The 461,373-nt window shown below is 39.0% G+C and carries 395 protein-coding genes, 4 tRNA genes, 2 rRNA genes, 94 pseudogenes, 1 riboswitch and 1 other annotated feature (2 of these 497 only partly in view); of the genes and pseudogenes, 259 read left to right on the top strand and 236 right to left on the bottom strand.

Annotated elements, in window-relative coordinates; translation table 11 throughout:
- Together AAZO_RS06555 and AAZO_RS33430 are read left to right on the top strand one after the other, a co-directional pair.
- Positions 1-152, top strand: the final stretch of a protein-coding gene (locus tag AAZO_RS06555; protein ID WP_013190638.1) for a hypothetical protein. 622 nt of this gene lie to the left of the window's left edge; the window shows 152 of its 774 coding nt (coding positions 623-774); the start codon falls outside the window, past its left edge; its stop codon occupies positions 150-152.
- Between the two features lie 111 nt (positions 153-263).
- Positions 264-374, top strand: a pseudogene (locus AAZO_RS33430) (Uma2 family endonuclease); the annotation flags it as partial.
- 272 nt (positions 375-646) lie between these two features.
- Here AAZO_RS33430 and AAZO_RS29135 read toward each other — a convergent pair.
- Positions 647-907, bottom strand: a pseudogene (locus AAZO_RS29135) (thioredoxin family protein); the annotation flags it as partial.
- A gap of 23 nt (positions 908-930) precedes the next feature.
- Here AAZO_RS29135 and AAZO_RS42330 point away from each other — a divergent pair.
- A complete protein-coding gene (locus AAZO_RS42330; protein WP_338027174.1) occupies positions 931-1,248 on the top strand; it encodes a hypothetical protein in 318 nt (105 codons plus the stop codon).
- Positions 1,249-1,472: 224 nt separating this feature from the next.
- Here AAZO_RS42330 and AAZO_RS29130 read toward each other — a convergent pair.
- Positions 1,473-2,754 (bottom strand): annotated as a pseudogene (locus AAZO_RS29130) (IS701 family transposase).
- Positions 2,755-2,851: 97 nt separating this feature from the next.
- On the opposite strand from AAZO_RS29130, the gene AAZO_RS35015 reads away from it, so the two are divergent.
- On the top strand, positions 2,852-3,022 hold the full coding sequence (locus tag AAZO_RS35015) for a hypothetical protein (RefSeq protein ID WP_013190635.1): 171 nt from the start codon (positions 2,852-2,854) through the stop codon (positions 3,020-3,022).
- A gap of 430 nt (positions 3,023-3,452) precedes the next feature.
- Here AAZO_RS35015 and AAZO_RS06540 read toward each other — a convergent pair whose 3' ends face one another.
- A complete protein-coding gene (locus AAZO_RS06540) occupies positions 3,453-4,256 on the bottom strand; it encodes a metallophosphoesterase (RefSeq protein WP_013190634.1) in 804 nt (267 codons plus the stop codon).
- A gap of 401 nt (positions 4,257-4,657) precedes the next feature.
- A complete protein-coding gene (locus tag AAZO_RS06535) occupies positions 4,658-5,599 on the bottom strand; it encodes an NAD(P)-dependent alcohol dehydrogenase (RefSeq protein WP_013190633.1) in 942 nt (313 codons plus the stop codon).
- A 1,202-nt stretch (positions 5,600-6,801) separates the two neighbouring features.
- Here AAZO_RS06535 and nifB point away from each other — a divergent pair.
- The 17 genes and pseudogenes from nifB (at position 6,802) to AAZO_RS06450 (ending at position 22,374) form a co-directional block, all read left to right on the top strand.
- Positions 6,802-8,241: a nitrogenase cofactor biosynthesis protein NifB gene (nifB, locus tag AAZO_RS06525; RefSeq protein WP_013190632.1), complete on the top strand. Its 1,440-nt coding sequence runs from the start codon at positions 6,802-6,804 to the stop codon at positions 8,239-8,241.
- 108 nt (positions 8,242-8,349) lie between these two features.
- The gene (locus tag AAZO_RS06520; protein ID WP_013190631.1) at positions 8,350-8,688 is read left to right on the top strand and encodes a 4Fe-4S binding protein; all 339 of its coding nucleotides are present in this window, start codon (positions 8,350-8,352) and stop codon (positions 8,686-8,688) included.
- 88 nt (positions 8,689-8,776) lie between these two features.
- A complete protein-coding gene (nifS, locus tag AAZO_RS06515) occupies positions 8,777-9,985 on the top strand; it encodes a cysteine desulfurase NifS (RefSeq protein ID WP_013190630.1) in 1,209 nt (402 codons plus the stop codon).
- A 135-nt stretch (positions 9,986-10,120) separates the two neighbouring features.
- On the top strand, positions 10,121-11,041 hold the full coding sequence (gene nifU, locus AAZO_RS06510) for a Fe-S cluster assembly protein NifU (RefSeq protein ID WP_013190629.1): 921 nt from the start codon (positions 10,121-10,123) through the stop codon (positions 11,039-11,041).
- 203 nt (positions 11,042-11,244) lie between these two features.
- The gene (nifH, locus tag AAZO_RS06505; protein WP_013190628.1) at positions 11,245-12,135 is read left to right on the top strand and encodes a nitrogenase iron protein; all 891 of its coding nucleotides are present in this window, start codon (positions 11,245-11,247) and stop codon (positions 12,133-12,135) included.
- Positions 12,136-12,273: 138 nt separating this feature from the next.
- Positions 12,274-13,776 carry a nitrogenase molybdenum-iron protein alpha chain gene (gene nifD / locus AAZO_RS06500; protein WP_013190627.1) on the top strand — a complete coding sequence of 501 codons (1,503 nt, stop codon included), beginning with the start codon at positions 12,274-12,276 and terminating at the stop codon, positions 13,774-13,776.
- Positions 13,777-13,985: 209 nt separating this feature from the next.
- The gene (nifK, locus tag AAZO_RS06495) at positions 13,986-15,521 is read left to right on the top strand and encodes a nitrogenase molybdenum-iron protein subunit beta (protein ID WP_013190626.1); all 1,536 of its coding nucleotides are present in this window, start codon (positions 13,986-13,988) and stop codon (positions 15,519-15,521) included.
- 139 nt (positions 15,522-15,660) lie between these two features.
- A pseudogene (locus AAZO_RS29125) lies at positions 15,661-15,992 on the top strand (Mo-dependent nitrogenase C-terminal domain-containing protein).
- A 232-nt stretch (positions 15,993-16,224) separates the two neighbouring features.
- Positions 16,225-17,592, top strand: coding sequence for a nitrogenase iron-molybdenum cofactor biosynthesis protein NifE (gene nifE / locus AAZO_RS06490; protein ID WP_013190624.1), 1,368 nt, complete (start codon positions 16,225-16,227; stop codon positions 17,590-17,592).
- A gap of 127 nt (positions 17,593-17,719) precedes the next feature.
- Positions 17,720-19,051: a nitrogenase iron-molybdenum cofactor biosynthesis protein NifN gene (gene nifN / locus AAZO_RS06485; RefSeq protein ID WP_013190623.1), complete on the top strand. Its 1,332-nt coding sequence runs from the start codon at positions 17,720-17,722 to the stop codon at positions 19,049-19,051.
- Between the two features lie 124 nt (positions 19,052-19,175).
- On the top strand, positions 19,176-19,595 hold the full coding sequence (gene nifX, locus AAZO_RS06480; RefSeq protein ID WP_013190622.1) for a nitrogen fixation protein NifX: 420 nt from the start codon (positions 19,176-19,178) through the stop codon (positions 19,593-19,595).
- Positions 19,592-20,068: a NifX-associated nitrogen fixation protein gene (locus AAZO_RS06475; RefSeq protein WP_013190621.1), complete on the top strand. Its 477-nt coding sequence runs from the start codon at positions 19,592-19,594 to the stop codon at positions 20,066-20,068. Before nifX ends, AAZO_RS06475 begins: the two co-directional genes overlap by 4 nt.
- Positions 20,069-20,134: 66 nt before the next feature.
- Positions 20,135-20,335 carry a CCE_0567 family metalloprotein gene (locus AAZO_RS06470; RefSeq protein ID WP_013190620.1) on the top strand — a complete coding sequence of 67 codons (201 nt, stop codon included), beginning with the start codon at positions 20,135-20,137 and terminating at the stop codon, positions 20,333-20,335.
- Positions 20,332-20,649 (top strand): nitrogenase-stabilizing/protective protein NifW, encoded by a 318-nt coding sequence (nifW, locus tag AAZO_RS06465; RefSeq protein WP_013190619.1) that lies wholly within the window; start codon positions 20,332-20,334, stop codon positions 20,647-20,649. Before AAZO_RS06470 ends, nifW begins: the two co-directional genes overlap by 4 nt.
- 10 nt (positions 20,650-20,659) lie before the next feature.
- Entirely contained in the window at positions 20,660-21,442 is a 783-nt protein-coding gene (locus AAZO_RS06460) for a HesA/MoeB/ThiF family protein (RefSeq protein WP_013190618.1), read from the top strand.
- A gap of 62 nt (positions 21,443-21,504) precedes the next feature.
- Positions 21,505-21,879, top strand: coding sequence for an iron-sulfur cluster assembly accessory protein (locus AAZO_RS06455; protein ID WP_013190617.1), 375 nt, complete (start codon positions 21,505-21,507; stop codon positions 21,877-21,879).
- 195 nt (positions 21,880-22,074) lie between these two features.
- Entirely contained in the window at positions 22,075-22,374 is a 300-nt protein-coding gene (locus AAZO_RS06450; RefSeq protein WP_013190616.1) for a 2Fe-2S iron-sulfur cluster-binding protein, read from the top strand.
- Between the two features lie 388 nt (positions 22,375-22,762).
- Here AAZO_RS06450 and AAZO_RS41045 read toward each other — a convergent pair whose 3' ends face one another.
- Entirely contained in the window at positions 22,763-22,888 is a 126-nt protein-coding gene (locus AAZO_RS41045) for a hypothetical protein (protein ID WP_266888557.1), read from the bottom strand.
- A 320-nt stretch (positions 22,889-23,208) separates the two neighbouring features.
- Positions 23,209-23,589 carry an IS66 family transposase gene (locus AAZO_RS06445; protein ID WP_081462719.1) on the bottom strand — a complete coding sequence of 127 codons (381 nt, stop codon included), beginning with the start codon at positions 23,587-23,589 and terminating at the stop codon, positions 23,209-23,211.
- A gap of 1,908 nt (positions 23,590-25,497) precedes the next feature.
- Between AAZO_RS06445 and AAZO_RS06440 the strand changes: the two are divergent.
- Positions 25,498-26,744: pseudogene (locus tag AAZO_RS06440) on the top strand (IS701 family transposase).
- On the opposite strand, the gene AAZO_RS29115 reads toward AAZO_RS06440, so the two are convergent.
- Entirely contained in the window at positions 26,695-27,048 is a 354-nt protein-coding gene (locus tag AAZO_RS29115) for a DNA methyltransferase (RefSeq protein WP_081462718.1), read from the bottom strand. The pseudogene AAZO_RS06440 and the gene AAZO_RS29115 sit on opposite strands and share 50 nt — an antisense overlap.
- A 528-nt stretch (positions 27,049-27,576) precedes the next feature.
- On the opposite strand from AAZO_RS29115, the gene AAZO_RS37190 reads away from it, so the two are divergent.
- From AAZO_RS37190 to AAZO_RS06420, 4 genes are all read left to right on the top strand, one after another.
- Positions 27,577-27,762 carry a hypothetical protein gene (locus AAZO_RS37190; protein ID WP_228371543.1) on the top strand — a complete coding sequence of 62 codons (186 nt, stop codon included), beginning with the start codon at positions 27,577-27,579 and terminating at the stop codon, positions 27,760-27,762.
- A 28-nt stretch (positions 27,763-27,790) separates the two neighbouring features.
- The gene (locus tag AAZO_RS29110; RefSeq protein ID WP_228371542.1) at positions 27,791-28,447 is read left to right on the top strand and encodes a hypothetical protein; all 657 of its coding nucleotides are present in this window, start codon (positions 27,791-27,793) and stop codon (positions 28,445-28,447) included.
- A 100-nt stretch (positions 28,448-28,547) separates the two neighbouring features.
- Complete coding sequence (locus AAZO_RS06425) at positions 28,548-28,949, top strand: fasciclin domain-containing protein (RefSeq protein ID WP_013190614.1); 402 nt, start codon at positions 28,548-28,550, stop codon at positions 28,947-28,949.
- Between the two features lie 181 nt (positions 28,950-29,130).
- Positions 29,131-29,469: a hypothetical protein gene (locus AAZO_RS06420; protein WP_013190613.1), complete on the top strand. Its 339-nt coding sequence runs from the start codon at positions 29,131-29,133 to the stop codon at positions 29,467-29,469.
- A 164-nt stretch (positions 29,470-29,633) separates the two neighbouring features.
- On the opposite strand, the gene AAZO_RS06415 is transcribed toward AAZO_RS06420, so the two are convergent.
- Positions 29,634-29,840 (bottom strand): hypothetical protein, encoded by a 207-nt coding sequence (locus AAZO_RS06415; RefSeq protein ID WP_013190612.1) that lies wholly within the window; start codon positions 29,838-29,840, stop codon positions 29,634-29,636.
- Positions 29,841-30,346: 506 nt separating this feature from the next.
- Here AAZO_RS06415 and AAZO_RS06410 point away from each other — a divergent pair.
- Entirely contained in the window at positions 30,347-30,694 is a 348-nt protein-coding gene (locus AAZO_RS06410) for a DNA-3-methyladenine glycosylase family protein (RefSeq protein ID WP_049790583.1), read from the top strand.
- Here AAZO_RS06410 and AAZO_RS06405 read toward each other — a convergent pair.
- Positions 30,671-31,959: pseudogene (locus AAZO_RS06405) on the bottom strand (IS701 family transposase). The gene AAZO_RS06410 and the pseudogene AAZO_RS06405 overlap by 24 nt on opposite strands.
- Positions 31,960-32,060: 101 nt before the next feature.
- On the opposite strand from AAZO_RS06405, the gene AAZO_RS06400 reads away from it, so the two are divergent.
- Entirely contained in the window at positions 32,061-32,390 is a 330-nt protein-coding gene (locus AAZO_RS06400; protein ID WP_228371541.1) for an ATP-grasp domain-containing protein, read from the top strand.
- Between the two features lie 103 nt (positions 32,391-32,493).
- Here AAZO_RS06400 and AAZO_RS06395 read toward each other — a convergent pair whose 3' ends face one another.
- The 7 genes and pseudogenes from AAZO_RS06395 to AAZO_RS37170 form a co-directional block, all read right to left on the bottom strand.
- The gene (locus tag AAZO_RS06395; RefSeq protein WP_013190610.1) at positions 32,494-33,186 is read right to left on the bottom strand and encodes an HAD family hydrolase; all 693 of its coding nucleotides are present in this window, start codon (positions 33,184-33,186) and stop codon (positions 32,494-32,496) included.
- Positions 33,187-33,283: 97 nt separating this feature from the next.
- On the bottom strand, positions 33,284-34,429 hold the full coding sequence (gene hppD, locus AAZO_RS06390) for a 4-hydroxyphenylpyruvate dioxygenase (protein WP_013190609.1): 1,146 nt from the start codon (positions 34,427-34,429) through the stop codon (positions 33,284-33,286).
- Positions 34,430-34,540: 111 nt separating this feature from the next.
- Positions 34,541-35,253: pseudogene (locus tag AAZO_RS43425) on the bottom strand (SDR family oxidoreductase).
- A gap of 82 nt (positions 35,254-35,335) precedes the next feature.
- A complete protein-coding gene (locus AAZO_RS37185) occupies positions 35,336-35,785 on the bottom strand; it encodes a hypothetical protein (protein WP_041639582.1) in 450 nt (149 codons plus the stop codon).
- Between the two features lie 181 nt (positions 35,786-35,966).
- Positions 35,967-36,173 carry a hypothetical protein gene (locus AAZO_RS37180; protein ID WP_228371540.1) on the bottom strand — a complete coding sequence of 69 codons (207 nt, stop codon included), beginning with the start codon at positions 36,171-36,173 and terminating at the stop codon, positions 35,967-35,969.
- A gap of 123 nt (positions 36,174-36,296) precedes the next feature.
- Positions 36,297-36,473: a hypothetical protein gene (locus tag AAZO_RS37175; RefSeq protein ID WP_228371539.1), complete on the bottom strand. Its 177-nt coding sequence runs from the start codon at positions 36,471-36,473 to the stop codon at positions 36,297-36,299.
- 18 nt (positions 36,474-36,491) lie between these two features.
- Entirely contained in the window at positions 36,492-36,995 is a 504-nt protein-coding gene (locus AAZO_RS37170; RefSeq protein WP_228371538.1) for a hypothetical protein, read from the bottom strand.
- 215 nt (positions 36,996-37,210) lie between these two features.
- Here AAZO_RS37170 and AAZO_RS06370 point away from each other — a divergent pair.
- Together AAZO_RS06370 and AAZO_RS06365 are read left to right on the top strand one after the other, a co-directional pair.
- Positions 37,211-38,242 (top strand): annotated as a pseudogene (locus tag AAZO_RS06370) (VOC family protein).
- Between the two features lie 27 nt (positions 38,243-38,269).
- Positions 38,270-39,115 (top strand): DUF1838 domain-containing protein, encoded by an 846-nt coding sequence (locus AAZO_RS06365; RefSeq protein WP_013190608.1) that lies wholly within the window; start codon positions 38,270-38,272, stop codon positions 39,113-39,115.
- 168 nt (positions 39,116-39,283) lie between these two features.
- Here the strand turns inward: AAZO_RS06365 and AAZO_RS06360 are convergent.
- The 3 genes and pseudogenes from AAZO_RS06360 to AAZO_RS06350 form a co-directional block, all read right to left on the bottom strand.
- Positions 39,284-40,310 (bottom strand): annotated as a pseudogene (locus AAZO_RS06360) (ISKra4 family transposase).
- 809 nt (positions 40,311-41,119) lie between these two features.
- Positions 41,120-41,488: a pentapeptide repeat-containing protein gene (locus tag AAZO_RS06355; protein ID WP_013190606.1), complete on the bottom strand. Its 369-nt coding sequence runs from the start codon at positions 41,486-41,488 to the stop codon at positions 41,120-41,122.
- 1,076 nt (positions 41,489-42,564) lie between these two features.
- Positions 42,565-42,933 (bottom strand): SET domain-containing protein, encoded by a 369-nt coding sequence (locus AAZO_RS06350; protein ID WP_013190605.1) that lies wholly within the window; start codon positions 42,931-42,933, stop codon positions 42,565-42,567.
- Positions 42,934-43,130: 197 nt separating this feature from the next.
- Between AAZO_RS06350 and AAZO_RS06345 the strand changes: the two genes are divergently transcribed.
- The gene (locus AAZO_RS06345) at positions 43,131-43,604 is read left to right on the top strand and encodes a hydrogenase maturation protease (protein ID WP_013190604.1); all 474 of its coding nucleotides are present in this window, start codon (positions 43,131-43,133) and stop codon (positions 43,602-43,604) included.
- 33 nt (positions 43,605-43,637) lie between these two features.
- Here the strand turns inward: AAZO_RS06345 and AAZO_RS06340 are convergent, their stop codons facing one another.
- From AAZO_RS06340 to AAZO_RS37155, 7 genes and pseudogenes are all read right to left on the bottom strand, one after another.
- Entirely contained in the window at positions 43,638-44,012 is a 375-nt protein-coding gene (locus tag AAZO_RS06340) for a hypothetical protein (protein WP_013190603.1), read from the bottom strand.
- A 19-nt stretch (positions 44,013-44,031) separates the two neighbouring features.
- Positions 44,032-45,317: pseudogene (locus tag AAZO_RS06335) on the bottom strand (nitroreductase family protein).
- Positions 45,304-45,821: pseudogene (locus AAZO_RS06330) on the bottom strand (ankyrin repeat domain-containing protein). Before AAZO_RS06330 ends, AAZO_RS06335 begins: the two co-directional pseudogenes overlap by 14 nt.
- A gap of 217 nt (positions 45,822-46,038) precedes the next feature.
- Positions 46,039-46,188 (bottom strand): annotated as a pseudogene (locus AAZO_RS43420) (CP12 domain-containing protein); the annotation flags it as partial.
- 387 nt (positions 46,189-46,575) lie between these two features.
- On the bottom strand, positions 46,576-47,226 hold the full coding sequence (locus AAZO_RS37165) for a hypothetical protein (protein WP_228371537.1): 651 nt from the start codon (positions 47,224-47,226) through the stop codon (positions 46,576-46,578).
- 27 nt (positions 47,227-47,253) lie between these two features.
- Positions 47,254-47,580, bottom strand: a complete 327-nt coding sequence (locus tag AAZO_RS37160) for a hypothetical protein (protein WP_228371536.1) — start codon at positions 47,578-47,580, stop codon at positions 47,254-47,256.
- A 15-nt stretch (positions 47,581-47,595) separates the two neighbouring features.
- A complete protein-coding gene (locus AAZO_RS37155; protein ID WP_081462717.1) occupies positions 47,596-47,874 on the bottom strand; it encodes a hypothetical protein in 279 nt (92 codons plus the stop codon).
- A 982-nt stretch (positions 47,875-48,856) separates the two neighbouring features.
- Here AAZO_RS37155 and ilvA point away from each other — a divergent pair.
- From ilvA to AAZO_RS06300, 4 genes and pseudogenes are all read left to right on the top strand, one after another.
- Positions 48,857-50,368, top strand: a complete 1,512-nt coding sequence (gene ilvA, locus AAZO_RS06315) for a threonine ammonia-lyase, biosynthetic (protein ID WP_013190602.1) — start codon at positions 48,857-48,859, stop codon at positions 50,366-50,368.
- Between the two features lie 82 nt (positions 50,369-50,450).
- Positions 50,451-50,629, top strand: a riboswitch (cyclic di-AMP (ydaO/yuaA leader).
- Between the two features lie 161 nt (positions 50,630-50,790).
- On the top strand, positions 50,791-52,071 hold the full coding sequence (locus AAZO_RS06310; RefSeq protein ID WP_013190601.1) for a glycosyltransferase: 1,281 nt from the start codon (positions 50,791-50,793) through the stop codon (positions 52,069-52,071).
- Between the two features lie 855 nt (positions 52,072-52,926).
- Positions 52,927-53,550 (top strand): annotated as a pseudogene (locus AAZO_RS06305) (cold shock domain-containing protein).
- Positions 53,551-53,559: 9 nt separating this feature from the next.
- Complete coding sequence (locus AAZO_RS06300) at positions 53,560-53,784, top strand: hypothetical protein (RefSeq protein ID WP_013190600.1); 225 nt, start codon at positions 53,560-53,562, stop codon at positions 53,782-53,784.
- Positions 53,785-54,024: 240 nt separating this feature from the next.
- On the opposite strand, the pseudogene AAZO_RS29095 reads toward AAZO_RS06300, so the two are convergent.
- The 3 genes and pseudogenes from AAZO_RS29095 to AAZO_RS06295 form a co-directional block, all read right to left on the bottom strand.
- A pseudogene (locus AAZO_RS29095) lies at positions 54,025-54,153 on the bottom strand (DUF4142 domain-containing protein); the annotation flags it as partial.
- A gap of 142 nt (positions 54,154-54,295) precedes the next feature.
- Positions 54,296-54,427, bottom strand: a complete 132-nt coding sequence (locus AAZO_RS41030) for a hypothetical protein (protein ID WP_266888519.1) — start codon at positions 54,425-54,427, stop codon at positions 54,296-54,298.
- Between the two features lie 118 nt (positions 54,428-54,545).
- Positions 54,546-55,007 (bottom strand): pyridoxamine 5'-phosphate oxidase family protein, encoded by a 462-nt coding sequence (locus AAZO_RS06295; protein ID WP_013190599.1) that lies wholly within the window; start codon positions 55,005-55,007, stop codon positions 54,546-54,548.
- 381 nt (positions 55,008-55,388) lie between these two features.
- Here AAZO_RS06295 and AAZO_RS06290 point away from each other — a divergent pair, with 381 nt between their 5' ends.
- Genes AAZO_RS06290 through metK form a run of 3 tightly spaced genes read left to right on the top strand, consistent with a single transcriptional unit; the run spans position 55,389 to position 60,060 of the window.
- The gene (locus tag AAZO_RS06290) at positions 55,389-55,892 is read left to right on the top strand and encodes a DUF5132 domain-containing protein (RefSeq protein ID WP_228371535.1); all 504 of its coding nucleotides are present in this window, start codon (positions 55,389-55,391) and stop codon (positions 55,890-55,892) included.
- A complete protein-coding gene (locus AAZO_RS06285; RefSeq protein ID WP_013190597.1) occupies positions 55,852-58,851 on the top strand; it encodes a cation-translocating P-type ATPase in 3,000 nt (999 codons plus the stop codon). The genes AAZO_RS06290 and AAZO_RS06285 overlap by 41 nt, the downstream gene beginning before the upstream one ends.
- 24 nt (positions 58,852-58,875) lie before the next feature.
- Positions 58,876-60,060: a methionine adenosyltransferase gene (gene metK / locus AAZO_RS06280; RefSeq protein WP_013190596.1), complete on the top strand. Its 1,185-nt coding sequence runs from the start codon at positions 58,876-58,878 to the stop codon at positions 60,058-60,060.
- 130 nt (positions 60,061-60,190) lie between these two features.
- Here metK and AAZO_RS06275 read toward each other — a convergent pair whose 3' ends face one another.
- Complete coding sequence (locus AAZO_RS06275; RefSeq protein WP_013190595.1) at positions 60,191-60,850, bottom strand: hypothetical protein; 660 nt, start codon at positions 60,848-60,850, stop codon at positions 60,191-60,193.
- Positions 60,851-61,518: 668 nt separating this feature from the next.
- Here AAZO_RS06275 and AAZO_RS44585 point away from each other — a divergent pair.
- The 4 genes from AAZO_RS44585 to AAZO_RS06260 all read left to right on the top strand — a co-directional run bounded on the left by AAZO_RS44585 (position 61,519) and on the right by AAZO_RS06260 (position 62,906).
- Positions 61,519-61,770, top strand: coding sequence for a reverse transcriptase N-terminal domain-containing protein (locus tag AAZO_RS44585; RefSeq protein ID WP_476691480.1), 252 nt, complete (start codon positions 61,519-61,521; stop codon positions 61,768-61,770).
- Entirely contained in the window at positions 61,721-61,915 is a 195-nt protein-coding gene (locus AAZO_RS44580; protein WP_041639579.1) for a hypothetical protein, read from the top strand. Before AAZO_RS44585 ends, AAZO_RS44580 begins: the two co-directional genes overlap by 50 nt.
- Positions 61,916-62,368: 453 nt before the next feature.
- The gene (locus AAZO_RS06265; RefSeq protein ID WP_013190594.1) at positions 62,369-62,638 is read left to right on the top strand and encodes a type II toxin-antitoxin system Phd/YefM family antitoxin; all 270 of its coding nucleotides are present in this window, start codon (positions 62,369-62,371) and stop codon (positions 62,636-62,638) included.
- 46 nt (positions 62,639-62,684) lie between these two features.
- Positions 62,685-62,906: a type II toxin-antitoxin system RelE family toxin gene (locus AAZO_RS06260; RefSeq protein ID WP_228371668.1), complete on the top strand. Its 222-nt coding sequence runs from the start codon at positions 62,685-62,687 to the stop codon at positions 62,904-62,906.
- Positions 62,907-63,319: 413 nt separating this feature from the next.
- Here AAZO_RS06260 and AAZO_RS26070 read toward each other — a convergent pair.
- Positions 63,320-63,673, bottom strand: a pseudogene (locus AAZO_RS26070) (SRPBCC family protein); the annotation flags it as partial.
- Positions 63,674-63,873: 200 nt separating this feature from the next.
- Between AAZO_RS26070 and AAZO_RS29085 the strand changes: the two are divergent.
- From AAZO_RS29085 to AAZO_RS41025, 4 genes and pseudogenes are all read left to right on the top strand, one after another.
- Positions 63,874-64,682: pseudogene (locus tag AAZO_RS29085) on the top strand (IS5 family transposase).
- An 85-nt stretch (positions 64,683-64,767) separates the two neighbouring features.
- Entirely contained in the window at positions 64,768-65,169 is a 402-nt protein-coding gene (locus AAZO_RS06240) for a hypothetical protein (protein WP_049790581.1), read from the top strand.
- 212 nt (positions 65,170-65,381) lie between these two features.
- On the top strand, positions 65,382-65,594 hold the full coding sequence (locus AAZO_RS06235; protein WP_144031248.1) for a hypothetical protein: 213 nt from the start codon (positions 65,382-65,384) through the stop codon (positions 65,592-65,594).
- Positions 65,595-65,639: 45 nt separating this feature from the next.
- Positions 65,640-65,762 carry a hypothetical protein gene (locus AAZO_RS41025; RefSeq protein ID WP_266888508.1) on the top strand — a complete coding sequence of 41 codons (123 nt, stop codon included), beginning with the start codon at positions 65,640-65,642 and terminating at the stop codon, positions 65,760-65,762.
- 314 nt (positions 65,763-66,076) lie between these two features.
- Here AAZO_RS41025 and AAZO_RS06230 read toward each other — a convergent pair whose 3' ends face one another.
- Together AAZO_RS06230 and AAZO_RS06225 are read right to left on the bottom strand one after the other, a co-directional pair.
- Positions 66,077-66,703 (bottom strand): IS630 family transposase, encoded by a 627-nt coding sequence (locus AAZO_RS06230; RefSeq protein WP_081462715.1) that lies wholly within the window; start codon positions 66,701-66,703, stop codon positions 66,077-66,079.
- Positions 66,704-67,082: 379 nt separating this feature from the next.
- Positions 67,083-68,021, bottom strand: a complete 939-nt coding sequence (locus AAZO_RS06225) for a putative 2-dehydropantoate 2-reductase (RefSeq protein WP_013190592.1) — start codon at positions 68,019-68,021, stop codon at positions 67,083-67,085.
- Between the two features lie 327 nt (positions 68,022-68,348).
- Between AAZO_RS06225 and AAZO_RS37150 the strand changes: the two genes are divergently transcribed.
- From AAZO_RS37150 to AAZO_RS06210, 5 genes are all read left to right on the top strand, one after another.
- The gene (locus AAZO_RS37150; RefSeq protein ID WP_081462714.1) at positions 68,349-68,627 is read left to right on the top strand and encodes a hypothetical protein; all 279 of its coding nucleotides are present in this window, start codon (positions 68,349-68,351) and stop codon (positions 68,625-68,627) included.
- 15 nt (positions 68,628-68,642) lie between these two features.
- Positions 68,643-68,969: a hypothetical protein gene (locus AAZO_RS37145; protein ID WP_228371534.1), complete on the top strand. Its 327-nt coding sequence runs from the start codon at positions 68,643-68,645 to the stop codon at positions 68,967-68,969.
- Between the two features lie 27 nt (positions 68,970-68,996).
- Positions 68,997-69,119 carry a hypothetical protein gene (locus AAZO_RS41020; RefSeq protein ID WP_266888501.1) on the top strand — a complete coding sequence of 41 codons (123 nt, stop codon included), beginning with the start codon at positions 68,997-68,999 and terminating at the stop codon, positions 69,117-69,119.
- An 81-nt stretch (positions 69,120-69,200) separates the two neighbouring features.
- Entirely contained in the window at positions 69,201-69,569 is a 369-nt protein-coding gene (locus AAZO_RS37140; RefSeq protein WP_228371533.1) for a hypothetical protein, read from the top strand.
- 126 nt (positions 69,570-69,695) lie between these two features.
- Positions 69,696-69,911: a hypothetical protein gene (locus AAZO_RS06210; RefSeq protein ID WP_013190591.1), complete on the top strand. Its 216-nt coding sequence runs from the start codon at positions 69,696-69,698 to the stop codon at positions 69,909-69,911.
- A gap of 267 nt (positions 69,912-70,178) precedes the next feature.
- Here AAZO_RS06210 and AAZO_RS35010 read toward each other — a convergent pair whose 3' ends face one another.
- Positions 70,179-70,328: a hypothetical protein gene (locus tag AAZO_RS35010; protein ID WP_187289685.1), complete on the bottom strand. Its 150-nt coding sequence runs from the start codon at positions 70,326-70,328 to the stop codon at positions 70,179-70,181.
- A gap of 541 nt (positions 70,329-70,869) precedes the next feature.
- Between AAZO_RS35010 and AAZO_RS06200 the strand changes: the two genes are divergently transcribed.
- Positions 70,870-70,942 (top strand) — tRNA-Ala (locus AAZO_RS06200).
- Positions 70,943-72,007: 1,065 nt separating this feature from the next.
- On the opposite strand, the pseudogene AAZO_RS06190 reads toward AAZO_RS06200, so the two are convergent.
- The 6 genes and pseudogenes from AAZO_RS06190 to AAZO_RS35000 form a co-directional block, all read right to left on the bottom strand.
- Positions 72,008-73,042: pseudogene (locus tag AAZO_RS06190) on the bottom strand (IS701 family transposase).
- A gap of 2,218 nt (positions 73,043-75,260) precedes the next feature.
- The gene (locus AAZO_RS35005) at positions 75,261-75,482 is read right to left on the bottom strand and encodes a hypothetical protein (protein WP_013190589.1); all 222 of its coding nucleotides are present in this window, start codon (positions 75,480-75,482) and stop codon (positions 75,261-75,263) included.
- A 44-nt stretch (positions 75,483-75,526) separates the two neighbouring features.
- Entirely contained in the window at positions 75,527-75,703 is a 177-nt protein-coding gene (locus AAZO_RS06175) for a hypothetical protein (protein WP_228371532.1), read from the bottom strand.
- A 923-nt stretch (positions 75,704-76,626) separates the two neighbouring features.
- Positions 76,627-76,815: a hypothetical protein gene (locus AAZO_RS26060; RefSeq protein ID WP_049790579.1), complete on the bottom strand. Its 189-nt coding sequence runs from the start codon at positions 76,813-76,815 to the stop codon at positions 76,627-76,629.
- Between the two features lie 614 nt (positions 76,816-77,429).
- Entirely contained in the window at positions 77,430-77,705 is a 276-nt protein-coding gene (locus tag AAZO_RS26055; RefSeq protein WP_049790578.1) for a hypothetical protein, read from the bottom strand.
- A gap of 17 nt (positions 77,706-77,722) precedes the next feature.
- Positions 77,723-77,881 carry a hypothetical protein gene (locus AAZO_RS35000; RefSeq protein WP_187289613.1) on the bottom strand — a complete coding sequence of 53 codons (159 nt, stop codon included), beginning with the start codon at positions 77,879-77,881 and terminating at the stop codon, positions 77,723-77,725.
- Between the two features lie 418 nt (positions 77,882-78,299).
- On the opposite strand from AAZO_RS35000, the gene AAZO_RS43415 reads away from it, so the two are divergent.
- Together AAZO_RS43415 and AAZO_RS33415 are read left to right on the top strand one after the other, a co-directional pair.
- Positions 78,300-78,503, top strand: coding sequence for a helix-turn-helix domain-containing protein (locus AAZO_RS43415; RefSeq protein ID WP_041639570.1), 204 nt, complete (start codon positions 78,300-78,302; stop codon positions 78,501-78,503).
- Positions 78,504-78,625: 122 nt separating this feature from the next.
- Positions 78,626-78,778, top strand: a complete 153-nt coding sequence (locus AAZO_RS33415) for a hypothetical protein (RefSeq protein WP_144031384.1) — start codon at positions 78,626-78,628, stop codon at positions 78,776-78,778.
- A gap of 896 nt (positions 78,779-79,674) precedes the next feature.
- Here AAZO_RS33415 and AAZO_RS37130 read toward each other — a convergent pair.
- The 10 genes and pseudogenes from AAZO_RS37130 to AAZO_RS43410 all read right to left on the bottom strand — a co-directional run bounded on the left by AAZO_RS37130 (position 79,675) and on the right by AAZO_RS43410 (position 87,657).
- A complete protein-coding gene (locus AAZO_RS37130; RefSeq protein ID WP_228371667.1) occupies positions 79,675-80,127 on the bottom strand; it encodes a DNA methyltransferase in 453 nt (150 codons plus the stop codon).
- A 1,079-nt stretch (positions 80,128-81,206) separates the two neighbouring features.
- Positions 81,207-81,662 carry a hypothetical protein gene (locus AAZO_RS06150; RefSeq protein ID WP_013190587.1) on the bottom strand — a complete coding sequence of 152 codons (456 nt, stop codon included), beginning with the start codon at positions 81,660-81,662 and terminating at the stop codon, positions 81,207-81,209.
- A 44-nt stretch (positions 81,663-81,706) separates the two neighbouring features.
- Positions 81,707-82,733, bottom strand: a pseudogene (locus tag AAZO_RS06145) (ISKra4 family transposase).
- Positions 82,734-83,066: 333 nt separating this feature from the next.
- Positions 83,067-83,402: an AIPR family protein gene (locus tag AAZO_RS34990; protein WP_187289612.1), complete on the bottom strand. Its 336-nt coding sequence runs from the start codon at positions 83,400-83,402 to the stop codon at positions 83,067-83,069.
- A 299-nt stretch (positions 83,403-83,701) separates the two neighbouring features.
- Positions 83,702-84,022, bottom strand: coding sequence for a hypothetical protein (locus AAZO_RS06135; RefSeq protein WP_041639565.1), 321 nt, complete (start codon positions 84,020-84,022; stop codon positions 83,702-83,704).
- A gap of 612 nt (positions 84,023-84,634) precedes the next feature.
- Positions 84,635-84,871 (bottom strand): hypothetical protein, encoded by a 237-nt coding sequence (locus AAZO_RS26045; RefSeq protein WP_013190586.1) that lies wholly within the window; start codon positions 84,869-84,871, stop codon positions 84,635-84,637.
- Between the two features lie 39 nt (positions 84,872-84,910).
- Positions 84,911-85,375 carry a Mu transposase C-terminal domain-containing protein gene (locus tag AAZO_RS26040; RefSeq protein ID WP_049790576.1) on the bottom strand — a complete coding sequence of 155 codons (465 nt, stop codon included), beginning with the start codon at positions 85,373-85,375 and terminating at the stop codon, positions 84,911-84,913.
- A 284-nt stretch (positions 85,376-85,659) separates the two neighbouring features.
- Entirely contained in the window at positions 85,660-85,896 is a 237-nt protein-coding gene (locus AAZO_RS26030; protein WP_049790574.1) for a hypothetical protein, read from the bottom strand.
- Positions 85,897-85,906: 10 nt separating this feature from the next.
- Positions 85,907-86,317: a hypothetical protein gene (locus AAZO_RS26025; RefSeq protein WP_049790573.1), complete on the bottom strand. Its 411-nt coding sequence runs from the start codon at positions 86,315-86,317 to the stop codon at positions 85,907-85,909.
- Between the two features lie 398 nt (positions 86,318-86,715).
- Entirely contained in the window at positions 86,716-87,657 is a 942-nt protein-coding gene (locus tag AAZO_RS43410; protein ID WP_013190585.1) for a Ycf66 family protein, read from the bottom strand.
- 219 nt (positions 87,658-87,876) lie between these two features.
- On the opposite strand from AAZO_RS43410, the gene gndA reads away from it, so the two are divergent.
- Positions 87,877-89,307, top strand: coding sequence for an NADP-dependent phosphogluconate dehydrogenase (gndA, locus tag AAZO_RS06120; RefSeq protein ID WP_013190584.1), 1,431 nt, complete (start codon positions 87,877-87,879; stop codon positions 89,305-89,307).
- Positions 89,308-89,639: 332 nt separating this feature from the next.
- Here gndA and AAZO_RS06115 read toward each other — a convergent pair whose 3' ends face one another.
- Positions 89,640-90,776: a serine/threonine-protein kinase gene (locus AAZO_RS06115; RefSeq protein WP_013190583.1), complete on the bottom strand. Its 1,137-nt coding sequence runs from the start codon at positions 90,774-90,776 to the stop codon at positions 89,640-89,642.
- Between the two features lie 326 nt (positions 90,777-91,102).
- Between AAZO_RS06115 and AAZO_RS06110 the strand changes: the two genes are divergently transcribed.
- The 9 genes from AAZO_RS06110 to AAZO_RS06080 all read left to right on the top strand — a co-directional run bounded on the left by AAZO_RS06110 (position 91,103) and on the right by AAZO_RS06080 (position 98,907).
- Positions 91,103-91,408: a hypothetical protein gene (locus AAZO_RS06110; protein WP_013190582.1), complete on the top strand. Its 306-nt coding sequence runs from the start codon at positions 91,103-91,105 to the stop codon at positions 91,406-91,408.
- Between the two features lie 420 nt (positions 91,409-91,828).
- On the top strand, positions 91,829-92,254 hold the full coding sequence (locus tag AAZO_RS41015) for a CHASE2 domain-containing protein (RefSeq protein WP_049790572.1): 426 nt from the start codon (positions 91,829-91,831) through the stop codon (positions 92,252-92,254).
- Positions 92,255-92,286: 32 nt separating this feature from the next.
- Positions 92,287-93,372, top strand: a complete 1,086-nt coding sequence (locus AAZO_RS41010) for a CHASE2 domain-containing protein (RefSeq protein WP_338027173.1) — start codon at positions 92,287-92,289, stop codon at positions 93,370-93,372.
- Positions 93,373-93,391: 19 nt separating this feature from the next.
- Complete coding sequence (locus tag AAZO_RS41005) at positions 93,392-93,823, top strand: protein kinase domain-containing protein (RefSeq protein ID WP_266889353.1); 432 nt, start codon at positions 93,392-93,394, stop codon at positions 93,821-93,823.
- Positions 93,824-94,260: 437 nt separating this feature from the next.
- Positions 94,261-95,586: an ammonium transporter gene (locus tag AAZO_RS06100; protein ID WP_228371531.1), complete on the top strand. Its 1,326-nt coding sequence runs from the start codon at positions 94,261-94,263 to the stop codon at positions 95,584-95,586.
- 381 nt (positions 95,587-95,967) lie between these two features.
- Positions 95,968-96,831, top strand: coding sequence for an IS5 family transposase (locus AAZO_RS06095; protein WP_013190579.1), 864 nt, complete (start codon positions 95,968-95,970; stop codon positions 96,829-96,831).
- A 101-nt stretch (positions 96,832-96,932) separates the two neighbouring features.
- Complete coding sequence (locus AAZO_RS06090) at positions 96,933-97,355, top strand: PAS domain-containing protein (RefSeq protein ID WP_013190578.1); 423 nt, start codon at positions 96,933-96,935, stop codon at positions 97,353-97,355.
- A gap of 132 nt (positions 97,356-97,487) precedes the next feature.
- Positions 97,488-98,501 carry a GntR family transcriptional regulator gene (locus tag AAZO_RS06085; RefSeq protein WP_013190577.1) on the top strand — a complete coding sequence of 338 codons (1,014 nt, stop codon included), beginning with the start codon at positions 97,488-97,490 and terminating at the stop codon, positions 98,499-98,501.
- Between the two features lie 97 nt (positions 98,502-98,598).
- Positions 98,599-98,907 (top strand): tyrosine-type recombinase/integrase, encoded by a 309-nt coding sequence (locus AAZO_RS06080; RefSeq protein ID WP_338027172.1) that lies wholly within the window; start codon positions 98,599-98,601, stop codon positions 98,905-98,907.
- A gap of 65 nt (positions 98,908-98,972) precedes the next feature.
- Here AAZO_RS06080 and AAZO_RS06075 read toward each other — a convergent pair whose 3' ends face one another.
- The 6 genes and pseudogenes from AAZO_RS06075 to AAZO_RS43400 form a co-directional block, all read right to left on the bottom strand.
- A complete protein-coding gene (locus tag AAZO_RS06075; protein ID WP_013190576.1) occupies positions 98,973-99,434 on the bottom strand; it encodes a GNAT family N-acetyltransferase in 462 nt (153 codons plus the stop codon).
- Between the two features lie 897 nt (positions 99,435-100,331).
- Positions 100,332-101,390 (bottom strand): annotated as a pseudogene (locus tag AAZO_RS29050) (IS630 family transposase).
- 114 nt (positions 101,391-101,504) lie between these two features.
- Complete coding sequence (locus AAZO_RS06065; protein ID WP_013190575.1) at positions 101,505-102,326, bottom strand: class I SAM-dependent methyltransferase; 822 nt, start codon at positions 102,324-102,326, stop codon at positions 101,505-101,507.
- A 295-nt stretch (positions 102,327-102,621) separates the two neighbouring features.
- A complete protein-coding gene (locus AAZO_RS43405; RefSeq protein WP_013190574.1) occupies positions 102,622-103,146 on the bottom strand; it encodes an SET domain-containing protein-lysine N-methyltransferase in 525 nt (174 codons plus the stop codon).
- A gap of 69 nt (positions 103,147-103,215) precedes the next feature.
- The gene (locus AAZO_RS06055; protein ID WP_144031247.1) at positions 103,216-103,995 is read right to left on the bottom strand and encodes a HalD/BesD family halogenase; all 780 of its coding nucleotides are present in this window, start codon (positions 103,993-103,995) and stop codon (positions 103,216-103,218) included.
- An 808-nt stretch (positions 103,996-104,803) separates the two neighbouring features.
- A pseudogene (locus AAZO_RS43400) lies at positions 104,804-105,103 on the bottom strand (plasmid pRiA4b ORF-3 family protein).
- A 472-nt stretch (positions 105,104-105,575) separates the two neighbouring features.
- Here AAZO_RS43400 and AAZO_RS06045 point away from each other — a divergent pair.
- From AAZO_RS06045 to AAZO_RS41000, 7 genes are all read left to right on the top strand, one after another.
- Entirely contained in the window at positions 105,576-106,466 is an 891-nt protein-coding gene (locus AAZO_RS06045; protein ID WP_081462710.1) for an SGNH/GDSL hydrolase family protein, read from the top strand.
- A 61-nt stretch (positions 106,467-106,527) separates the two neighbouring features.
- The gene (locus AAZO_RS06040; RefSeq protein ID WP_013190570.1) at positions 106,528-107,724 is read left to right on the top strand and encodes a 4-hydroxy-3-methylbut-2-enyl diphosphate reductase; all 1,197 of its coding nucleotides are present in this window, start codon (positions 106,528-106,530) and stop codon (positions 107,722-107,724) included.
- Positions 107,725-109,179: 1,455 nt separating this feature from the next.
- Positions 109,180-109,431 (top strand): hypothetical protein, encoded by a 252-nt coding sequence (locus AAZO_RS37120; protein ID WP_228371530.1) that lies wholly within the window; start codon positions 109,180-109,182, stop codon positions 109,429-109,431.
- Positions 109,432-109,737: 306 nt separating this feature from the next.
- The gene (locus AAZO_RS37115) at positions 109,738-109,908 is read left to right on the top strand and encodes a hypothetical protein (RefSeq protein WP_228371529.1); all 171 of its coding nucleotides are present in this window, start codon (positions 109,738-109,740) and stop codon (positions 109,906-109,908) included.
- Positions 109,909-110,205: 297 nt separating this feature from the next.
- Entirely contained in the window at positions 110,206-110,574 is a 369-nt protein-coding gene (locus AAZO_RS37110) for a hypothetical protein (protein WP_228371528.1), read from the top strand.
- A gap of 63 nt (positions 110,575-110,637) precedes the next feature.
- A complete protein-coding gene (locus tag AAZO_RS37105) occupies positions 110,638-110,982 on the top strand; it encodes a hypothetical protein (RefSeq protein WP_228371527.1) in 345 nt (114 codons plus the stop codon).
- Positions 110,979-111,104, top strand: a complete 126-nt coding sequence (locus AAZO_RS41000; RefSeq protein ID WP_266888467.1) for a hypothetical protein — start codon at positions 110,979-110,981, stop codon at positions 111,102-111,104. Before AAZO_RS37105 ends, AAZO_RS41000 begins: the two co-directional genes overlap by 4 nt.
- Positions 111,105-111,171: 67 nt before the next feature.
- Here AAZO_RS41000 and AAZO_RS06030 read toward each other — a convergent pair whose 3' ends face one another.
- Positions 111,172-111,363: a hypothetical protein gene (locus AAZO_RS06030; protein WP_013190569.1), complete on the bottom strand. Its 192-nt coding sequence runs from the start codon at positions 111,361-111,363 to the stop codon at positions 111,172-111,174.
- A gap of 250 nt (positions 111,364-111,613) precedes the next feature.
- Here AAZO_RS06030 and thrC point away from each other — a divergent pair, with 250 nt between their 5' ends.
- Positions 111,614-112,705 carry a threonine synthase gene (thrC, locus tag AAZO_RS06025; RefSeq protein WP_013190568.1) on the top strand — a complete coding sequence of 364 codons (1,092 nt, stop codon included), beginning with the start codon at positions 111,614-111,616 and terminating at the stop codon, positions 112,703-112,705.
- 137 nt (positions 112,706-112,842) lie between these two features.
- Here thrC and AAZO_RS40995 read toward each other — a convergent pair whose 3' ends face one another.
- From AAZO_RS40995 to AAZO_RS06010, 3 genes are all read right to left on the bottom strand, one after another.
- A complete protein-coding gene (locus AAZO_RS40995) occupies positions 112,843-112,971 on the bottom strand; it encodes a hypothetical protein (RefSeq protein ID WP_266888463.1) in 129 nt (42 codons plus the stop codon).
- Between the two features lie 48 nt (positions 112,972-113,019).
- Positions 113,020-113,145, bottom strand: coding sequence for a hypothetical protein (locus AAZO_RS40990; RefSeq protein ID WP_266888460.1), 126 nt, complete (start codon positions 113,143-113,145; stop codon positions 113,020-113,022).
- Between the two features lie 560 nt (positions 113,146-113,705).
- The gene (locus AAZO_RS06010) at positions 113,706-114,239 is read right to left on the bottom strand and encodes a hypothetical protein (RefSeq protein ID WP_013190566.1); all 534 of its coding nucleotides are present in this window, start codon (positions 114,237-114,239) and stop codon (positions 113,706-113,708) included.
- A 118-nt stretch (positions 114,240-114,357) separates the two neighbouring features.
- Here AAZO_RS06010 and AAZO_RS06005 point away from each other — a divergent pair, with 118 nt between their 5' ends.
- From AAZO_RS06005 to AAZO_RS05995, 4 genes are all read left to right on the top strand, one after another.
- The gene (locus AAZO_RS06005; protein ID WP_013190565.1) at positions 114,358-115,233 is read left to right on the top strand and encodes a YihY/virulence factor BrkB family protein; all 876 of its coding nucleotides are present in this window, start codon (positions 114,358-114,360) and stop codon (positions 115,231-115,233) included.
- A gap of 93 nt (positions 115,234-115,326) precedes the next feature.
- Positions 115,327-115,545: a DUF4112 domain-containing protein gene (locus AAZO_RS42325; RefSeq protein ID WP_338027062.1), complete on the top strand. Its 219-nt coding sequence runs from the start codon at positions 115,327-115,329 to the stop codon at positions 115,543-115,545.
- 26 nt (positions 115,546-115,571) lie between these two features.
- Positions 115,572-115,829: a DUF4112 domain-containing protein gene (locus tag AAZO_RS42320; RefSeq protein WP_338027061.1), complete on the top strand. Its 258-nt coding sequence runs from the start codon at positions 115,572-115,574 to the stop codon at positions 115,827-115,829.
- A gap of 165 nt (positions 115,830-115,994) precedes the next feature.
- The gene (locus AAZO_RS05995) at positions 115,995-116,930 is read left to right on the top strand and encodes an alpha/beta fold hydrolase (protein ID WP_013190564.1); all 936 of its coding nucleotides are present in this window, start codon (positions 115,995-115,997) and stop codon (positions 116,928-116,930) included.
- 109 nt (positions 116,931-117,039) lie between these two features.
- Here the strand turns inward: AAZO_RS05995 and AAZO_RS33395 are convergent, their stop codons facing one another.
- Positions 117,040-117,261: a hypothetical protein gene (locus tag AAZO_RS33395; RefSeq protein WP_013190563.1), complete on the bottom strand. Its 222-nt coding sequence runs from the start codon at positions 117,259-117,261 to the stop codon at positions 117,040-117,042.
- Between the two features lie 1,463 nt (positions 117,262-118,724).
- On the opposite strand from AAZO_RS33395, the gene AAZO_RS05985 reads away from it, so the two are divergent.
- Complete coding sequence (locus AAZO_RS05985) at positions 118,725-118,949, top strand: hypothetical protein (RefSeq protein ID WP_144031246.1); 225 nt, start codon at positions 118,725-118,727, stop codon at positions 118,947-118,949.
- 75 nt (positions 118,950-119,024) lie between these two features.
- On the top strand, positions 119,025-119,270 hold the full coding sequence (locus AAZO_RS05980; RefSeq protein ID WP_041639554.1) for a hypothetical protein: 246 nt from the start codon (positions 119,025-119,027) through the stop codon (positions 119,268-119,270).
- A 568-nt stretch (positions 119,271-119,838) separates the two neighbouring features.
- Here the strand turns inward: AAZO_RS05980 and AAZO_RS34985 are convergent.
- Complete coding sequence (locus AAZO_RS34985; RefSeq protein WP_187289608.1) at positions 119,839-120,009, bottom strand: hypothetical protein; 171 nt, start codon at positions 120,007-120,009, stop codon at positions 119,839-119,841.
- 496 nt (positions 120,010-120,505) lie between these two features.
- Here AAZO_RS34985 and AAZO_RS40985 point away from each other — a divergent pair, with 496 nt between their 5' ends.
- The gene (locus tag AAZO_RS40985) at positions 120,506-120,634 is read left to right on the top strand and encodes a hypothetical protein (protein WP_266888447.1); all 129 of its coding nucleotides are present in this window, start codon (positions 120,506-120,508) and stop codon (positions 120,632-120,634) included.
- Between the two features lie 67 nt (positions 120,635-120,701).
- Here the strand turns inward: AAZO_RS40985 and AAZO_RS37095 are convergent.
- From AAZO_RS37095 to ndhC, 5 genes and pseudogenes are all read right to left on the bottom strand, one after another.
- A pseudogene (locus AAZO_RS37095) lies at positions 120,702-120,920 on the bottom strand (C4-dicarboxylate ABC transporter).
- A gap of 29 nt (positions 120,921-120,949) precedes the next feature.
- Positions 120,950-121,749: pseudogene (locus AAZO_RS43395) on the bottom strand (IS1634 family transposase); the annotation flags it as partial.
- Between the two features lie 453 nt (positions 121,750-122,202).
- Positions 122,203-122,730 carry an NAD(P)H-quinone oxidoreductase subunit J gene (locus AAZO_RS05965; protein WP_013190562.1) on the bottom strand — a complete coding sequence of 176 codons (528 nt, stop codon included), beginning with the start codon at positions 122,728-122,730 and terminating at the stop codon, positions 122,203-122,205.
- On the bottom strand, positions 122,723-123,457 hold the full coding sequence (ndhK, locus tag AAZO_RS05960; RefSeq protein WP_013190561.1) for a photosynthetic/respiratory NAD(P)H-quinone oxidoreductase subunit K: 735 nt from the start codon (positions 123,455-123,457) through the stop codon (positions 122,723-122,725). The genes AAZO_RS05965 and ndhK overlap by 8 nt, the downstream gene beginning before the upstream one ends.
- The gene (gene ndhC / locus AAZO_RS05955) at positions 123,448-123,810 is read right to left on the bottom strand and encodes a photosynthetic/respiratory NAD(P)H-quinone oxidoreductase subunit C (protein ID WP_013190560.1); all 363 of its coding nucleotides are present in this window, start codon (positions 123,808-123,810) and stop codon (positions 123,448-123,450) included. Before ndhC ends, ndhK begins: the two co-directional genes overlap by 10 nt.
- A 195-nt stretch (positions 123,811-124,005) precedes the next feature.
- Between ndhC and AAZO_RS05950 the strand changes: the two genes are divergently transcribed.
- The 6 genes from AAZO_RS05950 (at position 124,006) to AAZO_RS05935 (ending at position 126,382) form a co-directional block, all read left to right on the top strand.
- Positions 124,006-124,350, top strand: coding sequence for a rubredoxin (locus AAZO_RS05950; protein WP_013190559.1), 345 nt, complete (start codon positions 124,006-124,008; stop codon positions 124,348-124,350).
- A 191-nt stretch (positions 124,351-124,541) separates the two neighbouring features.
- Positions 124,542-125,564: a photosynthesis system II assembly factor Ycf48 gene (locus AAZO_RS05945; protein ID WP_013190558.1), complete on the top strand. Its 1,023-nt coding sequence runs from the start codon at positions 124,542-124,544 to the stop codon at positions 125,562-125,564.
- Positions 125,565-125,683: 119 nt separating this feature from the next.
- Positions 125,684-125,932, top strand: coding sequence for a cytochrome b559 subunit alpha (psbE, locus tag AAZO_RS05940; RefSeq protein WP_013190557.1), 249 nt, complete (start codon positions 125,684-125,686; stop codon positions 125,930-125,932).
- Positions 125,933-125,941: 9 nt separating this feature from the next.
- Positions 125,942-126,079, top strand: a complete 138-nt coding sequence (gene psbF, locus AAZO_RS29020; RefSeq protein WP_013190556.1) for a cytochrome b559 subunit beta — start codon at positions 125,942-125,944, stop codon at positions 126,077-126,079.
- Positions 126,080-126,088: 9 nt separating this feature from the next.
- Positions 126,089-126,208 (top strand): photosystem II reaction center protein PsbL, encoded by a 120-nt coding sequence (locus AAZO_RS29015; protein ID WP_081462709.1) that lies wholly within the window; start codon positions 126,089-126,091, stop codon positions 126,206-126,208.
- A gap of 54 nt (positions 126,209-126,262) precedes the next feature.
- Positions 126,263-126,382 (top strand): photosystem II reaction center protein J, encoded by a 120-nt coding sequence (locus AAZO_RS05935; RefSeq protein WP_013190555.1) that lies wholly within the window; start codon positions 126,263-126,265, stop codon positions 126,380-126,382.
- A gap of 187 nt (positions 126,383-126,569) precedes the next feature.
- Here AAZO_RS05935 and psaI read toward each other — a convergent pair whose 3' ends face one another.
- On the bottom strand, positions 126,570-126,710 hold the full coding sequence (gene psaI, locus AAZO_RS29010; RefSeq protein WP_013190554.1) for a photosystem I reaction center subunit VIII: 141 nt from the start codon (positions 126,708-126,710) through the stop codon (positions 126,570-126,572).
- A 1,286-nt stretch (positions 126,711-127,996) separates the two neighbouring features.
- On the opposite strand from psaI, the gene AAZO_RS25975 reads away from it, so the two are divergent.
- From AAZO_RS25975 to lepB, 7 genes are all read left to right on the top strand, one after another.
- Positions 127,997-128,284, top strand: a complete 288-nt coding sequence (locus AAZO_RS25975) for a hypothetical protein (protein WP_049790563.1) — start codon at positions 127,997-127,999, stop codon at positions 128,282-128,284.
- Complete coding sequence (locus AAZO_RS25970; RefSeq protein WP_049790562.1) at positions 128,236-128,592, top strand: hypothetical protein; 357 nt, start codon at positions 128,236-128,238, stop codon at positions 128,590-128,592. Before AAZO_RS25975 ends, AAZO_RS25970 begins: the two co-directional genes overlap by 49 nt.
- A gap of 727 nt (positions 128,593-129,319) precedes the next feature.
- Positions 129,320-129,553, top strand: a complete 234-nt coding sequence (locus tag AAZO_RS05925) for a hypothetical protein (RefSeq protein ID WP_041639552.1) — start codon at positions 129,320-129,322, stop codon at positions 129,551-129,553.
- Positions 129,554-129,706: 153 nt separating this feature from the next.
- Positions 129,707-129,889 carry a hypothetical protein gene (locus AAZO_RS37075; RefSeq protein WP_228371526.1) on the top strand — a complete coding sequence of 61 codons (183 nt, stop codon included), beginning with the start codon at positions 129,707-129,709 and terminating at the stop codon, positions 129,887-129,889.
- Positions 129,890-130,312: 423 nt separating this feature from the next.
- On the top strand, positions 130,313-130,582 hold the full coding sequence (locus AAZO_RS37070) for a hypothetical protein (RefSeq protein WP_013190553.1): 270 nt from the start codon (positions 130,313-130,315) through the stop codon (positions 130,580-130,582).
- On the top strand, positions 130,509-130,841 hold the full coding sequence (locus AAZO_RS42315; protein WP_338027170.1) for a nucleotide exchange factor GrpE: 333 nt from the start codon (positions 130,509-130,511) through the stop codon (positions 130,839-130,841). Before AAZO_RS37070 ends, AAZO_RS42315 begins: the two co-directional genes overlap by 74 nt.
- 109 nt (positions 130,842-130,950) lie before the next feature.
- Entirely contained in the window at positions 130,951-131,523 is a 573-nt protein-coding gene (gene lepB / locus AAZO_RS05910) for a signal peptidase I (protein WP_013190552.1), read from the top strand.
- 185 nt (positions 131,524-131,708) lie between these two features.
- Here lepB and AAZO_RS05905 read toward each other — a convergent pair whose 3' ends face one another.
- Together AAZO_RS05905 and AAZO_RS05900 are read right to left on the bottom strand one after the other, a co-directional pair.
- Positions 131,709-132,239, bottom strand: a complete 531-nt coding sequence (locus AAZO_RS05905) for a ComEA family DNA-binding protein (RefSeq protein ID WP_013190551.1) — start codon at positions 132,237-132,239, stop codon at positions 131,709-131,711.
- 13 nt (positions 132,240-132,252) lie between these two features.
- Positions 132,253-132,627, bottom strand: a complete 375-nt coding sequence (locus AAZO_RS05900; protein ID WP_041639549.1) for an NINE protein — start codon at positions 132,625-132,627, stop codon at positions 132,253-132,255.
- Between the two features lie 313 nt (positions 132,628-132,940).
- Between AAZO_RS05900 and AAZO_RS05895 the strand changes: the two genes are divergently transcribed.
- Both AAZO_RS05895 and AAZO_RS29000 read left to right on the top strand, forming a co-directional pair.
- On the top strand, positions 132,941-133,876 hold the full coding sequence (locus tag AAZO_RS05895) for a J domain-containing protein (protein WP_013190549.1): 936 nt from the start codon (positions 132,941-132,943) through the stop codon (positions 133,874-133,876).
- Between the two features lie 254 nt (positions 133,877-134,130).
- Positions 134,131-135,436, top strand: a pseudogene (locus AAZO_RS29000) (IS701 family transposase).
- Here the strand turns inward: AAZO_RS29000 and AAZO_RS05885 are convergent.
- Positions 135,432-136,553: pseudogene (locus tag AAZO_RS05885) on the bottom strand (DUF4336 domain-containing protein); the annotation flags it as partial. The pseudogenes AAZO_RS29000 and AAZO_RS05885 sit on opposite strands and share 5 nt — an antisense overlap.
- Positions 136,554-136,701: 148 nt before the next feature.
- Here AAZO_RS05885 and AAZO_RS05880 point away from each other — a divergent pair.
- The gene (locus AAZO_RS05880; protein WP_013190548.1) at positions 136,702-137,448 is read left to right on the top strand and encodes a DUF561 domain-containing protein; all 747 of its coding nucleotides are present in this window, start codon (positions 136,702-136,704) and stop codon (positions 137,446-137,448) included.
- Positions 137,449-137,549: 101 nt separating this feature from the next.
- Here the strand turns inward: AAZO_RS05880 and AAZO_RS05875 are convergent, their stop codons facing one another.
- Positions 137,550-138,698 carry a DegT/DnrJ/EryC1/StrS family aminotransferase gene (locus tag AAZO_RS05875; protein WP_013190547.1) on the bottom strand — a complete coding sequence of 383 codons (1,149 nt, stop codon included), beginning with the start codon at positions 138,696-138,698 and terminating at the stop codon, positions 137,550-137,552.
- 467 nt (positions 138,699-139,165) lie between these two features.
- On the opposite strand from AAZO_RS05875, the gene AAZO_RS05870 reads away from it, so the two are divergent.
- The 3 genes and pseudogenes from AAZO_RS05870 to AAZO_RS43390 form a co-directional block, all read left to right on the top strand.
- Entirely contained in the window at positions 139,166-139,942 is a 777-nt protein-coding gene (locus AAZO_RS05870; protein ID WP_013190546.1) for an ABC transporter permease, read from the top strand.
- Positions 139,943-140,853: 911 nt separating this feature from the next.
- A pseudogene (locus AAZO_RS28990) lies at positions 140,854-141,931 on the top strand (IS630 family transposase); the annotation flags it as partial.
- A 63-nt stretch (positions 141,932-141,994) separates the two neighbouring features.
- Positions 141,995-142,095: pseudogene (locus AAZO_RS43390) on the top strand (DUF4277 domain-containing protein); the annotation flags it as partial.
- 113 nt (positions 142,096-142,208) lie between these two features.
- Here the strand turns inward: AAZO_RS43390 and AAZO_RS05855 are convergent.
- A complete protein-coding gene (locus AAZO_RS05855; RefSeq protein ID WP_013190544.1) occupies positions 142,209-143,630 on the bottom strand; it encodes an NADP-dependent isocitrate dehydrogenase in 1,422 nt (473 codons plus the stop codon).
- A 310-nt stretch (positions 143,631-143,940) separates the two neighbouring features.
- Here AAZO_RS05855 and AAZO_RS05850 point away from each other — a divergent pair, with 310 nt between their 5' ends.
- From AAZO_RS05850 to AAZO_RS05840, 3 genes and pseudogenes are all read left to right on the top strand, one after another.
- Positions 143,941-144,654: a GUN4 domain-containing protein gene (locus tag AAZO_RS05850; protein WP_013190543.1), complete on the top strand. Its 714-nt coding sequence runs from the start codon at positions 143,941-143,943 to the stop codon at positions 144,652-144,654.
- A gap of 111 nt (positions 144,655-144,765) precedes the next feature.
- A pseudogene (locus tag AAZO_RS05845) lies at positions 144,766-145,847 on the top strand (ABC transporter ATP-binding protein).
- Positions 145,848-146,260: 413 nt separating this feature from the next.
- Positions 146,261-147,115, top strand: a complete 855-nt coding sequence (locus tag AAZO_RS05840) for a M48 family metallopeptidase (protein ID WP_041639544.1) — start codon at positions 146,261-146,263, stop codon at positions 147,113-147,115.
- A 224-nt stretch (positions 147,116-147,339) separates the two neighbouring features.
- On the opposite strand, the gene AAZO_RS05835 is transcribed toward AAZO_RS05840, so the two are convergent.
- Positions 147,340-148,104, bottom strand: a complete 765-nt coding sequence (locus AAZO_RS05835) for a metallophosphoesterase family protein (protein ID WP_013190540.1) — start codon at positions 148,102-148,104, stop codon at positions 147,340-147,342.
- A 233-nt stretch (positions 148,105-148,337) separates the two neighbouring features.
- Between AAZO_RS05835 and AAZO_RS37060 the strand changes: the two are divergent.
- From AAZO_RS37060 to AAZO_RS05820, 3 genes and pseudogenes are all read left to right on the top strand, one after another.
- Positions 148,338-148,678 (top strand): annotated as a pseudogene (locus AAZO_RS37060) (DUF2470 domain-containing protein).
- Positions 148,679-148,965: 287 nt separating this feature from the next.
- Positions 148,966-149,283: a hypothetical protein gene (locus AAZO_RS05825; RefSeq protein WP_041639541.1), complete on the top strand. Its 318-nt coding sequence runs from the start codon at positions 148,966-148,968 to the stop codon at positions 149,281-149,283.
- A gap of 109 nt (positions 149,284-149,392) precedes the next feature.
- Positions 149,393-151,120, top strand: coding sequence for a succinate dehydrogenase/fumarate reductase flavoprotein subunit (locus AAZO_RS05820; RefSeq protein WP_041642670.1), 1,728 nt, complete (start codon positions 149,393-149,395; stop codon positions 151,118-151,120).
- A gap of 146 nt (positions 151,121-151,266) precedes the next feature.
- Here the strand turns inward: AAZO_RS05820 and ftsE are convergent, their stop codons facing one another.
- Together ftsE and AAZO_RS05810 are read right to left on the bottom strand one after the other, a co-directional pair.
- Positions 151,267-152,013 carry a cell division ATP-binding protein FtsE gene (ftsE, locus tag AAZO_RS05815; RefSeq protein WP_013190537.1) on the bottom strand — a complete coding sequence of 249 codons (747 nt, stop codon included), beginning with the start codon at positions 152,011-152,013 and terminating at the stop codon, positions 151,267-151,269.
- 149 nt (positions 152,014-152,162) lie between these two features.
- Complete coding sequence (locus tag AAZO_RS05810) at positions 152,163-152,927, bottom strand: WecB/TagA/CpsF family glycosyltransferase (protein WP_013190536.1); 765 nt, start codon at positions 152,925-152,927, stop codon at positions 152,163-152,165.
- Positions 152,928-152,996: 69 nt separating this feature from the next.
- Here AAZO_RS05810 and AAZO_RS28985 point away from each other — a divergent pair, with 69 nt between their 5' ends.
- From AAZO_RS28985 to htpG, 4 genes are all read left to right on the top strand, one after another.
- Positions 152,997-153,194, top strand: coding sequence for a zinc ribbon domain-containing protein (locus tag AAZO_RS28985; RefSeq protein WP_081462708.1), 198 nt, complete (start codon positions 152,997-152,999; stop codon positions 153,192-153,194).
- A gap of 96 nt (positions 153,195-153,290) precedes the next feature.
- Positions 153,291-153,725 carry a lactoylglutathione lyase gene (gene gloA, locus AAZO_RS05805; RefSeq protein WP_013190535.1) on the top strand — a complete coding sequence of 145 codons (435 nt, stop codon included), beginning with the start codon at positions 153,291-153,293 and terminating at the stop codon, positions 153,723-153,725.
- A 177-nt stretch (positions 153,726-153,902) separates the two neighbouring features.
- The gene (clpB, locus tag AAZO_RS05800; RefSeq protein WP_013190534.1) at positions 153,903-156,587 is read left to right on the top strand and encodes an ATP-dependent chaperone ClpB; all 2,685 of its coding nucleotides are present in this window, start codon (positions 153,903-153,905) and stop codon (positions 156,585-156,587) included.
- Positions 156,588-158,030: 1,443 nt separating this feature from the next.
- Positions 158,031-159,989, top strand: a complete 1,959-nt coding sequence (gene htpG / locus AAZO_RS05795) for a molecular chaperone HtpG (protein WP_013190533.1) — start codon at positions 158,031-158,033, stop codon at positions 159,987-159,989.
- Positions 159,990-160,193: 204 nt separating this feature from the next.
- Here htpG and AAZO_RS34980 read toward each other — a convergent pair whose 3' ends face one another.
- Both AAZO_RS34980 and AAZO_RS40980 read right to left on the bottom strand, forming a co-directional pair.
- The gene (locus tag AAZO_RS34980; protein WP_187289607.1) at positions 160,194-160,361 is read right to left on the bottom strand and encodes a hypothetical protein; all 168 of its coding nucleotides are present in this window, start codon (positions 160,359-160,361) and stop codon (positions 160,194-160,196) included.
- Positions 160,362-160,364: 3 nt separating this feature from the next.
- Positions 160,365-160,490: a hypothetical protein gene (locus AAZO_RS40980; RefSeq protein WP_266888406.1), complete on the bottom strand. Its 126-nt coding sequence runs from the start codon at positions 160,488-160,490 to the stop codon at positions 160,365-160,367.
- Positions 160,491-160,878: 388 nt separating this feature from the next.
- Between AAZO_RS40980 and AAZO_RS43385 the strand changes: the two are divergent.
- Positions 160,879-161,997 (top strand): annotated as a pseudogene (locus tag AAZO_RS43385) (IS1634 family transposase); the annotation flags it as partial.
- Between the two features lie 77 nt (positions 161,998-162,074).
- On the opposite strand, the gene AAZO_RS28970 reads toward AAZO_RS43385, so the two are convergent.
- Positions 162,075-162,814 (bottom strand): IS5 family transposase gene (locus tag AAZO_RS28970; protein ID WP_085940198.1). Its coding sequence is split into 2 segments (ribosomal slippage): positions 162,075-162,463 and positions 162,463-162,814, totalling 741 coding nucleotides; the frame shifts between segments, so codons are not numbered across the junction.
- Between the two features lie 187 nt (positions 162,815-163,001).
- Between AAZO_RS28970 and AAZO_RS28965 the strand changes: the two are divergent.
- Together AAZO_RS28965 and AAZO_RS28960 are read left to right on the top strand one after the other, a co-directional pair.
- Positions 163,002-164,489, top strand: a pseudogene (locus tag AAZO_RS28965) (IS1380 family transposase).
- Positions 164,490-164,780: 291 nt separating this feature from the next.
- Positions 164,781-165,074, top strand: a pseudogene (locus AAZO_RS28960) (Uma2 family endonuclease); the annotation flags it as partial.
- A gap of 107 nt (positions 165,075-165,181) precedes the next feature.
- Here AAZO_RS28960 and AAZO_RS34975 read toward each other — a convergent pair.
- From AAZO_RS34975 to AAZO_RS42305, 3 genes are all read right to left on the bottom strand, one after another.
- Positions 165,182-165,358 (bottom strand): hypothetical protein, encoded by a 177-nt coding sequence (locus AAZO_RS34975; RefSeq protein WP_013190530.1) that lies wholly within the window; start codon positions 165,356-165,358, stop codon positions 165,182-165,184.
- A complete protein-coding gene (locus tag AAZO_RS42310) occupies positions 165,358-166,041 on the bottom strand; it encodes a Rid family detoxifying hydrolase (RefSeq protein ID WP_013190529.1) in 684 nt (227 codons plus the stop codon). The genes AAZO_RS34975 and AAZO_RS42310 overlap by 1 nt, the downstream gene beginning before the upstream one ends.
- Before the next feature lie 156 nt (positions 166,042-166,197).
- Entirely contained in the window at positions 166,198-166,722 is a 525-nt protein-coding gene (locus tag AAZO_RS42305) for a pentapeptide repeat-containing protein (protein ID WP_266889341.1), read from the bottom strand.
- A gap of 176 nt (positions 166,723-166,898) precedes the next feature.
- Between AAZO_RS42305 and AAZO_RS05750 the strand changes: the two genes are divergently transcribed.
- Genes AAZO_RS05750 through AAZO_RS37035 form a run of 3 tightly spaced genes read left to right on the top strand, consistent with a single transcriptional unit; the run spans position 166,899 to position 168,053 of the window.
- The gene (locus AAZO_RS05750) at positions 166,899-167,600 is read left to right on the top strand and encodes a DUF433 domain-containing protein (RefSeq protein ID WP_013190527.1); all 702 of its coding nucleotides are present in this window, start codon (positions 166,899-166,901) and stop codon (positions 167,598-167,600) included.
- Between the two features lie 30 nt (positions 167,601-167,630).
- On the top strand, positions 167,631-167,873 hold the full coding sequence (locus tag AAZO_RS43380) for a PIN-like domain-containing protein (protein WP_420807058.1): 243 nt from the start codon (positions 167,631-167,633) through the stop codon (positions 167,871-167,873).
- A gap of 18 nt (positions 167,874-167,891) precedes the next feature.
- The gene (locus AAZO_RS37035; protein ID WP_228371525.1) at positions 167,892-168,053 is read left to right on the top strand and encodes a hypothetical protein; all 162 of its coding nucleotides are present in this window, start codon (positions 167,892-167,894) and stop codon (positions 168,051-168,053) included.
- 40 nt (positions 168,054-168,093) lie between these two features.
- Here AAZO_RS37035 and AAZO_RS05740 read toward each other — a convergent pair whose 3' ends face one another.
- Complete coding sequence (locus tag AAZO_RS05740) at positions 168,094-168,525, bottom strand: NUDIX domain-containing protein (protein ID WP_013190526.1); 432 nt, start codon at positions 168,523-168,525, stop codon at positions 168,094-168,096.
- Positions 168,526-168,726: 201 nt separating this feature from the next.
- Here AAZO_RS05740 and malQ point away from each other — a divergent pair, with 201 nt between their 5' ends.
- Positions 168,727-170,235 (top strand): 4-alpha-glucanotransferase, encoded by a 1,509-nt coding sequence (gene malQ / locus AAZO_RS05735; protein WP_013190525.1) that lies wholly within the window; start codon positions 168,727-168,729, stop codon positions 170,233-170,235.
- 231 nt (positions 170,236-170,466) lie between these two features.
- On the opposite strand, the gene AAZO_RS05730 is transcribed toward malQ, so the two are convergent.
- Entirely contained in the window at positions 170,467-171,270 is an 804-nt protein-coding gene (locus tag AAZO_RS05730; RefSeq protein ID WP_013190524.1) for a helix-turn-helix domain-containing protein, read from the bottom strand.
- Positions 171,271-171,297: 27 nt separating this feature from the next.
- Complete coding sequence (locus AAZO_RS05725; RefSeq protein ID WP_013190523.1) at positions 171,298-172,062, bottom strand: pseudouridine synthase; 765 nt, start codon at positions 172,060-172,062, stop codon at positions 171,298-171,300.
- 183 nt (positions 172,063-172,245) lie between these two features.
- Between AAZO_RS05725 and AAZO_RS05720 the strand changes: the two genes are divergently transcribed.
- Positions 172,246-172,959, top strand: coding sequence for an LmeA family phospholipid-binding protein (locus tag AAZO_RS05720; RefSeq protein ID WP_013190522.1), 714 nt, complete (start codon positions 172,246-172,248; stop codon positions 172,957-172,959).
- Between the two features lie 66 nt (positions 172,960-173,025).
- Here AAZO_RS05720 and AAZO_RS05715 read toward each other — a convergent pair whose 3' ends face one another.
- Both AAZO_RS05715 and cbiT read right to left on the bottom strand, forming a co-directional pair.
- The gene (locus AAZO_RS05715; protein WP_013190521.1) at positions 173,026-173,898 is read right to left on the bottom strand and encodes a phosphatidate cytidylyltransferase; all 873 of its coding nucleotides are present in this window, start codon (positions 173,896-173,898) and stop codon (positions 173,026-173,028) included.
- Between the two features lie 140 nt (positions 173,899-174,038).
- Positions 174,039-174,641: a precorrin-6Y C5,15-methyltransferase subunit CbiT gene (gene cbiT / locus AAZO_RS05710; RefSeq protein ID WP_013190520.1), complete on the bottom strand. Its 603-nt coding sequence runs from the start codon at positions 174,639-174,641 to the stop codon at positions 174,039-174,041.
- Between the two features lie 180 nt (positions 174,642-174,821).
- Between cbiT and AAZO_RS05705 the strand changes: the two genes are divergently transcribed.
- Both AAZO_RS05705 and AAZO_RS34970 read left to right on the top strand, forming a co-directional pair.
- Positions 174,822-175,034 carry a hypothetical protein gene (locus AAZO_RS05705; RefSeq protein WP_041639536.1) on the top strand — a complete coding sequence of 71 codons (213 nt, stop codon included), beginning with the start codon at positions 174,822-174,824 and terminating at the stop codon, positions 175,032-175,034.
- A gap of 167 nt (positions 175,035-175,201) precedes the next feature.
- Positions 175,202-175,800: pseudogene (locus AAZO_RS34970) on the top strand (protein kinase domain-containing protein); the annotation flags it as partial.
- A gap of 39 nt (positions 175,801-175,839) precedes the next feature.
- Here the strand turns inward: AAZO_RS34970 and AAZO_RS28950 are convergent.
- The 3 genes from AAZO_RS28950 to AAZO_RS05690 all read right to left on the bottom strand — a co-directional run bounded on the left by AAZO_RS28950 (position 175,840) and on the right by AAZO_RS05690 (position 180,012).
- A complete protein-coding gene (locus tag AAZO_RS28950; RefSeq protein ID WP_013190519.1) occupies positions 175,840-176,058 on the bottom strand; it encodes a hypothetical protein in 219 nt (72 codons plus the stop codon).
- Positions 176,059-176,273: 215 nt separating this feature from the next.
- Positions 176,274-178,976 (bottom strand): cyanophycin synthetase, encoded by a 2,703-nt coding sequence (gene cphA / locus AAZO_RS05695; protein ID WP_013190518.1) that lies wholly within the window; start codon positions 178,974-178,976, stop codon positions 176,274-176,276.
- Between the two features lie 172 nt (positions 178,977-179,148).
- Positions 179,149-180,012: a cyanophycinase gene (locus tag AAZO_RS05690; protein WP_013190517.1), complete on the bottom strand. Its 864-nt coding sequence runs from the start codon at positions 180,010-180,012 to the stop codon at positions 179,149-179,151.
- A gap of 643 nt (positions 180,013-180,655) precedes the next feature.
- Between AAZO_RS05690 and trmD the strand changes: the two genes are divergently transcribed.
- The 7 genes from trmD (at position 180,656) to argH (ending at position 186,888) form a co-directional block, all read left to right on the top strand.
- Complete coding sequence (trmD, locus tag AAZO_RS05685; protein ID WP_013190515.1) at positions 180,656-181,366, top strand: tRNA (guanosine(37)-N1)-methyltransferase TrmD; 711 nt, start codon at positions 180,656-180,658, stop codon at positions 181,364-181,366.
- A gap of 86 nt (positions 181,367-181,452) precedes the next feature.
- Positions 181,453-181,941 (top strand): 2-C-methyl-D-erythritol 2,4-cyclodiphosphate synthase, encoded by a 489-nt coding sequence (gene ispF / locus AAZO_RS05680; protein WP_013190514.1) that lies wholly within the window; start codon positions 181,453-181,455, stop codon positions 181,939-181,941.
- 268 nt (positions 181,942-182,209) lie between these two features.
- On the top strand, positions 182,210-182,350 hold the full coding sequence (locus tag AAZO_RS34960) for a hypothetical protein (RefSeq protein WP_013190513.1): 141 nt from the start codon (positions 182,210-182,212) through the stop codon (positions 182,348-182,350).
- 28 nt (positions 182,351-182,378) lie between these two features.
- On the top strand, positions 182,379-184,163 hold the full coding sequence (locus tag AAZO_RS05675) for an ABC transporter substrate-binding protein (protein WP_013190512.1): 1,785 nt from the start codon (positions 182,379-182,381) through the stop codon (positions 184,161-184,163).
- A gap of 114 nt (positions 184,164-184,277) precedes the next feature.
- Positions 184,278-185,063, top strand: coding sequence for a nickel pincer cofactor biosynthesis protein LarB (gene larB, locus AAZO_RS05670; RefSeq protein ID WP_041642658.1), 786 nt, complete (start codon positions 184,278-184,280; stop codon positions 185,061-185,063).
- A gap of 102 nt (positions 185,064-185,165) precedes the next feature.
- Complete coding sequence (locus AAZO_RS05665) at positions 185,166-185,408, top strand: hypothetical protein (protein WP_013190510.1); 243 nt, start codon at positions 185,166-185,168, stop codon at positions 185,406-185,408.
- Between the two features lie 91 nt (positions 185,409-185,499).
- Positions 185,500-186,888: an argininosuccinate lyase gene (gene argH, locus AAZO_RS05660; RefSeq protein ID WP_013190509.1), complete on the top strand. Its 1,389-nt coding sequence runs from the start codon at positions 185,500-185,502 to the stop codon at positions 186,886-186,888.
- 206 nt (positions 186,889-187,094) lie between these two features.
- On the opposite strand, the gene AAZO_RS05655 is transcribed toward argH, so the two are convergent.
- The gene (locus tag AAZO_RS05655; protein ID WP_013190508.1) at positions 187,095-187,340 is read right to left on the bottom strand and encodes a hypothetical protein; all 246 of its coding nucleotides are present in this window, start codon (positions 187,338-187,340) and stop codon (positions 187,095-187,097) included.
- A 703-nt stretch (positions 187,341-188,043) separates the two neighbouring features.
- Between AAZO_RS05655 and AAZO_RS05650 the strand changes: the two genes are divergently transcribed.
- Positions 188,044-188,538: an NUDIX hydrolase gene (locus tag AAZO_RS05650; protein ID WP_013190507.1), complete on the top strand. Its 495-nt coding sequence runs from the start codon at positions 188,044-188,046 to the stop codon at positions 188,536-188,538.
- Positions 188,539-188,775: 237 nt separating this feature from the next.
- On the opposite strand, the gene AAZO_RS05645 is transcribed toward AAZO_RS05650, so the two are convergent.
- The 3 genes from AAZO_RS05645 to AAZO_RS05640 all read right to left on the bottom strand — a co-directional run bounded on the left by AAZO_RS05645 (position 188,776) and on the right by AAZO_RS05640 (position 190,518).
- Positions 188,776-189,132: a type II toxin-antitoxin system VapC family toxin gene (locus AAZO_RS05645; RefSeq protein ID WP_013190506.1), complete on the bottom strand. Its 357-nt coding sequence runs from the start codon at positions 189,130-189,132 to the stop codon at positions 188,776-188,778.
- 318 nt (positions 189,133-189,450) lie between these two features.
- Entirely contained in the window at positions 189,451-189,606 is a 156-nt protein-coding gene (locus tag AAZO_RS34955; protein WP_228371524.1) for a hypothetical protein, read from the bottom strand.
- 99 nt (positions 189,607-189,705) lie between these two features.
- Positions 189,706-190,518 (bottom strand): pantothenate kinase, encoded by an 813-nt coding sequence (locus tag AAZO_RS05640; RefSeq protein ID WP_013190504.1) that lies wholly within the window; start codon positions 190,516-190,518, stop codon positions 189,706-189,708.
- A 111-nt stretch (positions 190,519-190,629) separates the two neighbouring features.
- Between AAZO_RS05640 and AAZO_RS05635 the strand changes: the two genes are divergently transcribed.
- Both AAZO_RS05635 and AAZO_RS05630 read left to right on the top strand, forming a co-directional pair.
- A complete protein-coding gene (locus AAZO_RS05635; protein WP_013190503.1) occupies positions 190,630-192,378 on the top strand; it encodes a diflavin flavoprotein in 1,749 nt (582 codons plus the stop codon).
- Positions 192,379-192,621: 243 nt separating this feature from the next.
- On the top strand, positions 192,622-194,331 hold the full coding sequence (locus tag AAZO_RS05630) for a diflavin flavoprotein (protein ID WP_013190502.1): 1,710 nt from the start codon (positions 192,622-192,624) through the stop codon (positions 194,329-194,331).
- A gap of 499 nt (positions 194,332-194,830) precedes the next feature.
- Here AAZO_RS05630 and AAZO_RS28945 read toward each other — a convergent pair.
- Together AAZO_RS28945 and AAZO_RS28940 are read right to left on the bottom strand one after the other, a co-directional pair.
- Positions 194,831-196,318, bottom strand: a pseudogene (locus AAZO_RS28945) (IS1380 family transposase).
- A 470-nt stretch (positions 196,319-196,788) separates the two neighbouring features.
- The gene (locus AAZO_RS28940; RefSeq protein ID WP_228371663.1) at positions 196,789-196,959 is read right to left on the bottom strand and encodes a BrnA antitoxin family protein; all 171 of its coding nucleotides are present in this window, start codon (positions 196,957-196,959) and stop codon (positions 196,789-196,791) included.
- A gap of 329 nt (positions 196,960-197,288) precedes the next feature.
- On the opposite strand from AAZO_RS28940, the gene AAZO_RS05615 reads away from it, so the two are divergent.
- From AAZO_RS05615 to AAZO_RS05600, 4 genes and pseudogenes are all read left to right on the top strand, one after another.
- Positions 197,289-197,675, top strand: coding sequence for a Uma2 family endonuclease (locus tag AAZO_RS05615; protein ID WP_338027166.1), 387 nt, complete (start codon positions 197,289-197,291; stop codon positions 197,673-197,675).
- 272 nt (positions 197,676-197,947) lie between these two features.
- Positions 197,948-198,175 carry a transposase family protein gene (locus tag AAZO_RS33360; protein ID WP_013190500.1) on the top strand — a complete coding sequence of 76 codons (228 nt, stop codon included), beginning with the start codon at positions 197,948-197,950 and terminating at the stop codon, positions 198,173-198,175.
- A 714-nt stretch (positions 198,176-198,889) separates the two neighbouring features.
- Positions 198,890-199,093 (top strand): annotated as a pseudogene (locus AAZO_RS05605) (transposase); the annotation flags it as partial.
- Positions 199,094-199,100: 7 nt separating this feature from the next.
- Positions 199,101-199,997: a shikimate dehydrogenase gene (locus AAZO_RS05600; RefSeq protein ID WP_013190498.1), complete on the top strand. Its 897-nt coding sequence runs from the start codon at positions 199,101-199,103 to the stop codon at positions 199,995-199,997.
- A 100-nt stretch (positions 199,998-200,097) separates the two neighbouring features.
- Here AAZO_RS05600 and AAZO_RS05595 read toward each other — a convergent pair whose 3' ends face one another.
- Entirely contained in the window at positions 200,098-201,978 is a 1,881-nt protein-coding gene (locus tag AAZO_RS05595) for a hypothetical protein (RefSeq protein ID WP_228371523.1), read from the bottom strand.
- Positions 201,979-202,617: 639 nt separating this feature from the next.
- Between AAZO_RS05595 and AAZO_RS05590 the strand changes: the two genes are divergently transcribed.
- Together AAZO_RS05590 and AAZO_RS05585 are read left to right on the top strand one after the other, a co-directional pair.
- Positions 202,618-203,835 (top strand): ATP-grasp domain-containing protein, encoded by a 1,218-nt coding sequence (locus AAZO_RS05590; RefSeq protein WP_013190496.1) that lies wholly within the window; start codon positions 202,618-202,620, stop codon positions 203,833-203,835.
- A gap of 86 nt (positions 203,836-203,921) precedes the next feature.
- Positions 203,922-204,809 (top strand): succinate--CoA ligase subunit alpha, encoded by an 888-nt coding sequence (locus tag AAZO_RS05585; RefSeq protein ID WP_013190495.1) that lies wholly within the window; start codon positions 203,922-203,924, stop codon positions 204,807-204,809.
- A 223-nt stretch (positions 204,810-205,032) separates the two neighbouring features.
- On the opposite strand, the pseudogene AAZO_RS28930 reads toward AAZO_RS05585, so the two are convergent.
- The 10 genes and pseudogenes from AAZO_RS28930 to AAZO_RS05535 all read right to left on the bottom strand — a co-directional run.
- Positions 205,033-205,494, bottom strand: a pseudogene (locus AAZO_RS28930) (hypothetical protein); the annotation flags it as partial.
- 96 nt (positions 205,495-205,590) lie between these two features.
- Positions 205,591-205,794, bottom strand: coding sequence for a hypothetical protein (locus AAZO_RS43375; RefSeq protein ID WP_041639533.1), 204 nt, complete (start codon positions 205,792-205,794; stop codon positions 205,591-205,593).
- 104 nt (positions 205,795-205,898) lie between these two features.
- A complete protein-coding gene (locus AAZO_RS05570; protein ID WP_013190494.1) occupies positions 205,899-207,740 on the bottom strand; it encodes a tetratricopeptide repeat protein in 1,842 nt (613 codons plus the stop codon).
- 309 nt (positions 207,741-208,049) lie between these two features.
- Positions 208,050-208,445: pseudogene (locus AAZO_RS05565) on the bottom strand (transposase); the annotation flags it as partial.
- A 455-nt stretch (positions 208,446-208,900) separates the two neighbouring features.
- Positions 208,901-209,308: a ChuX/HutX family heme-like substrate-binding protein gene (locus tag AAZO_RS05560; RefSeq protein ID WP_013190493.1), complete on the bottom strand. Its 408-nt coding sequence runs from the start codon at positions 209,306-209,308 to the stop codon at positions 208,901-208,903.
- A 218-nt stretch (positions 209,309-209,526) separates the two neighbouring features.
- On the bottom strand, positions 209,527-210,480 hold the full coding sequence (locus tag AAZO_RS05555; RefSeq protein ID WP_013190491.1) for a PhoH family protein: 954 nt from the start codon (positions 210,478-210,480) through the stop codon (positions 209,527-209,529).
- 392 nt (positions 210,481-210,872) lie between these two features.
- On the bottom strand, positions 210,873-211,259 hold the full coding sequence (locus AAZO_RS05550) for a KH domain-containing protein (RefSeq protein ID WP_013190490.1): 387 nt from the start codon (positions 211,257-211,259) through the stop codon (positions 210,873-210,875).
- A 7-nt stretch (positions 211,260-211,266) separates the two neighbouring features.
- Positions 211,267-211,527: a 30S ribosomal protein S16 gene (gene rpsP, locus AAZO_RS05545; protein ID WP_013190489.1), complete on the bottom strand. Its 261-nt coding sequence runs from the start codon at positions 211,525-211,527 to the stop codon at positions 211,267-211,269.
- Positions 211,528-211,772: 245 nt separating this feature from the next.
- A complete protein-coding gene (gene ffh, locus AAZO_RS05540) occupies positions 211,773-213,230 on the bottom strand; it encodes a signal recognition particle protein (RefSeq protein WP_013190488.1) in 1,458 nt (485 codons plus the stop codon).
- Between the two features lie 221 nt (positions 213,231-213,451).
- A pseudogene (locus AAZO_RS05535) lies at positions 213,452-214,803 on the bottom strand (ABC transporter substrate-binding protein).
- 180 nt (positions 214,804-214,983) lie between these two features.
- On the opposite strand from AAZO_RS05535, the gene AAZO_RS05525 reads away from it, so the two are divergent.
- The 7 genes and pseudogenes from AAZO_RS05525 to AAZO_RS05505 all read left to right on the top strand — a co-directional run bounded on the left by AAZO_RS05525 (position 214,984) and on the right by AAZO_RS05505 (position 219,605).
- Positions 214,984-215,739 (top strand): YebC/PmpR family DNA-binding transcriptional regulator, encoded by a 756-nt coding sequence (locus AAZO_RS05525; RefSeq protein ID WP_013190487.1) that lies wholly within the window; start codon positions 214,984-214,986, stop codon positions 215,737-215,739.
- A 90-nt stretch (positions 215,740-215,829) separates the two neighbouring features.
- Positions 215,830-217,098, top strand: coding sequence for an FAD-dependent hydroxylase (locus AAZO_RS05520; protein WP_013190486.1), 1,269 nt, complete (start codon positions 215,830-215,832; stop codon positions 217,096-217,098).
- 224 nt (positions 217,099-217,322) lie between these two features.
- A complete protein-coding gene (locus AAZO_RS40960) occupies positions 217,323-217,457 on the top strand; it encodes a hypothetical protein (protein ID WP_266888365.1) in 135 nt (44 codons plus the stop codon).
- Positions 217,458-217,513: 56 nt separating this feature from the next.
- Positions 217,514-217,896 (top strand): annotated as a pseudogene (locus tag AAZO_RS37030) (Na+-transporting NADH:ubiquinone oxidoreductase, subunit NqrB); the annotation flags it as partial.
- Positions 217,897-218,499: 603 nt separating this feature from the next.
- Positions 218,500-218,727: a transposase family protein gene (locus AAZO_RS28920; RefSeq protein ID WP_266888362.1), complete on the top strand. Its 228-nt coding sequence runs from the start codon at positions 218,500-218,502 to the stop codon at positions 218,725-218,727.
- A gap of 46 nt (positions 218,728-218,773) precedes the next feature.
- Positions 218,774-219,175: pseudogene (locus AAZO_RS28915) on the top strand (transposase family protein); the annotation flags it as partial.
- Between the two features lie 163 nt (positions 219,176-219,338).
- Positions 219,339-219,605, top strand: coding sequence for a type II toxin-antitoxin system RelE/ParE family toxin (locus tag AAZO_RS05505; protein ID WP_013190485.1), 267 nt, complete (start codon positions 219,339-219,341; stop codon positions 219,603-219,605).
- Between the two features lie 238 nt (positions 219,606-219,843).
- Here AAZO_RS05505 and AAZO_RS05500 read toward each other — a convergent pair.
- The 3 genes and pseudogenes from AAZO_RS05500 to AAZO_RS05490 form a co-directional block, all read right to left on the bottom strand.
- Positions 219,844-220,513: pseudogene (locus AAZO_RS05500) on the bottom strand (DUF2834 domain-containing protein).
- A 13-nt stretch (positions 220,514-220,526) separates the two neighbouring features.
- Positions 220,527-221,624: a heat-inducible transcriptional repressor HrcA gene (hrcA, locus tag AAZO_RS05495; RefSeq protein WP_013190483.1), complete on the bottom strand. Its 1,098-nt coding sequence runs from the start codon at positions 221,622-221,624 to the stop codon at positions 220,527-220,529.
- Between the two features lie 378 nt (positions 221,625-222,002).
- Positions 222,003-222,362: a rhodanese-like domain-containing protein gene (locus AAZO_RS05490; RefSeq protein ID WP_013190482.1), complete on the bottom strand. Its 360-nt coding sequence runs from the start codon at positions 222,360-222,362 to the stop codon at positions 222,003-222,005.
- Between the two features lie 64 nt (positions 222,363-222,426).
- Between AAZO_RS05490 and AAZO_RS05485 the strand changes: the two genes are divergently transcribed.
- The 3 genes from AAZO_RS05485 (at position 222,427) to cysE (ending at position 225,759) form a co-directional block, all read left to right on the top strand.
- Positions 222,427-224,103, top strand: coding sequence for a DUF3352 domain-containing protein (locus AAZO_RS05485; protein ID WP_013190481.1), 1,677 nt, complete (start codon positions 222,427-222,429; stop codon positions 224,101-224,103).
- 170 nt (positions 224,104-224,273) lie between these two features.
- A complete protein-coding gene (locus tag AAZO_RS05480) occupies positions 224,274-224,765 on the top strand; it encodes a hypothetical protein (RefSeq protein ID WP_013190480.1) in 492 nt (163 codons plus the stop codon).
- 223 nt (positions 224,766-224,988) lie between these two features.
- Positions 224,989-225,759 (top strand): serine O-acetyltransferase, encoded by a 771-nt coding sequence (gene cysE, locus AAZO_RS05475; RefSeq protein WP_013190479.1) that lies wholly within the window; start codon positions 224,989-224,991, stop codon positions 225,757-225,759.
- A gap of 297 nt (positions 225,760-226,056) precedes the next feature.
- On the opposite strand, the pseudogene AAZO_RS28905 reads toward cysE, so the two are convergent.
- The 7 genes and pseudogenes from AAZO_RS28905 to AAZO_RS36050 form a co-directional block, all read right to left on the bottom strand.
- Positions 226,057-226,212, bottom strand: a pseudogene (locus AAZO_RS28905) (WGR domain-containing protein); the annotation flags it as partial.
- Positions 226,213-226,628: 416 nt separating this feature from the next.
- A pseudogene (locus AAZO_RS05470) lies at positions 226,629-227,571 on the bottom strand (AAA family ATPase); the annotation flags it as partial.
- Between the two features lie 73 nt (positions 227,572-227,644).
- Positions 227,645-227,962, bottom strand: a complete 318-nt coding sequence (locus tag AAZO_RS42300; RefSeq protein WP_049790555.1) for a hypothetical protein — start codon at positions 227,960-227,962, stop codon at positions 227,645-227,647.
- 36 nt (positions 227,963-227,998) lie between these two features.
- A pseudogene (locus AAZO_RS42295) lies at positions 227,999-228,400 on the bottom strand (GHMP family kinase ATP-binding protein); the annotation flags it as partial.
- Between the two features lie 12 nt (positions 228,401-228,412).
- Positions 228,413-228,688 carry a hypothetical protein gene (locus AAZO_RS42290; protein ID WP_338027054.1) on the bottom strand — a complete coding sequence of 92 codons (276 nt, stop codon included), beginning with the start codon at positions 228,686-228,688 and terminating at the stop codon, positions 228,413-228,415.
- Positions 228,689-228,737: 49 nt separating this feature from the next.
- Positions 228,738-228,887, bottom strand: a complete 150-nt coding sequence (locus tag AAZO_RS36055) for a hypothetical protein (protein ID WP_228371522.1) — start codon at positions 228,885-228,887, stop codon at positions 228,738-228,740.
- Positions 228,884-229,201 carry a hypothetical protein gene (locus AAZO_RS36050; protein WP_194290158.1) on the bottom strand — a complete coding sequence of 106 codons (318 nt, stop codon included), beginning with the start codon at positions 229,199-229,201 and terminating at the stop codon, positions 228,884-228,886. Before AAZO_RS36050 ends, AAZO_RS36055 begins: the two co-directional genes overlap by 4 nt.
- 147 nt (positions 229,202-229,348) lie before the next feature.
- On the opposite strand from AAZO_RS36050, the pseudogene AAZO_RS25905 reads away from it, so the two are divergent.
- Positions 229,349-230,613, top strand: a pseudogene (locus AAZO_RS25905) (IS701 family transposase).
- Positions 230,614-231,104: 491 nt separating this feature from the next.
- On the opposite strand, the pseudogene galT reads toward AAZO_RS25905, so the two are convergent.
- The 6 genes and pseudogenes from galT to AAZO_RS05440 all read right to left on the bottom strand — a co-directional run.
- Positions 231,105-231,877: pseudogene (gene galT, locus AAZO_RS05450) on the bottom strand (galactose-1-phosphate uridylyltransferase); the annotation flags it as partial.
- Between the two features lie 21 nt (positions 231,878-231,898).
- Positions 231,899-232,288 (bottom strand): hypothetical protein, encoded by a 390-nt coding sequence (locus AAZO_RS37025; RefSeq protein WP_228371521.1) that lies wholly within the window; start codon positions 232,286-232,288, stop codon positions 231,899-231,901.
- A gap of 147 nt (positions 232,289-232,435) precedes the next feature.
- Positions 232,436-232,750, bottom strand: coding sequence for a glycoside hydrolase family 2 TIM barrel-domain containing protein (locus AAZO_RS37020; protein WP_228371520.1), 315 nt, complete (start codon positions 232,748-232,750; stop codon positions 232,436-232,438).
- Between the two features lie 4 nt (positions 232,751-232,754).
- Positions 232,755-232,934, bottom strand: a complete 180-nt coding sequence (locus AAZO_RS37015; RefSeq protein ID WP_228371519.1) for a hypothetical protein — start codon at positions 232,932-232,934, stop codon at positions 232,755-232,757.
- Positions 232,935-233,274: 340 nt separating this feature from the next.
- Positions 233,275-233,403: a hypothetical protein gene (locus tag AAZO_RS40955; protein WP_266888351.1), complete on the bottom strand. Its 129-nt coding sequence runs from the start codon at positions 233,401-233,403 to the stop codon at positions 233,275-233,277.
- Positions 233,404-234,201: 798 nt separating this feature from the next.
- A complete protein-coding gene (locus AAZO_RS05440) occupies positions 234,202-234,471 on the bottom strand; it encodes a helix-turn-helix domain-containing protein (RefSeq protein ID WP_081462893.1) in 270 nt (89 codons plus the stop codon).
- Positions 234,472-235,353: 882 nt separating this feature from the next.
- Between AAZO_RS05440 and AAZO_RS37010 the strand changes: the two genes are divergently transcribed.
- Both AAZO_RS37010 and AAZO_RS37005 read left to right on the top strand, forming a co-directional pair.
- Complete coding sequence (locus tag AAZO_RS37010) at positions 235,354-235,533, top strand: hypothetical protein (RefSeq protein ID WP_228371518.1); 180 nt, start codon at positions 235,354-235,356, stop codon at positions 235,531-235,533.
- Positions 235,534-235,563: 30 nt separating this feature from the next.
- A complete protein-coding gene (locus tag AAZO_RS37005) occupies positions 235,564-235,944 on the top strand; it encodes a hypothetical protein (RefSeq protein WP_338027052.1) in 381 nt (126 codons plus the stop codon).
- Positions 235,945-236,031: 87 nt separating this feature from the next.
- Here AAZO_RS37005 and AAZO_RS32710 read toward each other — a convergent pair.
- A pseudogene (locus AAZO_RS32710) lies at positions 236,032-237,059 on the bottom strand (IS630 family transposase); the annotation flags it as partial.
- Between the two features lie 301 nt (positions 237,060-237,360).
- On the opposite strand from AAZO_RS32710, the gene AAZO_RS33350 reads away from it, so the two are divergent.
- From AAZO_RS33350 to AAZO_RS05415, 3 genes are all read left to right on the top strand, one after another.
- Positions 237,361-237,600 (top strand): hypothetical protein, encoded by a 240-nt coding sequence (locus AAZO_RS33350; protein WP_144031241.1) that lies wholly within the window; start codon positions 237,361-237,363, stop codon positions 237,598-237,600.
- A 199-nt stretch (positions 237,601-237,799) separates the two neighbouring features.
- The gene (locus AAZO_RS05420) at positions 237,800-238,816 is read left to right on the top strand and encodes a glycoside hydrolase family 43 protein (RefSeq protein WP_013190476.1); all 1,017 of its coding nucleotides are present in this window, start codon (positions 237,800-237,802) and stop codon (positions 238,814-238,816) included.
- Between the two features lie 35 nt (positions 238,817-238,851).
- On the top strand, positions 238,852-239,091 hold the full coding sequence (locus AAZO_RS05415) for a hypothetical protein (RefSeq protein ID WP_013190475.1): 240 nt from the start codon (positions 238,852-238,854) through the stop codon (positions 239,089-239,091).
- Positions 239,092-239,306: 215 nt separating this feature from the next.
- On the opposite strand, the gene AAZO_RS37000 is transcribed toward AAZO_RS05415, so the two are convergent.
- The 9 genes and pseudogenes from AAZO_RS37000 to glf form a co-directional block, all read right to left on the bottom strand.
- Positions 239,307-239,489: a hypothetical protein gene (locus AAZO_RS37000; protein WP_228371517.1), complete on the bottom strand. Its 183-nt coding sequence runs from the start codon at positions 239,487-239,489 to the stop codon at positions 239,307-239,309.
- A 16-nt stretch (positions 239,490-239,505) separates the two neighbouring features.
- Positions 239,506-240,303: pseudogene (locus AAZO_RS40950) on the bottom strand (SDR family oxidoreductase).
- A 247-nt stretch (positions 240,304-240,550) separates the two neighbouring features.
- Positions 240,551-240,700: a hypothetical protein gene (locus tag AAZO_RS36985; protein WP_228371516.1), complete on the bottom strand. Its 150-nt coding sequence runs from the start codon at positions 240,698-240,700 to the stop codon at positions 240,551-240,553.
- Between the two features lie 14 nt (positions 240,701-240,714).
- Positions 240,715-241,158, bottom strand: coding sequence for a hypothetical protein (locus AAZO_RS36980; protein WP_228371515.1), 444 nt, complete (start codon positions 241,156-241,158; stop codon positions 240,715-240,717).
- Positions 241,097-241,366, bottom strand: a complete 270-nt coding sequence (locus AAZO_RS36975; protein ID WP_228371514.1) for a hypothetical protein — start codon at positions 241,364-241,366, stop codon at positions 241,097-241,099. The genes AAZO_RS36980 and AAZO_RS36975 overlap by 62 nt, the downstream gene beginning before the upstream one ends.
- Positions 241,367-241,563: 197 nt before the next feature.
- On the bottom strand, positions 241,564-241,824 hold the full coding sequence (locus AAZO_RS05405; protein WP_041639521.1) for a hypothetical protein: 261 nt from the start codon (positions 241,822-241,824) through the stop codon (positions 241,564-241,566).
- 114 nt (positions 241,825-241,938) lie between these two features.
- A pseudogene (locus tag AAZO_RS42285) lies at positions 241,939-242,097 on the bottom strand (C4-dicarboxylate ABC transporter); the annotation flags it as partial.
- 94 nt (positions 242,098-242,191) lie between these two features.
- Positions 242,192-243,865, bottom strand: a pseudogene (locus AAZO_RS43370) (IS1634 family transposase).
- Between the two features lie 647 nt (positions 243,866-244,512).
- The gene (glf, locus tag AAZO_RS05385; protein ID WP_228371513.1) at positions 244,513-245,676 is read right to left on the bottom strand and encodes a UDP-galactopyranose mutase; all 1,164 of its coding nucleotides are present in this window, start codon (positions 245,674-245,676) and stop codon (positions 244,513-244,515) included.
- Here glf and AAZO_RS28880 point away from each other — a divergent pair.
- Positions 245,670-246,774 (top strand): annotated as a pseudogene (locus tag AAZO_RS28880) (IS630 family transposase). The gene glf and the pseudogene AAZO_RS28880 overlap by 7 nt on opposite strands.
- 28 nt (positions 246,775-246,802) lie before the next feature.
- Here the strand turns inward: AAZO_RS28880 and AAZO_RS43365 are convergent.
- The 3 genes and pseudogenes from AAZO_RS43365 to AAZO_RS05355 all read right to left on the bottom strand — a co-directional run.
- Positions 246,803-248,170: pseudogene (locus tag AAZO_RS43365) on the bottom strand (glycosyltransferase); the annotation flags it as partial.
- A 280-nt stretch (positions 248,171-248,450) separates the two neighbouring features.
- A pseudogene (locus AAZO_RS32705) lies at positions 248,451-249,502 on the bottom strand (IS630 family transposase).
- 99 nt (positions 249,503-249,601) lie between these two features.
- Positions 249,602-249,985, bottom strand: a complete 384-nt coding sequence (locus AAZO_RS05355; protein WP_013190472.1) for an SDR family NAD(P)-dependent oxidoreductase — start codon at positions 249,983-249,985, stop codon at positions 249,602-249,604.
- 202 nt (positions 249,986-250,187) lie between these two features.
- On the opposite strand from AAZO_RS05355, the pseudogene AAZO_RS28875 reads away from it, so the two are divergent.
- Positions 250,188-250,585 (top strand): annotated as a pseudogene (locus AAZO_RS28875) (DUF429 domain-containing protein); the annotation flags it as partial.
- Between the two features lie 46 nt (positions 250,586-250,631).
- Here the strand turns inward: AAZO_RS28875 and AAZO_RS05350 are convergent.
- On the bottom strand, positions 250,632-251,750 hold the full coding sequence (locus AAZO_RS05350) for an FAD-dependent oxidoreductase (protein WP_013190471.1): 1,119 nt from the start codon (positions 251,748-251,750) through the stop codon (positions 250,632-250,634).
- A gap of 33 nt (positions 251,751-251,783) precedes the next feature.
- On the bottom strand, positions 251,784-251,948 hold the full coding sequence (locus AAZO_RS34935) for a hypothetical protein (RefSeq protein ID WP_013190470.1): 165 nt from the start codon (positions 251,946-251,948) through the stop codon (positions 251,784-251,786).
- Between the two features lie 284 nt (positions 251,949-252,232).
- On the opposite strand from AAZO_RS34935, the gene AAZO_RS05345 reads away from it, so the two are divergent.
- The 3 genes from AAZO_RS05345 to AAZO_RS05330 all read left to right on the top strand — a co-directional run bounded on the left by AAZO_RS05345 (position 252,233) and on the right by AAZO_RS05330 (position 256,411).
- Positions 252,233-252,829: a pentapeptide repeat-containing protein gene (locus AAZO_RS05345; RefSeq protein WP_228371512.1), complete on the top strand. Its 597-nt coding sequence runs from the start codon at positions 252,233-252,235 to the stop codon at positions 252,827-252,829.
- A gap of 239 nt (positions 252,830-253,068) precedes the next feature.
- Complete coding sequence (locus AAZO_RS05335) at positions 253,069-254,550, top strand: pentapeptide repeat-containing protein (protein ID WP_013190468.1); 1,482 nt, start codon at positions 253,069-253,071, stop codon at positions 254,548-254,550.
- A 373-nt stretch (positions 254,551-254,923) separates the two neighbouring features.
- Positions 254,924-256,411 carry a S8 family peptidase gene (locus tag AAZO_RS05330; protein WP_013190467.1) on the top strand — a complete coding sequence of 496 codons (1,488 nt, stop codon included), beginning with the start codon at positions 254,924-254,926 and terminating at the stop codon, positions 256,409-256,411.
- 31 nt (positions 256,412-256,442) lie between these two features.
- Here AAZO_RS05330 and AAZO_RS05325 read toward each other — a convergent pair whose 3' ends face one another.
- Complete coding sequence (locus tag AAZO_RS05325) at positions 256,443-256,679, bottom strand: hypothetical protein (RefSeq protein ID WP_041639509.1); 237 nt, start codon at positions 256,677-256,679, stop codon at positions 256,443-256,445.
- Positions 256,680-256,931: 252 nt separating this feature from the next.
- Between AAZO_RS05325 and AAZO_RS25895 the strand changes: the two genes are divergently transcribed.
- Together AAZO_RS25895 and AAZO_RS34930 are read left to right on the top strand one after the other, a co-directional pair.
- A complete protein-coding gene (locus tag AAZO_RS25895; RefSeq protein WP_081462702.1) occupies positions 256,932-257,261 on the top strand; it encodes a hypothetical protein in 330 nt (109 codons plus the stop codon).
- Between the two features lie 265 nt (positions 257,262-257,526).
- Entirely contained in the window at positions 257,527-257,664 is a 138-nt protein-coding gene (locus AAZO_RS34930) for a hypothetical protein (protein ID WP_187289604.1), read from the top strand.
- 872 nt (positions 257,665-258,536) lie between these two features.
- Here AAZO_RS34930 and AAZO_RS36955 read toward each other — a convergent pair.
- Positions 258,537-258,941: a tubulin-like doman-containing protein gene (locus tag AAZO_RS36955; RefSeq protein ID WP_041639507.1), complete on the bottom strand. Its 405-nt coding sequence runs from the start codon at positions 258,939-258,941 to the stop codon at positions 258,537-258,539.
- Between the two features lie 1,089 nt (positions 258,942-260,030).
- On the opposite strand from AAZO_RS36955, the gene ilvN reads away from it, so the two are divergent.
- Positions 260,031-260,549, top strand: a complete 519-nt coding sequence (ilvN, locus tag AAZO_RS05310; protein ID WP_013190466.1) for an acetolactate synthase small subunit — start codon at positions 260,031-260,033, stop codon at positions 260,547-260,549.
- Positions 260,550-261,009: 460 nt separating this feature from the next.
- On the opposite strand, the gene AAZO_RS33340 is transcribed toward ilvN, so the two are convergent.
- The 7 genes and pseudogenes from AAZO_RS33340 to fbp all read right to left on the bottom strand — a co-directional run bounded on the left by AAZO_RS33340 (position 261,010) and on the right by fbp (position 269,386).
- Complete coding sequence (locus AAZO_RS33340) at positions 261,010-261,207, bottom strand: hypothetical protein (protein ID WP_013190465.1); 198 nt, start codon at positions 261,205-261,207, stop codon at positions 261,010-261,012.
- A 196-nt stretch (positions 261,208-261,403) separates the two neighbouring features.
- Positions 261,404-262,098 (bottom strand): annotated as a pseudogene (locus AAZO_RS36950) (pentapeptide repeat-containing protein); the annotation flags it as partial.
- A gap of 82 nt (positions 262,099-262,180) precedes the next feature.
- Positions 262,181-263,194: a zinc-dependent alcohol dehydrogenase family protein gene (locus AAZO_RS05300; protein ID WP_013190463.1), complete on the bottom strand. Its 1,014-nt coding sequence runs from the start codon at positions 263,192-263,194 to the stop codon at positions 262,181-262,183.
- Positions 263,195-263,842: 648 nt separating this feature from the next.
- Complete coding sequence (gene opcA / locus AAZO_RS05295; RefSeq protein WP_013190462.1) at positions 263,843-265,216, bottom strand: glucose-6-phosphate dehydrogenase assembly protein OpcA; 1,374 nt, start codon at positions 265,214-265,216, stop codon at positions 263,843-263,845.
- Positions 265,217-265,318: 102 nt separating this feature from the next.
- Positions 265,319-266,848 carry a glucose-6-phosphate dehydrogenase gene (zwf, locus tag AAZO_RS05290; RefSeq protein ID WP_013190461.1) on the bottom strand — a complete coding sequence of 510 codons (1,530 nt, stop codon included), beginning with the start codon at positions 266,846-266,848 and terminating at the stop codon, positions 265,319-265,321.
- A 139-nt stretch (positions 266,849-266,987) separates the two neighbouring features.
- Positions 266,988-268,133 carry a transaldolase gene (gene tal / locus AAZO_RS05285; RefSeq protein ID WP_013190460.1) on the bottom strand — a complete coding sequence of 382 codons (1,146 nt, stop codon included), beginning with the start codon at positions 268,131-268,133 and terminating at the stop codon, positions 266,988-266,990.
- A 176-nt stretch (positions 268,134-268,309) separates the two neighbouring features.
- A complete protein-coding gene (fbp, locus tag AAZO_RS05280; RefSeq protein WP_013190459.1) occupies positions 268,310-269,386 on the bottom strand; it encodes a class 1 fructose-bisphosphatase in 1,077 nt (358 codons plus the stop codon).
- A gap of 587 nt (positions 269,387-269,973) precedes the next feature.
- Between fbp and AAZO_RS05275 the strand changes: the two genes are divergently transcribed.
- The 3 genes and pseudogenes from AAZO_RS05275 to AAZO_RS05265 form a co-directional block, all read left to right on the top strand.
- Entirely contained in the window at positions 269,974-270,327 is a 354-nt protein-coding gene (locus tag AAZO_RS05275; protein ID WP_187289602.1) for a TroA family protein, read from the top strand.
- A 27-nt stretch (positions 270,328-270,354) separates the two neighbouring features.
- Positions 270,355-271,065, top strand: a complete 711-nt coding sequence (locus AAZO_RS05270) for an iron-siderophore ABC transporter substrate-binding protein (protein WP_228371511.1) — start codon at positions 270,355-270,357, stop codon at positions 271,063-271,065.
- A 905-nt stretch (positions 271,066-271,970) separates the two neighbouring features.
- Positions 271,971-272,453, top strand: a pseudogene (locus AAZO_RS05265) (MFS transporter); the annotation flags it as partial.
- A 185-nt stretch (positions 272,454-272,638) separates the two neighbouring features.
- Here AAZO_RS05265 and AAZO_RS05260 read toward each other — a convergent pair.
- The 3 genes from AAZO_RS05260 to AAZO_RS36945 all read right to left on the bottom strand — a co-directional run bounded on the left by AAZO_RS05260 (position 272,639) and on the right by AAZO_RS36945 (position 278,364).
- The gene (locus AAZO_RS05260; RefSeq protein ID WP_013190457.1) at positions 272,639-272,938 is read right to left on the bottom strand and encodes an RNA recognition motif domain-containing protein; all 300 of its coding nucleotides are present in this window, start codon (positions 272,936-272,938) and stop codon (positions 272,639-272,641) included.
- 386 nt (positions 272,939-273,324) lie between these two features.
- The gene (locus tag AAZO_RS05255) at positions 273,325-273,543 is read right to left on the bottom strand and encodes a ssl0294 family protein (protein ID WP_013190456.1); all 219 of its coding nucleotides are present in this window, start codon (positions 273,541-273,543) and stop codon (positions 273,325-273,327) included.
- Between the two features lie 156 nt (positions 273,544-273,699).
- Positions 273,700-278,364 (bottom strand): LAGLIDADG family homing endonuclease, encoded by a 4,665-nt coding sequence (locus AAZO_RS36945; RefSeq protein ID WP_013190455.1) that lies wholly within the window; start codon positions 278,362-278,364, stop codon positions 273,700-273,702.
- A 242-nt stretch (positions 278,365-278,606) separates the two neighbouring features.
- Here AAZO_RS36945 and AAZO_RS40945 point away from each other — a divergent pair, with 242 nt between their 5' ends.
- A complete protein-coding gene (locus tag AAZO_RS40945) occupies positions 278,607-278,738 on the top strand; it encodes a hypothetical protein (protein ID WP_013190454.1) in 132 nt (43 codons plus the stop codon).
- A gap of 643 nt (positions 278,739-279,381) precedes the next feature.
- Here the strand turns inward: AAZO_RS40945 and AAZO_RS05245 are convergent.
- From AAZO_RS05245 to AAZO_RS36930, 7 genes and pseudogenes are all read right to left on the bottom strand, one after another.
- Positions 279,382-279,561 (bottom strand): hypothetical protein, encoded by a 180-nt coding sequence (locus AAZO_RS05245; protein WP_085940197.1) that lies wholly within the window; start codon positions 279,559-279,561, stop codon positions 279,382-279,384.
- Positions 279,562-279,831: 270 nt separating this feature from the next.
- On the bottom strand, positions 279,832-281,286 hold the full coding sequence (locus AAZO_RS05240) for a GTP-binding protein (protein WP_013190453.1): 1,455 nt from the start codon (positions 281,284-281,286) through the stop codon (positions 279,832-279,834).
- 571 nt (positions 281,287-281,857) lie between these two features.
- Complete coding sequence (locus tag AAZO_RS33325) at positions 281,858-281,947, bottom strand: HAMP domain-containing histidine kinase (RefSeq protein ID WP_144031239.1); 90 nt, start codon at positions 281,945-281,947, stop codon at positions 281,858-281,860.
- A gap of 66 nt (positions 281,948-282,013) precedes the next feature.
- Positions 282,014-282,097, bottom strand: a pseudogene (locus AAZO_RS43360) (hypothetical protein); the annotation flags it as partial.
- Positions 282,098-282,548: 451 nt separating this feature from the next.
- Complete coding sequence (locus AAZO_RS36940) at positions 282,549-282,695, bottom strand: CBS domain-containing protein (RefSeq protein ID WP_228371510.1); 147 nt, start codon at positions 282,693-282,695, stop codon at positions 282,549-282,551.
- A gap of 64 nt (positions 282,696-282,759) precedes the next feature.
- The gene (locus AAZO_RS36935) at positions 282,760-283,008 is read right to left on the bottom strand and encodes a CBS domain-containing protein (protein WP_041639502.1); all 249 of its coding nucleotides are present in this window, start codon (positions 283,006-283,008) and stop codon (positions 282,760-282,762) included.
- Between the two features lie 24 nt (positions 283,009-283,032).
- The gene (locus AAZO_RS36930; RefSeq protein ID WP_041639501.1) at positions 283,033-283,248 is read right to left on the bottom strand and encodes a CBS domain-containing protein; all 216 of its coding nucleotides are present in this window, start codon (positions 283,246-283,248) and stop codon (positions 283,033-283,035) included.
- A gap of 363 nt (positions 283,249-283,611) precedes the next feature.
- Here AAZO_RS36930 and tpiA point away from each other — a divergent pair, with 363 nt between their 5' ends.
- From tpiA to folP, 3 genes and pseudogenes are all read left to right on the top strand, one after another.
- Positions 283,612-284,346, top strand: coding sequence for a triose-phosphate isomerase (gene tpiA / locus AAZO_RS05225; protein WP_041642625.1), 735 nt, complete (start codon positions 283,612-283,614; stop codon positions 284,344-284,346).
- 454 nt (positions 284,347-284,800) lie between these two features.
- Positions 284,801-286,030: pseudogene (locus AAZO_RS05220) on the top strand (aminotransferase class V-fold PLP-dependent enzyme).
- A 169-nt stretch (positions 286,031-286,199) separates the two neighbouring features.
- Positions 286,200-287,048, top strand: coding sequence for a dihydropteroate synthase (folP, locus tag AAZO_RS05215; protein ID WP_013190450.1), 849 nt, complete (start codon positions 286,200-286,202; stop codon positions 287,046-287,048).
- A 227-nt stretch (positions 287,049-287,275) separates the two neighbouring features.
- Here the strand turns inward: folP and AAZO_RS05210 are convergent, their stop codons facing one another.
- The 3 genes from AAZO_RS05210 to AAZO_RS05200 all read right to left on the bottom strand — a co-directional run bounded on the left by AAZO_RS05210 (position 287,276) and on the right by AAZO_RS05200 (position 292,614).
- On the bottom strand, positions 287,276-288,124 hold the full coding sequence (locus AAZO_RS05210) for an SPFH domain-containing protein (RefSeq protein WP_013190449.1): 849 nt from the start codon (positions 288,122-288,124) through the stop codon (positions 287,276-287,278).
- Positions 288,125-288,547: 423 nt separating this feature from the next.
- Positions 288,548-289,399, bottom strand: coding sequence for an SWIM zinc finger family protein (locus AAZO_RS05205; protein WP_013190448.1), 852 nt, complete (start codon positions 289,397-289,399; stop codon positions 288,548-288,550).
- A complete protein-coding gene (locus AAZO_RS05200; RefSeq protein ID WP_013190447.1) occupies positions 289,396-292,614 on the bottom strand; it encodes a DEAD/DEAH box helicase in 3,219 nt (1,072 codons plus the stop codon). Before AAZO_RS05200 ends, AAZO_RS05205 begins: the two co-directional genes overlap by 4 nt.
- 516 nt (positions 292,615-293,130) lie before the next feature.
- Between AAZO_RS05200 and AAZO_RS05195 the strand changes: the two genes are divergently transcribed.
- From AAZO_RS05195 to AAZO_RS05185, 3 genes are all read left to right on the top strand, one after another.
- Positions 293,131-295,287, top strand: a complete 2,157-nt coding sequence (locus tag AAZO_RS05195; RefSeq protein WP_013190446.1) for a polyribonucleotide nucleotidyltransferase — start codon at positions 293,131-293,133, stop codon at positions 295,285-295,287.
- 311 nt (positions 295,288-295,598) lie between these two features.
- Complete coding sequence (locus tag AAZO_RS05190; protein WP_013190445.1) at positions 295,599-295,772, top strand: hypothetical protein; 174 nt, start codon at positions 295,599-295,601, stop codon at positions 295,770-295,772.
- A gap of 227 nt (positions 295,773-295,999) precedes the next feature.
- Complete coding sequence (locus tag AAZO_RS05185; protein ID WP_013190444.1) at positions 296,000-296,263, top strand: DUF3146 family protein; 264 nt, start codon at positions 296,000-296,002, stop codon at positions 296,261-296,263.
- A gap of 11 nt (positions 296,264-296,274) precedes the next feature.
- Here the strand turns inward: AAZO_RS05185 and AAZO_RS05180 are convergent, their stop codons facing one another.
- The 3 genes from AAZO_RS05180 to ntcA all read right to left on the bottom strand — a co-directional run bounded on the left by AAZO_RS05180 (position 296,275) and on the right by ntcA (position 299,239).
- On the bottom strand, positions 296,275-296,712 hold the full coding sequence (locus AAZO_RS05180) for a RuvC family protein (RefSeq protein WP_013190443.1): 438 nt from the start codon (positions 296,710-296,712) through the stop codon (positions 296,275-296,277).
- 58 nt (positions 296,713-296,770) lie between these two features.
- Positions 296,771-298,261, bottom strand: coding sequence for a DUF3084 domain-containing protein (locus tag AAZO_RS05175; RefSeq protein ID WP_013190442.1), 1,491 nt, complete (start codon positions 298,259-298,261; stop codon positions 296,771-296,773).
- Positions 298,262-298,567: 306 nt separating this feature from the next.
- Positions 298,568-299,239: a global nitrogen regulator NtcA gene (ntcA, locus tag AAZO_RS05170; protein WP_013190440.1), complete on the bottom strand. Its 672-nt coding sequence runs from the start codon at positions 299,237-299,239 to the stop codon at positions 298,568-298,570.
- A gap of 472 nt (positions 299,240-299,711) precedes the next feature.
- Here ntcA and fabI point away from each other — a divergent pair, with 472 nt between their 5' ends.
- The 4 genes from fabI (at position 299,712) to AAZO_RS05150 (ending at position 304,384) form a co-directional block, all read left to right on the top strand.
- Positions 299,712-300,488 carry an enoyl-ACP reductase FabI gene (gene fabI / locus AAZO_RS05165; RefSeq protein WP_013190439.1) on the top strand — a complete coding sequence of 259 codons (777 nt, stop codon included), beginning with the start codon at positions 299,712-299,714 and terminating at the stop codon, positions 300,486-300,488.
- Between the two features lie 172 nt (positions 300,489-300,660).
- Positions 300,661-301,257, top strand: coding sequence for an imidazoleglycerol-phosphate dehydratase HisB (gene hisB, locus AAZO_RS05160; RefSeq protein ID WP_013190438.1), 597 nt, complete (start codon positions 300,661-300,663; stop codon positions 301,255-301,257).
- 131 nt (positions 301,258-301,388) lie between these two features.
- Complete coding sequence (locus AAZO_RS05155; protein WP_013190437.1) at positions 301,389-302,369, top strand: ABC transporter ATP-binding protein; 981 nt, start codon at positions 301,389-301,391, stop codon at positions 302,367-302,369.
- A gap of 578 nt (positions 302,370-302,947) precedes the next feature.
- Positions 302,948-304,384 carry a polysaccharide biosynthesis/export family protein gene (locus AAZO_RS05150; protein WP_013190436.1) on the top strand — a complete coding sequence of 479 codons (1,437 nt, stop codon included), beginning with the start codon at positions 302,948-302,950 and terminating at the stop codon, positions 304,382-304,384.
- A 162-nt stretch (positions 304,385-304,546) separates the two neighbouring features.
- On the opposite strand, the gene psbC is transcribed toward AAZO_RS05150, so the two are convergent.
- Both psbC and psbD read right to left on the bottom strand, forming a co-directional pair.
- A complete protein-coding gene (gene psbC / locus AAZO_RS05145; protein WP_013190435.1) occupies positions 304,547-305,932 on the bottom strand; it encodes a photosystem II reaction center protein CP43 in 1,386 nt (461 codons plus the stop codon).
- Positions 305,916-306,971 carry a photosystem II D2 protein (photosystem q(a) protein) gene (gene psbD / locus AAZO_RS05140; RefSeq protein ID WP_013190434.1) on the bottom strand — a complete coding sequence of 352 codons (1,056 nt, stop codon included), beginning with the start codon at positions 306,969-306,971 and terminating at the stop codon, positions 305,916-305,918. The genes psbC and psbD overlap by 17 nt, the downstream gene beginning before the upstream one ends.
- Before the next feature lie 584 nt (positions 306,972-307,555).
- Between psbD and AAZO_RS05135 the strand changes: the two genes are divergently transcribed.
- The 11 genes and pseudogenes from AAZO_RS05135 to AAZO_RS28835 all read left to right on the top strand — a co-directional run.
- Positions 307,556-308,125, top strand: coding sequence for a photosystem I assembly protein Ycf4 (locus tag AAZO_RS05135; RefSeq protein WP_013190433.1), 570 nt, complete (start codon positions 307,556-307,558; stop codon positions 308,123-308,125).
- A 525-nt stretch (positions 308,126-308,650) separates the two neighbouring features.
- Entirely contained in the window at positions 308,651-309,433 is a 783-nt protein-coding gene (locus AAZO_RS05130; protein ID WP_013190432.1) for a peptidylprolyl isomerase, read from the top strand.
- 102 nt (positions 309,434-309,535) lie between these two features.
- Entirely contained in the window at positions 309,536-310,690 is a 1,155-nt protein-coding gene (locus AAZO_RS05125) for a beta-ketoacyl-ACP synthase (protein ID WP_013190431.1), read from the top strand.
- A gap of 523 nt (positions 310,691-311,213) precedes the next feature.
- Positions 311,214-311,695 (top strand): annotated as a pseudogene (locus AAZO_RS28845) (DUF928 domain-containing protein).
- A 135-nt stretch (positions 311,696-311,830) separates the two neighbouring features.
- Positions 311,831-312,232, top strand: a complete 402-nt coding sequence (locus tag AAZO_RS42260) for a CHASE2 domain-containing protein (protein WP_338027046.1) — start codon at positions 311,831-311,833, stop codon at positions 312,230-312,232.
- A 5-nt stretch (positions 312,233-312,237) separates the two neighbouring features.
- Positions 312,238-312,513 (top strand): CHASE2 domain-containing protein, encoded by a 276-nt coding sequence (locus AAZO_RS42255; RefSeq protein ID WP_338027045.1) that lies wholly within the window; start codon positions 312,238-312,240, stop codon positions 312,511-312,513.
- A gap of 114 nt (positions 312,514-312,627) precedes the next feature.
- Positions 312,628-313,344: a CHASE2 domain-containing protein gene (locus AAZO_RS42250; protein WP_338027044.1), complete on the top strand. Its 717-nt coding sequence runs from the start codon at positions 312,628-312,630 to the stop codon at positions 313,342-313,344.
- A gap of 171 nt (positions 313,345-313,515) precedes the next feature.
- The gene (locus tag AAZO_RS42245) at positions 313,516-313,719 is read left to right on the top strand and encodes a hypothetical protein (RefSeq protein WP_338027043.1); all 204 of its coding nucleotides are present in this window, start codon (positions 313,516-313,518) and stop codon (positions 313,717-313,719) included.
- A 45-nt stretch (positions 313,720-313,764) separates the two neighbouring features.
- A complete protein-coding gene (locus AAZO_RS42240) occupies positions 313,765-313,932 on the top strand; it encodes a hypothetical protein (RefSeq protein WP_338027042.1) in 168 nt (55 codons plus the stop codon).
- Positions 313,933-314,341: 409 nt separating this feature from the next.
- Positions 314,342-314,542, top strand: coding sequence for a helix-turn-helix domain-containing protein (locus AAZO_RS42235; protein WP_228371509.1), 201 nt, complete (start codon positions 314,342-314,344; stop codon positions 314,540-314,542).
- A 457-nt stretch (positions 314,543-314,999) separates the two neighbouring features.
- Positions 315,000-315,182 (top strand): annotated as a pseudogene (locus tag AAZO_RS28835) (Uma2 family endonuclease); the annotation flags it as partial.
- Between the two features lie 699 nt (positions 315,183-315,881).
- Here the strand turns inward: AAZO_RS28835 and AAZO_RS05110 are convergent.
- The 3 genes from AAZO_RS05110 to AAZO_RS05105 all read right to left on the bottom strand — a co-directional run bounded on the left by AAZO_RS05110 (position 315,882) and on the right by AAZO_RS05105 (position 317,045).
- Positions 315,882-316,217, bottom strand: coding sequence for an RNA recognition motif domain-containing protein (locus AAZO_RS05110; RefSeq protein ID WP_013190430.1), 336 nt, complete (start codon positions 316,215-316,217; stop codon positions 315,882-315,884).
- Entirely contained in the window at positions 316,202-316,354 is a 153-nt protein-coding gene (locus AAZO_RS34915; RefSeq protein WP_013190429.1) for a hypothetical protein, read from the bottom strand. Before AAZO_RS34915 ends, AAZO_RS05110 begins: the two co-directional genes overlap by 16 nt.
- Positions 316,355-316,484: 130 nt before the next feature.
- Positions 316,485-317,045, bottom strand: coding sequence for a phycobiliprotein lyase (locus AAZO_RS05105; protein ID WP_013190428.1), 561 nt, complete (start codon positions 317,043-317,045; stop codon positions 316,485-316,487).
- 453 nt (positions 317,046-317,498) lie between these two features.
- Here AAZO_RS05105 and AAZO_RS05100 point away from each other — a divergent pair, with 453 nt between their 5' ends.
- Positions 317,499-318,884, top strand: a complete 1,386-nt coding sequence (locus tag AAZO_RS05100; RefSeq protein ID WP_013190427.1) for an efflux RND transporter periplasmic adaptor subunit — start codon at positions 317,499-317,501, stop codon at positions 318,882-318,884.
- A 57-nt stretch (positions 318,885-318,941) separates the two neighbouring features.
- Complete coding sequence (locus tag AAZO_RS05095; RefSeq protein WP_013190426.1) at positions 318,942-322,154, top strand: efflux RND transporter permease subunit; 3,213 nt, start codon at positions 318,942-318,944, stop codon at positions 322,152-322,154.
- A 143-nt stretch (positions 322,155-322,297) separates the two neighbouring features.
- Here the strand turns inward: AAZO_RS05095 and AAZO_RS05090 are convergent, their stop codons facing one another.
- Positions 322,298-323,356, bottom strand: a complete 1,059-nt coding sequence (locus AAZO_RS05090) for a glycosyltransferase (RefSeq protein WP_041642621.1) — start codon at positions 323,354-323,356, stop codon at positions 322,298-322,300.
- Positions 323,357-324,404: 1,048 nt separating this feature from the next.
- On the opposite strand from AAZO_RS05090, the gene rplS reads away from it, so the two are divergent.
- The 8 genes from rplS to rplL all read left to right on the top strand — a co-directional run bounded on the left by rplS (position 324,405) and on the right by rplL (position 329,028).
- Positions 324,405-324,767: a 50S ribosomal protein L19 gene (gene rplS / locus AAZO_RS05085; protein ID WP_013190423.1), complete on the top strand. Its 363-nt coding sequence runs from the start codon at positions 324,405-324,407 to the stop codon at positions 324,765-324,767.
- Positions 324,768-324,915: 148 nt separating this feature from the next.
- A tRNA-Trp gene (locus tag AAZO_RS05080) sits at positions 324,916-324,988 on the top strand.
- Between the two features lie 532 nt (positions 324,989-325,520).
- The gene (secE, locus tag AAZO_RS05075; RefSeq protein WP_013190422.1) at positions 325,521-325,742 is read left to right on the top strand and encodes a preprotein translocase subunit SecE; all 222 of its coding nucleotides are present in this window, start codon (positions 325,521-325,523) and stop codon (positions 325,740-325,742) included.
- Positions 325,742-326,371 (top strand): transcription termination/antitermination protein NusG, encoded by a 630-nt coding sequence (gene nusG / locus AAZO_RS05070; protein ID WP_013190421.1) that lies wholly within the window; start codon positions 325,742-325,744, stop codon positions 326,369-326,371. Before secE ends, nusG begins: the two co-directional genes overlap by 1 nt.
- Positions 326,372-326,377: 6 nt before the next feature.
- Positions 326,378-326,803 (top strand): 50S ribosomal protein L11, encoded by a 426-nt coding sequence (rplK, locus tag AAZO_RS05065; protein ID WP_013190420.1) that lies wholly within the window; start codon positions 326,378-326,380, stop codon positions 326,801-326,803.
- 128 nt (positions 326,804-326,931) lie between these two features.
- Complete coding sequence (gene rplA, locus AAZO_RS05060) at positions 326,932-327,648, top strand: 50S ribosomal protein L1 (RefSeq protein WP_013190419.1); 717 nt, start codon at positions 326,932-326,934, stop codon at positions 327,646-327,648.
- Between the two features lie 90 nt (positions 327,649-327,738).
- Positions 327,739-327,904 (top strand) — a sequence feature (ribosomal protein L10 leader region).
- Positions 327,905-327,989: 85 nt separating this feature from the next.
- A complete protein-coding gene (gene rplJ / locus AAZO_RS05055) occupies positions 327,990-328,541 on the top strand; it encodes a 50S ribosomal protein L10 (protein ID WP_013190418.1) in 552 nt (183 codons plus the stop codon).
- 97 nt (positions 328,542-328,638) lie between these two features.
- Positions 328,639-329,028 carry a 50S ribosomal protein L7/L12 gene (gene rplL / locus AAZO_RS05050; protein ID WP_013190417.1) on the top strand — a complete coding sequence of 130 codons (390 nt, stop codon included), beginning with the start codon at positions 328,639-328,641 and terminating at the stop codon, positions 329,026-329,028.
- Between the two features lie 112 nt (positions 329,029-329,140).
- Here the strand turns inward: rplL and AAZO_RS05045 are convergent, their stop codons facing one another.
- The 5 genes and pseudogenes from AAZO_RS05045 to AAZO_RS05030 form a co-directional block, all read right to left on the bottom strand.
- The gene (locus AAZO_RS05045) at positions 329,141-331,018 is read right to left on the bottom strand and encodes a serine/threonine-protein kinase (protein ID WP_013190416.1); all 1,878 of its coding nucleotides are present in this window, start codon (positions 331,016-331,018) and stop codon (positions 329,141-329,143) included.
- A 437-nt stretch (positions 331,019-331,455) separates the two neighbouring features.
- Positions 331,456-331,824, bottom strand: a pseudogene (locus AAZO_RS36920) (hypothetical protein); the annotation flags it as partial.
- Positions 331,825-331,863: 39 nt separating this feature from the next.
- Positions 331,864-332,499, bottom strand: a complete 636-nt coding sequence (locus AAZO_RS05040; RefSeq protein ID WP_013190415.1) for a 2OG-Fe(II) oxygenase — start codon at positions 332,497-332,499, stop codon at positions 331,864-331,866.
- Between the two features lie 57 nt (positions 332,500-332,556).
- Entirely contained in the window at positions 332,557-333,429 is an 873-nt protein-coding gene (locus AAZO_RS05035; RefSeq protein WP_013190414.1) for a fructosamine kinase family protein, read from the bottom strand.
- A 356-nt stretch (positions 333,430-333,785) separates the two neighbouring features.
- Positions 333,786-335,066 carry a M16 family metallopeptidase gene (locus tag AAZO_RS05030; protein WP_013190413.1) on the bottom strand — a complete coding sequence of 427 codons (1,281 nt, stop codon included), beginning with the start codon at positions 335,064-335,066 and terminating at the stop codon, positions 333,786-333,788.
- Between the two features lie 893 nt (positions 335,067-335,959).
- On the opposite strand from AAZO_RS05030, the gene AAZO_RS25885 reads away from it, so the two are divergent.
- The 6 genes and pseudogenes from AAZO_RS25885 (at position 335,960) to crtD (ending at position 340,966) form a co-directional block, all read left to right on the top strand.
- Complete coding sequence (locus AAZO_RS25885; RefSeq protein ID WP_049790553.1) at positions 335,960-336,349, top strand: DUF4388 domain-containing protein; 390 nt, start codon at positions 335,960-335,962, stop codon at positions 336,347-336,349.
- Positions 336,350-336,642: 293 nt separating this feature from the next.
- Positions 336,643-336,930 carry a hypothetical protein gene (locus AAZO_RS25880; protein ID WP_049790552.1) on the top strand — a complete coding sequence of 96 codons (288 nt, stop codon included), beginning with the start codon at positions 336,643-336,645 and terminating at the stop codon, positions 336,928-336,930.
- 424 nt (positions 336,931-337,354) lie between these two features.
- Positions 337,355-337,801: pseudogene (locus AAZO_RS05020) on the top strand (hydrocarbon-binding protein).
- 95 nt (positions 337,802-337,896) lie between these two features.
- Positions 337,897-338,268: a roadblock/LC7 domain-containing protein gene (locus tag AAZO_RS05015; protein WP_041639492.1), complete on the top strand. Its 372-nt coding sequence runs from the start codon at positions 337,897-337,899 to the stop codon at positions 338,266-338,268.
- Positions 338,269-338,571: 303 nt separating this feature from the next.
- Positions 338,572-339,117: pseudogene (locus AAZO_RS05010) on the top strand (GTP-binding protein).
- A 334-nt stretch (positions 339,118-339,451) separates the two neighbouring features.
- Positions 339,452-340,966: a C-3',4' desaturase CrtD gene (crtD, locus tag AAZO_RS05005; RefSeq protein ID WP_013190410.1), complete on the top strand. Its 1,515-nt coding sequence runs from the start codon at positions 339,452-339,454 to the stop codon at positions 340,964-340,966.
- 100 nt (positions 340,967-341,066) lie between these two features.
- Here the strand turns inward: crtD and AAZO_RS28825 are convergent.
- Positions 341,067-342,331, bottom strand: a pseudogene (locus AAZO_RS28825) (IS701 family transposase).
- Between the two features lie 95 nt (positions 342,332-342,426).
- Between AAZO_RS28825 and AAZO_RS04995 the strand changes: the two are divergent.
- Positions 342,427-343,062 (top strand): annotated as a pseudogene (locus AAZO_RS04995) (Uma2 family endonuclease).
- 218 nt (positions 343,063-343,280) lie between these two features.
- Here the strand turns inward: AAZO_RS04995 and AAZO_RS04990 are convergent.
- Both AAZO_RS04990 and hslO read right to left on the bottom strand, forming a co-directional pair.
- Complete coding sequence (locus tag AAZO_RS04990) at positions 343,281-345,359, bottom strand: coiled-coil domain-containing protein (protein ID WP_041642617.1); 2,079 nt, start codon at positions 345,357-345,359, stop codon at positions 343,281-343,283.
- A gap of 157 nt (positions 345,360-345,516) precedes the next feature.
- Positions 345,517-346,422, bottom strand: coding sequence for an Hsp33 family molecular chaperone HslO (hslO, locus tag AAZO_RS04985; protein WP_013190408.1), 906 nt, complete (start codon positions 346,420-346,422; stop codon positions 345,517-345,519).
- Between the two features lie 116 nt (positions 346,423-346,538).
- Between hslO and AAZO_RS04980 the strand changes: the two genes are divergently transcribed.
- A complete protein-coding gene (locus tag AAZO_RS04980; protein ID WP_013190407.1) occupies positions 346,539-346,925 on the top strand; it encodes a hypothetical protein in 387 nt (128 codons plus the stop codon).
- A 527-nt stretch (positions 346,926-347,452) separates the two neighbouring features.
- Here AAZO_RS04980 and AAZO_RS04975 read toward each other — a convergent pair.
- Both AAZO_RS04975 and hisD read right to left on the bottom strand, forming a co-directional pair.
- Entirely contained in the window at positions 347,453-347,884 is a 432-nt protein-coding gene (locus tag AAZO_RS04975; protein ID WP_013190406.1) for a universal stress protein, read from the bottom strand.
- 174 nt (positions 347,885-348,058) lie between these two features.
- Positions 348,059-349,384: a histidinol dehydrogenase gene (gene hisD / locus AAZO_RS04970; RefSeq protein ID WP_013190405.1), complete on the bottom strand. Its 1,326-nt coding sequence runs from the start codon at positions 349,382-349,384 to the stop codon at positions 348,059-348,061.
- 392 nt (positions 349,385-349,776) lie between these two features.
- On the opposite strand from hisD, the gene rpsT reads away from it, so the two are divergent.
- The 6 genes from rpsT to AAZO_RS28820 all read left to right on the top strand — a co-directional run bounded on the left by rpsT (position 349,777) and on the right by AAZO_RS28820 (position 361,884).
- Complete coding sequence (gene rpsT / locus AAZO_RS04965) at positions 349,777-350,061, top strand: 30S ribosomal protein S20 (RefSeq protein ID WP_041642611.1); 285 nt, start codon at positions 349,777-349,779, stop codon at positions 350,059-350,061.
- Positions 350,062-350,151: 90 nt separating this feature from the next.
- Positions 350,152-350,937, top strand: a complete 786-nt coding sequence (locus AAZO_RS04960; protein WP_013190403.1) for a TatD family hydrolase — start codon at positions 350,152-350,154, stop codon at positions 350,935-350,937.
- Between the two features lie 967 nt (positions 350,938-351,904).
- Positions 351,905-355,273, top strand: a complete 3,369-nt coding sequence (gene rpoB / locus AAZO_RS04955) for a DNA-directed RNA polymerase subunit beta (protein ID WP_013190401.1) — start codon at positions 351,905-351,907, stop codon at positions 355,271-355,273.
- Between the two features lie 203 nt (positions 355,274-355,476).
- Positions 355,477-357,354 (top strand): DNA-directed RNA polymerase subunit gamma, encoded by a 1,878-nt coding sequence (locus tag AAZO_RS04950; protein ID WP_013190400.1) that lies wholly within the window; start codon positions 355,477-355,479, stop codon positions 357,352-357,354.
- Between the two features lie 121 nt (positions 357,355-357,475).
- Complete coding sequence (locus tag AAZO_RS04945) at positions 357,476-361,603, top strand: DNA-directed RNA polymerase subunit beta' (protein WP_013190399.1); 4,128 nt, start codon at positions 357,476-357,478, stop codon at positions 361,601-361,603.
- A 110-nt stretch (positions 361,604-361,713) separates the two neighbouring features.
- Positions 361,714-361,884, top strand: coding sequence for a transposase family protein (locus tag AAZO_RS28820; protein ID WP_081462892.1), 171 nt, complete (start codon positions 361,714-361,716; stop codon positions 361,882-361,884).
- A gap of 1,176 nt (positions 361,885-363,060) precedes the next feature.
- On the opposite strand, the pseudogene AAZO_RS28810 reads toward AAZO_RS28820, so the two are convergent.
- Together AAZO_RS28810 and AAZO_RS04935 are read right to left on the bottom strand one after the other, a co-directional pair.
- Positions 363,061-363,446: pseudogene (locus AAZO_RS28810) on the bottom strand (DUF4277 domain-containing protein); the annotation flags it as partial.
- Between the two features lie 508 nt (positions 363,447-363,954).
- A complete protein-coding gene (locus AAZO_RS04935) occupies positions 363,955-364,221 on the bottom strand; it encodes a hypothetical protein (protein WP_041639489.1) in 267 nt (88 codons plus the stop codon).
- 314 nt (positions 364,222-364,535) lie between these two features.
- Between AAZO_RS04935 and AAZO_RS34910 the strand changes: the two genes are divergently transcribed.
- From AAZO_RS34910 to AAZO_RS04920, 4 genes are all read left to right on the top strand, one after another.
- Positions 364,536-364,685 carry a hypothetical protein gene (locus tag AAZO_RS34910; protein ID WP_187289601.1) on the top strand — a complete coding sequence of 50 codons (150 nt, stop codon included), beginning with the start codon at positions 364,536-364,538 and terminating at the stop codon, positions 364,683-364,685.
- A gap of 132 nt (positions 364,686-364,817) precedes the next feature.
- A complete protein-coding gene (locus AAZO_RS04930; RefSeq protein ID WP_013190398.1) occupies positions 364,818-365,021 on the top strand; it encodes a hypothetical protein in 204 nt (67 codons plus the stop codon).
- 834 nt (positions 365,022-365,855) lie between these two features.
- Positions 365,856-366,401 carry a GIY-YIG nuclease family protein gene (locus AAZO_RS04925; RefSeq protein ID WP_013190397.1) on the top strand — a complete coding sequence of 182 codons (546 nt, stop codon included), beginning with the start codon at positions 365,856-365,858 and terminating at the stop codon, positions 366,399-366,401.
- 479 nt (positions 366,402-366,880) lie between these two features.
- The gene (locus AAZO_RS04920; RefSeq protein ID WP_013190396.1) at positions 366,881-367,252 is read left to right on the top strand and encodes a hypothetical protein; all 372 of its coding nucleotides are present in this window, start codon (positions 366,881-366,883) and stop codon (positions 367,250-367,252) included.
- Between the two features lie 78 nt (positions 367,253-367,330).
- Here the strand turns inward: AAZO_RS04920 and AAZO_RS04915 are convergent, their stop codons facing one another.
- The 3 genes from AAZO_RS04915 to AAZO_RS36915 form a co-directional block, all read right to left on the bottom strand.
- Positions 367,331-367,942: a hypothetical protein gene (locus tag AAZO_RS04915; RefSeq protein ID WP_013190395.1), complete on the bottom strand. Its 612-nt coding sequence runs from the start codon at positions 367,940-367,942 to the stop codon at positions 367,331-367,333.
- A gap of 122 nt (positions 367,943-368,064) precedes the next feature.
- Positions 368,065-369,120, bottom strand: a complete 1,056-nt coding sequence (locus AAZO_RS04910) for a zinc-dependent alcohol dehydrogenase (protein ID WP_013190394.1) — start codon at positions 369,118-369,120, stop codon at positions 368,065-368,067.
- 488 nt (positions 369,121-369,608) lie between these two features.
- On the bottom strand, positions 369,609-369,746 hold the full coding sequence (locus tag AAZO_RS36915) for a transposase family protein (RefSeq protein WP_228371508.1): 138 nt from the start codon (positions 369,744-369,746) through the stop codon (positions 369,609-369,611).
- A 344-nt stretch (positions 369,747-370,090) separates the two neighbouring features.
- Between AAZO_RS36915 and AAZO_RS04905 the strand changes: the two are divergent.
- Positions 370,091-370,299 (top strand): annotated as a pseudogene (locus AAZO_RS04905) (transposase); the annotation flags it as partial.
- A gap of 1,236 nt (positions 370,300-371,535) precedes the next feature.
- A pseudogene (locus AAZO_RS04900) lies at positions 371,536-372,460 on the top strand (alpha/beta fold hydrolase).
- Between the two features lie 525 nt (positions 372,461-372,985).
- On the opposite strand, the gene AAZO_RS44575 reads toward AAZO_RS04900, so the two are convergent.
- The 3 genes and pseudogenes from AAZO_RS44575 to AAZO_RS04890 all read right to left on the bottom strand — a co-directional run bounded on the left by AAZO_RS44575 (position 372,986) and on the right by AAZO_RS04890 (position 375,886).
- Positions 372,986-373,105: a helix-turn-helix domain-containing protein gene (locus AAZO_RS44575; RefSeq protein ID WP_476691479.1), complete on the bottom strand. Its 120-nt coding sequence runs from the start codon at positions 373,103-373,105 to the stop codon at positions 372,986-372,988.
- A gap of 597 nt (positions 373,106-373,702) precedes the next feature.
- Positions 373,703-374,088 (bottom strand): annotated as a pseudogene (locus AAZO_RS28795) (DUF4277 domain-containing protein); the annotation flags it as partial.
- Positions 374,089-374,926: 838 nt separating this feature from the next.
- A complete protein-coding gene (locus AAZO_RS04890; protein ID WP_013190393.1) occupies positions 374,927-375,886 on the bottom strand; it encodes an aldo/keto reductase in 960 nt (319 codons plus the stop codon).
- Between the two features lie 152 nt (positions 375,887-376,038).
- Here AAZO_RS04890 and AAZO_RS04885 point away from each other — a divergent pair, with 152 nt between their 5' ends.
- Positions 376,039-376,638: a DUF1802 family protein gene (locus AAZO_RS04885; protein WP_013190392.1), complete on the top strand. Its 600-nt coding sequence runs from the start codon at positions 376,039-376,041 to the stop codon at positions 376,636-376,638.
- Between the two features lie 1,004 nt (positions 376,639-377,642).
- Entirely contained in the window at positions 377,643-377,807 is a 165-nt protein-coding gene (locus AAZO_RS34905) for a hypothetical protein (protein WP_013190391.1), read from the top strand.
- 577 nt (positions 377,808-378,384) lie between these two features.
- Here AAZO_RS34905 and AAZO_RS04880 read toward each other — a convergent pair.
- Positions 378,385-380,832, bottom strand: coding sequence for an ATP-dependent Clp protease ATP-binding subunit (locus AAZO_RS04880; RefSeq protein ID WP_013190390.1), 2,448 nt, complete (start codon positions 380,830-380,832; stop codon positions 378,385-378,387).
- A 322-nt stretch (positions 380,833-381,154) separates the two neighbouring features.
- Here AAZO_RS04880 and AAZO_RS04875 point away from each other — a divergent pair, with 322 nt between their 5' ends.
- Positions 381,155-381,451 (top strand): DUF3288 family protein, encoded by a 297-nt coding sequence (locus AAZO_RS04875; RefSeq protein WP_013190389.1) that lies wholly within the window; start codon positions 381,155-381,157, stop codon positions 381,449-381,451.
- Positions 381,452-381,500: 49 nt separating this feature from the next.
- Here AAZO_RS04875 and AAZO_RS04870 read toward each other — a convergent pair whose 3' ends face one another.
- The 3 genes and pseudogenes from AAZO_RS04870 to AAZO_RS04860 form a co-directional block, all read right to left on the bottom strand.
- Entirely contained in the window at positions 381,501-382,913 is a 1,413-nt protein-coding gene (locus AAZO_RS04870) for an MlaD family protein (protein WP_013190388.1), read from the bottom strand.
- Between the two features lie 138 nt (positions 382,914-383,051).
- Positions 383,052-383,834: an ABC transporter ATP-binding protein gene (locus AAZO_RS04865; protein ID WP_013190387.1), complete on the bottom strand. Its 783-nt coding sequence runs from the start codon at positions 383,832-383,834 to the stop codon at positions 383,052-383,054.
- A gap of 230 nt (positions 383,835-384,064) precedes the next feature.
- A pseudogene (locus AAZO_RS04860) lies at positions 384,065-384,316 on the bottom strand (hypothetical protein); the annotation flags it as partial.
- A gap of 137 nt (positions 384,317-384,453) precedes the next feature.
- Here AAZO_RS04860 and AAZO_RS04855 point away from each other — a divergent pair.
- Positions 384,454-384,885 carry a hypothetical protein gene (locus AAZO_RS04855; protein WP_013190385.1) on the top strand — a complete coding sequence of 144 codons (432 nt, stop codon included), beginning with the start codon at positions 384,454-384,456 and terminating at the stop codon, positions 384,883-384,885.
- 90 nt (positions 384,886-384,975) lie between these two features.
- On the opposite strand, the gene AAZO_RS04850 is transcribed toward AAZO_RS04855, so the two are convergent.
- The 3 genes from AAZO_RS04850 to upp all read right to left on the bottom strand — a co-directional run bounded on the left by AAZO_RS04850 (position 384,976) and on the right by upp (position 386,458).
- The gene (locus tag AAZO_RS04850; RefSeq protein WP_013190384.1) at positions 384,976-385,254 is read right to left on the bottom strand and encodes a YggT family protein; all 279 of its coding nucleotides are present in this window, start codon (positions 385,252-385,254) and stop codon (positions 384,976-384,978) included.
- 132 nt (positions 385,255-385,386) lie between these two features.
- Positions 385,387-385,731, bottom strand: coding sequence for a ssl2009 family thylakoid membrane protein (locus AAZO_RS04845; RefSeq protein WP_013190383.1), 345 nt, complete (start codon positions 385,729-385,731; stop codon positions 385,387-385,389).
- 76 nt (positions 385,732-385,807) lie between these two features.
- Positions 385,808-386,458 carry a uracil phosphoribosyltransferase gene (gene upp, locus AAZO_RS04840; protein WP_013190382.1) on the bottom strand — a complete coding sequence of 217 codons (651 nt, stop codon included), beginning with the start codon at positions 386,456-386,458 and terminating at the stop codon, positions 385,808-385,810.
- A gap of 537 nt (positions 386,459-386,995) precedes the next feature.
- Here upp and crtH point away from each other — a divergent pair.
- A pseudogene (gene crtH, locus AAZO_RS04835) lies at positions 386,996-388,498 on the top strand (carotenoid isomerase).
- Between the two features lie 157 nt (positions 388,499-388,655).
- Here the strand turns inward: crtH and AAZO_RS04830 are convergent.
- Positions 388,656-389,243 (bottom strand): Crp/Fnr family transcriptional regulator, encoded by a 588-nt coding sequence (locus tag AAZO_RS04830; protein ID WP_013190381.1) that lies wholly within the window; start codon positions 389,241-389,243, stop codon positions 388,656-388,658.
- 313 nt (positions 389,244-389,556) lie between these two features.
- Here AAZO_RS04830 and AAZO_RS04825 point away from each other — a divergent pair.
- The 4 pseudogenes from AAZO_RS04825 to AAZO_RS04810 all read left to right on the top strand — a co-directional run bounded on the left by AAZO_RS04825 (position 389,557) and on the right by AAZO_RS04810 (position 393,396).
- A pseudogene (locus tag AAZO_RS04825) lies at positions 389,557-390,044 on the top strand (RrF2 family transcriptional regulator).
- Positions 390,045-390,062: 18 nt separating this feature from the next.
- Positions 390,063-391,030 (top strand): annotated as a pseudogene (cysK, locus tag AAZO_RS04820) (cysteine synthase A).
- A gap of 604 nt (positions 391,031-391,634) precedes the next feature.
- Positions 391,635-392,038: pseudogene (locus AAZO_RS36910) on the top strand (DUF4277 domain-containing protein); the annotation flags it as partial.
- A gap of 127 nt (positions 392,039-392,165) precedes the next feature.
- A pseudogene (locus AAZO_RS04810) lies at positions 392,166-393,396 on the top strand (IS701 family transposase).
- Between the two features lie 436 nt (positions 393,397-393,832).
- On the opposite strand, the gene AAZO_RS43355 reads toward AAZO_RS04810, so the two are convergent.
- The 4 genes and pseudogenes from AAZO_RS43355 to AAZO_RS43350 all read right to left on the bottom strand — a co-directional run.
- A complete protein-coding gene (locus AAZO_RS43355; protein ID WP_144031380.1) occupies positions 393,833-394,081 on the bottom strand; it encodes a hypothetical protein in 249 nt (82 codons plus the stop codon).
- 462 nt (positions 394,082-394,543) lie between these two features.
- Positions 394,544-395,474, bottom strand: a pseudogene (locus AAZO_RS04800) (ISKra4 family transposase); the annotation flags it as partial.
- Between the two features lie 71 nt (positions 395,475-395,545).
- Positions 395,546-396,776 (bottom strand): annotated as a pseudogene (locus AAZO_RS04795) (IS701 family transposase).
- 77 nt (positions 396,777-396,853) lie between these two features.
- A pseudogene (locus AAZO_RS43350) lies at positions 396,854-396,960 on the bottom strand (ISKra4 family transposase); the annotation flags it as partial.
- Positions 396,961-397,324: 364 nt separating this feature from the next.
- Here AAZO_RS43350 and AAZO_RS33290 point away from each other — a divergent pair.
- From AAZO_RS33290 to AAZO_RS04775, 3 genes are all read left to right on the top strand, one after another.
- Positions 397,325-397,504, top strand: a complete 180-nt coding sequence (locus tag AAZO_RS33290; protein WP_144031238.1) for a hypothetical protein — start codon at positions 397,325-397,327, stop codon at positions 397,502-397,504.
- Positions 397,505-398,365: 861 nt separating this feature from the next.
- Entirely contained in the window at positions 398,366-399,127 is a 762-nt protein-coding gene (locus AAZO_RS04780; protein ID WP_013190378.1) for a phosphatase PAP2 family protein, read from the top strand.
- 267 nt (positions 399,128-399,394) lie between these two features.
- Positions 399,395-399,913: an APC family permease gene (locus tag AAZO_RS04775; RefSeq protein WP_228371507.1), complete on the top strand. Its 519-nt coding sequence runs from the start codon at positions 399,395-399,397 to the stop codon at positions 399,911-399,913.
- Positions 399,914-399,949: 36 nt separating this feature from the next.
- Here the strand turns inward: AAZO_RS04775 and AAZO_RS36895 are convergent, their stop codons facing one another.
- The 3 genes from AAZO_RS36895 to AAZO_RS25870 form a co-directional block, all read right to left on the bottom strand.
- A complete protein-coding gene (locus AAZO_RS36895) occupies positions 399,950-400,162 on the bottom strand; it encodes a DUF7219 family protein (protein WP_228371654.1) in 213 nt (70 codons plus the stop codon).
- A 230-nt stretch (positions 400,163-400,392) separates the two neighbouring features.
- Positions 400,393-400,515 carry a hypothetical protein gene (locus AAZO_RS40930; protein ID WP_266888263.1) on the bottom strand — a complete coding sequence of 41 codons (123 nt, stop codon included), beginning with the start codon at positions 400,513-400,515 and terminating at the stop codon, positions 400,393-400,395.
- Between the two features lie 171 nt (positions 400,516-400,686).
- Positions 400,687-400,986, bottom strand: coding sequence for an acyl-CoA dehydrogenase family protein (locus AAZO_RS25870; protein ID WP_049790550.1), 300 nt, complete (start codon positions 400,984-400,986; stop codon positions 400,687-400,689).
- Positions 400,987-401,375: 389 nt separating this feature from the next.
- Here AAZO_RS25870 and AAZO_RS25865 point away from each other — a divergent pair, with 389 nt between their 5' ends.
- The gene (locus tag AAZO_RS25865; protein ID WP_049790549.1) at positions 401,376-401,732 is read left to right on the top strand and encodes an SPFH domain-containing protein; all 357 of its coding nucleotides are present in this window, start codon (positions 401,376-401,378) and stop codon (positions 401,730-401,732) included.
- A gap of 600 nt (positions 401,733-402,332) precedes the next feature.
- Here the strand turns inward: AAZO_RS25865 and purT are convergent.
- Positions 402,333-403,502 (bottom strand): formate-dependent phosphoribosylglycinamide formyltransferase, encoded by a 1,170-nt coding sequence (gene purT, locus AAZO_RS04750; RefSeq protein WP_013190377.1) that lies wholly within the window; start codon positions 403,500-403,502, stop codon positions 402,333-402,335.
- A 223-nt stretch (positions 403,503-403,725) separates the two neighbouring features.
- Here purT and AAZO_RS36890 point away from each other — a divergent pair, with 223 nt between their 5' ends.
- Positions 403,726-403,887: a hypothetical protein gene (locus tag AAZO_RS36890; protein WP_228371506.1), complete on the top strand. Its 162-nt coding sequence runs from the start codon at positions 403,726-403,728 to the stop codon at positions 403,885-403,887.
- A 145-nt stretch (positions 403,888-404,032) separates the two neighbouring features.
- Here AAZO_RS36890 and AAZO_RS04745 read toward each other — a convergent pair.
- Positions 404,033-404,379, bottom strand: a pseudogene (locus AAZO_RS04745) (mechanosensitive ion channel family protein); the annotation flags it as partial.
- A 293-nt stretch (positions 404,380-404,672) separates the two neighbouring features.
- Here AAZO_RS04745 and AAZO_RS36885 point away from each other — a divergent pair.
- Positions 404,673-404,810, top strand: coding sequence for a transposase family protein (locus tag AAZO_RS36885; protein ID WP_228371505.1), 138 nt, complete (start codon positions 404,673-404,675; stop codon positions 404,808-404,810).
- 401 nt (positions 404,811-405,211) lie between these two features.
- Here AAZO_RS36885 and AAZO_RS04740 read toward each other — a convergent pair.
- A pseudogene (locus tag AAZO_RS04740) lies at positions 405,212-405,661 on the bottom strand (mechanosensitive ion channel family protein); the annotation flags it as partial.
- 181 nt (positions 405,662-405,842) lie between these two features.
- Between AAZO_RS04740 and leuB the strand changes: the two are divergent.
- The 4 genes from leuB (at position 405,843) to accD (ending at position 409,732) form a co-directional block, all read left to right on the top strand.
- A complete protein-coding gene (gene leuB, locus AAZO_RS04735; protein WP_013190376.1) occupies positions 405,843-406,931 on the top strand; it encodes a 3-isopropylmalate dehydrogenase in 1,089 nt (362 codons plus the stop codon).
- Positions 406,932-407,022: 91 nt separating this feature from the next.
- Positions 407,023-407,283 carry a hypothetical protein gene (locus AAZO_RS04730; RefSeq protein ID WP_013190375.1) on the top strand — a complete coding sequence of 87 codons (261 nt, stop codon included), beginning with the start codon at positions 407,023-407,025 and terminating at the stop codon, positions 407,281-407,283.
- A 106-nt stretch (positions 407,284-407,389) separates the two neighbouring features.
- Positions 407,390-408,211, top strand: coding sequence for a prepilin peptidase (locus tag AAZO_RS04725; RefSeq protein ID WP_013190374.1), 822 nt, complete (start codon positions 407,390-407,392; stop codon positions 408,209-408,211).
- Between the two features lie 567 nt (positions 408,212-408,778).
- On the top strand, positions 408,779-409,732 hold the full coding sequence (accD, locus tag AAZO_RS04720) for an acetyl-CoA carboxylase, carboxyltransferase subunit beta (protein ID WP_013190373.1): 954 nt from the start codon (positions 408,779-408,781) through the stop codon (positions 409,730-409,732).
- A gap of 107 nt (positions 409,733-409,839) precedes the next feature.
- Here accD and AAZO_RS04715 read toward each other — a convergent pair whose 3' ends face one another.
- Positions 409,840-411,246: an MFS transporter gene (locus AAZO_RS04715; protein ID WP_013190372.1), complete on the bottom strand. Its 1,407-nt coding sequence runs from the start codon at positions 411,244-411,246 to the stop codon at positions 409,840-409,842.
- Positions 411,247-411,552: 306 nt separating this feature from the next.
- On the opposite strand from AAZO_RS04715, the pseudogene AAZO_RS36880 reads away from it, so the two are divergent.
- Positions 411,553-411,945 (top strand): annotated as a pseudogene (locus AAZO_RS36880) (ABC transporter substrate-binding protein); the annotation flags it as partial.
- Between the two features lie 64 nt (positions 411,946-412,009).
- Here AAZO_RS36880 and AAZO_RS25860 read toward each other — a convergent pair.
- A pseudogene (locus AAZO_RS25860) lies at positions 412,010-412,975 on the bottom strand (IS701 family transposase).
- Between the two features lie 222 nt (positions 412,976-413,197).
- On the opposite strand from AAZO_RS25860, the pseudogene AAZO_RS36875 reads away from it, so the two are divergent.
- A pseudogene (locus AAZO_RS36875) lies at positions 413,198-413,995 on the top strand (extracellular solute-binding protein); the annotation flags it as partial.
- Between the two features lie 40 nt (positions 413,996-414,035).
- On the opposite strand, the gene AAZO_RS34885 reads toward AAZO_RS36875, so the two are convergent.
- Positions 414,036-414,425, bottom strand: coding sequence for a hypothetical protein (locus AAZO_RS34885; RefSeq protein ID WP_187289684.1), 390 nt, complete (start codon positions 414,423-414,425; stop codon positions 414,036-414,038).
- A pseudogene (locus AAZO_RS28750) lies at positions 414,420-415,249 on the bottom strand (helix-turn-helix domain-containing protein); the annotation flags it as partial. The pseudogene AAZO_RS28750 and the gene AAZO_RS34885, both read right to left, overlap by 6 nt.
- 113 nt (positions 415,250-415,362) lie before the next feature.
- On the opposite strand from AAZO_RS28750, the pseudogene AAZO_RS04690 reads away from it, so the two are divergent.
- From AAZO_RS04690 to petJ, 5 genes and pseudogenes are all read left to right on the top strand, one after another.
- A pseudogene (locus tag AAZO_RS04690) lies at positions 415,363-416,195 on the top strand (carbohydrate ABC transporter permease).
- Between the two features lie 5 nt (positions 416,196-416,200).
- Positions 416,201-417,028, top strand: a pseudogene (locus AAZO_RS04685) (carbohydrate ABC transporter permease).
- 337 nt (positions 417,029-417,365) lie between these two features.
- Positions 417,366-417,857 (top strand): photosystem II cytochrome c-550, encoded by a 492-nt coding sequence (gene psbV, locus AAZO_RS04680; RefSeq protein ID WP_013190371.1) that lies wholly within the window; start codon positions 417,366-417,368, stop codon positions 417,855-417,857.
- A gap of 313 nt (positions 417,858-418,170) precedes the next feature.
- Positions 418,171-418,590: a plastocyanin gene (gene petE / locus AAZO_RS04675; RefSeq protein ID WP_013190370.1), complete on the top strand. Its 420-nt coding sequence runs from the start codon at positions 418,171-418,173 to the stop codon at positions 418,588-418,590.
- Between the two features lie 444 nt (positions 418,591-419,034).
- The gene (gene petJ, locus AAZO_RS04670) at positions 419,035-419,382 is read left to right on the top strand and encodes a cytochrome c6 PetJ (protein ID WP_041642590.1); all 348 of its coding nucleotides are present in this window, start codon (positions 419,035-419,037) and stop codon (positions 419,380-419,382) included.
- A 507-nt stretch (positions 419,383-419,889) separates the two neighbouring features.
- Here petJ and AAZO_RS04665 read toward each other — a convergent pair.
- Entirely contained in the window at positions 419,890-421,287 is a 1,398-nt protein-coding gene (locus AAZO_RS04665; RefSeq protein WP_013190368.1) for an energy transducer TonB, read from the bottom strand.
- Between the two features lie 293 nt (positions 421,288-421,580).
- Here AAZO_RS04665 and AAZO_RS40925 point away from each other — a divergent pair, with 293 nt between their 5' ends.
- Positions 421,581-421,706, top strand: a complete 126-nt coding sequence (locus AAZO_RS40925) for a hypothetical protein (protein ID WP_013190367.1) — start codon at positions 421,581-421,583, stop codon at positions 421,704-421,706.
- Here the strand turns inward: AAZO_RS40925 and AAZO_RS04660 are convergent.
- Positions 421,673-423,592 carry a cation:proton antiporter gene (locus AAZO_RS04660; RefSeq protein ID WP_013190366.1) on the bottom strand — a complete coding sequence of 640 codons (1,920 nt, stop codon included), beginning with the start codon at positions 423,590-423,592 and terminating at the stop codon, positions 421,673-421,675. The two genes, AAZO_RS40925 and AAZO_RS04660, sit on opposite strands and share 34 nt — an antisense overlap.
- Before the next feature lie 344 nt (positions 423,593-423,936).
- Here AAZO_RS04660 and AAZO_RS04655 point away from each other — a divergent pair.
- Positions 423,937-424,009 (top strand) — tRNA-Glu (locus tag AAZO_RS04655).
- Positions 424,010-424,107: 98 nt separating this feature from the next.
- Here the strand turns inward: AAZO_RS04655 and AAZO_RS04650 are convergent.
- The 3 genes from AAZO_RS04650 to AAZO_RS04640 all read right to left on the bottom strand — a co-directional run bounded on the left by AAZO_RS04650 (position 424,108) and on the right by AAZO_RS04640 (position 427,708).
- On the bottom strand, positions 424,108-424,638 hold the full coding sequence (locus AAZO_RS04650) for an SRPBCC family protein (RefSeq protein WP_049790973.1): 531 nt from the start codon (positions 424,636-424,638) through the stop codon (positions 424,108-424,110).
- Between the two features lie 41 nt (positions 424,639-424,679).
- The gene (locus AAZO_RS04645; RefSeq protein ID WP_013190364.1) at positions 424,680-426,713 is read right to left on the bottom strand and encodes a sensor histidine kinase; all 2,034 of its coding nucleotides are present in this window, start codon (positions 426,711-426,713) and stop codon (positions 424,680-424,682) included.
- Positions 426,714-427,372: 659 nt separating this feature from the next.
- Positions 427,373-427,708, bottom strand: coding sequence for a ribbon-helix-helix domain-containing protein (locus AAZO_RS04640; protein ID WP_013190363.1), 336 nt, complete (start codon positions 427,706-427,708; stop codon positions 427,373-427,375).
- A gap of 473 nt (positions 427,709-428,181) precedes the next feature.
- Between AAZO_RS04640 and AAZO_RS04635 the strand changes: the two are divergent.
- The 6 genes and pseudogenes from AAZO_RS04635 (at position 428,182) to AAZO_RS04615 (ending at position 431,503) form a co-directional block, all read left to right on the top strand.
- Positions 428,182-428,667 (top strand): annotated as a pseudogene (locus AAZO_RS04635) (HNH endonuclease).
- Positions 428,668-428,683: 16 nt separating this feature from the next.
- Positions 428,684-429,073, top strand: a pseudogene (locus AAZO_RS04630) (alr0857 family protein).
- A gap of 121 nt (positions 429,074-429,194) precedes the next feature.
- Entirely contained in the window at positions 429,195-429,356 is a 162-nt protein-coding gene (locus AAZO_RS34880; RefSeq protein ID WP_013190361.1) for a hypothetical protein, read from the top strand.
- 98 nt (positions 429,357-429,454) lie between these two features.
- Positions 429,455-429,619: a plasmid partition protein ParG gene (locus AAZO_RS28740; RefSeq protein ID WP_013190360.1), complete on the top strand. Its 165-nt coding sequence runs from the start codon at positions 429,455-429,457 to the stop codon at positions 429,617-429,619.
- Positions 429,620-429,781: 162 nt separating this feature from the next.
- Positions 429,782-430,886, top strand: a pseudogene (locus tag AAZO_RS28735) (IS630 family transposase).
- Positions 430,871-431,503: pseudogene (locus AAZO_RS04615) on the top strand (Uma2 family endonuclease). The pseudogenes AAZO_RS28735 and AAZO_RS04615 overlap by 16 nt, the downstream one beginning before the upstream one ends.
- A 221-nt stretch (positions 431,504-431,724) precedes the next feature.
- Here AAZO_RS04615 and AAZO_RS04610 read toward each other — a convergent pair.
- A pseudogene (locus AAZO_RS04610) lies at positions 431,725-432,575 on the bottom strand (polysaccharide deacetylase family protein).
- A 132-nt stretch (positions 432,576-432,707) separates the two neighbouring features.
- On the opposite strand from AAZO_RS04610, the gene AAZO_RS04605 reads away from it, so the two are divergent.
- The 4 genes from AAZO_RS04605 (at position 432,708) to AAZO_RS04590 (ending at position 435,105) form a co-directional block, all read left to right on the top strand.
- On the top strand, positions 432,708-432,965 hold the full coding sequence (locus tag AAZO_RS04605) for a hypothetical protein (RefSeq protein WP_013190358.1): 258 nt from the start codon (positions 432,708-432,710) through the stop codon (positions 432,963-432,965).
- Between the two features lie 170 nt (positions 432,966-433,135).
- On the top strand, positions 433,136-433,507 hold the full coding sequence (locus tag AAZO_RS04600) for a hypothetical protein (RefSeq protein WP_013190357.1): 372 nt from the start codon (positions 433,136-433,138) through the stop codon (positions 433,505-433,507).
- Between the two features lie 241 nt (positions 433,508-433,748).
- Complete coding sequence (locus AAZO_RS04595) at positions 433,749-434,252, top strand: Dps family protein (RefSeq protein ID WP_049790972.1); 504 nt, start codon at positions 433,749-433,751, stop codon at positions 434,250-434,252.
- A gap of 85 nt (positions 434,253-434,337) precedes the next feature.
- The gene (locus AAZO_RS04590; protein WP_013190355.1) at positions 434,338-435,105 is read left to right on the top strand and encodes a ChaB family protein; all 768 of its coding nucleotides are present in this window, start codon (positions 434,338-434,340) and stop codon (positions 435,103-435,105) included.
- Between the two features lie 131 nt (positions 435,106-435,236).
- Here AAZO_RS04590 and AAZO_RS04585 read toward each other — a convergent pair whose 3' ends face one another.
- From AAZO_RS04585 to AAZO_RS04565, 9 genes and pseudogenes are all read right to left on the bottom strand, one after another.
- Complete coding sequence (locus AAZO_RS04585) at positions 435,237-435,509, bottom strand: GlsB/YeaQ/YmgE family stress response membrane protein (RefSeq protein ID WP_013190354.1); 273 nt, start codon at positions 435,507-435,509, stop codon at positions 435,237-435,239.
- Positions 435,510-435,630: 121 nt separating this feature from the next.
- Positions 435,631-435,780: an RNA 2'-phosphotransferase family protein gene (locus AAZO_RS34875; protein ID WP_041642577.1), complete on the bottom strand. Its 150-nt coding sequence runs from the start codon at positions 435,778-435,780 to the stop codon at positions 435,631-435,633.
- 28 nt (positions 435,781-435,808) lie between these two features.
- Positions 435,809-436,030: pseudogene (locus tag AAZO_RS36870) on the bottom strand (IS66 family transposase); the annotation flags it as partial.
- Positions 436,031-436,303: 273 nt separating this feature from the next.
- Positions 436,304-436,498 (bottom strand): transposase, encoded by a 195-nt coding sequence (locus tag AAZO_RS43345; protein WP_081462890.1) that lies wholly within the window; start codon positions 436,496-436,498, stop codon positions 436,304-436,306.
- A gap of 147 nt (positions 436,499-436,645) precedes the next feature.
- Entirely contained in the window at positions 436,646-436,780 is a 135-nt protein-coding gene (locus tag AAZO_RS40920) for a hypothetical protein (protein ID WP_266888241.1), read from the bottom strand.
- A gap of 38 nt (positions 436,781-436,818) precedes the next feature.
- Positions 436,819-437,082: a helix-turn-helix domain-containing protein gene (locus tag AAZO_RS04575; protein WP_041639478.1), complete on the bottom strand. Its 264-nt coding sequence runs from the start codon at positions 437,080-437,082 to the stop codon at positions 436,819-436,821.
- A 20-nt stretch (positions 437,083-437,102) separates the two neighbouring features.
- Entirely contained in the window at positions 437,103-437,255 is a 153-nt protein-coding gene (locus tag AAZO_RS34870) for a hypothetical protein (RefSeq protein ID WP_187289599.1), read from the bottom strand.
- 368 nt (positions 437,256-437,623) lie between these two features.
- Entirely contained in the window at positions 437,624-437,836 is a 213-nt protein-coding gene (locus AAZO_RS04570) for a hypothetical protein (RefSeq protein WP_144031237.1), read from the bottom strand.
- A 205-nt stretch (positions 437,837-438,041) separates the two neighbouring features.
- Positions 438,042-439,251 (bottom strand): annotated as a pseudogene (locus AAZO_RS04565) (AAA family ATPase).
- Between AAZO_RS04565 and AAZO_RS34865 the strand changes: the two are divergent.
- The gene (locus AAZO_RS34865) at positions 439,192-439,353 is read left to right on the top strand and encodes a hypothetical protein (RefSeq protein WP_187289598.1); all 162 of its coding nucleotides are present in this window, start codon (positions 439,192-439,194) and stop codon (positions 439,351-439,353) included. The pseudogene AAZO_RS04565 and the gene AAZO_RS34865 sit on opposite strands and share 60 nt — an antisense overlap.
- Before the next feature lie 82 nt (positions 439,354-439,435).
- Here the strand turns inward: AAZO_RS34865 and AAZO_RS28725 are convergent.
- A pseudogene (locus tag AAZO_RS28725) lies at positions 439,436-440,244 on the bottom strand (IS5 family transposase).
- A gap of 637 nt (positions 440,245-440,881) precedes the next feature.
- On the opposite strand from AAZO_RS28725, the gene AAZO_RS04550 reads away from it, so the two are divergent.
- Positions 440,882-441,340, top strand: a complete 459-nt coding sequence (locus AAZO_RS04550; RefSeq protein WP_013190351.1) for a response regulator — start codon at positions 440,882-440,884, stop codon at positions 441,338-441,340.
- Positions 441,341-441,352: 12 nt separating this feature from the next.
- On the opposite strand, the gene AAZO_RS04545 is transcribed toward AAZO_RS04550, so the two are convergent.
- The gene (locus tag AAZO_RS04545; RefSeq protein ID WP_013190350.1) at positions 441,353-442,477 is read right to left on the bottom strand and encodes a hybrid sensor histidine kinase/response regulator; all 1,125 of its coding nucleotides are present in this window, start codon (positions 442,475-442,477) and stop codon (positions 441,353-441,355) included.
- A 46-nt stretch (positions 442,478-442,523) separates the two neighbouring features.
- The gene (locus AAZO_RS04540; RefSeq protein WP_013190349.1) at positions 442,524-443,864 is read right to left on the bottom strand and encodes an ATP-binding response regulator; all 1,341 of its coding nucleotides are present in this window, start codon (positions 443,862-443,864) and stop codon (positions 442,524-442,526) included.
- Between the two features lie 1,307 nt (positions 443,865-445,171).
- Between AAZO_RS04540 and AAZO_RS04535 the strand changes: the two genes are divergently transcribed.
- A complete protein-coding gene (locus AAZO_RS04535; RefSeq protein WP_013190348.1) occupies positions 445,172-445,894 on the top strand; it encodes a response regulator transcription factor in 723 nt (240 codons plus the stop codon).
- An 8-nt stretch (positions 445,895-445,902) separates the two neighbouring features.
- On the opposite strand, the gene AAZO_RS04530 is transcribed toward AAZO_RS04535, so the two are convergent.
- Positions 445,903-447,243 carry a lipid-A-disaccharide synthase-related protein gene (locus AAZO_RS04530; RefSeq protein ID WP_013190347.1) on the bottom strand — a complete coding sequence of 447 codons (1,341 nt, stop codon included), beginning with the start codon at positions 447,241-447,243 and terminating at the stop codon, positions 445,903-445,905.
- Positions 447,244-447,546: 303 nt separating this feature from the next.
- Between AAZO_RS04530 and AAZO_RS04525 the strand changes: the two genes are divergently transcribed.
- Together AAZO_RS04525 and AAZO_RS04520 are read left to right on the top strand one after the other, a co-directional pair.
- Entirely contained in the window at positions 447,547-449,553 is a 2,007-nt protein-coding gene (locus AAZO_RS04525) for a BamA/OMP85 family outer membrane protein (RefSeq protein ID WP_013190346.1), read from the top strand.
- A 129-nt stretch (positions 449,554-449,682) separates the two neighbouring features.
- Positions 449,683-451,344 (top strand): serine/threonine protein kinase, encoded by a 1,662-nt coding sequence (locus AAZO_RS04520; RefSeq protein WP_013190345.1) that lies wholly within the window; start codon positions 449,683-449,685, stop codon positions 451,342-451,344.
- A gap of 680 nt (positions 451,345-452,024) precedes the next feature.
- Here the strand turns inward: AAZO_RS04520 and AAZO_RS42230 are convergent.
- Both AAZO_RS42230 and AAZO_RS42225 read right to left on the bottom strand, forming a co-directional pair.
- Positions 452,025-452,195 (bottom strand): CapA family protein, encoded by a 171-nt coding sequence (locus tag AAZO_RS42230; protein ID WP_338027038.1) that lies wholly within the window; start codon positions 452,193-452,195, stop codon positions 452,025-452,027.
- 80 nt (positions 452,196-452,275) lie between these two features.
- Positions 452,276-452,410 carry a hypothetical protein gene (locus tag AAZO_RS42225; RefSeq protein WP_338027037.1) on the bottom strand — a complete coding sequence of 45 codons (135 nt, stop codon included), beginning with the start codon at positions 452,408-452,410 and terminating at the stop codon, positions 452,276-452,278.
- Between the two features lie 462 nt (positions 452,411-452,872).
- On the opposite strand from AAZO_RS42225, the gene AAZO_RS04510 reads away from it, so the two are divergent.
- On the top strand, positions 452,873-453,229 hold the full coding sequence (locus AAZO_RS04510) for a DUF2267 domain-containing protein (RefSeq protein WP_013190344.1): 357 nt from the start codon (positions 452,873-452,875) through the stop codon (positions 453,227-453,229).
- Positions 453,230-453,480: 251 nt separating this feature from the next.
- On the opposite strand, the gene AAZO_RS04505 is transcribed toward AAZO_RS04510, so the two are convergent.
- From AAZO_RS04505 to glyQ, 5 genes and pseudogenes are all read right to left on the bottom strand, one after another.
- Positions 453,481-453,565: transfer RNA gene (locus tag AAZO_RS04505), tRNA-Ser, on the bottom strand.
- A gap of 103 nt (positions 453,566-453,668) precedes the next feature.
- Positions 453,669-456,047: a ComEC/Rec2 family competence protein gene (locus AAZO_RS04500; protein WP_013190343.1), complete on the bottom strand. Its 2,379-nt coding sequence runs from the start codon at positions 456,045-456,047 to the stop codon at positions 453,669-453,671.
- 183 nt (positions 456,048-456,230) lie between these two features.
- Positions 456,231-456,504 (bottom strand): annotated as a pseudogene (locus tag AAZO_RS28720) (DUF4079 domain-containing protein); the annotation flags it as partial.
- Positions 456,505-456,626: 122 nt separating this feature from the next.
- Complete coding sequence (locus AAZO_RS34860) at positions 456,627-456,791, bottom strand: hypothetical protein (RefSeq protein ID WP_187289597.1); 165 nt, start codon at positions 456,789-456,791, stop codon at positions 456,627-456,629.
- 333 nt (positions 456,792-457,124) lie between these two features.
- The gene (gene glyQ / locus AAZO_RS04490; RefSeq protein WP_013190342.1) at positions 457,125-458,003 is read right to left on the bottom strand and encodes a glycine--tRNA ligase subunit alpha; all 879 of its coding nucleotides are present in this window, start codon (positions 458,001-458,003) and stop codon (positions 457,125-457,127) included.
- A 308-nt stretch (positions 458,004-458,311) separates the two neighbouring features.
- On the opposite strand from glyQ, the gene AAZO_RS04485 reads away from it, so the two are divergent.
- Both AAZO_RS04485 and AAZO_RS04480 read left to right on the top strand, forming a co-directional pair.
- A 16S ribosomal RNA gene (locus tag AAZO_RS04485) occupies positions 458,312-459,800 on the top strand.
- A gap of 322 nt (positions 459,801-460,122) precedes the next feature.
- A 23S ribosomal RNA gene (locus AAZO_RS04480) occupies positions 460,123-461,373 on the top strand (it continues 1,577 nt past the right edge of the window).
- The 16S and 23S rRNA genes sit together here, the layout of an rRNA operon.

Raw genomic sequence — 461,373 nt, 5'->3', positions numbered from 1 at the left:
CTGTTAACCCTGACAAACTGAACGAAACTATTAATATCTACAACAAGATTGTTCTAGAAAGCGATCCGGCAACTCTTCAGAGACTTTCACACAACTCAAACTTTGTGGCAATTGGTAAAATTCTCACAACATTAAGGGCGGCAATTAAGTAGTATATATTCACATCCTTAGGTTGACATATTCCCCGACGTAGAATGTCGGGGATTGTTGCTCATGGTTTACAGAAATTCACTTCCTTTAAACCCAATTTTTCGGTAACTTTTATGTCGGTAGTTACTACTAAACGCTTCACTATAGTTCAATATCACCGTCTAGCGAAACTCGGCTTTTTTAGAGAAGATAAACGAGTTGAGTTAATTAGAGGTGAAATAATTTAGATGGCTGCAAAAAGTAAATCACATTCAACCTTCAATAGACGATTAAGTAGTCGTGCAAAATCAATTTTACATTTGGTAGAGGGAATACGGAACAGATAAACACTACAGAGATTTCTATTTGTTCCAAAAAAAAATATTCAATTCATTTTGCTCAGGTAATTAATCAGGGAATTAACACAATTACGAGGTAATCGTGCAACTTTACAAAATCAAGATCCTGTAATCCTGTAATCTTGACCTGTAGTCTTTAGCGTATCCATTTTTTTCTGTTAAATACTGTTATAACTGAGTTGAATATTTTCTAGTGCCAGACCTAAATCGTCTCGTGACCTAAACCCTTCTAAACACTCCTTAGAAATACCATTTTCAATTAGTAATAAAGTTGGTAGGGACTTAAGCCTATAAGTAGTAGATAGTTTAAAATTTTGCTCGGTATTAACCTCAACTAATTTTATGCTATCACTGCATCGGACGTGAAATTGAAGCAGCAAAGGATAAATAATTCTAGATAGTTCAGACCAAGGGGTTTTGTTCTTAAAAGTCCACGAACTCTATAAAAAGGCATCTGGTAGTAGATATTCTCGGCCTTCCCTTTTCTACTCACTGTACTCAGGCTAATATTTCTGATGACCAAGGGCTGATTGAGATGTTGAGAATTCATATCGACTTCTTCAAATCAAAACCTGTGGAACTACCTAAAAGGACAATTCTTTTAGACAACGGTTATCATCCTGACAAACTAGAAGCAGAGTTAGTCTTAGTTGATCCAGAAATAATGAGTAAAATTCACTTTCAATTGTCTCCTAAACCATCCCAAGAGGAAAAAGCCAAGCAAGGGAAGTCTGGTTTTGTGCCAGTTAAAGCCAGATGAGTAGTTGAAAGAAGTAATGCTTGGATAGAAAGTTGTAAAATCTTGGTCAAAAATTTTGAAATAACTTTGGAAAATGCGACGACTAAAATTCATCTCTGTTTTGTCAGACTTATGCTCCGAAGATTAGCTACTTCATAGATCCCAAATGGGTTCTATAGTCATTGAAGCAGGTATTCCCATTCAAGAAATGGAAGGACTTATCACCCATCGTTTCCCCAAACGTTCTATCGGGACGTAAACAAAAATAAAGCCCAAATATAGCCCAAACTGGCTTGATAAGAAGGAAACACGTCCGGATTCCAGTTGAACCAATCAATAAATAGAAAAGATATGGCTGTTCTAAACCCTTCTAAAGCTGCAGTAAAAGTATTCAAAGGTTTTTTAGCCCACCTTGGTCTTAATCCTCCAGTCTACTGATGGCAAAGAATAAAAGTGTAGGCACAGCAAACCAAAATAAAATGGTGCAGTCAACTGCTCTTATCTCGAACTTGATATTCTTTGATTCCTAACCATCCCTTGGCTTCCCTGTAAACAACTTCTACCCAATTTCTTTGACAATATGTATCAACTATCCAGGTGTGACAATTGCTCAAGAAACATTGGTCATAAAGTAGTCAATATCAGTGGCTTGAGAGAAAGTAGAACCATTGATGACGATAGGAATATTGCCCTTTCCACTTAAGGCTGATATTTCTACTTCTTTAGTTACTACCCATAATGTTTTGGTTTTATCTAACTCCAGTTGAATTTGTGTAAAAGCCTCTTGGGGTAAACTTTGTACTAATTCATCTAACCTAATTATTTGTGGACTATCCTCTTAGTCACTGGCAAGGACTTTGGGATGTTTAGCTAATCCTCCTCAATACTTTCAACGCCGATTTTCTATCTTTAATAAGAAAGACCTATTGTGGCCATATCCAGGATCTATAATTACTATTCCTGGTTGATAAGCACGGCTCAAGGTCAGATCTATTGATTTAATTCCTAACTCAGGTTTATTCTCAAATAGAGGGTCTTGTTTCCCTTTGGGTCAAGAATCACCGTGGTGATATAACTCTATATCTAATGGTAAGCTTTTACTGCCATCATATAGATGTGTTGTTACTACTACTATTCCATTATCCCTTGTCCCAATTTCTTCAATATATTGTCTTCCTACTCCATCCCTAAAATTCCCGCTTTTTCTATGGACAGAATCATCAATTATTAAGCTAAATCCTCTGGTGATTCTCCTCTGACTACACTTGTTCATAATCTCTAACCGACGGTCATTGACTTGGGAATTGGACCAAGGTGCTTCAGTTAAAAAGTGGTGTAATCGGTGGTAGGTCACCCCTAGGGTATTCTCTGCCATTTGAAATAGGTTTTTTCTCTCACTTTCACCCAATCATCCCCCTAAATAATGTCTAAACTCTCTTCTTTCCCCTTGATGAGAAATACACCATCAAACCTTTAACACCATCTTTCAAACCATGGTGACATTGCTGGGGTAGTGGTTTCTTTCATTAGCTTCTTTGAAGGTGAAAGCTACAGCGAAATCCCATTATATTCCTTTTTACTGTTAACTTTTGTTTAAGTATTTTGGGGGAGTTCAGGCCACTCTGTGGCATCCTCAACTTGGTTTCTTGGTTTATCAGCGGCGGCTGATCCCCCTCGCACTGGTGGCGTTGCTAGTGGTGGTATTCGATACCAGATTGCATTCAGAAATACTGGAAAAATAGGAATAAATAGTAATAAGATTAAGAAAGATTTAACAATTATTGGAATAGATTAACAAAATTCAAGTTTACTAAAATACTGCACAGAGAAAAAAAATTAACGACAGATTAAAAGCAAGGTACAGAAAGGTTAAAAGTTTCAGAAAAAACTTTCTTACAAACACCTGACTTAGAGCTTGTGCCTCCTGCTGTAATGTTATCGTAGTCACTGTTAGGTTGTGGCTTCCTAGTGTTTTTGCCTTGATTTCATTTAGTTGTTATTAGAGGTTTTTGAACGCACAACCAGAAATGCCTGCCTAGTTGGAATGAAGGATGCACAATTCTGATTGGTAGATTACAAACTTTGTCCACCTTAGTTGATGTCGTTAATTCGGATTTTCCCATTTTATTGAATTATTATCTCACCAATAGATCGCTGTATTTTACTGACTTCTATCTGTCGTAATTTACAGCGATTTCGAGCATGCTAGGGAATGGAGAAGATAATTAATTCATTAAAGTCATGATTGTAACTTCTGGTGGACAAAAGAAACGTCCTGGGAGATAAGTTCCTAAACCCCTATTTACATATAGTTGATTTTTGCCTAATTGATGTAACCCGTGTGACCATTCCCAATGTCGGACTACAAAGTAATTCTCTCTCAGCAATGGTACTTGCCGACGTAATTCAATGGGTATTTTCTCCACTATTTTATTGTAAGTAATTAACGCAGGTCCAAATCCAGGAATGATAATTTGTCCTCCATGAGTATGGCCAGACAATTGTAAATATACGCGCCATGTATTCAATATTTTAGCTGTATTTGGATTATGAGATAAAACTAGACGTGGTTTATTATTATCTAGCTGGTTCATAACTCGTGCGGGATTAAATTCCTTGGAGAAAAAATCTGCTAATCCTACCAACGCTAATTCATTTCCTAGTGGATAGGCGATTTGATTCCACAGGATATTAATACCAATATTTTCTAGTCCTGTTGTAATTTCTGATTGAGAATTTTCATAATATATATCATGGTTGCCAAGTACAGCATAAATCCCACAATTGCTTTCTAAATTTTTGAAATGTCTTGCGAGTTGATGAATAGGTTCTGGAGTTGTGGTTACATAGTCACCAGTTAATATAACTAAATCTGGTTGTGCTCCGTTACAGATGGCGATCGCTCTTTCTAGCATTTTATCTGACAATCGCAAACCATCGTAATGAAGATCTGACATCTGCACCAGTTTTTTACCTTGTAATGATGCAGGTAAATCAGCAATCCTAACCGTTAATTTTTCTGTTGTCAACGGTCAAGATAATAACCTGTGCATAAGCCATTTAATGGTTTTGAGTAGTATTTTTTATAGGTTAACTAAAAGTTTTTAATTTGTTCTCAGTAACAAGATCAGTTTCTCGGAAATTTATAAAATTTGTGATAAGCATTCAGCTAATGCCTAACGGTACGCTACGCGAACAGCCATCAGCATTAAGCTTTTTCAAGCTAACGCCAAAAACACCTAGGGCTTGCTGAAAAACTTGTTCGTGACTCCTAAATTCTTGCAATTTGTGATCTCAACATTGAGGATGTCTATTCTTCACAAATCATACCAAGTCCGTTTCATTAGAAATCATAAATCTTTTCTTCTACCCAATTACCAGTTACCAATTACCAGATATATGAAAACGGACTTGATCTCAAGTTGAAATCCTAACTCAGCGCGATCGCAATCTTACCTACTGTGCGCTCACCTTCGCTATACTCATGAGCAGGCGCTAATTCTTCCAGAGGATATGTGCGATCAATCACTGTTCGCATTTTACCTGTTTCAATTAACTTTTTTAAATAAACCAAATCTTGACTATTAGGCTTCTCTAACACAAATTTCACCTTTTGACCAGGAAGGAACATAGTTAAAAAACCCTGTACAATTACTTCTGGTGTAGGAAGGGTAGAAACATAAACCCCATTTGGCTTTAAAACTTTTCGGCAATTAGAAAATGCTCGTTTACCAACTGCATCAAATATAATATCGTACTGCACATTACCTTCTGTAAAGTCCTGATGCGTATAATCAATAACTAAATCTGCATTCAGAGATTTGACCAAATCCAAATTTTTACAACTGCAAACACCAGTCACTTCAGCCCCCAACGCCTTAGCAATTTGCACCGCAAAAATGCCCACACCGCCTGAAGCACCATTAACCAATACATTCTGACCTGATTTGATGTTGCCCAAGTCTCGCAGGGCTTGTAGAGCCGTTAGCGCTGCTAATGGTATGGTGGCTGCTTCTGCATAACTCAAGTTGTTGGGTTTGGGAGCCGCTAAATTTTCTAGAATTGCGGCGAATTCTGCATAAGCGCCTCCAGGAAAGCTGGTGCTGCCATAAATAGCATCTCCTTCTTTGAAGCGAGTCACTTGTGAACCAATTGCGACGACTTCCCCAGCCACATCAAAACCCAGAATGAGCGGGAATTTGTTCCCGGTCAAAATACTTAACATCCCCTTACGGGTTTTCCAGTCAATGGGATTAACACTACTAGCATGAACTTTTATAAGTAACTGATCAGGCCTGATTTTTGGTTGTTCCACCTTTTCCAAATGCAGCACATCCGCAGAACCATAACGACGGATCACAATAGCTTTCATGGCTTCACCCCTGTTTTTGTACACTATGTTTGTTTGCCATAATTACAGTGTAGCGATTGCGCGGAGCGCAATCGCTGATAACGTAGCGTGGCGTAAGCCATAGGTGATCGCTGAATGTTCAGCACGATTAATTTCTTTCCCTATTCACTCTTTCTTAATTTGACACTATTTCTCATTCTTTAACAGCTTTAAGAACGTGAAAACCAACGGAAAAGCTATGAAAAATAAATTACTTGCAAATAATCTGCATTAAGAGTTATGCTTTTATTGAAGCCATAATCCTGATTCAACATGACTTAAAAGTGCAATTCAGATTATTAATCATTGAAAACTTAAAAGAATATGAACTGCATTTTTACCTCAAAAAAAATGATATGTTGTATACAGAATTGAATTTCGTACGTATCTGAAGTACTACGGCTTATCCTACTCCAGTTTTCCACCTCAAATCCTTGTAAATTATGGCTTTTGGCAGGATCTGGGGAGTACTTGAGTACATGATTAATATATAGTAAAGTCAATCAAAATTTTACCCAAATCCTTATATATATTGGGTTTTGATTGAGTACAAATAAATCCTGAACCCCATTCCATAAATACTCGTACCCTAACTGAAAAATACTAGAACCTCTACCCGAAAAAATATTATTTAATTTTTGTAATACTGAAAAGATTGGGGTTTCTAAATCTGAGTACAAACTTAATAAATCCAATAAATCCTATCCCAGATCAACCAGTCACCTATCTAAAAAGGGCTGCTATAAATCATTTATCGCCAATTACTTAAAGCTCCTTAACAAAGTTAGAAGCCTAAAGTGAGTGGAGGGATGAGATAGCACCATGCCTGAAGTGAATAGAAGTCGCGGCTGTATACACAAAATCAACCCAAGACCCAAATATTGACACAGACCAGCCGAAAGCCAAAGATTTACTGCCCACCCTTGTATTAATTTTGGATTTTGTGGAAAGTCTGAGCGGAGCAAACCTGCGATCATAACTTTCCAAGACAGATTTTAGATTTTGGATTAAAAGCCTTTTTATCAAAAATAGGCTGTTACCAAAATTGCCAATCTGACTAAAGTTATCCAAATTTGGTATCATTGGGAGGCAAATATAAGACGCGACTTCACTTCATAGGCATTGGAAGTAGTAACGGCATCTCCCACAGTGGCTATCTAGTCCACCGACCTTTGCGAAATTCAATGACACTACCGGCCACAGGACTCCTCACCTCCTCCGAACAGGAACTCAATATCAAGCAAGCCAAATCAGGTGGTTGTGGTTGCGACAGCAGCACAGCTCTAGAAATGGACGAAAAGGTCAAAGAACGCATTGCCAAACACCCTTGCTATAGTGAAGAAGCACATCACCATTATGCACGGATGCACGTTGCAGTTGCACCAGCTTGTAATATTCAATGCAACTATTGTAACCGCAAGTATGACTGTGCTAACGAAAGCCGACCTGGAGTAGTGAGTGAGTTACTCACACCTGAAGAAGCCGCACATAAAGTGTTGGTAATTGCAGGTAAAATTCCCCAAATGACAGTGTTGGGAGTTGCAGGTCCTGGTGATCCTTTAGCAAATCCTGAAAAAACATTCCGTACCTTTGAGTTGATTGCAGATAAAGCACCAGATATTAAGCTTTGCTTATCAACTAACGGTTTGATGCTACCAGAATATATTGATCGCATCAAACAATTAAATATAGATCACGTTACTATAACCCTTAACACCATTGATCCAGAAATCGGCGCACAAATTTATGCTTGGGTTCATTACAAACGCAAGCGTTATAAAGGTGTGGAAGGTGCAAAGATTCTGCTAGAAAAGCAGTTGGAAGGATTGCAAGCTTTAAAAGAAGCCGACATTTTGTGTAAAGTTAATTCTGTGATGATTCCCGGAATTAATGATCATCACTTGGTGGAAGTTAACAAAATGATTCGTGAGAATGGTGCATTCTTACACAATATCATGCCGCTAATTTCCGCACCAGAACATGGGACACATTTCGGTTTAACTCATCAACGTGGTCCAACAGGAAAAGAACTCAAAGAAGTTCAAGATAACTGTTCTGGTAACATGAAAATGATGCGTCACTGTCGCCAGTGCCGAGCAGATGCGGTAGGATTATTAGGAGAAGACCGCAGTCAGGAATTTACCAAAGAGAAATTCTTGGAAATGTCTCCAGAATATAACCTGGAAACACGCCAGGAAGTTCATCAGGGCATTGAGAAATTTAGAGAAGCAATTAAACTAGCAAAGGCCAAGGTACAAACTGCTAAGGAAGTTGCCAACAGTCCGAAAATTTTAGTGGCTGTAGCGACTAAAGGTGGTGGATTAGTTAATCAACACTTCGGTCATGTGAAGGAATTTCAAGTGTACGAAGTTGATGGTAATGAAGTGCACTTTATCAGTCATCGCAAAATCGACCAATATTGTCAAGGTGGATACGGCGAAGAAGCGACCGCAGAAAATATAATGAAAGCGATTGCAGATTGTAAAGCAGTCTTAGTTGCCAAAATTGGTAACTGTCCCAAAGAGAAATTAGAAGCAGCAGGGATAAAGACTGTGGAAGCTTACGACGTAATTGAAAAAGTCGCACTTGAATTTTACCAGCAGTATGTAGGGACTGGGGACTAGCGACTGGCGATTGGGTATTGGGAATAGGAAAAAAACTCTTCCCAATACCCAATATCTAATACCCAATCCCCAATCGCCAATCACCAATCCCCACCTAGGAGAATAATCATGGCTTACAAAATTACCGCAGCGTGTATTTCCTGCAAGCGTTGTTTGTCTGTATGTCCTACTGGTGCAGTGAAAATCCTAGATGGTAATCACTCCATTGATTCTGAACTTTGCACAAACTGCGCTGGGGGCATATACACTGTACCTCAATGTAAAGCCGTTTGTCCTACTGTTGATGGTTGCGTTAAAGAACCTAGTGATTATTGGGAAGGTTGGTTTGTTAAATACAACCGCGTCATTGCCAAGTTAACAAATAAACAAGATTATTGGGAGTGTTGGTATAACACTTATTCCCAAAAGTTTTCGGAACAATTGCAAAAGAATCACGTAGTTGTTTAGGTAACTAGGGACTGGGGATTGGGGCGCGGTTTTTATTACCAATTACCCATTACCAATCCCTTAATACTTCATAATTAATATGGAAACTATGCTCAAAGATTGCATCTATCTGGATAATAATGCTACCACTAAGGTAGCTCCCCAGGTGATTGAGGCAATTATGCCTTTTCTGACTGACTATTACGCTAATCCTTCTAGTATGCACACCTTTGGTGGGCAATTAGCTAAAAGTGTGAAGGTAGCTAGAGAACAAATTGCAGCTTTAATCGGTGCTGAAGAATCGGAAATAGTCTTTACTAGCTGTGGAACTGAAGGTGATAATACAGCTATTCGTGCTGCTTTATTAGCTCAACCAGAAAAACGTCATATCATCACTTCCCAAGTAGAACATCCCGCAGTTTTAAATGTCTGCAAACAATTAGAAACTCAAGGTTATCAAGTTACCTATTTGTCAGTTAATGATAAGGGACAAATTGACTTAAATGAGTTAGAAGCTTCTCTAACTGGCAACACTGCTTTAGTGACAGTGATGTATGCCAATAATGAAATCGGCACTATTTTTCCAATTGAAGAAATTGGTGCTAGAGTTAAAGAATATGGAGCAATCTTTCATGTTGATGCAGTACAAGCGGTAGGTAAAGTACCCTTGAATATGAAAACCAGCACCATAGATATGTTAACTATGTCTGGTCACAAAATTCATGCGCCCAAAGGTATTGGTGCTTTGTATGTGAAACGTGGTGTAAGATTCCGTCCCTTCTTAATAGGTGGACATCAAGAAAGAGGACGGAGGGCAGGTACAGAAAATGTTCCCGGAATTATCGCTTTAGGTAAGGCAGGGGAACTGGAAATGCTACTCTTGGAAGAGGCGACTAAGAGAGAAAGAAAACTGCGCGATCGCCTCGAACAAACTTTACTTGCTAACATTCCCGATTGTGTAGTCAATGGTGATGTGAAAAATAGATTACCAAATACTAGTAACATCGGTTTCAAATATATCGAAGGTGAAGCAATTCTCCTACTTCTGAATAAACACGGTATTTGTGCTTCCTCTGGTTCTGCTTGTACTTCTGGTTCACTTGAACCCTCCCATGTTTTGAGAGCAATGGGTTTGCCCTACACTACTTTACATGGTTCAATTCGCTTCAGTCTTTCTCGCTACACCACCGAAGCAGAAATTGATCAAGTAATTGCAATCATGCCAGAAATTGTTGAACGTCTCCGCGCCTTATCTCCCTTCAAAAATGATGACGCGCGTTGGTTACAACAGCAAGAGCACACTTTAGTAAATCGGTAGATTGGGGACTGGGGATTAGGGACTGGGTGCTGGGAAAACTCTCAAGCTACCTAATATCCTCAAATCCCCAGATCCCCTACTCAATAATCATCAATCTAAGAACAGAAGTCTAAAATCCAAAATCTACAATCAACTATGTGGGACTACACAGATAAAGTATTAGAGTTGTTTTACAATCCTAAAAACCAAGGTGCAATTGAAGAAACAAATGAACCTGGTCTGAAGGTTGCAACTGGAGAGGTAGGCAGTATTGCTTGCGGTGATGCTCTCAGATTGCATTTGAAAGTGGAAGTTGCATCTGATAAGATTCTCGATGCTCGTTTTCAAACTTTTGGCTGTACTAGTGCGATCGCTTCTTCTAGTGCTTTAACTGAAATGGTTAAAGGATTGACTTTAGATGAAGCTTTGAAAGTCACCAATAAAGAAATCGCTGCATATTTAGGTGGTTTACCTGAAGCAAAAATGCACTGTTCTGTTATGGGTCAAGAAGCTCTAGAAGCTGCTATCTCTAATTATAGAGGCATTCCTTTAGCTGCCCATGATGATGATGATGAAGGAACACTAATTTGTACTTGTTTTAGTATTACTGATACTAAGATTAGAAAAGTGATTGCTCAAAATAATCTTCTCAGTGCAGAACAAGTAACAAATTATGTAAAAGCTGGTGGCGGATGCGGTTCTTGTTTAGCGAAAATTGATGATATAATCAAAGAAGTTAAGCAAGAGTTTGCCAAAGAGAATCTACACACTAATGGCGCGAAGGCTAAGACAGAAGTTTCAGTTTTAAATAATAGTTTGTGGCAACAAGAACCATTAACTAATGTACGAAAAGTTGCCTTAATTCAAAAAGTATTAGATGAAGAAGTCCGACCCGTTTTAATCGCCGATGGGGGAGATGTTGAACTTTATGATGTAGAAGGCGATAAGGTGAAAGTTGTTCTCCAAGGTGCTTGCGGTTCATGTTCTAGCAGCACAGCTACTTTAAAGATTGCGATTGAATCAAGATTACGTGATCGCATCAGCAAAGAAATTATTGTTGAAGCAGTTAATTATTAGTATTAGTCATTAGTCAAAAATAACTGACGACTGACAAGCAACAAATCCTTATAACCCAATAAACATCATGTACACAAGCAAATTTTCTGTAGAGCGTTCGCCCCCATAGCAACGTTCTACACACGCTCACCGCCGTAGAACTTGGCCGTGAGAACCAAAAGACGAAAGACATCCAATCAACCAATTCTAGGAAAACACGAACAATGACTACTGACGCAAATATTAGACAGATAGCTTTCTACGGCAAGGGCGGTATCGGTAAATCTACTACCTCTCAAAATACCCTCGCAGCTATGGCTGAAATGGGTCAACGCATTATGATCGTAGGTTGCGACCCTAAAGCTGACTCTACCCGTTTGATGCTTCACTCCAAGGCTCAAACCACAGTATTACACTTGGCTGCTGAAAGAGGTGCTGTTGAAGACCTCGAACTCCATGAAGTAATGTTGACCGGTTTCCGTGGTGTGAAGTGCGTTGAGTCTGGTGGTCCAGAACCCGGTGTAGGTTGTGCAGGTCGTGGTATTATCACCGCTATTAACTTCTTAGAAGAAAATGGTGCTTACACAGACTTAGACTTCGTATCTTACGACGTATTAGGTGACGTTGTATGTGGTGGTTTTGCTATGCCTATCCGTGAAGGTAAAGCACAAGAAATCTACATCGTTACCTCTGGTGAAATGATGGCGATGTACGCTGCAAACAACATCGCTCGTGGTATTTTGAAATATGCTCACTCCGGTGGTGTACGTTTAGGTGGTTTGATCTGTAACAGCCGTAAGGTTGACCGTGAAATCGAATTGATCGAAACCTTGGCTGAACGTTTGAACACTCAAATGATTCACTTCGTCCCCCGCGACAACATCGTTCAACACGCAGAATTGCGTCGTATGACCGTTAACGAATATGCACCTGATAGCGATCAGGGTAATGAATACCGCGCATTAGCGAAGAAAATCATCAACAACAAAAACCTCACCATCCCCACCCCAATCGAAATGGATGAGTTGGAAGCATTGTTGGTTGAATTCGGTATTCTTGACGATGATTCCAAGCACGCTGAAATCATTGGTAAGCCTGCACCTGCTGCCAAGTAGAAATCTCTAAATCAGGAAAAGGAAAAAGGGAAACTCTACATAATTTTCTTTTTACCTTCCCTTCCGTCCAATCCCCACAGGGGACATCAAAAGTCCCCATCCTTAATCCCCGTTCCTTAGGAGCAAGAGAGACAGATAATGACTCCTCCAGATGACAAGAAGATCGTTGAACAAAGAAAAGAACTAATTAAAGAAGTTCTAAAAGCCTACCCCGAAAAAGCTTCTAAAAAACGTGAGAAGCACTTAAACGTATACGAAGAAGGCAAGGCTGATTGTGGTGTTAAATCTAACATCAAATCCCTTCCTGGTGTAATGACCGCTCGTGGTTGTGCCTATGCAGGTTCTAAAGGTGTGGTTTGGGGTCCTATTAAGGATATGATCCACATCAGCCACGGTCCTGTAGGTTGCGGTTACTGGTCTTGGTCTGGTCGTCGTAACTACTACCTAGGTAAAACAGGTGTTGACACCTTTGGTACCATGCACTTCACCTCAGATTTCCAAGAACGCGACATCGTGTTCGGTGGAGACAAGAAACTGACCAAGTTAATTGAAGAATTAGATGTATTATTCCCCTTAAATCGTGGGGTTTCTATTCAATCTGAATGTCCCATCGGTCTAATTGGGGATGACATCGAAGCAGTAGCTAAGAAAACATCGAAGACCATTGGTAAGCCAGTTATTCCTGTACGTTGCGAAGGTTTCCGTGGTGTGTCTCAGTCTTTAGGACACCACATCGCTAACGACATGATTCGTGACTGGGTATTCCCCAGAGCAGATCAAGCTAAGAAAGACGGTACATTGAAGTTTGAAGGCACTCCCTACGACGTAGCTATTATTGGTGACTATAACATCGGTGGTGATGCTTGGGCCAGCCGCATCCTATTGGAAGAAATCGGTTTGCGCGTAGTTGCTCAGTGGTCTGGTGACGGTACAATCAACGAAATGTTGATGACCCCCAACGTGAAGATGAACCTCATCCACTGTTACCGCTCGATGAACTACATCAGCCGTCACATGGAAGAAGCTTATGGTATACCCTGGCTTGAGTATAACTTCTTCGGTCCTACCAAGATAGCTGCATCTTTACGCGAAATCGCTTCCAAGTTTGACTCTAAGATCCAAGAAAATGCTGAGAAGGTAATTGCTAAATACCAACCCACAATGGATGCGATAGTTAAGGAATATCGCCCCCGTTTGGAAGGTAAGACAGTTGCAATGATGGTTGGTGGTCTACGTCCCCGTCACGTTGTTCCCGCTTTCCAAGATTTAGGAATGAAGATGATTGGTACTGGTTATGAGTTCGCTCATAATGACGACTATAAACGTACTACCAACTACATCGAAAACGGAACAATCGTTTATGACGACGTTACCGCTTACGAATTTGAAGAATTCATCAAAGCATTAAAGCCAGACTTAGTTGCTTCTGGTGTGAAAGAGAAGTACGTATTCCAAAAGATGGGTCTTCCTTTCCGTCAAATGCACTCTTGGGATTACTCCGGACCTTATCACGGTTACGACGGATTCGCAATTTTTGCTCGTGACATGGATTTGGCACTGAACAGCCCAACTTGGGGACTAATTGGCGCTCCCTGGAACAAAAAAGCTCAAGCTAAAGCCAAAGCTAAGGCTTCTGTTTAGGGAACAAAAATAGTAGGGGCAAAAAACCTGCCCGTACAGGGATAGTCTGGGGCAAAACCCCAGAGGGGAGTTGGGAATTCAAGATTCAAAATTAAAAATTCTAAGTTTTGGATTTTGCATTCTGAATTTTGAGCCAGATTCCCCACTCTCCACCTAAAAACCCCGCCCCTACAGCAAACACAACACACAGCAAGCTTGGAGAACTAGAAATGCCACAGAATCCAGAAAATATTAAGGATCACGTTGAGCTATTCCATCAGCCAGAATACCAACAACTGTTTGAAAACAAAAGACAGTTTGAAAATGCTCATGACCCCGCAGAAGTAGAACGGGTTGCAGAATGGACAAAAAGCTGGGAATATCGTGAAAAGAACTTCGCTCGTGAAGCTTTGACCGTTAACCCCGCTAAAGGTTGCCAACCTCTAGGCGCTATGTTTGCGGCTGTAGGTTTTGAAGGTACTCTTCCCTTTGTTCAAGGTTCTCAAGGTTGTGTGGCTTACTTCCGTACCCACTTAACCCGTCACTATAAAGAACCATTCTCCGGCGTTTCTTCTTCCATGACTGAAGACGCCGCTGTGTTCGGTGGTCTGCAAAACATGATCGATGGCTTGGCTAACTCCTACAAGCTTTATAAGCCAAAAATGATTGCTGTGTGCACCACCTGTATGGCAGAAGTTATCGGTGATGACTTACAGTCTTTCATCGGCAATGCTAAGGAAGCTGGTTCAGTTCCTCAAGATTTACCAGTACCTTTTGCTCACACACCTAGCTTCGTTGGGTCCCACATCACTGGGTACGACAACATGATGAAGGGAATTCTTTCTACCTTAACCGCAGGTAAGAAGAAAGCCAAGAGCAACGGTAAAATCAACTTCATCCCTGGTTTTGACACCTACGTAGAAAACAACCGCGAAATCAAGCGGATTGCTTCTTTAATGGGTATCGACTACACTCTGTTATCTGATAACAGCGATTATGTTGACTCACCTTGCGATGGTGAGTTCAATATGTACCCAGGTGGTACCAAGTTAGAAGACGCAGCAGATTCCATCAACGGTAAGGCTACTATTGCTCTTCAAGCTTATTCCACTGCAAAGACCCGTGAATACATTGCTAAGGAATGGAAGCAAGACGTTTGTGTTTCTCGTCCTTGGGGTATCAAGGGAACTGACGAGTTCTTGATGAAACTCAGCGAACTGACTGGTAAGGCTATTCCTGAACAATTGGAAATCGAACGTGGTCGTGCAGTTGATGCTATGACTGACTCCCATGCTTGGTTGCATGGTAAACATTTCGCCATCTATGGTGATCCTGACTTAGTTTACAGCGTAGTTGGTTTCATGCTGGAAATGGGTGCTGAACCTGTACACATCTTGGTTCACAACACCAACGAAGTATTTGAGAAAGAGCTGCAAGGATTGTTAGATTCTAGCGTGTTCGGTAAGTCCGCTAAAATCTGGGGTGGTAAAGACCTGTGGCATTTACGCTCCTTGTTGTTCACGGAACCCGTAGACCTATTAATTGGTAACTCCTACGGTAAGTACCTGTGGCGTGATTGCGGTGTACCTTTGGTAAGAATTGGCTATCCTATCATGGATCGTCACCACTACCACCGTTATGCTACCGTTGGTTACAAAGGTGTAATCAACTTGTTGAACTGGATTGTTAACACAGTCTTTGAGGAAATTGATCGCACCACGAATATTCCTGGTAAGACCGATATTTCCTACGACTTGATTCGTTAAGAATGTCAGTGGTTAGTGGTCAGTCAGAAACAATCACAACTGACTACTAACAACCAAATAAATAATAAATGGGGATCGGGTGTTAATTCCCAATTCCCAAATTCTCACTTCTGATTTATAGTTATCTCCGGCATCTCTTATGAGATCTATTCCTCACTCTCATCGACACCCTAACACCATACACCTAATTATAAATATTCTGGTTCTTTTGAACTTCTCAAGCCTTTACGGCGATGGATGGATGGCATTGAAATTAAAAACTATTGCTTCGCTCATTTCCAGAGATTTTGTCAGATAATTCCTTGCTGTTGTCATTCTGACCGAGATATTCATTTATTTGGGCGAGGTTTCCATATTCCGGCACTATGCAAAATCAATCCTTTATATAACGAAGTAGTTACTTCACGGTTTCGTGCTTTATCTTACCTGGCTGATGAATGTGGTGAAGACATCACCAAGTATATTTGCTAGAAGTTCTTTTCTAGTTATTACTCATTACTGTTCGGTTATTAGTCATTAGTATTCAATCATTTAAAACAAGAATTATCAAGGATTGATATTATTAAAATTCAGTTACAGATAAATAGACATCTTTTCTAAATCTTTATCTGTGTGAATCTTGTGTAAAGAGGAGTTTTTCAGGAAGTCTATTTAGGTTTGCTTACATTTCGATTAACAACTTCCATTGAGCGCGAGAAGAGAGATGAAAATTACCCAAGGCAAAATTAACGAGTTACTTAGTGAATCAGGATGCAAAGATAATCAACATAAACAAGGAGAAAAGAAAAACAAATCTTGTACACAACAAGCTCAACCAGGTGCTGCTCAAGGAGGATGCGCTTTTGATGGTGCAATGATTGCATTAGTACCTATTACTGATGCTGCTCATTTGGTTCATGGACCTATTGCTTGTGCTGGTAACTCTTGGGGAAGTCGTGGAAGTCTTTCTTCTGGACCAATGCTCTATAAGACCGGTTTTACCACTGATATTAGTGAAAATGATGTAATTTTCGGTGGTGAGAAAAAGCTTTATAAGGCAATTTTGGAAGTTAATGAACGCTACAAACCAGCCGCTATTTTTGTTTACGCTACTTGTGTAACTGCTTTAATCGGCGATGATATTGATGCAGTTTGTAAAGTTGCGGCTGAGAAAGTTGGTACTCCTGTCATTCCAGTAATTGCTCCGGGATTTATTGGTAGTAAAAATCTAGGTAATCGTTTTGGTGGTGAAGCTTTACTAGAATATGTAGTTGGCACTGCTGAACCTGAATATACTACACCTTATGATATTAATTTGATTGGTGAATACAATATTGCTGGTGAAATGTGGGGCGTTTTGCCTTTATTTGAAAAATTAGGCATTCGCGTCTTATCAAAAATCACTGGTGATGCTCGTTATGAAGAAATTCGTTGTGCTCACCGCGCTAAGTTAAATGTAATGATTTGCTCACGGGCCTTATTAAATATGGCGCGGAAAATGGAGGAACGTTACGGTATTCCTTACATTGAAGAGTCTTTTTATGGTATTAATGATATTAATCATTGTCTCAGAACTGTTGCAGCTAAATTAGGTAGTCTTAATTTACAAGCACGGACTGAAAAGTTAATTACAGATGAAACAGCGGCTTTAGATATTGCCCTTGCTCCCTATAGAGAATCCTTAAGGGGTAAACGGGTGGTTCTGTATACTGGTGGTGTGAAAAGTTGGTCGATCATTTCTGCTTCTAAGGATTTAGGAATTGAAGTTGTTGCTACTAGTACACGCAAAAGTACAGAAGAAGATAAATCCAAAATCAAGAAATTACTTGGCAATGATGGCATTATGTTGGAAAAGGGTAATGCCCAAGAATTGCTAAAATTAGTAAGAGAAACTAAAGCTGATATGTTAATAGCTGGTGGTCGGAATCAGTACACAGCTTTAAAGGCAAGAATTCCATTTTTAGATATTAACCAAGAACGTCATCATCCCTATGCAGGTTATATGGGAATGGTGGAAATGGCACGGGAGTTATATGAGGCTTTGTATAGTCCAATTTGGGAACAAATTCGTAAGCCTGCGCCTTGGGAGTAATTTTTAGGTCACAGGTGACAGTAATTAGGGAATAGGGAATAGTGATCTTGTTGACTCCTGACTCCTGACTCCTGACTCCTGACTCCTGACTCCTTACAAATTATTTTGAGATTATTGAGATTAATTTATGGCAATTGTCACTGTTCCCAATAAGTCTGTTAGTGTTAATCCTCTCAAACAAAGTCAAGCTTTAGGTGCATCTTTGGCTTTTTTGGGTTTGAAGGGAACTATGCCTTTATTTCATGGTTCTCAAGGTTGTACTGCTTTTGCTAAGGTGGTTTTGGTTCGACATTTTCGGGAAGCAATTCCTCTTGCTACTACAGCAATGACGGAAGTTACCACTATTTTGGGTGGTGAGGAAAATGTTGAACAAGCTATTCTCACTTTGGTGGAAAAAGCTAAACCGGAAATTATCGGCTTGTGTACGACTGGATTAACAGAAACTAGAGGAGATGATATTGAACGTTTCTTGAAGGATATTCGGGAACGTCATCCAGAACTTGACTATTTAGCAATTGTTTTTGCTCCGACTCCTGATTTTAAAGGTGCGTTGCAAGATGGTTTTGCGGTAGCTGTAGAAACTATTCTGAAGGAAGTTCCTAAAGCTGGAGGAGTTAAACCTGAACAAATTACGATTTTAGCAGGTTCGGCTTTTACTCCTGGGGATGTGCAGGAAGTTCGAGAGATGGTGACATCTTTTGGACTAGAAGCGATCTTTGTCCCTGATTTGGGTGCTTCGTTGGATGGTCATTTGGAAGATGACTACAGCGCAGTAACTGTTAGTGGTACGACTCTTAAACAACTCCGTTCTTTGGGTAGTTCTGCTTTCACTTTCGCCTTAGGTGAAAGTATGCGTGGTGCTGCAAAAATTCTCCAAGAACGTTTTAATACAGATTACGAAGTTTTTCGGGATTTGACTGGTTTAGAACCTGTGGATGAGTTTTTACAGGCTTTATCAGTTCTGAGTGGTAATCCTGTACCGGAAAAATATTGTCGTCAACGTCGTCAGCTGCAAGATGCGATGTTGGATACTCATTTTTACTTCGGTGCTAAACGGGTTTCTTTGGCTTTAGAACCGGATTTAATGTGGACTACAGTGCAGTTTCTACAGTCAATGGGGGCTTCTATTCATGCTGCTGTGACAACGACGCGATCACCTTTGTTAGAACATCTTCCTATAAAAAATGTTACTATTGGTGATTTGGAAGATTTGGAAGATTTAGCAGTGGGTTCTGATTTATTGATTGGTAATTCTAATGTGAACACCATATCGAAACGCCTCAAAATTCCCCACTATCGTTTAGGAATTCCCATCTATGACCGCTTAGGAAATGGTCTATTTACCAAAGTAGGCTATCGCGGAACTATGGAACTTTTATTTGCTATAGGAAACCTGTTTTTAGAACATGAAGAGTCATTAATGATGAATCATTGGTCACCAGTAATTAATAGGGATTAGATCACAGGTGACAGGTGACAGGTGACAGAGATAAATTAATCAACTGTTATTTTTACCTTTTACCTTTTACTTCTTATTTATTCCCTATTTCCTATTTCCTATTCCATCTTTTGACTAAGGACTAATGAAAGTGAAAATCGCCTTTACCACCACAGATAGAATTCATGTTAATGCTCACTTTGGGTGGGCTAGAGAAATTGATATCTATGAAATTTCCGATCATGGATATGAATTTCTAGAAACTCTGAAATTTGAAGGCGACCTCAAAGAAGATGGCAGTGAAGATAAAATCACACCTAAACTTGAGGCGCTTAATGGTTGCACAATTGTTTATGTTGTTGCCATTGGAGGAAGTGCTGCTGCACGCTTAATTAAAGGAGGTGTGACTCCAGTAAAGGCTAAATCAGAGGAAGAAAAAATTGAAGAAGTTCTGACTAAATTAGTCAAAACTCTTAAAGGTAATCCTCCCCCCTGGTTGCGTAAAGCCTTACAACCAAAAACATTAAACTTTGCAGATGAAGTTGAAAACGAAGCAACGGTATGAGTGAAAATAACAGTGTGAACGGAACTGCTACCAACACAGAAATTACTTCACATTTTCTCAAGAGTTTAGTCCAACAAATCCGGGCGCAAGACAGCTATGGTTTTTACCGGAGTTGGTCTGATGAATTAATTTTGAAACCGTTTGTTGTCACTAAACAAAAGAAACGGGAAATTTCTGTTGAAGGTGAAGTAGACCCAGCAACTATTTCTCGGATCAACGCCTTTTTCCGTGCTGTTGCAGCCAGCATTGAAAAAGAAACCGGACTAATATCTAACGTGGTAGTTGACTTAGGTCATGAAGGTTTTGGTTGGGCATTAGTCTTTTCTGGTCGTTTATTGTTAGTTATAAAAACTTTACGCGATGCTCACCGTTATGGTTTTGACTCCCTAGAACAATTAGCAGAAGAGGGAGAAAAGTTCGTCAAAAAAGGTGTTGATTTAGCCAAGCGTTTCCCAGAAGTAGGAAATATTTAAGACTTAGGAATTGGGGACTGGGGACATGGGGAAATTAATAACCCAATTACCAATTACCAATCACCAATGACCATTGAGGAACTCACAGCAAAAATTAGGAAGCTAAATAGCAAAGCAGGTCAAATGAAAATGGACTTGCATGATTTAGCTGAGGGATTACCAACAGATTACAAAACACTTATGGATGTTGCGGCTGAGACTTACGAAATTTACCGAGAGTTAGATGGACTCAAGCAACAGCTAAAAAAAATCGAGGATGCTAAATGAGTGGAACTATTGAAGAATTCAAGAAGCTTGTAGATGCAGAAGAGTATTTCATCTTTTTTCAACTGCCTTATGACCAGAAATTTGTAAATGTCAATCGTCTTCATATATTGAAGAAGTTTTCTCAATACATGAATGAAATTGATGATAAATTCCCTGACTTGGGTCCAGAAGAAAAATTAACTCAATATTGTTTGGCTTTGCAAAAAGCTTACCAAGTTTTTCAGGAATCAACACCCCATGAACAAAAGCTGTTTAAGGTGTTTAACGATAAGCCAAAGAATGTAATTACGCTGACAGAAATAACTTCTGATTAGGAGGTATAAATTGATCAACCTAACGCCTACCGAATTAGAACGCTATAGTCGCCAAATGATGCTCCCGAATTTTGGTGCAGTGGCTCAAAAGCGCCTGAAGTCAGCGACGGTTTTGGTGACTGGTGTAGGAGGATTAGGCGGTACGGCGGCCCTTTACTTAGCAGTAGCAGGCGTTGGACGGCTAATCCTAGTCCGGGGTGGTAATTTGCGTCAGGATGATATGAATCGTCAAGTTTTGATGACTGACGATTGGGTAGGAAAACCAAGAGTATTCAAAGCCAAAGAAACTCTGGCAGGTATTAATCCTGATGTGCAGATTGAAGCGATTTATGACTATATCACCCCGGAAAATGTAGATTCCTTGGTGCAATCGGGGAATATGGCTCTGGACTGCGCTCACAATTTCACCGAGCGGAATTTGTTAAATGAAGCTTGTGTGCGTTGGCGTAAGCCAATGGTAGAGGCTGCTATGGACGGGATGGAGGCTTATCTAACCACGATTATTCCTGGTGTGAGTCCTTGTTTGTCCTGTCTGTTTCCAGAAAAGCCTGATTGGGATCGGCGTGGTTTTTCAGTTGTAGGGGCTGTTTCTGGGACCTTGGCTTGTTTGACAGCGTTGGAAGCAATCAAGCTGATTACCGGGTTTAGTCAACCGCTATTGTCGGAACTGCTGACAATAGATTTTAACAGAATGGAGTTTGCTAAACGTCGTTCTCATCGTGATCGCAACTGTCCAGTCTGCGGTAATACTGCACCTTGGAGATACTCCCAATCCCAATCTGTGACCGTGTAAAGTACCAAATCTAAAAAATCCACATCTCAAATCAGAATAATCGCTACAGAACAGGAAACAAAATGACTGTTATTTTAACAGAAAAGGCAGAATTTCGTCTGAGGGCATTTTTAAGAGGTTCCGCAACTGAGGAAACTAATAACGCTACAAAAGGTATCCGCATCTTGGTTAAAGATGGTGGTTGCAATGGCTATGAGTATGGAATTGAAATTACCAGTAAGCTACAACCAGATGATGTTGTCAGCCAACAAGGAAATGTGTTGGTTTACGTGGATGCTAAAAGTGCGCCGTTATTAGAAGGTGTGGTAATTGATTTTGTTGAGGGAGTAATGGACAGCGGTTTTAAGTTCAGCAATCCCAATGCAACTGACACCTGCGGTTGTGGAAAGTCTTTTAAAGCAGGCGATTGTTCACCGAAAGGTGTACCTTGCAGCTAGAAAAAATTAGAACTCAGGAAAAAATAGATATAGAAACTTTCCTAAGTTCTATTCTGCTAATTACAACTTTACAAGTTTCCCGTAGACATACTCCACATTTTTTATGTACGGAAGGGAGCATTTTCCCGCCCTAAAAAGGGGAGACTTAACCAATTTACCAAAGTAAATCTATTCACGTTTGAGGAGAACCGGAAAATGGCTGCCTATCAAGTAAGATTGATCAACAAAAAACAAGAACTCGACACTACAATTGAAATCGACGAAGAAACTACAATTCTCGATGGTGCAGAAGAAGCTGGTATTGAATTACCATTCTCTTGTCACGCTGGTTCTTGCTCTAGCTGTGTAGGTAAAGTTGTAGAAGGTGAAATCAACCAAGACGATCAAAACTTCTTGGATGATGAGCAAATGGCTAAAGGTTTCGCTTTGTTGTGCGTTACATATCCCCGTTCCAACTGCACAATCAAAACCCATCAAGAACCTTACCTTGCTTAATAGAATATCAGTAATGTTTTAGCATTACTCGATTTATCATTTAACAATGATGAAAGATGATAAACATCTTTCATCATTGCAATTTTTATCTTTTGTTATTATTATTCTGCAATGTTTACTGCTTTTAGTATCATGGGTTGCTCTTTAGAATTGCTGAAAACTTGTGCGCAAGGTATTGTCACTGTCTGTAAAACTCAAGATGAAATCATTAGAAAGAAACTGATATCAATGCGTATAAAGACAGGAACTCAAGTTCTTATATAACAGCAGTTTCCCACTTTTGTGATTAAAGTTAGTAATCTGCCAATGACTATCGAGCGGGACATAGCACGGGCTATTTATGTGCGTGTGGTGGAAGGGTAAAATATACGAATTTATTGGTAAGGATTCAGTTGTAAGGTAGAGGGATTAAAGAAGGTGTATGGAAAGCAGAGTGAACCATAGCTTTCATAGGTTGGTCAAAAGACTCAATTAGAGAAAGTGCTTGACGGCGATAAGTTTGTATAACGGTCAATAAATTGGCAGTATGTTGGAATAGCTCCAGAGAAAGAGAATCACCACAGACTTTTCCTTGTTTCAGTGCTAAACCTAACCTTGGTTCAGCTAAATTATGATCAAGGTCTATTGCCTAAGGAAGGTAAAAGTTTACCAGGTTCTCCTGGGGCTTTATCAATGAATTAATGGAAGATTCAACCTTTGGTTGAAACTAGGATGGGCAAGTCAAGAATTCATGAAGGTTTTGGGTTTGTTGGAATAAAAGGTAGTTTTTAAAACCATCTATGAGGTCGATGAATTTTGTGCCAATTTCTTGGTGATTGAAGCCAGAAATCTTGATTAGTGTCTTGAAGTGACGGGGTAGGGTAGATGTGCCTGACATTTCTGTTGAGCTGTGACCGCATAATCGTTATAGGCAGTAAAGTCATCAGAACTGATTACACCAGAGTAACTTGAACCCACAATGGATTCTAATTCGCCAGGACAAGGAGTATCAGGCCCATGAAATAAAGGGAAGTCACTATTGGCAAAAATCCATAACCATTGTTTCACCCCTTTGACTACCCAGAGTGTTTCATCCCCAAGGATATGAGGCTGGGTTTGTTTTATCCACTGTTTGAGGCTATGAATACTTTGAGCCACTGGACCATCTATTCCTTCATTGGTACCTACTAATGTTCCCACTCCAATTTCTATTTGACCCAGTTCCCACAACAACAAGTGTTATTTTTCATAGGGTCAATAGCCCTAGTTATTGATCCATCCCGAAAAAGCTTGTCCTGTAACTCCTATATCTTGTCCTGATACTATCTCTGGTGACTAGTGTACCCTTTGTGTTTCCCCACACACACTCCAAATCCACTTCCATTGGCCTGTCCACCAAGTCCCCTACTTGTTGTGTTTGGATTTTTATTGGTTCGCCAAACAATTGCCCCTGACCTCACGATCCACACACTTGCCGTCCGATTATCTCAAATCTATCTACTCCACCAAACCCCTTTCTCGTTTTTTCCCTATGCCCTGGTTGTCCTCTTGGTTTCCGTTTTCGTGTCTGGTTCTCTTCTGGTTTCTCTTCTTGTTTGTTCTCGGTTTCCTTGAGGATGTCTCCCGACGGTGGTTTGGATAATGATTTATACCAGTTAGTCTAGTGATTTATACCAGTTAGTCTAATGATTCCTACCAGTTAGTCTGTTGCCAACTCCTTCAATATCTCTCTGTCTAGTCTTGGTGGCAGGTTCTTTTCCATAACTGCTATATTCTGTCTCACTTATCACACTTGTCAATACCCCACCACCTGAATCCTTACGATTCAGCTAAAGCTTCTTGAATTACAACCCACGCCTTTTCAGAAGAATTATGAAAGGGTACTGTTAACCAACTACCATCTTTCAAGACTCGCTTGATTTCAGGAAATACTGTAGAAAGTAAATGTTCGTAATTCTTGATAACCTTTACCTTGAATTGAATTAACTATTGACTCTTCTGTATTATCAGTCCACTGCTGAAGGCAACTTTCCCAAAGCACATTCATTTCCGATTAATTGATCTTAGATCCAAAAAGCGGATTAGTGAAAACATAATCAACTGATTGATCTGGTATTTGCCGTAAATTACAGGCAGATTATGTACTGACTTGAACAGTATGAGAAATATAAGTAGACTCACGAAAATACCAACTAATTGTTTGAGCTTTTCTTTTAAAGACCTGAAACACATTTTACTCATTCATTATAGTTGGTACATGAAAATTAGACGTATTACCACTGCCACCCCAAAAACGAAATTTACTAAATACTGTTATCCTTTGATATAGCGATGTAAGTGTGAACAACAGTTTATCTATGACTTTTATATCAGGCCAGCTTGATGCTTCTTGCCAGAGAAATGACATTGCATATAAAGCGCGACGAGTATAAAATTGGTCAACAGTTTTAATTCCAGCCAGAGTTGGTTGCTGTGTATTTACTCCTTCAGGAATTTTATTTTGTGGATACCATAAATTTTTATGTATTGGAGATTTCTCTATTGAGTTAATTAATTCAACATCAAAATTAGACCTCTTACAGAATCAACTTTATGTTCAAATAGGCGGTTATCTTTATTCTAGCTAAAAGTTAGAGTTACACGGTTATGTTTGAATTAGCGACTGCAAAGAATACCAAAGATATATAAGAGCTAAAAATCTCTATCGTACCATATAAAAAATTTTGCAAGAGGTCTATTATTTAAAGGTACACAACTTTCTTTTAGTCTGCTACCATAAAATTTATAACCGACTGCTACAGGATAAAGTTGCGTGGGTTTGAGGTTACGTTTCTTTAACAAGAAATTACAGTGAGGACAGTTCACTTCTGTTTTTATTTTGCTTTCTTTCACTGAAGCTTTTTTATCAGATCCAATATCCCAAAAAATAAACTCTTGCTGACAATTTTGACATATTAAGCCGTAGATCCAAACAGTATATAAAACTTTGGCTAGTGAACCACAATCTCGACAGTGGGTTGTATAAAGTTTTTTGTCAAGAGAAGCTGCTCGATCTAAAATATCATTAACAGGACTTAAACAAAAGTTAAGAGTAAAAAGGAGTATAATGGGCTTTCGGTGTAGCTTTCACGTTCAAAGAAGCTGATGAAAGAAACCACTGCCCCAGCAATGGCACCATGGTTTGAAAGATGGTGTTAAAGGTTTGATGATGTATTTACTCATCAAGGGGAAAGAACAGAGTTTAGACATTATTTAGGGGGATGATTGGGTGAAAGTGAGAGAAAAAACCTATTTTAAATGGCAGAGAATACCCTAGGGGTGACTTACCAACGATTACACCACTTTTTAAATGAAGCACCTTGGTCCAGTTCCCAAGTCAATGACCGTCGGTTAGAGATTATGAACAAGTGTAGTCAGAGGAGAATCACCAGAGGATTTAGCTTAATAATTGATGATTCTGTCCATAGAAAAAGGGGGAATTTTAGGGATGGAGTAGGAAGAAAATATATTGGAGAAATTGGGAAAAGGGATAATGGGATAGTAGTAGTAACAACACATCTATATGGCAGTAAAAGCTTACCATTAGATATAGAGTTAGATCACCACGGTGATTCTTGACCCAAAGGGAAACAAGACCCTCTATTTGAGAATAAACCTGAGTTAGGAATTAAATTAATACATCTGACCTTAAGCCGTGGTTATCAACCAGGAATAGTAATTATAGATCCTGGATATGGACACAATACATCTTTCTTATTAAAAATAGAAAATCGGAATTGAAAGTATTGAGGAGGATTAGCTAAAAATCCCAAAGTCCTTGCCAGTGACTAAGAGGATAGTCCACAAATAATCAGGTTAGATGAATTAGTACAAAGTTTACCCCAAGAGGCTTTTACAGAAATTGAACTGGAGTTAGATAAACCCAAAAGATTATGGGTAGTAACTAAAGAAGTAGAAATATCAGCCTTAAGTGGAAAGGGGAAGATTGCTATATTCATCAACGCTTCAACTTTCTCTCAAGCCACTGATATTGACTACTTTATTACCAACTTTTCTTCATCAATTGTCACACCTGGATAGTTGATACATATTGTCAAAGAAATTGGGTAGTAGTTGTTTACAGGAAAGCCAAGGGATGGTTAGGACTCAACGAATATCAAGTTGGAGATAAGAGCAGTTGACTGCGCCATTTTATTTTGGTTTGCTGTGCCTACACTTTTATTATTTGCCATCAGTGGACTGGAGGATTAAGACCAAGGTGGGCTAAGAAACCTTTGAATACTTTTACTGCAGCTTTAGAAGGGTTTAGAACAGCCATATCTTTTCTATTTATTGATTGGTTCAACTGGAATCCGGACGTGTTTCCTTCTTATAAAGCCAGTTTGGGCTAGATTTGGACTTGATTTTCGTTGAAGTCCCGTTAATGGCATTGAGATATAAACCAGCATCTATCGGTGTGTTTAAGTTATAAGCTATAAATGCTGCTGCGGGAGACAAATCCGATAGGAGAGCTTTACGTCCTACTTCTGTTGCCGCTACTCCTGTCATCCCTGAGCGGCAAAATGAATCCAAAACAACATCACCAGGATTTGTATAATACTCAATTGTATCGGCAGAATAAGTAGGGGTAAGAGAAAAAAAAGAAAAAGTTGAAGGTGGGACACAGGGCGTTATAAAATATGAGGCATGAGGCAAAAAATTTTAGCAAAAGATTTATCACAAACAGAGTTGCTCCAAAGCATTGAGCGAAAAGGAATTGCAGGAGAATCCATGGTTCAGAAAGTAGAGATATGACTGAATCTAATAGAGGAGTAATAATTAGAAGTAAAAGAATTATGGGCAGAAAATCAAGGGTTAAGAGATGAAAACAACCGATTGAAGGGAGAAAAGGGTCAGCCAGAGATAAAAGCCAAGAATCAAAAAGGCTTCACAAGTAATCACTCATCGCAGAAAGAGTGACAAACGCCAAAAAAGGACAACAAAGGCAGTAAGAAGGCTGGGATTAAAATAGACAGAGAAGAAATACTAGAATATCCCCAAGAATTACTGCCAGCAGAGGCGCAGTTCAAAGGGTATGAAGAAGTAATCATCCAAGACATCATCCTGACAGCCGATAACGTACTATTCCGGAAAGAGAAATACTACTCACCATGAGAAGGAAAAACCTATTTAGCAGAACCTCCTTGGGGTTATGAGGAAGAATTCGGTCTAGGAGTAAAGACCTTGATTATCACATTGTACTATGGGGGTAACATGACCCAAGGCAAGTTGTTAGAGTTCCTAGAGAATATTGACTTGCTGGAGCATTTTCAACTACCAACTAAATGGAGAAATGCTCTCCAAGTATTACCTCAAGAAACTATCTTGAGTGAGGCAGATGTGTACCCAGTAGGGTACACATCTGCCTAAACTGGGTTCACAACAACGGACTCGGATTATGGAAGCAGTAGCTATTGCTTTCTATCATCAAGAAACTGATTGGCCAGTGGTGCAAACTCTGGTCTTTGATGATCCTCCTCAATTGAAGTTACTGACTGATAATATCGTTTTCTCTTGGGTACATGAAGGAAGAAATTATAAGAAGTTAAGTGCATTTATTGCTTGTCACCAAAAGGTTTCAGATAAATTCCTGGATGATTTCTGGAATTACTACCGAGACTTACTCCCTGATCAAGATTCTCCCAGTCAGCAAACGGCAGATAGACTCCGGTATAAGTTTTGGAAGTTGTTCCACACTGACAGTGGTGGTTATCAACAATTGGATGGGCGAAAACCATTAACTCTGGTCAAAACTTCTGAGTTGCTTTATGTTTTAGAGCATCCTGAATTGCCTTTGCACAATAACCCAGCTGAGTTAGGTGCTAGAACTATGGTGCAGCGAGGTAATATTAGTGATGCCACTCAGACTCTCGAAGGGACTCAGACTTGGGATACTTTTATGTCTCTTGTTACTACTACTCGTAAGTTGGGAATTAGCTTCTTTGAATATATTCGTGACCGCATTTCTAAGGTTGGTAATATTCCCTATTTGGCGACTATTCTTGACGAAAAGTCTGCTCTCAATCCTTTTGGTTGCTCATGGATGCCTGAATAACTTCTTCCCCCGAAGTATTCAGGGTATGCGATTTTAATTTAGAAAACTTAAACATGATTTACTATTGTTTATGACCTTTGACTGATTTGAGGTGACATCAATGGCTGATATTGTTGATATTGCGGTTAGTAATAATGCGTTTAAAACTTTGGTAGCTGCCGTCCAAGCTGCTGGTTTAGTGGAAACCTTAAAAAGTCCTGGGCCATTCACTGTCTTTGCACCGACTGATGACGCTTTTGCCAAATTACCCCCAGGAACTATCACCACTCTATTACAAAATATTCCCCAGTTAGCACGGATTTTAACTTATCATGTCGTGCCGGGAAAACTGACTAAGGCTGATTTGGCAAAATTGGGGACAGTGACTTCTGTGGAAGGTTCTCCCATCAGAATTAATTGTGATGATGGTTTTGAAGTCAAAAATGCCACTGTTTTAGCAGCAGATATTGATGCTGATAATGGTGTAATTCACGTTATTGATACCGTGATTTTGATGGGGTAATTTAATATATGGTGGACTATGGCCACCATATATTAAATATCTTTAAGTAAATTTGAGGTGGCTTAATTCTTTAAAGAATGTAAAATACCTTACGTGATTACTCACATTATGCTAAGGTTAAACTAGTTTAATAAATAAATGTTAACTTATAGTCATAAGCTAATCTTATTGCCACAAATTAATGATTGATTTCAACACCTTAGCTGAAATATCACGCGCCAACTGTTCAGGTATTTGTGCCTTTCTCATACCAGCAAATATTCTTGCCACATCCTTGACAATTATCCTCACAGTCATAAACCGCCCGACAATTCAAGTATGGCAAGCCGCTGGATTTGCTAGTATGTTTGCTTTTGTAATGGTGCTGCACGTTTATACTTGGTTCATGATTGGTGTGGTGATGTTGCCAACTTTTATTTTGCTGGCTTTAGCAATCACTTGTTTAGTGACCAATTTAGCGGCTATGATCTGGCGGTTAAATTTTTTACAATTTGTTTATCCCTGGAAATTGAATAGATAAACAGAATAGCTGCTAGTATCGCAGAATTTTCCAGAATTAATCCCGATTAAATTTATATAAACAAATGGGGGAGTAGTGTTAATTACTCTCCCATAAAATTTAATAGCTCTTAATTATGCCCATCTCTCATCCTTAATTAACAGGAAGTGATGATGATTAGTTATTTACCACCAGCTACCATCATAGGATTGGTGGGAGTAACCTATATGTGAGTGGTGTTTATGGTGATGGTAGTGATGAGAATGACAAGAATAACCTCCTCCCACAACAGTTTGTATTTCCTGATTACCTAATTCATTCAAAAAGCTGGTAGAGTCATTAAATAGTTCATAACCAGTACGAAGTAGGTTAGAAAGTGTGATATTAGACATGAGAATTCCTCCTTTATATCTATTTAGAAATTCCTGAAACTTAGAAGTAAGAGTTGGTTGGATCTCAATTAATCCTATTTATAATTTTTCCCAGAAAAATCAATAAATCAAGGGTTTGATATCAATCACATGGACATAATCAATATATTTTTGTCTAGAAATATCTGAGGATTTTTGATATTAATGGCTCAGATACCCAACTTTTTAAATAGGTCAGATATCTCGTTATTAATGAATAATTTAGAATTACTATATCTGTTAGGGTATGTACCGTTGCAGTCGCAATAACTTTAATTTTGTCTGACAGGATTATATAAGTTAATAGTAAAGTAGTGGAGATAATTGAAGCAGGTGAAGTTTTTGGGACTCGTATTCTGGTAGAAATAAAAATATAACCTATATAACGATAGATAAAAATGAATTACTCAGTTGCTATTGATGCAGTTAAACAAGATTTTATTTTAGCTCGGTTGATAGAGCAAGTAGGAGAGTGTAGGCTAAATTAGGTGGAAGAAACAGGAGATTTATTAGATTGTCTGTGTCATGCCATTATTTATCAACAACTATCAGGCAAAGCAGCAGCAGCTATTCACCACAGATTTTTACAACTATACACTGATTCATTTACATTGAGTGATATCCTCAATACCCCAGATGATGTTTTGCGTTCCGTGGGCATTTCCCGTCCTAAGATTTCCTATTTAAAATATTTAGCACAAGGATTTGAGGAATTACCTAGCTTAGATGACCTGCAAACAATAGATGATGAATCTATTATTAAGTGTTTAACTATACTTAAGGGTATTGGAGGTTGGACGGTACAGATGTTACTAAGGGGACCTAAACAAAAATAAAGCCCAAATATAGCCCAAACTGGCTTGATAAGAAGGAAACACGTCCGGATTCAAGTTGAACCAATCAATAAATAGAAAAGATATGGCTGTTCTCAACGCTTCTAAAGCTGCAGTAAAAGTATTCAAAGGTTTTTTAGCCCACCTTGGTCTTAATCCTCCAGTCCACTGATGGCAAAGAATAAAAGTGTAGGCACAGCAAACCAAAATAAAATGGTGCAGTCAACTGCTCTTATCTCGAACTTGATATTCTTTGATTCCTAACCATCCCTTGGCTTCCCTGTAAACAACTTCTACCCAATTTCTTTGACAATATGTATCAACTATCCAGGTGTGACAATTGCTCAAGAAACATTGGTCATAAAGTAGTCAATATCAGTGGCTTGAGAGAAAGTAGAACCGTTGATGACGATAGGAATATTGCCCTTTCCACTTAAGGCTGATATTTCTACTTCTTTAGTTACTACCCATAATGTTTTGGTTTTATCTAACTCCAGTTGAATTTGTGTAAAAGCCTCTTGGGGTAAACTTTGTACTAATTCATCTAACCTAATTATTTGTGGACTATCCTCTTGGTCACTGGCAAGGACTTTGGGATTTTTAGCTAATCCTCCTCAATACTTTCAATTCCGGTTTTCTATCTTTAATAAGAAAGACCTATTGTGGCCATATCCAGGATCTATAATTACTATTCCTGGTTGATAACCACGGCTTAAGGTCAGATGTATTAATTTAATTCCTAACTCAGGTTTATTCTCAAATAGAGGGTCTTGTTTCCCTTTGAGTAAAGAATCCACCATGGTGATATAACTCTATATCTAATGGTAAGCTTTTACTGCCATCATTATAGACGTATGTGTTGTTACTACTACTATTCCAGTATCCCTTTTCCCAATTTCTTCAATATATTGTCTTCCTACTCCATCCCTAAAATTCCCCCTTTTTCTATGGACAGAATCATCAATTATTAAGCTAAATCCTCTGGTGATTCTCCTCTGACTACACCTGTTCATAATCTCTACCCGACGCTCATTGACTTGGGAACTGGACCAAGGTGCTTCATTTAAAACGTGGTGTAATCGTTGGTAGGTCACCCCTAGGGCATTCTCTGCCATTTCAAATAGGTTTTTTCTCTCACTTTCACCCAATCATCCCCCTAAATAAGGTCTAAACTCTCTTCTTTCCCCTTTATGAGTAAATACATCATCAAACCTTTAACACCATCTTTCAAACCATGGTGCCATTGCTGGGGCAGTGGTTTCTTTCATTAGCTTCTTTGAAGGTGAAAGCTACACCGAAATCCCATTATACTCCCTTTTACTCTTAACTTTTGTTTAAGTCCCGCTAATATTCACGTTACATCCCTGGGATGTTGTACCTGTGGATCACTTGGGTATTCGTGCTGCTATTCGTAATGTTTAGAGGAACTATTGAGGGAGGTATTTGTGTGGGGCGGATTGAAGATTTTGTGCCTGAAACCGAGAAGCGTTACTTTGTGTTATCTGGTAAACCTTTTGCCGCTTTAGCAGATGAAGAAATTCCAGAGATTGTTTCTGAATGTGCCAAGCGGATTGGAAGCCACTTTTTCTCTGTCGATGTAATAGCTCATAGGGATGGTAGTAAATGGGTAGTAGAAATTGGTGATGGGCAGGTGTCAGATATTTTTGGATGGACGGCTGAACGTTTTGCTCAACTGTAGGTGGATTGAAAGGGAACAAGTTAAACGGGGATTTGTCAGGGAAGAGGTGACAGAAGGCAAAAGGAAGGCTAGAGGTTATTATTTCTCCCCTGCGCCTCTGCTCCTACACTTTTGTTTCTTCAGAGAGAATCATATCTACGGTGGTTATCAAATCCTTAATAATTAAGTCAGGTTGGTAGAGTTCTAATTGAGTGCGATCGCGAATACCACTTTCCACCGCTATCATCTTAATACCATGTTTTCTAGCAGCCGTAATATCAGCCTCTGTATCTCCGACCATCCAAGTATTCACAGCAGGTGGTAATTCCGCTAAGGCCCTAGCCATCAACAGAGGTTTATCTTCAATATCACGGGTTTTCACATAGTCGTTACTGAGATAATAACGGCGATTTTCAGGTAAAAATTCACCTAAATTGTATTGATTAACCGCATAGTCCAGTTCTTGCACCCTACGCATGGTCATCACTACCAAATCAATCCCCGCTTGTTGAACTTTAGCCAGCGCATCTAAAGCCCCAGGGACGAGGGTATCATACTGAAAGTAAGGCTGTGTATGCACTGTTCGCTTCCGAATTTTAGTGAATTCGTGCGCTTGTTCTTCATCTAAACCAGACTTTAAAGCAATATCTTTTTCGGGAGTGTGCGCTCGCTTAAGTTCCCAAAATTCCGCTTTAGAAAGTTCCGTCACCACTTGGTCAGGATATCGCGTTTCCCGCAAACACAATTGATAAACTTGATAGTACCGTTCCGAAACATCCATAATCGGTCCATCTAAATCAGTAATTAGTCTGAGCATCACTTGTTCAGGTTGAATTTTTGTCCATTATCTCAGGAAAAGGGTTTAGGGAGGACTAGGGAGATCGGGGAGATAAGGATTTACCTTCTTTCACCAATCACCCATGACCAATCACCTCTTCCCTGACAAATCCCCGTTTAACTTGTTCGCTTTCAATCGCTTCAAATAAGGCCCGAAAATTACCTTCACCAAAACCAGATGCTTGGGAACGGCGTTCAATAAACTCAAAGAAAAAAGTTGGTTCTTCAAAAATTGGCTGAGTGAAGATTTGCAATAATAAAGCCCCTAAAGGAGAATCTTTTTGACAATCAACCAATATTTCTTGTTGTTTGATCGCTTGCAATTCTGGGGATGACAAAGGAAACTCTAAGCGCTGTTGTAATTTTGTGTAATAGCTTTCAGGAACAGAGAGGAACGATAGACCTGCAGCTCGAAAACGAGCGATCGCACTAATTAAATGAGGTGTCCGTAAAGCAATATGTTGAATTCCCGCCCCCCTATTCACTTGCAAAAATTCCTGAATTTGGGAATTAGGAGAACCCGGTTCATTGATTGGTAATTGTACCTTACCATTAGCAGACATCATCACCCGACTATGCAAAGCCGAGCGTTCAGTGTGAATTTTAAAACTTTGTTGGGGTTGCAAATGTAGGACTTTTTGGTACCAACTCACAGCCGTCTCTAAATTCCCAACTCCCACATTTAAAACCACATGATCTATATCTGTAAAAATATGGTTTGATAGGTGATTAGAAATAGAAGGTAAGATTTCTTTAATTTTGAATTTTGAATTTTGAATTTTGAACTGATTTGTCTGCCCCTCCTCTCCTTTGATTAAGTTTCTTTCAATTAATGTATGAGTCACCCCACCCCAAGCCACAATTTTTGCGTATTTGCAAGATCCAGCATCCTCAATAAATTGCAGAATCTTAGCACCATTAGCAGCAACTCTTGCCATCACCGCTGGTAAATCTGCCACAGCAAAAGCTACATCTGCCACACCAGGAGGATGATGACGTAAGAACTCAGTCACTGGACTTGTGGGTAACAAAGGAGAAGACAGCAAAAAATAGACATTTCCATTTTTCACAGCTTCTGTATGAGTGTGAAACGACTTTTCTTGATTTATAGCAGTAGGGAAGATCTCACTCACTACTGTTTGAAAACCCAGATAATTGACAAACCAATCTCGCCACTTTTGGGCATCTTCTACATAGAAGTGAACGTGATCAATTTGAAGCATAATTTCTGAATCAGGATTTCCAGTATTTAAGGATTTATGGTTAACGTTCCCGTAAGGGATACAGGATTTATCATCTACGTTAATCTTTGATTTTCCACATTACAGCTATAACTAGAAAAACAAATGGCTATCAGGTTGAAGATGAATTTCCATTGGTACAGCTTGAGGTTTAGCAGATAAAGCATAGAAAATAGCATTAGCAGCAGTTTCACAACTCAGTATTTTTGTTCGGTCTACCTTTAAGCTTACATTGTCCCAGAAAGGAGAATCCACCCCACCAAAATAGAACAGCTTGAACTTCACACCAAAGCGTTTCAGTTCGTCAGCCATACACTTACTAAAACTGACAACACCAAACTTAGACGCAGAATAAGCCGCAGCCATACCCATAGAATGCTTACCCAAAATCCCTACCACATTACAGATATGACCAGACTTACGTCTTTGCATCTCTTCGGCTGCTGCCTGAGTAGTATAGAAACAGCCTTTTAAATTTAAATCCAGCATTTTCTCTAATTCCCCCGGTTCTATAGTTCTATACTGTTGTATAGCTTCAGGATACTGATACCAGCAGCATTTACCAACACATCGATTTGACCACACCACGTCAAAGTTGCTTGTATCAATGTATTTACCTGGTCTGATTGAGTAATATCAGTAGGGACTGTCAACACTTCCCCCGATAACTCCTCTGCCAATGTTGCTAAATTTACTTTATTTCTAGCAGCTAGTACCAGTTTTGCCCCTATGGGTACAAGTTGACGGGTTAAGGCTGTCCCTATACCACCAGTAGTACCAACCATGATAATAACTTTATCCTGCATCACTATCTTTATATTTCTTCACACACTATTATTTTAATATATACAATATCCCCGGATTGATGGGGTAATCCAGTATTCAGGTCTAGTGTATAGCGACTTCCCATTTTTTACCCGTTTGTTTCAGTTGAAAAGAACTGCAAGACTGTAAAAACTTCATATAATTACCACCAATCTTTAATGCTTTGATTTGATCAGTTATGGATTTACCATATTGCTGATGGAACTTAGTTCCTAAAATACTAATATCAATATACCCATTCCCTGATTCATTAGTTGCTCTTGTGAGAATGTTTCTGATAGCATCCTCCAAAGCTGCTGCAGAATTAATATCATATAATAAGTTAGATGTAGTATTAGTTAAATTCAATTCACTTATTTCCCATTTATTATCTTTTTGTTCGAGTTGTAAGAAACTACAAGACTGTAAGAATTTAATACAGGTACCCTTGATTTTTAATTCCTTTATTTCTTCAGCAATGGGTTTAGCATATCTTTGCTTAAATTGAATGAACAGCCAAAATATTAATATCAAAATTAACCTGATTAGATTCTTCCATTAAATCTTCTAGAATCGTTTTTAGAGCTAGTTATTAACCTAATTTAGAATTAATAACAGATAAATAATCTGATGGAATATTTTCGACAGTTTTAGACTTATCAGTATTATTCTTGGGAGGATTTAAATTATCATCAAACACCGTTATATACAATTCTTAACTATCATCAATTTGATGAATTACGAAATCTGCTGGATACTTAGCAAGTATATCCTTAGCATTTTTACCAGGTGAATATTTAGAGACAATATGACTAAGATGTAACTGATATTTAACTTTATATACCTTAGAAAAATGAGACAGTTTAACCCAAGCACTAGCCGTCAGTTTATGCTCCTCTTTGATTAAACCCTTGACTTGCAAAATAAATTGTTCAATAGAGGGAGTTTCTACTAAAGGTTTAGTACTATAAATAGTAGTTTTACCAGGAGGATTATTAAAGATAATAATATTTTTGCTATGTTGAATAACTTGATATACAATTAATCAATGTTGTTGTAAATTCTTGCATGAATTAGTCATTACCTTATCTGAAGAGCAAACCAAAACTTCTTTAGCATGGGGGTAAACTTCATGAATAGAAGAACCAAAAGCGATCATTTTCCCATCAGCATTATCCCTACCAGCAGGAACATGAACCAAATCATAACTACGTTCATGCAATTCTATATCTAACTTACCCTAATTATTCCAATTAGCAAAAGCGATCTTTACTTGCAGAGGACAATTACAAACATTTGCTAAAAATTTTTCAGTATGGGTACTAATTTGTAGATTTTCGGCATCTAAAAGTAAACCCGCAATGCCTACTGGCAATAAAGACTTAATAGTATTAGGAATTAATGAAGCATTAAATTGGGAAATCAGAGGATTTTGTTGGCGAATATTGGCGACTAACTCTAGTAAAATTGGTAAATCTAAAGCAGCGGGAAGTAGTAAAGCCTTCAGGGATAATTGGAGTTTCTTGAGTTCATCCCAGCTTTGACCTTGGCTAAGTAATTCTGTAAACTTAGCAATCAAAGCAGATTGATTAGAATCATTTTGCCACTGAACTTTTCTATACTTTTCCAGCAATAATTCTGGCTGCTGTCGGTGAATAGTAATAATTACTTGGCAAACCTGAGAGGCTGTTTTATTTAACAGGGCAGTATCATATGTAGTTAGCCATCGCTCATGATTTAGCATAGCTCACACAGTATGGTAGGTGACAGGTGACAGAATTAGAAATCTATTTGTGCCTTACTTGTATCAATCCATACTACCTCCATAAGAAGTACAGCTGATATCCTAACCAATTAGGCAATTGCTATACAATCATAAGACTCACTCACGCATCTGTGTTTATCTGCGTGCATTTGCAGTTAACTATACCTGAAACATGATTCCAAAACGATTTGGCCATGAATCAAGGAACAACAACAGCCATAGAAGGCATCTATGAAGTGTGTATTGGAGTTACAGAGGCAATTTTAGCAATTCAATATTGGCAACAATTTGGCTATCGTATATGACAAATAGGAGAATTAAACACCGAGACAGCTTACCAATTATATGGGGTCCACTCCTCCTTAAAAACCATCGGTCTTTACCACCAAGAAGCAGACTATGGTTTAATTCGACTAATGACTTGGCAACAACCCACAAATAGCGGTTGACGTATCGGTTCCGTGAGAATTGAAGGAAATCGTTGGGCTACCGCCTTAACCACAGATGTGTTAGGAATTTTAATTCATGCCGAAAATACCAAAGCCATGGGTATAACAATCAAATACACCCACCTTTATTGGGAAGTAATTGATAACAAAGAACAAAAAAGCCAACCATTTCTAGATTCTGCCATTGGTGTGTGAGAAATCATGCTACTGGAACCCTTAACTCGACAAGTATTATTTCAACGCTTTGGTTATACCATGCCCCATTACGGCCAAATTAATCATCATGCACCATTAAACACCAGTCAGTTTACCCACTTGGGCTTAGTAGTTCAAGACGACAGCAAACAGACCCTACAATTTTATGAACAAATTTTAGGTTTATTGCGCGTCCGGGATAATGTAGAAACCAGCTATGAATCTTCTGATGCAGGCAGAGGTTTTTTTGATCTTCAAGCAGGAGAAAAATTTATCGTCACCGCTGTTGATGATCCTCGTTCCTGTGCAACTAACTTCATAGAAGCACGTAGCCGCAGACTTTATATAGTAAGTTTTCCAGAGAACATCGAATTACAATTACACTTTACATCAGCCCAACCAGGAAGTTTAGGAATGTGCCTTTACACCTACCAAGTCCAGGGCATAGAAACTTATTTTGACCGAATTCGGGCTAGTAATGCACAACAAGTTACTAAAACTGTAAATAATGAATTTGGAGAAATCAGTTTTTCCTTCATTGCCCCGGATGGCTACTTTTGGACATTGGTGGCAAAAAACTAAATTTGATAAATAATCAGGAAATAGCTAATGGTAGCCCATATCCAAGAAATTAATGCCCAACAATGGGTAAAAACTCGATCTTCCCTAGACGCTAAGGAATCTACTTTTTTAGTTTGGACAGGTAGGATTTATAGCTTTGTCCCTGGTGAAAAGCGACAACTATTATTTAAAATTCTCGGAATGAGTGTAAGTCGTTGTATTCTCACCGCTGAAGGCCGTTGGGATTTTACTTCCAGAGAACTAACTTATTACCTCAACCCAGAAACAGACGAAATCGTCAGAAAATGGGAAAATCCATGGACAGGTGAAACAGTGCCAGTTATGCACGTTGCCAATAGTCCTGTGCAAGGCAAATTTAAAGGCAAACTTCCCGTAGAAGTGGAAGGTGAAAATACAACCTTTGTTTTTGATCTGTTTCCCAACTATCCCAATCCTTTGGCAAACGATCCCCAATTTGCAGAATATTGCCCATCTGCCAATTATCAAGCCGCAGAATTATTTAAAATTACTGTTTCTAGTGCCGATTTAGTAAATTCAGAATTAGCTTCTGTAACTCAACTCAAACTAAGTTGGGACAGAATTGGTCAATGGTTGCCTTGGATGAAAATGGGGCAACGACCTGGTTATCTGATTTACAGCGCTACAGGTAGCAAAGTTGGTGGTTTTACAGAATTACCTCCACTGCTACAAGCAGAAATTAATAACCGTCTGCCTTTGTATAAGCAAGCACCAAAAGCCTTTGTGGATGGGGAAGACATGACTTCTTGGTTGTATTTTCAAAAGCATTTTCCCGCTTACTTAGCTGGAGAAACATTTCCTTTATCAGCATCAGAGGAAAGTTATACTAAAAACGGTTTAAACGTGTTATTCTGAAAGTTCGCGGAGCGTCTCTGAAAGAGATAGTGAAGAATCTCCGAGATACTAGAGCGTACGGCACGGATTTACATTTTGTTGCATACTTTTGTTTTTTCATGTCGTTCTACTGATAAGGGAGAAGTAGGAGGCAGGAGTTTTGGGAGGATAGAGTTTTGGCAGAAAGACTTAAATAGGAAGCAAACCATTGAGATAAGCACAAGGAAGGGAAAGGATTTGGTAGACACTTTCAACATTCCACTGTGGTCCAGAAATTTAAATCCTTGCTCCAATCTGTTGAATAGCAGATTCGACAGATCCAGAACCAATAGAACACAGTTGTTCAGCTCGGTAGTAGGTGTAGTTAATAATACCAGTGGGATGTTCTTCGCTTATGTCGAAAGACTTCTTAACTTGTTTGCCTCGACAATTATTAAATAAAGCTTGAATTGGCTCTATCTGACCTTACCACAATAAACTCTCAACAGCTTGGAGATGCTTTAAATAACCACCAATTTGATAAAGATTCTCTTTGAGGTGATACCAATCCAAAATTTCCAAAGGTTTGGATTTTTCAGTTCCAAACTCTTTAACTAAATTCCAAACTCCATCATGACCATCCCCCAAACACACAAGGGGGTTAACCAAAGACTGGCTATTAACATAATCAACTTATGATTTATTAGTTGTTATCAAAACATGCGCCATCATGAATTCCTTGTAGACGAAGGGTTTTATTGATAGTCTCGCCAGTACCAGCCTGGTTGTGGTTTGCTCCCTAGTCGTACTCTTCCACCATCCACCCTCACTTCACAGACAGCTTGTTTTCCTTGTGGTAGCTCCCAATCTTGTTCCACAACTAGTTTTTGTTGCCTCCTATGGCCAACTTTTACTCCTGTTAATGCCTCAATTTCAACTTCTGCCTTTTGATATGATTCCTTCCTTAGCTGATAGCCTCAAGCAGCACTTTTGAAGTAATGGACTTAATCGACTTCTTGGCTTCAAACCCAGTCTCTTCAACTGTTTAGCTTTTAGTTTTAGTTCTCCTACCAAGGTTTTGACTTTCCTGGTTTTACCTACTTTCCTTCCGGTTCTTTCTTCAATAAAAAAAAAGGGCTATTTCTGGACTTACCACTTCTAATATTTGACTCCTTACTGTTTTTTCTATGCCTTCCAAGTCTGTTATCTGACTTTTGTCTGCTTCTTTATATAACAATGTTGCCTATTCTTCTAAGCAGGCTTTGAGCCGTTCTTTTATCCTGCTTCATGGTTGCTAATCCACACTTATTTATCCTTAAATGCTCCTAACACTTGTGTATCTTCCAATAGTGGATGCTCCTAAAACTTTTTTAATCTTGAATTGTTCGGTTCCCTATTTTTGGAATTTTTGCGCGGGTTGGTGTAAAAAATCAGGTGCTGAAACAAATGTCTGAATCTCTATCTGGACAAGGATTTGACGCTATTTGTTGGATGACATCCCCCCGCACCTTACACAGATCGGGTTTCAGGGTTTTTCACCCTTGACACATTTTCTGGAATGGACTATCATAACATCATCCATGCAATCGAACCTTGAAAACTACATATATAGGCTTTGGGGCTGCCGTATAATGTTGAAATTTAAAATAATTAATCCCTATTAAAAATCAAAATGTGGCGTGTGTAATGCTGTTGCAGTTGCATATAGACGTTAAAATCTCAAATGCATATAATTATAAAAGTTATTCTTTAAAATATCCCCTAATAGGGATTGAAACGATGAATTCATCGGAAACATGAGTAATCCAATCAGGTTGAAATTTCAAATAATCCCTATTAGGAATAGAAACACCAACTAATGTGATCCATGAATTAAAAAGCTGTGGCTCTTTAGTATTTAGTAAGTTCCCCCTCCGAGTCATGTAAAGACGAAGCATTTGGGGAATCAATTATCAGTTTTTACCAAAGGTTATTTTCCCAATGCTTCACCCCTACTCCTCACGAAAAGACTTTTTCAGCAAAAGCTATTTATCTTATTTATAAATATTAAAACTTCCGCATATTATGACTAACAGGGTCAAAATCTCTAGAAAAGCTTGTGCTGTCATCATAAAAAGCTCCAGTCAAATTGGCACCATACAACTTGGTGTAATACAGCCTAGCGCCTCGGAGATTAGCCTCACACAGATTAACACCACACAAATTAGCCCTGGTCAAGTTGGCCTTAGCCAAATTAGCTTTACTCAAATCTGCTCCCCAGAGTTTAGACTTAGCAAGATTAGCTTTACCTAAATCTGCTCCCCAAAGATTGATTCCTGGTAAATAGGCTTCAATCAACTTAACTCTACTTAACTGAGCAGATGGAAAATACCTCTCACCTGCGGCATAGCGGCGTTTAATATCTTCAGCATCCATTTTCACTGGCTTTGCCAAAAAAACAGTTATTTCTACTTATTATTTAACCACAAAAATAGCCAATCCGCTATGTTTACCGTATTTTCCCAAAATTAGCAGTGCTATTCAAAACTCAAAAATTCATAACTATAAAAGAAGTCTTTTCTTATTTATACACGAAAAAGCGCCTGAGTAGTATTTCTGACTCAAGCGCCTCCCCGTATAACTCTATACCATCTCACTGTGTAATGTAACGTCTGGAATCCTCTACACTGCCATTAGGGGAAGCACTGCTAGGATAACCTGTAACAAACATGAGGTGAAGTGGTATCACTCCTTGCATTAGATAAGGATATCTCTTTTAACACTAAATAGCTAGTGTGGAGAGTGACACTTTATTAACTGACACGAGTTAAAAATGACTCAAGACCATTAGTCACTCAGAATACAAAGGCCAATAGTAGATATTTTTTGGTTCTAGTATAAAACATTTAGGACTATTCATAAATTAGTTAAACCTTGCCAATGACAATATTAGGTCATGAAATTTCAATTGTTGTGTGAGTTACATAGTTTTTTCGGTCAATCATCTCTTAAAAAACAGCAGACAACCCCCTCTATAGTATCAGGGGAATGGGTATGAAAACCACAAGTTATGATCTCTACTTAAGTAGAGTACATCTTTTGTCACAATGAACCGGGAAGATTTTTGTTTTGGAGTGGTTGTATCTATTTGCTAAATCTGGAAATGCGGTTAAAGTGATTCTGGCTACAAACCACAACTAAAAAAAAGCTACAACCTGTTTTTTAGCATCAATAAGCCGAATCTACCCCTATCAAATACTAGTACCGCCGTGAATTCAAAATGCTTCTATCAGAAGAGCTAAGCTAACAAAATAGTGCTTCCAGCAGGCTGAGCCAACACAATTCAAAATGAATAGGGCGTGAGCCTTTCAGAGATTTAGAATGGTTGGTTTATTTACGCCGTACTGTACTAGTCCTCTAATAATTGCTATGGTAGGTGAGGGTTGAAACTACTTTTTGAGCAAAATCTAAGTTGAAAGTTACCTACTCCTTTTTGCGCCTCTGCATGAGCATTATTTCACCACATCAAACCATACAGGCGATTGATCATCAACCTGCCCGTTATAGTTAATAGTAATTTCTTGACCCTTCCTAATATCTTGATGAGCAATAATTTCAATTACACTTTTAGCAATATTCTTAATATAAAGGGCATTAGGATGATAAGAATGATTTAAAAGAGAAGCAAAACCCAAAGCTATTGCCCCACTTTCTCCATGCCAACCAAAATAATAATTTAATAAAACAGTTTTGACAATTAATTTAACTTGTTGTTTAGGGATAAAAATTATAGGGGTTATTTCAGTTAATTCGCCTTTAGCAAAATCTTGATGAGCAAATATACCTCTACCTTTAATTCCTATATCACGGAATACTAACATAATGGATTTCTGTCTGATGGGTGAAATATCTATTCCTGAAATAATCACGCCAAACGCACAGAGAATAAAGATTTTTGTACATGATTTATGACTACTATATTTAGTATAGCAATCCTCAATTATTCCTGGGAATAATTTTAGAATTCTCTAAAAACTCGGGTATGTAAGAGGAATTCTTATGATATTATAAATATCCCATGCTAACTATCATTGGTTGTGGAAATCTCAATCGTAATGACGATGCTGTAGGCGTAATCATTGCCCAACGTTTACAGCAATATCTCGCCCAAAATCAACACCCCAATGTCCGCGTTTTTGATTGTGGTACTGCGGGTATGGAAGTGATATTTCAAGCGAGAGGAAGTAAAAGATTAATTATTGTTGATGCCAGTTGCACAGATTCTGAGCCAGGTGCTATATTTAAAGTCCCAGGTAAAGAATTAGAAGCAGTACCAGAACCTAGTTATAACCTGCATGATTTTCGTTGGGATCATGCTTTAGCTGCGGGGAGAAAGATCTTTAAAGATGATTTTCCTCAAGATGTAACAGTTTATTTAATTGAGGCTGAAAATCTTGCTTTTGGACTAGATTTAAGTCTTGTTGTCCAACATTCAGCTGATTTAGTTTTTGCAGAACTAATCACACTTATTAGCCAGAATGTTATGGCTTAATTAATAATCCAAAATCTAAAATCCAAAATCCAACTAAGCCCAGTCACGGTAAACTGAGAGTTCATCTACCCTCATTTCAAATGCTACAGCATTAGCTTCTGGGGGACAAACGCGGATTTTTGCACTGCTGACAATGCTGTAGAGTACATTTCCAATTGGCACGATTTTTTGCAAAATTCGCCAGTTTGTTACTTGGTCTGGACATTCGATTACTAATATCATAGCACTACCATGGATTCTCACATACCAACGACAATGAGACAACAGATTTTGAATTGTGCGATCGGATCCTTCATAAAAGTATCGACTAATAGAATACTCTAGTTGTTGTCGCAAGATAATATCCGCTGATGTGGCTTGCATAGGGTGCTTATCATCAGCATTGAATTCTGATTCTCTTCTGACCATCTCTCTTGATTTTCCTATTTTACTTACCAAGTATCATGACATAAAGCATATCCTTATTGGTTCCTAGAAACTCTTGGGCTTCATCATCATAAAAAGCACCAATACCGCTACAATCTATTCCCCAATAATGGCTAAATAGATACACTCCCTGCCCGATAGGACCAGCTATTTGCATAGCAGTTTGATAACTCAAATAATCGGACACAAAAAACAAAGTTACAGCGCCATCTCTAGCCAGCGGGTGATTAATACACAAATAAACGATTTTTCTCTAAAGTCACCCGCCTTAATCAAATTTCTACCTTTATATAAATCAGGTAACATTCCTTCGACACGATGCACCACCGAATAAATTTCTATTTCCTCAATATTTTCAGTTGGGATGAGTTGCTGAACATGCTGCAAAATTTGCCAATAGATTTCCTGGGAAATATACTTTTTTAGGAAACGTCGAATAGAATGCCTATTCCAAAGGTTCTCAGAAAACCATTCTCGGTCAAAATCAAATTGAGGATGTTCTAGTTGTTGCTGGTAAATGGGTTGCAGCGATGTTGCTTGATAGGCATCTTCTAGGAATTGATTAGCTTGAAAATAGTCAGTACGAGAGACGAAATGAACGGGTAATCTTAACCGTCTGACTGGCTTTTCCTGCTCCTCTTCCGATATCATACAACTACTAATAAACTCCTTATTCTCAAATCCTAAATCAGCATTGAGAGAGAGTTTATCAAAGTCAAAGATTAGTTGGATGTTTTTTTCATGAAGATATGCTGAAGCTGGAATAGCGCCTAAATAGTGTCCGCTATCCAAGAAGCAATATCTAATGCTCCTGTCTTGATATTTCCAGCTAGACCTATAATAAACACAGCTAACTAAAAAAATGAGGCCATTTATACATTTATTGGGTATAACATAATTTTCTAATCCATCATCAATTAATTCATAGATCAATGTCAGACAATTATTCTCAACTTCCAGATGGTAGATGCCGTCTATAAATCCTTCAAGACCACGAATCTGAACATAAACTTCCGTTGGATATAACACCCCTGCGGATGGATTTCCCCGTAATTGATAGGTTTCACCTTTGTAAGTTTGTTCAAAAGTGATGGCGCTTGTTAACCTGATAAAAGCATGAATGGGATTATTACAATTTAATTGTACACGCGGATGCAGTCTTGGATAAACTTTAAAGGTGCGGGGTTGAGTTGAGCCATCCACATAACCTGGATTCATCTGTACCGATAGATAAGAATGCTTGGTAGCCTCATGATAGGCCTGACCAGAAAGCTCACTTTGTGGCATTTTTAAGCAACCCTAAAACTTCTATATTGCTGGCGAAGTCAATTGCTTTATAATCGTCATTTTGTAAATTCATGTTAGGATGATGTTGTAATAGCAATCTCACTACTTCTGTCTTTCCAGCCGATGCACTATACATCAGGATAGTTGCAGCATTATCATTTCGATTCTTAATATCAATCTTGGCATCTAGTAATAAATTGATTAAATCATAGTGATTGCCAAAACAAGCAAACCACAAAGCATTATTGTGATCACTATTTGTGCTATTGATATCTACACCCACATCTATAAGTTCTTTGACCACTGGCAAAATGCCCTCTCTAGTGGCTTTCATTAAAGGTGTATCACCATTTCTTTCCACCGCGCTGATTTAAATCTTCAGCGTTGTAACCATTTACCACTAGCCATTGGCTAGTTGCTGCACTCAAATTTACCTTGCTTGCATCACTCATAATTATTGCTGAGAAAACAACTAAAAACATAATGGTGAGCAAAGCCCACCATATTGAAAAATACTATTTGAATTGTGAAAAACCAGCAGTAGTTAATGAACAATAGTCATACCAGTTCTCTGTTGTGTTACCACAAATTATATCCCCCAACCCCCTAAAAAAGGGGCGATATACAGGTGCTGGATACATAACCAAGGACTTTTAAAACATCCTCTAAGAGAAATTTTATCTATCCCCTTACAGAAAAAAGGTATGACCTAGTAAAGCTATTATCCAACAGGCACTGGCTGTGGATTTTCAGAAAACGTTTTTCTAGCAGATTTCCCTGGTTTTGGTACACCATAAAAAGTGGCTTCTGCTTCGAGTTCATCTACTATATCCCAAGCTTCAATTGCGGATTTAGAATCTGCACCATAGTTACCAAAGCAATCAGAGATATATATGATGAGCTAGGCGATGGCTTTGTCCGCCCCAGACATTGCTTAGATCCTAGTGGCTCTTTATATCTGGCTTTTAGCTCATAACTAGTTTCCAGGATAGGAATAATACTAAAACCCTTGCTAGTTGGTACAAAGACACTATACAATCAATTTTTCGATAACTCTGAGATTGAGAATATATAGATAGCTATCAGATAACACTAGAGATTACTAAAGCTAATCATGATACCTCTTTTAGCTTTGAGTTTAACCCTCATTTTGGAGATATTATTAATATTAATCGATCTTCTGAATAAGTAAAATCACTGCTGGCAAAGAATATGAGTGCTGCGAACACTACTTATATTTAACTTATATTTATGATGCTCATACATACCATACCAAAGTTCCACCACAAGGAATTAAACCATTAATTGAGTGTATACCCTGAACACTTCGAGGGAAGAAGTTATTCAGGCATCCATGAGCAACCGAAAGGATTAAGAGCAGATTTTTCGTAAAAAGTAGTCGCCAAACAGGGAATATTCCCAACCTTAGAAATGCGGTCACGAATATATTCAAAAAGCTAATTCCTAACTTACGAGTAGTAGGAACAAGAGACATAAAAGTATCCCAAGTCTGAGTCCCTTCGAGAGTCTGAGTGGCATCACTAATATTGCCTTGCTGCACCATAGTTCTAGCACCTAACTCAGCTGGGTTATTGTACAAAGGCAATTCAGGATGCTCTAAAACATAAAGCAACTCAGAAATTTTGACCAGAGTTAATTGTTTTCGCTCATCCAATTGTTGATAACCACTGTCAGTGTGGAACAACTTCCAAAACTTATACCGGAGTTTATCTGCCGTTTGCTGATTGGGAGAATCTTGATCAGGGAGTAAGTCTCGGTAGTAATTCCAGAAATCATCCAGGAATTTATCTAAAACCTTTTGGTGACAAGCAATAAACGCACTTAACTTCTTATAATTTCTTCCTTCATGTACCCAAGAGAAAACGATATTATCAGTCAGTAACTTCAATTGAGGAGCATCATCACAGACCAGAGTTTACACCACTGGCCAATCAGTTTCTTGATGATAGAAAGCAATAGCTGCTGCTTCCATAATCCGAGTCCGTTGTTGTGAACCCAGTTTAGGCAGATGTATATCCAGTAGGGTATGAAACTCTGCCTCACTCAACACAGTTTCTTGAGGTAATACTTGGAGAGTATTTCTCCATTTAGTTGGTAGTTGAAAATGCTCCAGCAAGTCAATATTCTCTAGGAACTCTAACGACTTGCCTTGGGTCATGTTACTCCCATAGTACAAGCTGATAATCAGGGTTTTTATTCCTAAACCGAATTCTCCCTCATAACCCCAAGGAGGTTCTGCCAAATAGGTTTTTCCTTCTCATGGTGAGTAGTATTTCTCTTTCCAGAATAGTAGGTTATCGGTTGCCAGGATGATGTCTTGGATGATTACTTCTTCATACCCTTTGAACTGCGCCTCTGCTGGCAGTAATTCTTGGGGATATTCTAGTATTTCTTCTCTGTCTATTTTAATCCCAGCCTTCTTACTGCCTTTGTTATCCTTTTTTGGCGTTTGTCGCTCTTTCTCCGATGAGTGATTGCTTGTGAAGCCTTTTTGATTCTTGGCTTTTATCTCTGGCTGACCCTTTTCTCCCTTCAATCGGTTGTTTTCATCTCTTAACCCTTGATTTTCTGCCCATAATTCTTTTACTTCTAATTGTAAATGCTCTATTAGATTCAGTCATATCTCTACTTTCTGGCCCATGGATTCCTCTGGAATTCCTTTTCCCTCAATGCTTTGGAGCAACTCTGTTTGTGATAAGTCTTTTGCTAAAATTTTTTGCCTCATGTCTCATATTTTATAACGCCCTGTGTCCCACCCTCAACTTTTTCTTTTTTTCTCTTACCCCTACTTATTGCGCCGATACGTTTTTAGTCAATATTGGTGTATATATAGCTTTTTAAATAAGGGCTATAAGTTTACGGGATTTTCTCTTCAATTTTAGTTTTTTTAATAAAATTTTTCTCTCAAGAGAACCATAAAGATTTTCAATTATCGCACGAATTATACCAGTATCAGATGCACATTCCTCACTAAGGAATCTAACAAATATTCTGATTCCCTATATACAAGTATTAGCTAATTTCTGAGGAATGCATTCTGGAAATATTCGAGATAAAATTTCCTTGAGTGCATACAAAAAAATTCGATCACGCACAGTTGGAATAGCTAAGACTCTTGCTTCTTTACCTCTTCCTTTAGATTGGAGTAGTTCTAGATAGGGCGAGAATATATATTCTCCTTTTAAACACTTTTTATTAATTACTTTTAACTGAAACTTGGCTTGTTTGCTAAATTGTAATCCACTCAGTAGGTCAGTGCCTTTATTTAGACTAGATTTACACTTATCATTATAGATATTTATGAGTGATTTACTCGTAAAGTATAATTTGAGTAACTGAATAGGGTGTGTAGGACAAATTGCTCATCATATAAACGTAAGTATAGCTTTGAAACGATGCTAATTATACTTTTAACATATGGGCTAATACAAGTGCCATCATCCCATCCCAAAAACCCACCCCCCAATTACCCAACTAGAGTAAAATTAACATCCAACCCCAAATTGCATCTATAGCCCATGTATTGCGACTACCTGGTACAAATCCTCACTGCCCGCGTCTATGATGTAGCCCAGGAAACACCACTGGAATATGCCCCCAACCTCTCGAACCGCATCAATAACAAACTGCTGCTGAAGCGGGAAGATATGCAGTCTGTCTTCTCCTTCAAGCTGCGGGGTGCATATAACAAAATGGTCAACTTACCACCAGATTTACTGAAACAAGGTGTGATTGCTGCTTCTGCTGGAAATCATGCCCAAGGTGTGGCCTTGGCTGCCGGTCGTTTGGGAACAAAAGCAATCATCGTTATGCCGATGATTACGCCCCAGGTAAAAATCAATGCAGTCAAAACACGGGGAGGAGAAGTTGTACTACATGGCTATAACTATGATGATGCTTACGCCCACGCCCGGCAATTGGAAGCAGAAAAAGGGTTAACCTTTATACATCCCTTTGATGATCCTGACGTTATTGCTGGCCAGGGAACAATCGGCATGGAAATACTGCGACAATATCAGCAACCTATCCATGCAATATTTGTGGCTATTGGAGGTGGAGGTTTAATTTCCGGGATTGCGGCTTATGTGAAACGGTTGCGTCCCGAAATCAAAATTATCGGTGTCGAACCTGTCGATGCTGATGCTATGTCTCAATCTATTCAAGCGGGTCATCGGGTGCGGTTGTCTCAGGTGGGTTTATTTGCTGATGGGGTAGCGGTGCGGGAAGTGGGGGAAGAAACCTTCCGGTTGTGTCAGCAATATGTGGATGAAATTATTTTGGTGGATACGGATGCTACCTGTGCAGCGATAAAAGATGTGTTTGAAGATACCCGTTCTATTTTAGAACCTGCTGGAGCATTAGCGATCGCAGCTGCTAAAGCCTACGCGGAACGAGAACAAATCCAAGAACAAACCCTGATCGGCGTGGCTTGCGGTGCTAACATGAACTTTGAGCGCTTGCGTTTCGTGGCAGAACGGGCAGAATTTGGGGAACGTCGAGAAGCCATTTTTGCTGTGAATATTCCCGAAAAACTAGGCAGTTTGCGCCAGTTTTGTGAATGTTTAGGCGAGCGTAATTTAACAGAATTTAACTATCGCATTGCTGACAATAAAGAAGCCCATATATTTGTCGGAGTGCAAATTGAAAACCGCGCCGACGCAGCTAAAATAGTTGATAAATTTGAAGCTAGTGGTTTAAAAACAATTGATTTAACCGATGATGAATTAACAAAATTGCACCTGCGGCACATGGTCGGTGGACATTCTACCCTTGCTCAAAATGAATTATTATATCGGTTTGAATTTGTTGAACGTCCTGGTGCATTAATGAAATTTGTCGGTTCTATGTCTCCCGACTGGAATATTAGCTTATTTCACTATCGCAACAACGGCGCAGACTATGGGCGGATTGTAGTCGGAATGCAAGTACCACCCCATGAAATGGAAGAATGGCAAATATTTCTTGATTCCTTGGGTTATCACTATTGGGATGAAAGCCAAAATACCGCCTATAAGTTGTTTTTAGGTTAATAGGATGTATAATCAATGACATATTTTTTTTCCATACACCCCTTAACCCCTTGGAAATGACCTGTTATATTGTCAAGGATAATTAATCAGTCTGCCTAATGCCAATCCCTAAACTATATATTAGGGTAACTGGAAGCGGAGGAACCATATTTGGGGCTAATCTTTATAGATTTCGGAATTTGAAATCCAAAATCCAGACAAGAAGAACATCTCTCAGTTCTAGCCCGTCAGCTAACTTCGTCGGCATTGAGAGGAGACTGAACGAGCAACATTATTACAAGTAATGTCCTGTTCTCGTTAGTATCCTTGGCTGGTAACTTTGCGCTTCGTTTTACCTGCCCTCGACCTTTGAGGAAATAATAATTATAAGTTCAATTCTAGCGTCTGCGGCAGGATTAGTTGCCTTGAGGAGAAACTCAACTATGTTCCAGACTACACAAAATCGGGTTGCGCTTATTTCCGTTGATGGTGATCCATCTGCAAAAATTGGTCAAGAGGAAGCTGGGGGTCAGAATGTTTATGTGCATCAAGTAGGTATGGCTTTGGCTGAACAGGGTTGGCAAATGGATATGTTCACTCGTCGCAGTTGTCCGAGACAGACAACAATAGTACCCCATCATCCCAACTGTCGCACCATTCGGTTAAACACTGGGCCTGCAGAGTTTATTGGGCGAGATCATTTGTTTGACTATCTACCAGAATTTCTAGCGGAATTTCAAAAATTCCAACAGCAGCAAGGATTATATTATCCCATAGTGCATACCAACTACTGGTTATCTGCTTGGGTGGGTATGGAACTGAAAAAACGTCAACCACTGATTCAAGTGCATACTTACCACTCTCTAGGGGCAGTTAAATACAGAAGTGTGGGTCATATTCCCGTGATTGCTATCCAAAGGTTAGCAGTGGAACAAGCTTGTTTGGAAACAGTAGACTGTGTGGTTGCTACCAGTCCCCAGGAACAGAAGCATCTGCGAATACTAGTTTCTTACAACGGACGGACAGAAATGATTCCCTGTGGTACTGATCTTCAGAAATTTGGTGGACTTCCCAGGTTAGAGGCTAGGGAAAAGCTAGGAATTACCCCTGATGCCAAAATGGTTTTTTATGTTGGGCGTTTTGATCAGCGTAAAGGAATTGACACTCTGGTAAAAGCCGTTGCCCAGTCCACGTTTAGAGATGAGGGAAAGGTGAAACTGGTAATTGGTGGTGGTAGTTGTCCTGGTTACATTGATGGAATGGAACGCGATCGTATTACCACCATTGTTGCAGAACTAGGACTGGAAGATATAACCATCTTTCCCGGTCGCCTAGATCATAGCGTCCTCCCTTACTATTACAGTGCTGCTGATGTCTGCGTTGTTCCTAGTCACTACGAACCCTTTGGTTTAGTGGCTATTGAAGCAATGGCTAGTCAGACTCCCGTTGTTGCTAGTGATGTCCGTGGGTTGCAATTTACAATTGTACCAGAGGTTACAGGTTTACTCGCCCCTCCCAAAAACGACGTAGCTTTTGCAGCAGCTATTGACCGCATACTTGCTAATCCATCTTGGCGTGACGAGTTAGGTGTAGCTGGACGCGAACGGGTAGAAATTGCTTTTAGCTGGAATAGTGTGGGTTCTCGACTATCTCAGCTTTATCTGCGGCTGATGATGCAAGCAGCAGAACAATATCAAAACCAAACTCAGATTCTTGCGGCTTAAGAAGATTTAATCCCCTCACCCCCTATTTACAGCTACCGTGTACACACAAGTCCTATCTATCTTCGTTTGAGCCTATTTCGCCCCCTAAATCCCCCAATTATGGGGGACTTTGAAAATTCTTTTCCTCTCCTCCCAGAATTGGGGGTTAGGGGGCGGTTCAGTGAGGGCTTGGCTCAAATTAAAGACTTAATCATAGGACTACGCAAGTGTCACAATCAACTCTCTTCTAGGGTGCGTCAGACCTAATAAATTGCTTAATATCAACAGATGCTTAATATCAACAGAAGATTTTCGGCATCTGACGCACTGTAATGATATGCCAGTTGCGTAAGTCCGGAATCACTCTAACAAGTTAGCACTTCATAAACTGAGAATTTATAGATAAGTACCTGAGCAAAATTAATTGCACATTTTCTTAAAACCAGAAATCTCTGTATTTTTTTCTGTTCCCTCTCCTAAATATGCAGTTTATTTTGCACGACTAAGTAGGTAGACACAAATAAACATAACTATGTAACAAGATGTAAATTACTTGAAACCCTTGGGATTGCTTGATTCTCCTTTGCTGCATTCGCCATGACATAGTTATGAATTTTTCCGCCCACCTACTTACTTAACAATTGAAACTTAAAATCAATTATGATAATTGTTTTTAGTATAAAGTAAATATAATTTTTATAATGGTATATACATAGATTAAAAAATATCTTGACTTTACTTAGATATTAAGAATTTTTTACTTAGCTAAAATTAGGTAATGATAAGAACAGCGAAAATTTATGGCTCTACAGTACTTATTATGCTAAATCTCACTATTTAAATCATATTGCCCATCTATATTTGGATGAGAAGAGCATGAAGATTCCTCCAGGAATCACCTATGGTAATCTAGAAAAATCAGAAGCAACTGATTATTTAGTGCATAAAAAAATAGCCAAATTAGAGCATATTTGTAATTACATCAATAGCTGTCATATTTCTTTTAAAGAAATACATGACTGACCTCGGGCTAGTTCTCCTTATCGAGTCAAAATTGATCTCACAGTTCCCCCTGGTCATGAACTGGCAGCAGAAAAAAATCCCGATGAAGGTATTCAATATCAGCCACTAGAAGTGGTAATTAGAGAAACCTTTGATGCCATGCGTCATCAGTTGGCTAAAACACTCAACTTCAATGTGCTACTGAGCAAGCTAACAGATATCCAGAAGCACAAGAAACTACAGCTTTTGTAACTAAGTTATTTCGAGAAGATGGCTATGGTTTCTTAAAAACTTTAGATGGTCGAGAAATATACTTCCACCACAAAAAATAGCATTTTACATAATGACTTTAATCGTTTAGAAATTGGGACTGGTGTGAATTTTTCTCTAGAACAAGGTGAAGAATGACCCCAAGCAAGCACCGTAAAAATAGTTGACAAACCTGGTGTACGTGCTGGTAAATCCTCAGAAACTCTGATTGAAACGCCCTTAGATTGACAGGAATAGGTGCATGAATACACTGATAAATTGAAAAGAACTGCATCTCAATTGCTGGCTGCAATGCTATCTAATCCCTATATTTACCCCCAACTTAGTGATGAAGGAGGGTATGGAAATATGGAACAGCAATTAATTATTGCCTCTGTAGAAATGGGAAGAAGCTTAATTCAGCACATCGGAAAAGATGATCCCCAAAGTGAACGGCAAGTAATACCAAATAAGAAAGAATAAAAAATAAAAGTTTGTAGTCAGTGCTTTCGTGCTAACTACAAACTACAGAAATTATTGCTTCTGTCTTCCTCATTTTCTACCACTTCCTGTGAGATTCTCTTGAATAGAACGACCTAAACGTAAATATTCTTGCAAAAGAGGCAAATTTTCTGCTGCCCAATTTTTCAAATCTTTATCATCAATTTGTTAAGATTGACGACGATATAAAGCAATATCTTCGTTATGATCTGCTACCATCTGCTAGATGTATGCTCTATCAAAATCAGCACCAGATAACCTTTCTAAATTGGTTTTTATTCTTTTATTTTCTTTACCAATATCTGAAGCAAAAGTAGCACCTTTTTGGTTAGCCAAGTCTTGAAGTTCTTGATTTAGTCGCGTATAATTATGTCACCATAATTCGTCCAAATTCCTTCACCTTATTACTTTCAGCCTTTTATTCCCCTAATCGTCCTAATTCAATCTCAGCTAAATTCCCCTGAGCAACTTTAGTTATCAATTGTTGTTCTCTTTACCTCACATTGTTTTGAGTCAATTGAATGTGTATTAAATTTGGCTGAGATAAAGCAATTTTGTGTCCAGAAGTAATGGTAAATATGCTGGCTGTTAACAGAACTACCATGACCATGGGTTGTTTTTTCATGATTCAGTTTTCCAACAATTTCCCCATACAAATCCTCAAAAATCCAATGACAGATCCAAAGGATTTATTTTAAATCTTGTTCACGTAGCGTCTCCGAAGGAGACATTTTGAATTTAAATTAACGGTGTGCAACTTCTAACAAATTAATGATTTGTGATCTAGAACTAGATGGACTATCCCAATAATCTGCTTTACTGATATTCACTTTCAGCAAAGCCAGATTAGGTTCATCTAGTCCTTGAGGAAACCAAGTTTGTAATTTTGGTTGCCATTTTTCTTGTAATTCATTTCTATCTCTTACTAGTTCTGCTATACCTAACATAGAAATGTATCGCTGTTTATCAGGTGAAGATAGACTTATATTCACCTGTTGACGACGTTCAATTTCAAATACTTTATGGGAATCAGCAGAGGTAAAAAACCAAAGTGTACCATCAGCATCAATATCACTAAAGATAGACATGGGACGACTATGCAGACTACCATCATCATCGACTGTGGTTAACATTGCATATTCAATGTCTCTAATCAGTGTACGTAACTGATCAATTTGTTGATTAAGGTCTTTTGAGTTTGTCATGGAGCTATTTAAAGTAAATAAATAAGGGTTGAGGAGCAAAACCAGATTTACTAGTTATTAACTATCTTTTTTAATTTAATATGAATATTTTCAGATTAGTATTACATGAATCTAAAGGTATAATTCCTCAATAAATCACCTGGATGGTATATAACCAAAGAAATATTTGTATACCCATAGGATTCATTTTGGTTATTCGTGACTCAATAATTCTGTAACTTAAGGCTGAGGGAAAGGTTATTTTTAATTATATTAATAAAGAAAGGGAGTACATGTGACGATAATGGATGGAGATTAAAAATGGCATCTACATTAGACACAATTTTTGAAGGTTTGACAGCAATAGTTTTTTCACCACTAATTTTACCTATTGCGTCAGCAGTGAAACAACCTATAGTTGAAAATACTATTAAAGATAGTATTATTCTGTCTGAAAAGTTTAAGGATGCAGTTGCAGAAATAGGGGAAGTATTTGAAAAAGCAACAGCTGATGCTAGAAAAGAAAAACCAGATGGTTTTAGGTCTATAACTTACCCAAATCATGACACAAATGCTAAGTCAGAAGTAGCTCAAGATTTTATCAATCTAATATCTGATATAAATACTGATGTGGGGAGAATGACAAGTGGTATTGCTGATTTCCGGGTGATATTACCTCTAGGAATTGCTTTACTTTCCGTTAGACAACTGTTCACAAAAGGACTTGAACTGGATCAAATGCCTTGGTATATACTAGCTTGGTATGCTTTTGATATTTTTACAAGACTCAATTATGAGGATAAACAGAAATTAACGAACTTATCAATTAATACTGTTCCAATGGAATTTCAGGAGCAACAGAGTAGTGATTCAACCAATACACGCGAGTATCAAAGGGAGAACTAGATTTAAAATTAAGGAACTTTATCGTTCACCATCTTTGAAAAGTTATTTAGAGCGATCAATTGTAAATTTCGCGGAAATAAGATATATTTCTGCTAATATATTAACTAGCAATATCTTGGTTATCTTCGATCAGGATATTAGCTCTAAAGAAATAGAATTTTTAATTCGAAAGGTCTTACTTAATTACCAAGATGAGTCCGGTTTTAACCATAAAAATAAAAAATTAGTAAGAACTGCCAAAGCCAAAACAGATCGACAACTTGCTGTCAAGCAAGAGCAAAAAACTAAAAACTGGCATTTGATGGCAGTAGAACAGGTTTTAACATCATTAAATACCTCAAATATCTCAGGATTATCCAATGAAACAGCTACTAATAACCTCAAAAAATATGGAAAGAATGTGTTGTCAACAATAGTGAAACGTTCTCAACTATCTATGTTGCTGGATCAGTTTAAATCATTACCAGTTGCTTTACTAGTTATTGCATCTGGCATTTCTATTGCTACTGGGGGAATGATTGATGCTGTAGTAATTTTGGGTGTAGTTGGTTTAAATGCTGCAATTGGTTACGCCACAGAAAGTCAGTCAGAACGCATTATTAACTCTCTAAAGAATAGGGCTGAACAATCAACTCTGGTAATTAGAGATAGCTATCAAACAGAAATACCCACAGAAAATGTAGTTCTAGGAGACATTTTAGTTCTGAACCCTGGTAGTTATATTGCCGCAGATGCCCGCATTATTACAACGGATAACTTAAATGTTGATGAATCCGCCTTAACTGGAGAAAGTCTGCCTATAACTAAAATAAGTACATGTTTAAATGGTGAAAATGTAGCTTTAGCAGATCGTTTAAATATGATTTATAAAGGCACATTAGTTATCAATGGAAAGGGATTAGCGGTGGTAGTTGCTACAGGCGACTTTACTGAAATGGGCGAAATTCAGCAATTAGTTGGTGAAGCAACAACAATCCAAACTCCCCTTGCTAAACAGTTAGATCAAGTAGGTAGTCAAATAGTTTTTATCGGCATGGGATTATGTGGTTTAGTCTTTAGTTTGGGAATGTTACGAGGATATGGTTTATTACCAATGTTACAATCTTCTATATCTTTAGCAGTTGCAGCAGTTCCCGAAGGCTTACCGACAATTGCCATCACTACCCTAGCTTTAGGCATTCGTGATATGCGGAAGAATCACGTTCTTGTCCGCAGTTTAAATGCAGTAGAAGCGTTAGGTTCGGTACAGACTATTTGTTTAGATAAAACCGGGACACTCACAGAAAATAAAATGTCGGTAGTAGAAATTATCACTAACAGTAAATATATTCAAGTAAGTAATGGTAACTTTATTGATGGTGAAGAAACGATTAATCCCTATACCTATAATGAATTATTAAAATTAATTCATGTTTCAGTTCTTTGTAATGAAAGTGAAGTCAGTAAACAAAATGACGAGTATGTAGTTACAGGTTCAGCAACAGAAAATGCCTTGATTTACACTGCAATTAGCGCGGGGGTAGATGTTATTACATTGAAAGGAAAATATCCCTTATTACAAACTAATTTGCGTTCGGAAAATCGCAACCTGATGAGTACAATTCACGCAACACATAATTGTCACCAGATGGTTGCTGTTAAAGGAAATCCTGCGGAAGTCTTGCAAATCTGCCACAGATGGATGAAAAGCGGGCAAATAGTACCTTTGACCGCAGAAGATCGGCAGAAAATGGACATGGAAAATGATCGCATGGCAGGAAAAGCCTTGCGAGTTTTAGGGATAGCTTATGGTTATATTGAGGAAGGTGACAACAGCAATAATCATCATGAATCAGATTTAATTTGGTTGGGTTTGGTAGGGATGGCAGATCCTCTGAGAACAGGTGCAAAAAAATTAATTGCAGACTTCCACCAAGCGGGAATAGATACGGTAATGATTACTGGAGATCAAAGTCCTACAGCTTATGCGATCGCTAAACAGTTAGAATTAAATAGACATACCCAATTAGAAATTCTCGACTCCAACAACCTCAATAATCTCACCCCCGAAGCATTAGCAGCACTCAGCGACAAAGTAGACGTTTTTGCCCGTATCAGTCCCAGTAATAAATTACAAATAGTTCAAGCATTGCAGACATCCGGTAAAGTCGTCTCCATGACCGGTGATGGCATTAACGACGCACCAGCATTAAAAGCTGCCCAAATCGGTGTGGCAATGGGTAAAGAAGGGACTGATGTTGCCCGTGAAGTGGCAGATATTATCTTAGAAGATGACAGATTAGAAACAATGATGATTGCTGTCAGCCGAGGTAGAACAATTTACAACAACATCAGAAAATCGGTCCATTTTCTCCTAGCTACAAATCTCAGCGAAATCATGGTGATGATAACCGCTACCGCAGTCGGTATTGGTGAACCTTTAAATGCAATTCAACTTTTATGGTTAAACTTAGTAACTGATATTTTCCCTGGACTTTCTTTAGCTATGGAGGCACCAGAACCAGACGTATTAAATCAACCACCACGTGATCCCAATGAACCAATTATTAAAAATACCGACTTTGGCAGAATTGTATTTGAGTCTGCTGCTATATCAATTAGTACCTTAGCTGCCTATGGTTATGGTATTTTTAAATATGGTATTAGTCCTAAAGCCAGGGCTTTAGCATTTATGACTTTAACATCAGGACAATTACTACATACTATTAGTAGTCGTTCTGAAAAACACAGTATTTTTAGCAAAGAAAAATTACCACCTAATCCTTATTTAAATGCTGCTATTTTAGGTTCTTTTGGTATTCAGTTGTTAACTTTAACCGTGCCACAGTTGCGAGGTTTATTGAAGATTACCCGATTGAATATAGTCGATATTGCTGTAATTACTAGTGGTGCTTTATTACCGCTATTGGTGAATGAAGGAACTAAAAATATTCAAATCACAGGAAAGAATTCAACTTGAGTAGGGTGGGTGAGGTGAATCATTATGAAAAAAGATTTTATGTTTACATCGGAATCTGTAACAGAAGCCCATCCTGATAAACTTTGTGATCAAATTAGCGATGCGATCGTAGACCGATTTTTACAACAAGATCCTTATGGGAGAATCATTACAGAATGTGCAGTTTCTACAGGTATTGTTTTTATTGCTGCCAGATTTGAACCAAATGCTAATGTAGATGTTACCAACATAGCTAGGCAGGTAATTGAACAGGCTGGGTATCAAGAAAAGGAATTTAATGGTAAAACTTGTAGTATTTTAACTAGTTTAACAGAACTACCTCCTGAAGAACATCATTTATTTGATGAAAAAGATTTATCGGATACAGAAATAGACCAAATTACTGTCACTAGTCAAGCTACTGTTTTTGGGTTTGCCTGCAATCAAACTTATACTTTAATGCCTTTACCAATTTGGTTAGCACATAAGTTAGCGAGACGAATTAGTGAAGTCAGAAAGCAAAAAACCTTACCTTATCTTACCCCAGATGGTAAAACCCAGGTAGGTGTTGAATATAAAGATCGTCAACCTTATAGAATTCACAGTATTACAGTTATTGCTAGTCAAAATCAACGTGCCAAACCTGATTTACAGCAATTACAAGATGATATTCGAGAAACTGTGATTTATCCTGTGTTTGCTAATGAAAAAATCAAACCTGATGCCAAAACTAGAATATTTATAAATCCTCATGGACAGTTGATTATTGGTGGACCGACTACTCATGCAGGCTTAACAGGTAGAAAAAACGCTATTGATACCTATGGTGAATATTCTAAACATAGCGGTTCAGCTTTAAGTGGTAAAGACCCAATTAGAATAGATAGAATTGGGGCTTATGCTGCCCGTTATGCAGCTAAAAATGTCGTTGCTGCTAAATTAGCTGATGAATGCGAAGTACAATTAAGTTATTCTATCGGGCTTTCTCGACCTGTTAGTGTGCAGGTGGAAACTTTTGGTACTGGGAAGATTTCTGATGAAGAAATAACAGCGATTTTAGAGAGACATTTTGATTTTCGGTTAGCGGGGATTATCAAGAAATTTAATTTAAGGTTTTTACCTTCATTAACTAAAGGTGGTTTTTATCGCAAGCTTGCGGCTTATGGTCATGTAGGTAGGAGTGATATAGAATTGCCTTGGGAAAAGGTGGATAAGGTCGGTGTGTTTTGAGGAAGGGTTTTCAGATGTAATCTAATATTTTATTGTTTCAATAGCTTCCTGAATTCCTAGTCGGAGGGCATCACGTCAAAATTCTTCAATATCACCTCTATATCTCTCTAAGAATTGGCAGCCACCCTTATTAATTGCGTACCAACAAAATATAAGGGAGTGTACCATTTTTTATTTCTATAGGTTCTCGGAATACTGTATCTTCATCCAGAGCGCGTTTGTACAAACAGGTAGCTGAATGTGTACCCTGAGTGAATTTGGAAAGAATACAATAAGTGGGATATATCTTATATAACTTAAGAGAACTGAGTAAACCACGGAAGTTTAGATATTGTATTTCTTCATAATGAGGTGGAATATTACCCTTGATATTGTTTATATATTCTTGTATGAGGATTGAGTCCTTCCCTGACATTGATATATCTTCTTTGTAGTTATTGGGATTTTTTATATACTCTTTATAACCTTTTATTTCTTCCTTTAGTAAGGCAATTAGATGGATTTCTCTTTCCCAGGGATCTTCTGGATTAAGTAGCCATAGTGTATTAGCGCAAGTTTCAATTACTGTTCTTGCAAGAGATAGTGCTGGTGGTAGCAAAAAAATATCTTTGCTACCAAGATACAGTATTCCTTCTATATGTCTAATTAAGAGTTTCAAGTAGTTGTCAATGGATATATCTGACTGTAATTGTTCCGATCTATAGATTTGAGATTCAGAAACTCTGAATCTATTTAAAATTGCCTGAATAACTTTTACAACTTTCTGAATATCTGGTGAGGTAGAAGACATTAAAATTTGATTTCTTGAAGTGTGTTGAATAAATTTACACCGGAATAATGTTTCTTGTTGGTGTCTTATTAATAACAAGAGTACAGGTGCGATTTATTGTTAGTTGAATCATGGTAATCAGTCCGTACATAAGCTAACCAGCCCAATCTAGCAATAGAAAAGGCTGAACTCTCGGTCTGATATGGGTGAAAGAAAGTCCCATCTACCAGACTCAGGTATGACTCCCTATCTGCCCACACTGACTAGACTCGGTATCTAGAGGGTGAAGCTGGGAACAGGGCATAATCAGGGATCCGTTGTGGGGTGACTCTAGTGCTAACGGGGAATTCCTACGGTGAAACAGAGCCTCAAACAGCAACCAACTTATGAGCAGGATACAGACTTTATTGGAGCTAAATCCCGCTGCATGTCTGTTGGTTGAATTGGCTACACCTAACGGAACAATCTATCTAACCGAGGGAATGAATAAAGACGGGTTGAAGGTCAAAGGGAGGTCGAACCCTATGTAGGCTGGACGAGCAGCGGAACCCCTTCAATTCGGGTAGGACAAACCGTAAATTGGTTTGAGGTGTTGAGAATATACAAATTGGAGCAGAGCATGATTTAGACACAGAGACAACTCTAGTGAATCCTGGAAAAGGTTACCTGGGAAGCAATTCCGCCGGAACCTGTTCCGCCTACAAAGACTCGTATATAAAGCTATTCAAGTTGGCTACAAGCGGAAAGAGCAGTTACTACAAAAGCTGATTCTGAAATCTACCTCTGCAAGATTACTGGCCATCCGTCAAGTAACACAGCTAAATGCTGAGAAAAAGACAGGGGGAATAGAGGGGAAAACCGCACTCTCCTTTGAGCAAAGGTTTGAACTAAGTGAGAAGCTTAGAACCGAAGTTAATATGGGAACATCAGGGATTACGTGAAATACTCATTCCCAAAAAGGATGGTAAAACCCGGATTCTCAAAGTCCCTACTATTGCAATTACTAGACAAAGCATTCCCATCAGTTCCTTACTCCGAAAACAAACACATCAATGTCAAAGGAGAGAAATCACCCTAGGACGGTGATTTAACTTATTGGAGCGAACGCAATAGTAAGTTATAGGATGATAATACCTCTAGAGCAATTAAACGGCAAAACCATAAATATGGACATTGTGGATTAAAAATGCTTAGTGATGAGAAGGTACATCTCCATTATGTTGATGGAAACCATCAAAACTGGAAAACTAAAAACCTTCTAGCAATACATGAAAGGTGCCACGATTATATCCATATCAGCAAGCGCGAAAGCTAAGAAAATCGGAAACTCGGTGCGGTGAAAGTCCCAGTCCCAGATTTAACTGAGAGGGGCGGGGAATAATGTCCCCCTCGACTCAACCATAAATTAATAGACATTTAGCTATTATCTGGAATCCACTGGTCTACAAATCTTCCCAGTGGAGTTGATGTCAATCATGCGATCGCATTTGCTAAAATAAAATAAATATAGCCAAAATATCTAAAATAGTCAGAATTACTATGCAGACCTACACCCTCACAGATGCTCGCAATAAACACGGAGAGGTTTTTGACAAAGCTGCTACTGAGCCAGTGTTACTAACCAAACAATCACGCCCTAGTCATGTGATTATTTCAGCCCAAAGCTACCAACAATTAATTCATAGGCTCAAAGAATTAGAGGATATGGTTTTAGGTCAAGCAGCTGACACTGCTCTGAGTCAATCGAAAATAGTTGGTACAGAGGCTTTTACATCTGCACTGGAGCATTTAGCTAATGGCGAGGCTTGATGCTTTAGCCACGGTTCTCAATTTCTTGAACAGTTTGTAGCCTAAGATAGCACCGCAGATTGCAAAACAAGTCTTGGCTTTGAATGTTGATCCTTTACCAGCAGATAGTGAGCAGCTATCTGGTTATCAGGGTTTCTATGGACTTGATACTGGTGAATATCGAATTGTTTATAGGTTCTTCTCTGCACAAGATTTAGTGGAAGTGATTTTAGTTGGGAGGCGCAATGATGATCATGTCTACAAAAGATTAAAGCTTTTATTGGGATAAACTTTTGTTTTTATTAAAAATGCTAGAATCACTGCATCTCATTTGTTCAAAATTACTACCAGGGTAGGATATATAATCTTGTATAAATCTTGCCCTAATGAAATATGTAAATTAGCCAAGTTTCACTTGAGTGTCATAAAGTTTCAACCAAGGTATACCTCGTTTGGAAACGCTGCTTAAAAAGCGATGTCTCAAATCATCTAATAAATAAAATGCCAAGGAACTAACAACAGCAATAATTGTCGATCAATATTAATGCTAATTGTACAGGCACATTTATTAAAATTAACAGCAATACCAAAACTGCAAATACTACGATGCTGATGTTAAAGACTTTTTGTGCTTTCTCTATAAATGGCAAATATAAATAGCAAAGAATTTCGACACCTAGGACAATGATTTGTATGTCTGTGCTATCTATCGAATAATTGCTGATCATCTAATTCTTGATAAATAGCTTTTATCTCTCCGTCCCAAGCCGGACTACCTCCAGCAAACTCATCTAACCATTTCCTAAGAGTGATGATACCTATATCTGATTTAGCTGGCATAAAATAAGCTTTCTGCCAAGGTTTTTGTAATGATGATTCAATGGTTTCTTGAGAGTGCATCATCGCTAAATCTTGATCACCAAGCTTGTAACCAGATATATGCTGTAATCTCGTTTGTAAATATTGGGGAAGCAGATTAAAAAACAAATTTTTCGAACTATAATTACCACGGACTAAAAATTTGACAACATACCGATAATAACTTGGTTTTATAGGGACAAGGTCTAATTGAAATAAGTTACTTCTGCCATTAGTCTATTTACATAGAGTCTTATTTGTAGAAGGTGGAGTAAACTTCCGCTTAGCTTCCATATCTTTATTTAAGAGGCTATTGATAAAGTAAATGTAAAGGGGAGTAGAAAAGGAATGTTGGAAGGCTAGGATACATAAAATCTAGTGTATTTACATGGCTACTGATGGAAGGAAAGTCTTACCCCACAGACTTAACTGATATGGAGTGGGAAATCCTGCCCCCATTGATTCCACCAGCCAAAGAAGGAGGGCATCCACCCACAACAGATATGGGTGAAATATGTAATTCCATCTATTATCATTTGAGAACTGGATGTCAATGGAATATGCTTCCAGGTGACTTCCCGCCAAGGTCAACGGTATATAGCTATTACAGGAAATGGCAAGGCCAGGGGGTTTGGGAAAAATTCAACCATACATTGGGTGGTCAAGTTCGCTCGAAATTAGGTAAATGAACACAACCTACCGCGCTCGCTGCAGACAGTCAGTCGGTCAACACTGACCAAAAAAAGGGGATGTGTATGGTTTTGACGGATGTAAAAAGGTAAAAGGAAGAAAGGGGCAGACTTTAGTTGATAGCCTGGGACTTGTGTTTAAAGTTGTTGTTAGTGAAGCGAATGCCCCAGAACGAATACTTGCTGCCTATGCACTAATGGAACTGCTAGAGGAACCCACAGAATTATTGGAAAAAGTCCAAGTTTTATGGGTTGATTCCGGTTATGACGGTGATAAATTTGCACTTGCAGTTTGGTTCCTGATTCAAGCTCATGTTGAAGTCATAGGACCTACTGAGCAAGAATTTAAAGTTTTACCACAACCCTGGGTAGTAGAAAGAACATTTGGGTGGTTTAACTAATATCCTCGTCTAAGCAAGGATTATGAGCGTTTAACACAAATGAGGGAAGGGGCTATATATGCTCTTATGACTAGAATTATGCTACTTCCTCTTGTCTCCTCAACATTTACTTTATAAATCATCTCTAAAAGATTATAGGTAAGGATTGAGGTGGTGGGGTATTGATAAGTGTGATAGGTGAGGCAGAATATAGCAAGCACTTATGGAAAAGAAGCTGCCACCAAAACTAGACAGAGAGATATTGAAGCAGTTGGGAACAGAGCAACTGGTAGAAATCATTATTGACCAGGGGGAAAGTATAGAGAAGCTAACAAATAGAGTAGTAGAACTGGAAAAAGAAATAGATAAACTCAAAGTCAGTAGAGATTTAGAGAACATAACATTATCCAAACCACCGTCGGGAGACATCCTCAAAAAAGCCGAGAACAAACAAGAAGAGAAACCAGAAGAAAACCAGATACGAAAACGGAAACCAGGAGGACAACCAGGGCATGGGGGAAAAAGGAGAACGGTGTTTGGTGGAGTAGATAGAATAGATTTGAGATACTGGGACGGCAAGTGTGTGGATGGTGAGGTCAGGGGCAATTGTTTGGCGAACCAATAAAAGTGGAAACACAACAAGTAGGGGAGTTGGTGGACAGGCCAATCCAAATAGTAGAATATGAAAGATATACGTAGACTTACAGTGTGTGTGGGGAAACAGAAAGGGCACACTGGTCACCAGAGATAGTACCGGGACAAGATATAGGAATCACACTACAAGCTTTTTTGGGATGGATCAATAACTAGGGTCATTGACCCTATGAAAAACAACACTTGTTGTTGTGGGAACTGGGTCAAATAGAAATTGGAGTGGGAACATTAGCAGGTACCAATGAAGGAATAGACAGTACAGTGGCTCAAAGTATTCATAGCCTCAAACAGTGGATAAAACAAACCCAGCCTCATATCCTTGGGGATGAAACACCCTGGGTACTCAAAGGGCTGAAACAATGGTTATGGATTTTTGCCAATAGTGACTTCCCTTGATTTCATGGGTCTGATACTCCTTGTCCTGGCGAATTAGAATCCATTGTGGGTTTAAGTTACTCTGGTGTACTCAGTTTTAATGACTTTACTGCCTATAAGGGTTATCCGGTCACAGCTCAACAGAAATGTCAGGCACATCTACCCTACCCCGTCACTTCAAGACACTAATCAAGATTCCTGGCTTCAATCACCAAGAAATTGGCACAAAATTCATGGACCTCATAGATGAAGGTTTTAAAAACTACCCTTTATTCCAACAAACCTAAAACCTTCATGAATTCTTGACTTGCCCATCCTAGTAGGTAGTCTGCCAAGGCAATTTTGCTGGGTTAAATGCTCGGATATAAACGCTGCATTTTCTTACGTGCATACTTGGTTTTAAAACCCCAATAAACACTGGGTTCTTGTTGATTACGCTGTGACTCCCAAGTAGCAATTTCAGAAGATAATATTTCTACATTAGGAATACCTCGTTCTAAGCATTAGTGAGATAAAACTGATAATTCAATTTCTACTTGATTCAACCAAGAAGCGTGTTTAGGAGTATAGTGAAAATCTAATTTCCGAATAATGCGGCGTGCTTCTTGTGGAGAGAAAACTTCATATAAAACACTTGGAGTATGAATGTTTAGGTTATCAATAAGTAAAGGTATCACATCAGCTTGGGGGTAATAAACATCTACTAAATCTTTTAATTGTTTAGCAAAACCAGCTTTTGTCCGACTTTGTGTAACTTCAATATGCCTCCACCCGGCTATTGGTTTAAAAAAGCCAAATAAATTTACAACACCATTGGGTTTATACTCACAATCATAACCTTCAGGCTGATGTGGTTCTGGTGGCAAAGGAAGTCTTACTTCTTCTAATAATTGATATGGGCGTTCATCTAGGCAGAGTGTAGGTTTTTTTGGATCATATGGCTCATTGTACAAATCCAAAACATCTTCTATTCTAAACACATACTCTGGGTTAACTTCGGGAATACACCACTTTTCTTTTAACCACGGTTTAATTTCATTTTTTTTAGAGTTTGGCGTATTGTTTCGTCTGAGATTCAATCTATGATACCAACCTTCACTAAATGCTCCGCTAATAATTGCATTGTCCAACGCACTCTTCCTTCTGGCGGATTAGAACAAGCAGTCGCAATCAAAAATGCTTTGTGAAGAAACACTTTGGTGTATTACTCAATTCATTACGGGAGCGCCAGAGTTTTTTAGGACAATTTAGCCAAGAAGTAAGATTACAAATTAAAATCAGTTCTCTCTGTGTGACTAGTTCTCTCTTTTGCAATTTATGCTTTATAAACTTGAGTCATTTCGGGCAGTGAAGGGTAATTGCTCTCTGGATATTGTTCACGCTATCTCAGAAATATTGGGTATGAGATAATTTAGTAATTCGTAATTTTTAGTATTTTATTCGGAAACGCTTCGCGAAGGTAATTATTAATTGTCTCCCCTGCTTTATCTCTCTGTCACTTGTCACCTGTCACCTCTTCCCTTTCCGATCCAAAAACTTCAACTGTTGATATAAACAACGAGTTTGTGGTAAATTTACACCTCCTGCTTCTGCTTTCTTTAAGGAGTTACCAAAAATTGCTTCTACTTCTAAAGGACGACATTCATCAAAATCAATTTTCATGCTAGTCCGATACGGTTTCATTTTTACTGTATAGTCAAGCATGGTTTGAATGAAGCTTTCAGGAATTAACCTCTCCGTACTTTTTGCCCCCAATATTACTTCAAACATCAATTGTTCAACCAACTGACGGGTGTGCATATTTGCCATTAATTCGTCAGTTGTGGCATTGAGAATTACAGACAGTCCATTATAAGGAATATTCCACACCAATTTTTTCCAACGTCCTAATAATAAATCTTCTACTAGTTCTATGGAAATACCAGCATTTTCAAAATCTGTGGCTATTTCCTGCATTTTATCTGTAAATCCACTGGGATAATAGTTAGAGGTATATTCACCCAAGGTAATTTGTCCATAGTCTAAATGACGGATATGTCCTGGTCCCACTTTGTTGGAACAGAGAAAACATAACCCCCCTAGCACTCTTATATTACCCACAATTTCGGCTACTTGTGCTTCTATACCTAGCCCATTTTGCAATACCAACACTACCCCATCATCCTTGATGACTGCTGGTAACATCTGCTGTAGCAAGTGGTTTTGAGTTGTTTTGAGTGCTACTACCACTACATCACAGCTAGGCATTTTTCCTACATCGTTGTATGCCTGGACTTGGGGGAGGAGAAAATCACCATCTTTAGATTCAACGATTAAACCATTTTGTTTTACATCTGGGTAATCACTTTTGAGTAAAAAGTGGACGTTATGACCAGCTTTTTGCAGTTTTGCCCCATAAAAACCGCCTAATGCACCAGTTCCCAGAATTCCATAAGTGTGCTCGCCCATTTAAGCTATAAATAAATCTTAGGAAAATCATAAAGGGATATTGTACCAACATTTTCAGGTTATCGGCAGAATAAGTAGGGGTAAGAGAAAAAAAGAAAAAGTTGAGGGTGGGACACAGGGCGTTATAAAACATGAGACATGAGGCAGAAAATTTTAGCAAAAGACTTATCACAAACAGAGTTATTCCAAAGCATTGAGGGAAAAGGAATTGCAGGAGAATTCATGGGTCAGAAAGTAGAGATATGACTGAATCTAATAGAGCATTTACAATTAGAAGTTAAAGAATTACGGGCAGAAAATCAAGGGTTAAGAGATGAAAACAACCGATTGAAGGGAGAAAAGAGTCAGGCAAAGATAAAAGCCAAGAATCAAAAAGGGTTCACAAGTAATCACTCATCGGAGAAAGAGCGACAAACGCTAAAAAAGGACAACAAAGGCAGTAAGAAGGCTGGGATTAAAATAGACAGAGAAGAAATACTAGAATATCCCCAAGAATTACTGCCAGCAGAGGCGCAGTTCAAAGGGTATGAAGAAGTAATCATCCAAGACATCATCCTGGCAACCGATAACGTACTATTCCGGAAAGAGAAATACTACTCACCATGAGAAGGAAAAACCTATTTGGCAGAACCTCCTTGGGGTTATGAGGAAGAATTCGGTTTAGGAATAAAAACCCTGATTATCAGCTTGTACTATGGGAGTAACATGACCCAAGGCAAGTCGTTAGAGTTCCTAGGGAATTTTGACTTGCTGGAGCATTTTCAACTACCAACTAAATGGAGAAATGCTCTCCAAGTATTACCCCAAGAAACTGTGTTGAGTGAGGCAGAGTTTCATACCCTACTGGATATACATCTGCCTAAACTGGGTTCACAACAACGGACTCGGATTATGGAAGCAGCAGCTATTGCTTTCTATCATCAAGAAACTGATTGGCCAGTGGTGTAAACTCTGGTCTGTGATGATGCTCCTCAATTGAAGTTACTGACTGATAATATCGTTTTCTCTTGGGTACATGAAGGAAGAAATTATAAGAAGTTAAGTGCGTTTATTGCTTATCACCAAAAGATTTTAGATAAATTCCTGGATGATTTCTAGAATTACTACCGAGACTTACTCCCTGATCAAGATTCTCCCAGTCAGCAAACGGCAGATAAACTCCGGTATAAGTTTTGGAAGTTGTTCCACACTGGCAGTGGTGGTTATCAACAATTGGATGAGCGAAAACCATTAACTCTGGTCAAAATTTCTGAGTTGCTTTATGTTTTAGAGCATCCTGAATTACCTTTGCACAATAACCCGGCTGAGTTAGGTGCTAGAACTATGGTGCAGCGAGGTAATATTAGTGATGCCACTCAGACTCTCGAAGGGACTCAGGGTTGGGATACTTTTATCTCTCTTGTTCCTACTACTCGTAAGTTGGGAATTAGCTTTTTTGAATATATTCGTGACCGCATTTCTAAGGTTGGTAATATTCCCTATTTGGCGACTACTTTTGACGAAAAATATGCTCTCAATCCTTTTGGTTGCTCATGGATGCCTGAATAACTTCTTCCCCCGAAGTATTTAGGGAATACGATAAAAGTGTGATCTCTCCTCTTACCAGACTACGATAAACTAAGTTGTAAAAGTGCCTTTGAAAGTAGCGCTCTTTAAAATCCCTGAGTTTTTTAAATGGTTTCAGCAGAACTGCTCAACAGCTCATACACTCTCAATCGTGCAGATAAACTTTACATGATGCAGGTTTTGATATCTGAACTAGCACAGGAAGAAACTAGCTTAATTAAACCTGATCAATCTTATCCAGTTTGGTCGCCTTATAATGCTTTTGATGCTGCAAATTCTATCTTAGAAGTCTTACGAGCAGCTCAATATCAAAACAGTGACTAATCCTGAAAGATATCCTCTTATTACCATTGATCCAGAGTTAGGGCAAGCTGGGTTTCTTCCACATCTTCCCCTAATACTAACTTATCAAAAACGCTTACTACAAATTTCTTGACTCATGGATACAGGTGCGATGGTGAATCTATTACCTTATCTAGTAGCTGTTCAATAATTGGCTCGATATCTTTGCGAATACTATGGTATTTCTTTGCCAAAACTCGCATATTTCGTTTAAATTTATTTCTTACCTAAATCTGAATTAAAAGTGAATCATTCTGCATCTATTCCTTCGCAAATTTCAGAAACAGGTAGAGTATTATCATTCACCACATCATACCAAGCTTGACTAAAACTCTCAGCAGCCGATTCAGATATTACATCATCCTCAACTTGAGTTCTACGAGATCTGATAAATAGCAAAAAGTCTAATAGTTCCTCGACTACAAAATCTGGAGATTGATTAATTTATTGCATTACTTTTTCTCTGGCTGTCATTCTTTTATATGTCCGAATTTCTCTCAGATTTCCCTATTTCCCTCAACTAACTGATGATGTAGATGTAAAGATTGTTAACAAAACGCCAGGAGAGCGATCACTCCCACTAAACCACTAGGATAGACTCAGCTTACTGAAGATATTGCTCTTTGTTAGAAATATTATAAGTAGCTAAATCTGAAAATTAGGATAAACTCAGATATGGAAATGCGATCACATCTAAATAATTCAGAACATTACAACCAATTACTCTCACAATATCAAATGCTAGTCATATTAGCACATAATGTTTAAGCGGTTATATTCTGCATAGCTTCTAAGCTTGAGATTCTAGAGAGTCAGGTTGAGTCAATGATTAATATTTCCTAACTTAAATCTCTTGACTTAATTGCCGTAAACTTGGATAATAGTAAAGGGAAAAAAATTTTCTAGGAATGAATAAAAAACCGATTCTATAAAAGTTCCAGGGGTTATAGCTCAGTTGGTAGAGCGCTTGAATGGCATTCAAGAGGTCAGGGGTTCAATTCCCCTTAACTCCACTTGTACATTCAAGAATTATTGTCCAAATTTACAAATTTAAGGGACATAAGTTACTGGTTTTCAAGGCTTTCAAACATTAATCTAGTTTTAAAGAATTATTGTCCAAAACAAAGTACACTTATAGCCAGATACATTAACTCTAATGTATTGTAAGACCTGAGTATAAACACCATAAATTCTGGCAATATGCCATTTAAACGCTCCTTTCAAACCAACTGAGTATATTATTTTAATATAACAGGACACAAGAGTGAAATTCCAGAAAATGGGAAATTAGTTATGCTTCAACCCACCACCTATGGAGAAGGCTATTGAAACTAAGCCACTCAAAATGCTTATCTTGACTCGTTTCTACAGGCAATTTTGGCAGATGTACTTAAATTCTTATTTTCCACTGCCAATAAGTCGCTTTGAATTCACCTTCAAAATCGCGAAAGTCACTCAAGACAAGCTTTTTAAAGATTTGGCAGATCCCCAGGGATTTTGACCCTGCTTTGACTTGCCAAAAATGAAAATTAGGGGGTGGTAGTTCAGTAGCCACCGTGACGGTATAGCCGTACCGTTACTTTATTGTAAAGTAAGAGATATTGATAGTCTTCGTACAACCAAAATCAAGGATTTCAGATGTACAAGCCGCTCTGGCATCCAATACCAAGCTAAACCAGTTTGATGTCAAGAGCTAAGGTCCTGGGCTGTTTGAAACCCTAACACCTTATATTTCCCATGGGTCTCAGTGCGAGTTCTTTCTCATCTAACAACAGCATTAGCTTACCCAAGCAATTGCCGCTAACAAATAATTAGATGACCCTATAGGTAGAGTTAGCAGCTACTAGGAACAGAAAGAATACGCTTATCTAAGCGTTAAACTAACCCATTCCACAATACCTACACAAAAGGGTCAATACTGTAGCATCATACAGAGACTCAAAAGAGTATGTATAATGACACCGATTTATAATATTAGAAATTACACTGTCTTAGTGGAAATTTTCATCTGCTAAAGTAAAGATCTTAATTCATAAGAGTTAGGAGTTACCCATTGACGAAAAACTCATTTATGGGTACTAAACAGCACCAGTATTGCTAAGGTTTTCCACAATGTAATCGCGCACAACTAAAGTGAATAAGTTCCTTTGCAATTCATACCAATTACAAATTATCTTTTCAGAGCGCATTTTTCCTAAACAAACAAATCCTTGAAGTGAATAAAATATCTGTTTTTTAACTCCTTGGCTATCTCTAACCATAAATCGACAAATTCCACATACTTGTTTGATGGCTCTATGAAAACTTTCAATCCCCCAATGAGTATCATGAATTTTCACAAATTCACTTTTGGTGATTTGACTGAGAGCTTGTTCATCTGGTAGATAGACTATATAGTCTCTAGAGTCTTCTTTTCTGAACTCTTGCCTAAACAATTTGATGAATCCAAATACTCTCAAATGAGTTATCAAACCTTTATCGGGAATTCCTACACTCCTTAATAGACAATAATTTTCCAGTTTATTTGATACGGTTCTATTTTTCTCAATCCCAAATAGAAAACCCAATTTCTGGTTTTTAAAAAATTTTAAGCTTTCTACCCCTGAATACCAACTGTCTCCTGTAACTATTCTTGGTTTTACACCCCAATCAATCACTTCCTTGAGCATTTCCTGAAAATAATCGTTCTTCGTCTTTCCCTCCTTCTTCTCGTATATTCTATAATTTATTGGTACTGAATTTCCACACACATCACTGTAGTACAGTGTGATTAAATTTATTCTTTTGATGCTCTTATGATATTTCCTAGACCAAAAATAACTGATTAATTCTGCATGTTTTGGGTCACTCTACAATTTTTATACTACTGTGTTATCTACACTTAAAATCCCTCCTACTATATTTATGATTTTCTTTACTGTATAGAATAAATCTTTCGATTCCTATCTCTCTCTGAGCAATAATCTATTTACACTCTCATGTGAAACGTTTTCCAATATCTCTGCCAATCTACAACATCCCCCATGCTTTGCTTCTGATAGGAACAACAGAGTGTAAAGAGTGTAATGTTCCAGATTGCATTCTGTTGTAGAAGTTTTGGTTATTTCTCTAATTCTCCCATACCTCCTAAGTAGATGACATTTTTTACTACTACAGTATTTTGCTACTGTGTCAATGCGTAAGTCCTAAGAGTATTAATGTGGGATTTGTAAGCAAAGAATATTAAGTCTCTTGCTTTTTCTTGTAAATAACCGTGATTAGGCAGTATCTCAAATTCAATACTAATTCTTAACTCAGCAGGTTTATATATAATACTATCTCGAGGTCTTTTGTAACTCCAATTGTGTATCTGGCGATTATACTCTTTTACTTATAATTGTTGAGCATTTTTATTGCCAGGGTATTTCTCCTCAGCTTTCTCACTTTCTTTAAATATTTTGCGGCCTTCTAAGAAGCCTTCAAAAAGATGGAGATGGCATTTATTACAACAAATTTGGAATTGATAATTATACCAACAGTTAAAGTCAACAAAAATATTGCTATTGTCGTTTTTATTTATACGAACTTAAATCACCATACAAATAATCTATTGGATATGGCAAATGTGATACTTTTCCAGATAGTTCAGCTGACCAATGTTCATATTCTTCATTGTCTTGAGGTACTTGATTGATCAGATTATCAAATGGATCAAGAGATGTTATGTTGTTCCTGTAATATCTCTACCATGAGGTAAGCAATTATCTTGAAGTTGCTTCTCCAATAGTCTAATCTCGAGTTCTGTTTGATTACGACGCTCTTTTAGTTTTTTGATGTCTTCCTGGATATTATCACTGACTTTATTATGATTATTTATCAGTTAATAAATAGCAGAGCAGGTTAAAATATCTTGTGTTATTTTGTGAGTCTTATAGAAAATTTAAGTCAACTTGAACGATGATTTCTTGAGCTTTATCACAGATTACTTGTCAATCATAATTGCTTTCTGCGACAAGTTTAACATCACTTTTAAGTATTGTATTAAGAAAGTATTCCTTACCATCTTTCTTTCTGCCTTTTTCGCTTTTGGTATAAAGTCAGCCTTGAAGAATAAACTTCTTTTACAAAGGAGTCTACTGAGGAGTAAGGCAGCTTATACCCTTCAATAATTCCACAATCAGAGGAGTGTTTTTTGAGTCATTTATTCCCATACTTTACGCAGTACACCTTCACTACTATACAAATGGTATTTTATGGTTGTGAGGATGGGAGTTGTGCAATTCTTATTATTATTGCGGGTCATAGTAACAAAGTTTTTTAGAAAAATGATTTTTTATTTGTGTAATTATTTATTTGCATTGGTCAGATAACCGTTGCCACTATCATACTTAAGGGAAAGTTTGTTGACAACTCTGTGAAGATGGTAACTTGTCAAAATCAAGACAAACTCAGGCGTTCATATTACTCAATTAGTGCATAGTGTGGGGTTCTCAGATCCTGATTTCAATGTGTAGTGACGTTTAAAGTTTTATTTAGCGCGAAAACATTGCTACACACTGTTAAACATTATTTCAATTTTGAACAAGATACAGGTTATGATGATCAGGCGATAAATTCTTGTAGATTTGATGAACCAGAGCGCTCGCAGCAGAATCCACCTCAATAATGTATGACTGCTACAAAAACTACTTGAGCTATGTGATCGCGCTGCCTATGGACAAAGGCAAAGAGTTAGTGAACTTTATCAACTACCTATTCTTTGCGTCAAGAGACGAAAGGCTATTGATATATCCATTTCATGCGTTTAATAACCAGTCAAGGAACAACTTTAAATCAATCTCATCTGCCTTCTATTGAACCAGATAATATTGCGATTATTTCAAAATAAGTGTGCCAAAATGAATTGGTGAAGCAATTAAAGCCGAGTTAGAGTCTTTAGGAATTAAACTTACTAGCACTCTTGCCTCCAAGATACCCAATTCTACAGAAGAGATTGTGCTAACTGCGATTGAAGCACTAAAAGAACAACTACAACATCAAGTAGTTAAAAGCCCTGGTGGATGGATGGCTCAGCTTATAACCAACAAATGGCAACCAAATCAAGCCCTTAGAGAGAAGCATCCGGTAGACGTCTTTGGATTTTTTTATAAATGTAAGTATTGGCAGACTCTTCGCTTGAGATGTAAATAAAGTAAGAAAACCATGAAAACTGATCTGTAAGCTGCATTTGCTGGTGTCTTATGGAAGGTGAATGGTATGCGCTCAATAATTCGGGGCGGACTACCAGATCACAAAGGGTTTTGCGCCATTTGAGGCTTGTTTGTGAACGGTTTACCCCTAATTATTGAGCGGTTACGGTGAATGTAATCCGTAGTTTATGACTTTCTTGAGGCGGATGCGTTGTAAGCCGCACGTCAGGTTCTGAGGGGCGGGATTAGAGCGATATAGTCCTGCTACCCGACCACGATGACCCCAAATATTTCTTAATGGTGGAAACCTGAAAGCTATTGTGGAAATCCTCCAACGAAAGTTTCCAAAAACCACCCTTTTGATGAATTCGCCAACGGTATTCATTCCAGAAAGTTTTATTACACTTTATTAAACGTGCTAAAAGAATTCTAGGAAAATTCAAACTGACTACCATTGTCTTCTATGACAAACGCTAGTTCTTGCGCTGTGTTCTGAAAAACTTCCTGGATGATGGCATCAACCCGATACCATTCTTCTGCATTTTTCTTATCAGTAGGAATCGTGTCATCAGAGAAATCCGCTCCCGCACGTGCAGCAGACTGCACGAAGGCAAACCCATCATCAAACGTGAATTTAAAACCTGATCTATGAGCCAAACGGTTTCGAGTCGAATTCATCTCCGAGAGAAAATTGGCCATGTCTTCTTTAATTCAATCCATCCCTTTGCACAAATCAACTTTAGCGGGGAAACTTAACTGAAACGCATCAAAGTAGTCGGGTTTTGCCAGTTTAAAGTCAATTAACTGAACCAATAGTGATCCGATTATCAAATGTTCTGTGATAAAAGTCACAAAGGCTTACTGTTTTATTTTAGCATATAGTTAGAAGCATATTTACACCATTGAACCACTACATTTTTCTTAGCAACCACTTGAGTACTATCTATCTCATCTCAATTTTCAGGTTCAAGCATATAGACAATTTCTTCTGTTTCTGCTACCAAATCGGGTTGATATTCTAAATAATCTTCTTCCCATTTCTAATAAATCTGAAATTTTCCCCTTGCTGGTTTAAACCATTTTACTGCATCTCGTTCCAAAATTATAGATAATACCCTCTCCGCTTCTGATTGAAATTTTTATTCTGTATATAGGCATTGAGAAAAACCCGTAAATAGATATTTGGACATGTTGCTTTTATCTGGAGGCGAGATTCTATAATCTAAAGAATTATTCGCATTTGTAGTATAAGCAATCTCTTTTAGGGTTGTAAAACCTTTGCTGATTTTATGTGTATACTCAACTTGATCATCTTTCCAGGAATGTTGTTTGATCTGTTTATGGACGAAATTAGCAATTTTACCTTGTATATTTTCTCGATACTCATGTGATAAAATGACCAATAACTTGACCAGGTAAGTTATATATTAAACCTGCCTTACCATCATGTTGAATATCATCACATCCGGTTATCTTAATGAAGATATAAGCTTGTAAGTGAGATTATTAGAATTAGCTATTCTCACTTCTCAAGATGTTAAATTAGCGTTTAATAGAGATTTAATATGTAATCCTTTCTTGAGTTGAACATTATTATTTAAACCTATTAAATCTAGGGAAAAAGACCTAACAGGTGATCTTACTTCTCCTTTAGGAATAACCAGAATTTTGGGAACATCAACAGTTTGCTGAATGACTAAATTAGTAGTTTTAGCCACAATATCTGCAATATCTGGTGGTGTAGTTACACCTGCAATTTTTAATTGTCCTGGTTAATATTCTCTAGCTACAACTTCCCGCACCATTGCTTGAACTTTTGGTGTTGAGAGATAGGATGTAGTTGGCACTTTTCCAGCCTGATTTTCTAACTTCTGAATCTCTTGGTAAATTAGATTTGTAATTTCTTATTCTATGGGAGATTCAAATATAGATATTTCAAAATCTTTAGTTTATATCTCTGGTAAATTTATATTTACTTCACTGTTTATATCAATAGTTTGTTCCGTCGTAATTCCTAAATATTGAGCAAGCTTTAACTCTGAAATAACTGTGTCGGTTTTTTGTTATAACTCTTCAGGTGTGAGGATAATTTGTTGCGATCTAATTTCTGATTCTGGACGTTTTGCTTCTTCGACAATTTCTTGAAATTTGTCGTGGGCAACAATATTTAGACGAGGTACAATAGTTATACCTGTGCACTCTCCATAGGGTAAACTTAATCCTCAATTGATTGTTTAATCAAGATTTCACAATTTGTAGCTCTTAATAGTAAGATTATATAAAGGTTATTAACATCCCAGCCTTATTTTAAGATATTTACATGAATAAGGATTTACGTTGGTTCATCTAGATGTTCTACTTTCAGCAGTCTTTCTACCATTTCATCTTCTTGTGCACCTGTTTTACTAGAATCAACTTGAATGACTTTATCTTTGTAATACCCTTCGGCAAATTCATGAGATTTAATCAAATCTAAAAGTTGTGAAGCACGGTTAGTATCATGAGCAATCACAAGCATAAAAGATTTAACAATTGGCTTTCCTGTTTGGAGAGCATAAATTTTTAATTCAGCTTTAATATTCTCGTGTAAATAAATTCCATCTTCCAACTCGATTTGTTCAATTGCTAGTGAAAATTAAAATCTTTACGAGTCCCCACAGCAGGCTCTTTAACACAACCATCTGTAATTGCTTTTCCTAGAGAGTATTTATAGATTACATATTTAAGATATATTGGTTCTTTACTAGTTTCTACAGAAGGTGTATCTGTAAGTTCTAAACCCATTAATGGTTTTAATTTATTAATTTCTAGAATACCTGGTAAAGCTCAATATCCGTGCGATTCATCCATTATAATTACTAGGTCTTTTCACTGGAAAAGATAATCACAATATCTTTCTCCAATATATTCAGGTAGTCGTTTGATTTTTGAACTTTTGCCACCGCAGACTTCTGAGTTAACAAACATTGGAAATGTTGAAAAGATTCATCTTGCAGAGAATTTGTGGATATAAAATTATTGTAGCATTAGACCTATCAGGAAAATTAAATTGGTGTGAAAAAAAATGGTAGACGGGAATTTTGAGGGTGTAGCAAAAGGGAAAATCTACTAAATTAACTATATTCAAGAATATCCACATCCTACAAAACAAATACAGGGAATAACTAACCATCAGTTTCAAGACTTGTTAGCCCAAGGTTAAATGCAGCATAAAAAACTTCAAGGTGACATAGAAAGTAAAAAGATAGGTATAAATCAGAAAGGAGGAGGGGGGAAAGGGAAACTAGAGATAAAAGAACAGGTATGTCTATCCTTGTTCTATTTGAGGAAAATGCCAACATTTGAGGTTTTAGGTTTGCATTTCGGTATATGGAAAACGGAAGTAAAGGATACATTTCATTACTGACTAGAGATATTATCAAATGTTTTCCCTGTTAGTATCCTTGAACAGGTAAAAAAAGATTATAGCGATTATGCCATGGCGACTCAGAACAAAAGGCAGGAAACAAAGAGTTTTCCACCAAGGGTATTTTTGTTGAACAGGTCATTAGACTTGTAAAAACATTCCGGGTACCTCAACAAAGATTTCCCCTGGATTCCCCAATTTACTCACAAGTAATTCTTAGGATTTGTGGTTTAGTCACATTAGGAATTGGTTCATTACTTTTGCCCATTTTATAAATGTTATGGATATGAGGTCAGTTATGAATTTGTCATTAACATCTTCATGGATAGGAACTATCCGTACCTATTCCTAACCCTGATTCTTTCCTTGGCTCTTTCCTCATCTTAACACTATGGAAAGCCACACACATACGCCTTTCTGAATTTTCGGACCTCTCTATTGGTTTCATAGTTGTCACCTGTGATAATCATTGGTGACTTAATCACAAATTTAGAAATACCTGTAAATACATATTTTGGTTTATTTGGTGAAAGATCATTAATCAGTTTGTGATAAATGGTAAGGTTGGGTGCTAAAACAAAGAAATTATTGATATCGATATCATACGCTAAATTTAATCAGCTGATAAAAGTCCCCAGGAGTCGCGTTTTACCAACACCTGTTGCTAGTGCAAAATAGAGTGAAGGAAATTCACGCTCAAAATTAGTCACTGTAGGCAATTCTTGGTTAATTTCCGCTCAGCTTATTTCTATATCACATTGTCTATGGATGGTCAATAGTTCACAAATCCGAGAAATTATTTCTAAGAATTGTCGTTGCGGAGGACGCACATTGAGAGGATTAGCAATATTATTCACAAGTTAATTCATTGTATATTATCCATATCAAATAGTGATTCTTGTATAGGTTGTTCTAGTAATCTTTGTAGTGATGGTTGTTAAATTTTCGGTGTTACTTTAGGCAGATTTAAAATTTTCAAGCTGTAATCATCGTGTCCCCATTCACAACGTGAAAGTATTTGTTTAGGATTTTTTTTGATTTTCAGACAATATATCACCTTGCCACGAAAGGCACTACATAATACAAGTAGGGTGGGTCCTTGTCCTACTTCATCATACAGTTGACATATTAGTTAATAACTAAGATTTTCGGTGGTGACATAAATAAGATATCATTTGCTATAACAACTATGTTGCCGATAAAATGTATCTGATGGTGCATAAGTGAAACCTTCAATTTTGCAAAGTGCTTCGGCTAATATTTCAGAGTTATATTCTTTATTAAGAATCCAATTACCCCATTTGTCTTTTTCTAACGATGATGGTGCAAGGCGATAGTAACGAAACCCACCACCGCCTTTCCAGTTAACAGTTTGTGTGATACCACCTTTGTCTTCACCATCAATCACTTTTTTGAGTTGGGGAATAATATGTGTATGACAATGTTCTCCTAGTTCAATCATGATCCAGCGTCTTCCCATTTTGTGCGCGACTGCACCTGTGATTCCTAAACCAGCGAAGGAATCTAATACTAAATCACCTGGATTTGTGGCTATATGAATAATTCGATGCAGTAGTCTTTCTAGCTTAGGCGTCTTGAATACCTCTTCTCTAGTAAAAAGTATGTATATATCCTTTTAAGCTTCATCTCTATGACCAGTTTCCTCATTATTCGACCAAGTATTTGGAACAATATTAGAGGCTTCTTTTAAGTATTGTTTAAAAGATGGTACGCCATCTCGTAATTTTCCAAAATAGGCTAATCTAGATTTTACTATTTCAAGCCATTAGTCTTCAGTTCGAGACCAACATTTTCCTGGAGAGGGTAAGCGAATTTTCCCTGTCGGTGTTGTAATGGGATAAGAGAGATTAGGACGGATATTAGGAGCATCCCAAGGAATAGCTCGCCAAGGTCTATTGGAATCATTATCAGGATTTTTATATTGCCAAGATTGTTCTTCTTTTCTAGGTAATGTATTGCGTATATTTTCCCATCTTTTAGGATTTTCTGACTAAACTAATATGGAATCATGTGATAGGGAGAGACAAGCATCATTAGACCGAGAATATCTATTTTAGCAAACTACATTTGATATAAAATTCCTTCTTCCAACAATCTCATTACACATTACATTTAAATAATGTGCTTAAATAATGTACTTCATTATCATCAACCGTAGTCCACAAAGTTCTATCTTATGATAACAAATTACGAATAATCTCTAAACGATATCTCATGAAAGAAAGCCAGATAGAATGTTCAACCCCATAATCATAATGTTCAGAAGCAGAGTATTATAGGGAGTATCAATAAAAATACATTTAAATCTTCCTGGAAATTCTTACTCTAAAGCCTTGAGAGCTAACGAGTTATCGCCAAAAATCAAGGAATTATCAAAAATATCATTTCCACTGACTCGATGTGCGGCATGATAGGATTCCTCAGCATCTGCTAACAAAATTCGCGGCTCTAATTTGGGGCGAATTCCTTTACCAGTCCATGTAAGTTCAAGTCTTTACTTTTTAGTTATAATTAGTTGAGTTTCTCTCGCAGAAATTAAATTATAAAATTTAACCTTTAGGTAAATTAGTATTTTTAGCCTGATTTTCTTTTCTAGCCAATTCTTGCATTACTACACTCGTTATCGTTAAGCCTTTAAAATCTGTCAAACTCCTAAAAATAGCAAGATATCCTTTTTCATCACTAACTAGCAAACTGAGATTCAGCGAGAATATAAATTACCTCGGCAAGTTCTATCCCAGTTCTAGAAAGCTCAGTTATATTATCTTGAGATAAATTAACTTCTGGCTTATTGATTAAAGATTTATAGCGTCTTGATAAAATATCCAAGATACACAATCTATCATGTTGATAGGAATTTTTTGTCCGAGTTTCTTTTTCTGCTTTTCGCGAATTTTCAAAAATCTGATCAAGATATTGAAATATAAGCACATACACACAAAGTATAATCCCTGAAAGAGCATTACTAAAAAGTGTTGAATAGTAAAGCTTGTGAAGCTGGTTAATATCTTTCCTCGCTGCAACAATTATTTCAGTATTACCGCTAAAACAAGCAAGTGCGATTGCAGCTTTTTCAATGGTGATAGCATCATGATTATCTACTGATGCTCGATATTGATAGACAATATTTGATACCATACATTCTTGCCGCAACCGGGAGGATAGAGTTTTGGCAGAAAGACTCAAATAGGAAGCAAACCATTGAGATAAGCACAAGGAAGGGAAAGGATTTGGTAGACACTTTCAACATTCCACTGTGGTCCAGAAATTTAAATCCTTGCTCCAATCTGTTGAATAGCAGATTCGACAGATCCAGAACCAATAGAACACAGTTGTTCAGCTCGGTAGTAGGTGTAGTTAATAATACCAGTGGGATGTTCTTCGCTTATGTCGAAAGACTTCTTAACTTGTTTGCCTCGACAATTATTAAATAAAGCTTGAATTGGCTCTATCTGACCTTACCACAATAAACTCTCAACAGCTTGGAGATGCTTTAAATAACCACCAATTTGATAAAGATTCTCTTTGAGGTGATACCAATCCAAAATTTCCAAAGGTTTGGATTTTTCAGTTCCAAACTCTTTAACTAAATTCCAAACTCCATCATGACCATCCCCCAAACACACAAGGGGGTTAACCAAAGACTGGCTATTAACATAATCAACTTATGATTTATTAGTTGTTATCAAAACATGCGCCATCATGAATTCCTTGTAGACGAAGGGTTTTATTGATAGTCTCGCCAGTACCAGCCTGGTTGTGGTTTGCTCCCTAGTCGTACTCTTCCACCATCCACCCTCACTTCACAGACAGCTTGTTTTCCTTGTGGTAGCTCCCAATCTTGTTCCACAACTAGTTTTTGTTGCCTCCTATGGCCAACTTTTACTCCTGTTAATGCCTCAATTTCAACTTCTGCCTTTTGATATGATTCCTTCCTTAGCTGATAGCCTCAAGCAGCACTTTTGAAGTAATGGACTTAATCGACTTCTTGGCTTCAAACCCAGTCTCTTCAACTGTTTAGCTTTTAGTTTTAGTTCTCCTACCAAGGTTTTGACTTTCCTGGTTTTACCTACTTTCCTTCCGGTTCTTTCTTCAATAAAAAAAAAGGGCTATTTCTGGACTTACCACTTCTAATATTTGACTCCTTACTGTTTTTTCTATGCCTTCCAAGTCTGTTATCTGACTTTTGTCTGCTTCTTTATATAACAATGTTGCCTATTCTTCTAAGCAGGCTTTGAGCCGTTCTTTTATCCTGCTTCATGGTTGCTAATCCACACTTATTTATCCTTAAATGCTCCTAACACTTGTGTATCTTCCAATAGTGGATGCTCCCCGGCAACTGTTCTTGATTGGGATCTAAATGCTACAAAATAAACATCAAAAACATCATTTTGTGCATTTCTCGCTTTGGTAATCTCTACACCTATTTCATCTGATTTTCTCTCTAATTCAATGATTATTACTAATAATTTACCAGAGATATAGAACCAATAGTATTAATTAGAATAGATGCAATAAATCCAACTATTTACCATCCATTGACTATAGAAAATAGTCTGAAATAAATCGATTTAATTCCTGACTATGTCCAGATCGTAGACTAAATTTCTCACAAGTAATTGTTAATCCATTATTGAGATAAAAAAGTCCTGGCGCTTGAAGTTTCACAGTTTCAGCAATTGCTAAGTTAACATCCTGTCTACCCAGATAATAACGAATATTATTCTCAAATAATAATTTGTTATGCTGGTTATATAAAGATACCAGCTCAGCAGCATTTACTAATCCATAAAGAACCCTGCGTGGCTGCTTTAAAGAATGCCACTTTCCTAAAGTAAATTCAACATTAACAGGTGCATTTTCTTGCTTGGTTGTCAAACAACCATAAATCTTTTCAATATTCAAACCCTGCCATCGGAAGCGCGGATCAACTTTATTTAGTTGATCTTTTAATTGATTGAGATCATTAACTACATGAGAGCCCAGCCTTCCATCCAGATATATATGAAAGCCAACTATTGTTACTCCATTTTTGTCTAAAGCATCCTCAACATCTTGCTGTAAGCGGGAAAAACTCGAATTAAATTTTTGAAACCGTTTATCGACAAGATCCCTAATTCCATCACAAAATTTCTTATTATCTCCCAGATCTGGTGATTTTACAACCTTAGCCTGTACTAACCAAAGTAGGTTATTAAACCGCTCAAAATAAACTGCATCAATACCATTATCATCTTAGTCAAATTATATTGATCTAGTTCAAAATTTGGCTCGTGTATTTTCAGTATAGCTATTTTTCGAAGTAAATCATACAAAGGCTCAACTAAGCCTCTAGATCTTAAACCTAAATAAGGAACTGCACTCTCAATCTGTGTGAAATTTAATCGCCTATTTCCTTGGAGAAATTTTGCTTCCCAATCGTTCACAACTTCAATTATTTCTTCTTTAGTAAAATTAGGAAACTCGTATGACTCTAAAGATGAGTCATGAACGCGCACATACAGGGAGACTTTTCCGTTGCAGAATATTATTACTTAGATAGTAAGTCCCAACTAAGATAATGGGGATTCGCAGTTTACTAAAAACACCAATTAGCTCATTAAATACTTTCAAAGTTAGGTAATCTGCATTACTGACTATTAGGACTTTCACACCATAACTTTTCAGAGTTCCCAAAGCTCACGAGAGGAAATCTTGTAATGTTCGAACATGAGTAAGTGGATGACCTATTTCTTCCATAATGGAGCAATATAAATCCGTGGGTCCACCATGTTGCTCAATTTCAGCATAGATAACAGTTACAGGAATTTCCAACAATGTTCCTCTTCGTTTTACATATTGGGTTCTGTAAAGTTGACAGGCTTTTAATAAACCAGAACCCGTAGCAGATGTAACGTAAACACAGAGTTTTGTATCACGTTGATCATCAAGCCAGTCAAATAATTCTGTATCATGATCAAGGGGAAAGTAAGTGTTAGCTTTACCAATCCGCTCAATCTCAGCTTGGACTTCAGGCGATCACCGTAATTCTTCAGTAGGTTGCAAAATTGTATGAGATTGCTGCTTAAATTCTAGATTGGCATGGGCTAAGTTTATTTCCGACATTAAAATCACCAGTTATCCTTCATAAATTGATTCCAATGTTTTACACCTACTATAGGTCTTCTTTTAGCTTTAGCTATTGGATTGGTATCCCCTTGAGTTTGTTCAACTTGCTTATCTATTGAATTGACAATGTTTTGTGAATCTGCGTCAAAGGTAGATATTAAATTTTCCTGTGCAATCTTTATTTCTTCTGGGGGTTCAATTATTGATGGTGTTTCAGTTTCAGGAAATAACTCTACCACTTTTGATTTGTTAGTTTTAACCTCGTGCTTTTGTTGTGCCTATTTACGCCGTTGTCTACCTCTCTCCTTACGGTTTTGCTCAACATCCTCAAATCGAGATAACCGCTCATTAAAAATAGAAGAGTGATCAAACTTTATACCTTCGTTACGCAACTTTTTCTTGATAGAATTTAATTCAGCTAGAGACATTTCTTCTCTTTTAAAATTGCTAGCTTGTATAAAACCAAGGAACTCTCCTGGTTCACCATTAATAGGGCGAGTATAGACACTGACTGTTGTAATATTACGCCTATCATATCTTACAGAAACTTGCTTCCTTTTATAATCTAACAAGCAATCACCTTGATATACCCAACCAACAAAGTTAACAGAACCATATTTTTCTACATTGCGTATCGCAACTTTCATTAAACAAATATCTAGTTCACGTTCATAAATAAGGTCAGGTTCTTCTAGTAAACAACTTGATTTCCATTGCTCAATACGTTTTTGATTTCTTACCATTGGGTAATCATGACGGTTGATAAACTAGAGAAAATATTTCACTAATATTTTCTCTAGTTTATCAACCGTCAGACAGGCAAGAAGAACTGCCTCTGGAGGAGGTTCCTCAATATTTGAACCCCTGTATCTACCATATAATAACAATATTTCTTTATTAATCTTGTCAAAAATAGATTCAATTAAACCACCTGCCTGGGGAAAAGTATGCAAACGCCGTATAAAAAGTAATTGTAGTGAAACCTGTTTTAAATGTTCGGACTCAAATCCCTTTGCACTATCTCTCGTTATATATTATTATTTATATATTTAGGTATTCCACAAATCCCCCATTTTTCTTGAAGTTCGTACTCTGTTTCGTAGTGCTTTGGTAAAATTCCATTACCCAGAGCTAAACCAACTTGATGGGAGCCAGCAGGTTCAAAACCTAAATAAAACCCTGTGACACAACCAGAATAACTATCCATTAGCAAAGTGATGTATGGACGACCAATAACTTTCTTATTCTCCTCGTCAACTAACAAAATATCTAATCTAGTATGGTCTATTTGCCAAATCTGGTTGCTGTAGGTGATTTCTAAAATACCTTCCTTCAGTTGTTTGTAGAATTTGTGCTTCTATCGGCGAACCAGGATGGCGAACTTTATTATATTTTGCTTCTAAATAGGAATTAATTACTTTATAAACAGTGACATGAGAAGGGTGTTTTCCTACTATGAGGTCTTCTCTCACCTGAGAATATCCCTTAAATTTCTTATCATGTTTTTTGTCTCGCAGTTTCTCTCTTTGAGAAGCCAAGGCTTTTAAATATCCAGAAATCTGATTGTGATTGATTCGATAACCTTCTCTATTACGCCAGTGATGAAGGCTAACAATAAAATCATGCCACTCTTTGGAAATACGATATTGTCCTTGATCCTTACGTCCAACAGCTAGAGTTGCCACCCCTACCTGCTCAACTTTCTATATGATGCGCTTAATAGTTATAGTGCTTTTGCCCAAAGCTTTCGCCGCATCTGCGATCGCATCCCTACGATCTATGTTCTCAGGTGCTTGGCGGATCGCATCAATTAATTCCTCCTCCTCACTCTAAAATCCTGGAAAGGCTTGATTCATAGGTTTTTTGGGCATAAGCTCACCTCAAGAAATATGACATCATTTACTTTAAAAATTAGGATACAAAAAAGATTAAAAGGAAAATCGCTAAGACCCTTATTTATTAAGGGTTTTAGCGTTTAGTCTCGTTTATCGCAAAGATGACAATAATTATTTAAAGGATACCACTCATAAATGAATAAACCATCTGGGAATCAGCTCATGTTACTAATCCCCAGCACCAAATCCTAATCAATATTTCCTTCATTTGGCGGGGTTTTTTCCGGTAGTACTTCCCCAGGGGGAACATGAGAAGCATCTGAGACAACTTCCTCACTCAGCGCTGTTGTTGACGGAGTTGTAGATTGAGATTCTTCCCTTTCAGTTCTCGAGACAGACTCTATTGGTTGTTCAGGAGAAGAAACAGTTACCGCTTCTGTGATAACTTCGGTTTCTGGCAGGTTTACCGGTTGGGTTACTTGAGTTTCAATCCCTGATTCTGGTGTTGGTTCTATACTGGTAACACTTTCCGCTGGTTCTTCAGGAGAAGAAACAGTTACTGCTTCTGTGATAACTTCGGTTTCTGGCAAGTTTGCCGGTTGAGTTACTTGAGTTTCAATCCCTGATTCTGCTGTTAGTTCTATATCGGTAACACTTTCCGCTTCAGTTGAGATTTCCTCAGCTGGTGGTACTGCTGCTGGACTCGGTTGTTCTGGAACAGGAGTAGTTTTATCAATAATCTCCACCACCGGTTTAGGTTTCGGTACAGAAGGAGTTTTACTCACTGTTTGCTGCACCTTCCCCTTCAGACCTCTGAAGACATTGCCAATTAATGCTGGTAATTGTGACAACTTTTCCTGCACAGAAAACTTTGACACCTGCTCTTGTATACTTATCTTGACTAACTCTGGACTGGGGATAGGCGTTTGTTGGACTTCCGGAGTCAGTTGACGACGTAATGATAAAGTTTGCCAGCCAAACCAAACTAAAAGCGCCACACTGGCCACATGACCCAGTAACAATCCTCCTGTAATCTGGGGTGCAAAAATCCATAATACTAAAGCATAAAATAAACCTACTCCACTCCAAACAAAATCGTTCTTGCGATGGATTTCTGGAAAAAAGAAAGCTGATAGGTAAATAGCTAAACTTCCCAGTGCAACCACTAATGCTAGGAAATAGGCAAGCATTTTTTCATACTCCTTACTTTTTTATTTGTGCCAGTATTTCCATTTTGCGAATTTTCTCACTAAAATGTTGACTTAGATACAAATTAAAACTAATTATCTGTATTAGTTGTGATTTTTTGTCCTTAATATCAACTCTTAATGTCTTCTTTAGGAGTGAAGCCAAAATCTCGGTTTACCCTTAAAGGTGAAAGGATCTGCAAGAGTTAGCCAAACAAATTTATGACCCTACAAAGCTTTGGTGTGATTGGATTAGCCGTTATGGGCGAAAACATCGCTCTAAATGTTGAGCGTAATGGCTTCCCAATTGCAGTTTACAACCGTTCTCGTGAAAAAACCGATGCCTTCATGGCGCAACGCGCAGGAGGACGGAATGTCGTTGCAGCCTTTAGCCTCGAAGAATTCGTTGCTGCACTAGAACGCCCCCGCAAAATCCTAGTGATGGTGCAAGCTGGTAAGCCTGTCGATGCAGTAATTCAACAGCTTAAGCCCTTATTACAAGAAGGCGATATCATTATTGACGGTGGTAACTCTTGGTTTGAAGATACCGAAAGACGTACTCAAGAACTAGAACCAACTGGTTTACGTTATATCGGTATGGGTGTGAGTGGTGGTGAAGAAGGCGCACTAAATGGTCCTTCTCTCATGCCTGGTGGTACAAAAAGTTCCTATGAGTATCTATCCCCCATTTTCAACAAAATTGCTGCCCAAGTTGATGATGGACCTTGTGTAACCTATATTGGTCCTGGGGGTTCTGGTCACTATGTAAAAATGGTTCACAACGGCATTGAGTACGGCGATATGCAGTTAATTGCAGAAGCTTACGACTTGCTGAAAAATGTGGCTGGTTTGAGTGCTGCACAGCTACATGAAGTATTTACTGAGTGGAATGAAACTGACGAACTCAATTCATTTTTGATTGAGATTACAGCTAATATTTTCCCCTACGTTGACCCAGAAACAAAGAAACCCTTGGTTGATTTGATTATTGACGCTGCGGGACAAAAAGGGACTGGTCGTTGGACTGTACAAACTGCTTTGGAATTAGGCGTTGCTATTCCTACAATTACTGCTGCTGTTAATTCCCGGATTCTCTCTTCTATTAGAGATGAACGGATTGCGGCTTCCAAGCAAATCACAGGACCAAGTGGTAAGTATACCGGAGAAATTAAGAGTTTTGTGAACATGGTACGTGATGCGCTCTATTGTTCCAAAATTTGTTCTTATGCTCAAGGTATGGCGTTGTTATCTACAGCTTCTAAAACCTACAATTGGGATTTGAATTTGGGCGAAATGGCTCGGATTTGGAAGGGTGGCTGTATTATTCGTGCTGGCTTCTTGAATAAGATTAAGAAGGCATTTGACCAAAATCCAGCACTACCTAACTTGTTGTTAGCACCTGAATTTAAGCAAACAATTCTCGACAGACAAGCTGCTTGGCGGGAAGTAATTATTACTGCTGCTAAGTTGGGTATTCCTGTTCCAGCTTTCAGTGCTTCTGTAGATTACTTCGATAGTTACCGTCGCGATCGCTTGCCTCAAAACTTGACTCAAGCACAACGCGATTACTTCGGCGCTCATACCTACAAGCGTACTGATAAAGAAGGAACTTTCCACACTGAGTGGGTTCCCATCGCTGAAGCTAAGAAGTAAATTGCATCTAGTGAAGGTGTAGAAATTTTCATAATTTTAGATAATGGCTCTGATTTTCAGAGTCATTTTTTTGACAGCAACTTACAGCAGTAGTCAATGCCAGTATAAAGTAGCATTTTAAAAATGCATCAAAAGATAGAGAAAAAGTGACAATCTTCTATAATTGGATATAGTTTCTGTCTTTAGGCACATTAAACGATGCTTAGAACGACTAATTCTGGTGTTTAGAAAAATACTGAAATTTCTCAAAAAATAGGCGATGGTCAAGCCGCTTTTGTGAGTGGCGGAATTAAGATACCTATTTCTACTTTTATCTTTATCAAAGTTTAAAATCACCCATTACCCAAAAACTTATCCCTGATCTCCTGCAATTCTTTATCTACAGCATCCTGCTTGGTAGGATTATTCGTAGAAACAGATGGTTGTTGTGCAACATTTTTTGGTTGCACCTTACCACCTATAAACTTTGTTTTTATTTCCAGTAATTCCTTTTCAATTTGACTAGGAGTTTGGGAAACAAAATTTGGTGGATAATTTGGTGATGCTTGGGTGGCTGGTTGACTGATAATTGTTGGTGGAATGCCTATGGTAGATTGAATATTCAAATCTTTAAGAACTGCATCAGTTGTTTGATAACGTCTACTAGGGATACTTTCTAGCATTTTATCGATAATCTTGCCCAATTCGTTACTAACTGGGGTTTTCAGGTATTGTCGCCAAATCCAAGCTGCGTTATGGGTATCATAACTGTCAAAGGGCGAGCGCGCTGTTAAAAGATTAATACAAGTTACACCTAAACTATAAATATCACTGGCAAAAACCGCCCGACCTCGCATTTGTTCCGGTGCCACATATTCAGGACTACCTATACTTGTACCCGTATGATTTAAAGCCGTACTTGTAGCATATTTTGCTGCACCAAAATCTACAATTACTAACCTAGTATCACTACCCCGACGAATAATATTTTCTGGTTTAATATCTCGGTGAATTACTTCTCTGCTATGGCAAAATTGCAGCACTGACAATAGATCAATTAATAATTGCCGAATTTTGGTTTCATTAAATGCGCCATTTTGTGCTAATTCCTGAGCTAAATTTAATCCATTAATAAATTCTTGGACTAGATACTGTCTATCATCTTGAGTACAATAGGATAAAAGTGCAGGAATTTGTGGATGTTGTCCCAAATGATCCAACTGTATAGCTTCTTGATTAAATAACTCTACGGCTTTCTGTACTGTATTTGTACCTTGGGCTTGGGGATAAAATTGCTTGATTACACACGGAGGCTTGGAGGGTTTATCCTCATCCACTGCTAAAAAGGTTCTGCCAAAACCACCTTGTCCGATGGGTTTGATAGCGCGGTAACGTTCTTTGAGAAGTAACTTAGTACCACAAGTCAGGCAAAACTTGACATCATTAGGGTTTTCCGGCTTGGAACAATGGGGATTAAGACAATAACTCATAAGGTAAAGTCATATTCACTTATATTCAGTAAATCACAAACTTATCTGTTTAGCCTGGGTGGGGGATTAAATCTCGATGGAGTTACTAGAGGTGTTGTGACTACACCTTAAGAGTGGGTGTCTTAGCTACTTAAGAATTTCCCTACCTTGAGGCTGGAGAAGAGTCAACTACTTATATTTTATTGTGCCTGACTTTTTACGAAAAAGAATTATTTACTTTGATCACAACGTGATAGAGCTTTTATCAAAAAGTTGGTGATTGTAGCTTACATCTAGTATCATACAAGCTGTTTAAAGATTATGGTTTCTATTTAGGGAAAGAAAAAATGAAAGTTTGGCTTTTTTGTGTTTTCTTATTATTTGCTTTAGCACAATTTTTGGATTGGGTAAAAGAAGTTTCCCTACCATTACCTACCTATATTTTAGGAGGAGCATTTTTAGCGGTTGTATCCAACTACGATAAAATTGTTGGTGGTTATTTCAGTGAGGTACAAGCGGAAATATTACCCCAACCACCCCAGTTAGATGCATCAACTCAATCAACACCCATATCATCCACACCAATGCCTTTATCAGTGTTGAGTCCTGTGGAAGAGGGAAGAAATCTCTGCAAGAATAAATTGCTGAATTAAAAAATTCTACAGTGAACCAAATACTCCAACATCTACAACCCCAGCCTACTACCATACCGTGATTAATAGACTTTTCGCTAACTTCGGTGCATTGTTTATTCAAGATCGAGGATCAAGTCTAACTTTTAGCTTCCATAATTGCCTGTCTATCCTATTGCTGAGTATTATGGGAGAGACTGCTTTAGTCTGGGGAACCAAGGAAGTGAAATGTTTACAAGCTTCGGAGTTAAGGATTTATGACCAAATTTTGCGTTCGCGTCCCTAAGAAGCAATGAATGCACGCATTTTATTAGTCAGCATTACTCAAGAGGATCTGATGCGGGAACAGTTTTAGTCTGGGGAACCAAGGAAGTGAAATGTTTACAAGCTTCGGAGTTAAGGATTTATGACCAGATTTTGCGTTCGCGTCCCTAAGAAGCAATGAATGCACGCATTTTATTAGTCAGCATTACTCAAGAGGATCTGATGCGGGAACAGTGGCCTTTATCAGACCAAACTATCAATAAGTTAGTACAAAAATTAGCTTCTTATCACCCCCGTGTAATTGGATTAAATATTTATGGTCATCAACAACAAAATTTAGGTACTAATCTGCAAAATCAAATCATTGGGACTTGTTTGTTAAGCAATATTGGTAGGTTAGAAGTTCCCCTACCTCGTGATTCTCCTCTAGAGAATATCGGGTTTGATGATGTGGTGACAGACAACTCTACAGATCAAGCTATTCGTCGTGGTTTATTATTTTCCAATTCTACAGATAAAGATAGTCAATGTAAAACACAATGTAAAACACAATTTCCCTTTGCAGCTTTGTTAGCTATTAATTATTTGGAAAAAAAGGTATAACTTATAATCTAACTAAAAATCAAGAATTTTAAATAGGTAAAACTTTATTTCCCCGCTTAGATAAAAATGCTGGCAGCTATGAAGATACAGATGCCTATGGCTATCAAATTTTATTAAATTCTCGTCATCCAAATCACCTGGCTATACAAGTTACTTTGACAGAGGTTCTGACAGATCAAGTAAATCCCAATTGGGTGCAAGATCGCTTGGTAATTATTGGGACGACTGCTAATAGTCTTCATCCTGGGTTTTATACTCCCTATAGCAGTTTATCAGACCAACCTGCAAGAATACCTCGTATTTTTGTTCATGCTCAAATAGCTAGTCAAATTCTGACGACGGTTCTGGATGGACGACCTCTGATGTATTATTGGCCAGACTGGGCTGAGTTATTATGGATTTGGAGTTGTTCATTAGTACGTGCTGTTTTAGCATGGCAATGGCGACATCCTTTGATGTTTCTGTTATTAGAAGGTTTCATTTTTGTAGGTGTAGTGGTAATTACTGCTGGTTTTTATCTACAAGCAATATGGATACCTCTATTTGCACCTGCTTTGGGTTTAGTATTCAGCGGTCTTGCTGTCATGGGTTATACTACTTACCAAACTCAAAAGCAAAACCAGACAATTGTGTTGAAAGTAGAACAACAAGAAGATGCGATCACACAATTAGGCTTACTATTAGAGCAAACAACAGAACTTCCATCTAATTTTGATGACTTTAAGTTTGCAGAAATATCAATATTCAAAACCGATGAGTTACTTTTGGCTGGAGGTTTCAAAATCTCTAAATCTCTTGCTTCTGGCGGCTTTAGTTGTACTTATTTAGCAGAAGATACTAAACGAAAAGGTAATCCTATCTGTGTAGTTAAAGAGTTAATGCCAACCCGTCGAGATCCGAAGCTTTTGCAAGTTGCCCGCAGGTTATTTAATACTGAAGCTGAAATATTAGCAGTTTTAGGTAAACATCCGCAAATTACTGAACTCTTTACTTATTTTGAAGAAGATCAGGAGTTTTATTTAGTTCAAGAGTATATTCTTGGCAACACTTTGAGTAAAGAATTAACACCAGAAAAAGGTGCGAAAACTGAAGCCTATGTTGTTAATCTTATTCAATAAATTTTAGAAATATTATTATATATATCAACGCCGTCTAATTTATCGGGATATTAAACCAAGCAATATTATAAGAGGTAGTGAAAATAATCAACTGGTATTAATAGATTTTGGTGCAGTCAAGTTAATTCAACCACGCATAGATGAGGAAACGGAATTAGCTACCGTTGCTATTGGTACAAGAGGCTATTCACCACCAGAACAGTTTGCTGGACATCCCAGGTTATCGAGTGATATTTACGCTTTAGGTATGATTGGTATTCAAGCTATCACTGGCACTGCACCCCAGGAATTCCCGCTGCATCCAGAAACTGGTAAGATTATATGGCGACAAACAACCAATGTCAGCAATGAATTAGCGGCTATTTTAGATAAGATGGTTTGTTACAACTTTAGTGATCGCTATCAATCTGCTACTGTTGTTCTTCAGGATTTAAAGTCAATTAGTTATTAGTCATTGGGTAAGCATTCAGCTAATGGCTAACGGCACGGTACGCGAACAGCCATAAGCAGTCAGCTTTTTCAGGCTAACGCCAAAAATACCTAATTTAATAATTAAGCAATTTCTCAAACATTCTAACTCCTGAGTCCTGACTCCTGAATTCTTACAAAGCGCGTTTATTTAGAAAAATGTAGATGTTGCATTAAATTATGCAAACCATACATAAATAAATTATGATTTTCACCATTAGCAATTATAATGAAGATTATTTTTTTGTTAAAGTTTTCCAAAAAGTGAACCTTGAGTAACTTTAAGAACATAAATAGTATCAAACTCTACGTAACTTCAATTAAGTAATGTAAATTAACTTGTGCATAGGAACAAAACAAGTGCTGAAGAAAGTTTTGACGATTGGGGTTTTGACCCTATTTTTGTTAACATTCCCACTGATGGGCAATGCATTAGCCCAAGGAAGATCTACACCACCTGATCCTGATACTGGAGATACAGCATTTATGCTGATATCGTCAGCACTCGTATTGCTGATGACACCGGGATTGGCTTTCTTTTATGGTGGGTTTGTGCGATCGCGCAACATCCTCAACACCTTAATGATGAGTTTTGTGTTGATGGCCATTATCGGAGTAACCTGGGTTCTCTGGGGTTATAGCCTATCATTTGCCCCTGGTGTACCCTTTATCGGTGGCTTGGAGTGGTTAGGCTTAAATGGAGTCGGTTTAGAAACAACCGGTTATTTGGAAGATTCAGCCCCTGCGGAAGTAGTTTCCTATGCGGGGACAATACCTCATCAAGCATTCATGATCTATCAAGCCATGTTTGCAATCATCACCCCAGCTTTAATTTCTGGGGCGATCGCAGAACGGATGAGTTTCCGCGCCTATTGCCTATTTGTGCTGTTGTGGTCAACCTTTATCTACACACCCCTAGCACACATGGTCTGGGCAAAAGGTGGATTTTTGGGTTTATACGGTGGTTTAGGCGCTCTTGACTTTGCAGGTGGCACAGTCGTACATATTAGTTCTGGGGTTTCTGCACTTGTAGCAGCCATCGTTCTCGGACCCCGGAAAAGCCACCCTGATCGCCTCAGTCCACCCCACAACGTCCCCTTTATTTTATTGGGTGCTGGTTTACTCTGGTTTGGCTGGTTTGGCTTTAACGCTGGTAGCGCCTTATCCGCTGGTAGCATTGCCACAGCAGCCTTTGTTGCTACTAATACAGCAGCAGCAGCTGGTACGTTAATGTGGCTAATTCTAGAAGCAACTCTGAGAGGTAAACCCACCGCAGTTGGTGCAGCCACAGGTGCAGTAGCTGGTTTAGTTGGTATTACTCCAGCTGCAGGATTTGTCACACCCTTAGCAGCGATTCTAATCGGTTTCATTACCGCCTTCCTCTGCTTCTATGCAGTCAGTTTCAAGCACAAATTGAACGTTGACGATGCCTTAGACACCTTTCCCGTTCATGGTGTCGGTGGAACATTAGGGGCAATTTTAACCTCCATTTTTGCCACCACCGAAGTCAACTCAGGCGGTAAAGATGGGGTATTACGTGGTAATTTTAGGGAATTTTTCGTAGAACTAGCAGCGATCGCCATAGCTTATATCATTGCCGGTACTGGCACATGGATAATTTTGAAAATTATTGATGCTACCATTGGTTTGCGTGTCAAAGAGGAAGCAGAAAATCAAGGTCTAGATATCCACGAACACGGAGAAGAAGGGTATAACTCCGAGTTTGGTGATCGCATTAACGTTTAGAAAAATATCAACTTATGAGTATTAGCTCCCCGACTTCTTTGAGAAATCGGGGATTTGATCATAACAATAGACGGTATGTGGGAAATTCAGCGGCTTTAGCCCTGAGAGGGAAGCGACAGGAGTGGTTTTAACCACCTTGGTCTTCTGGGTCTATACTCTTATCTTGCAGGAACTTCATGAACGGTGTTTGAGCAAATTCTTGCTTCTTTTTTCAATAGACCTCTTACAGGATTGTTTTTATGTTATGAAGAAAAGTTTTACTTTAATGGTAATTAGGTAAGATAATTGAGAAAAGGGAGACTTGGGGCGTGCCCTAGGATATATCGCAAAAAAAAGAGTAAATTAAATTCTATTATTGCCCTAATATGAGGTTATGAAGAAATGAATTATCAGTGCATCCAACAGTTAAATCTAAGGGCATTTAAAATTCACTTTGGAGTTAGGAAAAAAACTTTTAAGAGAATAGTTAAAACTATAAAATCATTCCAAGCAAGTAACAAGTACAGTAACAGCAGACGGAAACCTCTACTTGGTATTCAAGAGCAAGTTTTGGTGACTCTGGAATACTGGAGAGAATACCGAACTTACTTTCATATTGCTACGAGTTGGCGAGTGTCGGAATCAACTATTTGTCGCATTGTTCATCGCATAGAATCAGAACTGGTGCAGTCAGGAATGTTCCGTCTTCCCGGAAAAAAGGCCTTGCTCAGAGGTTTGAATCAGCCTGACGTAGTAGTAATGGATGTAACTGAAACTCCCGTTGAACGTCCAAAAAGAAAACAAGAGGAATTTTATTCAGGAAAGAAAGAACGTCATACCCTCAAAAGCCAATTGATTATCAATCAAGAAACGGGGGAAATTATTTGTACTTTCTTTGGTAAAGGTAGCTGCCACGATTTTTCCTTATTCAAAGCTAGTGGAATTCATCTTCATGCCGAAATACAAGGTATACACGATAGTGGTTATCAAGGAATTGACCAATTTCATAGCAACAGTTACACTCCCGAAAAAAAGCCTAAAAACAGAGAACTCTCTATCTTAGAAAAAGACTATAATCGGGTTCTGGCAACAGCGAGAATCGGCATTGAACACATCAATCGCCGCCTGAAAATTTTTAAGATTTTTGGTGATAGATATCGTAATCGCCGTCGTCGTTATGGTCTGCGTTGTAACTTACTGTCCGCAATTTACAACTACGAGTTAAGTTTAGCCGTAACGAAATTTAAGACCCCTACTATACCATAAAATTAATTTTGCAAGAGATATACTACTTAAGTAATAGGGATATCTTAAATTCAATCGTACTATAATTTATAAGGACATTTACTGAAAAATGGCTGTACTTAATGATCATAAATTATTTAAATCAAACAATAAGCCAAGCTAATGCCACAGGAATTGTTGTAGTTGATAACAACAGAAAGATGGTAAGCCTGAATAGAAAATTTATAGAGATGTGGGGGTTACCTTCACAAATAGTGAGCGAGCAAGATGAAAAGCTAGCATTAGAATTTGCTTGCTCTCAGGTGAAAAATCCTAATATTTTTATTAAAGAGATTCAAGAAATTTACATATATATGGAATTAGAGATTTATGACATTATTAAACTCAAGGATGGTCGATTATTTAAGCGCACTTCACAGCCTCAATACTTAAAAGAGAAGATTGTGGGGAGAATTTGGACGTTTCGTGAAATAAACCAGTGGAGCATTGAGCCGGAGTTAGATTTTATTAAAAATAAAATGTTTCTTTTTCCATCTCTTGGTTAATTCAATTAGTTTCTTAAGAAAGATTCTCATTTGTTACTAAAGATTAATCATTTTTTGATATATTTGTTATTCCAAGTCAGGAGAATATAATTATTAAAACTCTTTCTTCAGAAGAATTATTGTCTACCGATTATGGTAATACCTGCACCTGTTTGGTTTCCTATTATTGTTGATACCTCTGCACCGATAACAATTAATGCTCAGATTGTTGAACAGATTAAACTACTAATTGCGATTGGAGAACTACAGCCAAGTAATGCCTTGCCGACTGTTACTCAATTAGCTAAACATCTAGGAGTAAATCACAACACTATTGCGGCAGTTTATAACTATCTAATTGAATCTGGTTATCTGATAGCTCAAAGGGGTAAAGGAACTTTTGTCGCTAACTCTCAAGCTGTAGAGAATCTTGTTACCTACAAGCAATTGTACAATCTGTTAGGTCAAGCCTTTAATGCTGCAACCATAATTGGATTATCTCCATCTGAATTTGGTGGGGCTGCTTACGCACAAGCAGTAATGGTGAATCGACATCAGCCTGCAGCTTTAAAGTTAGTATTTGTAGAATGCTTACAACATAGTGCAGATGTATATAAAGCTATTCAAACAGAAATCAAAAAACATTTATTATTCCTTGAGCTAGAAGATTTAAAGGCTAAACAGCCAAAAGCGTTGAAAGAGTTGTTAGCCGCTGATATTGTGATTACAACGGTGCAACATTTATGGGAAGTAACTCAAATAGCTGAGAGTGAACAGGAAGTAATTGGTGTTGATATTAAGCCAGACTTACAACTTTTAACACAAATTTCATCTTTGCCTCGTAACGCTTTAATATTGCTTATTTGTCAAGAAGAGAGCAGAAGTGAAGACATGAAAAATATGTTACAAAAAGCTGGAGTTTCCCACATAAATTTTCAACCTTTAGGATTGCAGCAGCTTCAGCAAAATCCCCAGGTTTTAGAACAGGCTGAGGCAGTTTGTGTTTCCAAAGAAGTTGAAGATTATGTACGTCAGTATAGTTCTCTACTTTCTAGGGTAATGGTCTTTAATTTTAGCCTCAATGAAACTAATGTGTCAGTTTTAAAAGCACGCTTATCTGCAATCCAATTGGCAAAATCACATTTGAGCATCGCGGCACATCCATAGTTGGAAATAAATTGATTACCCTAGTCCTTGGAATGGTGGCACAATTTACGTGAAGTGAGTCAAAAGAGGGACACCCTCGGTTCAAACACTTTCCGGTCTGGAGATTCGCTCTCTCCGTCAGCTGCAACGAGATTATCCTGTTAGTCCCTACATTTTCCAGTCTTCTCGACGTGGCCCGTTGGCACATGATATGATCGCCGATATTGTTGAACGTGCTAGTGAGAAGGCTTCTCTACCTTTTCCTTTTCATACCCATATGCTGCGGCATGGAACGGGTTATTGTTTGGCTAATGGAGGCATTGATACCCGAACAATTCAGAGTTATTTGGGGCATAAGAATATTCAGCATACTGTTCGTTATACCGAACTTGCATCTACTAAGTTTCATGGGCTTTGGGATGATTGATGTTTAAAACCCTACCTAATTGTTACCCATCTCCCCCGAAAAAAATCGCTCTCCGTTGAGAACATTTACACCAGTTTCTTTTCCATGAAAATACCTAAAGGGTCTTCGGTATAATTTCCAAAAGGGTCACAATGCTGATAGCCTGCTTTTTCATAAAGTCCCAAAGCTTCAGGCTGGGAGATACCAGTTTCAAGCCGAATTAGCTTGAGACCAGATGCCCGCGCACAGGATTCAAGCTTGTCTAAAAGACGGCGACCAATCTTTAAGCCTCGAAACTCTGGCAGAACGAACATCCGTTTTATCTCTGCATAGTCTTCATCTTGCTTGACCAATGCACCGCATCCCACAATTACGTTATCAATGCTAACGGTAAGAAAAGTCACATTTGGCTGTTGTAGCGACTCAGGTGACAGAAGGTGATTACTTTCCGCTCTATATAGATGTGTCAAGTAATGGTCAAGCTGCTCAATAAGCTTGTAGACTTCGGGAAGAGCAGGATCACCCCTTTGAATAACTATGTGCTGCATATAATTACAACTTTATACACCTTAAACTATAAAAACTCCAACCTCTTTTAAATCGAGTTTCCTCTTAAAATAAGCAGTGCTAGTACTGACATAGGAAAACTCTTTAATCTATTAAAACCCAGATTTTTCACGAGTGAAAAAAATAATTTACATAACCTGGATGACAGATAATTTTTGAGATACATAATTAACTTAGACTTAGAAACAGAAGTAGGTTAAGTAGAAAGCGTGAATACATAGATAAATCAAGCACTAGTTATTTTTGAGTTCGGAAATTTCAATGGTGTTAAAATGGTGTGGAAATAAAATCAAGCAGGCTAACATTAGGCTCAAAAAAGCTAAATAAATTTACATAGTTGATGGGGGTTATTGTGGATTCATGCGTGAACCCACATTATGATGGGGAGCCATTTATGTGTTAACTGATAGATATTTTTCGCGTATCAGTCCAAATGGTGCTGCGACCTCAAGAGTGCAAGGGATTTGTTTTACTCCCAAAGAGGTGGGAGGTTGAGCCTACTTTCGCTTGGCTCAACTGGTATCGCTGACTCAGCAAAGAATATGAGCAATTTCCTGAAATAACCGAGACTTTCATTTACCTTGCTATGATTCGGATCATCGTCAGACAACTTCCATGATTTTTTACTAGCTTTGACTTTTCAAACATCCTCTGAGACTTAATTTTTTCGGCATGGGCTTGACAGTGTTGCGTAGCGGCAGTAACTATTTCGATATTACTGAATAATAGGCAAACCGTTTGTTATTATAGAAAGTCTTAATCAGCTACTCAAAGGTTTTTACCATCATATCCTAACAGACAAATCAGTAAAGTTACAAGTAATAGCGTTGATCTATGTCAACTTCATAATCCAAGTTTTCCTGATCTGCTTCTATACTCTAAATGCCTAAAACCTGGAATTTTTTAAATGTCTGAAAATTGAGAGTTAATAAGCTATCTAGCTTTTCTTGTTTGTCAGTGTTTGCAGTGACAATCCAGTTAGAAATTGCTGCTTTAAAATCAGCGAAATTAGCATAGTATTTAGAGTATAAACATTCATTCCTAATAAAGTTTCAAAAGCGCTCAATTAGATTTAAATGTGGCGAATCAGAAGGTAAATAACATAACTGTTTTTCTAATTGTTTTGCATAGTTTTGTACCAAGTGAAACTTCTGGTACTTAGCATTATATAGTACCAGAATAATAGGATTATTTAGACCTGAATTAGCTAATTTAAATAGCAATTGGCAAATGCTTTCTGAATTAAGATAAGTTCCATTTGTTATCATAATTGTTTCCTTAGTGACTGCATTAAGTGCTGTTAAAACATTGAATCTCTTTCATCCAGATGGTTCACAGATAAATGTTCTTGTAAAACACCATAAAAATCCTAAATATGCTCGATGTACGACTTAGGTGCTGCATCAACAAAGAAAACTGCTTTTTCTCAGCTGATAGCCTCTTGCAACAATGGTCCTAGGTTTTCTACTCTATATTTTTCTACTTCCTCAATCTTTTCTAATTCTACTGAGGTTCCCGGCACGTACCCCACTTTTAAGCACCGCAAGCCAGTTCTTTTCAAAAATTTCCTTACCTGTATTAAACTGCGCTTTAGACCAGTTAATTTTTCAATAGCACTGCTCGCTTCTGCAATACTTGACGCTGGATTTTTGTCAAAATAATCTTCCAAAATATCACTATACTGATTCAAGTTGCTTGTTTGTCCTTTATGGTTTATTTTTCTAGTTCTACTACCCCTCCTGATTGATATTGTATAATATATATATTGTTAACGTTGTTTTCGATATTTTGCACGAGCTACAAATTTGTTTATGTCTTATACACTGAGTTTTTATATACAGAACTTCCATCTTCCTTTGTACTAATGGATGAGGATAATGAAATCTTTTATAATCGAACTTATAAGTCTCTTCTTGTGTAAGATCTATTCTCAAGATCAGACTTGATGTTGAGAATAGCTATTTATTCATTATTTGTTTATAATATTTATTTTTGTCGCTGTATCAAAGTCCAATTATTAACCGTTCTTAGTATAATAAAAAGCCAACTCGTTATGGTTTTTCACCATAGGCCATTAGCCAAACATTTAAGACAAAGGGATCAGCTAATCGAAGGAACTGTTGATAAGAGGTAACAAAATCTTGCTTTTCTTGCTCAGTTACTAGTCCAGCTTTGACTATAGGTAGCAATAAATCTGGATCAAATCTCTCCGAAAATCCTTCAACCCCCAGTTCATCACTGTTGAAAACAATTGCTTCCAAATCAAGATTTTGAAAGCCAACTTCCTTTAGGATGCGCCGTAAGCGGCGTCCAATAAGAGCATTTCCACCTTGAGAGGCTTGTAAATGGCTATCATTATCTAACAATAACGATGGAGATTTAGGAATTGGCGGATCTACAATAGATTGAATATCTTGGTCTATATCAATAATTACAAGCTTGCCCCCAGGTTTTAGTACGCGTAGAATTTCTTTGGCAGCTCCGGATGGATCAGGTAAATGCTGAAACAGCAGGCGTGCCACTGCAAAGTCGAAGCTGCTTTCCTTCAATTCTGTGTCCATCACTGAGGCTTCAATTATTTGTAATCGCTTACCAATTTTATCTTGCAACTGATGCTTAGCTCGTAAAACCAATATAGGAGCGATTTCTACAGCTATCACGGCAATATTTGGTAACCAAGTTAGTAGCTTTTGTGTGAAGAAGCCTGGTCCGCTCCCTAATTCCAGGACCGACATGCAGTCATTCAACCCAAATCGAGCGAGAGTGCGTGCCTCCTTATCCCAACTTAGGAGAACTTGAGTATACAAACGTTGTATTTCCCTATCTATGTCACGATGTACATTACTAGCGTTGTAGGATCCTGGAATCATCATTAATTAAGAGCCTCTTATGTTGGAACAAATGAAAAGTAGTGAAAATGACAGATACGTCAAGCTCATCTCCTCAAGCAATCGAATATTTAAAGAAGGCAGGCAAAGTACATAGATTCCTCAACACAGCAAGATAAATAAAAAATAGTTAGGGACAAGGCATTGATGTATAGAAGTAATTATCCGGGGATTACCTTGAGAGGAAACTGCTAATATGATCAAGAGATTTCAGCAGAAAGCTTCAGAGTTAAAGTCACTGCTCCACCAACAAGAACTGCATAGTTTACACCTAGATAACTTATGAGTTAAGGATCTTGGCACAACTAGCAGTTTTTTCCCGAGTTAAAATAGTGTTCCTTAATCGCTCAATATGCCTATTTAAGCGATATCTGTTTAGTGAGCTAGAGAGGACTTTAGCTGCACCTTTTACATTACCAATGCAACCACTAGCACCGCACCTACATTTAAATGGTCTCTCCATCCTCCATTCTGTAGAGGGATAAAAAAAAGTCAACTCATCCCCTGGCTCAAGATCGCGTTCAGCAAATATTGTTAAGCTACCGCAATCTATGAACGTTGATGGATTACATGAATGGTTCATATTTGCAAACACAAAATCTAGTAAATGTGTTTGTTCATCTACTTGGACTGTTTGGTAAGTTTGATTTTGAAAAATCAAAGTATCTTTTGCTTGATAGATTGGGTAGTGCGCCGGAATTCTCAATGTTGTGAAAACACAAAAGCCATTGGTTAGTTCTCTAAATTCTATCTTCAGAGACCCTATAGATTTAAGTTTATTCAAAGTGTTGATTGGGTAAAACATCAACTAACCCCTGCTACTTTTAATGTTGAGTTTAACCAGATAGTGGGTGCCGCAATGTTGCCAAAAGATTTAAATATCATACATATCTATTATCGTTTCATGAGAAATTTCCTTCTCTAGGTCTCCTTTATTAGCCCAAGCCATATTTACGATAGTTCGGGTTATATTTCCTCGGAGCGGGGTAACGCGATGCATAGTCGTGTCTGCTTTGATCAAGTAAACGTCACCCTTGGCATGACTCCGTGACTGTACAGGAAAATGTTCTAGATAATACTCAACATTAGGGTTTTCTTTATCCCAGTGGGTGTTAGGGATTAACTCAACTGTTCCACCTAATTCAGGCGGTGGAGCTTCCATAAACCAAACTAAGGAATAACTATAATCATCCCAGTGCCAACCGTGTGTATCCCCTGATTGAGTCATGCGAGTAATCAAATACTTTTCCTCTTCAAAAGGACACAGGATAACTTCGTCTTTCACAATCATCGAGAGGAAAAACATTAGAGCTTCTGAATGATATATTGCTGGGATAATTTTTCCTTTTTGCTTAATATCTGCTTGTCGAACATTTTCCATGAAACGTGGAGTATTGCTTGTTACCTTGAGAAATAACTCTCTACGAACAGCATGTTGATCTAGTAAGTTGCAAACCTCTCCACGAACACCTGTTTCTATCACAGGTGGAACAAAGTTTGGAATCTTGACGTATGCCTCATTCTGGAAACTGTTTGCAAGGTCCTGAAGCAAGTTATCAGTAAATAAACCCCTCTCAAAGTAATGCTTTCTCAGGAGTTGATCGACTTGAACTGAAACATCTTCAGAATGATTGATAGAAAAGGAAGATTCCATATCTAAGAGTGGAATGCTCATAAAGAAATCCTTTTGAATTGGACAACTAAATTTAATAATGTTATTGTTGATAACCAGTGCTAACTAATGTTTTCGGAATCTATTAACAAAAAAGTATTTGCAGCATTATGCCGAGATAGGTATAAAGTTCAGCAATTATGCTTGAAAACTCTCAACTTGAAAAAGCTGAAGAGTTATATACTTCCTTACAGAAACACCGTTTTTGATAGCAAAAATTAAGCATCTCCAATAAGCTGTATGTTTCTATGAATCTCTCACTGTATATAACACTAACTTGCTTAACAACACCTATAATACCACTATAATAGTAAAGCTAAACCAAGTAAATAGTAAAATCAAAAAATTTTATTTTTTGATTTACGCACTAAAGATAGTGAGGATGCGCTCTGAAATCAGTGCCATTACGAATATTATGGAGATGTACCACGCTTTCAGAGATTACCTTTGGGAAACACAGCTTTAGCTAGTCGTGCCGTTTCATCAGCGACGGGAGGAATTTATTCGGGGTGCAGGCACATATGGCATACAGCCGAGATGGGGTAGATATAGCGACGCTGTCACCAGGGGCAAGATAGGCTGAAAGTATTGTCAAGACTGGTGTTTAGAACTTGTGTTTCTGATTAATAATTTACCCCTCAGAAAAAACTTTACGGATTGACCTACCAAAATTACCAAAATTATTAGGAGGGTTCTGGGAGATTATTGTAAATCTTTTAACATTTTATTCACTTCATCTATGTTGAAAACATCTGGATTAAAGCTTTCACCCACCCACTCCATCCTCTCCTCATATTCTGGATGTGATGGATGGATCAGCAATGATTTCCAGCAACTCTGTATAGCCCCGAGAAGCACCACAATCTTCAGGAGGACAAGCACACTTCCCAGTAATACATACAGGATATTTGGTATCTGGAGAAGATAGTAGTTCTTTTTCCACCAAAAGCTAATGTTCCCAGCTATCGCGAAAATCGTAAGTATAGGAAAAGTTGAAGTTCTCACCCTTAACCACCTGAGTGAGCTTGACACTATTCTCCGAACGCACATGAAAACCTGGTTGAGATTGACCGTAATCAACACCAGCAATAGTCCATGATTATAGATATGATAATTATCCGAGCCCATTACCTCTTGTACAATCAGATGTAACTGTTAAAGAGTCATTGGTGAAAAGTTAAGCCCGTAAGTTTTGTGTCAAGAGCCTTTGAGAGAATTGTGGTAAAAAAACTGGTCAGTCCCACGTTGAAGATGAGGAAAAGGAATCACTTGTCTATATTGAGTTTCCCACGATTTTTGACCCTGGCAAATCCCTCGCTTGACAATTTCCCCTTTTCCTTAACTTGTCACCAATGAGTGTACTCTGTCCGCAGAATCTCAGTGTCTTTAGACCTGAGAGTGTCAATAAGGACTGCTGTTTTTACCATACAATCTCAGACTCAAAATTGCTAAAGTTTGTCAGCCTGATGTACATTTAACATACTCACCATCAAAAACTATCCGGGCTTAAAGCATCTAACCACAGAACCCATTTTGAATTTTCAACTTTTAATTTTTTAGTCGTGTCCACTTCTGTAAAACCATTTCCTATCTGGGGAATTTTCTTGCTGATAACCAACAGTATCCTGATGTTAGCCATCATCTTGCTAATTTGGCGACAGCAGAAACTAATCACCGCTTATGCAAACAGCAACCCCTCAGAAGCAATCAACTTCAACTCTCCAACCCCTTCTTTGGCACCGGAATTAGGACCCCGGCATAAACTTAGTTACAGCCAATGGCTAGACATCCTCAAACAAGAAGCCAACGCAACCGCCCAAAAACCCCCTGAAAAGTTAACTATATTGGCTGGAGATTCTTTGAGTTTGTGGTTTCCACCTGATTTATTACCAGAAGACAGAAATTGGCTAAATCAGGGAATATCCGGCGAAACCAGCGATGGACTATTAAAAAGATTAGATTTATTTGACCACACCCAGCCAGAGAGCATTTTAGTCATGATTGGAATCAATGATCTAATTCGCGGTGTAAGTGATGAGGAAATCTTAACCAATCAAAGACGAATTATCCGCTATCTCCGTAGGAATCATCCCCAAACGGAAATTATAGTCCAGTCGATTTTGCCTCATGGGGGAGAAGAAGCAAGATGGGAGGGACGGGAAAAACTCCTGGCTATCCCCAACCGTCGTATTCAGAAATTGAATGAGGAACTACAAAGGATAGCTACTCAACAAAATGTCCAATATATAAACTTACATCCCCTCTTCACCAACAAACAAGGTGATCTACGCCGGGAATTTACCACTGATGGCTTACACCTCAATCCGCAAGGTTATCTAATTTGGCGGACTGCATTGCAGATTTATAACAATTCAGAAGGAGTTCAGGAGGCTATAGGCATAAATAGGCATAGAGTAGAGCATTCAGAGGACAGAATAACCACTGATAACTGATAACTGAATTGTGTCTTAGCACGAGAAAATAAGAAATAGTGATTTTAGCAGTCAGACTCAAATGGATACTAAAGCTTTTAAACGTAGTCTACAACATTCAGAAAACTACAACCGTAAAGGGTTTGGACACAAAATAGAAGTTGCCACTCAGTTGCAGTCTGAGTATCAAAGTAACTTAATTCAAGAAATACGCGATCGCAACTACATCCTCCAAAGAGGCAATGTTACCATCAGACTAGCACAGGCATTTGGATTTTGCTGGGGAGTAGAACGTGCAGTAGCAATGGCTTATGAAACCCGTCAACACTTCCCCAAAGAACGCATCTGGATTACCAACGAAATTATTCACAATCCTTCAGTGAATCAGCGGATGCAGGAAATGCAAGTCCAATTTATCCCTGTAGAAGCTAATAAAAAAGACTTCTCTCTTATTGATCAAGGCGATGTAGTCATCCTACCCGCCTTTGGTGCCAGCGTCCAAGAAATGCAGATTTTAAATGATAAAGGTTGTCAAATTGTTGATACAACTTGTCCTTGGGTTTCCAAAGTTTGGAATACAGTTGAAAAACACAAAAAAGGTGAATATACTTCCATTATTCATGGCAAATACAAACACGAAGAAACAGTTGCCACCAGTTCCTTTGCAGGTAAATATCTAATAGTCTTGAACTTACAAGAAGCAGAATATGTAATTAACTACATTCTCAATGGTGACAAGCGTGAAGAGTTTTTAGCTAAATTTGCAAAAGCCTGTTCGGCTGGATTTGATCCCGAAAAAGACTTAGAAAGAGTCGGTATTGCTAACCAAACAACCATGCTGAAAGGTGAGACCGAGAAAATTGCTAAACTCTTTGAGAAAACCATGATGCAGAAATATGGACCAGCCGAACTAAATCAGCATTTTCAAAGCTTTAATACCATCTGTGATGCTACCCAAGAACGCCAAGATGCCATGTTGGAATTAGTCGAAAATAATCTAGATCTAATGGTAGTAATTGGTGGTTTTAATTCATCAAATACAACTCAACTACAACAAATTGCATTTGGGAGAAATATTCCTTCCTATCACATTGATGCTGTTGAACGCATCAAATCAGGTAATGCCATCGAACATCGGCAATTAACAGGAGAACTAATAACAACAGAAAACTGGCTTCCACCAAGAGAAATTGTTGTAGGAATAACCTCTGGTGCTTCTACTCCCGATAAAGTTGTAGAAGATATCATTGAGAGAATTTTTACCTTAAAAGCAACCTGATAATTCGTAATTTCTAAGTAAGAATTCAGGAGTCAGGAGTCAGGAGTCAGGAGTAAAAATCTCTTGCCGTCTAGATTTTAATTCAGCTTATTTAGCCCCCTAAATCCCCCAATTCTCGGGTGAAAAGAATTTTCAAAGTCACCCCATAATTGGGGGTTATAGCATTTCAAGAAAACCCTGATACATATTACTTCCCCTTGAGTTATAGTCCTTTGGCTATGCCTACGGCGAGCAAAGCTATCGCTATTCAACGACCATTAACCCCAATTTTCATAATCTTTATATATTACAAAATGAAGTGCGGAATAATATGGGTTATATCTATCACCCATATTTATGCATAACGTATGATTACGAATTATATCAGTTGTCAATTAGATAACAGCTTTACAAATTTTTAATTGGTATTTGCCATTTTGGCACTCGTATGGCAAAGTAACTTGATATATTGCAGAAATTACCAAGATGTTTTTAATTGTTATACGGAAGACGGGGTTGAACCCGTCTTTTCTGTTATCTTTTGCGTGAAAATGCCTGATACATCAATATAACAGCTGATTAATAACTCCTAAATCTAAAATTTTTACGCTTTTTAGAATTTGCCATTTTGGCAGAGAGTGACAAAAGAAATATGTTATGTTAATCAAAATTGTGGGAATTAATAATGAATAAAACAACAGTTAAGGGCTAAATTCTCATTCTTGTTGTTGACTTCATTTGCTATCCTGACAACCTATTGAATGTTATTTCTACTATTTTGTTCATATTCCAAGGTGTATTGCCACTTTCAAGCTATTAGTGCGGACGGGATAACCCCCCGTCCTTTATTTTTGCGTAAAAATTCAGCTATGGAGAAGTTTTGCATTGCCACACCAACATATTTTTTAGTGGCAGTATTAACTCTTATCAGTTTTTAGGATATTTGCATACATCCTCTAGGAAGATGCTACCAGAAAACCAGACAGGCTAAATTGGTTTGGGATGTTGTTATGCACTGGATTTATAGCGAGGTTTGGTTAACCACCAAACCTTTTTTGTCTGTAAGCATTGGGTAATAGTTAATGGTTGGTATTGATCATGATTCATGATTCTGTCCCCTATACCTTACCCCGAAAGAATTTTCGCTAAATTACCTAACGCAGACCGGATAAATTGTGCATTTTTGATAAACTGTAAAAGTTTAAACTTTATAGTTGTGGTGCATATCAAAGCAGGAGTATAGTATTAAAAATACTGGGACTATCCCAAATGTCTAAGTTTATTGTCATACTGTAGCTTACTTCCCGCAGGGTATGAAGCACAGCGCAATGTTCGCGAAGGGATACACTGCACTCCATTCCCTATGGCTTACGCCACGCTTCGCTAACACAATGACAATTTATGATATTTTTGCAAAATTGGGATGCTCCCAAAATACTCAGCCCTAGAGACTTTCCGCATTGACTGAAAACTAAAATGGCCAAGCACTTGCGCAAGCTGAAGAAAAAAGCGACTCGCATAAATCACCCTGGTGCTGATGCGAAACAAAAGATAGCTAAAAAAACTCAAAAACAATCTCGATGGCGCAGTTGGTTGTTGTCAACCTTGATGCTGACTACTTTGTTTAGCAGTGCTGGTCTAATTATCGCTGCTGGCTGGATTAGTATTCTCTTCATATTTAATCCAGAACAGGTAAGCTGGTTGAATGAATTTTTACCAACCTGGTAGCAAATCCCTTTCAATGAAAAAGAGATCCCCCAAACCCTTGCAGAAATTTGACTCGCCTTAAATAAACAAAACCGGATTCCTGGGGAAAGTCTATCTTTAGAGGTTGTCAATAATGATGATAATCAGGAACGAAATTCTTCTTTATTACCAGTTTTTCAAAAACGCAATAATTGTCAGTCTGATTGTCAAGAATTAGTAGAACTATGGGTCTATCAACGTACCGAGGATTTAGAATTCCAATTTCAACCAGAAACATAGTACCATCTGGTAACATAAATTCCTATCACTGGGGTTGCAAAATCTTTTGTGGAATCTCCCTTGGATAAAAATTATTTAGAGTTAGAGAAGCAAGGAGAAAAAATTAATTTACCTTTAACTGAGATCAAAGCTTTTGAAGATTCTCCATTATCACCAGAGTTTTGGTTTTATTTACGCGGTGAACACAAGCAAGGAGATAACCAAATTACTTATGCTTAAATAGTTCACTACAACCCCAAAATCCGTAATTTACAGCAAATTTTATCTTGGAAAGATCCTAACATTCAACTACCTAAATGGCAATAAGTAACAGGTAGTGATGCAAAAGAGTTCGTCATAGACCAAACAGCAAATTTAGAGCCAAAATTGCAAGTATATCAACTCAAGTCTAGTGAATTAATTAGCAATTCGCTGATATTAGTACCAGTTGATCTCAAGTCGTAATTTGATGATTTTGCTTATCAAAAATCTTTAGCACTGGCTAGAAATGGACTTTGGACACCCGCTTACGCTTGGTTGAGATCTCTGCAAAAACAGCGAAAAACGCCTTGTCTAGAGTCTGTCCAGACGCAAATTGATTTAATTCGCCTCCATTGCCAATTTACCAAAATTCAAGCTGATAAAACTTGCGCTAATCCCAGTGAACAAGTGATGACATATTTAATTGATGTTCCTTGGGAACAAGCTTTACAGGTTTTGACAGCTTTACCCCATAATGGTCAAGAAATTTCTAATTTACTCAAAGCAGATAGAGGTAAGTTATGGAATCGGACAACGGTAGTGTTACGGCTTAACTCCAGTAGACGTGCTGTGTTAGCTTGGGCTTATTTAATGTTAGTGGTGCAGAGTGGAGAAAAACGTGCTAATTATTGGTTGCAGGAATAACCAAATATTAATGAGGAAACGTTATATTATCTGCAAGATTTGTTAGCACAACTCAATAATGAGGTGACGAATGATCATGAAAGTCAAATGATTGGTGGAGTGCAACAAATTACTCAGATTAATAATGCTGATTGGCTATCTATACCTCCTCAATCGGATTTAAAAATACCGACTGATAAAGTGTGGTTTCAGGTAAATGTGAGTGCATTTCATGATGGAACAAAAATTTTGCAAGAGGTCTATTCGCCTGTGCAGATGATTGATATGACTAATAACGGTAAGGTTGATGTAGTTTTGACTATTTCTGGTTCGGATATAACTGCTTTGACTCAGCCAGTCAATGCAGATTCCAGTGTGGGAGAAGATAAGATACGCCCCCGGACTGTGATTTTGTTGCTGAAAAGGTGATTTATAGTGATTTCGTTGCTAAATCTCGGCAAACGCTGACTGTGATCGCTAAACTCAATAGTGACCAGTCTCTGGCTTTACTGGTAGAAAATACTGAATATATATATAGCAGCTTAAGGTAAGGTATAGGAGCTTAAGGCGCTGGTCAGAAACTAATCAGCGCCTTGAATAGTAGCTGAATTTTTTGATTTATTCTTCGTGGCTAGAAGATTCTAGTCTTTGACTTTTGATGTTCTGTAACTGTTGTAGTAAAGAATCTACTTCTGCTTGCAAATCCATAAATTTTTCTTGCTGATCGTCCCGATAATAGGCTTTGGTTAGCTTCTTGACCATTTCGCTATGGGATTCGCAACTGGTAACACTGGATGACAAAGTGGACATGGTTATACTCATTTGCAAATTTAGCTCACACCATTTGAGATATTATAATAATGTCATATTAAGCTTTCTTAAAACATCGTATACTTTTAATCACATACTCTGATAGGTTTGCCGTTTAATCATAAGAGACTACGATTAGAGTGACTGTGTTCCTCAGATCACATCGCCCTGAGCGTGGTAAAGTGATTGACACTATCAACAAAATCCCATTTTCCCATCTCAAATCTCTAGTTAAGAAGTTTTTAATCCCGTGACTTTGAGCTTGTCTGTTGCTAAATCTCATCGCCAACCTTGGCCCGGACTGATAGAAGCCTATCGTAAATACTTGCCTGTCAGCGAAAGCACTCCAGTTGTTACTCTCTTGGAAGGTAACACACCTTTAATTCCAGTGCCAGCGCTCGCAGAACGCATTGGCAGACAAGTCAAGGTATTTATTAAATATGACGGACTAAACCCCACCGGCAGTTTTAAAGACCGGGGTATGACTATGGCGATTACCAAGGCTAAGGAAGCCGGGGCTAAGGCAGTAATTTGTGCTAGTACAGGCAATACTTCAGCTGCTGCTGCTGCTTATGCGCGGCGTGGGGGGATGAATGCCTTTGTGTTGATTCCTGATGGTTATGTGGCTTTGGGTAAGTTAGCCCAAGCTTTACTCTATGGGGCTGAGGTACTAGCTATTAAGGGAAATTTCGACCGGGCGCTGGAAATTGTCCGGGAAATGGCGGATCATTACCCCATCACTTTGGTAAATTCTGTCAATCCTTACCGCTTGGAAGGGCAGAAAACTGGCGCGTTTGAAGTGGTGGATGCTTTGGGTAATGCTCCCGATTGGTTGTGTATTCCGGTGGGAAATGCGGGGAATATCACAGCATATTGGATGGGTTTTTGTCAATACCATCAAGATCAGAAGTGCGATCGCTTGCCGAAAATGATGGGTTTTCAAGCTGCTGGTGCTGCACCTTTGGTAAGTGGTAAACCTGTGGCAAATCCTGAAACTTTAGCCACAGCAATACGTATTGGTAATCCTGCGAGTTGGGATCAAGCGAGTGCAGCCCAAACCGCTAGTCAAGGCAGTTTTAACGCTGTCACAGACGAAGAAATTCTCGACGCTTATCGACTTTTAGCATCATCAGAAGGTATTTTCTGTGAACCTGCCAGTGCAGCTTCTGTAGCTGGGTTGTTAAAGGTAAAAGACCAAGTTCCCACAGGTGCAACAGTGGTTTGTGTCCTTACAGGTAATGGTTTGAAAGACCCAGATACAGCAATTAAACACAGTCACAGTCATTTTAAACAAGGTATTCCCGCAGACCTAAAAGCTGTAGCTGAAGCAATGAGGTTTTAGCAACTTGCTGTTTGTAAATTGGGGTCTAAACGGTTAGGCGCATATTTTCTATATGATTCATCATGAGGAAAAATTATCAAAGCGCCTAACGCAATAACACACCCTACTTAAGATTTATTTTATAAATAGTCTCTAAGTCAGCTATTATCAAGTAACTCTAGAAGATCCTTACCAGCTTCGAGAATATCTTCATCGTCACTTTGTAATGCTCTAATAGCTAATCCATGTGTTAAATCAGGGTCAATTTCAAGGTACAGTTCAAGCAAACGTCTATACTCTTCATAAGCATCCTGAGTTGCATTAATTAATACAGGTTAAGCACTTCTTTCAAAATTAGCTAGTAAAAACTCTTTAGGTAACGAAAGTAAAACTTCTCTAACTAGTTCAATATCTGAATGACCAACACTAGCTAGATCAACTAATTCATTGAACAACGACAAACTTTCTTCTACTTCTAACTACAATAGTATTCTCACAGTAGTGGTTCTATCTGATGGACTCTTGAGAGCTTGCCTAATTGTTAACTGTTTATCTGTTGAGTGACTGAAAAACCCCCAACGAGCTCTACAATAATCCATTTCAGCACTACGTAAGCTTCGCCATAATTCAAAGTTATTTGTTGGCAAATTTCCTTGTACCATCATTTTTTATTACCAGGATATTTCCGAGGAGGATAAAAGTTGCAATTGGTAAGTGACCATTACCAGAACCATTAGACAGTTACATTTCTAGCTGCATGGTGCAGTTAGGTGCAAGATATTTGGAAATTACCGCTTCTCATGCACTACGAACGGCTAGTTTACCCTTACATCATGGAGATCGTTTTGATCAAATGCTAATTGCACACGCACAGATGGAGGAGATTACACTTCTTAGGGCCGATCCAATGTTGAAAGAGTATAAAGATACTGCTATTTTTTGGGCTGCGAATAAAAAGTAAGAAGAAGCAGCAAATGACTGATATGTAATTGATAACTGATAACTGATAACTGATAACTCTTTAGTGACTTATTTCGCCAGTTTCTACTGCTTCTACTGCTTCCCCTGCTATCCTTGCTGCTCGCGCCTTTGCTAAACTGTCAATAGCATCACCTAAAGCTGTGGTTAGGTTGTTACGGGTTTGAGCATGATTTTCTTGTTCTGTTTTCAAAGCTTGAATTAGGTAATCGCGTTCTTTAGTAACTGCCACAAGTTTAGCTTTTAACTCCTCTACAGATGTCAGTTGTGATAGTTCTGACTGAACTGCTGTAGTAGTAGTTTCAGCAGTTGCGTCAACGTTTATACCTTGGAATTGTTGCAGTTCAGCTTTTACAGATACGATTCCTTCGGATCGCTTCGCTAACGCTTGTTGGTGTATCTTGGCTTCTGCACGACGTTGTTCTGATTCAGTATTATATAGTTGTCGCCACTTTTGTGAACTTTCCCAGGCCTCATCACGTTTTTGTTGTAGTTCAGCCATCTGCTGTCTCAGGGCTTGAATTTCGGCTAACCATTTTTGTGTTAAATGAGCTGTTTGATAAATATTGTCAGTCATTAGTTTAGTTAAGTGTATTAAGTATTAAATAATTCTGTCTTCTCGTGAAAAATTTTACCGTATAAATAGCGAGCCTAAATAATTTACAAATATCTTCTGTATTTTGAATTGGATATATATGCCCCAGCATCGTTGGATCAGGTTCTTTCGCCACCTCAATTGGCGTACATTTCAGAAAACCATGGACAGGACTATGGAAGGGAGACTGTTAGGACTGGCTTCAGAAATTGCCTTTAATGCCATGTTATCCTTGTTTCCCGCGATTATTGCTGTGCTGACAGCCATTGGTTTAGTAGCAGAATCCTTGCAAAACACCTTTATTCAGGCAACAATGCAACTGAGTCAGATTGTACCCGAAGAAGCATGGAGTTTAATTAGTGAATTTGCTACTAAAGAAATTGCCGAGTCTAAAAATAGAGGTTTATTTTCTGTCAGCTTTGTGATCGCAATTTGGACAGCTTCTGGTGCAGTCAGTACCGCTATGACCGCATTTGATCAAATAGAACAAATTTCTCCAGAAAATGTGCGACCATTTTGGAAGGCCAAACTTATTTCTCTAGGATTAACAATTGGGACTATATTACTTTTAATACTGGCTTCTTTTCTAGTATTTATTAGTGATTTACTTTTGGGTATATTGATACGTGGTAATGGTTATTTAGCATTCTTATTGCATATTTGGCAACTGTTACTTTGGCCTTTAGCCTTAGTTATTGTTGCTGCCACATTTAGTTTAGTTTATCGTTATGGACCGAGTTTGTGGAAACCAGGCACCCCATTGATGCCAGGAGCCGTTTTAGCAGCTATATTTTGGGCAATAGTTTCCGCCCTATTTCGCTTTTATGTCACCAATTTTGGAAATTATAATAAAGTTTACGGCACAGTGGGAACTTTTATAGTATTAATGTTGTGGTTGTGGATGGGTGCCTTTGTTCTCCTAGTTGGGAAGCAATTAAATGTAATTGTTAGTGAATCTATGAAAAATAGGGAATAGGAACTGGGGACTGGGGACTGGGGACTGGCGGAGAATAACAACTGACAATTAGCAATTAGCAATTAGCAACTACCAATCACCAATAACTAAAAAATGTCTAATTCTCCCAATAAAATATACATAGAGTCTGATGCTTATGCACAGGAATTAAAACGTCTGCGTCAAATTAGTAAAGTTTTGGATAATGCTATTACCATTACCGGAACTCAAGTTGGTATTAGTTCAGATCCTATTTTGGGATTGATACCTGTCGGTGGTGATGTTTTAGGATTGATATTTTCTCTTTCATTATCATCGAATCAGCGCCGCTAGGTATATGGAGAGCTACCTGAGAACGAATGGTTGTAAATATTATTATTGATGCCTTAGTTGGTGCTGTCCCCATGTTAGGAAACTTATTTGATTTTGTCTGGAAAGCAAATAATTATAACATCACTTTATTAGGAGATTACTTAAAAACTCCTGGTGAGAGAAAGAAAGCTGATAATGGTTTTATCATTCTCTCTATTGGGGGATTGTTCCTATTGGCCATTGTTTTAATACCACTACCCGTGATAATAAAAGGAATGCTATGGCAAGCCTTAACTGGCGATTAAATTAATGATTATATTTTTAAATTAAATTAAATAAGTCAGTAAATAATGATATTATCTCCGTAAGGATTCAGGAGCAGGAGGATAAGAAAGTAATATCCAATTTCCCTTGGCCTATTCCTTATGTACTGCCCAAACAGATTTAATAAAAATTAAAACAGAAATGATATGAAGGATTGGTGGCAAATTAACTTTCCTAAAGGTCGGCAAAATCTAATTATTACTGATGCTAATGGATATCCTGTACGAATCGCTTATGGTGAAAAAGGTACGGGTAAACCACTAGTTTTATTACATGGTTTGGCAAGTTGGAGTTATAATTGGCGGCATATTATAGAGCCATTATCTCAATATTTCCGGGTAATTTGTTTTGACGCTAAAGGCCATGGATTTTCTGAGAGACCTGTATCACGACGAGAAGAAAATGGTCATCAAGTAATTGAATTAGAGCGAATAATTCAAGCTTTATGTGATAAACCACCAGTAATTATTGCTGAATCTTTAGGTGCATTAGTTTCTTTAGCCTTGGCTGGACAATCTCCCCATTTAATTGATCGGTTAGTAGTAATAAATGCGCCTATTTTTACCGAAAAACTACCCCATTGGGTGATGGGATTACTTGCTCAAACTCCACTGGAAATTATCCAGACTATTGATTTTTTGCGTCTAGCTTATGTGTTTGCACCTATACTTAGAGAACTCATAGCTATAGAAAGACGGAGAGTTTTATTTGATCCTTCTATTCTCTCAGAGGAAGATGTTTATTGGATAACCTACCCATTTATTGAAATTCCGGGGACTTTAGTGAAGGTGGCTGAAGAATTACAAATAGCAGTTAAGGAAGTTGAAAATTTACAAGCCAAAAAACCAAATATGTTGACAAAGATTCAAAATAATCTTTGTGCTATTGAATGTCCAACTCTAATTTTATGGGGTGATCAAGACAGTTGGTTTCCTGCTAGTCACGGTGAGAAGTTGCATCAAAATATTCCTAATTCACGCTTTCAACTTCTGCACAACTGCTATCATGATGCATCAACAGGTGCTTCTGAAGTAGTGAAGGCAGAGATTATTAAATTTTTACAGGATACGAATTTTTGTTGAACTGTGATTTCCCCAATTAACAATTAAGTAGTCGTGCGAAATAAATTGTAAATTTAGAGGATAGAACAGGGAAATCTTAACAGGGAAAAGATAAGCAAGACAGAGATTTCTATTTTTCCCAAAAATGTTTAATTAATTTTGCCCAGGTAAGTAAGTTAGCGGGAAAAGATAGAACTTTGTAACAAAAAGTAAAATCACCAAAACCCTTTTGCCTTTTGCCCTTCGGGTTCTCCAGTCGAAGCCTGGGGGAAGCCGAAGCGCGTACATGGGGGAAACCCTTCCACCGCAGTTGCTCTGCAAGACCGAGCTGGTTGACCTTTTGTCCTGTCATAACGACAATTTTGCCCACTTACTTACCAATAAAAGAAGAGTGGGAGTAGGCATACCAAGCGCCATTTATCTCCCACTCTACATTTGCTGCTGGAGCGTTGAGGAATATATTTATAGACACTGCCCGTTATTTAGGGGGCTAAATTGTACGTCAACGACAGTGACTATATGCTATTAATATTCCTGTTGCAGCAAATGTGAAACCTGATTATTATTTTTTCTGAACTAATAGCTCGGAAAAGTGTGTGTAGATTGCTTTATATGTCGATGAAAAAGACTTGTGAAATATCTTTTTTAGACTAATCTATTGATATAATAGACCCTGATAACAACACCCTTTAGTCGTTTATCTTTTATCAATTTAACCTGGTGTTTTAGCGATTGGTTGCCAAGTTGGCACTTTTATCAGTTATCAGTTATCAGTCAAAAAAGGCAATAAGTTATTTTTCCCCTACACACTTTTTTAACCCCGCTGGGGAAGTTTGAGTAAGCGATAAATAACCAAGCAACTAGAGGCGCAGCTAAGAGCGATCGCTAACATTAACCATCAAGGTGTAGGATTATTGAGATTAGAGGATGTTGGGTTTGTTTTTATACTGACCACTACTGCTAGTTTTGCCATTTGTATTTGTGCTACGTAGCCAATATAAATGAGTTGGTAATAACCAAAGATGCCAACGGGAGCAACGGGATTTTCTGAGGTGAGGCAAAAATTGTACTTTTAGCTACGCCAATCACAGATATGGCTAAAATATTTTTCTGGAATTAAAGTAAAATAAATCACATCAAACAAATAAAATACCAAGACAAAGTATCTTCTTAAAATATCCTAAGAAGACTTGCATTCAATAATTTGTGGATGGTGGGAATAAGCTGCTTAGCTCAGTAATCAAATAAGCAGGTATTGATTACCATAGAAAATTCTGTTAAATGGGAGTTCTAGGTATAAAATATTAGATAGTTTCAAGATGGATAAAAGAGGTAAAAATGGAATTATAGAAATTATTGTGCTAACTTCCAGCTATCCATTGACAAGGAAGATGTAACATAATTTCCGCATTTTCTTTTAACCAAAATTTGCAACCTATACTTTTTATGAAGAAGATACTCCGGAAGAAAACCTTGTAGGAAATAGCGTTATATGGTTACATAATAGACTGAAAAATCTTTTGAGTAAATGTGCTAGACCCAAGCTAATTAAAACAGCCAAATATATTTACTGAGAGAGTCCGTGTGAGCAGGAAGAGTGAGATAATAATCCGTGGGAACTTCATGAAGATAATTATTTGGATGGAAAATAATTTTCTCGATTTTCCAGAAGTAGAGATGAATACTTTTAGTATAGCAGTATTACTTTGGACTAATTAAGGAATAGTGAGTTTTTGCTTAAGAAACACCACCTTCATTTTGGTAGAAATCTGTCGTACCTTGTTGAGATTTGAAGCTAGACAAGGGATATTAAATTTGTCAGGCTATGCATATTTAGCACAACTGCCTACAGGTCTTAGTCAGTTAAAAAATCTTCAAGCACTAAGCTTATACTTGGAAGGAACCAAGTGTTTACCAATAGATATTGGTCAGTTAACTAATCTTAAATGGCTATATCTAAACATAGATGAATTAGAATATTTACCAGCAGAATTTGGCAGATCGAGTAACTTGAAACAATTAATCCTAGAGAATATGTAACACCTCAAAGACCTACCTGCTGAGTTTTCGTAACTAAGTTCTCTGGAAGAAATAAAGCTGCTTCATTGTGGATTCATGGCAGTACCAGAGCCTATTTTTGAACTGACAAACCTAAAAAAGCTGAAGTTCAGTGTGAAATCTGGCATAGACTGTGTTGTTTCCCCGAAAATCGGTCACGTGCACCAATTGCAAGAGTTAGAGATTGTAGGGACTTTTGCTCACTATCTACCAGATGAAATTGGGGAACTGTCACCTTTAGAGAAGCTAAAGATAAATTGCTTGTATCTGAAAAAGTTACCTGAGAGTATTGGCAAATTGTAGAATTTAAAAGGACTACGCTGCTATGATTCGGATAATAGTATAAAAATACTATATTATTTAAGTCAGTTGACTAGTCTACAATTGTTAAATCTTGCGAGCTTGGGGACTGGACACATTCCTGAAGTTTTGTTCGAAATGCCATTTTTACAAACTTTGCGATTTGACAGTGACGCGCCCCAAGGAGAAATTGAGGGTCTGAAAAAAGCTTTACCTAATAGAGAGGTCCGAAAATTTACAAAGGAGTCTGTGTCTGGCTTTCCATAGTGTTAAGATTAGGAAAGAGCCAAGGAAAGAATCAGGGTTGGGAATAGTAAGTTATACGAAATATCCATGAAGATGTTGATGACAAATTCATAACTGACCTCATATCCATAACATTTATGAAATGGGTAAAACTAATGAACCGATTACTAATGTGACTAAACCACAAATAGTAAGAATCACTTGTGAGTAAATTCAGGAATTCAGGGTAAATCTTTGTTGAGGTACCCGGAAGGAATATTTTTACAAGTCTAATGACCTATTCAACAAAAATACCGTTGGTGGAAAACTCTTTGTTTCCTGCCTTTTATTCTGAGGTTGATTCTCCTTTACGTGGTTTCTTATAAGTTGGGCTAATATTCTTTCCTCCTTGATATACTTTATCTCCTCCAAACATTTGGTTGTTATCGAACTTCTTTTGTTGCTCTCGAAATAAGCTAATATCATTGCTTGGTCCTTTTTCTCCTACTTCTACCAAGTCTTGAAACTGATGGTTAGTTATTCCCAGTATTTTTTTTGTACGATGTGGGTATTCTTGAATATAATCAAGTGTATTTTTCCTTTTGGTAGACGGTCAAAATTCCCTATTCCGTTCTACATTCCGTTCTACCATTGTTTTGACACCAAGTTAATTTTCCGGACAGGTCTAATACAGAGGTATCTGATTACAAAGAGTACCGTGACTAAAATGAAGTTGAGCAGTAGAAAATTTCAGAGAACCTACACTTAAAAGCCTATCTTTCATAAAGAAAGATAGAATTGATACAGTAGAGCAATTTATCATCGATTTTCAGCTGCAATACCAACTTGTCAAACCAGAGAAATTCGCGCAAGGGCTGACCACTAATCTTATTCTAGGCGATCGCTCAAAGTCTTAGCAGTCAAATTCAAAATCATACAATCATCGTTCTTAACATTAAATTCCAAGTTTTGTCTATAGTAAGCATTGGTGACAAGTTAAGGAAAAGGGGAAATTGTCAAGGGTGGTATTTGCAGTGGTTAAAAATCGTGAGCAACTCATTATGTCCATGACCTCCGCATGGTTGCAGGGTCAAAAAACCCAATTGTCTAGACAAGAATCTTGTGTTTGTCGTCCTTGTTAAAGGAGAAGTAGAAAAAGACATAGTGCTTTTTAGATTGGTTTGTAGGGGCATAATTGAATATCTTCATTTATCCCACATTCCGCACCGTAAACTGCCACAGGGAGAAATTACGGAGAGGAGAAATCCAAGGGAGCATAAAAAGGAACATATGTAGTGAAGAAAGGCATTAGAGAAACAGTAAAGCACCAAAAATAGCATCAAAAGCTATTCTCAATAAGGAGCAATAAGAAAGAACACCGCCCAGAGGAGTCAACAGATAAATGAAGATATTCAAGAGATAAATCATAACTTAGACTAATAGATTGAAGTAAGAAAAGAAATTATGGACGCTGATTTTACGCTTAATAGCACTGGAGATAACCAGCTTAAATCTGACATCATTTTCAGATTTGATTCTGTATATAAGGCCCAGTCCGCTACTATGAGACTGTTAGCTTTTAGTTAACTTTTAATTGTTTTTGGTACTCTACTGCTATTTTACCAAAGCATGGTGAATCTGCTTGGTTTCCCGATGCTAGTTATAAAAATATTGGTATGTCTCCATCTCCTGAACATACTCCTGAACATATCATTTCTATGATGAACTGTTTTAACTCCGGTCTATGGTCACCAGAATAACCGTAGGTGATGGTTATTTCTTTTGGTGATTTTACTGCTAATTCTTCTATTTCTTGATTATTTCCTAGTTTCTGACTCTCAAATATCACTTCTGGTAAGCTGGTATTATATTGCCAATGTATGTGCATTTATGATAAGTCTAGACGCCCTGCTCATAGGGATACTCCAAATTTTTTTGCTGCTTTTAAGGCGACAATAAAAAATATTCTATCCAATCCTTTTATCAATAGTTTATCCATGACTCTCCCCAGTTTATCATCCTTGAGATATTCTGGTTTTACTCCTGGTCCTATTAGATGGTCACAGGGGATTATTTCAAAATCTTGGGGAAACATATATAAGGGTTTTTATACAAATCCTAACCAGTTTATTATCATGGCTTTTACTACATGACACGGACTTACTTTCTCTCCAATTCCAACGGTTATTTCTACTACTCCTATGGCGTCTATTATTCCTGCTACTATGCCTAAATGGTCTAGCTTTTGAATTTCCATTTTTTGAAGCTTTGATTTCACAACAGAATTATCCACAACTCCTGTTGTGATTAAATCATTTCTTCTTCTGTTCTAATTTAATTTTTAAATCATTACATTTTCTTTTCTTTTATCTTATTTACAAAACTTTATTCTCTCACTCTATTACCATTTTAATCATACTATTCTCATTAAGCCTTTTCTTCCTTGCAGGAGCTTTAGTTTTTGTGTACTACTATCTGTGACAGTTAGGGTACAGTTAGGGTGCGGAAGGTGGGTTATATGAGTGTCAGGAATTGCTTCTGGAAATGATGGCTTCCGTTCGCAATAAGCAGGTATTTTTCTGCTTATCATGAGGGGCTGAGGGCTATGATGCTTATCCAGCGACATCTTTAACTTCTTTGTCGCCCCCTTAAACAATACCCCTCTCCGCCACCGGAAAGGGGTTGATCAAAGATTAAAACTCAGCACTACCTAATAAGCATCTTGCAACTCATAGAAATCAGGTGAGATGTAATCCTTGCGTAAAGGCCAACCTACCCAATCTTCCGGCATCAAAATCCGCTTCAAATTGGGATGACCTTCATAGATAATACCCAACATATCGTAAGACTCGCGCTCTTGCCAGTCCGCAGTCTTCCAAATCCAGTACACTGAAGGCACAGTTGGATTGTCTCTAAGTAAGAATACCTTCACCCGGACTTCTTCAGGTTTATCAGCATTATCACTCACCTTCAACAAGTGATAGACACTGACCAATTCCTGTCCCGCACCCAAGTCAATACCTCCCTGAAACTGGAGATAATTAAACCCGTAAGCGTACAAAGCTGTAGCAGTAGGAAGCAAAAAATCTGCGTCTACCTTAATAATCTCTACCCCATTAGCATCGGGGGCCAAAGATTCATGGTGAAAGCCATTTTCAGTTAACCACTGGGAAACCTGACCCGCTGGAACTATAGACTCTTCAGCTGCTGGAACTATCTTAGACTCTTCATCAGCCACGCTTTTCTTCCTCCTTTGTCTTGGATGTCAGCAATGCTGGTGGTACAGGCATACCAACTGCTTCGGTCAGTTCCTTGGGTGGATTGAAGCGAGTTCCTGACTGCATATACTTACCAGTTAAAATCTCTGGTACTGGCTTCATGCTGTGAGTTGTACTGTAATAGCGGTGGGTTTGCTTGATTTGACCCCGTTCTTGCATCGAATCATTAGCGATTTTCTTCCGCAACTTAATAATTGCATCAATAATCGCTTCTGGACGGGGAGGACAACCAGGTAAATACACATCCACCGGAATTAGCTTATCAACTCCGCGCACAGCTGTAGGCGAGTCAACACTGAACATCCCGCCTGTAATTGTACAAGCACCCATAGCAATTACATACTTAGGTTCGGGCATCTGTTCATAAAGACGCACCAATTGAGGAGCCATCTTCATGGTAATTGTACCAGCAGTGATAATTAAATCAGCTTGACGGGGACTAGAACGGGGAATTAACCCAAAACGGTCAAAGTCAAAACGAGAACCAATTAAAGCTGCAAATTCAATGAAGCAGCAAGCTGTACCAAATAGCAACGGCCACAAACTAGAAAGCCGCGCCCAGTTGTAGAGGTCATCAACGGTAGTCAAGATGACATTTTCTGACAGTTCTTGAGTAACTGTAGGACGCTCAATGGGGTTGATGATTAGCTCTTTGTCCTGAGTGGTTATATTAGAATTCAAGACCATTCCAAAGCTCCTTTACGCCATGCGTAAACTAAAGCGACTACGAGAATCGCAATAAAAATTAACGCCTCAATAAACGCCAATAAACCCAAACGGTGGAAAGCTACCGCCCACGGGTACAAGAAAACAGTCTCAACGTCAAAGACAACAAAGACTAAAGCGAACATATAGTAGCGAATATTGAATTGAATCCAGGCACCACCGATGGGTTCCATGCCGGATTCATAAGTTGTGCGCCGTTCCGGGCTGAAGCTACTAGGTCTGAGGAGTTTGGACGCGGAAAGCGCCAGGGCTGGTACTAGGCTACAAAGGAGGAAGAAGCCTAGAAGATATTCGTAACCTTTGAGGACAAACACAATGGATATCTACCGCTGATGGTGGAAATAAAGCTGTGAGTTTCTTTTACATTATATCTTTTAGGGTTTTCTGAAATCTGGGAAACAGATGTGCTGCTTGTATTTGATTCAGTTTTGAGAGCTATAGAAAAGTCTAATAATTATGTCATAATTTTTAACGTATCTTTAAGATTTCCCCTCTAGGAGAACCCAGCCATGAGCGCACAAGCTGAAGAAGCTCTTGAAACTCAGGTTTTAGACCGTTATGAATGTCGCTCCTGCGGTTATGTTTATGAACCGGAGAAGGGAGACGACAAGTATGATATTCCTGCTGGGACGGTTTTCTCAGAATTGCCTGTCAATTGGCGTTGTCCAGTTTGTAGCGCTAAAAAGGTGGCTTTTGCCAATATTGGGGCTGCGGGTACGGCATCTGGTTTCAAAGAAAACTTAGGTTACGGCTTAGGTGTGAATAAACTTACACCAGGGCAAAAGAACATATTGATATTTGGGGCTTTAACCCTTGGCTTTTTGTTTTTTATCAGTCTTTACGGCTTACAGTGAAACTGCTTTGGGGATTGGGGACTGGGGACTGGGGATCTGAAAGAATCACCATCTCACTCCTGATAGCACAGCTTGGTGTATGACTTTTACGTCGTCACGCAAATAGCTATACTCCTTGAACTCCTAAACTCCTATTCCGTCTCATCTTAAATAAGACTTCCGCAAATTTAGATAAACACTAAGAAATACTGATGCATTCAATTGTAAAAAAGTGGCAAGGAATATTTGCCGCACTCATAGTAGTCCTAGCCTCTATAGGTTGTAGCAAAGTTCCCTCTGTTAGCTATAATCCCTGGGCAGTTATTAATGTGCCAACAGATGCGAAACTTTTCGATATTGCTTTTACTGATAACCCTAACCATGGTTATTTAGTGGGTAGTAATGCGACTCTGTTGGAAACTAATGATGGTGGAAATACTTGGCAACCGCTACAACTAGCAGTTGATGAGCCAAAATCTCGATTTGATTCAGTAAGTTTTGCAGGTAAAGAGGGTTGGATAGTTGGAGAACCTTCTTTATTGCTGCATACTACTGATGAAGGTAAATCTTGGTCGAGTCTGCCCTTGAATGAAAAGTTACCTGGTAGCCCAATTTTGATTACTGCTTTGGGTGAAAATACAGCAGAAATGGCTACTGATGTGGGAGCTATCTATAAAACTACAGATGGTGGTCAAAACTGGAAGGCACAAGTAGAGGCTGCTGTTGGTGTGGTGCGTAACTTGGAGCGCTCGCCTGATGGTAAGTATATTGCTGTTTCCTCTAAAGGTAGTTTTTACTCTGTCTGGGAACCAGGACAAGCTGCTTGGGATCCCCATAACCGCAATAGTTCTAGGCGTTTAGAAAATATGGGTTTTGCTGGTAATGGCCAATTATGGTTATTAGCACGGGGAGGTCAAGTTAAATTTAGTGATTTGACTAAATCTGATGAGTGGTTGGATGTAGAATATCCAGAGTTAGCTACTAGCTGGGGTTTACTAGATTTAGCCTATCGTACACCTGAAGAAATCTGGATTGGTGGTGGTAGCGGCAATTTGCTACGCAGTACCGACGGTGGTCAAACCTGGGAAAAAGACCGTGAAGTGGAAGGAGTCGCTGCTAATTTTTACAAGATTGTATTTTTTAACCCTGATCAAGGTTTTATTATTGGCGATCACGGCATTCTGCTCAAATATAACCCCAATGCCAATTCATCATCCCAACCAGAGGCTGCTTAGTTACAAGGTGGGTTAAGAGATGATAACCTTTTCTGAGAAGAACGTTGCAACTTGTAACTCTTTCTAAACTTTGTAGGATAATAAACTCAATAGTAGTTTTTGTGAAGGTAGTCACTTAAATGTCAGGTACCACTGGAGAGCGTCCATTTTCGGACATTGTTACCAGTATTCGTTACTGGGTAATTCACAGCATCACCATTCCAGCTTTATTCGTTGCTGGTTGGTTATTTGTTAGCACTGGACTGGCTTATGATGCCTTTGGCACACCCCGTCCTAATGAGTATTTCACCCAGGTACGTCAAGAAGTACCAATTGTGAAAAACCGTTTTGAAGCTAAAAAGCAAGTAGAAACATTTATCGGAAAGTAATTTGAAATCATGGCTAGCGGCAATAACATCAATCAACCAGTTACCTATCCAATTTTTACGGTCAGATGGCTTGCAGTTCACACTTTAGGTGTGCCAACTGTCTTCTTTTTGGGCGCGATCGCCGCAATGCAGTTTATTCAACGCTAGGAGCAACTCATGGAAAGATCCCCAAATCCTAATCAACAACCAGTTGAGTTAAACCGTACTTCTCTGTACCTGGGACTTCTACTAATTTTCGTTCTAGGGATTCTTTTCTCCAGTTACTTCTTTAACTAACTGGAACTGTCACTGCTAATTTCTGTTGATTTGTTGTTAAGGGAGGAGAAAACTGTGTCTGGAAGTGGGAGAATTCCCCTGTGGGTTGTCGCTACAATCGCAGGTTTAGGTGTAATTACTGTTGTAGGTATATTCTTTTATGGTGCCTACGCCGGAATAGGTTCTTCTTTATAAGACTAACCTGATCCGCATTTTCGTTCAAAAACGAACTTTGAAAAACCGCCTTTCTCAAAGAGATTGGCGGTTTTTCAGGTAAAAATGGATAATTTGGTGATTGGTGATTGGTGATTGGTGATTGGTGATTGGTGATTGGTAATGGGAATTAAGAGGTAAGTAATTATCCCCAGTCCCCAGTACCTAATTAAGCGATATCTTCACGTTCAATGTATAAAAATAAGAACGCGAAAACTACTGCTGGTAAAACTAGACCAGTCAAAGGAACGAAGATGGAAGGTAAGAACGAAGAATAAGCCAAGATAGAGGGCAAAAATGAGCCTAACATAATAAAGAATCCTTTGAAGTCACACTACAATTCAAAATGAGCTTACTGTAAAATTCTAACTATTTTTGCAAATTCTCAAGATTTTTAACAGTTAGTAACTTTGCTCTCAAATCTCGCTGCTCTCAAATCTCACTGGATAAGTTATCACTTATAGCACATATAACTCGTCTTTTCTTCAATCCATCCCTGACATTTTTGAGGAAAGCAGCAAGATGTTAGTATTTGATAGAAGATGAAGGATGAAATTAAGGTAACTATGAAGACATTATTTCATGCGCTCGCTACGCCCACTACAGGCATTGCACTTTATAATAAACGCTGATTCTGTGCAATCATCCAAAATTGTTAAATGTTCACTGATGGTTAGTCTTTTTGTTGTTTTAACCTTGCTGGAACTTTTACAACTGCTGCTGTAGCTAAAGTTCTTAGGATCCAACAAACTAATGTAGTTGCACCTACCCAAGCAAATGCTATGTCTGATAAACTCTACCGTATGCTCAAAGCGATAGAAAATGGTGATACCAGTGAATCGTAAATATTATTGCGTGAACTACAACTTGTGTGAACTACAACCAGATGGACAACATTGGCTAAATCAAAACTTACCTAGTAATAGGATTGTGACAGGACTCACAAAATGAATACTAAACTTAACTGCCCTGTGTGTGGATATCAAGAACTTGCAGGTGACATTTGTCCTAATTGTGATACTGATATTTCTCTAATTCGCACAGTCCATAATTTAGTCCCAATAGAAAAAAACCACTACAAAAAAAATTAGTAGTTGGAATTTGGGAGTTGCTTTATTGAGCCTAATGATAGGTATGAATTTGGGACTCGGAGCAAGTTTCTTGATCATGTAACCCCGTCTATATAATGCAAATACTTCTGTTCCTAATTCTACGGTAGTTAGTAAATATAAATCACTAAAAAATACTCCTATTCCAAAATTACCAACATTAAATATCTACATTATTATTGTCAAACCAGGAGATAACCTCAGTGCAATTGCTGAAAGATTCTGTCTAAAAGGTAATGCTTGGCAAAAGATAGTTAAAGCCAATCCCCAACTACAAAACCGCAAAGATTACTATATAGATCCGGGGGAAGAGTTAAAAATTCCCAAGTGTCAGGAGAGAACTGAATGATTATCCTGGATACCCTCAAGAAAGCCAGCCAAAAAAACTGAAAAATTACAGTTAGCTTATCGAGCATGGCAAGAAGTATCTGCTGAATCAATAACTGAGCAACGAGAAATTATTAAACGCATTGCTAAACATAAACGGTTGCTATTTTTACACGAAACTGAAGCATTAGTCAAGGCTGAAAACTTAGAGAAAGCGAAAATAGTAAGTACACAATTTCTTCAAAAGATTGGCACTAATGCTTTAGTTGAAGGTAATTTGAAAGAGTATATTCAACCAAGTTTAGAAGCCGCAGTTTGGAAAGATTTAAACTGGGACAATATTGCTAATGAAATTAAAAATGTCTGGATTGTTAAGCCTAATATCATTACCTTGCACAATTGGAAAGTAGGAACTTATTTCTATTTCCAAAAAATCTCTATAAATTAGTTGATTTCATTATCGCCTTATCCACAGCCCTAGCAAATTTAACCGCTGATTATACCCTCAAAGATGTTCATAGGTTGGGGAATCGAACTGTAGATTATTCATCAGTATCTTTAGAATTAAAACGCCGTTTATCAGTAGCAAGTAATATTGTGAAAGATAATAATACTGAGGGTTATTTAAATCTGCACGCTCACTATCGTTGGGAAATAGTTGCACTCAGATTTATGGGAGAACCTGCCAAATCAGGAATCCAATTCAATGATGTATTTATCACTCAAGCCTGTTATCATAGGTTTATTTCCCAATGACAAAATATTATCTTATATAAAACCTCATCAGAAAATTCTTCATTCCCTTTATACACGAGATTAGCTGTAGCCGCTTGCTTAGAAGGAAACAGTCAAAGAGCAATTCAAATTAAACCCACAACTCAACCGACTACTGGAGTTGGAAAATTTGCTGATGATTTCGTTGCCTATTCTGAATTTTACTATTATCTACAACAACGAAAATGGCAACAAGCAATCCCAAAACTCAAGCGAGCAAAAGTAGAAATTAAAGAGAATCAAGATTGGCAAGAAGAACTAGATAAACTTTGTAATTATCAACGTCAAATTATATCAGAACTTCGTGAAAATCTAGAACTTCCTCCATTGTGGTAGTATCTTATAGATATTACGTATTCTCGCAGTTATTTAGCTGAATATAAAGCAGAATAAATCAGACATAAATTTGTTGATGAATAAATTTATCTCAATCAAGCCCTGAAAAAGCTGCAAGAAATTAAAACAATTGATAACACTAATCCCTATTTTAATGATATTAGACCTCTTGCAGAATTAATCTTATGTTATAATAGGGTTTGTCTTTGTTTTAGCCAAAAGTTAGAGTTACACGGTTATGTTTGAATTAGCCAGCCCAAAGAACACCAAAAATACATAAATTATAAAACTCTCTATCATACCACAGAAACAATTTTGCAAGAGGTCTATTATAGAAAGTGTTGAATTCAATCATAAATTAGAAGAAATTAATTTGCTGTTGAAAACTAGACAGTATGAAGAAATGGTGAGAAAAGCTAGACATTCAAAACGAGAACGAATTCGTTATGTTGTGGCTAAGTTTTTTATAGATATATTAATTAATGGATTAAAAGAAGGTAGTTTATATGACCCAAAAGTTATGGTACAACTACGACGTTGGGCTTATGAAATTTTTCCAAATGAACGAGGATTTCAAGAAATTTCCCGAGGTTTAAAATTGTGTTGAAAAGTCAGAGTAAGTAGGTTGGCGTTCAAAATTGTCTTTATGATAGGCAAAAGGTAACAGGGAAAAGGATTTTGGTGATTTTAATTTTTGTTACATACTTCTGTTTTTTCCCACAGACGTACTTAATTTTAGATTTTAGATTTTGGAATGGGTATGGAAAATAACCCATACGATATATTAGGTGTATCTCAATCCGCATCGAAAGTAGAAATTAGCAAAGCTGTCACTTTAGCCATGAAGCGCAAGCAATACCCAGTAGATGTGATTGCTAAAGCTCAAAAAAGCTTGATGAAATCAGAAGAAAGAATTATTGCTGATTATTTCCATCCCATATGACCAACTATCAAAGGATTCAAATATAGTGATTTATCACCTTTAAATCAACCAGCACCTACCTTAACTTTATGATCATAATTTGACGGTTTAGATTTAGCGAGTGCATAAGCCAACCAACAGAAAACCTAGAGCCCGAAACCTTAGTACTCCCCTTATCAGAATTATTCAGCGAAGGCCTTGCAGCTTGTCAAGACGGACGTTACCCAAAAGCGATAAAATACTTGGAGGACTACTGCCATAGTTGTAGAGAACGCAATAGGCAAAATTATCTGCAAGCTACAATGTGGTTGATTAAAGCCTATCAAATGGGTGGATAATTATAGAGAGCGATCGCCCTTTGTAATTCCTTGATTCATCATAGTCATCCCCAAGTCAACACTTGGGCTAACAAAATTTTAGCAAGATTAACTAAAGAGAGTCCCCGTGTCTGACTTAAATCCAACTTATTTTAGAAACCAAGAATTACGAGATTTACTCATAGAAAATCTTGGTAATGTCGGAAAGGAAAATGTTGTTTTACAGGAATCTTTACGAGAAGAGCAAACCAAAAATACAGCAGAAAGAGAAAACTTATTTTTAGAACTTTTAGAAGTTGCTGATGCATTAGAAGCATTACTAGATTATCTGCACAACAACCCTAAAGCCCAGTCCAGAATTTATAGAACGCCTACCCCGTTCCATAGCCGCAGTTAATCGCAAGTTTCTTAGCGTACTTGGAAAACGTCAACTCATACCCATAGAATTAGAAAGTACAGAACCAGATTTTAACCTATGTCGTGTAATTGATCGGGAAGAAAGAACAGATGTTCCAGACCAAACAATTACGAAAATAGTCCGTCGTGGATTTCGGTGGGGAGAGAGAATTTTGCGCCCTACAGAAGTAATGACTGCTAAAGTAGAACCAAATTTAGAATTAAGTGTAGATGGTAGTATAAATGAAAGTCTAAAATAATATTTAGATTATTTGTATGGGTTCACACAGAACAAAAATTACTAATAATTCTACCTTTAGAGTCACAATAGTCAAGATAGTTCAAACTTTAAACTCACCGAGAAATTCTATGAATCCTCACGAAAGTAATATTCAAGAAACTGCCACAGCGTCAAAAAAATGGAGTAGTTGGCAAGAAAATTTTACCTTAATAGCGATCGCACTGACCTTAGCATTGCTAATTAGGACATTTGTCGCCGAACCCCGGTTAATCCCATCAGAATCAATGTACCCAACCTTACACACAGGGGATCGCTTAGTAGTCGAAAAAGTATCCTACCGTCTTCAGCCTCCCAAAATCGGCGATATCGTTGTTTTTCAATCACCACCAGAATTACAACGTCGCGGATATGACAAAAACCAAGCCTTGATCAAGCGCGTTATCGGTCGGCCAGGAGAAGTAATTAGTGTTTCTCAAGGTAAAGTTTACCTCAACGGTCAACCCTTACAAGAAGACTACATCGCCGAACCCCCAAATCAACCATTTCCAGCAGTTACAGTTCCCCAAGACGGATTTTTCGTCATGGGAGACAACCGCAACGATAGTAATGACTCCCGCTACTGGGGCTTCTTACCCCGCAAAAATCTCATCGGTCGCGCCACTTTCCGCTTCTGGCCTCTAGACCGCATCGGATTAATTTAGTCATTAGTTATTAACTCAAGTTGCTAGTCATCTAGTTGAGCCTGGTAATGGGTAATGGGTGATTGGTAATAGGTGATTCAAATCCCAGTTTTCATCCTTTAGTCCTGGACATCCTGTATCCCGTACGGGACCGTAAGCCATTTCTGACAGTTTCCCTTCAAACACCACTGATAACTGATAACTGCCTAAAACCGTAGATAATACATTAACTGTGCAATCGCTTCACCAGACAGTTTTAACCGTTGCTGAAAATCAACCAGATTACGGTAAGACCCAGCAGTGAGGCGATTCCGTACCACTGCTTCAGCCAGATATAAATCCATCAAAGGAATATTCATCAAAGTTTCTACCGTTGCTGTATTTGGATTCACTTGCGTAGTATTAGCTAAAGATTCATCATCATAGTAATTAAAATTTAGGAGTGGTTTGAGTATTTCTATTCGATGAACTGGTACACTCAACGCTGCAGCAATATCTTCAATACAGTAAAATTTTACACCAGAACGTGAAAGTTCCACAAGTGATCGTCCTTGGTGAATAGACAAACCCGGTAAGCATAGCCAATCATCTACACTCGCTTGATTAGCATCAATACGCATCCCTAATTGTGCCGCCATCTGAATTTCTTCCCCAGATTGTAGACGATAGTAAGGATCATTGAGCAATTTAGCACGGAGTTTTTGCAATTTGAGATTGATAGGTAGCCAGTTGTTCATTGTGTTACTTACATCAAGAAATCTGATCAAGCATCTGGCGGCGTTTTTGCTCAAATTCATACTCAGAAATTAATCCATCTTGGCGGAGTGCATCCAACTCACGCAAAGCATGACCTACTGATTCTACTTGATTACTTACCTGTGGAGAAACCTTCACCACTGACTGACCTAAATTAAAATTCCGGTCAAAAGCTTCTTTATCTTGGGTTAGATACCAAACCCCTTCTATAGCACTAGCAACCTTGGGAATTGGTGTCCAAGATAACAAGACATACAAAATTCCCCATAATGGCTGCCCCAAATAAAATTTGTGTAAACCTGAAATTGTGACTATACCAGAAAAAGCTAGAATAGCCGCAATGCTTCGACTTTTCCGTTTAGTTAACATCATCTCCATCAATCTCCAAATACCAAAAACCCTACAACGAGACACCCCCTAATCGTAAATCAATTGTATTAATTCCGCTTAGTAAAGTTCAGGAGGAAAAACACATATCTGAATCTATTGTATGGATTTAGCCGACAGGTAACTGCTACTCTTGACAATCTAGGTAAATTAAATTCTAACTGTATCAATACATATAAAATAAATAAACACCTAAAATAAATAAACAATCTAGATCAATTTACCTAATTCCACAGAAAAGTCTGCATTTAGCTTTGATCATACCTTAAAGCTCTTATTTGCAAATATTACAACAATGTCCCAAAACGCCCTCGCACCAGAAATACTTGAATTACTTATTGACCCCTATGCTGTTTTGGGAGTTTCTGTGAACGCTGATGATCGCCAGATTTATAAGCGTTATCATGCTTTGGCAAAGCAACTGCATCCTGATATTTATATAAATATTCAGAATAGCGATAAAGAAATATCTAGACTTATATTAACTCGTTTAATCAATCCTGCTTACCAGCTATTAAAACAAGAGAAGAAACGTCTTAGCATAGTATCGACATTACGATTAAAAGCAACATCCTTAGATCAGGAGAACTTGTCCGAGTTAAAGAAAGCTATAAATATGCAAATTAGACCAATTTCAGCACAAGAAGCTGATTTCTTTTATGAACAAGCGATCGCTGCTTGCGTAGCAGTCCAATATAAATCCCTACGAAAATCACATCAAATAACTAAATATATAACTAAACTAAATTTAGTTTATCTATCCCTACTAAAAAACAACAGCTTTGAAACAGAAACACTAACAACTGAATCCAAGTCAATTGTCCCTCGTCCAGAAATCCCAAAACTTACACTGGTATTATCTGATGACAGTAATTCTAAACCCACTTTCATCAACTACGCTCAACGACACTACGAGCGAGCTGTTCAGTATACACAACAAGCAGAATGGGCGCTGGCCGTCAAAGAACTGCGTGATGCCATCAAATTAGAGCCAAACAACAGCGACCATTACGCCTTACTAGGAGTAGTTCATTTTCAACAGAATTTCCCAGGAATGGCAAAAGTTTATATACGTCAAGCCTTAAAACTAAATGCAAAGCACCCACTAGCCTTGAAATACGTAACTCTACTGAAAATAGAAACGGCTGAAAAATCTAATCCTAAATCGATCTCAAAAGCTTTAAACATAGCCAGCTTATTAAGCCGCTTTCTCTTTGGTCATGATTCTTAACTCAACACGAGACAGTGAACAGACTGATAGCTGAATGCTTACCCAGAAAGTTTTTAGAATCTCTTTTGTATATTCACCTTATCCTTAACCGATGTAGCAATACCACGCTTCACCAAAGCTGCCTCTAGTTCCTGAATCAATTGCAAATCTTCACCCAACAAAGGCTTATGCTCCCTAACGGGACTTAAACAAAAGTTAAGAGTAAAAATGAGTATAATGGGATTTCGGTGTAGCTTTCACGTTAAAAGAAGCTGATGACAGAAACCACTGTCCCAGCAATGGCACCATGGTTTGAAAGATGGTGTCATTTGATGATTTATTTACTCATCAAGCGCAAAAAAGAGAGTTTAGACATGATTTAGGGGGATGATTGGGTAAAAGTGAGAGAAAAAACCTATTTGAAATGGCAGAGAATGCCATAGGGGTGACTTACCACCGATTACACCACTTTTTAACTGAAGCACCTTTTTCAACTGAAGCACCTTAGTCCAGTTCCCAAGTCAATGACCGTCGGTTAGAGATTATGAACAAGTGTAGTCAGAGGAGAATCACCAGAGGATTTAGCTTAATAGTTGATGATTCTGTCCATAGAAAAAGGGGGAATCTTAGGGATGGAGTAAGAAGAAAATATATTGGAGAAATTGGGAAAAGGGATACTGGAATAGTAGTAGTAACAACACATACATATATTATGATGGCAGTAAAAGCTTACCATTACATATAGAGTTAGATCACCACGGTGATTCTTTACTCAAAGGGAAACAAGAGCCTCTATTTGAGAATAAACCTGAGTTAGGAATTAAATTAATAGATCTGACCTTAAGCCGTGATTATCAACTAGGAATAGTAATTATAGATCCTGGATATGGCCACAATACATCTTTCTTATTAAAGATAGAAAATTGGAATTTAAAGTATTTAGGAGGATTAGCTAAAAATCCCACAGTCCTTAGCAGTGACCAAGAGGATAGTCCACAAATAATTAGGTTAGATGAATTAGCACAAAGTTTACCCCAAGAGGCTTTTACAGAAATTCAACTGGGGTTAGATAAAACCAAAATATTATGGGTAGTAACTAAAGAAGTAGAAATATCACCCTTAACTGGAAAGGGGAATATTGCTATCCTCATCAACGGTTCTACTTTCTCTCAAGCCACTGATATTGACTACTTTATGCCCAATGTTTCTTCATCAGTTGTCACACCCCAATAGATAGTTGATAGATATTCTCAAAGAAATTGGGTAGAAGTTGTTTACAGGGAAGCCAAGGGATGGTTAGGACTCAACGAATATCAAGTTGGAGATAACAGCAGTTGACTGCGCCATTTTATTTTAGTTTTCTGTGCCTACACTTTTATTCTTTGCCATCAGTGGACTGGAGGATTAAGACCAAGGTGGGCTAAGAAACCTTTGAATACTTTTACTGCAGCTTTAGAAGAGTTGAGAACAGCCATATCTTTTCTATTTATTGATTGGTTCAACTGGAATCCGGACGTGTTTCCTTCTTATCAAGCCAGTTTGGGCTACATTTGGGCTTTATTTTTGTTTACTTCCCGCTAAGCAATGGTTCTTTTTCCAAAAAACTAAACGCTTGTCGAAATTTCAGTGGACTAGCTTTAATTTGTGCATCAAAATGACAAGAAATAATTTGATCAAAATCCCAACTGGCAATTTTATCAGCCCAGTTTAATACTAGTTTTGGTGCCTGGGGAAGAATGAGATTGTGTAAAATCGGTGCTACAAAGGGGCGACCATTTCCACATAAGGTATCAAAAGAGCGTTGCCATTTATTTTGCCAGCGAATCAGCCCAGTTTAATAGAGGAAATAAACCAAAATAGGCTTTAGCGGAACCGTCTGGTGATTTTTTAGGATTTTGCCACATTTCTTTGATTCCCGTAACTTCTAAAGCACTAGGACAGACATCAATCGCAAATCAAGATATTCTCTGCAGTCCTTGACGACGATTTTTATGATTGTCTTCTATAACCTACTGTCCATTTTCTCTAGCGTGAAATAATAGGGGATATGGTTCTAATTGTAAAATTCCTGGTGGTTTTTCTGGGACAGAAACTATAGTATCTGTAAGTAACAGAGTAGGTGGTACTTTTGTGGAAGTGGCATTATTTCACAAAAGCACCACGTCCTCAATTAATATCTAAAATTTCATATGCAAATTCATCACTAAAAGGATTTTGATTAATATTTCCTATATTTTCTGGTAGTTCTACAGTTCGTTTTTGGCGAAAGCTAAGCCAACTCAGTGGTAGATTAAATGGAAAACTCCACTGATGAGGAGTAACATAAACTACAGCTTGGGGAAATTTTCTGCCAAAAGGTCCAACAAATATCTTATGCTCTAAACCAGAACTGGTAGGCAAAATAATAATATATTTAACACTACCATGTTTTGCTTCCAACTCCTGAACTAAACAGATAGATTCAGGTGTAGGTATGACAGGTGCATCAACCAAAAGACAACCTGCGTGTAGCTTGATAATGGTCATCCGAATGAGTACAACTGTATACAGTATGCCTTGTAATTGGTCAAATGTCCAAATGCTATCTTTGAATATTTCTCCAAATACTGTTAGTAGTTTACCATAGGGATAGAGTGCGTAGTGCAGGCCAAAAAGGCCATGACCAATCTCGCTTATTTATACTTTCCGAAGCTTTCATTGTCTTTTGATTAAGAGCTTATTTTTCATCTTTAGCACTATGGTCTTGAGTTCTTAAAGTCTCTTGCTGTAGCCTCTGGTTTCCAGCGTCTATATAATAATAGTGTAAAAATATTCCTACCTCAATAGACTGACTCAAAACAAGAATTATGACAATGAATTCTAACTTACAACGTGCATTTGCTAACCGCAGTGTCCTGAAAGTAATCAGTGGTTTGAATAATTTCAATGCTGAAAGTGTTGCTGCTACTGTGAAAGCGGCTGAATTGGGTGGTCCAACTTTCATTGATATTGCTGCTGATGCAGCTTTGGTTAAATTAGCTAAAAGTTTAACAAATCTGCCAGTTTGTGTTTCCGCAGTTGAACCGGAGAAATTTGTGCAAGCTGTGGCTGCTGGTGCTGATTTGATTGAAATCGGTAATTTCGATTCTTTTTATGCTCAAGGTCGCAAATTTAAAGCCGAGGAAGTTTTAGCCATAACGTATCAAACTCGTGCTTTGTTACCTGAAATTACCCTATCTGTGACTGTTCCTCACATTCTAGAATTAGACCAACAGGTACAACTGGCTGAAGACTTGGTGAAAGCTGGTGCAAATATTATCCAAACTGAAGGTGGTACTAGCAGTAAACCTGCTCACGGTGGTACTTTGGGTTTGATTGAAAAAGCTGCTCCTACTCTAGCGGCAGCATATCAAATTTCTCGTGCGGTTTCTGTGCCTGTTTTGTGTGCTTCTGGTATTTCTAATGTGACTGCTCCTCTAGCTATAGCTGCTGGTGCTGCTGGTGTTGGTGTCGGTTCTGCTATTAACCAACTCAATAGCGAAATTGCCATGATAGCTGCTGTTCGTGGTTTAGTTGAAGCTTTGGCAACCGCAAGTACTCGCACATTTGCATAAATTCCTATAGGCAATGGGGAATAGGCAAGAGACAAAAGGCAAGAGGTAGAAGTTGTTGACTTTTGTCTTTTGACTTTTGACTTGATTTATCTCCCCAGTCCCTAGCTGAAACAATCTTTCAAGGCATCAATTACTTTATCTTGCTGTTCCTGTGTCAATTCTGGGAACATGGGTAAAGATATGACTTCGTGACAAGCTTGCTCAGATACTGGTAATTGTCCTGGTTGATAACCCAGATTTTCATAAACTGGTTGCAGATGTAAAGGACGAGGATAGTAAAGCATGGAACTTACATCTTTTTCTTGCAGTTGAGTCCGTACCCAGTCCCGATATTTGGAACTTGCACCATTTCTTTCTTTGCTGGAAACGCGGATGGTATATTGATTCCAGACTCCTACTCCTCCTAGTAGTTCTTGGGGTGTGATGATACCAGAGACTTGACTGAGGGATTGATAATAATAAGCGGCGATTTTTTGGCGTTGTTGATTCCAAATCTCTAAATAGCGGAGTTTAATTTGGAGAATTACGGCTTGAATGGCATCTAAACGACTGTTGACTCCTATTTCTTCGTGAATGTATCTTACTTTGCTACCATGTTCTCGCAATATCCGCACTTTAGCAGCGATCTCACTATCATTAGTTGTAATTGCACCGCCATCACCGCAACCAGCAAGATTTTTGGTTGGGTAAAAGCTAAAACAACCAATGTGCCCAATGCTGCCAACTTTTTGATCATTCCAGCTTGCACCTGTAGCTTGAGCGCAATCTTCAATTACTGCTAAATTATGAGATTGGGCGATGGTCATTAAAGCTGTCATATCCACAGGTAAACCAAATAAGTGAACTGGGATAATAGCCTTGGTTTTGGGTGTAATTGCTGCTGCTATTTGGGTTACATCCAAATTAAAGGTAGTGGCATCAATATCAACAAAAACAGGTGTTGCACCTACAGCACTAATGACTTCAGTGGTAGCAAAAAAGGTGAATGGTGTGGTAATAACTTCATCACCTGCACCAATTCCTAAAGCACGCAACGCCAAATATAGGGCATCAGTACCAGAATTACAAGCTACACATTCACTGACAGCATTATAAGCAGCAAACTTTTGTTCAAAGCCTTCCACTGCTGGCCCACCAATATAACGGCCAGAACTAAGAACTTCTAAAACTGCATTACTCACTTCTGCTTGAATGGTGGCATATTGCTGCTTTATATCAAAGGCTGGAATCGAATTCACGCTTTGGATCATAATTCTTATTTTATGGTGAGATACAAAAGATACCCTTTTATTGGTGATGATTGCTAATCAAATTTTCAATTCTCAATTATTCCCATTTAGGCTATAGCAAGTGACATATGACAGGGAAGAGAGTTCAAAGTCTTGCAATATCTGAGTTATATGATAAGTTCATGTTCTCATCAAACTAACAAATGTTATAAGTAAGTGGGGGTTAAAAATCGTCGTTATGACAAGGCAAGAGGTGAAGCAGGGGAGTTTTGGGGAGCCACTGCGGTGGAAGGGTTTCCCGGCATAAAGCCAGTGGTGTGGTTTCCCCCATGTAGGCGCTTCACCTTCCCCCAGGGTTAGACTGGAAAACCCGAAAGGCAATAGGGAATAGGGAAGAGGTTTTCAGGCTAAGTTAGATTTTTTTACATACTTTTTTTCACGTCGTTCTACTTATCGTCAATAGAAAATCCCAGGAAGGAGCTAAGATCATGCCGGATTTGATTAAACTGGATTTTGTGGATTTGATTTTAGCTGTGGCTTTAATGGCGATCGCTATTGGTTTATCAGCCTGGGAAAAATTAGGACTAGAATTAAACTTAGCTTTAGCGACGGGTAGAACTATCCTCCAACTCATCGTATTAGGATACGTTTTAGACTTCATCTTTGCTGTTGATAATATTTGGTCTGTTTTGGGAACTCTAACAATCATTCTCACAATTACGGCGATTGTCGCACGAAATCGTATCAGCCAAAAAATTCCGCTGGTACTACCTTTAGTCTGGATGGCAATTTTTATGAGTACGTCTTTAACGTTGCTGTATACCAACTTCTTGATTATTCAACTAGACAGATGGTATGAACCACGTTATTTAATTCCTTTAGCGGGTATATTAATTGGTAACGCCATGAACGCCGCCGCAGTGGCAGGAGAAAGACTGGTTAGCAATATTAACCAATATCCCACAGAAATAGAAACTCACCTCTGTTTAGGTGCAACTCCTCAGCAAGCAGTGAGCCAATACTGCAAAGACGCAGTTAAAGCCGCATTTGTTCCTACTTTGAATCAAATGATGCTAATTGGCATGGTGACAATACCGACTTTCACCAGTGGTCAGTTATTAGCTGGAGTATGTGCTTTGGAAGCTGTATCCTATGAAATTCTAATTATTTTTATGGTAGCTGTGGTTAATTTGTTGACAACTATTTTAATTACTAAAGGTTTATGTCGTCAGTTTTTTAATGATGCTATGCAGTTGGTGAGATAAGAAAATGTTCGGTTGATAACTTACTATTTTGAGGTTATCTCATCTTCACATTTAGCTAACTATCACCTAAATTTTGTAAAATTTCTGCAATTTGTGATTTTAATTCAGATAAATTTTGCTCGATAATTTTCCATTTCATAATGAAACAGCTTCACTTAATATTTTATCTCTAATTAACTCATGTAAATTCTCCGCTTCCGCAACATCAACTTGTCATCCTAGCAATGCTGCTAAATCTTGAGTTAAAGCTATATAGCCCACATTGCGCACCCACAACTGTCACACCCCAACAAAACGGATCTATTTAGTACATGAGAACTAATCGCTGGGAGATTTGACTCAAATTTATTCAACCTCAATAGTAATTACTACTATGAACTTAAGTACATCAGTACTATATACGACTAAGTACGAAACTTCAGTTCTTAGGTTGTTTATGGAAAACCTGGTTCAAAATCATTGAAAGCTTTATCCTCAATTACTATAAGAAAACCGAAAGGATATTTTGAATCCACAGAAAAATGAGAGAATTGAAACAGATACTTTTGTGGAGTTTTTATTGCCATGTTTAGTACCAAAGACCTTAAATTGCAAAAGATGGACCATTTAGGGATAGTAGTAGGAATAGTAGATTCAAGTGGGATTATAGAAATAATTAATAGACCTATTACAAAATTGTTTCTGTGGTATGGATAGAGAGTTTTAGATTCTATGTATTTTTGGTGTTCTTTGCGAGCGTTAATTCAAACATAACTCTGTAACTCTAACTTTTTTTACTCAAACCAAGACATCCCCCATTATAACATAAAACTAATTCTGCAAGAGGTCTAATAATTTACTAGTAGTCCACGAAGGCAATATTGCTGGGTAAGCCCCTCTAATTGATAAACTAGTCAAAAAAGGGGTTGACCATGGCAAAAAAGTATGTTGTAGATTTAAGCAAAGAGGAAATTTTACAACTGCAAGCAATCCTCAAAAAAGGAAAGCACAAAGCAAGAAGTATAACCCGTGCAAACATTCTTTGAATGGCATCTGAGGGAGAAACGGACACGGCGCTGCCGCAGTTCGAGTTCATGTTGCCACGGTGGAAAGGACAAGAGAAAAGTTTGTGATTGGTGGATTAGAGTTTGCTTTAAAGGATGGGGAAAATCCACCAAAACCCAAAAAATTAGATGAAAAACAAGAAGCATTTTTGATTGCGACTGCTTGTTCTAATCCGCCAGAAGGAAGAGTGTGTTGGACAATGCAATTATTAGCGGAGCATTTAGTGAAGGTTGGTATTATAGATTGAATTTCAGACGAAACAATACACCAAACTCTAAAAAAAATGAAATTAAACCGTGGTTAAAAGAACAGTGGTGTATTCCCGAAGTTAACCCAGAGTATGTGTTCAGAATGGAAGATGTTTTGGATTTGTACAATGAGCTATATGATCCGGAAAAACCTACACTCTGTGTAGATGAACGCCCATATCAATTAGTAGAAGAAGTAAGACTTCCTTTGCCACCAGAACCATATCAGCCTGAAGGTTATGATTGTGAGTATAAACGCAATGGTGTTGTAAATTTATTTGGCTTTTTTGAACCAATAGCCGGGTGGAGGCATATTGAAGTTACACAAAGTCGGACAAAAGCTGATTTTGCTAAACAATTAAGAGATCTAGTAGATGTTTATTACCCCCAAGCTGATGTGATACCTTTACTTGTTGATAACCTAAACATTCATACTCCAAGTGTTTTATATGAAGTTTTCTCTCCACAAGAAGCACGCCGCATTATTCGGAAATTAGAGTTTCACTATACTCCTAAACACGCTTCTTGGTTGAATCAAGTAGAAATTGAATTATCAGTGTTATCTCGCCAATGCTTAGAACGACGTATTCCTAATGTAGAACTATTATCTTCTGAAATTGCTACTTGGGAGTCACGGCGTAATCAACAAAAACCCAGTGTTTATTGGGGTTTTAAAACCAAGGATGCACGTAAAAAAAATGTAGCGTTTATATCTGAGTATTTAACCCAGCAAAATTCCCTTGGCAGACTACTAGGGTCCGAAGTAGGAGAAAAAGTCAGTGCGGGTTAGGTAGTAAAAGCTATGATTTTAAATGGCTTAAGTATGATGTTACAGCCTATATATATATGTTTCCTAAATTTGTGGGTTAAAAAAAGTAACATAGGAAATTGGACACTGTAAGAATAAATAATTAGGAATTAATTACGAATTACGAATTAGGGCGGGGAAACCCCACCCCTACAGTTAACTGAAATTAACTGAAATATTTGATGATGACGTCAGCAAATTCAGAACATTTTAAAGGTTCTACAGGTGGTTCTATCATCCGCGCTAGGTCGTAGGTGACTTGAGCATTGGCGATCGCATCCCCTAAACCCTTTTTTACCAAGTCTGCGGCTTCTCGCCAACCCATAAATTCCAGCATCATCACACCGGAAAGTATCACAGAACCGGGGTTAATTTTATCTAAACCAGCGTGTTTGGGTGCTGTACCATGAGTGGCTTCAAAAACCGCGCAGGAGTCGCCAATATTTGCCCCTGGACCCATGCCTAAACCACCGACGATCGCCGCAGCAGCATCAGATAAATAGTCACCGTTGAGGTTCATTGTCGCCAGAATAGAATACTCATCTGGTCTAGTTTGGATTTGTTGAAAGATACTATCGGCAATGCGATCATTGACCATGATTTTCTCTTTCCATTTCCCATTCCCGTGAGTTGCCCAAATATCATTAAGAACTGTTTCCACTTCCTTGACAATTTGCGCTTTTTTTTCTGGAGTTAAGGAATCAAAACCAGGATCAATCATTCTGGCGTTTTCTTCTAAGGAGATATTGGCGTTTTTCTCCTTATTACCCAAAATCCAAGATTCCCGTTCTGTAACCGTTTCGTTACGAAATTCGGTGGTTGCTAGTTCATAACCCCAATCTCTAAAGGCGCCTTCGGTGTATTTCATGATGTTGCCCTTATGCACCAAAGTTACTTGTTGCTTATTTCTGGGCAAAGTCAAAGCGTGTTTAATAGCACGCCTAAGTAAGCGTTGAGAACCGCTTTTACTGATAGGTTTAATACCAATACCCGCATCGAGGGGAATTTGCTTTTTCCCGTGTTCTGGAGTTGCGGGAATCAGTTCCTCATTGAGAATTTTAATTAAGCGATCACCTATTTCACTTCCCTGTTTCCACTCAATCCCCAAATAAATATCTTCCGTATTTTCCCGATACACAATTACATCCAATTTTTCAGGATTTTTGTGTGGAGATGGCGTACCAGCGTAATAACGACAAGGACGCACACAGGCGTACAGGTCAAAAATCTGACGTAATGCTACGTTTAAAGAACGAATCCCACCACCCACTGGAGTAGTTAAAGGTCCTTTAATAGCAATACCATACTCTTTAATAACCGTGATAGTATCTTGGGGTAAATACTGGTATATACCGTATAAATCACAGGCTTCATCGCCAGCATAAACCTTAAACCAGCTAATTTTTCTTGTACCTTTGTATGCCTTAGCAACTGCAGCATCAAGCACCTTTTCAGTTGCAGGCCAAATATCTATACCTGTTCCATCACCGCGAATAAAGGGGATAATAGGATTATCAGGAACAACAGGTTCACCATTTTTGAAGATAATTTTTGCGCCAGTCGTCGGAGGGGTAATCTTTTCGTACATAATTAATACATTCCAAATAGAAGAAGATCAAGGAGTCAGCAGTCAGGAGTTAGCAGTCAGAAGTTCAAGAAAGTTTTTTACTCTTGCCTCTGGCCTTTTGCCTTCTTCTGAACTCCTGATGTCTGAGGCGCAGATCATCCCCTGCTTTACCTGGTAAATTATTGGTAACTCAGATGTAGGTTTCAGTTAAACTGTCGCTATTTTGTACAGTCAAAAATAGTAAACTACTTTTCGCTATCTGTGCTTCATTTTTGTAGAATGCCCAATAGCTGATTTGTTTGTTCACTGAACCGCTAACACGAGTAATGGCATGACAGACCCAATGATTTTATCAGGCACTGCTAATGACATCGACTCCCTGCGCCAAAAGTTAATCGCTGGGTCCCAAAAAGTCCAACAACAAATTATCCCCCAGTTAGCTGACTTGGGTAATGAGGGATTAGAGGTGTTGCAGGAATTTTTACTGAAACGTCGTTACACTCCAGCAACTTGGATTGATGGTAAAACCTACCAAGTAGTCTACAACTCTGATGCACCGACAGCCAAGGAATTTCTAGAAACTTACTTTCCTGAAGGGATTGTACCTCTAAAATCAGACTGTGGAATCAGTTACAATTCTTTGCAACAATTACTCATCCATCAAGAGTTCCAAGCCGCTGATTTGTTGACGATCCAAAAAATGTGTGAAGTAGTTGGACAACAGGCTGTACAAAGAAGATGGTTGTATTTTACTGAGGTCGAAAATTTCCCAACTCAGGACTTACAAACAATTAATCATCTTTGGGTGGTTCACTCGGAAGGTAAATTTGGCTTTTCTATACAGCGAGAAATTTGGTTAGGGTTGAGTAAGAACTGGGAAAGTTTATGGCCAAAAATTGGCTGGAAGGACGGTAATCAATGGACGCGCTACCCCAACGAGTTCACATGGGATTTAAGCGCCCCTAGAGGTCATCTACCCCTTTCTAATCAGCTGCGTGGAGTGCGGGTAATGTCTTCTCTTTTATCTCATCCTGCATGGAGTTAGAAGACTGGGGATTAGACACTGGGGATTAGGGACTGGGAAAAATCAATCAACATTTTGCCTCTTGCCTCTTGCCTTTTTCCAATGACCAATTACCAATGACCAATTACCAACATGACTACAGTTCTTCTGGAAAATATTCAGCGTAGATTTAACAATGTTACTGTTATTGAGGATATTACCTTTGAAATTCCTGATGGTGAGTTTTGGGTGTTGGTTGGTCCTTCAGGGTGTGGAAAATCTACGATTTTGCCTACTATTGCTGGTTTGGAAACTGTGCAACATCTGGGAATTTGTTTATAGGTGATCGCTTGGTTAATGATATACCAGCAAGAGCGCGTGATGTGGCGATGGTATTCCAAAACTATGCCCTTTATCCCCATAAAACCGTAGCCCAAAATATAGCCTTTGGGTTAGAAATGCGGAAGGTTGACCGGAAAATTATTCAAGAACGACTATTGACTGTTGCGCAATCTCTATCTCTCGAAAATCTCTTAGACAGAAAGCCTCAACGACTTTCTGGAGGGCAAAAACAACGGGTAGCATTAGGGAGAGCGCTCGCACGTCAACCATAACTACTTCTACTGGATGAACCTTTATCTAATTTAGATGCTCAATTATGAGATGATACAAGAGCAGAATTAAAACAACTACAATTAGGAATTGCGACAATTTACGTCAACGATGACCAATTTGAAGCCATGACTTTGGCTGATAAAATTGTGGTGCTAAGTCGCGGCAGAATTCAACAAATTGGCGATCCTCAAAGCATTTATGCTTTACCCGCTAATGAAATGGTAGCAAGTTTTTTGGGTAATCCACCCATGAATATTGTACCCGCCATCTATAAAGGTAATAACTTTGATATTAGCGGACAGTTATTAGCAATTCCTGAAAATATTAAAAATGCTTTAAATTTACACCCAGAACAAATTTGTAACTTGGGTATTCGTCCTGACCATATTTATATTAAGGTAGACGCGCAAGGCACTTCCCGCACGATACCACAGAGAAGCGGAGAATACAGAGAAGAAGAAGTAAGTGATTTGCTTGTAGAAGTTGAAATTATTGAATCTTTGGGCAGGGAAACTTTGATTAGTGCTAGTTTACCTGATTCTTTTGGTTTTATAACTGTACAGGTCGCTGGGGGTGTGGGTTTACATCCAGGAGAACGTTTGAATTTGCAATTAGATTGAGATCATTTATTTCTGTTTGAACCGAGTAATGGAGAGAGAATTTTCCCCATTACTAGTACAGTAAGGCCTAAATAAACCAACGATTCCAAATCTCCCAAAAGCTCACGCCGTATTCATTTTGAATTTTGTTCGCGTAGGGTCTCCGAAGGAGAGATTTTGTTAGGGTAGCTCTTCTGAAAGAAGCATTTTGAATTCACGGCGGTACTAGGAGGTTTCTGACTTGCTATTCAGGATTTGATATGGTTGTTTTAATTACAGGCACTAAGGGACGGGTTTGGCGCTTCCGCAGTAACCTTTGTTCTCATATGTGATCTGTATTTATGTATAGGTATTGAGTTGAGAATGCAACTTAGTGAGTTGTAAATACGTCCTCTCTTTATTAAGATCTCACACAAGTCTCTTTTTATTGGATGATGATTAACTGGAATCGATTTTTGGCAAGTTATCGTTTATGGCGGCGGTATTGTTTGTATCCGTTGATTTTTCTAAGTGTTACTCTGACTTTGTGCTTGAGTACACTTCAACCAACTAGAGCTATAGATTTATTACCACTTTTATTTCAAGGGTCTCAAATACTTCAGTTGTCTAATATATCCGAACTTCAGGAAGTTGAGCTTGGTAAGCAGATGAATGATGAGTTGCACCAAGAGGTGAGAATTTCCCGCAATCAACAGCTTACAAGTTATGTGGAACAGATTGGGAAACGATTAGCTGCTAATAGCGATCGCCCAAATATTCCTTATACCTTTCAAGTGGTTGAGGATGAAGCTGTTAATGCTTTTGCTACTGTGGGTGGTTTCCTTTATATCAATACAGGTTTGCTGAAAACTGCGGATAATGAGGCTGAACTCGCTAGTGTCATTGGCCATGAAATTGGTCACATTGGGGGTAAACATTTGGTCAAGCAAATGCGACAAAGAGCGATAGCAACTGGTGTAGCTACAGCAGTTGGTTTAGATAGAAATAAAGCAGTAGGTATTGGTGTAGATTTAGCACTCAATCGCCCACTTAGTCGACAAGATGAATATGATGCAGATGCAAGAGGATTAAGAACTTTAACACGAGCAGGTTATTCTCCCTCAGCAATGGTTTCGTTTATGAAAAAGCTCCAAGGAAGAAGTTCAGTTCCTAGCTTTTTGAGTACACATCCTGGAGCAAGCGATCGCGTTAAGGCTCTACAACGCCAAATCGACCTCCAACGAAGTAAGAGCAATTTTGGTTTGGATAATGCCGCTTATAAAGCTAACATCCGAGCCTTTTTACAGTAGAAATTTGTAAGTATTAAGCTAATGGCTAACGGCATGCTACGCGAAGAGGCATCAGCAGTCAGCTTTTTCAGGGTAATACCAAAAATACCTATTTGATAATTAACCAATTTCTCAAACATTCTGACTCCTTACTCCTGACTCCTGAATTCTTACAAAAATTTTGCTTTGGTTAGTCAAAAGTCTCCTTATTTGGTGAATTGAGCGAATTTCTGTAAACCTGAAATTTAATAGGTTCGTTGTTTGTGACGGCGACTAACCTTAACCTTTTTTGACTCAATCTTCGTAACTGCCTTTTCTAATGGCAAAGTCCGCACGGAATTGTTAAAAACATTGACCTGATAAACCAAATTATTGGTAATATCAAGTCCAGTTAGCCAGCCACTGCGGGGATGATATGCTCCAGTATCAATATCTAACCATCCTTGTCCTAGTGCCAACTGACCAGGAATAACCCCTGGTAAAGTGAAGGTGATTGTATGACCAACGATAATTAATTTGTTGGCAAAATACGGCTCTTCCATGCTGTGAAATTCTTCCCTTATCCAGCAAAGTTCTTCAGCCGTTTGTTCAGAAACAGATTTTCTGGGATTAACACCCGCATGAGTTAACCAATAATCTCCCAAGTCTATAAATGTTGGTAAAGTCAAAAACCAATCTATATGTTCTTGGGGAATTTGCGCCGCTTGATAGCTGGTAATAGTGGCTTGTCCACCACTGTAAAGCCATGCCTGTACAGCTTGATTACAGTGGGATCTATTACCAAATACATTTAGTAACATTTGTTCATGATTACCTAGCAGACAACAATAGTCATTTTGCTTAACAAAATCTACTACCTGTGCGCTCTGAGGGCCACGGTCTATTAAATCTCCCAAAAAATAAACCTGATCTGCTGATGAGGGTGCAATTTTATCAAAAAGGTTCATTAAGCCTTGGTAGTAACCATGTACATCGCCAATTATTATTCTGCGCGGACTAATTTCGTTCATCGGCTCTTGCCTTGAATAAAGTTCCTAGATAGTTTAACTACAATCTTATTTTGTGTGATTTCCGCTTAAATAAGTAACTGAAATATAATTGTTAATTATTTATTAATAAATAATTAACAATTATATTTCAGTTACTCATCGAAAAATTGTCTCAAATGTGATATAGGTATTTTAATACTCAACCCACTATAGCTTAAAATATAGACCATATCTACTTCACTTAGCACAGTGTAATGTCTAATCAGTTCTCTCCAGAAATTAGCTCTCGTATCTGCAAACATATGAATGAAGATCATGCAGATGCTGTTGTTATGTACGCTCAGGCTTTTAGTGACATCAAAAATGCCAAAACAGCCCAGATGCTATCAATTTACGCTGATGCTATCAATTTACGCTGATGCTATCAATTTACGCTGATGGTATGAATTTAACAGCACATGTGAATGCAGAAACAGTACCAGTTCACATTCAATTTGATCATGTTTTAACAGATGCCGAATATGCTCATCAAACCTTGATTGGGATAGTCAAACAACCACGGCAAAGACAAAGTAGAAACTACGGAAAAGAGTAGTAGATATCTCACTTGACAAGTTCCACAGGGGAATAACAACCGAAATTGTTAAGTGATATTACAAACCTTGGAAAAATATTTAGAAATCGCCCGTCAGCCAAACATGGTTCTAAGGTAGAACCTATAGCGATACTACTCGAATTTTGCAGGAAAAAAGGAAGGGGAAATACGAAATACAACACCCTTTAAGCTTTACTTTTTCACCTTGTCCCAAACCCACCGACAACTACCAGGATCACAAAGCGAGTAGTATTGGAACCTATAGGATAGACTTGAGGTAAATAATGATGAATAAAAATAATATTCAAAACTATCGGTTTGTCTGCACTTTGACGTTTGGGGATATTTACGGTCAGATTATTGTTTGGTTAATCACAATTACCATTAGTTTGGCTTCAGCTTTGGCTCTGATGGGTGCGAGACGACCAGTATATGCTTTAGCTACTGTGGGACTGGTCATTTTTCTCACACTTCCTTTCTTACTGTTTGCCTTTGTGACAACATTGCTAAATCATATTGAATTAACTGCTATAGAACCAGGGACAAAAACAGAACCTATACCTGGTAATATTTCTGAGCAAAAACCGATTCAAGCAACTAGTTGATCAATAGGTTATTGGCAATGGGTGATAGGAATAAACAAAATGACTAATGAGTAAAGATAACATCCCTGTTTCCAGACAGGGTATTTTTTTTTGCAATTGGGGGTTGATGATGTTAGAATATGATGTAATTATTGTTGGCGGCGGCTTGGCGGGATGTAGGGCTGGGGTAGAAATTTCTCGGACTAACCCTAGTTTAAATGTGGCGGTAGTTGCCAAAACTCATCCTATTCGTTCTCATTCAGTAGCAGCCCAAGGTGGTATGGCTGCATCATTGAAAAATGTTGCCCCAGAAGATAGTTGGGAAGCACACGCTTTTGATACTGTTAAGGGTTCTGATTATTTGGCAGACCAGGACGCTGTAGCTATTCTTACTCAAGAAGCGCCAGATGTAGTAATTGATTTAGAACATCTAGGGGTTTTGTTCTCTCGTCTACCTGATGGTAGGATTGCCCAAAGGGCTTTTGGTGGACATTCCCACAACCGCACCTGTTATGCGGCTGATAAAACTGGTCATGCAATTCTGCACGAGTTGGTGAATAATCTGCGGCGTTATGGTGTGCAAATTTATGAAGAATGGTATGTGATGCGCCTGATTCTAGAGGATGGTCAGGCTAAGGGTTTGGTGATGTTTCACCTCGTGGATGGAAAAGTTGAGGTGGTGCGGGCGAAGGCGGTGATGTTTGCAACGGGAGGATATGGTCGCGTTTATAACACTACTTCTAATGATTATGCTTCCACTGGTGATGGTTTGGCGATGACAGCGATCGCAGGTTTGCCTTTAGAAGATATGGAGTTTGTGCAGTTTCACCCCACTGGTTTATATCCTGTAGGAGTGCTGATTTCTGAGGCTGTGCGGGGGGAAGGGGCATATTTAATTAATGCTGAAGGCGCTCGCTTTATGGCTAATTATGCTCCTAGTCGGATGGAATTGGCTCCACGTGATATTACCTCAAGAGCGATCGCCTATGAAATCCGCGCTGGACGAGGTATCAATCCTGACGGTAGTGCAGGTGGTCAATTTGTTTACTTAGATTTGCGTCATCTGGGTAAAGAAAAAATTATGAGTCGCGTTCCCTTCTGCTGGGAAGAAGCACACCGCTTAGTTGGTGTTGATGCTGTCACTCAGCCCATGCCAGTACGCCCCACCATTCATTATTGCATGGGTGGCATACCAGTTAACACCGATGGACAAGTCCGCAGCAGTGCAGATAATTTAGTAGATGGCTTTTTCGCGGCTGGAGAAACCTCTTGTGTTTCTGTTCATGGTGCAAATCGTCTTGGTAGTAACTCACTGCTGGAATGTGTAGTTTATGGTAAGCGAACTGGGGCAAGTATAGCTAGATATGTGCATAATCGCAAATTACCATCTGTAGATGAGCAACGTTATACTACAGAAGGAAAACAACAAATTCAAAGTTTACTACAACAGCCTGGAAAATATCGAATTAATCAAATTCGCCAAGAATTTCAAGACACAATGACGCAATATTGTGGAGTATTCAGAACAGAAGAATTAATGCGTGAAGGTTTGCAGAAATTAGCAGAATTACAACAACAATATCCACAGATTTATTTAGATGATAAAGGCAGTTGTTGGAATACGGAATTAGTAGAAGCTTTAGAACTGCAAAGTTCAATGGTAGTAGGACAGACAATTTTAGCATCAGCTTTAAATCGTCAAGAAAGTCGCGGCGCCCATTTTCGCGAAGATTTTCAGCAACGGGATGATGGTAAGTTATTAAAACATACAATGGCTTATTATTCACCTACGGGAATTGATATTCAATATATGCCAGTGGTGATTAATATGTTTGAACCAAAAGAAAGGAAATATTGAAGAAAGAATTCAAAATTCAGGAAAGGGCTGGCTGGGGTGTGGGGCAATACGGTTCAGATTAGCCTTTTTCTTCTCTCCCCCTGCCTGCCTAAATAATTTTCCTTACCTGATCCGTATTGAAATTAGATTACCACTTACGTCAACCCCTACTTCCTATACAATCGCCCATTTTTAACCTGCACAACCGGATGATTACACCACCTTACTAACTGTTCATCATGAGTAGTAACAATTACAGTTGCCCCAAAGGTATTTAACTTCTCAAGAATCTCTATTACTTGCCAGGAATTATCAGGATCTAGGTTTCCTGTTGGTTCATCTGCTAACAGCAGTGGAGGAGTAGCAATAATTGCTCGTGCAATACTCACCCGCTGCTGTTCTCCCCCAGAAAGTTGATCAGGAAAACGATCAGCTTTAGATGATAAACCCACTAATTTTAAAGTCGGTTCTAAACGGCGTTGAATTTCTTTACGAGTATAGCCTTGAGCGTGCAATACAAAAGTTATATTTTCGGCTACAGTTCGTTGCGCAATTAATTTATAGTCTTGAAAGACAATACCTATCCGACGACGCAAAAATGATAAGTGATCGCCCTTCAGATTTGCTACATTTACACCATCAACAATTACCTCTCCTTGAGTTGGTGATTCCTCACCATAAAGCAACTTTAAGAAAGTCGATTTACCAGAACCACTAGGGCCTGTAATAAACAAAAATTCTCCCTTTTTGATATCAATACTTACATCTAGCAGTGCATTATAGCCGTTTGTATAAGTCTTGGACACAGAGCTTAATTCCACCATTGTCCCAGTCTGACTATCCTGCTGTTGACTAACAGTATCTTCTCTCTTAACAGACGTATCTGTTTTTTCTGGAGTTGTTAATATTGGCATCGCTCAAATTTCCTGACACCCACAAGCAAAAAATTCAAAATATCTCCTTCGGAGACGCTAGGTGAAAAAAATCAAAATAGTGCTTCCAGCAGACTGCGCCAACAAAATTAAAGGACTTCCGCCTACTGGCTACTGGCTACTGCCTCTGATCAGCACTCAGCACTGTTGATATCTCTTCCAGAAAAACGGTAAACAAAGGCTTTTAGTGCAAACTGAGGCAAAGCTAACATTCTTCGCCAGCGCCAAGGTTCTTGATACAAACGATACAGCCATTCTAAATTATTATTTGCTAACCAACGGGGAGCGCGAGTTTTTACACCAGCCCAAATATCAAAACTACCACCTACCCCTATCCAAATTGCTTGGTCACACAAATGACGGTTTTTGGCAATCCATAACTCTTGACGTGGTACTCCTAAACCAACAAAAATAACTTGTGGCTGCAATTGAGCTAGAGTTTGTTGTAATATTTCTTCTTCTTCAGGAGAGTGATAGCCGGAGTGAGTACCTGCTATACCTAAATTAGGTATTTGTTGCTGCCAAAACTCTGCTGCTGTTGCCGCAACTCCTGATACTCCTCCATAGAAAAATATGTTCGTTGCTGTTTTCAGCTCACCAAGTTCTTGTAAAAGTTTTTCTGCTAATTCAATTCCTGGACAACGTTTTACTTCTTGCCTGAATAGATAGTGCAAATAAAGCACAACTCCTGCTCCATCTGGAATTACTAGATCAGCATTTTGAATAACTTCAGCTAGAGATCGATTTCGCTCGGCTTGCATGGTCATTTCTGCATTGAGCGTTACTACATGTGTTCCTCTACCTTGTTGTAGGCATTCTAGCAACCAGTTTGGATAGTTTGTCATCAGATGAACTGGTAAGCCCAACACTGAAAACTCTTGGGGCGATTTATACATAGTCTATTCTTAATTAGACTGAGAGCAAATTATATAGAACCCTAGTTTATCAAATTTTTTCCCACGTGGATGGTGCATATCGTATCAAATTTATCTGAGGGTAAATCCTATCGCAATGAGAAAGTTTTTAAGTGTGGGCATTGTGGTTCTGAACATGATGCTTATATCAACGCGGCTATGAATATTGCTGCTTTGGGCAAGTCTGTAAGTCTTCCTAAAAGTCCGGGGATGAGTTGTCAATTAGAGAATTGCCTCTCTTCCTGGTGATTCAAATCTGTGTCTAAAGCCTCGTACCTTTAGGTCGAGGTAAGCTTACCAAGTGATGATCAGCTATAAAATATAAGAACTATATAAAGGGTCAATATGCGATTACTACACACGATGCTACGGGTAGGCAATCTGGAAGAGTCTTTGAAATTTTACTGTGAAATCCTGGGAATGAAATTACTCCGCCGTAAAGATTACCCAGGTGGAGAATTTACCCTCGCTTTTGTTGGTTATGGAGAAGAAAGCGAACATACGGTGCTAGAACTAACTTATAACTGGGGCGTAGAAAAGTATGATTTGGGCAATGCTTATGGTCATATTGCGCTAGGAGTAAACGATATTTATAGAACTTGTGAGGAGATTAAAAATCGTGGAGGTAAAGTAGTACGAGAGCCGGGTCTAATGAAACATGGTTCTACGGAAATTGCTTTTGTCGAAGATCCCGATGGCTATAAAGTTGAATTGATTCAATTGGCTATTCACAGTACAACATCTCAGGAGAAATCGTCACTACAACTGGCCAGTCAGTAATTCTCCTCTCAAATATTTTATCTTGGAGTAGGGTGGGCATTGCCCACCAAGACATTATTATGAGAGTTACTGGCTTTGGTGGATATTGCTCAACTGCCAAATTACCAGCAAAATGGGTGTCATTCTTTCTCAATCCCCAATTTATAACCTAAAATCTAAAATCTAAACTCCTACGAAATGCAGCCTACAGATCCTAATAAATTTACTGATACAGCCTGGGAAGCAATTACAAAATCCCAGGATATAGTCCGTGCTTATCAACAACAGCAATTAGAAGTTGAACATTTAATTATTGCGCTTTTAGAAGAATCCACCAGTTTAGCCACAGGTATTATTACTCGCTCAGGCATTGATTTAATACGCTTAAAACAGCAGTTAGAAAGTTATACCCAACGTCAGCCAAAAGTTGGTAAAAGTGATCAGCTTTATTTAGGCCGCAATTTAGATTTGCTATTGGATCGTGCTGAAGAAATTCGAGCGAGAATGAGAAATGAAGAGATTGCGGAGGGACATATACTCCTTGCTTTTGCTGAAGATGAACGCATTGGTAGAAGGATATTTAAAGGCTTAAATGTAGATATTGCTAAGTTAGAAACTGCGGTCAAAGCTGTTCGTGTTACCCATAAGGTTAGTCAAAAGGTGGGAGAAGCAGAATCTGCGGATGCACCTTATGAAGCTTTAAAAAGATTTGGAAGAGATTTGACTGAACAGGCAAAAGCGGGAAAATTAGATCCTGTGATTGGCCGCGATGATGAAATTCGCCGCGTGATTCAAGTATTATCTCGTCGTAGCAAAAATAACCCTGTTTTGATTGGTGAACCTGGAGTTGGTAAGACTGCGATCGCAGAAGCATTAGCCCAACGAATGCTTAATGGTGACGTTCCTGAATCTTTGAAAAATCGCCAATTGATTTCTTTAGACATCGGGAGTTTAATCGCTGGGGCAAAATATCGTGGTGATTTTGAAGACCGTTTGAAAACTGTACTCAGGGAAGTTACGGAGTCAAATGGGCAAGTAGTTTTATTTATTGACGAACTGCATACTGTTATCGGTGCAGGTTCCAACCAACAAGGTTCAATGGATGCAGGAAGCCTGCTTAAACCCATGCTGGCACGGGGTGAGTTGCGTTGTATTGGTGCGACTACCTTAGATGAATATCGCAAATACATTGAAAAAGATGCAGCTTTAGAACGTCGGTTTCAACAGGTATATGTAGATCAACCGACAGTAGAAAACACCATTTCTATTTTACGGGGTTTAAAAGAACGTTATGAAGTGCATCATAATGTCAAAATCGCCGATTCTGCTTTGGTAGCCGCTGCAACTTTATCAGCGCGTTATATTGCAGATCGCTTTTTACCAGATAAAGCCATTGACTTAGTAGACGAAGCCGCAGCTAAGTTAAAAATGGAAATTACCTCCAAACCTGCGGAGTTAGAAACTATTGATAGACGCTTGATGCAGCTAGAAATGGAAAAACTATCCTTAGCAGGAGAAGACAATGGTATTGCCCAAACTAGGGAGCGTTTAGACCGAATTGAGCAAGAAATTACTGCTTTAACGCTTAAACAGCAAATGTTTAATGAACAATGGCAAAGGGAAAAGCAATTATTAGAAGCTATTAGCACTTTAAAGAAAGAAGAAGATACGCTGCGGGTGCAAATTGAGCAAGCAGAAAGGGATTATGATTTAAACAAAGCTGCTCAATTGAAATATGGCAAATTGGAAGGAGTGCAGAGAGAACGGGAAATTAAGGAAGTGAAACTCCTAGAAATTCAAAGCCAAGGTTCTACACTACTGCGTGAACAAGTCACAGAAGCTGATATTGCTGAAATAGTCGCCAAATGGACAGGAATTCCTGTAAATCGGCTTTTGGAATCGGAACGGCAAAAATTACTGAAATTAGAAAGTTATTTGCACGAGAGAGTAATCGGACAAGAAGAAGGGGTTTCCGCTGTCTCTGCGGCTATTCGTCGCGCTCGTGCAGGAATGAAAGATCCCTCTCGCCCCATTGGTTCGTTTTTGTTCATGGGACCAACTGGTGTTGGTAAAACTGAACTCGCCCGCGCTTTAGCTCAATTTCTCTTTGATTCTGATGACGCTTTGCTGCGGTTGGATATGTCCGAGTACATGGAAAAACACTCGGTTTCTCGTTTAGTGGGTGCGCCTCCCGGATACATCGGTTATGAAGAAGGTGGTCAACTTTCGGAAGCTATCCGTCGTCATCCTTATTCTGTGGTGTTGCTGGATGAAGTAGAAAAAGCCCATCCAGATGTGTTTAATATTCTTTTGCAGGTCTTAGATAATGGTAGTATTACTGACTCTCAAGGACGAGGAGTAGATTTCCGAAATACTGTTATAGTAATGACTAGCAACATCGGCAGTGAGGATATTTTGGACGTTTCTGGTGATGATAGTAAGTATCATATAATGCGGAAACGAGTTATGGAAGGTTTGCAATCATACTTCCGCCCGGAATTTCTCAACCGTGTGGATGATCTCATACTTTTTCACACCCTCAGCCGTTCAGAAATGCGGCACATCATCCGTCTACAACTCAAACGGGTCGAAAATCTCCTCAAAGAACAAAAAATCTCCTTTGAAATATCACAAGCAGCCTGTGACCACCTTGTTGAAGCTGGATATGATCCAGTTTATGGCGCACGTCCGCTAAAAAGGTCAATTCAGCGCGAAGTCGAAAACCCCCTCGCTACTAAGTTATTAGAAAATACCTTTATTTCTGGCGACACAATTATCATTGATAAAGGTGAACATGGGTTAACTTTTAGCAAAAAATCACCTGTTAAAACCTTAGCAACAGTCAACAGTGTGAAGTTGTTAGAGGCATCTTCTGAAGTGTAAGTTTCTACTTAGATAGAAGTTACAATTTCTGCAATTTGGTCGCCTGTGTTTGAGTAATATATTTACGGAGGATATTTTTTATGATTGCAAACCCCAATTATAACTATATTTACCCTGAAGAATATCTTCAATTAGAAGAAACCAGCCCAATAAAACATGAATACAGAGACGGATAAGTTTACGCAATCGCTGGTGCGAGTAATACTCATGTAGTTATTACTCTCAAATTGCTTCAATGCTGAGAAATTATCTGCGCGGTAAAGGATCTCAGACTTATATTGCTGACACAAAAGCGCATATTGAAACAATGGATATATAATATTATACCTATTGCAAAATTGTTTATGTGGTATGATATAGAGTTTTAGATTTTATGTATTTTCGGTGTTCTTTGGGCTGGCTAATTCAAACATAACCCTGTAACTATAACTTTTGGCTAAAACAAAGACTACCCCTCATTATAACATAAAATTAATTCTGCAAGACGTCTAATAGTTATAGAAAAGGGGTAAATGTACATTTAGTAAGAGTAGATTTTCATTGTCCCATAGCGGATGTGTATGAAGATGTGAGTTTTGAAACTCAGTCCTGACTCCTAGCTCCAACGAAAAGACTTTTTCAGCAAGCCCTAATTAACTTGCTATATGAGAGTTCAATTACTTTCCACCGCGAAGACATTGAGCATAACTTGTACGAATAGTCATTGTAGTTGGATCTCCTGCTCCCAGGACTTTTTCACAGATTTGTAATGCTTTTGCATAGTGGGGTTATGCTTCGCTGTAATATCCTCGCGATTGGTATAGTTTTGCTAATTTATTTAAGATGACAGAAGATTTGTAGTCCTATGCAAGTTATGAAATTACAGGTAACAAAATAAAACTCCTCAAGACTGATAAACCAATATCTTCAATGTTTATTAGTTGATTGGCAGCAGCAATACCCACATAGGGTAATAGAGATTTCAAACCCAAGTAGAGTTATTTTCCGAGATATCAATAAAAGCGACATATTGTATGTATAGTGAAAACTTTCCACCACTAAAAGAATGCTCAAATGAATAATTGATAAGTCCACCATAAATTTTGGAGGCAGATTAGCACACTTCAAACTTAAGTTTGAAGTGTGCAGATGTACTAATACACGCTGGAATCTTTATGGAGCAATAAATATAGGCGTTATCAGAAATTACTGAATGTTTTTGTCTGGGTATTGCCTGTACCAGCTTGTGAAATACCAATCTCTTTACCAATCGTTAATTGTCCCATCAGCTTTCACCACCTACAATCTACACCTGTTAACTTAATATTCCCCCAGTCTCCAATCCCCCCTTATGGTAGTGTAATCCGAATCATAAATAAGAGGAATTCCTTACCTCCAAAAAGACATATATCGACGAAAATTGATTCTCAGAATTATCTCTGCAAGTAAAACAGACGGATAACTATGCTAGAACAAGGCACTATCAGTATACATACTGATAATATTTTCCCAATTATCAAAAAGTCTCTCTATTCAGATCACCAAATTTTCTTGCGGGAACTGGTATCCAACGCTGTAGATGCCATCCAAAAGCTAAAAATGGTGTCCCGCGCTGGTGAGTATAATGGAGACACGGGTGAACCAGAAATTACAATTGGCATTGATCAAGATAAAAAGACCCTCTCCATCTCCGATAATGGGATTGGGATGACAGCAGAGGAAGTCAAAAAATATATTAACCAAGTCGCTTTCTCAAGTGCAGAAGAATTTATTCACAAATATGAAGGGAAAGCAGATCAACCAATAATCGGACACTTTGGTTTAGGTTTCTACTCCTCCTTCATGGTGGCGAAAAAAGTAGACATTGATACTCTTTCCTATCAAGAAGGTTCTCAAGCAGTTCACTGGACTTGTGATGGTTCACCAGAGTTTACCTTAGATGAGTCTTCTCGCACTACTCGCGGTACTACTATTACCCTCACTTTAATGCCAGATGAGGAAGAATATTTAGAAGCTGCGAGAATTAGAACTCTAGTGAAAACTTACTGTGATTTTATGCCCGTACCCATCAAATTAGATGGGCAAGTATTGAACCAAGAAAAAGCACCTTGGAGGGAATCTCCTAGCAATTTAACCAAAGAAGATTATTTAGAATTTTACCGCTATCTATATCCTTTTCAAGAAGAACCTTTGTTATGGGTGCATCTGAATACAGATTATCCGTTTATTATTAACGGGATTATGTATTTTCCCAAGATGCGGCCTGATGTGGATGTGACTAAAGGACAAATTAAGTTATTCTGCAATCAGGTTTTTGTTAGCGATAACTGTGAAGAAATTATCCCCCAATTTTTAATGCCCATGCGGGGTGTGATTGATAGTACGGATATTCCATTGAACGTTTCTCGCAGTGCTTTACAGGGGGATCGCACTGTTAAACGTATTGGTGACTACATAGCAAAGAAAGTAGGTGATCGCCTCAAAGAATTATACCGCGACGACCGCGAACAATACATCAGTGCTTGGAAAGACTTAGGAACATTCGTTAAATTTGGCGTTCTCAACGACGATAAATTTAAAAAACAAGTCGAAGACATCCTCATCTTCCGCAGCACTGCTAAAATAGAAACAACACCCGCAGTTGAAGTCCAATCATCAGAAGGTGATCTCTGGCAAGATGTCACCCCATCTAACACCAGCAGCACACCTTACACCACCATCAAAGAATATCTAGAACGCAACAAAGAACGCCACGAAAACCGCGTTTTTTACAGCACCGATGAAGCCAGTCAATCCACATATATTGAACTGCACAAAAACCAAGGTTTAGAAGTCCTATTTATGGACTCCTTCATCGACACCCACTTTATTAACTTCCTAGAAAGAGAATATCAGGATGTTAAATTTACACGGGTAGATTCTGACCTTGATAATACCTTATTGGATGATAAATCCGGCGAAATTGTTGACCCCACCACCAACAAAACCAAAAGTGAAATTATCAAAGAACTATTTGAGAAATCACTCAACAGACCCAAAGTTAACATCCGCACGGAAGCCTTAAAATCAGATGACCCTCAAGGAACACCACCAGCAATGGTATTGTTACCAGAAATTCTCCGTCGTCTAAGGGAAATGAACGCCATGATGCAACAGCAAAACGCCGATTTTCCTGAAGATCATATTTTGTTAGTAAATACCGCACATCCCTTGATTCAAAACCTCGCTAATATCAATCAAGGTAGTATCATCATTCAAAGTGATGGAGAATCACCCACAGAACAGTTAGTGAAAATGATTTGTCAGCACGTTTATGATTTAGCATTAATGTCCCAAAAAGGCTTTGATGCTGAAGGTATGAAATCCTTTGTGGAACGTTCTAATGATGTGTTGACGAAGCTAACAGAACAAGCGAGTAAGTAGAAAAGAACAATTAAATATAGATAGGGACTATCCCACATTTTTTTTAGAGACGTTGCTTACAGCGTCTCTATTTACAGAAGATAGCAGATCAATGAGGTACAGAATCTAAATTGAAACCTAGAGAGCAAGAGAGTTTTACTCCTGACTCCTGACTCCTGACTCCTGCTGTATTAGGAATAATGCTGATAGCTCTTTGAACATAAATTATCCTAAACCAAGTAATTTACTAATCAGAGGTAATAATTTATTCGGGTCTTCCACTAATTGAGCCACAGTTGGTAAACTTGTAAATAAACTTTTCAACATTGAAATAGGATTTTTGGCAGTCTTTTTGTGGGTTGCTTCTTGAGGACTTGTCGCTGCTGCTGCCACAGTTTACAATTGTTCTAAAGCTTTAGCTTTATCTTCTCCACTTAACTCAGTAGACTGGGAAATCGCTTCTTGTAACTGCGTTAGCAAGAGCAAAATCGGATACAAAGCCTCAAACCCACATTCCGACATATTTCTTCAATATCAAACGACCTCGGTAAAAAATCCGGGTTTTATGTCGCCACCTCCAACGCCTTACTGACAAACGCCCGACTCTTATCAGGTATTAATCCGATTCTCTGGCATTTTGGTTATTTCTTGAGGATACTTAAATCCCACCTTCCGTACCCTAACTGTCACTGATAGTAGTACAACAGAACTAAAACCCCTGCAAGGGAGAAAAGGCTTAATGAGAATAGTATGATTAAAATGGTAATAGAGTGAGAGAATAAAGTTTTGTAAAGAAGATAAAAGAAAAGAAAATTTAATGATTTAAAAATTAAATTAGAACAGAAGAAGAAATGATTTAATCACAACAGGAGTTGTGGATAATTCTGTTGTGAAATCAAAGCTTCAAAAAATGGAAATTCAAAACCTAGACCATTTAGGCATAGTAGCAGGAATAATAGACGCCATAGGAGTAGTAGAAATAATCCTTGAAATTGGAGAGAAACTAAGTCCGCGTCATGTAGTAAAAGCCATGATAATCAACGGGTTAGGATTTGTATAAAAACCCTTATATATGTTTCTCCAAGATTTTGAAACAATCCCCTGTGAGTATCTAATAGGAGCAGGAGTAACACCAGAATATCTCAAGGATGATAAACTGGGGAGAGTCATGGATAAACTATTTATAAAAGGATTGGATAGAATATTTTTTATTGTCGCCTTAAAAGCAGCCCAAACACTTGGAGTATCCCTATGAGCAGGGCATCTAGACTCATCATAAATGTACATACATGGGCAATATCATACCAGCTTACCAGAAGTAATATTCGAGAGTCAAAAAGTAGGAAATAATCAAGAACTAGAAGAATTAGCAGTAAAATCACCAAAAGAAATAACCATTACCTACGGTTATTCTGGTGACCATAGACCGGAGTTAAAACAGTTCATCATAGAAATGATATCTTCATGAGATGGAGACATACCAATATATATTTTTAAAACTAGCATCGGGAAACCAAGCAGATTCATCATGCTTTGCTAAAATAGCAGTAGAGTACCAAGAACGATTGAAAGTTAACTAAAAGTTAATAGTCTCATAGTAGCAGACTGGGCCTTATATACAGAATCAAATCTAAAAATAATGTCAGATTTAAGCTGGTTATGTCCAGTGCTATTAAGCGTAAAATCAGCACAATCATTAATATCAACATTACCAGAACCAGAATTTATTGATAGTAACTTACCCGGATATAAACTAGCTTCAAAAACAGTAAATTATCCAGGAATAGAACAAAGATGGTTAGTAGTGCAAAGTCAAGAAAGAAGAGAATTAGAGCTGGGTAAGCTCTCACAAAAAATTACCAAGGCACAATCAAAAGCTGTGCAAGATTTCAAAAAGTTATCACCAGAAAAATTCGCTTGTGAAGCTGATGCTATCAAGGGGTTATCTAAACTATTCAAACAATTCAAATATCACCAAATTAACCAGAGTAAAGTTACTCAAATCAAATCTAAGAAAAAATATAGTTCACAGATGATTTATAAAGTAAATGTTTAGGAGACAAGAGGAAGTAGCATAATTCTATTCATAAGAGCATATATAGCCCCTTACCTCATTTGTGTTAAACGCTCATAATCCTTGCTTAGACGATGATATTGGTTAAACCACCCAAATGTTCTTTCTACTACCCAGGGTTGTGGTAAAACTTTAAATTCTTGCTCAGTAGGTCCTATGACTTCAACATGAGCTTGAATCATGAACCAAACTGCAAGTGCAAATTTATCACCGTCATAACCGGAATCAACCCATAAAACTTGGACTATTTCTAATAATTCTGTGGGTTCCTCTAGCAGTTCCATTAGTGCATAGGCAGTAAGTATTCGTTCTGGGGCATTCGCCTCACTAACAACAACTTTCAACACAAGTCCCAGGCTATCAACTAAAGTATGCCCCTTTCTTCCTTTTACGTTTTTACATCCGTCAAAACCATACACATCCCCTTTTTTTGGTCAGTCTTGACCGACTGACTGTCTACGGCAAGCACGGTAGGTTGTATTGATTTACCTAATTTCGAGCGAACTTGACCACCCAATGTATGGTTGAATTTTTCCCAAACCCCCTGGCCCTGCCATTTCCTGTAATAGCTATATACTGTTGACCTTGGCGGGAAGTCACCTGGAAGCATATTCCATTGACATCCAGTTTTCAAATGATAATAGATGGCATTACATATTTCACCTATATCTGTTGTGGGTGGATGCCCTCCTTCTTGGGCTAGTGGAATCAATGGGGCCAGGATTTCCCACTCCATATCAGTTAAGTCTGTGGGGTAAGACTTTCGTTCCATCAGTAGCTATGTAAATACACTACATTTTATGTATCCTATCCTTCCAACATTCCTTGTCTACTCCCCTTTACATTTACTTTATCAATAGCCTCTTAGGTTTAACCCGGATTTGTCACAAGAAGATAAAAAAAAGGGGTCAAAGACTGCGGAAATGTATATATAGCAGGCATTTTAGCAGTTGGAAACCATGACCCCATCTTCAAGAGATTGTATACCAAAACAGTTGAAATTTGAGCAACAAAAATGGCTGCCAGTCATAGTCAATTTCCAGGGTGGACAAGTAAGAGCAGATGCAGGATTCAGCTTAATTGCTGAAATAGACAGAAAATTGCAAATCACATCACAGTTTGCACAATGTTTCCAAGATTAGCGAAAGCCAAATCGGATTGACCATTCAATAGAGAGCTTAATTAAACAAAGAATATACGGGCTGGTCATGGGGTATGAAGACTTGAACGACCACGAATAATTACGTCATGACCAGATGTTTGCTATAGCTTTAGGAAAAAGCATTGGAGTAGAGAATGAACCTGCAAAATTGGCAGGAAAGAGTACCTTAAATCCCCTGGAACATTGTCCTGAAGATGTGGAACAAGGAGCAGAAAGCGGGTACCATGAAATCTGGCATTCTCCATCAGAAATTGAAAGCTTACTTGTCAAAATATTTCTAGAATCTTACGCCAAAGAACCAAGAGAAATTGTTTTGGATTTAGATGTAACTGATGACTTAGTCCACAGCTATCAGGAGCAAGTTTTCTTGAATACTTATGATGGGGGATACTGCTATGCTCCACTTTATGTTTTCTGTGGAAAACATCTATTAGCAGCCAAACTTCGCCCTTCAAACGTAGACCCAGCATTTGGGGCATTATCAGAAGTACAAAGAGTGATTAAACAAATAGGTCAACAATGGAAGAATGTTGAGATTTTAGTAGGTGGAGATAGTGTTTATTCTAGAGACGATATCATCACATGGTGTGAATCCCACATGGGTGTGGATTATGTTTTTGGATCGGCGCAAAATAGTCGTTTAATTGGGATGACTAGAAAGACTCAAAGTAGAGCATCCCTTGAGTTTGAGGAAAAACTATCAACAGTAGTTTCATTCTTAGAAACTATGTTTAAACCAGATGAAGAACTTGCAGAATTTGCTGGTGACTTGATTAATAACTCAATTTGCTATAAATCTTTAGACTATAAAGCTCGTGAATCTTGGAGCCGTAGTCGTCGTGTTGTTTTTAAAGTTGAATATGGAGTAAAAGGGACTAATGTTCGTTTTGTTGTAACTTCACTTTCTACTAAGAAAGTACCTCCTAGTCAACTATATAGACAAAAATATTGTCAGCGAGGGGAGATGGAAAATCGTTTTAAAGAACAACAATTAGAACTTTTTAGTGATAGAACAAGCAACCATACATTTACGGTAAATCAATTAGGTTTATGGTTCTCTTCTATAGCTTAGGTTTTGCTCAATGCCTTGGGTCAAAAATGTTTAGCTAAAACCGAATTACAAAATGCTAATGTTGGGACTATTCGTACCAAATTATTGCAGTTAGGAGCTTTAATTACTGTAAGTACACGTCCCATTTTAATTGCGATTACTAGTTCTTGCCCATACAGACATATCTTTGCTACTGCTCATAAACGCTTAATAATGCTGACTAATACTGCTTAATTTGAAGTTAAATTGCCTTTTACTTATTTCTAATTAATCATACTTCACCCTTGGGTTGATTCAAGTCTTGTTTTGTCATGCTTAATTTTATGACCAGAGCATTTTGCTCTTACTACCAATAAAAAGATAGTGACTTTTTTAGCTTTATAAATGCGATTTTATATTTAATTTATCTCTGCGATTCAGTTTTGATTGATGATGTATCAAAATTTAGTCTCACATCAGGTCATGTAAATTTATTTTTTACTGCTTGTGAGAAATCCAGGTTAAGTTTGGGATTATGGCAAGGGACATTTCGAGATATTCCAAAGCGGTGAATTAGAAGTTTATCGCTTAGATAACAGCAGCGAAAAATACAAAATACAAACACCCAATCAGAACCAAGTTTACTGGATAGAGGAAATGAACCTTTACCTTAGTGTATGGGAAGGAACAAGGGAAAACTTGATTGGTAAATGGTTGAGATGGTTCGATGAACAAGGAAATTTGTTGTTGTGGAGTTCAGAGTTAGTAGAACAAGAAAAACAACGTGCTGAAAGACTAGCAGCACAACTTCGTGCAGCAGGTATCGAACCGGAAAACTAAGACTTGGGTGGGCATCGCCCACCTTATGATTAAGTAGAACAACGTGAAAAGAAGTATGTCAAGAAATGTAAATTAGCCTGAAAACCTCTTCCCTATTGCATAAGTGCCTATTGACCTTCGGGTTCTCCAGTCGCACCCTGGGGGAAGGCAAAGCGCCTACATGGGCGAAACCACACCACGTGTTTTATGCCGGGAAACCCTTCCACCGCAGTAGCTCCCCAACACTGCCCTGGTTCACCTCTTGCCTTGTCATAACGACAATTAATTTTTAACGCCCACTTCATTAACCACCAATAACAGCAATACACTCAATCTCTACCAACACATTTTTGGGTAAACGTGATACCTCTACACAAGCACGCGCAGGGGCTGTATCTTCTGGAAAATATTTTGCATAAATCGCATTTACAGCGGCAAAATCATTCATATCAGCTAAAAATACACCAGTTTTAACTACATTATCAAAAGTTGCGTCGGCTTCTGTCAGGATAGCTTCAATATTTCTCATCACCTGTTCTGTTTGCTTGGTGATATCATCGGTATAAACAACATCACCTAATCGCGGATCAATGGCTATTTGTCCAGCTACAAACAGCATTTTTCCAGAAGCGAGAATAGCTTGATTATAGGGTCCAACTGGTGCAGGTGCATTATCAGTACGGATAACTTGACGGGTCATAATATTAATCTCTTTTGGCTCTTTTGGTAAGGGTACATCTGGTTTACTGAAGTCTAAATCAACATCTGTTGTATAAACATCTCCATTTGGGATTATCGCACCTGTGAGGTCGGCATTTTTAAAGGTTGCACCATATATATTTGCGCTGGTTAAATTTGCCCTTTTCAGATTTGCACCGTCAAAGTTTGCATTCATCAGGTTTGTATTTTCTAGACAAGCTCTTTCTAAATTTGCACCTTGTAAACTGGCGTTTCTGAGGTTGACTGGTCCCAGGAAGACAGCAACCAAATCCGCTTCAGCTAAATTTCCACCTGATAGATTAAACCTCCTGCAGAATTGATTATTATGTTATAATGGGTGTTTGTGTTTGTTTTAGCCAAAAGTTAGAGTTACAGGGTTATGTTTGAATTAGCCAGCCCAAAGAACACCAAAAATACATAAAGTCTAAAACTCTCTATCATACCACATAAACAATTTTGCAATAGGTCGATGACATTTTTCTAGATTGGCACCTCGAAATTGAGATTTTTGGAGATTGGCATTTTGAAGTGATGCACGATTGAGACTTGCCTGAGTCAAGTCTGTTTCTGCTAAGTTTACCCCAGTTAGATTTGCACTGTTGAGGTTGATTCTCTCCCAATTTGCCTGATATATACTGGCATTGCTCAAATTGGCATTATTCAAGCTTGCTCCAATCAACCAAGCCAAGTTAAGGTCTGCCCAGCTTAGATTTATTGAAGAACCTTCTATTAATTCCAAATCTGCTAATTGCAAATCTGCATTTTTTAGACAGGGTCTAGTAAAGACAACACTATTAAGTTTCGCTCCAATTAGGATGGCCTCACTTAAACCTGCTTCATTCAAATTTGAATGATATAGGTCTATCTCTTTTAGGTCTAAACTTTTAAGGTATACTCCTCCCGAATTTACAGAATGAAACTTTCTTTGCCCTCCAACATATTTTTCCAGCAGTGTTTCAGCATTTATAATAGCATCATTAAATACAGTTGGCTCAGTATAAAGCTATGCTTAATGCTAAATTACAAAACTCATAGCAAAATTATGTGAAGATGCTATGAATAAACTAGCTATTAAACTCCATATAGTCATTCATTAAAAATGAACATCTCTGACAGGTACATAAAATGATAGAATTTTATGGAAAAACTGATCCGAGAGATATTCCTGCTTACACTATTAAAGATGCTCCTAAATATCTCCGTATTCCATCAGAAACAATTAACTCTTGGGTAAAAGGTAGAAATTATCCTACTGCAAACGGGGTTAATTTTTTTAAACCACTTATTCTCACTCGAGAATTAAAACCAACACTGCTTTCATTTACTAATTTAGTGGAAATTCATGTTGTAAGAGCAATTCGTAAAGACCATAAAATTCAACTAGATAAAGTCAGAAAAGCTCTTGACTACATTTATGAGCAGTTTCAGGTACCACACCCCTTAGCACGTGAAGAATTCCGAACTGATGGCGTTGATTTATTTATAGAAAAATACGGTTTTTTGATTAATGCTTCTAAACCTGGGCAAACAGATTTAAAAGATGCTTTAAATACTCATCTTGAAAGAATTGAACCAGATCCTACTGGCTTAGCAATTAAACTTTATCCTTTCACTCGCTCTCACGAAGGAGATAATCCTCGTATTTTTGTTATTGATCCCCGCATTGCGTTTGGTCACCTTGTAATTGCTGATACAAGAATCGCTATAAGTGTTTTGGCTGAACGCCATCATAGAGGTGATTCAATTGATGATCTAGCTGATGATTACGAATGTGATCACTCAATAATTGAAGAAGCTATCCGTTGTGAATACCTTCCTACTGCATGATCCAACCTCAATCGATTACCTTTTTCATAGATAGATACTATAGATAGATGCTTAGGTGAAAAATCTATTCCAGACATACTACGCGCAGCAGGAATTAGTGTAGAAATTCACGATAACCATTTTGACAAACGAGCTTTGAATGTAGACTGGCTACCACAAGTAGGTGGAAAAGGCTGGATTGTGCTGACTAAAGATGACAAAATAAGCAAAAATCAATTAGAAAGAATTGCCGTAGCATGCGCTCAAATAAAAATGTTTGTGTTGGCCTCATAAAGGCTACCAGGAAAAGATATGGCCGCAATCTTTCTGAGAGCAATAGTTCCAATGCAAGAATTTGTTCGCCAAGATCCTGCTCCATTTATCGCCAAAATCTATTCTTATGGCAAGATTAACCTCTGGAAAGACAGTAAAGAATTATCAGCAGAATTAAAGAATTTTGATGAATGTATCTAATTTGAATTTTAACTAAGAACAATCCAAAATCCAAAATCCTCTACCCTAACCTGGGACGTATCCCATCATTCCTATACCGCCAATAATCCCGCAAAATCCGATCATGGTCGAAACATAAATTACTGGGAACACTCCAAGGCTCAAAAATTCCCACAGCCTTAGCATCATCACCCGCTACAGGCTCGCCCGTTGCTATCGCTAAAAATACAAGGCTAATCGTATGTTGACGAGGATCACGACTGGGAGCAGAATAAACCAAAAACTGTTCAATTAACTCTATTTGTAAACCAATTTCTTCCTCAGCTTCCCTTCTTGCTGCCACCTCTACTGGTTCACCATAATCTATAAAACCACCAGGAATAGCCCATCCAAAAGGTTCATTATGTCGCTCAATCAATATAATCGGGCGATGGGGTCTATCAATTAATTCGATAATAATATCGACTGTAGGCGCAGGATTTCTGTAAGTCATACAATTTTAGATTTCGGATTTTGGATTTTGAGTTATGTATCGAAAAGTTTCAATGATTCTTAATTATCTTGATTAATCTTCTCATTTGTTTACCATCATTCCTATATCTTTATGAAGAACAACGGTCAAACCTAACTATGCCATGATAAATTCGATGCATCTCTTATAGGCGATCACTTCCTTTTATATTTCAGGTTAATTATGCCTTTTCCTAGATCAAGCGGTATTTTGTTACATCCCAGTTCTTTTCCCAGTCGTTTTGGGATTGGTGATTTGGGTTTAGAAGCTTATGATTTTATTGATTTTCTCAAAAATAGTTACCAGCAATATTGGCAAGTTTTACCTCTAGGTCCAACTGGTTATGGTAATTCTCCTTATATGTGCTATTCAGCAATGGCAGGAAATTTCTTTTTAATTAGTCCTGAAAAGCTGGTAGATGAAGGTTTGTTGGTTTCACAAGACTTTGCTAATTTACCAGAATTTCCGGCCGATAAAGCAGACTTTGAGCAAGTCATACCTATTAAAGTAAATCTACTCAAAAAAGCCAGCAATAATTTTAAAACTCACGCCACTGATGTCCAAAGAAAAGCATTTCACCATTTTTGTAACACTAAAGGCTATTGGCTCAATAATTATGCTTTATTTATGGCGATTAAAGATGCCCAAAATGGAGCAAGTTGGCATACTTGGGAATCAGAACTGGCACAAAGAGAAGCCGTAGCGTTAGCCCAGATAGAACAAGATTTAGCACAGGAAATATTTTATTACAAGTTTGTCGAATATGAATTTTTCCGTCAGTGGTCAGAATTGAAGAGTTATGCCAATCAAAACGGTATAGATATTATTGGTGATATCCCTATTTATGTAGCTCATGATAGTGCTGATGTGTGGGCTAATCCCGATAATTTTGCTTTAGATCAAGAAACAGGTACAGCGGCTTTAATGGCAGGTGTACCACCAGATTATTTTAGTGCCACTGGTCAACTGTGGGGCAATCCAGTCTACAACTGGGAAGAGTTGCAAAAACAAGATTTTAAATGGTGGGTGCAACGTTTTGAGTCCATGCTAGATTATGTAGATATAATTCGGATTGACCACTTCCGAGGATTTGACACTTATTGGGCTGTACCCCAAGGTGAAGAAACTGCTATTAATGGTGAATGGATTGAAGCTCCAGGAGTAGCCCTGTTTGAGGTGATTAAACAAAAGTTGGGTAAGTTACCCATTTTGGCTGAAGATTTGGGAATTATTACAAAAGAGGTCGAAGGACTGCGAGATCAATTTGAGTTTCCTGGTATGAAGGTATTACATTTTGCTTTTGGTTCTGATCCCGGTAATCCATTTTTACCTTTTAATTACCCACATAACGCTGTAGTTTATACTGGCACTCATGATAATGACACGACTTTAGGTTGGTTTAATACTACGAATGATTACGAAAAGCAAAATTTGTTGTTGTATTTGGGATCTATAAGTCCTGATGGGATAAGCTGGGATTTAATCAGATTAGCTTTAAGTTCCATCGCCAATCAAGCGATTATTCCTTTGCAAGACGTTTTAGGATTGGGAACCGAAGCAAGAATGAACTATCCCGGTAAGGCTGAGGGCAATTGGGACTGGCGCTATCAATCTGGTTGTTTGACTCAAGAGTTGAGTGATCGCTTAAGGATTATTACCAAACTTTATGGACGCGCTCCCAGAAATTCATGATCACCAAATCATAAGCGCTTAGCACACATAAGACTCGCCTTTCATTACTCCAAACTCAATGCTTATGTAGGGATTAGCTGAACTTATGTTGGGGTCCAACTGTAACACAACTATTTTTAGTGCTGTGTAATTAGTGACAGTATAATTTGACAGTAATCTTCTGTGTCCTGTTGCATCAAGAGTGATAAATTCTCTATTTAGTTAGCCTAATCCCTACTAAATCAAAACCTTTCACGACCTAATTTTAGCGGCTGCAATCCTGATTTCTTCCGCCTTGCCTGCTTGTCCCATTTGTTTTGGTTGTTGTTGATTAACACTCATTAACACACCACCGGCATTATCTGTTTTCACGGTCAGTTCTTCAGTAGCTTTCCAACTGCGATGAGTTCCTTTTGGAAGAACCCCCTCAAATTCGGTTTTACCATCAGCAACAACACGAATCCAGGATGATGACTTCAACGTTACACCAATCTCTACTGCTTGAACTTCTGGAGTGCTACTACCAATTTGAATTTCCTCCATATTCTTGGCTTGGAGTTGATCTGTTGTTAGATCAGAATTCTTTTGCACCTGCTGTAGATTTTGTCCATTATTTGCTTCTAAAGCGGCCTGATTCAATAACTGAGATAATCCTTTGACAGAGCAGATAATTACAAAAACGTAAAGCAAGTACAGATGCACAGGACGTAATTCAGTAATAGGTTTAGGTTTCCATCTGTTTTGTAAACTCACAGGTTGAGAACCAACGGGAAAATTACTGGCAAATTCCGCTCCCTTTAGTCCCAGCGTATCAGCAAACTGCCTGATTAAACCCTGAATATAAATTGGTTCTGGTAAGTCGTTTAAATCACCCACTTCAATTGCGTGCAGCAGTCGGCGAGGTATTCTAGTTAATCCGACAATTTCATCTAAGGATAAACTCTGTTTTTCACGCAGAATCCTCAATTCATTACCCAGTTGTGTTAATGTTTCCGCCTGTTCCTCCTCTATAGATGATTTATTCAGCTTTTCATCTTTCCTTTTTAGCCATTTCATGATTTCGATTACACTCCGTAACTCAGCTTAATCGTTAATAGGTATCCGCTTTATCTGCTTTTTTAAAACAATTATCTCCTCTGGGGTAATATGACGATAGTCACCCCAGAGGAGAAATCGAGCTTTTGGGGTTTGTAATTGAATTGAACCTATGGCTGTGCGATGCAGTTGGATAACTGGATATCCTAACTGTTCAGCGACACGACGAATCTGGCGATTTCTTCCCTCTTGCAAAATAATTTCTAATTTGCTTTGGTGAGCCAAAGATTCAATTAATTGCACTTTAGCTGGTCGTGTTTTTCTTCCTTCCAGAAATACACCTTCACGCCACCTCCCTAGAACTACTTCTGGGGGATGTCCTTTAACGACAATATGATATGTCTTAGCAATATTATGACTAGGATGAGTTAGCGAAAATGTCAAGTCCCCATCATTTGTTAATATTAATGCCCCTGTAGAGTCTGCATCCAAGCGTCCAACTGGGTGAATACCTAAACCATGTCGCAATTTTTGTGGTAATAAATCTAGAACCGTAGGTCTGCCTTGGGGATCGTCACAGGTCGAAACAACTCCGGGTGGTTTATTTAGTAACAAATAAATTAAAGACGGATGCTGGCTTTGAGAGATAGGTTGACCATCAATAGAAATTGTGTCTATTTGGGGATCGACTTTTTGACCTAAATGTGCCAAAATCCCATTTATCTTCACTCGCGAGCGCTTAATCATCTCTTCAGCTTCACGACGTGAGGCAATACCCCATTGAGAAATTATTTTCTGTATCCGTGCCTCCATGTAAAAATTGATTCTTAGTTTATTGCAGTTATCAGTTGTCAATCTATGTGCTGTTAGCTGTTTTTAAATTGAATATCTAAAATATCATCTTCCCATTTTGTAGTTAATAATCATAAGTTTTATATTTAAGAACAGGTTAAGATTACCGAATTTTTCAGCAAATATATCAAATCAAGTTGTGAAATGACCCCTAAAATTTCCCCAGTAACGAATGGTAAGAAAATACGATTTATTACTCAGGCTCTCACCACAGCCATCAAGTTTTGGCTAAGAACACAACTAACTCAAGTATCTAAGATTGAGGTAGAGATTAGCGCAAGCGATCGCCAACTCCTTTCTGGCTGTATTCCCTCTGTGTCTATTTTCGCTACTAATGCAGTTTATCAGGGTGTTCATGTGACACGCATTCAAATGCTGGCAGAAAATATACAGATAAACATTGGAGGTATAATTAAGGGTCAATCCCTACGACTATCAGAAATTGTGCCAGTGGTGGCTGAACTGATAGTGGAAGAACAGCATCTCAATGACTCCCTTACATCCGAATTATTATCAACTGCCTTAAATGATGTACTGCTAAAACTATTACCAGAAGCATGGGAAAAATCCAAGCCTATTTCTTGGCAGGAAATTACACTTGACAATGAGCGCTTGATAATATGTGGGGCTTTATCACCCCAAAATCAACCTAAATTGCTTGAGCTTGCAGTGGGGTTAGAACTACTCAATGGGCAGGAATTACAACTATCTCAGATTCAAATAAAACACGACCAAGAAGTAGTTTTAGAAAATGCTGCTGGATATAATTTAGACCTGGGATCAGATGTTGAACTCCACGAAATAACTTTGAAATCTAAACAATTAGTATGCCGTGGACGAATTAATGTCAATCCCTAAATTCACTGATTAGTTATAAATTGTCAGACATCAGTCTCCTTACTGTTAACTTTTTACTCTCATCTGCTATACCAGGAGCGTTACGAAATAGTAAACTAAAGGGGCTGTAAAAATATAACTATCAGTCCGGTCTAATATACCACCATGACCTGGTATCAATTGTCCTGAATCTTTCACACCTGCATCTCGCTTCAACATAGATTCAGTCAAGTCACCTAATAGACTAGCAATACCAATCAACAAACCCAAGGCTAAACCGGTGATTAAATAATTGGGCAAATCCAGAAAATAAGCCCCTGCTAAAGCTACTATAACGCTGGCTGTGATCCCAAACACAGCACCTTCTACAGTTTTTTTCGGGCTGATATCTGACAAACGAGTTTTACCAAAGAACTTACCAATAATGTAAGCACCAATATCAGCAGCCCAAATACATAAAAAAGTTAAAATTGTGTATGTTAAACCTTGTGATAAGTTAGCTAAATTACCCTGTGTTAAAATGTCGTTCCAGTTGTTAGGCCAGTAACTACCTAAAGGGATATTACTGATGGCTACGCTGTCAAGATTTCGCAATCTAACCCAATAACTAGGCAAATAACCGACATAAAATAACCCCATAATGGAAGCGGAAATATCAGCAATGGTGGCAAATTGGGGTTGAAATAGCAGGTAGAAACAAATAAGCGTACCAGCTAGAGGCATAATAGCATCCGCTAAACTACTATCAAGAGTGCAAATTACTAATAGAGCTTGACTCACAAACATAGTAGTTTTGGCAGCAGGAGCTATGCCTCTAGCTCGCACCAAATTAAAATATTCCTGTTGACCTAAAAAGACAATGATCGCAATTGCTATGGTAAAGTACCAGCCCCCTAATAGGGTTGAAGACAAAGCAAGGGCGATCGCAATAACTCCACTAATAATTCGAGACCAAGGCATAATAGTATTTTGGATTTTAGTGAGGCAGCCCCTGTCTTGGCGGTTTCCGTCCATAGGGGACTGCCGTTCGCCTTTAGGCGTGCCGGAGGAATCATCCGAAGGGATTTTGGATTGAATCCAAAACCGAATACAGAACAGATTTAGTCTAATTTCTCACCACTGAGAATGAAAATGGGATCAGCCGCAACAAAGGTTTGTGAAAAGCCTCTTGTCTCTAAGCGGTTAACAGCAGACTGGACAACTTCGATATTTATAGCTCTTAACTGAGAAAAGCTTTGGGAAATAGCATACAGACTCTCTAGATTAGCAGCTGTAGCGACCACTCGCCCGGATGGTGGTAAATAACGCCATACTGCTTGCAAAATTGCCTGTATAGCTTTTCCTCCTTCAATACAGACGCGCTGTGGAGCTAGTTTAATTTTTTCTAAACACTCTGGGGCGCTACCTTCAATAACTTCCACATTTTTTAACTCAAACCGATCGCAGTTGCGTTTAATTAGGTTAGCCACTTCTTCATCTCTTTCTACAGCAATTACCCGTCCCTGTGGACACAGCAACCCCACCTCAACAGGAATTGTACCTGTCCCTGCACCAATATCCCATAATACTGAATTTGGTTGTAGTCGCAGTTGCGAAATTAACAATAACCTCAATTCTCGCTGACTCAGGGGAATACCTGGTAAATTTTCAAATAATTCATCGGGAATACCAGGGGTAATGTAAGGCCAAAGTTGGGAAGGCATAAGACTATACTGGGGAGATGAGGGAGATGAGGGAGATGAGGGAGATGAGGGAGATGAGGGAGATGAGGGAGAGTATTTGTTTTTCTTCTGTCTCCTACCTTCTAAATACTTAATGTCTGTCATAACTTGAGAGAACCTTTTAAATTCTTTTTACAAGTAATCATAATGAATGGGTAAGTATTGGCAAATCGCTACGAAGTTCAACAGCAGTTGGCCAAAAAGTCAGGAAAACGAATTCTATTAGCGCGTGATTTATTAACTTATGACTTGGTAATTGTCAAGTTACTGCCATTGAGTAGTGAGTTTGAATGGGATGATGTCAAATTATTTGAGCGAGAAGCCCAAACCTTAAAATCTTTATGCCATCCTTGTATACCTCGCTATTTAGACTAGACCTCTTGCAGAATTAATTTTATGTTATAAAAGGGGGTTATCTTTGTTCTAGCCAAAATTTAGAGTTACACGGTTATGTTTGAATTAGGAAGCCCAAAGAACACCAAAAATACATAGAATCTAAAACTCTCTATCATACCACAGAAACAATTTTGCAGTAGGTCTACTATTTTGAAGTAAATTCACCAACTTATAAAGGATTTACCCTCATCCAAACTTATATCCCAGCCCGAACTCTAGAGCAATACTTACAAACTGGCAGCACTTTTACAGAAGTGGAAGTTAATAATATAGCCAAAGCAGTTCTATATATTCTCATTTATCTACATGAGTTAAACCCACAGGTGATCCACCGTGATATCACGCCTAGCAATATTTTGTTGGGAGAGCTATCTGGTAACAGTGTGGGTCAAGTTTATTTAGTGGGTTTTGGCTCAATGCAAACAGTTTTAGCCACAGAAGACACAGAAACAACAACTATGTAGGGACTTATGGTTATATGCCACAGGAACAATTTAGAGGAAGAACTGTTCCTACTTCTGATCTTTATAGTTTAGGGGCAACATTAATTTATTTAGTTAACGATTCTCATCCCGCAGATTTACCGGAAAAGGATTTTCGGATTCAATTTGAATAAGTCGCTAATTTGAGTTCCAATTTTACTAACTGCTTAAACTTAATGATCAAAACCAGTTTAGGAAATCGTTTACGTTCTGCTAATGAAGCAATGACAGCTTTATATAAACCCCATCTACAAACACAAACAAATACTAATTTGTATCTCCTCAATATTTCGGGGAAGGAGTTATTGGGGCATCGATGAACAACCAAAGGAATTAAGAGAAGACTGCTCACGAAGAATAGTCGCTAAAGTTGGGATTTTTCTAGTGTAAGAAATGCTGTCACGGACATACTCAAAAAAGCTGATACCTAACTTACGAGTAGTAGCAACAAGAGACATAAGAGTATCCCACGCCTGAGTACCTTCTAGAGTTTGAGTGGCACAAATTATAGCGGTATGCACTTGAATGATGTCTAAAATTGACGGGAGGAGCCATACAACAAGAGAATTTCACTGCCATACAACAAGAGAATTTCACTCCTGACTCCTGACTCAGTGACTCCTGAATACTTACAAATAATCTTCTTAAATAACGAAAAATTCCGACGAACCAACGAACTTAGAACACAAATAAAAAACACAAGTAGAGACGCGAATCAAACCGTCTCTACTTGAAATTAGAGTAGGGTATTAACCACGGAAGAAGGTGCTACCCCATTTTGTGAATCATTGATAGTAGTAGTCGAGTTTTGTGGCTGTATTTCTTCCTGAACACCCCGCACCTTAATTAACTTAATAGCCCTGTTAACGCTTTCTGGTAAAATTACCACCAGACTACCATCGGGAGCCATATCTAAGGCTTTGTTAATGGCTTGGGTTTCATCCAGAATTGACTCAAAGCGGGAATTAGGCTTAACTTGGGTAATGCCTTGAATAATCAAATCTGAAGCAGAACCGCGCAATCTTCCTCTGGTGTCGTCATCTTCCTTGACAAGGATGTAGTCAAAGATATCTGCTGATAATTTACCCAGAGTAACAAAATCTTCGTCACGGCGATCTCCAGGACCACCAATTACACCAATGCGTTGTCCAGTTGTCCAGTTGCGGACAAAAGAACCCAAAGCTTCATAACTAGCAGGATTATGGGCATAGTCTACCAAAGCATGGTATTTACCCAAATTAAATAAATTCATTCGTCCTGGCGTTTGACTAACTGAAGCGCGGAAAGTCCTTAAACCAGGGCGAATCTGTTCAATAGTCACGTTCTGCACAAAAGCTGCTAAACTTGCTGCTAAAGCATTAGCAATCATAAATGGCGCTTTTCCACCCATCGTTAAGGGTATATTTTCTGCTCTTTCTATGCGGTGTGTCCAATCACCTTTGACAATTGACAGATAGCCATTTTCATACACTGCTGCCACTCCTCCCTTTTGGATATGCTTTCGCACTAAATCCGAATCTGGGTTCATAGTGAAGTAGGCAATATTCGCTTTTGTCTTTTCTGACATCGCCGCAACGCGGTGATCATCGGCATTAAGAACGGCATAGCCATCAGGGAATACAGCTTCTGCGACTACACTTTTCAGATTAGCTAATTGTTCAATGGTATCAATATCGCCGATGCCTAAATGATCTGCGGCAACATTTAACACCACACCCACATTGGCAGATTCAAAACCTAAGCCAGAACGGAGAATACCGCCACGAGCCGATTCTAATACCGCTACTTCTACAGTTGGGTCTTGCAGGATTACATGGGCACTTTGGGGACCTGTGTTGTCTCCAGCTTCTACCAAGTAATCACCGATGTATGTTCCATCTGTAGTGGTATAACCTACAACCTTCTTTGTTTGCCTATAAATATGTGCTAACAGACGAGTCGTAGTAGTTTTGCCATTGGTACCTGTAACGGTGAGAATGGGAATCCGGCTGGGTTTTTCGTTGGGAAACAGCATATCCATCACTGCACCAGCAACGTTGCGGGGGATGCCCTGACTGGGGGCGACGTGCATCCTAAAACCAGGGGCGGCATTCACTTCCACAATGACACCATCCACATCTCTGAGAGGACGGCTAATATCTGTGGTGACAATATCCAAGCCGGCAATATCCAAGCCGATAATTCTCACTACCCGTTGTGCTAACCAAACATTTTCTGGGTGAATTTCGTCGGTGCGGTCTACAGCACTACCACCCGTACTTAAATTGGCTGTTGCCCGTAAATAACAAATAGTTCCCTTGGGAGGTACGCTATTGAGGGTATAGCCTTGCCGTTCTAATAGCTGATAGCTAGTACGGTCTAGTTCAATTTTGGTGAGGACGTTATCGTGTCCTTCTCCGCGATTTGGGTCTTGGTTGGTTTCCGTAATCAGTTCAGCAATGGAGGATCTGCCATTACCAATCACGTGGGCTGGTACTCGTTCCGCTACGGCGACAACTTTACCATCTACAACTAATACCCGATGGTCGCGCCCGACATAATATCGTTCCACAATAATAGAACGAGAAACTTGTCTGGCTGCTTCATAGGCTGCCTCAGCTTCATCCCAACTTCTGATATCAATGGTGATACCACGGCCATGATTACCATCTAAGGGCTTGATGACTATAGGATAACCACCAACATACTCAATGGATTCTTCTAAGTCATCCAAGAAGTTAATCACCGTGCCTCTGGGTACTGGCACACCGTTAGCAGCGAGAATGCGTTTTGTCGCTTCTTTGTCACAAGCTAATTCTACGCCGAGAATACCTGTGTTATCGGTCATGGTCGCCTGCATTCGCTTCTGGTTGACCCCGTAGCCTAGCTGAATCAGAAAGCGTGCGGCTAGAGGCATCCAGGGAATACCTCTTTTTTCTGCTTCTTTGATGATCGCTTCTGTAGAAGGACCCAAGGAAGCTTCACGGCTAAAGTCTTTCAGGTCTTGGATATCTTGCTCTAGTTCTGCCTTGGGATAACGGCCCCGATCAACAATACTCTGACATAGTCGTACTGCTGCACGTCCTGCATAACGTCCCGCTTCCTCATTTATGTACTCAATCACTACCTGGTAAACTCCAGGTGTGGCAGTCTCACGGGTGCGGCCAAAACCTACGTGCATTCCAGCTAATTCCTGGAGTTCTAAGGCCACGTGTTCTACGATATGGCCCATCATAGTGCCTTCTCGTACCCGCATCAAAAAACCACCACGACAGCCAGGAGAGCAATAATGACCCTCCAGACTTGGCAGCGCCTCAACTAATCCTTCATAAAAGCCAGCGATTTCATTTGAGGGCGTTTCCACAAGGTTTTCTAGATCAAGGCGCATGACGATCAGCTTATGGCGTCGAATGCTCCAATAGTTTGGGCCGCGTAAGGTCTGGATCTTGAGGATTCTCATGGGAATAGGTAGATGGAGATTCGGAACCAAAATTCTAGTTTCTTACTGGAATTGACCGCTAAACTGTTTGTCATGAACAGTTTTTTCTTTTCAGATAGTATTTAGTCCAATATTTTGGGCAGTAAGAAATCAAGTGCGGTCAAATCAGTGTAACCTCAGATACTGTATCCCGTCAGCTGGAGATCCGATGCACAGCAGGTAAAACAGTACGTTGGTAAAGATGGAAACGATCTCCGTAACTGAGGATATGTAGGCGTAAATTATGCACTGTTAATGGTTCATTAGCACTAACAAGGGGTTCGTTCGTATGGGTAAGTTCTGTGGGGTCAACAATGGTAACACTGCCTTTACCCATAACTTGTAACCAACCATCGCGTTCAAACACAGCACAAGTGTCTTCATCAATGCCAATGCCTAGACGGTCAGGATGTGCTGCGATCGCACTTACAAGTCTCCCCATGCGATTCCGGTTATGGAAATGTTGATCCACTATGACTTCAGGAATAAATCCTAAGCCCGTTGCCATATCGACTAGGGAACGATTCGGTGTTTCACCACTTCCACCACCTGCAATCATATGATGTCCCATTACCGCAGCGCCTGCACTGGTTCCTGCTAAGGTTAGTTGTCCTGCTCTTACCCGCTGCCGGATAATATCCATTGCAGCTGTATCAGACAGAACTCCACACAGACGTAATTGGTCTCCTCCTGTTAAAAAGACCCCAGTACAAGCTTCTAGAGATGCTTTAATTTGAGAACTGTCGCATTGTTCACGTTCGCGAATGTCTAAAATCTCAACTTTTTCAGCACCCATTTCTTCAAAAATGCGAATATACCGACCACCGATGATAGCCGGTTCGCGGGAGGCGGATGGAATAATTGTAATATACGCCTTACTAGCACCAGCACGAGCAACAAAAGTCCGCAGGATTTCGCGTCCGTGAACTTTGTCTTCTGCGCCTCCGATAACTAGAACGGCGGTTTTGGTTGCTTGGGGTGTCCTCATTTCCAGCGATTTAGCTTTTAATTGCTGCATTGTGTTTCTGCTGCTCCATAAAACTTATACAATGCTGATAGCGCAGCGTGGCGCAAGCCATACATTGCTGTTTATTTCCCGCTTCCACCAGAACCACGGAGAGGGTTTCTTGTCCACGGGCGTAAATTCCGCCAGAGCCTGGCGTACAAATTTAGGGGTTGCATTCAACAGGTTATTAGCTCCTGTCAACAACTTCAGGTAAATTTAACAAGGTTTAATAGCCTGTTGATTTTCGCCCTTTGCTTTTTTGAGAGGACACTTTTTGGAGATTGGCTCAGCACAAGCCATCCCAATTTTTTCGTTAACCCACACGATGCCTCCTGGAAGTTGTTAACTTGGGTTGGATTATTAATTTAAATTTAGTTGTGACAATATTTAAACATAAATTAAGTAATTACAAAAATTAGAAAAATTTTTGAACGCACCAAAAACCCAAGAGTTTTAGTAATTTTAGATACTGTTGATCAAGATCAAGAAGAGGGTGTAGGGTTTAAGGTGTAGGGTTTAAGGGGAGAAACTATTAAAAATTAAAAGTTCACACTCTTCTGCCTTTTCCCTCTTAGCTTCTTTGGTAACTGACGTTAACCAGAAATTTACGTTAAATGTTCCAATCTTAGATTAGTGTCATTGAATACGAATTACTGTGCGTTTTGATATAGTTACGCTTTTTCCTGACTGTTTTAGCTCGGTTCTCAGTTCTGGGCTGTTAAGTAAAGCTCTAGCCAGACAGATTGCTCAGGTACATTTGGTTAACCCCAGGGACTTTACCACTGATAAACATCGTAAGGTCGATGATGAACCTTACGGTGGAGGTGTGGGGATGCTAATGAAGCCTGAACCTATTTTTGCTGCTGTGGAGTCGCTACCATCCCTAGCCCGGCGAGATGTGATTTTAATGAGTCCCCAAGGTAAAACCATCAATCAACCCCTGTTGCGCGATTTGTCCACGAATTACGACCAATTGGTGGTGATTTGTGGTCACTATGAAGGGGTAGATGATAGAGTGCTGAACTTGGTCACTCGTGAGGTATCTTTGGGTGATTTTATTTTAACTGGTGGGGAAATTCCGGCTATGGCTTTGCTGAATGGAGTAGTACGTTTACTACCAGGGACGGTAGGTAAGGAGGAATCTCTAAAAGCAGAAAGTTTTGAAGAGGGATTATTGGATTTTCCTCAGTACACTCGTCCAGCCAATTTTCGGGGGTGGAAAGTACCAGATGTGTTATTGAGTGGAAACCATGCGGAAATTGCTAAATGGCGTTTCCACCAACAACTTGAGCGCACAGCTTTGCGCCGTCCGGATTTACTGCAAAAATGGCAAGAAGAGAGAGAACAGGGTACAGGTGACAGTTAACAGTTAACAGTTAACAGTAAATTGGGGAAATTAATGTTCCACGTCTTACCAATGACCAATGACCAATGACCAATGACTAATGACTAATGACTATGAACATCAGAATCGGTAACGGCTACGATATTCACAGATTGGTGAGCGATCGGAATTTGATTTTAGGCGGTATTCACATTCCTCATGAACTGGGGTTATTAGGACATAGTGATGCTGATGTCCTAACCCACGCCATCATGGACGCGATGCTGGGAGCATTATCTTTAGGAGATATAGGTCATTATTTCCCGCCTAGCGATCCCCAATGGGCTGGGGCTGATAGTCTTGTATTATTAAAACAAGTACATCAGTTAATTCGTGACCAAGGTTGGAAAATAGGAAATATTGATTCTGTAGTTGTGGCTGAACGTCCGAAACTAAAACCACATATTGCCAAAATGCGGGATAAATTAGTAGCCGTTTTAGAACTAGAACCAAATCAAGTTAGTGTGAAAGCTACTACTAATGAAAAATTAGGATCAACTGGTAGAGAAGAAGGGATTTGTGCGTATGCTGTAGTTTTGTTAGTAGCAAGTGATTAATAGGAGGATTGCTATATATTTAGTTTAGATAAACTGGAGGAATTACTTATCAGGCTAATCTCCAGTATTTGCAATAATGAATTTAATTCACCGCCAACAATAGAAAGATTATTGCCTCTCTCTGATCCAGATATTGTCGTATTAGATAAATATCAGCAAATAGAACTATTGGTTGATATAAAAAGAGAAAAATACAGAGCGGAAAAAAACTAATTTATCGAAATTAACACAGTTATATTGACACAACTCTACAAAAGTTAGTTTTGCAATGCTGGCTGAATTAGACAATATCACTAGTTTTAAATCTAAAGATGGCATAACACAAAATAGAGCATTAGAGTTAGAAAATGCTAAGACTATCAGCACCTATGACAGCAATTTATTGGCTGGTGTAATTCTCCTTCATTAACCTAAATAATATTTATATTAGTGAAATTATGACATTTACTGAAAAAATACTCAGTTACACAAAACGCTTTTTCTTGCTTATCAGCCTCCTTTCGTTTACAGCCCTGACAATTACTGCTTGTAATCCAACTAAACTAAAAACTAGCGCCGCACAAGTACCACAATTAGTAACCAGTATTCTCAGCGATCCGAAAACCTTTAACTATGCTCTTAATTCTGATGCAAATAATATTTTTGGATATACTTATGAAGGATTGCTTAACCAAAATCCTATCACTGGTAAACTTGAACCAAATTTAGCAGAATCATGGGAAATTTCTGAGGATAAATTAAAGATTACTTTCACTCTGCGCAATAATTTAAAATGGTCTGATGGACAACCACTCACATCTGATGATGTTGTATTTACTTATAATGATATTTATCTGAATGAAGCCATACCAACAGACGTTAGAGATATTTTGAGAATTGGGAAGGATGGCAAATTTCCCAGTATTAAAAAAATTGATAAAAGACGGGTAGAATTTAGCATACCAGAACCTTTTAGACCTTTTTTACAAAACTCTGGTGTACCTATTTTACCTGCTCATGCCTTACGAGAATCTTTACAAACTAAAGACCAAGACGGAAAACCTAAATTTCTGACAACATGGGGTATTGATACTCCACCTGAACAAATAATTGTTAATGGTCCCTTCAAGCTGGAACGTTACGATACTAGTCAGCGGGTAATTCTCCGGCGTAATCCCTATTATTGGCGTAAAGATGCTCAAGGTAAACTCCAACCTTATATTGAACGTATTGTTTGGCAAATTGTCGAATCAACGGATACTTCTTTATTACAATTTCGTTCTAGTGGTTTAGATGCTGTGGGGGTAGCACCAGACTATTTTTCTTTATTAAAGGTACAAGAAAAACAAGGTGATTTCCAAATTTATAATGGAGGACCTTCTACAAGTACAAGTTTTGTGCTTTTTAATTTGAATCAAGGAAAAAGAAACGGTAAATTACTCATAGACCCAATTAAATCACGTTGGTTTAATAATGTAGATTTTCGCCAAGCTGTAGCTTATGCAATTGATAGACGAACCATGATTAATAATACATTTCGTGGTTTGGGTAAACCGCAAAATTCACCCATTTCTGTGCAGAGTCCCTATTACCTTTCTCCAGAAGCAGGACTAAAAGTTTATAACTATAATCCCGAAAAATCTAAGGAATTATTACTCAGATCTGGGTTTAAATACAATGCTCAAAATCAGCTAGAAGATGCTCAAGGAAACCATGTTAGGTTTGCTTTACTTACCAATGCTGGTAACAAGATTCGTGAAGCAATGGGTTCACAAATTAAACAGGATTTGAGTAAAGTTGGTATCCAAGTTGATTTTACTCCTTTAGCATGGAATACTTTTATAGATAAGCTATCTAATACTTTAGATTGGGAAGCTTCTTTACTCGGTTTGACTGGTGGATTAGAACCAAATGATGGGGCCAATGTATGGTCTACTGAAGGTGGATTACATATGTTTAATCAAAAACCCCAACCAGGACAAAAACCAATAGAAGGGTGGAAAGTTTCACCATGGGAAGCGAAGATTCATGAATTTTATATTCAAGGCGCACAGGAACTTGATGAAGCAAAGGTGACAGAAATTTATGCAGAAGTTCAACGATTAACACAGGAGAATTTACCATTTATTTACTTAGTAAATCCCTATTCTCTTTACGCAATCCGAAACCGTTTTCAGGGAATTAGATTTTCTGCTTTGGGTGGTCCATTTTGGAACATTCATGAAATTAAAATTACAAAATAGGTGACAGGTGACAGGTGACAGGTGACAGGTGACAGATTAAAAATTTATCAATCACCAATCACCAATCACCAATCACCAATCACCAATCACCAATTACCAATTACCACAATTGCTGTGACTCAACCTGAAGCTTTGCGATCGCTCCTGGAAGCGGTTGCTGATGGTAAAATTACCCCAGATATAGCATTCGACTCACTCAAAGACTTATCTTATGAATCTGTAGGTGAGTTTGCCAAAATAGATAACCACCGTCAATTAAGAACCGGTTTTCCAGAAGTCATTTGGGGACAAGGTAAAACTATTGATCAAATTGTGCAGATTATGTCCGTGATGCGTCAGCAGAACCATGTAGTTATAGCTACACGTATTGAGCAGTCGGTTTACACTGAACTGCAAAAAAAAGTTAGAGGTCTGCGATACTACGAATTTGCACGAATTTGTGCCATTGCACCCTCGGAAATTGAAATCAAATTCCCTGGACAAATCGGTATTCTCTCTGCGGGAACGGCTGATTTACCTGTAGCGGAAGAAGCCGCAGTCACAGCAGAACTTTCTGGTTTCCATGTCCACCGTCTTTTGGATGTGGGTGTAGCTGGAATTCACCGTTTACTTAGTAACCGTCACTTACTAGAGTCCTCATCTGTGTTAATTGTTGTTGCAGGTATGGAAGGGGCTTTACCTAGTGTGGTAGCAGGTTTAGTAGATTGTCCCGTCATTGCTGTTCCTACTAGCATCGGCTATGGTGCAAGTTTTTCTGGTTTAGCTCCTTTATTGACAATGCTTAACTCTTGTGCAGCCGGAGTGGGTGTGGTTAATATAGATAATGGTTTTGGTGCAGCAATTTTAGCAGGACAAATTTTGCGAACTTCCGATAAATTACGCTTGGCATCTCAAAGTTAGTCAGAAAATAAAATAAATGCTGTGTATAATTGCGGTTATTTGATATGAGATGAGTTACTACCATTTTTGGGAATAGTTTATCAATTCTTTGGTCATAAAGTTATGGAACATTTGAACGATACAGTATTTTCCCTCTTGGGCAACCTGCACTTCCATCTCAGTTTCCCCATTAGTGATCATACCCATTTTTTCCTAGTTGGTGATTACAGGGATATTAAAGATCCGGATATTTTAGGTCAGATGCAACGTAGTTGGAATAATTTTGTCAAAAGTGGCCAAATTTGGGCGACGTTTATTGGTATGATTATCGGCTATCTTCTTAAGGGTTTAAGCAGTTACGGTTAAATAGATTTTTAGATTTTAGATTTTAGATTTTGGATTTATATTAATTCAAAATCTAAAATCGCAATTTTTTATTTCCTCTTCTTTCTAATTTATGACCGAAAAACAAACTTGGAGCCAGCGGTTTGAATCTACACTACATCCAGCGATTGCACGTTTTAATGCTAGTATAAGCTTTGACATTGAACTCATAGAGTATGATATTACTGGTTCTCAAGCTCATGCTCAAATGTTGGCTCATACAGGGATTATTTCCCCAGAAGAAGCAAAGCAATTAGTTACAGGTTTAGATAAAATTCGGCAAGAATACCGACAGGGCAAATTTCAGCCTGGTATTGATGCAGAAGATGTGCATTTTGCTGTTGAAAAGCGACTTACAGAAATTGCTGGTGATGTCGGTAAAAAGCTACATACCGCCCGTTCTCGTAATGACCAAGTAGGCACTGATACTAGACTCTACCTCCGTGACCAAATCCAACAAATCCGCCAGCATTTACGGGAATTTCAAGCCGTCTTACTCGACATAGCTGAAAAAAATATTGAAACCCTGATTCCTGGTTATACTCACCTCCAACGCGCCCAACCCGTCAGTTTAGCGCACCACCTCCTGGCATACTTTCAGATGGCACAACGAGACCTGGAACGCTTAGGAGATGTTTATCAACGAGTGAATATTTCACCCTTGGGTTGTGGTGCTTTAGCGGGAACAACTTTTCCCATTGACCGACATTACACCGCCAAATTATTGCATTTTGATCAAATTTATGCTAACAGCTTGGATGGGGTGAGCGATCGCGACTTTGCCATAGAATTTCTGTGTGCAGCCAGTATTATCATGGTTCACCTCAGCCGTCTTTCAGAAGAAGTCATTCTCTGGTCATCAGAAGAATTTCGCTTTGTCACCCTCAAAGATAGCTGTGCCACAGGTTCCAGCATCATGCCCCAAAAGAAAAATCCCGACGTGCCAGAACTAGTACGAGGCAAAACCGGGCGTGTCTTTGGTCATCTTCAGGCGATGTTAGTCATCATTAAGGGACTACCCCTGGCATATAACAAAGACCTGCAAGAAGACAAAGAAGGCATATTTGACAGTGTGAATACCATCAAAGCCTGTCTAGAAGCCATAACCATTTTGTTGAGAGAAGGTTTAGAATTTAGTCCCGAGCGATTAGCACAAGCAGTTACAGAAGACTTTTCTAACGCTACTGATGTCGCAGACTATCTAGCCGCACGGGGAGTACCATTCCGCGAAGCTTACAACCTTGTAGGTAAGGTAGTAAAAACGAGCATAGGCGCAGGTAAACTACTCAAAGACTTAACCCTAGAAGAATGGCAACAAATACACCCAGCATTTGCAGCCGATATTTATGAAGCCATATCCCCCTATCAAGTAGTTGCAGCCCGCAACAGTTACGGTGGTACTGGTTTTGCACAAGTTCGCCAAGCTCTTCTTGCAGCCCGTACTCAAATCAGTGCTGAATGATGAGTAGTTTTTTACTCCTGACTCAAAAATAAATAAAGGCGTACAAATACTAAATAGATGTACGCCCAAATATACAAAATTAATATAGCAGTTGTCAGGGTAATTAGGGCAAGCTCAAATTCCCAACTCTTGATTATATAAGGTTTATCAAAAGCTGAATGCTGACTGCTCACTGCTATATAAGAGTAAATATTTAAACAGTCAAATTATTCAGCAGCGTCCATTGCTGCTGCTCCTGTTCCTTCATCTTCTTCACTCTTCGGTGGTCTTTGTTGGAACCTTCTTTGCATTCTTCCTGTCGTAGTCCGTTTACGAAACTTTCTGGCATAAGCCTGGTTCCGTAGCGCCTTTTCTTTTTTCGGGTTGCGGCGCTTGGCCATATTCACCTCATGAATAAACAACAAAAAACCTACATCTAGGCATTGGTCGGTAATATAAGCTACCGATTTCATTAAAATAGTCCCAAAAAGCATAGATATTCATTTATCTTATGCCTTAAGTTAATCGGGTATAACCGATGGGGCTAACTAAAAAACCCAATCCCTAAAGTATAAAGCTGTCGGGATTACTTTTCGCCTAGTGCAGTAAACATTAACACTTTAAACAGCAAACCATCTTAGCGTACTCACATAGTTTCTGTCAAGCTATATTGGCATTTATTTATGTTTATAGCTACCGTAAATCATTATTTCACAACCATATCCCGGAATCCTTCTAAAACTTGGGGATATCAGGACAGCACTCATGTAAAAGTCAAAAACTTGGAAACTTAAACACTACGCTTTTTAGCAATTCAACCGGAATGTAGTTAACAACCCTAGTATTGATTATTGCTGTGAATCAGGCACATAGTGTTGAAAATCGGGAGATACTTAAAAAGTATGAGTTATCAATTTTATCCCAAGTGGGAAGGAAAACATAAACCAGGAATATGGATTTATAGATCGTTTTTGATTCCTGAATATACGTCTAATCAATTTTTACTGGTTAATGATTTATAGTTAAATAGTATAATTGATGTATTATACGTATCTTGGCTAAAATAAAAGCTCTAATCCCACCATATCTATATCCAACAAGACTCAATTTATGTTTTACTCATTGAGTTTATATTCAGTGGTGGGAAGTTACCAACGACACCAAAAAATTTGCAGATTGAATACTATTAATTTTTTAACGGCAGTGATTCAGTCCACACGCAGTTTATGGCACTTTGGACAAACGGTTTTGGGTATTATCTTTCGCCATCCCATTACTGGTACTAGTGTGATTCCAATTTTACCTGATGGTCGAATTGTGTTAATTCGTCGGAAAGATGATGGTTGCTGGTCTTTGCCTGGTGGTATGGTTGACTGGGGAGAAGATATTCCTCATGCAGTGCGTCGAGAGTTGATGGAAGAAACCGGACTCGATGTGTTAAAAATTCGGCGTTTGGTGGGAGTTTATTCTTCACCAGATCGTGATCCGAGAGTCCATTCAATTTGTGTTGTTGTTGAGGCTGAAGTACAAGGAGAAATGAAGGTTAAAGATAATTTAGAAGTGATAGAAATTAAGGCTTTTACTCCTAGTTCTTTACCTCAACCAAAAATGTCTCATGACCATGCTCGACAGTTGCAAGACTATTTGCATGGTTTAACCACTTTGGCATGATACAGCAGGAGTCAGCACTCAGGATTAAAACTCTCTTGCTGTCTAGGTTCTATTTAGATTCTGTACCTCATTAATCTGCTATCTGCTGTAAACCAAGTTGCTAGTTATGCAGTTTCAGCAGGTAATTGGTAATTTATGATAAAATGTTTATCTTAATTTTGGAAATTCTTAAATCCTGGAAATCATAATTCAGACCATTAGCAATGAAAATTAAACAACACTCTCTAAACTTTCCTGTCAATCAGCGACAAATATTCCTTCGTTTGCAAACCGACATATGTGTTTTAAATTTGTTTTTACAACTATGACTTCATCAAAACAATTTAATTGAAGAATTAGCTGAGGTGCAAGAATAACATCACCATCTAAACTATCATTACTTGCTGTAGGCTTTCCCTGATTTCGTACCCATGCCCATAACTCTGCTGCTTTTCGCATTGTTTTACTAGTTATGGGAATAAGACAAATTTGGCTGAATGTGTCGAGACGTTCTAAACTCTTGTTCTTTCCTTCTCTGATTAGTTCACGCCGAAGCTCGTAGTCAGCTATTTCTGGTATACGTATTGCAGTTTTACTCTCTTGTAAAGATTTCAACTACTGCTGTACTTTTGGATCTATGTTTGGATGGGTTATTTTACTCAGTAGATGAGTATCTAACAATATAACTCTACTCATCTATCTATATTGATAACCAATTTTTGTTTAAAGCTGCTTCGATTTGAGGATAAGTTCCTTGATCATAATCTGATTCATCAGCCATCCATTCATCTACCAGTTCTATAACTTTTTCTAAAGGATCATCTGTATGCTCTATATAGGTTTCTAATTCAAAAGATTTGGCTAGATTTTTATAGAATTTTGAGATTGGAATTCTTTGCTAGTCCATGATTCTAATGCGTCTAACATGAGACCCTATCTTTCTAGCCATTCTAATGAATGGCTTCTAGTATTCCATATCTTGGCTACAGGATAGGATTTAACCTGAATCAAAGCATCAACTTTCGCCCTAACTTGCAGTAGTTCCTCTACGAAAAGAGCCTCTGACTGCTGCATAAGAACATCAATCATTAATGTTTTTGGCATCATTTCTGAAGTGCAAACTCCTGTCTCTATTCTCTACCATCTTTAATTTTTTATGTTGATTGACGTTAAAAATTGATATTTTTATTAACCATTGCCAAATAAGATCTTTCCCATTCCCAAGAAAATTAAATTCCTTTCGGCAATTAATTTCGTAGCTATTTCTGGATCATAGTTTTGTAAATAGCCTCTTAATAAATTACAATCTCCCCCAGTAATTGCTATCTTACTATCTGGAAATAAAGATAACCAAGACCCAATAAAATCTTTAGTTCCTGCTAATAATGTGTAAATTACTCCACTTTTAATTGCTTCTTTTGTATTCATGGCAAAACGTGGTGGTAAAGAAGTAATTGAACGTGTGTTTAATAATGGTAATTGTCCTGTATTTCGACCCAAACTGTTAAACTGTAAACTTAGTCCTGGTAAAATTGCACCACCTATTAAACGCTGCTGATGATCAACACCTGTAAAAGTTAGTGCTGTACCAACATCAATTACTAATACGGGAAATCCATAAGTTTGTCCTGCACCATATAAAGCGAGGGCGCGGTCAATTCCTAGTGTGGGATACATACCCTTGATGGGGATGTGGTTTAAGGTAATTAAGCGCACATTTGGGTAAGTTTGCCAAAGTTTTGTTTGAGTGGGAACTACGGAAGCTAAAACGAGAGTGATGGGGAGGTTCGAAGAGAGGAAAATAGGACGAGTAGAAGATGGTGAGACAGGTAGAGTATTTGTTTTAGCTAACTGTTGTATATCAGATGTTGATAAATGTTCTGTGTCCCAAGTTGAGTTGAGGGTATTATCAACAAATAACGCCCAATGTAAGCGGGAATTACCAATCATTAATCCTAGCCAAAGATTTTCTGTGGTTTGTTGGTGGGTATTCTGTTTCACACTTTTAATTTTCTTAAGTCAGCTATAGGTTTTTCAAGAAAAAGTAATATTCAACCCGTGTCATAATAAAGGAAGAGGAATAAATACTCAATTTTCTCAAGGAGGGGAGTTATGGTATTGCTCACCGATAAATTTGAAAAACAGGGAAACCCAGCCCCGGAAAAACGTCTCACCATACAGACTGTAGAGATTGCTGAAAATACAACAGCGATTCGGTCTTTGGACTGGGATCGTGATCGCTTTGATATTGAGTTTGGTTTGCAAAATGGTACAACTTATAACTCATTTCTCATCGGTGGTGAGCAAACTGCCTTAGTTGATACGTCTCACGAGAAATTCCGTCAGCTATATTTTGATACACTGACAGCTTTAATCAATCCTGAAGAGATAAATTATTTAATTATCAGCCATACAGAACCAGACCACAGCGGCTTGGTGAAAGATTTGCTATCTATGGCTCCTAATATTACTGTAGTTGGCTCTAAGGTAGCAATTCAGTTTTTGGAAGATTTGGTACATTGGCCTTTTAAACGGCGGATTGTCAAAAATGGCGAGCGCTTGGATTTAGGTAATGGGCACCAATTTGAATTCGTGAGCGCGCCTAATTTACACTGGCCTGACACCATTTTCAGCTTTGACCACAAAACCGAAACTCTCTTCACTTGCGATGCTTTTGGGTTGCACTATTGCTCCAATAGTACCTTTGATGATGACTTAGCAGCAATTGAAAAAGATTTTCAATATTACTACGACTGCTTAATGGGTCCAAATGCCCGTTCTGTTTTATCTGCCCTAAAGCGGATGGGAGAATTAAAAGCAATCAAAATGGTCGCTACAGGTCATGGTCCACTACTTTACCATAACGTTGAAGAATTAATTGGACGTTACCGGAATTGGAGTCAAGGACAAACTAAGGCAGAAACGGCGGTTGGGATATTTTATGTTTCTGAGTATGGGTATAGCGATCGCTTGGCGCAATCAATCACCAACGGCATCGTTAAAACAGGCGTAGCTGTGGAAATGGTCGATTTGGGTGGAGCAGTGGATTTGCAAGAGTTGCGGGAGCTTGTAGGACGCTGTGCTGGGCTAGTTGTGGGAATGCCTCCTACTTCTGCTAGTGCCACTATTCAAGCTGCACTGAGTACAGTTTTAGGTTCCGCGAAGGAAAAACAAGCCATTGGTATTTTTGAAACCGGTGGTGGAAATGATGAACCAACTTATCCACTATTAAATCAATTCCGGGCTGCGGGTTTGAATGTAGCTTTTCGTGTAATTGAAATTCGGGAAACACCGACAGACAACATTTACAAAAAATGTGAAGAAGCGGGAACGGATTTAGGTCAATGGGTGACTAGAGATAAAAGCATCAAGGCAATGAAATCTCTTGGTGCTGACTTAGACAAAGCACTAGGGAGAATTAGCGGCGGTTTATATATCATCACTGCTAAAAAAGGGGATGTATCCAGTGCCATGTTAGCTTCTTGGGTGAGTCAAGCCAGTTTCAAACCTTTAGGATTTTCCATAGCGGTAGCTAAAGACCGGGCGATTGAATCACTAATGCAAGTAGGCGATCGCTTTGTCCTCAATGTACTGGAAGAAGGAAATTATCAACCCTTGATGAAACACTTCTTAAAACGGTTCCCTCCCGGTGCAGATCGTTTTGAAGGAGTAAGAAACCAACCAGCGGAAAATGGTGCACCTATTTTGACAGATGCGCTGGCCTACATGGAATGCGAAGTGATTAGCCGCATGGATTGTGGCGACCACTGGGCAGTATACAGCACCGTTTACGCTGGAAGAATATCAAAACCAGATTCACTAACAGCAGTTCACCACCGGAAAGTCGGAAACCACTATTAAACAACTCAAAATTCAAAATAAACAATTCTAGAATTTTGAATTGATTTATTATTTGTCGCCTGTAGGGTGGGTAATGCCCACCTTGCGAAAAAATAACATCTTTAAGATCTTTCTGATTTTCAATTGCGCTATATCTTCCCTCTCTCGTCCCATCTACCTTAGACTTTAAGCCTAGATAAACAACCTTAACAACTGAATTTCAGCACAAATAGAACGAATTATTTCAAGAAAGGAAATAAAACCATGTTAGAAACCAAACCTCGTGATATTCAAATTTTGCCGATTGGGACAGATACAACAATATTGCGAGCCCGCAGTTGGACAAGGCTAAGATTTGAAATAGAATACGCCTTGGCTAAAGGTACAACCGCTAATTCCTTTTTAATTCAAGGTGATAAAATCGCCTTAATTGACCCACCAGGAGAGACTTTTACAGAAATTTATTTAGCAGCTTTACAACAAAGAATTGATGTCGAAACTGTTGATTATGTAATTCTTGGTCACGTTAATCCTAACCGGGCTGCAACATTAAGAACTTTACTAGAAATTTCCCCACAAATTACCTTTGTTTGTTCAAATCCAGGAGCGATAAATTTAAAAGCAGCGTTAGAAAATCAAGATTTACCAATTTTGGTAATGCGGGGTGAGGAAACTTTAGATCTAGGTAAAGGACATCATCTGCAATTTATTCCTACACCTAATCCCCGCTATGCTGATGAACTTTGCACCTACGATCCCCAAACAGAAATACTATTTTCTGATAAGTTATTTGGGGCGCATACTTGTGGTGATCAAGTATTTGATGAAGGTTGGGAAATTTTTAACGAAGATAGGCGTTATTATTTCGATTGCCTCATGGCTCCCCACGCCAGACAAGTAGAAACAGCCTTGGATAAATTATCAGATTTACCAGTCAGATTGTACGCCACTGGTCACGGTTCATTAGTTCGTTATGGTTTAATTGAACTTACCCATTCTTATCGGGAATGGATTCAACAACAAACTAATGCTGACATGACCGTAACTTTGATTTATGCTTCTGCCTATGGGAATACAGCAACATTGGCTCAAGCGATTGCACGTGGTATAACCAAAGCAGGAGTTAGCGTCGAGTCAATTAACTGCGAATTTGCTGACCCCGAAGAAATCAAAACCGCAGTTGAAAAATCAGCAGGTTTTGTCATCGGTTCTCCCACTTTAGGCGGCCACGCACCCACACCAGTACAAACAGCTTTAGGAATAGTTCTCTCCACCGCTACTAACAACAAACTCGCTGGAGTTTTCGGTTCTTTTGGTTGGAGTGGGGAAGCAGTTGATTTCATCGAAAGCAAACTCAAAGATGCAGGTTACAGATTTGGTTTTGACACCATTCGCGTCAAGTTCAAACCCAACGAAGTCACCTTACAAACCTGTGAAGAAGCAGGAACAGATTTCGCCCAAGCACTCAAACGTGCTGCGAAAAAAGCAGTTGTCGCTAGACAACCTGCAACTAATGTTGAACAAGCAGTTGGTCGCATTGTTGGTTCTTTGTGTGTTGTTACCGCTACTCAAGGGGAAGTGAAAACAGGAATGTTAGCATCTTGGGTGGCACAAGCCAGCTTTAGTCCTCCTGGTTTAACCATTGCCGTAGCTAAGGACAGGGCGATGGAAAACATGACCCACACTGGTAATGAATTTGTTGTCAATATCTTGACAGAGGGACGTGAAATACGCAAACAGTTCATGAAGGTCTACACCCCTGGACAAGATAGATTTGCCGGTTTAGCGATGGAAGAAGCAAGTAATGGTGGTGTAATTCTTTCTGGTGCTTTATCTTACCTGGAGTGTTCTGTCCAAAGTCGTATGGAAGTCGGTGATCATTGGTTGGTTTATGCCACTGTTAATGATGGGAAAGTGTTAAACCAAGATGGTGTGACAGCGGTACATCATCGCAAATCCGGGAGTTATTATTAACCCCACCCCTAGCCCCCTACCGCAAGCGAAGAGGGGTAATTTATCTTTTTCCTAGTCTCCCGTTGAGAATGCGTGTTGTGAGGCTCTGCCTCGAGCAGCAAAAGGGAGCATTCCAATCTATCCCCCTTAGACTGCTTGGTAAATGAAGAATTAGATTTATTCGAGCTTGCAGCCCAACAACGGTACCATATATCACTATATTGTCCTGATCAATGTACCACCAACAGGATTAACCCGGATTTCTCACAAGCAGTAAAAAATAAATTTACATGACCTGATGTGAGACTAAATTTTCATACATCATCAATCAAAACTGAATCGCAGAGATAAATTAAATATAAAATCGCATTTATAAAGCTAAAAAAGTCACTATCTTTTTATTGGTAGTAAAATCAAAATGCTCTGTTCATAAAATTAAGCATGACAAAACAAGACTTGAATCAACCCAAGGGTGAAGTATGATTAATTAGAAATAAGTAAAAGGCAATTTAACTTCAAATTAAGCAGTATTAGTCAGCATTATTAAGCGTTTATGAGCAGTAGCAAAGATATGTCTGTATGGGCAAGAACTAGTAATCGCAATTAAAATGGGACGTGTACTTACAGTAATTAAAGCTCCTAACTGCAATAATTTGGTACGAATAGTCCCAACATTAGCATTTTGTAATTCGGTTTTAGCTAAACATTTTTGACCCAAGGCATTGAGCAAAACCTAAGCTATAGAAGAGAACCATAAACCTAATTGATTTACCGTAAATGTATGGTTGCTTGTTCTATCACTAAAAAGTTCTAATTGTTGTTCTTTAAAACGATTTTCCATCTCCCCTCGCTGACAATATTTTTGTCTATATAGTTGACTAGGAGGTACTTTCTTAGTAGAAAGTGAAGTTACAACAAAACGAACATTAGTCCCTTTTACTCCATATTCAACTTTAAAAACAACACGACGACTACGGCTCCAAGATTCACGAGCTTTATAGTCTAACGATTTATAGCAAATTGAGTTATTAATCAAGTCACAAGCAAATTCTGTAAGTTCTTCATCTGGTTTAAACATAGTTTCTAAGAATGAAACTACTGTTGATAGTTTTTCCTCAAACTCAAGGGATGCTCTACTTTGAGTCTTTCTAGTCATCCCAATTAAACGACTATTTTGCGCCAATCCAAAAACATCATCCACACCCATTTGGGATTCACACCATGTGATGATATCGTCTCTAGAATAAGCACTATATCCACCTACTAAAATCTCAACATTCTTCCATTGTTGACCTATTTATTTAATCACTCCTTGTAGTTCTGATAATGTCCCAAATGCTGGGTCTACGTTTGAAGGGTGAAGTTTGGCTGCTAATAGATGTTTTCCACAGAAAACATAAAGTGGAGCATAGCATTATCCCCCATTATAAGTATTGAAGAAAACTTGCTCCTGATAGCCGTGTACTAAGTCATCAGTTACATCTAAATCCAAAACAATTTATCTTGGTTCTTTGGCGTAAGATTCTAGAAATATTTTGACAAGTAAGCTTTCAATTTCTGATGGAGAATGCCAGATTTCATGGTACCCGCTTTCTGCTCCTTGTTCCACATCTTCAGGACAATGTTCCAGGGGATTTAATGTACTCTTTCCTGCCAATTTTGCAGGTTCATTCTCTACTCCAATGCTTTTTCCTAAAGCTATAGCAAACATCTGGTCATGACGTAATTATTCGTGGTCATTCAAGTCTTCATACCCCATGACCAGCCCGTATATTCTTTGTTTAATTAAGCTCTCTATTGAATGGTCAATCCGATTTGGCTTTCGCTAATCTTGGAAACATTGTGCAAACTGTGATGTGATTTGCAATTTTCTGTCTATTTCAGCAATTAAGCTGAATCCTGCATCTGCTCTTACTTGTCCACCCTGGAAATTGACTATGACTGGCAGCCATTTTTGTTGCTCAAATTTCAACTGTTTTGGTATACAATCTGTTGAAGATAGGGTCATGGTTTCCAACTGCTAAAATGCCTGCTATATATACATTTCCGCAGTCTTTGACCCCTTTTTTTTATCTTCTTGTGACAAATCCGGGTTAGTTGCTCAAACCCGATTCTTCCTGACCAAATTGGTAGATTAGCCTGTTTAGTTTGTAATTTTACGAGTTGTGATTATTAAATCATTAGCAATTTCATATTCACCTGTGTCTACATTAATTTAAATAATTTTGCCAATGTTCTCTGTTTTCTCTACTAAAAGACGGATTTTATTTTCGTAGAGTTCTTTACCACGTTTGGTAATTTCTTCACAACTTATTTTAGGGTAAGGCATAGGGGCAACCTTGAATTTCAAGTTAATAGACCTATGGTGTTATTCTAATATATTGAGTTATACTAACCCTTCCACTTCAACAAGCTGTGGGAGCTCTTTCATTTATCCATTCTTTCTAATTCCTCTCGCAATACCCGCCGTAGTGTTGCTTATAAGGGTTCACGGCGTTTTTGAATATACTCAAGCAAGGCATCATTAATTAGGGTTTGGTAATTTCCCACACCTGCTTGATGTACTTGTACTTGTTGACGAAACCATGCCAGTATTTCATCATCTAGGCGAATTGTAATCCGAGTTTTTCCAGGTGATGTTGGTTCAATTGCACCCCGATTACCTTGACTAAAAACAAAGATTGCGTGGGTGGGTGGGTGTTAAAAAAGCTATTACCGAAGAAATACCTGAAATTCATTCTGCACAAGACTTGTCAGTCTTTTTGTTCTTTAGACACCCGCGTACCTTACACAGTTAGGTTTTTAGCCATTTTATCCATTGACAAGATTTCTGAAATGGAGTAAGAGTAGACCATCCAGGCAACTGAACCTTGAAAACCAAATACAGATAGGCTTTCAGCACGCCGCTATTGCAATTTCACTTAATCCCTAATAGGGATTGAAACTCTTTCCCAAATTCAAATTATTTTTTTGAACATATTATTAGTACGAATATACTCAACTTAGCGCCAATTATTCACCTTACAGAGGAGCAATTTTACCAACTCTGTATGGTGGATGATTTAAACCTAGAACTCACCGCAACAGGACAACTGATAATTCTCCCAGGTTCAGGAGGAGAAAGTGACCGTAGAGAAGCTAATTTAAATTTTAAAGTAGGTCTTTGGAATCACCAAACCCAATTAGGAATAGTATTTAGTTCCTCAACCATATTCCGACTTCCCAATGGTGCAAAACTGTCACCTGATGTTCCTTGGATAAAATTAGAACACTGGGAAGCATTAACTGAAGAAGAACAGGAAAAATTTCCCCCACTCACACCAGATTTTATTATTAGACCTGTCAGGAAAATTAGCTTGGTGTGAAAAAAATGGTAGAAGGGAATGTTGAGGGTGTAGGAAAAGGAAAAATCCACTAAATTAACTATATTCAAGAATATCCACATCGTAGAAAACAAATACTGGGAATAACTAACCATCAGTTTCAAGACTTGTTAGCCTAAGGTGAAATACAGCATAAAAAACTTCAAGGTGACATAGAAAGTAAAAACATAGGTATAAATCAGAAAGGAGGAGGGGGGAAAGGGAAACTAGAGATAAAAGAACAGGTATGTCTATGCTTGTTCTATTGGAGGACAATGCCAACATTTGAGGTTTTAGGTTTGCATTTCGGTATATCCAAAACGGAAGCAAAGGACACATTTCATTACTGGCTAGAGATATTACGAAATGTTTTCCCTGCTAGTCTCCTTGAACAGCTAGAAAAATATGATAGTGATTATGCCATGGCGACTCAGAACAAAAGGCAGGAAACAAAGAGTTTTCTACCAAGGGTATTCTTGTTGAACAGGTCATTAGACTTGTAAAAATATTCCGGGTACCTCAACAAAGATTTCCCCTGAATTCCTGAATTTACTCACAAGTAATTATTACTATTTGTGGTTTAGTCACATTAGGAATCGGTTCATGAGTTTTGCCAATTTCATAAATGTTATGGATATGAGGTCAGTTATGAATTTGTCATCAACATCTTCATGGATAGTCCCTATCATTGACTATTCCCAACCCTGATTCTTTCCTTCGCTCTTTCCTGATCTTAACACTGTGGAAAGCCAGACACCGAATCCTTTGTAAATTTTCAGCCCTCTCTATTAGGAGAGATCACCCTTGGCCTGATACTTTTGATATCTCTGCATTCCATCACACACAATCAGTAAAGGCCCAAGTACCTACATTACCGTAGGTAACTGTCCAAGCTACTTCTTGGCAGGGTAACTCTCAACGCAAAATTGAATTAATTGCAGATAAATCTCCTTCTCAGGTACAACCATCATTGACTTGTGCGGTTGTTAATAAAACTTAAGTACGTTATTAATCATACGTTTGGGGGAACTTGAACTTTAAGTAGTTTATTCAACTAAGGTATTGGTGATGAGAGCAATCGACAAAGGGACAAGTCTGTGGTTTGGCGTAATTCTCATAGCAGTTCAATAACCTTAGCCAAAAAAAGAGTATGAAAAGAGGGCTGATGTAGTAGAATAGTCTTCCAAAACAACAACTCAAAATCTTCTACATTGCCTATGTTCGATATCCTAACACTCTTGCAAAGCCTGCTACCAGAAATAAAAGTGACGACGATGCGGCAATTGAGCTCCTTCGTCATGGCCATGTTAGTGATGAGTGGCAGAGTCACAATGTTGGGAATCTCTCGTTGGGCAGGCATAGGTGGTAGTTATCGGACAGTGATGAGATTCTTTCAAACCTTCATACTGTGGGGGATGATAGTACTCGATGAATAACCAAGATAATAATTATTGCCAGCAGATAACTGGGAAAACTAAACTTTTGGGAGTTATTGGACATCCTGTAGAACATTCTCTTTCACCAGTGATGCACAATGCTGCACTGACTAAATTGGGGTTAGATTATGTTTATTTACCTTTTCCTATTGCACCGGAAAATCTAGAAATTGCGATCGCAGGTTTTGCGGCTATTGGGGTTGTGGGTCTCAGTGTGACAATTCCCCATAAACAGGCTATAATACCTATATTAACAGAAATTTCCCCTATTGCTCAAGCTATTGGCGCAGTCAACACTGTTACTCATCAAGGTAACAAATGGGTAGGGACAAACACAGATGTAGAAGGATTTATAGCCCCTTTGCAAACCACATATCAGCAAGATTGGAGTCACAAGAGGGCAGTCATTTTAGGCAATGGTGGTGCAGCTAGGGCAATTGTGGCTGGTTGTGTGCAGCTAGGGTTGGCAGAAATTCACCTTGTGGGCAGAAATATGTATAAATTGAAGGAATTTCGCCACAGTTGGCAATATTCACCTTATGTGGATAAATTTCAAGTCCATGCCTGGGAAGAATTACCAAAGCTAATTCCCCTAGCTAATTTGCTAGTAAATACAACTCCGATAGGGATGTATCCCCAGGTAGATGAATCTCCTTTGAGTGCTGAAGATATGGCAAATTTACCTTCAGGTGCTATTGCTTATGATTTAATCTACATCCCCAAACCCACGAAATTTCTAAAATTAGCAGAAACACAAGGTGCGATCGCTATAGATGGTTTAGAAATGCTAGTTCAACAAGGTGCAGCAGCATTAAAAATTTGGTTGCAACAGGAAACAGTCCCTGTAGCCGAAATGCGTCAAACACTGCAAAATCACCTGGGATCATGAGTAATTTTGAGTAGGTTTTATATAACGATTGTAGGCAGAAGATGATAGGTGATAGAAGGTATATTTATACTCCCCCAACACCCCCAACACCCCCATCACCCTATTGCGGCATCTTCATATACCTTTCCTGTCCTTGGGAATTATAGAGAAATACGGGTAGGTTAGAATTTTCACTGATGACTCCTAAAGCCTCTTGCAAGGCTTGTAAATGACTTTGGACACCAGGGTTACTTTGTAATGCTTGGTCATACTCTGGGGTTAAACGGACAACAATACCCCTAGTTTCGATGTTAAAAATGCAAAACCGCATCTTATTAACACAGGTTTTTCCCAAATCAGCGCGAGTTTGTGCCAAATTACCATCGAGTTGTTGTTTTTCTTTTGCCTGTGCTTGAGCAGTGGAATAGGGTTGAATGAGGGATTGTGCTTGACTGTAGAAAGAACTATCTTGAGAAACCTGTTTAGCTATCTGTACAGCTTGCTCCCAAGATGCTATTGCTGCCTGCCATTTATTTTGTGTTTCATAAACTTTAGCTTGATTAGCCATGTTGACGGCTTGTTTGAAGTTGAGAGCCGCAGCAGCTTGTTTCTTAGCGCGGTTGCGTGCTAACCTAAGTTTAGGCTGATAATCCGTTAAAAGGTTTTTTGCTTCCTGGTGTGTTGTGCTGTTTGAGGGAATACTTTTCAAATCATTAACAACTTCTTGCCAAGCAAACTGTACCCTTTGCCAGTCATTATCCGATTTAGCATTAGCTTCACGCTTGAGGGCTGATTCAGCTACAGTTTTGGCTGTGGTGAGTTTTTTCAGCCATGATTCTTCACTGAGCAATTGCTGATTGAGAGTCTGTAAATTGCTTTGATACTTGGACAAATTTCCCCGCACTAGTCCATATAGTTCGTTACCAGGTTTAATAGACTCTAGTGGTATGATTGCTTGTCGCCATAAACTTTGTCTAGCACGTAGCTCTTCCAGGCTAGTTGGAGGGGTTTTGGTTTTTTTCTCTGCTATATTTGCAGACTCTAAAGCTTTTAGTACCTGGGTAATTTTTGCTGATTGGTCAGAAAAACTTAAATTGATTTCCTGGGCTGATTGATAACGAGGCGACCATTGAGGAATTACTTTGAGATCAGAAATAACTGTATCTATTTGTTGTTGTACTGCTACTAGTTCTTTTTGAGACTTAGCCTGACGGATCAATTCTTGGGTATTGCTTTTGAATTGCTGGGCTATTTGTAATTCTTTACACTCACCAATCACACAAGCACGAATCAGAAAAAAATTACCACCACCAAAAATAACTGCCACTCCCAATACCCCACCTAAGAGGATGGGTAAGGATGAAACAGATAGGTGTTTGGTTTTCGATAAATTTTTTCCATCTCCGAAGGGGTCAAACTTTTCTGCTTCTCCTGGGCTATCCTTACTCTCCTCAAGCAATGAATGATCTGAGCCGAATAAAGTATCTGAGCTATATGAACTATCTGAGATATTGTCATCTACTAGTAAGTTAAATGGATTATCCGACATATGGTCGTCTACTAGTAAGTTAAATGGATTATCCGAGATATTGTCTTCTGTGGTAGGAGATGGAGAGGGAGGGTTGAGAATATTGAGTGGAGGAAAAATCAATTGGTGATTTGCTGTACTGTAATCTGAGCCTGTGCTGGCTTCTTCTCCGATAATTCTTGAATCCTCTTGTATCTTTTTAGGCTTAACAATTATGGAATTCTTAGTGTAAGGTACTTTTTCTCCAGAAACTCTCACGTAAAATTTCACCCTTTGCTCATGATATTGAGATTGCGACTGGAGTGTTTCCTCAAGTACCGCAAATATTTTTTGCGTCTCAAGAGATACATTTACAGGGTGTTGAATTAAAACCATCAGTTCGTCATTTTGGATGGCACATCGAACCTGAAAAACTTTGTCAGGTGGAAGTTCCATCTGTAGTTGTTCTTCTAAAATACTGGCTATAAGCTGCATATCTTCTTTTTTCAATGTGACTTTAATCATGGTCTTACTGCTAATGTTCTATATAGTTTTATAGTTTTTATGCTCTTTGACCATGTGGAATAAAGTATTTATGTTTGTTACATACATATAGATACATACAGCAGATTGCAGATGAATGATGTACAGAATCTAAATTGAAACCTAGACAGCAAGAGAGTTTTACTGGTGACTCGTGACTCCTGCTGTATTTTCTTGACCCCAGTTTTACATCAAACAGAAGAACTTTTTTGCACTAAGTTATATCTGTTACCAGATAGTAACAAACTAGTGATAGTTGAGGGTTCTACTTCTTTATACTGCTAGATGATAAATTAGACAATCCAAATGGGAGTATAAATTATTTAAGGAAAAATATACAAGGATAGCCCAGTAATTATTAGAGACTGGCAAGTTGGTCGAGAGGGTGGGTGGTTTAGGTGTGATTAACCAAATTACAGCGGGTGGAGTTCTGGAAACGAACTTGCTACGCTTGACGAATTCGATAAAATTAATTCGTGTTAAATAAATTTTCTAGCCAAGCAAAGCGTAATTATGTAATCTAAGTGCTGTACAAACGATCAGATAAAACTAAAAAGCTGCTTTGGAATTATTAATACAAGGTGTGTGTCAATGGATTTATTGGAGTACCAAGTTAAAGAATGGTTTGGCAAGATGGGCATTCCCGTATTACCATCCCAAAGAATTGACCATCCTACAGATTTGAAACGCTTAAAAATTCGTTATCCGATTGTACTAAAATCGCAAGTACACGCAGATGAAAGAGCTAAAGCTGGTGGAGTCAGGATTGTGGAAACCACGATTGATGCGATCGCAGCGGCTCAGAATATCTTCAATTTGCCGATTTGGGGGGAATTGCCAGAGGTTTTGCTGGCAGAATCTAAGTATGATGCCAAGGATGAGTTTTATTTGGCTGTTGTTTTAGATACAGCCCTGTGTCGTCCGGTACTTTTGGGTTGCAAAGAATCAGATATTGATTGGGAATCTCCAGGGGAGAAAATGCAATATGTGGTTGTAGAACAGGAATTTTCGCCATTTTATGCCAGACGGTTGGGATTGAAAATGGGGTTGCAGGGTGCGCTGATGCAGTCAGTCAGCGACATTGTAGAAAAAATGTATCAGTTATTTGTGCAGAAAGACCTGGATTTAGTTGAGATAAATCCTCTAGCGGTCAGTGCTGCGGGACAAGTGATGGCTCTCAATGGTAAAATTAGAGTCAACCCCAGGGCAATTAACCGTCATCCAGAAATCGCCCAAATGGCAGCCAAAATAGCAAATAGAAATAAAATAAGCAGGACTAACAATATTTTGGGTGATGGCAATGGGTTAGGAGTTTATGGGAAAATCGGTATTTTAGCCAATGGGACTGGTTCATTGTTGACTACCTTGGATGCAGTTTTTAATGCGGGTGGTAAACCTGGTCTGTCTTTCAATTTACGGCATTCTTTTTTAACTGATACTACACCAAATACTTTTTGCGATCGCTTGGCCACAAGTCTGAGAAATTTAGCCAGCGACAAAAGTATTCAAGTGATTCTGATTAATTTTCTGGGGACTATTCCTGATCTCTCCCAAATGCCAAAGGTTGTTGCTAACTTTATACAAGTGGACCCGCAAGAACTGAAATCTCCTTTATCAACTACTAGTAAAAATAAGTCCAGACATTTACCCAGGATGGTTTTCCGTCTTGCTGGTACTGATTTTCAGGATACCAAGAAACATTTAACTGCACTCAACCCTGAAAGTGACACGCTGATAATAGTAGAAAATTTAAATGAAGCTGTGGCACAAGCAGTCCGTTTAGCTAAACTACCTGCGTACAAAAAGTAGTATCCATTAACAGTTAACAGTTATCAGTTGAGTGACTAATAACTAATGACCAATGATCTACGATTAATAACTAATGACTAAATTTTATGAACTTAAGAGCAGACAGCAGAATTTTAATACAAGGCTTTAGTGAATTTATATCAGCAACTCATATTGCTCAAATGAAAGCTTATGGCACTAATTTGATAGCTGGTGTTCAGCCTGGATGTGGTGGACAGATGAAGTATGATCTGCCAGTGTTTGATTTAGTAGAGGAAGCAATATCAAAATTGGGGGCAATTGATACGACAATTATTTGTGTCCACCCTTATCAAGTTTTAGATGCGGCATTGGAAGCGAGTGCATCTAATATTAGACAGATAATTATTATTTCTCCTGGTGTGCCACCGTTGCATATGGTGACATTACTCCGCAAAACTGAGACTCGTGAAATATTGGTGGTAGGGCCGAATAGTCCGGGAATTATTGTTCCTGGTAAAATCCTCTTAGGGACTCAACCGAGTGAATTTTATACACCTGGTTCAGTGGGAATTGTTAGCCGTAGCAGCACTCTAACTTATGAAGTGGCTTGGGAATTAACCCAAGCTGGTTTGGGTCAATCAATTAGTGTGAGTATTGGTAGTGATGCTATTGTCGGTTCATCGTTCCTGCAATGGTTGCAAATTCTAGATGAAGATGAAACTACCGATGCGATCGTTTTAGTCGGTCAACCAGGAGGAGGGAGTGAAGAAGCTGCTGCACGATACATAGCTGAAGCTATTGATAAGCCTGTTATTGCTTATATTGCAGGTAGACACGCACCACAAAGTAAATATTGGCATCAGACAGGAAATATAGCAACTGTTGTCAGACGTGATCCCAATTTTGGCACTACACAAAATAAATTAGCGGCTTTCCAAGCAGCACAAGTTCCTGTGGCTGAATATCCTGCACAGATTCCCGAATTTTTGAAGAAGGTAATGGGGAATACGTGATTGGTGATTGGTGATTGGTGATTGGTGATTGGTGATGTTCACCAACATTAGACATCTGGTGACAAGAATGTAGAGGCGGTTTCTGAAAGTCTTGACAAGGGTTTTGGATAACGCGCTGTTTAAAGTGGATTTTTCTAGATAGTTCTTCCTGATCAACTTAATTTCGATCACGTTTTGGGGTTGAAGTCAACGCCCTTGCTTAATTATTTTGGGGCATTGGGAATTACTTTCTTATCCTTCTCACTCCTGAACTACGAATTCTGATACATTTGTGACAAGTTAAGCCTGAAAGTCTTGTGTCAAGAGGCTTTTGCATAAATATGGGAAAAAACTGGTCAGTCCCACTTTGAAGATCAGGAAAAGGAGCGACAATTGACTTAAAATTTGGTTTTGGCTTCTGTTTGATAATACCTAAATCTCGATTTTGAGGGTCAGTAAAATATTTAACAGGATCTGTTGCCTTACCTTTTTGATGAGCCATAGTAGAATGATCAAGACCAAGATAAATCATTTCTAATGAAATCTCATCAAAAGGCAGAGAAAGTTGATCTGCTACGGTATCACCTAAATCTACTAAAACACCATAAAATAACCACGTTGCCCAAATTTGCAATTTAATTCCATTGATTGAACCTGTTCATAAATAACTTAAACCCAAGAGTCTTTTGACCGTATTAAAAGCATCTTAACTTTGCCTTGACTAAGTTTTGTGGGATTACACCACAGAAAACCATCTCTGGCTAACATTGCTTGTCACTTCTCTGACTCCTGCTATATCTCACTACAGTAAGGTCAACACCGCAGCCATGATCAACGGTAAATTCAGTATCCGTTGTCTGAGTCCTAGTTTTCGGTAGTAATTTTCTTGATTTGTAATGGCTGGTGTCAGTAATATTTCCAATTGCTGGGCTATTACTTCATCTTCCACCATTGGTCTCTGTTTCCTTTTGCCGTGGTCTCGATTGGTTTTTTGGCTGCCTGTCATGGCTTGTTTCAATCGCTCAATTACTTGTCTACACTGAGTTGATCACGGTTTTTAACCTATCCAAATACCATCCTTGACAATTTCCTTTTTTCCTTCATTTGTCACTAATGATTCTGATATGTGTTCAATAATTGAGGAATATAATCATAACCGTCTACACCGATAACGGAGATGATTTTAGGACGATTGTGTTGAAGCAAGACTTGGAATTTATCTGTACCGAGTTGTCCTTTGATTATGGTCAATAAACCAGCGGTTTGTCTCCATTCTTGGGAAGAAATTTGTTCTAGTAGAGACATTCCCAGACCACCCGTATAAATAGCTTTTTCGTAATTTTGCAGCTGATAATAAGCTTCTGCTAAATAGGATAAATTTTGTCCTTGAAGATATAAGTCACCGGAAATTTGGGAGGTTTTGAAACCAATTTCTAAATATTTAATGGCGTTTTCGTGTTGTGCGGTGACTAAATAGGCAATTCCTAAGCTGCTAAAACATAAGGACTGAGTTTGCAAATCACCTAATTTTTCGGCTAACTTGAAACCTTGTTCTAAATAATTAATTGCTGATTCATAAACTTCAGGTCCAATGTTTTCTAATTGTTGTGCTTGCATAACTTCGCTGTAACCCAAATTTACCAGCGCGTTAGTTTCTCCGGTTTTGTCACCTGCTTGTCTACTTAATATTAATGCTCTTTGACTGTAATTTATGGCTTCGGGATAATTTTTTTCTTGGACGTAGGTACGACTGAGGTGGTTAAGATTAGCAATTTCACAAACGCTGTCTTTAGCACTTCTGGCTATTTCCAACGCTTGCTGATGGAAACTTATTGAGCGTGGATATCGGCCTAAAGCTCGTTGAGAATAACCTAATAATGTTAAAATTCGCGCTTTCTCTTGTGTTCCTTCCACAGAACGCAGAGGTTCATCTAAATAATCGAGGGCATCACACAAAGAACTACCAGAAAAAGAAGCGAAAATCCCACCATAGAGTGGAAAATAAGGACGTTGGGCAAAGGTTCGTAAAATCTGGAGCATAATTAGAGAAGCTCCATTGCTGTATGCTATTGCTTGAGTTTGAAAACCGGATGCTAATTGACTCCAAATAACTGCAAAGGTCAAGAATGTGGAAATTGATAATTTTGGGCCTGCTTGAATATCATAAGCTTGTTGATCAAACCAGGTAACTAAACCACGTTGTAAGAATTGTAAAACTATTGCTAATTCTACCCAATCACTGAGGGTAATGTTTTGTTGTTTTTGGGTAAATTCAATTGCAGATTGTTCTAATGCTAAGGTGCGGAAAAATGTTTGTGGTATTTCGCTTTTAACTAATTTTGCCCAACTTGCCCAAGGATCTCTTTCACCAGGTACACCACCAAATCCTAGAGAATTTTTTTCTTCATACATCGAACTGAGGAGGTTTTCTTGGATGCGTTGCCAAGCTGCTACACCACGAATTATACCTGTAGAGATTGCCATTAAATCAGAAATAGCTGCACCAAATTGTTGTAAGGATTTGCCTAATTGCTGTAATTGGGATAAATTTAACGGATATTTTTGATTGGGGTCAAGGAAGCGCAAAAATACAGCTAAACGCTGTTCATTGCTGGCAATGGTAATTTCTCGAACTACTAAAGCTATGACTTCTGTGGCTTTGTTTTGTTCTTGCCAGCGTTGCCATTGAGATTCTATGGTTCTAATTGCTCTTAAGCTGCGTGTGCCTTTTGACTTTTTTAGTTCGTCTTTTTCACTATCTACTTGAGTTTGCAGGGTTGTCAAGCGATCACTCAAAGCTAATTCAAATATTTCCCCTGTACCGGAAGCGATACCTTTGAGTAACATTTGGTATACCTGCTCTACAGAGCTAATCTTACCCTTGAGAGTGGTTTCGACAATTTCATCAATTAAGGCGAGGTAGCGATCTTGCAAAGGTAGGGATTCTGACACTTTAGCTAACAAAGAAAACATCACAACAATTCTAATTGTAGTAGGACTGAGGGTGATACAGATTAGCAGCTGAAAGGGGACTTTGGGTTAAAAAACTAGATGCGTGACAGCTTACTCTTGCTGAATTGAATATTTAACCCACATTCTGCACTTCATTCTGTAGTACAGATACAGGTGTAATGAGTACCAAGAATCGCTTAAATAGAGACAATACTGATGTTAATGGCATTATGTCTTTTGCTTTATAATCTAGGTAAAAGACAATTACGGTTTGCTGAAAAAGTCATGAAAAGCCAAGAGAAGAATTGACTAAATAGTCAGATAGGGGAAAAGATAAGTTTTTGTGGGCTGGGGATTATCCAAAACATAATTTTCATTAATAAAAGAAGTGAAAAAAGATGTGGTTTTGAAAAATTGCCATAAAAAGACACAAAAAAGCCGTAAGATAAGAGTAGAAAGATTCATAACTAAAAAAGAAATAGCAATTGCAGTTAAAGAAGTATGAGAAAGTTTAGCCATCACTCTCCCAAGGCTGAATCTTCGTTTAGCTTGTCCGAATTTACCCTCAATATAGTTAGGAATTCTCTCATCCTTCAAAGCTTGTTTCTTTTTTTATTTACTAACATTTTTAGATGGTCTTACCAAAGGAAGTTCACTGATTCTAATACCTCTTTCTTTACACCAAGCACGGTTGTCTCTGTCTTTTATTTCTAACCACTATTTAACAACTTCTTGATTCAATTTGTTGACTAATTTTATATCTATTCTTTCTCGAAAGTGAACTAGCATTAAAGCATCAAATGGAGCTTCGTTACTATACCAACAGAATCCCCTACTTTGCGTTGGATACTTCAGAACCAGTGCGTTCGTTGGGCGGGTTTCCCGACTTGTTAGGGAAGCTCCTCTGAAAGAGGCAGAAACTGGCGTATGCTTCCAAGGGATTCATCTTCTGATTACACAAGGAGTTCAACGAATTTTTAACTTAATTGAGTAACATTATCGTTCTGCTAATTCACCTACGTATACTTATCCATTTCCTAAGAGGAGTGAAAGTATTAAGCAGGAGATTAACAGTGTTTTCACCAAAAAAGCAAACAAGACAAAGGATAAATTATTATCCCCGAAATATTGGATAATTCGAGGATTTTTGATTGGGAAAGTTACAAAGTTTCAATTGGTAAAGGTTGCCAAATTTCACCATATTTTTCCCGTAAGTTTTGCCATCCTTCTACTTGCCCTGGTTCATATTCTCCGGGTTTACCCCATTGTAAAAATATGCTTAAAGCAGGTTCTTGTTGATCATCTAAAAATCGGATTGTATAGGTTGTAAAATTACCTCTTTTTGCCTCACCTGTTTCAAATTTCACTTGAGTAATTTTGTCCATATTCAAATGGAATTCAAATCCTTCGGTATGCATATTGGCATATTTGCCTTTGAGTAGTTCTGCGTAAAATAGCTTTTCTATTTTCCCACGTGCTTCTAAAACTGCGGCGCTGCTAGTGACAATTAAACGTAAAGTTCCTAAATTTTCACAAGCTTCCAAAAATTCTCTCAATGTTGTACTCATAACTCAATACTGCTTGGTTAACTTTTGATCTCCCCAACCCCCCTTAAAAAGGGAGGCTAAGAATGGCTTTATTTCCCCCTTTTCAAAGGTAGCCACCGCGGTGGACGGGTCTCCCGGCATCAAGCAAGTGGCGTGGATTAAGAGGGATCTCCAAGGTTTGAGCATTTTAACTGAGTAGTATTGACTCATAACTTAGTTTTTTACTAATGACTAATTGACTATCTTTCGTGATCTTCGTAAGCGGCGACAATACTCTGTACTAAAGGATGACGAACTACATCTTTTTGGGTAAATTCACAAAAAGCAATGTCTTCTACGTGCTTCAAAATTTGTAAAGCTACTATTAATCCTGATTGTTGATGAAGTGGTAAATCTGTTTGTGTGATGTCACCTGTAATTACCATTCGTGAACCAAAACCCAGACGGGTTAAAACCATTTTCATCTGTGCTGGTGTGGTATTTTGGGCTTCATCAACAATTACAAAGGCATTATCTAATGTGCGGCCACGCATATAAGCGAGTGGTGCAACTTCAATTACTCCACGTTCCATTAAATTGGGGACTTTTTCAGGGTCGATGAATTCATTGATGGCATCATAAAGGGGACGAAGATAGGGATTAACTTTTTGTTGTAGGTCTCCTGGCAAAAATCCCAATTTTTCTCCTGCTTCTACCGCAGGACGGGTTAAGATTAATCGTTCAAATTGATGAGATAGAAGTTCTTGGACAGCAACGACGACAGCAAGATAGGTTTTACCGGTTCCAGCAGGACCGATACCAAAGGTGAGGTCGCGTTTGCGAATGGCTTCAATATATTGTCTTTGACGAAAGGTTTTAGCGCGGATTTCTTGATTACGACGACTTTTGGCGAGGATGTCTCGGTGTAGGTCTTGGAATTCTCCTTGACGATCGGTCTCTATGGCTTGACGGGCTGTTAAAATATCCGCAGTTGATATATTATTGCCTTTACTCCACAGGTTTTCTAGAGATTGCACTAATCGCGCTGCCAGATCAACCTGCTTCTCTGTACCAGCAATTAGGAGTTCCTGTCCACGTAAAACTAAGCTGGCTCCTGTTTGTTGAGATAGAAATTTGAGATTTGCTTCCCCATATCCCCCTAGAGCAATCACACTGGGAATATTAGGCAGCTGAATTGTTAAAGCACCTGCCATAGTTTTTTAGTTATAAGTTCAGGAGCAATTCTTGACGAAGATGATATTTTCCCAAAAAATTGGGCTAAATAATTTTTTGAATTTTTTTAATCTTTATAAGAATTCACAATATTCTAACCTGGAATATGATGAAAAATTCAGCCATCCCAAAATCCTTCAACCCAATAATAAGCACAAACGCTGTCTAAATCAGTCTTTGCTAATCTAAAATCTAAAATCTAAATTTTAATTAATTCTGAGAATAGGCTGGCAACAGATGTCTATACTTTATTGGTAACTCCGTCAGACTAACGAGAGATGCCGAAAAGATTTGACAATCTTGTTGCCACCTGTCTCCATTTTTTTCCAGAACGGATTACTGGGTAAGTCCGTTTAAATTTACCAGTTTAGACCTACTGGAAACGGGGTTTCGCAACAGGTCTGGGGATATTTCCAGTTCTTTCTCTTGATCTTGGTGGGGGTATTCTTTCTTCCTGTTCTTCATCGAAAGACATACCATCCCGACTTTGGGAACTGCTGCCGTAGATCTCCAGGTATACTGACTGCCCAGCCAATTCTGCTGCTGCTGCAACCACTGTGCGAATCGCCTGAATATTGCGCCCCCCCCGACCAAAAACTTTTCCTTTGTCTGCCGGGTCAAAAGCAATGCGAATCCAAGCCCGTTTGAGGATGTGAGACATTTCACAATCGACCCTTAAAGACTCTGGAGATTCTAAAAACGGCTGCACAAGAAATTTTACCAGCCCAATATAGTTAGGACTGGCTGTTGATGATTTCATCTGCAGATTACGATGCGGCTGTTGCACTGACTTGTTCAAAAACGTTAGCTTTTACTAGAATGCGACGAACTGTATCCGTAGGTTGAGCGCCTTGTTGTAGTCGCTTAACTATACCGGGAACATCCAATCGGACTTCATCAGTTCTGGGGTTATAAAATCCTAGTTCTTCTAGGGGACGACCATCACGGCGAGACAGGTCGTTAATAGCAATAATGCGGTAACTTGCCTCCCGCTTTTTACCAAATCGCTTTAAGCGCAGTTTGATCATGTTGAGAACTCGTTGTCCTGTTTGTAAGTTGTGATTTTGTGACTGTTGTCATGAAGAAGTGACTAGGCTAAACGGCCTCTGTTCAAAACTTCCAATACTAAAATGACAATTTTAGCACTTGCTAGGCATTATTGGGGAAAGGTGGCAGGAAACAGGTGACAGGTAGAAGGCAAGAAAGGGAGAAGAAAGAGAATTGCAGTCCCTTCCTTATCTCCGCGCTGTCACCTGTTCCCTATTCCCTGTTTTTAAAGAGTGCCAAAGCCCTTTTTCTTTTTCTCTTTCTTTTTCTTTTTGGTTGGTGGTACGCCACCGGGATAACCACGCCAACCGGGTGCAGGTCGATTTCCTGCCACTAGGGGGTTGCCCATAACGCCTCCACCAAACATTCCTGGCATACCGGGGAATTTACCTTGACCCATTTGTTGCATGAGCGAGCGCATTTTTTGGAAATCTCCCACTAACTTGCTGACATCTGACTCTCTATAGCCAGCACCAGAAGCAATGCGTCGCCGCCGACTGGGAGAACTCGCCAATAAATCCGGGTTGCGGCGTTCTTGCTTGGTCATGGAATTAATCATGGCTTCACAGCGTTTTAGCTGGGTTTCCCCCTGCTTCAACTGGTCATCTGAAAGCTTGCCCATACCCGGAATCAACTTCATGATTCCACCCAAAGACCCCATATTTTTCATGAGGCGTAACTGTTTGAGAAAGTCTGTAAAGTCAAACTTCGCTGACAGGATTTTCTCCTGCATTTGCTCGGCATCTGCCAAGTCAATTTCTTCTTGGGCTTTCTCTACTAAGGTGAGAACGTCACCCATCCCCAAAATCCGCGAAGCCATCCGTTCAGGATAAAACGGTTGTAGCGCCTCGACTTTTTCACCCACACCAACAAACTTAATCGGCGCACCAGAAATTTGTCTTACTGACAGGGCCGCACCACCCCGGCTATCCCCGTCTAACTTAGTGAGAATTGCCCCAGTAATACCTATTTGGTCGTGAAACGTACGAGTCAGATTTGCGGCTTCTTGACCCGTCATTGAGTCCACTACTAGCAAAGTTTCGTCAGGTTCTATAGTTGACTTAATGCGGGATAATTCCGCCATCATATCCTGGTCAATTTGTAAGCGTCCAGCTGTATCAACAATAACTGTATTAATGCCTTCTGCTCTAGCGTGTTCCACACCTTGACGGGCAATTTCTACGGGATCAGCATCGCTGCCTAATTCAAACACAGGTACGTCAATTTGCTTACCCAGTGTCAAAAGCTGCTCAATAGCTGCGGGACGATATACGTCTGTGGCGACTAACAAGCAACTACGATTTAATTTCCGTAAGTGTAAGGCTAATTTGGCAGTAGCAGTGGTTTTACCAGTACCCTGTAAACCTGCCATTAACACGATGGTAGTTTTACCCTCAACTTCTGCTAGGGGAATATTTTCTTCCCCCATCACCTGCACAAGTTCATCGTAAACAATTTTGATAAACTGTTGATCAGGGCGCACGCCAGTGATTACCTCGGCTCCCTGAGCTTTGGTTTCGACTTCAGAAATAAAATCTTTGACTACTTGGAGGTTAACATCTGCTTCTAACAAGGCGCGACGCACCTCGCGCAAAGCATCTTGAATGTTGGATTGAGAGATTTTATCTTGTCCGCGCAGTTTTTTCCAGGCAGATTCTAAACGATCAGATAGTGCATCAAACATAATGTAGTTACAACGTAAGTTAGTCAGTGAGAAAGTCGGAATTAGTTGTATCGCGCTCCAGGATGTCCGGTAAAGTTTGAACGTGCTATCTTACCAGCTTAGTAGTTTTTGCTCCAAACTGTAGCATATAGAGGATTGGAGAGTCGGGACACTTCAAAAAGCTCAGTGAATTGCTGGGGATTGGGAAAGAGTTTTTCCGACAACTAACTGGTAACTTCTTTTTAATTGAAGATTAAATCTAAGAGTTGCTGGGCTGCTTTCAGGGCTTCATCTGGGGAACTTTTACCTAAAAATACTACTTCAACTGCCCTTTCTAAAGGGTCGGAAATGCGAGTATAACCAGGAAAGATGGGACGTGATCGCCCGTGTTTTGCCTGTTGTAAAAATACCTTGATTTGTGGTTGTTCTTTCAGGAATTCTTGATATTTAGGACTTTGAAGCAATTTGATATTTACAGGTAAATAACATGTTCCCAAAGCTAATTCTGTTTGGAAAGGTGCACTCAAAGCATACTCAGCAAATTTAAAGTCGGCTTTTTCTAGTTCTGGACTGGTTTTGAACAAAAACAGATTCTCTCCACCTATTACGGTAGCAGGTTCTTGAGCAACAGGAATGGGAAAAACATCAAAATGTAGACCACTCTGTTTCAATTCTGCTAAACTCCACAGGATTGTTACCTACATGGCTACCTTCCCATTAAGCAGGCTTTCTATCTCATAACCCCTTTCTAAACTGGATAATATAGCAGAACCATCTTTGATTAAATTTTGCCAAAGTTGGAAAGCTGTGATCGCTCCTTGATTATCTGCCAAAACAACATCTGCTGCACTTTGAGAATCACCCTTTACTAATATTACTGCCACGACTCCACATAAACAGCAACCAGGTAAAAACTGTAAGTTCTCCCTTTCCCGCAGGTAGCAGTATTCCATATTGATTTATCTGCCCATTTCCATTAGTATCAAGAGTGAATTTTTTAGCAACTTGTCGTAAGTCTTCCCACGTCTGCGGTAACTGAGTAATTCCTACAGCTTTAAATAAACTTGGGCGGTAATAAACATTAACGTTATTTGTAGCAAATGGGACTGACCAAATTTTACCTTTGTATTCCATTGATGTATACAAAGTTGGATTAATATTTTAACTGGAGATTTAGCTAACTTGTCATCTCAAGCTATGATTGCCCCCAGTTCGACTAATTGTCCTGGAATTGTGGGATTCTACCACAATAAATCAGGTAGTGTATTTCCTACCAGTGCTGTCAATTGGGTATTTCTTGATCTTGTTGCCCCACATACAGTGATTCTAGCTGGATATTTGAGTGAGTTTGATTAAATTTGTCTACCAGTTTTTGTAAAATATCCGGATTTGGTGGTGGATTTACACCATGCCACAGAGTTATATGAGTTACTTTATGAGGATGTATAGCTTGATAACCACCCAAAGCCAAGATACCTACAAACAGCACTAGCAGTAAACTACTAAGGTAATATTGTACTTTCTTCGATTTGCGTCGGAAATTGTGGGGAACTAAAAGTTGATCCACATGATTGACAAATTTAAGCAGTTTCATCATCAAAACTTGAGAACTTGCACAATCAATGATCTTCTAGCAGGGAATCAGGACTGGGGAGATGAGGGAGATGGGGAAGATGGGGAAGTGATTTTTCTAATGCCCACCAATCACCAATCACCAATCACCAATGACGTTATATTCTATGTTTGAATAGACTGTTAACATTTTTCTTTCTTTATGGCAGGACATAGTAAATGGGCAAATATTAAGCATCAGAAGGCGATAGTAGATGCAAAAAGGGGAAATGTCTTTACGCAGCTATCGCGGGCGATAATAGTTGCTGCGAGAAATGGTGTACCAGATGCGGCGGGAAATTTTCAACTGCGGACGGCGATTGATAAGGCGAAGGCGGCGGGAATTCCCAATGATAATATTGAAAGAGCGATTGCCAAGGGTGCTGGTACTTTTGGGGGCGATAACTCCAGTTTAGAAGAAATTCGCTATGAAGGTTATGGTCCTGGTGGTGTGGCGATTTTAATTGAAGCCCTCACAGATAATCGTAATCGCACAGCCGCAGATTTGCGGGTTTCTTTTAGCAAAAATGGCGGGAATTTGGGTGAAACTGGTTGTGTGAGTTGGATATTTGCCCAAAAATGGGTGTGTATAGTTGAGGGTCGGGTTAATGAAGAACAGCTTTTAGAAGCTTCATTGGAAGGTGATGCTGAGTCCTATGAAATGATTGCTGAGGAAATGGTTGAGGTTTTTACTGAGCTGGTAAATTTAGAAAAACTTAGTCACACATTGAAAACAAAGGGTTTTAATGTTACAGATATAGAGTTGCGTTGGATTCCTGGGAATCAGGTGGAAGTTACAGATCCTGATCAGGCTAAATCTCTTCTTAAATTAATTGATACTTTAGAAGGGTTAGATGATGTGCAGAATGTCACGGCTAATTTTGAAATGGCTGAGAATTTAATGGCTGCAATGGCTTAGTATTCTGCACGGTTAACCGACTGCGATCCCTTGCTCTCTTAGGGAACTTGCGTAAAAATAATAGGTAAAACGCCGTGATCTATCTTAACAATGTCACTTACCCAGCTTACTCAAATTCTTCCCTCTTCTCACACACCCACAAACCAACGGGGATATGATTATGATTTGGTAATTGTCGGTGGTGGGATTGTTGGTTTAACTCTGGCTGCTGCTTTAAAAGACTCTGGCTTAAGTATACTGCTAATTGAAGCCAAGGTGACATCTGCCGCAGTAGCTAAAGGCCAAACTTATGCTGTACATCTGCTGTCAGCCCGAATTTTTCAAGGAATTGGAATTTGGGATAAAATACTGCCTAATATAGCTAAATATAGACAGGTGCGTTTATCTGACGCAGACTATTCTGAGGTGGTGAAATTTCAAGATTCTGATTTAGGGTTACAAGAATTAGGTTATGTGGGAGAACATTATGCACTGTTACAACCTTTACAGGAATTTTTGGCAGGTTGTAAAGATGTAACTTATCTATGTCCTGCAGAAGTAGTAAGTACGCAGAATGAGCAAGATATAGTTACCATTAATATCAAATTTGAAGGTGAGAATCGGTCAATTCGGAGTAAATTATTAGCAGCGGCTGATGGTTCAAAGTCGCCAATTCGTCAAGCAGCGGGAATTAAAACAAAAGGCTGGAAATATTGGCAGTCTTGTATTGTGGCTTTTGTGAAACCAGAAAAATCACATAATTATACAGCCTACGAAAAATTTTGGTCTAGTGGACCTTTTGCAATTTTACCTTTACCGGGGAATCGTTGCCGCATTGTTTGGACTGCACCCCATGAAGAAGCAAAAGCCTTGTGTGCTCTGAGTGATGAGGAATTTTTGGCTGAACTCACCAAGTATTATGGTGATCAGATGGGTAAATTGGAATTATTAGGTGATCGCTTTATTTTTCAGGTACAGTTGATGCAGAGTGATCGCTATGTTCTCCCCCGTTTGGCTTTAGTCGGTGACGCAGCACACAACTGTCATCCTGTCGGTGGACAAGGTTTGAATTTAGGGATTCGTGACGCAGCAGCATTAGCGGAAGTTATCCAAACAGCAAACCAAGCTGGTGAAGATATCGGTAAAATTGAGATTCTCAAAAAATATGAAAGTTGGCGAAAAAAAGAAAACCTGACAATTTTAGGTTTTACTGATTTGTTAGATAGAGTGTTTTCTAATAATTTTTTCCCAGTGGTAATTTTACGACGCCTAGGTTTATACTTGATGGAGCGAGTACCCATGCTCAAAATATTTACACTCAAATTGATGATTGGCTTGAAGGGAAAAACTCCAGAATTGGGAAAAAAGATAAAATGCTGACAAGATAGCAAATGGCTACTATTCATGGCACTAGTACAGTACCGCGTAAATAAACCAACCATTCCAAATCTCTGAAAAGCTTACACCATATAAATTTTGAATTTTGTTGGCTTAGCTGTTCTGAAAGAAGCATTTTGAATTCACGGCGGTACTAGTTCCAATGACAACGGTACTTTTCAAGGTACTCGTATCTAATATTTTACCCTATACTTGCAGGTATAAATTTGGCAGACACCATCTATGGCTATGGTGGTAATGATATTCTCAACGGTGGTGCTGGGTTAACGGCATTTTTCTTGCTGTATTTCTATATTTGCAACAAAATCCGTAACAGAAATTGTAACAAGAATATTATTTAGCCCTATTCTCGTCTAAATTGATGGAAAGTTAGAGGAAATCCCCGCATCAAGGGGTAATGTTTAAAGATATTAGAGATTGTCAAATTCTATTTCTGAGTCTATTCCTGATTTTAGGGATTGGCACACGACACTGGACATTGCGGCCTGAATTAATTTTAATAGCGATCACAACTTGTCTATCAACCCAATGGATATTGTCATGAGTAATTAGCAAACACGCAAATGATCAACCACCATCCTTTAATCTCCGCAGCGCCTTAATTACCTCTCTCGGAGTCAGTTTATTACTAAGGGCTGACCATTCATTCATTGGACAACCATGGCTTTAACTGCAGGCACCACAATAGGTAGGAAATTTGTCTTCCAAACAGGTGATAAGCGTTTTTTCAAACCCCCCAACTTTGGCATTATTTCCGCCTTAGCCCTTACCACTGATGCTTGAGGTTCCCCTGGACAGTGGCGAGAAGAATGGTGGTATGTGTTGCGGCTCACAAACATAAATAAATGCTCCAGCTTGCAAACAAGACAATTTGTGGCTCAAATTAATTGCAAATAAGATGATTGCAGTTCAGATCGAATTAATTGCAAACCGACTGAAAATAATTGCAAGCTGGTTGCAATCATCCAGTTCGGCTCAAGTTAATTGCAAATAAGCATCCTGCTTATTTGCAAAAGGTTTTGGAGTCATCTCAATAGTAAAAGAACTTGGGTAACATGGCGAAGAGATGATTTAGCCCTTAGACCTGTCACGAAAATTAACTTGGTGTCAAAAAAATAGTAGAAGGGAATTTTGAGGGTGTAGCAAAAGGAAAAATCCACTAAATTAACTATATTCAAGAATATCCACATGGTAGAAAACAAATACTGGGAATAACTAACCATCAGTTTCAGGACTTGTTAGCCAAAGGTGAAATGCACCAGAGAAAACTTCAAGGTGACATAGAAAGTAAAAAGATAGGTATAAATTCAGAAAGGAGCAGGGGGGAAAAGGAAACTAGAGATAAAAGAACAGGTATGTCTATGCTTGTTCTATTTGACGAAAATGCCAACATTTGAGGTTTTAAGTTTGCATTTCGGTATATGGAAAACGGAAGCAAAGGACACATTTCATTACTGGCTAGAGATATTACGAGATGTTTTCCCTCCTAGTCTCCTTGAACAGGTAGAAAAGCATGATAGCGATTATGCATGCCATGGCCATAGAACTATTGACGGAGTTTCACTTAATAGTGGACAGCATGGAACACCCATGAGGAAGACCTTCAGATAATCAGGACCAAGAAAAGTATTTTCCAGGTAAGAACAAGCAGCACAGATTTAAAAATCAGTTTGTCAACTTACCAGAAGGAAAAGATATTGTCGATGTAGAAGTAGGAGAAAAAGGCCCAAGCAGTGATATTAGCTTATTTCGAGAGCAACAAGAAGAGTTCCATAACAACCAAATATTTGAAGGAGATAAAGCATATCAAGGAGGAAAGAATATTAGCACAGCTTATAAGAAACCACGTAAAGCAGAATTAACCTCAGAACAAAAGGCAGGAAACAAGGAGTTTTTCACCAAGGGTATTGTTGTTGAACAGGTCATTAGACTTGTAACAATATTCCGGGTACCTCAACAAAGATTTCCCCTGGATTCCCCAATTTACTCACAAGTAATTCTTACTATTTGTGGTTTAGTCACATTAGGAATTGGTTCATTAGTTTTGCCCATTTCATAAATGTTATGGATATGAGGTCAGTTATGAATTTGTCATCAACATCTTCATGGATAGGAACTATCAGTTACTATTCCCAACCCTGATTCTTTCCTTGGCTCTTTCCTCATCTTAACACTATGGAAAGCCAGACACAGACTCCTTTCTAAATTTTCGGACCTCTCTAATGAGTTGGGTTGTTGAGTTTCATCAGGATTTTGAGCCAGAATTTGATGCTCTACCAGAAGAAGTGCAGAATAGGTTACTTGCTCGTGCTGGTCTATTAGAAGCTTTCGGTTCGGAATTAGGACGACCTCATGTTGACACGCCTAATGGTTCACGACATAGCAACATGAAGGAACTAAGGTTTAAAGCAGGAGATGGTTTTTGGCGCACCTCAGTAATAACTTCCAGGAGATTAAGACCATGTTTAGAAGCAGTAGAAAGAAAATAAAGGATATTAGCGAATGAAACCACTTTCATCGAATGAGCGAAAACCACTAGAAATTCTCTGCTTGCACTTCATCATCCGCAAATCACGTTCTGCTTGATTTTTGGTAAAAAGAACATCAGGTTCGGTTTGGTTAAAGGATAGAAAGTTTTCCACTGTGAATCTGATTAACATATTGCTTGAATTTGAACTATCTAACTAATAGCCTTAATCATACTTGTAAACCAAATCTCACGTTAAATTATTTTGTCAATGTTGCTTGCTGATTAGCTGTTAATTCTACATCCACTTCTTCCAAAGATGGACGCGCACACAAATAAATCAACGCACCAAATAAAGGAACTACAGAAAATAGCCAAAATAATGGATTATCCTTCCGATCCCGTCCCGTTATATTATCTACGAATAAGGTACGCAATAATAAACTCAACATACAAAAATCCAGACTCATGACATGAATAAATCTGCTAGTTTGCCATTGTTGAGCAAAATTAACCCAGTCTCCTTACAAACTATATACAACTAAAGGACCTGCACCTAAAGTTAGTAAAACACCAGTGATGCGAGAATCAAATATTTTGATCAATAGATTTTTTTCGACCTACAAATTCTGGATTCGGTCCTCTTAAAGCTAAATACGGTAAAAGTGCAAAAGCACCAACTGCAAAGGAACCTTTAGCAAACGGCCAAGCGTGGATTTTTGCTTTCTCCCATCAATACGCACCGTAGATTAAAGGCCAGATACCCATAATGTAATATCAGGTAATTATGACAGTATTAATCCCTTGGAAATTACCTGTAGAAAGATTTTTAATTAACTCCAAAGTATGTGGTTGATCAGGAGGAGCAAGTAAAAAGGCATAGGAAATAAATCCTAGCCATAATAAACCAAAAGAAATTTTTCTCAGCATAAACTTATGAAGTTTAACTAAAAGCTTCCGATAGATAATCTGCTGCGGCTGCCACAACTGCGATCGCACCTTCATAGTCTAACCGAGTTGGACCCAAAACACCTACACTTCCCACAGGGATAGAACCCCGACGATAAGTAGACGAAATTAATGAACAAGTCCGAATCGGTTCTAGTGGATTTTCTGTCCCAATTCTCACTGTCACCCTTGGCTTACCCATTTCCTCAACATCTGATTCTTCACAAATTAACCGCCATAATTGCTCTTGTTCTTCTTCTAAAAGATGGATGATAGTTTGTACTTGTTGTACTTGAGAAAACTCTGGTTGACGTAACACCTCACCCACACCCCTCACCATAATTTGTGTTGCATTTGGTACCACGGTCCGACGCGCTAATTCTGCAACTGAATTTTTCAAGAATTCTCCATAGCGTTGAAACTCTTGATCTAATTCACTCCAATCCAGTTTGGCTAATTCTAATAAACTTCGTCCTCGTAAATGGCTATTCAAAAAGTTAGAAACAATCTGTAATTCGTGATCAATTACTGCTGGATCAGGTTTAGTTTCTGACGACGCAGTGAACAAATCCATCACCTTAGAATGTGTCTCATAACTATCTGTCACCACAATCAGCATAATTCTATCACCTTCAATTTGCACTAATTGCAAATGTATTAACTGCACTGTAGTTGTTTGTGGCATAGTAATCAAGGTAATACAGCCACTCAAAGTTGCCAAAATTTGAGCCGCACCTTGTAAAAAAGCTTCCAAACTCCAATCTTCCCAATGGAGACGTTGTTGTAAAGCATTTTCCACTTCTTTAGTTAAAGCTTCTGTTCGTGTAGGGTCTCGCAGAGAAGGTGTAATAAGTTGATCAACATAAATCCGATAACCAGAATCAGAAGGTATTCTACCCGCAGAAGTATGTGGTTGGTAAAGTAATCCTGATTTTTCTAAAACGCCCATGACATTGCGGATGGTTGCGGAACTAACACCAAGGTCAAATTCTTCAATTAGGGCTTTAGAACCAACAGGTTCTGCTGTAGCAATATAGTGGCGCACAGTTGCCCAAAGTATATGCTGTTGTCGATTTGTCAGCTGGACTTGCATAGGAGGATATTTTACTGAAGGCAAATTTTAACCAAGGTTTGAAAAAATCCGTGGTGTTCACCACACAAAAAAAGATTAATTATTAATTAAGTCAAGATTACAAATTATATACTTATACTATATTAATTTAGTGCAAAGCTTCTAGTGCAAAGCTTCCCTTCAGCATTTATTTTATGCGTATTCACTCATACAGCCTCACCTATAGCACAAAAAAAGATAAACTCAGCTCTACTTAATCATATTATTTCATCACATCCCTTGAATAAGCTGTAGTTGAATATACAAAAGATCCATTTGGGTTCTGTTACATGGCTAGTTGTGAGCAAATAAAGGGGGAAGAAGGCAGTTAACAGCAATAACTTATAACTGACCTATTTCCTAATACTGAGGAATTGCTGAATCAACTAATATGGAGTAGGCAGAAATACCGCCCGTAATATTTTTAACATTTGTAAAACCTTGAGCTACTAACCATTGACACATTTGAGCAGAACGAACACCGTGATGACACAGAACAATAGTTTCTGCATTAGGGTCAAAACGATTAGGTACTTCTTCACCCCATTGTGCAAATTCACTCAGAGGCAGGTTGACAAAGCCCTCAATACTGGCTATTTCCACTTCTTTAGGTTCGCGCACGTCTATCAACTGCAAACCAGGCTCACTGTCAGCAAGACGTTTTGCTAGTTCTTCCACGCTAATCTGGGTCAAGGATTGACCAAAATATTTACCTGTCATGTAGTTTTCCTAAAGAATCCTATACTATTTCATGGTGGCAGAAAAGTGAGAAAATAGGTTGAATGTGAATAATCAACGTTCCTTTTTTGGTTTCATAATAGCTGGTGTCATTGCTGTGCTACTAATTGCGGTTGCTGGCTTTTACTGGTTTTTCGGCAGAATTCCCGTGAAATTCAGCACCCTTATCTCTCAACCAGGGGCTGCTATATTTGTGTCGAAGTTCTCACCTGTAATGGTGTCATTGCTGGTTAATCCTGACCGTTTGCAAGCAATAGAACAACAAGGGGAAATTTCTAAATTCAAAAACAGTTTATTAGCAAAAAGTAATATAAATTACCAGGACGATATTAAACCTTGGCTCAATAATGAAATTACATTGGCTGTTACTAGCCAAGATATAGACCGTGATCCAGAAAATGGACTACAGCCAGGGTATTTCATGGCACTTTCTACTGATAACCCAGAAAAAAGCCGCGAGTTTGTGGAAGTGTTGTTTTCTAAGCGGGCTTTAACTGGAACAAATTTAGAAGTAGAACAATATAATGGTGTGAAATTACTTTATGACTATCCCGAAATAGCAAGACTCACAGAAATCCAAAATCCAAAGTCCAAAATCCAAAATAGTTTAGCTGGTGCGGTTATTGATAATTTTGTCCTGTTTGCTAATGATATTAAGGTGCTGCGAGAAGCAATTAATAATGTTCAAGCTCCAGATTTAAATTTGAGCAGTTATCCCGAATATGAGCAAGCTATTAAAGAATTACCTAAAGGTGCTGTAGCTGTAAGTTTCCTAAATTTGCCACTGGTTGCACAATGGCAAGGTCTAGAACTGCGAGAATCAACCTATAACAGCCAATTCATTTCTTTGGTATTAAATTCCCAAGGACTTTTGGCTGAAAGTACATTTTTCACTGCGTCCGAAGTTGTACCTGTATCTGTTCCACTGTCTAAACCTGTGGGTGCATTGCAGTATATTCCAAAATCGGTAGGTTTGGCGATCACAGGTGCAAATTTAACCAATCTGGGTGAGAGTAATTTAGCAAAACTCTGGCAACAAGGAACAGCAACAATCTATGGTTCACCGGAAGAGGCTATTTCTCGTTGGCTCAAAGCTGTGGTTGATGTAAAAAATCACTGGGGTTTAAACTTGAATGAGGATATTTTTAGTTGGGTAGTAGGAGAATATGCAATTGGTCTTTTACCCAATCCAGCAAATAGAAACCCTGATTGGGTGTTTGTCGTGGAAAAAACACCGCAATTAGAATCAGGTATAGCGCGATTAGATCAGGTTGCTAAGAACAAGGGTTTTAATGTCAGTTCCCTCACCCTCAACCAGCAAACAGTCTCCGCTTGGACAGAGTTAACTGCTACTACTCAAGATCAAGCAGATGTCAACTTCGAAGCAAAAATCCGGGGAGCCCATACAACCATTGATAATTATGAAATTTTCACCTCTGATTTGGGAACCTTGGAGAAAATTCTCTCCAGTCGGGAAAATTCTTTCCTTGATAATCCCAATTTTCAGGATGATGTAGCTGTCTTCCCTAAATCAAACCAAGGTTATGTATATATTGACTGGAAAAAGAGCCAAGATATTCTGGAACGTCAGCTACCGATTCTCAAATTTGTAGAGGTGTTGGCTAAACCACTATTTAACAATTTGCGATCACTTACAGTTAGTACTTACAGGAGTGAATCAAGAACTCTGAAAGGCGGTATATTTTTCAACCTCGGGTTATGAATTATTCCTGAAAAGGTAGAACCTCGGCTTTTTTTCAGAAGGCGGGGATCTCAACATCGTTAATTTTATGTTTGTGTCAGATTCAAATGTCACATAGCGACTCCCAATTGATCATGTTCTTACCTAAAATTAGTATCTACAGTTAGAGAAAATTATTTGGGAGGGCTAATATGAGAGAGAGTCACTTTTGGCTTCAATTTTGTCAAGCTAGCTGGCTATTAGCGTCCATTATCACTATCATGGCTACACCTGTATTAGCCCAAAAAGCCAACTTTGGAACCCTGAAACTGTCACCAGGGTTTGAAGCGCAAAAAGGAATTGTGACTGGTTTTACAGGTGGTTCTTACTCCTTCTCTGCAATGAGTAACCGTGATCGCGATCAAAAAGTGTGTATTGGTTTTGGTGATCCTAATCCTGATCACATCCTGGTTCTAGAAAAAGACTTTGATAACCTAAAAATATTAATTAACAGCGGTGGTAAAGATACCACTATATTCATCAAAGGGCCAGATGATGGAACAATTCGCTGTGGTGATGATATTGGTAAAAGTAAAGAGGCTAGTGTGAGCGATCGCAACTGGAAAAAAGGTATTTATCAGCTTTGGGTAGGTACATTTAACCCCGGAGTTCAAGATAACTACACCTTAACAATAGAGCAATAGGGAATAGGTGACAGGTGACAGGTGACAGTAGGAAGAGAATAGGTAACCTGTGACAGGTAACAGGTGGCAGGTGACAGGTGACAACAGGAAGGTAATAGTTAAGAGGTAAGAGTTGATTAATTTTTTCCAGTCCCCACTCCCCATTCCCCAGTCCCCAATCACCGATGACCAAGTAACGATAAAATGGGAAAGTAGCTCGTTATGCTTTTTGGGTATTATCTCGATGCTCTCTACACTTAGTACCGATTTTCGCATCATCTTTGAACGTGACCCAGCAGCCCGGAATTGGTTAGAAGTCCTGTTTTGCTATCCAGGCTTACAAGCCTTAATATTCCATCGGCTGGCTCACTGGCTGCGTGCTATCGGTATTCCCTTTATCCCCCGTTTAATTTCTCACATAGCTCGGTTTTTAACTGGCATTGAAATTCACCCAGGGGCTTTAATTGGTAAAGGAGTATTTATAGATCACGGTATGGGCGTTGTCATTGGTGAAACAGCCATCGTGGGAGACTACGCACTCATTTATCAAGGAGTCACCCTTGGAGGTACTGGTAAAGAAAGCGGCAAACGTCACCCCACATTAGGCGAAAATGTCGTCGTTGGTGCAGGTGCAAAAGTTTTGGGGAATCTGCAAATTGGTAATAACGTCCGCATTGGAGCAGGTTCAGTCGTATTAAGAGATGTTCCTTCTAACTGCACTGTTGTGGGTATACCAGGACGCATCATCTACCGTTCTGGTGTCCGGGTTGCTCCTCTAGAACACAACAACTTACCAGACTCAGAAGCTGAAGTAATTCGCGCCTTAGTCAATCGGCTAGAAGCACTAGAAGAACAAATTCAACAACTTCAAGATATGCCTTCCCACTTCAAAACTCCTGTTTTAGCAAGCGTAGGGGCTGTAAATTTTGAAAGAGAAAAATTCACAACAGAAGCACCTATTTGTAATATCAGAGATAAAGCCATACAAGAATTTTTAGACGGAGCAGGGATCTAAAACATAGATGTGGGCTTTTATTTGTCCATCAGACAATTGAGACATTTAGGAAATTTTAAAATATGCCAAAAATGAATACAGAAGCATTGATGAAAAATATCAGGCAACATAGGAGAACATTAAGTATTCCTTTATTTTTTATAGCTGGTTCTGTATTTATCTTTGGCTGCTACGAAGAATAGGTTTAAATAGATAGATTATTAAATTCATGAATCTCATCTATCACCAGCATATCTGTTAAGTTATCAAAGTCGATATGATTGACTTTTCTTGTGGATGCTATTACCTTGTTGATTTTACGTTTTGTTGATAGTTACCACAAGAATGAACTTTCTCCTGAGATTTGTAGCCTACTCGACCCCACTCAACAGTTAAATTTCCTTGCCCAACCTTAGCACTCCAGAATTTATTATTGTTCTGAGCAGCATCTATAAATACTAAATATATTTCCATTATTGTCCTAGTGATACTTCATGGTGGTTATACGCTAAATACTTGAAGAAGACTTACCCAAAAAAGTAGCGGTAATACCGAGAAACATATGGCTATACCACGCCAACTATCGGTTATATGAATTGGTGTTGTTGATGAATAGGATGATTTTTTCGCACAAAGTCGTAAAGTTGCGAAAAATCTAAATTTATACTTGTCCAATAATCTCAATTCATCTCCATGTAACGGAGGTGAATTACCGCTATGCAAGAATAAGGTTTTCAGTCACATCTTCCGTAAGTCTTATCAAATTCATGATGAAATAGCGATCTGTCCTCGATTTTAGACTTGAGGGGGCGGGTACAGTGATGGAATACTCACCATAGGCCATTGGGTGTACTTACCTGTCTAGTAGGTAATCGCTTTTGTCCTTTGTATTAATTTGTACGGAACCTAGAAGTACGAAGACTTCTCTTAGAAACCTGAACTAGAAGCTAGTCGCGCCACCTTTGACTAAGACTACATTCGCTCAACAGCAGCAGCATCTTGAACAGCTAAAGGCTTATGCGCTGGCAATTTTCTAAGTTAGCTAGTGTCAGCTGCTGCGATCTTTCTTCATCAAAAGCCAGTAGTGCAGCTTCTGATGTCAGAGTTTCTAATTCAGCACCGCTAAACTTCCTGGTGCTAGGGGCGATTGCTTCCAAATACAAATACTCTTGGGGAACTTTTATACCGTATCTTTCCAGATGAATCTTGAGAATTTGAGAACGTTCTGGTTCTGTAGGTAGGTCAACAAAGAAATTTTCATCAAACCGCCCTTTCCGCTTGAACTCAATTGGTAAAGCAGTTGGGTCATTACAGCTTACTACCACAAACACCCCTGTCGTACACTCAGACATGAAGGTGAGGATATTCCCCAGAATACTTTGTGAAACTCCAGAAGTATCACCATTAGCTGAAAGTGCTTTCTCTACTTCATCGATCCACAAAACACAGGGTGCGATCGCTTCGGCTGTACTGAGTCCGCGGCGGACATTACTTTCAGATTCTTCTACCAAGCTACCAAGCATTGAGGCAATGTCTAGTTGCAACAATGGAAGATTGAGGATGGTTGCAATGTTTTTCGCTACTATTTATTGATTTACCTGTCCCGGGTAGACGTGCTAGTAGCACTCCTTTAGGTTGAGGCAGATTTAGCGATCACACTTCTTGCGAAAATAACCGACGACAGCGTTGCAGCCAATCCCGGAGTAAATCCAGACCCACAAAAATACCTATTTGAGCCAATAGCCGGGTTTTGTATTCTACAACTAAGGGAATGACTGTAGCATTAATAATAATGCCTTGGAAAGTTAGGCGTTCTTTCACAGTTAGCCACAGGGTACCAAAAATCCGGGGAAAGAGATTGCTTCCCGATCGTTGTAATGACGGGAATACGTTAATCTTGTATAAGTCATAAATTGATTGTAGGTACTACAATTTTGCCTTTGTAACCTGTATATTTGTATTCTTCAACTACTTTTGTGGCAATCTCTCTTCCTTGAGGTGATGTAACTAAAGCAACGCAAGCCCCACGAAAACCAGCACCTGTAAGCCTAGCACCAAATACTCCTGGGGTGGGCTGCAAGATTTCTACCAAAATATCTAGGGCAGGTACAGAAACTTCATAATCATCCGGTAAACTAGCATGGGATGCGTTCATAAACTCTCCAAACCGCTCAGGTGTAATTCCCTGTAAAGCTTCTAAAACGCGGTAATTTTCTGTAAGCACATGACGGGCATGATCGCGGAAAGGTTTGGGTAATATTTACGCTGCTTTAGTCTCAGTAATATCTTTTAGGGCTGTCACTCCTATTTTAGCATCGGTAGTATCTCTTAGGGCTGGCACTCCTAACAAATGGGCTGCTTCCTCACACTTAGCCCGACGTTGGTTATAACCACTACTGCCAAGGATACGCGGCACACCGCTATCTATAACTACAATCTCTGCTCCAGGGGGAAAAGGCACAAGCTGGCGTTCTAGCCTACGAGTATCTAGAAACAAAAGATGTTTGGCATCAGCTAGATTAGCAGCCATTTGATCTATAATGCCGCATTGCACACCAGCATAGTGAATTTCTGCTTGTTGGGTGAGTTGGGCAATTTCTACGTCCTCAAGAGGGAGGTCAAGAAGTTGATGTATTCCTCTGAGGCTTGCTACTTCCAAAGCCGCACTGCTAGATCAACCCGAACGCATAGGCACGGAGGAGTTTACATAGAGTACCATCTCTGGTAGTGTGTAGCCTGCGGTTTTCAAAACTTCAATTTCCCGGACATAGCTATGCAATTTGGCATTTTCATTGGAAAGGTTGCCAAAACTCACAAATCTCGTGAGATTAGTATATAAACGATAACCTCTAGGGCAAAATACCAGCATTGCTTGTCTTCCAATTTGTTCCCCTGTGGGTGTGGCATGACGGTATAGTCGCAAACACCTCTCCCCAGCTACCAGTGTCACTGCTGGATGTAGTCCCCTTGCCCATAATGCTTCTACACCTGCACCTGCGTTATTCTGTCCAAGTTGGCTCGGCTGCTGTGAGTACCTCTGTCATCCCTTGGCTGGATTTTTGCCCTATTTGGCGATATCGCTCTAACTCGCTTGGCATCAGTATCCGCTTTCGGTTTTGTAAAGATGCTGGTAATGCTTGCACCTTCAAAACAGGTCTATCACGGAGAACCTTTCCGCCATCTGTAACGTCAGGGACAAAAGTCTCACGCTCGATACCCTCAGCCCAAGGACTGATGTGTAGATGTGTAATTGAAAATTTCGTGGTAATTCTTCATCTTTAAGGCGTTGCGCTTCAATTTCATCAGTTACTTGGGCAGTTACTAATACTTCTGCTACGCCAGTTTCGGCAGTTACTAAGACAGTATGAGAAGCGCCCGCAGTTGCCCAACTAAACCAATCTGTACCACGTAGACGTATAGCCTGTACCCCATTTTCAGTGAGGGTGTATCTCATTAGTTCCAACTTCGCGGAGACTTCTTCGTTCAGAGGGGATAAACACAGATAGTTAGCGGGAATTGAACAAAAATTAACAGTAAAAAGGAGTATAATCCAACTTTGGTATAGCTTTCACGTTAAAAGAAGGTGACGAAAGAAACCACTACCGCAGCAATGGCACCATGGTTTAAAAGATGGTGTCATTTGATGATCTATTTACTCATCAAGGGGAAAGAAGAGAGTTTAGACCTTATTTAGGGGGATGATTGGGTGAAAGTGAGAGAAAAAACCTATTTGAAATGGTAGAGAATACCCTAGGGGTGACCTACCACCGATTACACCACCTTTGAACTGAAGCACCTTGGTCCAGTTCCCAAGTCAATGAGCGTCGGTTAGAGATTATGAACAAGTATAGTCAGAGGAGAATCACCAGAGGATTTAGCTTAATAATTGATGATTCTGTCCATAGAAAAAGCGGGAATTTTAGGGATGGAGTAGGAAGACAATATATTGGAGAAATTGGGACAAGGGATACTGGAATAGTAGTAGTAACAACATATCTATATGATGGCAGTAAAAGCTTACCATTAGACATATAATTATATAACTACGGTGATTCCTTACCCAAAGGGAAACAAGAGCCTCTATTTGAGAAGAAAGAAGAAACCTGAGTTAGGAATTAAATTAATAGATCTGACCTTAAGCCGTGGTTATCAACCAGGAATAGTAATTATAGATCCTGGATATAGCCATAATACATCTTTCTTATTAAAGATAGAAAACCGGAATTTAAAGTAGTTAGGAGGATTAGCTAAAAATCCCAAAGTCCTTAGCAGTGACTAAGAGGATAGTCCACCAATAATTAGGTTAGATAAATTATCACACAGTTTACCCCAATAGGCTTTTACAGAGATTCAACTGCAGTTAGATAAACCCAGAAGATTATGGGTAGTAACTAAAGAAGTAGAAATATCAGCCTTAACTGGAAAGGGTAATATTGCTGTCGTCATCAACACTTCTACTTTCTGTCAAGCAACTGATATTGACTACTTTATGCCCAATATTTCTTCATCAATTATCACACCCCAATGGATAGTTGATAGATATTCTCAAAGAAATTGGCTAGAGGTTTTTACAGGGAAGCCAAGGGATGGTTAGGACTTAAAGAATATCAAGTTGGAGATAACAGCAGTTGACTGCGCCATTTTATTTTGGTTTTTTGTGCCTACACTTTTATTCTTTGCCATCAGTGGACTGGAGGATTAAGACCAAGGTGGGCTAAGAAACCTTTGAATACTTTTACTGCAGCTTTAGAAGGGTTGAGAACAGCTATATCTTTTCTATTTATTGATTGGTTCAACTTGAAGCCGGACGTGTTTCCTTCTTATCAAGCCAGTTTAGGCTACATTTGGGTTTTATTTTTGTTTAAGTCCCGTTAGAGATAATTATCAAGTTCCTCTGTGTCTCTCTGCGTCTGTCTGAGTTTGTGAACTAGGGTTTCAGATATCACGCTGATAAATTTTGTCCCAATTTCTTAGTTATTTAAGCCAGGAAGTTGAGAGGGCGACAAGCAAGGTGAAACCATCACAGGACAAAGATTTTACGTGATAGGCCCCCTTGAAAAAATTGATAAAAAAACGGTGCTTATTGACAATTAACTGTGTAGTTATGAGGCAGCTATGTCAGCATAAACCTTGAAGATACGAAGAGAATGGTCTTGTTAATGGAACAACTCATCAGTTCTATTAGCAATAGGTGGACATTTTATCAGTAGGGTCTAAAGGGTATAACTCTTATACAGAAAGCTCTTGAGGTTCTTTTAACTCTTTTACTTACACCTTATTCACTTTTTAAACCCCGAGCCTCTTGATTTATCTAGGTTTTTCGTGTATATGGTTCAACGCCACGCTACGCTATCAGCAAGCCCTAATTATGCTGAAACTGACATTTTTAGATTCACACTCACTGCTTGCAACTCTTTGGCTTTCTCTTCTGGTAAAGTATCATTGGTAAACATCCCGGCCGCGAGTTCTGTTCCTGCCAAATACTTCAAGCGATCACTCGTGCGGTATGGTGGATAAAACTGAGGGTGTAAATGTGGCTCTGGATGCGGTAAACTATCTGTTGGTGCTTGAAACCAAGCCATTAAATAAGGGAAAGGACAATTCCACAGGCCGTCATATTTGAATGTGACGGTTTTTAAAGCTTTGGCAAGTCCCCAGCGTTGTTCTTAGCTTAAATCTGAGAAAGTCGCAACAGTTTGTTTGCTACCCAAACTTCATAGGGGTAACGCGTATAGACGGCAACGAAAGCGATCGCATCCGCATCTTCATAAATTATCCGTTGGTTATAAGGAATTTCTTTTTGAATCAAATCCGCTAACAACCCGCGTTTATGTTCGTGATAATACCGCTGCTGTTGTTCTAACATTCGGGCTGGGATTGGTGGAACAAAGGGGTAAGAGTAAATTTGTCCATGAGGATGGTGTAAAGTCACACCTACTTCTACACCTTTATTTTCATACGGTAGCACATATTGAATTTGGGTATTTTCACTCAAAACTTCAGTGCAAGCACCCCAAACTTGTAATAATAGATCCAAATGTTCCAATGTCAAGGATAACAGCGAAGCGCGGTCATCTTGAGTAAATACGAGCACCTCACACGCCCCATTTGCAGGTACAGTTTCCACAATGCAATCAGGGGCTTGGAATGTATCCGTAAATTATGTGTAACGGAAGCCACTGAACAGCTCAATATTATTAACAGTTTCGAGGAGACCAGCGTACTTCATTTCTAGCTCGGAGATATTCCAGCAACGCTGATATCCCCAAGCTTTGTGGGCTTCAGGCTGAGTAGCAGGTGCATAAGCAATACCACCAAACTCTGTCAGGATAATAGATTGTCCCTGGTGTGGAAAATTGTCCAGGGTGAGGATACGTCCACCAGGACGCTTGCGCTCAAACAAATCTGATAATTTCACTTCTGGTCCATAGCGATGAACCAATTGTTGGAGTTGGGTGTCGTAGTGATGAATAGCGAGAAGGTCTGTATCGCTACTTTCCCAGCCATCATTACCAATTAACGAACGAGAAGGCTCAAGGGTTTTGGTCAAAAAATACATTGCCAAAACATAATTGCGGTGAGCAGCAGTTTCAACTAAATTTGGGACTCCCCAAGATTCATTAAGGGGAACTCAGGCGACAATACATGGATGATTAATATCACGGTTGATTACCTCAGTCCACTTATGGGTCATAGGTTATACGGCTTTACCCATAAAGCCGTAGGCACTGGGCATCTCTTCCCATACTAACAAGCCTAAGATATCTGCCCAATATAAAAATCTGGAGTCTTCAATTTTTTGGTGTTTGCGAACTCCGTTGAAACCCATTGCTTTAACGAGTTCCACATCACGCTGCAAAGCATCAGCATCAGATGCTGTCATCAGGGACTCAGGCCAATAACCTTGGTCAATAACCAACCGTAAATAATAAGGATGACCATTAAGCATAAAGCTATCGCGCTGAATATTCACCGTCCGCAATGCAGTATAGGATTTAACTGTATCCAGCACTTGGTTATTCCAATTGAATTTCCGCATCAATCAAAGTTGGTCTTTCTGGACTCCAGAGTAATTCATTGCGGTAATCATCAATACCAGGAGCAGCCAAGGCAATGCGACGGCTAACTTCCCCATCGAACACTTCATAGGTATCATTAGCTAAGAACTTACCGCCAACGCTCAGTTTCACTTTCATTTGAATGCCGAATGAATGCCGGAAACGGGTACATCCCCTGCCAGCGCCGCACAATAGCCGATTTCCCAACGCTCGAAATCAGGAATCCAGCGAATATGATCTATATGAGTTGTACTTACACGCTCAACCCAGACTGTCTACCAAATACCAGTGGTGCACGGATACCAAATACTGTGGGGTTCTAACTGCCAATCTTACTACCCGGTTTGGCTAGTTCGTGAGGATCATCTTACACCCACACTGTCACCTTGGGTGTGCCAGTTTAATTTAAAACATGGGTTATATCAATGCTAAAGGGAGTATGACCGCCTTCATGTTCAGCCATATATTGGTCGTTCACCTAAACCCACACCCGATAATCTACAGCCCCAAAATGCAGCAGTAATCTCCCTTCTCCGGCTGGTGTGTCAAATTCTCCCTCATACCAACAATTAGGATGAAAACCTGTATTACCAATCCCAGTTTTCATAGATTCACGAGCGAAGGGGACTTCTATATGATGAGTCCATTGGCTAAGGTCGCCGGGTTGAGTGCAATTACCTTAATTGTCATAAGCGAATTTCCATTGACCGTCTCTATTTTGCCAATGTAAGCGTTGCAGATACGCACGTGGATATGGTGGATCTTGGAAACTAAAAATTTGCTTATTATCACTTTCAGAGCTGAATTTAACCTCAAAATTCTCAATAGCTAACGCTTTCATCTAAAAAATCTTCCCTAGCTACAACAGAAAAATTTTTTCCGTATTTTTGGTTGAAAAAAACCTAGTTTAAGACTTGAGAAAGCAAAGTGGAATAGCTTCCATCACCTTTAGTGCTGGCGGCATTTTATTATTTGTCAACTCCTAGCTCGTGACATTATGATAGAAATACATAAAATATTTCTCCAGTCCTATAAAAATTATAAATAAGATTTTGGCTAATAATAACAGGTGTGTCTAAAGTATAGGTATTAGTATATCTGCATATAATTACATAATAGAAAAGTTCGAAAATTTAGAAAGGAGTATGTGTCTGGCTTTCCATAGTGTTAAGATGAGGAAAGAGCCAAGGAAAGAATCAGGGTTGGGAATAGTTACGGATAGTTCCTATCCATGAAGATGTTGATAACAAATTCATAACTGACCTCATATCCATAACATTTATGAAATAGGCAACACTCATGAACCAATTCCTAGTGTGACTAAACCACCAATATTTAGTAAGAATTACTTGTGAGTAAATTGGGGAATTCAGGGGAAATTTTTGTTGAGGTACCCGGAATATTTTTACAAGTCTAATGACCTGTTCAACAAGAATACCCTCGGTGCAAAACTCCTTGTTTCCTGCCTTTTGTTCTGAGTTGTCATAGCATAATCGCTATCATGTTTTTCTACCTGTTCAACGAGACTAGCAGGGAAAAGATTTCGCAATATCTCTAGCCAGTAATAAAATGTGTCCTTTGCTTCCGCTTTAGATATACCGAAATGGAAACCTAAAACCTCAAATGTTGGTATTTTCCCCAAGTAGAACAAGAATAGACATACCTGTTCTTTTATCTCTATTTTCCCTTTCCCCCCTCCTCCTTTCTGATTTATACCTATCTTCTTACTTTCTATGTCACCTTAAAGTTTTTTAGGCTGTATTTCACCTTGGGCTAACAAGTCTTGAAACTGATGGTTAGTTATTCCCAGTATTTGTTTTCTACGATGTGGATATTCTTGAATATAGTTATTTAGTGGATTTTTCCTTTTGGAACACCCTCAAAATTCCCTTCTACCATTTTTTTCACATCAAGTTAATTTTCCTGATAGGTCTATTCTAGCAAATAAGAATTCTCCAAAAACTAACGTAATACTTATTTTGAACTAGCTATTGCGAGTAAAGTAGCTAAAAATAATCTGTAAAGATTCAGCTATCAGCAATCAGCCAATAACAGCAAGAGCAAAGATTTAGAAGTATCTAGGTAAACAGTAGAGTAAGCACCCAAGATAAAGTACTGTTGATAACTCTCCAAAGAGAAATATATTACATTAGCTTAGAGAAGTGACAATAACTAGATTCCAGGATAACTTTTCCAGTTATCAGCCCCCCTTGAATTATGTGGATAGGGTTTTTAATTCTGACTTTCCTGAAGAGTAACAAGAACTCAAACAGTGAAAAAAAAGTTTCTCATCATAGCACTGGCTTTATTACCGTTTTATAATGGTTGTTTTCTCTGCTAATATCCAGGGTGCTGAAAAAATCAATGAACTCTATGTTTTTGGCGACAGCCTTTCACATATAGGTAACGTATTCCCAGCTACTGGTGGAAATTATCCCTCTAGTGCTCCCTATTTTCAAGGACATTATTCTAATGGTCTGGTTTGGGTAGATATCTTGCTTCTCAGTTAGCGATAAGTCCTTAGCAAAACACCAATTTTGCCTATGGTGGTGCAACTATGGGTAGCAGTAATATTCAGGCAGTAGCAAACTTATTGACACAAGTTGATAGCTTTATAAAAGCCCATCATCAGGTTAATCCACAGGCACTTTATGTCCTATGGGCTCGTGCTAATAATTATCTCTATGGTGCGACTAATAATACATTCCAAATTGGAAATTTATTGAGGGCTATCTAATCTCTCTCAAAAGCGGGCGCTCAGGAAATTATGATTCCTAATTTACCAGATTTAGGGAATCTTCGAGCTAAACGCAATATTGTAAATTCAACTACTCTAACTTCTGTTAATAACGCACATAATCTAAGCTTGGTTAAAGAGACTAATATACTTCAATGTAAGCCGATTTCGGATACTAGAATGGTTCAGTTTGGTGTTAATTTTCTTTACCAAGAATCCACTAAAAAGCCAGCCAAATTTGGTCTTACTAATGTAACCAATACTTACCTAAGTAACCTGGTTATCTGTGATAATCCTAAAAAATTTTTGTTTTGGCATGGTATTCATCCAACTACTGCTGCTCATGAAATTTTCGCTAAAGCCGCTTTAAAAACCCTGAATATCCGCGAATCTCATTCCTCTCAATCGTAATTCACTGAAACTAGGGGATCCAGTTTTCCTGTGCCCTACATATTTCTTAGTCTCTAATATTTAGAGTCTATAGGACTAGTATTTGATTTATGAAAATGCTCCGTACATCTGGAGAGACGGAAAATCAAAGGTAGTGTTTTGAATGAACCACTCAAACATCCACTTAAGATGAGAAAATGTTGGGATTAAAGCACAAAAACGTCGCAGCCAAGTTTTCCCTTGCAACCAAACATCTTCTATGGGGTTTTGAGAGGGATAGTTAGGAGCAAAGCGGACACAATAAATTTTCTATTGCTCTAAGGGTAAACCTTGGTTAATAGATGCTAAAAAATTTTGAATTTCTTTTGAACGATGATAACTAGCTCCATCCCAAAAAATAAGTAATTGTTGGTTAGGTGACTCTTCTAGTAAATAGCTGAGATGATCAATAGTATTTTTTGAGTTAGCTGTATCATAGGTTCTCAACAATAAATTTTTACCTAAATAGTCAACTGCTCCATAATGAGTTTGTTCATCTCGTTTGTTACTAATACTAATTGGAATGCTTATTTCTTGGTCAGTTCTACCCCAAACATATCCAATGCTATCTCCCCAAAGTAAATGACACTCATCTAATAGCAAAACTCTCAATAGCGCAGCTTCTATATCTTCTCGGCGGCTCGCCAACAATGATGAAATCTCTTTTTTTTTGCGGCAACTGCTTCTTCATTAGCTTTTGGATTTGCTGAAGATGTTTTCTCCCAACTAATTCCTGCCGCATCAAACAAATCGTAATAACTACGTTTTGATTCATAAAGTACATCATGTTCAAAAGCCAATTTATACTCAACTTCGGCAAGCTCCCAACATTCCTTCCTTTGTAACTAAGCCAGTACTTCTTCTCTTTGTTGAGTATTCAAGTGGCTTTTTCTCCCTTTGTGTTTCAGGCGCAGTCCTAAAATTCCATCTTTCTCATAGGCTTGTTTCCATGTTGTTATTGAACCAACTGAAACATCTAAAATTGTTTGAATTTCCTCATACTTGTAGCTTTGATAAACCAGCTTCACTGCCAATGCTTTTCTTACTTCCCTTGCATCTAGACGCTGATCTATAAATTCTTGTAGTTCTGCAATTTTAGATTGTAACTCCTGCTTGCTGATTATTAGCTATTAGACAAGAGACTTTCTCGGTATTACCTCTTATTCTTTTTCAAAAATTAAATATGATTTCTATATGAGCCATTAAATCTATAAATAAAGAGTTTTCCCCTGTTTAAACTAATAAATCCTAAATTTATTGATTGAATGGAGATAAATACTTGAATTTGCATCACTATGTTTGGTGCAAAATATAGAATTGCGTTAATTCATAAGAATCAACTTTTTTACCTAGTGAAGAGGGATTAAGAAAAATTGGCCTAGGTGAAATTGCTATGGAATGTTTTTATATGCAGCCCGGAGATGTAATGATGCGATCGGCTTTACCACAGCATTGGGGTTAAACGAATCGAACAAACCAGTCCGGACTGATGATAGTTATGGGCTATGTTATGCACTCGTTACATACATCAAAGGTAGATTTAACCCTGCAAAGAGATTATTACGAAAGCCTACCCGAAGAGTTACAAAAAATGTTGGGATGTTAGGTTCTAGAACAACTACCACAGGAAAAAGCTAAAACTTACATAAATTTCAAGTATTAGTTATTGGTCATTAGTAACTAATAGCTAATGATGAGGCTACTGATCAAGAATTGTTGACTATTGAGTGAAAAAAATAAGGCTAGAAGCCCCTTAATTGATGGGTGGGGTGATGAATTTTGAATTCTCTGAAGGGATTGACTATGAAATACACTAATCCAGTCTACAAAGGTTATTTTGCCGATCCTTTTGTTTGGTAGCCAGCATCTGGGAGTATATTATGGAATTGGAACGGGTGCAGCAGAGGCAGCAGGAACAGTAGACGAAATAGCCACTCCTCTAGATTTTGACCCCAACAAACTGCAAGTTTTTCCTCTGTTACGCTCCTTCTACTTCGTGAATTGGCATTATGTTGGTAACGCACCACCGCGACCAGATCCCACCTTGGGAAATAATTTTTGGGCTACCGAAGTTGCTTACTCGGACGGTAAGTTTTACCTATCCTACTCTGTAGGACATGAAGACAAGAATCATCAGTTGCGTATAGCCCAAAGCGATACTCCAATTGGTCCTTATGAAGATATTGGTGAACCAGTTACAGACTTGAACACCTGCGCTTTTGCGAGCGACCCCCACCCATTCCGTAATGACAATGGACAATGGTATTTGTTTTACGCCCGTCATCTCCTAGATATAGAGGGTGGTGTAGGTGTGGGAACAGCACTTGTTGTAGACCTACTCCAAAACATGACAAAGCTCGCTGGTCTTGAGAGAGTTTTCTTGGGTGCGCGTTGTCATTGGCAGGGGGTTCTAGCTAACCGCTTGATGTATGGTAAAGTTTTTGATTGGCATACGTTAGAAGGTCCCTGTGTCCGCAAACACCAAGGACGCTACTATTGCTTCTATAGCGGTGGGTGCTGGCAAACTGAAAACTACGGTGTAGATTATGGAGTTGCGGATAGTATCATGTGTCCTTATTATGATGGAGGTAAGGAAGCAGGTCCACGGGTGCTAAAGTCTGTTTGTGGTTATGTTGAAGGCCCAGGCCACAACTCAATCGTTTTTAGTCCATATGGTAAAACTGAGTATATAGCCTATCATGCCTGGACAACAGAGGTAGGGCACATCTGCTTAGATAAGCTCCTTTGTACAGTAGATGGTCCGCGTTGTGAGGGTCCGACTTGGACAAAACAGACTATTGATGTGAACAAGTCCTATCAGAAGATAGAAAACTTACAAGAAACTAAAAGCTAGTGTTATGGAATCACCTGTTGAAAAGGCACAAATCCATGACATCCAAAACCCCTCCAGACAATCGGCAAGACGAAGGTAAATATAATCCTGAAGATAATCCTGGTACGGAAACGACCGTACCAACTACGGAAGAGGGTGATACTCCGCTCGATGAAAGATATCGCATGACTGGTCAAGAATCAGGTACAGATGTTCGTCCGGGTGCTGAACCTGAAGTAGCTGGAGGTGCTGTTACTAGGCCTGGTCTTCCCAATCAAGGAACAGAATCTCGTTGACACACTCAGGTCTAGATATACTGAGTTTCCAGCATAGTGGGAAGTCTTATGTACGAAGAGAAGGCAGGGGAGTGGTAACGCTCCCCTAATAGTCTCAATCAGGGTTTCCAGGATTTAAGCATAAACAGGATTTTTATTGTTTGAATTTTGTACCTCATTTACTTGCAATATGCACTATATTCCATTTTATCTAAAATTCTGACTCCTGACTCCTGCTATATTTGGCATTCATCGTAATACCAAGAAAGAGCATCTTCCAGACCAGGCATTAACTCACCTCGACTACTACCAAGAACGCTATAAGTTGGACCAGGAGCAATAAAACCAAGTTGCTGCGTAGGTAAAGCAATTAAATTTTCCACACTCACACCTGCTGTTTTTGCTGCCACCCTTGCCAAGTTTACCCAAGAGATTTCACCATTTATTAGCTAAATGCCACAACCCAGTTTCACCGTCTATTAATAGATCAAGACTAGCATTAACTAAATCAGGTACATAAGTAGGGGAAACAATAATATCTTGTGCTGCTAGAAATTCCTCTCGTGCACTGAGTTGACCCAGGGCAATAGTTACAAAGTTGTACTCATCCCAAGGACTAAAAAAGGCACTGGTGTGAATTACCAACGATGTAGGACAAGCCTGTAATACCCGCTTTTCTGCCAAAGCTTTACTACATCCATAGACATTTAAAGGAGAAATGGCATCAGTTTCTATATAAGGTTGAGTGACAGGACCATTAAATAAATACTAAATCTAAAGAAAAAGTCACCAACTGTAAATTATGTTGAGCGTAAAAGGTAGCTAATATTTACGTGCTAACTGTATTTACAGGTAGATGGCTTCCTGTTCGCGCTCTGCATCATCCACCCGCAAATATCCCACACCATTGATAACAGCCCAAGGTTGTAACTCAGTCAGCACTATATCAACAGTCACAGGATGGGCAATGTTCATCTCTTGCCGTGTGAGTAGATGGTAGGGAATTCCTCGGACTTCACACAACCGATCAAAAGCCTTTCCCAGTGTGCCTCTAGCACCAATAATGACTAGGGGACGATGGGAAGTAGAGGAGAGTATAGATTCTTCTGTCCATTTCTCATCTAGTCCGCAACTCACTGGTGGGTAAACTAAATGCTCTGGACGATGCCACCAACTAGGTATATCAAGCACTGGGTGATTTGGATTGTATCCTGCGGCTAAATCACATATCATTTTAGCGATCGCTGTTTCTCTGGGTTGAGAAGAACGCAAATCAAATACACTAGACTCGTAGTTACCCACCCAAGGAGTTACCAAACTATTCCAATCATAAGTACCCAAAAGCGCCCAAACTGTAATAGCACGGATATCTACACCCTGTTCTCTTAATTCCTGCGCCCCCTTCCACACCTGATAAAAGCAGCGCAATTACTCCTCACGGGTACAGTTGAGGTGAACTTCAGTCACAGCGAAGGCAATTTTATACCATTCCCATGTCTCTTGCAGTAAGGTAGGTGGACCTGGCTGGTGCACCCTCACCACAAACTCGCACCGCCTCTATATCTGCATAGTGATCCTGTCCATTACGACCATGAGTCCAAGTGGGATATTTTTCTAAATGGTCATCCAAAAAGCGATCACTCGTTATGTAGTGATTAATTCCAATAATGTCCGGTGGGCAGGGATGTTGTCAAAAAACTCAAATTCACTTTCACTAATCCCGCAATAGCGCAGATAACCCCAGATATGATGATTTGGGCTAACTCGACCGCATAATAAATCAAAAGTCAACCACCGACGCTCATTTTCAAACTCTGCTTGATAAGCTAACTTTGCTCTACTGTAGACCTTACCCAAATCTTCTGTTTGCACGAGTTCGGCGTTAGGATTAACTTCTCGGATAGCCTGCATTGCCAAACACACACCCCGACATTCCCCCAACAAAGCCCGTCCAAAAGTTAACTGCTCCTGTCCGTGAGGATACCAGTGACCATACAGGGCACTAAATCGAGCCGTTGTTAAAGGTTCATTGACAGGTGTGTAATACGTTACCCAAGGATAGAGTTGTGCGATCGATCGCGCGGGCAACCTCAGCCAATTTCTCTGGAAATTCAGGGTCTACTAAACTGGTATAACGTGGGCCACTTCCGTGATGTAACAATCCCACAATCGGACGAATACCAAGTTCTTGTAATTTCCCCAACCGGACATCCGCCCAAGACCAATCACTATTTGTCAAACCATTGGGTGCGATTCTTTCCCACAATACAGGATAACGAATTGCCTGTATACCCAATTAATTGTGCAAATAATTCTAAATCCTCTAAGTGCGTTCCATGACCATTGGGTTATAACCCACATTCGGCACCATAAAGTGCCACAGAGAGAAATTATGGAGAGAAAAAATCCAAGGGAGCATAAAAATAAACATATGCAGTGAAGAAAGGCATTGGAGAAACAGTAAAGCACCAGAAATAGCATCAAAAGCTCTTCTCAATAAGGAGCAATAAGAAAGAACAGAGTTGTGCGATCGATCGCGCGGGCAACCTCAGCCAATTTCTCTGGAAATTCAGGGTCTACTAAACTGGTATAACGTGGGCCACTTCCGTGAGGCACCAATCCCACAATCGGACGAATACCAAGTTCTTGTAATTTCCCCAACCGGACATCCGCCCAAGACCAATCACTATTTGTCAAACCATTGGGTGCGATTCTTTCCCACAATACAGGATAACGAATTGCCTGTATACCCAATTAATTGTGCAAATAATTCTAAATCCTCTAAGTGCGTTCCATGACCATTGGGTTATAACCCACATTCGGCACCATAAAGTGCCACAGAGAGAAATTATGGAGAGAAAAAATCTAAGGGAGCATAAAAATAAACATATGCAGTGAAGAAAGGCATTGGAGAAACAGTAAAGCACCAGAAATAGCATCAAAAGCTCTTCTCAATAAGGAGCAATAAGAAAGAACACCGCCCAGGGGAGTCAACAGATAAATGAAGATATTCAAGAGATCAATCATAACTTAGACTAATAGATTGAAGTAAAAAAAGAAATTATGGACATAGTAAAATAGAGATATAAATCAAAGACATTAGCTTATTTTCTGATAAGAATTAAATTAATAGAGAGGAAAAATAGGTAAGTAATTCATAGTAGCGAAAACAATACTCTGATAAAAGATCCACAATGAAATCTCTCTATTGAGTCCAGTAACACATGTGTTTCTCTTGGTTAACTGTAACTAAATGAATAGACTGAAAGCATGGAGAAATCCAGCGTAAAGTGGGGCGGTCAGTTGGTTTGCCAAATTGATTTTTTAAGGTTGATTTAGACTCTCTCGAAGCCGCTCTAATTTGTCGTTGTGCTAAAGTGTAAACCAGCAGACATAAACCCATAATCATTCCCAGGGGCTCTATTCTCTCTGGACTTTTTAGGAAAATACTGCCTGCAAAAAATAATGGGTCTTTGAGAAAAGTAAACCCTCTCTGGCAAGACTGTTGAGCTTTATATTGAGCTTTATATTCACTCAAGATGGAGTCATGGGTAAGTTCATTAGAACTCAAAAGCTTTGTAGCAATAATAAAAGGCCCTGCCCTCAGAAATTCTGTATTAATTTTACTTTCATTCTGGGAGACTGTAGCTGATATTTCAGAGGATATCTCTCCTGAACTATCTTTTTTCTTAGATTTGATTTGAGTAACTTTACTCTGGTTAATTTGGTGATATTTGAATTGTTTGAATAGTTTAGATAACCCCTTGATAGCATCAGCTTCACAAGCAAATTTTTCTGGTGATAACTTTTTCAAATCTTGCACAGCTTTTGATTCTGCCTTGGTAATTTTTTGTGAGAGTTTACCCAGGTCTGATTCTCTTCTTTCTTGACTTTGCACTACTAACCATCTTTGTTCTATTCCTGGATAATTTACTGTTTCTGAAGCTAGTTTATATCCGGGTAAGTTACTATCAACAAATTGTGGTTCTGGTAATGTTGATATTAATCATTGTGCTGATTTTACGCTTAATGGCACTGGACATAACCAGCTTAAATCTGACATCATTTTCAGATTCGATTCTGTATATAAGGCCCAGTCTGCTACTATGAGACTGTTAACTTTTAGTTAACTTTCAATCGTTCTTGGTACTCTACTGCTATTTTAGCGAAGCATGATGAATCTGCTTGGTTTCCCGATGCTAGTTTTAACAATATATATTGGTATGTCTCCATCTCCTGAACATATCATTTCTATTATAATGAACTGTTTTAACTCCGGTCTATGGTCACCAGAATCACCATAGGTGATGGTTATTCCTTTTGGTGATTTTACTGCTAATTCTTCTATTTCTTGATTATTTCCTACTTTTTGACTCTCAAATATTACTTCTGGTAAGCTGGTATTATATTGCCCATGTATGTGCATTTATGATAAGTCCAGATGCCCTGCTCATAGGGATACTCCAAGTGTTTGGGCTGCTTTTAAGGCGACAATAAAAAATATTCTATCCAATCCTTTTATAAATAGTTTATCCATGACTCTCCCCAGTTTATCATCCTTGAGATATTCTGGTGTTACTCCTGGTCCTATTAGATACTCACAGGGGATTGTTTCAAAATCTTGGGGAAACATATATAAGGGCTTTTATACAAATCCTAACCCGTTGATTATCATGGCTTTTACTACATGACCCGGACTTACTTTCTCTCCAACTTCAAGGATTATTTCTACTACTCCTATGGCGTCTATTATTCCTGCTACTATGCCTAAATGGTCTAGGTTTTGAATTTCCATTTTTTGAAGCTTTGATTTCACAACAGAATTATCCACAACTCCTGTTGTGATTAAATCATTTCTTCTTCTGTTCTAATTTAATTTTTAAATCATTAAATTTTCTTTTCTTTTATCTTCTTTACAAAACTTTATTCTCTCACTCTATTACCATTTTAATAATACTTATTCTTATTAAACCTTTTCTTCCTTGCAGGGGCTTTAGTTCCTGTGTACTACTATTTGTGACAGTGAGGGTACAGTTAGGGTGCGGAAGGTGGGTTCTAACTGATCAAAATACTGCTCACCCACTCGATTCACAGTAAACTCCACACCACGCCATATTTGTCAAGAAAGTTCTGATTGCTCAGTTTTGAGTTTCGAGTCGAAAATAGAAGTCATAATTTGCAACTTAAAACGATGTTTTCTGTCGAAAAACAGCTAAACAGGAGAATGCAGAGACGTTATACATTTGTATCTACTTAGGTTAAAAACGTTGTCCCACAGCCATTTGACCCCTCTTGAATAGCTATGGTGTACACACAAAAGACTTTGGACTTCTGTATACACCTTAGATTGAGGGGAGATTTTGGTTTAGTAAAAGCGGGGTGGGGTTATTCATGACTCCATAAAAATGTAAAGTTCCTCAAAACTCAAGCCTTGATAGCAATTTATTTATACACAGAAAAAGCCTGATCTACACATTGATCCATGTTGTAGTACTTATATGTCGCCAGCCGTCCTACAAAGTGGCTCCCCGCTCTGGTATCTACCAAAGCCTTGTCTTGCTTGTAAATTTCCTGATTTGCTGGACGTGGTACAGGGTAATAAGGATCTCCTTCAGCTTTCGGAAATTCGTAAACGATGTTAGTTTTAGAGTGTTCCTGACCAGTTAAGTATTTAAACTCTGTCATCGGTGTATACAAGTGTTCATTGGGATAGTTGATAACTGGTGCAGGTTGAAAGACTTGGGTATTATGGGTTTCATACTCGAAATCAAGGGAGTGATAGGGTAACTTAGCATAGCGGTAATCAAAGAACTCATCCACTGACCCTGTATAAACCATTTCTCGACAAGGTATAGCTTTTTGAATTTCCAGATAATCAGTGTTAAGCATCACCTTAATATTGGGGTGATTTAACATATTCTCAAATAACCGTGTAAAACCATGCAGTGGCATGGGTTGGTAAGTATCAGTAAAATAGCGAGCATCGCGGTTGTTGCGAGTAGGGATTCGGGCAATTACTGATTTATCAAGTTCCGATGGGTCGAGTCCGCATTGCTTGCGAGTGTCACCCCGGAAAAACTTTTCATATAATACTCGTCCAACTTTGCTGACAACCACATCTTCTGAGGTGTAAATATATTTTTTTGGTTCAGCAAGTGCTTTGAAAAAATCTTCGACCTCAAAAGAATTAAGATCCATGCCATAGAGTTTGTTAATAGTGTCAAGGTTAATAGGTATGGAGACTAATTGATCATCTACACTAGCAAGGACACGATGTTCGTAAGAACCCCACCGAGTAAAACGCGAGAGGTATTCAAAGATTTCGCAAGAGTTGGTATTAAAAATGTGGAGTCCGTATTTGTGGACGAGAATACCATGCTCATTGTAATGATCATAGGCGTTACCACTGATGTGATTGCGCTTGTCTACAATCAGCACTTTCTTACCAGACTGAGTTGCTAACCGTTCAGCAATAACACTAGCAGAAAAGCCAGCACGAATAATTAGGTAATCAAAAACAAAATCTCTAGTAGTCAACCAAGGCAATGTTGCTGGGTAAGCCCCTCTAATTGATAAACTAGTCAAAAAAGGGGTTGACCATGGCAAAAAAGTATGTTGTAGATTTAAGCGAAGAGGAAATTTTACAACTGCAAGCAATCCTCAAAAAAGGAAAGCACAAAGCAAGAAGTATAACCCGTGCAAACATTCTTTGAATGGCATCTGAGGGAGAAACGGACACGGCGCTGCCGCAGTTCGAGTTCATGTTGCCACGGTGGAAAGGACAAGAGAAAAGTTTGTGATTGGTGGATTAGAGTTTGCTTTAAAGGATGGGGAAAATCCACCAAAACCCAAAAAATTAGATGAAAAACAAGAAGCATTTTTGATTGCGACTGCTTGTTCTAATCCGCCAGAAGGAAGAGTGTGTTGGACAATGCAATTATTAGCGGAGCATTTAGTGAAGGTTGGTATTATAGATTGAATTTCAGACGAAACAATACACCAAACTCTAAAAAAAATGACATTAAACCGTGGTTAAAAGAACAGTGGTGTATTCCCGAAGTTAACCCAGAGTATGTGTTCAGAATGGAAGATGTTTTGGATTTGTACAATGAGCTATATGATCCGAAAAAACCTACACTCTGTGTAGATGAACGCCCATATCAATTAGTAGAAGAAGTAAGACTTCCTTTGCCACCAGAACCATATCAGCCTGAAGGTTATGATTGTGAGTATAAACGCAATGGTGTTGTAAATTTATTTGGCTTTTTTGAACCAATAGCCGGGTGGAGGCATATTGAAGTTACACAACGTCGGACAAAAGCTGATTTTGCTAAACAATTAAAAGATTTAGTAGATGTTTATTACCCCTAAGCTGATGTGATACCTTTACTTGTTGATAACCTAAACATTCATACTCCAAGTGTTTTATATGAAGTTTTCCCTCCACAAGAAGCACGCCGCATTATTCGGAAATTAGAGTTTCACTATACTCCTAAACACGCTTCCTGGTTGAATCAAGTAGAAATTGAATTATCAATTTTATCTCGCCAATGCTTAGAACGACGTATTCCTAATGTAGAAATATTATCTTCTGAAATTGCTACTTGGGAGTCACAGCGTAATCAACAAAAACCCAGTGTTTATTGGGGTTTTAAAACCAAGGATGCACGTCAAAAAATGCAGCGTTTATATCCGAGCATTTAACCCAGCAAAATTGCCTTGGCAGACTACTAGTAATGATATTGGGTGCTTGTTGTCCAGTAATGGCAGCAAGATTATTTTTCTCCTCTCCATCACGGGTAGCTATAGCAGAGTCTATAAACTTCATTATTGAAGCCCAAGTCCGATCCCACGAAATTTGTTCTAAAAAGGCATCTACTCGACTCAACCACCCTGATGCTTTTGTATCCTGTTGCATTGCTTGTTCCGCTGCGGTGACGAAATCAGAAACCGTGTCTGCAATGCGTACTAATTTTGACTCTCCATAGGGATGCACCACATCCCGAATACTGGTAGATAAAACAGGTTTGCCAGCTGCAAGATACTCAGGAGTTTTAGTTGGGCTAATAAAGCGCGTTGCTTGATTGCGGGCAAATGGTAACATTGCCAAATCCTATCCTGCCAAATATTCAGGTAGCTGTTGATAGGTTTGAGCACCGAGATAATGGATATTCTCGGACTGTGGTAGGATGGCTGGATCAATTTTGACAACTGGGCCAACTATGACTAAATGCTAGTCAGGACGTGCATTGGCAATACCTTGCAGCAGTTTAATATCCATCCGTTCATCAATTACACCAAAGAAACCCAGACGGGGATGGGGAATATCTGCTTCATCTGCTGGTTCTGACCTCTCCCCTAACCCCTCTCCTGCAAGGAGAGGGGAACTGGAACTTTTCTCCTTCTTCCCTGGAAGGGAAGGGGGTTGGAGGGTTAGGTTTCTTGCTTGTCCAAAGTGGGCTATATCTACACTGCTGGGAAACGCATAGAGATTTGGGTGCTGGTTAACTTGACTTTCGTAAAGGCTTTGTCCCCCTGTAAATACTAAGTCTGCACGGCGAAATAGTTCAGCTTCGTAATTATTTAAAGTTAGTGGCGCTCCGTGAAATCCAGATAACTCATCCATGCAATCATATTATTACAGCCTGGGGTTGTAATATATGATTGCCATTGGTGTGTAGTACCAACAAATATACTTGCGGATGTTATACTCTGTAAAAAAACCATCAATCAGAATTTGTAAATTTGCGTTGACAGATTCCTCACTTAAACCTTCTGGTAGATAGGGAATAACAATAACCACCCCACTGGTATCTCGGCTAATATCCAACCTTCGCAAATCTTCCTGGTTAAAATTAATTGGTTCTTCAATAAAAAAGACCCGCTTTCCTTGAGCACAGCGACTAAGAAGATGTTGAGGTCTTTGATAAACAAAATGCCAACGGAAATGAGATAGACAGACAATATCAGCCGTATCTGTTAATGCTCCTTTTGGTTGACGAGATTTATTTGATGAGGATAAATTTAATGATGATACACCTGCTGATTGCGATTTACCTAGATCAAGTTGCTTTGTATCACTCAACTTTGAAGACGCAATAGGACTAGGACCGTCATTTTTCTTTGATTGTTTTCGTTTGCTATATTATATATATTTTCATCTATTTACAAATAGGGCTAATAAATTGTTAATAAATAATTAGTGTTTACCTCCTTTGCCCTTATCATCATTTATTTTGATCTTTCACATTTAAAAGAATAATCAATAAATTCTAAATTTCAAACTTAGCTTTTCATTCCGTATAAATTACAATCTAAATCATAGGTGTAAAGTCTTCCTCTACCTAAGATGATAAATATATATAGGAATAGTATTTGATCTATGGAAGTGCTCCGTACATCTGGAGAGACGGAAAATCAAAGGTAGTGTTTTGAATGAACCACTCAAACATCCACTTAAGATGAGAAAATGTTGGGATTAAAGCACGAAAACGTCGCAGCCAAGTTTTCCCTTGCAACCAAACATCTTCTATGGGGTTTTGAGAGGGACAGTTAGGAGCAAAGCGGACGCAATAAATTTTCCATTGCTCTAAAGGTAAACCTTGGTTAATAGATGCTAAAGGATTTTGAATTTCTTTTGAACGATGATAACTAGCTCCATCCCAAAAAATAAGCAATTGTTGGTTAGGTGACTCTTCTAGTAAATAGCTGAGATAATCAATAGTATTTTTTGAGTTAGCTGTATCATAGGTTTTCAACAATAAATTTTTACCTAACTAGTCAACTGCTCCATAATAAGTTTGTTTATCTCGTTCGTTACTAATACTAATTGGAATGCTTATTTCTTGGTCAGTTCTACCCCAAACCTATCCAATGCTATCTCCCCAAAGTAAATGACACTCATCTAATAGCAAAACTCTCAATAGCGCAGCTTCTATATCTTCTCGGCGGCTCGCCAACAATGATGAAATCTCTTTTCTTTTGCGGCAACTGCTTCTTCATTAGCTTTTGAATTTGCTGAAGATGTTTTCTTCGAACTAATTCCTGCCGCATCAAACAAATCGTAATAACTACGTTTTGATTCATAAAGTACATCATATTCAAAAGCCAGTTTACACTCAAGTTCGCCAAGCTCCCAACATTCCTTCGTTTGTAACCAAGCCAGTACTTCTTCTCTTTGTTGAGTATTCAAGTGGCTTTTTCTCCCTTTGTGTTTTAGGCACAGTCCTAAAATTCCATCTTTCTCATAGGCTTGTTTCCATGTTGTTATTGAACCAACTGAAACATCTAAAATTGTTTGAATTTCCTCATACTTGTAGCTTTGATAAACCAGCTTCACTGCCAATGTTTTTCTTACTTCCCTTGCATCTGGACGCTCATCTATAAATTCTTGTAGTTCTGCAATTTTAGATTGTAGCTCCTGGTTGCTCATTGTTAGCTATTAGATAAGACAGTTTCTCAGTATTATCTCTTAGTCTTTTTCAAAAATCAAATATGATTTCTATAGATACTCATAAATATGCCTCCAGATTTATTCGGTTTCAATGAGTCCTCCTGGTGCTACTGCATTTACCCGCACTCCATACATGGCTGCTTCTCTGGCTAAGGATTTAGTTAAGCCTATTACCGCTGCTTTGGATGCTGCATAATTAGTTTGACCGAGCTTGCCTTGTTCACCGGAAATTGAGGAAATACAAACTACTGAACCAGAACGGCGATCGTACATGATGGCGCTCATCATTCCCGACGAACAGACCATATCCACCGCATAACCGTTTATGGTGTCAGGCATCCCAATTTTGAAAGCTGCTTGACGGGGTAATGAGTGTCCATGTCCGGCTCTGAGTACATTACCAAAAATATACAAGTCTAAAGCATCCCCCGAAGTTCCCGCCTTTTCTAAAGCTGTACCCATTGCGCTCGCTCTTGAAAGTTTCTTTTCTCAAATACCGATGTCCAAAACCAGGACCGGTACAACCAGGACAAGCTTCTAGTAACTGACCAGTAGCGCAGATGGAGTTTTCTGTGTAGGATGACAGATAGATTGTCTAATGGCGGGACTAGTTCGGAAGTGGTGGGAAGTATTGGGATAAGAGGGCTTTGGGGTTTTAGGTATTTTTGTTCATGCAGCCACCGTCGAACCCCAAAAACCAGGAATGAATAGATCAAGTCGAAGTTTTTCCCCACCCAGCCAGCCATTGTCAACTTATTTGGATTAGAACGCATCCTCAAATATAAAAAAGGAAGAATAAGCGATCACCGTTTAGAATTAATCAAACTCCAAAATTATATTCTTGAGATTCTTCCTTCTCTTTTACCTCCTCTAAGTCTTATTGATTCTTTCCCTTTAGAAATTCCCACTACATGTGCAGCACTTAAAGAAACAGAAGATAAATTAGATAGCTTAATTTGCGCTTACGTAGGTGCCTATTGATAGTTTTGGGAGATACAAAGCAACCTAGTTTTAGGCTATTTAACCACAGGTTATATTGTCATACCAGTAGTAAAAAACTAGACAAAGCCACCCAACGACTTTTTCAGACTACAGGGATCTGTGGATTTTATTGATGGGGAGATTGTGCCATAAAATTCCGATCAATACAGTCTTTCCAGCACCACCATAACTGATGAGATGGTAAGGGCAAAATGGCTCTATTAGCTAATACACGTCCGTCTCCTGTAACAATTAAGCTGAAATAAGCTGTTTGGGGTTTGTATGGTTTCAGAGATTCTCCTAAAATCATGCTTCGTAAATTCTCATACAGCGGGTTGCCTTTATGCACCGCAAATACACCAGCTTTCGGTAATTGATAATTAATCATCTTGGCAATATCACCTGCGGCAAAAATATGAGGATGCGTCACAGATTGCAAATTATCATTTACTAAAATAAAACCTTGGTCATCAGTACCAATTCCCGCAGCCTTCAACCAACTTCCTGCTGAAGCGTGTGTCACCCAAAACACTTGATCACAAGTTACCATTAAGCCAGATTCACATTTAATTGTCAGCCCCTTATTTATTAGCTTTACAACCTCACACACCCTTTCACCTAAATGCAATTTAACATCTTGATTACTTAAAATATCCCGCATAATTCGTCGCACTGATTGGTGATGACTTGGCATTAATTCTTTACTACTTTGAAATAAATAAATTTCCAATTTTCTCACACCGGCAAGTATTGATAATGCCAATTCCACATCACCACCACCAACAATGGCAATATTTAGAGCTTTTTGAGGATTCCTAACTGCATTTTCCTGTAATTGATACCAATGTTCTAAAAATTGCGCGACAGGTTTTGCAGCAATTGTATATTCTACTGCACCTGGTACAGACAACTTTGTAGGTGTACTGCTAATATTAATAGACAATATATCAAAATCTACCGTAGGTTGGTTAGCACAAAGCACTTTACGATTTTTTAAATCCAGTCCAATTACATGATCAAGACATAACTGAGCATGAGCAAAATTGCTTAAACTTTGCAAATCTATATCGCACTGTGAATAACTATAAAATCCTGCAATATGTCCGGGTAACATTCCTGAATATGGCGTATATATATCTGGTGTAATTAAAGCCAATCTGACTCCAGATAAAGGTTTATTACCAAAAAGTCTCAATACAAGGGCATGACTATGACCACCACCAATCAGCACTAGTTTTTTGAGCATTACATAATTTCGGATTATAAAGGACTTCCTGCATCAGCTTTGTAGTTTTTTATTTGTCACAATCATTATTCTTGCTGGCAACATCCCAATCAAATTAAAAACTACGGGACTAATTAAAAAACTCTTTGAATCTCTCGTTCCTTCGGGTTCTTTGCGTTCTTTACGTTCTTTACCTTCTTTACTGTTTGTTTCTTTCATGTCATGCCTTGGATACTTTGTAAAGTCAGATAAAAATCAACTTACACATTTGGGTTGTTTATCAATACGAAATTAATGTAATTAATTCATCCAGGTACTGAAACTTAAACACTAGCATAAATGACTAATAACTAGTTATAAATTACTGAGTCCCTACAATGAAAATGTTAAGGAACATCATTATTATTAATGATACTCCAATGATAAAAATCATTCTTTGCATGCTGGAAATTCAGGAGAGAATCAAACATAATCTACATAATAATTTGTATCAATCTTACTTAATGGAGGTTATCAAAAGACTGGAAAATTATCCAATAGAAACCAGTCTATCAGCAATTAAGGCTTTGGAGCATCTTGTTGAAGTTAATCCAGAATACCACTGGACAATTATAGATATGCTGACTAAGTTTGTGCGAAATACAACCACCAATCTATGCTCACAGGAAGTAACAGGTGATTCCTCGGCAAACATGCGAGCAGTAATTCAAGCAGCCATGACCGTAATAGTGAGAAGAGATACAAACAAAGATCCAGAAAATGAGCAGATTGACTTAAGTTATACAGACTTAAGGGGAATAAACTTACAAAATGCCAACCTAGAAAAAAGTAACCTTTATCAAGCGAATTTATCAAAGGTAAATCTTTCTGGTGCAAACCTAGAGTGTGCAATACTCAGTGCATCAAATCTCTCTGGTGCAAATCTCAATTTTGTCAATCTCTCTGGTGCAATACTCAGTGCAGCAAATCTCTCTGGTGCAAATCTTTCTGGTGCTAATTTACATCGAGCTAATCTATATTTAGCTAGTTTACACGATGCTATTTTGAATGATACCATGCTTGATGGAGCGAATTTAAGGGAAGCTAAGTTGAACTTTTAAGAAATAAGGTTGTAGGGTAATAAAAACAGTTACTTTGATTCGTAGCGAGTGGTTTACTGCCATTTTGACAAGTTTTAAGAAACAAAATATACCAAGAATACTAAAGGGAAGGGGAAAAGGGAAAAATTTTTCCCCTTTTTCGTGAGAAAAGTTTAGATATCTAAATTTGAAGCTAAATGCTATACTATTTTTTTTAATCATCTCAGTAATAACTCATTATTGTGAAGCATCTTTCTGGTATGTCTGCTAAAAAGACAGATGCAACATTACATTGGTTGCTCACCATCATCCTTATTGTTGCTCTGTCCTTAATACTGATTGTCTTCGCATCTACTAATATTGAGAAGTTATCACTTCAGCAGCGAATAGCTAACAAAAACCAAGCATTAACCACCACTGCTATAGTCTTTCTGGGTTTAGCTGTTGCACTTAATGCTTATTACGCAGCCAAGCGGAATCAAGTCATGGAAAGAAATGCTATTACGGCGGAGAAAACTCTGGCAATTGGCATTGAAAATACTAAACTCACCCAAGACAAACTCATTGCAGAACGATTTATTGGCTCTATTGCTCAGTTAGGACATGAAAAGGTAGAAACGCGCATAGGTGCTATTTATGCCTTGGAAAGAATTGCCCAGGATTTCCCTCAAGAACACTGGACAATTATGGAAATTCTCACTGCTTTTGTTCGTGAAAATGCACCTGTACAACCGGAGCGAAAGCCACAAAAACCAGAAGATATCATGGCGATTGATTTCGGGAAAAATCGTGACAGAGTGCGTCGTCAACAATCAGTAGATTATTCTCTCTCATGGGAATCTTTTAAACTTCGTACTGATATTCAAGCTGCTTTGACTGTCATCGGTAGACGCAATTTTCAACAAGACCGAGAAAATCAAAAACTGGATTTACGCAATACTGACATCAGACGAGTAGACTTAGCAGGAGGTAAACTACAAAGAGTGGATTTGCGCGGATCTGATTTGTGTGGTGCAGACTTGCGGGAAGTTGATTTAAGTGAAGCAGACTTGGATGGTGCAAAACTTATTGGTTCGATTCTTTATGAAGCCAACTTATTTAAAGCGAGTTTACGGGGAGTTAATTTGAATCGGGCAAATCTGAATCTCGCTAATTTATATGGAGTAAACCTACGTTCAGCTAATTTGTGTGGTGCAAGTTTGCGTTCAGCTAATTTACAAGCTGCTAACTTGTATAAAGCCAATTTGCAACAAGCAACTCTCAAAGCTGCTAATTTGTCTGGTGCTAAGTTATTTTTAGCTAACTTGCAAGGGGCGAAATTGGGTAAAACTAATTTAAGTTCAGCCGGCTTGACTGCTGCGAATCTGGAAGGTGCAAATCTCAATGGTGCCAATCTGCAAGGTGCAAATTTAAACGCTGCAAAATTACAGCAAACGGATATCTATTTTGCTAATCTCAGTGAGGCTAGTTTGACAGAAGCAGATCTACATAATGCTAATTTGATGGGAGCAAATCTTTCTCTAGCAACGCTTGATGAAGCTGATCTGTCCTGGGCTAATTTGATGGGGGCTAACTTATCAGGCGCTCATCTTTGTGATGTTAAACTGACTGGAGCGATTTTAACTGGGGCGAAAAACCTGGAATCTGAGCAGATAGTTATGGCGTTAGGCGATTGGACTACTCGTCTGCCTGATTATATCGATTATATCGAAGCGCCAGCCAGTTGGCTACAATCTGTTTAAATATCTAATTCAATCTCTAAAACATCCCTTCTTGCTACCTTGGGTGCATTCTACGTTTTTATTAAATTTTTATAATTTTGACTACATTAACCCTCGTATTTGAAATTATTCCGACTATATTTATTCTTATTAAATGTTCACATTAAACTCCCAAGTAAGTTATTAAATCATGACTTATCAATTGTCATGATTGCTTGTTTTCTAATTAGTAAATTCGTAATCAAAATAGCTTTCTATATTTGTCAATTCATAGTAATTATTAAGCCAAGGTGAATAGCTGGCAATTTCAAAGGAGTTTCAAACTTTTTTTCAACCAAGCTTTATTCAATTTAGGCTGTTACAAAACCATACTATGTTTAAGGATAAAAATCTGATGAAATTTGATACTACTAACAACTTCTCTGCTCAGAAAGAACTCAATATTGCTGGTATTTCCACAATTGATACATTTCAAACTCAGGCTGACAGTAGTGTAAGTTGGGGTAATCGTAGTAGTTTACCATCACAGGAAACTAGTGAGTTTGTTGTCACCACTAGTAGCTATAACTCCAACAATGGCTATGGCTTAGTCAATGCAGGATCAGCAGTCAGTAAAGCCGCTGAAGATAGTCCTTATACAGATGCTCCTAAACTGGGTAGAAATAGTTGGGGTGCTGATTTAATAAATGCTCCCACAGCGTGGGAACATGGATATACAGGCCAGTCCATTATTGTTGCCGTTTTAGATACTGGAATTGACTACAACCATAATGATTTGAATGATAATATCTGGACAAATAATAAAGAAATTGCTGGTAATGGTATAGATGATGATGGCAATGCTTATATTGATGACTTTCAAGGTTGGAACTTTGATAGTAATACCAATAATGTTTTCGATGACAATGGTCATGGAACTCATGTTTCTGGAACTATTGCCGGAGAAAATAACAGTGATGGTGTGACTGGTATTGCCTATAATTGCAAAATTATGGCAGTAAAAGTTTTAGATAAAAGTGGTTCAGGTTCTTATGCAAATATCGCTAATGGTATCCGTTATGCCGTAGATAATGGCGCAAATGTGATTAACCTTAGCTTAGGAGGTAATGTTTCTAACAACACTCTCAAAATAGCTATTGAATATGCTGGCAGTAACGGGGTAATTGTTGTTATGTCCGCAGGTAACGATGGCGACTCTACACCATCCTATCCGGCTCGTTATGCCAATGATTCAGGAATTGCTGTTGGGGCAGTAAATCAAAATAATCAACTGACTGATTTTTCTAACCGTTCTGGTTCTCAAGAAATCAAATATGTCACTGCTCCAGGTGAGAATATTTACTCCACACTGCCAGGTAATAAATATGGTAATTACACTGGCACTTCTATGGCTGCTCCCCATGTAGCTGGGGTAGTGGCGCTGATGCTTAGTGCTAACCCCAACCTGTCAGAAAGCCAAGTGCGCGACATGATCACAAGTACAGCTCAAAATGGGACAAACTCTCAAGAACCTAGTCAGCCTTCAAATCCAATGCCTTCTATACCCTCTAACTTTCCACCTCTAGATTCTTTCTTTCCTATCAATTCGATCAATATAGGTTCTCAATTTCCTTTTGATATAGGTTCACTATTTCCGCTAGGTTCTCAAACACAATCAGCTACGCAATTACCACCAATTATTTTGTCTGTTGGTGATAATAGTTTACAGTTGAAGTTTGGTAATGTTAGTACGGGAACTTCCACAACTGCATACTTCACTTATGACAGTGAAAATAAACATAGGTGGGCATTGCGTTATTTTGACACCACTGGGGTTACATACACTTTTGTTAATGATGGGGATATTGAAGCGGAAGATTTGTTTAAGAACTATTATCCCTAGTCTTTATATTTAGCATCAGTAAAAGGCATGGCTAATTTAAAGGATTGTACTTTGAGAGTAACTTATCTAAAGGCTTAGGTTCATCAGTATTTAAATCTGGTGTTGAAGTTGTGGAATTTTCTAGTTTATCAGAAATTACATCGGGATCTATTTTTTCTATATCTTCTTTAAGTTGGTCATATATTTCCTGAAAAGTAAATTCAGTTGCTAATACCTGCTCTACTCTCATGCTAGTGAGAGGGCTATAAATTTCCTCAATAAATGCCAAGATATCAGCTTTGATATCTCGGCATTTATTAATTCGACCAACTTGTTAAATTTGGAGACTGTTTTCGATACCAATGGATAAGCTATGCTCCACTAATTTTTGGTCTTTTTGATTGCAAATTGACACATTAGATAGTATGAATAAAAGGATTATCAGTATTACCTTGATGGCTCACTTCACTATAATTTCCGAGTAAGGATTCAGGTGGTGGGGTATTGACAAGTGTGATAGGTGAGGTAGAATATAGCAGTTATGGAAAAGAAGCTGCCACCAAAACTAGACAGCAAGATATTGAGGCAGTTGGCAACAGAGCAACTGGTAGAAATCATTATTGACCAGGGGAAAAGTATAGAGAACCTAACAAATAGAGTAGTAGAACTGGAAAAAGAAATAGAGAAACTCAAAGTCAGTAGAGATTTAGAGACCATAACATTATCCAAACCACCCTTGGGAGACATCCTCAAAGAAACCGAGAACAAACAAGAAGATAAACCAGAAGAAAACCAGACACCAAAACGGAAACCAGGAGGACAACCAGGCTATAGGGGAAAAAGGAGAAAGGGGTTTGGTTGGAGTAGATAGAATAAATTTGAGATGGTGGGACGGCAAGTGTGTGGATGGTGAGGTCAGGGGCAATTGTTTGGCAAACCAATAAAAATCCAAACACAACAAGTAGGGGAGTTAGTGGACAGGCCAATGGAAGTGGATTTGGAGTGTGTGTGGGGAAACACGAAGGGCACACTGGTCACCAGAAATAGTACTGGGACAAGATATAGGAATCACAGGACAAGCTTTTTTGGCATGGAGCAATAACTAGGGCCATTGACCCTATGAAAAAGAATATTTCTTGTTGTGGGAACTCGGTCAAATAGAAATTGGAGTGGGAACACTAGCAGGTACCAATGAAGGAATAGATGGTCCAGTGGCTCAAAGTATTCATAGCCTCAAACAGTTCATATCCTTGGGCATGAAACACCCTGGGTAGTCAAAGGGGTGAAACAATGGTTATGGATTTTTGCCAATAGTGACTTCCCTTTATTTCATGGGTCCTGATACTCCTTGTCCTGGCGAATTAGAATCCATTGTGGGTTCAAGTTACTCTGGTGTACTCAGTTCTGATGACTTTACTGCCTAGAACGATTATGCGGTCACAGCTCAACAGAAATGTCAGGCATATCTACCCTACCCCGTCACTTCAAGACACTAATCAAGATTCCTGGCTTCAATCACCAAGAAATTGGCACAAAATTCATCGACCTCATAGATGAAGGTTTTAAAAACTACCCTTTATTCCAACAAACCCAAAACCTTCATGAATTCTTGACTTGGCCATCCTAGTTTCAACCAAAAGTTGAATCTTCCATTCATTTATTGATCAAGCCCTAGGGGAACCTGGTAAAGTTTTACCTTCCTTAGGCAATAGACCTTGATCATAATTTAGCTGAACTAAGGTTAGGTTTAGGAGTGACACAACGAAAGGTCTGTGGTGGTTCTCTTTCTCTAGAGCTATTCCAACATCCTGCCGATTTATTGACGGTTATACAAACTTGTCGCCGTCAAGCACTTTCTCTAATTGAGTTTTTTGACCAACCTATGAAAGCCATGGTTCACTCTGCTTTCCACACACCTTCTTTAATCCCTCTACCTTAGAGCTGAATCCTTACATTTTGTTCTATATCTTTATAGATCCTGTCTAGGTTAATGTGAATACGTTTACACTTTTCCTGCTGTTGCCAAATCAGCACATATATTATCAGCAACGTTAGCAGTATATAAACCGATTTGCGAACAAATTTGAACATATAAACCATCTGCAAAGATGTTTAACAAATCATCAACACAACCAACTACAGTACCCTATTTATTAATAGCATCAATCACAAATACAGTATCGAATAGGGGACGCTCAGCTTTAACTTTAAATCCACCATAATCAATTTCCATTGTATTGCTAGGTGTCAATGCCCATAAGTATTTTATTTCTTTAAGAGCACCATAGGCATTTGATTTCACCATGGTAGTTGGGGACAGATTGGCAAATACTCTCGGTAGAATAAATACTCCTGTAATTTTAGCAAAAGTATTCAGGTATCGCTGCGCTGAAAACGCTACATCTAAAAATGTACCGCTGCCAGTTCCTCCCGCTAAACTTCCAACAATGGAAATTTCTACACCATCAGGATTAGAAACTTGAAAGTTATCTGAAAATGCTTGTTTCTTAGTGCGAATTTCACAAATAGCATTGATGGCTTGTCCAATCAAACTATTAATATCACCTACTTTAGCGAATAATGCTAGCCTGCCTCTTGCCCGAATCTATCCAGCACCGTTAATAATACTGTGGGCGGGAATTTCTCTTGGCCACCATTTATTAATGTGATTATTCCCTAGTAGGAGTTTTCCTGGATTGGGAACAGAGATAGGATAAAGTTCATTTGGTTCTAAAATGACTGTGTTACATCTGGTGATTTTTCTTGACTTTGGATGTTTTCAGTCGTATCAATAGAAAGAAAGCGGATAATTTCTGGTACTGAGCCGTAAACATCTATGAATCGCTTTTTCAGCTTCAGGATAACCCCATAAACCGTACCACCTAAACCAATTACAACGGTAGGACGAAAAATAAATTTTTACCACCAGCCAGACCGATTTGCAACGAGTTCTTTAGAGATCGCCTCAGCTATTTTGAATCAAAGCCTGTTAGACCGAAGCGCGATCGCAGTTAGTAGAGTTTGGGAATGATGTGCGATCGCGAAATGCCCGCCTTGTCTGTGAGATACTACACGAACAGCGATCACCTAATTAGTTACGTCTATGAATTCATTGCCCAATATGGTTCATATTGTTGCGGCTTGTTTCCTGGGTGTGTCAAGTCACAAAAAAGCATCTCTAAAAAAATTCAGAAATTTTTCTCTGAGTTCGTCTTGATAATGAACACTCACAACAATCAAGAGGAAACAAGTAATAGCAAACTAAAATCTTAGTCTTCAGATACCATGTCAGAACAATCAACGCTGCTGGACAACAGGCGACCCGATAAGTAGTAGATTCTACTAGCCCCATAGATAACATCATAGATTTGAGGGGGCATAGCTACGTCAGCTATGCCAGAGATATCAAAATATCAAATCGAAGTTTGTAAGATGCTACCGTGCGTTAAACTTATTTGAGTCGATATAAAATTTTCATCTTCATCCATCCTGTTTACCCTTAAATTCTGATTCTGATATGATGCAACAAGTGTATTAAAATAGAGATTTAGACCAAAAATTCAGTGTGGTAGTAAGTCTAGCGCAGCCATGAGTTCAGGTCTGCGTTAACCTCCTGCTCCCCTAGCCTCTGTTGGCGAAGATGAAACATACTCTTTCTGTACTCGTAGAAGATGAAGCGGGGGTTCTCTCCCGCATCTCCAGTTTATTTGCTCGTCGTGGCTTTAATATTGAAAGCCTTGCTGTTGGCCCTGCTGAACAGGGAGGTGTTTCCCGAATTACGATGGTTGTACCTGGAGACGATCGCGTGATTGAACAACTCACTAAGCAATTATACAAGTTAGTTAATGTCCTCAAGGTACAGGATATTACGGAAACTCCTTGTGTAGAGAGGGAATTGATGCTTTTGAAAGTAAATGCTACTAGTAGCAATCGTTCAGAAGTGATCGAAATATCCCAGATTTTCCGGGCGCGAGTTGTGGATGTGGCTGAAGATTCTCTGACATTGGAAGTTGTTGGAGATCCAGGTAAGATGGTAGCGATTGTCCAAGTTCTACAAAAATTTGGTCTGAGGGAAATCGCCCGTACTGGCAAAATTTCCCTCACTCGTGAATCTGGTGTCAACACTGAGTTACTCAAGTCTTTGGAAGCGAAGGTTTAGTGGGGCTTGAGCAGGGAACTCTTGAACACAAATAATAAAATTCCATCACTAAAAAAGCAGTAGATATAGTAATTATCGTTATCATATCTGCTGCTATTGCTTTTTGTCACATACATATAGAAATCCGATTTGAATCTGTCGCCAATCAATTTAAGTTCCAATTCCTAATTTTATATCAGGGTGATTAAAACCAGCCCTTTAAACGCGGTCATTTGCACTATTTTTTCGGTTCTCTCTTCATTCTTGTCCTATCATCATGAGGACGTTGTCTTCAACAAAATGGTCAATTCAAGACATAATTTTTGACTTTATTTTTTGATGTTGCGATCGCCCTTCATAACATCGATAGCCTCAAGCCCTAATTTGGTACTTTAGACAGGGAGTGGATTTCAGCCCTTGATTTAGTAGTTTATTTGTTCGCTTTGAAAGAGCTGGGTGATTAAAACCGACATTCCGCACTTTAGTTTGTACCATATATACCGCTACTAAAACTACCTATAAGCCTTAAATAATAATACTTAATCATCTTGGTAATTAATACAGGCATCATTACACAAATTGCTAACGGCTGAGTTGCAGCTTGGTGTAAGACTCCTAGGTCGTCACGCAAGCCATAGCTATAAATGCGTAAGGTATTGACAGACTCATAGTCTATCACGTCAGAGGTGAATTGATCGAAAATCAGGAGTTAATTACAAATGATCAAAACTCTTCTGGGAGATTTATTTTAGCAACTAATATTTTAGATACTAGAGAGTTAGAAGCCCCAGAAATACTGAAAATCTATAACCAGCAGCATGATTAATATTTGTAGCCACCAAAAATTAACTTAATTCTATTAATGTTAATCGCTATTTTATATATTCTAACTGATTCACATCCCCAACTTGTTGCTGTTGATAGAAATTTACAGATTCCGTAAAATATTTTTATTGCCTTGCAATTTCGGAACAAAAAATTTATTACCAATTTCCTCATGATCTCTTAAAACTCTTGCTTGGTTAGAATTAAAATCTAAACCAGATAGATTTTAAAATGCTACCTTAACAAACAACGCATCGCTAAAATCAGCTTGATCGATAATACTCGTATCATAAAAATTCACAGATTTATTAAACTGAGTTTCTCGAGAAATAATATCCTTTTGATAGTGATTGTAAACATACCAAACTTAGACTTTATAGTTGTTCTTGTTCCATAGTCGTATAAATTCGTGTTATAGCTTGCGCGTGGAGAGGAGTCCTTAAACCCAAATCACTACCGATAAAATCACCCTGAATCAAAGAATAACTCAAATCTAAATCCAAAGGTAAGGTTTTGCACCAGTTTTCTGTAATTCCTTTCCCAGGAATTAGTAAAAATTATCCCAAAAAATGCTATTTTCAGGACGCAAATCAATCACCATTTCTCGCAAATCAATAGTTAAATTAACTTCCTGGAAAATAGGTGATTTCAGCCGTTCTTGTAACAATTCCAGAGTTAAAGGAGTGCGTTCAGGTTTTGCTGCAAAAGCAGGGAGAGGAAAAAATAGTAAAACACAGAGTAACACCAGATAAAGCACAGAGTAACATAAAGAAACTCTGCGAACTTCTGCGTTGAAACTCTGTATACCTCCGCGTTCAAAAAACCAATTATGCAGTTTTCTGGTTATCACTAATCAGTAACACTATTTTACCAATTATACCACCATCTTCCAGCAATTGATGAGCATTTGCTGCTTCTTCTAAGGGAAATGTATGACTAACTTGGATTTTTAATTTACCTTCATCTATCCAAGTAGCGCATTGTTGAAGAATCTCACCATGATGCTGTAGACCTTCAGTATTTCCTAATAGCATTGGTGTCAACATTAATTCTAAGCAAATGCGAAGATTTTTAGTTCTAGCGACTTTCCAGACAGTATTCACATCCGGTTCAAGAATAGTGACAATATCACCATAAATGCGTACTGCGGAAAAAGTTTGATCGAAAGTTTCTCCACCAATAGTATCAAAAGCTAAATCGACACCTTCTTCATCTGTCCAGTCTAAAGTAGCTTGAATAAAATCAGTTTGTTTGTAAAAAATTACTTTATCAGCACCCAATTTAGTAACGAAATTTGCTTTTTCTTGAGTGCTAATCGTAGTGGCTACATCTGCACCTTTAAGTTTAACTAATTGGATGGCGACATGACCAACACCACCAGCACCAGCATGAACTAAGACTTTTTCTCCTGGTTCCAGTTTTCCCCGTTCATATAATGCTTCCCAAGCAGTTATTAAAACTAGGGGTGCTGCTGCGGCTTCAGCGAAAGAAATAGATTTAGGTTTAGAGGCGACAAATTTTTCATCAACGGTTGTATATTCGGCATAATTACCTTGATGTGCGCCTAAACCACCATAGCAAAAATATACTTCATCTCCAGGGCCAAATTTTGTAACTTCACCACCAACAGCTTCCACAATACCTGCACCATCGCATCCTAAAATAGCCGGCATTTGTTCGGGGTAAAATGTCCCACGTTTCCGCAATTTGGTATCAATGGGGTTAATTCCAGCGGCCACTAAACGAACTAAAATCTCTGTATTTCCCGGTGTGGGTTTGGGGACTTCTTGTAATTGCAAAACTTGTGGGTTTCCTGCTACTGTCATCAAAACTGCTTTCATGTTTTACTCCTAGATGCACTTCTTTTGTAACTTTAGCGTAATTACAGCAGGAGTCAGGAATCACGAGTTAGGACTCAGGAGTAAAACTCTCTTGCTGTCTAGGTTTCAATTTAGATTCTGTACCTCAGTGATCTGCAATCTGCTGTATGAATATAATAACTTGATAACCACTAACTTTAAATTTCCAAACTTCTGAAGCAACCCCTTCAAAACATTGTTCTTTATGGAATTTACGCACCAGGTCTATTCTTAGGGTGAATTAGACCTATTATAAATTGGTTACTATAAAGTAAGCCACAAAATAAATGCTCCTGTCTTGTCATGCTGTGTCCCTTCCGGACAGTGCGTCTGATCGCACTATGGCGCGAAAATCTTGCGTCTTCACGCAAGCTATAGCCATGTGTAGCAAAGCGGAACGAAGCATCTCGGAAGATTCTTCACTACACTCCATTCTGTATGGCTTACGCCACGCTTCGCTAATAGAATGACACTGGGTATTTCTTTTTGTGGAGTTCTCAGAAACAAATTTTCGACATCTAACGCACCCTACAAGAAACATTGAGTGTGACACTTCCATAAGCCCTAAATAAAAGAATCCCCGATCTTTTTGACAAGTCGGGGATTTGTACATTTACCTAGGGTAAAATATCAATTTCCCAACTTCAAAGTTTTGCCAATTACAGCTAAACTTTCCTCAAATAGTGCCTCACGTCCCCACCGTTGTACCTGTTGACTCAACAATGCCTCAGCCTTTTGTTCCGATAGAGAACTTACTTGCTGAAACAAGCCAGCAGACTGAGCGCCACCGTGAGTTTCCATCCGCATACAACCACCAGTTTCCGAGCAAATCACAGTCCCACAATTTGCTTGAGGATTGGTAGAACTCAAACGCAAAGCAATTAAATCACCAACAATTTCACCAATATCAGCAATTGGCACACCTGCTAATTCTGCTTCTATTTGTCTTTGGTCTTGACCCAGAAAGCGAATAGTAGTGAGATCATAATCACCAGTTTCCTTAGCATAGTAAACAGGTTGCCATTGCAGGCGACTTGCTAACCAACCCAGAAACAGCAATGCTTGGGAAGGATTACCTTTTTCATAATCAATTGTGACTCGGTCAATTTCTTTGAGACTAGCACGACGATTTGGTGGATCATATGCTTCTGCTGTCAACTCTTGCCATGCAGACAAACGCCGCCAATTTAAATCAGCTAAAGGTACTCCTGTATCTACCAAATCTTGCAAGGTTAATAAATCATCTTCTGGAGTATTAAAGTTGCTCCCATCTACAATCACGTTATTGCAGACTGCCGCTAACCTTTTGAACAAAGGATTATGAGCATCTGGAGTTGCCTTCCACCAGAGAAATTTAGGCAAACCACCTATTAACAAAGCGGGTATCATTCCCCCAATACGTTCCAACGCGGCTGTAGTGCCAGTTAGAGTAATATATTCACAACATATAAGAGTTGTGGAAGACTGTTTTTGAATGGGACAATAAGCTGAAACTTGCGCTTTTACCCCTTCATCTTCTCCAGCAATAGGACACAAGGCAATAATCCGGCAAGGATTACGCAAGGCAATTTCATCAGCAATAGTTGGACTTGTAGCACTGAAAGTATAGCCCATAGCAGAGCCGTGACTATCACCTTTTGGTCCACTATGTTGCTTTTTGAAATATTCTTCCCGTAAAGCGGTGAGAGTTTCTGGTGTAGCACTACCAGTTTCTGGGAGATGATGTTTTTTCTGTACTTCCCGCAAAGCTGATTGAGTTTGTGGCCCTAAAATCCCATCAATTGGACCGTGGTAAAATCCGGTTGCAGTTAACAAATACTGGGTTTCTTCTGGTTCGTAAACCACCAAAGTAAATGTTGTGGCCCGGGTAGCAGCAGGTAGCGCCCCATCTTCGCCGATTAAGCCATAACTTTGCCAAATCTGATTAAGTTCCGCTTCTATTTCTGTGAGCGAAACATCCTTGGGGGCTTGGAGTGAATAAATCGTAGGCGCTTGGGAAACCATAAGTTAATTCTGGATTTTGAATTGAAAACAGGTAATCGGTAATTGGTAATTGGTAATTGGTAATAAATTCTTACCAATTACCAATGCCCAATGGCCAAATAGTTAGAGTCTGCGCCAACGGCGCCCGTCTTGGTTAATTAATAGTTCTGCTTCTGCAGGTTCCCATGTACCTGCTTCATACTCAGGAATGGTAGTGGGATCTGCGGGTCCATCCCAAACAGAAAGGGCTGGTGTGACTACCTGCCAAGCGGCTTCTACTTCGTCTGCGCGTGTGAATAATGTTTGGTCGCCCATCATACAATCTAGAAAGAGGCGATCATAAGCATCGGATGTGGCTTCGATGCCAAAAGAACCATAGGTAAAATCCATATCAACAGAACGAGTGCGGAAATCACCACCGGGCATTTTTACATCAAACCGCAGAGAAATTCCTTCATTGGGTTGTATCCGCAGTGCCAAGACGTTAGCATTTTTTTGTTGGGCAGCAGAGGGAAACATTCTGGAAGGGACTTCCCGGAAGTGAATAGCGATTTCACTGACTTTTTTGGGCATCCGCTTTCCTGTCCGCAGGTAGAAGGGGACTCCTTGCCAACGCCAGTTATCAACCATGAATTTCATCCCCACAAAGGTTGGTATGGTGGAGTTGGGGTTAACTCCTGGTTCTTCCCGATAGCCAGCAACTTGTTGTCCTTTCATCCAACCGGCGCTATATTGCCCCCGAACTGCGGAACGTGAGAGATTATTGACGTCAGCTAAACGAGTTGCCTGTAATACTTTGACTTTTTCTGTGCGGATACTGTCAGCATCCATGGCGTTGGGTGCTTCCATTGCTGTTAAGCAGTAAAGTTGCATCAGGTGGTTTTGCAACATATCCCGCAGTGCGCCGGCACTTTCATAATAACCAGCTCGGTCTTCAACTCCTACTGTTTCTGCAACGGTAATTTGGACATGATCAACAAATTGCCGATTCCATAAAGGTTCAAAAATGGCATTGGCAAAGCGGAAAACTAACAAGTTTTGTACGGTTTCTTTACCTAAGTAGTGGTCAATCCGATAAACTTGGTTTTCTTTGCAATATTTCTGCACTACTTGGTTGAGGTTTTGGGCTGAGGATAAATCCCGTCCAAAGGGTTTTTCGATTACTAACCGATGTTTGTATGGGTCATCTAGCATCCCCCCTGCCCCTAGCTGTTTGATGGCTTCGGGGAAGAAGTTCGGCGCGACGGAGAGGTAGAACATCCGGTTTCCCCGTGTTCCCCGTTTTTCGTCTAATTTAGCTAATAAGTTTTTCAGTTTCTGGTAGCTTTCGGGGTCATCTATGTTCCCAGGACAGTAGAACAGACCTTGAGAAAAGTCTTGCCAGAGTTCTCCTAGCTCGACATTACTATGAGCTTCTTCCATGCCTTTCTGCATTTGTTCACGGAAGTAGTCATGACTCCATTCTCGTCTAGCTACGCCCACAATGGTAGTTTCTGGAGGAATGCGTCTTTCTCTCCGTAATTTGAAGAGTGCGGGAACGAGTTTGCGCCAGGTTAAATCTCCGGAAGCGCCAAAAATAACTATAATTTGGGGTTCGGGCATCCCTTGTTGTTGTAGGCCAACGCGCAAGGGGTTTTCTAGCAGACTGACCATAGAATTTTGGATTTTGGATTTTGGATTTTAGATTTAGGGAAGGGTTATAGGGTGTAAGTTGTGGGGTATAGGGTAGGTAAGAGTGTTTTCCTATTTCCCAGTCCCCAGTCCCCAGTCCGCAGTCCCCAATCCCCAGTCCCTATACTGGTGACAATAGCTTGACTTTGCCTTCTAAAGAGTTCATGAGTGACTGGAAGGGCTGGACAAACTTATCAATACCTTCGGCGAGTAGTTCGTCCATTACCGTATTAATATCAATGTTGATGTCCGGTTCTTTCAAGCTTTCTATGAGGGTGTAAGCTTCTAAAGTGCCTGTCTCCAGGTAATCGCTTACATTACAATGATCAGCACAAGCCTTTATAGTAGCTGGTGGTAAGGTGTTCACTGTGTCTTTGCCAATTAGTTGATCGACGTACATGACATCACTGTAACTGGGGTCTTTGGTGCTGGTGCTGGCCCACAGTAACCGCTGGACTTTTGCACCTTTTGTTGATAGGGCTTGCCAGGCATCGGTGCTGGTGATTTTTTTGTATTCTTGGTAAGCTATCTTGGCGTTGGCGATCGCAACTTTCCCTCTTACCCCTCGCAGCACCGCTTCATGATTAATGTCATCAACGCCTCGCTGCAATTTAGCATCTATCTTACCGTCGATATTGCTATCAATCCGGCTGAGAAAAAAGCTGGCTACAGAAGCAATTTTGCTGATATCCCTACCTTGAGTCACTCTCTTTTCCAACCCACGAATATACGCCCAAGCTGTATTAATGTAACTTTGGACAGCAAATAACAGCGTCACGTTGATGTTAATTCCTTCGAATATTGCTTGTTCTATTGCCGGTAAACCCGCCTCAGTCCCAGGAATTTTAATCATCACATTTTCTCGCCCAATCTCTTGGAAATAGCGACGAGCTTCAGCTATTGTTGCTTGGGTATCATGAGCTATAGTTGGTGGAACTTCTATACTCACATAACCATCAAGACCATTCGTGGCTTCATAAACAGGGCGCAAAATATCACAAGCATTGCGGATATCTGCGAAAATTAGTGATTCATAGATTTTGTATGTTGGTAAAACCTCACGAATTCCGGCTTCAATATCAGCATCATAAATGGCATTACCAGTAATTGCTTTTTCAAAGATGGCAGGATTGGAGGTAATACCAGAGATTCCTTGATTTTTTACCAAGTTTTCGAGTTCCCCTGATTCAATAATCTCACGGCTCAAATTATCCATCCAGATACTTTGACCGTATTGTTTTATCTCTAATAAATGATTGGTTGCCATAGCTATTTTTTAACTCCTATTAACAGTGTTTTTGATGAAGTTGAAAAAATTCCTCAGTTGATGGTGGTTTTTGCATTTGACATCAACCAACTGAGATCATTTGGAACTTCACGGCTAAACATTGCTAGTCCTACATTCCAATCCCAAATTGCCAATGTTTAGCTTCATTACTGACATCAGTTAGACGCTTTTTTAAACTTCGGCTCATGACCGTTCTGAATAAAAGACTCAACCTTAGCTACATCTTGTTTACTACCAATAATTAGAGGTGTTCTTTGGTGTAGCTTTTTCGGAACTACATCCAAAATATCTACTAATCCTGTAGTAGCACGACCACCCGCTTGTTCAATCACAAATGCTAAAGGTGCAGATTCATAGAGCAGACGCAATTTACCCTCTGGTTTTTGCAGCGTGCCTGGATAGAGAAATACACCACCTTGAACTAAAATTCTATGAATATCACTCACCATGGCGCCACTGTAACGAGCGGTATAACCTTCAGTACTATGAACATAGCGAATGTATTCCCTAATGGATTCATCCCACTGCCAGAAATTCCCCTCATTGACGCTGTAAACTGAACCGTGGTCAGGAATCTTGATATTTTCTTCTGTGAGAATAAACTCTCCTAAACTGGGATCTAAAGTAAAGGAATGAACGCCCTTACCTATAGTATAGATCAGCATTGTACTAGGCCCATACAGTATATACCCAGCAGCAATTTGCTTATGTCCATTAGTTAGGAGGTCAGTAGCCTTACCATCACTATCGTTTCCTTCCTGTTGACGGATGGAGAAAATCGAACCCAAGCTGAGATTAGTATCAGTGTTAGATGAGCCGTCTATGGGGTCATACAACAAGGTATAACGACCAATGGGGCAGTTCTCTCGAATGTAATAGGGATTTTCCATTTCCTCGGAAGCTAGGCGACAAACTAAGCCGCTTTGCTTAAAAACCGAGATAAATACATCATTGGCGTAGACATCCAACTTTTTAACGGATTCTCCCTGGACGTTAACTTCTCCAGTAAATCCCAGCACCCCTTCCATTAACCCCGCATTGCTCATGCGACGCGCCACTAGTTTACCAGCCAAAGCGATGCGATTCATCAGCGCACTCAAATCCTGTGCCTCTCCGGAAAAACTTTGCAGTTGCTGGAGTACGTGACGCGATAAGGTTGTACAATCACGATCTAGGGCTTTATCTGTAGCGTAGTTGATAGACAAATCTAACGGTTCTGATATTTGAGCCATTTTTTTACTCCCTAGCATTTTGCTGTTGGGTCAGTTTTGCCAATGGCGATTTTTAGTCGCTGCTTCTATCTTAGAAAGGTATTTTGATAACTAAAGATTGATTTTAGATAAACTAAAGAATTCGATATTTTGGACTGCTTTTCCAGAACTGCAAAGCTACCATGACCTTCAGATCCCTAACTTCTTCAGCAAATGATGGCTCTATGGCTTTCAGTATTTTTTCTAACTAATAGACCTCTTGCAGAATTAATTTTATGATAAAATGGGAGCCTGTATTTATTTTAGCCAAAAGTTAGAGTTACAGGGTTATGTTTTAATTAGCGAGCCCAAAGAACACCAAAAATACATAAAATCTAAAACCCTCCATCATACCACATAAACAATCTTGTAATAGGTATAATAAATAAATTTCCCAGTGATCATAGATGCCTTAGACTACTAGAATAGTATGTTTACCATACATAAGTATTTAAGAAACTTTATAGGGTACAACCGCAATACGGATGGCGATCGCATCTATGAAATTTTGCGGGGTCTAGCCTCCGTTCTCTTTTGCTCAAAATCTCAAAAAACCAAAAATTTCAGCAATGCGCTTTTATACCAGTATTCAATTTACACAATTCCTACATGAATTATCATTTCCTGTAGGTCTTTTAGGGGAATTAAATTTATCTATACCCCTGGCGCAACGTCAGGTTAGTAGTGGTGCAAAGGTTAGTTATAACAATGTTAGTTTAGAGCGTGTAAATTTGTTAGAGGTAGACGCGATGTTTATAGCACTGGACCCAGGTCTAGAAGAACATTTCAAAAAGTATAAAAGTAGTCCTCTATGGCAAACGCTCAATGTAGTTAAAAATAATCGAGTATATACTGTTGATTCAGGTTATTCGATTTTTGGTAATATCCTCTCAGCTAATGCTGTTCTTAATGACCTTGTTTAATATTTATTCAAGGAGTCATGAAAGACAATGAAAAAAAATTACATACATATTTGTATTCAATTATGTTTTTCCATGCTCATTACCTTAATTTTAGTGAAGAGTTGTTATAGCAATACTCATCAAATTAAAGGTTTGACTAAGGCTAGATTATCAACATCTGAGTGTAAATTAATCAAGGATCCTTTAGGTGCAAGCTGTATTCCCTTACAACCTCAGCGCATTATCGCTTTGGATCAAACAATGATGGCAGCATTGCTGGCGCTAGACTTAAAACCAATAGCAGCAACACAGCCTAATATGGCTGGGAGCATAATACCAAAGTTAGTTCAAAAAGCTGAAGGAATAGTTTCTTTAGGAAAGGATAGTCAACCGAATATAGGAAAAATGGTGCAGTTAAAACCAGATTTAATTTTAGGTTTTTTTATCAGTGATGAGGAATACAAGTTATTTTCACAAATAGCTCCTACGATTAGACTTAATTATATTCAAACTGCTTGGAGAGATGCTTTATTACGTATTGCTAAAATAACAGATAAAAGTGGACAAGCACAAAAAATACTTGAGCAATATCAGCAAAGAATTCAAGAATTACGCGCAGTTGTCAATAATCAACTTGCAAAAACAACAGTTTCCATCAGCCGCTTTTATGCTGGCAAGCAAGTTTCAGAATTTCGCACCAAGTATTCATTCCCTGACAGTCTACTTACTGAAGTAGGAATACGTCTGCCAGAAATCTAAAATCAACTTACTACTAATAAAAATCTGCCTTTTGTAACGGTTAGTTTAGAGCGTTTAGAGTTATTAGATGCAGATACTTTATTTGTAGCATTAGACCCCGGTGCAGGAAATTCTTTTCAAGAAGATCAAAACAGCCAGTTATGGCAAAATTTGAATATACTTAAAAATCAACGAATTTATGCCGTTAATTCAAGTTACTGGATTTTTGGCAATATTCTGTCTGCAAATGCTATCTTAGATGACCTATTTAAATACTTAGTAAAAAACTCATGATAGTTAATTCTAATAATCGAGAAGCACAGTTCATATGTCAACAAAACTGACAATAGTATGCTGAATTTGTTAAAATAAATATTTACTATTGCTCGAAAAAACTTAGATAGTTCCTATACTGATTACATTATTTTGACTCAACCTACTGATGGTACTCAGGTGATTTAACTTAATGATTATTTACAACCCAATAGACTTTCATCTCAATGGCAAACAAGCGATATAAGTAGGTAGACACCAATAAAGATAACTATATAACAAAATGTAAATTACTTGAAACCCTTGGGATTGCTTGATTCCCCTTTGCTGCATTCGCCATGACATAGTTATAAATTTTTCCGCCCACCTAGTTACATGACCGAAACTGACTGAAATCATAAGTACCTGAGCAAAATTAATTGCACATTTTTTTGAAAACAGAAATCTCTATACTCCTTACCCGTTCACTGTTCCCTCTCCTCAATATGAAATTTATTTTGCACGACTACTTATTACAGTGATTTTTAGGTCAATGAGCCACATTTTTATATCTCACGCAAAGGCTCAGAGGGGCAAAGGAAGAAAGAAATTTTCTCTTCCCTCTTCTCCACTTCTTTCATATCACAATATCACAACAACCAAAACCAGCCAGTATGCGTAATTTTCTGATATTTCGGCTTAGTCAATTAGTATCTACCATCGGTAGTAACATGACTAACTTTGCGATTGAAATTTGGGCCTGGGAAATTACAGGTAAAGCCACAACCCTCACTTTGGTAGGTCTTTTTAGTTTGCTACCAAGTATTATCATCACGCCCATAAGTGGTTTAATTGTAGACAGATTTAACCGAAAATTATTGATGATGGTGGGTGATACAGTTGCAGTTGTCAGCACAATTATCATCTTGCTACTTCATCTCACCAATCATTTACAAATTTGGCACTTTTATCTCACATTTGCTATTATTGGAACTTTTAATCAATTTCAATCTTTAGCTTATTCTGCTTCAGTCTCGCTGATGATTCCTAAACAACACTATACCCGTGCCAGTAGCTGACAATTTGTGTCTGGTTACGGCAGCAATATTATTGCACCTCCGTTGGCTGGATTTCTTTATACAGTTATTGGTTTTCTACCACATAATGGTCAATTGTTGGTGCAATCCTGACTTGATTTAGATCCACAAAAAGCCCCGACTAGTGTGTAAACTTGCAGACAGTTCAAAACTAGTCGGGTACAGTTTTATCGTTTCTAGTAAATTTCAGCAAACTAATCTTGGGTGACTAGAAAAAAATCTGAGATAATTAGAGATTGGGTTTATTAATAATCTTGTTTTCTACTCCAACTCCCCCGCCGACTATCATCCCGTCCGTTATCCTCTCGTGGCTTTGCTTTATTAACTCTCACTTGACGACCCATCCATTCCGCACCATCTAATTCTGTGATAGCAGCATCTTCTTGAGCATCTTCAAGCATTTCAACAAAAGCAAATCCGCGCATCCTTCCGGTTTCGCGCTCAGTAGGTAAAACAACTCTTTTTACCTCACCATAATCGGCAAACACGGCTTTTAAGTCTGCCTCAGTCGCACGGTAAGAGAGATTTCCAACGTAAATAGTCATTATCGATCACGTAATTTTCAACAAAATGCGATTGCCTCAAGTGGAAATATAGAACTAAGCAAATTGTAAGCATTGCATAGTCTCCTCTAATTCACAGATGGCAGAAACTTAGAAAATCAACCATAAGGGTTAGCAAATCCACAAATTAATTCAGTCATTAGACTGAACATACGCATCTGTTGTTATGATAACTGATTATGATATTTTCTAAAGTATGAGATTTTACCAAAAAATATAATATAACCTTATATACTTTTAGTGTTTTGATAATCGGATAAAATTGATTCAAAGTGGTGATTTGCTCGATAAAAAAAATCAAGATAAATATTATTACGCCTTTACATTTATTAACCGTCAACTTCTAACAGTTAACGGTTAATAAAAGGTTAATCAATTGAAATTTGTTGGGGTCCAGAGGTTTTACCATTCTGTACATCAGTACCAGCTTTAGGAAAACCGCCTGAAGTAATATGTTTATCTAGCCAACTTTTCACAGGATCTTCAGCTAAGTTGAGTCTGAGGATACCGGAGACAAACCCACCCATAAATGAAACTGGATGCTGGGCAAGTTCTTTAAATAAGGGTGACAATTCATTAATAAACATTAGACTCTCCAAGTATTGCCGTAAAAAATTAGTAATTCTTCATCAATCGTAACTTAGAAAGCTATTTTATGGGTAATGGGTAATGGGTAATGGGTAATAGTTTTTTCTCTAAACCAATCCCCAATCCCCAATCACCAATCCCCAATCACCAATCCCCTATGAAGTTGGCGGCTGATCTGGGAACATACATTTATCAGAGTCACAACCACTTGGTCCTACTTCCATCATTTCCCCTAAATCGTAACGACTTAGTGCTGCACAGAAGTCATCTGTTTTCCGTCGTGCCTTGACTTCTTGAGACAAACGCTGATATGTGGACTTGTCTATGGGTTCAAAGGGCAAGCGGGGGAAAGATTGTAAATCATCAAACCTTGCTAATAAAGCCGCAGAAATATACCCTTCATCGTTTTGGATAGCTTCATAGATGCGCTTTCCTAAAGGTTCAACTTCCTCAGAACGCAGTTCTAAAGTTGCAGAGGTGTTATGGGATGTGTAGAACTTTTGTACTTGCATTACAAAATCTAATTGGGCTAAGGCTGAGAATTTAGACACATCAATTACATCAGCACCTGGTAAATCTGCCCAAGAGACAGCAACGGGTATTTCTACCAGCCATTCAGTACAACTAGGGTCAAAAGGATCGTTGAGTAAGTTGCCGTTTTCGTCTTTGTCAGATTGAGATGGGATGACATTATAACCATAATCTATACAAGCTAGGGCTACGGGGTCATTTTTACGGAAGGTGATTCGGCGGATAAATCTTTGGGCTTTGGGAGGATGCCAGCCGGAACTCGCACCAGTTAAGAGAGATTTAGTGTTATGAGATTTAATTCCTCCCTGCCAGTACCAGGAGTCATTATCATCTATTCCTTCCACAGCGAAATCGTAACTATAGTCGGGGGTTTCTTCCCACTCTACAGATTTTACAGTGTAAGGTTCAAATTTGAAACTCCGTTTTGCAGAAGGGATAGGACGAGCTTTAGCTTTCTGGGTATTTTTGTTTAAATAAGCTAAGGCATCTGGTTGAGACAACATCCGACTCAGACATAAGCCCCACATATCCTTCTGACCTTGCTTGTTTTCTCCCTGGGTATTATGGAAAATCGAGAAGCACAGACCCACTGCTTCACCAATTTCCTGGAGGTTTCGCAGGAATTTTTCACTGGCACTATCAATAGACATCCGCCCTGTCGAACGAATACAGCCGTCTGTGTCAATTAAACCGCAGAAAAAAGACAAGATGGTTGCTTGAGAAGAACAACGAATTGCTAAGGGTATTCTCTCGAGGCTTTGGCTTTCTTGTATTTTTGCTAACCCATTCAGTTGCAACCAGTTAAAAAGCTGAACGCTGGCAAAAGATAGTTCAAAAGCTTCTCTGTTAGAATATTTGCGAATCTGTCCTTGTAAACCAAAAAGTTCTTCTCCGATTTGTTGCAGTCTTTGGACTAATGCGTAATCATTCCTGCAAAAACGGATGTGGTGTTTATAAGGACTCAAGCAGCCATCTCCAAATAATGCTCCAATAAAGTAGGACAAATCAGGAGACATGGTTTTTGGTGTTTTAATCATAGTTGCTGTGATTCCGGGACTATGACCGAGTTCTAATTGTCTTCCTTCCCGTGTGTACTGGAATTGATCAATATTGAGTAAAGATGCATCTTGCTGATTTTTATACTCGCCGATACTGAAATCAATTTTCATACCAGGAGTCATATCGGCTGCATAAACCCAACTTCCATTGATGGAAAGACGGTGATTTGCGGTCATGCGGAGGATGCGCCCATTCCTTAAAGTGACTTTAATCAGTTGCAGGGGTTGATTAGCAATGCCTGTAGAAATGGGAATTCCTTTACGCACACTCAAGTTTAAGTTGACGGTTTCACCACTACCTGGATTGAGTATTTCATCAGCATAAAGCAAACCTTGATCAAAGATCCGTAATGCTGTGCGATCAAGACACCCAGACGGCTGCACTGTGGTACAACGATTAGGGCATTTGATGTTGTGCTTGTCGCAATATTCCCAAACCGCTTTATGTACGATTTCTCTCCATTTGCTGAGATATTTTTGCTCACCACGTTTAAACACCATTCCTCCGGGTGTTTCTGGTCTGCCTTGCTCCCACCAGCACAACCAGTCCACACCAAAAGCATGGACAAAGAAATCAAATAAACCAGTGAAGGAAACGCCGACAATGGGATCAAGTTCCCGACTGTATTGATAGCGGGGTTCTTGAAATTTATGATTTAACAGTGCGGCTACGGAAAGCGCCCCTGCAGTAAATGCTTCCTCTTGTTCTTTGTAGTTGTCGGGGTCAAGTTGGTTTAAGTGTACTTCAGATAAATTGCAGTGGAAATTACTACCTACAATTTCTCCGCACGGATTTAGCCCAAACCTACCTATTCTATGTTCTAGCTCATCAGGATCAATTTCAGGATAGTATTCTTTTATCCAATCCTGAGCTTTTCCTTGCTCGTAAGCTTGCAGAAACTCAGTTTTCAATTCTGGTGTATTTAGTAAATCAGCATTAGCCCTAGCGACTGCTTCACCAGCCCATTGAATTGCTCCCTCACCACTGTAATACTGCTTACGTACAGCACCGATAGATTCTTCTAATGTTGGTTTGCGATGAAATACTCTCGTATGGTTCGCCATCCGCAAAGAATCACGTTCTGAATCTATGCGCCAGTTGCCTTCTGTGTCTTGTTGCCATAAGTTATCTTTGGCAGTTGCGCCTTGTTCATCTTCTGCAACGAATTGTCTCATCCCAGCTGAGTTATGCGTCAGATAACCGTCGCAGTAAAAACAATGGGCTTCTTCCACTTCAATGTCATAAGTTTGAACATGATCGTAACTTCCTAAACCTTTGACTGTCACAGCAATATCCAGTGAGATATCAGCTTCAGCTATATAGCGTTCATAGTTGGCATCAACAGTGCAAGAACCCTGGAAACCCATTTCTCGCATTTCGCTGTAGGTGTAAGCTTCGCACATCATCGCACCAGGAACAGTAAAACCATACATTTTAAGTCCCTGAGGCAGTTCTCCCTTAACTGAATGGGGGGCAATTAGGGCGTTATAATAATGTTTAAGGGCAGGTAGTGTCAGGTTGTACTTAACTTGCCATTCCTGCTTTTCTGGACAACTTGTGGTAGTTCTTGCAGCCATACCTAAGCTGGATAAAACAGTACCAACTTGTCTAATAAATGAGCGATAAACTGATGTAACTAGATGGGGAAGCCGATTATTAACTGCTCCATTACTGTCTATTAATCCAGCTAAGTAAGCAGATCTAATATCTACTGAACCTTGCAAAATAAAACTAGGAATTATTAAGGGAACATTAGGCTGCTTAATATAGCCATGAAAGTATTCAGCCAGTCGGATAGAAGAACAAATTGACTTGGCAGTATTTTCACCTTTGGTCACGCTATGAGTAGCAGTCAGTCCAAATAAAGCCAAGGCAGAATCTATTTTGGCTTGAATTATTTCTGTTTGTTCAATCTGTAAGCTATTCACTGACCATTGAACATGGCCATAGGGCTTATCATACTTATTACGACCAAGGGCAACATAGCCATCACCGTGAGTCAATCCTATTAGCCAAGCTACTTCAGGTGTGAGATCAGGAACAAGCAAGGACTTTATTGTTCGGCTTTGGGAAGGGCTGGATTCTGTAAGATCAGCAGGAAGATGGGTAACTGTACCAGGTAGGATTTGTATGTTATGAAGCAGGCGATCGCCTTCCACTAAACTTGCAACTGATTTCCAGTTAACTTCACCTTTAGCATCTGCTAAGACTGCTTGTTTGTGGTTTAAAGTTGCTCTAGGGTAAGTTGCATTAGTTTCAATTTCATAGACATCCTGAAATCCTTGGTCGAATTTATCAACTACTCGACGAAATCCTAAAGGAGTTTGTACTAAGTCACCGACTTGCACATCACGAATGGGTACAAGACCTTTGGATGTATGAACTAAGGCATCTTCAGGAAGACAGCGACGAATATTTCCAGCAACAATTGTGACAGCAGCTTCATCAATTAATAAACAGCATTCAACTGAGTTTAATTGTCTACCTAAAGCCTTATTGAGAATAGAGGCACAACGCTGATACAATCCAGGCAACTTCACAGGATTAGCCATACCGCCAAAGCCTTTCAGGGTTTCCCCTGATTGACGCACATCGCTAATATCTACAAATACCTGAACTTCACCTGTAAAGCGTTCATCGCTGGAAAGTTCTAAAAGGGTTTGATAGGACTCAACCCAACCTTCACGGCTGTCTCCGACGTAGATAGTAGCGGTGTTAGCTTCTATATGGGTTTGTGTAAATTCACGACGCTGTTCCTTAGGAGTGCTACCAATTTCACTTTTGACGGTGATATTTAGGCGATTGCGGATGATGGGCAGCTTTTTAATATACTGTGGTTCTATCACTGCTCCTGTACCACAACCCATCATGGCTAGGTCCATCATTAAACCGAAGGCTTTCCAGTCTAGGAGGTTGGTGGAGGTACAGTTATAAGCACCGGAGAAGTTTTTGGGTTTGGTTAACCAGTTGGTTCCTCCTACCCACAACCAGCGTCCGCTGGGTAAAGCTCTCATATTGCGCTGCATTTTATCTAAAATGGCGGCTTCTTCGCGGCTCAGTTTGCCTAATTCGACTAAGCCTTTAAGTGTGCGATCGCACACTTCATTCCAGGATTCTCTTAAACCCGCGTCTGTACGACGGCTGTAGGTTCTAAAAAATACAGGATTGGCTGCTGGAGCAGATTCGGGGAAAGATGCACTCTGGCGTTTACGTTCCAGTTCTTGAACCATAATAAGGTCTTGTTGCTGAATCACAAATTAAGACTATAACGCCAAGTAGTTAGAGGATGGAAGATTGCTAAATTTACCACTTTGCGCTATGTCTACTATTGTGTAAATTCTGACCTTATTTCATTTTAGGTATAAAACCCTGACAGTGCGCCGGGGTTTTATACTCTCAAAGTTTTACCTATTCAGTTTTCTCAAAATATGAGAAAAAGGCCGTGAAGTATATTTCCTAAAAAAGCAGGACAATGCTTGCCCAGGCTCAAGATTTAGTTGACAAACTCAAAGAATTGATGCCTACGAAATATCAAAAACAGAACCTAGAAACAATGCTGGGGCTATTTTTGGAAGCACAAGGGCATCCCTTGAGGGGGCGATAAAGAGGCTTGCATAGGTTGCTGGATAACCAGCATAGCCCTAAGCCCCTGCTGATAAAATGGTAGCTTATTCCGAACGGCAGCCATCATTTCCAAGACGAATTATTGACACTCATTCATAGAAATTATCCAACTAGAACCATATAAACTTATCTAAAAAGCACTGTGTCTTCTTCTGCTTCTTTTATTTTCACAAGGACGAAAAACATAAGATTGTTTTCTTTGAAATTGAGTTTTTTGACCTTGTAACCATGCAGAAGTCATTGCCAAAGCAATCACTAAAATTATGGAGTATAAGTCTATAGTGAGAAGTTTGAGAACTTTCTAAATTATAACCGCCAGTTTTACAATCTTTAAACATAGCTTCAATACTAAAACGTTGAACATATATTTTAATGGCTGTTTAAATGGGCGTGCTAAAATTTCTTCAATGGTTGGAAACCTTAGTAGCACTACACTCAGGACATTTTATTTTTAAAATAGACCTATTGCAAAATTGTTTCTGTGGTATGATATAGAGTCTTAGATTTTATGTATTTTTGGTGTTCTTTGGGCTTGGTAATTTCAATATAAACCTGTAACCCTAATTTTTGGCTAAACCGAAGACAACCCACGATTATAACATAAAATTAATTCTGCAAGAGGTCTAATCTTTGTAGATGAGGAGACGGCTATTTTCTTGTATTGGTAACGGCAGGTTGGCTCCTAATCTTCCTATTCTTACTTCTTTCTGAATTTGAAGTCCCCACACCAGCATTTTGAGGGTGATTAACTGTCTATTACTCAGGTATTTTTCTAGGATTTGTTGATAAAATGACGGTAGCATTTATTTGTTTGGTCTTGTTATTTTGACGAGACCATTCTTTTCTATCATCAAACTGTCCCTCACAGATAGCTGTCTAATACCAGCATACTTTACTGTCAATAAGCACGGTTTTTTCTCCCTTTTTTCAGGGGGTCTATCACATGAAACCTTTTTCCTGTCTTGCTTTTACCTTGCTTGTCGCCCCTCAAATATAAGTGAAGAAAGATGGATAACTACAATCTGTGCGCTCGCTCATCTTGCAGGGTGCGTTAGCGACAAATCCGCTCTATCTTATTCTTTCGCCTGTTTTCTACCTCTTACCTTTGTCAATAATTCATCTTTAATCCGGTTCAAAATAGAAGTTTCATCTAGAGTTGATAAAATGCGACTAACGACTGCTTTTGGTCCTTCTGGCCCCCAAGTCGCCCCATTAGCTAAATAAGTCTTGGTGACTTGACCAATACCATAAGAAGAAACACCAGCTACTCCTGCTTGTGTTATGGCTACGGATATATAGGGGACAAGGGCGACTCCTGCTGTGGCTGATGCAGAGATACCCAGTAAGGTTTTTAACCCACTTAACCCCAAGTTTGCCAGTAGTTCACTGGCTCCGATACCACCCATACTCAGGGCAATTTTTTGTAGTAATTTTACAGCACCGCTTTCTGTCATAGGGATGCCGTAGAGTTTAGATAAACCTAAAATTAAGGTAATATCAATAACCACACTGCTAAGTATATCAACTACAGTCAAAGGATTGAGTGCGATCGCAATAGCTTTGGTCATTACAGCTTTCCAAATCAACTCCTTAGCATTCTGTTCCCGAATCATCAGTTTACGCTGGACAACTTGCTCATTCACTGTATCAGCATAAAGCATGGAATTTAGCGCCACCAAAGCCTTACCTTCCCGATGTAGAATTTCTAAAATTTTCAGTTTTAGTTCATCCACCTGAGCATGACATTGACGCAATTGTATACTCTTGGTACCATCAGCACGAAATACAGCAGTTTTTACCAAAGGTGAAGCCGCAGACATGACAATTTCTTCAGGTGAAAGCAACTCTCTTACCCTGTCATCTCGGATTTTCTCGTAAATTGCAATCCGATCAGCTTCTGGATACTGGTCAACTTTGTTAAACACCAAAATCATCGGTTTACCTACTTCTCGTAACTGGGAAAGCGCCACCTGTTCAATCTTGGTCATATCCCCAGAAATCACAAACAGAATTAAATCAGCTTGTTTTGCAACCTGTTCGGCTAACGCAGCCCGGGTTTCACCGTCAACTTCATCTAATCCCGGAGTATCAATTAATTCCACTTGGGACTGGCCAGTAGCAGGTAAAGTCACTCTTAAAGTACCTATTGCTTCTTCACTGATACGCCAATTCACCTTTTGTTCTGCACGGGTAACACCATGCAAGGGGCCAGTTTCAAATACAGCTTGACCCACCAAAGCATTGAGTAGAGAAGACTTACCACGTCCTACCATCCCAAATACCGCAATCTGCACCACCATACTTTCTAGTTTTAAAAGCATGGTTTCTAAGTCCGCAATTTCAGCTTCCAACCCAGATTTTTCCTGGATGTTGAGGTCAAGATTGTTGACTAAATTACGCAGTGCTGTTTTTGCTTGTGTATAGTTGAGTTCCGCTTGAATATCTTCAAATGTAAAGATGGCGCTATCTAGTTCTTCTTCCCAGTTGGGTGAATCACTATGTTCAGGTTGGGGTAACGTTGATGTCATGTCGATTTTCAGATTTTTGATTAACCTCTTTATTGATCGTAAGCAAACGAACACGATATTAGCCGTCAGTTAGGGAAAATTTGCACAAATATGTATTGTATTCAGAGGCTTTTGTTACTTGCAGACAATATCAAATTCCTTGTAAGCATTCAGCTATTAGGCTTCAGCAATCAGCCATGTAGAAATTCTAGTTCGATGTCAAAAGTGCTATGCTAGTCAGAAATGGTCTACTCTAGCGTAGATATAGCAATACTTTCCAGACTATCTTGCCCCTGATGACAGCTTCGCTAGATCCACCCCTTAATGTAAATTGCAGTCTTCTCTTAATTCCTTTGGTTGTTCATCGATACCCCAATAACTCCTTCCCCGAAATACTGAGGGAGGAGATATGAATAATTCATAATTCCACAATGAGGAAACAGTGAAAACTGAAAACTGATAACCGCTGATGATGAGGACATCATCAAGAAGTTAGACAATATGCTTGATGGTTTTTTGGATAGTCTCTAGATCTCCCTGTTTTTTCTGCATTCAGACGATCACTAAAATTTTGTAAAATAATCCCTGTAGATCAGGAAATGCTCGCTAATGGTGTGCGAAATTCATGGGATGGCATGGAAATAAAGCGTGATCGCATCTTGCTGACTTCTTTTTCTTGCACTAGAGATATTTGTAATTGTTCAAATAGATCTGCTTGTTGAATGGCGATCCCTAATTGGTTAGCTGTTTATTTGAGAAGTTCAATCTCAAACTCTTCCCAATGAAGGGGTTCAGAACATTGATGAATACACAACAAACCCCATAAATTTTCTCCATGTAGTAATGATCACTATCCCTGTTAAGTTGGGATGGAATTGGTAGATAATGACGCGATGTCACTTCAACAGCGATCTAATTTCTCCAACTGTGGTATTGAGAATATCTTGTAAATCTAGAGATGAGCAAATTTGAGGAGCAACTTTAGTAATTAACTGCTCAGGCTTTATTTTTTTCTGAATGTGATGGTTTGGTCGCCTACTTCCTGTTTTAGTTCAACATTGCAATTTTCTAATAGTTCTATTTTCTCGGCTTCTAATTGCAATACTTTCTTTCTAATAAGTAGGTACACACAAATAAACATAACTATGTAACAAAATGTAAATTACTTGAAACTCCTGGGATTGATTGATTCCCCTTTGCTGCATTCGCCATGATATACTTACAAATTTTTCCGCCCACCTACTTACTTCTGTTAATTTATATAATTCCGAGGGATTAAGGACTTATAAAATGCTACTTTGGGTAACAATGCCTAGGAGTTCCCCTTGTGTTCCTGACACTGCTAAACGCTGAATCAATCGCTGCTCGATTATCTGCTGCAGAGTCCACAGAGATTCATCGCCATTGACATAGAAAACAGGTGTACTCATAATAGCCTGTGCTGAACAGGTTTCAGAATTCAGGTTTAAGGCTTGAAACTACACAATATCACGCTCACTTACAATACCAACGGGAATTTTTCGCCATTGCTGTGTTTGCACAATCATGCATGATGGAACTAACTCGATTTCCTGCCATTAAGCGAGCAATGGCGAATATGGAAACATCATGATCCGCACAAATCACCCTTCTCGTCATCACTTCATTCACAAACCGCAACCGGAACAAATCTACTGGGCGTGATTTTTGCCGGAAACTTTCGTGAGTCAGCAATCCCACCAGTTGATTTTGCTCATCAACCACTGGTAAATGGCGAATGCGATGGTGTTAGAGTAGATTAACGGCAAAAAAGAGGTCAGTAAGTTCCGACTCATACAAGGTGACAACAGGATGAGCCATCACATGACGGATGGCTAGGTTGTCTAGATTTCGTTTTTGGGCGCTCAGTCGAACCACATCCCTTTTTGTGAAAATCCCCACTGGTTGATTATCTTCTACAACCAGGACAGAGCTAGAGCGTGCCTCCACCAGTAAGTTATCCATTTGGCTATCAGTGGCTTTAGAGACGGAACAAATTGCTCTTATGCTACTAATTCAGCGAGCGCTTCCATAACACTTGTATATTGTGTTACTATTAACGGGTTACGAACAATAGCAGAAAAGGTAACAGGGAAGAGGATTTGAGCCTCATTAATTTTTCTGAATATAGTTATATTTAATTACGTTTAATTGCTTGGAGACGGTGTGATCGCCACACAACTCCGATTTTGCCCCTTCTTCTTTGTATCTTTGTACCTGGAACGAGAAACGAAAGCACTTTCCCCAGCCAGTATATCAAGGAATGTGCAAAAAAGTAGTACAGTGAAAAATGCATCTTGTAGCGTTAGCATGTTGACAAAATCACCTGTGCGAAAAATCGTTATTGCCGGTAACTGGAAAATGTTCAAAACCTGGTCAGAATCCGAAACATTCTTACGCGGATTTCTGCCCCACCTGGAGGAAACACCCTCAGAACGAGAAATTGTACTCTGTCCTCCCTTCACTGACTTAAGCGTCATGTCCAAATATTTGCATGGTAGCCTTATCCAACTAGGCGCACAAAACGTCCACTGGGAAGAAAATGGAGCCTACACAGGTGAAATTGCTGCTCCCATGCTCACAGAAATTGGTGTGCGCTATGTCATAGTTGGTCATAGCGAAAGACGGGAATACTTTGGCGAAACAGACGCAACCGTTAACCTCCGCCTCAAAGCAGCCCAAAAGCATGGGCTAATCCCCATTCTCTGTGTTGGTGAAACCAAACAACAACGCGACGCAGGGGAAACCGAAAAACTGATTATCTCCCAGCTAGAAAAAGACTTAGTGGACATTAATCAAAAGAATTTGGTTATTGCTTATGAACCAATTTGGGCAATAGGAACTGGTGACACCTGTGAAGCCACAGAAGCAAATCGGGTAATTGGCCTAATTCGATCTCAATTGACTAATCCTAACGTCTCAATTCAATACGGCGGTTCAGTCAAACCAAACAATATTGATGAGATTATGGCACAACCAGAAATTGACGGCGCTCTTGTAGGAGGTGCTAGTCTAGAAGCTGATAGTTTTGCCAGGATTGTTAATTATAAGAAAATAGACTGAAAACCCCGGTATTTAACCCTAAAGGTCCCAAAAGTTTTTAGGGTTAAATGTCTTTTAACCCGGGGATGAAAGTCAGTGCAGGCGTAAACACCTCAGTTACTTTATAATAATAAGTCACTAACTTCATAATCAAAGGTTGTGATATTTTTTTACAGTTGTCAACACAATTTAATGGTCCTTGCGTCTCTTTTATGGAGAATTCATACTAAAGTACCAGTTTAATAAACTGCGTAGACGAAAATTGCTAAAGTTACCAAATCCATATCCAAATCGTTTAATTAACTTGAGTTAATCATCTATGGCTCTCGGATCATTTGCATCTTCCTTTGCGGCTGTGTCCACAACTTCCACATGCTCTACACCTAACCGCTCAAAAGCACTCGATAGTCATCTCCCGCTTCTCTGCGTTCCCCTGAAGCCAGGGTCATCACGACAATGCGAGCATCACGTCCTTTTGCCAGTTCCACAAACTGATTCCACAGTTCTGCGCGAAAAAATTAACGCTAAACCTCTGATTTATTTAGATAATGCTGAAACATCTCAAAAACCTCAAAATGTGATATATACACTCCGGGAATTCTATGAAACCTACAATTCTAATGTTCATCGTGGCGTTCATACTTTAAGCGATCACGCAAATAAATTCTATGAAGGAACTAGGCGAAAAATTACCCAATTTATTAATGCTACACCCCAAGGAGTTATTTACACTCGTAATGCTACAGAAGCAATAAATGTAGTAGCTTATAGTTAGGGAATTAGTAACTTAAAAAGTGGTGATGAAATTATTATGAGTGTGATGGAACATGACAGCAATATCATTCCCTGGCAGATGATTGCTCAAAAAACTAGTGCATTCCTAAAATTTGTAGAACTTACTGAAACATAAGAATTAAATTTAGAACATTTTCAGTCTTTGCCTTCCCCACGTACTAAGTTAGTGACTGTTGTACATATATCTAATACTTTCTTTAGGTTGTGTAAATCCAGTAGAAGACATTATTGCTATTGCTCATCAATACGGAGCTAAAGTTTTAATTGATGTTTGCGAAAGTCTGCCGCATCTCCCCATTGATGTCAAGCAAATGGACTGTGATTGGTTAGTTCCTTCTGGACATGACATAAAATGTGTGGCCCTTTGGGAATAGGCTTTCTGTATGGCAAGTTGGAAATACTACAACAAATGCCTCCATTTCTGGAGGGTGCGAAGATGAATGCTAATCTCTTTCGAGACCATCTTAATTACGCAGATATACGTTATGAATTTGAAGCGGGGACACCAGCCATAGCACATGCGATCACATTCGGTGCAGCGACTGATTATTTGACTGAGATTGGTATGGATAAAATCTATGCTGAAGAATTAGAAATATCGCGTTATCTCTTCCAAAAATTGCAACAAATTCTGCAAATTCTCATTTATGGTCCTACCCCATAAGTTGCTACCAAAGGCAGATTAGCCATTTCTATTTTTACTCCTGGTGAAATCCATGCTAACGATTTATGTAAATTTATGTAAAATCCTGGATCAGTCAGCAATAGTGATTAACTCAGGTTTTCATGCTAGCCAGATTTTGCATCGCTTGGTATTCAACCCACAGCTAGAGTAAGTCTGTATTTCTACAATACTCGTTCAGAAGTTGATGTCTTTATTGCTGCTCTGAAGAAAGCAGTTGATAGATAAAAATATTTTTTTACTCGAGGGCTGTCAAAAAATATTGAAATTATCTAATTGATTAATTACCAATATATGCAGTTCCACCAATTCTTAATATTTCCTTCGGAAACGCTTCGCGAACGTAATTATTGATTTCCACCAATCTCTCCTGCATCCCTATTAACTCCATTAAATTATGTCAAACCAATTAATTATTCGAGAACACTGTTTCATCTGGGGACAGCGGACTTATTTGATGGGAATTTTAAATATCACCCCTGACAGCTTTAGTGACGGTGGTCAATTTAACACAACATCAGCCGCTTTAGCCCAGGCACAAGCAATGGTAGCTGCTGGTGCTGATATCATTGATATAGGTAGTCAATCAAGCAGACCAGGCGCAAAACTAATCACTCTCACAGAAGAACTTGACCGACTGCTGTCAGTGTTACAAATAATTCGACCAGAAATTGCCGTTCCCATTTCTGTAGATACAACTAGAGCATATGTAGCTAAAGCTGCTATCGCAGCCGGAGCAGATATAGTCAATGATATTTCTGGAGGTACCTACGACCCAGAAATGTTGCCAACTGTAGCCAGTTTAGATGTGCCAATTATGTTAATGCACATCCGAGGAACTCCCCAAACAATGCAAGAAAAAACTTATTATCAGGATTTAATGGGGGAAATTTATAGTTTTTTATCACAGCAAATTTCTGCCGCTATTGCTGTAGGTATTAAACAGAACAAAATTATTATTGATCCAGGTATTGGCTTTGCTAAAAACTATGAGCATAATTTAGAAATTTTTCGCCGCTTGCAAACCTTAAAAATGCTTGGATGTCCAATACTGGTGGGAGCTTCCCGTAAAAATTTTATAGGCAAAATTTTAAACCAACCAGATCCAAAAGCCAGAGTTTGGGGAACAGCAGCAGCGTGTTGTGCAGCCATTTTTAATGGTACTGATATCGTCAGAGTTCACGATGTTCCAGAAATGCGAGATGTCTTACTAGTTGCTGATGCTATCTATAGACAGCAAAGATAATCTTAAAAAACGCAGATAACTAGGAAGAAAGTTTCATCGTAAGCATTCAGCTATGAGCTTTTTCAGGCTAAGACCAAAAATACCTATTTGATAATTAACCAATTTCTCAAACATTCTGACTCCTGACTCCTGAATTCTTACGTTTCATCTATTTTCAACCAGGACAGTCGTTAAAAAATAATGACAATACAATGACTCACCTTTTAAGGTGTTATTAAAAAGTCTTATTAAGTAGAGCCATTAACATTACCAGTAGTCTGATTTGGTTCTTCTTTAGAGACAGATTCCGAAATCAACTCCTGAAACATATCTGTAGAATTAGCCGGGTCTACAAAGACGATTTTAGCATTATTACTTGCACCGAGTTTTTGACTAGCCTGTACATAATCTTGAGCAACAAGATACCGAAGAATTTCTCTACTTTCAGGATGGGAACGTATGGCTTCACCGATAATTTGCATAGAAGTTTTAGTTCCTTCTGCTTTTTTAATTGCAGCTTGTCTTTCACCTTCCGCTTCCGAAATCAGCGCCCGTTTTTTTATTTCCGCAGCACGTTCTTCTTCCATTGACTTACGCACACTTTCAGGGGGTGTAATACTCTGAATATCCAACCGCATAATATCAACACCCCACTCCTTAGTAATTGGATTTAACTCGCTTAACAGAGACTTATCCATATTGGCTCTGGACATACTGGTATCTTCTAAGGTATTCTGAGCGATAATTTCCCGTAGTGTAGTTGTGGTTAAATTAGATAGTGCCTGTTCCAGATTGTCAATTGCATAAAAGCTTTTTTCAATCTCTGTGATCCGCCAGTAAACAACAGCATCAACTTCTAAATAGACGTTATCTTTAGTAATCACATTTTGAGGCTTAATGTCTAAAACCTGCTCCCGTGTTGTATCCTCCATGACAATTTGGTCAATAAAAGGAACAATAAAGTTAAGACCTGGTTTAAGTTTCCGATGATACCGTCCCAAGCGTTCAACTAAAGCTTCATTACCTTGATTAATCTGTTTTGCAGATCCTAAAGCATAACCTATGAGTGCTAAAACTATAGCAATAATTGGCTCCATATATGCTCCTATGTAGTGTTTACGAGAATTGAGTATCAATAAGGTGTGACATTAGCTTTTCTTACCTGTAAGTCTAAATCTTTTGAGCTATTACAGCACTTTAATCACAAGCTACCAAAAAATAAACTTGTTAATAACTTTACCAAAAAATTCCCCATTCTGAATTATGAACTTTTAATCTCTTATTTTCGCCATTATGCGCTAGGAATTAAATAATATGGGTACTTTGTACTAAGTAGAGTCCTGCAGAGGCACTTCAGGGTAATTAAGAGTATATCTAAAAACATAATAACCAGTACGTATTGGCATAAATAAACCAACTATTCAAAATCTCTGATAAGCTCATGCCGTATACATTTTGAATTTTCTTGGCGCAGCCTGCTGGAAGCGGTATTTTAAATTCACGGCAGTACTAGTATGAATTTATTCACCCACATTCATTGCTGCGAAAACAGCCTTTTGACTAATATATTTGTAGACACTTTGTAAATAATTGATAATGACATCACCCACAGGTGAATTTCCTAAATCTTCTTCATCTTTAGCCAGAGGAATTGTACCCAAAATATCTAATACTGTCTCATTCAAGGAAGGAATAATTACTACTAAAGAAGGTTCTAAAGGCTCATTATATTGCCAAAACTCATCTATTTTTATGGAATATTTATGTTGATAAATTGACGATTGACGAGTATATTTTTCTTCTTGTATAAACCTTTCAGAAGCCAAATTTATATTCTTATTGCTGCGTAAATTTCGTAAATCGCTAATGATTTGTTCTTTGGTACGTCCCCGTAATTGAAATAAAACAAATGGGTCTTCACTAAAGTGATCGCCTAATTGATAATATACCGCACCAATATGTTTACAAGGTACTGCTTTATCAGGACAAGAACATTTACCGTGAACATCACCCAGAGTAAAAGGAAACAACGAAAGTCCGTTAGATGTAAATACTTCTTCTATCTTTTGTGGCATTTCTCCTGCTAGTAACTTAGCCGCAAAAACTGACTTATGGGACATCGTTTCAATCACATAACCCCACTCTTCATCACTAAAAGAGTCAAGAAAAAGAGAAACTTTATAAGGTTCTGCTTCACTACCTTGTACCCACGCTAAAACTTTCGCATCTTTAAACTCAATACTCAAAACATTCCCTTGTCTATAATAACTCCTAGCCCGTTCTAACCGCTTTTTAAATCGATAGGAATCTAGTAAATCTAGCCATCTTTGTGACCACCATTCTCTACTTGCTTGTAAGGTAAAATTAGTCATTCTTCATCCTCATCAATTATGGCATTACGGTCAAGTAATAGTAAATTGCGTAGTTGGTCTGTATCTAATTCACTTAACAATTCTTCACCAGCACCAACAACTTGTTGTGCCAATTGTTTTTTACTTTCAATCATGTCATTAATTTTTTCTTCTACAGTCCCAGTACACACAAATTTATGTACTTGTACATTCTTAGTTTGTCCAATTCTAAATACTCTATCTGTAGCTTGATTTTCTACAGCGGGATTCCACCATCTATCAAAGTGAAATACATGATTTGCCCTAGTTAAGTTTAAACCCACACCACCAGCTTTTAAAGAAAGAATCATAATTCGTGGACCTTGGGGGTCATTTTGGAAACGGTCAATGATTTCTTCACGTTGGTTTTTACTGGTGCTACCATATAAAAACAAGATCTCCCTACCTAGCTGCTTTTCTAAATATGGTTTAAGTAATTTACCCCATTCAGCAAATTGGGTGAAAATTAAAGCGCGGTTTTCCTCTGCTAAAACTTCCTCTAACATTTCCTCTAGACGTTGTAATTTAGCAGAATTGTGTTTTGCTAAACTTGATTCTTTTAAATACTGTGCAGGGTGATTGCAAATTTGTTTCAGCTTAATTAATAAAGCTAAAATCATTCCTCTGCGTTGTAAACCTTCCGCTGATTCAATCTCAACTAAAGATTCATCTACCAACTGTTGATATAGTTGCGCTTGTTCAGCAGTCAGTCCACAAAATACAGTCATTTCCTGCTTTTCTGGCAGGTCTTGAATAATTTGTTTATCAGTTTTCAAGCGACGCAAAATAAAAGGTTGTACCAAAGAACGTAACTGCATTAAAGAAGCCGTATCACCATATTTTTCAATGGGCATAGCAAACCGTCGCTGGAAAAACTGTTTATTACCCAAATAACCAGGGTTGAGAAAATCTAAAATAGACCATAATTCCTGCAATCTATTTTCTACTGGTGTCCCTGTTAAAGCAATGCGAAATTTAGTTTCTAACTGTCTCACTGCCTGCGATTGTTTTGCATCTGCATTTTTGACATTCTGGGCTTCATCTAAAACAACAATCTGCCAATTCACGGTTTGTAATAATTTTATATCTCGTTGCACGAGTGAATAACTAGTAATTACTAGATCGTATTTATTAACTGTTTCTGTAAAGATTTTTCCTTTGGGTCGTTTATCACCATGATGTTGTAAAACTTTGAGGGTGGGAGCAAATTTATTTACTTCTCTTTCCCAATTACCTAAAACAGAAGTAGGGCAAACTAAGAGAGTTGGATTTTCTAGTGCATCCTGTTCTTGAAGATGAAGTAGGAAAGCGATGAACTGGATCGTTTTACCCAGTCCCATATCGTCCGCAAGACAGGCACCCAAACCCCAACGTTCCAGAAAAGCCAACCAAGCTGCACCTCGTTCTTGATAAGGTCGTAATTGTCCGTGAAAATTGCTAGGAGTTGGTAAAGGTTGAATATCTTGATTATTAGTTAAAACCCCAACTAATTCTTGCAATACACCAGAAGCTTCAAAAGTAACTACAGGTAGTTTTTCAATTACTTGAGTATCTCCTGTACTAATCCTTAAAGCATCTTCTAATGATAAAGATATCTCTTCTTTACGAGATGCAAAAAAATTTTGGGCAGTTTTAATATCTTGGGGATGCAGTTCAACCCATTCTTCATTAATTTCTACTAAAGGACTATTCAACGCTACTAATTTATCAAACTCAGCTTTAGAAATTGTCTGTCCACTAATTGCTAATTGCCACTTAAAATTTAACAAACTTTGTAAACTCAAACGTCCCTGTTTTTTCTTTGGTGTTTCGGCACTAATTTTTAATCCTAAGCGGTTAGACCATCCTTCACGATTGGCTAAACTTGGTGGTATAATTACTCCTAAACCGTTATCTTCTAACCTCCACGCTACAGATTTGATAAACTCATAAGCTTGCATAGGGGTGAGTTGGCAAAATTGCGGAGATTCAGTTTCTAAACTAGGAGCTATAACTGGATACAATCGAGAAGCTAAACCTAAACCCCGTAAAAATGTTTCCTGGGGCTGTTCAATTGTCCGATTCTGATAAACTAATTTTTCTACAGGATACTTCCAAATAGTTACTGCATCTACTAAAAATTCAGAATTATCTGCTGCTTGGAGAAAATAAGCTAGTATCCAATCTGTTTTTTCTGAGTTTGGAGGATGGAGTTGAAAACAGGTACGAAATGAAGCTTTGCCTGTTAATTGATATTGTAAAGGTAGAATCCAAGCTTTGAGTGCAGCATCTAGTCTTTCCAATCCCATTGCATCGTCATTAATTTTATTAGATGCACCAGTTAAAGCCTGTAACCACTGCTGTACGGCTGGTGGTAAAGACATCATTAACCTATTTTCAATGGGAGATTGAGAAGCAAGCATATCCCGTATTTGGGCATCTATGATGCTAGTGAGAAATTCTAAAATTAATTCTTCTGGTAGTAATGGTAGATCAACTGCTAAATGTTGCAGATTTTCACTCCTATCTTCTTGATAAGTACGACAAATTAATGGCATTTTAGCAGCAAATCTTTCTAACCTAGTGGTATCCAAAGCACTGTCTAAAAGTACCTGCCATTCAGCAACTAAAGAACCATCTGCTTTTTTTTTAACTGTTGGTAAAAACTTACAGCGTGAGATTAAATCTAAACTCCAACGAGCTATTTGTACCCAGAAATATATATCTCCCCCCAACAATGAGTTTTTTCCATCGGTTGAACTCAATGGGAGAGAAGTTAAAAATTTTATGGCTGTGGTGGGTTGTAAATAAAAACCTTCTACTTTCCAAGGTTGTAAATATTGTGGAGTTTTTTTATCAACGCCTAAACTAGCAGAGTGTACTGGCGAAATGGTATCTTTGCCGATAAAATTTGTTAAAATAGCAATAATTTGGGTTGTATTCAGCAGGTCTATTTCTTCTGGTGTATTTTTACCTTTTTTAAATTTAGTTCTGCTATTAGCATCTGAGTAATTTTGATTAATATTATTAGGCAATTTAAAATTACTTGCTTCCAAGAATGCTTTCAATTCCTCCGGTATCATAGCCAAGGGATTTAATGGCAATTTTGATAAAGTTATAAATTCTAAATTTATCTGGGAATTTCGCCAAGTTTCTCCCCAAATAAATAAATAATTATTTTGATTTTTTAGTAACCAGCTACCGTGTAAGATTGCCATATTTCTTAGTGCAATATTTTTTATATTAACAGAACAATATTGACTAGTAAGAAAAATATTTTCCTTTTCATGGAAGAATTTGGACTTCATAAAGAAAGATAGATATATGTAACCTATCCTTATCTATTTGTACAATCATTGTAATAAAAATTTGCAATTAAGTAATGAACCCTTCATAATGGGATTCCTATTTGATTAGCACTTACACCAAACCTCTCCTAAACTCTTATTCTTCCTTATCATCTGCGTCCTTCGCAGTTAAATATTACGTAACTACGCTTAGTATATATACGAGTACATTCTAAATATATTTACTTAGGGGGGTTCTTAGCGGCGACCAGATTTACTGTTAACTGATGTTGGGTGAATCCATGGGATGATCTGTATATCATAATTTACTTGAACTTACTGAGCTAACCTTATTGATCTTTGTATTGAATAGAAGCCGTCTATATTCCATAAATGTTAGGATTGCCACAGAGAGAGAATAGTGTGCATAGAAGGAAAAAAAACTGAATGGCAGAAGTTGATAAGTCAATATCCTTTGATGGACGGGATATTCGGCTGAAGGTTGGACTGTTAGCCCCCCAAGCGGGTGGGTCGGTGTTGATAGAATCGGGGGATACTGCTGTTTTGGTGACTGCTACACGCTCGCAAGCCAGAGAAGGCATAGATTTTCTTCCCCTCACTGTAGATTATGAAGAAAGATTGTATGCCGCTGGGAGAATCCCTGGTGGTATCATGCGCCGAGAAGGTCGTCCACCAGAAAGAGCGATTCTCACCAGCCGTCTGATTGACCGTCCCCTACGTCCTCTATTCCCTTCATGGTTGCGGGATGATTTGCAAGTCATTGCTTTCACCCTGTCAATGGATGAGCAAGTACCGCCCGATGTGTTAGCTGTAACAGGTGCTTCTATTGCCACCCTGATTGCCCAAATTCCCTTTAATGGGCCAATGGCAGCAGTTCGGGTAGGCTTAGTGGGTGATGATTTCATTATTAACCCCACCTATGCAGAAATTGACGCGGGAGACTTGGATCTAATTGTCGCCGGTTCACCAGATGGTGTAATCATGGTGGAAGCAGGAGCCAATCAGTTGCCAGAGCGAGATATTATCGAGGCAATTGATTTTGGTTATGAGGCAGTGCGGGATTTAATTCAAGCGCAGCTAGATTTAGTAGAAGAACTGGGTCTAAAAATTGTGCAAGAAGCACCACCAGGAGTAGACCAAACACTAGAAAACTATATTCACGATTGCGCAAGTGCTGAAATTAAAAAAATCTTGGCGCAATTTGCGTTAACCAAAACCGAGCGTGATGCAGCTTTAGATGTTGTCAAAGATGGGATCAAAGCTGAAATAGAAGCTCTATCAGAAGAAGATCCAATTCGAGTAGCTGCTACAGCAAATAGCAAAGCCCTTGGTAATACCTTTAAGGACATTACCAAATATCTTATGCGCCGTCAAATCCTCGAAGATAACGTGCGCGTGGATGGTCGGAAACTAGATCAAGTGCGTCCAGTTTCCTGCCAAGTTAACGTTTTACCCAAGCGGGTGCATGGTAGCGGTTTATTCAACCGGGGTCTAACCCAGGTCTTAAGTTGTTGCACTCTCGGCACACCTGGAGATGCCCAAAATCTTAACGACGATTTACAAGTAGATCAACATAAGCGTTACCTGCATCATTATAACTTCCCCCCATTCTCAGTTGGGGAAACCAAACCGATGCGTGCACCAGGAAGAAGAGAAATCGGACACGGGGCTTTAGCAGAAAGAGCAATTTTACCTGTGCTACCGCCAAAAGAACAATTCCCCTACGTCATCCGCGTAGTTTCGGAAGTGCTTTCTTCCAACGGTTCCACCTCCATGGGTTCAGTCTGCGGTTCTACCCTTGCTCTTATGGATGCGGGTGTACCCATTCTTAAACCTGTTAGCGGTGCAGCAATGGGCTTGATTAAGGAAGGGGACGAAGTGCGAGTCCTTACCGATATTCAAGGTATTGAAGACTTTTTGGGTGATATGGACTTCAAAGTAGCTGGTACTGACAGTGGTATCACCGCTTTACAAATGGATATGAAAATATCTGGTTTGTCCTTAGAAGTTATTGCCCAAGCCGTCCACCAGGCCAAAGCTGCCCGGTTAAACATTCTGGACAAGATGCTCCAGACTATCGAAACCCCACGCCTGGAAACCTCACCTTTTGCCCCACGTCTGTTGACAATCAAGATTGATCCCGACATGATTGGTCTAGTCATCGGACCCGGAGGTAAGACCATCAAGGGAATTACCGAGGAAACTGGTGCAAAAATTGACATTGAAGATGATGGAACAGTCACCATTTCCGCCGTTGATGAAGGCAGGGCAAAAAGGGCTAGAAACATTGTCCAAGGCATGACTCGCAAGCTGCATGAAGGTGATGTTTATGTTGGTCGTGTGACACGGATTATACCTATTGGTGCATTTGTGGAATTTTTGCCCGGAAAAGAAGGCATGATTCACATTTCTCAACTCGCTGACTATCGTGTTGGTAAAGTTGAAGATGAAGTAGCAGTTGGTGATGAAGTGATTGTCAAAGTGCGCGAAATTGACAATAAAGGTAGAATTAACCTGACACGCTTGGGTATACACCCAGATCAAGCAGCTGCGGCGCGGGAAGCTGCGGCAGTGAATCGTTAACACGATTAGGGATTTTAGATTTTGGATTAGGGATAAATCGCAAATCTAAAATCCGCGATGCCTGTTGTAAAAGGCATCGCTGTATGATTTTTTAATTATTTATGAATATACTCAATTAACTGGCGGTTACGTAAACTAAACCTACCCATATTCCTATATTAGTGGTTTATTTTGCGTAATAGCACAGAGGCAGATCAAATCAATCCCACTAAATTACCGAGAATTTAAAGATGAGATTATGATTATAAAATAGCAAAAACTAGAGGCGAGTAAGATATGGCTACTATAGAAGAAATTACTATCAAAGTGCCGTGGAAGAACAACGACAAATTCAACTCAAATTTGTATCAAATATGCAGTTAAAACTTTTAAATTCTACACAAGATGCTGTGCAACCTCTCAGAAACATTATGGATGAACTTAGTAAAGAAGCACAAGCCCAAGGTTTAACTCCTGAGATTTTAGACTCTATTTTACAAAATTAAGATTAGCGATCGCAGCATCCTATTTCACCACTTAATTCACTGGATATTAAAGATTAAATATAATATTTAATACGTTAAATATTACATTAATTTCCGCAACCAGCGACATCTGGAAAAAATGAGAGCTTTTCCTTCCCTACCAATTTGTCAATTTCAGAGATTTTTGGTACATAAAGATTAAGTAACCAACATGGTTGACTTTTATCCTATACTTGACATCCAGCATAGTGAGTGCTAAACGTCTACCAGAAACTACCGCCCACGTCAGAATCACCCGCCAATCTTGGCAACATGGCTTTCTTGAAGGTGATGTCAGCGCCGGCGATTTTGAATGGCATTTTGAATGGTATTTTCGGCGGGGAGAGCTTTCTGTCAAGCCTTCCCAGGGTCGGGCTTTAATTAAGGAACCTCTTGGCCGCTTCTTGGAAAAACAAGATTACCAGTTGGAACCAGGGGGAGATTATGCTTTTACAATTCGAGCAGAATTGTAATTAGTCAGCTGTCAGTTGTCAGTGAGACTCTTGGAAGTTAAGCGGTTGAGGTAGCGTTCAATTAACAGAATAGCCACAATATCGTCTATCGGTCTTGGTGGCTGTCGCATACCTTTGGGTAAGAGTTTAGTAAGTCCTGTTGGTGGGAACATCTGCCAATACCGCTCGCGTGCTTCCAAAGTTGTATAACGCTCATCTATTAAAATAATATTTAGCATATCTGTTAATTCCTGATTTAGCTGCTGTTTCCATTTCTTGGCGGTAGTTTGGTCGCCCATCACAATTAAGAAAATAGGAAACTTTCGCCGTAGTATCTCAATGTGAGCGATCGCATCATTCCCAGCGACTACTTGATGATCATACAGTTGCCGATCTACCCCCATCACAGCTACACCACATTTATCTCGACCGGGATCAAACCCTAAAATTGCTGGTTGTGTATTAGTCATTGGAAAAAGGGAACAGGGAATAGGTAGGAGTTTTTTAATTTTTAATTTTTAATTTTTTTTAAGTGCTGAAAATAACCTGACCATTGAAAATTGCCACTAATTTCACTCTTAAAGGTCCAGCGGTATAGGTATCCTCCGCAGCTATAGCTTTAATTTCTAATGGTTGATTAGACTGTTGCAATTGGGCGAAAAAGCGCAGAAAAGTACCCTCTACTTGTACAGTTTCGATAATTCCTGCATTGCGAGCGCGAAATTGGGAAGCAGAAATCAGCAAGTCCAGCCGTTGCCTTAATTGATATGATGTCATGTTTTTCATATCAGCCGCAGTTGTAGCCAGGATTTGACCTGTGGAAAATACCAATTGATTGCGCGTAGCATCAGCAAAAAATTCTATCTGCTTTTCTCCCCTAACGTAATTACCCGCAGAGAAGATTCGCACTACATATTCTCTTCCATCGTCGATTTGATTGATTAGTTGCTCAACCCTATCTTGAGTAACACGCAATAGTTCTGCATTCCCAGGATTAGAACCAGGTTCGCTTAATTCAATGTTGGCATTGCGGTTAGCTTCCTGCAAAATTTGGACTAGTACCTGACGAGCCGCAGTAGGTTGATTAACTTGTACCACACCAGCAGCTAAAACTTGTCCACGAACTAAAGCCAATTTACCTAAACGCAGGTCACGATATGACTGGTAATATTTTTCCAGCCTTGCTACTTCTTGTTCTAAATAATCTTGCTGTTGTTCCAATTCTTTGAGACGAGATTCCCTAGTAGCAATTACTTGCTCCCGTTTTTTAATCTCTAGATTACGATTTTGAATTAGTTGATCTAATTTAGCAATTTTCTGATCACGTTTTTCAATAGCTTTTTGGCGATTAGCAAGTTCCTGATCGCGTTTTTCAATAGCTGTTTTTGCTTCGTCAATCGCTTTTTTCGCTTCTGCATATAGTCGCTGCCGTTCTGTCTTTAATTCTTCAACTGCTGTTTGCAATGCCTGACGTTGATTATAAAGGGTTTGTAGTTCAGTTCTAGCTTGTTTATACTGTATCACTACTTCACCAAGTCGGCTTTGAGTACCTTGCAGTTGAGCTTGGGTTTTAGCTTGTTGACTAATGGTGCGGTTGAGTTGAGCTTGTGTTATGCGTTGTTTAGCATTGGCAGCTTGTAAAGACTGATTAATGTTTTGTAAATCTTGTTGTGCCTGAGTTTGTTCTTTTCTAGCTTCGGTCAGCTGTTTTTCTACTTGGCTTTTTTCCGTTTCTGCGGTTTTAAGTTGTTCTCGCTTGTTTCTCAGGTCTTTTTGAATATCCTCTAACTCAAAGACGCCCTTCCGCAATCCTTCATCAGCAGCAAATAAAATTGCTAGGGTTGAGGCAGAAATTAGACCACCAGTAAAAATAGTTACCAGCACTGCCGTATTTTTGGGACGCAGCTTAAATAGTGAGAGGCGTGCTTTGCCAACTCGTGTGCCGATACGATCGCCCACTGTAGCAATCACACCTCCCAAAATCAAAATAGCTGCTATCAGGATGTACCCGGTGGCCATCTTTTAACTAACGTTCACGTAGTGTGCCGGAGGCATAATGCTTCCAGATACAGCCTACTACTTTCAAGCATTGTCTGTGGGGGAAAGGAGCTTGGCAAAAGCAGAAAATAATCAATTTTTAAATTACCTCCGACTGTGTATATTTTCCCTCGAAATACCATCTGTGCCAATTTCCTCCCCCAGTTGTGATTACAGAGCATGAATAGAGAACAGTGATCAACTATGAACTGGTGGATTTAAATCCACCAGCAACGCCTTGAAGCAATGGGTGGTGGATTTAAACGAGTGTCATAAAATTGTTCACTTTTAAGTAAATTGCTTACTTAAGGTAACAGGCTTATGTACAGTAATCTTCTTCTTATGGATGGAAATCATTTTTTTCTCGCGCAGGTCACCAAGTAACCTGGTGACAGTAACACGAGTAGAACCAATTGCCTCAGCGATCGCCTGATGAGATAACTTCAAATCAATTGTGATCCCATCAGCACAAGGTACACCAAAATCTCGACAAAGAATTAATAAAAAACTCACCAACCTAGAACCCATATCTCGGTGAGCAAGAGTTTCAATCATCATCTCTGTCTGGAGAATACGGCAAGAAAGACCCCGTAGCATTAACATTGATAACTCTGGATTTTCCTTTAATGCTTGTTCAACTTGTTCAATTGGTGCAGACAGTAATTCTACAGCAGTAAATGCCACTGCATGGTAGAACCTATCTGACTTGTTACCCGTTAGCAATGACAACACACCAAAAACGCTATTTTCCCGTAGCAGTGCCACCGTTATTTCTTCTCCTGCTTCATATACCCTGGAAAGCTTCACAGCACCCTTGAGAAGAAAATAAACTCGTTCGGCGGGATCGCCGGGAAAAAAGATCGTTTTGTTGCGTTCAAACGTCTCCACAACCGGTGGAAAGGCTCCAGTTGCCATCTGACGAAAAACATTTGCTAGGGCTTTATCTTGTGTCACGATCATCTCCCTTCCCCTACCCAATGCCGGAAAAATAAAAACTGATTACCTAAGAATACACCTGAAAAATCAAGAAAGCACCGTCAACCTTTCTGTTTTTTCCTATACTCAAATCTACTACTTTATCTTTATTTGTTTATCATGATACCTAATTCTTGTTATTTTTAGCCAGCAGTTATTGATAAGTAGTTTCAGAGGCTCAACTAAAAAGGTTTTTTTGGGTAAAAATTTCCAATATCTTTATAACTTCTTAATCAATGAGCAGAAAATTTGTTGTACTCAATACCCTAACTTGAAAATAAGGTACGGGGTAAGAGGAAAAGCTTAAGGGCTCAAAGAAATATCTATTTTCATGCATTGTGGTTACCCAGTTGATCAAGAGTACTTAATTGTTTTTTTCAAAATCACATTCCTAACAAACTCAAAATAGGCTCAGATTCTAGTATGCTCCTAATAATTGATCACATTAACAATTTGTATGCTGAATCTGTCCGGAAAAAATGCTCTAGTAACAGGTATTGCCAATAACCGATCCATCGCGTGGGGAATTGCCCAACAACTCCATCAAGCAGGTACTAACTTGGGCATTACCTACTTGCCAGATGAAAAAGGCAAATTCGAGAAAAAAGTAGCAGAATTAGTACAACCACTTAAACCGAGCTTATTCCTTCCCTGTAACGTCGAGAATGACGAGCAAATTCAAGCTACCTTTGAAACTGTACGTCAGCAGTGGGGAAAACTAGACATCCTCATTCACTGTCTAGCTTTTGCTAATAGAGAAGACTTAACTGGAGATTTTAGCCAAACCTCTCGTTCTGGTTTCAATAAAGCTTTGGAAGTTAGCACTTATTCACTGGTTCAGTTAAGTGGTGCTGCTAAACCTTTGATGACAGAGGGTGGTAGTATCGTTACTCTTACGTATTTGGGTGCTGTTCGGGCAATTCCTAACTATAACATCATGGGTGTAGCCAAAGCTGGATTAGAAGCAAGTGTTCGTTACTTAGCCGCAGAACTTGGCCCCCAAAATATTCGCGTTAATGGTATTTCCGCAGGACCAATCCGCACTTTGGCATCTTCAGGAATAGGCGGTATTCTGGATATGATTCATCACGTTGAAGAAATTGCCCCCTTACGTCGTACTGTTACTCAGATAGAAGTTGGTAATACAGCAGCTTTCTTATGCAGCGATTTAGCCAGCGGCTTGACTGGGCAAATCCTGTATGTAGATGCAGGATATGAAATTATGGGTATGTAATAGGGACTGGGGACTAGGGGAGATGAGGGAGATGAGGGAGATGAGGGAGATGAGGGAGATGAGGGAGATGAGGGAGATGAGGGAGATGAGGGGATGGGGAAGTAATTTTCCTAATGACCAATAATGACCAATGACCAATGACCAATGACCAATGACCAATGACCAATGACCAATGACTAACAACCGCATTGCTACAGTTCACCGCACTACTGGGGAAACTGATATCCAAGTCACCATTAACCTTGATGGTACAGGCATTTGCAAGGCTGCTACCGGGATTCCTTTTTTGGATCATATGTTGCATCAAATCGCCTCTCATGGGCTGTTTGATCTGGATATCCAAGCCAAAGGTGATTGGGAAATTGATGACCACCACACCAATGAAGATGTGGGTATTACCTTGGGTCAAGCTTTACATCAGGCACTAAGTAATAAAAAAGGCATTGTCCGCTTTGGTAATTTTCTTGCACCTCTTGATGAGGCTTTAATTCAGGTGGCTTTAGACTTTTCTGGAAGGCCTCACCTCACCTATAATTTACAAATTCCTACTCAACGGGTAGGAACTTATGATACTGAATTGGTGCGGGAATTTTTTGTAGCTTTGGTAAACCATAGCCAAATGACCTTGCATATTTGCCAACTAGATGGTATTAATTCCCATCATATTATCGAAGCAACTTTTAAAGCTTTTGCTAGAGCTATGCGAATGGCTGTAGAAATAGATCCTCGTCGTGCTGAGACTATTCCTAGCTCTAAGGGAGTATTATAATTTACCAGTGTGAAAATCCAAAAGTTACTCTATTACCGATCATTGACAGAGCAAGTAGTGCTGGTTATTATCGTTTTACTGATTAACCTGTAATTAATCACACCCAGCTACTAATTCGTCATTTAACCACCATGAGTTCTGTTGTAGAAACCCCTAAACCTCAACTGAATCCTGTAGATCAACCACCAGTAGTCTTAACTTCTGAGTTGCGAAAAGTCTATCGCATTGGTTTTTGGCTGAATCAAAAAGTTGTATCTCTCAAAAACTGTTCTTTACAAGTTTACCCAGGACAAACCTTTGGTTTGCTAGGCCCTAATGGTGCTGGTAAAACAACACTGTTGAAATTGTTACTAGGAATTATCCGTCCTTCTTCTGGTAGAGGTTTATTATTAGGTAAGCCACTAGGTGATCGCTCAGTCAAGCAACGTATTGGCTATTTACCTGAAAATCCCTATTTATATGACTATCTTACCGGTTGGGAATTTTTGGAATTAGCTGCTGGTTTATTCCAAATTTCCCAGAAAGTGCAACGTCAACGCATTACCCAATTGCTAGAGTTAGTCAGTTTATCCCAAGCTGACGCTCGCAAAAAACAAATGCGGCGTTATTCTAAGGGTATGCTTCAGCGTATTGCTATGGCGCAGGCATTAATCAATGATCCAGACTTAGTATTCCTGGATGAACCCATGTCTGGACTTGATCCTTTGGGACGCTACCAAATGCGACAAATTATTCTCGCACTCAAAGCTGAGGGTAAGACAATATTTTTCAACAGTCATGTGTTGAGTGAAGTAGAACAAATTTGCGATCGCATAGCCATCCTACATCGAGGAGAATTAATTTGCTCTGGTTCTCTCAATGAACTCTTAGATACCCAAAGTACATATCATGTTAAGGGTCAAGGAGGCGATACAGAACTTCTCAAACAAAGGATACCCGATGTAGAATTTGATTCTAGTGGTGATTGGCACGGCATATTACAAGATGATTACTACGATTTTCTTGCTAGTCTTCGGTTGATGGGAGGTAAAATCATCACCATAAACTTAACTCATCAATCTTTAGAAGAGTTTTTTATCCAACAGATCCAAAAACAAAACTCCCCATTGTAAGTATTCATCCCTGTTGTTGATAGTTAGTTAAATATGGCTTTTGGCTTTTGACTTTTGCCTTGCGGTACTAGTTTGTATGATGTGGAGAGAAAACAAAGAATTGACTTTTTTACACCTATAATAAAAACCACTTTGTACGCAGTAATTTTTGCCCAAACTCTACTACAAACAACCTTCTTATTATCACCTTAATTAAATTAAATAACTAAAAGTAGTTTTATCTACTTAATTTAATTTAAGAGTTAATTCAAGATGTCATATTGATAAATAAATATTAATTAGAGGATGACTGTATAAACCAGCAAAGTATTGGCAATTTAAATATAAACTTTGATTCTTAACTATTGACTATTGTCATGAAACTTGCTCTACTAATCTTAAAGAATTAATTTATGTCACTTAGTTCATCTTTAAATTAGCTTCACTCAAAATTCTGAATGCCTCATTAAATTAGATCCGGAAAATCAAGATTACTTAGGTAAATAACAGTATTGGGGAACTTGAATAATTAAGTATAGTCAACGGTAAAATGTTTAGACAATACTTTACAGATCCTAGTCTCAGAGTCTCAGGTAAATATGCTTAATATACATTTGTGGAAAATTTTCAGTCATTCAACTACAGCTGTAGTTTTATTAACAACAGTTAATATTGCTTTATCATCTCTCAGCCTAGCCCAGACACAAAAACTATCAGCAGCGTCAACCATATCCACAGATTACTTATTAGGCGGTGGCGATCGCATTCGCGTCAATGTCTTTGAAGTACCAGAATATACAGGTGAGTACCAAGTTCCCCCTGGTGGTGCGATTAATCTGCCTTTAATTGGCAGTATATCTGTTCTGGGATTAACAACAGAACAGGCAGCAGATGAAATAGCCAGAAGATATGCTCGTTTTCTGAAACGTCCCCTGATTTCCGTGAATTTGTTATCATCTCGTCCTATTAATGTTTTTGTAGCCGGAGAAGTAACAAGACCAGGATCTTACACTCTCAGCTTACAGGGAAGTGGAGGCGATAATCCTGGTGTACAATACCCGACCGTATTAGCTGCGCTGACTACAGCCCAAGGGGTAACACTAGCAGCAGATGTAAGCAAAGTACAATTACGCCGTAAAATAGGACGTTCTGGTGAACAAGTTATTAGTTTTAACTTAAAAGAAATCACCAAAACAGGTAAGATACCCCAAGATATTACCTTACGGGATGGAGACACAATCGTTGTACCCACCGCCACGAACTTCAACGTTGCTGAAGCCCGAAATTTATTTGCTGCTAACTATGCAGCTAGTCAAAACGCACCTCGCACAGTTGCTATTACAGGACAAGTTTACCGTCCTGGTTCTTATCTGGTGACACCAGGTTCTTCTAGTTCGGAAGCAGGTACTGTAGCCCCTGGAAGTGGCTTACCAACTTTAATGCGGGGAATTCAACTAGCCGGAGGAATTACATCACAAGCTGATGTAAGGAGTATTAAAATCCGTCGTCCTACAAGAATTGGCTCAGAACAAACTTTAAATATTAATCTCTGGGAATTGTTGCAAACTGGGGATCTCAATCAAGATGTCGTGTTGCAAGATGGAGATACAATTGTAGTCCCCACAGCAACTGAGATTAACACAGCAGAAGTGACCCAATTAGCTACCACTACTTTGTCACCTGCAACTATTCAAGTTGGGGTAGTAGGAGAAGTGAAAAAACCTGGATTAACAGCTTTACAACCTAATAGCTCTTTAAATCAGGCTTTGCTGGCTGCTGGAGGTTTCAATGATGCTAGGGCTAGTAGTGCTGCTGTAGATTTGATTCGTCTCAACCCCAATGGCACTGTTAGTAAACGGGTAGTAAAAATAGATTTCTCAAAGGGAATTAATGACGAAACGAATCCTATACTTCACAATAATGATGTTGTCCTAGTTAGCCGTTCTGGTATTGCTAAGACTAGTGATACAGTCAATACTGTAGCTAGTCCTTTGGGTACTCTTTTAGGCATTGTTAGGATATTTTTTGGACTCTAGATTTCTTTTCATTTAGGGTATTTTCTATTCTCACAAACTAAAATACCGAATTTAAGCCTGCTCATGCAGGCTTGTTTTTTTAGCCAGAAAAAAGCTCTTGTTGTGAAGCAAGAGCTTGAAAATTAATTGATTGTCAGTGATGAAATAAACAGAAGCAAAAATCTAGTCAAGATCCTTCATGCTGTATGCTGGTTCGTTCTCACGGTCAATACCTCTCTCAAAACCACCAGCAGCCGCACGAGCGCGTCCTGCATGCCACAAGTGACCGATAAGGAAGAAGAAACCTAATACGAAGTGAGAGGTAGACAACCACGCACGAGGAGATACATAGTTGAAAGAGTTGATTTCAGTAGCTACACCACCTACAGAGTTCAAAGAACCTAGAGGAGCGTGAGTCATGTATTCAGCAGCACGACGAGCTTGCCAAGGCTGAATATCATTCTTGATTTTCTCGAGGTCAAGACCGTTAGGACCACGGAGAGGCTCTAACCAAGGACCACGGAAATCCCAGAAGCGCATGGTTTCACCACCGAAGATGATTTCACCAGTAGGAGAACGCATCAAGTATTTACCTAGACCAGTAGGCCCTTGAGCAGAACCAACGTTAGCACCTAAGCGTTGGTCACGAATCAAGAAGGTTAAAGCTTGTGCTTGAGAAGCTTCAGGACCAGTAGGACCGAAGAATTCGCTGGGGTAAACAGTGTTGTTGTACCAAACCATGATGGAAGCGATAAAGCCCATCAAGGAAAGAGCGCCCAAGCTGTAGGAAAGGTAAGCTTCACCAGACCAGATGAAAGCGCGACGCGCCCAAGCAAAAGGCTTAGTGAAGATGTGCCAAATACCACCGGAAATACAAATTAAAGCAATCCAAATGTGACCACCGATAACATCTTCCATGTTATCAACGCTAACAATCCAGCCTTCGCCACCGAAGGGAGCTTTAATTAGATAACCAAAGATGATCGCTGGATTGAGTGTGGGGTTAGTAATAACACGCACATCACCACCACCGGGTGCCCAGGTATCATAGACACCGCCGAAAAACATAGCCTTTAACACCAACAGCAGCGCACCACATCCCAAGATGATAAGGTGGAAGCCGATGATGTTGGTCATTTTGTTCTTGTCTTTCCAGTCGTAACCGAAAAAGGAAGAATATTCTTCTAATGTTTCTGGGCCACGAACGGCATGATAGATGCCACCAAAACCCAGTACAGCAGAGGAAATCAGGTGCAGTACACCAGCAACAAAGTAGGGGAAGGTGTCAATTACTTCACCACCAGCACCAACGCCCCAACCTAATGTAGCAATGTGAGGCAGAAGAATCAAGCCCTGTTCGTACATGGGCTTTTCTGGGATAAAGTGAGCAACTTCAAATAAAGTCATTGCTCCAGCCCAGAAGACGATTAAACCAGCATGGGCAACGTGAGCGCCAAGCAGTTTACCAGATAGGTTAATTAAACGAGCGTTTCCAGACCACCAAGCAAAGCCGCTTGATTCTTGATCACGTCCGCCTCCTATAACTGATCTATTAGAGAGCGTTACCACGAGGTAATACCTCCTCAGGGAATACAAATTGTTCGTGGGGTTGATCTTGAGGAGCCATCCAAGCGCGGATACCCTCGTTCAGCAAAATATTTTTGGTATAGAAAGTTTCAAACTCTGGGTCTTCTGCTGCCCGTAATTCTTGGGAAACGAAGTCATAAGCCCGTAGGTTTAATGCTAAACCCACAATTCCTACTGCACTCATCCACAAGCCTGTGACTGGGACAAACAACATGAAGAAGTGTAACCAACGTTTGTTAGAGAAAGCAATCCCGAAAATCTGTGACCAGAATCGGTTTGCTGTCACCATGGAGTAGGTTTCTTCCGCCTGGGTGGGATTAAATCCGGGGAAGGTATTGGAGCCTTCGCCATCTTCAAACAGGGTGTTTTCTACTGTTGCACCATGAATGGCAGATAGCAATGCACCACCTAATATTCCGGCTACACCCATCATGTGGAAGGGGTTGAGTGTCCAGTTGTGGAAACCTTGTAGGAATAACAAGAATCGGAAGATTGCTGCTACACCAAAGCTGGGTGCAAAGAACCAGCTAGATTGTCCCAAGGGATACATCAAGAAGACGCTGACGAATACGGCGATGGGGCCTGAGAAGGCGAGAGCGTTGTAAGGACGAATCCCTACTAGTCTGGCAATTTCAAATTGGCGCAACATGAAGCCGATTAGTCCGAATGCTCCGTGTAGAGCAACGAATGGCCATAGGCCACCTAGTTGAAACCAACGAGTTAAGTTACCTTGAGCTTCAGGTCCCCAGAGTAACAGTAGGGAGTGTCCCATGCTGTCTGCGGGTGTGGATACTGCTACTGTGAGGAAGTTTGCTCCTTCTAGATAGGAGGATGCTAATCCGTGGGTGTACCAGGAGGTGACGAAGGTTGTACCGGTTAGCCAGCCACCTAGTGCTAGGAAGGCGCAGGGGAATAGTAATATTCCTGACCAACCTACGAATACGAAGCGATCGCGCTTCAACCAGTCGTCTAGTACGTCAAACCACCCTCTTGACTGGGCGCGTCCAACTGCGATGGTCATTGAAATAAAATCCTCTTGTTTACTAAAATTGCTACGTTTTTAAGGCTGCGCTTTGATTCAGATTTCCTGATTTGGAGCGAATACACGAGGAATTAAACGTTTTTTGACACTTTTAGCCACTTAACAAGCGCCTAAAATTTTGAGAAATTAACGCCTTACTAGTTGAGCGTTTCTCATGATTATGCCATTACGCCTACCACTAACTAATAATCTAAGTTGTGGTAGGCGTAATGATTCTTAACTTATCACATTAATCACGGTTTGCGCTGGAGATACGCAGGTAAATTACGCATTAAGGATATTAAAGATTATAATGAATATCATAATCTTAATAATCTGACACAAGTTTTCTCAGAAATCTTTTTCAGGAGACAGGGAACAGGGAGCGGGGAAAGGGAACAGAGAGCGGGGAATAGGAATAATTCTTTGTTGTACCAATGCCCAAAGGGTATAAGGGGAGGGAAACCCAATTCCCAATTCCCAATCCCCAATCCCTAATGCCCAATTACCAATTGATAACTTGCAATTCAGACGGCTGAAGTGGCAGACTTTGAATGAGAATATGTCATGGCCAAGGTAGTTATATGACGGCTTCAACAAAGATTAATACAGGCGATGGACTATTGTATCAAAATGTCCTCGGTTCTCGTCGGTTTAGTAACTACTGGTGGGCAACTATTGTTAGTTTGGGAGCATCTGGCTTTTTGTTGGCTGGTATCTCCAGCTACCTAAAAGTTAATTTACTCGTAGTTACTGATCCAACTCAACTGATTTTTGTACCTCAAGGATTGGTGATGAGCTTATACGGCATGGCGGGGGTGCTGTTGGCTTTATACTTGTGGCTGGTTATCTTATGGGATGTCGGTGGCGGTTACAACGAATTCAATCAAGAAACTGGTAAATTCAAAATCTTTCGCTGGGGTTTTCCTGGTAAAGACCGTCAAATTCAAATTGAAAGTCGCATCGAAGATGTACAATCTGTCCGTATCTCCATTAAGGAAGGTCTAAATCCCCAACGCGCACTTTATCTCAGGGTTAAAGGACGGCGCGATATTCCTTTGACAAGGGTTGGCCAACCTTTATCTTTAGCTGATTTGGAAACTCAAGGAGCTCAGTTAGCTCGCTTTTTGGGTGTACCCTTAGAAGGATTGTAGATTTTAGATTTTGGATTTTGGATTGAAAACACGGTGATGGGAGGTCGAAGGAAGGAGGCAGAGATCAGAAGAAAGACAGATACAGTACATTGCAGCTAATTGAGGCTTCCGTGAGCTTTAGTCGAACTGTACAAATGTTAATCATAAACAACCTCACGGGCGTTTGGAAACCCAGTGGCTAAAAGCCACTGGGAGGAAAAAGGACAAGGTGGGCTAAAACCCACCTTGTCCCTAATATGGGCATCCTTTCTTGTCGATGGTAAACCAATCAAATCTATTAACCAGTAGTTCAACAAGCGTAATGCTCAACTGCAATCTATCAAGGATACGCTCTTAAATTAGGGGTATCACTAATCAACAAGTGAAAATTACAGCAAAACGCAATAATGAAGGGGGAGAGTGAACTATTTCTTTTCTTCCATCTTCCCTATTCCAAAATCCAAAATCCAAAATTCAAAATCTAAAATCTAAAATCTAAAATTACTAAGAGAAGCTAAGATACTCTGGTTGAGTCAGTAACTGGCAATGCGGTTAAAATTTCCACAATTTTTAATGCTTATGTTGATGATTGGTGGTTTGATATTAGGAGGATGTTCCACAGAGAAAGTAGCTTCTAATACATCTCCAGCCTCGACGGCTGCCTCAAAGGCAACTGAGGCAAGTTCGAACTCAACTGCTGAAGCAGCAATATCACAAACTAGTAGTGAGAGTATTCCAGGAATGAAAGACTTACCACGGCTTGAAGGTAAGGCTAATGTGGTGATCACAGTTAAAGGCGCACCAATCACTATCGAAGTAGATGGTGTTAATGCTCCCATTACTGCTGGCAACTTCGTTGATTTGGTGCAAAAGGGTGTTTACGATGGTTTGGTATTCCATCGGGTTGTGCGTGATCCTCAACCGTTTGTGGTTCAAGGTGGTGATCCTCAAAGTAAAGATCCCAAAGTTCCAGCAAATAGGTTAGGAACTGGTGGTTATATAGACCCAAAAATAGGGACTGAACGCCGTATACCACTGGAAATTAAGCCAGAGGGTGCAGAAGAACCTGTTTATAGTCAAACAATTGCTAGAAAACCTCTTTTGACACACAAACAAGGTGCAGTTGCGATGGCAAGATCGCAACTGCCTGATTCTGCTTCTTCTCAGTTTTATTTTGCTCTAGCAGATCTGGGTTTTCTAGATGGTAGCTACGCGGTGTTTGGTTATGTGACTGATGGCTTTGATGTAGTTAATCAAATTCATCAGGGTGATCGCATTGATTCTGCCAAAATCACTAAAGGTGCTCAGAACTTAAAATCTACTAAGTAGTCAGTTAAGTAGTCAGTAGTTAGTTGTCAGTGTTAACAAACCTGCTGACAACTGCTAAAATCTAAAATCTAAAATCTAAAATCTAAAATCTAAAATCTAAAATTGGTTAGGGTTGTTGTCACTGGTATTGGTTTAGTTTCTGCTTTAGGTAACAGCTTAGAAGATAGCTGGCAAAATTTACTATCTGGTACAACGGGAGTTAAATTACATCAACCATTTCCAGAACTCTTAAAAATTCCTTTAGGCTTAATCGGTGACAAACCATCCGACTTGAGTACACTGACTAAGATGGTTGTTAATTCTGCTTTAGAAGATGCTAAATTAGTAGCGCCTTTGGTTGATTGTGCCGTGGTAGTTGGTTCTAGCCGTGGTTATCAAGGGTCTTGGGAAAAGTTAGCGCGACAGATGTATGGCAAAGATACCCTTGAACTGTCCTTGAAATTGGAAGATTGGTTGTATACTTTACCCCAGATGAATGCGCTCGCTGTAGCCAGAGAAATCGGTGCAACAGGGATGGTTTTAGCCCCAATGGCGGCTTGTGCTACGGGAATTTGGGCAATTGCCCAAGCTGTGATGTTAATTCAAACAGGGCAATGTCAACGAGTGATCGCAGGTGCAGTGGAAGCACCAATTACCCCTCTTACCATCTGTGGATTTCAGCAAATGGGGGCTTTAGCAGCAACAGGGGCTTATCCCTTTGATTTACACCGAGAAGGGTTGGTATTAGGTGAAGGTGGGGCTGTATTTGTTCTCGAATCTGCGGACTTGGCAAAACAACGTCAAACAAAGCCAGAAAATATTTATGGGGAAATTCTGGGTTTTGGCTTGACAGCAGATGCATTTCATGGTTATCAGCCAGAACCAGAAGGTAAAGGTGCGATCACAGCTATCCAGCAATGTTTAAAACGTAGTCGCTTAAGACCAGCAGATATTGACTACATTCACGCGCATGGTACAGGTACTCTCCTCAACGACCGCATCGAAAGCAAAATAATTCAGCATTTATTTCCCCCAACAGTAGCAATTAGTTCCACTAAAGGTAGTTCAGGTCATACACTAGGAGCATCAGCAGCTTTAGGCGTGGCTTTTGCACTTATGAGTATAAGGTATCAAACATTACCGGCCTGCGTGGGATTGCAGGAACCAGAATTTGATTTAAATTTTGTCACCACAGCAAAAGAAACAAAAATCTCCCAGATACTCTGTTCCAGCTTTGGTTTTGGCGGACAGAATGCAGTGATCGCTTTAAGTAAGTAGTGGAAATTTGATTGCTGAGTGCTAGATTTGAATTTGCTAACAGAAACATTGCGGATGAATATTTCGTCTTGTCAAGCATTAACCACCATATTAAAAATAATCCAATCATCAAATTAGCAAAGATAGTTCGTAAATCAATATTAACACATTGTATCAAATGATATTGTGTCTTTTCCTTCATCTCGCTGACCAATGATTCTTTAATGGTACAAGCCCCCAAATTTATCTGTGAGGTCAATCTAAGGTCGTTGGACCAAGACTCTGGAAAGTCCAAAATTGAATGACGTAACGTCCATCTATGACAATAATTAATCAAGGGGATATTCAACTATGAAATGGCTTTAGGCATCTATATCTTTTCTAGTATTGTCTTTATCTTTATATTCCCAAGTACCATCAGTACTAGCTCAATCATATTCAAACACCAAAACTAGGCAAATAAGTCAAAAATTGCCACCTTCAATAGACAATCAGTCCAAACTTCTAGTCCTTGGTTTTGCAGCTAGATTTAAACCGTTAGTAGATGAGCAACCTAATCCTCCAACAGTTAGTTGAAGCAGCAACTCGTGGTTCTTCATGCCTCAAAAACAAACAGGAAATAACAGCCTTACTTCCGGCCAATAAATCAGGACTGACCTTAAATGAGCATCCTACATTTTTTGGTATATACCCCAGATCCCCGAGCCAACTGCCGAATTTGCTCTCATCAATGATGCAGAAAAAAAAGTAATTTATAAAACAACATTAACCTTACCTAAACAACCAGAAATTATCAGGTTTACTCTACCTGAGAATGCACCAAAACTGAGAATAAATACTACTGATCATTGGTATTTAACCCTAATTTGTGATCAAGAAGACTCTAGCCACAATCCTTATGTAGAAAGTTTTGTTAAACGAATTCCAGCAAATTTATCATTGTCAGAGTCCTTAGTCAAAGCAGATTTACTCCATAAATCTACTTTCTATGCACAAGCTGGAATTTGGCATGAAGCACTATCTTAGAGTTTAGAATTACGTTGTACTCAGCCTAATAACGAAATAGTTAAAATAAATTGGAGGCAATTTTTAGACTCAGTGGGATTACCTAATGTTGCATCTGAACCATTAGTGGATTCTTGCAAGACCAAGAATTAATCAATGAATTTCATTTTAGAGGATTTAGAAAAAAATCTATGGGAATGGCGTGGCGTGTTAATTGCTGTTCCCAGTGTCATATTTATTGTGATCGCACTACGTTTCACTGGATTACTTCAATCTTTAGAATTAACAGCATTAGATCAACTGTTTCTAGTCCGTCCACAAGAACGGATTGATAATCGCATTGTCATAGTCGAAATTAATGAAGAAGATATTAATAATCAAAAAGTCTGGCCTATTTCTAATGCGGTCATGACCAAGTTTTTAAAAAATATCAAACAGCAACAGCCCAGGGCTATAGGTTTAGATATTTGTGGTAATTGGCCAGTTAATACTCGACAAACAGAACTGGTTAACTTATTTGAATCTATGCGTAATTTGATTGGCATTGAAAGGTATTAGAAAATATGGATAGCTCTTTAGTTCACGCATCACCTATTTTAAAAAAACTTCAACAAGTTGGAGGAAATGACCTACCTCTTGATGGAGATGGTAAAATCTATCGAGGAATGTTGTATTTATATTTAAATGAAAATGATTATATTGAAAGTCTTAGTCTTAAGTTAGCACTTTTATATTTAAAAGCAGAAGGAATTACTGAAAAAGCAGCAACAACTAACCCCAAATATTTACAACTAGGTAGACGGGTTGTCCCCATGTTTAAGAATAATGATGGTGGTTAAGTCAGGGAGAAATCTGGGAGCTACCAAATACCATTCAACTATCGAGGAACGATGCAAAAGTCTGTCAAAGTTTCTCTCACAGATCTAGTATAAAACCGGGTTTAACCAAATTTAATGTTACGGAAAGTGGTAATAGTTAGTTCAATTGCGGAGAGTTTAAAAGATAGGTTTTTCACACCTTATAGTAGTAAATCATCTGCAGCTCCACAACGGATGGTAGGTGTAATAATCCACGCTAATTTAACCAGTCAAATTTTGAGTTCGGCTATAGATAGTCGTCCACAAATTAAACCTTGGTCTGAATTTGAAGAAGGACTTTGGATTTTATTATGGTCTATGATTGGTTGTCTATTATTTTGGCAGCAACGCCATAATATATTTTTGATTACCGTTAGTTTTGTGTTGACTGGTAATGCATTGATTGTCTGCTGCTTCTTAGTATTTTTAGCTGGCTGGTGGATCCCTTTGATTCCACCAATATTAGCTTTAGTAGTATCAACTGTTATTATTACCCAATATATTTTTCAGAGTGCAGTCAATATGCAAAAAACTTTTGGGCGTTATCTTACAGATGAAGTTGTTACCAATTTAATAGAAATGCCTTCTGGTTTAAAGTTAGGAGGACAACGGAGGAAAGTTATAATTTTAGTATCTGATGTTATAGGATTTTCCGCTATTTATGAAAAATATCCTCCTGAACAAGTGGTAGAAATTCTAAATTTTTATCTGGAAGTAATGACAGATGTAATTAATCAGCACAAAGGTACGATTAATGATTTTATGAGTGATGGTATTTTGGTGATGTTTGGAGCGCCTATTAGTCAGTCGTGAAGATGATTCTCAAGGAGCGATGGCTTGTGCTGTAGCCATGGAGTTGGCAATGGAAAAGGTGAATGGAAAAATCAGCAAATGAATTCACCCATTCTAGAAATGGGAATTGGTATTAATACAGGAGAAGTAGTAGCCGGGAATATTGGATCTTAAAAACGGGCTGAATATACTGTGATTGGTAGTCATGTAAATTTAGCTGCTCAGATTGAATCATATTCTGTAGGAGGACAGATTTCAATTTTTGAGTATACTCTATTAGATGCCAATATTGAGTTGAGACTTGATAGTAACTTACAGGTAGAACCAAAAGGGATTAAACAACCTATTACTACTTATGAAATTGTTAGTTTTGGTGAGAAATGTAATTTACATTGACCTAAATTTGATGAAGAAGTCGAAATTTTAAATGATGAAATACCAGTGGAATTTATCTTTTTACATGGTAAACACCCAGGTGTAAAATTATTGCCAGGGGTATTAGTCGGACTGTTTGAAAATCGCGCACGAATTCGTTGTAAATATGATTTGGTAATATTAACTAATATCAAGTTGAAGTTATTAACAGATACAGCAGTATTTACAGAATAACCAGATGTATATGCCAAAGTGATACAAAAATTTGCAGCAGAGGAAAATGATTTTTCACTTCGGTTTACAGGAATTCCTCCCAAGGGACTCAAACGACTTAGAAAGGTACGTCAGAGTTTGGCTTAAAGGTATCGGTGTCAGGAGTCAGAATTCACGGGAGTTTCACCTATTAGGCCTTGTGCGAATTACACCTATTCCAGGAAGATTTATCTGAAAATGGGGTAAAAACACGTATTAGACCTGTCAGGAAAATTAACTTGGTGTGAAAAAAATGGTGGAAGGGAATGTTGAGGGTGTAGCAAAAGGGAAAATCTACTAAATTAACTATATTCAAGAATATCCACATCGTACACAACAAATACTGGGAATAACTAACCATCAGTTTCAAGACTTGTTAGCCCAAGGTGAAATGCAGCATAAAAAACTTCAAGGTGACATAGAAAGTAAAAACATAGGTATAAATCAGAAAGGAGGAGGGGGGAAAGGGAAACTAGAGATAAAAGAACAGGTATGTCTATGCTTGTTCTATTGGAGGACAATGCCAACATTTGAGGTTTTAGGTTTGCATTTCGGTATATGGAAAACGGAAGTAAAGGACACATTTCATTAGTGGCTAGAAATATTACGAGATGTTTTCCCTCCTAGTCTCCGTGTACAGGTAGAAAAACATGGTAGTGATTATGCCATGGCGACTCAGAACAAAGGGCAGGAAACAAAGAGTTTTCCACCAAGGCTATTGTTGTTGAATAGGTCATTAGACTTGTAAAAACATTCCGGGTACCTTACCTGAACAAAGATTTCCCCTGAATTACCCAATTTACTTACAAGTAATTCTTACTAACTATTTGTGGTTTAGTCACATTAGGAATTGGTTCATTAGTTTTGCCCATTTCATAAATGTTATGGATATATGGATATGAGGTCAGTTATAAATTTGTCATCAACATCTTCATGGATAGGAACTATCAGTTACTATTCCCAACCCTAATTCTTTCCTTGGTTCTTTCCTCATCTTAACACTATGGAAAGCTAGACACAGACTCCTTTCTAAATTTTCGCCCCTCTCTATTGAACTGAGATCAAAAACCGACAGACTCAAAACCCTGCAAGAAAAGATGCAGGAATATATAGATAATGGTTTGCGTTTAGGTTGGTTGATTAATCCCCAAGACAAACAAGCAGAAATTTACCGACCTGGAAAACCTGTAGAAATTATCCAACTTCCTACAGGGAGCAAGGCGATTTTGTGAGGTGGGGGTAAAAGTGTGCTTTTAGCTACAGCAACCACAGATATAGCTAAAATGTTTTTCTGGAATTAAAGTAAAATAAATCACATCAAGCAAATAAAATTCCAAGACGAACTATCTTCTCAAAATATCCTAAGAAGACTTGCATTCAATAATTTGTGGCTGGTGGGAATAAGCTGCTTAGGTAAGTAATCAAATAGGCAGGTATTGATTACCAAAATTCTGTTAAATGGGAGTTGTAGGTATAAAATATTAGACAGTTTGAAGATGGATAAAAGAGGTAAAAATGGAATTACAGAAATTATGATGCCAACTTCCAGCTATCCATTGACAAGGAAGATGTAACATAATTTCCGCATTTTCTTTTAACCGAAATTTACTGTTTACCTTCATTATTAAATTGAATTAAATTGACAACTTGTATGTATACAATATTTTAATTGTACGGTAAATGATTTTTACCGATGCCTATTTTGGGTTTTTAGTGATCGATGGCACACTTACTTTTTGCCCCACCTGACAAAATCGCGTTGCTCCCCTTCCTACACTACTTTCTGGAGAAGACATTCTACCAGGATTTTAACTACAGCTATAAAATGAAAAACCAAAATACTAAAAAGCAACGCACCCCGCAGTCGGAATGGGTTGCTTCTATTTAATCGAAACTAGCTATTCAATGGAAACTAGCTATTCAGGGGAAACTTAGTAACGATTGCGACTACCGCCGCCACCGCCACCACCGTAACCGCCACGACCACCGCCGCCGCCTCCATAACCACCACCGCCACCACGGTCTTCTTTGGGCTTGGCTTTGTTAACTTTCAAATCACGACCCATCCATTCAGCACCATCAAGGGCTTCAATGGCCGCGGTTTCTTCTGCATCAGAACTCATTTCTACAAAAGCGAAGCCACGTACACGGCCGGTTTCCCGGTCAGTGGGAATTTGAACACGCTTTACAGAACCGTATTCTGCGAAAACCTGTGTCAAAGCGTCCTGTGTAACTTCGTAAGAAAGATTGCCTACGTAAACTGACATATAATGTCTCCAAAATCACGAGTTTGTAGAGATTTAGATTTCGGAGAGCAGTCTGTAAATACCACAAGTAAAAAGCCTGTCAATACTAACAACAAAATCACTAATCGCCGAATTAATTCTCTCCCTAATGATGACATACAAACCAGGTTTTTGGGAGAGGATTTTACGAAATTTTTATAGAAAATTTTGCCAGCCCTGGAAATATTAGTGCTGGCTAGTATTTCAAGCTGATAGCTGACGGATGTACACAGGGTGGACGCAAGGTTATCACATTAAGGGATTAGTTTCAGCTTGAATGCGCTTTTCCAAATATTGACCAATCATTAACTGTTCGCCAGCACGGGAAATAATACTTTGTCTGGTGCGGTATTTATCACCAATGAGCTTAATTTCTTCCTCAAATACTGAATTGTTGTATTCCGTTCGCAAGCACAGGGTTTTGGGATGCGGGAAATTATATTGAGCTGTTACAGGTTTGGTAGTAGCAAAACCGCGATCGCGATACAAAATATTTCCCAAAACACCAAAAATTGTCATACCGATGGCTTCTTTTATCGCGTTGTGTAAATCGGTACTTTCCCAACTGACTTTTGCACCACAAGTCAAACTTCCTAAATTTGACAAGTCGTGTAAGTGAGCCAGTTGTTGCAATTCATCATCTCCCTGTGCCAAAAATCTGATGGTAATAATACTTACGATTTCCTTAATTTTACCTTGTGGTAGGGTATAATAGCGCCGTTCAGAACGCCATTGTCCTACAGATGCTTGAAAAAACTCTGCAATCATTTGTTCATCGGCAGTTTGGACAATTTTCAGCAGTGATGTCACTTGTTACCTTCCTCACTTAATGTGAATTGTTCCTTTAGTGACTTCCGTCACTACTCTATGGTGATTACGAAAGCAATATTTATTTAATATTCTTAATATATACACAAAGTCTTCAAGAATTCCAGTCTCAATAACCCTTTAACTGACAAATTTCCCGTAAAAACCTAATTAATTTTTAGCAGCTAAATCATGACCTATTACCTATTACCTATTGTTGGCATAATCTTTATACTAACTTTATAATCTTTGAGACTATCAGCAATTACACACATTTATATCCTGTAGATATGGTGATAATTCTGCCAGTGTGAACAAGCCAAAAAAAGTGATGAGGAATACATAAATAGTTGAAGAAACGATGACGTTATTTTTTTCTTAGTTCATACCTATTCCCAATCAATTGGGAAGGAAAAGCTGTTTGAGTGCAAATACTGCCCAATTGGAGAAAAGTTCATGGTTTTGGACACAAATAAGTCACAAAAACAGGTGAAAATATCAACTCCTATAGTTACCAAACCAGTTATCAATAACTATAGTTTATTAATGTTCTGTATGCTGTTACTGGCATTACTAACAGCAAGTTGTGGTTCATTACCAAAAGAATCAGCCGGAGCCCAATCGAGGCGACCTGATGGTAGAGAAAGAGGTAATAGTGAAGCATCTGTAGATGTAGCGATCGCCCGAACTAACTTATTACGTCCTCCAGCAGGTTATATCGGTAACACCACCCCATTTAGGACAGTTTCTGTGCGATCGCAAGTAGAAGGAAGACTCATCGCCCTCAATTTAGATGTTGGAGATACAGTCAACCGTGGAGAAATTATTAGCCAGTTAGACGACGTTCTACTGATGACGGCATCACAGCAAGCAGAAGCAGAACTAGCAACCAGTCAATCAGAAGTCGCTAGGGCGATGACACAAGTAAGTAATGCTCAAGCAGAAGTCGAAAAAGCCAGATTAGAAGTTATCCAAGCCCAAGCAGACTCCCAAAGACAACAACAATTATTCAAAGCGGGAGCAATTTCCGAACAAGCCGCCCAACAAGCCAACACCAAAGCCCAAACAGTCCAAAAAGCCCTACAAGCCACCATTGAACAAGTCCGTACAGAAAAACAAGCTGTAGCCGCCGCGCAAGGTAGAGTATTTGCCCAGCAAGCAGTAGTTAAAGCCGCCAAAGAACGTCGTTCCTATTCCCGCTTAATCTCCCCCATCACCGGCGTAGTCACAGAAAAAGTCACAGAACCTGGTAATCTTCTACAACCAGGAAGCGAAGTCTTAAAAATTGCTGACTTGAGTCGGATTAAAGTAGTAGTCCAAGTTTCCGAATTAGAACTAGCAAAAATACAGGTCGGGCAATCTGTACAAGTGCGTTTAGATGCCTTCCCAGATCAAACCATCATTGGTAGAGTAGCGCGTATTTCTCCAACTGCTGATAGCACAGCCAGGTTAGTACCTATAGAAGTAGTCATTCCCAATAGTGGCGGAAAAACTGGTAGCGGACTACTAGCACGAGTCAATTTTACGACCCAAACACCACAGCGAGTCGTGGTGTCACAAACAGCAATTAATGTAACAGATCAACAAACAAAACCAGAAAATACCACAGGTACGATATTTATTCTTCAAGAAACCGACGGTAAAGCCAAAGTAAAAGAACAATCTGTAACTTTAGGGAAAAAAGCTAACGGTAGTGTAGAAATTCTCTCTGGCTTACAACCAGGAGAAAGTTATGTTGTTCGTAGTAGTAAACATTTAAAAGACAATGAAGTTGTCAAGTTATCAATTTTGTCGGAAAAAGATTTGAAAGAACCACAAAAAACACAAAAAAAGAATTTTTAGGTGGTGTTAAGCAAGAGCTGATTCATAATATACAGTTTGAACTTTGAATTGGTAAAGATGCAAATAACAAACAACAACGGCTTTAGTATCAGCGCCATTTCTATCCGTCAGCATATCGCTACTCTCATGCTGACCTTGGCTGTAATTGTTATGGGTGTATTTTTCATTATTCATTTACCCGTGGATTTACTTCCATCTATTACTTATCCCCGAATTGGTGTGAGGATAGAAGCACCAGGAATTTCTCCAGAAGTAGCAATTAATGAAGTTACCAAACCTCTAGAAGAAGCTTTTTCTGCAACAGAAGGTGTAATTCAAGTTTTTTCCCGCACTCGTGAAGGACAAGTGAGTTTAGATTTGTATTTTCAACCAGGAGGAAATATTGACCAAGCCTTAAATAATGCTACAGCAACCTTTAATCGATCCAGAAACAGATTACCAGACACTATTACAGAACCACGTTTATTTAAAGTAGATCCTTCCCAATCACCTGTTTATGAATTCGCACTTACTTCACCTACTCTTAAAGCTGTTGACTTGCGGGTTTTTGCAGAAGAAGAATTAGCTCGTGAATTGGGTGTAGTACCAGGAGTAGCAATAGTAGATGTATCAGGAGGAGTTAAGGAAGAAGTTAGGGTAAATGTTGATTTAGATCGTCTCCAATCTATTGGTGTTGGTTTGACAGATGTGTTAAATCAACTGCAAGACCGTAACCAAGATATTTCTGGAGGAAGGATTCTAGGTCCAAATTCTGAACCTTTAATCCGCACCATGGGACGCTTCCAGAATGCTGAGGAAATTAACAATATTTCTTTTGAAGTATCTGCACGTAATTCTAATCTTAAAAATCGTGTTTATTTGCGTGACTTTGCCCAAGTTATCGATGGTTCAGAACAACAACGGGTTTATGTATTACTGAATGGTCAAGAAGCAGTTAAAGTCAGTATTCAAAAACAGCCAGATGCTAATACTGTAAATGTTGTTGATGGTGTAAAAAAACGTTTAGAAAAACTTAAGGAAGCTGGTGTAATTCCTGCTGAAGCAACCCTCACATCTACTTTAGATGAATCAATACTTATCCGCAGTTCTCTGGCTAATCTTACTTCTTCTGGATTGATTGGTTCAGGTTTAGCAGCTATAGCCGTTTTTCTGTTTCTAGGTTCTCTAAGACAAACTTTAATTATTATTCTGGCTATTCCCCTAGCATTTTTAACAGCTATTATTTTCATGGGAATATTCGGTTTATCCCTGAATATTTTTAGTTTGGGTGGTTTAGCCTTGGGTGTGGGAATTGTCGTTGATAATTCCATCGTCATGTTAGAAAATATTGCCGAGGGAATTAATCAATCAAAATTACAAAATCAAACATCAAAATTACCAACTGCTTTAATTATTCAACAGGCAGAAAAAAGCAGTCGAGAAGTAGAATCAGCTTTAGTAGCTTCTACAAGTACAAACTTGGTAGCAGTATTACCATTTTTGCTGATTGGTGGTTTTATCTCATTACTCTTTAATGAGTTAATTCTCACCATCAGTTTTGCGGTAGCAGCTTCAGTTCTTATTGCTGTTACTGTTGTCCCCATGCTGACATCTCGACTGTTAGCTTTACCAGTTTCTAGTTCTCTAGGTAATTTTTGGTTTTTCCGCGAGTTTAATCACCGTTTTGAAGCCACTACAAGATTATATGGTGGTTTGTTAGCTAGGATCTTACGCTGGCGGTTATTAACTATTGCGATCACTACTATCATATTAGGTGCTGGTAGTTGGTGGATGGCTCCTCAACTTCCCCAAGAAATTCTCCCCCCCATCAACACCGGACAAGTTAGCTTAATAGCTCAATTTCCCCCCGGTACACCTCTAGAAACTAATCAAAAAGTCATGAGGGCTGTAGATCACATTCTCCGTCAGCAACCAGAAACAGAATATGCGTTCTCTACAGTAGGTGGTTTTCTCTTTGGTAGCAATAGTACTGCTAATCCCCTGAGAAGTTCCAGCACCATTACCCTCAAACCAAAAACAGATATAGAGACTTATGTTGAGCGTGTCACCAAAGAATTTACTAAGCTAAACCTAGTAGATATTCGCCTCGGTTTAGCCCCTGGTCAAGTGCGGGGTTTAATTCTTAACAACTCCCCTACTCGCGGTGCTGACGTTGACATAATTCTCCAAGGAAATAACTCAGACACTTTAGAGAAAGCAGGTCATGCTTTATTAAAAACTTTAGAAGAAAAAGTTACCTCAGTTAGATTCCGTCCTGATGCAGATGTAACTCAACCAGAAATCCAGATTTTACCTGACTGGGAACGAGTGGCTAATGTCGGTTTAAATACTAAAGATATTGGGGAAACAATTCAGACCGCCATTATAGGTAGCGTAGCCACCCAACTACAACGCAATAACCGTTTGGTAGATGTGCGAGTTGAGTTAAATGAAGCTTCAATACAAACAACTTCCCAGTTAGAGAGATTACCTTTATTTGTAGAAGGTAATCAACAAATTCGCTTGAGTGATGTAGCGACAATTGCCGAAGGTAAAGCACCAGGAGAAATTCAACGGATTAATCAGCGTCAAGTTTTTTTAATAGCTGGTAATTTGGCAGAAGGAGCAAGTCTTAGTCAAGCATTAGATCAAGTTGATCTAGTTCTCAAAAATGCAAATTTCCCTCAAGGTGTCAGTCTTTTACCCAGTGCAACAGCGGAATCTAATCAAGAACTACAAAAATCAATACAACTGTTGGGAGGTTTAGCAATCTTTTTAGTCTTTGTGGTGATGGCTGTACAATATAATTCCCTCATTGATCCTTTAGTAATTCTGTTGACCATTCCTCTGGCATTAGCAGGAGGTATTTTTGGGCTTTATATCACCGGAACTGCTATTGGTGCTACTGTCGTCGTCGGTGCAGTTTTGTTAGTAGGTATTGTGGTTAATAACGCCATTATTATGGTGGAGTTAGCAAATCAAATTCGAGAACGAGAAAGAATTGACCGTCGTACCGCCATTTTAAAAGCAGCACCTCAACGTTTACGCCCTATTTTCATGACAACAATTACCACAGTTCTGGGTATGTTTCCCCTGGCTTTAGGAATTGGTGAAGGTTCAGAGTTTCTTCAACCTTTGGGTGTAGTTGTATTTTCTGGGTTGTCTTTAGCAACAATGCTTACTCTATTTATTATCCCCTGTTTTTATACTCTGCTCCATGATTTAATTACTGGACGTTGGGCAAAACCTGTACTTATCAAAATCTGGAAGAGAAATTTAAACAAAGCATAATTTAGAAATTTAGAAACAAGATCCCTCATTTCTTTAAGAAGCACGGGATCTCAATTTAAGTAAGAATTCAGCTATCGGCAGTCAGCTTTTTCAGCCTAACGCCAAAAATACCTATTGATAATTAATCAATAATTCTTACCAATTTAATTAACTAATTCTTGATACACTGCTAAAGTTTCCTCATACACACGGACAACATTAAGCAATTCTAAATTTTCCTGTGCGCGATGTTTCCAACCTTGCAATTTGTCTGGATTACTTAATAAATTTACTAATGCTTCAGCTAAAGCTTGACTATCTTTAGCTGGTACTAAAACCCCAGCTTGTCCATTGTCCAAAGCTTCTGGGATACCGTCTATTTCTGTGGCAATAATAGCAGTACCAGCCTCTCTTGCTTCGGAAATTACTAAGGGACATGGATCTCTATGAGAAGCCAGAACGAAAATATCACAAGCTAATAAATAACGTTGGGGCTCTGTTTGAAAACCCTCAAAGTGAATCTGATCGCCTACACCACTTGATTTTGCTTGTTCTTTAAATATCTCTCTATCTGGTCCATCTCCCACTAAATAAAGATGTGCTGTGGGAAAGTCTAAAGTAATTTTTTCAAAAGCAGCAATTAACTCATTTATACCTTTGCGTTTATACATACCTGCTACAGTGGTGATCGCAGGTTGTTGTAATTTTAAAGGTTGATAATCCGATATTCGCCTTGTGCGGGGACTGCCCAAAGTACCATTGCGTACTACCCGTAATTTATTCTCTGGTATACCACGTTGCATCATCGAAATTTGCACGGCTTTACTAACAGCAATTACCCTATCTGCCAAACCCATCAATAAACTAGCACGCTGAAATTCATTGTGTACTGTGGAAACTAAGGCATACTTGTTTCTAAATCTCAACATACTAGCTAGAACTATTCCAGTCATCATGTGGGCATGAACAATATCAGGCTGAAATTTTCGTATAATTTCCCGAAAAGATAATGCTGCTTGTAGAATATTTATAGGCTGACGATTTTGGTTGATCTTGTAGTGTTTAACACCAAATTTATCCAATAACATTTCATATTCTCCCCCACCAGATATTACTGCTACATCATCACCAGTCTTGGCCTGTAAACAGGCTAAATCTATGGCTACGTTGACAATTCCATTTCCAATTTCTTGAACATGGTTCAATATATGTATTATTCGCATCATCTTGAAAATAGGTGTTAAATTTTTACAATTACTTCTACCAATTTAGAAAGCAAGAAATGTAACTGAACAGAAGTGAGCAAGTAATCTGTTATTGAAGTGACAGATTAATTAAAAAAAATGAGTATTTTATCCACGATTTTTCCATTAGGCTTGACTACTTCCAACTTATAGGACTGATTAGGTATCATGTGCCTTATTCATAAGTTGTATGTGATGGAAATTTCTATTTCTGCTATATCATATACAGCGTTATTATATTTTCTCTGTTCCTTGAGAAGTATATTGTTATTGGATTTCATTCTCTCGACTACATTAGACCTAATGGGAAATTGTTTCTGTGGTATGATAGGGATTTTTAGATTTTATGTATTTTTGGTGTTCTTTGGGCTCCCTAATTCAAACATAAACGTGTCACTCTAACTGTTGGCTAGAACAAAGACAAACGCTCATTATAACATAAAATTAAATTTGCATTAAGTCTATTAAAAATAATCAGCCCTATTTAATTCTTTAATTCAATGTAGTCTTTTTTCGTAAGAATTCAGGAGTAAGGAGTCAGTAGTCAGAATGTTTGAGAAATTGGTTAATTATCAAATAGGTAGGTATTTTTGGCGTTAGCCTGAAAAAGCTGACTGCTGATAGCTGAATTCTTACATTCTTTACAAAGGATATGCCAATTAAAATCACATCCAGCATCAATAAATTTAATAAATTCAAAAACTGATAAGAGAATGTTTGAAAGGTCATGCTGTAGCTTGCTTTCCGCAGGGTACGTAGGGCAGGATAGTCAAGCATCTTAGAGTAATGGGCTCAAACCCTAGATTCTAGGCTAATACACAGTTAATACTTTGTTAATACTTTGATGATTCATGCATACTTTTATCTGTACCATAGTAAGTAGCAAAACTATAGTGGAAGAAAGCAAGAATCTTTAAGTGGTTACACACACCAGACGAAAAATCAACAATCTTAAATCTCTGGACTCTCAGGCAGTTATGGATTTATTATTGGTGATCGTGGGTTTTTTTCAGGAAATCAAAAGATTATGAACGCTCAAGAGATCATCCATTCCATAGAAGCGGAACACATCAAATCCGACCTACCTGTCATTTATGTAGGTGATACAGTACGGGTAGGAGTTAAAATTAAGGAAGGGGAAAAATTCCGCGTCCAACCCTATGAAGGAGTGGTAATCGCTAAACGCAATGGTGGAATCAATGAAACAATCACCGTCCGTCGCGTTTTTCAAGGTGTTGGCGTTGAGCGTGTATTTTTGTTGCACTCTCCTCGTATTGACAACATCAAAGTCTTGCGTCGTGGTAAAGTAAGACGCGCTAAACTATATTATTTGCGCGATCGCGTCGGTAAGGCCACCCGGATTAAGCAACGGTTTGACCGCGCCCTGTGATTCACTGTGTCCTAGCAGGAGAGGAATTTCAATCTATAAGCGGCATCTGCCGCTAATTTGCTTTTTCTGAAAAATTAAATTACATTCACGAAGAAGTTGTGTTAGACTAAAAAAGTTCAGCGCAATCACTGAAACAAAGACAGCTTGTGCGCTCTTAGTTCAGTTGGTAGAACGCAGGTCTCCAAAACCTGATGTCGGGGGTTCAAGTCCTCCAGGGCGCGCTCAAAAGCAAAAAACATAGCCCGAAACAAAAACGCATCTGCTGCTATTATTTTAGCAGCCAGATTTCATTATTTCGGGTCTAATTATTTTTTACTTGCAGCTTTCTTGTTTCCATAACATTAGGTTAAACCTGTAAACCTTGGTGCAAAATAACAAGGTGTTCAAATTATTCAATACTTTTATCCTCAACATCCAAACATAAGACTGACTATCAAACCAAAGGGTGAAAGTCCTGCTACTACAAGAAAGAAGCGTTACTCGCTATAAAAAAACTTAAACTTACGTATAAGAGCAAGAAAACATGGTTGATAATAAACAGTCATAAAGGATAAGGGTAAATGTAGTCCCACTGTCCCCCAAAATAGGATTAGGGATAGTATAGGCGATCAGTTCGCCTGTGAGAAGGTTTAGCATTGCAAAAGCCTTACTCAGAAGGGATGATTAATTAATCATCCGTACAAAATATAATGTCCATATTTTGGTATGGCATTATGAACTGTAGCTATGTAAGAAACGGGGAGTATAACGACCGTGGCCAAAAAAAACGAAGCAGAAATGCCAGAAACCGGAAATGGGTTTAGCTTAAACAATTTCTTCCAAGGAACAAAAGAAGAACTTGAAAAAGTGGTATGGCCCAGTCGTAAGCAGTTGGTGAGCGAATCAGCAGCTGTGTTATTAATGGTGACACTCTCCGCATCTTTGATATATTTGGTCGATGGATTGTTTGCTTGGGCAGCAAAACAGGTATTCTGATGACTTCTGCAACAGACGAACCACGGGATGCTTTACAGTCAGAGGAAGCACTCGAAGCAGCGATAAAAGAAGCCCGCTGGTATGCGGTGCAAGTAGCCTCTGGTTGTGAAAAGCGCGTGAAGACAAACTTAGAGCAGCGCATCCAAACCTTTGATGTTGCTGACAAAATCATTCAAGTGGAAATCCCCCACACACCAACGGTAAAAATCCGTAAAGATGGTAAGCGCCAGCCCTCGGAAGAGAAAGTCTTTCCTGGTTATGTGCTTGTGCGGATGATGTTGAATGATGACACCTGGCAGGTGGTACGCAACACTACTCATGTAATTAACTTTGTGGGAGCAGAACAAAAACGTGGTACCGGCAAGGGTCGGGGTCACGTTAAACCAGTACCCCTGAGCAACTCAGAAGTAGAACGTATATTCAAACAAACCAGTGAACAAGAGCCAGTAGTCAAAATTGATATGGCTACAGGTGATAAGATAATGGTACTTTCTGGTCCATTTAAAGACTTTGAAGGCGAGGTGATTGAAGTTTCGCCAGAACGGAGTAAGCTAAAAGCTCTGCTCTCGATTTTTGGACGAGATACACCAGTAGAATTGGAATTTAATCAGGTAGAAAAACAGAGCTAAATCCAAATGGCGAAGAAAGTAGTAGCGGTCATTAAACTGGCCCTGAATGCTGGAAAAGCCAACCCAGCACCGCCAGTAGGCCCAGCATTGGGTCAACACGGCGTTAACATCATGATGTTCTGCAAAGAGTACAACGCCAAAACAGCAGACCAAGCTGGAATGGTGATACCCGTAGAAATTTCGGTTTTTGAAGACCGGAGTTTTGCATTTGTACTCAAAACACCCCCAGCATCAGTTTTGATTCGCAAGGCAGCGAAAATTGAACGAGGCTCTAATGAACCCAACAAAAAGAAAGTTGGGAGCATTAGTAAAGCTCAATTAAAGGAAATCGCCCAAACCAAACTTCCTGACCTCAATGCTAACGACATTGACGCAGCAATGAATATTGTGGCAGGAACAGCTAAGAACATGGGTGTTACTATCACAGATTAATAGGTGACAGGTGACAGGTGACAGTACATAAAAAATAACAACTGACAACTGAACAACTGACAACTGACTAATAAAAAATCGTATCGGGGGAGAGGTGAGAAACTTCGAGATCACCCCAGGAGCAAAAAATGGGAAAGAAAATATCACGCCGTTTACAGGCGTTGCAAGACAAGGTAGAAGATCGGGATTATACACCCTTAGAAGCGTTGGATATGTTAAAAGAGACAGCAACGGCTAAATTCGCCGAAGCCGCAGAAGCTCATATCCGGCTAGGAATTGACCCCAAGTATACAGATCAACAGTTGCGAACAACAGTAGCACTGCCTAAAGGTACAGGACAAATAGTGCGTGTGGCAGTTATCGCTAGAGGTGAAAAGGTAACAGAAGCCACTAATGCAGGTGCTGACATAGCTGGTTCAGAAGAACTGATTGATCAAATTCAAAAAGGCATGATGGATTTTGACAAGCTAATTGCGACACCTGATGTTATGCCAATGGTGGCAAAACTTGGTAAATTGCTTGGTCCTCGTGGTTTGATGCCATCACCCAAAGGTGGTACAGTGACAAATGATGTTGGTGGTGCGATCGCAGAGTTCAAAGCGGGTAAGTTGGAATTCCGTGCTGATCGGACTGGTATTGTCCATGTTATGTTTGGTAAGGCATCCTTCTCGCCAGAAGATTTGTTAATCAACCTCAAAGCATTGCAAGAGACAATTGATCGTAACCGTCCTTCAGGAGCAAAAGGGCGTTACTGGCGTACATTATACGTCTCTGCCACCATGGGTCCTTCGATTAAAATCGACATCAGCGCCCTAAGAGATTTACAACTGACTGAAGCTGTATAATTTTAGATTATAGATTGAGAGTTGGTAAATAGAGAAGTGAATTTTCTCCTAATTATCAACTTTTAATCTCAAATCCAAGATTCAAAATCCAAAATTAAATAAGCAAAGCCGGAGACAGCAGGTACTAACAGCTTAAGATCCTGCCGAGGTTAATTTTAACTGACTGAAGTTTGCTCAATAACAATGTGAGAACTACAGCATTAAAAGTACCTCTGTGAAACCCCGGCCAAGATAGCTGGGGTTTATTATTTTCCGCAGGTCAGTCAACTGTAAACACAGTTAAAAGTGATAACTGATAACTGATAACTGAATAAGATTTTGCCCTTGGAGGTGAAAACATAATGGGTCGAACGTTAGAAAACAAGAAAGAGATAGTAGCTGACCTCAAAGGAACTTTGAGCGAGTCAACTTTAGCACTGGTAATTGATTACCAAGGTCTAACAGTTGCAGAAATCAGGGACTTAAGGCGGCGTTTACGTCCTAGTGGCACTGTTTGTAAGGTAGCTAAAAACACCTTTATGGGTATCGCCATTCAGGAAGATGAAAAATGGCAACCTTTGTCAGAACTACTAAAAGGTTCGTCTGCCTTTTTGCTAGTTAAAGAAGATTTCTCTTCAGCAATTAAGGCTTACCAAGAATTCCAAAAAACCTCCAAGAAGACAGAACTTCGTGGCGGTGTTATGGACGGTCGCCTGCTGAAAGAAGCAGATGTCAAGGCTTTAGGAGACTTGCCATCTAAGGAACAACTTATGGCGCAAATTGCTGGATCTATCAACGCTTTGGCTACTAAACTTGCTGTGGGTATCAACGAAGTTCCCAGTTCCTTGGCTCGCGCTGTTCAGGCTGTTGCTGATAAAGAAAATGGCGATAGCACTGAAACTGCTAGTGAATAAAACTTTTTCATTAGTTAAACCCTGTTAGTAAAAACTAATAACTAATGACTAATGAAAACTGACAGAAAACAAATCAAAATTTTTTAGGAGTATATCCATGTCTGCTGCAACCGATCAAATTTTAGAACAATTGAAATCTTTGACCTTGTTGGAAGCTTCTGAACTAGTTAAGCAAATTGAAGAAGCTTTTGGTGTAAGTGCTGCTGCACCTGCTGGTGGCATGATGATGATGGCGCCTCCTGGTGCTCCTGCTGCTGAAGTTGTAGAAGAAAAGACCGAATTTGATGCAATTCTTGAAGCTGTACCTGCTGATAAGAAAATTGCAGTTCTGAAGATTGTCCGTGAAATCACAGGTTTAGGTCTGAAAGAAGCTAAAGACTTAGTAGAAGCTGCTCCTAAGCCAGTTAAAGAAGGTATTGCTAAAGACGCTGCTGAAGACATCAAGAAGCGCATCGCTGAAGCTGGTGGTACTGTAGTCATTAAGTAATTCGTAATTGCTAATTCTTAGCATTATTCAGTGATTAGGAATTAGGAATGATTAATTAGTTAATTAAGGAGTCTAAAAAAGACTCCTTTTTTGGTGTTTATTTTTGACTTGTTTAACATTGTTTACCGTCTGACGGATTCACAAAATCATGTAAATCTGCATCCCAAATACTGATGTAGATGAAATCACAATTTTGCCGCACTATTTGACCTTTCACAGAACCCTTCGTAAATTTAAAATTATCTATCTGACGCTGTTGAATTTTTTGGAGTCCTTGTTTAATTTCTGCTGTGGCTTGTCCAGCTAATAAACCATTTAAGGTTGTTTGCATAACTTGATTATCTACTGATGAAGCAAAAGCCGCTTCGGTTTGCCTGATTCTACCAGTGTCACGGTCAAATAAGTAGCCTAAATCAATTTGATTTGGTACTACTTTATAAGTGATAGCACGGGTATTCGACCATAGTCCCCTTAAATCTTTTTTTGGTTTCCCCAGTGCTGCTTCTACACTATTTCTGGATGTCCCTGTGGGAAATACTGGTACAGTTTGCCTGATGTTGGTGGCTAACTGTTCAGGTAATTCTTTTCTTTGCTTACCTGGCTTTTTCTGGGAATCTGAAAATACCTCGGCTGTGGGAACTACAGCTGGCTGAGATTGCTGTTGTTGTATTTCTACTTCGGGTGTTGATCTGACTGTGGGAGTGGGAGTATCTTGAATTACGGGTTTATCCACTGGTGGTGGTGTTGATACCTGTGCAGAATTAGTTTTTGGTAAGGGATTAGAAATGAGTTGCTGTTCTGTAGAAGGAGTTGGTGTAATTACTGGTGTTGGGGAAACTTCCTTAGCAACTGGGGAATTTGTAAGTACAACAGTGGGAGTCTGGGTTTCTCTTGTGACTGTGGAGTTAGTAGCGACTGGGGCTGAAGGTTGTGGCTGACGGTTGGATATTCCTACTGCAACAATCAAACTACTCACCAGCAAACTACCAAGAATTACAGCGGTTTTTTGCCCGTTTGCAGGATTGTTAACTTCTCTGATAACAGGAGTTCTTGCAGGTGAATAGATTGGCTGGGTTGTTTGGCTGGTAGGAGGAGGGGGGCTAAGACTAATTGTGGCGCGGGTAGTCGGAGCATGGGAAGAAATATAATTATTATGATCAGTATTATGACCAGATTTTAAAGCATAGAGCATTTTACTGGCCGTGGTGTAGCGATCGCTCGGACGTGGTTCAATAGCTTGAGTAAGTATCTGTACCATTTCTGGTGATATACCAGCAGCGTATTGTTGCCAAAGTACTTGACCCGTTTGGGGATGAGTTTCTAAGTCTTGGGGTTGTTTACCTGTGAGCAGATAAATTGCCGTCAAGCCTAAACTATAGATATCCGTAGCATAAACTGGACGACCGATAGCTTGCTCACTGGGCATATACCCTGGTGTACCTATGACTATGGATTGTAGGGGATTTCCTGAAGGATTGATGACTGTACGGATTGTTTCTTTAACAGCACCGAAATCAATTAGAACTGGTTTATTATCTTGGGAGCGAAGGATTATATTATCTGGTTTTATATCTCGATGAATGATACCTTTGCTGTGAACATAATCTAAAACTGGTAGCAAACTTAAAAGAATTTCTCGAACAATCGTTTCTTTTAATTTGCCTTTTGATTGGATAATATTGGTGAGCGTTTGACCTTCAATCCATTCTTGGACAAGATAAAATTTGCCATTTTCTGGAAAATAAGCGTAAAGTTTGGGAATTTGATCACTAGTTTCTCCCAAATTTTCCAAAATAGCCGCTTCTCTTTCAAACCGTTGTTGAATTATTTGAGAAGTTTCTGGATCATTGTTAATTGGCTTGAGTTCTTTGATAAGAAAGCGACGACGAGAAGGTAAATGGGTATCTTCTGCAAGAGAGGTTTCCCCAAAGCCACCTGCACCGAGTAATTGGATAACTTGATAGCGGTTGTTTAACAGTTTTGTTGTCATGAAACGTTACACGCGAGATCCCTTCCCAATGTATACCAGATACTTGGACGATCTAGTGATGGGATGTTTCCTAGTGATTTACGATTTGGCAGAAATCAGCTTTGCACCTACTAGCTGTCCTAATGCTTTTCCTCCCTCTTTCATGATGGCGTTATGATTCCATTCCATTAAGGGACGGATCGATCAATATTGCTACACAGCTAGTTTGCATAATCACTGTTTAGGCATATCTCCAACGGGAGCGATCACTATTTTTCTCAATCCGATAAAATTCCTTATCTTCATGGTGTTCTCTCAAGTAAGTAAAAGCTTCTTCAGCAAATTTATCTTTAGTGCGATTTTTTCTCCTAGGCTAGGGATAATCACTGTATAAGTTAACTGTCGCCCCTTCTTCCTGACTAGTAATTATAAATCACTAGAATAAACTGGCCTTCCTTAGGTAATATATTAATTAATAATTCCTCAAGTGCCCTTTGAGTAAATAATCCATATTCTTGAATTTTTGCTTTTAAAGTATCCCCTTCTATCCACTCCTGAACTAAGTAAAATTCTCCACTAATAGAGAAGTAAGCATATAAAGTAGGAACTTGTTCAGATATGCCACCCAGTGCTTCTAAAATAGCTGCTTCTAGTTGGAATCGCTCTTATACTATTTGGTAAATCTGAGGATTATTTTGAATTGGTTTTAGCTATTTTACCACACCAAGACGGTGTGATGGCATATTGGTATCTTGAGCAAGCAATGTTTCACCAAACCCACCTCATCCAAGACTACGGATTATTCGATAGCCGTTGTTTAGCAACATGGTTTTTAGGAATGGCAAGATGCAATATATTTACTATATTTAGTAGCCATATTTTCGTTTTTTAGTTGCAGATTGAGTAGCTCTTGATTCTGTAGCTCTTGATTCTAAGGTAAATTCCGGTATTTCTTCAAGTTCATACCCACTTAAATTATACTGTTCACAAACTAAACTTAAGCGATATCCGCTGGTTCTGACTGCGTTAACTGAATGGGTTAAATCACCTTGAAAGTAAACCAAGGAGTTGGTTTGAGGTTTAACTTGTCCAACTTGGCGTTTAGGCGATTTTAGAACCAATTCTCCCCCTTCCATGTTTTCTGGTACACGCACATAGAGAACACTGACAAGGTGAGGTAGTTCAATGGTTTTGCAGTAAGAACGCAAGGAACGATCTATGTGCGGATCTACACGAGAACCTTCTTTTAATAGCAAAGGATTGAGATAAAAAGCATTACAATTAGGCTGAAGTGCTAAATCTAGATAAGGTTTAAAAAAGGGAAATTTTTGTTCAACTGTTGTTAGCCCTTGACGCTGAAAAACTACGGAAAAGCCTTTGGTATTGATAAAATCACGGTTGAGGTTGTTGATAACAAAGTAAGGACTAGCATTAATTTCTCCCCACAGGTCATTAAGGTAATAATTAGGTAAGATGTTGGTTTGTAATTGATAGTATTTCATTTCACATTTTATAACTCGAGAAGTTAAGAAATATTGAGTGTGAGACTTGTGTTAATCCTATTCATACATTCTGAAAATTTGCTCAATCATTTGATTAGCTTGGGAAGCATAAGCACCACTAAATAAATTAAGATGATTCAAAATAGGGTATAGATTATAAAGGGTCTTGCGTTTTTCATAACCCTCAGCTAAAGGAAATACCTCTTGATATCCTTGATAAAAACTTGGTGGGAAACCACCAAATAACTCTGTCATAGCAATATCAACTTCTCTATCACCAAAATAAGTTGCTGGATCAAAAATTACGGGTTCATAATCAACGGTGAAACTTGCATTTCCTCCCCATAAATCACCATGCACTAAGGAAGGTTGTACTTGATAATTTGCTAATAATTCGGGAATAGCCGCTAATAACTGATCTTGTAAAGCAAAATTCTCTCCTTTTCGCTTTGCTAACTGAAATTGATAACTTAAGCGATGTTGAATGTAAAATTCTATCCAGTCAGATTTCCAAGTATTAATTTGGGGGGTAGAACCGATAGTATTATTCATGTTCCAGCCGAAACCTCGGTTACTGCTGATTTTGTGCATTGCTGCTAAGTTACGCCCCATTTTTTGCCAAGATTTGCTATTACCATTGGCCATTTCTAGCCATTCCAATACTATATAACTAGAATTAGCTGTAGTTCCCCAACATAGAGGTTGAGGAACGCGGATAGTATTTGTGTTGTACATTTGCTCTAACCCCAGCATTTCTGCTGCAAACATCTCTCCTTGAGAGGCTTGGTTAAGTTTCACAAAATAGGTTGTTTTGCCATCACTGAGTGCATAACCTTGATTAATACAGCCACCACTTACAGATAGCCGTTGTGAAGAGTGGAATTTTTCTCCTGTCACCTGGCTAATATGAGCGTCAATTTCAATCCACATATTCAGATATCAGTTAACATTTAATATTATTAAACCATTGATAACTGATAAGTTATACAACACGAGTCAGGAGTAAAAGTCTCTTACTCTCGGGAGCATCCCAATTTTGCAAAAATATGATAAATTGTCATTCTGTTAGCGAAGCGTGGCGTAAGGCATAGGGAATGGAGTGAAGTGAAGAATTTCCGACATGCTAGAGCCTCCGGCACCCTTCGCTAACATTGGGCTGTGCTTCATACCCTGTGGGAAGCAAGCTACAGGATGATAATGAACTTAAACATTTGGGATGTTCCCCTTACTGTCTAGGTTTCAATTTAGATTTTGTACTTCACTGATCTGCAATCTGCTGTAATTGTTCACTTAACAGGTTTGATCACAACTACACCATAAGCGTTGGGGTCAAGATATTTCTGTGCAGCTTGGATTAAGTTATTTGTATTTTGAGCTTGTATATATTGGGGATAATTAAATGCTGCTTCTAGGTCGCCTATTAAAGATTGATAATAACCATACAAACCGGAGCGCTCACTTGGTGTTTCATTCCCAAATATAAACCGATTGGCTACCCGTCGCCGTACACGATAAATTTCTGATTCTTTTACTAATTCTGTTTGTATTGTATACAAATGTTTAGCAATTGCAGCTTCTACTGCTTCTAAATCATCTACTTCACACTTAGCAGAAATAGAAAATATCCCTTGCAGTCGATTATTAATATTACTAACAGCAATTGAGGAAACAAGTCCTCTTTCTTCTCGCAAATCATGGACTAATCTAGATGTACGTCCATGTCCTAAAATTCCTGCTAACACATCTAAAGAGTATGTTTCATCTAATTCCATGAGTCCAGGAACTCGCCATAGGATTATTAATCTGGCTTGTTGTACACTCTCATCAGTAAATTCCCGACGCACAATTTCTGTAAATGCAGGTTCTTGACTAACGGTTAATTGTTGATTATTAATTTTTGATTTTTGACTATTTTTACTAAATTCTTCGGCAATAATTTCTATTAATTCTTCTACTGGTAGATTACCGACGGCAACCGCAGTTATAGAAGACGGTTGATACCAGGTATGGTGAAAATCTCGCATTTGCTGAGGTGTAACTTGAGAAATTACTGCTTCTGGACCGAGTACCGGACGACGATAAGGTAAAACATCAAAAGCGGTTTCCATTGTGCGGCGATAAATCCGCCGTCTGGGGTTATCTTGTGAACGTCTGATTTCTTCCAAAACTACTAAGCGTTCTCTCTCAAAAGCATCATCAGGAATACTAGGATTACAAACAACATCTATTTGCAATGGTGCTAATTCTGCAAAGTCTTTCGGCGCAGTCGTAATATAATAGTGTGTATAATCTTGGCTAGTAGCGGCATTAGTAACAGCGCCGCGTTCTTCAATTCGACGTTCAAACTCACCACTGGCTAGTCTCTCTGTTCCCTTAAAAACAATATGTTCTAAAAAATGAGCCATGCCATTAATAGCATCTAACTCCACAGCAGAACCGATGTTTACCCATAGATTAAGGTTAACTGCTGGTACTGGCATTTGCTCGGCGATGATGGTTAAACCATTTGGTAAATGATGCACCTTGGGAGCATTAAGTCGAGGAAATTTTAACAGAGTTGATGTCATTGGTAGTGGTGAGGTGAGGGCTATCTTACTTCTTATATCTTACAATCCCCTTAGAGGATGTTTTAAAAGTCCTTCAGTACAGCAGAAGTCAGGAGTCAAGAGTCAGGAGTAAAACTCTCTTGCTGTCTAGGTTTTAATTTAGATTTTGTACTTCATGGATCTGCAATCTGCTGTATGTATCACAAATCCTTATATCTCCCTAAAATACCCCTTAGATAGAAAAGGGGACTTTGACTATAGTTCCCTACTCTTTTAGGGGGTTAGGGGGAATAATTAGTGTCTATAATCACAACTAATTACTTTTAAAACAACCCCCTTAATGGAGTAAATCACAAGTCTCAAATCCCTTACTTTTAAGAAAGTTCTGATAGGTCAACCCCTTCGGGGAATTAAAAATTAAAAATTTAGGACCCCACGGATAAATCCAGGGGGCTTGAGTTACGGTTGCTTGCCGATACCTTCGTTACGCGAACACACTTTTGTCTTCTCCCTCCATCAATAAATCGCGAAGCGTCCTGAATGAAGTAAAGGATCTGGGCTTGTACCTTTTAGTGTGGGAAAAACCATCTTTCCCTACACCCCAGACTCTGTTTTCGGTTAGACCAGACCAAAATTTATACCGCACTGTTCTAGCAATTCAGCCGAACGTAAAAAGTAACATATTTCACCAAGTTAAATTTAACAAATTCCTGACAACCAACATTTTACATTATTTATAAAACTCAACATAGATAAAGCTTATTCTTAGTATATGCTTAACGCTATTAATTCATAATACAGTTGCGATCGCATGTTAGTCCAACACATTGAATACAGTATAAGGTTGTCAGAGATTTAGAATGGGTAGTTTATACCCACTGAATTGTGGTAATAGTAGGGGGTATAACTGATGAATGGTTACTGATGAACTATTACTTACACTAATCATTACACTTAAGCAAATTTGCTGCACAGGTTTTACACATTTCGGTTCTATGTTTCTAAATGTAGGACTTCACAAAGGGTACGATATGGCTATTTCAGGATTTTTATCTGAACTTTCGCTCCCTGAAATCTTTCAGCTGCTTGAGCAAGGAAACCAAACAGGACGGCTAACTATTAAAGCACAATCACCTAATTCGTCTCTGAAAGGGGAAAATTTTTACATTTGGTTTAAGCAAGGACTCATTGTTGCTGCGGTTAATAGACTAGATGGACAGGGATTGTTATCTATCATTCAACCTTGCTGTTGGCTCAGTGCACGTGCAGCCGCTCGAATTACAGATGTCTATGCAATTCATTAACCAACCGGATTGTGTGTCAAATTACAAGGAATATTAAATGCGCAGCAATTAAAAATGTTATTTAGTTAATCAAGTTTTGAATCAAGTTTGTAAATTATTTGAATTGTAAGATGGATCGTTTAAGTTTGATACGAGAACGCCTATACTTACCTCAGAAATGACAGGTCTGACTACTATACCTAGAAAAGTTAGACTCAAAGGTCTAAGAGTTCTGCGTAATTGGAAAATACTGGAAGACAAATTACCAGATCTAACTTGTCCTTTTATAAACACAATCCTATAGTAAGCCTCAATTGAGCTTAAATCAAATAGAATGGCAAATTTGGGAATTCACCAAAGGCACAGTTTCAATTATAGTGATCGCGGAACAGTTAGGTGAGCCTGTGGAAAAAATCCAACAAGTCGCATTTCGACTCATAGTTGTTGGTCTGGTACAAGAAGTTTCCATTATTTTAGAAGCACCAGATGAGCTATATGAATTAGAATCCACAATGATTGACATAAAATTTGAGCGTAGCAAACAAGAAAGTACCGTTAGTCAATCTTTTCTCAAGAGCCTGGTTGGTTTCCTCAGAAACTAAGTTAGTTTTCAATGCAAATTCTCTGGACTTGATTGATAGTTTTTAAGCATCAAAATGTGATTGTATTTTGCGAAAAGTTCAGTATAGTATTTACTTTTTTCTTTTCTTCTTCCCTTGTAGTCTAAACCATTTCGGTTGTTTACCTATTGACTATAAAATGCGAATATGCCATGGATACATCAGGTACATCATCAATAATAAATTAGGGTGTAGAAGTATCAAATTAGAAATGAAGAATATTAATTAAGCAAAAAATTCCTAGCTAATTTATTTCCAAAATTTCCACACAATAATTAGCCATATTTAGAAACAAGTTCAGGATAACAAAATATTCTTCCACAAGATCCAGAGCTTAAGAACGTAAATATTAATATCCACAATTCTCTACCTAGAAATTTAAATTATGTCAGCTTGAGGACAACAATTGGGTGACTTTAGTAGTATTGTTTGCTTCAAAGCAGCTATTACAGGTATAGAAGATGCTTTAAGAGAATAAGAGACAGCCATTGCCTTGAATTCAGCCGGTCGTGCTAGGGGGAAAAAGTTAGTTGAAGAATTGGGTTTAGTTGGATCTTCAATGTCATTAGATGATGCAGCATCTAAATTAAATATGGCTTTGGGTAAGGACGGTACTGGTTTGTGCATAGTTGAGAGAATTATTGCTGAAGGTGAAAACATTAAAGTCTATACTTCTGAAACTTTTTGTTCTGCTGGTGAACCGCCAAACTCACCCCGCAAATGTACTTTTACTATGGCTGCAGTTTGGGGTGCTATTGAGCAATTAATTGGTAAACGTTTCAAGGGAGTACATAGTGAATGTCTACTCAGAGGTGGTACTCATGATGTGTTTGAATTTATTCCTTTTGAGTAACAAGTGTATATGACATGAATTCCAAACCTGAATTCATGATTTTCTCCCAAATTTTAACTCGTACTAAGTACTAATCTTAATAGAGAATCCCTGCAATAGCAATCAACACAGAAAAACTGGGCATGATTTTGCAAAACTTTGCGACTGCTACCTCTGGTGTTCAGGGATCAGCCCTTGTTACCCCTGATAGTTTACCTTTTGGTGCAAGCTTGCCTGGTGCTATAGATGAAGAAAGAGTATCAGCAATGTCAGCTTCCATGCTATCTTTAGGCAAACGCATTGGTCTGGAATTAGCTAGAGGTACGGTTAATCGTATCTTTTTAGAAGGAAATAAAGGCTTTGGTATTTTAACTGGTTGTGGTGAAGATGCAGTTTTGCTAGTTTTAGCTAGTGAAACCGCTAATCAAGGACTTTTAATGTTAGAAATTAAGCGTGTTATTACTGAGATAAAATCAGTTTTGCTTTAGTTTATAGTTGTATTCAAGATGTCAATTTAAATGAAAATTCCCTTATCTGGCATTCTTGCATCATTGGTGGAAAAATTTTTTATTCCCTATATTGGCAAGTAAATTTATAAATCAAATTCAATCCTTTGAAGATAATGCTAGATCAGGGACATTTTTTAGGTAAGCAGATTAATTTTTTCATGGTTGGGGTTAAGGGGTACGGCTTCTGTGAGCGTACTTCGACAAGGCTCATTACAAGCTGGACGAAAGGTGTGGGGAAGTTTTACTAATTATCTACTTCAGATTTTCTGAGAAAAATATTATATGGAGATTATGCGGTTGGTTGTGAGGGGAACAGTAGGAGCAGGAAAATCTACTCTTATCCGTTCTATCAGTGAAATTGAAGTTGTAGATACACATACCCGTGCAACTGACGAAACAGTATTATTGAAACCAAGAACCACAGTTACATTTGATTTTGGTCGGTTGCAATTTCTTCCAGAAAGGGCATTAAACCTTTATGGAACACCCGGTCAATCTCGCTTTGATCTTATGTGGGATATTTTAATTTGCAAGACTCATGCTTATATGTTACTGATAGCAGCCCATCGTCCTGGTGAATTTCGCCAAGCACGTAAAATTATTACTTTTATGAATCAACGGATGCAGATTCCTATGATTATTGGTGTTACCCATACGCACTGTTCTGGTGCATAGAGTGACGAAGATATTTTCTTTGCCCTGGGGTATATGGATGAGAATAATCGTCCTCTTATGGTCAATGTCAATGCCACACAGACGGCATCTGTAGCTGAAGCTGTAATCGCTCTAGTAGAACAATTAATAATGCAAAAAAATTATTGTATGTAATTTTAACAGTCTAATTACAGCAAATTGCAGGTCAATGAGGTACAAAAGTTAAGAACAAAGATATATATCAAGAATCTTTTAACCCTATTACCTGTTCCCTGCATTTAAGGAAATCAGGGTTAATAATTGTGGGGTTAAGATTCTTAGCAATAATTGCGCTCGCTAATTCCTGAGTTTCTAAACCTTGACTTTTGCCTATTATTGCAGTATAATTACTAGCTTAGTAAAGATCAGTATAACTGCTCGCAAATCCCATTCTTTCGCAACTCCTACACCGCCAGATTTAATTTAAAATTATGAGTAGTAATATTAAGAATTGTAAAATTCATTATCCATGCCTAGCCTATCCCTTAACAAAAAGCAATCCCGCCTCATCGTCATCGGTGCGGGCATAGGTGGACTAACAGCCGCCGCATTATTGGCACATAAAGGTTACAGCGTATTAATTCTCGACCAGGCTTTAGTTCCCGGTGGCTGTGCTTCCACCTTTAAACGCCAAGGGTTTACCTTTGATGTGGGTGCAACTCAAGTTGCTGGGTTAGAACCTGGGGGCATACATGACCGCATTTTCTCAGAATTAGGAATTGAGTTACCCGCAGCTACTTTTTGTGACCCCGCTTGTGCAGTGTATCTTCCTGGTGAGTCCACACCTATTAATGTTTGGCGTGATCCTGAAAAATGGCAACAAGAACGCCAAAAAGAATTTCCTCGTAGTGAACCCTTTTGGCAATTATTAGCAACTTTATTTAAAGCTAGTTGGGAATTTCAAGGACGTGACCCCGTTTTACCACCACGGAATTTATGGGACTTTTGGCAGTTAAGTCAAGCAGTTCGTCCTAGTACCTTCATCAGTGCACCCTTTACCTTATTTACTGTGGGGGATGCTTTACGTTTATATGGTTTACGGAATGACCAGCGACTGCGGACATTTTTAGATTTACAACTGAAGTTATATTCCCAAGTCAGTGCGGAAGAAACAGCTTTACTTTATGCGGCTACGGCTTTGAGTGTATCTCAATCGCCACAAGGATTGTATCATCTCCAAGGTAGTATGCAAGTATTGAGCAATCGCTTGGTACAATCCTTAGAAAGAGACGGTGGTAAATTATTAATGTGTCATACCGTCGAAAAAATCAACGTGGGAAATGGCCAAGCTAACAGTGTAGTGATTAGAAATCAGAAAACAGGGGAAGTTTGGATCCAAACAGCAGATTATGTAATTGCTAACGTCACTGTGCAGAACTTAGTAGACTTATTAGGAGAAAAAGCCCCATCTAGATATAAACAAAGAGTAGCAAAATTACCGCCTGCTTCCGGTGCATTTGTAGTTTATTTGGGTGTAGATGCCAGTGCGATTCCTTATCATTGTCCCCCCCATCTACAATTTATGTATGACATCAAGGGACCAATTGGTGAAAATAATTCTTTGTTTGTATCTGTAAGTCATCCTGGAGATGGCCGCGCACCAGCAGGAAAAGGGACAATTATCGCTTCTTCTTTTGTTGATTTTACTCCCTGGTGGAATACTCAAGATTATCAAGGGTTAAAAGAGAAATTTACCCAAGATGCAATATCCAAACTTTCCCAATATTTCTATTTAAAACCAGAAACCATCATTCATGTAGAAGCTGCAACACCCCTCACCTTTGCTCATTATACAGGTAGAGAAAAGGGAATTGTTGGTGGAATTGGTCAAAGAATTCCTACCTTTGGACCCTTTGGTTTTGCTAATCGTACACCTATTAATAATTTGTGGTTAGTTGGTGATTCCACTCATCCAGGAGAAGGTACAGCAGGAGTCAGTTATTCAGCTTTGACGGTAGTTAGACAAATTCAAGCTCAAAAATAGGATTTTTTTCTCACGCAGAGGTGCAAAGGTGCAGAGAAGAGATCGCAAAGAGAAGGATGACCGCAAAGAACATATTTAGATAGCGGAACTGAAACAAAAATCAAGCCCAAATGCAGCCCAAACTAGCTTGATAAGAAGGAAACACGTCCGGATTCCAGTTGAACCAATCAGTAAATAGAAAAGATATGGCTGTTCTCAACGCTTCTAAAGCTTCAGTCAAGGTATTCAAAGGTTTCTTAGCCCACCTTGGTCTTAATCCTCCAGTCCACTGATGGCAAAGAATAAAAGTGTAGGCACAGCAAACCAAAATAAAATGGCGCAGTCAACTGCTATTATCTCCAACTTGATATTCTTTGAGTCCTAACCATCCCTTGGCTTCCCTGTAAACAACTTCTACCCAATTTCTTTGAGAATATGTATCAACTATCCATGGGGGTGTGACAATTGATGAAGAAATATTGGGCATAAAGTCGCCAATATCAGTGGCTTGAGAGAAAGTCGAAGCCTTGATGAAGATAGCAATATTCCCCTTTCCACTTAAGGCTGATATTTCTACTTCTTTAGTTACTACCCATAATGTTTTGGGTTTATCTAACTGCAGTTGAATTTCTGTAAAAGCCTCTTGGGGTAAACTTTGTGCTAATTTATATAACCTAATTATTTGTGGACTATCCTCTTAGTCACTGGCAAGGACTTTGGGATTTCTAGCTAATCCTCCTCAATACTTTAAATGCCGATTTTCTATCTTTAATAAGGAAGAGCTATTGTGGCCATATCCAGGATCTATAATTACTATTCCTGGTTGATAAGCACGGCTCAAGGTCAGATCTATTAATTTAATTCCTAACTCAGGTTTATTCTCAAATATAGGGTCTTGTTTCCCTTTGGGTCAAGAATCAGCGTGGTGATATAACTCTATATGTAATGGTAAGCTTTTACTGCCATCATATAGATGTGTTGTTACTACTACTATTCCATTATCCCTTGTCCCAATTTCTTCAATATATTGTCTTCCTACTCCATCCCTAAAATTCCCCCTTTTTCTATGGACAGAATCATCAATTATTAAGCTAAATCCTCTGGTGATTCTCATCTGACTACACTTGTTCATCATCTCTAACCGACGGTCATTGACTTGGGAAATGGACCAAGGTGCTTCAGTTAAAACGTGGTGTAATCGGTGGTAGGTCACCCCTAGGGTATTCTCTGCCATTTTAAATAGGTTTTTTCTCTCACTTTCACCCAATCATCCCCCTAAATAATGTCTAAACTCTCTTTTTTGCGCTTGATGAGAAATACACCATCAAACCTTTAACACCATCTTTTAAACCATGGTGACATTGCTGTGGCAGTGGTTTCTTTCATCAGCTTCTTTTAACGTGAAATCTACAGCTAAATCCCATTGTACTCCTTTTTACTCTTAACTTTTGTTTAAGTCCCGATAGTAAATAACTTGAAATATGGTAACAACAGCAACACCGACAGAAACCAGAATTTTACTAGACAACATCAGCTGGCAGACATTTAAAACCATGCTAGGTGAAATTGGTTCAGAACGGGTAAATGGAATTTCTTACCACCAGGGAAATCTATAAATTATGACTCCACAAAAACCCCATGAAAACTCCAATCGTTTAATTGAGATTTCTGTTGGGGTATTCTGTGAAAAATTGGGGTGAGAAGTTAACCGTTCTGGTTCACTTACATTAACCAGAGATGATTTAGAATATGGTGTAGAACCAGATAGCAGTTATTACATCCAAAATGAATTATTAGTCACAGAAAAATAGAATATTGATTTAGCATGTTATCCACCACCAGACTTAGTGCTAGAAGTAGAATATTCAGGACCTAAAATAGATAAACTTAAGCTTTATACTGCAATGGGAATTCCTGAATTTTGGCGTTTTAACGGAACTAGATTAAGAATCTACATCCTGACAAATTGGCAATATTCAGGAATCCAAATTAGCCATACTTTTGCACCTATCCAAATCACAGAAATTCCTCCATTTATTGCAGAAAGTACAAAGATTGGACAAATGGCCGCAACTCGCGCTTTTTGCACTTGGGTTAAAGTAGCACTAAGTGAATAATATTCAACAAAAAAAGGGGCTGATTTAATACAGTCCCCTTTTTTTATTCTTAATAGACCTATTGCAAAATTGTTTCTGTGCTATGATAGAGAGTATTAGATTTTATGTATTTTTGGTGTTCTTTGGGCTGGCTAATTCAAACATAACCCTGTAAGTCTAACTTTTGGCTAAAACATAGATAATCGTTTTTTCACTAATTACCAATTACCAATTACCAATTACAAGCCATCACTAATTGATGATGGATATTGTTCAGCTTCAGGTGATGGTTCAGAAGATGGTATAGGTGGTGTCCGAGGTATGATAAATTGTTTCCAAGTTCTAATTTGCTCCTGAGCATCTCTGTAAGCAGAGCTACCACGAGGAATTAACCTAGCAGTTTCAATGCTTTTAGAAACATCAAACTCGCTTTGGGAACGTGCCATTTGTAACAACTGTTGACTCCATTGATCAATAGCCACATTCGCATCCATGCGTAAAACGTTACGATTAGAAACCCGGTCAACTAACCGTATTGCCTCTGCTAAAGCTTCTGGTGTGCCAGTAATTGCTACTTCTCTAGCTTTTTTCCAGTTTTCTTGAGCGCGGATTTGTTCTTGCCAAGTATCAACGGCTGTTTGTGCTTCACTAGCAAGCGCCCTTCCCGATGAAGCAATTTTTTGAGCTTCTCTAATAGCAGTGTTTAAATCCCCGCTATCAGCAATGATTCGTGCTTGATCTAAGTAAGGTTGATCTTGAATTTGTTGTACTTTAGCAGTCCAGTTACGGACTCTTTTCCGTGCTTCTGGATATAATGCACGACCAGAGCGAATTTGATTTGCCTCTGCGATCGCAGCCTGTAAGGAACTAATATCGTCTAATAAAGCTATTTGTTCAGCCCGTTCTAAGTAAGGTCTATCTTCAATAGACTCTACTTGTCCACGCCAGCGGTTCACCTCCTGACGTGCTTCCTCAGCACGAGGATTACTATCGGGAATCATCTGCACTTCGGAAATTGCCGCCGTTAACTCGTTAATAGTACCTTGACTAGCCAGGGTTCGTGCTTTTTCTAACCGAGAAACATCTTGAATTTCTAATTGCCAACGCGCAATCAGTTCTTGTGCTTTCTCATATACTTCCCTAGAAGCATCAATTTGTTGGGCTTGGGAAATAGCAGCCTCTAAACCAGAAACCGTTCCTGTCCAAGCACTCCTTTGTGCTTCACCCAAAACCACAAAATCATCAATTTCTGACTGAAATTCAGGAATAGATGGAATTTGGCGCACAATTTCTAATGCTCTATCCGCATCCCGCTTATCCATCTTGGCTTGTGCTAATTTCAGGATCTTGCGTCCAAATACAGGAATCAATTCCTGCGCTTTTTGATATAGATAACTATCCGACTTAATAGACTCAGCTAACTTAATAGCTGCTAGGACATCATCTACTGAGCGACTATCTGCTAAACCTTCAGCCTTGTAGAGGCTATCACCATCTTCCCGTGCTGTGACAATGATGCGATTTAGTTCATCATACTTAGTAGTTGCCCAATATTTATTATTAACGCGCAGAAGTTTGGATGACAGGATAAAAGCTGATTGCCAATGCCTTTGACCCAGTTCTTTTAATGATTCTTGGTAAATTTCTTCTGCGTTTGACCAAATCAACAGCCATTTAGTAATTTGCTCTTCTACTATTTTCCGACCTTCCAAATCTTCAGGAATTTGCCGTGAAGTAGCGATCGCTTCCTCTAAATTACCAGATTGGAAACTCTGATCAGCCAACCGTAATATATCCCGTGACCACTCCTCTAAAAAACTATTAATTTGCCCTCTGAGTGGATGATTCTGTGGCAATTCCTTCACTAGTGTGATCGCTTGCAGTAAATCATTTACCGTCTGCTTAGAAGCTGCCAATTGAGCACAATGTAAGCGCACCGATGCACTAGCTAAAGGCCAAAATATCTCTGGACAATTTGGTGCTGATGGCAGCTTGAGCAATATTGACATTGATACAAATCCAATGCTGCTAGGAATTAACGTCAACATTATTGACCACAGCACCCAGCTTTTCATCCAGCTTGGCAATTTATCAGTTATATTACTGAGCTTAAAGGTCTTATCTGAATAGGTTTTTATAAGTAATCCTTCTGTATTTTTCTCTTGTTGTTGCGTCACTAATTTAAATTTAGAACCAGTAGCTGGGACACCAGATGATTGAGTAGTCCCGACTTCTGGAGTTCGGGATAATCTTGTGTTTTGATCTGGCTTTCTGGCTCTGGCTGGAGACCAACTATCTGAAATATGCCGATCTGTCATCCTCTCACACCAAAGTAGTTGAATAGCAGCCATTCTCACACTGATAATTCCATTTTTGCCATAGTAACTTTGTTTCTCATCATTAAAAAGCTATTTTTTTCATCTTCTATCTCCACAGATAACATTTATATGTTAGATTTTTGGTATTATTTTATACCTATTCCGCAATAAAAACTTCCTTCTTTAAATCAGCAATTAGTTGTGCTAGATTATCACTACTTGCTTGATAAACAGTGCCACAAAAATCACAAGTTGCTTCTGCACCATCATCTTTAAGAATCATATCTTGTAATTCTGCTCCCCCCAGCATTTTCAACGCTCCTAACACCCGGTCAAAAGAACAACCGCAATGGAAGCGTAGAATCTGACTTTCTGGAAAGATGTTTAAACCCATATCTCCCAGCAAATCACCAAAAATTTCAGTCAGCGTCTTTCCAGCTTGCAACAACGGCGTAAAACCGGATAAAGCAGATACCCTTGATTCCAGCATTGCCACCAAAGCTTCATCTCTAGCCGCTTTAGGCAACACTTGTACCAGTAGACCCCCAGATGCAGTAACCCCACCAGACCCCACAAACACACCTAAAACCAAAGCTGAAGGTGTTTGCTCGGAATTTACCAAATAATGAGCAACATCATCGCCAATTTCCCCTGAAACAAGTTCAAGTGTACTAGAGTAGGGATAACCATAGCCAATATCCCGAACAACATAGAGATACCCACTACCCACAGCACCGCTAACATCTAGCTTACCTTTAGCATTAGGAGGCAATTCCACCGTTGGGTTCTGCACATAGCCCCTTACTGTACCATCCAAGCCCGCATCTACCAATATACCACCTAAAGGCCCATCGCCCCTAACCCGCACATTGACCCTAGACCCAACACGCTTCATACTAGAAGCCATCAACAAACCTGCTGACATCGTTCTTCCCAGTGCTGCTGTAGCCACAGAAGACAGTTTATGACGTACTCGTGCTTCCTCCGTTAAGCGTGTAGTAATCACACCTACCGCCCGAATACCCCCATCTGCTGCTGTCGCCCGCATTAATTGATCCGCCATGAAAACCCTTAAAATTCTTAACAAGATGACTTTTCTATTTTAGGTCGTTTCGTGACTGGGGAAGATGGGGGGAATTTTCGCAATCACCAATCACCCATTACCAATTACCAATTACCATGTTAGGTACTATTCAACAGAGCCAACTGCGAATTGAAATCCAAGCATCAGCTGATGCAATTCACAACAGTCTATTACTCCCAGCACAATTGGAAAAATGGCTAGTAGGACAAAGTTTTTCTCTGGGAATGCCGGGAAAATTAACATCTGGATCTAATTTTACTACCGCCACAGGACTAGTTCAAATCCATCATCACGTAGATGTAGCTAAAACCAATTGTCTGCGGTTGCTACTCAGCGGTGGAATTGACGGTTTTCATGAGTGGTATTGGGGGGAAGGTTGGGTACAGTCTCGTTTGGAAGGGATATCTATTTTACCTTTGAATTTAGGTCAGACGCTGAATTTGTTGAGTTTGCGTGAATTTTTACGCAATACAGGAGGTTGAAAAGGTATATCTGAACGCATAATAACGCAGGAATAGCTTGTTTAATGAAGGGTGGGTTGTTCGCGTTAGCATTGCGAAGTAAGGGAACTTTAACGTAGTGTGCAGAAGGCATAACCCAACAAACCAACGGACATTAATTACTGTTGGGGTATCACTACCGCTCAACCCAACCAACAAATAAATCATGATAAATTTTTGTAGAGGCGTTGCATGAAACGTCTCTACTTTAATGGTATTCATAAATAATAATGAAAAACTTTCAATTCCAACCAGGATTTAAATTAGAGGTGGAGTGTTTGGGGAAAACTCAAGTGTGACACTTGCGTAAGTCTGACCAAATACACTTATTCACTATTTACTAACATGAATTGTACAGGCACATTTGTTTTTGCGTTATCTGCTGTATTTTAAAAGTATTTGAGAATTAGAACAACTATAGTAGCTAGAAAAGACACATCTTTACAAGAAAAATCTGCTTCTTTGTGTCTTTATCTCGAAGAAAATCTATATTTTGAATTAGTACTACCCTAGTTTCTCGCTGGTTTTACCACTAACACTGAACAATTAGCTGCTTCCATTACTTGAGTGCTAACAGAACCCTGGACAATTCTATTCATTCCCGTTAAACCGCGACTTCCAATCACAACTAAGTCGGCTTTGTAAATATTAGCTAGTCGAATAATTTCATCAGCAGGATCACCCATAACTAGTTCTAACTCACTTTTAACTGATAATCTTTCTTGGTAAGATTGCATCTGCTTATCAATATTAAAATAAGAAAAGTTTGGTAAATCTGGCTGAGGACGATCAGCGGGTAATTCTATTTCTGACTCTGGTGCAGGAAATACATGACAAAGAATCACATTAGTGTTTGGCGATAATACCAAATAACCTAAAGTCTGAATTACTCGTTCAGCAATTTCCGAACCATCCAGAGCTACTAAAATAGTGTTTAACACCGCTTTTTTCTCCTCAAGAGTAGACCTCTTAAATGATCACATTAAAGATTCTATTGGTATACACACCAATAATTTTGTGAATGTGAGCTTTATTTTGGTAAATACACAAGGTAACGATAGTGAGCTATGGAGTAGCAGTTGTCAACCGCATTCAAGTAAAATAGGTATTCTAAATTACTCTGCCTCCTGAACTCGCCTTCTGACTGAATCAGCATGGGAAGTTAAACCTTCAGATGTAGCTAAAGAGTCAATAGCATTAGCTACTTTGTTCAGTGCAGTTGGTGAGTATTGGATAATACTAGAATGTTTGAGGAAAGTTTCCACGCCTAATCCAGAAGCATAACGAGCCGCACCAGAAGTCGGCAAGGTGTGGTTGGGTCCGGCTAAATAGTCTCCCACCGCTTCTGGTGTTGAGTAACCCAGGAAAATGGCTCCAGCATGGCGGATTTGAGAAATTAAAGACCAAGGATCTTTAATTTCTAACTCTAGATGTTCAGGTGCAAACTCATTGGAGAGTTCTACTGCTGCTTCTAGGGATTCAACTACCACAATTAAGCCATAATGGGCGATCGCTTTTTCTGTATCTATCCGTCGTGGGTGATCCACCAGTTGTCTATCTACAGCCACTTGGACTTTTTTTGCCAAACCAGCATCTGTGGTTAACAAAATCGCCGCAGCCATTGGATCATGTTCGGCTTGCGCTAATAAGTCCGTGGCTACATGAACGGGATTGGCTGTTTGATCGGCAATAATTAGCACTTCGCTAGGACCTGCCAAAGAATCAATACCCACTGTTCCATAGACTAGCTTTTTGGCCAAAGTGACATAAATGTTACCTGGTCCAGTAATCACGTTCACTTTCGGGATAGTTTCTGTACCGTAAGCTAAAGCTGCGATCGCTTGAGCGCCCCCAATGCGGTAAATTTCTTGTATCCCAGCTTCTTGTGCAGCTACTAGAACCGCTGAGTTAATCGTTTTCCCTCCTCGTGCTGGTGTCACCATCAATATCCTGGGTACACCTGCTACTTTGGCTGGAATAGCATTCATTAACACTGTACTGGGATAGGAAGCGCGACCTCCAGGAACGTATAAACCTGCCCGATCTACAGGTGTATAGCGTTTACCCAGCACTACTTCATCATCGCCAAAGTGTACCCAGCTTTTTGGTACTCGCTGACGGTGAAACGCTTCAATTTGGCGACAAGCTAGCTGAATAGCTGCTAACAAATCCTTTGATACCTGTTGGTAAGCTGCATCCAGTTCTGAACCAGTCACCCGTAGTTCTTCTGGTTGCAAGGTTTGATGGTCAAATTCGGCTATGTAGTGCAGTACAGCTTTATCGCCTTGGCGTTTAACTGCCTGCAACACTTCCCGCACGGTTGCTTCTTTATGAAGCAATTGTTCATCCTGGGTGCGTTCGCCTTCGGCGCGTTGTACACGTTCGCAGATACGTTGTAGTTCGGTTCTAACGTTTGCCTGCTGAGTAATAATTCGCAGCATGGAGTAAGGACAATGCCAAAATTAGAATGTTCCCGCTTGAAAACCAGTTTTGCCTTTCACCCATTCAGGCCTAAAGCTGACTCTGATTCTCTTCTCTAGCTTAACCTGGATTTTTTTGATACTCCCAGGATAATTATTTACTTTTTTCTTTAAGGTTATTTATCTTAGGATAAGATATTTTAAGCCATTTCCCATTGGGAAAACACACCCAAATGTGGGGATTTTTTAAGAAGATAGGCAAAGATGGACTAATGGGCAGATAAATCGCTTTCTGTCTTCTGCCTCTAGTTACCTAATTTTTTTTCAGAAATGATAACATTGGCGGTTTGGATGCTATATTAGTAAATCTAGTAGTGTGTGTACACAATTATATAGTCTTTTTGGAACTGACTGTGGCGAATACAAAGTCTGCTCTCAAACGCGCCCAAATCGCAGAACGTAACCGACTGCGTAATAAAGCATATAAATCAGCAGTGAAAACGCTGATGAAAAAATACTTTGCTGCTGTTGAAGTCTATACAGCCAATCCTACTCCAGAATCAAAACAAGCAGTAGAAGAGCGGATATCCGAAGCTTACAGCAAAATTGACAAAGCTGTGAAGCGGGGGGTACTTCATCCCAACACCGGAGCTAGGAAAAAATCAAGACTGGCCCATAAGCTCAAACCAACTGCTTAAACGGCAACGGCATAGTAGTCATTAGTCATTAGTTACCAGCTAAGAGATTAATGACTTACAACGTCCCCAGCAATGACTTCTGACTGAATCATGCAATTAGTAGACACCCACGTACATCTCAACTTTGACCTTTTTGAACCGGATTTAGCAGCAGTGCGATCGCGTTGGCAAGAAGCAGGGATAGTGCGTTTAGTGCATTCCTGCGTTCACCCAGAAGAGTTTGCCAGTATTCAAGCCTTAGCTCACCAGTTTCCCGAAATCAGTTTTGCTGTTGGTGTGCATCCACTAGATGCAGCTAAATGGAATCACCAGACAGCAGAGAAAATCAAATTTCTAGCCAGTTCTGATTCTCAAGTGGTAGGGATTGGGGAAATGGGACTAGACTTTTACAAAGCAAATAACTATGAACAACAGTACATGGTGTTTGAGGCACAACTGGCGATCGCATCTCAACTTAACTTACCAGTGATCATCCATTGTCGTGATGCAGCACCAGAGGTAAGAAAAGTCCTACAAAAATGGAGTGAAAGCCAAGGACAAAGAGCGCGGGGTGTAATGCATTGTTGGGGAGGAACACCAGAAGAAACCCAATGGTTTCTGGACTTAGGCTTCTACATAAGTTTTAGTGGGACAGTAACATTTAGAAACGCGAAAACTATACAAGCATCAGTGAGTATAGTGAGTAGCGACAGATTATTAATCGAAACAGATTGTCCTTTTCTCGCTCCCACACCGAAAAGAGGCGAAAAACGCAACGAACCCGCTTATCTTGCTTATATAGCAGAGCAATTAGCCAAATTACGGGGAGAAACAGTAGAAGCCATAGCCCAGCAAACTACCTATAACGCCTGCCAATTGTTCGGTCTGTCATTATAGATAAAACGGGAGCAAAGGGACAAGGGGGAAAGAATTCTTCTTATTCTTTTCTTCTAGTGAACTCCTTCCTGATAGCATACCCTGTGGGAAGTAAGCTACACGCAGTGTATCGTAGGCATAGCTTGCGTGACGAACTAGGAGTCACGCAAGCTATAGCCATACTCCTGAATTATGAGTATTCCTTTGAGCAGATGGAAGAATTGGCAAAAATAAGACTAAAGAGGACAAAACTGTGCTACGATTATTCCCCCTAAAACAATTTGCTTGCGCCATAATTATAAAGGAAGGAATTTGTAACTAGTTTCTGAAATGGACTGATTTTAAGTTGGTATAAAATCTATGTAACTCATAGGCGATTTGTACTTCTTGCTCACTAGAAAAACCAAAAATTCACGGACATCTAAACTATCTCTACAAGCAGATGCTCTCAATAAATAACAAACCCTGGCAGTCTAGGCTGATATGGACTTTTTCACAACATTGGATTTCTCTGTACTGAAACCTATAGAAAATTATTAAATATAAGCGCCTTGTGAATAAAATTCAGCAAAATAAATCCATCCTGATTCAGAGACGACTTTCGCGGATTCTTCATTTTTGGGATCTAACAGTGAGAATAGATAAGATTTTGTGACAATAGAAAGCGTGTGGATGTGCATAGATTAATTAATAATGCGCTGTTGTTGGAGGGGAAGTGAGGAAAACAAATCAAACTCAGCAAGACATACCGTTGTTGAATCAACTTCCTAGCTGGATTCTAGCAGTCCTAACTGCTCTTCAAGGGCGATTACCCCCTTGTCAAAAGCACCCACTCCAGATTTAATTGCTGCGGAAATTCCCCACCAGTAAATAACAGGTGGTGTCAGGATAAGTTTCCCAACAGCTTGCTTAATAGTTGCGCTTGGTCGGGAAAATTACCCAAGCAGTGTTCAAGGGAAAGTTTAACCAGGTTGACAAAGGTAGAGGCATGACTAACGAAACGTATATGGAATCCGCCTTTCTGTTACCCGACTTGATTGAAATCCAGCGTTCAAGCTTTCGCTGGTTTTTGGAAGAAGGGCTAATAGAAGAGTTGAACTCCTTTAGTCCAATTACAGACTATACAGGGAAACTAGAACTGCACTTTTTAGGTGATAAGTACAAACTTAAAGAACCAAAGTACAGCGTCGAAGAATCGAAAAGGCGGGATAGCACTTATGCAGTTCAAATGTATGTCCCCACAAGGCTTTTAAACAAAGAAACAGGGGATATCAAAGAACTAGAAGTATTTATAGGTGATCTGCCTTTGATGACAGATCGGGGTACGTTTATCATTAACGGAGCTGAGCGAGTCATTGTCAACCAGATAGTGCGATCACCAGGAGTTTATTACAAATCAGAACTTGATAAAAATGGACGACGTACCTATTCTGCCAGCTTAATACCCAACCGGGGGGCATGGCTGAAATTTGAAACAGACCGTAACGACCTAGTGTGGGTACGCATCGACAAAACCCGGAAACTTTCAGCCCAGGTACTCCTCAAAGCCTTAGGATTATCAGATAACGAAATCTTTGATGCCCTACGCCACCCCGAATACTTCCAAAAAACCATCGAAAAAGAAGGGCAATTTTCCGAAGAAGAAGCCCTAATGGAGTTATACCGTAAACTACGTCCAGGTGAACCACCCACCGTATTAGGCGGACAACAACTCCTAGACTCACGCTTCTTCGACCCGAAACGTTATGACCTCGGTCGTGTCGGTCGCTACAAACTCAACAAAAAACTCCGCCTTTCTGTCCCCGATACCATGCGCATCCTAACCCCTGGGGACATCTTAGCCGCAGTAGATTACCTAATCAACCTAGAATATGACATTGGTAGTATAGATGATATTGATCACCTCGGAAATCGCCGGGTTAGAAGCGTTGGAGAACTGCTGCAAAACCAAGTCAGAGTAGGGCTAAACCGTTTAGAACGGATAATTCGAGAACGGATGACAGTATCTGATGCCGAAGTTTTGACACCAGCATCTTTGGTTAACCCTAAACCCTTAGTAGCAGCAATTAAAGAATTCTTTGGTTCTAGCCAACTAAGTCAGTTTATGGATCAAACCAATCCATTGGCAGAACTAACCCACAAACGCCGTCTCAGCGCCTTGGGTCCTGGTGGTCTAACAAGAGAACGGGCAGGTTTTGCAGTGCGAGATATCCACCCCAGTCACTACGGACGGATATGCCCCATAGAAACACCAGAAGGGCCAAACGCAGGATTAATAGGTTCATTAGCCACCCATGCCCGTGTTAACCAATATGGATTTTTAGAAACCCCCTTTAGACCAGTAGAAAATGGCAAAGTGCGGTTTGATGTGCAGCCAATTTACATGACTGCTGACGAAGAAGACGACCTGCGGACAGCAACAGGTGATATTCCCGTAGATGAAAACGGCTACATCAAAGGGCCACAAGTACCAGTACGTTATCGTCAAGACTGGGCGACAACAACACCAGAACAAGTGGATTATGTAGCAGTATCACCAGTGCAAATTGTGTCTGTTGCCACCAGCATGATTCCCTTTCTGGAACATGATGATGCTAACCGGGCGCTGATGGGTTCCAATATGCAACGGCAAGCTGTACCCCTACTCAAGCCAGAACGTCCCCTAGTGGGAACAGGCCTAGAAGCTCAAGGCGCGAGAGACTCCGGAATGGTGATTGTTTCCCGTACCGATGGCGACGTTGTGTATGTAGATGCAGCACAAATTCGGGTGAGAGTCCGGGGTGATTTGTCAGGAGTCACGGGTAACTTGATAGGCGGAAAACAACAGACAAACGAACAAGGACAACAGGTAACAGACAAAGAAATTAGATATGTATTGTCCAAATACCAACGTTCCAACCAAGACACCTGCCTGAACCAAAAACCCCTGGTTCGCATTGGCGAAAAAGTCGTAGCCGGACAAGTGTTGGCAGATGGGTCTTCCACCGAAGGAGGAGAACTGGCACTAGGACAAAACATTGTCGTGGCTTATATGCCCTGGGAAGGCTATAACTACGAAGACGCGATTTTGATTTCTGAGCGCCTGGTGCAAGATGACATTTATACCTCAATTCACATCGAAAAATATGAAATTGAGGCTAGACAGACAAAGCTGGGACCAGAAGAAATCACCAGAGAAATTCCCAACGTGGGGGAAGATGCCCTCAGACAACTAGATGAACGGGGAATCATCCGCATTGGTGCCTGGGTAGAAGCTGGAGACATTCTGGTAGGAAAAGTCACACCAAAGGGTGAATCTGACCAACCACCAGAAGAAAAACTGCTGCGGGCTATCTTTGGTGAAAAAGCGCGAGATGTGCGAGACAACTCCCTGCGAGTTCCCAATGGAGAAAAAGGCCGGGTCGTGTATGTGCGGTTGTTCACCAGAGAACAAGGGGACGAACTACCACCAGGAGCAAATATGGTGGTGCGGGTGTATGTTGCCCAAAAACGCAAAATCCAAGTCGGCGACAAAATGGCAGGTAGACACGGCAACAAGGGGATTATTTCCCGCATTCTCCCCGCTGAAGATATGCCCTACCTGCCTGATGGTTCACCAGTGGATATTGTCCTCAATCCCTTGGGTGTACCCAGCCGGATGAATGTTGGTCAAGTATTTGAATGTTTATTAGGTTGGGCGGGTCACAATTTGGGAGTCAGATTTAAGATCACTCCCTTTGACGAAATGTATGGGGAAGAATCTTCCCGCAGGATTGTGCATGGCAAGCTGCAAGAAGCTAGGGACGAAACTGGCAAAAACTGGGTATATAATCCCCATGATCCCGGCAAAATTATGGTCTATGACGGACGCACTGGCGAACCCTTTGACCGTCCAGTGACAGTGGGTGTAGCTTATATGCTCAAGCTGGTGCATTTGGTGGATGACAAAATTCACGCCCGTTCCACAGGACCATACTCCCTTGTTACCCAACAACCTTTAGGTGGTAAGGCGCAACAAGGTGGTCAAAGATTTGGAGAAATGGAAGTGTGGGCGCTGGAGGCCTTTGGTGCGGCTTACACCTTGCAGGAATTATTAACTGTCAAATCCGATGATATGCAAGGTCGGAACGAAGCCCTCAATGCCATTGTAAAAGGTAAGGCCATTCCCCGTCCTGGTACTCCTGAATCCTTCAAGGTATTGATGAGGGAGTTGCAGTCCTTGGGCTTAGATATTGCTGTGCATAAGGTGGAAACCCAAGCCGATGGCAGTTCCTTGGATGTGGAAGTGGACTTGATGGCAGACCAAGCCTCCCGCCGTACTCCACCGCGCCCCACCTACGAGTCCCTTTCTCGTGAGTCACTGGAAGAAGACGAATAATTCAAAATTCAAAATTAAGAAATAATTTTTGGGTTTTGGATTTGAGTTTTGAATTTGATTATTTTCGTTATTCAAGAGTTCAAAGTTCAAATTAGAGAACTGAGGTTGCAACAGGAAATTAGAGATTTTTGTGAATACCTGTTCAAAAGTATGAATTTTGAATTCTTGTCTCCATGTTTTTGAATTTTGAATGTTGAATCCTTATGAGATCCGCCCAATCTAATCAATTTGACTACGTAAAAATTGGACTAGCATCACCAGAACGTATCCGCCAGTGGGGTGAGCGAACTTTACCTAATGGTCAGGTGGTGGGTGAGGTGACAAAGCCAGAAACTATCAACTACCGGACTCTGAAACCGGAGATGGATGGTTTATTTTGTGAGCGCATTTTTGGACCGGCTAAGGACTGGGAATGCCATTGCGGTAAGTATAAACGGGTACGTCACAGAGGTATTGTTTGTGAACGCTGTGGTGTGGAGGTCACAGAATCACGGGTGCGCCGCCACAGAATGGGTTTTATTAAGCTGGCGGCTCCGGTAGCTCATGTTTGGTATCTCAAGGGTATCCCCAGTTATATTGCTATTTTGTTGGATATGCCCTTGCGGGATGTGGAGCAAATTGTTTATTTCAACTCCTATTGTGTGTTGGCTCCTGGTAATGCTGATACTCTCGCTTACAAACAACTGTTGAGTGAAGACCAGTGGTTAGAAATTGAAGATGCCATCTATAGCGAAGATTCCCAACTAGTGGGGGTAGAAGTAGGTATTGGGGCAGAAGCACTGCTGCGGCTGTTGGCAGATATTAATTTGGAAGAAGAAGCAGAAAAACTCAGAGAGGAAATTGAAAACGCCAAGGGACAAAAACGGGCGAAGTTGATTAAACGCCTACGGGTGATTGATAACTTTATTGCCACTGGTTCTAAGCCAGAGTGGATGGTGATGGCAGTGATTCCGGTGATTCCTCCCGATTTGCGCCCGATGGTGCAGTTGGATGGTGGTAGATTTGCGACTAGTGATTTAAATGATTTATACCGCCGGGTAATTAACCGCAATAACCGTCTAGCCAGACTGCAAGAAATCCTTGCGCCAGAAATCATTGTCCGTAATGAAAAACGGATGTTGCAAGAAGCAGTAGATGCGCTGATTGACAACGGTCGTCGGGGTAGGACTGTGGTGGGAGCAAATAACCGCCCCTTGAAGTCGCTGTCAGACATTATTGAGGGTAAACAAGGTCGTTTCCGGCAAAACCTTTTGGGTAAACGGGTGGACTATTCTGGACGTTCGGTAATTGTGGTGGGTCCCAAGCTGCAAATTCACCAGTGCGGACTGCCTAGAGAAATGGCTATTGAGTTGTTTCAGCCCTTTGTAATTAACCGCCTGATTCTTTCGGGGATGGTGAATAATATCAAGGCAGCCAAAAAGCTGATTTCTCGCAATGACCCCAGTGTGTGGGATGTCTTGGAAGAGGTGATTGAGGGACATCCGGTGATGTTAAACCGTGCGCCCACTCTGCACCGTTTGGGGATTCAGGCTTTTGAACCGATTTTGGTAGAAGGGAGAGCGATTCAACTCCATCCCCTAGTATGTCCCGCTTTTAACGCTGACTTTGACGGCGACCAAATGGCGGTTCACGTACCTTTATCATTGGAAAGTCAGGCAGAGGCGAGATTGTTAATGTTAGCTTCTAACAATATTCTTTCACCTGCGACGGGCAAACCTATTGTCACCCCTAGCCAAGATATGGTGTTAGGGGCTTATTACCTGACGGCAGAAAACCCTGGTGCTACCAAAGGGGCTGGGGGTTACTTTACTTCTCTAGATGACGTGATTATGGCATATCAGCAAGAACAGGTTGACCTGCATTCTTATGTTTATGTGCGGTTTGATGGAGAGATGGAAACCAGTCAACCAGATACTGAGCCAGTGGAAGTAATAGAAAATGAGGATGGCACCCAGACTTTAATGTATAAGTTCCGCCGTGTCCGTCAAGATGCCGAAGGTAATTTAATTTCTCAGTATATCTACACTACCCCTGGTCGGGTAATTTATAACAAAGCAATTCAAGAAGCTTTAGCAAGTTAGGTAATTAGTGATTGGGAATTTAGTGAGCAACTGTCCACTGACTAATGACCAAGGACTAATGACCAAGGACTAATGACCAAGGACTAATGACCAAGGACTAATGACCAAGGACTAATGACTAATGACTGAAAAAATGATTTTTCGTAACCTTGTCGTTAACAAGGGTCAACTGAGAAACTTAATTTCCTGGGCATTTACCCATTATGGGACAGCGCGGACAGCGGTGATGGCGGACAAACTCAAAGATTTGGGTTTCCGGTATGCCACCAAAGCCGGGGTTTCCATCAGTGTGGATGACTTGATGGTGCCACCTTCCAAGCGATCACTCCTAGAGGCAGCAGAAACGGAAATTCTCAGCACAGAAGCCCGGTTTAAACGGGGGGAAATTACGGAGGTCGAACGATTCCAGAAGGTAATTGATACCTGGAACAGCACCTCCGAAAGCCTGAAGGATCAGGTGGTTTCACACTTCAAAAAAACCAACCCCCTCAACTCTGTGTATATGATGGCCTTTTCTGGCGCACGGGGTAACATTTCCCAAGTCCGGCAATTGGTGGGGATGCGGGGACTAATGGCAGATCCTCAAGGGGAGATTATTGACTTACCAATTAAAACCAACTTCCGAGAAGGATTAACAGTTACAGAATATATTATTTCTAGTTATGGAGCCAGGAAGGGACTGGTGGATACGGCCCTGCGGACTGCTGACTCTGGTTATCTCACCCGGCGGTTGGTGGATGTATCCCAAGATGTGATTATTCGGGAATTTGACTGTGGTACAACCAGAGGCATTCCTTTGCGGGATATGACCGAAGGGGCAAAGGTGTTGATTCCCCTGTCCACCAGATTGATGGGGCGGGTAGTGGCAGAAGACGTGGTGCATCCGGTGACTGGAGAAGTTATTGCACCCCGCAACACACCAATTTCTGATGATTTGGCAGCAGTGATTGGCAAATCTGGAGTCAAAGAGGTGATAGCGCGATCGCCCCTCACCTGTGAAGCAGCCCGTTCTGTTTGTCAACACTGTTATGGTTGGAGTTTAGCCCACGCCAAAATGGTAGACCTGGGTGAAGCAGTGGGGATTATTGCCGCCCAGAGTATTGGTGAACCTGGAACCCAGTTGACCATGCGTACCTTCCACACCGGGGGAGTTTTCACTGGGGAAGTTGCCCAACAGGTGAGATCCAAAATTGACGGGACAGTGAAAATTTCTCGCAAGCTGAAAACCCGTCCCTATCGCACCCGCCACGGTGAAGATGCCCTCTATGCCGAAACCAACGGCACATTGGTATTGGAAGCCAAAAATCCAGGGGTGGAAAACCAAGAAATTTCTATCACCCAAGGTTCAACCCTGTATATTATGCCAGGGCAACAGGTAAAAGCGGCACAGTTGTTGGCAGAAGTCGCCCTGGGAGGCAGAACCGCCAGAGCCAATACAGAAAAAGCGGTCAAAGACGTGGCTTCCGACTTGGCTGGGGAAGTGCAGTTTGCCGATGTGGTGGCAGAACAAAAAACCGACCGTCAAGGCAACACCACCACTACCGCTTCCAGAGGGGGATTGATTTGGATTTTGTCTGGGGAAGTGTATAACTTACCACCAGGTGCAGAATTGGTAGTGAATAACGGTGATGCGATCGCTTCTAATGGAGTCTTGGCAGAAACCAAATTAACCAGTGTCCATGGTGGGGTAGTGCGTCTACCAGAAGCCATACCTGGCAAAGCCACCAGAGAAATTGAAATTATCACCGCCTCTGTAGTCTTAGACCAAGCCACAGTGACAGTCCAGAGTTCCCAAGGACGCAACCACTATTTGATTCATACAGGGGAAGGGTACACCGAACAGGGAAGAGGTGCCAGAAATATCAATGAAGAAGATACCTCTTCACTATCACCTTCTTCCCAGACTTTCAACCTCCGGGCTACACCAGGGACGAAGGTCCAAAATGGGCAGGTGGTAGCGGAATTGATTGATGACCGTTATCGTACCACTACCGGTGGGTTCTTAAAGTTTGCTGGCATTGAAGTCCAGAAAAAAGGTAAGGCTAAATTAGGCTATGAAGTAGTCACTGGTGGCACACTGCTGTGGATTCCTGAAGAAACCCACGAAGTGAACAAAGACATTTCTTTGTTGTTGGTGGAAGATGGGCAGTATGTGGAAGCTGGGACAGAGGTGGTGAGAGAGATTTTCTGTCAAACCAGCGGAGTGATTGAAGTTACCCAGAAAAACGACATCCTCAGAGAAGTGGTGATTAAACCAGGTGAACTGCTGATGGTGGATGATCCAGAGGCAGTATTGGGGAGGGATAACACCTTTGTCCAACCAGGAGAGGAATTCCAAGGCACAATAGCCACCGAACTGAGGTATATCCAATACATAGAGTCCCCAGAAGGCCCGGCATTATTAAACCGTCCGGTAATTGAATTTGATGTACCCAACAATCCCGATGTGCCTTCGACTTCAGTGAGTCAACAAACAGGCCGTTCCATTCAGTTGCGAGCAGTGCAGCGTTTGCCCTACAAGGATTCGGAACGGGTCAAATCTGTAGAAGGAGTGGAACTGCTGCGGACCCAACTGGTGTTGGAAATTGAGCAGGAAGGGGAACAAGACCACAACGCCTCACCTCTGGCTGCGGATATTGAACTAGTCCCAGATACAGAAAATGCTCAGGTTCAAAGATTGCAGTTAGTAATTTTGGAATCTTTGGTAGTGCGGCGAGATATCACTGCTGATGCCACCCAAGGCAGCACCCAAACGACATTGGAAGTGGAAGATGGGTTAACGATTGCCCCTGGTGCTGTGGTGGCACGGACACAGATTTTGTGTAAGGACGGCGGTGTAGTCCGTGGTGTCCGCAAAGGCACAGAAGCAGTGCGACGCTGTTTAGTGCTGCGCGACAGCGACATGATTACCATCTCCAGCACTGCTGCACCCAAGGTTAAAAAAGGCGACCTGTTAGTGGAAGGTGCAGAAATTGCCCCTGGTGTATTTGCACCAGAATCAGGACAGGTGGTAGAAATCAGGAGGCAGGAGGCAGGAGGCAGAAGGCAGGAGGCAGAAAATTCTTCTGCACTGATAACTGATAACAGTTCACTGATAACTGTCCGGGTTGGTCGTCCCTACCGAGTCAGTCCTGGTGCAGTGTTACAAATTGAAGATGGGGACTTGGTGCAACGGGGTGACAACTTGGTGCTGTTGGTGTTTGAGCGAGCCAAGACAGGAGACATTATTCAAGGTCTGCCCCGGATTGAGGAACTGCTGGAAGCTCGTAAACCCAAGGAAGCCTGTATTTTGTGCCGTCGTCCTGGGGAAGTAAAGGTGGTGTATGGTGATGGTGATGAAGCATTAATCTCACGAGAGGCCTATGCCATAAAAGTTTTGGAATCCAATGGTGTGGTGACTGACTATCCCCTTGGTCCTGGACAAAACCTGATGATTCCTGATAGCGCTCATGTCTTGGCTGGTCAACCCCTGACTGACGGACCCTCCAACCCCCACGAGATTTTGGAAATTTTCTTTAGTCTCGGTTCTGATGATGGTATTTATGCCTGTGCTAGTCATGCCTTGCAGAAGGTACAAAGCTTTTTGGTGAATGAAGTGCAGATGGTGTATCAGTCTCAAGGCATTGACATTGCTGATAAGCACATTGAGGTGATTGTGCGGCAGATGACCAACAAAGTCCGCATTGACGATGGTGGAGATACGACCATGTTGCCTGGTGAGTTGGTGGAATTGCGCCAAGTGGAACAGGTGAATGAGGCTATGTCCATTACTGGTGGTGCCAAGGCGCAATATACTCCTGTATTGTTGGGGATTACCAAGGCTTCGTTGAATACTGACAGCTTTATTTCTGCGGCTTCTTTCCAAGAAACTACCAGGGTGCTGACGGAAGCAGCCATTGAGGGTAAGTCTGATTGGCTGCGGGGTTTGAAAGAAAACGTGATCATTGGGCGGTTGATTCCTGCTGGTACAGGTTACAACACCTATGATGAACCCAGCACCATTGAGGACTATGGTACTGATTTGGGTACTGGGGTTTTGGATGAGGTTGATGACCCGTTGGATATGGTGCTGGATGACCGCACTGCTAAACTTTATAGCTTAGATAGTCCTAGTTTGGTAGATGGTAGCTATGGAGGTAGACGGGGAGAAAGGTCAATTTTGGATGATGATGATTTGATTGCTGATGAGGTCAGTGACCTTGTAGATGATGATGATGATGATGATGATGATGATGATTACTATGAATAATAAAGTCGATTCCCGACGATAGTCTCAATTGAGGTAACCGGCAATAATTTGAAAGGTAAAAGATTAAATTCTTTTGCCTTTTTTTAGTAATTACCATAGGATAATAACTTATTACCACAGCTTACAAAAAGCTAAAAAAGGCCGAACTTTCCGAAACTGAAGAAGAAGAGAATAAGGAATTATCTTCTAGAAGAATTTTTGTTGAACATCTCATTTGTAGGGTGAAAATTCTTCGAGTTACCAGTGACAGATTTCGTCTAGCTCGACATCCTTATAGTTAGGTGATAGAGACAGTATTTGGATTAGTTAGGTTACATCTAAATGCTTCATTTATACTAAGCCATAATATTTGAATTATCAGATTTCACATTTACCTTTTTAGAAGGCCATGTTTCTCAAAACTTTTGACAATTTTGAGGCTTTCATCCCCAAACCCTAATTCTTACGTTCAGTAACGATAGCTATTTTATCTCAACTATATCTCCTGTCATCCCTTCACAGTAAGCTTCTTAGCTTTTATGGACAGGTCTATTAATTATTTACTCAAAAATTAAGTCCTTTACGTTTACACCAATACAAATATGGGTATATACTGAGTTGCGAGACTGAAATATTTTCTCTGAAGCTGGTGAAATTCAACAACTGAGTCACCAACACAGAAGAATAAGTCTAACAACTTGCTCCCGCTGTAGCTCGGTTGTGGTTATTGTCTTTAGTAAGTTGGGTGCAAATAAAGCAGAAATAATCAGAAGTAATTTCTGGCAACAACCCCTAGAAAGTTCTACTACGGGGGTTGGGTAAATTTATAGCGGGCAATACACAACTTCCAAAAGCCCTTTTAACTCCTGGGACATACCAGCGCCGAATCAGTGTGCACCGCATCCCTTTCTCGTTCAGCCTAAAACTGAGCCTGGTCAGCCCCAACAAAACCAAACAGCAGAAGAACAGACTCAAAAAGGAGAGGTAAAGCAGTATAAAAGTACCTTTATAGCCCACATTCCGCACTTAAATCAGTAGCATAAATAAACTAAATTAATAGGTAATTCAGAACTATAGGTTTTAAAAATCCAGTAGCCATGATAATATAAATTATCCACGTCAAAGTTCCAGCTTTCTTATTGTCTAAAAAAAGCTAGTTAGACAACAATCTTAAATTTGAACTTTTCAATCACTTATGAAAATACAAGACTATGCAATAGTGAATTAGAGATTTGAAAACTAAGAAAATAAATAATACTTTTGACAAGCTGTAGGTAGGATTCTGAACTTGACAAAGTGCCTCTGTCAAGTTCAGAATCCTATGAACTCCTTGTGTAATCAGAAAATTAATCCCTTGAAAACATACGCCAGTTGCTGCCTCTTTCAGAGGAGCTTCCCTAACAAGTCGGGGAACCCACCCAACGCACTGGCTCTGAAATATTCAATAATTCCTGTCCTAGATTATTTAGGTAATTATTATACTCTCCATGCAAATGCAATGAGGTTGAATCTAAATGGGAATATTTGGTTGCTACTCCATATTTTTTTGCTAGTTCTAAGGCAATTATTAGGAATAATTGAGTTAATCCATATTTGTATGGATTATCCATTACTCTGCCTATTTTATCATCATTTAAATCTTCGCCTTCAATTCCCACTCCTAATAAATGTTCTATGGCTTTTTTCTCAGAAAATCGAGGAAATAAATATAATGGTCTCCATAGAAAACCTAGTCCATAATGATTGCTTTGACTATTTCTCCTGTAGTCACTTTCTCTCTACTATCTATTAAGAATATCTCATTGATTTTTCCTACAGTTCCTATCTCATCTATTATTCCTGCTATTCTTCCCAAGTGCTCCAATTTATTACTCTCAAAATCTTATTTTCGGTAATTTATATTTTTGGGTATTTCTATTTAGTTCAGGCTTATTTATATTCATTTTCTCATCTTTTACCCTGAATTTATTGTCAATACTTACGAGTTCTAAGTCGTTGGGAATTTCTATTGTATTGTCTATTTTTTTTACTATTTAAATTATGTGTTTACTACGTAGCTTTTTGTAATTACCTTATACATGTATATGTACTACGAAATGAAGTGCGAAATCTGGGTTTAAAGATAGTAATCTGCTGGACTCCTTTGGGGGAAACCTATCGAGTAATGCTAAAGATGCAACAGCGCAAGCTGCTGGCCCGGTTGCCGAGAAAATGAAGGAAGCATCTGAAAGCAGTGGAGTGGTATTACACCCAAAGAAGTCAAACCATTAGAGAAGCCGGAAGCGGGATCCAAACCCCCTGATATAGGTGCAGCTTAAGCCAGTCAAACAGCAATAAGAATCAGGTGAAAAAGGATACCGGACATTTTGGTCTTATGTTAGTCCCAAAACCCTTTCAGAAGAAACACCTTTCAATGAAGAAAGATCTGAGAGTATCACCGATTTCTTTAAAGATTTAGTCAGTGGTAGTCTGAACGTTACTGCTAAAGAATTTGCCAATAAATCTATCGGGGCCATATCCAACTTCTTCCAAGAATTAACCCAAGATACCCCAGAAGTAACAACCGACAACAACACTTTAACACAACCAATTTTCCAGGTAATAGTTAACTTTTTTACCCAAGAAGATTGGCCATTCACCAAAATTCAAGCAAAAGTAGCCTTGCCTCTGGGGTTTCAAGGAGGAGATGGCAGATGGAACTGCTACGCGGAAGCTAGATAAGAAGAGGAAAAAAGAATTCGTTTTTTATTCGATTTGCCGCCAAAATGCCCCAAGATCTTAACGAATCGCTGTAGCTGAGTTCATTGGTAGAGGTAGTTTTGGTATAGTTATTGGCAAGTTTGAAATAGATTTTAGTGATGGTGAGATTTGTTATAAAACTAGTATTGATGTAGAAGGTGATAGACTTAGTTTTCCACTTATCAAACGTTTGGTTTACACTAAAATAGCAACGATGAACGAATATATGCTAGAGATCATATCTGTAATTTCTGGGGATGTGTCGGCAGAAAAACCAATTAACCAAATTGAACTAATTCCAGATATTTCCCAATCATCAGATGAACAAAAACCGGTTTTAGTTGTTACACCTACTGAAGACTGAAAAGAATTAACCGTTAACTCAAGTTCGCCACCAGAAATACAGCAACAGTCAGAGACAATCCTGGAAAGACAATCTCATATATTAGCCAGAATAGCACCAGATGAAATTGGTCAATTACACCAAGCATTGCAAATGCTGGAACCTTATCAGCGTAAACAAACCCAAGCAATTTTGGAGAAAGTCAAAAGATTAATGATTGCTAGATTAGGTGATGTGGGAACAGAAGTATTTGATAAAGTATTTAGGTTCTTTACCAAAACTGAATTTCCGGCAGTAATTCTCAAATTAATCCAAATGGAGAAGCATGGGATAGTTCTGATATCAACCTATGTATAGGAAATTCGGAAATACTATTTGGTCAGATTAACAGGCGCCTGGAAGAACTACCTACAGATAAGTTGCTAGGTGATAAATAATTAATATATTTATTTGAGAGTGAACGATTTAGACAGCAGTTAGGCTTTTTTGACAAATTGATCAAAAATCTCCCTGAAAATCCTCTAGATGGAGTTGGATTCCAACCAATAAATATTTTCCACTAGGCTGATTCCAACTTTGCCACCGATATTGATGGCATTTATCAGAAAACTAAGTCAGATCTTGAAGGTGTTCTGAAGGGGTTAGACACAGAGGTAACAACCAAATTTAAGACCGGTGCGGATAACGCTAAGAGTAAACCACAAAATAAGTTATCCTGTCTTGTCATACTGATAGCGCAGCATGGCGTAAGCCATGGGTAAATTAATGCAGCGAAGTATCCGGAGATTCTTCACTATTTGGATGATCGTAATTATGTCAGTCCTGTAAAAACTATCGCAAAATTAAGAATTTTGAATTTTAACAGAGTTTTAAGAATAGAAATAGAGAAAACTACTATTATTAGCAGATGTAAAGTTTAATCTGCTTTAAACTGAATTTGTATACTTAGTGTTCACTTCTAAGAGAACTGCACAAAAAGAAATACCCAATGTCATTTTGAAGGTTCGGGGAGCATCTCTGAAAGAGATAGTGAAGAATCTCCGGATACTTCGCTGCATTAATTTACCCATGGCTTACGCCATGCTGCGCTATCAGTATGACATAAGTCCTAGTTTCACCAGTTTGGAGTATATCAATTACTGAGACAAATAGCAAATTTTAGTAAATTTTAGTAAATTTTAAATTTCGATTATGACTACTGAAACTAATCTTCCTACTTTAGCCAGTCTAGAATATGTTGCTTATATTGATGATGTTGGTGAATTACCAGAACAATTCCAAGGTCAAATAGGAGTTTATGCTATTTTTAATCATGAAAAAATTCTCCAATTTGTTGGTTATTCTCGTGATGTTTATCTCAGTCTGAAGCAACATTTAGTCCGTCAACCAAATGAATGTTATTGGGTGAAGGTACAAACTATTGAACGTCCTAATCGCACGCTTTTAGAGAATCTTGCAAATGCTTGGATATCTGAAAATGGTCCTGTTCGTTTAGCAACTGCTGAAAATAAAGAAAACTGGATTGATCCTATTAATACTCTGCTATTAATGACAGATGAAGAAAAGACTAATTATCAAAATCCCTTAATTGATGATTTGGTAAAAATGAAACTTGTTAAAAATGTAGCCCGGCGTGTTGAAGCTGAAATCTTAGAGGTATTAAAAACACGGGGTTTAAAAACTCAAATTCGTTTTAATCCTAAATTAAAAGAAGAAGGTTTGCTGGATTTGAAATAACGAAGAAGATAATAGACCTATTGCAGAATTCTGTATGTGGTATGATAGAGATTTTTGGATTTTATGTATTTTTGGTGTTCTTTGGGCTCGCTAATTCAAACATAACCGTGTAACTCTAACTTTTGGCTAAAACAAAGACAATAGCCTATTGTATCATAAAATCAATTCTCCAAGAGGTCTAATTAATTGGTACTTGGAATAAGTAGGAAGGCATAAAAAACCGTAGACGGGCAGCAGCTTCTCAGAGAGTAGTATGTAACGAAAAGTAAAATTGACCACAACCTCTTCCCTATTGCCTCTTGCCTTGTCATAACGACAATTTTCAACACCCACCTACTTAATTCGTCATTCTTCCCTTTGCTCCCAATATGGTTTAGATAAGCCTCTTTCTCTCCCTCTGCTTCTCCTGACTAAACAGATAATCTTCCTTAAGTGAACCTTATTAAGCCTGCTCTCTACTCCTATTCCCCATTCCCTGCATGAACTACGAAATAGCACGAAAACTACTCATAGATCAAACAACAAACGAGGAAAACTCAGATGCCTTGTTCAATCATCTTAAACAAGGGAAACCACCAGTACCTGGTCAAATTACCTCAATTTTGTTAGCCTTGAAGGTTATATTTGAAGCATTAAAAGATTATCCTGGTTTGGATAAAGAACTGGCTTTTGCTTTATATAAATTAGGTATTAGAGGTTTACAGTTATTTGCGGCGGGACGCAAAGCTGGTGTTGACTGGCCGCCATTGTTGCAGGAAGATTTGCAACGTATTTCCTTAGCTGCTGAAAGTATTTTTTGTGGCAAATGGCAAACTTTAACTCTGGGAGGTAAGATGAAGGATGAAGGATGAAGGATGATTCAAAATAGTGCCTCCGGCAGGCTAGTGCCAACAAAATTCAAAATTCAAAAACCTACATCCTTAGTTAAGCTAACGGGTTCTCAGTTCTGCTTCTAATTTATCCAGGTCAGATTTAAGAAGAAGTGTAATTTGGCCAGTCAAAGCTTTACTGTCTCTGGGTTTAGCAATTTCTATCCAATAGGCGTAGCGATCACCTACTCGTAACTCTCCCTTCAATGCTTCCCGAATCGGCGTTTTTGCTAAACGAGCTTGATTAATTACACTCTCATTAGGATAGTTGTAAACTACCGGAGCTCGATTATAGTCTTGATAAATATCCAAACCATAAATTATACGCAAAGATTCCTGAAGACGCTCAACGGTAACACCATTAACACCATCATACATATTGAGGCGTTCAGTGCGTATTGTGCTGCGGTCTTTGGTAAATGTTACCTTACCTGGAGGCAATACTGATGCTTGAAAAGTGAATCTTTGGGCAGCTGTATCGTTTTTGCTGACAAATAATTTTTCCCCGCTTCTAGGACGAAGGGTAGGATGGCCTTGAATCCAGGTCGTTACTTCCTCTGTGGTTTGTCCTGGTAAAGCCTGGGCGGAAGAATTTAAGAGTATTTGCCCTGATAAAGAACAAATTAGGGAAAAAGGCAAACTTAAAAAGTTAAGTAAAGATTTTTTCAGCATTTTCCTATTTAGGAATTACATCACAATTGGCCATTGGTAGGTAATTATTTTGGATTTTGGATTGTGAAAGTATTGCTCTATACTACTTGATAGTTTACAAACATCCTCTAAAATATTTATCACTAACAGGGCAAAATTGCTACTTTAATTACTTTACGGGCTTTCATATCAGCAAATACCTGTTCTAAATCGGTTAATGGACGATGTTCACTAATTAGCAACTCAAAAGGAATCTTCCTGCTGGCTATCAGTAACAATGCCAGTCTTACATATTTAGGTGTATTGTGAAATACGCCTTTAAGAGTTAATTCACTATAATGTAGCTGTTCGGTATTTACAGTAATGGTTGTATCTTTGGGACAACCACCAAATAAATTTACAGTTGCACCAGGACGGGCGCAAGCGATCGCTGTTTCCCACACACTAGGAACGCCAGTAGCCTCTATCACTACATCTGCACCCCAACCTTGAGTTAACTCCTTGACCACACCGGGAAGATCAGCAACTTGATGATAATTAAAAACCTGTGCCGCACCAAATTTTTTGCCAATTTCTAACCGTTGGTCATTACCTCCCCATAGCAATACCTCAGCTTTGGTTTCCGCCGCTAAAACCGCCACAAACATTAAGCCAATTGCCCCATCTCCCAGCACAACTACCCGGTCTTTAGGTTTGACATGAAAACGCCCCATACCATGTAAAACACAGGCTAAAGGTTCTGTCATGGCTGCCAAAGCAAACGGTAGCTGATCGGGAATCGGCAACATATTATGGTGCACAATCGGTGCAGGAATTTTGAGATATTCGGCAAAAGTGCCATTATTCCATGTCAAATTTGGACAGAGAGAATATTCTTGACGTTGACAAAACAAACATTCCATGCATGGTGCTGAATTATTGGCGACAATGCGATCACCTATGGTGGGGTGTAGCCCATCACCTACCTGCCAATTAGTCACACCAGCACCGACGGCGACAATTGTTCCTGCCGCTTCATGGCCAAACAAGGTAGGGGGAGTCAACATTTTCGGATGGCCACCACGCCGCCAAACCTTCAAATCTGTACCGCAAGTGGTAGCTGTCCCCACTTGAATCACCACTTCTCCATCGCTTGGAATTGGCTCAGGGACTTGCTCTAGGCGTAAATCTTCCTGTCCGTAAAGTAAAGCTGCTAACAAAGCTTTTCACCTAAGAATGAGCTGCTAAAAGATTTTACAGGAGATTGTGAGAAATTTGAGCATCGTTCCTCAAACCAAAACCATAATAGAGAGGTCCGAAAATTTAGAAAGGAGTCTGTGTCTGGCTTTCCATAGTGTTAAGATGAGGAAAGAGCGAAGGCAAGAATCAGGGTTGGGAATAGTTACGGATAGTTCCTATCCATGAAGATGTTGATGACAAATTCATAACTGACCTCATATCCATAACATGTATGAAATGGGCAACACTCATGAACCAGTTCCTAATGTGACTAAACCACCAATAGTTAGTAAGAATTACTTGTAAGTAAATTGGGTAATTCAGGGGAAATCTTTGTTCAGGTAAGGTACCCGGAATGTTCTTACAAGTCTAATGACCTATTCAACAACAATACCCTTGGTGGAAAACTCTTTGTTTCCTGCCTTTTGTTCTAAGTTGCCATGGCATAATCACTACCATGTTTTTCTACCTATTTAAGGAGACTAGCAGGGAAAACATTTCCTAATATCTCTAGCCAGTAATGAAATGTGTCCTTTGCTTCCGTTTTCCATATACGGAAATGGAAACCTAAAACCTCAAATGTTGGCATTTTCCTCCAATAGAACAAGCATAGAGATACCTATTCTTTTCTCTCTAGTTTCCCTTTCGCCCCTCCTCCTTTCTGATTTATACCTATCTTTTTACTTTCTATGTCACCTTGAAGTTTTTTATGCCACATTTCACCTTGGGTTAACAAGTCTTGACACTGATGGTTAGTTATTCCCTGTATTTGTTTTGTAGGATGTGGATATTCTTGAATATAGTTGATTTAGTAGATTTTTCCTTTTGGTACACCCTCAAAATTCCCTTCTACCATTTTTTTCACACCAAGTTAATTTTCCTGACAGGTCTAATAACGATGGATGAGTTGTTTTGTCAATGCGCAAAGCCTCAAAATCTGGCACATTGCCCATGTTCGATATCCTAACACTCTTGCAAAGCCTGCTACCAGAAATAAAAGTGACGACGATGCGCGGCAATTGAGCTCCTTCGTAATGGCCATGTTAGTGATGAGTGGGAGAGTCACAATGTTGGGAATCTCTCGTTGGGCAGACATAGGTGGTAGTTATCGAACAGTGATGAGATTCTTTCAAACCGTCATACCATGGGCGACAGTATTCATTAGACCTATTGCAAAATTGTTTCTGTGGTATGATAGATAGCTTTAGATTTTATGTATTTTTGGTGTTCTTTAGGCTCGCTAATTCAAACATAACCCTGTAACTCTAACTTTTGGCTAAAAAGACAATCGCTGATTATAACATATAATTAATTCTGCAAGAGGTCTATTACTAGAGAATAGTATTCTAACGAAATATAACATCAACGGGGCAGACTTTACTGACAAATTACTGCACTACTGATGTTGCTTACACTATTTGTATAGATATTTGGTAGATGCTTTGGGTCGGCTAACTTGTTTAGATGTAATTATTGATATGTTTTGGTAAACCAACCAGAAGGTTGAAAAACGTAACGTATATTTGCGCTAAGTACAATATGAGCTTGATTATTGCTCAACTTCTACTGTTTCCAGTTCATTCTTAATTTCTTACAGATTCGGAAAAAACCATGCAACAGTTTCTTCATAGTGAGCTAACTGCTCTAATATTTCCACTAGCTCTTCCAAACTAAACACACCCTGGGCTTCTTGGCTGGAAGAACTGTATCATCGGCTATTTGTCCTGAGAAGTGGTTGAAAATAGCTGTGATTAATTGCATTTTTAGTACCTACTGGGTTTCGATACAATTATCCTAAACGTCAAATGTGGAAAACTCGTGGACAACTTAGAGAATTTCTCACTGATTCGTGAAATATGCCTAGAAAGCCTGTGCATTAGACTTTTTCCCTATTCCCAGTTTGCTTTTGTATAATCAGGACTTATGCAACTGGCACTCTAGGATGCGTCAGATGTCGAAAATCTTTTGATACTAACCAATTTATCGGTCTGACGCACCCAGCCCTTTCAATGTGGTCGTTTGTACTATTTTTCCAGTTCTCTCTTCATCCTTGTCCTATCGTTATTACGACGTTGTCTTCAAAAAAATACTCAATTCAAGACATAATTTTTGACTTGAGTTGATGCTGTAATCGCCCTTAATGATATCGATAGCCTCAAGCCCTAATTTGGTACTTTAGACAGGGAGTGGGTTTCGTCCCTTGATTTAGTAGTTCATCTGTTCCCATTGAAAGGGCTGGTCTGACGCACCCTATAAGAAAGATTGAGTGTAAATACTTATATAACTCCGAATAATGTGTTTAATATACCTTGACGCAGTACTTGAGCGTGATCAGGTTGGGTTTAGAGAATCTGCTACTCTAATAATATTAACCATACTTAACATTTCTTCCTATGATGCAGACAGCTATAACACCTTTTACAACTCCAGTTCCTGGCTAATACTAGCAATGGCGGGGACATAACGTTTACTATGTACAAACCTGAGAGAAATAACCCCAGCTTCCTCCCTTACTGTTAGTACATGGCTTTGGTACTTCCACAGACCACTGGCGAAAAAATCTGACTGGACTGTGTGCAGACTGTCAAGTACTTGCTATTGACCCTTTGGGATTTGGACGGTCACCAAAACCGAAATTACAGTACAGTGGGGACTTATGCCGTGACCAATTGCGAGACTTTATTAGTAAAGTTATTGGTGAAAAAATAGTAGTAGCAGGTAATTCCCTGGGAGGATATGCTTGTTTGTGTCTAGATGCGCAATATCCTGATATTATCCCTCAGGTAGTATTACTTTAATAGTGCTGGGCCTTTTTCTGAACCGGAAGCTATACAGGCTCAAATTCAACCTCCTAAAAATCCTGTACAACAATTATTTTTAGGTAAAACTGTCAAATGGTCTTTTAAACAATGTTTATTCTAGGCTTTATTATTTCAACATGTGGATCAAGGTTGGGTAATTCTTTGTACCGTAGAAAAGGTTTATTTAAACAAAACTGCAATTACTGATAAATTAGTAGCAGAAATTCAAAGTCCGGCTTATTATCAAGGCGCTTTAGATGTCTTTATTTCTGTTTTCACCACTCCCCAAGGGGAAAAAGTTGATGTTTTACTCAAGCGACTAACTTATCATTTGTTGTTATTGTGGGGTGAAGCAGATCCTTGGGTGAAAGCGCGGGAACGTTCTCAAAAATTCCACCAATATTATTCCCAATTAAAAGAATATTTCCTTACTGCTGGTCATTGTCCCCATGATGAAGCACCTGAACCAGTGAACCCGATTTTATGTGATTGGGTTTTCTCTATTAATACAAGTGCCTAGTTATCTCTTTGTGGCTGATAATTGGTAGAATAATGATAAGTTAGCAAGAGTCATGGATAAGTTTCTTGAAAGCAGTTGAATTTGATTGATTAGCTTGACTTTGGGGGTTGTTTTTCTTCTATTTTACACCCCCTGAACGCTTACAAAAGATGAATACAGTAAACAAATTCAGTACGATACTTCTTGTAAACTATTGATTTTTTAATCATTTCTTTAATTCTATAAAAATTTAGTATCCATATCAGAGAGTGTCACTAAAAAGTAACTTTATTATGTCTTGGGGCTTTGATAGGAATGGGTGTGGCAGGTTGGGCGATCACTTCATGACAGAAAGACTCTATAGTGTCATGCAGAGATTCCAGGGAGTAGCGTTCGATATAGAAAGGAGAATTCAAAGCTACTGGATGATGAGGATTTTCTAACCTGTGAACAGATGGGAATTTTGCTAGTGGTTTGTACTTTGTTTAGCGCGATTCAGTGCTAGAAGAGAATTCTTTTTACTGACTGGTTCACCCATAGTTTATGTTAGCATCTTCCATAGTTTCGAACAAAAATAACATCATTTTTAATATATGTATTGGCTAAATTTAATTCTCTGGCAATATCATCGTATCTTTTACCCTTCCAACTACCTTTTAAGACGATATCTTATAGATAAGTAAGATATTGTTTGGTATATTCAAATACCAGGGCATTAACTAATTGAGCGAATAAGAACAGCAATATCAACAGGAGCAGGTCAAACAGGACAATTAATAGTAAGGCGAAAAGGTAAACCGACATTCCGCACTTAAATCAGTAGCATAAATAAACTAAATTAATAGGTAATTCAGAACTATAGGTTTTAAAAATCCAGTAGCCATGATAATATAAATTATCCACGTCAAAGTTCCAGCTTTCTTATTGTCTAAAAAAAGCTAGTTAGACAACAATCTTAAATTTGAACTTTTCAATCACTTATGAAAATACAAGACTATGCAATAGTGAATTAGAGATTTGAAAACTAAGAAAATAAATAATACTTTTGACAAGCTGTAGGTAGGATTCTGAACTTGACAAAGTGCCTCTGTCAAGTTCAGAATCCTATGAACTCCTTGTGTAATCAGAAAATTAATCCCTTGAAAACATACGCCAGTTGCTGCCTCTTTCAGAGGAGCTTCCCTAACAAGTCGGGGAACCCACCCAACGCACTGGCTCTGAAATATTCAATAATTCCTGTCCTAGATTATTTAGGTAATTATTATACTCTCCATGCAAATGCAATGAGGTTGAATCTAAATGGGAATATTTGGTTGCTACTCCATATTTTTTTGCTAGTTCTAAGGCAATTATTAGGAATAATTGAGTTAATCCATATTTGTATGGATTATCCATTACTCTGCCTATTTTATCATCATTTAAATCTTCGCCTTCAATTCCCACTCCTAATAAATGTTCTATGGCTTTTTTCTCAGAAAATCGAGGAAATAAATATAATGGTCTCCATAGAAAACCTAGTCCATAATGATTGCTTTGACTATTTCTCCTGTAGTCACTTTCTCTCTACTATCTATTAAGAATATCTCATTGATTTTTCCTACAGTTCCTATCTCATCTATTATTCCTGCTATTCTTCCCAAGTGCTCCAATTTATTACTCTCAAAATCTTATTTTCGGTAATTTATATTTTTGGGTATTTCTATTTAGTTCAGGCTTATTTATATTCATTTTCTCATCTTTTACCCTGAATTTATTGTCAATACTTACGAGTTCTAAGTCGTTGGGAATTTCTATTGTATTGTCTATTTTTTTTACTATTTAAATTATGTGTTTACTACGTAGCTTTTTGTAATTACCTTATACATGTATATGTACTACGAAATGAAGTGCGAAATCTGGGGTAAAGTAATTAGCTGCCAAAAGTGTGATTATTGAGTTGATCAAGGATAGGCTTTTTTTAACATTAGATTTGCTGATGTGATCGCTCTTTCAAATTAAACAGATTTTCTGAGGGTGAGCGCTATTTTGGAATAAACAATAAAAACAAATCCTGATAACAACTAATTATATATATATAAATCTAAAAACCTGGTCAGGGTTGACCAGGTTCTAGCGAATTCCGAAGTTTCAAATTCTTAAGATTAACTAAGTGATTGAAAGTCAATAAGTAAGGTGGATACTAAAACAGACAAGTTCAGCATTTTCTCGTTTTTTCTCTTAGGGATTTGGCGCGACTATCAATAACAGTCGGAATACCACTGTAAGTTGTATATGCTAAAACTTGGTTGGGCTAATCACGGGGGACACTTATGTCATTGCCCGGTTGGTTGGTTGTTTTTCTTCTGTGTCCTTATGAATATAATCTAGCAAACCCTAATTAAGATACGATCACTTGTTTACTAAAGTTGACTTTTTATTTCATTTAGCAACATTGGGGACTCGGGACTGGGTAATAGATTTTTCTAATTACCAATTACCAATCACCAATCACCAATCCCACATAATTCCTGTATTGTCGAAATGGTCGGTAACAATGCGGCCAATATTGTCTATCTGGGCAATTTCTGCGACTGAAAGTTTTATCTCTGCGGCTTTGGCGTTGTCTTTTGCTTGTTCGGGATATCTCGCACCCGCGATCGCATTTGTTTGGGGTTGGACAATTAACCAGGCCAATGCTAACTGGGCTAAACTACAATTATGATTTTCGGCTATGGGCCTGAGTTGGTCTAATGCCTGTTGAGCACGTTCAAAGTTTTCTCGTTGAAATAACCTATTTTTGGCTCGGTTATCTTCTGGATCAAATTTATGACCGGGTCCAAATTTACCAGTTAACAATCCTTGGGCTAGAGGTGAATAAGCCAAAATAGAAATATTGTTTTCAATACAGTAGGGCATGGCATCTGTTTCTACATTCCGCCAAAATAAGGAGTAAGGTGGTTGTAAACTGTCAATAGTTCCATATTGGGAGGCTTCTACTATTTGTTCACGGGAAAAATTAGAAACTCCAATGGCACGAATTTTTCCTTGTTGTTTGAGGTGATTTAAGACACTCATTGTTTCTTCTATAGGTACAATTTCACTGTTGAAAGAACCAGCAGGCCAATGAATTTGGTAAAGGTCGATGTAGTCGGTTTTCAGATTTTTCAGCGAACGTTCACAAGCTTCAATCACTTGTTGATATTTGAGATGATTGGAAAAAACTTTTGTGGCATATTCGACGTGATCGCGCACATCAGACAAAGTTTCAGCTACAATCTGTTCAGAATGTCCATTACCATAAACTTCCGCAGTATCTATGGTTGTAATTCCGGCCTCGTAAGCAGCACGAATGGTTTTAATCGAGTCAGCATCTTCAATTCCCACCCACATTCTTTTGCCGGCTTGCCAAGTTCCCATCAGAATGGGTGAGATTTGGACGGTGGATCTCCCTAGTGTTCGTTTTTGCATAGTTTTTCTCTACTTTCTTTTCCCTGGTTAGTGTGAAAACCCAAAAGGCAGGAGGAAAGCTTGTTTTGGGAACTAAGTATTTATTTCCTCCAGTCTCCACTAGTTTTACATTTTAACCGTCTTAAACTTAAATAAAATCAGAGTTACAGTAGATGCTCATGGAATTGACTACCATTTTTCATGCTCTTAAAGAATGGGCAGTAGCCGTAAATGCGTTGGAAAGCGGCAAAACAATTATGTTACTTCGTAAAGGAGGTATTCATGAACGAGGAGGACGCTTTCAGCTTGCATATCAGCAGGTTCTGCTCTATCCTACTTATGAGCATCAACAATCTTTTATGCTCAAGGCTGAGTATGTAAATCTTGTCTGTCCAGTCACATCAGGATGGCATCCAGAAACAATTCGGATCGGTAGTTGGGCAGAAATTACAGATATTTTGCCAGTTGCGGATGAGTCTATTGTCAGTGATTTACTACTTTTTAATATTTGGAATGAGTATTTTATTAGCGATCGCCTAAAATGGAAAGCACGTCAGCCTTTATATATTCTCTTGTTACGTACTTACAAACTACCCCAAGCACAGTATATTCCTTATTTGCCTGAATACGGTGGTTGTAAGTCTTGGATTGATTTAGATCAACAAGTGAGTTTACAAGGCTCTCAACCAGTTTTATCTGATACTGTTTATGGTCAGTTAGTTGAGACCATTCGCGGAATTATTGGTGATCGTTTGTACGCCACATCTTGTTAAGCAGGAGTTGGGGTAAAGCAAATGTGGAGAAAAGTTTGAGAGTTTAGCATTGAATTCCTTTTACCCCACACCAGCAATAACCTGGCCAATATCTTGAGGAGTTGCACCTGTGGCTAAGATTGCCGGAATCAACAATTCAATTGAGACTGAAGAATCGCCATTTTCAGTGATAATATTAGATCTCTTGCAGAATTAATTTTATGTTACAATAGCGCGTTGTTTTTGTTTTAGCCAAAAGTTAGAGTACAGGGTTATGTTTGAATCAGGGAGCCCAAAGAACACCAAAAATACATAAAATCTAAAGCTATCTATCATACCACAGAAACAATTTTGCAATAGGTATATTTATTTGTTGGGTTTCATTTTATTCAACTCAACCTATAGCTAACTAAACATTGTTACATATCGTAATACCATGGTGTGGCTTACATACTATTGTTGTTGCTGTTGACGATGATTGGACCGACCACAGTCGATGACACAAACGCACTAATCACCATCTGAACTGAGCTCCAGAGATAAGGAAGCGGTGGTTTCTGCACTTGAGGGGGTAACAAGCAAGGTGAAACCATCACATAACAAAGGTTTTAGGTGATAGACCCCTTGGAAAAATTGATAAGAAAACAGTGCTTATTGACAATTAAGTGTGCAGTTATCAGGAGCCGCCTACGTCAGCAGAAAACCTAAAGATACGAAAAGAATGGTCTTAATTAATGGAACAAGTCATCAGTTTTATTCGCAATAAGTGGACATTTTATCAGTAGTTTATAAGGGCTATAACCCTTATACAGGAGCTTTTTAGGTTCTTTATCACCCCCTCAATTTCTGCACTATGTTGAACAAACCTTGACTGGTGAAATATGAGGACTCCCGCACTTTGAGCGCACACGGGCAATCTACGCGAAGTGTAGCTAGGAGCAGGAAGCATGCACTCGCGACTTCTACATGGCGAGTGATAATAAAATCGTATTTCGCAAAGTTTTGAATGGAGAGGGGAGTGTAAAATGAATGAAAAACTCCAGATGGAAAAAGACAAGCTCCAGGTAAGCGATAATATCAAGATAAATCAAGAAATAGAAAACGAAAAAGTTCTATGTTCTCATTGTCAGCGCACTGCTACCAACAGGATTAAATGTAAAGGTATTTGTGTGGCTGATAATGACTATTAAAAAATGAATTCTATCGCTGCAAAAATTCCTCTATTCTGAAACCCAGTAAGTACCAGAAGTATTACTAACCAACCTCACTTTCTGGTTGACAGTAATAGGTAGACCCCGATCAGAATTTCTCTGTGCGACTTGCTTGCCACCAAGGAGAGTTCATCGCGGTATTAGCACGAATGAGAGGCTGTTGTTTTGTTGCTGTAGAGAGGAAAGATTGTAAAATTATACTGTTGGTGCTACTGGTTAAACCCAAGACTTGAGGGGATAGGAATTCATTGCACAGCTAAAATAGCTCCAAATGTAGATATAGATTTTGGTTATAGTTGGAGTGCACTTCGGAATTTAGATACTGGTGATACTCGATTTAGCAATCAAACTTTTAAGAGTCAGTTGCAGATCAAATTTTAAAACAAGGGAATAGGAGATAGGGGGAGAGAAAGAAGCTTATCTGAATAGTATTGGAGAATATGCAGAAAATACAGGAATGCAAAAGCATTAAGAGTAAAGGTAAAGAAAAAACCTTTAACCTTCACCCTTAATACTTTGATTTTTAAGCGATTAGTGTTGAGATGGTATTCACCGTTTAGCCAACATTAGCTAACAGGAATTCGCGGGTTTCTGCTTTTCTGACTGTTACCTGACCATCATCATCAACATCGACAATGGCTGTATCACCTTCAAGGATGTGACTAGATAAGATAGCCTCAGCTAAAGAATCTTCTAACAGACGCATAATAGCTCGACGTAAAGGTCTAGCACCGTAGCTTGGGTCATAACCTTCTCTGACAACCAGTTCTTTGAAGCTTTCTGTGACTTCGAGTTTAATTCCTCGGTCTTTTAATCGGTTAGCAACATCATGCAGCATGATTTCGGCGATTTGCTTAACTTCTTCTTTATTCAACTGGGTGAAGACGATAATATCATCAACACGGTTGAGGAATTCAGGACGGAAATAAGCTTTCAGTTCTTCATTTACCAATTTACGGATACCGTTATAACTAGCGTCGGCTTGATTATCAAATTCAAAGCCTAAACTGATACCGCCTTTCTCAATTACCTTAGAACCAATATTGGAAGTTAAGATGATTAAGGTGTTCTTGAAGTCTACTTTACGACCTTTAGCATCGGTGAGGTGTCCTTCATCCAAGATTTGTAGCAGCATATTAAATACATCAGAGTGCGCTTTTTCAATTTCGTCGAAAAGTAGCACCGTGTATGGTTTACGTCTTACTGCTTCTGTAAGTTGTCCGCCTTCGTCGTAGCCTACGTAACCTGGAGGTGAACCGATAAGTTTGGAAACGTTATGGCTTTCCATGTATTCGGACATATCCAAGCGAATCATGGAATCTCCTGCACCGAAGAAGTAAGCGGCTAGGGCTTTGGCTAGTTCGGTTTTCCCTACTCCTGTCGGACCAGAGAAGATAAAGCTGGCGATGGGACGCTTAGGATTCTTTAAGCCGACACGGGCGCGACGGATGGAACGAGAAACGGCTGCAACTGCTTGTTCTTGACCGATGAGGCGTTTGTGCAGGGTGTCTTCTAGGTGCAGTAGTAACTCTGATTCTGATTCGGTGAGTTTGTTAACTGGGACACCTGTCCAAGAGGCAACGATTTGGGCGATGTCTTCTTCGTCAACGATCGCTTTAACTGTTTGCAGGTTATCTTCTAAGTCTATTTTGGCCTGAAGTTCTAGTTCTTCTTGATTGAGTTTACTAGCTTTACCAAAATCCTGAACTCTGATAGCTTCTGCTTTGTCTTTGCTGATGTTTTTGAGTTGCAGTTTGATTTCTTTATTGTTGATGATGCGGGAGTGACGTAAACGTACACGAGAACCAGCTTCATCAATTAAGTCTATAGCTTTGTCCGGTAGGAAGCGATCACTAATATATCTATCGGATAACTGTGCTGCTACTACTACAGCTGCATCAGAGATGGTGACTTTATGATGTTGTTCATAAGCACTACGCAACCCATAGAGAATCTCAATGGTTTCTCCTACAGAAGGTTCTCCCACCAAAATTGGTTGAAAACGCCGTTCTAAAGCCGCATCACGCTCAATGTGTTTACGGTATTCATCCAAGGTGGTTGCCCCAATACATTGGAGTTCACCTCTTGCTAAAGCTGGTTTCAGGATGTTAGCTGCATCTAAACCGCCTTCTGTACCACCTGCACCGACTAAGGTGTGAATTTCATCAATCACCAGGATGATATTGCCTTCTGATCGAATTTCATCCATGATTTTTTTCAGGCGTTCCTCAAAGTCGCCACGGAAACGAGTTCCAGCTACTAGTAAACCCATGTCCAGACTGATGACTTGCTTGTTCAACAGCACTTCTGGTACATCTTGGTTAATGATACGTTGGGCTAAACCTTCTGCGATAGCAGTTTTACCAACACCTGGTTCTCCAATTAAAACCGGGTTATTTTTGGTGCGACGACCCAAAATTTGCACCGTGCGCTCAATTTCTCGTTGACGACCAACAACAGGATCAAGCTTGCCATCCTGAGCCATTTTGGTCAGATTTCTACCAAACTCTTCTATACTTAGGTTTTGATTACGCTTAGACCCGCTTACAGTGCCTGCGAAAACAGTTACATCTTCACCCAAACGACTAATAACAGCAGCACGGATACCTTGCAACTCAACTCCCAAATTTTGCAGAACTTTGGCCGCCACTCCTTCCCCGGCTTCAGTTAAACCTAACAATAAATGTTCAGTGTTTATGTAGTTGTGTCCAAGACTATGAGCTTCTCTAAAAGATTGCTCAAACAGACTTTTTACTTTTGGTGTAAAAGGAATTTCCGGCGGAACAAAACCAGAACCCCGACCAATAATTTTCTCTACTTCCCGACGCGCATCTTTCAGGGTAACACCCAACTCAGCTAGCACTTTCGCAGCCACTCCGGTTCCTTCTCCCATTAAACCCAGGAGAATTTGTTCAGTGCCTACGAAATTGTGTCCCAGGCGGCGTGCTTCCTCCTGAGCTAACATAATTACCCTAATGGCTTCGGACGTGAAGTGTTCAAACATAGCGGGTTCTTGCTCCCTTGCTGCTTGGACTTTGGGTGAGATAAAGTTCACCCTTATCTAAAGTTTTTTGTATTTTCTTAAAGATAATGTATCTTTATTTAAAATTAGATGACAGTGGTGAGAGCCGTATGAGCTAGGGTGTAGTTGCCGTCATCAGTCGTTGTGCAGAACTAAAAATGAAAACTCAAAACTTCAAAACGCTGATGACCTAAACTTTTAGCCTATTTTGGCTTCCGGTATTTTGATTACCGCTTTCCTGTACTAGATAGACGGTTAAGCCTCTAAGCTTGATGAATCTGAAATCCTATCCGTTGTAACAATTATGACAGAATCTTCAGCAAGTAAAGACCAACAACATCCTCTTTACAATCGAGATCGCCCCTTTATTAATATTTTACTCGCTCAAGAGGCTACAGACTACAATTTAGCAGAATTGGCTAGATTGAGAATTCGCTATCAAGGCTTCCCAGGCGCACGGGACATCCAGAAGGACCTAAATAAAGTTTTGCAACGCTGGGGTTTAACCGAAGCTGAACTCTTCACCAAAACCCGCCAACTGCATGATATTGGCGGCATTTACACAAGTCGCGGCAAAAAAGACGAGGAAGATTGGAATTAGTTATTAGTCATTAGGCATTAGGCATTGGTCATTAATTATTAGTGAGTTTTTATCTCCCCCTGCTCCCTGCTCCCTGCTCCCCTGCTTCCCCAAGAGGAGTTTCCGGTGGTGTAGATATTTCTAAATCTAACTGAATTACATCAGCTTTTTCAATTGGGGTGGGGGTGATAAATTCTGGTTTTTCTACTTCAACTTTTTTGACGGGGATAGAAGTTAAGAGTTCTGCCTGGTTCATAGATGCTTTGAGAGAGTCTAAGGTGACAGCTACCTTTGCTTGTTCCTGCATATCCTGTGTAGAAGATACTAATTTACTCAAACCATTCACCAACTGCAGGAGATTTTGGCGAAATTGAGGATCGCCTGTTAATTCATCTAAATCAGATGTAATTTTTTGGGTATTTTCAAATGTCACCCTGGCAGCATCTAGGGTTTGTTGAAGTAAGACAATATTTTTAGGATTATTTAAGGTCTTGGATGCGTCTTTTAAATTAGTTGAAGCTTCCGCAGCGTTCGCAGACAAAAGTTCTAAATTATTCAATAATCCCCCTTCATTTAAACGATTAACCGCAGGTGATAAACCACTAACTGTCTGACGCAGTTGGTTACTAGTTTGAGTAATATTATTTAAAGTCCTAACTAGGGACGAACGGTTTGTTGTCAATAATTCATCTAAGTTATTCAACAAACTACCTGCTTGTTGTGCAGTTTTACTAAACTCGCTGGCTGTTTCACCTAATTGATTTGCGGTTTTAGATGTAGTTGTAGTGAGTTCATTTGTAGCTTTCTGGATGGTGACAGCAGTATTAGAAAATGTGCCGATTTGCCCTTTAAAGCTTTTGCTCACACTCTGGAGTTCTCGACTGAGGTTAGCAACACTAGAAGCTGCTGATGCAGAGGTTACTAACAAGCGATTAACGTTTTGATAAAATTCCTTGTTATTATATTGAGCCGTAAAATCAGATGATTGACGAATCAGTTCATCAACGCTGATACCAATTTGACCTTTTAATGTACTGATTTCATTACAAATAATCAGACTGGGATTACAATCTTTGTCTAAGGGTTTAGCAATATTAGTTCCCGTCGCTAGGTTGGTTATTGGGGTAATATCAATAATACTTTCGCTAATTAATCCAGTTTGACTGGCTTGAATTTTAGAATCTGCGGGAATTATCAAGTTAGGATCGTTGATTTCAATTTCTACAGCAACAGCATTGACTGCGGTTTTAATATTGGAAATACTACCAACTTTTACGCCACGATAACGAACTGGTGAGCCTTTTTGCATTCCCCCAGCGTTAGCAAATTCCACCACAGCTTTATAAGAACTGCGTCCAAGGGGGATTCTATTTAACCATAGGAGAATTATTCCAAATGCTCCTAAACCCAGTAAAAGTAATAATCCCACTGAGCCTTCTCTAAAAGTTCGTGTAGACGTGAAGCCGCTAATTAGACTTCGCATTTTCTCGCCCTCCATAAAACTAGTCCTGATTTGTGATACGAATTAGAAAAATGAATACGGTAGATGTAAGCATAAAAACCTTCTAGAACAGTAATTATCTCACAATCTAAAATCCAAAATCTAAAGTCTAAAATAGTATCAACCAACTAGTTGAATGGGACCATTTATACTTCCACTCATAAATTGTCTGATCAACGGATGATCTGTATGATCTATTTCACTTACTTTACCTTGCCATTGCACCTTGCCTTCATAAAGAAATATCAACCTGTCGGCTGTGCGTCGAATAGTACTTTCTTGGTGGGTAACAATGCAGTATGTGCTACATACATCTTGTATAGATTGTAAGCTGCGGATTAAATCTTCAATTACCGTTGAGGCGATAGGATCAAGTCCGGCTGTGGGTTCATCGTACAATAAAACTTCTGGACTGTCTGCGGGATGATCTGGATTGGACATAATCGCACGAGCAAAACTGACCCGTTTTCGCATCCCTCCCGAAAGTTCTGAGGGGTATAGATGACCAATTCCTGGTAAACCCACCATATCTAATTTTTCGTTGACAAGTTGGCGAATGCGCGATCGCTCTAATTTTGAGTTCTGATACAATGAGAAACCAACATTTTCTTCTACTGTTAACGAATCAAATAAGGCCGCTTGCTGAAATACCATCCCAATACCTACTATATCAGCACCATCCTCAATTAATCCATCTCGCTTTTTCCCTTGGATATAAATTTCTCCGGCATCGGGTTGTAATAAACCAGCTATGATTCTTAAAATCGTTGATTTACCAGTTCCTGAAGGGCCAATAATCCCTATCGCTTGCCCTTTGTAAATTTGCAAATCAACATCATCTAAAACCTTATTTTTACCAAAGGCTTTAGAAATTCCTTTGAGTTCAATTAATGGTTCGGTCATTGGAATATGTAATTGCTACTAGGTTAAACTCAGGAATTAGGGCTGTAGGGGGTTACGGTGTAAGGGGTTAGGTACACCCCCATTTATTAAGCTGTAACACCTACAAGTGGCATTATCCTCATTTTGTGTGGAGTCTGTAAACCTTCTCCGCTACTCTCCTAGTATCTCAAGCAGAATAATGCAAATGGAAAGCCAGACAGAGACTGCTTTGTAAATTTCCGGACGTGTCTATTTACTAACTGTACTTTCCAAGTGCAGTTTTGTTCTTCCTCTGCTTTGACGAACTCTAAAAACGCCTCTAACTCCTCTGGAGTCAGTTCATCTAAGGGAATGGCAGTATTTGATACCCAAGTTGAGTTGTTCTGAATTTGCTCAACTACTGGCACTAATATTCGTCTCTGCATATCAGTGAGAGGACAGATTGCTGCATTACAAAGACTAAACGCTGTTTGCAAAGCGGCTTCAATCTCATTTGGATTCATAGGCTAATAGCAAGTGAGGATCTATTCTTACAATTATTACAAAGTAAAATTCAACTCTCTAATTCTTTAAGCGTAAATTTTACGTTCTCTAATGTTAAAAATTGCGTATAATTTATAGTAAAGTTATTGTGCGCTTTATGCGATTACGCTCACTCACACTGATCTTTATTTCTGGACTGATTGTTTTTCTCTCCTGGGTTTTCACTCCCCCTGCTCAAGCTTTGACAAAAATTAAACTATTTGATCTCTCGTATAAAGATTGCCCACCAGAATTAGCTAAAGGTGCTGTTATTAGTAGTGGTTCAGCAGCTGCTAATTGCTTTATCGTCATTGGTAAAGCAGAAAATGGTACTTATAAAACAGTCTATGACGCAGATATCTTTGGACGCATCTATGATGCCAACAATGATCCCATATTACGAAACCGTACTCGTTTAGGTTCTATTCCTGAAGTACCACCTGGTCTTAGCAATTTTGAGTTAAGAATTTCTGTTCCTTTAAACCAGCCTACTCCATTGAAACTGAAGCATTTTAAAGCGTCTGGGTTTAGCGGTCAAGTGCGAAGATAAGTTCATTCAGGGTTTTGTAGAGACGCTTTTGATTGTAACGTCTCTACAAAGTCAAATAAGGTCAAATAAAGTCAAATATTGGATTAGTGGTTAAAATCCCTGTCCTAATGGTAGACGACTCAGGCCTGCCAGAAAACTTCCAGCTAAATTGAGTGCTAGGAAGGCTAAGATTGGAGAGAAATCCATACCACCCAATGGGGGGATAATTGAACGAAATAGATTGAGATAGGGGTCACTAATCTGGCTCAAAGCTGCAAATGGTTGGTTATACCAGTTGATTTGGGGAAACCAGGTCAGTAACACCCGAATAATTAGCAAGTAGCTATAAATTTGGACAAAGGTTGCTAGTGTCGTAATCAGTAAATTCATGGATGGGTTAGTTTTCTGCTAAAAGTTAAAGGCAGTCTTATTCTATTGATTTTAATAGAGGTAATGTCATCGCGCCTGCAAATGGTAGCTACATCTACCAAAATAGGTTTTTCGTCATGAAACTGCTGCTATTTAGGAGTCTTGGAAGAGTGAACGTTCAACTGACTGGGATGAAGTGCCATTGACATTCCCTAACTGGTTGCGGACATCATCAATTGTGGCATTGAGTTGGGCAATTTTATCTTCTAGTGATTGTCGTGCCGTTTCCATTTCTAATCCCTCATTAGCTACGGCTCTCATTTGCCTTCTTCTCGCTGTTACTTTATTGGCTTCAAGGGAGCCATTATTGACTTCTATCTCTTGATCTCCCATCCCATCTCGACGAGATGCCAGTACAGCACCCAAAACCCCACCAACTACACCACCAACAATTGTTCCAAGTAAAAAACCACTAGCAAAACCATCTCGCTGACTCATATCTTTACCGCCTTCCAGAAATCTGCACACTTTCTTTTGTATTTAAGCTATATTCCTGTTGTTTCTGAAACCTAGCTTAAGTCCCAAAGATGCGATCGCCAGCATCTCCTAATCCCGGCACAATAAACCCCTGCTTGTTGACTGTTCCATCAATAGTGGCGCTGTAGACTGTTAGACCAGGATAAGCTCCACTCAATTTTTGCAAAGCTGGTGGAGCAGCTATCACACACACAATTCTAATCAACGCTGGATCAACACCTCTTTGTGTCAATTCTGCCATTGCTGCCATTATAGACCCTCCTGTAGCCAACATTGGATCGGTAATTAACACCCTTGTTTCTGGATCAAATTTGTCTGGCAGTTTATTTAAATAACAAGAGGGTTCTAAAGTTTCCTCATTTCTTACCAAACCCAAATGATAAATTTTTGCCAAGGGCAGCACCGTCTGCGCTCCCTCTAATAACCCTAACCCAGCCCGAAGAATCGGCACAACTGCCATAGGTACTTGTGGATCAATCAAAGTCGCTGGACAGGCTGTTAAGGGACTCTCAACGGCGGTTTCTTGCGTCGGCAACCAATCTCTTGCCGCTTCATAAGTTAACCATCGTCCCAACTCAGTAATGGCAGAACGAAATAATACTGAAGGTGTACCCACATCACGAGCTACTGCCAGCCAGTGCTTGATTAGGGGATGGGGTGGAACATAAACAAGCAATTGTTGAGTCATAGCCAGAAATGGGCAGCTTTTAATTATATAGGAACTGAACAACCATCATACTCTTTTCGGATTATGGCTGATACCAATTTTGGATTTGAGATTTTAAATTGGGCTAGCAAGTAATGCTGCTGCCAATTTCATTTCTAGTGATGGCAATTTTTATTGCTAAATATTTTCATTAACAGTTGACATATATTCTCAACCAAGGCTATACTGCTATACAGTGTTCTCCTCTCTTTAAAGGATCGGCAGACGGGATTGGCCAGCGGTAGCAGGCTTATCCCTCTTTTTTGTAAGTAGTCAGTCATGAAAGGGGTGTAGGATGTGGGGAACGCCCTAATTAAAATTAGGGGTTTCAAATCTGGATGTTGTATTTTCGGCTTTGCGCATCTGGAACTACATTTTTTCTTCTCTATTACAGGACTTACGCAACTGGCATATTAGTAGGGTGCATCAGACCTATAAATTGGTTAGTAAAACCAAATAAACAAAGACATATACTAAGTTACTTTTAACCATAATCCCTGTTGCTTATTTCCAGTTGTGATGAATTACGAATTATTTGATGTTATTCGTATCGGTTCTTACATTGGTGGTTTAGTAACAGCTACCCAGTTAGCAGCAAAAGGAGCTAAAGTTTTAATTCTGGAACGTTATCTAATTCCCAGTAGTAGTGCTGGATATTGTCAAAGTCAAGGATATACATTTGATGTTGGTGTATCAATGATTTTTGGATGTGGGAAAAAAGGTACAACCAACTTACTCACCTGTGCCTTAGAAGCAGTTAATGTCACCCTAGGAAAAATTGCTAATGCCGTACATATTCACTATCATCTGCCTAAAAGTTTAGATTTGAAGGTTGAACAAGATTATGAAAAGTTCTTGCAAAATCTGATTAATTATTTTCCCCATTAAGCCAAAGGGATTCGCTGCTTTTATGAAGAATGTCAAAAAGTTTTCAATTCCTGAATAATATAGAATTTCTATCACTAGAAGAACCACGGTATGTACTGCAGGTATTTTTCTAAAATCCTCTAGCTTGTCTTGGTTTAGCTAAATATTTACCCCAAAATGTGGGAGATGTGGCGCGGCGCTATATTAAAGATCCATTATTATTAAGGTTTATTGATATTAAGTGTTATTGCTGGGCTGTAGTTCCAGCCAACATGACACCCATAATTAATGCAGGGATGGTTCTTTCTGATCGACATTATGGTGGAGTTAATTTTCCTGAACATGGAGTAGGAAAAATTGCTCAAACATTAGCAGAGGGTTTAGAAAAAGCTGGTAGTCAAATTCAATACCAAGCTCGAGTAAAAAGAATTCTCACTGAATAAGGGCAAGCTATTGGTGTACAATTAGCGAGTGGTAAAGTTTATGATGGTAAACACATTGTATCTAATGCGACGACATGGGATACTTTTGAAAAATTACTACCATCAGCAAAAATGCTGCCATCAAATGACAAAATATAGCAATAAAGATATAAAAAATCGTGCAATCTTTTAAGTTTGCATATCGGCGTATAAGCCTCTATTTTACAGGCTAATACAGAATATCATCACATTTTGCTCGAAGATTGGCAAAATATGGAGTTAGCGGAAGGGACAATTTTGGTTTCTATTCCTACCCTGCTTGATGGAGATTCAGCTGCTCGAGGGAGGATAGCACATTATACATACTTTTACACCTGCTTAGATTGCTGATTGGCAGGAGCTTACAACGACTAAATATGAACAAAAGTAAAGAACAAACAGCAGCAAAAATAATTCAAAGATTGGAAAAAATTTTTCCTGCTTTAGATGCTAGCTTAGATTATCTGGAAGTGGGAACACCGCTTACTCATGATCGCTTTTTAGGTCGCATAGATGGCAGCTATTGACCCATAACCAACGGTAAGTTGCGGGGATTATTGGGACTTTTAATCGTAGAGCTATTCCTAATCTCTATTGTGTGGGGGATAGTACATTTCCGGTTCAGGGTTTAAATACAGTGGCTTTTTCTGGGTTTGCTTGCGCTCATCGTATTGCTGTGGATTTGGGACTATAAATTTTAATTACAAATTTAATCACAAAGCCTTGCTGCAAAAGGTTTTACTTTCACCTTTTGCCTTTTCCCCTCAGGCTAAGGCCGAAAATACCTATTTGGTAATTAAGCAATTACTCAAACATTATAACTCCTGACTCCTGACTCCTGAATTCTTACCTCAAATTTCGTAATACCAAATATATTCTTGTCGAACTACAATCCGATTTAAAGACAGTCGATCAATCAATCCTTCTTGTTCTAATTGTCCCAGCAGACGAGTTATGGTAACACGGGTAGAACTGATTAGTGCTGCTAAATCTTCATGTGTCAGACGCATATCTATTAATCTTCCTTGTTCTACTTGGGATCCAAACTTTTTCGATAACCATCCTAATAGTTGAATCAGCATAGCTTCTACTTTTTTATGGCTCCGAATCAGCATTAATTCTTCCGCTTGGTGGATGTGGTGAAGTAAAGTACCTGTGAGTTGATGCCAATCATCCACGGCTAAAATTGTTGCTTCTACTGTGGTTAAACATTCCATTTGATATGGTTTCATTTTCGATAAGGGTTCCCCCACTACATCACCTGGACCCCATAATCCTAAAGCTACTGTGGTACCGTCTTCTAAATAAGTGTAAGTCAACACAAAGCCGTTTTCTATTTGCCATAGAGCATCTTTTTTTATCGGTAAGAGCGATCGCCTAGGGAAATTTTGGCGATTAGTGTTAATAGATGATTGAGTCAGACCTCTGTATACTGACATCAGTATTAGTGTTATATTTTTCCGATGTACTAACTGTAGTATATAATGTTTTGGCTCTAAAAAGCTATCCAAATCTCTTTCCAGAAACAAGGAGTTCAGAAGAATAAGAAGAATTTATTTCTCCCTTGCTCCCCTTTTCCTATATGACTTCTGCTCTAATTCCTACGAAAGATGAAGCTATTTTGAGAGTTATGTGTATAAAGTACGGTAAATCGATAGAGTCATATCTTTTTATTAAAATAAAAAGTGGTATAATATCATGTTTAAGACTGAAAACCAAACTATTTTCGTAAAAGCACCCTTAAAGCTATCAATGTACAGTAGTATTCTAAATACGGACTTGAATAGCCAAAGCTACGTTCTTCTGGATCTTTCTGCCAAAGTGGATATGCACTATTGGCAGTGTTAGAACTAGCCACTCACGACGATAAAAAAGTTCCTGTGACTATGAACGAGATTGCTGCCAAGCAACCTATAGCACAATGCTATCTAGAACAGATTCTCACTAACTTGAGACGTGCGGGTGTGGTGCACAGACTCAGCGTGGCTCAAAAGATGGTTTCCTTTTAGTGCGTGAACCTGGGCAGATTACCTTGCTAGAAATAGTCACATTGGTAGAAGGGGAAGGCAAAGAAAAAGAAAATTCTGAGACTCCAACCATAGAAAAAAAAGACTTTGGTTCTGGAAATTTGGGAACGAGCTAATGCGGCTTCTATGGAAGTGCTGCCCGACTATACACTCCAAGATTTGTGCCAGGAAAGAGAAGCTCGTGCTCAGAATAGTCCCATGTATTACATTTAGTCATCAAGAGGTATGATGATGCGAATAGCAAACAATATCACCGAGTTAGTTGGCAATACTCCGTTAGTGCAGTTAAACAAAATTCCCCAAACTTGGGAAGCATTGACACGAATTGTTGTCGTCAAATTAGAAAGTATGAATCCTGCTGCTTCTGTCAAGAATAGAATTGGCGTAAGCATGGTAGAAATAGCAGAAGTAAAAGGCTTGATTATTCCTGGTAAAACTATTTTAGTTGAGCCGACTTCTGGGAATACTGGAATTGCCTTAGCTATGGTTGCAGCTGCTAAAGGCTAGCGTTTGATTTTAACAATGCCAGATACTATGAGTCAGGAAAGAAGACTAATGTTGAGGGGTTATGGGGCGCAATTGGAGTTAACACAAGGGGTAGAAGGAATGCGGGGTGCTATCGACAAAGCTACAGAAATTGTTGCCAGAATCCCGAATGCTTATATGTTGCAATAGTTTAGCAATCCTGCTAAGCCCCAAATTCATGCTCGGACCACCCCTGAAGAAATTTGGAACGATACAGATGGAGAAGTTGATATTCTCGTCGCTGGAGTAGGGACTGGGGGAATAATTACAGGCGTTTCCAAAATGATTAAACAACGCAAACCAAGTTTTCAAGCAGTGGCAGTTGAACCAGTCAATAGTCCACTATTAGCAGGGGGTAAACCAGGTCCACACAAAATTCAAGTTATCGGAGCCGGATTTATTCCCGCTATTTACCGTTCAGAACTCGTGGATGAAGTCATTCAAGTTACAGATGAACAAGCAATTTCCTACAGTCGGCGTTTAGCAAAAAAAGAAGGTTTGCTATCAGGAATTTCTGCTGGAGTCGCTTTATATAGATAGATGCGGCGTTGCAAATTGCCAAGCGTCCAGAAAACGCCGATAAATTGATAGTTATGGTGCAGCCTGGCTTTGGTGAACTTTACCTCAGCACTACGCTGTTTAAAGACCCAGAAGAAAGTGAATGGTTAACATAAGTTAAGTCATTGATCAACTTTGCTTCACTAAAACCAAGAAACAAATACAACTAGCAAGGAGTTTGATCGGACTTAAAGCCTGACTTTTCAAGACAATTACAGTCCCTAAACCCATCAGGACAAAAGGCGCAATGCTTGGTTAAAAGATTGGCTATTTTCTCCTGGTGGGTTAATTTATAATATATATGCTGCATGATACCAAACTGATAAGAGAAGAAAAAATACAGCGATTCTTGCTAAAGAATTATCTAATTTAGTGCTAGAGAATAAAGATATATAAACGCTAATATTATCACTGCTATTAGCAACATTTATCAGTACATTAGTGTTAATTTATGAATTAAAAACATTATTTTTCGATGATGTAGACCATATTTAAAACTTCATTCTATAGTGAACAAACCTGTTAAATAAATCACCGGAATTTACGAATTTAAAACATAATTTAAATAGTCTAAAAATAGATATATTAACAACTTGCAACTCGTAATTCTTGACAATAAGCTCAGGATAAAAGATGAGAAAATAAATGTAAATTATCCTGAATTAAATAAAAATATCCAAAAGTATAAATTAGCAGAAATAAGAGTTTGAGAGTAAGAAATTGGATCACTTGGGAATAATAGATGAGATAGGAATTTTAGAAAAAATCAATAAGATATTCCGAATAGATAGTAGAGAGGAAGTGAATACAGGAGAAATAGTTAAAGCAATCATTATGGAATAGGTTTTCTATGGAGACCATTATATTTATTTTCTCAAAAAGTTGAGGAAAAAGCCATAGAATATTTATTAGGAGTGGGAATTGAAGGCGAAGACTTAAATGATGATAAAATAGGCAGAGTAATGGATAAGCTATACAAATATGTATTAACTAAATAATTCCTAATAGTTGCCTTATAAGTAGTAATAAAATATGGAGTAGCAACCAAATATTACCATTTAGGTTCAACCTCATTGCATTTGCATGGAGAGTATAATAATTGCCTAAATAATTTAAGACAAGAATTATTAGATATTTCAGAGCCAGTGCGTTGGGCTGGTTCCCCGACTTGTTAGCGGGACTTAAATAAAAGTTAACAGTAAAAAGGAGTATAGTGCGGTTTCGGTGTAGCTTTCACGTTAAAAGAAGCTGATGAAAGAAACCACTGCCCCAGCAATGGCACCATGGTTTGAAAGATAGTGTCATTTGATGATCTATTTACTCATCAAGCAGAAAAAAGAGAGTTTAGACATTATTTAGGGGGATGATTATTTAGGGGGATGATTGGGTGAAGGTGAGAGAAAAAACCTATTTGAAATAGCAGAGAATGCCCTAGGGGTGACGTACCACCGATTACACTACGTTTTAACTGAAGCACCTTGGTCCAGTTCCCAAGTTAATGACTGTCAGTTAGAGATTATGAACAAATATAGTCAGAGGAGAATCACCAGAGGATTTAGCTTAATAATTGATGATTCTCTCCATAGAAAAAGGGGGAATTTTAGGGATGGAGTAGGAAGACAATATAATATTGCAGAAATTGGGAAAAGGGATAATGGAATAGTAGTAGTAACAACACATCTATATAATGGCAGTCAAGGCTTACCATTAGATATAGAGTTATATCACCACGGTGATTCTTTACCCAAAGGGAAACAAGACCCTCTATTTGAGAATAAACCTGAGTTAGGAATTAAATCAATAGATCTGACCTTGAGCCGTGGTTATCAACCAGGAATAGTAATTATAGATGCTGGATATGGCCACAATAGGTCTTCCTTATTAAGAATAGAAAATCGGCATTGAAAGTATTGAGGAGGATTAGCCAAAAATCCCAAAATCCTTGCTAGTGAGTGACCAAGAGGATAGTCCACAAATAATTAGGTTAGATGAATTAGCACAAGGTTTACCCCAAGAGGCTTTTACAGACATTCAACTGTAGTTAGATAAACCCAAAACATTATGGGTAGTAACTAAAGAAGTAGAAATATCAGCCTTAACTGGAAGGGGCAATATTGCTATCGTCATCAACGGTTCTACTTTCTCCCAAGCCACTGATATTGACTACTTTATGACCAATGTTTCTTCACCAACTTTCACACCCCAATGGATAGTTGATACATATTCTCAAAGAAATTGGGTAGAAGTTGTTTACAGGAAAGCCAAGGGATGGTTAGGACTCAAAGAATATCAAGTTGGAGATAATAGCAGTTGACTGCGCCATTTTATTTTGGTTTTCTGTGCCTACACTTTTATTCTTTGCCATCAGTGGACTGGAGGATTAAGACCAAGCTAGGCTAAGAAACCTTTGAATACTTTTACTGCAGCTTTAGAAGCGTTGAGAACAGCCATATCTTTTCTATTTATTGATTGGTTCAACTAGAAGCCAGACGTGTTTCCTTCTTATCAAGCCAGTTTGGGCTACATCTGGGCTTGATTTTTGTTTACGTCCAGTTAGGGAAGCTCCTCTGAAAGAGGCAGCAACTGGCGTATGTTTTCAAGGGATTAATTTTCTGATTACACAAAGAGTCCATAGGATTCTAAACTTGACAGAGGAACGTTGTCAAATTTTGCAATTCCTACCTACAGCTTGTCAAAAGTATTATTTATTTTCTTAGTTTTCAAATCTCTAATTCACTATTGCATAGTCTTGTATTTTCATAAGTGATTGAAAAGTTCAAATTTAACGTTGTTGTCTAACTAGCTTTTTTTACACAATAAGAAATCTGGAACTTTGACGTGGATAATTTATATTATCATGGCTACTGGATTTTTAAGAACTATAGTTCTGAATTCCCTGTAAATGTAGTTTGCTCATGCTACTTATTTAAGTGGGGAATATGGGTTGTAAATGGTATTATTTCCGATGGGAGTTCAGACAATGAATCTGTTTCCCTACTCACCAAATTACTGATACCAATAGCAACAGTAATTAAACCTAATAAAGTAATCCAAGTTGGAGGCAGAATCAAGCTAATAAATAAACCTGATAAACTGAGAATGAGAAGAATAGTAAAACCTGAATATCGACCTAAAACAACTTGCTGAGGTTGTAAGTTATCATCTATTTGGGCAAAAAAATCAGTAAAATTACAAAATTATCTATATTAATGAGTGGCACTTAAGTAAAGTGGGTTATAGCTATGCAATGATTTGGAAGTTTAAGAAAGTGAGGATTAGCCACAGTAAATATAGAAATATGGTGCTTTCGACGTTGCTATAATGCACCCTAAAATTTAATCTATAAACCATCTCTAAGACGACAAGTTATTGATATGTTGATAATTGGTATATTATACACCTTTACCATGAATAGTCTGATTACAGCTTTTACTCAAGGTATCATTTCCTTTGCAGCCACTAATATTGACTATATTAGTATTCTACTACTATTTTTTTCACAGATAGATAGTAATTTTTGCCGTAGGCATATTTTTATAGGTTAATACCTTGGTTTGCCATTATTCTCCTTAGCTCACCAGGTTTCTTTGGTGGCTTAGTTGGGGAAGATCAAGTTTTGGCAAAAAGACTCAAATAGGAAGCAAACTATTGAGATAAGTACAAGGAAGGGAAAGGATTTGGTAGACACTTTCAACATTCCACTGTGGTCCAGAAATTTTAATCCTTGCTCCAATCTGTTGAATAGCATAGTCGACAGATCCAGAACCAATAGAACACAGTTGTTCAGCTTAGTAGTAGGTGTACTTAATAATTGTCGAAGTTTTTCGACAATTATTAAGTAAAGCTTGAATCGGCTCTATCTGACCTTGCCACAATAAACTCTCAACAGCTTGTAGACGCTTTAAAGAACCACCAATTTGATAAAGATTCTCTTTGAGGTGATACCAATCCAAGACTTATAAAGGTTTGAATTTTTCAGTTCCAAACTCTTTAACTAAATTCCAAACTCCATCATGACCATCCCCCAAACACACAGGGGGGTTAACCAAAGACTGGCTATTAACATAATTAACTCATGATTGATTAGTTGTTATCAAAAAATGCACCATCATAAATTCCTTGTAGACGAAAGGTTTTATAGTATCGCCAGTAGCAGCCTGGTTGTGGTTTGCCCCCTAGTCGTACTTTTCCACCATCCACCCTCACTTCACAGACAGCTTGTTTTCCTTGTGGTAGCTCCCAATCTTGTTCCAAAACTAGTTTTTGTTACCTCCTATGGCCAACTTTTACTCCTGTTTAATGCCTCAATTTCAACTTCTGCTTTTTGATATGATTCCTTAGCTGATAGCCTCAAGCAGCACTTTTGAAGTAATGGACTTAATCGACTTCTTGGCTTCAAACCCAGTCTCTGCAACTGTTTAGCTTTTAGTTTTAGTTCTCCTACCAAGGTTTTGACTTTCCTGGTTTTACCTACTTTCCTTCCGCTTGTTTCTTCGATAAAAAAAGGGCTATTTCTGGACTTACCACTTCTAATATTTGACTCCTTACTGTTTTTTCTATCGGGACGTAAACAAAAATCAAGCCCAGATGTAGCCCAAACTGGCTCGATAAGAAGGAAACACGACCGGCTTCTAGTTGAACCAATCAATAAATAGAAAAGATATGGCTGTTCTCAACGCTTCTAAAGCTGCAGTAAAAGTATTCAAAGGTTTCTTAGCCTAGCTTGGTCTTAATCCTCCAGTCCACTGATGGCAAAGAATAAAAGTGTAGGCACAGAAAACCAAAATAAAATGGCGCAGTCAACTGCTGTTATATCGAACTTGATATTCGTTGAGTCCTAACCATCCCTTGGCTTTCCTGTAAACAACTTCTACCCAATTTCTTTGAGAATATGTATCAACTATCCATTGGGGTGTGAAAGTTGGTGAAGAAACATTGGTCATAAAGTAGTCAATATCAGTGGCTTGGGAGAAAGTAGAACCGTTGATGACGATAGCAATATTGCCCCTTCCAGTTAAGGCTGATATTTCTACTTCTTTAGTTACTACCCATAATGTTTTGGGTTTATCTAACTACAGTTGAATGTCTGTAAAAGCCTCTTGGGGTAAACCTTGTGCTAATTCATCTAACCTAATTATTTGTGGACTATCCTCTTGGTCACTCACTAGCAAGGATTTTGGGATTTTTGGCTAATCCTCCTCAATACTTTCAATGCCGATTTTCTATTCTTAATAAGGAAGACCTATTGTGGCCATATCCAGCATCTATAATTACTATTCCTGGTTGATAACCACGGCTCAAGGTCAGATCTATTGATTTAATTCCTAACTCAGGTTTATTCTCAAATAGAGGGTCTTGTTTCCCTTTGGGTAAAGAATCACCGTGGTGATATAACTCTATATCTAATGGTAAGCCTTGACTGCCATTATATAGATGTGTTGTTACTACTACTATTCCATTATCCCTTTTCCCAATTTCTGCAATATTATATTGTCTTCCTACTCCATCCCTAAAATTCCCCCTTTTTCTATGGAGAGAATCATCAATTATTAAGCTAAATCCTCTGGTGATTCTCCTCTGACTATATTTGTTCATAATCTCTAACTGACAGTCATTAACTTGGGAACTGGACCAAGGTGCTTCAGTTAAAACGTAGTGTAATCGGTGGTACGTCACCCCTAGGGCATTCTCTGCTATTTCAAATAGGTTTTTTCTCTCACCTTCACCCAATCATCCCCCTAAATAATCATCCCCCTAAATAATGTCTAAACTCTCTTTTTTCTGCTTGATGAGTAAATAGATCATCAAATGACACTATCTTTCAAACCATGGTGCCATTGCTGGGGCAGTGGTTTCTTTCATCAGCTTCTTTTAACGTGAAAGCTACACCGAAACCGCACTATACTCCTTTTTACTGTTAACTTTTATTTAAGTCCCGCTATGCCTTCCAAGTCTTTTATCTGACTTTTGTCTGCTTCTTCTTCATATAATAATGTTGCCAATTCTTCTAAGCAGGCTTTTAGCCGTTCTTTCCTTCCTGGTTCATGGTTGCTAATCCACACTTGTTTATCCTTAAATTCTCCTAAAACTTGTGTATCTTCCAATAGTGGGTGCTCCCAATATTGTTGTCAGGCGAGAATTTATCGGATTATTAGGACTCTTATTGGGATTTACAAGTATAAAAAATACTAGGTAGTAAAGAGGAAAGTACAGAAATTCAAGCTGTGAATACTGATTGTGCAGAGTTATTACATCCCAATTCCATATTTGCTGTTTTATTGAGTATTGTGCATCCAAATACTTATAGAGTTGCAGCTATGACAGTTGCTAATAGAGGATAGAGTATTAGTATTTATATTCCCTGATTTGCTGGACAAGATTTTGCCAGTTTAGGAAAAATTTTAGCTGTATTGTTAGGTATGTTAGGGGTTTTCTGTGGTATTACTTATTTATTAAGTCCTCACGCTGCTATTCATTTTCTTTTAACTCCTTATGGTAAGGCTGTAGTCCGGTTTATATTAATTGGTTTGGGGTTATTTATTATGTATGAACGAGGTAGTTTTTATATCTTGCTGTTGAAGAAAGATTAAACCGCAGAGCTAATTATGCTTGTGCTTTCATTAATGTGGCAGCTACAACATCAGAACTCATAGCAATAGAAGGTGGTAAGTAGGTGGGCGCAAAAATTGATAACTATGTCATGGCGAATGCAGCAAAGCGGAATCAAGCAATCCCAGGGGTTTCAAGTAATTTACATTTTGTTACATAGTTATGTTTATTTGTGTCTACCTACTTACTTGAAAGAAAAAAATTAATATGGGAGTAATAAGAGATGCGTCACATATTCCTGTGAAACCAACGATAATGCCAATAAAACAGCTAAAAATGGGTAGTAATAAGTAGTCCATATTCGTATTTACTAGTGGGTTTTAGTGATGATATGCAAGTATTGAGCATGACTATAAACCTTGTGAGTAGACTGTCATAATTCCTGAAAGATGAGTTTTTCTGCTTAGTGAAAATGCTGATGGTGATCTTTTTAAAGATACATAAAGTACTAACGCTTGATAGATTTACTAGTAAAGTAGAGTCAATCTATCGAAAGTCTAGTGTCAATATCTGTTTTATTTTTTCGTGCTTATCGTGCCAAGGAAGGAGAATAACGGTATCAAGAATATGGAACTATACAAACTACAGTTGTGTAGGATTATATTGCTAATTAAAGTAAATAAACTGTTATAGCAGGATTCAGGAGTGAAATCATCTTTTAGACAGAGGTTTATCATGAATTGATGTTCTAACTACCCTATGCAGTGCTATATATAAAAAATATGAGATAAAAATATGATATAGCTGATGGATTAATATATTTGATATCTAATTTAGGGTTGAATAGAGTATTTGTTAAATAGAGTATTTAAGGCCACATAATATACATCAGGCTTGTAGTTATGAATAAAGGAAAGATATTGAAAGAGAAACGTAAGTCACCGATTATTCTTCTTAAGAACCTGCTGTTTTACCACTGGCGTTCTTTGTTACTGATCTTGATGGGTCTGTATTTACCTTTGCAGGTTGTAGAAATCCTGGCGGTGAAAATTTGGCACAATGAAGGCGGTTTTCCTTGGGATGTGCCTATTTTGATGGCGATTCATTCTACAGCTAATCCCCGACTGGATTTTATTGCTGTGGTGCTGACTAAGTGGGGATCATTTTGGACTGCGTTACCTGTCTTGAGTGCGATCACTATTCTATTTTTACGCAAACGCAGATGGAGAACACTGGCTTATATACTGACTACTGCTGTGGGAAACTTGATTATTAACCGCACCGGTAAAGAGTTAATGCACCGAGTGCGTCCCCAATTGTGGGTATCAAAGGCACCTGAATTTGACTATGCCTTTCCCAGCGGCCATGCCATGACAAGTATGACCCTAGTAGCAATTTTACTTATTTTAACTTGGCATCGTCCCTGGCGGTGGTTGGTTCTGACTGTTGGTAGTTTATACCTCTTGGTAATTGCTTGGACACGCCTATATTTAGGAGTTCATTTTCCCAGTGATATTCTTGTCGGTTGGATGGTTGCGTTAGCTTGGGCTATTGGTGTCAGTCTAATTATTAAACCTAATGTGCATAGGCATACCGCTGTTAATAGCACCATAAAAACTGGAACTACTCTACTTCCTGAGGAAAAACAGTTAAGTAAACACTGAAGAAATCAGGAATCCAGTAGTTTAGGAGTTCAACTACTGACTACTGAACTAAGTAGGAAGGCACAAAAAAACCGTAGACGCGCAGCGGCTTCTGGGAGAGTAGTATGTAACGAAAAGTAAAATTGACCAAAACCTCTTCCCTATTGCCTTTTGCCTTGTCATAACGACAATTTCTAACACCCACCTACTTAATGACCAATGACTACTAAGCCTTTTTAGTATGTGCGTTAGGAACAATACCCAAAGCAGTTATGGGTAGCGTTATTCTTGCAGGTTTATTTTTTACTTCTACTACTTATTTATATAGAATTTCTGGGTTTTAGTAAAACTGGCGTATCCATTTCTCAAACAGAAGAACCTTTAAGTTTTCTCTCTCAACAAGCAGGAGTGGGTCTTTTGGGAGAATTAGTAGGTTTAGGTGCATTATTTAGTTTCTTTGCTTGCATTTTAGGAAGCATTAATCCTGCGACTAGAGTAGCATTCTTAATGGGTCGTCATGGTTTATTTCATGGATCTTTCGGTAACGCTCATGCAGCTAATAGAACACCTCATGTTGCAGTAACAATGTGTTTTTTGTTGACATTTATTATCCCTGCGGTCATGTCTTTTTTTCACATCAAACTTTTTGATTGCATAGGCTATTTGGGTTCTGTTTGCAGTTATGGATTTTTAACTGTCTATATTTTGATTTCTGTAACAGCCCCAGTCTATTTATACAAAATCAGAAAACTTCGTCCGATAGATGTGATGTTTTCTGTTTTGGCGGTGGGTTTTATGATGATTTGAATTTCGTTGGCCCAGCCTGCTGGAAGGACTATTTTTCTAGCGTAGCTCTTCTGAAAGAAGCACTTTCAAATGTTTCCAAAGGATGTGAATTTGCTGATAAGCCTCTTTAGAAGAAAGTTTACTACCAGTTTGTAAACCATAAATGTAGTCAACTCTTTGAGAAAAATCTTGGAGATGAGCATTAAATGTTAAGGATTCTGGTTCAAACTGTCTATCATATGGACTACGGGGATAAAGAAAATCAGATATTTACGAAAGAAAGTTAGAGTATATATTCATACAGAGTTTTTCCGGTAAATGAATTACGAAAAAATAATATAAGTCGTATAAAACAATTCTCAATTGGGATATCTCAATTATGAGATTAGTTTAATAACAGGTGCGAATCTAAACATTAGAAAATATTTATTTATTTCTCCTAATCTCTCCCGAATTAGTAACAAATACTACCACGACATATAGGGAAAATATTTTATTATTCAACACCGAATATTTCGGAAGAAATAAGTATGATGATCTTCCCGTTGCTGGTTAAGTTTTCCGAAGTCTTGCTTAGCAATAATGCCATCTCGATCTTTAGGGATTACAAATATTAATGGCATTTCTACACCATTTTTTAGGACAGAGAAAACCGTATAGTCTGGGATCGTAACATCTCTTCCAAAGCTTGTAACATAATTCACCAGGTAATTTTCCCCCTCTGGAGTAATTTTTAGCTTTGTGTCCTGTGTGTTAATAGCATTTGCCCAAAATAAATTCTTTGTAGCAGTTTCTCAATAATATTTTCCTTTTTGTTCTGGCGTTCCTGAAACATAAGCCAAAGCTGTTAAATTGATATGATCACCATAAAATTGCCCAACTATACCATCTGCTTGCGATAGTTCCTGGACAATTTTTAAAGCTCCTACCCAAGTAGCATCAACACCACCATATTCTAGGGGAATGACTAAAGATAATAAACCAATTTTTTTGACCCGTCTAATTTCTACATGTAGACATCCACTGTTGATATCTCTTTCTACTGCACTAAAAGCAAGTTCTTGAGATAGATGAAGATGTGACTTTAATACCATCTTGAGATTCTTCTTTAAAAAATAGTTGTATCATGATCGGTTGATATCCTAGTTGTAAATTCTGTGGAGTAATTTAGACAAAGATTCTAATATACAGTATCTACATCAAATTACTGTAGATTATGCTAATCCGCCAGTATTTCACAAAAATTTCAAGATTGCGGTATTTGTGAATACATTTATCCTGAATATATTTTTTTGCATTACCAAGATGAATAATGCCTTTTAGTATCAATTGCGTATATTACAATATAAGTACTGCTTAGTAACTACGGTAGTCTGGTACATTTAGTGTATTTTGAGGAAGAAAATCATATTATCAAACTTTTAGAATCAATAAAATTACAAAATTTTTTGTAAATAAAAAATATGAGAAATCTTAGCCAGAGATGAAAAAATATAACACTCTAAACAATGCTGGTAAACTGACGGCTTTAATCTGTTTACTTACCATATTACTCACGCCTATTGTCATAGTTAATGCTGGTGAGGGTGGTATACTAATGAAATTTGGTCCAGTTCAACATCAGGTATTAGGAGTAGGAGGAGGAATACACCTCATTATTCCTATAGTCAATACAGTTAAAAAAATCAGTATTAGAATTAACAAACAGACAATATCGGCTGAAGGTGCGTCTAAAGATGCAGAAAGTGTTTTTATGGATCTTGCGCTTAATTGGCATATTAGACCAGAAGGAGCAAACCATATTTTTCAACAAATTGGTGAAGAACAAAGATATAATTAAAAAAATTATTATAAATCTAGGAACAGAAGAAATTCTAAAATCAGTACTTGCCCAATATACTGCCGAAGAAACAATTACCAGACGTGGAGATATAGAAACTACATTAGATAAATTTTTAATAAAAAGACTAGAAAAGTAAAATCTAGCAGTTGATTATATTGATCTAGTTCATATTCGCTTGTTTGATAGCTTTCGAGAAGCTGTAGAAGTACAATTAGCTGAATCTGTAGCTTTAAGAGCAGCAAAACAAGCTAAAGTAATTTGGCTGAAAAAACTGCATAAATACCCCAACAGGTAAGCAATTGGTAGATTGGATAATCAATCATTCCACCAGCATAAAGGAGAAAGGAACTATCCAAACACCAGAAGAAATTCACCTCTTAGCTGCTTCCAAATTTTTAACCTGGGTTTGATCGAAATACTTTGCTCCATGTCGTCTGAGGTGATGTTAAACTCTTGAATAATTTTGGCTAAATCATTCATAAATAGACTATTATATTTGCTGTATTTCACCCATAAAATAGCCAAAAAGTCTATAGTAATCCTCAATTATTCAAGGTTCGTAGTGAGTGCTTAGGCACTCACCATATTTAAATATATTTAAATCAATTTCACCTTACTTGCTGCTGTAGTTGCTTTTTCTCTCGCATCTTCAACATCAGTACCTTTAGCCAAAGCTACCCCCATTCGTCGATAGGGATGAGCAGTTGGTTTACCAAATAACTGAATATCTACATCTTTTTCAGCTAACGCATCAGCAACACCAGTAAAAGCAATAGAATCAGATTTTTCAGAGGCTAAAATAACTGCACTCGCTGAAAAACCTAACTGTTCAATGTGGGGAATAGGTAAGCCTAAGATTGCTCGCAGATGTAATTCAAATTCATTCAGATTTTGTGAGATTAATGTTACCATTCCTGTATCATGAGGTCGGGGTGAAAGCTCAGAAAAAATGACTTCATCTTTAGTAATGAAAAATTCTACTCCAAAGATTCCTGCACCTCCTAAAGCATCAGTAACTTTTTTGGCAATTTCTTGAGATGCTAATATTTTATCTTCAGAAATATTTGCTGGTTGCCAAGATTCTTGATAATCACCTCTTTCTTGACTGTGTCCAATGGGAGGACAGAATATTGTTGGTGCATCCCATTGCTTAATTGTCAGTAATGTAATTTCGATTTCAAAGTTAATAAATTCTTCGACAATTATCTTTTGGCTATCACCTCTAGAGTTAGAAATCGCATAACTCCAAGCTTTTTCAACTTCTGTTCTATCTTGGACTACAGATTGACCTTTTCCCGATGATGACATCACAGGTTTAACGACGTTAGGAAATCCAATTTCGTCAGAAACTGTAATCAGTTCTTCTAAAGTGAATGCATACCGATATTCAGCTGTTCTTACACCTAATTCTTGATGTGCCAGTTCGCGAATTATATCCCGATTCATTGTGTAATTAGTCGCAGTAGCAGTTGGTATAACTATGATTCCACGTTGTTCGAATTCCTGTAATTTTTCAGTTCTAATTGCTTCAATTTCTGGTATAATAAAATCTGGCTGATGTTTAGTTACTACTGTTTCTAAATCATCTGCACTCAGCATAGAAATTACTTCACTACAATCAGCAACCTGCATAGCAGGAGCATTAGCATAGCGGTCAATTGCAATTACATAATTGCCTAAGCGTTGAGCAGCAATTACAAATTCTTTGCCTAGTTCTCCTGAACCTAGCAGCATCAATTTTTGGGGTAGTTGGAGCGATGTTTTCATAAATTCATCAGGTGCATATTTATGTAGTGATTTGCAATACCGATTTTATACAAAAATGGCAATAAATATATCCCCCATTTCTTGAAGAAGTAGAGTATCTAGACACAGACAAGTTGAAATGTCTTCGTAGATATTGCCTACCTTGGATAAATAACAGCTGAATATTCCTGTGTTATCTTGCTGCTAATAATGCTTTGGTGGCAGATTAACCCAAAACTCTGACTTGTTTCTTAATTGGAAGTTTAACAACGCTAGAACTGTAAAATCAGCCAGTACAGTCATGAAAACTGTTACTGTTGCTAATTGTTGTATAGCTGCCCAAGGGAAGATGGAAACAAGTTTTAGGATAAAAAGTTGGTCGCGATCGCATTTACCAATTTTCTAGCATTCTCTCAAAAAAAATAGGCAAAGTATCAGCCTTACTTAGTACTAATTTTTGTTAATTTTTTGAAATGCAAGCTTGACTTTTTGTTTCAGTATCAACTTCTTTCAGATGGTGACAGGATGAAACTATAACAGTCATACTGAGATCAATTATTGACTGTATAACGCTGTTAGGAACTGCATATCCTGCTTCTCCAAAGGTTTCCAGGATAGCTTTATTTGTGTCAAAATAAACTTGCCAATAGTAGTCATTGTTACAGTAGGGATGGACAGCCAGAACAGGACCTGCTAAGTTAAAGGTGATAATTTCTACATCTGGTGCTGGGCTGTCAAGAACGTTGGGAATTTGGCTGACTTTGGCTTTGAAAAGTGTGATCGCCTGGTTATGATCAACTTCATGAGCGAGTTGAGCCAGCCAATTAACACGACTATAAGGATTAGCAGAATAATTCTGAATATTATCAGCAAAAATTTTGTTATTGGCGACAGTTGTCATCATAAAATACCTGTCAGGAAAATTAACTTGGTGTGAAAAAAATGGTAGAAGGGAATTTTGAGGGTGTACCAAAAGGAAAAATCTACTAAATCAACTATATTCAAGAATATCCACATCCTACAAAACAAATACAGGGAATAACTAACCATCAGTGTCAAGACTTGTTAACCCAAGGTGAAATGTGGCATAAAAAACTTCAAGGTGACATAGAAAGTAAAAAGATAGGTATAAATCAGAAAGGAGGAGGGGCGAAAGGGAAACTAGAGAGAAAAGAATAGGTATCTCTATGCTTGTTCTATTGGAGGAAAATGCCAACATTTGAGGTTTTAGGTTTCCATTTCCGTATATGGAAAACGGAAGCAAAGGACACATTTTATTACTGGCTAGAGATATTAGGAAATGTTTTCCCTGCTAGTCTCCTTAAATAGGTAGAAAAACATGGTAGTGATTATGCCATGGCAACTTAGAACAAAAGGCAGGAAACAAAGAGTTTTCCACCAAGGGTATTGTTGTTGAATAGGTCATTAGACTTGTAAGAACATTCCGGGTACCTTACCTGAACAAAGATTTCCCCTGAATTACCCAATTTACTTACAAGTAATTCTTACTAACTATTGGTGGTTTAGTCACATTAGGAACTGGTTCATGAGTGTTGCCCATTTCATACATGTTATGGATATGAGGTCAGTTATGAATTTGTCATCAACATCTTCATGGATAGGAACTATCCGTAACTATTCCCAACCCTGATTCTTGCCTTCGCTCTTTCCTCATCTTAACACTATGGAAAGCCAGACACAGACTCCTTTCTAAATTTTCGGACCTCTCTATTATCTGGTGTGTTTAAAGCAGTGGTAAACAGTCCTATTTCTGTTACCGTTCCTGTGACACCTCCAGCAGTAATGAAATCACCAACCTGGAAGGGTCGGAAAATAATTAAAAATGCTCCTGCTGCAAAGTTGGCTAACAGTCCTCCCCATGCTGCACCAATAGCAATACCAGCAGTAGCTAGTAATACCGTAAAGGAAGTGGTTTCAATGCCAGAAAAGCTGAGAACTGCCACAATCAAAACAATTCTCAACGTCACCAAAAAAGTATTTAACAGATAGTTAATTAGTGTTTGTTCAATCTGTTAGCTTCTAAAGGCACGTCTTAATAACCTGATGCCAAAATCAATCAAATGCAGACCGATAAATAACAGCAGAATTCCACCAACTACGTTGAGTCCGACAGTAGTCAAAAGTCTGATCGCAACTTTAGTAATTGCTTGGAAATTCATAAATTAGCTGTATGTTTGTTTTATTAATAAAACAAACATACAGCTAATTTCTACAAATATGATTGATTTTCTATTTCTTTAAGGTGTTAAATCCTGATGAATCAATAAATTGACCATCCAATGGGTACACTTGCTTTGTATGATAATAAATCTGCCCAACTTTACATCATCCTAATTAGCTATGACTCAGAACTACCGCATTACATTACTTCCCGGCGATGGCATTGGCCCTGAAATTATGTCCGTAGCGGTAGACGTACTAAAAATCGTCGGACAACGGTTTGATATTTCTTTTGAGTTTCAAACAGCCCTCATCGGTGGTGCAGCTATTGACGCAACCGGGGAACCCTTACCTGCTGCTACTCTATATACTTGCCGTAATAGTGATGCAGTCTTACTTGCCGCTATTGGTGGTTACAAATGGGATTCTTTACCCTCTCACCTACGTCCTGAAGCGGGTTTATTAGGACTGCGGGCTGGTTTGGAATTATTTGCTAATTTGCGTCCTGCCAAAATTTTGCCCCAATTAATTGACGCTTCCACCTTGAAACGAGAAGTTATAGAAGGTGTGGATATTATGGTGGTGCGAGAACTGACAGGGGGAATTTATTTTGGTAAACCCAAAGGCATCTTTGCCGCGGAAACCGGAGAAAAGCGTGGTGTCAATACAATGGTTTACAGCGAGTCAGAAATTGACCGCATTGGCAGAGTCGCCTTTGAAACAGCACGAAAGCGCGGTGGTAAACTCTGTTCTGTGGATAAAGCTAATGTGTTAGAAGTTTCCCAACTGTGGCGAAAAGGTATGACTAAACTGGCTTCACAATATCCAGATATAGAACTGTCTCACTTATATGTAGATAATGCCGCTATGCAATTAGTCCGCGCTCCCAAGCAGTTCGACACCATCGTTACAGGCAACTTATTTGGGGATATTCTCTCTGATGCGGCGGCCATGCTGACTGGTAGTATTGGAATGTTACCTTCCGCGAGTTTGGGTGCTTCTGTCCCCGGTGTATTTGAACCTGTTCACGGTTCAGCCCCTGATATTGCTGGTCAGGATAAAGCTAACCCCTTGGCACAGATTCTTAGTGCGGCAATGATGTTACGTTACGCTTTAAACCAAGCAGAGGCAGCAGATTTGATTGAAAATGGAGTGTTACAGGTTTTACAACAAGGCTATCGCACAGGAGATATCATGTCTGAAGGCATGAATCTGTTAGGTTGTCAGGCTATGGGTAACGAGCTGATTCAAATCCTAGAAGCAAAATAACTTCCTCATCACAGGTTGAATATTCTCACATTTTTTGCTAAAAGTTTCGGATAAACTAGAAGCAAATCTATAAATCACCTAAAAGCCAATAGTGTACGCTACACAACAAGGACAGGCAAATTATTCTGCACCACAAAACCACATGCCTTTGGTTGATCCTACCGTCATCAAAGCAGCTGGTCATATTTATTACACTTACTGCGAGGTACATCCCGAAATCATCGGGCAACCTTCAGGAGTAGCAATTAGTCGCCTAACCTATCGAGGAAAGGTTATTTTTACCCAAAACCCAGTGCTGTTACCGCAAGAATGTTTTGTACCGTTAAATCAAATTGAATCGTATATGTATTAGTAACAGAGAACAGGAAACAGGTGAAAAATGAATTCAAAATTCAAAAATTTGTGCCTATTGCCTATTACCTATTGCCTTTTTTTACTGATAACTGATAACTAACAATATGGACGTTTTGATTATCGTCTCTGCCAGTATCATTGTCTTTGTTTTGGGTGCTTCTATTGGTAGCTTTATCAATGTTGTGGTTTATCGTCTACCTTCTGGATTATCCTTACTTTGGCCACCTTCTCGGTGCCCTCATTGTTTAAACAGACTCAAAGCTTATGATAATGTGCCGGTTCTGGGCTGGTTGTGGTTAAAAGGACGATGCCGTTATTGCAAAAGTAAAATTTCTCGCCGTTATCCTGTCCTAGAGGGGATAACAGGCATAATATTTTTAATCATATTTTGGGTCTTTCAATTTTCAATTTTGACCATAGGTTATTGGGCTTTTTGCAGTTGGTTATTAGCGCTATCCTTCATAGACTGGGATACCATGACCTTACCTCATCCACTTACTAAGTCAGGTTTATTATTAGGTTTGGTCTTTCAAATAGGTTTCGGTTTTTTATTAGAACCTAGCTTAGTCAGTGTAGTAAAACGCCTGATATTCGGTATAGGTGGTGCAGTCCTGGGTTTATGGCTGTTTGATAGCATCTCAATTCTTGGTTCTCTCATCTATGGTAAACCTGTTATGGGTGCAGGTGATGCCAAATTAGCAGCTATGATGGGAACTTGGTTAGGTTGGCAACATTTACTCATAGCTTGTTTTATTGCCTGTTTCTTGGGAGTATTAGTAGGTGGAGGCGTAATTGTGCGGTCACGTCATAAAATAGGAGAAAAGATGCCTTTTGGTCCTTTCTTGGCTTTGGGAGCAGTAATTACTCTTTTTACCGGGCAAGGTATTTTGTCTTATTACTTACGTTTATTTCTACCTGTATCTTGACATAAAAAACAAATTCAAATTTGAAGATCTCCTTTCTTGAATATCCAATTTAAATGTCTTTTTTTATCATCCCAATGAACCTACATCCACCATGACTGTAACCAGCATGACTTCATTTTATCTTTATATTTTGGTAAGATTAACCTGTTACTTGTATTACCCTCAAACAAAACTTCTGGCTATTGGCAAATACAACTAATGCCATACATTCATCATGCTTATTATTAAGTAATAAACATGATGAATTGGGAGCAAGATTCATGTTCATAGCGATTTTGTATTTTCAAACCTTTGCCGATACGTTGATATAATTTAAGTCCCCTGACAAAACTGGAAAAGAATTGTATTGGCAGCAGCATTTTTATCCAAAAAATACAAAATCAGGTCTAAATTGGTTACAAGTATAAGATTATGTAGTCAAAAACCGAAAACCTCATTCTTAAATCAAAAATGCTCAACACCCACACAAAAAGGGGGTGGGGTCAATCCAAAATCTAAAATCTAAAATCTAATATCCCAAATTGATTGACCTGTTTTTGACCTCATACCTACTTAAATAAAATAAAAATGGCAAACAACGAAGAATCACGCGGTTTAAAGTCTCTATTTGATTGGTTTGCAAATCGGCGTAATAAATCAGGTTCTAGCAATTTAGAACGCCAAGAAAGAGAAATTGCAGACGGTTTATGGAATAAATGCCCTAAATGTGGTGTTTTGACCTATGCTAAAGACCTGAAAGCTAATCAAATGGTCTGTGTGGAATGTGGTCATCATAATCGAGTGGATAGTGATGAACGTATCCGTCAGTTGATAGATGCAAATACCTGGAAACCCTTAGATGAGCATTTGCGACCAACTGATCCCTTGCAATTTCGCGATCGCAAACTCTATAGTGATCGCTTGCGGGAAACCCAGGAAAAAATTGGTTTAATAGACGCAGTAATAACAGGCTTAGGTCAAATCAACGGTTTACCCATCGCATTGGGAGTCATGGACTTCCGCTTTATGGGTGGTAGCATGGGTTCCGTTGTCGGTGAAAAACTCACCCGCTTAATTGAACAAGCCACACAACGCCGCTATCCTGTAGTAATCATCTGTACCTCTGGTGGTGCGAGAATGCAAGAAGGAATGCTTTCCTTAATGCAAATGGCGAAAATCTCCGCAGCATTACAACGCCATCAAGATGCCCGCTTATTATACATTCCCGTATTAACAAATCCCACCACAGGAGGCGTTACCGCTAGTTTTGCCATGTTGGGTGATCTCATCATCGCCGAACCAAAAGCTACCATTGGTTTTGCCGGTAGACGAGTTATTGAACAAACATTACGGGAAAAACTACCCGAAGATTTCCAAACCGCTGAAGATTTACTCAAACATGGGTTTGTAGATGATATCGTCCCCCGTACCCAATTAAAGAAGACATTGGCACAGCTAATAGCTTTACACCGACCAATGCCAACTACACCCAATATGATGATGTGGGAAAGCATGAGTTTTAGTTCTACTGTTGTGGAGTAGGGGACTGGGAACTCGGAAGAAAGCAGGGGGCAGGGAGATGAGGAAGATAGGGAAGATCAGGTGGGTGGGGAAAAGAAACTAATTGCCAATGCCCAATGCCCAATGCTCTATTCCTGAACAAATACAAGCGGTATCAATGCTGCGAGTCTCAATATACTAGAGAAGGCAAATAAGCCTAATAAACCACCAAATTGGGGCGATTGGGCGATAAAACCGCCAATGGTTGTTCCCAACGCACCAGTTACTCCAGCTATAGCCGCTGCGATCGCAAAATAAATAGACTGATTTCTAACTGGGGTAATGCCAATTTGCATATTGTTGTTACACAAATCAACTGCAGCCCCAGTACCACCAATAAAAATATGCAATAGCGGTAGCCACAGCCAGATATCTAAACTGGTATTAGCAATACCAAACCACAGCAAAGGCGTAACCGCAACAATAATTCCAGCAAATATCAAAATTGGGCGGTTTCCCACCTTATCTGCTAACTTACCCCACAGCACAACCATCAGCAGATTTGCTCCCGCTTGCAGACTGCTGTAAAGTGTCAGCCAACCCACATCTACATTTAAAGTTTCTAACAAATAAAGATTAACAAACGGGGCGCAGAGATTAAAAGCCAGCATCCATAAACTGAAATACAGTATAAATATCCAAAAATTAGAGTTTTTCCAAATATTGTCATCCCATTGCTTTTGGGGAATAGATACCATATCACTGATAGTTATTTCACCCAATTCATTCTTGCTGCTTACGGATGAATAAACTATACAAGTATTTTGTAATTGAGGATTCACATCAACTTTGAAATACTGACATCCTAGACTAATAAACCCAAATACGATACCTACAAACAAAACTACCCCATAACCTTGGCGAGTGCCTCCATACCAATGGGAAACAGCTAAACCAGCTAAAGGTATACATAGCAAATTAGTCAAGCTGGTAGCACTATTACGGATTCCAAAATACCTACCGCGCAAACTTCGGGGAACAATGATAGCTAACCAACTCATCCATGATGCACTTCCCAATCCACCTGAAAGATGACTAAGAAAAACGATGACCAGAGTTAATATCAGCAACTGTTGAGAATTTATAAGTCCCCAACCTACACCCAAAATACCTATTACTAAAATCAACCACAATAGCCGAGAAATTCCATAAACAAGCATGGAATACTGAAAGCGGCTAGTAGTGTGCTCTGAGATATAAGCACCCAACGGCTGAATCAGATTTACCAACATGGGAATTGAGGATAGCAACCCAAAAACGACTGGACTAGCATCCAATTCCACCAAAAAGTTACTAAGTAAAATCCCCCCAGTAGTAATAGAAAAAATCGTTGCAAAAATAGCATCTAAAGTACATGCTTGTAAACTGGTACGAATAGCATTTTTAGGAAAACGAGAGCTAGATTTAGATTCGGAAGATAAGACTGTTGTTAATGAATCGATCTGAGGAATTTCCAGATTTAAAGATGGAACTATTTTAACTTGAACAGAGTCCATAAGTTATCGTCTATCAGTGACGAAATTAGCAAAATCTCCGTTAATGATAATTATTTATTATTCTACCTACCAATTCTCAACAAAACTTTAGAACCTCTGAAAATCTGTCTGGAGTTGCAGAGATAAGTGTGAGCAGATTTCATCTGCTCACACTTATCTCTGCAACTCCTCTTGATACTATCAATATAGATGTGGTTTATTTACCTGACAATAGCTGTAAGAGAAAAATTGAAAATATGATTCTTTGTGAATAGAAGTAAATGGTTATATTTTTGGGGATTAGTTATCGCTGTGGGTATCATCTTTATGAGTTGCCATCTTCTAGCACTTAATACATCACCAGTCAGTATTAAATAAAGTCAGTGGTTGGGGTGGTTCTCCTGTAGAACAAAAACTTCTCACACAGGTATTACAAGACTTTGAAATAAAACACCCCAATATCAAAGTTAAGTATGCAATCATCTCTGATCAATACATGGATGTAATTAAAACGCGCTTAATTGAAGAAGCCGCACCTGCTGTATTTTATCTAGATGCGTTAGAAGCTCTTTTTTAAGCGTTCAGAATGTATTAGAACCTTTAGATACCTAAATCCAAACAGCATTTAAAATTTCAGATTTTGAGGAGAATTTGCTTAATACTTTTAAGTCTCAAAACCATGTTTATGGAATTCCTAAAGATTATTCCACACTAGCTTTATCAGGACTTACGCAACTGGCACAAATAGGGGGCGGGATGTAGCCCTGGCAGGGAACAATTGGACTCAAACCAAGCACATAGGAAGACTTGGGCGTTTTAGTTGCTGAATTAAATAATTAGAAAGCAATCTATGCTTGTTTTGATAAACAGTTTGACCAGTTTGATAGGCTAAATTCTTTAATCTAATCCAAACCGACATTGCACAAGCAATATTATTTCTTTAAAGCCTAGCTTTACGACATTGACAAGATTCAATGCCAGTTATTTGTTTAATCTCTCGATGAAACTCCTCGATTTCCCAACGAATTTTACACACCTCTTGTACAACATTCGTAGAACTTTGAGATAAATCGTTAGTAGCGATATAATACGTTCTGTTGGTAGAAACAGCAACCCGGAATAGTTTCACTTTTTTCTGAGCGGGAAACCCTTTAATTTTTATAATTTTACCACATTCTAACTCTTCAGTACTCCATTCTCATAATTCAATAGGTTTATCTTTTTCTTTGGCAAATGTATCATCAACTAACCGATTCTTGTTTAAAAGGTAATAATAAATTTTGTCTAAACTATTAATATACAGCATGGAACTATTCACTGCATACCATGTGTCCATCAAAACCGTATTAAATGGGAAAAGCTGATGATACAACAGGTTTTGCAGCATATCTTTCACATGGTCTATCTTGGTTTTACCATCCACATCAGCATTAAAAATACTGTAATCTATTACCCCAAATCTTTGAACTTTAGGATTCACATATACACAACTGACTACACCAATTCCTTGGAGTATGCCATGTTCATTACCACTATATTGTCTCCTCACCATCTCTATTTCTTCAGAATATCTTTTGTCTAAAACACTATCATCAAATATAATGTACCCATTACCATTAGGTTCCACTACCTCTTTCACCTTATCCTATAGTAAACGAGATATTAACTTTTCGGTTTTTAAATAATAGTTAATTGCATCATGCCTAATACTTTCTAAATGCTCTGCTAAATTAGTTATTGTATAATTAATTTGACTACTTCATAAGTATTGGCAGTAATCAAGTTTAGTAAATCTCATTACCGTTAGCAACATTTATCTAATACAATCTCCTACCTATTTTCTCATGAATATTTGAATAATGTTTCCTGTTGCAGCTACTTCTTATGGGTTGATAAAGCTTTCCATATCCGATTTATTTAATACCGATGTACTATATTCACCCATCGCCTGTGCCAGTTCCCTAAGTCCTGTTTATTTTATAATAAAAAAGCCTTCAATCAATAATGTAGGATTAACCAGTTGGCCAACTAGTTGGTATGAACTACGCCATTATTCTCAACAGTTAAAGGGTAAACTTAATAAATACGGCTTTGGTGAAAGTACAGAGTTGGCAAGTCAGCCTTATAAAATGAAAGCTTTTAGTGGAACAATATTCGATAAAAAAGTTATGCTGCTTTTGCTAGTGAAGCAGCTTTAAAAGCTTTGCAAGTAATATAGCAATATCGAAAAGACCGAATCTCGGCCTTAAAATCTGATGTTGGTACTAGTTCTGGTAGTGATATGTTTGGTCAACGTAAAATATCAATGGTGATAGAAGGTAACTGGGCTATTCCTTATCTTCAAGAAACCTTTCTGCAGATAGATTTTGCAACAGCAGAAGTTCCAAAAACTAAGAATATAAAAGGCACGATGGTTTATACTTTTGCTTATATCATGAATAAGCAAAAAAAGCATAAAGAAGCAGCTTGGTAATTAATTTCTTACCTCACCGGAAAAGAAGGAATGGAAAAGTCGACAGGTAGAGGTTTTCCTTTACCAACAAGGAAATATTTAGCTGAGAAATTAGGTTACGATCATGATCATTTAAGGTCTGCTTTAGTAGCTGCTGTTGATTATGCTACACCTTAGCAGGTAGGGGAATATCCAGGAGTTATTATGGATAACTTCGATAATCAATTTCTCAGTGCCTTGTTGGGGGAACAGCCCTTAAATCAGGCGATATTGAGGGCACAGAATAACGCTAATCAGCAGATTAAGATGATGCAATAGTAGGTTGGGTTGAGGAACGAAACCCAACACTTTCAAATACTTAATCTTTCCAATTCTCACGCTTAATAAGTTTAGGCTTAGGAATCGGCTTATAGATTTCAACATTTTTCGCTGGAATCATCAAATCTTCAACTGCATCAACCACTGTCAAATTATCATGTTTAGGCTTAGGAATCGGTTTAGGAATTTCGGCATTTTTCACTGTAATCGTCAAATCTTCAACTGCTTCAGCAATTACCTGTACTTGCATTGGTGTTGAGCAATCAGCAGAACTAGGAGAGTTATTGTTAAAGTTAATACGTTGTTTACGGTAATTTCCTTTTTGACCTCTAGTGTCAACACCATTAATGACTGCATACGCTAGTTCTAACAGAAGTTCTGGAATTTCATCTCGTTTGAGGTATTGCCACTCTAATTCAATCAGATTCATTTCAGAGCAATATTTAGCCAGAAGAAACAAATATAAACCTTGCTTTCCCCACTTTTTCCATAGTTCCTGAACTTCTCTACAGCAATGTATTCGTCTATGATCTTGATGTAAGAATAACGCTTAACTACCCCAATTACCAAACCATCAATAAAACTAATTAACGGTTGAAATAAACCAATAGTGCTAATTCTGCGTCCACGTCTCTGTGTTTCTTCAACCATTTTTTCTCACCCCCTTGGGTAGTACGTGTACCATGACTCACTCCAAGGTGAAAATCCTGATTCATCCAAATACTTTAAGTCTATTTCTCTACCAGCTGTAGCTAGTTCTAACATCTCTATATCTGCTTGTTTATTTGCACAAATAACTAGATCTTATTTTGCTCTATGACTAATTCTGACTCCTTTCCATATCACCCCCTTTTTTTGAGTAGGCTTTTGATTGTGTTGGTACTTACTTTCAGTTCTCGCTCTTTTCTTAGTTTTTCTACTAGTTGCTGACTGTTATAGGTTCTTGGTTCTTCCTTTAAGCATCTTTCTTTCCAAATATTCGATGTCAACTTCCTTCAAGTTTGGCTGTACACCTCTACCTGGTAATTCCCATAATCCCTGTATTCCCTGCTTATTCCACTTGTGCAAGACTTGTCTGACTGTTTTCTCTCCCCAATGAAAGTGATCTGCTATTTTCTCTACAAACCACCCTGCTGCATTTAATCTGATGACTTCGGCTCTATCTTTTAGTTCCTATGGTACTTCCGCCGTTCTCAGGTTAAATAACTCTGCATCTTGTTCTTTCGTCATAAATACCCTTAATCTTGCCCCCATATCTACACGACCTTTAATTGATGTTCTCTCCGTATTTACTTCTCTTTACATAGATTCCATGCAGAAACCAACATTGGAAAAATACAAAAAACCTCGCAGGGTATCTTTTTATGATGCCTAAAATTCTAGTTTTAGGCACTTTTGTAGTTTTACCTATTCTTTACGCTGTCTTTCTTTCCCTCCACAAAGTTCAGCTTTTAGGCAGTTTTGAATATCAATTTATTGGTTTACGGAATTTCACTAGTTTGGTAGAAGATGAATAATTAGGAATTGCGTTAAAAGACACAGCAAAATATGTTGCTATTGTTGTCCCAAGTCAAACTATTTTAGCTTGAATTCTGGCAGTTACTTTAAATTCTAGTACTCGTGGTAAAAATTGGTGGCGTATTATCTATTTTTACCCACAGTTACATCATCAGCGGTGTTAAGACTTCTCTTTATGTAGATTTATAACACTGATGGATGACTAAACTATTTTCTCGCTTTTTTTGGACTACCTACCTATAACTAGTTAGGAGGTCACAAAGTTGCCTTAAAAGGTATTATGATCATGAATATTTGGTTAACTGCACCTTTTTATATGGTGATTTATTTAGCTGCTTTACAGGATATTCCCGAAACACTTTATGAAGCAGCAGATTTAGATGGGGCAAATGGCTGGGATAAGTTTATAAAAGTTACTATTCCCTTACTACAACCTGTGACTTTTTTTGTGGTAGCAGTGGGGATAATAGGCACTTTTCAACTATTTGATCAATCTTATATTTTCTCTGGTGGTACTTGTGGACCGAATAACGCCACTTTGACGGTGGTAATACTAATTTATCAAGCTATATTTAGAAATTTACAATTAGGATATCCAGCTGCTGTGGCTTTTTTACGTGTAGCAGTCATTATTATTCTCACCTTGATTCAAAAGGGGATCTTTGGAGATAACAAAAGGTGAATTAAATTCCCCCCTTTCTTTTGTTTAAATTCTTGTTATATCTGTTGTTAACAGTTTATGCTGTTATCACACTAATTCCCCTTCTCCGGGCAGTTTCAGCATCATTTAAACCTCTCTCAGAAATTATCAGCGGTGAGCCAAATTTCATCCCTCAAAATTTTACTCTTGACAACTATCAGCAAATTTTTCTGCAAGAACCACTGTTTTGGCGCTGGTTATTTAACAGTGTAGTAATTTCTGTCGGCGTTACGTTTTTAGATTTACTTCTAAACTCAATGGTAGGTTATGCCTTAGCGAGACTGTGATTTGTTGGTAAACAGTTTTGGTTATTCCTGATTTTAGCTGTACCAGCAGTACCCGCACAAATTATCTTAATTCCCTCATTTTTGATTTTAAAGCCAATAGGTTGACTCAATTCTTACCAAGGCATGATTGTTCCTAGTATGGTAAATGCGACTTTTATCTTTATGATGCGGCAGTTTTTCATCAATGTTCTCAAAGAATTGGAAGAAGCCACCCAAGTATATGGTTTAAGCACCTGGGAGATTTTCCGAGATGTTGTTTTGCCCTTAGCAAAACCAGCAATAGCAGGACAGGTAGTTTTTGTATTTATGGGCAGTTGGAATAATTTTATACTCCCTCTAGTGATATTGTTTGACCCGGAGATGTTTACTCTACCCTTGGGCTTAAATACTTTCAAAGGTCAATATATCAGCTATTGGAATTACATCATGGCTGCTTCAATGATATTCACTTTACCAGCTTTGGGAATTTATGCTTTTTTCAACTGCTACTTTATTGAAGGCGTAACTTTTATAGGTGGGAAGGGTTAATTTTTCAATTTGTAAACTCATTGATAAAGATTTGTATCGAAAAATAAAATATCCCCATTCTCATACCCGCTCTTGACCCTATTCTGACTTATGGAGAAACTCAGTTCAGCAACAGCATAGAACAGCTAATGGTAAACTGATTCATGCTGATGTTAATGATAGCGAGAATATTTTACGTAAAGTAATCCCGATAGCTTTTAGCCCAGGGATCAGGGGCGTTATAGTTCTCCCCGTCGGTGTTGTACCTGGCAAACTTTTAGCATCAGATAAATATCTATGCTTCTTGGAACTATTAGTGTCTTAGCTGTGTTGAGCATTAAAAACTGAAAGGGGAAATATGTTTAGAAGAGTGATTGGCGTTGTTGTTGCTGCTGTTTTGCTAACATTTCAGCTATTTATCGGTAGTGCAACAGCCGTTGAACTGGATGAAGCTACCAGAACTGTACCATTGAATGAAATTGGTGGTACTGTTGTCATAAGCGTGCCACAACTGGCACAAGGTAAAAAATTATTTAATGACACCTGCGCTCAATGTCATGCTGGTGGTGTAACCAAGACTAACCAAAATGTGGGACTAGAACCCGATGCTTTGGCCGGAGCTACACCAAGGCGTGACAATATTCAAGGGTTAGTAGACTACATGAAGAATCCCACAACTTATGACGGGGAAGAGGACATTTCTGAAATACATCCCAGCATTAAGAGTGCGGATATCTTTACAGAAATGCGAAATTTGACCGATGATGAGTTAACTGCGATCGCAGGTCACATTCTTATTCAACCTAAAGTTGTTGGTACGAAATGGGGTGGTGGTAAGATATATTACTAAAACTCTGTTAATTAGCCTTCTTATTAAGTAAAGTAGGGGTAATTTAACCCTTACTGTTGAAGAATCTTAGTTCCGAGTCCTGATACCTGAGTGCATTCAAGCATAACTGTCATTTTTGGTTAAAAATACCTGCTACTTCTACTTGAGTTTGCTCTCTTGAACCAGGACTGGGAACTTTGCATTTAAGTTGTAATTTTTACATTGATAACCACCAAAGATTAAAAAAAATTCATCTATGACAGATTGTCATATTTGGCGTTAAATGTATTTAAAATGAGAACAGGAAAATAAAACTATATCTCAGGAGAGAGCCATGAAATTAATTGTAGCAAGTTGGAGACGCTTGACTTTAGGGGTATTGGCTGTTCTTTTGGTTGTCAGCAGCTTTGCTGTTTTTGCTCCCACTGCATCCGCTGAAACCTACAAGATCAAATTGGGTAGTGACAAAGGACTGTTGCAATTTCAACCTAAAACATTGACCGTTAAACCAGGTGACACAATTGAATGGATGAATAACAAAGTTGCTCCCCATAATGTTGTGTTTGATGCTACTAAAAATCCTGGAAAGAGTGCTGATTTAGCTAAATCTCTGTCTCACACCAAATTACTGTTGAATCCTGGTCAAACAGTAACAACTACTTTTCCCGCAGATGCGCCTACAGGTGATTACCTTTTCTACTGCACTCCTCACCGTGGTGCTGGTATGGCTGGCAAAATCACTGTTCAAGGTTAGAAATCTTGCTAATTTGACACTAGATGATTTTTCTTGCTCATTAGGTAGTGCAAATAATTGAAAAGCAGCGGTAACGAGCTTGATTCCGAGGTAAAAATACAGGGATAAGCTAGTTACCGCTAATTTCTATGTAATTTTTACCCTTTAACCATTCACCAAACAAACTTACTAATCCCAGGTTCTTAACCGAACAGTACCGAACAGTATTGATTTGTGTCCAAAGTTTGATCAAAATTATCAATACCTAAGATCTATGGAAAGAATGCAATTCATGTCCTCATCACTTTAGCTGTTGCTGGAAAACTCCTATACAAATAGGCTTTCAAGCCTGTCACCAGTTACCTGTGTTCAAATCTATATAACTTGTAATCTGTATTAGATTATACGAAATAGCAAATAACTGGAGTTGTTCGGTTGGAGAATGTTGGTTGCGAGGAAAATCTATTGAGACTAATTTTAGTAAATCTACTTTTAGTCATTGCTCTGTTGTGTAACTTGACAATTATTTATCCAGCCTTAGCAGCAGAAACAAGCAACGGTAGCAAAATTTTTAATGCTAACTGCGCTGCTTGCCATATAGGTGGAGCTAACATCCTTGTTGAACATAAAACTCTACAAAAATCAGGACTATCAAAATACCTGGAAAATTATGAAATTGAACCTATCCAGGCTATTATCAACCAAATTCAAAATGGTAAAAGTGCCATGCCCGCCTTCAAAAACAAATTGAGTGAGCAAGAAATTCTAGAAGTGACCGCTTATATTTTCCAAAAAGCTGAAACAGGCTGGTGATGCATCCAGTATATTATTTAGAGTGCAATACCGTTCAGATAAGCCTTTTTCTTCTCTCCCTCTGCCTCCCTTGCCTGCCTAAACAGATAATTCTCCTTAAGTTAACCGTATTGGTTGAGGGGGCGATAAGCAAGGTGAAACTATCACAGGAGAAAGGTTTTACGTGATAGACCCCTTGAAAAAACTGATAAAAAAATGGTGCTTATTGACAATTAAGTGTGCAGTTATCAGGCGGCTACGTCAGCATAAGCCCTGAAGATACGAAGAGAATGGTCTTGTTAATGGAACAACTCATCAGTTTTATTCGCAATAAGTGGACATTTTATCAGTAGGTTATAAGGGTTATAACCCTTATACAGAAAGCTTTTTAGGTTCTTTCTTGCCCCCTCAACCCTATTGGTTTAGAGTGTGGATTTTGCAATAATTTCTCCCCACACCCTACACCTATTTCATCTATACAGATATCGAAAACAGCACTGACTCACCAAAATCTAAAACTTGATGATTTTATTTTTCTTGATTTGAGCTTTCTCTTTCTTCCTTAATTTGACGCAACTTTTTGATAAGCTTTTGAGCAGGTTCTGTAGATACATTAGACTGATTACCACTGACTACAGGTTTAGATGATGGATTGGGGATAATCACAGCTTGATTATTCCCCTGATTTTTTCTTCCTTCTACCTCAACAATTACTTTTTGAGCATCTAGATTTTGTGAAGGATTTACCTCAGAAGTTTTGCTAGTCTGATTGCGATCGCCAGTATTTTTAAACCGCAGTTGGAATGGATAAGAGCTAATCCGCTGCTCACCTTTAGGTGGATTAGCGTTGAAAAATGCCCTAGTTTGGGACTGTAATTCAGGAGCTACTGATGTATCTTGAAACTTGATATCCAAGACCTTGCCATCAGGATCTAGAACTAATCTACCCAAAACAGTACCTTCCATAGTTCGTTTATCTGTAGATACAGATTCACGAATCACAGGCTTTTCTTTAGCGTTGGGATATTCCTGCTGAATTTTTCGTCTCAGGTTGTTGTAAGAGTTAACGTTAGCTATTAACTCCTCTCTTTTCTTCGCTTGTGAATCAGACGAGCTTAAAACAGGTTGATTCCTAGCAGTTTCTGGTGATGGAACAAACTTTGGTACTGCTGATATTGATTGGCGTTTATCTTGTAGAGATTGTTCACCAGCAAGCCCAGAGGGAGAATTTCCAGCAATTGGAACTGAGTTATCTGCTAACAGTCCTCTTTGCTGAGGAGTAATTCTCTCTGCTGTGGTTGTAGAACCAATATCAATAGCATTAGGAGATGGGTCACTCAGGGTTTCTTCTGGTAATTTATTATCCGCTTGAACTTCTGGCAACCTATTTACATTCAGCGGTTCGGTTTCTTTAATTTTGGCATCTATATCATCAACAAAAGGAGATGCTGAACCAGACAATTTACTTGTGGGTCGATAGTTAGAAACTTGTGTTCTAAAATCGTTTCTGCTAAATTTCTGAATAGGCTGCCTGGGAGGTAAGTTAGAAAGATTATAGTTAGTTTGTGACGCAGGAATGGATGGCAATACAGGCTGGATAGTTAAATCAGGTTGTAAGGGTGGTAATGCTATTGCTTGGGTGTCTTTGGCCGGAGGAACTTGCTGTTGTAGCGGCAATTGGGGCGGTTGTAAAGCAACTTCAGACGTACCAGGAGTTTGTGGTAAGCGGTTTTGGTCAGCCTGACTTAATTCCATTAATCCCACAGCTTTGGCTGTATTGTTTTCTGAAGATTTATTGGAACTCACAGGCATTAATGGCACAATTAAGGCAATAGCACCGTGGATGCCAAGAGAGGCTATAGCTGCTATCCCAGTAGGTTGACTTAATATTTCTGGTAAATTTTTCAGCAGGGAGACGTAAGACATAGCTGTTATCGTTCACTCGGCTCGGTTGCAGTTGATTAGTTCAATAAGGCAGAAGGTTGTAATCCTGATAGGATTTACTTATCTGTTGCTGATACAGATAACTTTCTGCCTCACTGTACAAGGGATTTTATCTTTATAAATTATATTGCTATTTTCGAGAATCGCTTCTCTAACAATAATAACTCCCTATATTGGTATCCAAAACAGGAAGATTCAAGTAATGTGCAGTTTTTATTTTGCAAGAATTCAGGAGTCAGGAGTGAGGACAACATCTCTATGGGATTCAAAGTTACGTGATTGCTTTCACTGCTATCATCTTGGCAGTAGCACATCTATCTGCTTTGCTATGGCAAGAACAAGAAATGTCTCAAGAAAATATTAACTTTCAATTACCCGAAACTTCAGTAGCAGAAAGTTGAGACAATTTAGCAATGGGAACTTCTTCCACTTCTGGGAGCTTTTCTAAAGCTAAAGCCGTGGATTGACTGGCACCAGATAAGAGTTTTAACAGATTTGGTCTGGAATCGTACAACAGATAGATAATGCGATCTCCTACTTCCCAATCTTGGTTGACTGACATTACCTGTAGGTGTTCTTCCCTCTCTAGTAATAGCGGTACCAACACTCCAGACCTAATCTTCTCTTGGATATGCTCCTGTTGACTAGAAAATTCTGCCTCATTTAACGTTGTTGTCCCCAATTTCACTCGTCCATTGCTTAAATACTCATTCCAAGTTTTAACTGCTAAATCAGAGACAAAAGCTTGATTAACTTTCACATTGGCAGAATTAGGAGCTTGCGGATCACGGGGAAACACTGCTAAAACACGAGGTGGACTAAATTCCTCAGATGCCCGTTGTGCTAACACAAAATTCACCTCACCATTATTAGTCATAGCCAGAAAAGTTCCCATCGAGGCAATACCAGCCTCCTCCAAAACCTCTGCATCTAGCGCACTATTAGCAATCACCCGCAGATTTTGAGCCTCAGCTTGAGCAAAATATTCCGAGTCGGTGTCAATCATCACTACACCTTCTCCCCGTTCTTGGAAAAACCGAGCAATCAACAAACTCAAGGGATTACAACCCACAATCACTGCCCCAGTTGCATCCTTGGAAGTTATTTCCAGCCACCTAGCAATCCAGCCAGCCGTCAAGCCTTGACAGACAACAGTCATGATAATTGTCAAGAACACCAGAGCTTTAATAGCATCACCACCATTAACGCCCCTTTGCGTCAGCGAAATACCAAATAAAGAAGCAACAGAAGCAGAAACAATTCCTCTCGGTGCAACCCAGCTTAAAAACAGTTTCTGTCGCCAATTCAGATCACTATTCCAAGTACACAACAAAATATTAATTGGGCGTACCACAAACATCAAAACCAAAACAGTAAATAAACTACCCCAACCCAACGCCAAGACACTAGCAATAGATAAATCAGCGGCTAGGAGAATAAAAAGTACAGAGACGCTAAGAATTGTTAGTTGGTTTTTAAAGCTCCGCAACAGCCTTTCTTCTGGAACTGATGAATTAGCAAATACTGCCCCTGCCACGACTGTAGTCATAACTCCTGACTCAGTGCGAATCATCTGTGCTAGGGAAAACAACCCCCACAACGCCGCCAGCACCACCAGGTTTTTTAATTCAAAAGATAGAAAACTGGCTCGTTTGAACACCCAACTCATCAAATAACCACCTACAGCACCAATCATTGCTCCCACACCCAAGCGCAATATTAAACCCATAATGGCTTTGAGTGGGTCAGCATCACCGTTCAAAATTGTATCTAGGACAACATAGGCAAGGATAGCTCCTACTGGGTCAATTAAAACCCCCTCACCTTCCAATAGAGTTGCTACTTGTCGATCTACGTTGATTTGTTTGAGTAGGGGTCCAACGACGGTAGGCCCTGTAACGACGACGATGGAAGCAAAGAGAAAAGCTATATTCCAAGGAAATTCTCCCAGCCAGTGAGCCGCTATGCTACCGCCCAGCAGTGTTATGAGTGTTCCCAAGGTGACAAGCAATTGCAAACTCACCGAAACTCTGCCCAATTCGCGCACATCCAATTTGAGTCCGCCCTCAAACAAGATAATTGCTGTGGCCAGAGAGACAATTACTTCTAGTCCAGTTCCCAATAAATGCGGATGTAATAAGCCAATACCATCAGCACCCAATAGGATGCCCAATAAAAGTAATAAGACGATGCTGGGCAGCTTAAGATATGCGGCCATTACCTGGGCGCTAATGCCTGCTAGGACTGTGAACACCATCTGTAGGGTAATTTGAAAAGATGCTTCCATGTTGTAGATTTTGAGTGATTGATTTCAAAATCCTTTGTAAAGAATCATAAATACTAACTCTACAGGGTACAACACCACACCCATCGTTAAGAAATTAAGAGATTTTTTTTTAACGATGGGTGTGGTGATCGCCACGCTATGCCGTAGGTACACTATGTGTAGGTTGCTTGCCGTAGGTTACGCTATCAGGAGTTCAGGATTCAGGAGTTACAGGAGGAAAATTAAGTATTCCTCCTGTAACTCCTGCCCCTTTGCTCAATTTAGAGGCTATGAAAAACTTTTTAGAAAAAGGTGTTGACATCCTCTCAAAAATACGGTAGATTGTTAAAAGTCTGGAGTCCAATGCCCCCATCGTCTAGAGGCCTAGGACACCTCCCTTTCACGGAGGTAACGGGGATTCGAATTCCCCTGGGGGTACTTTAAAAAAGAACCATAATTAGAAAGATAGAAAAGATATACTAGCTAATTCTTTTCTACCCTAAAACTAATTAAATTTTATCTGCTGACTCTCATCTTCAACTAATGCTTAATTCCCCTGCGCGCTGACGAATTGCGAGCAGGTTTAGTTGTAGGTCCTTGCTGAGTCGGTTTTCGATGATGGATATCGGCATTGTTAGCTTAGGCCATACTTGGATGTTGTAACAGAGATTTGTTCCTTGATCCTCTCCCAGGGAATAAGGCTCTAAGCACCAAAAACCTGAAAAGCCTTTGAAATCTCCTTCTACCATTTCAAAGTTGATCAGTTTGGGGAAGATTTCTTCTAGGTCTAGAACTACATGCGCACAAAATTTGAAATTGAGTAACCTTTGAGAACCTATTTGTTCTATCCGTATGCCTCCGTTGGGATGTTCTAGGAGAGAACTTTTGGCTAGATTGGGAATAAATTCAGTTAAGGCTTCATAGTCTGTAAGAATCTTCCAGACTTTTTCGACCGGGTGGGGAATTTGTACTTTAGCGGTAATTTGCCGTTGTCGCTCTGATAATTTCTCGACTTGGATGGTTACTTGATCAGCAATTAAGTTGCTTTCTAGTCCACTCTCGTCCATAGGTGTGGGGAAATCAAGTCCCACTGTGTTGTTTTCTGTAGTCACTGTTGAGAATTTGGTTTAGTTGCTGCGCAAAACTGACGTAGGGTAAGGGTGAAAGAAATTTCGCTCAATTGAGAGTTGGCTATTGGGGTACTCTCTATGGCGATCTCTCCATGTAAATGCTGTACTAGGGACTTGACTAAGGCCAGTCCTAAGCCAGTACCTGGAGTCCAACGTCCTTTACCACGACGGAACTTGTCAAAAATGTAGGCTGCTTCTTCTTGTGAGATGCCACGTCCTATGTTGGTTACTTTAATAATAACTTGATCAAGTTCTTGTTCAACTCTGTGAGTTGCTTGTAAATTAACGATGGTATCGCGTTCCGAGTATTTGTTGACATTGGTTAATAGTTCTTGCAGAATGCGGTCGAAACTTTCGATTTCGGTTTGAAGTTTTAATGGTTTTTTGGGTAAATGTATGTTTACAGATAATCCTCGCTCTGCTAGTGGCCTTTCTACAGCAGCTACTAAGTCCTTAATTCTGGTATTTAAATCTATGGTTTCTAATTGCGGTGCTTCTTGATGGGTTTCTAGTTTCTGGAGGGTGAGGAGGTCATTAATTAAGTTAATTTCTTTGGTACATTCTGACTCTAGAATATCTAGATATCGAGTTTGACGTTCTGGGGTAATTCCTGGCAATCGTAAGTTACGAATTGACATCCGCATATTTGTCAGGGGATAACGCAAGCGATCGCTAATGTTGCTGACAAATTCATCTTTGAGTTCGTTGAGTTGTTGTAGTTGCTCAACATACTGCTTTGTTTTTTCGTACAATTTTGCCTGTACTTCCAAACTTCGTTTGAGTTGCTCTGTCCTTTCATCTACTAAATTTTGTACTTGCCGCAATGTTTGTGATTGAATTATGGCATTACTCAACTGAGCGCAGACCATTTCTACAAGATTCAATTCTGCGGGTTGCCAATTACGAGTAATTTCTTGCTGTAAAACCACAAATCCTAAAACTTTCCCTTGATTCTCTAATGGCATTAAGATTGTGGCTGGAAATTGTTCAATGGCAAACAATGGATTTAGCTGTAAATTATCGTTCTGCTCTTTCGAGTTATCAATCATGATCGGTTTCCCCGATTCTGTAAATACACGCTGGCATAAATCACATTCTGATAAAGAAAAACTCTGCTCTAAGTTTTCTGGTTCAGTGTGATTGGTGTTTTGAGCTTTAGTCCACTCTCCCATCAGGGTGGCTTTGGCTTTAGGAATTTGCTTCTTGGGACGATTCCTGAACATGGGATCTGTATATTTCAATAGGATTAGTAATCCTCGATCGACTTCTAAGGATTCAGAAGTCGATGAAATAACTAACTGGAGCATTTGATTTAACTCCAAGTTACTAAGGCTTAGTATAGTTAATTGTTTAATTAAAATTTGATGCTGGCTGCTCTTGTGTAAATACTGCTTTTGAGTATTTAATATCTGTACTTGTGCTACTTGAGCCAAAGCGATCGCACAAGATGAAGCTATTGATTGGAGTAATTTTTTTTCTGACTCATTCCATTGATATGTTTGGAATTTTATCAAGCAAATTACACCGTTATTATGACCACTAAATCGGGTAGGAATCGCTAAAACTGATTTAATCGGGATTGGCAGAGATTGACAGCTAAATAATAGAGTTTGTTGAACTAAGGAAATATCCTCAACTGTCAATGGTTCAGCAACGCATTGTACAACTGGCGAACTTACTAATAACTGATCCATTGATAAGATTTCTTGGGAATGGGGTGATCCCAAATATTGTTCACTACACCAATTAACGGCAGAATCTTTATTTGGAGTATCTCTGGTCACGCTCATCAAACAGCAGCAATCTACCTTGAATACATCTCCCAATAAGTGAGCAATTTCTTGCAAGATCAATGATGTCGCCTCGCTATTGGCAATGATATAATTTATCTTTTGCGCCAAGGCTTGGGCGGTGTTTTCTTGTTGATGCATGAGCTTGGCTCGATATGGCTGTAGTTGTTCTACATCATTGTCGTCTACGTATTTTGGCGGTGATAATAAACGCTTTTTCATTATTGGTTCGCTGGTGGATAAAAATCCATTTGTTTACTTTGCACCCAAGTTACTTTGCACCCAAGTTTTGTGTATTTTTTAACTTTTGAGTTATATTGCACCACCCGGATAAATCGTAAGTCGTTTATGAAGACTTTTTCTAAAATCTGATTACATAATTTATGTTTTAGTTAATGGTATTTGTTAGCTTTATCAACTAATGTTTACTTTCTAGATCACGATAATGTTCCCAATTTGAGAGCCTCGTTTCCAAGATTTGCCAAAATTTGAAGTTGATTTTGAAGTTGATTTAGTTTACTACCTCAAAAATAGGATATCTTGTCTGTAACTCTACATAAACCGTAATTTCTCTGGAATTAAAGAAAAATTATCATAAACTTGTATACGCATTAGTACTTAAGATATTAGTGATTAATAAAGTACCTTTCACTTAGTTTACCTGAGTAGTTGACATTTAATTAAATTCTATCGAATCAAGTCAAATTTATCCAAAAAATATTGTATAAATACTGCTTGTGTTGAATATGTTCAGCAAATATAACACCTCTGTCTTAGAAAGATTGTCAGCAATAGATGCAGCTTAGTTATTGCTATAAATAAATAAACTGCATTTATTCTGACCTGTCACGAAAGCTTAAAGGTTATGGATCTGTCATGAACTAGTCACATAGACTTTCAACACTTAGAGGCACTATATCACCATTCTTTGTTAGTCCCAATAACATAGGTTGTTGAGATGGAATTAATTTACCTGTGAGGACACAGCGTTCATCTTGCTGTGCTGTGGCGGCTATACTGGCTCGAATATCAGCACGAGAAAATCGGGGTTTCCATTCGCCGGATTTTTGCTGCACATAATTCCAGAGGACATCTCTGATCAAAGCCTGATATCCCTGATTACCTGCTATTTCTTTGAGTTTATCTTTTAGTTCGCGTTCCAAACGGATGCTGGTAACTTCCATATCAGTGGTTGAGCTGCGTGTGATAGTATGCATGATTTTCTCTCCTTAGAGGTCTAGACAAGATAGTACTACAGGTGTAGTATGTTTACAGTAATATTTAATATGTGAAATTTTCTGTGAAATCCATTTACCCTATTTCTACTACTGCGCATTCCAACATTTGGCTGGTCTGTTGGGAATCTGCCGCTGTGGGAGTGGAGTATCTATTTATGGGCGAGCGCAGCCTGCATGGTGGGTAAAAAACTTAGGATAATGATGATTTTAGATATATAGTTTTTGATACGCCAAATAGTAAAGCACAAATAGAAACAAGAAGTGGGAGGTACAAGAGCAAAATGCTGTACCCCTATAAGACCAGAAAAATATCAGGTCAAATTTTAACCCCCGCTTCACCTAAATCAGAAGTGGGGGTTTTTTAGTCTCTTCACTGTTAACAGTGAAGAGACTGACAAATGTTGATAAGGAGTCAGACTGTGACAAGCGCCATGCAAGTTTGAGAAAAATCCGTGGTGGTTTTTTCTCAGAATTACTTGCCACTGTATCACGTAAATATCAAGCGAGCAATTTTGTTGTTAGTGAGTAATAAAGCTGAATCAGTAGATTTTCCTACAGAGAGGGGATAGTTAGTTCACTCACTTAGCTTGCTAGTTTCCGTACCAAAACACATCCGCTTAAAAATCGCTGCTGCTGAAAGGATGTGGAAAGTGCCGCCAGTGAATCGACAAGAAGTACTGCGGAGAGACCATCACAGTTGTCAATATTCCGGTAGTACCAAACGTCTGACTCTGGATCATTTGATTCCCCGATCTAAGGGTGGCTTGCATATGTGGGATAACGTAGTGATAGCTTGTGAAAGATGTAACTCTCGGAAAGGTGATAAAACCCTTGGGGAAACTGGTATGCAATTGCAAAAGAAACTAAAGGCACGACAACATCCTGCTGTTTCTTTTGCAGAACAGTTTTGGATAGATATGCAAGCCAACCTGGAATAACAGGAGAGCAAAAGGAATGCTGAAATTAATTTACACTGAAAATTGTTTTTATTTGGAACATCTCGCTCTATCCCTGGAAGAATGGGTAGAACAAAGAGTGATTTTGGCGCTACGGGTTGGTCAAATACTGGATTTTGAACCCAGCACAGCTTCCTTTTTGCTTCCTGTGGAGTTACCAGGGCTAGAAAGGCTGAAGGCTGAGGTTCAGCAACATGATGCTGAAGTCATGGAATTGTCTGTGTGTGATGCTGAATAGCTGGAAGGCACTTTGCAGGGCTCTTGCTTATCAGATAGTTCTGAGAATGTTGTGGGTGTCTTTGTTACTATGATGAGCGATCGCACCGAGTTCTTTTTACGGAAATTGTGGCAACAAGCTCAACTGTGTGCATCTGTTGTCAGTGATTGACACTCTTCTGCCTAAACGCGAGGAGATACCGATACAGTTTGCGAATTCGCAAAGGCACTATATTAGCTGGTTAGTTTAGCAATAAAACGATTGAGACCTTTATGAGCAGTCTTATACCCAGATGCTTGCTTACCCAACTTTAGTTGAGATAAAACACGGTCACGTAAAATTTAAAGTGCTGCAATTGTTAGCAAATCAACAGAGTGTTGTCAGCCATTACAAAGCCTTTGGACTGCAAGCGGTTTACATTATCTTACCTATCTTACTAACCTACTCTATCTAAGTAAAATAAGTCAACTAGCTAAACTACTTAATTTGCTAACAGTTTGCTTAATGCCATAATTAGGCAAAATGCAGCTATAGATTAAGTAGGTAGATTAGGTGACTCAATCTCAGGAAGAAGATAAAACAGTGAAACTCGTAGTATTTCTAAATGATGAGGAACGAACTCAATTCAAGGTTATTTGCGCTCAACAAAAAACCTCAATGAGTCAACAGGCACGACAGTTAATAGTTAACTGGACAAACTCTCAACAGAAAAAATAACCAAATTGTGATCCCCAACTATCGCCTACCAAAAATGCCAGAAACAGAAAGGTAGGTAAATTATGGTTCAAGCCTTACCTAATACTAACCTAGTAGTCCACCAAGGCAATGTTGCTGGGTAAGCCCCTCTAATTGATAAACTAGTCAAAAAAGGGGTTGACCATGGCAAAAAAGTATGTTGTAGATTTAAGCGAAGAGGAAGTTTTACAACTGCAAGCAATCCTCAAAAAAGGAAAGCATAAAGCAAGAAGTATAACCCATGCAAACATTATTTGAATGGCATCTGAGGGAGAAACGGACACGGCGCTGCCGCAGTTCGAGTTCATGTTGCCACGGTGGAAAGGACAAGAGAAAAGTTTGTGATTGGTGGATTAGACTTTGCTTTAAAGGATGGGGAACGTCCATCAAAACCCAAAAAATTAGATGAAAAACAAGAAGCATTTTTGATTGCGACTGCTTGTTCTAATCCGCCAGAAGGAAGAGTGCGTTGGACAATGCAATTATTAGCGGAGCATTTAGTGAAGGTTGGTATCATAGATTGAATCTCAGACGAAACAATACGCCAAACTCTAAAAAAAATGAAATTAAACCGTGGTTAAAAGAACAGTGGTGTATTCCCAAAGTTAACCCAGAGTATGTGTTCAGAATGGAAGATGTTTTGGATTTGTACAATGAGCCATATGATCCGAAAAAACCTACACTCTACCTAGATGAACGCCCATATCAATTACTAGAAGAAGTAAGACTTCCTTTGCCACCAGAACCACATCAGCCTGAAGGTTATGATTGTGAGTATAAACGCAATGGTGTTGTAAATTTATTTGGCTTTTTTGAACCAATAGCCGGGTGGAGGCATATTGAAGTTACACAACGTCGGACAAAAGCTGATTTTGCCAAACAATTAAAAGATTTAGTAGATGTTTATTAACCCCAAGCTGATGTGATACCTTTACTTGTTGATAACCTAAACATTCATACTCCAAGTGTTTTATATGAAGTTTTCCCTCCACAAGAAGCACGCCGCATTATTCGGAAATTAGAGTTTCACTATACTCCTAAACACGCTTCCTGGTTGAATCAAGTAGAAATTGAATTATCAGTGTTATCTCGCCAATGCTTAGAACGACGTATTCCTAATGTAGAAATATTATCTTCTGAAATTGCTACTTGGGAGTCACAGCGTAATCAACAAAAACCCAGTGTTTATTTGGGCTTTAAAACCAAGGATACACGTAAAAAAATGCAGCGTTTATATCCGAGCATTTAACCCAGCAAAATTGCCTTGGCAGACTACTAGTAACCTTTGAAGAGTTTGCCCAATGCAAACCAGAAGGGGGACGATATGAACTACGTGACGGAGTAATTATTTAGATGTCACAGCGACTGGGAGGAGATGAAGAAGTTAAAGGGTTTTTAACTACGAAGATAGTCTTTGAATATAAAAGATTAAATTTGCCTTACTTCATACGTAATCAAGCATTGGTCAAGCCTCCTGATGGTGAATTAGCTTATCTGCCAGACATTCTATTGCTGAACCGTCCCAACTTGGTCAATGAACGATTGTGGGAGAAAGAATCTACAGTTATTCTGGGTGCTTCAATCCCTTTAGTAATTGAAGTTTTCAGCACAAATTGGCGTGTTGATTACTTGACTAAGGTTAAGGATTATGAGGAAATCCCTATTCCTGAATATTGGATTCCTGATTACTTAGGCTTAGGTGGTAGGCAGTTTATTGGTAGTCCCAAGCAACCAACTATTTTTATTCACGAACTGGTTGAGGAGGAATGTCAAGTTAGTCAGTTCAGAGGTGATGACCGGATCATATCGCCAACTTTCTCAGAGTTGTCCTTAACTGCTAACCAGATTTTTCAAGCTGGTAGTTAGCGATTGCCTACCCAGCTAACTCATGTAACTTTTTACATGAGTTAGCTGGGTGCGATCACAATTTACCCTTTCTAATTGTGATAATTACTAAAAGCTGACTCTGTCAGCTTTTAGTAATTATCCCACATTCCGCACTTCATCTTAGTAATAAAAAGACAGTAATTCAACCGAAAAATATTGGTACTTCTTTGCAGTTATCTCTGGACATATTTTTTTCTTGATTATTTTGCCATTTGTAATAATTCAGGAACTATGACAAATTTATACCCTTGTGGTTTCAGTCCATAAATAATTTCTGCTAAAGCTTTTACCGTTCTTTCACGATTTCCTGCACTATCGTGCATCAACACAATACAACCTGGTTTTACACCTTTAACAAAATTTTTAACAAATACTTGATATTTCGCAAGAGAAGCAGTATCAGCTGAAGTTACAGACCACATAATAACGGCATTATTTTGATTTTTGGCATAAGCGGCTAAACCATTTTTTAAAAAACCTTCAGCTGGACGAGAAAAAGATGTTTTTACACCTGTTGTTTTGTAGATTAATTCATTTTTCCGTTCAATTTCACTCTTTGCTGTGGCTGCATCCATACGGCGATACCAATGATGCCATGTATGATTACCAATAGCGTCACCTTCAGCTACAACTCTTTTAGCTATTTCGGGATTGGCTTGTAAGGAACTTCCTACCCAAAAGAACGTGGCTTTCACATCATTTTGTTCTAGGATATCTAACATTTCGACTGTGCTTTTTGGCCAGGGACCATCATCAATAGTTAACGCAATAACTTTCTCGTTGTTTCTGGGTTCAACTTTATAAACTGTCTTCCCTTGAAACTTAGCAGGAACGGTAAAATTTAGGTTTTTAATTCTAGCTGAGCTGATGGTTACAATTTGGAGTTGGATTTATTTTCAGGGATGGCAATTTCGAATGTTTCGGTGTTGGTTTTTAAGGGTAGTGTATTTGGGTCTCTGAGACAAGAGGTTAGAGATAATGCTATTGTGGTAACACCAATTATTCTTATTGTTTTGTTGTGATTTTTTGTGGAATTATAATTCTGGGGCATAAGGTTTTTTCTATGATATAGCAATCCGGTTTGATATCTAAAATTACTTAGGTAGGCAAAAGGCAAAAGGAAAAAGGGTTTTAGAGAATTTTAGATGCACGGATTGTTTCGAAAACCAAGTGTATTGGCGCATTGACGGACACAGCCATGAACGCTGGTATGGAGGACGACGATTCTCACGACTGCGGTGTTAACCACCTATTCAGGAACGTGATCGCTAACACAGAGAATGATGGAGACTTCCTTGACAGACCACTAGAAATACGTCTTCAATACCCCACAAACAACAGTGGTGACATGGAAAGTCGCATGGATCCTTGGCAAAACTTGTTGAATGATCACGAGTGGTATATGCATATGGATTTGAGCGAGTACTGCTATATTCCATAATTTGAAAAAAGATGGTTGAAGAGATATTTTTTATGAGTGTTCTTCTCTGTCTAGAGAGTTATCTTTACTTTAATGTAAGATTAAGTCCAATTCTGTCTGTAGATTGATTAAAGAAATATTTGATTAAATTATTATTTAATAATAAACTTCAAAATGACCCAGAGAAGAAAATGGAAGTCCTTGATTTTGTTAAATCTAGATTGCAATTACCATCAACGATGATATTAGTGGTTTTTACTTGTAGCTTCATATTTTTATTTCATGCTCTTCCTGCTTTAGCTATCAGTAGTTATCAGAATGATCCAACAGAAGGACCCACACAACTATTGGAAATTCAACGCAAAACTGATGAAGCTGCTAAAGAACCACCCATAGGAATGAAGGAATCTCAAGAAAAAACACGGAGAGGACTGAATGAAGTTCAGGGAGAGGCTGATTTTGAAAAAATGAAGCGTCCTGAAAACTCACAAAGTGCAAATTCTGTAGAACAGGAAGTGGAAGGATTTTTGGAAGAAATTACAGGTAGCAATAAAAATAAATAATTTGTACCAATACCCATATACCCGACTTCTAATATTATTTATCAGTTTTGAATTCCTTAAAAAGGTAAAAAAGAAGTCGGGGACATTATTGTTATAAATGATCTAGCTCTTCCCAAATAAATAGATAACTGTAATTAAACATTAATCTTACCTTTGATTGATGTGGATTACTTCGATACCTTGAGAAATTCTTATTATGTTTAAGCCATTTACGTGCTAATAAGGATGGTAAATAATGACCATACATAAAATCAACATTGGTTTGACTGATGAACAACGTGACGGGGTGATGATGTTGTTAAATCAAGATTTGGCAGATGCCTATGTACTGCTAGTAAAAACTAAAAAATATCATTGGGATGTTGTTGGTCCTCAGTTCCGGACTTTGCATAAACTTTGGGAAGAACACTATGAAGAACTGACAGAAAATATTGATGAAATAGCTGAGAGAGTTAGGACTTTGGGAGGTTATCCCACTGGCACAATGGAGGGATTTCTGAGTCTTGCTACTCTGAAGGAACATAGCGGGGAAATTCCTACAGCAACGGGAATGGTAACTAAACTGGTGGAAGATCATGAACAGGTAATCCGCAATTTAAGGAATCATGTAGATCGGTGTAGTGAAGAATTCCATGATCAGGGTTCTGCTAATTTCTTAACTGAGTTGATGGAAGAACATGAAGAAATGGTTTGGATGTTGCGCTCATTTATTGAAGGACAACCGTTAGAATCGGATGGGAAATAACAACTGATAGGAACTAAAGTTACAGTGGGTATTTAGTCGAGAGTTATTAATATATTTTCCCAGAAAAAGTACAAGGAGTAAAAAAGTGCCAGAAGGATATCAAGCAGAGCGTACTATCTCCGCTATATTTAAAGAACAAAAGCAAATTGATGATGTAATTCGACGTTTACTAGATAGAGGTGTACCGAAGGATCATATTTCGGTAATGGGTAGGAATTTCCAGTCAGAAACGCGAATTTCTGGTTTTATTACTAAGCGAGATGTAATTTTAGGAGGTTTGAGAACAGGGGCAATTTTTGGTTCTTTGTTTGGTTCATTCCTCAGCTTATTGACAGGTGTCGGTGTATTGTTTATTCCCTTTGTGGGACCAATTGTAGCAGCAGGACCGATTGGTGCTTTGTTGCTGGGTGCTGCAAGTGGTGCGATCGCAGGTAGTGCTGGTGCTGGCTTGATATCAGTTTTTACGGCTTTAGGGATGCCAGAAGACAAAGCTGCGGTTTACCAAACCCGGTTACAAGCTGGAGAGTTCTTATTAATGGCAGAAATTGCGAGCGAGCGCACTGGAGAATTTCAACTGCTATTAGAAAGTGCTGGAGGTGAAGAAATTCAGACTATTGGTCAAGCACTAACTCATCCTTGTCCTGGTCCATATAACAGCCCAGAAAACTTGTCTCCTGAAGTTCGCGCTCATCTATCAGAAGAAGCACAGCGCACATTTATTCAGCGTTATAACACCGTACTCAATGATACAAGTGACCAATTTACCGCTGAACAATCTGCTTGGGATGCAGTTCATCAACAATTTGATGAAGATGAGAATGGTGTTTGGTCAAGAGTAAAGGTCGGTGTTTAATTTCTTGTATAGAGTTTAATTTCCATAATGAGTAATAGGTAATGCGGTAAAACTCATTACCTTTGTAGAGTTGACTAAATTTTATTTGCTAATATCTTGGCTCTAGGTATTAAATCACCTTAAGTATTCCACTAATAACTGGTACGTCCAGTAAATAATCCCCAAAGAAAAATAGCAATTATTGCACCAATAATTGCCACAATTATCCCTGGAATACTCAAAGTTGCAGCGGTAAATTGTAATCTTCCTGTTTCTAACAAAGTAACTAAAGTTCCACCAATTAAAGCACCAACCATACCTAATACCATTGTTGCTAAAATTCCGCCACCTTGCCGACCAGGATAAATAGCTTTAGCTATAGCTCCAGCAATCACTCCCAGAATTATCCAAGCAATAATATTCATAGTCTAATCCATGAAAATTCCTATCCATACATTAGTAGTCTTATCTACTTATGAAGTCTGTCCAAGGACATATTTAAAACTAAATGTAGTGTAAATATTCAGGTGGTATATGGTGTACTAACTAAACACCACTATCAGAACAATAAATAATGTAATCTGCTACATACATAACACCAGCATATACAGTAAAAATAAAGAGTTTTACATGGCTTTTACCCACTATTCTAGCTGTGGAAATATCAGATGATAAATGTACATGATGACGTGACATTCTAAAGTCAAAATGTAAGGATTCAGGTCTAAGGAAGAGGGATTAAAGAAGGTGTATGGAAAGCAGAATGAACCATGGCTTTCATAGGTTGGTCAAAAAACTTAATTAGAGAAAGTGCTTGACGGCGACAAGTTTGTATAACGGTCAATAAATTAGCAGGATGTTGGAATAGCTCTAGAGAAAGAGAACCACCACAGACTTTTCGTTGTGTCAGTGCTAAACCTAACCTTGGTTCAGCTAAATTATGATCAAGGTCTATTGCCTAAGGAAGGTAAAAGTTTACCAGGTTCCCCTGGGGCTTGATCAATGAATGAATGGAAGATTCAACTTTTGGTTGAAACTAGTAGTCTGCCAAGGCAATTTTGCTAGGTTAAATGCTCGGATATAAACGCTGCATTTTTTTACGTGCATCCTTGGTTTTAAAACCCCAATAAAAACTGGGTTTTTGTTGATTACGCTGTGACTCCCAAGTAGCAATTTCAGAAGATAATATTTCTACATTAGGAACACTTCATTCTAAGCATTAGCGAGGTAAAACTGATAATTCAATTTCTACTTGATTCAACCAAGAAGTGTGTTTAGGAGTATAGTTAAACCCTAACTGCTGAATAATGCAGCGTGCTTGTCGTAGAGAGAGAAATTCATATAAAATACTTGGAGTATGAATGTTTAGGTTATCAACAACTAAAGGGATGACATCAGCTTGGGGGTAATAAATATCTACTAAATCTTTTAATTATTTAGCAGAATCAGCTTTTGTCCGATATTGTGTAACTTCAATATGCCTCCAAAGGGCTATTGGTTCAGGAAAGACAAATAAATTTACAACACCATTGCGTTTATACTCACGATCATAACCTTCAGGCTAATGTGGTTCTAGTAGCAAAGAAAGTCTTACTTCTTCTACTAATTCATATTGGTGTTCATCTAGGCAAAGTGTAGGTTTTTTCGGATTATATGGCTCATTGTACAAATCCAAAATATCTTCTATTCTGAACACATACTCTAGGTTAACTTTGGGAATACACCACTGTTCTTTTAACCATAGTTTAATTTCATTTTTTTTAGAGTTTGATGTATTGTCTCGTCTGAAATTCGATCTATGACACCAACCTTTACTAAATGCTCCGCTAATGATCGCATTGTCCAAAGCACTCTTCCTCCTAGCGGATTAGAACAAGCAGTCGCAATCAAAAATGCTTCTTGTTTTTCATCTAATTTTCTGGGTTTTGGTAGATTTTCCCCATCCTTTAAACCAAACTCTAGTCCACCAATCAGAAACTCTTCTCTTGTCCTTTCCACCGTGGCAACATGAACTCGAACTACGGCAGCACCGTGTCCGTTTCTCCCTCAGATGCTATTAGAATAATGTTTACACGGGTTATACTTCTTGCTTTGTGCTTTCCTTTTTCCAGGACTACTTGCAGTTGTAAAAGTTCCTCCTCACTTAAATCTACAACATACTCCCTTGCCATGGTCAAACCCTTTTTTGACTAGTTTATCAATTAGAGGGGCTTACCCAGTAACATTGCCTTGGTGGACTACTAGGATGGCCAAGTCAAGAATTCATGAAGGTTTTAGGTTTGTTGGAATAAAGGGTAGTTTTTAAAACCTTCATCTATGAGGTCCATGAATTTTGTGCCAATTTCTTGGTGATTGAAGCCAGGAATCTTGATTAGTATCTTGAAGTGACGGGGTAGGGTAGATGTGCCTAACATTTCTGTTGAGCTGTGACCGGATAACTGTTATAGGCAGTAAAGTCATCAGAACTAAGTACACCAGAGTAACTTGAACCCACAATAGATTCTAATTCGCCAGGACAAGGAGTATCAGACCCATGAAATCAAGGGAAGTCACTATTGGTGAAAATCCATAACCATTGTTTCACCCCTTTGACTACCCAGGGTGTTTCATCCCCAAGGATATGAGGCTGGGTTTGTTTTATCCACTGTTTGACGCTATGAATACTTTGAGCCACTGGACCATCTATTCCTCCATTGGTACCTACTAATGTTCCCACTCCAATTTCTACTTGACCCAGTTCCCACAACAACAAGTGTTATTTTTCATAGGGTCAATGGCCCTAGTTATTGATCCATCCCGAAAAAGCTTGTCCTGTGATTCCTATATCTTGTCCCAGTACTATCTCTGGTGACCAGTGTACCCTTTGTGTTTCCCCACACACACTGCACATCCACGTATATCTTTCATATTCTACTATACTGATCAAGTTTGTTTCCTCTCTTCTCCAATTAAGTTGGTTAAAGAAAACACTGTGTAAACTCACACATTAAATCTACCCTACCTTTACGTAACATAGCTGGATCTAATCTTTCTGTAGTATTACAAGTCATTAATACCACTAAACGGTACTTCATCTGTACACGAGATTTATCAATTACACTATGGTATAAAGTCCCATCTAACCAGGCTAAAATCTGTTCAGTTTTATTGTTATATTGGGCTACTTCCGAAGCTCTATTTTGAGCTAATTTATCAGCTTCATAGATTATTTTTATACAAATTCTTCCTAAATAATTTGGAGGAACAAAATTAGTAATAGCATCATGAGCCAAAAGAAAAATTATATAGCCTAAAGGTACTAAAGTTTCCTTAGCTACTGATTGTGTCCATGCTGTTTTACCTGTTCCTGGTTCTCCATGAACCACAATTGCTAATTGGTTTTGATTGAGAATGGTTAGTTAAACTGAATCAGTAAAATTTTGAGTATTTTGAGGAAATGTCCGAATAGGAAAATGATTATGTACTTTACCTACACGACCTTGATATCGACTTAAGATTACAGCTAAATCATAGGTAGCTTTATTAATTAATGGTGCTAGATTTTGAGATATTAAAGTATACTCTCTCCGTCCCTGTTCATAAGGATCAATTTGTAACCAAATATCGCATTTAGACCAGTAACCATAAAAGGTATTAATGACATCAAGGCGTTCCCAACTAACAAACTTTTCTACTGGAAAATAGAAATCTCTCTCTGAGTAATATTTGGTGATAATATCAGGGTGTTCGAATAAACGTAGAACTCTTAAAACTGTAATTTCTTGCAATAAGTTTAGAATATAGTCAATGGGAATGCTATTACGACTAACAAATTATACAAGAGGAGTTGATGTACTTAAAACGTCTTTGTAACGATAATCAGGCGTGAGTGGTTCCGGTGTAATAAAATTCCAAAATTTTTGTAATTCACCACGAGTATAGTCAGAAGCTAAATTTAATATATTTGCCCACCAGGCATACTCTTTTCTAGCTAAAGGTATCAGCATAATAACTGAGTAAATTAATACTTTGTTGGGTTAACTCTTGGGTGTCATGAAATATTAACTCTTGGAAATATTTCCAATCAAAATCACGGTTAAATGGTCGCCAAGCACTGGAGAGGAGGTCTTGTCGATTGTTGTTCGTGGAGTTGTTATCGTTATTCCGCCGGAAATAATCAACATCTATAGAATTCAGGAGTCAGGAGGAGGTAGTGCAGTCTTGGAGTTTCCCCAAGTAGAACAACTACTGTTCACAAGGAAAACCCAGTTGTTACTTAATTTTTGTTAAATTATTCACCAAGTATGCTATAAATTATATTACCTATATAACAGGTATAGAGCTACGTCAATTATTATGCTTAAGAGATGATTTATAAAGTAAATGTTGAGGAGACAAGAGGAAGTAGCATAATTCTAGTCATAAGAGCATATATAGCCCCTTTGCTTATTTGTGTTAGACGCTCATAATCCTTGCTTAGACGATGATATTGGTTAAACCACCCAAATGTTCTTTCTACTACCCAGGGTTGTGGTAAAACTTTAAATTCTTGCTCAGTAGGTCCTATGACTTCAACATGAGCTTGAATCATGAACCAAACTGCAAGTGCAAATTTATCACCGTCATAACCGGAATCAACCCATAAAACTTGGACTTTTTCCAATAATTCTGTGGGTTCCTCTAGCAGTTCCATTAGTGCATAGGCAGCAAGTATTCGTTCTGGGGCATTCGCTTCACTAACAACAAGTTTCAACACAAGTCCCAGGCTATCAACTAAAGTCTGCCCCTTTCTTCCTTTTACCTTTTTACATCCGTCAAAACCATACACATCCGCTTTCTTTGGTCAGTGTTGACCGACTGACTGTCTGCAGCGAGCGCGGTAGGTTGTGTTCATTTACCTAATTTCGAGCGAACTTGACCACCCAATGTATGGTTGAATTTTTCCCAAACCCCCTGGCCCTGCCATTTCCTGTAATAGCTATATACCATTGACCTTGGCGGGAAGTCACCTGGAAGCATATTCCATTGACATCCAGTTTTCAAATGAAAATAGATGGCATTACATATTTCACCTATATCTGTTGTGGGTGGATGCCCTCCTTCTTTAGCTGGTGGAATCAATGGGGCCAGGATTTCCCAGTCCATATCAGTTAAGTCTGTGGGGTAAGACTTTCGTTCCATCAGTAGCTATGTAAATACACTAGATTTTATGTATCCTATCCTTCCAACATTCCTTTTCTACTCCCCTTTACATTTACTTTATCAATAGCCTCTAAAATAGTTCTGTTTGTTTGAGCAACTATCATCTCACTTCTTTACAAAGTAACCATGTACGGCCGCAATTCAAGTAATATTTATTACATGCTTTTATGACGTATGAGAGTATCTGGCTATTAATTTAAGAGGTTTTATGGCGACCTTTAATTTGTAATCAGCAGCAGAGTAAAATACAGGCAGTATAGACTTAATAGTCTATTTTCATACTGGATTGAATATTAAATTCAACTCATGTAATTTGAATTCTTACTTAGAAACAGGTTAATACTGATACTAAAGTAAATAACTACTATCTTTTTATTTATAAAGTTATTGTGAACTTATGAGGGAAATGTTCTGTAATTTTGCATATAATCAAGGGGTGTCTGCTAAAGCCATTCCACTTGAGTTTTCCTTTCCTTTGTGTGTTGGTCAGGATTATCAACTGATCGGTAGCAAAACACGAGCTAATTCTGAATCAACATTCTTTTATGGCTTGCGGGATTATTGTCTGGTTTAACTATAAAGACGATAAAGCCTAATTTAATTTTCTGGAGAAGAGATGTATTTGACACATTCATTCATGAGTGATGAAAAAAAGCAAAGCTCTCAGCCCCCTTTGATTTTGGTAGTAGAAGATCATGATGATAGTCTACTCTTGCTAAGTTATGCTCTGAAGTTATTAGGGTGTAGATGTATTTGTCAAAATGAAAGTTACACAACACTATTGGTAGCAAAGGAATATCAGCCAGACTTGATTTTGTTAGATATTTTGTTACCTGGACTCAATGGTTTAGATATTGTGCGAGCTTTGAAAAGAGAACCCCTTACTTGTAATATTCCGGTAGTTGCAATTACAGCTTTAGCTGGTAGGGAAGAGAAAGAACGTATCCTCAGAGCGGGTTTTGATGACTATATTAGTAAACCTTATATGCTTGAGGATTTAGAAGAGATGATTTGGCGTTTGCTTGATGACAAATTTGAAACGTATTCTGCGCTTGAAATATGTCATGAAAGTTAGAAATAACTGAAACTAAGTTTCTTTTAGAAGTCTAATTGTGAATACGCTACCTTTACCTAATTCTGAGAAAAGTTCGATTTTCCCACCATGCGCTTCTAGAATTCGTTGTGATAGATGCAGTCCTAAGCCACTACCGGATCTCTTATTTCTACCTTGACGAAATCGCTCAAAAATTGTTGCTTGATCTTCAGGTAAAATTCCATAACCTGTATCTGCAACTTCAATAACAACTTCAATTGCCTCAGTATTAGTAGGTAAGGTTTCAAAAATGAGAATTTCGATACCTCCTGTATCTGTAAACTTAATGGCATTACCGATTAAGTTATTCAGCACACGGCGTATTTCTAGTTTATCAGCGATGATAATTCCAGGATTTTTGCCTAGTTGGTTTAATTTATGAGTATCTAATTTGAGGGTCAAGTTTTTCTCGATAGCGAGGGGAGCTAGTTCACTGATGACTTCTTGAGCTATTTCCTTTAAGTCACAGTTGTCCAAATTTAATGTTTTTTTACCTGCCTCAAAGCGATAGACTTCTAGTAGAGTGTTGACCATTTGCATTAAATTTTGGTTGCTGCGAATCATGACAGCGATCGCTTGTTTCATTTCCGGGGAAATTTTACAAAAAGTCTCCTGTTGGAACAAAGCTAACATTCTATCAGCTGCTACTAAGGGTGTGCGTAAATCATGGGTAAGACGAGATACAAAGTCTTCTCGCTGACGGGTCATTTTTTGCTGTTCATCAATACTGTGCTTCAGTCGCAAGAGAGATCGCACTCTAGCCAACAATTCATCTGTATCAAATGGTTTGCGGATGAAATCATCAGCACCAGCATCTAATCCTTCCACCACACTAGATTCATGAAAAGCGGTAATCAACAAAATCGGAATATAGTTGAGGTCAGGACAATTACGAATTCTGCGTGTTACTTCATACCCATCCATTCCTGGCATCATCACATCAAGTAAAATCAGATCCGGTGGAGATTGTGCCACTTTTTGTAACGCAGTTGCACCATCTGATACTAAATCAATTTTATAACCCTCACTTTCTAAAAGGGTTCGCACTAAAATTAGATTATCTCTAGTATCATCAACGGCGAGAATTCGGCCAATTTTATCACTTTTGACAATAGACATAATTTATCCACTTTTTGTAAAGTTACCTAACTTAATCCATCTTTATCTACTGCTTGAGATGAGGATATCCCATTGAGGCTCTATTGAATTGAGATGGTAGTTGAGGTGGGTTGTGATGAGAATAATAAATTCCTTCTTCATTACCTAAATTTAAATTATAACCATCTCCTCCATGATTGGATATTAATCTGATTTGCCGTGGCAATTCAATTTTAAATATTGAACCCACTCCTAATTTACTTTCTAAAAAGATTTTTCCTCCCATCATTTGTACCAATGAATCAGTAATAGCTAAACCAAGTCCCGTTCCAGGGTATTTCCGGCTAATGCCTTGATCTACTTGTCGAAATGCTTCAAAAATATGTTTGAAATCTTTGGAAGAAATACCAATTCCTGTATCTCTAATAGTAATTGTTAATCTGTTTTGGGTAATTTCTTTCACTTCTACCCAAATCCCTCCAGATTCTGTAAACTTAACAGCATTAGCCAGTAAATTAATTAAAATCTGGCGTACTCGGACTGAATCATTAAATATCAAAGTGTTTTGTAAATCTGTTTCCACCACCAAAGATAATTTTTTAGCTTCAGCCAAAGACATTATTTCTGATACAGAATTATTCACGATTTTTTCTAAATCCAAAATTTCTGGTTTTAGTTCTAATCTTCCAGATTCTAATTTGGAAAAATCCAAAACTTCATTCAGCAGCATCAGCAAATGCTTGCCATTATTGAGAATACGCTCTACCATGTCCACTTGCTGACTATTAAGTTGACCAAATTTCGGACGTAAGAGTATTTGTGAGAAACCAATGATAGCATTCATTGGGGTTCGGAATTCATGAGATATAGTCGCTAAAAATTTTGTTTTGAGCCGTGATGCTTCCAATAATCTCAAATTTTGCAACTGGATTTGTTCCCTTTGTCTCTCTAATTCTTGGTTCTTACAAATCAGTTGTTCATGACTTTCTTTGAGTTGTTGATAGGCTAAATCTGCTTTAATTTCAGCTTGGAATAATTTAATGGCATTGCGTAAAATTCTGGTTAAATTTTCTGAAAATAACTGAGATCTTAGTAGATAGTCTGTAGCACCTATTTTCATCAACTCAACAGCAATTTTTTCCTCTCCTTGAGCAGTGAGAATGACTAAAGGAACTTTGATTTCGGAAGAACGCAGCTTGTGTATTAAAGTCAAGCTGTTTTGGTTTGGTAAGTGATAATCAAGAAAAACGCAGTCAAAGTTAGCATTTTGGAGGGCAGAGAATGCATTTTCACCGTCACTAACTTCACTCAGTTCCATATAAACACCTGCTTTCGTCAGGGCTAAACGGACTGCCATGCGATCTACTTCATCATCATCTACAACCAAAATTTTAAACGTCTCTTCCATCAGTTTTTGTTTTAGCTGTGCAGTATGGATTGATGTACAGCATTACTCTTTTTAAACCATTTAACTAGGATTCTGCTACTTAGAAATCTAGCTCATAGAAAATTGCTCATGTTTAATTAATAATTCTTGGTAAACAATTAGCAATTATTGCAGATGAAAACGATTCACTCCTAAATGAAACAGAGTCAATATAAAGTAAAATAAAATACTTTATCCATCTCAACACAATTGTAAATGAGTAGATGATTCACCGTCCTCAGCCATTAGTGAGAGTTGCACAGAAACATTGTGTATCATCAGCCTGAGCAATTTTACTCACTAAAACAGTATTCAGTATTGATAAGTGAATTTTCACTCATTAAATATTAACCAGCTTTAAGTGCATACCTTGAGTGTGTCATACAAGGACAAATCATTACTCATTAGTTTTAAATCCCCGTCCCCAATACTACTTGGTTAAGTACCGGGGATTAGTCGTTTGTTTGGGCAAGTGTTAAAGGGTAAAGGATAAAGGTTTTTTCTTTCCTTTTTCCTCCTTAACCGCCAAGAATTGACTCGCGTCCTCTTTGCATAACAAAGAAACACATATCAATGTTTCCTGTTACTTGTTACTTGTTAGCTGTTACCTGTATTTTTTGAGAGGATATAGCTCTAAGTCTACCTAATTCTGGTTCATTGTGTTGAGTTAGTACCTGGAGAAATTATCGCACTTTAATGCAAATTGTTGCACTATGTAATTATAAATTGATAGGTTGGTATCTTTTTGGTAAATTTCTGTATTCACAATATAGTTTTTTGTTACAATCTAAATACCTACTTTAGTTAATGGACAGGTTAACGCAAAAGTTTACGACTTCGGGAGGAAGGGGTAGTTGCTTAACTTAGCCTAAAATTTACTGTTTCATCAATTATCATTTACAAGAACTTATTCATGAACTGATCTGTTATACATAGATAATTAGCAGATACATGATCAAACAGTTGTATAGTAGTCTGACTCGATTCATTTTCGATTCATTTCATGCGCCGCTTTAGCATTTTACTTTACCCCTACGAATGTAGCTTTTTAACAGGGAATGATGTTTCATTCGTATCAATATTTCATTTTTTTGAAATAAATAGCCATATATCCCTAGCTAGATTTTTACTTCTACCTAACTTAAAATAAGTGAAATTTATTATTTCTCTCGGTGGATGCAAGTCAATCAAAATATCATCTACCTTTGGTTTGGGGAAATTAGATCAAATACTTACAAAAGGTTTTAAGTTTAAAGCAGCAGTTAGATATTAGATAGTTGGGTGTAACAATGAATGAAATCAGCATTCTTTTAATTGAAGATCATGATTTAACCCGCATGGGATTAAGGGCTGCCTTACAGTCAAACAGCGCCTTAAAAGTAATTGGTGAAGCCGCTAATGCTACTCAAGGTCTAAAACTTTTGGAAACTACTAAGCCTGATGTGGCTGTAGTCGATATTGGTTTACCAGATATGGATGGCATTGAACTTACCCGTAAGTTTAAGCGCCAACAAGCGGAAACTGGGCAATCAAATACAAAAATTCTGATTCTGACCATGAATCATACAGAAGATGCAGTTCTAGCAGCTTTTGCAGCGGGAGCAGATTCATATTATATGAAGGAAACAAGCATCAATAAATTAACTGAGGCGATACAAGCTACTTATGCGGGTAACTCTTGGATTGATCCAGCTATTGCGAATGTGGTATTAAGGAAGATGCGCTTGGGTATACCAGGAGAAAGTACAGCAGCTGATAAACCAAAAACCGTGAAAATTGAGGCCCTAGCTACCGAATATGAACAGGTTTTGGAAACCTATCCTTTGACTCAACGGGAATTAGAAATTTTAGAGTTAATTGTTGCTGGTTGCAGTAATGGACAAATTGCTGAAAAACTCTACATTACGGTGGGGACAGTAAAAACTCACGTTCGGAACATTTTAAATAAACTCTGTGCTGATGACCGTACTCAAGCTGCGGTTCGCGCGTTACGTTCTGGGTTAGTGGGTTGAGTTGATTTTCAACCTAATCTTGCTTGCAAACATTCAGCAATACGTTTGGCTGCACCTGGTTGACCCATACGCTGAACTCCATTTTCGGCAATTTCATTGAAGAGGTCAGGATTGTTCAACAGGGATCGTACTACTTGGGTAATTTTGATTGGTTGTTCTACTAAAATTAGAGATGATCCTAAAAGACGACTTTGGGCTTCAGCAAAGGCGGGATTATATTGAGGTCCTTTTCCAGGAATAGCGATCGCAGGTTTGCCTAAACCAATGAATTGTTCTGTCGCTGTACCTGCCATTGCGATCGCCAAATCTCCCAAATGCAAACAGTCACCATAAGCTTTTTGGGTGAGAATTACATAATTATTCTTTTGTTTAAACGTCAAATAATCAGGATCAGCAAGTTGAATGGGAGATTGTGGACATCTCTGCCAACCTTGAATTTGCAAAGTTTGAGATAAAATATCCCCATCTAAACCGGGAGCAATCGCACCTAAAAATACCATATCTCGCTCCTGCCAACCAGTAATCAAACCAGATACAGCAGTCATAATCATTTCCCAGTTAGCATAAGCCTCATTAGCACGAGAACCAGGAAGTAAAGTCACAATCAAAGGCCGAACAATCTCCTCTTGTTCAGTATCAGCACTATAAAACTTTGAATTTGTCAACATCGGTTCTAAACCGTCCATCATCGGATTACCCAAATCAAAAGCCCGAATCTGCGACTTCTTTAATATTTCCGTCGTCAGCGAATCCCTGGGAAACACACCACGACAACGACGACGACTCATCAACCACCTCTCCCAAGGATGGTAAATAGAGCCAGAAAAATTTTCCCAACGTACCGATTTTGATCTTCTGGTTAATAAACCATCCTGATCCCGCACATAATATTCAGATTTTGCCGTTCCAACAAATGCATAATTAGCACCACTTATAGCTGCAAACAACAGTGGCACAATATCCCCCACCGCTAAAATAGCTTTCTTATTTCCTAACTTAGTTTGACAATTAACCCAACAACGAATAGCCTGAATTTGCTTCCAGGTAAGTTGCACCAAACCACCCCGTACATCTCGCATGAATTGGCGACTATCCATGTAAATAAAGCCACCAGAAGGCATAGTTTGAACCGCACCAATACGCGGCACATTCAACTCTTGGTAAGCACGTCCTTCACCCACTATTGGTAAAGCAAAGATATCCGGTGGCGAAGATAGCCTTTGCAGTTCCTGTAAAATGCGGACAGCAATTATATCCTCTCCATGACCATTACTCAAAACCAGTAACTGTAAACGAGAAGTACTTTCCAGGGAATTTGTAATTAAAGGTAATTCGGATAAATCAGTCATAGAATTTTATATTTTATATTTTTGATGGAGAATAGCTGCGGCCTATTGCAATTTGTAATCATAGCGTCTGATAGTACGTATTGTTGATTACCAAATAAACCTGTATCTTCCATACTAAAAACAATCACTGGAGATGAATACCTATTATTTTACTGATCGGGGAAACTGACCGCTTTTTTGCTCAGAAACAAAAAATTACAATTAACAGTCTGTTCATCCACAGGTATAGGGAATGTATATTATTCCCAATGCTTGATCCGACTGCAACTAACTACCAGTTGATGAAGTTAATCAATATTAATTATGCGAGTTTCTTCTGCGGTAATTCTGACATTAGCTACCCTAGCTGCTAGTAATGTCACTCAGCAAGCAAATGCTCTACCCAATCAAACCACAAATCCAGAGGCTCAAACTGAAACAGGCACTGATGTGGTAGTACTACCGTTTGTCGAAACTCAGCCCGCACAAACAGAAGTCGTAACCTCTCCAGAAACTACCTGTGCTGTAGAATTTAGTTCTCAGTCTGTACTTATACCTAACAATGTCAACAACATTAATAAAAACTTGATTACAGATAACGATTTAGTCGTTATAGCTACCAATGTGGAGATAGTTGGTGCCAATCCAGAATTAGAACAGGTAATTCGCAAAGTAATTAAAACTCAAACAGGTGGAGAAACCAGTCAAACCCAGGTACAAAAAGATGTAGTAGCAATTCTGGACACTGGTTTATTTGCTAGTGCTAATGTCAGCAGCATCAGTACATCTAGCGGTTTGAATATAACCTATCAAGTTCAGCCTGTATTAGTACAAGCAATACAACTCTCTGGTGTAAAGATTCTCACCTATCAAGTAGCCTTAAAAAACTTTAAAAATCAAATTGGTAAAGATATTAGCCCCGCTGCACTCCAGCAAATAGTTCAAAAAATTAACCAGTGGTATATAGAAAATGGTTATACCCTAGCCAGGGTACTATCAATTCAACCAAACCGCCAAGGTATTCTCATAGTGAATGTAGCTGAAGGTTTAATAGGTGATGTCAAATTTCGCTTTGTCAATGAAGAGGGGCAAAAAGTTGATAATAACGGTAATCCCATTCAAGGTCGCACTAAAAACGATTTCCTCAGACAGAAACTGAAGTTAAAGCCTGGTAAAGTCTTTCAAGATAAATTAGTCCAGGATGATGTCCAAACTTTATATAAATTAGGTTTATTTAAAACTGTCAATTTCGCCTTTGAAGAAGATGCAACAAAGGTAGATTTGACCTATGAACTCCAAGAAGTTGGAGCGCGTTCAGTTAACTTAGGTGGCGGTTACAATGCTGATGATGGTATATCCGTGGTCGTCAGCTACAAAGACCAAAATGTTGGCGGCGTTAATGATACTTTAGCTGCCAATGTGGAAGTTAATCGCCAAGACGTATTATTTAATAGTAATTTTAACAGTCCCTATCGAGAAATAAACCCCAACCGCTTAGGCTACAACGTCAAAGCCTTCCGTAGACGACAAATTTCCCATACATTTGATGATACTATCAGTCTGGCAAATGGTGAAAAAGTGAGAGAAGGAAAAATTGGCGGTAGTGTAAGTGTTCAACAACAAATAGATGGTTGGGATACTTCTGTAGGTCTTAATTACACTCGTGTTACAATACGCGATCACGAAGGTAATATTACCCCCAGAGATACGAATAATAATCAATTATCCTTTAGTGATACTGGAATAGACGACCTAACTGCTGTATCCTTCACAGCCACTAAGGACGAAAGGGACAACCCAGTTAAACCCACTCAAGGTTCTCTCCTCACTTTCAGTACCGAACAATCTATTCCCGTTGGTCACGGTCAAATTACCATGAATCGTCTCCGGGGTAATTATAGTCAGTTTATGACAGTTAAATTATTTAATAGCAAACAGCCACAAATATTTGCTTTAAATCTGCAAGCTGGTACTGTAGTTGGTGATTTACCACCTTATGAAACCTTTAACTTGGGTGGTTCTAATTCGATACGCGGTTATGATGCAGGACAGGTGGGAAGTGGTCGCAGTTATGTTTTAGCCTCCGCTGAATATCGCTTTCCCATCTTCCCCATTGCTGGAGGTGTGATATTTGCCGACTTTGCTTCCGATTTAGGATCTGGTGATACTGTTATTGGAAATTCTGCGGGTGGGCAAAATAAGCCTGGTAGTGGTTTTGGTTATGGTGCAGGAGTCCGTGTTGACTCACCTTTAGGGGTAATTCGAGCTGATTATGGAATTAATGACCAAGGAAATAGCCGAGTACATATTGGTATAGGTCAACGATTCTAACAGTTATCAGTTATCTGTCAACGCTGTTTACTGTTCACTGTCACCTGTCACTTGTCTCCTGCTATATGATGAATAAGACAAAACCGTTGAACGGAGTGTCAACCGCCCAGTAAGGATTTAAGTTTCCCTATGTTAACAGGCACAATTTTACAGAGTGGAAAATATACTATTATCCAAGAGATAGGCAGGGGTGGATTTGGGATTACGTTCAAAGCAAAACATCATTACTTGAGGCAGGAAGTAGTGATGAAGACTATAAATGAACGACTGCGACAAAATCCTGATTTTTCCAAGTTTGAACGTCAATTTCAAGATGAAGCCAGAAGATTAGCCACTTGTGTCTATCCTAATATTGTTCGGGTAAGTGATTTTTTTGTGGAGAATGGACTACCCTACATGGTGATGGAATATATTCCTGGGGAAACTTTAGGTGAAGCATTCGTGTTACCGGGAATACCATTACCAGAAGAAACAGCAGTTCATTATATCCGGCAAATTGGGGCAGCATTACAGGTAGTACATAATAATGGTTTGCTACACCGAGATATCAAACCTGATAATATCATCCTCCGCCAAGGAACTCAGGAAGTAGTGCTAATTGATTTTGGTATTGCCAGGGAATTTAACAGCGGTGTAAAACAAACTCACACGGGTTTAGTTAGTGAAGGTTATGCACCTATTGAACAATATTTGACCCAAGCACCAGGTACCACAGCGACTGATGTTTATGGTTTAGCAGCAACTTTATATGCACTGTTAACAGGACATGTTCCTATTCCATCATTATTGCGCGAGCGCCAACCAATGCCTTCTCCCCGTGAACTACAACCCCATCTCAGTGCATCTATTAATCAAGCAGTGATGCGAGGTATGGCTGTAGAGTCCCGTTTTCGTCCGACTACAGTAGCAGAGTGGCTAGAATTACTACCAGGCAATGGATTTCAGATAACACTATCATTACCAACTCAACCAGCACCAACCATTGATTTATCTACCCAAGAGTCAGAAAATAGCTTTAAACAAACTGGTCCCAACACCATATTATCACCAGTGGAGACAGTTACAACTCCGCCCAGAAAATTAGCACTGGCCAAGGTATTAGCAAGCATTGGTGTAGTCTTCGTTGCTAGTACAGTAGGGTTTAGCATGACTAGTATATTACCTAGGTCTCAGTTACAAGCGCCTAACCCCCTTTCTGAAGAATCCACTCCAGAATTTACCAGTACTCCAGAACCTGTGGTTGAGGGTACACATTCTCCTGAAAATCAAGCAAATCAAACTTCCTCTTCCCATGAGTCTGCTGCATCATTGTCCACTTCTGAACGACGCAGACGCAATCGTCGGATTTATCCAGAAGCAACTCCGACAAGTGATAGTATTTCTCCAGAAAACTTTCCTCAACAATCTCAAGATAATTCTTCAGAATCTTTACCCCGCAAAACTAAGCGTACCATATCCACACCTGTTGTTACTCCCACACCATCCTTAAGTGAGAAACTGCGGGAAGCCAAATCATCTCCTCCTGTTATCTCCACACCATCCTCAGAAAATATCCCACCCGCTTCTAGTCACAATTCTGATTCACCCCAACGGACAAAACCAGATAATTCTGTAGTCATCCCAGAAGCATCACCACCTGAAAATTCTGTCGTCATACCTCCAGCACCAGCAAAGGAATCTAAGAGTACAGATTCTTCTGCTGTGGTTGTACCAACCGAAGACACAAAATCAAATTCGTCTACCGATAACCAATCCTCAAAAGAGGAGAAATCAGAAGATCAGAGTAATTAGGCTTTGCTGAAAAAGCTATTCGTAAACAAGTAGGAGTTCAAGATAGGTTAAGAAGTTATAACACTATTTTTAATTTCCCAAAGGGATTGACTCTTGAACTCGGCTGTAATTTTGTTTTTGATTCAACATCACAATTTCTTGCTTTTGATTAATCTCTAGCGGACTATCAGGTAAATCATGATTGTTTAAATGACATAATAGTCCTACAGTCCGAAAATATTGATCAACTTTTGGAATACCTTACAGATATAAATGAATGGGGATAATTTTACCAGATACTAAATTACCTTCTGAGTTGATTTTGTCATCTGAAATCATTGAGTAACCCTTTTGAGTATTGGTCGCTAAAGTTCGATATCCTAAAAAGTTTCCTAGTCAATAAGCAATGACTTTTCCTTTGTAAAGTTCCATCACTCTGGGAATATGATGTCCATGTTATGAAACTAAATCTGCTGCTGTATCAATCATTGTTCGCGCAAATTTTCAGGAATTACCTCTACGTGCAAAGCAGCAGTTCTTTATGCTCCTATTTGCATGGAAACAATGACCACTTTGGCGTTATCTTTCGGCTTTTTTACCAGGGATTTGGCTGTTTCTAAGTTATGGACTGTACAATTCAGTCCATAAGTTCTGAAGACAATTATATCAATTGTTATTTGATTATATTCTAAATAGAGAATTTAATTTTTATGCCCTAATATTTTTATCCCCTTAGCCTCTTTTTTGATTGTATCTGTAAACTGAACTGCACCAAAATCCATTCTGTGGTTGTTGCTTATCTTCAAGACATCAATACCAACTTCGGCGAATAGTTGAGCATACGCAGGTGGTGAACGAAAAGCGAATTTCAAAATTACCAGATAAAATATCTGATCCTTGTAAGTAGGTTCTGACAGCCTCTGGTAATAGCTGGTTGGGATTTTGTGGCAATCTATAAGTTAGGAAAATTTGTACCAGGAATGATATCCCCAACGGCCTTTATTGTGATTGTTTGTTCTTCATCACCTAAACTGGGGACAGGAGAATCGGGAGTAAATAGAGGAATCTCTGTCCCAGCAAGCAGCATCTGATTGCTGTATCTTTCCAAATTTGATAGTTACTCCTAAACTAATACCCAAACAAAAGCAAACACTCAGAAAACTAAATGCAAATGATTAGCAGAAGTTTTGTATTAGACCTATTGAAGAATTAATTTTATGTTATATTAGAGTATTACTTTTGTTTTAGCCAAAAGTTAGAGTTACAAGGTTATGTTTCAATTAGCGAGCGCAAAGAACACCAAAAATACATAAAATCCAAAACTGTCTATCATAAGAAATAATTTTGCAATAGGTCTATTAAGGTCGAGAGATACTCTTAATCTCATCTCCTCATAGAGAGAGGAATAGATATAAAATCTAACTTCATTAGCTAGCTAGAAGTTGATAAGTATTCAGCCTTATTATGAGCTGAAGTAATAAATAATTAATAGATTCTTTAGATTTAAAACACTATTTATTTATAGTGCTGTGCTAGAGGAGAAATAATTATGACTACGACAGGATTAGATATCTTTGATGCTACTTTACAAAAAACAGTTCCTTGGGTCAATGAGTTGGGAGAAGAATTGGGTTGGGAAGATAAACACCAAGTTTTGCAAGGATTGAGAGCGACGTTACACGCATTACTCGATCGCTTCACTGTAGAAGAAGCTGCTCATTTAGAAGCGCAGTTACCGATTTTATTAGGTGGATTTTACTACGAAAATTGGCGACCAGCGGCAAGACCTACTAAAGACCGGACCAAGGAAGAATTTTTGAACCATATCCGTCATTACTTCTCCAACATTAACGCTGATATTGATGCTGAATCTTTGGTACGTGCTGTCTTCAAAATTATGGCTTAACGGGTTTCCCAAGGAGAAATTGAAGATGTTATTCACATGATACCACCAGCTTTGCGAGAACTGTGGAGAGAAACAGTTCCTAGTTAATTCGTAGAAATTCAGGTCTCAGGAGTCAGGAGTCAGAATGTTTGAGAAATAGGTTAATTATCAAATAGGTATTTTCGGCGTTAGTCTGAAAAAGCTGACTAGTGATGGCTGTTCGCGTAGCGTGCCGTTAGCCATTAGCTGAATGCTTACCTTAATTCTTTAAACGGAGAGGGGGGGATTCGAACCCCCGTTGAGTTACCCCAAAACGCATTTCGAGTGCGTCACCATCAACCACTCGGACACCTCTCCAACCATATTATTCACTAATTGTAGTTAATACGGGAGATTTTATTTTATCCTCTTTCCAATTATAGCATTTATATCAAACAAGCGATCGCTGTTGGCAAACTTGCTAGAAACTCGAAGATTTATTTTCTGTAACTTGGATGAAAGTTTCAAAGTCACCATCAGGTGTCCATTGAATAGCACCATCGCTGCCTGTAAAGAACAGTTTAGTCTTTCCTTTACTTAAAGCCGATAAAGTTTTGTTGTGAAGATTATTTGCAGATGTGATACCTACAGAACGATTAGCGATCGCCACCTGTGGTTTCAATGCTAAAACCAAATCCTGCAAAGATTCTGATGGACACCAAAGCACCTCTGGACTAGATAAACCGCCAGTTCTAATTAGTTCTTCTATTTGTTGAGACTTGACACTACCTATTAGCAACCAATTCTGACCAAAAATTTGCAACCGTAAAATGGGTAATTGGTCATTAACAAATTGAGCAGTAGTTGAACCATTATTTACAGTTTGACCGAGTGATAAAGGTTGGTAAATGCCTTGGCGCTTTTGCAATTTTTCTTGAATTGCTTGAGTTTCAATATTATTTCCTAACTGGGAGGCATAGGCATAAAAATTATTGATAGGCAAACTCTCCAGAATTTCTAACCAGGCATCACTTTCATTAGCTAAAAACTTACTAGAAACAGCCCAATCAATTTTATTCACACCCTGTTGTTGTAGAAAGGGTAAAATAGTAAAACGTCCTGTTCCTTCATCACCACTATTAATCAGAGTTACTTGCCCCTTATCTTGAATTACTAGAACAGGTTCTTTATCAGTGGCAAGTAATGTAATTAGCAATAAACTATTGGCAGAATGCCAAACAGGAATTATAACTAAAACAATAGCAATTAAACCAGCAAACCACCATCTCTGCTGCCACCAACGCACCATACAAGTAGATATAATTAAACCATAAATTACCACCATCTGCTCAGTAGATATACTACCCACTGCAACAGAACTGCCTGGAAGACTAGCAGAAAAATCTACTAATTGAATTAACCAATGTGTTGGATAATATAAAAAACTCGCTAAAGTGCTGCCTAAGTCTGGCACAATTAAACTTACTAAACTGCTGATCATGGAACCGATACTAACAATAGAAATCAATAGTGTAGTGATAATGCTTAATGGTACGCTGTAAACTGCGACCACACTAAAAATCTGTAACAGTAGAGGCACAGTCCAAATCGTGGCAGCTAGGGGAACAGAAATTAAAGAAGCGATCGCAGGTGGTATCCAATCCAAACGTTGAGTGATCGGTGTAGCTGTAACAATTAATGCTAAAGTTGCCAAAAAACTTAATTGAAAACCTAAATCCCAAATCCAAAGAGGATTAAATAACAATAACAATGTAGCAGCCAACAACAAAGATCCAAGTTGTTGAACTTTCCTTTCCAAAGCCAAACCAACCAAAGCAGCAAAACCCATAATTACTGCTCTAACTACAGCAGCTTGAAACGCCGCCAAAAACAAAAAAGTGATTAAACCCAAAACACCCAGAATAATTTGAGTAGCCTTTTTTTCACGTTTGGTTAATTGTAAAATTACACCCAAAATTAGAGAAGTTTGAAATCCCGAAGCAGCTAAAGCATGAGCTAAACCCACCTTCACAAATAAATCACGGATATCATAAGGTAAATCTACAGCCTTACTACCCAAAACCATCGCACTGACCAGCAGACCTTCAGGAACACCCAACCAACGAACTTGCGATCTTATAATTGTTTCCCTAACCTGCCACCATCCCCATTTCTTCTCTTCATCAATAAAATTGATCTGTTTACCAATCAAACCAGCAAAAGTACCTTCCTGCTTTAGATACTTCTGAAAATCAAAAGCACCAGGGTTTGATGCAGCTTTTGGCTTATACAACATCCCAGTCACAGCAATTTCTTGACTAGGATATAAACCAGTAGCTTGAAGTATAGGCACAGTCACATAAAGTTTACCCGTCACCCCCTTTGGTAAACTTGCCGGTCCCTTATCATTTTTAACCTCATCTAGCTGCGTTGCTTCCAGCCAAAATTGACCCCTCTGACTGCGAGTTAAACGGGGAGTACTTGCAACTTCGCCACGCACGATTACCAATCGTTCTTGATTACTATTATCTTCACTAGAAATAAACTGACTAATATCTTTTTCTCCTGGTTGAGGTACTCGCAATTGAAAATACAGAGTTGCCAACAAGCCCACTAAGCCAGCTATTAGCCATACTCTAGGATCAGGAGTAGTTAGCGTAACATTAGCCCCAGCCTTACCTTTGGTAATGGACTTTTCTCGTTTCTGAGCAAATTTACGCAAACCAATATAAATTGCACGAAATAGAACTGCGGCTAATATTCCTAGCACCAAAACCCATATACCACCCCAAGGAACCGCTGTAAACAGCAACCCTAAAATATAGGCAAGACAAATAATAACGCTACTACTCTGCATCATAAAACTTCAATAGCCAAAGCACCCAGCCCCAGTTCATTATATATATATAACCAAATTTATATATATATATATAAATCCAGTTCGGTAAAAATATAGGTTGGGTTGCGCTGTCGCTTAACCCAACAAAATCAAAAAAAGTTAACCTTCATTCTGCCCTACTTATCCGCCCTGATAATACCAACTTTACAAAGATATACCCAGGTTAAATGCTAAGACAGCATGAACCAACGAAATCAAAAGTGCTGTACTTTCTAAATAAGCATGAACTACACGTAGTCCTGCTTTATCTCCGAAAAATCCACTTAGAGAAATTGCACCATTAACAAAGAGCAATAACAGCACAATTGAACCAGTCCAAAACTGAGGGCTTTCAAAAAGTGGCTGATGCTGCATCACCAAGGACAATACACCACCCTGTATAGCCACCTGCCAAAAAAATAAATAACCAAGGTGCTATACTAAAAGCGGTTTAAAAGTGTCATTGTAAACGTTCGCGGAGCCTCTCTGAAAGAGATAGTGAAGAATCTCGGAGATACTTCACTGCACTACGTTAGCCATGGCTCACGCCAGCCTCCGCTATCAGTATGACATAAGTCCAAGTTTCACCCGTTTGCAGTATATCTGATGATGGGCATTTCCACTTTTAACATCAGTATCTTTATTTTTATCTTCCAGCAGTTTTCCTTGCCAACCTGCCACACCCACAAAACTACCCACGACAAAAACCATAATTCCCATCATCACAGGATGTCCTCAATGCACAATTCCTTCACGAAGACCTAAAGCACTGAACCAAGCTGCAATAGGTTGTAAAGTTTCAGTGAAATTTATCATCTAACACACAGCAATGTTTGTACCGTAAACCAAGATCCCCCAAGCAGGCTAAAGTGTAAACACAAGTAATCGAATTTAGCCAAGCCCTCACCAAATCACCCCCTAACCCTCAATTCTGGGAAAACAGGAATTTTATAAATCCCCCTAGGATTTAGGGGGCGAAATAGGCTCAGAAGAAGACAGGTAAGACTTGTCTGTATACGGTAGCCAAGCTGGGGGGGTTAAAAATTTAATACCTATTTTTCAACTTACGGCATTTTTAAGCAATGGGAAACCCAACTTCTCCCTTTGCTCAACATATAAATGAGCAACTTTCCTCGCCAAATGTCGAATCCTAGTAATGTAGAGAGTGCGTTCCGTCACGGATATTACACCTCGTGCATCTAGTAAATTAAACGTATGGGAACACTTAATCACATAGTCCAAGCTAGGTAAAACTAGTCTTCTTTCCATTAACTGAGTAGCCTCCTGCTCATATATATTAAATAGTGTCAGCAACATCTCAGGATTCGACGCTTCAAAGTTGTAAGTACATTGCTCAATCTCACCCTGAAGATGAACATCCCCATAAGTAATATTATCCGTCCAGCGAATCTTAGTAATGGCTTCCACCTCCTGGAGGTACATAGCCAGTCGCTCTAACCCATAAGTAATCTCAATTGACACTGGACGGCAATCAATACCCCCACACTGTTGGAAATAGGTAAACTGAGTAATTTCCATCCCATCCAACCACACTTCCCAACCAGTACCCCAAGCCCCCACCGTTGCATCTTCCCAATTATCTTCCACAAACCGAACATCATGATCTTCTGGACGAATACCCAAAGCCCTTAAAGAATCAAGATAAACATCTTGGATATGATCTGGTGAAGGTTTAATCAGAACTTGATACTGATAATAATGTTGAAACCGATTAGGGTTTTCCCCATAACGCCCATCAGTCGGACGACGACAAGGTTCAACATAAGCCACAGCCCAAGGTTCCGGCCCCAAAGCCCTTAAAAAACTATGGGGATTCTTAGTGCCTGCTCCCTTCTCTATGTCATAAGGTTGAGCAATCAAGCAACCACGCTCACCCCAGAACTGATGTAAAACCGCTATTACTGACTGAAAATTCACTATCTACTCTTCCTTGAGTCAAAAATGCATAAACCATTGTTGCCTAAACCCAGCATTCTGAGCAGTTTTGAAGCCTGAAAAAAATAGGTGAAAAAAAGTTAGTGAAAGTAGTTGACATTAAAAGATAGGTTCGATATATTGAATAAGTGCCAAAGAGAGAGCGCCAAAGAGCGGACTCGGAGGGACTACCGAACCTTGAAAATATTATAGTTTGAAAGCCAGTATACAACAGGAAATAGCGTCAGTAAAGAAAATAACCTGACCGTGGTTGTAAAAATTGGTCAAGAGAGCTAAAAAACAAACTTACCAAAACGGAGAGTTTGATCCTGGCTCAGGATGAACGCTGGCGGTATGCTTAACACATGCAAGTCGAACGAAGTTCTTAGGAACTTAGTGGCGGACGGGTGAGTAACGCGTGAGAATTTGGCTTTAGGTCGGGGACAACCACTGGAAACGGTGGCTAATACCGGATATGCCGAGAGGTGAAAGATTTATTGCCTGAAGATAAGCTCGCGTCTGATTAGCTAGTTGGTGGGGTAAGAGCCTACCAAGGCGACGATCAGTAGCTGGTCTGAGAGGATGATCAGCCACACTGGGACTGAGACACGGCCCAGACTCCTACGGGAGGCAGCAGTGGGGAATTTTCCGCAATGGGCGAAAGCCTGACGGAGCAATACCGCGTGAGGGAGGAAGGCTCTTGGGTCGTAAACCTCTTTTCTCAGGGAAGAAAAAAATGACGGTACCTGAGGAATAAGCATCGGCTAACTCCGTGCCAGCAGCCGCGGTAATACGGAGGATGCAAGCGTTATCCGGAATGATTGGGCGTAAAGGGTCCGTAGGTGGTACTGTAAGTCTGCTGTTAAAGAGCAAGGCTCAACCTTGTAAAAGCAGTGGAAACTACAGAACTAGAGTGCGTTCGGGGCAGAAGGAATTCCTGGTGTAGCGGTGAAATGCGTAGATATCAGGAAGAACACCGGTGGCGAAAGCGTTCTGCTAGGCCGCAACTGACACTGAGGGACGAAAGCTAGGGGAGCGAATGGGATTAGATACCCCAGTAGTCCTAGCCGTAAACGATGGATACTAGGCGTGGCTTGTATCGACCCGAGCCGTGCCGGAGCTAACGCGTTAAGTATCCCGCCTGGGGAGTACGCACGCAAGTGTGAAACTCAAAGGAATTGACGGGGGCCCGCACAAGCGGTGGAGTATGTGGTTTAATTCGATGCAACGCGAAGAACCTTACCAAGACTTGACATGTCGCGAATTTCGGTGAAAGCTGAGAGTGCCTTCGGGAGCGCGAACACAGGTGGTGCATGGCTGTCGTCAGCTCGTGTCGTGAGATGTTGGGTTAAGTCCCGCAACGAGCGCAACCCTCGTTTTTAGTTGCCAGCATTAAGTTGGGCACTCTAAAGAGACTGCCGGTGACAAACCGGAGGAAGGTGAGGATGACGTCAAGTCAGCATGCCCCTTACGTTTTGGGCTACACACGTACTACAATGCTACGGACAAAGGGCAGCAAGCTAGCAATAGCAAGCAAATCTCATAAACCGTAGCTCAGTTCAGATCGAAGGCTGCAACTCGCCTTCGTGAAGGAGGAATCGCTAGTAATTGCAGGTCAGCATACTGCAGTGAATTCGTTCCCGGGCCTTGTACACACCGCCCGTCACACCATGGAAGTTGGTCACGCCCGAAGTCATTACCCCAACCTTTTGGAGGGGGATGCCTAAGGTAGGACTGGTGACTGGGGTGAAGTCGTAACAAGGTAGCCGTACCGGAAGGTGTGGCTGGATCACCTCCTTTTTAGGGAGACCTAATCCATTTAGAAATCGAACACATTCTGTTATTCTGTAATTAGATTCTGAATTGGTCTATCCTAGGTCGGTGGAGATTGGTTGAAAACTTTCAAAGTATTATCTTGGTTTGGTTTGGTTCATAAGTAGCAATGGAAAAAACAGAAAAAATATGGAAAAAGTTCAGCAACTGTAGCTAGAGAGATAGTACAGACTGCTGGGTGAAGTTCCAGTCAGAACCTTGAAAACTGCATAGTAACGCGAAAAAAAGCAGGCAGACATAGACATTCGATGAGAATGAAAGTGAATGCAAGTCGAACCAATGGAAAAGTGGTCAAGCTAATAAGGGCTAATGGTGGATACCTAGGCACACAGAGGCGAAGAAGGACGTGGTTACCGACGAAATGCTCCGGGGAGTTGGAAGCAAACTATGAGCCGGAGATATCCGAATGGGGCAACCCTAAATACTACCTGCTGAATATATAGGCAGGAAAGAGCCAACCCAGCGAATTGAAACATCTTAGTAGCTGGAGGAAGAGAAATCAAACTAGAGATTCCCTCAGTAGTGGTGAGCGAAAGGGGAAGAGCCTAAACCAATTGGTTTACTGATTGGGGTAGTGGGACAGCGATATCGAATCTAGAGACTAGACGAAGCAGCTAAATACTGCACCAGAGAAGGTGAAAGTCCTGTAGTCGAAAGTTAAAGGATAGTAGCTGCATCCCGAGTAGCATGGGGCACGAGGAATCCCATGTGAATCAGCGAGGACCACCTCGTAAGGCTAAATACTACTGTGTGACCGATAGCGAACAAGTACCGCGAGGGAAAGGTGAAAAGAACCCCGGAAGGGGAGTGAAATAGAACATGAAACCATTAGCTTACAAGCAGTGGGAGTCCGATTAAACGGATGACCGCGTGCCTGTTGAAGAATGAGCCGGCGACTTATAGGCACTGGTAGGTTAAAGCGAGAATGCTGGAGCCAAAGGGAAACCGAGTCTGAAGAGGGCGATAATCAGTGTTTATAGACCCGAACCCTGGTGATCTAACCATGGTCAGGATGAAGCTTGGGTAACACCAAGTGGAGGTCCGAACCGACCGATGTTGAAAAATCGGCGGATGAACTGTGGTTAGGGGTGAAATGCCAATCGAACCAGGAGCTAGCTGGTTCTCCCCGAAATGTGTTTAGGCGCAGCGGTAATGATTAAATCTGGGGGGTAAAGCACTGTTTCGGTACGGGCTGGGAGACCGGTACCAAATCGAGACAAACTCAGAATACCCAGAGAACACATTGCCAGTGAGACAGTGGGGGATAAGCTTCATTGTCAAGAGGGAAACAGCCCAGACCACCAGCTAAGGTCCCCAAATCATCACTAAGTGATAAAGGAGGTGAGATTGCACAGACAACTAGGAGGTTTGCCTAGAAGCAGCCACCCTTGAAAGAGTGCGTAATAGCTCACTAGTCAAGCGATCTTGCGCCGAAAATGAACGGGGCTAAGTGATGTACCGAAGCTGTGGACTTAGATTTACTCTAAGTGGTAGGGGAGCGTTCCGTAGTAGGGAGAAGCAGTAGCGGCAAGCAGCTGTG

The organism is 'Nostoc azollae' 0708 (assembly GCF_000196515.1).
Taxonomy (GTDB): domain Bacteria; phylum Cyanobacteriota; class Cyanobacteriia; order Cyanobacteriales; family Nostocaceae; genus Trichormus_B; species Trichormus_B azollae.
Note: the sequence above shows the minus strand (reverse complement) of the source record. Positions and strands in the feature narration are given on the sequence as shown.

Excerpts from the sequence above, each read along its gene's own strand:
- AAZO_RS06535 (WP_013190633.1), bottom strand. The coding sequence starts at position 5,599 with ATGAAAGCTATTGTGATCCGTCGTTATGGTTCTGCGGATGTGCTGCAT.
- nifB (WP_013190632.1), top strand. The coding sequence starts at position 6,802 with ATGACACTACCGGCCACAGGACTCCTCACCTCCTCCGAACAGGAACTC.
- AAZO_RS06520 (WP_013190631.1), top strand. The coding sequence starts at position 8,350 with ATGGCTTACAAAATTACCGCAGCGTGTATTTCCTGCAAGCGTTGTTTG.
- nifS (WP_013190630.1), top strand. The coding sequence starts at position 8,777 with ATGCTCAAAGATTGCATCTATCTGGATAATAATGCTACCACTAAGGTA.
- nifU (WP_013190629.1), top strand. The coding sequence starts at position 10,121 with ATGTGGGACTACACAGATAAAGTATTAGAGTTGTTTTACAATCCTAAA.
- nifH (WP_013190628.1), top strand. The coding sequence starts at position 11,245 with ATGACTACTGACGCAAATATTAGACAGATAGCTTTCTACGGCAAGGGC.
- nifD (WP_013190627.1), top strand. The coding sequence starts at position 12,274 with ATGACTCCTCCAGATGACAAGAAGATCGTTGAACAAAGAAAAGAACTA.
- nifK (WP_013190626.1), top strand. The coding sequence starts at position 13,986 with ATGCCACAGAATCCAGAAAATATTAAGGATCACGTTGAGCTATTCCAT.
- nifE (WP_013190624.1), top strand. The coding sequence starts at position 16,225 with ATGAAAATTACCCAAGGCAAAATTAACGAGTTACTTAGTGAATCAGGA.
- nifN (WP_013190623.1), top strand. The coding sequence starts at position 17,720 with ATGGCAATTGTCACTGTTCCCAATAAGTCTGTTAGTGTTAATCCTCTC.
- nifX (WP_013190622.1), top strand. The coding sequence starts at position 19,176 with ATGAAAGTGAAAATCGCCTTTACCACCACAGATAGAATTCATGTTAAT.
- AAZO_RS06475 (WP_013190621.1), top strand. The coding sequence starts at position 19,592 with ATGAGTGAAAATAACAGTGTGAACGGAACTGCTACCAACACAGAAATT.
- AAZO_RS06470 (WP_013190620.1), top strand. The coding sequence starts at position 20,135 with ATGACCATTGAGGAACTCACAGCAAAAATTAGGAAGCTAAATAGCAAA.
- nifW (WP_013190619.1), top strand. The coding sequence starts at position 20,332 with ATGAGTGGAACTATTGAAGAATTCAAGAAGCTTGTAGATGCAGAAGAG.
- AAZO_RS06455 (WP_013190617.1), top strand. The coding sequence starts at position 21,505 with ATGACTGTTATTTTAACAGAAAAGGCAGAATTTCGTCTGAGGGCATTT.
- AAZO_RS06450 (WP_013190616.1), top strand. The coding sequence starts at position 22,075 with ATGGCTGCCTATCAAGTAAGATTGATCAACAAAAAACAAGAACTCGAC.
- AAZO_RS29110 (WP_228371542.1), top strand. The coding sequence starts at position 27,791 with ATGGAAGCAGTAGCTATTGCTTTCTATCATCAAGAAACTGATTGGCCA.
- AAZO_RS06425 (WP_013190614.1), top strand. The coding sequence starts at position 28,548 with ATGGCTGATATTGTTGATATTGCGGTTAGTAATAATGCGTTTAAAACT.
- AAZO_RS06420 (WP_013190613.1), top strand. The coding sequence starts at position 29,131 with ATGATTGATTTCAACACCTTAGCTGAAATATCACGCGCCAACTGTTCA.
- AAZO_RS06415 (WP_013190612.1), bottom strand. The coding sequence starts at position 29,840 with ATGTCTAATATCACACTTTCTAACCTACTTCGTACTGGTTATGAACTA.
- AAZO_RS06400 (WP_228371541.1), top strand. The coding sequence starts at position 32,061 with ATGTTGTACCTGTGGATCACTTGGGTATTCGTGCTGCTATTCGTAATG.
- AAZO_RS06395 (WP_013190610.1), bottom strand. The coding sequence starts at position 33,186 with ATGCTCAGACTAATTACTGATTTAGATGGACCGATTATGGATGTTTCG.
- hppD (WP_013190609.1), bottom strand. The coding sequence starts at position 34,429 with ATGCTTCAAATTGATCACGTTCACTTCTATGTAGAAGATGCCCAAAAG.
- AAZO_RS37170 (WP_228371538.1), bottom strand. The coding sequence starts at position 36,995 with ATGCTAAATCATGAGCGATGGCTAACTACATATGATACTGCCCTGTTA.
- AAZO_RS06365 (WP_013190608.1), top strand. The coding sequence starts at position 38,270 with ATGGTAGCCCATATCCAAGAAATTAATGCCCAACAATGGGTAAAAACT.
- AAZO_RS06355 (WP_013190606.1), bottom strand. The coding sequence starts at position 41,488 with ATGGATGCTGAAGATATTAAACGCCGCTATGCCGCAGGTGAGAGGTAT.
- AAZO_RS06350 (WP_013190605.1), bottom strand. The coding sequence starts at position 42,933 with ATGTTAGTATTCCGTGATATAGGAATTAAAGGTAGAGGTATATTTGCT.
- AAZO_RS06345 (WP_013190604.1), top strand. The coding sequence starts at position 43,131 with ATGCTAACTATCATTGGTTGTGGAAATCTCAATCGTAATGACGATGCT.
- AAZO_RS06340 (WP_013190603.1), bottom strand. The coding sequence starts at position 44,012 with ATGGTCAGAAGAGAATCAGAATTCAATGCTGATGATAAGCACCCTATG.
- ilvA (WP_013190602.1), top strand. The coding sequence starts at position 48,857 with ATGTATTGCGACTACCTGGTACAAATCCTCACTGCCCGCGTCTATGAT.
- AAZO_RS06310 (WP_013190601.1), top strand. The coding sequence starts at position 50,791 with ATGTTCCAGACTACACAAAATCGGGTTGCGCTTATTTCCGTTGATGGT.
- AAZO_RS41030 (WP_266888519.1), bottom strand. The coding sequence starts at position 54,427 with ATGAAAAAACAACCCATGGTCATGGTAGTTCTGTTAACAGCCAGCATA.
- AAZO_RS06295 (WP_013190599.1), bottom strand. The coding sequence starts at position 55,007 with ATGACAAACTCAAAAGACCTTAATCAACAAATTGATCAGTTACGTACA.
- metK (WP_013190596.1), top strand. The coding sequence starts at position 58,876 with ATGAAAAAAGATTTTATGTTTACATCGGAATCTGTAACAGAAGCCCAT.
- AAZO_RS06275 (WP_013190595.1), bottom strand. The coding sequence starts at position 60,850 with ATGTCTTCTACCTCACCAGATATTCAGAAAGTTGTAAAAGTTATTCAG.
- AAZO_RS06265 (WP_013190594.1), top strand. The coding sequence starts at position 62,369 with ATGCAGACCTACACCCTCACAGATGCTCGCAATAAACACGGAGAGGTT.
- AAZO_RS06240 (WP_049790581.1), top strand. The coding sequence starts at position 64,768 with ATGGAAAAGAAGCTGCCACCAAAACTAGACAGAGAGATATTGAAGCAG.
- AAZO_RS06225 (WP_013190592.1), bottom strand. The coding sequence starts at position 68,021 with ATGGGCGAGCACACTTATGGAATTCTGGGAACTGGTGCATTAGGCGGT.
- AAZO_RS06210 (WP_013190591.1), top strand. The coding sequence starts at position 69,696 with ATGGTTTCAGCAGAACTGCTCAACAGCTCATACACTCTCAATCGTGCA.
- AAZO_RS35005 (WP_013190589.1), bottom strand. The coding sequence starts at position 75,482 with ATGAATACCGTTGGCGAATTCATCAAAAGGGTGGTTTTTGGAAACTTT.
- AAZO_RS35000 (WP_187289613.1), bottom strand. The coding sequence starts at position 77,881 with ATGGGTTTAGAACTTACAGATACACCTTCTGTAGAAACTAGTAAAGAA.
- AAZO_RS43415 (WP_041639570.1), top strand. The coding sequence starts at position 78,300 with ATGCAGCATAAAAAACTTCAAGGTGACATAGAAAGTAAAAAGATAGGT.
- AAZO_RS06150 (WP_013190587.1), bottom strand. The coding sequence starts at position 81,662 with ATGGTATCAAATATTGTCTATCAATATCGAGCATCAGTAGATAATCAT.
- AAZO_RS26040 (WP_049790576.1), bottom strand. The coding sequence starts at position 85,375 with ATGGTAAGAAATCAAAAACGTATTGAGCAATGGAAATCAAGTTGTTTA.
- AAZO_RS43410 (WP_013190585.1), bottom strand. The coding sequence starts at position 87,657 with ATGCTTGCCTATTTCCTAGCATTAGTGGTTGCACTGGGAAGTTTAGCT.
- gndA (WP_013190584.1), top strand. The coding sequence starts at position 87,877 with ATGACCCTACAAAGCTTTGGTGTGATTGGATTAGCCGTTATGGGCGAA.
- AAZO_RS06115 (WP_013190583.1), bottom strand. The coding sequence starts at position 90,776 with ATGAGTTATTGTCTTAATCCCCATTGTTCCAAGCCGGAAAACCCTAAT.
- AAZO_RS06110 (WP_013190582.1), top strand. The coding sequence starts at position 91,103 with ATGAAAGTTTGGCTTTTTTGTGTTTTCTTATTATTTGCTTTAGCACAA.
- AAZO_RS41015 (WP_049790572.1), top strand. The coding sequence starts at position 91,829 with ATGAATGCACGCATTTTATTAGTCAGCATTACTCAAGAGGATCTGATG.
- AAZO_RS06100 (WP_228371531.1), top strand. The coding sequence starts at position 94,261 with ATGGGCAATGCATTAGCCCAAGGAAGATCTACACCACCTGATCCTGAT.
- AAZO_RS06095 (WP_013190579.1), top strand. The coding sequence starts at position 95,968 with ATGAATTATCAGTGCATCCAACAGTTAAATCTAAGGGCATTTAAAATT.
- AAZO_RS06090 (WP_013190578.1), top strand. The coding sequence starts at position 96,933 with ATGATCATAAATTATTTAAATCAAACAATAAGCCAAGCTAATGCCACA.
- AAZO_RS06085 (WP_013190577.1), top strand. The coding sequence starts at position 97,488 with ATGGTAATACCTGCACCTGTTTGGTTTCCTATTATTGTTGATACCTCT.
- AAZO_RS06075 (WP_013190576.1), bottom strand. The coding sequence starts at position 99,434 with ATGCAGCACATAGTTATTCAAAGGGGTGATCCTGCTCTTCCCGAAGTC.
- AAZO_RS06065 (WP_013190575.1), bottom strand. The coding sequence starts at position 102,326 with ATGATGATTCCAGGATCCTACAACGCTAGTAATGTACATCGTGACATA.
- AAZO_RS43405 (WP_013190574.1), bottom strand. The coding sequence starts at position 103,146 with ATGTTTTACCCAATCAACACTTTGAATAAACTTAAATCTATAGGGTCT.
- AAZO_RS06055 (WP_144031247.1), bottom strand. The coding sequence starts at position 103,995 with ATGGAATCTTCCTTTTCTATCAATCATTCTGAAGATGTTTCAGTTCAA.
- AAZO_RS06040 (WP_013190570.1), top strand. The coding sequence starts at position 106,528 with ATGGATACTAAAGCTTTTAAACGTAGTCTACAACATTCAGAAAACTAC.
- AAZO_RS37120 (WP_228371530.1), top strand. The coding sequence starts at position 109,180 with ATGGCCAAGCACTTGCGCAAGCTGAAGAAAAAAGCGACTCGCATAAAT.
- AAZO_RS06030 (WP_013190569.1), bottom strand. The coding sequence starts at position 111,363 with ATGTCCACTTTGTCATCCAGTGTTACCAGTTGCGAATCCCATAGCGAA.
- AAZO_RS06010 (WP_013190566.1), bottom strand. The coding sequence starts at position 114,239 with ATGACTGACAATATTTATCAAACAGCTCATTTAACACAAAAATGGTTA.
- AAZO_RS06005 (WP_013190565.1), top strand. The coding sequence starts at position 114,358 with ATGCCCCAGCATCGTTGGATCAGGTTCTTTCGCCACCTCAATTGGCGT.
- AAZO_RS42325 (WP_338027062.1), top strand. The coding sequence starts at position 115,327 with ATGTCTAATTCTCCCAATAAAATATACATAGAGTCTGATGCTTATGCA.
- AAZO_RS42320 (WP_338027061.1), top strand. The coding sequence starts at position 115,572 with ATGGTTGTAAATATTATTATTGATGCCTTAGTTGGTGCTGTCCCCATG.
- AAZO_RS05995 (WP_013190564.1), top strand. The coding sequence starts at position 115,995 with ATGAAGGATTGGTGGCAAATTAACTTTCCTAAAGGTCGGCAAAATCTA.
- AAZO_RS33395 (WP_013190563.1), bottom strand. The coding sequence starts at position 117,261 with ATGACAGGACAAAAGGTCAACCAGCTCGGTCTTGCAGAGCAACTGCGG.
- AAZO_RS05980 (WP_041639554.1), top strand. The coding sequence starts at position 119,025 with ATGGCAGTACCAGAGCCTATTTTTGAACTGACAAACCTAAAAAAGCTG.
- ndhK (WP_013190561.1), bottom strand. The coding sequence starts at position 123,457 with ATGGTCTTGAATTCTAATATAACCACTCAGGACAAAGAGCTAATCATC.
- AAZO_RS05950 (WP_013190559.1), top strand. The coding sequence starts at position 124,006 with ATGAGCGCACAAGCTGAAGAAGCTCTTGAAACTCAGGTTTTAGACCGT.
- AAZO_RS05945 (WP_013190558.1), top strand. The coding sequence starts at position 124,542 with ATGCATTCAATTGTAAAAAAGTGGCAAGGAATATTTGCCGCACTCATA.
- psbE (WP_013190557.1), top strand. The coding sequence starts at position 125,684 with ATGTCAGGTACCACTGGAGAGCGTCCATTTTCGGACATTGTTACCAGT.
- psbF (WP_013190556.1), top strand. The coding sequence starts at position 125,942 with ATGGCTAGCGGCAATAACATCAATCAACCAGTTACCTATCCAATTTTT.
- AAZO_RS29015 (WP_081462709.1), top strand. The coding sequence starts at position 126,089 with ATGGAAAGATCCCCAAATCCTAATCAACAACCAGTTGAGTTAAACCGT.
- psaI (WP_013190554.1), bottom strand. The coding sequence starts at position 126,710 with ATGTTAGGCTCATTTTTGCCCTCTATCTTGGCTTATTCTTCGTTCTTA.
- AAZO_RS37075 (WP_228371526.1), top strand. The coding sequence starts at position 129,707 with ATGGAAAATAACCCATACGATATATTAGGTGTATCTCAATCCGCATCG.
- lepB (WP_013190552.1), top strand. The coding sequence starts at position 130,951 with ATGAATCCTCACGAAAGTAATATTCAAGAAACTGCCACAGCGTCAAAA.
- AAZO_RS05905 (WP_013190551.1), bottom strand. The coding sequence starts at position 132,239 with ATGAACAACTGGCTACCTATCAATCTCAAATTGCAAAAACTCCGTGCT.
- AAZO_RS05900 (WP_041639549.1), bottom strand. The coding sequence starts at position 132,627 with ATGTTAACTAAACGGAAAAGTCGAAGCATTGCGGCTATTCTAGCTTTT.
- AAZO_RS05895 (WP_013190549.1), top strand. The coding sequence starts at position 132,941 with ATGTCCCAAAACGCCCTCGCACCAGAAATACTTGAATTACTTATTGAC.
- AAZO_RS05880 (WP_013190548.1), top strand. The coding sequence starts at position 136,702 with ATGACAATGAATTCTAACTTACAACGTGCATTTGCTAACCGCAGTGTC.
- AAZO_RS05875 (WP_013190547.1), bottom strand. The coding sequence starts at position 138,698 with ATGATCCAAAGCGTGAATTCGATTCCAGCCTTTGATATAAAGCAGCAA.
- AAZO_RS05870 (WP_013190546.1), top strand. The coding sequence starts at position 139,166 with ATGCCGGATTTGATTAAACTGGATTTTGTGGATTTGATTTTAGCTGTG.
- AAZO_RS05855 (WP_013190544.1), bottom strand. The coding sequence starts at position 143,630 with ATGTACGAAAAGATTACCCCTCCGACGACTGGCGCAAAAATTATCTTC.
- AAZO_RS05850 (WP_013190543.1), top strand. The coding sequence starts at position 143,941 with ATGACAGACCCAATGATTTTATCAGGCACTGCTAATGACATCGACTCC.
- AAZO_RS05840 (WP_041639544.1), top strand. The coding sequence starts at position 146,261 with ATGATTAACTGGAATCGATTTTTGGCAAGTTATCGTTTATGGCGGCGG.
- AAZO_RS05835 (WP_013190540.1), bottom strand. The coding sequence starts at position 148,104 with ATGAACGAAATTAGTCCGCGCAGAATAATAATTGGCGATGTACATGGT.
- AAZO_RS05825 (WP_041639541.1), top strand. The coding sequence starts at position 148,966 with ATGAATAAAAATAATATTCAAAACTATCGGTTTGTCTGCACTTTGACG.
- AAZO_RS05820 (WP_041642670.1), top strand. The coding sequence starts at position 149,393 with ATGTTAGAATATGATGTAATTATTGTTGGCGGCGGCTTGGCGGGATGT.
- ftsE (WP_013190537.1), bottom strand. The coding sequence starts at position 152,013 with ATGCCAATATTAACAACTCCAGAAAAAACAGATACGTCTGTTAAGAGA.
- AAZO_RS05810 (WP_013190536.1), bottom strand. The coding sequence starts at position 152,927 with ATGTATAAATCGCCCCAAGAGTTTTCAGTGTTGGGCTTACCAGTTCAT.
- AAZO_RS28985 (WP_081462708.1), top strand. The coding sequence starts at position 152,997 with ATGGTGCATATCGTATCAAATTTATCTGAGGGTAAATCCTATCGCAAT.
- gloA (WP_013190535.1), top strand. The coding sequence starts at position 153,291 with ATGCGATTACTACACACGATGCTACGGGTAGGCAATCTGGAAGAGTCT.
- clpB (WP_013190534.1), top strand. The coding sequence starts at position 153,903 with ATGCAGCCTACAGATCCTAATAAATTTACTGATACAGCCTGGGAAGCA.
- htpG (WP_013190533.1), top strand. The coding sequence starts at position 158,031 with ATGCTAGAACAAGGCACTATCAGTATACATACTGATAATATTTTCCCA.
- AAZO_RS40980 (WP_266888406.1), bottom strand. The coding sequence starts at position 160,490 with ATGTCGGAATGTGGGTTTGAGGCTTTGTATCCGATTTTGCTCTTGCTA.
- AAZO_RS34975 (WP_013190530.1), bottom strand. The coding sequence starts at position 165,358 with ATGAAGTGGGCGTTAAAAATTAATTGTCGTTATGACAAGGCAAGAGGT.
- AAZO_RS05750 (WP_013190527.1), top strand. The coding sequence starts at position 166,899 with ATGATAGAATTTTATGGAAAAACTGATCCGAGAGATATTCCTGCTTAC.
- AAZO_RS37035 (WP_228371525.1), top strand. The coding sequence starts at position 167,892 with ATGGCCGCAATCTTTCTGAGAGCAATAGTTCCAATGCAAGAATTTGTT.
- AAZO_RS05740 (WP_013190526.1), bottom strand. The coding sequence starts at position 168,525 with ATGACTTACAGAAATCCTGCGCCTACAGTCGATATTATTATCGAATTA.
- malQ (WP_013190525.1), top strand. The coding sequence starts at position 168,727 with ATGCCTTTTCCTAGATCAAGCGGTATTTTGTTACATCCCAGTTCTTTT.
- AAZO_RS05730 (WP_013190524.1), bottom strand. The coding sequence starts at position 171,270 with ATGAAATGGCTAAAAAGGAAAGATGAAAAGCTGAATAAATCATCTATA.
- AAZO_RS05725 (WP_013190523.1), bottom strand. The coding sequence starts at position 172,062 with ATGGAGGCACGGATACAGAAAATAATTTCTCAATGGGGTATTGCCTCA.
- AAZO_RS05720 (WP_013190522.1), top strand. The coding sequence starts at position 172,246 with ATGACCCCTAAAATTTCCCCAGTAACGAATGGTAAGAAAATACGATTT.
- AAZO_RS05715 (WP_013190521.1), bottom strand. The coding sequence starts at position 173,898 with ATGCCTTGGTCTCGAATTATTAGTGGAGTTATTGCGATCGCCCTTGCT.
- cbiT (WP_013190520.1), bottom strand. The coding sequence starts at position 174,641 with ATGCCTTCCCAACTTTGGCCTTACATTACCCCTGGTATTCCCGATGAA.
- cphA (WP_013190518.1), bottom strand. The coding sequence starts at position 178,976 with ATGAGAATCCTCAAGATCCAGACCTTACGCGGCCCAAACTATTGGAGC.
- AAZO_RS05690 (WP_013190517.1), bottom strand. The coding sequence starts at position 180,012 with ATGCAGCAATTAAAAGCTAAATCGCTGGAAATGAGGACACCCCAAGCA.
- ispF (WP_013190514.1), top strand. The coding sequence starts at position 181,453 with ATGACTATGAACATCAGAATCGGTAACGGCTACGATATTCACAGATTG.
- AAZO_RS34960 (WP_013190513.1), top strand. The coding sequence starts at position 182,210 with ATGCTGGCTGAATTAGACAATATCACTAGTTTTAAATCTAAAGATGGC.
- AAZO_RS05675 (WP_013190512.1), top strand. The coding sequence starts at position 182,379 with ATGACATTTACTGAAAAAATACTCAGTTACACAAAACGCTTTTTCTTG.
- AAZO_RS05665 (WP_013190510.1), top strand. The coding sequence starts at position 185,166 with ATGGAACATTTGAACGATACAGTATTTTCCCTCTTGGGCAACCTGCAC.
- argH (WP_013190509.1), top strand. The coding sequence starts at position 185,500 with ATGACCGAAAAACAAACTTGGAGCCAGCGGTTTGAATCTACACTACAT.
- AAZO_RS05655 (WP_013190508.1), bottom strand. The coding sequence starts at position 187,340 with ATGAAATCGGTAGCTTATATTACCGACCAATGCCTAGATGTAGGTTTT.
- AAZO_RS34955 (WP_228371524.1), bottom strand. The coding sequence starts at position 189,606 with ATGATTGATGTTCTTATGCAGCAGTCAGAGGCTCTTTTCGTAGAGGAA.
- AAZO_RS05635 (WP_013190503.1), top strand. The coding sequence starts at position 190,630 with ATGGTATTGCTCACCGATAAATTTGAAAAACAGGGAAACCCAGCCCCG.
- AAZO_RS05630 (WP_013190502.1), top strand. The coding sequence starts at position 192,622 with ATGTTAGAAACCAAACCTCGTGATATTCAAATTTTGCCGATTGGGACA.
- AAZO_RS33360 (WP_013190500.1), top strand. The coding sequence starts at position 197,948 with ATGCCAACATTTGAGGTTTTAGGTTTGCATTTCGGTATATCCAAAACG.
- AAZO_RS05600 (WP_013190498.1), top strand. The coding sequence starts at position 199,101 with ATGAATAACCAAGATAATAATTATTGCCAGCAGATAACTGGGAAAACT.
- AAZO_RS05595 (WP_228371523.1), bottom strand. The coding sequence starts at position 201,978 with ATGCAGCTTATAGCCAGTATTTTAGAAGAACAACTACAGATGGAACTT.
- AAZO_RS05590 (WP_013190496.1), top strand. The coding sequence starts at position 202,618 with ATGGATTTATTGGAGTACCAAGTTAAAGAATGGTTTGGCAAGATGGGC.
- AAZO_RS05585 (WP_013190495.1), top strand. The coding sequence starts at position 203,922 with ATGAACTTAAGAGCAGACAGCAGAATTTTAATACAAGGCTTTAGTGAA.
- AAZO_RS43375 (WP_041639533.1), bottom strand. The coding sequence starts at position 205,794 with ATGACAGGCAGCCAAAAAACCAATCGAGACCACGGCAAAAGGAAACAG.
- AAZO_RS05560 (WP_013190493.1), bottom strand. The coding sequence starts at position 209,308 with ATGAGTACAACATTGAGAGAATTTTTGGAAGCTTGTGAAAATTTAGGA.
- AAZO_RS05555 (WP_013190491.1), bottom strand. The coding sequence starts at position 210,480 with ATGGCAGGTGCTTTAACAATTCAGCTGCCTAATATTCCCAGTGTGATT.
- AAZO_RS05550 (WP_013190490.1), bottom strand. The coding sequence starts at position 211,259 with ATGAAATCATCAACAGCCAGTCCTAACTATATTGGGCTGGTAAAATTT.
- rpsP (WP_013190489.1), bottom strand. The coding sequence starts at position 211,527 with ATGATCAAACTGCGCTTAAAGCGATTTGGTAAAAAGCGGGAGGCAAGT.
- ffh (WP_013190488.1), bottom strand. The coding sequence starts at position 213,230 with ATGTTTGATGCACTATCTGATCGTTTAGAATCTGCCTGGAAAAAACTG.
- AAZO_RS05525 (WP_013190487.1), top strand. The coding sequence starts at position 214,984 with ATGGCAGGACATAGTAAATGGGCAAATATTAAGCATCAGAAGGCGATA.
- AAZO_RS05520 (WP_013190486.1), top strand. The coding sequence starts at position 215,830 with ATGTCACTTACCCAGCTTACTCAAATTCTTCCCTCTTCTCACACACCC.
- AAZO_RS28920 (WP_266888362.1), top strand. The coding sequence starts at position 218,500 with ATGCCAACATTTGAGGTTTTAAGTTTGCATTTCGGTATATGGAAAACG.
- AAZO_RS05505 (WP_013190485.1), top strand. The coding sequence starts at position 219,339 with ATGAGTTGGGTTGTTGAGTTTCATCAGGATTTTGAGCCAGAATTTGAT.
- hrcA (WP_013190483.1), bottom strand. The coding sequence starts at position 221,624 with ATGCAAGTCCAGCTGACAAATCGACAACAGCATATACTTTGGGCAACT.
- AAZO_RS05490 (WP_013190482.1), bottom strand. The coding sequence starts at position 222,362 with ATGACAGGTAAATATTTTGGTCAATCCTTGACCCAGATTAGCGTGGAA.
- AAZO_RS05480 (WP_013190480.1), top strand. The coding sequence starts at position 224,274 with ATGAGAGAGAGTCACTTTTGGCTTCAATTTTGTCAAGCTAGCTGGCTA.
- cysE (WP_013190479.1), top strand. The coding sequence starts at position 224,989 with ATGCTCTCTACACTTAGTACCGATTTTCGCATCATCTTTGAACGTGAC.
- AAZO_RS37015 (WP_228371519.1), bottom strand. The coding sequence starts at position 232,934 with ATGAAAGTGAAACTGAGCGTTGGCGGTAAGTTCTTAGCTAATGATACC.
- AAZO_RS40955 (WP_266888351.1), bottom strand. The coding sequence starts at position 233,403 with ATGAAAACTGGGATTGGTAATACAGGTTTTCATCCTAATTGTTGGTAT.
- AAZO_RS37010 (WP_228371518.1), top strand. The coding sequence starts at position 235,354 with ATGGGTAGCAGTAATATTCAGGCAGTAGCAAACTTATTGACACAAGTT.
- AAZO_RS37005 (WP_338027052.1), top strand. The coding sequence starts at position 235,564 with ATGATTCCTAATTTACCAGATTTAGGGAATCTTCGAGCTAAACGCAAT.
- AAZO_RS33350 (WP_144031241.1), top strand. The coding sequence starts at position 237,361 with ATGTTTTTATATGCAGCCCGGAGATGTAATGATGCGATCGGCTTTACC.
- AAZO_RS05415 (WP_013190475.1), top strand. The coding sequence starts at position 238,852 with ATGACATCCAAAACCCCTCCAGACAATCGGCAAGACGAAGGTAAATAT.
- AAZO_RS05355 (WP_013190472.1), bottom strand. The coding sequence starts at position 249,985 with ATGGGTACAGCTTTAGAAAAGGCGGGAACTTCGGGGGATGCTTTAGAC.
- AAZO_RS05350 (WP_013190471.1), bottom strand. The coding sequence starts at position 251,750 with ATGCTCAAAAAACTAGTGCTGATTGGTGGTGGTCATAGTCATGCCCTT.
- AAZO_RS34935 (WP_013190470.1), bottom strand. The coding sequence starts at position 251,948 with ATGAAAGAAACAAACAGTAAAGAAGGTAAAGAACGTAAAGAACGCAAA.
- AAZO_RS05345 (WP_228371512.1), top strand. The coding sequence starts at position 252,233 with ATGGAGGTTATCAAAAGACTGGAAAATTATCCAATAGAAACCAGTCTA.
- AAZO_RS05335 (WP_013190468.1), top strand. The coding sequence starts at position 253,069 with ATGTCTGCTAAAAAGACAGATGCAACATTACATTGGTTGCTCACCATC.
- AAZO_RS05330 (WP_013190467.1), top strand. The coding sequence starts at position 254,924 with ATGAAATTTGATACTACTAACAACTTCTCTGCTCAGAAAGAACTCAAT.
- AAZO_RS25895 (WP_081462702.1), top strand. The coding sequence starts at position 256,932 with ATGGAAAAGAAGCTGCCACCAAAACTAGACAGCAAGATATTGAGGCAG.
- ilvN (WP_013190466.1), top strand. The coding sequence starts at position 260,031 with ATGAAACATACTCTTTCTGTACTCGTAGAAGATGAAGCGGGGGTTCTC.
- AAZO_RS05300 (WP_013190463.1), bottom strand. The coding sequence starts at position 263,194 with ATGAAAGCAGTTTTGATGACAGTAGCAGGAAACCCACAAGTTTTGCAA.
- opcA (WP_013190462.1), bottom strand. The coding sequence starts at position 265,216 with ATGGTTTCCCAAGCGCCTACGATTTATTCACTCCAAGCCCCCAAGGAT.
- zwf (WP_013190461.1), bottom strand. The coding sequence starts at position 266,848 with ATGGTCAGTCTGCTAGAAAACCCCTTGCGCGTTGGCCTACAACAACAA.
- tal (WP_013190460.1), bottom strand. The coding sequence starts at position 268,133 with ATGGCAACCAATCATTTATTAGAGATAAAACAATACGGTCAAAGTATC.
- fbp (WP_013190459.1), bottom strand. The coding sequence starts at position 269,386 with ATGGCTCAAATATCAGAACCGTTAGATTTGTCTATCAACTACGCTACA.
- AAZO_RS05275 (WP_187289602.1), top strand. The coding sequence starts at position 269,974 with ATGCGCTTTTATACCAGTATTCAATTTACACAATTCCTACATGAATTA.
- AAZO_RS05270 (WP_228371511.1), top strand. The coding sequence starts at position 270,355 with ATGAAAAAAAATTACATACATATTTGTATTCAATTATGTTTTTCCATG.
- AAZO_RS05260 (WP_013190457.1), bottom strand. The coding sequence starts at position 272,938 with ATGACTATTTACGTTGGAAATCTCTCTTACCGTGCGACTGAGGCAGAC.
- AAZO_RS05255 (WP_013190456.1), bottom strand. The coding sequence starts at position 273,543 with ATGTTTATTAATGAATTGTCACCCTTATTTAAAGAACTTGCCCAGCAT.
- AAZO_RS36945 (WP_013190455.1), bottom strand. The coding sequence starts at position 278,364 with ATGGTTCAAGAACTGGAACGTAAACGCCAGAGTGCATCTTTCCCCGAA.
- AAZO_RS40945 (WP_013190454.1), top strand. The coding sequence starts at position 278,607 with ATGCTTGCCCAGGCTCAAGATTTAGTTGACAAACTCAAAGAATTGATG.
- AAZO_RS05245 (WP_085940197.1), bottom strand. The coding sequence starts at position 279,561 with ATGCTACCGTCATTTTATCAACAAATCCTAGAAAAATACCTGAGTAAT.
- AAZO_RS05240 (WP_013190453.1), bottom strand. The coding sequence starts at position 281,286 with ATGACATCAACGTTACCCCAACCTGAACATAGTGATTCACCCAACTGG.
- AAZO_RS36940 (WP_228371510.1), bottom strand. The coding sequence starts at position 282,695 with ATGAGTACACCTGTTTTCTATGTCAATGGCGATGAATCTCTGTGGACT.
- AAZO_RS36930 (WP_041639501.1), bottom strand. The coding sequence starts at position 283,248 with ATGGATAACTTACTGGTGGAGGCACGCTCTAGCTCTGTCCTGGTTGTA.
- folP (WP_013190450.1), top strand. The coding sequence starts at position 286,200 with ATGTCAAACCAATTAATTATTCGAGAACACTGTTTCATCTGGGGACAG.
- AAZO_RS05210 (WP_013190449.1), bottom strand. The coding sequence starts at position 288,124 with ATGGAGCCAATTATTGCTATAGTTTTAGCACTCATAGGTTATGCTTTA.
- AAZO_RS05205 (WP_013190448.1), bottom strand. The coding sequence starts at position 289,399 with ATGACTAATTTTACCTTACAAGCAAGTAGAGAATGGTGGTCACAAAGA.
- AAZO_RS05200 (WP_013190447.1), bottom strand. The coding sequence starts at position 292,614 with ATGGCAATCTTACACGGTAGCTGGTTACTAAAAAATCAAAATAATTAT.
- AAZO_RS05195 (WP_013190446.1), top strand. The coding sequence starts at position 293,131 with ATGGCAGAAGTTGATAAGTCAATATCCTTTGATGGACGGGATATTCGG.
- AAZO_RS05180 (WP_013190443.1), bottom strand. The coding sequence starts at position 296,712 with ATGACTAATACACAACCAGCAATTTTAGGGTTTGATCCCGGTCGAGAT.
- AAZO_RS05175 (WP_013190442.1), bottom strand. The coding sequence starts at position 298,261 with ATGGCCACCGGGTACATCCTGATAGCAGCTATTTTGATTTTGGGAGGT.
- ntcA (WP_013190440.1), bottom strand. The coding sequence starts at position 299,239 with ATGATCGTGACACAAGATAAAGCCCTAGCAAATGTTTTTCGTCAGATG.
- fabI (WP_013190439.1), top strand. The coding sequence starts at position 299,712 with ATGCTGAATCTGTCCGGAAAAAATGCTCTAGTAACAGGTATTGCCAAT.
- hisB (WP_013190438.1), top strand. The coding sequence starts at position 300,661 with ATGACTAACAACCGCATTGCTACAGTTCACCGCACTACTGGGGAAACT.
- AAZO_RS05155 (WP_013190437.1), top strand. The coding sequence starts at position 301,389 with ATGAGTTCTGTTGTAGAAACCCCTAAACCTCAACTGAATCCTGTAGAT.
- AAZO_RS05150 (WP_013190436.1), top strand. The coding sequence starts at position 302,948 with ATGCTTAATATACATTTGTGGAAAATTTTCAGTCATTCAACTACAGCT.
- psbD (WP_013190434.1), bottom strand. The coding sequence starts at position 306,971 with ATGACCATCGCAGTTGGACGCGCCCAGTCAAGAGGGTGGTTTGACGTA.
- AAZO_RS05135 (WP_013190433.1), top strand. The coding sequence starts at position 307,556 with ATGACGGCTTCAACAAAGATTAATACAGGCGATGGACTATTGTATCAA.
- AAZO_RS05130 (WP_013190432.1), top strand. The coding sequence starts at position 308,651 with ATGCGGTTAAAATTTCCACAATTTTTAATGCTTATGTTGATGATTGGT.
- AAZO_RS42260 (WP_338027046.1), top strand. The coding sequence starts at position 311,831 with ATGAATTTCATTTTAGAGGATTTAGAAAAAAATCTATGGGAATGGCGT.
- AAZO_RS42255 (WP_338027045.1), top strand. The coding sequence starts at position 312,238 with ATGGATAGCTCTTTAGTTCACGCATCACCTATTTTAAAAAAACTTCAA.
- AAZO_RS42250 (WP_338027044.1), top strand. The coding sequence starts at position 312,628 with ATGTTACGGAAAGTGGTAATAGTTAGTTCAATTGCGGAGAGTTTAAAA.
- AAZO_RS42235 (WP_228371509.1), top strand. The coding sequence starts at position 314,342 with ATGCAGCATAAAAAACTTCAAGGTGACATAGAAAGTAAAAACATAGGT.
- AAZO_RS05110 (WP_013190430.1), bottom strand. The coding sequence starts at position 316,217 with ATGTCAGTTTACGTAGGCAATCTTTCTTACGAAGTTACACAGGACGCT.
- AAZO_RS34915 (WP_013190429.1), bottom strand. The coding sequence starts at position 316,354 with ATGTCATCATTAGGGAGAGAATTAATTCGGCGATTAGTGATTTTGTTG.
- AAZO_RS05100 (WP_013190427.1), top strand. The coding sequence starts at position 317,499 with ATGGTTTTGGACACAAATAAGTCACAAAAACAGGTGAAAATATCAACT.
- AAZO_RS05095 (WP_013190426.1), top strand. The coding sequence starts at position 318,942 with ATGCAAATAACAAACAACAACGGCTTTAGTATCAGCGCCATTTCTATC.
- AAZO_RS05090 (WP_041642621.1), bottom strand. The coding sequence starts at position 323,356 with ATGCGAATAATACATATATTGAACCATGTTCAAGAAATTGGAAATGGA.
- rplS (WP_013190423.1), top strand. The coding sequence starts at position 324,405 with ATGAACGCTCAAGAGATCATCCATTCCATAGAAGCGGAACACATCAAA.
- nusG (WP_013190421.1), top strand. The coding sequence starts at position 325,742 with ATGACTTCTGCAACAGACGAACCACGGGATGCTTTACAGTCAGAGGAA.
- rplK (WP_013190420.1), top strand. The coding sequence starts at position 326,378 with ATGGCGAAGAAAGTAGTAGCGGTCATTAAACTGGCCCTGAATGCTGGA.
- rplA (WP_013190419.1), top strand. The coding sequence starts at position 326,932 with ATGGGAAAGAAAATATCACGCCGTTTACAGGCGTTGCAAGACAAGGTA.
- rplJ (WP_013190418.1), top strand. The coding sequence starts at position 327,990 with ATGGGTCGAACGTTAGAAAACAAGAAAGAGATAGTAGCTGACCTCAAA.
- rplL (WP_013190417.1), top strand. The coding sequence starts at position 328,639 with ATGTCTGCTGCAACCGATCAAATTTTAGAACAATTGAAATCTTTGACC.
- AAZO_RS05045 (WP_013190416.1), bottom strand. The coding sequence starts at position 331,018 with ATGACAACAAAACTGTTAAACAACCGCTATCAAGTTATCCAATTACTC.
- AAZO_RS05040 (WP_013190415.1), bottom strand. The coding sequence starts at position 332,499 with ATGAAATACTATCAATTACAAACCAACATCTTACCTAATTATTACCTT.
- AAZO_RS05035 (WP_013190414.1), bottom strand. The coding sequence starts at position 333,429 with ATGTGGATTGAAATTGACGCTCATATTAGCCAGGTGACAGGAGAAAAA.
- AAZO_RS05030 (WP_013190413.1), bottom strand. The coding sequence starts at position 335,066 with ATGACATCAACTCTGTTAAAATTTCCTCGACTTAATGCTCCCAAGGTG.
- AAZO_RS25885 (WP_049790553.1), top strand. The coding sequence starts at position 335,960 with ATGGTTACTGATGAACTATTACTTACACTAATCATTACACTTAAGCAA.
- crtD (WP_013190410.1), top strand. The coding sequence starts at position 339,452 with ATGCCTAGCCTATCCCTTAACAAAAAGCAATCCCGCCTCATCGTCATC.
- AAZO_RS04990 (WP_041642617.1), bottom strand. The coding sequence starts at position 345,359 with ATGACAGATCGGCATATTTCAGATAGTTGGTCTCCAGCCAGAGCCAGA.
- hslO (WP_013190408.1), bottom strand. The coding sequence starts at position 346,422 with ATGGCGGATCAATTAATGCGGGCGACAGCAGCAGATGGGGGTATTCGG.
- AAZO_RS04980 (WP_013190407.1), top strand. The coding sequence starts at position 346,539 with ATGTTAGGTACTATTCAACAGAGCCAACTGCGAATTGAAATCCAAGCA.
- hisD (WP_013190405.1), bottom strand. The coding sequence starts at position 349,384 with ATGCTGCGAATTATTACTCAGCAGGCAAACGTTAGAACCGAACTACAA.
- AAZO_RS04960 (WP_013190403.1), top strand. The coding sequence starts at position 350,152 with ATGCAATTAGTAGACACCCACGTACATCTCAACTTTGACCTTTTTGAA.
- rpoB (WP_013190401.1), top strand. The coding sequence starts at position 351,905 with ATGACTAACGAAACGTATATGGAATCCGCCTTTCTGTTACCCGACTTG.
- AAZO_RS04950 (WP_013190400.1), top strand. The coding sequence starts at position 355,477 with ATGAGATCCGCCCAATCTAATCAATTTGACTACGTAAAAATTGGACTA.
- AAZO_RS04945 (WP_013190399.1), top strand. The coding sequence starts at position 357,476 with ATGACTGAAAAAATGATTTTTCGTAACCTTGTCGTTAACAAGGGTCAA.
- AAZO_RS34910 (WP_187289601.1), top strand. The coding sequence starts at position 364,536 with ATGAACGAATATATGCTAGAGATCATATCTGTAATTTCTGGGGATGTG.
- AAZO_RS04930 (WP_013190398.1), top strand. The coding sequence starts at position 364,818 with ATGCTGGAACCTTATCAGCGTAAACAAACCCAAGCAATTTTGGAGAAA.
- AAZO_RS04925 (WP_013190397.1), top strand. The coding sequence starts at position 365,856 with ATGACTACTGAAACTAATCTTCCTACTTTAGCCAGTCTAGAATATGTT.
- AAZO_RS04920 (WP_013190396.1), top strand. The coding sequence starts at position 366,881 with ATGAACTACGAAATAGCACGAAAACTACTCATAGATCAAACAACAAAC.
- AAZO_RS04915 (WP_013190395.1), bottom strand. The coding sequence starts at position 367,942 with ATGCTGAAAAAATCTTTACTTAACTTTTTAAGTTTGCCTTTTTCCCTA.
- AAZO_RS04890 (WP_013190393.1), bottom strand. The coding sequence starts at position 375,886 with ATGCAAAAACGAACACTAGGGAGATCCACCGTCCAAATCTCACCCATT.
- AAZO_RS04885 (WP_013190392.1), top strand. The coding sequence starts at position 376,039 with ATGCTCATGGAATTGACTACCATTTTTCATGCTCTTAAAGAATGGGCA.
- AAZO_RS34905 (WP_013190391.1), top strand. The coding sequence starts at position 377,643 with ATGAATGAAAAACTCCAGATGGAAAAAGACAAGCTCCAGGTAAGCGAT.
- AAZO_RS04880 (WP_013190390.1), bottom strand. The coding sequence starts at position 380,832 with ATGTTTGAACACTTCACGTCCGAAGCCATTAGGGTAATTATGTTAGCT.
- AAZO_RS04875 (WP_013190389.1), top strand. The coding sequence starts at position 381,155 with ATGACAGAATCTTCAGCAAGTAAAGACCAACAACATCCTCTTTACAAT.
- AAZO_RS04870 (WP_013190388.1), bottom strand. The coding sequence starts at position 382,913 with ATGCGAAGTCTAATTAGCGGCTTCACGTCTACACGAACTTTTAGAGAA.
- AAZO_RS04865 (WP_013190387.1), bottom strand. The coding sequence starts at position 383,834 with ATGACCGAACCATTAATTGAACTCAAAGGAATTTCTAAAGCCTTTGGT.
- AAZO_RS04855 (WP_013190385.1), top strand. The coding sequence starts at position 384,454 with ATGCGATTACGCTCACTCACACTGATCTTTATTTCTGGACTGATTGTT.
- AAZO_RS04850 (WP_013190384.1), bottom strand. The coding sequence starts at position 385,254 with ATGAATTTACTGATTACGACACTAGCAACCTTTGTCCAAATTTATAGC.
- AAZO_RS04845 (WP_013190383.1), bottom strand. The coding sequence starts at position 385,731 with ATGAGTCAGCGAGATGGTTTTGCTAGTGGTTTTTTACTTGGAACAATT.
- upp (WP_013190382.1), bottom strand. The coding sequence starts at position 386,458 with ATGACTCAACAATTGCTTGTTTATGTTCCACCCCATCCCCTAATCAAG.
- AAZO_RS04830 (WP_013190381.1), bottom strand. The coding sequence starts at position 389,243 with ATGTCAGTATACAGAGGTCTGACTCAATCATCTATTAACACTAATCGC.
- AAZO_RS04780 (WP_013190378.1), top strand. The coding sequence starts at position 398,366 with ATGAATAAAGGAAAGATATTGAAAGAGAAACGTAAGTCACCGATTATT.
- AAZO_RS40930 (WP_266888263.1), bottom strand. The coding sequence starts at position 400,515 with ATGCCATTAATATTTGTAATCCCTAAAGATCGAGATGGCATTATTGCT.
- AAZO_RS25870 (WP_049790550.1), bottom strand. The coding sequence starts at position 400,986 with ATGGTATTAAAGTCACATCTTCATCTATCTCAAGAACTTGCTTTTAGT.
- AAZO_RS25865 (WP_049790549.1), top strand. The coding sequence starts at position 401,376 with ATGAAAAAATATAACACTCTAAACAATGCTGGTAAACTGACGGCTTTA.
- purT (WP_013190377.1), bottom strand. The coding sequence starts at position 403,502 with ATGAAAACATCGCTCCAACTACCCCAAAAATTGATGCTGCTAGGTTCA.
- leuB (WP_013190376.1), top strand. The coding sequence starts at position 405,843 with ATGACTCAGAACTACCGCATTACATTACTTCCCGGCGATGGCATTGGC.
- AAZO_RS04725 (WP_013190374.1), top strand. The coding sequence starts at position 407,390 with ATGGACGTTTTGATTATCGTCTCTGCCAGTATCATTGTCTTTGTTTTG.
- accD (WP_013190373.1), top strand. The coding sequence starts at position 408,779 with ATGGCAAACAACGAAGAATCACGCGGTTTAAAGTCTCTATTTGATTGG.
- AAZO_RS04715 (WP_013190372.1), bottom strand. The coding sequence starts at position 411,246 with ATGGACTCTGTTCAAGTTAAAATAGTTCCATCTTTAAATCTGGAAATT.
- AAZO_RS34885 (WP_187289684.1), bottom strand. The coding sequence starts at position 414,425 with ATGAATCTGATTGAATTAGAGTGGCAATACCTCAAACGAGATGAAATT.
- psbV (WP_013190371.1), top strand. The coding sequence starts at position 417,366 with ATGTTTAGAAGAGTGATTGGCGTTGTTGTTGCTGCTGTTTTGCTAACA.
- petE (WP_013190370.1), top strand. The coding sequence starts at position 418,171 with ATGAAATTAATTGTAGCAAGTTGGAGACGCTTGACTTTAGGGGTATTG.
- AAZO_RS04665 (WP_013190368.1), bottom strand. The coding sequence starts at position 421,287 with ATGTCTTACGTCTCCCTGCTGAAAAATTTACCAGAAATATTAAGTCAA.
- AAZO_RS04660 (WP_013190366.1), bottom strand. The coding sequence starts at position 423,592 with ATGGAAGCATCTTTTCAAATTACCCTACAGATGGTGTTCACAGTCCTA.
- AAZO_RS04650 (WP_049790973.1), bottom strand. The coding sequence starts at position 424,638 with ATGGACGAGAGTGGACTAGAAAGCAACTTAATTGCTGATCAAGTAACC.
- AAZO_RS04645 (WP_013190364.1), bottom strand. The coding sequence starts at position 426,713 with ATGAAAAAGCGTTTATTATCACCGCCAAAATACGTAGACGACAATGAT.
- AAZO_RS04640 (WP_013190363.1), bottom strand. The coding sequence starts at position 427,708 with ATGCATACTATCACACGCAGCTCAACCACTGATATGGAAGTTACCAGC.
- AAZO_RS34880 (WP_013190361.1), top strand. The coding sequence starts at position 429,195 with ATGCTTGCTTACCCAACTTTAGTTGAGATAAAACACGGTCACGTAAAA.
- AAZO_RS04600 (WP_013190357.1), top strand. The coding sequence starts at position 433,136 with ATGGAAGTCCTTGATTTTGTTAAATCTAGATTGCAATTACCATCAACG.
- AAZO_RS04585 (WP_013190354.1), bottom strand. The coding sequence starts at position 435,509 with ATGAATATTATTGCTTGGATAATTCTGGGAGTGATTGCTGGAGCTATA.
- AAZO_RS34875 (WP_041642577.1), bottom strand. The coding sequence starts at position 435,780 with ATGTCACGTCATCATGTACATTTATCATCTGATATTTCCACAGCTAGA.
- AAZO_RS34870 (WP_187289599.1), bottom strand. The coding sequence starts at position 437,255 with ATGGCAAGGGAGTATGTTGTAGATTTAAGTGAGGAGGAACTTTTACAA.
- AAZO_RS04550 (WP_013190351.1), top strand. The coding sequence starts at position 440,882 with ATGTATTTGACACATTCATTCATGAGTGATGAAAAAAAGCAAAGCTCT.
- AAZO_RS04545 (WP_013190350.1), bottom strand. The coding sequence starts at position 442,477 with ATGTCTATTGTCAAAAGTGATAAAATTGGCCGAATTCTCGCCGTTGAT.
- AAZO_RS04540 (WP_013190349.1), bottom strand. The coding sequence starts at position 443,864 with ATGGAAGAGACGTTTAAAATTTTGGTTGTAGATGATGATGAAGTAGAT.
- AAZO_RS04535 (WP_013190348.1), top strand. The coding sequence starts at position 445,172 with ATGAATGAAATCAGCATTCTTTTAATTGAAGATCATGATTTAACCCGC.
- AAZO_RS04530 (WP_013190347.1), bottom strand. The coding sequence starts at position 447,243 with ATGACTGATTTATCCGAATTACCTTTAATTACAAATTCCCTGGAAAGT.
- AAZO_RS04525 (WP_013190346.1), top strand. The coding sequence starts at position 447,547 with ATGCGAGTTTCTTCTGCGGTAATTCTGACATTAGCTACCCTAGCTGCT.
- AAZO_RS04520 (WP_013190345.1), top strand. The coding sequence starts at position 449,683 with ATGTTAACAGGCACAATTTTACAGAGTGGAAAATATACTATTATCCAA.
- AAZO_RS42225 (WP_338027037.1), bottom strand. The coding sequence starts at position 452,410 with ATGCTGCTTGCTGGGACAGAGATTCCTCTATTTACTCCCGATTCTCCT.
- AAZO_RS04510 (WP_013190344.1), top strand. The coding sequence starts at position 452,873 with ATGACTACGACAGGATTAGATATCTTTGATGCTACTTTACAAAAAACA.
- AAZO_RS04500 (WP_013190343.1), bottom strand. The coding sequence starts at position 456,047 with ATGATGCAGAGTAGTAGCGTTATTATTTGTCTTGCCTATATTTTAGGG.